The sequence below is a fragment of the Paractinoplanes atraurantiacus genome, from assembly GCF_900215205.1.
Lineage (GTDB): Bacteria > Actinomycetota > Actinomycetes > Mycobacteriales > Micromonosporaceae > Actinoplanes > Actinoplanes atraurantiacus.
The window spans coordinates 1-341,549 of record NZ_OBDY01000008.1 but is presented as its reverse complement, the minus strand read 5'-3'; the positions used below and the strand labels follow the sequence as shown (position 1 = coordinate 341,549).

The window sequence follows — 341,549 nt, the reverse complement described above, 5'->3', positions numbered from 1 at the left end:
CCGCCGGGCTCAACCCCCTTTACGAGCCCCCGCGGCATGCTGATGTGCCCGCACCACGCTGGAGTCGACCTGCCCGTTCCAGTCCAGGTCTCCGGCCGCGTCCGCGTCGGCCTGCAACCGCTGCAGGATCCGCGCCCACGTCCCGTCCTGTTCCCACCGGGCGAACCGGTCATAACACGTCTTCGCCGGCCCGTATCGCTCCGGAATCTGATCCCACTTCGCGCCGTTGTCGACACGCCACAAAATCCCGTTGATCACCTGCCGGTGATCACGCCACCGCCCACCACGCTGGAACGCCATGGACGGCAGCATCGGCTCCAGCCGCTCCCACTCCTGATCAGTCAGATCACCAGCCACAACACACCAACGATCGACCGTCATAGCGCGTGATGATCCGTCAGATGCGCTCTAGGACTTTCGGTTACCGGGTGACCCGTCCCCAATAGCCCGAAAGTACGAATCCTCCAATTCCGATCTTGTGTCATCGTCCATGCAATGAACGCAGTAATCGCCGGCAAAGGTGACATTGTCGGTCATCTGGCCGACATCCTCGGCTATTTCCTCGGTGTCTTCAGCGCGGCCGGACTGCTGTTCTGCTACATCGGCCTCGCCCGGTCGGAGAGGACGCTCGGCCTGCCCGAGTACGCCTACATCATGGCGCTGCTGGCCGGCTTCGCCGTCGGGCTGTTTCTGATCTTCATGCTTGGGGACAAGTGATGGATCCGCTGGTCACAAGACTCGAGGAAGCCGTACGGCGCGCCGAGTTCCTGGTCGCCCGGCTGGAAGCGCTGACACCGCCACCGCCGCGCTCCGCCGCCGACCACAAATTGCCGATCATCGTCGGTTTCGCGTCGGCCTTCCTCGCCATCATCATCGTTTTCGCACTCTTCTTCGGACGGCAATAGTGAGACCTGGACTGGCCTGGGCCATTCTTCCCGTGGGGTTCGTCCTGAGCGTCACCGACGCGTGGCTGTCCATACAGTCGATCGCCGGCTCGATCAGGGCGGACGACGCCGCCGGCTATGTGGTCGCCTCGGTCGTGGGCCTGGCCCTGACCGGCTTCGCGGTCTTTCTGCCCGTCCTGAAACAGGCGTTCCGCTCGATCCCGTGGGGCCTGCTCTGGTTCGTGCTGACCGTGGGAGACATCGGCACCAGCGTGCTGGGCGGCATCTGGTACGGCGCCATGCACCGCACCTTCAGCGACCCGATCATCCTGTCCGACATCCACTACCAGCCCTCGAACTGGCAGGCCACGCTCGTCTACACGGTCTTCGTCCTGGTGGTGCAGTCGGTCTGCGTCGCCTTCGGCTACGCGATCCTGGCCCTCAGCGGCGCCCCGCGCACTACCCGCCCGTCCTGGTGACGCACGAATCCCCGCTGATCGTGGTGGTCTGCTGCACTTCACCCGACCGCTCGTCGATGAGGACCCGCGACCCGGTCGCCCCCGCGGGCAGCCGGTTCAGGTAGTCGCAGATCGCCTCGTCGAGGAAGCCCGAACCCCGTTTGACCTCGCCGGACGGCCCGAAGAGCACGAGAAGCGCCACCGCCACCACACCCAGAACCCGCCGCCGGGCGCCCTGAGCCGGGGCGGCCCGGACCGGCGAATCAAGATCGATGACGGTCACGGGATGTCAGACCTCCAGCGCCCAGCTCACGAACCGCAGTGTAGGGGTGAAACCGGCCTTCTCGTAGACCCTCAGGGCTTGGAAGGGGTTCTGCGAGTCCGCCTCCACGAGGGCCCGGTCGTAGCCCTCGCCGGCCGCGGCCCGCAGCGCGTGCCCGATCAGCGCGCCGGCGACGCCCCGCCTCCGGTAGCCGGCCCGCGTCGCGATGAGCATGAAGCGCGCGTCGCGGATGCCGGTGGCCGCCGTGTCGGCGTCCCAGGACATCGTCACCAGCATGCCCGCCGGCACCCCGCTGGCCACGTCGCGCAGCAGGAAACTGACCGTCGGCCGGAACGTCTGGTTGGTGATCTTGCTCTTCCAGGACTCCATGGTCATCGGCGCGCGCAGCCGGTCCTCGCTGAACGCCTCGTTCCGGATCAGCCGGAACTCCTCGTCGTTGCCCTCCGACCAAGGCTCGATACGCAGCCCGTCGGGAACAGGGGTCTCGGGGATCGCGTCGCCGAGCGAGTGCTGCATGTGCTGGTAATAGCCGGCCACCGTGAAGCCCTGGCCGCGCAGCAGCTCCGCCAGTCCGGCCATGCTCTCGGGCTTGTGGATGTCGACGGCCAGCTTCAGCCCCGGATGGTGCCGCGCGTGCAACTCCTTGGCCGCCGCCACCCCGGCCTCCACCAGCCGGGTGCCGAGGCCCCGGCGCCGGTAGCCGGGGGCCACGCCACCGTCCATGACGACCCGGTGGACGTCCTCCGGTGTCGCCTGATATCGCGTCTTCATGAAGCCGGCCATCACGTCACCGTCGAAGACGGCGAGGCTCCCCCGTTCCAGGTCCGTATAGGGGTCGATCAGCTCCTGGAGAGTGTCCTGCTCGTCGTAGTACTCGCCGATCTTGTCGACGCTCTCCATGGCGTTGAGCAGATCGGCCGACGCCTTGGCGTCCTCGCGGGAAAGCGGCCGCCACGTGAGAGTGCTCAATGCTTCGCGCATCCGCCGGACGCTAGTGCCCGCGTACGCCGGCTGTCGCTCCCTTTTCAGCGTGGTGCGGGTCAGCCGCGGTTGATCAGGGTGCTGGCCACCTGGCGGGCCCGGTCGATGGGGACGGCGAAGCCGATGCCTATGTTGCCGCCGCCCTCGAGGGTGGCGATGGCGGTGTTGACGCCGATGACCTCGCCCCGGGCGTTCACCAGGGGGCCGCCCGAGTTTCCCGGGTTGATGGAGGCGTCGGTCTGTATGGCGGTTCGGCCGGATTCGTCGCCCAGGCGCACGGGGCGGTCCACGGCGCTGATGATGCCGGCGGTCACGGTGCCGGACAGGCCCAGTGGGGAGCCTACGGCCAGGACCGGCTCGCCGACCCGGACGGTGCGCGGGGCGGCCAGGGGCAGCGCGGGAAGGCCGGCCGAACGGTCCACCTGCAGGACGGCGATGTCGTTGCCGGGGTCGGTGCCGATGAGGGTGGCCGGCAGGCGACGGCCGTCGGCGTTGACGACGGTGATCGGGCCGCCGGCGGCCACCACGTGATTGTTGGTGACTATGTGGCCCTGGTCGTCGAAGGCGAAGCCGGAGCCGGAACCGTTGCCCACCTGGACCGACACCACGCCGGGCAGAGCCCTGGCCGCGGCCGCCACCAGGTCGGCGGGAACGGCGCCGGTCGTGGCGACAGCCGCCGGCGGGGTGTCCCGGCCCGTCAGATAGCCGGCCGCGCCGCCGGCGCCGGCGCCGGCGGCCAGAGCGAGCACGACCAGGCCGCCGGCCGTCACCAGAGGCCAGCGCCGGGACGGGGTGGAGACGGGCGGGGAGAAGGCGGGGTCGAGGTGGGGAATGGAAGGGGAATGGAAGTGGGGGCCGCGCGGTGTGGGGCCCAGGCCTTCGGTGGTCATGTGCGGCTCCCTCGCTGAGGACTGGAACGGGCGGGCGCCCGGGGTTGGGGGTGTCACCGAGCGCCCGCCCTTGTGACCCATTTCAGCGGAGGGGACCGAAAGGGAAGCGAAGGAACTTGAGGGGATGGGGTACGCGAGCCGGTGGCCCCCGCCGATAGCCGTCCGGCCGTACAGTGACCGTCGTGACTGGCACCCTCGATGTCGCCTGGAACCACGGCCGGACCGGCGAACCGCCCATACAGATCCACGTGTACGACGAGAACACGGTGATCCTGCGGCAGAGCAAGACGGCGACGTACGAGGCGCCGTTCATGTTCCTGCTGTTCGGCGACGAGCGGGCGCTGCTGCTGGACACCGGCGCCACCGAGGACTCGCCGCTGCGCGAGACCGTCGACCGGCTGATCGCCGAGCGTCACCCGTCGCCCGGGTACGGCCTGGTGGTGGCCCACTCCCACCCGCACGGCGATCACGTGGCGGGCGACGCCCAGTTCGAGGATCGCCCCGACACCGTCGTCGTCGGCCACTCCCCCGAGGCGGTCCACGACTTTTTCGGCACGGAGAAGTGCGACCTGGGCGGCCGCGAGCTCACGATCCTCTACTCGCCCGGTCACCACGCGGCGGCGATCACGGTCTTCGACCCACGGACCGGCTTCCTGCTGACCGGCGACACCGTGCTTCCGGGCCGGTTGTACGTCTTCGACCACGCGGCCTTCGTCTCCACCATGGACCAGCTGGTCGAGTTCGCCGAGAGCCACCCGGTCACCCACGTGCTGGGCTGCCACGTCGAGATGCGCCGCCGCCCCCGCCGCGACTACGCCATCGGCGTGACCTACCAGCCCGACGAACGAGCCCCGCAGATGACGGTCGCCCAGCTGCGCGCAGCCCGAGACGCCGCCCACGCCATCAAGGGCCGACGCGGCTTCCACCGCTTCGACGACTTCGTGATCGTCAACGAACCTCGCAAGCGCGACGTCCGCCGCCTGCTGCTCCGCGGCTACCTGGCCAAGGCACTCGGCCGCAGGAAGCCGCCCCGCATCAGAACCGGATAGCGGCCTTCAGGTGTGAGCCGCCTTGACCGAACGACATCATCGTGACCCCCAGGACTGCTTCCGTCTGCAGGGCTGAGTCCAGCAGACGCCGCAGGGCTTGGCTTCGCCGGCTTGGTGAAAATGCCCTTGGATCAGGTCGACGAGGCGTACCGAATGATGGGGAACGGGGTTTCACACCCGCTTCCAGCTGTGATTTCCGTCGAAGAGCGCGGGCCCGGTCATGTGGCAGGCTCGGGTGATGGGAAACGGTGAGTGGCCGCGACTGCGGGTGACCGACTGGGTGGAGACGCGCGACACACTGCAGATGTGGACGCAGATCGTCGGGAAGGTTCGCATGGCGCACGCGCCGGCGATCAACCACTGGTGGCATGTGACGCTCTATCCGAGTGCGCGCGGGCTGACCACCTCCGCCGTGCCGTACGGGAACGGGTCGTTCGAGATCGAGTTCGACTTTCTCGATCAGGTGCTGCGGATGAGCACCAGTGACGGCCGGTCGCGCACGCTGACGCTGGAGCCCAAGACGGTCGCCGCCTTCTACCGCGAGACCATGCTCGCCCTGGCCGAGCTGGGCGTCGAGACGGTCATCCACCCCGTGCCGAACGAGGTCGACCCGGCCATCCCGTTCGCCGAGGACGAGACCCACAAGTCGTACGACGGTGACGCCGCCCGCCTCTTCTGGCGGCAGCTCCAACAGGTCGAGCGGGTGTTCAGCCGCTTCCGGTGGGAGTTCCTCGGCAAGACGAGCCCGGTGCACTTCTTCTGGGGTTCGATGGACCTGGCGTACACCCGCTTCTCGGGCCGCGTCGCCCCGCAGCATCCCGGCGGCGCGCCGAACTGCCCTCCCTCGGTCATGCACGAGGCGTACTCGCACGAGCTCGCCAGCTTCGGCTTCTGGCCGGGCGGCGGCGAGGAGGGCGCGTTCTACGCCTACGCCTACCCCGAACCCCAGGGCTACAACGATTTCGCCGTACGGCCGCGGGCCGCTCACTACGACACCACGATCCGGGAGTTCCTGCTCCCGTACGAGGCGGTCGCCGAGGCCTCCGACCCGGACGCGGCGCTGACCGAGTTCCTGCGCTCGACCTACGAGGCCGCCGCCGAGCTGGCCGAGTGGGATCGCGGGACCCTCGAGCGCCGCTAAGCGGCGGCGTCGCGCCGGCGGGGGCGGCCGGCCAGGCGCCGCAGCCACGTCTGCAGGGAGGCGGCGACGGTGTCCTCGTACTCGGCGAGGGCGCCGCCCGCCTCCAGCACGGGCTGCCGGCGGACCCGGGAGCGCTGGGACTTGAGCGCGGTCAGGCACGACTCGATCACGGCGTCGAACGTCTCGCGGTCGGCCGCCGCGGTGGCCAGCAGGACACGGACGATGATGTCCTCGCCGCTGATGCCGGGCGGGACGTCGAGCATCCAGGCGCGCTGACGGGCGTATCCGGCGTCGGTCAGGAAGCAGACCACGGGACGCCGCGGCTGCGACGCGGCCTCGGTGCCGACGCTGCCGAGGCGTTCCTGGCGGCGCAGCGCCGCGAGCACCCGGGCGATGTCGACCGAGCGTTCCCGGCCGAAGGTCTGGGCGTGGCGTTGTTGCAGCTCGTGTGCGGTGCCCGGCCGGTCGGCCAGAAACACCAGGAGGATGTTTCCGAGCGTCGCCGTCATCGGTGCTCACCTTTCTTCTACAGGCTGTAGAAGTTAGCAGCCACAGATGATCTCGGTATGCTGCGCTCGTGCACGCCGACGACGAAGAGGCGCCCGGGCGCCGCCAGGCCGGCGCGCTGGAGTCGGAGATCCTCCGGGTCCTGGTGTCCGCGACCGAGCCGCTGACCCCACGCGACGTTCTCGGCAAGCTGACAGCCCGCCTCTCGTACAGCACCGTAGTGACGGTCTTGACTCGAATGTTCGAGAAAGGCCTGCTCGCACGCTTCAAGGACGGCCGCTCGTTCCGCTACGCGCCGCTCACCGACGAGGCCTCGGTGACCGCCCGCAAGATGGGTTCCCTGCTCGACGCGGGCACCGACCGCGCGACCGTTCTGCGCCGTTTCGTGGGCGAGTTGAAGCCCGGCGACGAGGACCTGCTGCGGCAGCTGCTCGCCGGCGCCGACGAGGACTGATCACCCGGACCGGCCCTGGACACTAAGGCCAGCCTTCCCTAATCTACAGTCTGTAGTAGTCAGGTTAGGCACGCCTTAGTGAGAGGACCCTCCATGCTCGCCACCTACCTCATCGGCCTGCGCGAGGGGCTCGAGGCCACATTGGTGGTCAGCATTCTCATCGCGTTCCTGGTCAAGGCCGACCGCAAGGACCGCCTGCCCCAGGTCTGGGCCGGCGCCGGCCTGGCCGTGGTGCTCTCCGTCGGCTTCGGGTGGCTGCTCAGCTACACCTCGACCACGCTGCTGCAGAAGTACGAGCACCGCGAGCTGTTCGAGGCGATCACCTCGATCCTGGCCGTCGTCTTCGTCACCTGGATGATCTTCTGGATGCGCCGGGCCGCCCGGTCGATGGCCGGCGAGCTGCGCGGCAAGCTCAGCGACGCCCTGGCCGTCGGCTCGATCGCGGTGGCCGTCATGGCGTTCCTGGCCGTGGTCCGCGAGGGCCTGGAGACCTCGCTCATCTTCTACTCGGCGGTGCAGGGCGCCAGCGTCAACGGCGGCCCGCTCTACGCGCTGCTCGGTGGCATCGCCACGGCGGTCCTGCTGGGCTATCTGATGTACGCCACGGCGGTGCGCATCAACCTGACGGTGTTCTTCACCATCACCGGGACGCTGCTCATCCTGGTCGCCGCCGGCATCCTGAAATACGGCATCCACGATCTGCAGGAGTCCGGCGTCGTTCCGGGCCTCAACGATCTGGCGTACGACATCAGCGGCGCCCTCGACCCCAACGCGTGGTACACCGCGCTGCTCACCGGCATGTTCAACGTGACGCCGACGGCCACCGTGCTCGAGGTCGCGGCCTGGGTCGTCTACGCCGTACCCGTTCTCTTCCTGTTCCTGCGGCCGAAAACGGCCGCCGTTCCCGCCCCGGCGCAGTCCTAGGAGATATCGTGCGCAAACCCCCCCTTCTGCTCGCCGTCGCGGCGGTCTGCACCGTGGCCGCCTGCGGCTCCGGTGACTCCGGCGCGGACGAGGCGGCCGGCGGCCCGATCGCGGTCAAGGCGACCGACACCGGGTGCGAGGTCGGCAAGACCACTGTCGACGCCGGCACCAGCGTCTTCGCCATCACCAACGGCGGCAACAAGGTCACCGAGTTCTACGTGTACGCCCCGGGCGACCGGGTCATGGCCGAGGTCGAGAACATCGCGCCCGGACTGTCGCGCAATCTGCACGTCGAGCTCCCCGCCGGGACGTACGAGACGGCCTGTAAGCCCGGAATGATCGGCAAGGGCATCCGCGGGGCGCTGACCGTCTCGGGCTCGGCCCCCGCCCTCACCGAGGACGCCAAGCTGGCCGAGGCCACCGCCAGCTACTCGCGCTACGTCAAGAGCCAGACCAGCGCCCTGGAGACCAAGACCACCGAGTTCGTGACAGCGGTCAAGGCGGGCAAGGTCGACGAGGCCAAGGCGCTGTTCCCGATCGCCCGCACCTACTGGGAGCGGATCGAGCCGGTGGCCGAGATCTTCGGCGACCTCGACCCCCGCATCGACGGGCGCGAGGAGGTCACCGAGGAGGGCATGAAGTTCGGCGGCTTCCACCGCATCGAGAAGGACCTGTGGGCCGCGAAGCCGGACATCAGCAAGGACGGCCCGATCGCCGACCAGCTGCTGACCGACGTCAAGGAGATCGTGCAGAAGGCCAACGCCGAGAAGCTGTCGCCGCTGCAGCTCGCCAACGGCGCCAAGGGACTGCTCGACGAGGTCGCCTCCGGCAAGATCACGGGCGAGGAGGACCGCTACTCGCACACCGACCTGTGGGACTTCAACGCCAACGTCGAGGGCTCCAAGGCCGCGATCGCCTCGCTGCGCCCGGTCCTCGAGGAGCGCGACCCGGCCCTGGTCAAGACGCTCGACACCGAGTTCGCCAACGTCGACACCGCGCTCGCGAAGTACCGCGACGGTGACGGCTGGAAGCTGCACAACCAGCTCACCCAGGCCGACCTGAAGACCCTGTCGGACGCGATCAACGCGCTCGCGGAGCCGATCAGCAAGGTGGCCGCGGTCGTCGCGAAGAAGGCCTGACCATGCCCTGGAAGATGTCGCGCCGGCGAGCCATCACGCTCGCCGGCGCCGGCGTGGGTCTGGGCGCGGCCGGCCTGGCCGGCGGCGCCGCCCTGACCCGCGACCCCGCCCCCGAGCCGGTCTCCGACGTCGTGCCCTTCGCCGGGCCGAATCAGGCCGGCATCGTGACACCCGCGCAGGATCGCCTGCACTTCGTCGCGTTCGACGTCATCACCAAGGACCGCGACAAGCTCGTCCAGATGCTGCGCGACTGGACCGCGGCCGCGGCCCGGATGACCGCGGGCCGCGATGCCGGCGAGATCGGCGCGGTCAACGGCGAGCCCGAGGCTCCGCCGGACGACACGGGCGAGGCGCTGGGCCTGCCGCCGTCGTCGCTGACCATCACGATCGGCTTCGGGCCGTCGCTGTTCCAGCGGTTCGGCCTGGCCTCGCAGCGGCCCGCGGTGTTGGAGCCGCTCCCCCGGTTCACCGGCGACACCCTCGACGCGGCGATCTCCGGCGGCGACATCGCGATCCAGGCCTGCGCCAACGATCCGCAGGTCGCCGTCCACGCCGTGCGCAACCTGGCCCGCATCGGCATGGGAACGGTCAGCGTGCGCTGGTCGCAGCTGGGCTTCGGCCGTACATCATCAACCGCGGTCGGACAGGCGACACCACGCAACCTGTTCGGCTTCAAGGACGGCACCCGCAACCTGAAGGCCGAACAGACCGACCTGCTACGCGAGCACCTGTGGGTCCAGCCCGGCGACGGCCCGGACTGGATGACCGGCGGCTCCTACCTGGTCACCCGCAAGATCCGCATGCTGATCGAGACGTGGGACCGCTCCTCGCTGACCGAGCAGGAGGGCATCGTCGGCCGCTACAAGGGCAGCGGAGCCCCGCTGGGCGCCGACGCCGAGTTCGACGAGCCCGACTTCACCTCGGTCGGCGCCGACGGCCAGCCCCTGCTGGCCACCACTTCCCACGTGCGCCTGGCCCACCCCGACACCAACCAGGGCGCCCGGATGCTGCGGCGGGGCTACAACTTCGTCGACGGCTCGGACGGCCTGGGCCGCCTCAACGCGGGCCTGTTCTTCATCGCGTACCAGAGGGACCCGGCCAAGGCTTTCATCCCGGTCCAGCGCAGCCTGGCCGCCAACGACGAGATGAACGAGTACGTACGCCACGTCTCGAGCGGCATCTTCGCCTGCCCGCCGGGCCTGACCGCCCCGGACGACTATTGGGGCCGCGCCTTGTTCGCCTGAGCCGCGTGTCAAACGAATGTCAAACCGGTCGATCCATGATGGCGTCCTCACCGGACGCCGCCGACCGATGCGTGCGGCCCTGGCCGAAGGAGTGCACGCATGTTCGGTCCCGTACGGCGCGCCGCGGGTGCGGCCCTCGTAGCGCTGACAGTGGCCGCCGGACTGTCCGCGCCGGGCGGCCCGGCCGGCGCGGCGCCGGCCGCGGCGTGTCCCACCGCCGCGGCGAACGCGGCCACGGCGACGGCGCGGGCCCGGGCCTGCAAGTCGCGGGTCGAACTGCTCGACCGGCGGTCGGAGCGGGACCAGGTCTTCGCCAACCCGAACGGCTCGTACACGCTGGAGACCTCGACCGTGCCGCGGCGCGTGCGCGGCACCGATGGATCGTGGGCCGCAGTCGACACCACGCTGCGGTCCATCGGGGGTAGGGTTCGGCCGCTGGCGACGGCGGCCGACCTTGACTTCTCGGCCGCGGGCGCCGGCGCCATGGCGCGCATCGCCACCGCCGGGGGCGCGCTGTCGCTGACGGCCCCGTGGACCCTGCCGGCGCCCGTGCTGTCCGGCTCGCGGGCGACGTACGCCGACGTCCTGCCGGGCGTCGACCTGGTGCTGTCGGCCCGGCCCGACGGGTTCGCCGAGACGCTGGTGGTGCGCACCCGCGAGTCGCTTCCCCGGCTGCGCACGGTGACCTTCGGCGTCGACACCGCGCTGACGCTGACCCCGCAGGGCGGCGGCTTCGTGGCCGCCGACGCGCGCGGCCGGACCGTCTTCACGAGCCCGGCCCCGAAGATGTGGGACTCGTCGGGCGGGAGCGGCGGTGTCGGCGCGCCGCGGTCGCCGGACGGGCCGGCCGAGGGCGACCGGGTGGCCGGCATCGGGCTGAAGGTCGGCGAACCGGGCCTGACGCTGACCCCGGACCGCGCCCTGCTCGACGATCCCGCGGCCGTCCTGCCGCTCTACATCGACCCGCAGGTGGACGCGGGCCGCCAGGACTGGGCGATGATCTCCAGTGGCTTTCCGGACGAGGAGTACTACAACTTCGACGGCAAGAGCGACGAGGGCTCCGGCTACTGCGACGTCCGGCTCGAGAGCCAGTGCAACCGCAACCAGGTCAAGCGACTGATCTGGGAGTTCGCCATGCCGACCGCGGTGCACGGCACCACCATCCTCGGCGCCACGTTCCGGGCCTGGGAGACGAACGCCTGGGACTGCACCGCCGACTGGGTCGAAGCGTGGCAGGTCGGCGCCGTCTCGACCGCCACCAACTGGAACAACCATGCCGGCACCTGGAGCCGTGGACTGTCCGCGGTCAACATCGCCCGGCGCAGCGGATGCGCGAACGGGCCGGGCTGGCTGGACTTCAACGTCAACCCGGCGGTCGTCGACGCCGCCGCCGGCCGGTGGGCCACTGTCGCCATCGGGCTCAAGGCAGGCGCCGAGAACACCATGCCGGGCAGCTGGAAGCGGTTCCGCAACGACGCGCAGCTGCTCATCACCTACAACACCCCACCGTCGGTGCCGGACTCGCCGGCCACGATCGGCACGTCGCAGCGGGTCGGCTGCGACACCGTCGGCCGGGTCAACGCGACCGACGGCGTCAGTTTCGCCGCGACCGCCCGTGACGTCGACGCCGGCGCGACCGTGCTGGCCCGGTTCGAATGGCAGAACGTGACCGCCGGTACCGCGGTGACGGCCCTGGAGGACACCCCGTCGGTCTCGCCCCCGCACGAGTTCCAGGCGAGCCTGCCCGCCTCGTCGCTGCCGGATGGGCAGACGATCCAGTGGCGCGTTCGCGCCTTCGACGGCATCGACAACAGCGACTACACGCCATGGTGCAGGTTCGTCGTCGACAACCGGACACCGGGCCAGCCGAGCATCACCGCCCCGCAACTGCCCCCGTTCCCGGCCGGCCCACCGGCCGGGGCGCAGATCGGCTCGACGGTGACGGCGACCTTCGGCCCGGCCGCCGGCGACACGGACATCACCGGGTACTACTACGGGATCGGGTCGATCGAGACGGCGCCCACCATCTGGGTCCCGGCCGGGTTCGACGGGCGGGCGACCGCGCCGCTGGTGCCGGTGGCCTCCGGTCTGTCCAAGAACTTCCTCACGGTCGTCGCCGTCGACTCCGCCGGCAACCGCTCGCCGGTGGCGCCGACCGCGCCCGACGCGCCCGGCGCCCGGCAGTTCCGGGCCAACGCGGCCGGGGCGGTCACGCCGAGGCCGGGTGACGCCACCGGGGACGGGCGGGCCGACGTGACACTGCCGGTCGACGCCGGCGGTGGCCAGGCGACCCTGTGGCGCTGGAACGCCACCTCGGGCGGCGACGGGCTCGCCGGCCCGGCCGCCGTGCAGGACGTCGAGGTCAGATATCCCGTGGCGACCACGCGGACGGTTCAGGGCGACTTCGACGGCGACCGGCTCAGCGATGTCGCGGTCCTCACGCCGGACGGCGCGAACGTCCGCCTGTCCGTCCAGCGCTCGACCGCCAATGCCCTGCTGGGCGCGCCGGCGCAGATCCTGACCGGCTGGAACATCGCCAACGTCAAGCTGGTGGCGGGCAACTTCGACGGCGACGCGGCGGGCCGGACCGACATCGCGGTGATCCACAACGACGGCAACGCGACCTTCTCGATACGGGTGCTGCTGGCCAACGGCTCACCGGGCGCACCGACTTTCGCCGCGCCGGCCACCTGGTACACCCACCCGGCCGGCTGGGCCGACTGGGTCAACATGAAGACGTTCGCCGGCGACTTCGACGGCGACGGCCGGGTGGACATCGGCTATCTCTACCAATACCCGAACTGCCAGACCAAGATGTGGGTGCACTACGGCACCCCCGGCGGCTTCGAGACGGCCGGGCTGAAATGGGACTCCGGCGCCGGCGCCTTCTGCTGGGCGGCGGCCGACCTGGTGACCGGCGACTTCGACGCCGACGGCCGGGGCGACGTCAGCCTCCTGTACGACCTCGGGGGCTGCACCGCGACCCTGATGCCGTTCTACGGCAACGCCGACCGCACCGTGACGTCGCCCGGACGGGCCTGGACGAGCGCCGCCGGCTCGTGGTGCGGCGGGCGGACCGCCCTGTCGACGGCCGGCACGACCGGGATCGCCGCGCTCTATCGCGTCGGCACCGGCTTCCAGCTGCGCGGCTACACCTTCGGCGCGGCCGGCCGGTCGTTCGGCCCGCCGGTGCTCGCCTACCGGGGCGCCGTCGGCCCGCGCGGCACCGTCGCCGACGCCAACCTCGTCCTCGGTGCGACCGGCTCGGCGTCCAGCAGCGCACCGAGCGACTGGGGCTGGTCGTTGCCGGCCGCCATCGACGGCGTCTCCGGCGGTCTCGGGTGGAGCTCGTGGTCCGACGTGGACAATCCGCACACCGAGTGGATCGAGCTGGTTCTGCCCGAGCCGGGCCGGGTCGGCCGGGTGGTGCTGTTCCCGCGCGGCGACCCGACCGCCGTGGGCAACAACTTCCCCAGCGACTTCACCATCGAGGTCTTCGACGGCACCGCCGGGACGACCGTCGTCAGCCGGACCGGCTATCCCTTCCCGGCCAGTGCCGCCGGGCACCATTTCACGTTCCCGCCTCGCGACGCGACCCGGATCCGGGTCACCGGCACGAATCTGCAGCTCATGCAGTTCGCCGAGATCGAGGCGTACTCCGGTTGATCACATCCACCACGGGGGAGGACAACATGAGGTTGAGACGCTCGCCGACCATCATCTTCTCGGCGGCTCTGCTGGTGTCGGCATTCGGTGTGGCGCCGCCCACGGTGGCGGCCGCGGCCGCGCCCCGCCCGGCCCGCCCGGCCGATCTGAAATCGGTGCCCGGCAGCGACTTCAAGGCGCGCCCGGCTCCACCGGACCGGACAGCGGCCGTGACGTCGGTGCCGTCGGTGCGATGGCCGTCGCCGGTCTCGGCGAAGTTGGCGGTCAGCGGCCGGGCTCCGGTGTGGAGCGGCGCGATGCCGGTCACGGTGTCGGCGGCCGGCGCGGCGGCGGCACCCGCTTCGGTCAACGCGCAACTCATCGACCGCACGGTCTCCCGCCGGTCGGGGTACGACCTGGCGGTCCGGCTGGCCCGCGCGGACGGGGTGGCCCAGACCGGCCGGTCCCGGGTGGCGGTGCGCTACGGCGAGTTCGCCGAGGCGTACGGGGGCGACTGGGCCCGCCGGTTGCGACTGGTGCGCCTGCCCGAGTGTGGCCTCACCACACCCGAGGCCGCCACCTGCCGGCCGGCGCCGCTCGCGACCACCAATGACGTGGCCGGTGGTGTGCTGACGGCCGACGTCGATCTCGCGGCGACCGGGACGCTGGTCGCGCTGGCGGCCGGGCCGTCGTCGGACGGCGGCGACTACAAGGCGACCGACCTCAAGGCGTCCGGTTCGTGGTCGGCCGGCGGCAGCGCCGGGGACTTCACGTGGTCCTATCCCCTGCGGACCCCGCCGGCACCGGGTGGGCCGGAGCCGAGCATCGGCCTGGGCTACTCGGCCCAGGCGGTCGACGGGTTCAGCGCGGCCACCAACGCCCAGCCCTCGGAGATCGGTGAGGGCTTCGGGTGGCAGCCCGGGTTCATCGACCGGGGCTATCGGGCCTGCGCCGACGACGGGCAGCCCAACGTCGGCGATCTGTGCTGGGCCGGTGAGAACGCGATGCTCAGCCTGGGCGGGCGGTCGAGCCGTCTGGTCTACGACGCGACGGCCAAGGTGTGGCGGCCGGGCAACGACGACGGATCCACTGTCGAGCGGCTGAACGGGCCGGACAACGGTGACGAGGACGGTGAGTACTGGAAGGTCACCACCACCGACGGGACGCAGTACTTCTTCGGCCTCAACCGCCTGCCGGGCTGGCGTTCGGGCACGGCCGACCCGGTGACGAACTCCGTCTCCTACATGCCGGTGTTCGGCAACCAGGCTCTCGAGCCGTGCAACAAGTCGACGTTCGCCGCGTCGAGCTGCCGGCAGGGGTACCGGTGGAACCTGGACTACGTCATCGACCCGCAGGGCAACACGATGTCGTACTTCTACGATCGCGAGCTCAACCATTACGCCCGCAACGTGACCCCGACCGACACCCCGGAGTACGTACGGGCGAGCCGGGTCCGTGAGATCGCCTACGGCACGAGGCAGGAGTCCGGGGCCGACACCGTCTTCGCCGGCACCGCGCCGGCCCGCGTGGTGTTCGGCTACGCCTACCGGTGCGTCACGGCCGGAGCGACGTGCGTGGAGTCCAATCCGGCCAACTTCCCCGACGTCCCGCTCGATCAGAGCTGCGGCGGCGGGAACTGCCAGGGCAAGTACTCACCGACGTTCTGGACCACGCAGAAGATGACCGAGGTCAGGACGCAGGTGGCGAACGGCGTCAAGACCTGGCGGGACGTGGACCGGTGGCGGCTGACCCACGAGTTCAAGAACCCGGGCGACGGCAACGCGAAGATCCTGTGGCTCAAGCAGCTCCAGCACTGCGGGCTCGTCGGCGGCGAGCTGTGCCTCCCACCCGTTCAGTTCAACCCGGTCCAGGGGTCCAACCGGGTGGACCCGGCCGGCGCGGCGAGCTCCATCATCCGGTACCGGATGTCGTCCATCACCTCGGAGAGCGGCGCCCTCGTCACGGTGACGTACTACCCGACGGAGTGCGTGGCGGGCACCAACATGCCGGCCTCGCCGGACTCCAACACCAAGCGATGCTTCCCGGTGCAGTGGATGCCACCCGGCGCGAGCACACCGAAGCTCGAGTACTTCCACAAGCATGTCGTCAAGGAGGTGTCGACGGTGGATCTCACCGGCGCCGCCCCGGAACAGGTGACCTACTACAGCTACGACACACCGGCCTGGCACTCCGACGACAATCCGATGATCCTTCCCAACCGGCGCACGTGGGGTCAGTGGCGCGGCTACCAGACGGTCACCGAGACCCACGGCCGCAACGGCTCCACTCAATCCCGTACCGAGTACCGCTACTTCCGCGGCATGAACGGCGACCGGCTCGCCTCCGGCACCCGGTCGGCCGCCGTCACCGACTCCGACGGCGGCTCGTGGACCGACCACGAGTGGCTGGCCGGCCAGCTGCGCGAGCAGATCACCTACCTGGGCACCACGGGCGAGGTGATCGGCAAGACGCTCAAGGAGCCGTACCAGTTCGGCCCGACCGCGACGCAGTCGCTGCACCAGATCACCACCGAGGCGCGGGTCGTCAACACCGCGGTCACCACCGTCAAGACCGCGCTGGACGCGGGACGCGGATGGCGCACCACCCGGACCTCCAACACGTTCCTGGCCGATCGCAGCGGGCGCATCGACCGGGTCGACAACGCGGGTGACACCGCGACCACCAGCGACGATCAGTGCACCCGATACACGTACGCCACCAATGCCGGCAAGACGATGCTCACCAGTCTGGCCCGGGTGGAGACGGTGGCCGTCAACTGCGCGGCGACACCGGACCGGGCCGAGGACGTCATCTCCGACGTGCGCACCTGGTACGACGGCGCCACCAGCTGGGGCACCACGGTGACGCGGGGACTCGCCACCCGGGTCGAGCGGCTGGCCGGCTGGAACGGGGGCAGCCCGGCCTATGTCACCCAGAACACGACCGCCTACGACGCCCTCGGCCGGCCCACCGAGACGACCGACGCCCTCGACCGGACGACCGGGACCACGTACACGCCGGCCTCCGGCGGCCCCCTGGCCCGCACCGAGGTCGTCAACCCGCTGCAGTGGTCCACGGTGAGCGAGACGGAACCGGCGTGGGGCCTGGCCACCCGGACGACCGACGCCAACAACCGCACCACGCAACTGGCCTATGACCCCCTCGGCCGGTTGACCGGCGTCTGGCTTCCCGGGCGGCAGAGTCCCGCCCTGCCCGACATCGGCTACGAGTACGTCGTGCGCAACGACGCCCCCACCGTGGTCACGACCCTGAAACTGAACACGGCCGGCACGGGCCACATCCGCTCGTACACGCTCTACGACGGGCTGTTGCGCACGCGGCAGGCGCAGATGCCGGCCAGCGGCGGCGGCCGCGTCATCACCGAGACCCTGTACGACAGCCGCGGCCTGGAGGCCAAGCGGCGGCCACCGTACTTCAACGCCGCGTCGCCGGGTCCCGCGTTGTTCGTGCCGACCGGTGACACCGCCGTGCCGGCGCAGACCGTGCTCACCTACGACGGGGCCGAGCGGACCGACACCGAGACGTTCCAGGTCGACGCGGTCGCGAAATGGCGCACCAGGGTCAGCTACGGCGGTGACCACACCCGGACCGAGGCCCCGGCCGGAGCCACCGCGTCGGCCGAGTGGACCGACGCCCGCGGCCAGGTCGTCAAGTCCTGGCAGTACCGCGGCAACATGCCGGCCGGCGCCTACGACGAGACCGTACGGACCTACACCAAGGCGGGCGACCTGGCCTCGGTCCGCGACGGGTCGGGAACGACCTGGCGTTACGCCTACGACCAGCGCCGCCGGCAGATCCGGGCCGAGGATCCCGACAAGGGTGTGGTCACCTACACGTACGACGACGCCGACCAGGTGCGGACCGAGTCCGACGCCCGCGGCGTGACCGTGGCCTTCGGCTACGACCCGCTGGGCCGCCGGACGGCCACCCGGCTCGGTTCGGCCGACGGCCGGCTGCTCACGTCGTGGAAGTTCGACACCCTGGCCAAGGGGCAGCTCACCTCGTCCACGCGCCTGGACGAGTCCGGCAACCAGTACGTCAGTGAGGTCACCCAGTACACCCCGCGGTACCAGCCGCTGGGCACGAAGACCACGATTCCGGCCGTCGAGGGAGCGCTGGCCGGCGAGTACACGACGTCGCAGACGTACAACCCCGACGGATCGATGGCGACGCGGACGCTGCCCGCGAAGACCGGCGCCGCCAACTTCGGCGGCCTGGCCGCGGAGACGCTCACCTACGGCTACACCCCGCTCGGCCTGCCCGACACGGTGACCGGTCTGAGCACCTACGTGACGCAGACCGAGTACCGCCACGACGGAAAGGTTGCCGCGGTGCACTCCAGCGGCGGCACGGGCAAGGAGGTCGTGCAGTACATGGCCTACGAGCACGGCACCGGAAGGCTCGCCGAGCATCAGGTCCTCGCCGATTTCGCGCCGGTCGTGGCGGCCGACACCTTCTACAAGTACGACCCCGCCGGCAACGTCACGTCCATCGCCGACAAGCTCTCCCCGTACGGCGCCGGCCAGGACGACACCCAGTGTTTCCGGTACGACGGCGTGCGCCGGCTGACCACGGCCTGGACGCCGGCCGACGGCGACTGCGCCGGCGACCCGGCGGCGGCCACGACCGGCGGTCCCGCGCCCTACCTTCGCAGCTACACCTACGCGGCCAACGGGAACCGCCTCAGCGAGACGGAGCACCGGGCCGGCGGCACCACGACGAAGACCCTCACCTATCCGGCGACGGACGCGGACCGGCCGCACGCGGTCACGGCGCTGTCGACGGCCGGGCCAGGCGGGACCACGACCGACAGCTACTCCTACGACGCGGCCGGGAACACCGTGAAGCGGCCGGGCGCCACCGACACGCAGACGCTGTCGTGGAACGCCGAGGGCAAGTTGGCCGGCGTCACCGAGAAGGGCGCGACCACGACGTACCTCTACGACCCCGAGGGCGGGCGCCTGATCCAGCGGGATCCGGGTGGCCGGACCCTCTACGTCGGCGGTGTGCGGTTCCGCGCCACGACCGGCGGCGCGGTCACGGCGACCCGGCTCTACCAGCACGACCTGGCCGGGGCGGTCGCCGGCCGGGACACCACCGGCGGGCTGTCCTGGCAGGCCACCGATCATCAGGGCAGCAGCGAGCTCGCCTTCCGGGCGACCGACATGGCCCTGACCCAGCGGCGGTTCGCACCGTTCGGCCTCGAGCGCGGCGAGTCGGCGGCATGGTCCGACCCGTACGGTTATGTCGGCGGCGAGCACGACGCCGGAGGCACGATCCACCTCGGCGCCCGCGAATACGACCCGAACCTGGGACGGTTCCTCGCCGTGGACCCGCTCATGGACGTGGGCGATCCCCAGAGCTGGCAGGGGTACGCGTACGCCAACAACACACCGGTCACCGGCAGTGACGCGTCCGGGATGAGGGTCTGCCTGGACGAGTGTGGCGGCGCGGCCGACAAGTTCGTCCAGCAGGTGCAACGGGAGAAGAAGAAGTGGCGGCAGCAGCAGATGAAGCTGTGCCCGCGCAACGTCCCCCGGGAGGACTGCCTGGGCGACTACAAGCCGGCCCCGCGCGGCATCAAGGACGGCCGGAGCTACAAGAACGGCACCCAGCTGGTCATCTACCACGACGGCACGGTGACGATCAACGGCTACATGCTCCCGATGGACCACCCCGACCCGTACGCCCTGGCCGAGGCGACCGACGCGATGGCGCCGCAGGTCAAGGCGGACGGTCACTACGGGTCGATGAACAACGCCGTGCGCGGGGTCGCGGCCGGCTGCGAGTCCATGGGCCGCGGTTGCTCGGCGAACTTCCACCGGGCTCTGACCCAGGATGCGATGACCATCCAGGGTGATCCCGAGCCGATGGGCACGATCGGCATCTGCGGCTCCATCGGCGGGGCCACCGTCTTCAACCTCAGCGGCTCGGCCTGCCTGCAGATCGATCACAAGGGCGCGTTCATCACCGCGACCGGCGCGACACCGCCCGACAACGAGGGACCGATCGACTGGAAGAAGGGAAGCTATGGCATGGGAGGTGGAGGCAGTCTCGGCATTCAGGTGACCGACGCCAAGACGAAGGACAGCCTGACGGGCGAGTTCAAGTACGGCAGCGTCAGCGGCGGGCCGGTGGACGTCGAGTACTCCTGGGGCAAGGGCGCGGACGGCGAAGACGTCCACTCGACATATGCCGGTTGGTCCGTCGGCGCCCCGGGTGCGACCGGAGGCAAATCGAGCACCTGGGTGAGCGGCTACGGTCCGCCCTGGGCCAAGGCGGCCCTGTGCCCGGTGTGCCAGCTCTTCTGACAGCAACCGGACTCTCTCGGCGGACCACCGCCGAGAGGGTCCGGGCGCTACGATATCCAGCACCATGGATTTCCAGGTGCTGGGGCCGATGGCCGTGCTGCGGGCGGGACACCGGGTCGACCTGGGCAGTCGCCGCCGTGAGCGATGCCTGCTCGGGCTGCTGCTGCTCGAGGCGGGCCGGGCGATCAGCATCGACCGCCTGGTCGATCTGCTCTGGGAGGGTGAGCCGCCGGCCAACGCCCGGGGCACGCTGAGCAGCCATGTGTCCCGGCTGCGCGGACTGCTCGACCCGAACCGCGACGGCGGTGACGGCTTCCAGCTGCGCACCCGGGGCGACGGCTACATCGCCGACGTGCCGCCCGGCGACGTCGATGCCCACCGCTTTCGGGCCCTGACAGAGTCGGCGGCCGGCCTGGCCGATCCGGCGGACCGCTCCCGCGTCCTGGGCGAGGCCCTCGGCCTGTGGCGCGGTCCGCTGCTGGCCGACGTGGCCAGCGACTGGTTGCGGGACCGCGTCGGCGCCGACCTCGTGGAGCTGCGGCTGGCCACGGTCGAGGCCAAACTCGACGCCGATCTCGCCTGCGGGCGCCACTCCGAGGCGGTGGTCGAGATGGCCGGCGTCGTGGCCGGCAACCCGTTCCGCGAGCGGCTGGCGTCGCTGTTCATGCTGGCCCTGTACCGCAGCGGCCGGCAGACCGACGCGCTGGCCGTCTACCACACCGTCCGGGACCGGCTGGCCGAGGAACTGGGCATCGACCCGGGATCGGATCTCCGATCGATGCACGAGGCGATCCTGCGCCGCGACCCCGGCCTCGAGTTGACGAGCGCCGGGCCGGTCGCCGCCTCGGCCGGGCGCGCGCAGCTGCCCGCCCCGCCCCGGCACTTCACCGGGCGGGCGGCCGAACTGGCCGGGTTGAAGGCGATCCTCGACGCCGAGCGCGACGAGCACTGCCCGGTCATCGCGACGATCGTCGGGCCGGCCGGGGTCGGCAAGACCGCGCTGGCGCTGCGCTGGGCCACCGCCGTGCGCGACCGCTTCCCGGACGGCCAGCTCTACGTGAACTTGCGCGGCTTCTCCGTCGACCCGCCGACCCCGCCGATCGAGGCGCTGGGTCAGCTCCTGCGCGCCCTCGGAGTGGCGGCGGAGCGCATCCCGGCCGACGTCGACGAGGCGGCCGCCGCGTACCGGGGCCAGCTGTCCGACCGCCGGATGCTCGTCCTGCTCGACAACGCGTTCGGCGTCGACCAGGTGCGGCCGTTGCTGCCCGGCGGGTCGGCCTCGGCCGTCGTCGTGACCAGCCGCAACCGGCTGGGCGGGTTGACGGCGGTGGAGGGTGCGCACCGGGTCACGCTGGCGCCGCTGCCGATCGTCGAGGCGGGCGACCTGCTGCGGGCGGTGCTCGGGCCGGCCCGGGTGGACGCCGAGCCCGTCGCGGCGGCCGAGCTGGCCGAGGCGTGCGGGCGGCTGCCGCTGGCCCTGCGCGTGGCCGCGGCCAACGTGGGCGACGAGTCGGCGGTGGCCATCCGTGACCATGTGAGCGAGCTCCGCCGCGGACGGTTGAACGCGCTGGCCGTCGACGACGACTCGCAGGCGACCGTGCGGGTGGCGCTCGACCTGTCGTACCTGCGCCTGGCGCCCGAGGCCCAGCGCCTGTTCCGGCGGATGAGCCTGGCCCCCGGGGCCGACGTCGGTGTGCACGGCGCCGGCGCGCTGCTCGGGGTGGCACCGGCGCAAGCGCACCGCATCGTGGGCTCGCTGGCCGACGCGCACCTGGTCGACGAGTCACCACTGGCCCGCTACACGATGCACGACCTGGTCGGGTTCTACGCGGCCGAGAGGATGGAGTCCGACGAGCCGGCCGCCGGCCGGGCCGAGGCGGCGGACCGGATGATGGACTGGTACCTGGCGGTCGCCGAGGTCGTCTGCCGGCTCGGCATGCCCCGCCGTCACCGGCCGCCGCTGACCCCACGCACTCCCCCGCACGACGATCTCGTGCCGGCGGAGATGGAGTCCGCGCTGGCCCTGCTCGACGGCGAGCGGTCCCGCCTGGCCGCCGTGACGAAAGCCGCCCTCGACCGGGGCGAGTACAGGTCGGCCTGGACCTTCGCCTATCTGCTGGGCGTGTACTACCAGGTGCGCGGCGACGGCCTCGACGGTCTCGCCGTGTACCAGCACGGGCTCGAGGCGGCCGAGCGGATCGGGGACGAGTTCGGCGCCGCGGCGATGCACAACAGCCTCGGCATCACCCACGGCACGCTGCGCCGGTGGGCCGAGGCGACGGACCACCTGCGGCAGGCCGAGCGCTACTACCAGCAGACGGGCGACGCCGATGGCGAATCCCGTGTCCTGATCAACCTCGGCCGTGTCCTGTCCGAGCGGCGGCAGTTCGGCGACGCCGAGCGCGCCTATGAACGTTCGCTGCGGTTGAGCACCACCATCGGCGACCGCCGGCGCGTCGCGCACGCGTGGAACAACCTCGCCATGACCTATCTGGCCGCCGGCAGAACCGAGCAGGCGGTGGAGGCGGCCGAATGGTCCCTCCAGAAGTTCCGCGACCAGGACGACCGTTACGGCGAAGGGCTCGCGTCGGACACCCTGGGCCGCATCCACACGTCGTCGGGCGAGTTCGACGCCGCGTTGAAGCACTTCCAGCAGGCTCTGCTCTCGTTCCGGGACAGGGGCCACCGGGAGGCCGAGGGCGAGACGCTGGCCAACATCGGCGCCACCTACCTTCGGCTGGGCGACATCCCGGCCGCGATCGAGCATCTGGAGTCGGCCGCGCGGCGCCACCACAGCGTCGCCGATCCCCACGAGGAGGCGGTCGCCCGGCGCCTGCTCGCCGAGGCGCACCTGGCCGAGGGCGACCGGAAAGCGGCGCTGTCCGAGCTGGACGCGGCCGGAGAGCTCCGCAAGCTGGCCCCCGACGCCACCGAGGAGGCGGCCCTGCGCCGGGTCATGGCGACGGTCACCGGCCGTTGAGGGGGCGCCGCCAGGCGTCGAGCAGCTGGTCGATGGTGGCGCGGATCCGGGTGCGGGCCTCGTCCCGGGGGACGCCGGACATCAACAGGTCGTCGTACGGCGTGTCCTCGTGGCGGATCGAGGCGATCACCGCCCTGGTCACCGCGTCGGGGTCGAGGGAGCGCCCGGCGGCGCTCCGGCCCACGCGGCCCGAGCCTCGAAGGCTGGTGTGGTCGCTGATCTCGGCGGCCCGGGGTGGTGGGCACGAAGGGAACAGGCGCAGGATCTCGGCGGTCAGATCCCGCTGGAAGACCTCGTCGGCCGCTTCCCGGCGCTCGCGGTCCCGTTCCCGGCGGCGGGCCCGGGCGTCCTCGTCGGAGAGGCACTGCAGCTCGGCCTGCTCGATGGCCGAACGCTCGACCAGCAGGCCCTGGCGCTCGTTGCGCTTGCGAGAGCGGTTGAAGCGGACCACCACGGCCGACAGGCGGCTCGCCGCCTTGGCCCGGCGGGTCATGGCGGCGTCGCCGGCCGGCAGGAACAGCAGGTGGTCGAGGTCGGCGCAGGTCAGGCAGATCGGGCCGCCGTCCTCCATCATCAGCATGTCGGTGCTGGTCAGACCGCAAGCCGTGCAGGTGAACTCGCGGGCCGGCAGCACCACGACCAGGTCCGGGGCCTTGCTCTGCCGGGTGGTCATCCGCTCCCGCTGTTTGTCCGTGAGTTCGGGAGCCATCCAATGCGTGCGGTACGCCGTCTCGTCGCCCGCCTCCGTGAAGCGCAGCCGGCGGCGGTCGCGGGTGGCCGCCACGTACTCCACCTCGCTCGGCTGTAGACCTCGAGCGTGGACCCAGCGATGGAACACCTCGAGCGCGTCGGCGATTCGGTCCGGTGACACCGCGGCCACCGCCTCCAGCACCGGGGCCCGGCCCTGGCGCCAGTCGGTGACCTGGCCCGGCGGCAGCCAGCCCAGGCCGGTCAGCACGTCGAGCGGGCTCACGTACCGCTGCCGCTGAAGGGCCTGCTCGGCGGCGGTCACCACGCGGCGTTCCAGCTTCGACGTGGGCTGCATGCACGGCACGTTACCGGGCCGGGTTCCAGACCCCCGTGGCCGCGTGCCGGTCCGCGTACGCGCTGAAGTCCCGGGCCGGGCGGCCGAGCGCCTCCATCACCCCGTCGGCCGTGCGCACGTTACGGCCGTCGAGGATGTGGCGGAACATGTCGCCCAGTTCGGCCGGCAGGCCGGCGTCGCGCAGCACAACCCCGTACTCCTGATGGGAAACGGGTGTGTATTTGATCGTGCGACCGGTGGCCCGGCTCAGCTCGGCCGCGACGTCGGCGAAGGTCAGCGCCCGCGGCCCGGTCAGCTCGTAGCGACGCCCCCGGTGCCGCGGGTCGACGAGCGCCGAGGCCACCACGTCGGCGATGTCCTCGGCGTCCACGAACGGCTCGGGCACGTCACCGGCCGGCAGCATGATGTCGCCGCCGCGTACGGCGTCGACCAGGAAGTCCTCGCTGAAGTTCTGCATGAACCAGGCACACGCCACGATCGTCCAGCCGGTCCCGGCCGCCTGCACGTTCCGCTCGGCCTGCTGAGCGAGCGGCTCGCCGCGCCCGGAGAGCAACACGAGCTGCTCGACGCCCACACCGGCCGCCGTCCGGGCGAAGGCGTCGACGATCTCCGCCGCTCCGGGCAGACCGAGATCGGGATAGAAGGTGATGTACGCCGACCGCACGCCCACAAGCGCGGGCGCCCACGTCGACTCGTCGTGCCAGTCGAACCGCGTGGCGCTGCGGCGCGACCCCACCCGTACGTCAATCCCTTGCCCGGCAAGCCTTTCCGCCACCCTGCGCCCGGTCTTGCCCGCCCCGCCGATAAGAAGAATCATGCGTTCCAGTAGACGGGCGAACCTCGTAGACGCGGAATGCCTCAGACACTCACCCCCATAAGCGAAACCTCCCGCCCCTTCGTATCGGCCGCCGTGGCTTTCGGCGAGCACGCTCAACCATGCGACCCGTCGCTGATAGGCCGGGTCGGGAGCGAGCTCAGGGAAAGTCGCGGTGACGGTCCCCGATCCTTCGTCGATGTCCTCGGCCCCGGCGTCACGAAGCGCGGCAACACAACGCGGCGACGGCTACGGCCGGAACCCGAATCTCGTAGCGCGTGGGGCGAGGCCCGGCCCTCGGATATTCCGCACCGGCTCCGGCGGCCCAGTGCAGCCGATCGGCGAGGTCGCTGAGCACGCCGTTCACCGCGCCACCGGTCGGCTGACCGCTGCCGACGAGCCGCCGGTGGAGATGCTGGATCAGCTCCTCCGGCAGCTCACCGTTCACGAGATGGCCGTTCAGAACGGCCACCACACCGACCAGAGCGGCGAGATCTTCGTACGGCAGAGCCCGAATCCGATCCCCCTCCATCGCCGCAGATTACCGCTGCTGAGGTTTCAGTCCCACCAGAGAGCGACAGCGAGTGCCCGGTCAGCGGCCTCGGTGTAGAAGTCGCGGAGAGCGCCGAGGTGATGGCGCAGGTAGGAATCGAGGTGACCTTCGAGCTCGGGCGTCTGTGCGGCGGCAAGCGCAGTGGCGACCTCGGCGACTCTGACCGGTTCGAGCGCTGTGACCGGGTGTTCGAATATCGAGTCCGGGACGTCGCGGTACGCCGGGTTGATCTCGCTGTCTCCACCGATCGCGTGACGTAGCAGGGCGGCGGCCGGCTCCGGAAAGCGCGCCAGCTCGAACGCGCGGAGAAGTGGTGCCGACGCCCAGTCCAGGTCGAGGTGGTCGGAGGCGGGCAGCAGCCGGAAAGAGCAGAGGTCGTCCAGCTTCTCTACGACCTCGCGGCAGGCGTCGAGCTGGTCGGAGGACAAGCGGGCCAGCTGTTGAATGACTGCCACGCCGTGCAGTGTCGCAGACATCCGGAATACGGTCTGGTGATGGAGGACAGGAAACCCGGTCGGGTGTTCGGTGAGGTTGCCGGTGACTACGACCGCGTACGCCCGTCGTATCCGGCGGCCGTGTTCGATGACGTGGTGAGCTACGGCCGGGCCGGCATGCATGACCTCCGGGCGCTGGAAGTTGGTGCGGGCACGGGCCGGGCGACCGAAGGGTTCGCCGCTCGAGGGCTGCCGGTGGTCGCGGTGGAACCGGACGGGGCCATGGCCGAGGTGCTCGCCCGGCGGACTGCGCGGTTTCCGGGTGTACGGATTGTGCTTGGGAGCTTCGAAGAATTCCGTACCACCGAGCAATTCAGTTTGTTGTTCAGCGCCGAGGCATGGCACTGGACCGCTGCCGAGACGCGCTGGTCGCGGGCGGCGGAACTGCTTTCCGGGGGTGGGGCGCTGGCGCTGTTCTGGAACAACGAACGGGTCGCTGATTCCGCCTTGCGGGCCTCCATGCTGCGGGTATTCGCCCGGCACGCCCCTTCGGTGGTCATCAACGACAAGCCCGTGACTTCACAGCAGGTGTGGCGGCAGTGGCCGGGCGACGAGCTTTCCGGCCTCGCCGAGTTCGAGGATCTGACGAGCCGTCACTACCAAACGCGGCGAACCATGCCGGCGGCGGATTATCTGGGCCTGACTCAGACCAGATCGCAGTTTCGCATGTTGCCGCCATCGGTTCGCGAGGAACTGCTGGCCGCCCTGACGCGATTGTTCGGCGATGCGGTTCCCCTCGCGGTTCACACAACGCTGCTCCTTGCCCGGCGCCGAGCCTGAGCTGATGTGTGAAGATCATTGATGTGAGGGAGTTTGCCGTTGCCACTCACCTTGTCGTGCGCGGAACCCAGGCGGAGATCGGTTTCGCTCTGGCTGGGGCGGCGATTGAGGTGTACGGCTCCACGCCGCGCCCGGTGAAGCCTGTGCTGGGGCGTGCTCGGCGGCGGTGGTTCGAAGTGAACTGGCCTGAGCACCACGAGCGGTCGCGGGGCATGGCAGCGGCCTTCGGCGTGGCCTACGACGACCCGTCGTTGTGCGTCGACGAGCTCAACGGCTTGCCCCTGCCGGGCGGGTGTTCGGCGGTTTGGTGCCCGCCCAGGGTCGTACGGAACTTCGACATTCACGCGTCGGTCATCGAGACAGCGCCGGTCCGCCCTCATGTCGTGGAGATGCATCCGGAACAAGGGCTCTCCTCCGTGGCGATCACCGGCAACAACCTGAGCGGCTGCCTGGAAGGCATCAACGAAGCGGGGACTGTGCGTCGTCGAGCTCGCCGACGGACAGAGTGACACCATCCGGCCGACGGGTTCGCCGCAGGCCGGCCTCGACGAGTCCCAATTACCGCGGTTCCTTCTGGACAGGTGCCGTACGGCCGCGGACGCGCGCGAGGCGCTGCACGCCGCCAAGCACTACACCCGGTACAGCACGTGCCACTTCCTGATTGCCGACGCCCACGGCGACGCGTTCGTCTGGGAGCAGGAGGGCGACAACATCGAACACATCGTCGAAGCCGGAACGGAACCGCTGGTCATCACCAACCATCTGCTGTCGGTGCCCTCACACGGCGGTGACGGCGACAGTCACGTACGGCTTCGCCAGCTCACCCACCAGCTCGGGAGTGGCGATCTGCACAGGGCACTCGACTCGGTTCGAGCCGAGGAGACGGCCGAGGACCGATCCGCCGTCACGCTGTGGCGCAGCGAGTATCAAACGTCGACCTCGTCGATGACGGTCCGCTTCCTGCTCGGCCTCGAAGCGGGCCGGCGCTACAGCCCGCCGGTGTCTGTCGCGTTGCGATGATCGACGAGCCGTATGTGCTGGCCGGCTTCGTGGTGGGAAGCCGCTGGGTGCCGCCGGCGCAGCCCTGGACCGAGGGACTGCCGACCGAAGTCGTCACCGCCAGCGACTGCTTGGCGGAGTTGCTGCCGTTCGGCGACGACCCATTGGCCGCCCCATGGCATCTCTCGCTGGACGATGCGATCGACACCGCCCGGAAAGCGCCCGGCACCCATGTGCTGGCGGTGAGCGTGCCGGCAGCGGACGCCGATGTGGTGGCCGAGACGATCCAGGAGTGGATCGGCGACCATCCGCATCCCGTTCTGGTGAACCTTGCCCGGCGAGCGGTCCCACCCGAGGTCCCGGTCCTCGGCTTCGAAGTGCTCGGCTTCGACGCCGGCCGCTTTCACAGCTGGCTCTGCTACGGCTTGCGTAACGAGGGGACCGCCGCGCTCACCGAGATGGCCGACGCGAAGCGGGTCGCCGATCTGGCCGATCACGAGCGCGGCACCCCCTACGGGACACCCGAGGATGTCACCTGGTTCCCCGTGCGGATCGGCCGATGCCGTTGACGGCGCACTACGGTGGAATCCATGACATTGACACTCAGTGATGCGGTGGAACGCGTGAAAGGGCCACGTGCCCGGGAATTCCTGGTGGCGCTGCGCGATGCCGCCGAATGGGAGTCACGCTTCGCGATCGAGGTGTGCGCCCGCGAGCAGGACGACGGTCTCCTCGTCTCCCTGCGGGTGTCCTCCTTCTCGCCCGATTTTCTGGTCGCCACCCTTGGCGTCCTGTTCACCGAGGATGTCCTGCGGGGGGACCTTCTCGGTGACAAGACGCTGCGGTTCCCGCGGCGGCCCAGCGCGCTTGCCCTGTCGGCCGAGGGGGATGCCCGGAGCTCGGGGTGCGGGCGGCGCAGTGGTTTAGGGAGACGCTCGAGCGGCTTGACCGGGCCGAGGAGAAGACTCTGATCGACACGCCCCGGGCACACGTCATCACCCGGCTTCGGCCGCCGGTGGACGGTGCGCACGAGCAATGGAAGAGGACCGTCCTGCGGTGGGAGGGCGGGACCCATGCCTGGCTGCGCAAGCGCGGGCAGATCAAGCACCTGCGCGGGTGGCGGGTGCGGGGACACCACTGGCCGGGCGGCTTCGGGCTCGGGGACATGGCGGCCGTCGCGCTGGGGGCGGTGGTCGTGCTCGCCGGGCTGGTGCCGCCGGTTCTGATCGGGGTGCTGATCTATCAGGATCTGGACGGCGCTGCCGGTCCCCCGGCGGCGAGCCTCGGGTTGCCCAAGATGCTGTGGCTCCTGGGCGCCGGCGTGTTCCTGGGTAAGGCGTGCGAGGCCGCGGCATGGGCCATCGCCATGAAAGAAAATACGTTCTTCTACATGCTGGCTTACCTGTACGGAGGTGACCTGATCCTGGGCCTGGGCTGGCTGATCTTCTACTGAAACCTCCTCCACTCCCCTTCGGAGATCACCTCGACTACGCCGTCGACGACCTGGATGGCCGTCTCCTCGTCGATGGCGTAGGCCGGGGCGCCGAGGCCGTCGGCCCAGCGTTCGGCGTCGGCCATCGAGTTGTCCGGGAAGGCGTTCAAGTGCGGGAAGATCGAGAAGTCGACCACGCCCAGAGTGCGGTCGTCGGGGGCGGACGGCCACTCGACGAACAGCTTGCCGATGCGCGGTGTCATCACCATGCTGCCGGCGCTCACGCCGACCCAGACCTTGTCGGGCAGCGACGGCAGCAGGTCGGCCAGACCGGACTCGCGCACCCAATGGCTCAGGTATGTGGCGTCGCCGCCGTCGACCAGGAGCACGTCGGCCTCGCGCACCCACGGAATCCAGCGCTCGGCGCCGATCGTGGGCAGCGCGGTCAGCTCGAGGACACCCAGCGACGCCCAGCCCAGCCCGGTCAGATGTTCATATCCGTTGATGAGGCCCCGCACCGACTGGGGACCGCACATCGGATGGCCCCATTGGGCGGTCGGCACGCACAAGGCCTGGCTCTCCTCGATGGGCTTGCCGAGAAGGCGTACGAGCGCCGCCCGAATGCTCGGATTCGTGACCCCGCCGGACGTGAGCAAAAGCTTCACTGTGCCTCCAAAGATGAAGAGCCCACGCGCAGGACATTACCGGTCTCGGCAGCGGTAGGAGTGCCGTCCACCAGGCCGCCGGGCGGCTCCGAGCGCGGAAGTCGGCATCGAGGCCGTGCGTGACACGGGAGGTAGGGTCACCCCGTGGACCTGGATCACATCGCCGCTCAGCTCGGCGTGCCCGTCGAAGAGATCGAGCGTGTTCACCGCCTGGCCGGCGACCGGCCGTCGGCTTCCCTGCCGGATCCCTCGCCCGCCCCGATCGGCGCGCTTCTCGACCGCCTCGCGGTTCGGCCCGAGGACGCCGCTGAGATCATCGCCGGCTGGCCGCACCCCGGGTCGCCACAGTGGAGCCCCGAGCTGCGGTGGCTGCTTGACCGGTCGACCGCCCTGGTGCGGGCCGACCTCGGCGGCTACGGCTGGCTGGCGCCCGGGCCGGAGCTGCCGCGCTACTTCGTCTACGTCTACCTTGCTCTTGTCGACGTCGTGACGGCGTACCACCAAGAACGCGGCATCTCCGGCGCGGTGACCCGGGCGACCCTGGCCGACCTGGGCCGCAACCTGGCCGTCGACCGCCGGATGAAGGGTGAGGGCTGGCCGGTCATGCAGAGCTGGCTGACCCTGCACGTGCGCGGCGGCCTCTACGAGCTGGGCCGCCTGCAGTTCCAGCGCGGCGACACGACCCTCGACCTGCACATCCCCGAGTCGGGACCGCTGACCCCGGCCGCGGTCGACGCCTCCCTCGACGAGGCCCGCGAGTTCTTTCCGCGCCACTTCCCCGGCGAGCACTACGAGGCCTTCACCTGCGGCTCCTGGCTCCTCGACCCGCAGCTGCTCGACTACCTGCCGGCCGACTCCAACATTGTCCGCTTCCAGCGGAGATTCGAGATTCTGCCGTACGAGGAACCGGTGGGCCTGGACGCCGACGTGGAGGCCCGCCGCTTCGTCTTCCGCACGCTGAGCACGCCTCTCGACCAGCTCCCCCGCGACACCGTCCTGCAGCGCGCCATCATCGACCACCTGACAGCCGGCCGCCACTGGCAGTGGCGGCGGGGCCGCCTTCGCTAGCGTCCCGTTCGTACGCTGCCGTCATGAACATCGACGCGGCCAGCCTTCCCAGCGATGTCGTCGACCTGATCGACGCCCTTCAGCCCGGCGACGAGCTGGTCGTCACGCGAGCCGGCGTGCCGATCGCGACGATCACCGGGAACGTGGTCCTGCCGCGCCGATCCGACATCGCGCACCCTTCGCCCGGCCGCGACGACGTGACCGTCGTGGCCACGGCGATGAAACTGCCGGAGCCGGCGCGGGCGTCGCTCTCCGAGCGGCTCGGCACCGGCTACATCGTGGTCGACATGCAGGCCGCGCCGGAGACGACCGACGTGCTGCTGGTGCCGCCGGTCAGTCCCCAACTGGTCGGCTGCCTGCGGTCGATGTTCCCGCGGGCCCGCGTCGTGGTCACCGAGATCGAGGACGACGACCTGGGTGTCCACTACCTCGGCCCGATCCGGCGCATGCTCGACGCGGGCGCCGAGACCTACCTGACCTCCACCACCATCCCGAGCCTGGCCGCACAGCTGGACCAGGCCGTCATGCCACCCAGCCGGCCGACGCTGCCGAGCTGACGGGGATTCAGGGTTTGCGGCCGACCGCCCCGAACTCGTCGACCTCGCGCAGGTCCTCGGGTGAGGCGCCCGGGGACGGGCGCCAGCGGGAGCACGGGACCAGGCCGGGCTCGACGACCTCCAGGCCTTCGAGGAAGCGGGCCAGCTCCTCGGGCCGGCGCAGGTGGTAGGAGAGCGGGGCGTTCGCGTTCCAGACCCCGATCGCCTCCTCGAAGGCCGGGCCGTCGAGCACGTTCGTGCCGTCGGCCGTGACCAGGTGGCTGCCCGACGGCAGCGCGCCCATGAACTGGCGGACGATCGCCACGGCCTCGTCGAGGTCGGGCACGTGACCCAGGATGTTCATCAGGATCAGGCCGGTCGGCTTCGACAGGTCGAGCGTGGTGCGGCCGGCCGCCTCGAGCACCGCGGCCGGGTCGCGCAGGTCGGCGTCGATGTACTCGGTGGCGCCCTCGGCCGTGCCCGTCAGCAGGGTGCGGGCGTGCGTGAGCACGAGCGGGTCGTTGTCGACGTACGCGATGCGGGCGTCCGGCGCGACCGCCTGCGCCACCTGGTGGGTGTGCTCGGCGGTCGGCATGCCGGTGCCCACGTCGAGGAACTGCCGGATGCCGGCCTCCTCGGCCAGGAAGGTGACCGAGCGCTTGAGGAACGCCCGCGACGACCGCGCCACCACGGCGATGTCGGGGTAGAGCCCCGCGAACTGGTCACCCACCTGCCGGTCGACCGGGAAGTTGTCCTGCCCGCCCAGCCAGTAGTTCCAGACCCTCGCCGAGTGCGGGATGCCAGTGTCGAAGCTCATCCCCACACTCTAATGTGGACTACCGAGGACGGCCCGCATTCTTGCACGATCATCTCCACCAGCGGCACATCGTCGCGGTTGGCGAGGATGACGCCGGTCCAGCCGCTGTCCGGGTAGATGCTCCAGTTGGCGCAGACACCGGGGTTCCCGCCGGCGCGCTGAAGCGCCCACTGCCCGCCGGCGATCTCGGCCGACGGCCCGTACGTGCCGAACGACCCCGGCCCGAGCGGAACCTTGGCCGCCAGCAGCACGTCGGCCCAGGGCCGCTCCAGCAGCGTGCCGTCACCCAGCCCGCGCACGAACCGCACCAGATCGGGCGCGGTCGCGAAACCGCCGTCCCCGATGCCGTCGATGAAGGCGCGCCCCGGATTGCGGCCCTCGAGATGGTCGTACGGGCTCCCCTGGTCGAGGTGGCGCAGAGCGTCGACCCGGCTCCCGTCCGCCAGCGTCATGTACGGGTGGGCGATGTCCGCCCCGGTGAGCCACTGCGGCCGGGTGTGGAACGCCGACCCGGTCATGCCGCAGCGCCGGAAGATGTGCTCCTCGACGTAGTCCCAGTACGACTGCCCGCTGACGGCCTCGACGATCAGCGCCGGAATGACCGTCTCGGCCCCGGCGTGCAGTTCGTTCGGAACACCCGGAGTGCCGATCAGCCGGGCCTGCCGCGCCCACCGCTCCTGATACGCGTGCACCTCCTCCCGGCTGGCGAAGACCCGGCGGATGTCCTCCTCGGGCGTGTTCATCCCGGAAGTGCCGGAGAGCATGTGGTGAATGGTCACCTTCTCGGCGATATCGGCCGTGAACCCGTCCAGGAAACGGCCGACCGGATCCGTCAGATTCAGCTTGCCCTGCTGGGCCAGTTGAAGGATGGCGACAGCGTTGAAGGGCTTGCCGCGGGCCGGCGCCGGCCTTCCCAGCGCTTCCCAGTGCCACCGCACCGGCGGTTCCCCATTGGAGCACCCGTCTCCGTCCCACTCCGGACACCGATTTCATCGTCATGCCGTCCACTGAAGACGAGCGGCCGTCATGGCGAGATAAGCGACCCTTTGACGTCCCTGCTACAACGGACGGCGATGAAGCTTCTTCTGACCGACTCCGGTGTCCGGAACGCGAGCATCCACGCGGCGCTGGTCGAGCTCCTGGGTAAGCCGATCGCCGAATGCAGCGCTCTCTGCGTTCCCACCGCGGGCTACGGCGGCAACGCTGATCCGTTTCTGCCGTGGGAGTTCATCAGTGGCCGGTCCCCCGACCCGATGACCGGGCTGGGGTGGAAGTCGGTGGGCATCCTGGAGCTCACCGCCCTGCCCAGCATCGACCAGGAGCTCTGGGTCTCGTGGGTCCGGGCGGCGACGTCCTCCTGGTCAACGGCGGTGTCACGCAGTATCTGGGCCGGTGGATGCGGGAGTCCGGGCTCGCCGACCTCCTGGCGTCGCTGCCAGAACTGGTCTATGTGGGGCTCAGCGCCGGGAGCGTGGTGATGACCCGGCCCGCCGCCGGGGCCGGCGATGACACACGGCTGGGCCTGGTTGATTTCTCCCTCTCCGTGCACCTGGACGATGAGGCCGGGGCGGAGGCATGGGCGGCGGGGATCGCGGGTCCGGCGTACGCCATCGACGCGGAGACCGCGATCAAGGTGGTCGACGGCGCCGTCGAGGTGGTCTCCGAGGGCCGGTGGAGATTGTTCAACGACGAGGATCTGGTCCGGGACCTGCTGCGCGACCAGCACCCGGACCTGGCCGATCTGCCGATCCGGGAGGTCGCGGGCGGGTGGGGCAACCAGATGTGGCGCCTCGGTGACGACCTGGCCGTTCGGATACAGCGCATGGACACGAGCGCTGACCTCCAGCTCAGGGAGCGCCGCTGGCTGCCGTTGCTGGCCCCGCGCCTGCCCCTTCCGATTCCGGTTCCGGTGCGCAGCGGTGTGCCCTCCGAGCGCTTCCCCAAGATGTGGACGGTCGTGAGCTGGGTCGAGGGCACACCCCTGGACCGGGGTTCGATCGACCGCGGCGACCACGGGGCCGACACGCTGGCGGCCTTTCTGCGAGCGCTTCATGTCGAGGCGCCCGCCGACGCGCCGGACGGCGGGGACTTCGGCGCTCACCCCAGGGACTGTACGGGCGGGTTCGAGCGCTTCCTCGGTGCGATCGAGGATCTGGGCGAGCACGAGGACCACATCCGGACAGTGTGGGACGACGCGGTGGCCGCCCCCGGGTGGCCGGGGCCGCGGGTCTGGGTGCACGGCGACCTGCATCCCGCGAACGTCGTCGTCGCGGACGGGACGCTCGCGGGCGTCGTCGACTTCGGCGCGCTGTTCGCCGGCGATCCGGCCTGGGATCTCGGTGCGGCCTGGCTGCTGCTGCCCGAGGGGTACGCCTCGCGCTTCTTCGACCGCTACGCCGGAGCGGACGAGGCGACGGTCCGGCGCGCCCGTGGACTGGCCGCCATGAAGTGCCTCTTCCTGATGCTGATGGGCCAGAACGGTGACCGCGGCCTGCCCGGCGGCAAGCCGAACTGGGGACCCGCGGGCCGCGCAGCCCTCCGTCGTGTCCTGAAGGGCCTGTGAACGGACGCCGATACATCGCTTGACGTTACATATCGTCTGACGTACTGTCGGCCCCCATGCGAACTCAGACGTTCCTGATCCTCGCCGGTCTCGCGGAGCAGCCCCGTCACGGTTACGGCATCGTTCAGACGGTGGCCGGCCTCTCCGAGGGCGAGGTGAAGCTGCGCCCGGGCACGCTGTACGGCGCGCTCGAGCGGCTCACCGAGCAGGGGCTCATCGAGGTGGACCACGAGGAGGCGGTGGAGGGCCGGTTGCGCCGCTACTACCGGCTCACCAGGGAGGGCGCCACCGCGCTCGGCGCCGAGATCGAGCGGTTGCAGCGGCACACGGACGCGGCCCGCGACCAGTTGAGCCGTTGGCCCGGCGTCGCCATCCCGGCGGGAGGCGCGGCATGAGCGCCGAGACGTGGCCGACCACCGACGAGCGGTTGGCGCGCCGCTACCGTCGTCTGCTGCTGGCCTATTCGGGACGCTACCGGCGCTTGCACGGCGCCGAGATGCTCACCACGATCCTGGAGATGGCCGAGCCGGCGCGTTCCCGGCCCTCCGCCGGTGAGGCGTGGCATCTGATCGGCAGTGGGGTACGTCAGCGCTTCCGGCTCCCGTCGGGCCGCCCGTTCACGGTGGTCACGGCGGTCCTGGTGACCGTGGTGCTGGGCGTTTTCGGTGCGGCGGCCGGAAGCGTGCTCGGCACGAGCGCCGGCCTGCCGTCGCGGTCTGATGCGCAGAAGCTGGTGAACGCGGCGGTCACCGACCCCAGGGCGAGCTTCGTCTACCCGATGAGCGGGTCGGGCCGGGCCGACTCGCTGAACTTCAGCGTGTCACCCGGGGTGCGGCAACCGAACTGGACCGTCGAGGATGCTCGCGCCGGTCTCGCCGCGGACGGCTGGACGCTCACCGAGTTCACGGTCCACCCGCGCCCGGCCTCGATCACCTGCACCGCGGATGCCGTCCCCGGCGGGGCCTGCGTGTTCGAGTCCACCACCGCGACGGTGATCGCCGAGCGCGATGGCTTGATTCTGCGCGGCACCGCGACCGACTTCCTCGCCGGCGAATCCGGTGACGCCTGGGTCGGCGGCCTCAGCGGCACATTGTTCACCGAGCGCAACGCCGCCTACCTCCCGCTGACCGCCGCTGGTGCGCTGCTCGGCGCGCTGGCCGGATGGTTGCTGACTGCCGCCCTCGCCTACCGCCTCAGGTCGCTGCCGCCGGGCTCCGGGCGGATGGTCGCGGCCTTCATCGGTGCGGCGGTGACCACCGCCGCGGCTCCGGTGTGGGCGGTCGTGGTCAACGCGGTCATGTTCGGTGCGCACCGGAACGACACCGGCCCGGTCTATGCCCTGCATGCGGCGTTGCGGCCGAGCTCGCACCTCGACGGCGTGCCGCCCTGGCTCATTCCCGCCTGCACCGTCGCGGCCGCGGCGGCCGCGGCCATCGCCCTGGGCCTGCTGATGCTGGGCGGGGGCCGGGAAGGATCCCCGAGCGCCGCCCAGCGGACATGAGCAGTCACGGAAGACGGGAGGTCGCCGACTGCTGGTGGGCCAGCAGGCGGGAGACCTCGGCCGCGGGCATCGGATGGGCCAGGTGGAAACCCTGGCCCAGCGTGTAGCCGAGCTCCCGGAGGGTGGCCACCTGTTCGGGGCTCTCGATGCCCTCGGCCACCGTGTCCAGGCCCAGGGCGTGTGCCAGCTGGATGACCGCGCGGGCCACGGCCTGGCGCGCTCCGGCCGCCGCCGGATGGCCGTCGTCGATCTCGATGCCGTCCACGAAGGACTTGTCCAGCTTGACGATGGCGGCCGGGAAGGCCCGCAGCAGGCTCAGCGACGACTCGCCGGTGCCGAAGTCGTCCAGGGCCAGGCGGATGCCCATGCGGTCCAGGTCGTACAGGGCCCGGGAGACCTGCTGGCCGCGCAGCACGGCCGACTCCGTCACCTCCAGGACCAGGCGCTCGCAGGGCAGGCCGCTCTCGGCCAGGGCGGCCGCCACGTCGGCCACGAAGTCCGGGTCGTGCAGCTGGCGGGCCGAGACGTTCAGGCCGGCCTCGTGCAGGGCGTCGGGGCCGAACTCGGCCAGCCAGGAAGCGGCCTGGCGGCAGGTCTCGCGGAGGACGAAACGGCCCAGCGGGACGATCAGGCCGGTGCGCTCGGCGGCCGGGATGAACTCGGCCGGCCCCACCACACCCCGGCTGGGATGGTGCCAGCGGACCAGGGCCTCCACGCCGAACAAGCGGGAGCCGTCCAGGCGCATGATGGGCTGGTAGACCACCCGGAACTCGTTGTTGTCCAAGGCCCGGCGCAGCTCGCCGCCGAGTTGCATGTGGGCCAGCACGGGCTCGCCCAGGCCGTCGACGTAGCGTACGAAACCGGCCTTGCCCTGCTGTTTCGCCGTGTACATGGCCACGTCGGCGTCGCGCAGGACCGAGTCGACGGTGGCGCCCTCGGTGGCGGTGGCGATGCCGATGCTGGCCTGGACCAGCAGCCGGTGTTCGCTGATCGGTTGAGAGAAGGCGGCCAGCAGGCGCCCGGCGAGGGTCTCCGGGTCGGAGGTCAGCAGCACCGCGAACTCGTCGCCGCCGACCCGCGCCGGCAGGCCGTTGCCGCCGACGAGAGACCGCAACAAGTCAGCCACCGAGAGGAGCAGGTGGTCGCCGACGCCGTGGCCGAGCAGGTCGTTGACCGTCTTGAAGTCGTCGAGGTCGATGAGCAGCACCGAGGCCTGACCGCTGGTGGCCAGCGCCTCGGCCAGCCGATCGCGGAACAGCGCCCGGTTGGCCAGGGCGGTCAGGCCGTCGTGGCTCACCTCGTACTGCAAGCGCTCCTCCTGCGCCCGCGCGTTGCGCAGCAGCCGCGCGTTCTCACGGGCGGTCAGGTAGAGCCGGACCATCACGAGACCGGTGACCACGACGGCCGCGATCAGCGCCACCCGGACCGGCCAGCGCAGCGGTTCGCCCAGCGCCACCGCGATCAAAGGCACATCAACCAAGATCATTGCTATGTACGGAAGGAGCACGCCGACCCGCGCCGGAGAACGGAGTCCCTGGTCGGCGCGTGTCTGCGCGGCCACCCCGAGGGTGATGAGCAGCGGGGCCAGGGGCAGGACGACCGCCTGGGCGGGAACGCTGGCGATCAGGCCGAACTGCACGGCCAGCACGGCCGTCGCGGCGGCGGGCACGCCACCGGCGGCCGCGATGAAGCGGATCGCCACCCGGTCGACCGGGCCGCCGGCGATGTACGAGGCCTTGGTGGCGGCGCCGACCGCGATCAGCAGGCCGAGCCCGACCAGCAACGTCGCCTGGTGGCTCAGCGACTCGCGGGCGGTCAGCATGGGGGCCAGGCCGATGTACCAGAGCACGGCCGCGCAGCCGAGGAAGGCGATCAGCCGGTCGAGCACCATGGGCCAGCGCTCGGTGGCGCCGGCCGCGGCGACCGGCACCCGGGCCAGGGCCCCCATCGCGATGAGGAAGCCCAGGGCGGCGATGGCCGCGGCCGGGGTCGGCATGGCGCGGGTGCGGACCTCGTCGGCGTGGATCAGCGAGTCCACGGCCAGCCAGGCGTACCCGAAGGTGATCAGGCCAAGGGAGACGAAGACGGCCCGCCAGAACGGGTCGCGGCGGGTCAGGCGGTGGAGCGAGGCGGTCGCCAGGGCACCGCCGATCGGCACGAAGACATACGCGGTCGCCTCGGCGCCGATGCCGGCGCCGAGATAGGCCACACACCAGGCGGTGCCGATCACGGCGACCGCGGCTGTGGCCCGCACATAGAGCGCTTCCCGCGTCACGGAAGCGACACTAGTGCGTCCGAAGTGGAGAAGATCTCCCCCGAACGTTGGAGGGCCGGGCCGCGACGGGGGGTGTCGCGGCCCGGCCGGCCGGTCACTTCAGGCCGAAGGCCCTGGTGATCGTTTGTTCCACGCTGTTGCCGTACGCGTCCTTGGCGCCGGCCTTCAACGTGACGTGCTGGGCGTTCCTCGGGGCCCGCAGGTCGGTGGTCCACCCGTCCTTCGTCTGGTGGAGCCGCTGGTGCACCCAGGTGGCGCCGTCGTCGTACGACACATCAAGCGTGACCGTCCTGATGGCCTTGGTGCTCGGGCCGCCGGTCAGGTGCGACGGGGTGACCGTGATCGCGGTCGAGCGGGAGGCCCGGTGCGTGATGTCCGTGCCGACCTTGTAGTCGAGCTGGATGAGCGGCAGGCGGGCCGTCTTGGCGTCGGAGAAGAAGTCCCAGGTCGTCCGGGTCTTGGACGAGTACGCGTAGGACGTCGTGTCCCGCTGGGTCGTGGTGACCAGGCGGTACGGGAGACGCTTGGGGCTCAGCCCGGAGTTCTGATCGATCCAGTTGTACGTGTTCTGCTCGATCACCTTCGTGCCCTGCGACAGCGTCGCCGTCATCTCGCCGCCTTCCGGGAAGGCCACGCCGGCGTGGTTGGCGCCCGAGTCGCCCCAGCCGGGGATCTCGGCCACGATCCGGTCGCCGTCCCGGCGGGGCAGCGTGACCGCGTCGTTGATCCGCGGGCGCTGGATCGCGCCCAGCCACGTCTCGCCGGTGCGGCTGCCCGCCTTGTAGGTGGTGTCGCCGCCGAGCTGGAACGAGTACCAGTCGTCCATGTCGGTCGACCACGTGACGCCGTCCTGGGCGGTGACCCAGTCGGTGCGGAAGCGGTCGGAGCGCATCAGCGTGGTCGAGCCGACCTTGACCGGCAGGTCCGGGTTCTTGTCGAACCGCTTCTCGGAGATCTCCCGGGTGGAGGTGCTCTGGAAGTCGACGTCGACCCGGGCCAGCTCACGCTCCGACGGGCGGTAGGTGAGCGACTTCGGCGTCCCGTTCGGCCAGTAGCGGACCAGGTCGTACAGGTAATCGGTGGTCGGGTCGGAGGTGAGGCGCAGGCTCACCCTGCCCTGGCCGAGCTGAGTGATCAGGCGCTCGCCGCCGTCCTGGGTCAGCGAGACCACGGCCAGCTTGGTCTTGGAGCTGGCGTCGAAGTAGCGCCCGGGCTCGTTGTTGACGATCGCGAGCACCGCCGCGCCCGCCTTCTCGGCCGCCTTCACCTGGTCGTCGAGGTCGTCACGGCGTACCACCGCAATCTTGTCCTTGACGTTGACCTTGGCGAAGTCGGCGGTGGTGCCGTCACCGGCGAAGACAGCCTCGAGCTGACGGGTGCCCTCGGCCGGAATGGTCGACCCGGAGATCAGCAGGAGGTCGTCGTAGGAGTCGCCGATCGAGATCAGCGGCTCGGTCTTGCGCCAGCGGGCCGTCACCGACATCTTGCCGTCGCGGGCCTTCTGGCCGGGCGTGACCCAGATGCTGTCGTAGTAGCGGGGAATGATGAACGCGTCGGTGGCCTTGGCCGTGTCGCCCAGCTCGCGGTGGTAGTCGAGGCGCAGCTCGGCGGTGGCCGACGCCTTGGGCGTGATCGCCTGGACCTCACGGGTGGTGGAGGCCTTCAGCTCGACGGCGGTGTCCTTCTCGACGACGACCGTGGGCGCGCTGACCAGCGCCATGCCCCGGGAGTTGGGGCCGTGGGTGCCCTCGACGTCGCCCCACATCCACACCGCGTAGCGGCCGTCCGGCACGAGCACGTCGATCGGGCGGCCGTCGAGGGTGAGGAAGTTGTAGTAGGCGCCCGCCGGGTCGCCCTCGCGCAGCATCATGATCTCACCGGGCATGGGCTCGCCGCCGCGGCCGGTGGGCGTGATGGTCAGGTGCCGCGGCTGATCCTCGGTGCTGATGCCGACGATGGTGTCGACCCGGACGCCGGCGCCGGTGGCGACGACGCTGCCGGTGAACCGGCCCTTCTCCGCCGTGCGGCTGAGGTCGACCGAGACCTTGACCGAGGCGGTGCCGTTGGCCGGCACGGTCACCCGCGGCTTGTCGATGGTCGCGACGTCGAGACCGGTGATCTCCAAATCAAGATCAACGGCGGAGGGGCCGGTGTTGGTGTACGTGATCTGGCGCTCGACGATGCCCGACGGCTCGTCCTGCAGCGGGTGGATGCCGAGGTAGGCCGAGGCCGTGGCGAAAACGGTCGCCTTCGCGGTGGCGGCGATGTCGAGGCGGCCGCTGCCGGCCTCGTAAACGCTGTAGTCGGGGGTCTCCTTGGCCGTGCTGACCAGGGCGTCCTTGAGCTGCGAGCCGGTCCAGCCGGGGTGCTGGGCGGCGAGCAGGACGGCGGCGCCGGCGACGTGCGGCGTGGCCATCGAGGTGCCGGAGGCGGCGGTGTAGAGCTCGTTCACCGGCTGGCCCATGGTCGTGCCGGCGGCGCGGGCCGCCACGATGTCGACGCCGGGCGCGGTGATCTCCGGCTTGAGCGCGCCGTCGACGAAGCGCGGGCCGCGGCTGGAGAAGTCGGCCAGGTGGTCGTCGGCGTCGACCGCGCCCACGGTCAGGGCGGCGTCGGCGGCGCCGGGCGACCCGACGGTCGTCTCGGTGGGCCCGCTGTTGCCGGCCGCGATGACGAACAGGGCACCGGTCTCGGCGCTGAGCTCGTTGACGGCCACGCTCATCGGATCGGTGCCGTCGGTCGGGTCACCGCCGAGGCTCATGCTGATGACCTTGGCCTTGCGCTCCCGCGCGGCCCACTCCATCCCGCTGATGATCCAGGAGTCCTGCCCGGAGCCGCCGTTGTCGAGCACCTTGCCGATCTCGAGGTCGGCGCCCGGCGCGACACCCCGCTCCTTGCCGCCGGCACCGGCCCCGGAGCCGGCGATGGTGGAGGCCACATGCGTGCCGTGCCCGTGCCCGTCGGTGACGTCCTCACCCGGCACGAAGCTCTGGCTCGACTCGATACGCCCGGCCAGATCCGGGTGCCCGGCGTCGACACCGGTGTCGAGCACGGCGACGTCGACGCCCTCGCCGGTGTTCCCGCCCGCCCACACTTCCGGCGCGCCGATCTGGGCCACGCTGTCGGCCAGGTCGGCGTGCACCTTGCCGTCCAGCCACACCTTGGTGATGCCGTGGGCGAAGCCGGTCGTCGTCTTGGCTCGTGCGGCGGCCGGCGCGGCGGCGGTCAGCGACGTCCAGAAGTCCGCGTCGCGCTCGGTGTTCACGGCGCTGCCGTGGATGCTCGGCAGCGCACGCACTTCGGTGCTGCCCTCGGGCAAAGCGCCGGCGATCCGCTTGGCGGCCGAGTCGGCGTAGCCGAGGATGACCGGCAGCCGATCGGTGGCGGCGTCGCCGTAGCCCTCGCGCAGCAGATAGGTCACGTTGAACAGTCGCTTGTCGAGCAGCCCGGCGCCGACATAGGGAAGGGCGCTCTCCGGGTAGACGTAGGTGTCCGGCCCGACAGTGGTGATGTGCGCACCGACCTGCTCGCCGCCGGGCCCCTGCACGGTGGTGACACCGGGCCGGACGGTCACCTTGTCACCAGTGATCAGCGTGATCGTCGTACCGGCCGACGTCGCGGCCGGCCCGGCGGGCGCGGGCGCTGCTGCTGCTTGTGCGTGGGCGGGCACCGGCGGGGTCACTGCCAGCGCGGTCACGGCCGCCACGATGAGCGGCACGGACCTGCCGAAGGGGGATTGCGTCAACGGAACACCTCGACTCGATCAGAGGCCTGAAGTGCCGTTGACGCTACGACAGCCTTGATCGATATCGAGTTCGTCGATCAACCCTGTTAACAACCTCGAAACCAAATGCGTAGCCTGAAGAAACAAACGCGCCGCGCGCTTTCAGACTCGCCGACGGAGACGGCGCTAACTGGCCAGCCCAAACTCAGCGACTTCGCCGGCGTCGGGGCCACCCGGGCGCCCTCTTCAACCTCCGCCCGGTCAGCGGCGCCGGGAAAGAACTCATCGAGGAAGTCTTCACGGTGTTCCACTGCCCAGACTTGTCGCCGGCCACCAATAGGACCGCGTTGCGAGCCCGATCGAAGATGAACAGAATCCGTACCTCCGTCGCCCCGGCCGAGCCCGGACGAAGCTCCTTCAAGTTGTGCAGAGGTGAGCCCTTGATCCGGTCGACCAGTGGCCTACCGAGCCGCCGATTCCCGCCGGAACCACTCGTCCTCGGCTCGCGCCTCCAGCAGCAAGTTCAGCGGCGAGGTGCCGTCGGGGATGACGCATGACGGGACGGTGACCGACCGTTCGCCGCATCAACGGAAGCATTCGCCATGCTCCATGACTATAGGCGTGGGACTACCAGGAAGAACGGCTCAGCCGGGCTCGGACTCGTGGCCGGCCGGGTGGGTGCGCAGGAGGCCCTCGTAGGCTCGCTCGGCTGTCATGTCGCCGGTGATCACTTGGTGGATCGTGCGGGTGATGGGCATGGGGAGGTTGTGGCGGTCGGCCAGCTGGACTGCCGCGTGGACGGTTTTGACGCCCTCGGCCACCTGGCCCATCTCGGCCAGGATCTCGTCCAGGCTGCGGCCGCGGCCCAGCTGCTCGCCCACGTAGCGGTTGCGGCTGTGCGGGCTGATGCACGTCGCCACCAGGTCGCCCATGCCGGCCAGGCCGGCCAGCGTGCTCGGCTCGCCGCCCAGGGCCGCCGCCAGTGTGGTCAGCTCGGCCAGGCCCCGGGAGATCACGCCGGCCCGGGTGTTGTCGCCGACGCCCAGGCCCTGGGCGATGCCCGTGGCGATCGCCACGACGTTCTTCAGGGCGCCGCCCACCTCGCAGCCGATCACGTCGTGGTTGGTGTAGACGCGCAGCAGGCCGCGGCGGAAGACCCGCTGGATCTCGGCGGCGACCGTCAGGTCCTCCGTGGCGATCACGGTGGCCGCCGCCATGCCGGCCATGATCTCTTTGGCCAGGTTGGGGCCGGTCAGCGCGGCGGCCGGATGGCCGGGCAGCACCTCCTTGATGACCTCGGTCATCCGGCGCAGCGAGTCGCGTTCGAGGCCCTTGCTCAGGCTCACCACCGGGATCCACGGGTGCAGGTCGGGCTTCACCTGTTCCAGCGTGGCGCGGAACGCTCCCGTGGGCACACCCACCACGAGCAGCTCGGCGTGGGCGGCCGCCTCGGCCAGGTCGGCGGTGGCGCGGAGCCGGCCCGGCAGCGGGAAGCCCTCGAGGTAGCGCTCGTTGGTGTGCTTGACGTTGATCTCCTCGGCCGCGGCCGGGTTGCGCGCCCAGATCAGCGACTCGTGATCACGGCGGGTGAGCACGGACGCGACCGTGGTGCCCCAAGAGCCCGCGCCCAGCACGGTGATCCGCATAGTTCCTCTTTCGCCGTCACCCCAGTCGGTACAGTATGGCGCCGTCGATCTGCTCGCGGGTGATGCCGAGCATGTCGACCGGGCGGTCGGGCACGCCCGCCCACGGGGTTCCGCCCAGCCATTCGGGCAGGACGACGACCGATTTGATGCCGTACGCCCGCAGCACGTCGATGCTCGTGCGGTCCGGGAAGGTCTGGCTGATCGAGCGGATCCGCTCCTGGGCGGCCGGAACGAAGGTGACGACGCCGTTGGGAATGCGCGGGAACCCGTTCGTGGTCCACAGCATGATGGACATCTCGAGACTGCCGCCGCTGGGCAGCACCAGGATCGGCTCCTGGGCGGCCGCCATCGCGGCCGGGTAGCGCAGCACCTCGGGGTGCGCGGTCCGGTTGACGCCCTCGACGGTGACCAGCACGAGCGGGATCAGCAGGGCGAGCCGCAGCACGACGAACTTCCCGCGGGCCAGGACCCCGGACCGCCAGGGCGCGATCGACTTCGCCTGGGCGACGAAGGCGCTGACCGCGCCGGCGGCCAGGACGGCCAGCAGCAGCGAGCTCCACAGGGTCATCCGCCCGGGTGTGCGCAGGGCCGCCCAGCCCGGCAGATGTTTGGACAGCGTCAGGTAACCCGGGTCGCCGTTTCCGGGCAGGGTCGCGCCGAGCGTCAGCACCACCGCCACCACGACGCCGAGGGCCAGCAGCACCCGGTGCCGGACCCGGAAGACCGAGACGAACAACCCGACCGTGGCCAGCGCGATCAGGGTCACGCCGGCCAGCAGCGCCATCTCCGGCGGCCACATCAGGTCGGCCCGGGCCCCGGCGTGCCGGGCACCCCACAGCCAGGACGACTCGGGCGCGATGAACAGGCCCCGCCAGGGCGGCGAGTACATCTCGGTCCAGTTCAGCCCGCGGTCGGCCTGCGGGTGGAGCTCGACGATGCGGGAGTAGGCGATACCCATGTAGAGGGTGGCGGCCCCGAAGACCAGCCCGCCGGCCAGATCGGCCACCAGCAGCCGGCGCCCGAAGGGCGCACGGCCGCGCCGCCACCGGGCCCAGCCGTAGAACCCGGCCACGACCAGGCAGAGGCCGATCATCACATACGCGAAGGGCAGCCCGATCGCGAGCCCCAGGGTGATCTGCCAGGCGGCCACCAGCCAGCCGGCCAGCGCCCACCACGGGCTGTGCCGCTCGGGGCGATGGCCTCTCCGCAGCGACCAGCCGTGCCCGCGAGCGATCATGGCGAGGCTCAGCGCGATGCCGCCGGTCGAGATGACGTTCATGTGCCCGGCGTGGGCGAGCCGCCACGGCGCGAACGCCCACGCGATGCCGGCCACCGCCGCGCCGAGCGGATGCGCACCGAGCTGGCGGGTCAGGGCGTACGCGCCGATGAAGGCGAGCGCGTGCAGCAGCACGTACAGGATGTTGTAGCGCAGGACGGCGTCGTCCATGCCCGAACCGATCATGCCGAACGGCATGTAGCCGAGGACGGTGTCGGTGAAGGCCAGCGAGTACGTGTCCGGGTAGAACGTGTTCGAGTCCCACAGATGCCAGGGATCGGTCAGCAGCGCGTGCCCGCCCCAGGCGATCTGCCAGGCGAACAGGGCCGGGTCGCCGATGTCGCCGGGCACGGTGTGCCGCGGGTCGCGCATCGTCGGCCAGGTCAGCGCCACGGCGAGCGCCAGCCCGCCGAGGATCACCAGGATCCACTCACGACGCGCCCACAGCCGTCTCAGCACGCCCGGCGCCGCCGTGGGCTCCTCCGCGTTGCCGCTGTCGGCCTGCTCGCCGCCGACCTCCGCGGTGGCTGTCTCACTCACCCGGGCCCCCGAAATTCCACTGGACACTACCGATAGCGAAAGCATTGTCACACATCGATGTGGGAATACTGACGTGTGGATGTGTTGACGGGACTGCTGGACGGGGCGCGTGCCCGCGGGGCGTTTCTGTTGCGGTCGGTGCTCGATCCGCCGTGGGGTCTCCGGATCCAGGACGGGTCGCCATTGTCGCTCATCACCCTGGTGCGCGGGGAGGCCTGGATCCGGCGGGAAGGCGAACCCGACGCGCGGATCGGGGTCGGTGATGTCGCGGTGGTGAGCGGGATCCAGCCGTACGACATGGGGGACCGGCCCGGACGCCCAGCGCAAGTGATCATCCATCCGGGGCAACGCTGCGAAGCAGCGGATGGCACGGAAATGCGCATGACCGGACAAGGGGTGCGAACCTGGGGTGCGGCGCCCGACGGCGCGACCATCATGATCAGCGGAACCTACCAGATGCACAGCGAGGTCGGCCGGCGCCTGCTCGCAGCGCTGCCGGGGGTGCTCGTGCGGACGGCCGGGCAGGGCGATCGGGCTTTGATCGATTTGCTCGTACGCGAGATGAACGGCACCGAGCCGGCCCAGGATCTCGTGCTCGACCGGCTGCTCGACCTCACGCTCGTGTCGGTGCTGCGGTCCTGGCTGTCCTCGCCGAACGAGGAAAAACCGGGGTGGCTGCGGGCGCAGGGCGACCCGGTGGTGGGTCCCGCCCTGCGCTTGATGCACGACGACCCGGCGTACGGCTGGACGGTCTCCTCCCTGGCCTCGAAGGCCGGCGCCTCCCGCGCGGCGTTCGCGCGACGCTTCACCGAGGTCGTCGGCGAGCCGCCGATGGCCTACCTGGCGGGCTGGCGCCTCACGGTCGCGGCCGACCTGCTGCGGCAGAGCGACGCGACCCTGGAGGCGGTGGCCCGCCAGGTCGGCTACGGCAGCGCGTTCTCGCTGAGCAACGCCTTCAAACGCTTCTACCGGACAAGCCCTCAGGATTACCGGCGGCGCGAGGTCACACCAGCAGTCGCGACTTGATCGCGGCGAGGTCGGCGCCGGTGAGCATCAGCCCCTGGCGCAGGTAATTGTCGAAGCTGCCATAGATGTAGTTCACCTGGGCGAACGCGGCCCGCAGCCAGGACACCTCGACGGCGTCACTCCGGCCCAGATAGGTGTTGCTGGCCAGGAAGTCCTGCTCCACGGTGGCCCGCGGGACGCCGAGCAGGGTGAGCAGCACGGCCGTGGCCCAGCCGGTGCGGTCCTTGCCGGCGCTGCAATGGAAGACGAGGCCGCCGTTCGTGTGCCCGACGGCGTAGAGCACGTCGTGGAAGGCGTAGTCGGCGCCGACGAAGTTCACCATGAACGGATAGCCGATCGACTGGCCCAGATCCGACGAGCCGGAGAACAGCCCGGCGGCGAGCGCGGCGGCCAGCGTGGCGGCCGCGTCCTTGTGGAAACGCAGGCCGTGCGCGAGCGAGACGACGTCGGCGACCTGATAGGTGACGCCGGCCGGCACCTTGTCCGGCTCCTGCGAGCGCTCCGAGATGTTGCGCAGGTCGATGTCGAGGGTGATGCCGAGCCCGGTGATCACCTGCTGCTCGGCCGCGGTGAGATTGCTCAGCTTGTTCGAGCGGAAGACGACGCCGGTACGAACGGTGTGGCCGTCCGCCGTCGTGTAGCCGCCGACGTCGCGGAAATTCGCGGCCGAGGCGAGCCTGACATCGGCGTGGGCGGGAGTGGTGAGGCCGCCCACGGCGACGGTGACGGCGAGGGCGGTGGCGAGGAAAGCACGACGCTTCATGCCGTTATCCAAAGCGGCGCAAGTGACGCCTTTCTATCTCTCAGGCGTCGCGGGCATGTCTATCGGCCGCCCCAGGGAGCGGCTGCGGCCGCGGAACTCGGCCAGGACGACGCCGTCGGCGCGGGTGACTGTCACGTCGTACAAGCCGGAGCGGCCCCGGCGGGCGCGCTCGACGGCGTGGGCGCGCAAGCGGTCGCCGGCGTGGCTCGCCTCGAGGAAGGTGATGTCGAAGCCGGCGGCGACCGTGATCTCGCCGTACGTGTTGCAGGCGACCGAGAACGCGGTGTCGCAGAGGGTGGCCAGCAGGCCGCCGTGCAGCAGGTCGTAGCCGTTGACCATGTCGTCGCGGACCGTCATGGCGACGACCGCGCGGCCGGGGCCGGCCTCCTCGAGCTCCATGCCCAGCGCCTTGCTGGCCCTGTCCTGGCCGAACATGACCTCCGCGCCCCGGCGGGCGAGGTCGGTCATCAGGCGCTGGCCGCGGCGGCCTGGGCCTGCCACATGGCGATCTGGACGCCGACCACGAAGATCTGGATCGGCAACGGCATGCCGGGCAGGTCGGCCTCGACGCTGCCGGACCAGGTGCTCGTCCGGCGCAGCGAGCCCACCTTCACTCCGGCCGAGAGCAGATCCTGCTGGGTGCCCCACACCGAGGTGCGGCGGAACTCGTAGACGAGGCCGCCGGCGTGCACCGACCAGTTCTTGCGGCCGGCCCGTTGCACGTGGGCGACCTGGTTGCCGGCCTGGTCTAGCATCGTGAACCGGCTGCCCCAGGCGTTCGACCGCACGGTGAACCGATGGCCGTCGACCTCGAAATCGCCGCCGGAGCGCCACCACGACGGGTCCCACTGGGCGACCTCACGGCCGTCGGCGACCATCCTGTACTGGCCGCGCCACATGCTCTTCTTCTCGGCGGTCAACATGCCCCGAGGTTAGACGGGCCGCGCCAGGGCCGCATGACCGTTCGGCCTGCGTGCGGTAGCCGATCGGCTCACGGCTATGTTGATCGCCGCGAATTCAAGAACGGGGATATAGAGCATGAAAATCCGACTTATCACTGGCGTCTCGGTCGTCCTGGCGTCGACGCTGGCCCTGACCGCGTGCGGCAGCAAGAGCGACGACGCCGCGAGCGACACCAAGGCGGCGGCGCCGGCCTCGTCCGCCCCGGCCGCCGGCGCGCTCGACGCGCTCACCGGCCAGCAGATCCTCGACAAGGCCAAGACCGCCCTCAAGTCGGCGAAGTCCTACCACGTCGCCGGCAGCATGACCGAGGACGGCGACAAGACCACCGTCGACCTCAAGATCGCCGGCAACGACGTGATCGGCTTCATCCAGACCAAGGAGGGCAAGATCGAGCTGCTCTCCGTCGGTTCGCAGCGCTTCTTCCGGCCCAGCTCGGAGTTCTGGACCGCGCAGGGCGCCGACGGCAAGACCATCGCGCAGGTCATCGGCAAGCGGTGGGTCAAGATCGACGCGAAGGACACGGACACCGCCTCCATGTTCGCCATCACGAACATGGAGGAGATCCTCGAGCCCGAGGGCACTGTCGAGAAGGCCGGCACCAAGCAGATCGACGGCAAGCAGGCCCTCGGGCTGACCGACACCGTGGAAGGCAAGGGCGGCGTCCTCTACGTGGCCGCCGAGGGCGAGACCTACCCGCTGCGCCTGGACGGCCCGACCGCCGCCGACGGCAGCCTGGCCTTCACCGAGTACGGCGAGACCTTCGCCGACATCAAGGCCCCGGTCGCCGCCGACGTCTTCGACATGAAAAACCTCGGCAAGTAGCTCAGCCGACCCGCGTGATCACCGCGCGGCGGATCAGGAACTTGCCGGGCTCGCGGACCTGCTCGAAGGCGGCGTTGTTGAGCAGGACGCAGCTGCCGGAGGTGGTCTCCACCTTCACGGTGATGCTCTTGTTGTTGTCCAGGTTCGTCACCTTGAGGACCGTGCCGAGCGGGAAGGTGCCGCTCGACGCGAACGGCGCGCCGGCCTCGCCCGACAGGGTGACGGTCGAGCCCTTGCAGACGACCTCGCCGGCCCCAGCTGCCGGCGGGGTCGCGGGCTTGGCCGGGGCCTTTGTCGTGGGGGCGACGGTCGGCGCGGCCACGGGCACCTCCGCGGCCACGTCGGCGTCGCAGCCCGCGACCTGGCGGCGCTGGTTGATCAGGTCGACGACGGCCTGGCGGTTGGCGATCCGCGCTGAAGACTGCGCGTCGGGCGCGGCCCGCTGACCGGCGATGAACTGAAGGTTCTGCCGCAGCGCCTGGTCGAGACCCACGCAGTTCTCCCCCGCGCTGCTCAGCCCGGTGCCGACGGCGAACGCGCCGCCCGCGAGCACCACCGCCGACGCTCCGAGCACGACCTTGCGGGACACCTTGTTTCGCCGGCGGATCGGGTACATCGCTTCGCTCCTCAGTTGTTCGACCGTCTCGATCAACAACTACGGGCGTGGGTTTGCACAGGATGAAAATCGAACCTTAAACATCCTTAAAAGGCGCATCATCGATGCATGGGCAGGCGAGCCGTCGCTGTCGTGGCACTGGTCTTCCTGGTGCCCGCCGCCCCCGTCCACGATCCGTTCGGCGGCGGCGAGGTGGCCAACCACTCCCCCTGGTACGTCCGGATCTCCCACTTCCCGGCCGAGACGTGGCTGCGCCCGTACGAGCTCTCGGCCCAGTTCCCGCCCTTCCGCGACACCGACGCCTTCGAGGCCCCGGCCAACTGCGTGACCACGGCCGTCACCTGGATCGGCCCGATCACGAGGGGCCCGTTCCGCTACGACCGCCTGGGCCAGGACAGCCTCTGGGTCCCGATCGCCAACACCCAGGCCGTCGACGTCATAGCGATGAGCTGCTGACCTGCTCCCACGCCGCACCGATCATCCGCGCCGCGAAGCCGGCCAGCTCCTCGCTCTCGAAGTCGCGGCGGCCGGCCACCCACCCGGCGGTGTCGCTGAGCCCGGGCCGCAGCGACTGCTCCGACAGGAAGCGGCGCAACGCCCGGCCCACCTCGTCCCGCCGCTCCGTCGACAGCCTTCCGGCCAGCTCGGCCACGGCCCGGAACGCCCGCGGCACCACGATCAGCGCGTCACCCTCGGGAAAGCGGACGCCGTCGAACTCCGTACCGTCAAATTCCGCGTATTTGAAGTCATCGGACAAAAACGTCACATTTCGTAGTACGGAGGGATGGACGCGACCCAGGAAGCGCACATCGCGCAGCCGTCCCGTGAACCGGCACCCCTCGAACGTGCACCCGGTGAACTCGACCCGGCTCAGCGCGGGAAAAGTCACGTCCCGGAACAGCGTCCGCTCGGCCGCGAAATGCGGCAGCTTGGCCCCGGTCAGGTCGACCCGCTCCCAGCGGGCCCCGGCGACCAGGACGTCACGCAGGACCGTGCGCACCATGGTCGAGTCGGTGACCGCCCCACCGAGGACGACGGTGCGCGACAGATCGGCCCCGTCGAAAGAGCACCGCTCGAAACAAATGTCCTCGTATGTCACGTCGGACAGTGCTCCCTCACGAGGCTTCCCCGGCCTCGGGGCAGCGGATCAGGGCAGGTGGATGTCTCAACCGCATATCGATGAAGCCCAGGTGTGATGGTCACTGCACTTGTATCGCGGCAGGTTAGAAAGGATCGGCCCGGGGGAAGTCATGCCTGATGATCATCTGGGGGGAACGATGAGCGCGAGCTTGGACCGACGGAGGACTGCCGTCCGGCAGCGGCAACTACTGCTGGCACTGGAGCAGTGGGGGCCGGAGTACGTGGGCCGGGTGACCCAGGCGACCGACGACGAGATGGCGTGGCTGAAAAAGCACGGCGTGCCGGCCACGACCGTGCGGGACGCCGCCCAGTGGGACGAGCTTCGGCGCGTACGGGGTCAGCAGGCCAACGCCGCCGCCAGCGCGGCCTTCAGCTCCGGTGACTACGCGCGGGCACGCGATCTCATCGACGAGGCCCGGGCGTTCGGCGCCGTCCGCGAGACCGAGTGGCAGCATCTGCACGAGTTCATCGACAGCAAGGCGGGGCCGGAGACGGTGGCCGACATTCCGGCCGCGGCCTGACATTTCTTAGCTTTAGGCTTTCGCTGCCGATTTCTCCCTTCATGAAGGGAGCCTGGGCCCTCGCGGCCGCCGTCGCGGAAGTCGTGCTGATCGTGCTCGGCACGCACGCCGGGTTCCCGTGGCCGCTGGTGTGGGCGCCGGCCGTCGTCGCGCTCGCGCTGGCGGTCGCCGGTTTCCGCGCGGTCGCGGTCACGAGCGCCGGGGCTCTGCGGACGTTCTGGCGGCGGCTCACCGTCGCCATGGGCTTCGTGCTGGCGGCGGCGCTGAGTCAGGTCGCCGACCTGGCCACGGCGACCTGGTCCGGCATGCCGCCGATCGGGGCCAGGACCCTCCTGCTGTACGTCGTGGGCACCGTCCTCGCCATCTCGGCGCTGCTCCGTCTGCCGAGCGGCGGCCGCAGCTGGCGCCAGATCACCACGGCCGTCCTCGACGTCGCCGTGGTGGCGGTGACCGCGGGCATCGCCGGCTCGGAATACCTGGACTGGTTCATCGACAAGTTCGGCGTCGGCGTCTCGGCCTGGTGGCTGAACATCGCGATGATGGCGATCGCGGTGGCCGGCGTCATGGTCGTCGTCAAAATCATGTCGGCCCGGCAGAGCCCGGTCCCCCGCGCCGCCCTGTGGTGGCTGGCCCCGATCGGCCTGGCGGGCCCGCTCTCCACGGTCCTGATGACCCTGCTCCTGCCCTGGCCCCACCTCAACGGCAGCGCCGCCGTCCTGCCCTTCGTCGGCCTTTTCGGTGTCATGGCCGCCCACCGCGCCGCGAACGGCTCGGCCTGGGCGCTGCGCCGCACCGCGAACAGCTCGACCTGGGGGCTGCGCCGCACCGCGAACGGCTCGGCCCCGGTGGTGCGCGGGACCGCGAACGGCTCGGCCCCCGTGGTGCGCGGGACCGCGAACGGCTCGGCCCCCGTGGTGCGCGGGACCGCGAACGGCTCGGCGCAGCCCAAGCGCGGCACCGCGATTCCGCTGGTGGCCACCGGCCTGACCAGCGTTCTGCTGGCCACCGTCTATCTGCGCGAGGGCCACCTGAGCACGGCCCAGGTCGCCGGCACCACCCTGCTACTGCTCCTGGTCGTGGCCCGCCAGGCGGTGGCCCTGGCCGAGAACGCCACCCTGCTCGACACGGTCGCCCACCGGGCGGCACACGACGACCTGACCGGCCTCTACAACCGCCGCCACTTCACCGAATCCGTGGCCCCGGGTCACACCGTCGTGCTGATCGACCTGCGGGAGTTCCGCGCGATCAACGACGGCCTCGGCCCCGACGCCGGCGACGCGCTGCTGATCGCCTTCGCCGACCGCCTCACCGCCCTGGCCGGCCCCGACGCGACGGTCGCCCGCCTCGGCGGCGACGAGTTCGGCGTGCTCCTGCCCCGTTCGCCGCACTCATCCGCCACTTTTTCAACGGACATTTCCGATTTATCCGGAGGAAGGGCGCGGAGCTCGGTGGCGCGGGGGTTGGAGGCGCGGGGGTTGGAGGCGCGTGGGTCGGAGGCGCGGCGCTCGGAGGCGCAGGGCTCGGAGGCGCGGGGGTCGAAGGCGCGGGGGTCGAAGGCGCGGGGGTCGAAGGCGCGGGGGTCGGAGGCGCAGGGCTCGGAGGCGCGGCGCTCGGAGGCGCAGGGCTCAGTGACGCCGGGCTCGGCGACGCCGGGCAAGGTAGCGCCGGGCTCGGCGCCGGCCGACTTCGCTGGGCTGCTTGTCGCGGCCACGGCGGAGCCGCTTCGGGCGGCCGGGCACGACATGATCGTTGAGGTTTCGGTCGGTATCGGGGACGACTACCGGGAGGCCGAGGTCGCCCTGCGCGAGGCGGCCGGTGGCCTGGTCGTGCGCTATGACGCCTCGCTCGAGCGTGAACTGCGCCAGCGGGCCACCCTCGCCGCCGACCTGCGCCGGGCACTCAACCAGGGCGAGTTCCACCTGCTCTACCAGCCTGTGGTCACGCTGCCGCACGGCGAGATCTACGGCGTCGAGTCCCTCGTACGCTGGACCCTGCCCTCCGGCGAGATCGTCTCCCCGGCCGACTTCATCCCGGTCGCCGAGGACACCGGCCTCATCGTCGAGCTGGGCGCCTGGATCATCGACACCGCCTGCGCCCAGGCCGCGGCCTGGCCCGGCCTGCACTCGGTCGCGGTCAACGTCTCGGCGCGGCAACTGCTCGACCCGGCCCTTCCTGATCTTGTGGCTTCGGCGCTCGCCCGTCACGGCGTACCCCCCAAGCAATTGACCGTCGAGATCACCGAGACGGCGGTCTTCGGCGGCGGCCGCGCGCTCGCCACCGTCAAGGCCCTGTCGGCGCTGGGTGTCAGCATCGCGCTCGACGACTTCGGCACCGGCCACTCGTCGCTGGGCCTGCTGCGCACCTGCCCGGTCGACGTCATCAAGGTCGACAAGTCGTTCGTCGACGGTCTCGGCGGCGCCCCCGAGCAGGAGGCCGTCGTGACCGCCCTGACCGGCATCGCCACCACGATGGGCCTGCGCACGGTGGCCGAAGGTGTGGAGACCGCGGCTCAGGCCGAGCGCCTGCACCAGCTCGGATATCGCCACGTGCAGGGCTTCCATTTCGCCCGCCCGCTGCCCGCCGCGGCCGTCAGCGACCTGCTGGCACAAGATCAGCGGGCTGCGGCTTAGGCGCCAGCACGATCAGCGCCACCCCGGCCGCGATCACCACGGTGGCGAGGATCGTCCGCACGGTCAGCGGCTCGTCGAGGATCCACCAGCCGAGAAGGACGGCCACGACCGGGTTCACGAACGCATAGGTGCCGGCTATCTGCGGGGCGGTGTTCTTCAACAGCCAGGTGTACGCCGTGTAGGCCACCAGACTGCCGAAGACGATCAGATAGGCCACCGCCAGCGCCGAGCGGCCGGTGACCTCGATCCGCTCCCACTCGCCGGTGGCGCCGGACAGCACGGTCAGGATCGCGCCGGCGCACAGCATCTGGGTCGCGCTGGCCATCAGGGCGGACTGCGGCTTGGGCGCGTGGCCGGCGTAGACCGTGCCCAGACCCCAGCACAGGGCGGCGGCGAGCGCGACCGCGATCGCCACGGCGTCGCCGCCACCCTGCGGCCGGGCCAGCAGGGTCACCCCGGCGAACCCGGCGGCCAGGCCCAGCGCCACCGGCCAGGTGACCTTCTCCCGGTCGACCACCCGGCGGCCGAGCACGATCCAGAGCGGGATGCTGGCCAGGAACAACGCGGTGATGCCGGAGGACAGCCACTGTTCGGCCCACGCGGCGCCGCCGGTGCCGGCGGGGAGCAGCAGACCGAGGACGGCGCCGGCCCGCCACTGCGTACGGTCGGGATGCGGCACCTTGCGGTAGCGGCAGTACGCGTAGAGCAGCGCCCCGGCGACGAAGAAGCGGAAGGCGTTCATCGTCAGCGGCGGCACGCCCTCCAGGCCCACCTTCTGCGCCAGATAGGTGGAGCCCCAGACGACGTACACGATGAGCAGTGGTCCGGCGAAGGTCATACCTGTCCGGTACCCGCCCCGGAGTGGCAGCTTTGCCATGAGAGCCGCAGTTCGTGCCATCCTGGGAGGCATGACGGATGTCGCCGTGGTCGTCGCCGAGCCGGTGCCCGCGTTCGAGCTCGGCATCGCCAGCGAGATCTTCGGGCTGGCCCGGGTCGACCCGGAGCTGCCGCGCTACCGCTACGAGGTGTGCGCCGAGACGCCCGGCCCGCTGCGCACCTCGACCGGCTTCCTGATGACACCGACCGCCGGGCTCGGCCACCTCGACCGGGCCGACCTGATCATCGTGACCGGGGCCGGCCCGCCGGTGCCGCCGCCCTCACCCGAGCTGGTGACGGCGCTGCGCCGGGCCGCCGACCGGGGCGCGACGGTCGCCGCCCTGTGCACGGGCGCGTTCACGCTGGCCGCGGCCGGCCTGCTCGACGGGCGCACGGCGACGACCCACTGGGCGTACACGGATGATCTGGCCGCCCGGTTTCCGCGCGTCACCGTCGACGCCGACCGGATCTACGCGGTGGACGGCCCGATCGCCACCAGCGCCGGGGCGTCGGCCGCGATCGACCTGTGCCTGCACCTGATCCGCCGCGACCACGGCGCCGACATCGCGAACCGGGTCGCCCGGGAGATGGTCGTGCCGGCCCACCGCAGCGGCGGCCAGGCCCAGTTCTCCCGGCGGCCGGTGACGCCGAACGACCCCGGGCCGACCCTGGCCGAGCTGCTCGACTGGGCGGCCGACCACCTGGACGCCGACCTGTCGGTGAACGCCCTGGCCGTCCGGGCCGCCATGTCGCCGCGCACGTTCATCCGGCACTTCACGGCCGCGACCGGCGCGACGCCGGCCGCGTGGGTGCGGGAGCAACGGGTCCGCCGCGCCGAGCAGCTGCTGGAGCGGGCCGGCACGACGATCGCCGCAGTGGCCCGCCGGTGCGGTTTCGGCAGCCTGGACACTTTGCAGCGCCACTTCCGCCGAACCCGGGGCGTCAGCCCCGAGGCCTACCGCGCAGCGTTTCGGGATCGGTGAAAGCGGCTCAGCTCGCGGGCGCCGGCTCCGGTGCGGCGGTCGCAGCCGGGAACGCCTGTCCCAGCGCGATCGCGGCGGCATGGAGGTAGGCGCGGTCGCCGCTGGCTACATACTGGGCGCGCAGGCGGGCGGCGATCTCGTTCGCGGTGGCCGAGCGGGAGTCGGCGTCAATAGTCCTGAACATGGTCACACTTTCTCGATCAGATCGGACCATGATGCTCGGTGGAACTCTTCCCGGCATCAGCCGAAACGGTGATGGTCAACAAGACCAACGGCCGATGTCCGGACGGTGCCCACGGCGCGGTTCTGATCACGGCCATAGAACGAATCGGCGCCTTCGACGGTGACGGCCGCCGCGTCAGGCGGCCGACGCTCGATAGATGTCCCCGATCGCCTTGTCGAGCACCCGGTTGAACTCGGCGTCGCTCTGGTCCCGGCGCAGATCCTGGGTCAGCGCCCGCGAGAAACTGGCGATCAGCCCGCGGTTGCGCGCGAGCCGCTCGTCGGCCTCGGCCTGCGTGTAGCCGCCGGAGAGCGCGACCACGCGCAGCACCTTGGGGTGCGCGATCAGCCCCGCGTAGAAGTCGTCCTGGCTCGGAATCGACAGCTTGAGCATCACCTGCCGCCCGTCCGGCACACCCGCCAGCCGGTCGACGATGCCGGCCAGCAGCAGCTCCTCGGCCGCCGCCTTGCCGCCGCTGTGAATGTCGACCTCGGGCTCGATGATCGGCACGAGCCCCGCGTCCAGAATCCGCCCGGCATAGTCGAACTGCTGATCGAGCACCGCCGCGACGCCCCCGCGGTCGGGCCCGGCGATGAACGACCGCATCTTCGTCCCGAACACCCCGCGGCGCGTCGCCCGCTCGAGCAGCCCGTCGAGCCTGGTGAACGGCTTCATCAGCCGCACGCCGTCCTTCTCCGCGGCCAGCCCCTCATCGACTTTCACAAACGGCACAACCTGCTTGCGACCCCAGAGGTACGCCGGCACGGCCACCCCGTCGACCTCACGCTCCATCGTCTGTTCGAACAGGATCGCCGCCAGCACCCGATCCCCACCGAACGCCGGCGCCGAGATGATCCGCGCCCGGAACTCGTGCATGAGATCGAACATCTGATCATCATCCGAGTACGCCGACTCCGCCACCCCGTACTGCTCGAGCGCCTTGGGCGTGCTCCCACCGCTCTGATCCAGCGCCGCGAGAAATCCCGTCCCCGACCCGACCTTCGCCAGCTGCTCCTGATTCATTCTTCGATCCTGGCACCGCCCCGGAAAGGACGCCCGGGCTCCACCTGTAACCATGCGCACGTCATCGACGATTCACGATGTGTCGTTAGCGTCGCGGCATGACTCGTCGAGTCGTACACCAATGGCCGGGTCCTGGAAAATGCCGTGACCGTCGTGATCAGCGGTGACCGGCCGCGCGACCTGATGGCCGCGCAGCGGGTGCGGTACGCCTTCTACGACGGCCGTGCCGCCGACCTCGGCTCGGGTGCGCCGGCCGGCCTCATCCCGCTGATCAGCGACAACTGGACCAACCTGTTCACGTGGCAGGGCGTGGGCCCGATGCCGGCCGCGGAGCGCACGAAGCTGCGGCAGTTCGTCCGTGATGCCCACGCCAACCGGCAGCGCGTGCGCTTCTGGGCCACCCCCGACGCCTCCGGCCCGGAACGTGAGGCCCTGTGGCGCGAACTGGTCGCCGCGGACGTCGACCACATCAACACCGACGATCTGGCCGGCCTGGAGGCGTTCCTGCGCCGGACCGCACACGCCCACGCGGCCTGGGCGCCGGGGCGCGACACGGCAAAGGCCGCCGGAGGGATGCCCCGGCGGCCTTTGTGGACGTGTGCACGTCAGGACTGGATGAACTCCAGCAGGTCGGCGTTGATGACGGCGGCCTGCGTGGTGGGCATGCCGTGCGGGAAGCCCGCGTACGTCTTGAGCGTGCCGTTCTGCACGAGCTTGGCCGAGAGCGGGCCCGAGTCGGCGTACGGGACGACCTGGTCGTCGTCGCCGTGCATGACCAGGACCGGGACCGTGATCTTCTTGAGGTCCTCGGTGAAGTCGGTCTGCGAGAACGCGACCACGCCGTCGTAGTGGGCCTTGGCGCCGCCCATCATGCCCTGGCGCCACCAGTTCTGGATGATGGCCTCGATCGGCTCGACGCCGTCACGGTTGAAGCCGTAGAACGCGGTGGCCGGCAGGTCGCGGTAGAAGACCGAGCGGTTCGTCGCCACCTGCTCCTGGATGCCGTCGAAGACGCTCTTGGGCAGGCCGCCCGGGTTGGCCTCGGTCTGCACCATGATCGGCGGTACGGCGCTGATCAGCACCGCCTTGGCGACGCGCGACTCGCCGTGGCGGGCGATGTAGTGCGCGACCTCGCCACCACCGGTCGAGTGCCCGACGTGAACGGCGTCGCGCAGGTCGAGGTGGGCGGTCAGCGCGGCCAGGTCGTCCGCGTAGTGGTCCATGTCGTGGCCGTCGGCGACCTGCGCCGAGCGGCCGTGCCCCCGGCGGTCGTGCGCGATGACCCGGTAGCCGCGCTGCAGGAAGAACATCAGCTGCGCGTCCCAGTCATCGGACGACAGCGGCCATCCGTGGCTGAACACGATCGGCTGACCCGATCCCCAGTCCTTGTAGAAGATCTCGACACCGTCATTGGTGGTGATGAAACCCATGGTCCCCCCTCGGTTTTGCTTTCAGGCTCAACCTATTGCGCCGACCTGTGGGTAACCACGAAACCGCGATGAACAATTGGGTGCCGTCCATCACGCAAGTAACAGCCGTAACAGGGTGCGGGCTCCGAAGCCGGTGGCGCCGTCCAGGGAGGCGTCGCCCTTCCAGGCCGGGCCGGTCATGTCGCAGTGCACCCACGGGACTGAGGGCGGCACGAACTCGCCGAGGAACAGGGCGGCGGTGATGGCGCGTCCGGAGTCGTGCAAGGGGTGGTTTCGTACGCCGTACGGAGTGCGGACCTGGTCTATGTAGCGCTCGTCGTACGGCAGCCGCCACATCGGCTCGCCTGCCTTGGACGCGGCGGCCAGGAAGCGCTCGACAGCGCGATCGTCGCGGCCGAAGACGGCGGCGATCTCGGGGCCCAGGGCGATCTCGGCCTGATAGGTCAGCGTGGCCAGGTCGATCAGCAGGGACGGTGACAGTGAGGCGGCCAGGGCCAGCGCGTCGGCCAGGATCACCCGGCCCTCGAAGTCGGTGTCCAGGATCTGGATCTCGGTGCCGTTCCAGGCGGTGACCACGTCGCCGGGGCGGGCCGCGCCCGGGCCGGGCAGGTTCTCGGCGAACGGCAGCACCGCCGTGACCGGGATCGTGCAGCCGGCCGCGGGCAGGGCGGCCATGACGGCCAGGACGGTGGCGGCGCCGGCCACGTCCATCCGCATCGACTGCATGGCGGCCGGGGATTTCAGCGAGAGGCCTCCGCTGTCGAAGGTGATGCCCTTGCCCACCAGCGCCACGGACGGCGACGCCGACAGATAGTCGAGCCGCACCATCTGCGGAGCGTTGGACGAGCCTCCTCCGATGGCCGACAGCGCGCCGAAGTCGGCCGCGTCGAGCACCGTGGCGGTCAATCCGGGAAGGGATGACGCCCAGGAAGCGGCCGCGGCCGGGGTCAGCAGGTTGGGCGGGGCGCTGGTCAGCAGTTGGGCCAGCCGGACCGCGTCGCCGGCGCTTCCCGAGGAGGTCACCGCATCGATGGCCGTGTCGATTTCCGCCCGGCGGTCGCGCTTCGCGAAGACTGTCATGGCCGCAGTCTGGCCAGCCGCCCGGAGCGGCGATCGTGCGCGAAGCACGCGGCGGCGCGGCCGGGCTGGGCCCCGCGCACACTTGCCCGGCGGTGCCCGCTCCTAGCTTGCTTGCACCGATCGAGGGAGAGCAGATGGGGCGGTATCGAGTAGCGATGGACATCGGTGGCACGTTCACCGACGTCGTGACGTACGACCAGGACAGCGGGACGTTCGCGGCCACCAAGGCGTCGACCACGCCGGGCAACCTGAGCGAGGGCGTGCTGGCCGGGCTGGGCGCGGTGGTCGAGGAGCCGTCCGGCATCGACTTCCTGGTGCACGGCACGACCCAGGGCCTCAACGCGTTCCTGGAGCGCCGCGGCGTGCCCGTGCTGTTGCTGGGCACCGCGGGCGTGGAGGACAGCTACCACATCGCGCGCGGCCCGCGGACCCGGCTCTACGACCTGCACTACCGCAAGCCGGCGCCGCTGGTGCCGCGCCGGGACGTGGTCGGCATCGGCGGGCGCATCGCGGCCGACGGCACCGAGCTCGTGCCGCTGGACGAGGACGCGGTGCGGGCGGCGGCCAAGCGGGTCACCGGCGCCGTCGCCATCGCGTTCCTGTTCAGCTACAAGAACCCGGCCCACGAGCTGCGGGCCCGGGAGATCCTGCACGAGGAGCTGGGCGAGGACGTCACGGTCTCGGTGTCGCACGAGGCGGCGAAGGAATGGCGGGAGTACGAACGTACGTCGTCGGCGGTCGTCGAGGCGTACACCGGCCCGATCGTCCGCCGTTATCTCCTCGACCTGGAAGGGCGGCTCGAAGACCGAGGGCTGCGGGTGCCGCTGCACGTCATGCAGTCGTCGGGCGGCATCCTGACCGCCGAGTCGGCCCGCCGCCGCCCGCTGCAGACGCTGCTGTCCGGCCCGGTCGGTGGCGCGATCGCCTGCGCCGAGCTGTCCCGGCAGACCGGTCGGCCGCACCTGATCGGCGTCGACATGGGCGGCACCAGCTTCGACGTGTCGCTGATCGTCGACGGCGAACCCGACGTGTCGGCCGAGGCGCAGCTCGAGGGCCTGCCGATGCTGATGAGCGTGGTCAACATCCACACGGTCGGCGCCGGTGGCGGCTCGGTGGCCTGGGCCGAGGCCGGCGGCCTGCGGGTCGGGCCGCGCAGCGCGGGCGCCCGGCCCGGACCGGCCTGCTACGACCGCGGCGGCACCGAGCCGACCGTGACCGACGCCAACCTGGTGCTGGGCCGCATCGACCCGGAGGGTTTCGCCGGCGGGCAGATGACGCTCGACACCGACGCGGCGTCGAAGGCCGTGGACGGGCTGGCCGAGGTGTTCGGGATGACCACCACGGCGATGGCCGAGGGCATCTGCGACGTCGCGAACTCCAAGATGGCCCAGGCGATCCGCACCATCACGGTCTCGCGGGGCATCGAGCCGCGCGAGTCGGCGCTGGTCGCCTTCGGCGGGGCCGGTCCGATGCACGCCGTCTTCCTGGCCCGCGAGCTCGGCATCGCCGAGACGGTCGTGCCGCGTTTCCCGGGCGCGTTCTCGGCCTGGGGCATGTTGCAGACGCGCATCCGGCAGGACTGGACCGAGCCGTACTTCTTCCTGGATCAGGACCTAAGTAAATCCGATATGTCCGAAAAATTGACTCAGATGGAGAACGACGGTCTCGCCACACTCGGCAGCGAGGGAGTGGAAAGCGAGCGACGCAGCGCGACGCACGCCGTCGACATCCGGTACGCAGCGCAGGAATACACCCTCACAGTGCCACTGACCAGCGCCGACGAGCCCAACGACGACGACTTCCTGCCGAACGTGGCCCAGCGCTTCGCCGACCTGCACAAGTCCCGCTACGGCCACGCCAACCTGGGCGCGCCGATCGAATTCGTCGCGCTGCGCACCGCCGCCTTCGGGGATCTCGGCCGTACTGAGCCGCAGAAATGGCCCGCGGCAACCACAGCAGAGTTCCCGCACGACATCCGCCCGGTGATCTTCGATGGCGATAAAACGGACACCGTTGTCGTACGCCGCGACGACCTCTTCGTCGGCCACACCTTCGCCGGCCCCGCCGTGATCGTCGAGGACACCGCCACCACGGTCGTGCCGCCCGGCTACGGCGTGAGCGTCGACGACATCGGCTCGCTCGTGATCAGGAAGGACGAGAACGCATGATCGACCCGGTCACCGTCGAAATCATCCGGAACGCGCTCAACGCGGCCGCCGACGACATGAACGCCACGCTGATCCGCTCGGCGTACACCCCGATCATCTATGAGTGCGGCGACTGCGTGGTCGCCCTGCTCGACGCCGACCACCAGGTCCTCGGCCAGTCGGCCGGCCTGCCGATCTTCCTGGGCAACCTGGAGACCTGCACCCTGGCCACCGAGGAGCGCTTCGGCCGCGAGGTGTGGCAGGCGGGCGACGTGTGGATCCTCAACGACAGCTACCTCGGCGGCACGCACCTCAACGACGTCACCATCTTCGGCCCCGTCTTCGTCGACGAGACCCTGGTCGGCTTCACCGCGAGCCGCGCTCACTGGATCGACGTCGGCTCCAAGGACCCCGGCGGTTCGATGGACTCGATCTCGATCTTCCAGGAGGGCCTGCGGCTCGGGCCTCAGAAACTGGTTTCCGGTGGTACGGAGGAACGCGCGGTCATCGACACGATCGGCACCAACGTGCGCTTTCCCTATCCCACCACCGGCGACATGCACGCCATGATGGCCTGCATCCAGATGGGCGAGAGGCGACTTCAGGAGATCGTAAGGCGGTTCGGGCTGGACACTCTCGAAGCCGCGCGCGACGAGATCTTCCACCAGACCGAGCTCCTGGAGCGCGCGGTCATCGCCAAGATCCCGGACGGCGTCTACACCGCCGAGGGCGTGCTCGACAACGACGGCATCGACCTGGACACCCCGATCCCGATCCGCCTGAAGATCACCGTGACCGGCGAGGGTATCGACTTCGACGTCACGGAGTCGGCCGACCAGACCGTGGGCCCGGTCAACTGCGGCGTCTCGCAGGCCGTGTCGGCCCTGCGCGTCGGCTACAAGCTGCTGGTCAGCCCGGACCTGCCCGGCAACGGCGGCTCGTTCCGGTCGATGACCACCCAGGTGCGGGAGGGCTCGGTCCTCGGCGCGCGGTCGCCGGCCGCCTGCCAGTGGTACTTCTCCCACCTCGGCCTGCTCATCGACATGGTGGCCCGGGCGCTCGCCCCGGCGCTGCCCGACCAGGTGGCCGGCGCTTCGCACGGCGATTCGATGATCATTCTGAGCTCGGGTACGGATCCACGGGTCAGCCGCGACTTCGTCAGCCTGGAGGCCACGGTCGGCGGCTGGGGCGCCTGGAACGGCTCGGACGGCGAGAGCGCCCTGATCAACAACGTGAACGGCTCGCTCAAGGACATTCCGATCGAGGTGCACGAGACCCGGTACCCGTGGCGGATCACCGAATACCGGATCCGTCCCGACTCGGGCGGCTCGGGACGGTGGCGCGGCGGCAACGGCGTGATCCGCGAGTACGAGGCGCAGACCGACATGTCGGTGTCGCTGTGGTTCGAGCGGTCGCGGCAGCCCGCCTGGGGCCTGTTCGGCGGCGAGGACGCGGTCGGCCCCGAGGTCGTGATCAATCCGGGCCGCGAGGACGAGCGGCGGATCTTGAAGATCAACGGCATGAAGATCAAGAAGGGTGACGTCGTACGGTGTGCCACGGGCGGCGGGGGCGGCTACGGCGACCCCATCGAACGGTCGGCCGAGGACGTCCGGGCCGACGTGCTCGACCGCAACATCACGGCCGAGACGGCTCGCTCCCGCTACGGGATCGGTCCGGCTGAGCCGATCGGTTCCACAGCGTCGTGAGCGCGTAACACAGCACGTGCAGGGCCAGCCGCTGGCCCGGCTCGTCGTAGGTCAGGCCGAGTTGCCGGGCCCGCGCGAGCCGGGCCAGCACCGTGTTGCGGTGCACGCCCAGCTGTTGCGAGGCCTGGCTCAGCGAGCCGCCCGCGTCGAGGACCGCCAGCACCGTCTGCACGAGCGGCGCCCGGTCCTTCGCCGCCATCAGCTCGGCCAGGGTCAGGTCGGCCACCTGGGCGATCTCGGTGGTGGGCAGCCAGGCCAGCGCGGCCGCCGCACCGACCTGGTCGAACCACTGCACCGACCCGGCGCCGGCCTCGCGGGCCACGTGGGCGGCCAGGCGGGCCTCGGCCGCCGAGCGCATCAGCCCGCCGACCCCCTCGTGGGCCCGGCCCACGCCGAGCACCAGCCGGTGGGCCACGGCCGAGTCGCGAAAGCCGGTCAGCACCCGGCGCAGCGCCGTCACGTCGTCCGGGTCGGCGGCGCTGTGCCAGGAGATCCAGCCGTCGCCCTCGGCGATCAGCGGCCAGATGCTGTGCCCGCGCTGCCAGGAGGCGCGGATCAGATAGGTGACCTCGTCCGACGGCTCGCCCTCGGGCCGCTCGGGCGCGAGCCAGATCGCGCGGTTGTGCAGGCCGACCTGCCAGCCCAGCTCGGCCGCCCAGCTCGGCGCCTCGTCCGTCTCGAGCCGCCGCAGCAGCTCGAAGGCGGCCTGCTCGTGCGCGGCCCGGGCGGCCGCGTCGAGCCGGCTGCGGGCCCAGGCCGCCTGCAGCGACGGCCGGGCCAGGCGCAGAAGCGACGCCACCTGGTCGATCGCGGCCGGCCCGGGCACCGGCACCGCGGCCACCATCCGGGCCGCCGACCGCTCCCCCGCCGCGTGCACCTCGACCTCGATCTGGCGCACCTGCGGCCGTTCGGCCAGGGCGGCGGCCTGCCCGGCCACCACCACCTCGCCGACGACCAGGGCCACCGGCACGCCCTGAAGCTCACGGTTGAGCACGCCCAGGACACCACGGATGCCGGTCTGCTCGGCCAGCTGCTCGGCGATCCGGGCCTGGCGCTGGGCGCGGGCGGCAGCGGGCGCGCTGACCTGCCCGGCGAGCTGGAGCGCGACCTCGATCGGGTCGTCGTCGATGACGATCAGCGACATGGCCAGCCGCTCGGCCAGGGCCGCGCTGGAGGCCCCGGCGACCGTACGCGACACGACCACCGCCGAAAGATTCCGCTCCCAGGCCAGATGCAGCGCCGCCGCGAGCGACCAACCGCCGGTGGCGGCCTCGTCGTGCAGCACGACAAGCTCGTGCGGCAGGCAGTGCCGCAGCCGATCGAACGTCTCCGCGAGCACCACCTGCTCGACCGTCCGCGCCGGGTCGGCGAGATGCAGCTCGGCCCCCGCCAAAGGCCGCACGCGCGCGAGCTCGCCGAGCGTGATGGGCAGCGTCGACGGCCGGCTCCTCATCCGTGCGCCTTTCCGCTCGGGCCGCCATTCATCGGCACGCCGGTCCTCATCGGCGCGCCTTTGCGCTCGGGCCGCCAATCATCGGCACGCCGGTCCTCATCGGCGCGCCCTTGCGCTCGGGCTGCCGTTCATCGGCGCGCCAGTCATATACGGGCCGCCGATTCATCGGCGCCTCGGGTGTTCCAGCGGGATCCCGTGCGAGGACAAGCCGACCATCTCCATTCCCTCCGGTGAGTACCAGACCGCGTCGGCCGGGGTGACCAGCACGTCGACCAGGTCGCCCGGCTCCAGGCTGTCCAGCGTGGCGAGGGCGCCGCGGGAGACGTCGAGCAGGCACATCAGGTCGGGCGCGCCCGCGATCAGCGCGCCGTCGGCGAAGACGGCCACGATCTCGCTGCGCAGCTCGATGCGCAGCTGCCGGCCGAGCCCGCCGGTCTCCTCGACGACCAGGCTGGACGGGTGGGCCGGGATGGTGACGTCGTTCTGCCGGCTCAGGTGCTCGAGCTCGGCGATACGCCCCCGGGCGATCCGCCGGCAGCCGGTGATCGCGCCGAGCCGGGTCACCAGCGCCTCCGGGTCGGTGGTCTCCAGGAGCACCCGGCCCACGTTGGTGATCCGGGACATCGTCCCCGGCAGTGCGGCTCGGCGCAGGGTTCCGGCATTGATGGGGTACGCGGCGAGCGCCGCCCACCCGCCGACCGTGTCGACGTTGGCCCGCAGCATCCGGTCGGCCCGCGGCCCGGAGAGCACCTCGACCAGCACGCTCTCCCCGGTGGGCCCGACCGCGGCGAGCGGCGTCGGCGACACCCCGGCCAGGTGCATGGCGGTGTGGTGGATGAGCGCGAAGGTGCGGCCCATCCCGTCCGCGTCGATCAGCGGAACGCCGAGCTGGGCGGCCGTCACGACCGGGACCAGCGCGCTGATCGTGGCCGCCGCGAGCGGATAGACCGCGCCGAACGTCACCTTCTGCAGCCGCTCGATCTGGCGGACCGCGAGCACGAACTCGTCCCCGGCGGGCGGCAGGTCGGCCATGGCCGACCCCGAGCCGAGCACGCACACCGCGATGCACTGCGTGTCCGGCGCGACCGACTCCACGCGCATGAGCGGCACCGGCCCGTTGCGTTCGAGCAGCCCGGCCAGCCACGACGTCACCGACGAGCGCCCGGCGTCACCGACCGCGGGCGAATAAAACTTGGCCCCTTCATACAGTGCGGGCACGTCCTCGGCGCTGATCGAGGCCATCGCGCCCAAATACCCGGCGCCGCCGCTCATGCGCCGCCCCCTCCGCCGGACGCGGCCCGGCGCCGCCCGGCGTGGGCGGTCACGCGGCGGCCGGACGCCGCCCAACGCCGCCGCGCGCGGGCGGCCGTCCCGCGGCGGGAGGCGGCCCGGCGGCGCTCGGTGCAGGCGGTCATCCGGCGGCCAGGGCGTCGTCGGGGGCGCCGGCCACGCGGACGCGGATTCGTACGGTTCCGGACGGGCTGTACGGCACGGCGACCGTGGAGGTCTCGGCGATGTGGGTGGTGCCGGGGGCGGCGCCGTTGGCCATGACCATGGCGGTGGCGCGCTCCTCGACGTCGCGGCGGACGCGTTCCAGCTCGTCGGCCGACTCGATGAAGGCGACCTCGTCGAGCCACGAGGCCGGGCGGGCGATGGCCGCGCCCACGCAGGCCAGCAGGTCGGGGTTCTCGGCCAGGACGAGCGGCACGTCGGCGCCGCGCGAGCTCTGCCGGGGCTGCGGGGTGAGGGCGGCCGTCGGCACCACCAGCTCGGTGCCGAGGCGCGGCTGGTCGGCCAGCCGGACCACGGCCAGGCGGTGCCGCACCTCGCCGGCCACGTCCTGGCCGTCGCGGCGCAGCAGCACCCGGCAGTCGTCCAGGCCGGCCAGGTGGGCCGCCCCGCACAGCTCGAGCGCGTCGGTCGCGCCGAACGCCATGACCGGGGTGACCCTGATGCGCGACGGCGTGCTGTAGCCGCCGTCGCCGCGGGCGACCCGCAGGCGTACGTCACCCGGAAGTCTGGCCAGGGTCCGCTCGCAGCGGTCGAGCAGGCGCTCGGCCAGCGCGGTCAGCGCGCAGTCGAGCACCACCGTCGCCTCCCGCGCGGTCAGGCCCTGGCCGCCGTAGTCGCTGGCCACCGAGATGCGGGCGCCGGGCACCGCGGCCTGGACGGCGTCGGCCACCTCGCGCTCGTGGGCGGGCTTGGCCTGCGAGCCGGCCGCGACCACGGCCACGTGCCGGATGCCCGTCGCGGCCAGGGAGGCGGTGACCTCGGCCAGCGCCGCCCGGTCGAGCGGGATCAGCTCGTTGCCGAGCAGGTCGTGCCCGCCGGCGACGGTCCACCGGCCGGCGACCCGGCGCTCCACCACCTCGGCCGGCGAGCGGGCCAGGACCGGGTCGGTGGCGGCGCGCGGCACGATCCGCACCACCGCCACCGGCGGGATGTCGCTCTCGGGGCGCAGCAGCGTGTCGAGCAGCACCGGCGCGATGTCCACGGTCACGGCGTCGGCCCCGCCGGGCGCCAACCGCCGCGCGGCCGCGACCGCGGCCGCGATGACCCCGTCGGCGTCGGTGCGGGCCGGCGCGACCGGCTCCACGGGAACCGCGGTGGCGCCGTGGACCACCGCCGCGTACGCCCGTTCCGGCCGTAGCGAGACGCCGATGGTTGGTGCCGACATTGCGACATCCTAGTCCGTCATCTTGTGCGTTTCCGCAGCCAGCGGTCCATGGTCACGGCGAACAGGATCAGGCAGCCCTGCAACACCTGCTGATAGATCGTGTCCCAGCCGAGCAGGTTGAAGCCGTTGCCGATCAGGGTGAGCAGCAGCGCGCCGACGATGCCGCGCCACACCGCGCCCTCGCCGCCGAGGATGCTGGTACCGCCCACGACCGCGGCCGCGATGGCGGTCAGCTCCATGCCGGTCGCCATCGTCGACTGGGCCGAGCCGGCCCGCGAGGCCAGGATCAGACCGGCCAGCGCCGAGCAGATGCCGCTGATCACGAAAGCCGACACGTGGATCGAGCCGACCCGGATGCCGGAGAGCCGGGCCGCTTCGGCGTTGCCGCCCACCGCGTACAGCCGCCGCCCGAAGGTCGTCCGGGCCACGATGACGCCGATGGCGGCGACCACCACCACGAAGACGATGGTGGCCGAGGTCAGGCCGAACAGCGACGGCCAGGTCAGCATGCCGAAGTCCTCGGCCTGGGTAGCCAGCGGATAGACGATGGCGCCGCCGGTCACCATGACGGCCAGGCCCCGGTAGACGAGGCTGGTCGCCAGCGTGCCGACGAACGAGTTGACGCCGCTGCGGGTCACCACCATGCCGGTGATGAAGCCGAGCAGGGCGCCCGCCGCGACGGCGCCGGCGAAACCCACGTACACATTGGTGACCTTGACGATCTGCACGCCGATGATGGCCGACAGGGCGAGCGTGGCGCTCGCCGTCAGGTCGAAGACGCCGCTGATGATGCAGACCGTGGCGCCGACCGCGAGCAGGCCCAACACGGCGGTCTGATCCAGCAGGTTGACGAGGTTGGCGCTGGTCAGGAACGTGTCGGTGCTGACCGACAGGGCGATGACGATGACCACGAACGCGGCCACGATGCCGTAGTCACGCAGCCGGAAGGCCAGGCTCGACACGCCGGCGGCGGCCGGGGGCCGGGTCACCGCCGGTGGGGAGACGTCGACGCTCACGGGGAAACCTCCTGATCGCCGAACGCGGCGGAGATGACTGTCTCGGGAGTGGTGCCGCGCGGGTACTCCCCCACCGGCCGGCCGTGCCGCAGCACGAGCACCCGGTGGGAGAGGGCGAGCAGCTCCTCGATCTCCGAGGACACGCAGACGACCGCCATGCCGTCGCGGGCCAGTTCGGTGATGAGGTGGTGGATCTGGGTCTTGGCGGCCACGTCGACGCCGCGGGTCGGCTCGTCGATGAGCAGCACCCTCGGCGAGCGCAGCAGCCACTTGGCGAAGAGTGCCTTCTGCTGGTTGCCGCCGGAGAGCGTCTCGATGGCAGCGGCCGGGTTGGCCGCCCGGATGTCCACGGTCTTCGAGATCTCGCCGACCGCGTCCCGTTCGGTCTTCTTCCGCACGAACGGGCCGACCCGGCGGCCGGGCAGCGACGACAGGGCGACGTTCTCGGCCACCGAGCGGACCATCACCAGGCCCTGCTCCTTGCGGGACTCGGGCACCATCGCCACCCCGGCCGCCATCGCGTGCCGCGGCGTGCCCCTCTTGAGGGCGGCGCCGTCGACCTCGACCACACCCTCGGTCGCCTTGTCGGCGCCGAAGAGCAGCCGCAGGGTCTCCGTGCGGCCGCTGCCGACCAGCCCGGCGATGCCGAGGATCTCGCCCGCCCGCACCTCGAGGTCGACGCCCTGGACCAGCCCGCGGCGCAGGCCGCGGGCGCTGAGCACGACCGCGGCATCGGCCGGGACGGGGTCCGGGTCCGGATAGAGGACGTCGATCTCGCGGCCCACCATCTGGGCGACCAGGTCGCGCGGGGAGGTCTCTTCGGCTTTGCCCGTACGGATGAGGTTGCCGTCCCGGAGCACGGTGACGCGGTCGGCCACGGACAGCACCTCGTCGAGGAAGTGCGAGATCAGGATGATCGTGGTGCCGTTGGCCGCGAGCCGGCGGATGAGGCCGAGCAGGTTCTCCTTCTCGTGCTCGCTGAGCACCGCCGTCGGCTCGTCCAAAGCCAGCACCCGGGCTCCGCGGGCCAGCGAGCGCAGGATCTCGACCTGCTGCTGCACGCCGATCGGGAGCCGGTCGACCCGCTCGGCCGGGTCGACCGTGAAGCCGGTCAGTTCGATCAGCTCGGCCAGCCGGCGCTTGTCGTGCCGGGCCCTGATCCAGCTGCCGCGCTGCGACCACTGGGCCAGGAACACGTTGTCCAGCACGGAGAGCGCCGGAACGAGCGCGCCCTCCTGCGAGATCAGGCTGACCCCGTGGGCGATCGCGTCGCGGGGGCTGGCGATGGTGACCTGCTCGCCGTCGAAGCTGATCGTGCCGTCGTCGGCCCGGATCGCCCCGCCCAAAATCTTCAGCAGCGTGCTCTTGCCGGCGCCGTTCTCGCCGACCAGGCCGTGCACCTCGCCCGGCGCGATGTCGAGGTCGACGCCGCGCAGCACGGAGACGCCGCTGTAGCTCTTTCCGATGCCCCGCACCGAGATGGACGGGGCCCGGTTGACGTCGGTCGTCATGTCAGTCCGAGTAGTCGGCCGTCTGGCCCTCGAGGGTGGTCTTGGTGCCGAGGCAGTTGAAGTCGGTCAGGGTCGTGCAGACCACGGTCGACTCGGCCACGCTCTGACCACGGGCCTTGGCCAGGCCGAGCTCGGCCGCTTTCGCGCCCGACTTCTTCTCCGGTACGGAGTAGACGCCGTACCAGGTGCCCTTGTTGACGTAGTCGTAGGCCTGGGTCGAGCCGCCGTTGCCGACGAAGGTGATCTTCTTGCCGGCCGCGAGCGGGGTCGCGCCCTCCAGCGCCTGCGACGACCCGATCACCACGTTGACGTCGGGGTGGGCCTGGAGCAGGTTCTGCATCGCCGTACGACCGCTGTCGGGGGTGTATCCGCCGACGAAGTTGGAGATGACCTCGGCGGCGCCGCCGGCCTTGAGGGCCTTGACCGCGGCGTCGGTGCGGGCGGTGTCGAGCGGGTAGTTCGCGAAGCCTTGGAAGTACGCCACCTTGCAGGCCCCGTCGGTGACGGTCTTGCAGGCCTCGTTGCCGAGCTTGGCCAGGCCGTCGCCGTTGACCGTGGGCGGGTCGATGATGGTGACGGTGCCGGGGATCTGCGGGTCGGCCGTGTCGTACTTGCCGCCGACCGGGGTGAACTCGATGACCGTGGGGATGCCGGCCGCGACCGCCTGCTTGACCGGATTGACCATCGCGGTGCCGTCGTTGGCCTGCACGATGATGACGTCGTAGCGCTTGGAGGTGACGGCGTCCTGGAGCTGGTTGACCTGGGTCGGTCCGTCGAAGTTCGAGTCGAGGAAGGTGGCCTCGGCGTTGTTCGCGGCCGCGTACTCCTGGATGCCGGCCCAGGTGGCCTGCGCGAAGGAGTTCGCCTTGGCGAAGCCGAAGAATCCGATGCTGAGCTTCTTGTCGGCCGGCGCGGCGGTCGTCGTGCCGCCGGCGGCGCCGCTGTCGGGCTTGCTGCAGCCGGCGATCAGGACCGCGGCGGCCAGGCCGGCGCTCGCGAATTTGGCAACTCGTATCACTGGTGCTCCTCTGTCTGCGAAGAGGGCTCGACGAGCTCGAAAACTCCGCCAACGAGCGGCTCGTCTTCCCGGATGTCCAGTAGTGCGGTGAGCCCCTCGGACAAAGAGGCCCGCCACGGGTCGGCGACCCAGTTGCCGTAGTCGGCCGCGGTGTCCCAATCGGCGGTGACGATGTGGGTCGCGGCGCCGGCGTCAACGGATCGCAACAGTTCGGCGGCTCGGCACCCGGGGAACGTCCGGGCCCTCTCCAGGACCCGGTTGTCCGCGTAGAAGGTCTCGAGGTCGGCCGACCTGCCGGCGGCCGCTCGAAGGGTGAGGACGCTGCGGAACACGGGGCCTCCCGGTGCTGTCGGGTTCAGGAGTTGGCAAATGCTGACGGTGGCCGGTCCGCCACGGATGTGCGCTGAGCACAGCGGCGCGGCGGTTCGCTGTGCAGGTATGGGTTCGGCGCTTTTCACGGGCCCGGCGGCTCGATCGTCAACGATTGACATGGCAAATAAGCCCGTGAAACGTTCGGTTCCTCGCCGCGCCAACCGGCGACTTCTCTCTCGGCTTTCTCGACAGCCGTCACCCTTCGCATGCCGCTGGGCTCAGCCGCCGCATGCGCTTCGGCGAAAGGCGAACACCATGACCAGCACCAGCCGCGTGGCCATCGACGTCGGGGGCACGTTCACCGACGTCGTGGAGCTGACGCCGGCCACCGGGGAGATCCGGTTCGGCAAGGTACCCACGACGCCGTCGCAGCCCACCGCGGGCGTGCTCGACGCGTTCGGCACCACCCAGGCGCCGCTCGCCGAGGTCGGCATGTTCACCCACGGCACGACGCTCGGGCTCAACGCGCTGCTGACCCGCACGGGTGCCCGCACCGCGGTGATCGGCACGGCCGGGTTCCGCGACGTGTACCTGCTCGGGCGGACCGACCGGCGCACCAACTACGACATCACCTACCGGCCGCCGCCGGCGTTGCTCGAGCGGTACGACACGTTCGAGGTGCCCGAGCGCAGCCTGTTCGACGGCTCGGTGCACCTGCCGCTGGACGAAGAGGCGGCGCGGGCGGTGGCGGCCACGATCGCTTCCCGGGGCTACGACTCTGTGGCTGTGGCCTTCCTGCACTCGTACGCCAACCCGGCCCATGAAAGCCGGATGCGGGAGATCCTGGCCGAGGTGGCGCCCGACGTGGTCGTGACCGTCTCGCACGAGCTCTCCCGCGAATATCGCGAGTACGAGCGGACGAGCACGGCGGTGCTCGACGCCTACGTGAAGCCCATCGTCCGCCGCTATCTCACCCGGCTTGAGGGCGAGCTCGCGGCGGGCGGCTTCGAGGGGCGCTTCCTGATGACCCGCTCGGGCGGCGGCGCGATGACCGCCAGCGCGGCCCGCGAGCAACCGGTCAGCCTGATCCTGTCCGGCCCGGCCGGCGGCGTCATCGGGGCGACCGAGTTCGGCAAGCTGATCGGGCAGCCCAACCTGATCACCATCGACATGGGCGGCACCAGCCTGGACGCGTCGCTCGTGGTCGACGGCGCGCCGGTGCTGCACCAGGGTGCCGAATTCGAGAACCTGCCGATCAACACGCCGTCGCTCTACATCCACACCATCGGCGCCGGGGGTGGCTCGATCGCCTGGCTCGACGAGGCGGGCGCGTTGCAGGTCGGACCGCAGAGCGCGGGCGCGGATCCGGGGCCGGCGTCGTACGGCAAGGGCGGCACACAGCCGACCTTCACCGACGCGGCTCTGGCGGTGGGGTACATGGGTGGTTCGGCCGCGCTGGGCGGGCGGCTGACTCTCGACGACCGGGCCGCGCTTTCCGCGTTGTCGGTTTTGTCGGACAAGCTGGACATGGAACCGCTGGCCCTCGCCCGCGGCATCATCCGGATCTCCACGACCAAGATCATGGGAGCCGTACGGGCGATCACCGTCGAAGTGGGGCGCGATCCCAAGGACTTCGCGCTGTTGTCGTTCGGTGGCGGCGGCGGGCTCGTCGCGGTGGACGTGGCGCACGAGCTGGGCATCCCGACCGTCATCGTGCCGCCCGGCCAGGGCGCCTTCTCGGCGTTCGGCATGCTCTTCGCGGACGTTCAGCACGACTTCGCCCGTACGGCGGTGACGCCGCTCGCCTCGCTGGACTCCCCCGCGGTCGCGGCCTCCTACGAGGAGATGGCGGCCGAGGCCGCTGCCGCTCTGGCCGCCGAAGGATTCGCCGCCGACGCCCAGGTGCTTTCCTACAGCGTCGATGTGCGCTACGCCGGGCAGGAGCACACGGTCACCGTGCCGGTTCCCTCGCTTTCTTCCGATTTGTCGGCCATCGTCGGGCAGGAGTTCACGGAACTCCACGAGCGGCAGTACGGGCATGTCATGGACGACCCGATCGAGGTGACCACGCTGCGGCTGCGGGCCAGCGGGCAGGTCTCCAAGCCCGTTCTTCGCACACTGGCGACGGGGGAATCGCGCGCTCTTACCCCCGAGGGCACCCGCGACGTGTACGTCTCCGCCTCGGAACCGGCCGTGCCGTACGCGCTCTACACCCGCGAGAACCTGCTGGCCGGTGACGAGATCACCGGGCCGGCCGTCATCCACGAACACACCGCGACCACCGTCATCCACGCCGGCGACCACCTGCGGGTCGGCTCGCACGGCGAAATGGTCATCACCGTGAAGGCGGATTCATGATCGACTCCATCACCATCGAGGTCATCCGGCACGGCCTGCTGGCCGGGGCCGAGGAGATGGCCCGCAACCTGTGCCGCACGGCCTACAACACCGTCGTCTACGAGATTCACGACTACGGCATCGGGATCCACGACGCGAACGGCGACGTGGTGGCCGACGCGCCCGGCATCGCCGTCTTCACCCGCGGCAACGACCACGGCATCAAGCGGGCGGTCGAGTTCCTCGGCGCCGACAAGATGCTGCCCGGAGACGTGTTCCTGCTGAACTATCCGTACTGGTCGTCGGCGCACACGCTGGATCCGCTGGTGTTCGCGCCGATACACAGCGACGGCGAGCTGATCGGCTTCGCGTCGTGCCGCATCCACGTGCTCGACCTGAAGCAGAAGGACGCGGGATACGTCCTCGACTCCACCGACATGTACCAGGAGGGCATCTTCTTCGCGGCGGCCAAGCTCTACCGCGAAGGGGTGGCCAACGACGACGTGTTCAACGTGGTGCGCTTCAACAGCCGCATGCCGGAACGGACCATCGGCGACCTTCAGGCCCAGGTGTCGGCGTGCTTCACGGGCGTCAGGCGTACACAGGAAATCGCTTCCAAATATGGCGCCTCGGTGCTGACCGAGGCGATGGCCGCCATCAACGACCACGGTGAGAGGCTGGCCCGGCTGGCGCTGGCCAAGCTGCCGAAGGGCACGTGGACGGCGCACGACTTCGTCGACCAGGACGGCGTCGACCTCGACCGCATGATCAAGATGAACGTGACCGTCACCGTGACCGACGACGAGATGATCGTCGACTGGACGGGCAGCGAGAAGGACGTCCGGGGACCGATCAACCTGCCGGTCGGGCAGACCGAGGCGTTTTGCAGCCTGATCTTCAAGTCGTTGACGACGCCGGACACGCCGGTGGTGGCGGGCAACTTCCGGCCGCTGCGGGTCGTCACGGAGCCCGGATCGGTGATGCACGCGGTGCCGCCGATGCCGACGTTCACGCTCTGGACGGGGCTGCTCGGCGGCGAGGTGGTGCTGAAGGCGCTGGCCCAGGGCATGCCCGATCTGGTGCCGGCGTGCTCGGGCGGCGACGTGTGCTCGATGATGGGGCTGGGCGTGAACCCGCGCAACGGCGAGGCGTGGCTGGAGGCGACGAACGAGGCGGTCGGCTTCGGCGGGCACGCGGGCGGCGACGGCGCGGACGGCATCATGCACCTGTCGGAGCCGGGATGCCGCAACAACCCGGTCGAGGTGCTGGAGACGAAGTCGCCGATGTTCATCGAGTCGTACGGCTACCGGCCGGACACGGGAGGCGCGGGCAAGCACCGGGGTGGCGTGGGGGTGGGGCGCTCGTACCGTTTCACGGCCCCGTCGACGGGCATCTGCATCGTCTACAAGACGAAGACGAAGCCGTGGCCCATCGAGGGCGGCCGCGAGGGCGACAACAACCACATCGTCCTGAACCCGGGAACGGACCGGGAAAAGGTGACGGGCGGCAGCTACAACCTGCTGGACACGGGCGACGTGCTGGTCAACAACACGGGCGGAGGTGGCGGCTACGGCAACCCGTACGACCGGCAGCCGGCCCGGGTCGCGGCGGACGTCCGCAACGGCTTCGTCTCGGTGGCCGCGGCCCAGGAATTCTACGGTGTGGTGGTCGACCCGGTGACGTTCACGGTGGACGAGGAGGCGACCGCGCGCCTGCGGTCGTCGGTGCCGGCGTGACCCCCTCCCTGACCATCATCAACGCGACGATCTTCGACGGCGTCAACGGCGACCTCGTCGAAGGCTCGGTGCACGTCGCCGACGGCCGGATAACGGCCATCGGCGGCGGCGCCGCCCCCTCACCTACCTCCGCGCGGGTGATCGACGCGCGCGGGCGGACGGTGCTGCCCGGGCTCATCGATGCGCACTGCCACGCGTACGGCATCGATCTGAACATGCTGCAGCTGGAGTCGCGGCCCTTGAGTTACATCGCGCTGGCCGCGGCGAAGCGGCTGGCCGGCGCCCTGTCCCGCGGTTTCACCACCGTGCGGGACCCGTCGGGCGGCGACGCGGGCCTGGACCGCGCCATCCGGGAGGGCTTGATCCCGTCGCCGCGCTACTTGTGGACCGGCGCGGCCTTGAGCCAGACCGGCGGCCACGGCGACGTGCGCGCGGCCGACTCGGACGTGTGCGGCTGCGGCGCCCACACGGTCGAGGTGGTCGACGGCGTGGATCCGCTGCGGGTGGCCGTCCGCGACCGGCTGCGCCGCGGCGCCCACGCCATCAAAATCATGGCGTCGGGCGGCGTGGTGTCGCTGACCGACCCGATACGCATCCCGCAGTACTCGCCGGAGGAGATCCGCGCGGTGACTTCGGAGGCGGCGAGGCGGGGCAGCTACGTGGCGGCCCACGCCTACTCCCCCGAGGCGATCCGCCACGCGGTGTCGAACGGCGTCCGCACCATCGAACACGGCAACCTGCTGGACGCCCCGGCGGCGTCGCTGATGGCCGCCGAGGGCGCGTTCCTGGTGCCCACGCTGGCCGCCTACGACGCGATGGACCGCCGCGGCGACGCCCTGGGCATGCCTTTGGTGTCGCAGCGGAAGAACCGCGAGGTCTTGGAGGCCGGCCGCAAGGCGGTCGAGCTGGCCCGGGCCGCCGGCGTCCAGGTCGGCTTCGGCACCGACCTGATGGGCGTCCTGGAGGAGGAACAGCTCCAGGGCCTGCGCCTCCAGGCGGAGGTGGACGGCGTACACCTGGCCCTCCAGTCGGCGACCTCGGTGAACGCCACCCTGATAGGCCGGGGCGACGACCTGGGCCGCGTAGCTCCCGGCTACATAGCCGACCTCCTCATCATCGACGGCAACCCTTTCGAGGACCCGTCAGTGCTGTGGTCCGGCCCCGCCAACCGCACAGTCATCCAGTCCGGCACCGTAGTCGCCTGACGCACCGGGCGCCGGTCCCCACGACCGGCGCCCACCCCCACCGCGCCCACTCAGACCGCGCCCACCCCGACCGCGCCCATCCCGACCGCGCCCGCCCGGGTCGCGCCCACCCCGACAGCGCCCACCCCGACCGCGCCCACCCGGGTCGCGCCCGCCCGGGTCGCGCTCTTGCCGGCCGGCTTGCGCCTCAACCCGGCCCACTTACGCCTCGGGCCGGCCCGCTTCGACGAGCTGGCGCTCCGGCTCTCGGACGGCCTTCTTCCTCCTCGCCTGTCTCCTCTGCACGAACGCGCCCACTGCGGCCACGCTCATGCCGATGGCCAGGCCGAAGCCCGTGCCGAGCATCGGCGAGTCGGCGAAGGCGACACCACCCAGAAGACCCAAACCGATGATGTACGCCGCCCAGGCCGCACTCGCCAGGAACGAGAACAGCCGGAACCGGCCCGCCGGGAACGACATCGACCCGGACGTCAGCCCGCTGGCCGTCCGTCCGTACGGCAGAAAGCGACCGACCAGAATCGCCGTCCCGCCGTAGCGCCCGAGCGCCCGCTCCGCTCTCTGTTTCGCCGCGATCAGCTTGCGGCTCCTGACCCGGCGGCCTGCTCCGCGCCCCAGCGCATAAGCGATCCAGTCCCCTGCCATTCCTCCGGCCACCACCGCCACGGCCAGCGCGGCGAGGTTGGCCGAGCCGCTCGTCGACAGCGCGCTCAGGCTGATCACCACGGCTTCGGACGGCATGGCCGGGAAGAACCCGTCGATCGCCACGAGCACGAAGACGATGAGGTAGATCCAGGGCGACGAGATCAACGGCATCAGATGGTCCAGCAACGACATCCTCCCTCGATCTCTGCCTTCGACCGTACGGATGTCAGGAGCGCCGCTCGATGGTGCGAGCCCGCCGATCTTGGGTAGGGGCAGCACCACCACCTCTCGTAGTGTCACGGCCCTTCCGGGCCAATTGCTTACGGCAGGCTTGCCAGCGGCCGAAATCTGACCGCATCCCCTGCCAGCCTCACGGCATGACCACACCGATTCTGCTTGCGCCCAGCGCCGTCCCCGGCGGCGGCGCCGCGCTCAATCCCTTCGTGATCGTCGACGACGCCGCAGGCTTCATCGACTTCGTCTCCGAGGTCTTCGACGTTCCGGAGACCGCCGAGGCGAGAACCCCGATGCCCGACGGCAAGCTCATCCACGCCCAGCTCCGCCTGGGCACGGTCGACCTGATGGTCGCCGACCGCCTCGAAGGCTGGCCGCCCCGCCCGGCCCTGCTACAGGTCTGGGTCCACGACGCGGCCACAGTCCTGAAACGCGCCGCCGCCCAGGGCGCCACCACGGTCACCGAGCCGACCCCGTTCCACGGCGAGATCACCCTGGCCCGCATGCTCGACCGCTGGCAGAACCTGTGGTGGCTGTGGGCCCCGGCGCCCGGCCAGCCCGACCCGCTCCCCGCGTGGGAGAGCGACGCCCCCGACCCCCTCTTCACCACGATCGACGAGACCCTGCAGTCGTTGGCAGCCAACTCCCCACAGCCGCCCACCGACAGCCCGCACTACCCGTGACCCGCGGCTTCACAGGCCGTGGGCTTCGGCTATGAAGTCGAGGGCGTCGCGGGGCACGCCGAGGCCGTCGGGCCGGGGCCAGTGGATGCTGATCTCGTCGAAGCCGAGGGCGCGGAGGCGCCCGACCGTGTCCTCGTAGCGGTCCTTGCTCTCAAAAGGCCACCCCACAGTGACGGCGAACTGGGCGATGCGCGTCAGGGACTGCCCCTCGGCCAGCGCGCCGTCCAGCTGCCGGGCCTGTTTCTCGAGGGCGGCGAACCACTCCTCGGGACCCACGGCCGGGCCGTACGGGCCATACGTGATCCAGGACTGGCCGTAGCGGGCCGCGATCTTGAGGGAGCGCGGGCCGGTGCCGGCCACGGTGAACGGCATGCGCGGAGTCTGGACGCAGCCGGGGAGCTGGTGGGCGTCGACCGCCGAGTAGCGCTCGCCGTGAACCGTGGTGACCGGCTCGCGCAGCAGCGTGTCGAGCAGGTCTATCCACTCGGCGAAGCGGTCCATGCGCTCGCCGGGCGTGCGCGGCGGCTCGCCGAGGACCAGTGCGTCGGGCCCCTCGGCGCCGGCGCCCAGGCCGACGTCGATGCGGCCGCCGCTGAGCCGGTCGAGCGTCATGAGCTCCTTGGCGAACGGCACGGGATGTCGATAGTTCGGCGTGGCGACCTGACAGCCGAGGCGCACACGCGTGGTGGTCACCGCCGCGGCGGCCAGCAGCGGAACACAGCCGTACCACGGATTGTCGGCGAGCAAAGGCCAGGTCAGATGGTCGTACGTCCAGACGGTGTGCACGCCGAAGCGCTCGGCCTCGGACACCTCGGCGAGGAACGTGCTGGCCGGATGACGGTCGGGCAGCACCAGAGCGGACAGTCTCATGCGGCGGCCTCCACGACGGCGGTGGCGATCACAAGGTCCTCCCAGCCCATCCCCACAGTTTTGATGAACCGGGGCCGGGCGGGGACGGAATCCCGGACCAGGTCGGCATAGATGACCAGCGCCCCGGCGTCGATCGCACCGGCGTCGATGGCCTGGATGACGTCGCCGGCCTCGCGCAGGGCGGCCGCGCGCGACTCCACGAGCACGCCACCGCGGCTCACGGTCTCGTCGTCGGCCTCGCGGGCCTCAGGCTCGTGCGAGCCGACGGCGACCACCACGGCCTCCGGCGCGAGCAGCGCGCCGGGGAAGAGAGGCCGCCGGGCCGTGGTGCAGCAGACCACGATGTCAGCGTCAGCGACCGCTTCAGCACCGGCGGCGCTCGCGTCCAGGCTCTCGGCGAAAGCGGCCGCCTTCGCCGGGTCGCGGCCCACCACCCGTACCTCATCAATCGGTCTGATCGCTCGCAGCGCCTCGACGTGACCGCGGGCCTGAGGGCCCGTGCCGAAGACGACCAGCCGGTGAGCGCCGGGCGGGGTGACCAGGTCGACGCCGAGCGCCGAGACCGCGGGAGTGCGCAGAGCGGTGAGCGCCGCACCGTCGAGGACCGCGCGCGGGACGAGGGTCTCGGCGTCGAAAAGCACGTAGACGCCATGAATGCGGGGCAGGCCACGAGACGGGTTGCCGGGGGCGATGGTGACCAGCTTGACGCCGGCGGTCTTGCCATCGGCGGAGGGCATCACGAGGATCTCGCCGGTGCCGGTATTTATAGGTATGCGCGGGGGCTCCCGTTCGGGGTCGAGGCCGCCGGCCAGGGCACCGCGCAGGGCTGCGACAGCTCGGGGAAAGCCGAGCGAGTGCACCTGGTCCGCGTTGAACATGCGCTGTACTATGTCACATACCACTGAAGGAGGCAACAGCATGACGATCGGGCCGCTGCACACCGCGGGTAGCTATCGCCAGTCCGTTGAGGAGGCGGTTTCGGCCGCCATCGTCTCCGGAGAGTTCCCACCGGGCACGATGCTGACCGCTCCCACGCTGGCCGCGCGTTTCGACGTCTCCGCCACTCCCGTGCGGGAAGCGCTGTTGAACCTGGAGAAACGCGGCTTCGTGGAGATCGCGCGCAACAAGGGATTCCGGGTCACCGAGGTCAGTGAGCAGGAGCTCGAGCAGATCGTGCAGATTCGGCAGTGGCTCGAGGCGCCGGCGATGCGGCTGCTCGCGGGCAAGATCGAGGGTCAGGTGCTGACCGAGCTCCGCGCCCAGGCCGAAGACATCGTGACCAGCGCCGACGCCTCCGCTCTGCAGACCTATCTGGCCGCCGACACCGCCTTCCACCTCCATCTGCTCAGCCTGACCGGTAACGATCGGCTGGTCACACTGGTCGGCGATCTGCGGCAGCAGACCCGCCTGGTGGGTCTGGCCAACATGCTCGGCACGTCCGAGCTGGCTCGTTCCTCGGCCGAGCATCACACTCTGCTCGACCTGCTCGTGGCCGGTGAGGGTGCTGCCGCCGAGGGACTCATGCGAGTGCACATCGGCCATGTCACCGGCTGGTGGAGCGGCCGCCCCGAGGGTTCGCGATGAGGGTGATCGTCGTCGGCGCCGGCATCGTGGGCGCGGCGGTGGCACGCGAGCTGGCCGGTGCCGGCGTTGCCGTGACCGTTTTGGATCGCGCTGCCTCGGCGGGCGGCACGTCGGCCGCGGGCGAGGGCAATCTGCTGGTCTCCGACAAGGGCCCGGGCGACGAGCTCGTGCTGGCTCAGCGTTCGCTGACGCTCTGGGAAGCGATGAAAGACGAGGTCAAAGGTTTTCCCAGCATTGAGTACGAGGCCAAGGGCGGCCTGGTCGTCGCCACCACCGAGGCCGGCGCCGCGGGATTGCGGTCGTTCGCGTCCCGTCAGCGTGGCGCCGGGGTGATCGCCGAGGAGGTCGATCCGCACGAGCTCGAGCCCGAGCTGACCCGCGACTACACGGCGGCCGTCCACTACCCGCAGGACGCCCAGGTGCAGCCCGCGATCGCCACCGAGGCGCTGCTCGCCGAGGCCCGGCGGCGGGGCGCGGTCGTACGGCAAGGGGTCGAAGTCCTCTCCTCTCTTCTTTCCGGCGATCGGCTCGCCGGCGTGCGCACCACCGCCGGTGACCTGCATGCCGACCACGTCGTGGTCGCGGCCGGGCCGTGGTCGGGCGAGGTCGCCGCCCGCCTGGGTGTCGCGTTGCCGGTGCGGCCGCGGCGGGGCACGATCCTGGTCACCACCCGCATGCCGCAGCGCATCCGGCACAAGGTCTACGACGCCGACTACGTGGGCGCCGTCGGGTCGAGCGATGCCGCCCTGCAGACGTCCAGCGTGGTCGAGTCCACGGCGTCGGGCACGGTCCTGATCGGCTCGTCGCGCGAGCGGCGCGGCTTCGACGGCCGGATCGAGGCGCGGGTCCTGTCCGCGCTGGCCGCGAAGGCGATGGTGCTCTTTCCTTTCCTGGCCGACGTCGCGGTGATGAGGGCGTACGGGGGTTTCCGCCCCTACGTTCCCGACCATCTTCCCGTGATCGGGGCCGATCCCCGGCTCCCCGGCCTGTGGCACGCGACCGGGCACGAGGGCGCGGGCATCGTGCTGTCGGCGGCCACCGCCGAGCTGCTGGCCGATCTGCTGCTGGGGCGGGAGACGAAGGTGGCGGCTTCGCCGTTCTCCGTGGAAAGGCCGACTTTGGCCTCGCATCTGCTGAGTAGTGTGTGACATACTACTGAGCATGACGACCACCGGACCGGCCCGCATAGGCCCTGCCGACGACCCCGTTCAGCCGGGCGACGCGGCGGAGATCGTGGTTCTCGTCGACGATGTCCCGGTCGCCGGCCTGGCCGGCCAGACCATCGCCGGAGTGCTGATGGGAGCGGGCCGGCAGAGCTGGCGCACCACCGCCCGGCAGGGCCGTCCGCGGGGCGTCTTCTGCGGCATCGGGGTCTGCTTCGACTGCCTGGTCACCGTGAACGGCCTGCGCGACGTGCGGGCCTGCCAACGCCGCGCCGCTGATGGAGACGAGGTGAGCACCCATGACTGAGGTCCTGATCATCGGGGCCGGTCCGGCCGGCTTAGCCGCCGCCACGGCCGCCCGGCGGTCCGGCGCCCGGGTCGTCGTGCTCGACGCGGCCGAGGATGTCGGCGGCCAATACTGGCGTCATCTCCCGGCGCAGCGCCCGGCCGCCCGCGAGCAGGTGCTGCATCACGGCTGGAGCCGGTTCACCGCCCTGCGGAGGGAGCTGACCGGCGTCGAGATCGTGACGGGGGCACAGGTCTGGCTGGCCGAGCGCCACGACGACCGGCCACCCACGGTGCACGTCCTGGTCGGTCCCGCCGACGGCCGCGATCGCGAGCAGCGGACGTTCGAGCCCGATGCGCTGGTGCTGGCGACCGGAGCCTATGAGCGAACTCTGCCCTTCCCCGGCTGGGACCTTCCCGGTGTCTTCACCGCCGGCGCCGCCCAGGCTCTGGCCAAGGCCGAGCGGGTCGCGGTCGGCCGGCGCGTGCTCGTCGCCGGTGCCGGCCCGTTCCTGCTGCCGGTGGCGTCCAGCCTGATTCGCACGGGCGCTCGGGTGGTGCGCGTGCTCGAGGCCGGCGGATGGGGCCGGCTCGGCCGCGCCTGGACGGCGCGGCCCACCGAGCTTCTCGGCGCCTCGCACAAGGCCGGTGAGCTCGCCGGGTATGTGCGCGATCTGGCACGTCACCGCATCCCCTATCGCGTAGCGACCGGCGTGATCGCCGTGCACGGTCGCGACCGGGTCGAGGAGGTGACCGTCGCCCGCCTGGATGCGCAGTGGGCGCCGGTTCCCGGCACGTCCCAAAGGGTCGCGGTGGACGCGGTCTGCGTCAGTCACGGCTTCCTTCCGCGTGCGGAGCTGGCCGTTGCCGCCGGATGCGTGACCGGGCCCGAGGGCGCCGTGGCCGTGGACGGCGACTGCCGCACGAGTGTGCCCGGCGTCTTCGCGGCCGGCGAGATCACCGGCATCGGCGGCGCCGACCTGGCCCTGGCCGAGGGCACGCTCGCGGGCACGGCGGCCGCCGGCGCGGCTCCCACGCAGGCCCAGCGCCGCGCGGTGCTCACCCACCAGCGCTTCGCCGCCCGCCTCAGCGACGGGCACGGCATCCGCCCGGGCTGGACCGGGTGGGTGGCCGACGACACCCTGATCTGCCGCTGCGAGGAGGTGACCGCCGGCGAGCTGCGCGACATCGCCACGGCCACCGGGTCACGCGGGCTGCGGTCCCTGAAGCTGAGCACCCGTGCGGGGCTCGGCGTCTGCCAGGGCCGGGTCTGCGGGCGCAGCGTCGAAGAGCTTCTCGACCGTACGACCGGCGGCCTGCTCGACCCGGGCCGGACCGCCGCCCGCCCCCTGGCCGGCCTGGTTCGCCTCGGCGAGCTGGCACGCATGCAAGGAGACACCGAATGACCGAGACCCTGCGTGGCGTCATCGTCGCCACCGCCCTGCCCTACCGCGAGGACCCCTCCGCCCCGGCCGGCCTCGCCGTCGACTACGACAAGTTCGCCGAGCACTGCGACTGGCTGATCAGCAACGGCTGCCACGGCGTCGGCCCCAACGGCTCGCTCGGTGAGTACTCGTCGCTGACCGACGCCGAGCGGCGCAAGGTCGTCCAGGTGGCGGTCGAGGCCGTCGGCGGGCGGGGCGTGGTGGTCGCCGGCGTGCACGGCCCGGGCTGGCACCAGGCGAAGCACTGGGCCGAGCTGGCCGCCGAGGACGGCGCCGACGGCGTGCTCGCGCTGCCACCGACCATGTACCGGGCCAGCGCGTCGCAGGTGGTCGAGCACTACACGCACATCGCCGAGGCCGGGCTCCCGATGATGATCTACAACAACCCGTATGACACCAAGGTCGACCTGGTGCCCTCGCTGGTGGCCGAGATCGCGGAGATCCCGCAGGTGAAGGCGGTCAAGGAGTTCAGCGGCGACGTGCGGCGGCTCTTCGAGATCCGCGAGAAATGCGACATCGACGTGGTGGCCGGCGCCGACGACGTCCTGTTCGAGCTCATGGTGGACGGCGCGGTGGGCTGGTTCGCCGGCTTCCCCAACGTCTTCCCGGCCGAGTCGGTGCGCATCTACAACCTCATGCTCGACGGTCAGGTCGCCGAGGCCCGCGCGCTGTACGAGAAGCTCGTCGCGCTCTTCCGCTGGGACTCGCGCACCGAGTTCGTCCAGGCCATCAAGCTGAGCATGGACATCGTCGGACGCTACGGCGGCCCGTGCCGGCCGCCGCGCGGCGCGCTCATGCCGGAACACCGCGCCCAGATCGAGGCCGAGACCAAGCGGGCGGTCGAGGCCGTCGCGAGCCTGGCGGTCTGACATGCGCGCGTCCCGCATGTTCACCGCGGTCGACTCGCACACCGAGGGCATGCCGACGCGGGTCGTCACCGGCGGCGTCGGCACGATCCCCGGCGCCACGATGAACGAGCGCCGCCTGTACTTCATCGAGCACCTGGACGGCATCCGGGAGCTGCTGATGAACGAGCCGCGCGGGCACGCGGCGATGAGCGGCGCGATCCTGCAACCGCCGACCCGGCCGGACACGGACTTCGGCGTGGTCTACATCGAAGTGTCGGGCTGCCTGCCGATGTGCGGGCACGGCACCATCGGGGTGGCGACCGTGCTGGTCGAGACCGGCATGGTGCCGGTCACCGAGCCGATCACCACGATCCGGCTCGACACACCGGCCGGGCTGGTCGTGGCCAAGGTGCGGGTGAGCGACGGGCACGCGGACGCGGTCACACTCGAGAACGTTCCGGCCTACTGCGACCGGCTCGACGCGAGCATCGACGCTCCGGGCCTCGGCACGGTCCCGTACAGCCTCGCCTTCGGCGGCAACTTCTACGCGATGGTCGACCTGGAGGCGGTTGGGCTGCCGTTCGACCGGGCCCGGCAGCGCGACATCCTCGACGCCGGGCTGGCCATCATGGAGGCGATCAACCAGCAGGACCCGCCCAAGCACCCGACGATCGCCGGTGTCGACCACTGCCACCACGTCGAGTTCATCGCGCCGGGCTCCAGCGCCCAGCTGTCCCGGCACGCGATGGCCATCCACCCGGGCTGGTTCGACCGTTCGCCCTGCGGCACGGGCACGTCGGCCCGGATGGCCGAGTTGTGGGCGCGCGGCGAGCTGGCGCTCGACCAGGACTTCGTCAACGAGTCGTTCATCGGCAGCCGCTTCACCGGCCGGCTGATCGGCGAGACGACCGTCGGCGGGCGGCCCGCTGTCCTGCCGACCATCACCGGACGTGCTTGGGTGACGGGTATAGGCCAGTACATGCTCGATCCGTCCGATCCCTATCCCACCGGCTTCGCGTTCTGAGGTTCCCATGACTGACGTAATCGGCGCCGCCGCCGCGGCCGACTTCGGCGCCTTCCCACCGCACGAACGGGCGCGGGCCCTGGTCGCCGTCGCGGACGCGCTCGACGCCGCGGCCGACGAGCTGATCCCCGTGGCCCAGGCCGAGACGGGCCTGGCCGAGGGCCGGCTGCGCGGCGAGCTCAAGCGGACCACCGTGCAGCTCCGGCTCTTCGCCTCGGTCGCGGCCGCGGGCGAGTTCCTCGATGTGCGCATCGACGACGCCGACCCCGACTTCGTGCTGGGGCCGCGGCCCGACCTGCGGCGCTACCGGGTGCCACTCGGGCCGGTGCTGAACTTCGCGGCGAGTAACTTCCCGTTCGCGTTCTCGGTGCTGGGCGGCGACACGGCCTCGGCCCTGGCGGCGGGATGCCCGGTGGTGGTCAAGGCCCACCCCGGTCATCCGAAGCTCTCCGACCGCACGGCCGAGATCGCCCGCGCCGCGATCGCCTCGACCGGGCTGCCGGCCGACGCCCTGACCGTGATCCACGGCCAGGAGGAGGGCGTCGCCGCGCTGCGCGACCCGCGGATCACGGCGGCGGCCTTCACCGGCTCGGTGGCCGGGGGACGCGCGCTCGCCCGCATCGCCGCCGAGCGCGAACATCCCATCCCGTTCTACGGCGAGCTGGGCAGCATCAACCCGGTCGTGGTGACGCCCGCCGCCCTCGCCGAGCGGGCCGACCAGATCGCCGCCGGCTTCGCCACCAGCGTCACCAGCTCCGCCGGCCAGCTCTGCACCAAGCCGGGCCTGCTCTTCGTGCCTACCGCCGAGCCCGCGTCCGCTCACGCGGCCGGATCTTCGGTCGGCGCCGGCGGATTCGCGGGTCTCGCGGCCGGCGCCTTCGAGGCGGCGGGGCCGCATCGGCTGCTGCATCCCGGCATTGCCGAGGGCTACGCGCGGCGGCGCGACGAGGTGCTGGGCACCTCCGGTGTCACTGTGGTCGTGGCCGGCGAGGTCGCCGACCTCGATGCCTCGCCGACGCTGGTGGAGACCGACCTGGCGACGCTGATCGAGCATCGGGACACTCTGCTGGACGAGGCGTTCGGGCCGTTGTCGGTGGTGGTCCGCTACGAACCCGGTGAGGCGCTCGCCGCCGAGCTGGCCGGGCTGGTCGAGGGATCCCTGGCGGCCGGGGTGCACACCGGTGAGGGCGAGGACTCGCCGTGGCTGCGCGATCTCGTCGCCCTCCTGAGTGACCGGTCCGGGCGGCTCCTGTTCAACGGGTGGCCCACCGGCGTGGCGGTCACTCCCGCCCAGCAGCACGGTGGCCCGTGGCCGGCCACCACCAACCCGACGACCACGTCGGTCGGCACGGCCGCGATCGACCGCTTCCTGCGCCCGGTCACCTATCAGGACTGCCCGCCGGAGCTGCTTCCCGAGCCGCTGCGCGACGACAACCCCTGGGGCGTTCCGCAGCATCGGTCCCGCGCCGGAGAGTCGGCCCACTGGGGCGAGATCTGACATCGGCCCGGTCCGATCGCATGCCGCGATCGGGCCGGGCGCCGGGGCCGAGCCGGTAATCTCATTCACGGCCATCGATGGCATGGAGGAGAGCCCATGACACAGGACGCTCAGCTCGATCTCACCGACCCGGCGTTCCACGCCGACCCTCATCCGTTCTACGCCCGGTTGCGCAGCGAGGACCCGGTTCATCGGGTCCAGCTGCCCGGCGGCGCCGAGGCCTGGCTGGTCACCCGGTACGAGGACGCCAAACATGCGCTGAGCGACCCCCGGCTCTCCAAGCAGTACCCGGTGATCGGCCTTCCCGCGGTCAGCCGCCACATGCTCGCCGCCGACCCGCCCGACCACACGCGCCTGCGCCGGCTGGTCTCCGCGGCCTTCACCGCCCGCCGCGTCGAGGAGCTGCGCCCGCGAATCGAAGAGATCACCGCCGGCCTCCTGGACGACATGGCCGCCGGGGGCGGCGAGGTCGACCTGATCGACGCGTTCGCGTTTCCGTTGCCCATCCAAGTCATCTGTGAGCTGCTCGGGGTGCCGGCCGGGGATCGTGATGCCTTTCGGGAGTGGACGACCGTCATCGTCAGCGGGCCGCAACCCGGGGTCGACCATTCCGGTGCCGTGATGGCGTTGATCGCTTACATCCAGGAGTTGCTGGCCCGGCGGCGGCATCAGGGTGGCGACGACCTCTTGGCGGCGTTGCTGGAGGTCCGCGAGGAAGGCGACCGGCTCAGCGAGGACGAGCTGACCTCGATGGTGTTTCTGCTGCTCATCGCCGGGCACGAGACCACCGTCAACCTGATCGGGAACGGGGCCTGGCTGCTGCTCAGCGAGCGGCAGCGGTGGGAGCGGGTCGTGGCCGAGCCGGGGCTGTTGCCGGCGGCGGTCGAGGAGATGTTGCGGTTCGAGGCGCCGGTCGAGACGGCCACCTTTCGGGTTGCCGCCACCGATCTGACCATCGGGGACCAGCGCATCTCGGCCGGGGAAGAAGTGGTGATCGGGCTGTTGGCGGCCAACCGCGACGAGCGCTTCCCGGCACCGGACGAGATGGTGCTCGATCGCGACAACAATCCGCATCTGGCCTTCGGGCACGGGATCCACTACTGCCTGGGGGCGCCGCTGGCCCGGCTGGAAGGGCAGATCGCCTTCGCGCGACTGATCGAGCGGTTCCCGGGCCTTCGCCTGGCGCCGCCGGCCCGTCCGGAGTGGCGGCCGGGACTGCTTCTGCGCGGGTTGAGGAGGCTGCCTGTGCTGTTGTCTTGAAACGCGGTTCCACAATCGGGGCATGCGGTGGTGGGGTCGGGCGGAATGCCCGGTACGCGAAGTGGAGCGGGACTGGATCGAGACGTCGCTGGACTGGATGATCGGCGAGTTCGGACGGGAGCGGCTGCTCGGCACGGTCGTGCTGCCCACTGACGAGTTCTTCCCGGGCGTCTACCGGGGAAGCCGGGACGACGTTCGGTCGGTGTTCCGGAGGGTCTGCCGGCACATGGGTGTCGACCCGGCGCGCATCGACCTCGAACACGACGCCGACGACGAGGACGACGGGTTGGCCTCGTACGTGCCACTGACCCGGCGGTGGAACGTGGCGGCCGGGCATCATCGCGTCCGGAACGGGCGATCGGTCATCGGCATCCGCGACGACAAGGCGGCCGAGCCCATGGCCCTGGTCGCCACCATCGCCCACGAGCTGGGCCACGCCATCCTGCTCAACGACGAGCGCGGCGCGGGCGGAAACGGTGGCGCGGGCGGAAGTGGGGGACTTCGGATCGATCCGGAGCGGGAGGACCATGAACCGCTCACCGATCTGCTCACGGTGTTCTTCGGGATGGGGATCTTTGCTGCCAATGCCGCCTTTGAATTCAACCGGCATGAGGCGGGGTACCGGACTTCGCGGCTGGGGTATCTGACGGAGCCGATGTACGGATATGCGCTGGCTCGCTATGCCTGGCTGCGCGGAGAACCGGATCCGATGTGGGCTCGGTGCCTCGACACCAATCCGCGGGTCTATCTCAAGCGGGGGCTTCGGTATCTGGGGCGGAACCCGGTCTGACACCGCGGGCCAAGGCGGCCAGTGTGTCGTGGTCGATGCGGTGAGTCAGGGCGTCGGCGTGGCGGTGCAGGAGGAGCCAGCGGTCGTCCGCCCGGCGGAAGACCAAGGTCACCCGCAGGGACCAGTCCTGGTCCAGGCCGCCTATGCGGCCGTGCTGGCGTTCGATCAGGACCAGGACGGCCAGGTCGGCTGAATGGTGGGCGGCCACGACCTCCAGTTCCACCTCGCCGCCCTGGAACCACGCCGCGATGCCCGCCACGGCCTCGTCGGTCACGGTGGCGCCGTGGTCGACGTCGCCTCCGTACGGGGACATCAAGGTGTAATCGCCGGCGTGCGGCAGCAGGTCGAAATAGCCGCGTGCGTCGCCCTCGATCAGGCAGCGCGCCGCCGCGTCCACCCGGTCGAGCAACGGAGAAAGGTCAGTCATCGGGCCATGGTGACGGCCGGGACGGCGAGTCGCCGCCGGGTAGACGACAACGGACGGCGGCAGGCGGGCGGGGGGCGGCAGTGCGACCCGCGGAGGGTCACGTGAACAAGGTGGCCAGCAGGCCTATGTTGAGGAGGATCACCAAAGTGCTGGCTAAGCACGCCGCGGCTGTGGTGAGCGGGCGGTTGACCAGGGAGCCCATCAAGTCGCGGCGGCGGGTCACCAGTACCAGAGCGATCAACGCGAACGGCACGCCGAACGACAGGACCGCCTGGCTCGCCACCAGAGCGGTGGTCAGGGGCAGGCCCAGGGTCAGCACGGCCAGCGACGGGACCATGGTGATCAACCTGCGGGCGTACACGGGAATCTCTCTGCCTATGAACCCGGCCATGACCACCTGTCCGGCGTACGTGCCGACGCTGGCCGAGGCCACGCCCGACGTCAGCAGGGAGCCCGCGAAGATGACGGCCGCGCCCGCGCCCAGCGTTATGCCGATCAGGTCGTGTGCGGTCTGGATCGAACTGTCGGCTCCCTGGTGTGTGCTGTAGAGCTCGGCCGCCAGCACCAGCATCGCGATGTTCACCAGGGCGGCCAGGCCCAGGCCGGCCAGGCAGTCGATGCGCAGGAACTTCAGCAGGTAGCGGCGGCCGGCGCCGCTCGTCGCCGTCACCCGGTGCTCCGTGAGCGCGGAATGCAGGTACACCGCGTGCGGCATCACCGTCGCGCCGACCAGGCCCGCCGCCAGCAGCAACGCCGTGTCGCCGGACAGGCTCGGTGTCAGGCCCGAACCCAACTCGGGCCAGGCGATTCGGTTCAGCTTTATTGTGGTGTACGCGAAACCGGCCGCCGTCAAAAGCAGGAGGATCGCCACCCCGGCCTCGAAACGGCGGACGCCCCGCTCGCGCAAATTCAGCAGCAGCAGCGACGCGACGCCGATCACCAATCCGGCCAGCGGAAGCGGCACCCCGAACAGCAGATGCAGGCCGAGGGCCGCCCCCACGAACTCGGCGATGTCCGTGAAGACCGCCACGATCTCCGACTGCACCCACATCACGATGTTCATCCGGCGGGACAGGACCTCGCCGCACACCTCCGGCAGGCTTCGGCCCGTGGCCAGGCCCAGCTTGGCCGACAGATATTGCACCAACATCGCGATCACGCTGGCCAGCACCACCACCCAGATCAGCGCGTATCCGGTCTCGGCGCCGGCCTGGGTGTTGGCCGCGACGTTGCCCGGATCCACGTACGCGATGGCCGCCACCAGGGCCGGCCCCATCAGCGCCAGCCGGCCCCGGACCCGCCCACGGGCCCGGACTTCGACGAGGGAACCCACACTCATGCCCGGCCAAGATCCCCGGCACGGGGGTGGCTTAGTCGGTGCCGCTCGTCACCTGAGACGCACGACTCGATTCCGCTTCGTCACTTCGGCGGCCCGGGTACCGGTGCGGCCAATCCCGTACGGCCGAAATTGGAGAATTGCCATGTCGAGCCACGTCATGTCGTTGCGTGAGCAGAAGCCGACCACCGAGTTCAAGGGCGGCTCGGTGCAGAGCCTCAGTGCGGACGAGTTCCCCCTGCTGTCCCGGCTCTCCATCCGGCGCCTGGTGTTGCAACCGGGCCAGATCCGCGAGCCGCACTGGCACACCAACGCCAACGAGCTGAACTACTGCCTGCGCGGCGCCGCCCTCATCACGGTCTTCGACAACGGCAGCCAGTACCACCGGTTCACGATCCGCGAAGGGCAGATGTTCTACGTCCCGTCGGGCGCGCTGCACACCATCGAGGTGATCGGCGACGAGACGGCAGAGTTCATCGCCACCCTCACCCACGAGCGCCCCGAGGAGTTCGGCCTGTCCGGCTCGCTGGCCGTGATGTCCGACGCCGTCATCGGCAACACGTTCGACCTGCCCGCCACCGCCGTCGGCAAGCGCAACCACGAGGTGCGCGACGGCGCCATCCAGGAGGCGGCCCGCCGGCCCGAGCCGACCCGGGACGACCAGCGGCTCGACCCGTTCAAGTTCGACGTCGAAGCCATGTCGGCCCCGGTCGCCTCGGCCGAGGGCTGGGCCAAGACCGCCCGCAAGCAGTTCTGGCCGGTGCTCGACAACGTCGCCATGTACTCGCTGAAGATCGCCGACAGCGGCATGCGGGAACCGCACTGGCACCCGGAGACGGCCGAGATGGGCTACATCGCCAAGGGCACGGGCCGGATGACCATCCTCAGCCCGGACGGCACGTGGGACACCTTCGAGCTGCACGAGGGCGACGTCTACTTCATCCCGCGCTCGTACCCGCACCACATCGAGGACATCGGCGAGGGCGACATCCACTTCCTGATCTTCTTCGACCAGCCGATGCCCCGCGACATCGGATATCGCGCGGCTCTGAGCGCCCTGCGGCCGGAGACGGTCGCGGCCGCCTTCGACGTCGCGCCCGAGGACCTGCCGGCGCTGCCCTTCACCCCGGCCGACCCGCTGATCGTCGGCCGCGTCAACCAGGTCGACCGGGTGTGACAGGGCGGTCCTTTCGGCCCTACTGAGGGCCCGCCCGCCGGACGAGTCTGTGGACATGACCACACTGTCCGTCTTCGATCTGCTCGCCCTGCACGACTTCGTGACCGACATGCCGGTGCACTGGATGCACCGGCTGTCGTGGGCGGGCCGCCCGGTCTACCGGGCCGCGGGCCACCGGCTCTGCCGCGAGGACGGCCCGGCCGACCGCTTCTGGCTGGTCCACTCCGGAACCGTCGCGATCGACCTGTTCGTCCCCGGCCGCGGCGACGTCACCATCGAGCGCCTCGGCCCGGGCTCCGTGGTCGGCTGGTCGTGGCTGCTGCCACCGTGCCGCTGGCGCTTCGGCGCCGTGGTCGCCGAGGACATGAGGGCGGTCGAGCTGGACGCCGTACGAGTCCACAAGCTCATGTCCGAAGACCCCGGCCTGGCCCGCGACCTCAGCCGGCGCTTCCTGGCCGTGACCGGCGACCGCCTCGCCGCCGCCCGTCACCGCCTGGTCGAGCTCTACGCCGTGGCCCCGTAACCGCGCCTACGCCGCAATGCCGTAGTCACCCAGCCCTCGCTCCAGCAGCGCAAACGCCTTCTCCCCCTTGGCCGCCACGTCGGAAGCGAGGTCACCGGCCGCCGCACCAGATGAGGAGCCGCCGGAAAGGGCGGCACCGCCCAGAAGGCGCGCGCGGACGTGCTGCACCAAAGAACGCTGCACGGCGACCAGCGAATGCGCGACGACGCGGGCCTGGAGCGGGTCGCCCGGCAGCCGGGCGGCCAAGGCGTCGGCCGTACCTATATAGGAAAGCTCCTCACGCGCCCGCAGCGCTGGACTGTCCGCGATGACCCGGTTGACCGTCCGCAGCCGGTCGCGAGCGCGAGGATCGTCGGCGGCCTGACCCAGCAGGCCGCCCGAACCCAGGAGCAGCCGGCGGAACGCGGCCAAGGCGCTCTCGCCGGCGGGCCGCGCCGCCACCGCATCGACCAGGTCGAGGCCGTAGCGGTCGAGGCGCTCGAAGAACAGGTCCTCCTTCGACGCGAAGTAGTTGAACACCGTCGCCTCGGACACCCCGGCTGCCAAGGCCACCTGCGCCACCGTGACCGTGGCGCTGAAAGACCTGGGCCGCGCCGCCGACGACTGCGGCCTGCACACGCTCTGGGTGGCCGATCACCTCATCCAGGCCGACCTTGCCGCGAAGGCCACGGATCCGATGCTCGAGGCGTACTCGATCCTCTGTTTTCTCTCCGCCGTGACCTCGCGCGTCCGGCTCGGGGCGATGGTCAGCCCGGTGACCTTCCGGGCGCCGGCCCTGCTGATCAAGACCGTCACCACGCTCGACGTGCTCTCGGGTGGGCGCGCCTGGCTCGGTCTCGGCGCCGGCTACCAGGCGGACGAGGCGGCGGCGATCGGGCTGCCGCTGCCGCCGGCCGGCGAGCGCTTCCGACTGCTCGAGGAGACGCTGCGGCTGGCCTGCGCCGTCTGGAACGGTGACAGCCCGCTCTCCCACCCGGCGCCCGTCTCCCGGCCGCCAATTCTGATCGGCGGCGCCGGCGAGCAGCGGACGCTGCGGCTGATGGCGGCTTTCGCCGCGCGGTGCGCCACCTTGCGGTCGTACGGGATGGACCACGTCGTCGTCATCACGCGCGGGCGCCCGGTGACGCCCCGCGATGTCGAGCTTGTGGCTCAGGCGCCGGGCCTGATCTCGTAGACCGTGGCCGCGCCGTCCTGGAAGCGGATGTCGGCGAGCCGGGCCAGCGCCGGCGAGACCGGCCCGGCCCGGTTGTCGGCGAAGAGCCACCTGACGCCGTGCTCGTCGCGCAGCCGGCGGATGTCGGCCGCGTCGCCGCGGGCGAAGGCGCGCTGGTTCAGCTCGTAGACCTCCGGGTCGGGCGCGGGCTGGAAGTAGTACGCGAGCCCGTTCTTCCCGTGCGCGGCCACCGCCGAGTCCGAGTAGCCCCAGCTTTCGATCAGCATGCGGCGCCCGCTGAGGCCGGCCACCCAGAAGGCGCGGGCGTTGCATTTCTCGGCGTTGAGCGGGACGCAGTGCACGTTCGTGGCGACCAGGTCGTCCTGGCCGGAGTGCTCGCCGAGCCAGAGCGCGGCCCGCATCTCGCCCGCGGTCACCGCCACCGCCGGCCGCGCCTTCGGCCCCGGATCATTCAAGCTGGCCAGCTGATAGCTCACCCCGCCGGCCACACCGGCCCCGACGACCGCGGCGATCAGCGCCGCCGGCATCGCCACCAAAGCCCTTTTACGCCAGATCGCCACCGCGATCGCGGCCGCCACCACCCCGGCCACCGCCGTAATCAGGAACGGCTCGGCCAGCGCCTTGCCCCACCCCGCGAAGTTGTTCCGGGCCGGCCCCTGGATCTGCGGCACCACCACGGCCCAGGCCGCGGCGGCCAGCGCCGCCCCCACCACTGCCGCCCGGAAGCGGTCGGCCCGTTCGGCCAGGGCGCAGACGGTCAGCATCGCCCCGAACGGCGCGGTGCCGGCGAAGAAGTAGATCTGGCTGGACGACGGGTGCCAGAAGACCCAGACCGCGCCGACACCGGCCAGCACGATCCCGCCGAGCAGCCACCAGGCGGCGTCGAACTCGCGCGGCCGCAGGACCAGGCCGAGCAGGCGCGGCGCCTGCGACACCACCCACCACAGCACGACGAAGGCGACGAAGAGCCGCCCGGCCGTCCCGGCGTGGGCGACACCGTCCGGCACCAGGCCACCGAGCTCGATGCCGTCGCCGGAGCCGATCGTCCGCTCGTACGGGGGCATCCGCCGCAGCGTGCTCAGCAACTGCAGTTGCAGGGTGCCCGCTCCCCCGCCGGCGAACAGCTTCAGACCGGCGACCATGCCGAACCCGGCCGCGGCCAGCAGCCCGGCGGCCGTCCACGGCACGCGCCGCTGCTTGACCAACAGCGCGATCCCGGCCAGCCCGGCACCGGCCACCAGCGGCGGCAGCGCGCTCGACTTCGACCCGGCGCAGGCCACGGCGAGCAGCGGCAGCGCCGCCCACATCCAGCGCAGCGGCCGCCCGCGCAGCGCCTCGACCGCGATCAGCGTGAAAAGGGCGATGAGCGGCACCACGTACGTCTGCGACGGGCTGATGATCATGACCGGCAGGCCGCTGCCGAACGGCATGACCGCGCCGTTCGCGAGCATGGCCCGGCCGGCGACGACCGCGGCCGCCGCGACCGGAGCGGCCCACCAGCGGCCGCTCACCGTGCGGGCCAGCGCCGCGAAGACGAAGGCGGCCGTGCCCACGATCGGCATGAACCAGAGTCGCAGATAGACGGTGACCGGCGAGATGCCGGTGAGCGCCGAGGCCGACGCCATGTCGGCGTCGGACAGGTAGTGGTACCGCAGCGTCTCGCCGTCCACCTGGGGCGCGTGGAACGGGATCGTGCGGGCCATCTCGTGCACCAGCGCGAGGTGGTAGTAGATGTCCTGGTAGATCTCGAACGTCGTCGGCGGCAGCGGGATCGTGCGGAGGTTCGTCACCCCGGCGAGCACGACCAGGAGCAGCACCACCGACATGCCCCACGACCAGGCCAGGGGTAGCGGGCGCGGCTCGTCGATCCGCCAGTGCCGGCGCAGCCCGGGCACGGCCACGAAGAGCAGCACGACCAGCCCCAGCCAGATCGGCAGCAGCAGTCCGGCGCCGGTCGCCGCGGTCAGCGCCCAGCCGATCAGCTGCACGACGAGCCCGGCCGCCGCGCCCAGTCCGAGATCCTCGGGCCAGTTGCCGCGGCTGCCGTACAGCGCGCGCAGCACCAGCGTGCCCGGCAGCACGACCGCGACCGCGAAACAGGCGGCGTAGACCGCGATCTGCGGGGCCGGCGTGTCGAGCCAGAGGAGCGCGCCGAAGGCCGCGGCCGCCGGGAGGATCCAGGGCAGCACCCGCCGCAGCACGGTCATGCGGGGCTTGTCCGCCGGGGCCGGGGACGCCCGGGGCGGGTCCTGCAACAGCGTGGTCATGGGGCTACACCTGAGGGCTCGAGTCTGTGCGCCGGCTGTGCGCCGACGGCGCATCGTAACCGCCACGCACAAGAGCGAATCCCGCCAGGCTGACCAGCGTCAATGCCACGATCGGGAGCGGGCCGAGCCGCTGGCCCAGAATCAGCAGACCGGCCACCGCGGCGCCCGCCGGTTGCAGGCTCATCAACACCCCGAAGATCCGCGTCGGCAGCCTTCTCAAGGCGATCATTTCGAGTGTGTACGGGATGACGCCCGCCAACAGAGCGACAATGACAGCCCCGCCGAGCAGCCGAGATTCACCGAACGCCCGAACCGCGCCGCCGAAGCCGAACGGCAGCACCAGCAGAGCCGCCACCGCGAACGACACCGCCAGCCCGCCCACTCCGGATCCCGCCCCGCCGAGCCGCGCGCTGAAGACGATGTAGCCGGCCCCGCACACGCCCGCCGCGAGCGCGAGCAGCAACCCCGCCGCCGGCACGTCGGCGCCGGCCCGCAACCCGAGCAGCGCGACTCCCCCGGCAGCGGTCAGCGCCCACAGCAGGTCGCTCACCCGGCGAGTCTGCACCAGCGCCAGCACGAGCGGCCCGGCGAACGACGCCGTCACCACGATCCCCTGCGGTGCGATCCGCAACGCCAGGTAGGACAGCATTGTCAGCCCGGCCGCGAACACGCCGAGCAGCACCGCGGCCCGCCACGCCGCGCTCGTCCACGTCCACACCGGCGGCCGCACGACGACGGCGAAGACGAGCGCCGCGAAGCCCATCCGCCAGGTGAGCACCCCGGCCGGCCCCAGGTCGCCGAAGAGGGTGCGGGCGACGGCCGACCCGGACTGCGCCGACGCGACCGACATGACCACGAGCAGCCCGGGCGCCGATCTCATGTCGCCGACGGTAGGTCCATCCGCTTGCGGGGTGGCACGACGGCGTACCACCCCGGGGGTGGAGCCGTCAGGCGACGACCGCGAATCCGCCCGTCCAGGAGACCTTCTCGGCGGCGGCCAGGCCGATCTGCAGGAAGCCGAGGGACTCGAGCTCGCGGGCCCGCTTGAGGGCGCCGGCGTCGACGGCGCGCAGGCCGGCCGCGGTGACCACGCCGGCCAGCAGGGCCTTGGCGTCGGCGTCGTCGCCGGCGATGAGGACGGTGGTCGGCTCGGTGCCGTTGGTGCCGGCGACGAGCGTACCGGCGAAATTGGTGTTGAAGGCCTTGACCACGCGCGCCGTGGGCAGGGCGGAGGCGATGCCGGCGGCGGCCGAGCTGTCGGCCGGGACGACCAGGTCGTCGAAGGTGGCGAAGTCGACCGGGTTGGTGATGTCGACGACGACCTTGCCCGCGAGCTGGCCGGCGCGCTCGGCGATGATGCCGGCGACGGCCGCGTGGGGCACGGCCAGCACGACGATCTCGCCGGTGACCGGTTTGGCCACGTCGGAGCTGGTGAAGGTCTCGACGGTGTTGCCGCCCTTGGTGACCAGGTTCGCGATCGCCGCACCCATGTTGCCGGTGCCGATGATGCTGACGTGTGCCATCTGGACCATCTCCCTCATTGGTTGTTGCTACAACTATCGCATCGGGCCGAGGTTGTAGCAACAACTAATGGCGTGGAATGATGTGGTCATGGACACACGATGGCTGACCCCCGACGAGCTGAACGCCTGGGTCCGCCTGGCCGCCGTGCTCGAGCTGCTGCCCGGGGTGCTGGAGAGTCAGCTACGCCGCGACGCCGACCTCGGCCACTTCGAGTACTACGTGCTCGCGATGCTCTCCGAGGCAGATCAGAAGACGCTGCGGATGACGGCGCTGGCCCAGATGACCAACGCCACCCTCCCCCGGCTCTCCCACGTCGTGCAGCGTTTGGAGACGCGCGGATTCGTCGAACGTTTTCCCTGCCCCGAGGATCGGCGGGCCACCAACGCCCGGCTCACCGACGCCGGCTGGGAGAAGGTGAAGGACAGCGCGCCGGGTCACGTCGCCACCGCTCGGGAGTACGTCATCGACGCCCTCACCCCGGAGCAGATCACCCAGCTCAGCGAAATCACCGGCGCGATCCTCACCCGCCTCGACCCGGGCGGCCACTTCGCCGCCCGGCGCACCTAGACAAGGGCCTCGTACTCCTCGTCGGTCAGCTCGATGTCGGCCGCGGCGCAGTTCTCCACGAGGTGCGCCACCGACGAGGTGCCCGGGATCGGCACCATCACCGGCGAGCGGCGCAGCAGCCAGGCCAGCGCCAGCTGACCGGTCGTCTTGCCGGGGTGGGCCGCCGCGACCTTGTCCAGCGGACCGCCCGGCCGGGCCAGCGCGCCCGCGTCGACCGGCGCCCACGGGATGAACGCGATGCCCTGCTCGGTGCAGTAGTCGAGCAGCTCCTCGGCCCGGCGGTCGCCCAGGTTGTAGCGGTTCTGCACCGAGGCGACCGGCACGCCGAACTCCTGCGCCTGCTTCACGTCGTCGACCGTCACCTCGGACAGGCCGACCTGCTTGGCCAGGCCCTCGTCGAGGAACCAGCGGAGCACCTCGAACTGCTCCTCGCGTGGGGTGTTCGGGTCGATGCGGTGCAGCTGCCACAGGTCGATCTGCTCGACGCCGAGACGCCGCAGGGACAGCTGCATGCACTGCCGCAGATATTCGGCGCGGCCCAGGGCGACCCACACGCCGGGACCGGTCCGCGCGAAGCCGCCTTTCGTCGCGACGGCCACATCCCCATAGCCCTTGCCGTCGTGCAGGGCCTCGCGGATCAGGTTCTCCGAGACCTCCGGGCCGTACGAGTCGGCGGTGTCGATGAAGGTGACACCGAGCTCCGCCGAGCGGCGCAACACCCGTACCGCCTCGTCGTGGTCGGCCGGCGGGCCCCAGATGCCCGGGCCGGTGATCCGCATGGCCCCGTACCCGAGCCGGTGGACCCGCTTGCCGCCCAGCTCGATCGTGCCGCTAGCCGCGACGCTCATGTTGCACTCCTCCACGTCGATCAACGCCTCCCACACTATGCCGACCGAAACAACCATTCCGCATACGGGAGCCCCGCGGCTGGCCTACGTTGAGCCCGCGATCACTGCTCATCTGGAGGACGGAACCATGTCCCAGCCTGTCCATCGCAAGCGGGTGACGGCCGGTCTGCTGGCCGCCGCCGCGTCCGTGGCCGCCGTCGCCGCGGCCGCACCCGCACAGGCCGCCACGGGCGGATTCCCGTTCAGCGACTACAGCCTCAACGGCTCGGCCGCCTTCGTGTCGGCCAGTGACTCGCCCAGCTCCGTGCTGCGCCTGACCGGCGGCGGATATCGCCAGGCCGGTTCGGCCTGGGGCGGCGAGCAGATCGACCTGACCCGCTCGTTCGAGACCAGCTTCGGTGTGCACCTGCGCGGCAACGCACCCGGCGCGGACGGCGTCGCCTTCCTCGTGCAGGCGGTCGGCCCGCGGGCCCTGGGCGGCTGGGGCGGCGGTCTCGGCTACCGCGGCATCCGGCAGAGCGTCGCGGTCGAGCTGGACGACTTCCGCAACCCGGGCGACGCCGACGCCAGCCACGCCGGGGTGGTGCTGCGCGGCAACCCGGACTACCACCTGGCCGCCGCCCCGACCGGCACACCACTGTTCGGCGCCCCGGTCACGGTCCGCGTCGCCTACGACGCCGGCGCCCACAACCTGACCGTGCACCTCGGCGGCCGCCAGCTGATCAGCACCACCGTCGACCTGGCGGCCCAGGTCGGCGCCGACCGCGCCTGGGCGGGTTTCACCGGCGCGACCGGCAGCACGACCTCGACCCAGGAGATCCTCGACTGGAGCCTGTCAGTCGGCTGACTTATGGCCGGGCCGGCCGTCGCCCCTAGCGTCGGAGCCATGACGTGGAACGCCTCCGAGCACGGACCGGTCGCCCGGCTCACCTTCGCCAATCCGCCAGACGCTTTCATGAGCTTCGCCGGACTCCTCGAGCTCGGCGATCTGCTCGAGACGTACGCCGAGAAGCCCGGCGACATCAAGCTGATCGTTCTCGCCGGCGGCACGCCGGGCCTGTTCATCAACCACGCCGACCTGGCCGAGCTGGCCAAGCTCGGCGACGGCACCGCCACCGAGCGGGAGCGCGGGGCGTGGTCCCGAGCGCTGCGGCTGCTGGAGGAGATCCCCCAGCCGACGATCGCCGCGATCGACGGGCTGGCCTCCGGCGGCGGCCACGAGCTCGCCCTGGCCTGCACCCTGCGGGTGGGCTCGCCCGAGGCCCGGCTCCAGCAGCCCGAGGTGCCGGCCGGCATCATCCCCGGCGGCGGCGGGAGCGTGCGGCTCCCCCGCCTGATCGGCCCCGGCCTCGCCGCCGACGTCATCCTGACCGGCCGCGAGGTCGGCGCGGCGGAGGCGCTGCGGGTGGGCTGGCTGAGCCGCGTCTTCTCCGGCGACTTCCCGGCCGAGGTGCTGTCCTATGCGAGCGACATCGCGAAAGCGCCGGCTCCGGCCCTGGCCGCGGCCAAGAAGTCGATCGTCATGGGCAGCCGCCTGCCGTTCGCCGAGGCCCAGGCTCAAGAGCGTGCGCTGTTCAGCGGGGTTCCAGCTCACTAGCCAGCCGGGCGAGGGCGCCGGCGGCCGGGCTTCCCGGCTCGGCGTGGTACATCACCAGTTGCAGGCCGTCGCTGCCGATGACGGCCAGCTTCTCGCGGCGCAGGCGCATCTCGCCGGCGCGCGGGTGGTGGATGACGCCGGTGTCGCTGCCGCCGCGGTGGATGTCGTGCCGGGCCCACAGCTTGCGGAACTGCTCGCTCTTGAGCGACAGCTCGCCGATCAGCGACTGCAGCCGCGGGTCGTCGGTGTCGGCGCCCATCTCGGCCCGCAACTGCGCCACCACGCTGCCGACGTTCTCGTCCAGGTCGGGGTGGGCCAGCCGGGCCGCCGGGTCGGTGAAGAGCACGATCAGCCGGTTGGTGCCGGGCCGCATCAGCGGCGACAGCTCGGCCGCCAGCGGGTTGGCGGCCAGCACGTCGCGGTAGCGGTTGACCACGAACGCGGGCACGTTCAGCGTGCCCAGCAGCATCGCGATCCCGTCCGGCACTTTGTCGGCCACCTTCGCCGGGCGGCGCCGGCTCTTCGGCCGGGCCAGATCGAGGAGGTACGAGGTTCCCTCGGCGTCCAATTGCAGGACGCGGGCCAGCGCGTCGACGACCTGGGCCGACGGCGTACGGTCGCGGCCCTGTTCCAGGCGCAGGTAGTACTCGGCACTGATCCCGGCCAGCATGGCCACCTCTTCGCGGCGCAGCCCCGGCACCCGGCGCAGCCCGCCGCCGGGCAGGCCCACCTCGCGCGGCGTCACCAGCTCGCGGCGTGCCCTCAGGAAGTCGCCCAGCGCGTTGTCCGTACCCATGATCTCCACGGTACGAGAAGCCCGCGGCCGGTGCCTGTTCCCGCTGCTACCAGGAACAACTCTGTCTGCCACCGGGCCCGCGAGCCGGGGAGAGTCATGGGCATGACATCGAAAACATGGTTCATCACCGGCGTCAACAGCGGCTTCGGCCGCCAGATGACCGAGCAGCTGTTGTCGCGGGGCGACCGGGTGGCCGGCACCATCCGCCGGGCCGGCTCGGTGGACGACCTGAAACAGAAGTACGGCGAGCGGTTCTGGGTCGCCGACCTCGACGTCACCGACCTGACCGGTGTGCGTACGACCGTCGACCGGGCGTTCGCCGAGCTCGGCCGCATCGACGTGGTCGTCAACAACGCCGGCTACGGGCTGTTCGGCGCGGCCGAGGAGCTGACCGACGAGCAGGTCATCGGCCAGATCAACACGAACCTGCTGGGCTCGATCGCCGTGGTCCGGGCCGCCCTGCCGCACCTGCGGGCTCAGGGCGGCGGCCGGGTCATCCAGATCTCCACCTACGGCGGTCAGGCCACCAACCCGGGCGCCTCGCTCTACCACGCCGGCAAGTGGGGCATCGAAGGCTTCATCGAGGGCACCGCCCGCGACGTGGCCCCGTTCGGCATCGAGATGACCATCGTCGAGCCCGGCGGCGCCCGCACCGAGTTCCGGTTCGACAGCCTGCAACTGGCCACCCCGCTCGCCGCGTACGACAACACCCCGGCCGCCATGGTCCGCGGGGCCAAGGACCGCAGCCGTCCCCCGCTGGGCGACCCGGCCAAGATGGCCGCCCGCATCATCGACAGCGCCGCCCAGAGCCCGGCCCCGCTGCGCCTGGTCCTCGGCTCCGACGCGTACAAGTTCGTGACCACCGCCCTGCGCGAGCGCCTCGCCCAGATCGAGCCCCAGGAGGCCCTGGCCGCTTCCACCGACGCCGGCTGAGCCCGCGTCATCCACCGGCCGGTGGAGCCACGGATCCACCGACTGATCATCCAAGAGTTGATTCGCGCCCGTCGATCAGCGGTGAGGCTGTTCGCATGGGAGCGAAGACCTTGGCCGTGGCCGCGCTGGCCGCGAGCCTTCTCACCGGCGGACCGGCCGCCCCGCCGAGCGCCGTGGCTGACGGGAAGGCCGTCGTCCGCACTCACGCCGGGCTGATCCGGGGCGTGGTCCACGACGGGTATCGGACGTTCGGGGGGGTGCCCTACGCGGCGGCGCCGACGGGTGAGCGGCGCTGGCGGGCGCCGCAACCGGTCGTGCCGTGGCGCGGTGTTCGGGCGGCGGATGCGCCGGGCGAAGCTTGTGCGCAGAACGCGCCCGGCCTCGGGCAGCCGTCCAGCGGCGCCGAGGACTGCCTGTACGCCGACGTGACCACGCCCCTCGACGGGCGCCGCGGGCATCCCGTCATGGTGTGGTTGCACGGTGGCGGGTTCCAGAACGGGTCGGGCAGCCTGTACGACCCCCATCGGCTGGCCGAGCGGGGCGTCGTCGTGGTGACCATCAACTATCGGCTCGGGGTGTTCGGCTATCTCGGGCTGCCGGGGCTCGCCGGGTCGGGGACCTTCGGGTTGCAGGATCAGCAGGCGGCGCTGCGCTGGGTGCGGCGCAACGTGGCGGCGTTCGGCGGCGACCCCGGCAACGTGACGCTGGCCGGCCAGTCGGCCGGTGGGATGAGCGTGTGCGCGCAGCTGACCTCCCCGGGCTCGGCCGGGCTGTTCCAGCGGGCGATCATCCAGTCGGGGTCGTGCCTGACCGACTGGCCGGCCGAGCTCTTCCTGCCCAACATCGGCTCCGGCTCGCAATGGGCCCCGGTGGACGATGTGGAGCGGGCCGGAACCCAGCTCGCGGCAACGCTCGGCTGTCAGGACGACGTCCTGGCCTGTCTGCGGTCGCAGACCTCGGAGGCTCTGCTCCGCGAGACGCAGGGCACCGGTCTGCGTGCTTTCGTCGACCCGGCGTACGGCACGAGCGTGCTGCCCCGAGAACCAGCCGACGCCTTAAAGGAAGGCATTTTTCATCGCATGCCGGTTTTGTCGGGCAGCAACCTCGACGAGCATCGAGCCTTCATCGCCGGCCTCGACGCCGCCGCCCCGGTCACCGCCGAGCGGTACGCCGAGGTGCTGAGGGCGGCCTTCGGCGATCAGGAGCCCCAGGTCCTCGCCCTCTACCCCGCCGCGGCGTATCCCTCACCCGGCCTGGCCTGGGCCGCCGTGGCCACCGACCGCATCTGGGCCTGCCCCACGCTGGCCGGCAACCGCCTCCTCGCACGGAAGAACCCGGTCTATGCGTACGAGTTCGCCGAGCGCGACGGCCCCAATCCCGGCTACGGCCTGCCGTGGGGCGCCTTCCACGGCGCCGAACTGCCCTACCTCTTCGACGTGACCTACTTGGACGGCGCTGCGCAACCGGAACTGGCCGCCCGGATGGTCGGCACGTGGGCCCGGTTCGCCGCCACCGGGCGTACGCAATGGCCGGTCTTCCCGTTTGTCGAGACCTTGGCCACCGACAAGGGAAGCGCCGTCGAGCATCACTGCGGATTCTGGGCCGGGGAAGGAGACTCCCCCGGCCCAGCGCCCAGACCTGCTGGACCTTGACGGTCTTGGACGTGGTGATCGGGGCCAGGGACGCCGCGCCGGTGGAGGCGCGCACCGAGTCGCTGGTCACGGTCACCGTCACCGGTGGCCAGCAGCGGGCCGCGTCGACACCGGTGGACCCACGATGGCGGCTGTAGGTTCCCAGGCTTGGGTGTACGCGACCAGGCCGTCGGCAGGCGCACGGCGCCGTTGGCGGCATTGATGGTCAGGTCAGTGCCGGCACGCCAGGGACCTTGCATAACGCGAGAATTGATCGCGTCCGGCGATCCCATGAACCTGTGCCCCACCCGCTCCGCCGGTGTCAGGCGCCCGGGTCGAGGCCGAGCTGCGCCACGTCCCAGGTGGACAGGCAGAAGGGGTGGCCCGCCGGGTCGGCGTAGACGAAACAGTGGTCGGAGTTGGGCTGGAAGTCGAGGCGGGTGGCGCCGGCCGCGAGGACCCGCGCCTCGGTGGCGGCGAGGTCGTCGACGAAGAAGTCTAATCAAGGCCTTTCTGCTCGTACGCCGGTGTCAGCTCGGCCCACCGCGCGCGCCAGCTCGGCTCGGGCTTCTGGTCGGTCCACTGTCCGGGGCCGGCCGCCGCCTCGCTCTCCAGTGACCGCGCCAGATCCTCGAGGTGGGCCTGCCATCCGGCGCCGTGGAAGTGGAGGCGGTCGCGGGGCAGGCCGCGCTCCTCGACGACCAGGCGCGTCCCCGGGCCCTCCTCGGTCAGCCAGGCCTCGATCTGGGCCTCGTCCTCGGTGCCGGGCCCGGTGGTGACCAGCAGATGGTGTGGCCTCTCGCAGACGTCGACGCGCCCGGGGCCCGACCAGGTGCTGGTGAAGACGGCGTGGAACGAGCCGCCGGCCCGCAGATCGCCGGAGACCTTGGCGATCCAGCGGGCGAGCCGTTCCGGATCGGTGCAGGCCTCCCACAGGTCGTCGATGGAGGTGTCGTAGACGTCCTCGACGCGCACCGCACCGCGGGTCTCGTCAAGCGATCGCATCGTTCCGACGATCTTCACTTCCGCTCCCTCTTTCCTCGGGCGACCTCGGTGTGCAGGGCGTCCATCCGGTTCTGCCAGAGCGCACGGTACGGCTCCAGCCACTGGTCCACGCCGGCCAGCGCCTCGGGCCGCAGGGCGTAGATGCGGCGTTGCGCGTCCTGCCGGACGTCGACCAGCCCGGCCTCCCGCAGCACCCTCAGATGCCGGGACACCCCCGGACGGGCGATCGGAAGGGCCGCCGCCAGCTCGCCGGCGGTCGCCGGGTGACGGCGGAGGATCTCGAGCACCGTGCGCCGGCTCGGGTCGGCCAGCGCCTGCAACACCGCATCCATGATGGGCTTGAGCGTAACCAGCTGGGTACGTAACCACAAGGGTACATTGACCTCCGGTAAGGGCTGCCGGACAGTGGGGGCGTGAAAGCAGCCATGGCCGCGCTGACCGTCGCGGCGTTCGTGACGCTGCTGGTCGATGTGGCCGGTGGGAGCCGGGAACCGGTGGTGCTCGTCCCCGGGGCGATCTTCCTGGTGCTGGCCACGCTGGGGTACGAGTGGGTCACGCGCCAGGCCCGGCGGCGCCTCTCATACGCGTACATCATCGGCCTGTTCCTCTGTGGTTTCGCGGTCTTCGTGGTCTCCGAGGCGTCGGTCGGCTCGACGCTGATGCTGGTCGTGCTGGTCATCCAGGCGACGCTGACGGTGCCGCTGGCCGCCGTGGTCGTGCTGGTCGTGCTGCTGCCGCTGTTCCACGCCGGGATGGACCTGTCCGAGGGCGTGCGCGAAGGGCTCGGGCTGTTCGCGGCGGCGGTGTTCGCGGCCGTCCTGACCAAGCTGCTGATGCGCGAGCAGCAGGCGCGGCAGGCGCTCGCGCGGGCCCAGCGCGAGGTGGAACGGCTGGCCGCCTCCGAGGAGCGCAACCGGATCGCGCGCGACATCCACGACGGGCTCGGCCACTCGCTGACCGTCGTCCAGATGCAGATCAAGGCGGCCCGCGCGGTCCTGTCGCAGCCGGCGAAGGCCGACGAGATGCTGGGCAAGGCGCAGGACCAGGCCGAGGAGGCGCTGCGGGAGGTGCGAAGGTCGGTCGGGGCGCTGCGTTCGCCCGTGCCCCTGCCCGAGGCACTGAAGCGGCTGACGGACGAGACCACCATCGTCGGCCGGGCGCGCCCTCTCGCCGCGGAGGCCGAGGAGTCCCTGTTCCGCGCGGCGCAGGAGGGCCTCACCAACGTCCACAAGCACGCCCACGCGACCAGGGCCGAGCTGTTCCTCGATTTCTCAGACCCTGATTGTGTACGCCTGGAGGTGCGCGACAACGGCACCGGCGTCGCCGGCGGGGACACGGGCGGCTTCGGCCTGCTCGGCCTGCGCGAACGGGCGGCCCGGCTGGGCGGCCGCCTGACCCTGGAGTCGGCCCCCGGCGCCGGCGCCACCCTGCGGATGGAGGTGCCCGGATGACCCGCGTGCTGATCGTCGACGACCAGGCCCTGTTCCGCGAGGCCCTGTCCGTCCTCCTCGGCGTCGTCGACGACCTGGAGGTGGCCGGCGAGGCCGGCAACGGCGACGAGGCCGTGGCCCAGGTCGCCGCCGTACGCCCCGACGTGGTGCTGATGGACCTGCGCATGCCCGTGCTCGACGGCATCGAGGCCACCCGCCGCATCCGCACCGCCCACCCGGGCACCCAGGTCATCGCCCTGACCACATTCGACGACGACGCCGACGTCTTCGCCGCGTTGCGCGCCGGCGCGGTCGGCTACCTGCTGAAGGACGTGTCGTCGGAGCGCCTGATCGAGGCCGTACGGGCCGCCCACCGCGGCGAATCGGTCCTGCAGCCGTCGGTGGCGGCCAAGGTGGTGGCCCGCTTCGCCCAGCTGCCCTCACCACAGCCCCTCATCGACCCCTTGTCCGACCGCGAGACCGAGGTGCTGCGCCTGCTCGCCAAGGGCCGCAGCAACCGCGAGATAGCCGCCGCGCTGTTCCTGGCCGAGGGCACGGTGAAGAACCACGTCACCAACGTGCTGGGCAAGCTGGGCGTCCGCGACCGCACCCAGGCCGCGTTGCGCGCCCGCGACCTGGGCCTGATCGCATGACCTCGTTCTTCGTGACCCCGGCCATGACCTTCGGCACCTGAGATCATGACCCGGCCGCCCTGACGATCGGTGCATGACGAAAACACGCTTCGCTCTCCACTACGCCGAGATGGTCGTCGCCATGTTCGTGGGCATGGTCGCCTTGGCTCCGCTGTGGCCCTCCCTCGAGGCGTACCCCGCCGCCGAGGCGATGGCGATGACCGTGAACATGTCAGTCGGCATGGGCGCCTGGATGCTCGTCCGAAAACACTCGTGGCCCCACATCGCCGAGATGTGCGCGGCGATGGCCGCGCCGTTCCTGGTGCTGCTCATCCCGTACGGCCTGAATCTGATCTCCGGCGACACCCTCATGCTGGCCGGTCACCTCCTGATGTTCCCGGCCATGCTCGTCCCGATGTTGCGTCACAGGTTTTAAGGCCCCGTTATGAAAGCGGCGGCTACGGTCCAGCTCGAAGGTCCCGTCGAGCCCCCGATCGAGGTACGCATGTCGCCGCTATCCCCCCTGGTAGGACAGCACCTGGAGTATGTCCGCCTGGGCGACGCCCTGGTCCTCAGCTTCTCCCGAGGAAGCCAGATCCTCATCGAGACAGCAGCCCACCTGACCACCCCCGACGCCTACACCCGGCTCCTGCCGGGCGACGACAGTTCCGACGCCTTGGCCTCCTTGCTGGGCGACGTGGTGAGCACAGCCCAGACAGCCGACGACGGCGAACTGACGATAACTTTCGGCGCCGGCTACGAGCTGCGAGTAACCCCCGACCCGGAGCTGGAGTCCTGGGCGTTCACCAACCCCGACGGCCCCCTGATCGTCTGCCTCCCCGGCGGCGAACTGGCTTTCTGGGCCAACACCCGAGCCTCGACAACCCCGAACGCCGGCTAGATCTAGCGATCGCTGCGGGAGTTATGACCGACACGGTCCGCACGCTCGGGTATTCGAGATCGGGTGCGGCACCGGGCAAGCGACCCTGCCCCTGGCACGACTGCGATGCCATGTCGTCGCGATGGACCTCAGCCCCGGCATGGCCGCCATCGCCCGGCGGATCCCTCGGCATCGTCTCGACCCACCACATCGCCGGCGGCACAAACGCCTTCTTCGCCGACGCCCAACGATGCTGCGAACGTTTCGACCCCACACCACCACCCGGCGTGCGCCTGACCACCGATGACGAGACCCCCGAGGAGGCGGCGGAGTTCGACCGATCGGCACGATTCGGGCCAGTCGAATTCCGGCGCTACGGGTGGCAGCAGACCTACACGGCCCCCGAGTATCTGAACCTGCTCACGACGTACTCCGGCAATCGCGCCATGGCGCCGCGGGCACGCAACGGCCTGTTCGCGTGCATCGCTCACCTGATCGACGAGGTTTACGGCGGAGCAATCACCAAGCAGTTCCGGACCCGGCTCGCGATCGCGCACAAGACATCGTGAACCTGCTCGGCGTTACAGTCTCGCCGTGTACTTCGTGTGCAGGTGGCGAGAGGAATCGCCGTTCGGCAAGCGGGTGGTTGCCCTCCCCGACGCGACGGTGCTGGACTGGTTCCGTCGCGGCTGGGGGAAGGACGACCCGGACGAGTGGATCGAAACCGAGTTGGGCGGCGACGTCTACGGCTTGGACTCGATTTTCGACAAGGCCAGGAAACGAGGGCTGCCGCCACCGGAGACCACGGACCAGCTGCGCACGCTCCTGCACGAGCACTTGTACGTGGAGGCCGACGACAAAAGCGACTACATCCGGCTGGGCCGACACGCTTTGCGGGTGCGCACGGATGACGACGAAGTCGACCTGGCCTACTACTTCGTCGACGACGAGACCGCCGCCGCGTCGCCTGACAGGCTCGCGTTTCTGCTGAACGACAAGTGGCCACTTCCGAAAGACAGCAGCCCGTCGGCCGCCCACTTCGGCCTCAGCGTTCCCGTCCGCACTGCCCGGCTGGTCCGGCCCGGACCTGAGGCGGTCTTCTCGGTCCGCCTGTGCTGGGAGTCGCCGGACATCGACCGGAATCTCGACCTTCGCGGAGCCGTCACCATCCCCGGCCTGACCCTCCCTGATCTGGCCGCCGTCCTGCACAAAGCCGACGACCAGGAAGCACTCCGCTGGCCCCATGACCTCCGCCTCCTGCGGCAACTCATCACCTCCAGCGCAGAGAGCCTTGGCGGCGCCCTTCACACGTACGCGAGGCATCCGCGCTCGCTGGTCGAAGTCGGTCCGCACATCGCGCAGGTCGCCCGCTACATCGATGATTTCGTGGGATTCGACCAGTGGTTCCTCTTCGACACGCGCTGGGCGACCGCCCACGCGGACCTGGCACATTCTCTGCTGCGGTATGCCGCTCACTGGGATCCCTACGCCGGGTAGCGCCTGCTGTACGTCGACCGGACAGCCGGCGTCTTGGTGGCTTCCGCGGCGGGCCGGGCGGCCGTATCGGCACGGGAAACGTCGTTTGCCCGCGCGGGCAGGATGCGTTTCGGTGAGGCGCCGCCGGGCCCGCCGCCGCCTAGCGTCGCCCCACATGAAATCGCTTCAGCTGTACGAGTTCGGTAAGCCCGAGACCCTGAGACTCCTCGACGTGGACCCCGCGCCGGTCGGGGCGGGGCAGGTTCGGGTTGCGATCGAGGCCGCCCCGGTCAACCCGTCCGACTTTCTGACCCTCAGTGGCCGCTACGCCGTACGGCCGATGCTGCCCTCGCCCCTCGGTGCCGAGGGTGTCGGACTGGTCACCGAGGTCGGCGCCGGTGTCACCGCCGTCACCGCCGGCGACCTGGTTCTCGTTCTGCCGAACCCGCAGCCTGGCACCTGGCAGGAGGAGGCCGTGGTGCCGGAGCGTTTCGTCGTGCGCGCCGACCCGAACGCCGACCCGGTCCAGCTCGCCACCGCCGGCATCAACGCCGCGACCGCCTATCTGCTGCTCGGCTACGGCGACGCGCTGAAGCCGGGCGACTGGGTGATGCAGACCGCGGCAAACTCGGCGCTCGGCGCCTTCGTGGTCGCCCTGGCCCGGCACCGGGGGCTGCGCACCCTCAACGTGGTGCGGCGGGCCGGTGTCGAGGTGCCGGGCGGCGACGCCGTCGTGGTCAGCGACGAGACCCTGACCGCTCAGGTCCGTGACGTGCTGCGCGGGGACCGGCCGTCGCTGCTGCTCGACGGTGTCAGCGGCCCGGTCGCCGGCACCCTCGCCGCGGTGCTGGCGCCGAACGCGCACATCGTCAACTTCGCCGCGCTCAGCGGGCAGCAGCTCGTCATCGACCGGGTGCACCTGCTCTTCAAGAGCTTGAACGTGCACGGCTTCTGGCTCAACAACTGGATCGCCACCGCGCCGCGGGCGGAGATCGAGCGCGTCTACGCGGAGGTGACCGGGCTCATCGCGGACGGGGTCCTGCGGACAGAGATCGCCGCGCAGTATGGACTCGGCGACTTCGAGCGCGCTCTCGCGCACGCGAACGCTCCGGACCGTACGGGAAAGGTGGTCTTCCGCAGATGACGGGAGTGGACGAGCAGGCCGAGCTGACCGAGGCCGAGCTGATGCACGACTACGAGACCCGGATGCCCGCCCCGGCGCGGGAACGGCTCGGCGTGGCCGCGGCGCGGATCGGCGGCGGTGTCGCCCTCGCGATGCCGAACGACCCGGTGTCGTACTGGAGCAAGGCGCTCGGTTTCGGCGTGACCGAGCCGTTCACTCTGGCCGTCCTCGACGAGGTTCTCGACTTCTACCGCACCCACGGCGTGCGGCAGGCGGTCATCCAGCTGGTCCCGTCCGTGCTGCCGGACGGCTTCGCCGGGCGGGGTCTGGAGCGGACCAGCACCTGGGTCAAGCTGGGCGGTGACCCGGCCCAGGTCGCCGCCGCGCCGTCCGATCTGCGGATCGCCGCTGTGACACCGGAAACCGCCGGGGCGTGGGCCGATGCCGTGCTGGACACGTTCGGCATGCCCACCGGCGACCTCACCGCGATGCTCGCCTCCACGGCCGGCCGGGCGCACTGGCGGCCGTTCGCCGCCTGGGACGGCGACGAGGTGGTTGCCGGCGCGAACGTCTACCTCAACGGCGATGCCGCCGACCTGAACGCGGCCGCCACCAAGCCGTCCCACCGCGGCCGGGGCGCGCAGTCGGCGCTGATCGCGGCGCGGGCCCGGGCGGCGGCCGGGGCCGGGTGCCGGCGGCTGTTCGCCGAGACGTGGAAGGGCGAGGGCAACCAGTCACTGTCCAACATGGTCAGAAGCGGCCTGGCGCCTCTGTACGAGCGGGAGAACTGGACAGTGCGCTTCTGAGCTGGTTGCGGTTGCTGATGCCCAGCTTCGGGAAGACCTTGTACAGGTGGGTGCCGATCGTGCGGTGCGACAGATAGAGCTGGTCGGCGATCTCCTTGTTGGTCAGCCCGTCCGCGGCCAGCTCGACGATGCGCCGCTCCTGCGCCGTCAGCTGGCCGAGCAGGTTGCGGGCCGAGCGTGACGCGACGGGCGCGACCCCGGCCGCGCGCAGCTCGGTCGCGGCGCGTTCCGTCCATGGGAGGGCGCCGGCCGCCTCGAACGCCCGAAGGGCCGCGCTCAGCTGTTCCCGGGCGTCGACGATGCGCCGGCGGCGGCGCAACCATTCGCCGTACGCCAGACGGGTCCTCGCGATCTCCAGCACGGCCGGGTTGTCCTCGGCGTCCAGCGCCGCCTCGTAATGCTCCTCCGCCTCGGGTCCCGGTGAGATCTGGGCGAGGCCGCGACGGACCAGATTCTTGATGTACGGGCCGGGGAACGCCCCCGCGCGCTCGAGCAGCGGCTCCACCAGGGACTCGCGCCCGGTGCGGACGGCGGCCTCGGTCAGGTCGCCGAGCGACCACAGCCCGGTGGTGCCGATGGCCTGCGCGCCCTCCAGGGCGGCCCAGGCGTCCTCATACCGGTGCTCGTTGAGGGCGATCAGCCCGGCCGACCAGCCCGCCCGGGCCCGCAGGAACGTGAGGTCCAGCCCTTGCCCCAGCGCGATCGCGGCCAGCGCCCGCGCGTTGTCGCCCTGCCACGCGTGTACCCGGGCGGCGACGATCGCCGCATCGGCCGCGGTGACCCGCAATCCGAGGTCGGAGCCGAGCCGCAGGGCCATCTCGGCGTCGGCCAGGCCCTCGCGCAGCTGGCCGAGCCCGACCCGGATCAGCGCCCGCTCCCGCATCGTCCACGCCTCGTCGCCGGGTGCACCGGCCCGGTGGAAGTGGTCGACGCCCAGGCTCCACCACTCCAGCGCGGCCGGCAGGTCGTGCACGGCCTGGGCCATCAGCCCGACGCCGATGATGATCTGCGAGCGGCTCGGCGGGGCGTCCTCGGCCAGATAGGCACGGACGGCCCGCCGCAGCGCGGGCATCTGCTCGCGGGCCTCGGCCGCGTGCGTCACCGGGTCGAGCAGCACCCGGCCGACCAGCACGTGCGGGCTCCGCAGGTCGCCGGCCGCGGCGACGATCGCGGCGTCGAGGCGGGCGCGCAGGTCGTCCGGCAGCCCCTGGATGGCGTTGGCCGTGGCCGCCGTGGTCAGCACGCGCAGGCGCTGCATCCGGTTGGCCTCCCCGGCCGGCCCGGCCAGGCGGGCGACCAGGTCGAGCAGCTCGCCGGTGCTGTGGCCGGGCACGGCCGCGCTGGCGCCGAGGGCGACCTCGGTGAGCGTGAGATGGGCGAGCACGTCGGGGTCGGTGGCCAGCGGCCAGGCCTCGCGCACCAGCAGGGTGCTGTCGGCCACCTCGCCCGCCTGCCGGGCCACCTCGGCCGCGGCCGCCAGCCGGCGCGCCCGGTCGGCGACCGAGGACGAGAGCGCGGCCGCCCGGCGCAGCGCGGCCACCGCCTCGATCTGCGCGCTGCGGTCGCGGGCCCGGTCGGCGGTCTCCTCCAGCGCGGCCGCCACCTCGTCGTCGAAGTCGGGTGTCGCCGCCGCGGCGTGCCAGGCGGCCCGGTCGGGGTCGGTGGCGGCGCCGGCCAGCAGGCGGTGGGCGGCGGTCCGCTCGGCGAACGGCGCGGCGTTGTAGACGGCCGAGCGCACGAGCGGATGGCGCGGCACGATCCGGTCGCCGGCGACGGCGGCCAGGCCGGCCCGCTCGATCGGGGCGAAGTCGTCAAGGCTCAGCCCGGCGCCGGCCGCGGCCGCCATCAGCTGCCGCAGCGACGACTCGGGCGCCGCCGCGATGAGCAGCAGCATCTGCCGGCTGCGCTCGGGCAGGCCGGCGGCGCCGTCGAGGAAGGCCTGCTCGAGCCGGCGGGTCATCGGCAGCCACTGGTCGCCGGCCCGGCCCGGGGTCAGCGCCCGGGGCAGCTCGGTGAGGGCCAGCGGGTTGCCGACGGCCTCGGTCAGGATCCGTTTGCGGGTGGCGGCGTCGAGGCCGGCCAGCAGCTGCTCGGAGGCTTCCTCGCTGAGCGGGCCGAGCGGGAGCTGCGGCAGCGACCCGAACAGCTCGGAGGTGCTGCGCATCGTCACGACCATCAGGACCGGGGCCTGCGACAGCCGCCGCGCCGCGAAGGCGAGGGTCTGCGCGGTGGAGGCGTCGAGCCATTGCGCGTCCTCGACCACGACGAGTGTGCGCTGCTCCGACGCGTACTCCTCGAGCAGGCCGAGCGACGCCAGGCCGGTCATCAGGCGGCTCGGCGCCGGCCCGTCGGCCCGGCCGAGCGCGACCTCCAGGGCCTGCCGCTGCCGTCCGGGCAGGGTGGGCAGCAGGTCGAGCACCGGGTGGAACAGCTCGTGCAGGCCGGCGAAGCCGGAGGTGGTCTCGCTGGCCACGCCGGTGCAGCGGAGCTCGCGAAAGCCCCGCTCGGCGGCGATCGCGGCCACCGCGTCGATCAGGGTGCTCTTGCCGATGCCGGCCTCGCCCTCGACCACGACGGCCTGACCGCCGGGGCCGACCGCGTCGAGCAGCTCACCGAAGTGGGTCAGCTCAGCGTCGCGCCCGACGAGGACGGGTGTTTGCGCGGGCACAAGATCGAGCTTAGCGGCGGTGCGGGCAAGTGACGTTGCCCGTGTGACGCCGGAAACCCCACAGGGGTGACGGAGGCCACCGGCTGCTGTAACGGTTGCCGGGTGAACAGGACGTCTTTCCCCGAGATCGAGGATCTGCCCGCCGCCGCCACCGCCCGGCTCGACGCCGACCAGCGGGCGCGCGCCGCCGCGTACGGCACCGAGGTGACCGTGACCGCCGGGACGCGCCTCTACGAGGAGGGCGAGGCGAACTGCGACCTCATCGTCTGCGAGAGCGCCACCCTGTGGGACGGCCTCTACACGTACGGGCCGGGCGGTTTCGCCGGTGAGCTGAGCCTGCTCACCAGCCAGACCCGCAACCAGGCGGTCACCGTGGTCGAGACGGGCACGGTGCGGATGATCGACCAGGCCTCTTTCCGGCGGCTGATGGCGCAGCAGACCGACCTCGGCGACCTGTTCCTGCGCGCCTTCCTGGCCCGGCGCCGGCTGCTGCGGCTCGGTGCCGAGCAGTCCACCACGATCGTCGGCGATCCGCGCTCGGGCGACGGGCTGGCCCTGCGGGTGTTCCTGTCCCGGCAGGGGCTGCCCCACCTGTGGCTCGACGCCGCGTCCGGCGAGGCCCACGCCGTACTGGAGGAAGCGGGTTTGTCGCCCGAGGATCTGCCGGTGGCGCTGACGCCCGGTGGTGTGATGCGCCGGGTGACGCCGGGCGAGATCAGCGAGCGGCTGGGGCTGACCTACAGCAGCATCGGCCGGGGCACGGTCGACCTGGCGATCGTCGGCGCGGGACCGGCCGGGCTGGCCGCGGCCGTCTACGGGGCTTCGGAAGGGCTGGGCACGCTGCTGCTCGACATGGTGGCCACCGGCGGGCAGGCGGCCACCAGCGCCCGGATCGAGAACTATCTGGGCTTTCCGTTCGGGCTGAGCGGGCTCGACCTGACCACGCGGGCGGCGGTGCAGGCGCTGAAGTTCGGGGCCGAGATCGCGACGCCGTGCGGGGTGTCGGCGCTGCGCACCGGCGACAAGGAGCACGTGCTGGTGCTGAACGACGGCACCGAGATCCCGGCCCGGGCGGTCATCATCGCGACCGGGGCCGCCTATCGGTCGCTGCCCATCGACCGCTGGGACCACTTCGTCGGCAACGGCATCTATCACGCGGCGACCGACCTGGAGGCCCAGGGTGTGGCCGGCGAGCCGGTCGCGGTGGTCGGCGGCGCCAATTCGGCCGGGCAGGCGTCCTTGCACCTGGCGCGTTACGCGAGCCACGTGACGCTGATCGTCCGCGGTCCTGATCTCTACGCGAAGATGTCCTCCTATCTGGTCGAGCGGATCCTCGCCGATCCGCGGATCACCGTCCTCACAAGTACCGAAATTTCTGGCCTAGGCGGCGACTCGAGGGTCGAGAGCTTGATGCTCACCGGGCGGGATGAGCCCCTGGAGTGCCGCGGCGTGTTCAGCTTCATCGGCGCTACCGCGGCGACCGAGTGGTTGAGCGAGATCAAAACCGACAAAGACGGATTTATTTGTACGGACGCGGTGTTCGCCACCTCCATCCCCCGCGTCTTCGCTGTCGGAGACGTACGCCAGGGGTCGCTCAAGAGGGTGGCGGCGGCCGTGGGCGAGGGATCGGCCGCGGTCCGGTCCGTACACGGAGCTCTCGCCGACCTTCAGTGATTCGACTTATGCCTCCGCCGGGCGCGCGCGGCACTGTTGCCGGAGCAAGCCGCGAAGGAGGCCCTCATGACCCAGGCTCTGGTCACCACGCTCGACGTGTCGGTGCAGGCAACCGACTCGCTCACCCTGGCCGGACTGACCGTGCTGCTGGCCGACCGGCCGGAGGTGCGGGTGCTCGGCCCCGACGAGGCCGGCGGCGACGTCCTGGTCTTCGCCGCCGACCGGCTCGACGCCCGGGTCGTGGCGGCGCTGCGGCGCTCGGCCGCCGCCACCCGCCGGCCGGTCGTGCTGGTGCTCGACGAGATCAACGACTCCGAGCTGCTCCTCGCCGTCGAGTGCCGGGTGCACTCGGTGCTGCCGCGGGCCGCGGTGACCGCCGAGCGGCTGACCCGCGCCGTGGCCGCGGTCGCCGCCGGCGACGGGGTGATGCCGCCCCCGCTCGTCGGCGACCTGCTCAAGCACCTGCGCGACCTCCAGCAGCGCGTGCTCGACGAGGCCGGCCTGAACGCGGCCGGCCTCACACCACGGGAGATCGAGGTGATCCGGCTCATGGCCGAGGGCCTGGAGACCACCGAGATCGCCGCCAAGCTCTGCTACTCGGAGCGCACGGTCAAGGGCGTCATCCACACCATCACCCGGCGCCTCGGGCTGCGAAACCGGTCGCACATCATCGCCCACGCCATGCGCTACGGGGTCATCTGAGAGAGCTGGGCGCGGTTCCTCACGCCCAGCTTCGGGAACGCCTTGTAGAGGTGGGTCGCCACGGTCCGCGGCGACAGGCTCAGCTGATCGCCGATCTCCTTGTTGCTCAGCCCTTCCGCGGCCAGCTCGACGATCCGCAGCTCCTGCGGGGTCAACCGCAAACGGCTCTCCTCGGCCGTACGGGCCGGCGCGGCCCCGGTGGCCAGCAGCTCGCGCTCGGCCCGCTCGGCCAGTCGCGCGGCGCCCACCCGGCGGAACTCGGCCAGCGCCGCCTCCAGCGGCTCGCGGGCGTCGACGATGCGGCGCTTGCGGCGCAGCCATTCCGCGTACGCCAACTGCGTCCGCGCTCGCTCCAAAGCGTTCCCCGCCTCCTCGGCGTTCGCCAACGACCGCAGGTAGAACTCCTCGCGCGAGCTCAGAACGGCCCTGGCGCGATGAACTATCGCCCACAGATGGGCCGAACCGAACGCCGCCGCCTGCTCCTCGGCCGCCACGACCACGGCCTCGACCTGCGCCGTGTGCCCGCTGCGCACGCCCGCCTCGACCAGGTCGGCCAGCGCCCACAACCCCGTCGCCGGATGAGCGGCCACCTCGGCCAGCTCCCGCCAGGCCTGCGCGTGCCGGCCCTCGGCCGCGGCCAGGAGCCCGGCCGCCCAGTGGGCCCGCGCGGTGATCAGCGCGTACGACTTGTTCTCGTTGAACCTCAGGCTGTCGGCGAGCCGCCGCCTCGCGTCGGCCGTCTCCCCGCGCACCGTGTGCCCGAGCGCGGCGATCGCGGCCGCCTGCCCGGCGATGCGCACGAGCCCGTTGCCGTCGGCCAGCGCCAGCGCCCGCTCGGCGTCGGCCAGACCGCCGCCCACGTCGCCCCGGAGTAAACGGTTGAGTGCCTGTCCCTGCAGCCCGAACGCCTCGTCGGCCAGCGTTCCGGCCGCGTGGTGCCATCGCGTGAAGTGTTCCCAGCATTCGCCGGCGGTGTCGAGGTCCTGCAGCGCCTCGGCCGCGCAGACGAAGATGGACAGGCTCCGGCTGGTGCCCATGGACCGTTCGCGGCAATCGACGAAGGCGAAGTCGATGGCCTGCCGCAGCAGCGCGGGCAGCCGCGGCCGCACGGACGGCGCCTGGCCGACGGGATCGCTCAGGGCCAGCCCGATCTCGCGCTGCCAGGGCCCCTCGTCGACGAGGTCGGTCACGGCCCGCTGCAGCCGGGCCATGGTCTCCGGGTCGTGGGCGAAACCCCACGCGCGCCCGATGGCCGTGTTCAGCACCCGGATCCGCGAGAGGTGGTCGCCGCGCATCCGGGTGGCTAGCCCGATGACTTGTTCGGCGCCGCGCACCGGCGTGCCGTATTCGATGCCGAGCAGCAGCTCGGTGGAGGCCAGGTTGGCGGCGTCGGACGGCGCCTCGGCCAGCGGAACGGCCTGGTGCAGCAGCGACTGGCACAACACCGGCATGCCCGCCTGGCGAGCCAGTTCGGCGGCGAGGGCGAGCCGGTGGGCGCGACCCGCGACGGCCGGGGAGAGCGCGGCGGCGCGGCGCAGAGCCTCCACCGCCTCGCGCAGCGCGCCCCGGCTCCGCGCCACCTCGGCCGCCGCGGTCAGCTCCCCGGCGACCTGCTCGTCGAGTCCGGGCGTGGCCGAGGCCCGGTGCCAGGCGGCCCGGACCGGGTCGGTGACGACCTCGGCCAGGGCGCGGTGGGCCGACACACGCGCGGAGAGCGAAGCCGCCCCGTACACCGCCGAACGCACCAGTGGATGGGTGAACTCCAGGCGTCCCCGGTCCACCACGATGAGCCGGTTGTGCTCCAGCGGTTCGAGGTCGGCCGGTCCGGCGCCGTCGAGCGCCCCGGCCGCGAGGGTCTCCGCGATCGACCCGCCCGCCGCCGCCAGCAGCAGCAGCCGGCGGCTCCGCTCGGGCAGGGCGGACAGGTCGCCGAGGAAGGCCTGCTCGATCCGGCGGGTGACGGGCAGCGGCCCGGAGACGCCGGGGTGCCGCGCCTCGGCGGCGAACTCGCGCAGTGCCAGAGGATTCCCCCCGGCCTCGGCGAGCACCAGGTCACGCGACTCCGGCGGCAGGCCGGGCGCGGCGTCGGCCAGCAGCTCCACGGCCTCGTCCCGGGTCAGCGCGTCGAGCCGGACGCGGCGCAGGTCCGGGCCGGCGAAGGCGGAGCCGCCGGTGCGCACCGCCGCCAGCAGGGCGATCGGCGCGCCGTGGGGCCGGGACACGACGAATTCGAGGGCCGCCAGGCTGGACGGGTCGAGCCACTGCGCGTCGTCGGCCACGACAAGCACGGGCTGCTCCGCGGCCGCCGCCTCCAGCACGTCGAGAGTCGCCAGGCTGACCAGCAACGGATCAGGGGCGGGCCCGTCGGCCAGCCCGAGCGCGACCAGCAGCGCGTCGCGCCGGCGCGGGGGAAGGCCGGCCGGCGCCGGTGGCAGAAGCTCCTGGAGGCCGGAGTAGCCGAACACGGCCACGCTCTCGACGCCGGTGCACCGCAGGATCCGCATGCCGCGCGCCCGTGCCTCCCGCACCGCCGCGTCCACCACAGTGGTCTTGCCGATGCCGGCGCCGCCCTCGACGACGACGCCTTGTGCCTGTTCGAGCGCGGCCAGCACGGCGCGCAGCTCGGCCGAACGTCCGATCATGGGCCGAGCCTAGGCACGGATCCGTTCGCGCCCTTCAGTCACGTGACTTATACCCGCCTGCCCAGGTGCTCAGCAGGCTTGATCCATGATGATCGGCGCAACCTCGGGGACGGTGACGGTCAGCGGGGACGCGGGCTCGGGCAAGACGACCGTGCTCGATCGCGTCGCCGCCGGCGCGGGCGAACGCGGCGATCTGGTGCTGCGCTGCTCGGGCCTGCCCTGCTCGCCGGCGGAGCCGGGGGCCGGCCTGCACGAACTGCTGCACGGGGTGCTCGACCGGGTCGCCGGCCTACCGGCGCCGCTGCGGTCGGCGCTGTGCGCGCTGTTCGGCATCGGCCCGGACGAACCGGCGGGCGCGCCGCCGCCCTCGCTCGGCCTGGCCACGCTGCGGCTGCTGGAACGGCTCGCGGCCGACCGGCCGGTGACCGTCGTGGTCGACGACGTGCAATGGCTCGACGAGCTGACCGCCGGGACGCTCGACTTCGTCGCCCGCCGTCTCCGGGACGCGCCGATCCTGCTGGTCGCCGCTTCGCGGCTCCCGCTGCCGTGGCCGGGCGAGGCGCTCCGCTTGCGCCCTTTGCCCGTACGGGCATCGGAAGAGCTCCTGGCATCGGTGGCGCCGTCCCTGCCCGCGTCCACCCGCCACCGGATCGCCGAGGCGGCCGCGGGCAACCCGCTGGCCCTGCGCGAGTTCGCCGGCGTGCTCCTGGAGAAGGGCGACGACGGCGGCCCGCTGCCCCTGACCCGCCGGCTCCGGGCCAGCCTGCTCGCCGAGACCGTGGGACTCCCGCCGGCCACCTGGCGCTTCCTGGTCCTGCTGGCCTGCGCCGAGCAGCAGCCGCTGCGCGAGCTGATGTCGTCCGCGGCCCGGGCCGGCCTACGCCCCGAGGACCTCGACCCGGCCGAGCGGGCCGGCCTGGTCGTGGTCGACGGCGACCGGCTCCGGTTCCGCCAGGCGCTGCTCCGCACGGCCGTCCAGGGCGCGGCCACCTGGTCGGAGCGCGGCGTGGCCCACGAGGCGCTGGCCGCCGGCACGCTCGATCCCGGATGGGCCGCCTGGCACCGTTCGGCCCTGACCGTGGACGCCGACGAGGCCGCCGCCGAGAAGCTGGAGGCGGCCGCCGTCCGCGCCTCGGGCGAGGACGCTCTGCGCCACGCGATGCGGTTTCTGCGCCGCGCCGCCGCCCTCTCGGGACATCCCGAACAGCGTGCCCGCCGCCTGGCCGGCACGGCCGAGCTGGCCCGCCAGGGCGGCCGCAACGTCGAGGCGTGGCGGCTGATCCGCGAGGTGACCACGCTGTCGCCCTCCCGAGGTGTGCTGGCCCAGGCCGAGCTGACCCGCTCCATCCTGGTGCTGACCGACGGCCTGGGTGAGCGCTCGGCCGCCGAGACGATCGGTGCGACGCTGCGGGCGGCCACCGACCCTTCGTCTCCCTACGAGCGTGAGGCCGCCGCCCGCATGCTCATCGCGGCCGGCTCGATGGCCTGGACCCACGACGTCTCCGCCGACGTCCGGGCCGAGCTGCTGCGCAGCGTGGACTGTGCCCTGCACGGCGCCGAGGCGACGACGCTGGTGACCGGCGTGCTGGCGATGAGCCGCAGCTGGATGGACCCGCTCGGCGGAGCGGCCGACGCCCATCGGCGACTTCCGGTCATTCTCGGGGCGCTGCGCGACCGGGTCCTGGCCGACGTTCCGGAGCTGCGCCGGCCGACCCGCCACTTTTTGATCGCGGCCGCCCGCACGGCCGAGACGTTGCACGACCCGGCAACCGCGGCGAAGGCGTGGGACCTGCTGGCCGACGCCATGTCCAACGCCGGCGCCGTCACCACCGACGAGGTCCGCCGGCTGGCCGAGCACCCGCTGAGCCGGATCCTCAACGGACAACTGAACGACGCCGCCGCCCAGGCCTCCCGCGCCCGGGACCTGGCCGACCGGATGGGGTTGCCGGTGCTGGGCGCCCTGGCCTCCGCGACCCTTTCCCTGGCCCGGGCCTGGAGCACGCCTCACCCGGCCCAGGCCACGGATCGCGGCCGTCAATCGGCGCTCGTCACGGCCGTCGGCGCTTGGGCGGACGGTCTGCTCGCCCTGCGCGAACGGCGCTTCGCCGACGCGTACGCCGCCCTGCGCGCCACCGAGGTCCATCGCGTCATCGCCTGGAACGCCGCCGCCGACCTGGCCGAGGCCGCCGTCGGCTGGGAGCAGACCGGTGGGACGGAGGTCGTGGGGGTCGCGCGGGCGAGGCTGGCCGAGATCGAGATGGCGGCCGGCGTTCTGAACTCGGACCAGCTGCGGGCGCTGGCGGCCCGGGGGCGGGCCCTGCTCGACGAGGAGGGGGCCGAACCGCACTTCCAGCGCTCGGACGCAGCCGCCCGGCGAGCCGGGATCCCGTTGGAACTGGGCCGCACGCTGCTCGCGTACGGAACCTGGCTGCGCCGCCGCGGCCTGGTCCTCAAGGCCCGCGAACAACTGGGTGAGGCCCGGTTCCTCTTCGACCGCGCCGCCGCCTACCCGTGGGCCGCCATGGCCGCGGCCGAGCTCCGGGCGGCCGGGGTCGCCACCGCCGCCGAGGCGGTCGACGCGGCCGAGGTGCTCACTGCGCAGGAGCTGCGGATCGCGCGGCTGGCCGCTCAGGGCATGACGAACAAGCAGATCGGGGCGGTCATGCGCCGGTCGAGCCGCACCATCGCCTCGTACCTCTATCAGATCTATCCGAAGTTGGAGATCAGCAGCCGCGCTCAGCTGCGCGCGGTGGTCGGGGACCCGGCGCCGTGACCGGGTCCCCGCCGCGGTCACTTGACCGTGACGTCCTTCAGGTCGATCGAGACGATGACCGGGTCCGCGACCTTGTGGTTGTTCTCGTCCGTGCTGTAGATCTTCCGGCTGGTCGCCACGACCAGGCCGTCGACTGTGGCGAAGTCCAGCGCGTACTGCGCGCTCGGCGCCCGGCCGGCGATGTCGACCGTGTAGTCGCGCCGACGGATCAGCCCGTCCGAGTCGACGTACAGCACCTGCCGCGGGGTGTGGGTGGCGATGCTGTCCGGATAGGTGACGGCCAGGCGCCGGAACGTCTTGCCGTCCTCAGTCCAGCCGTCGATCTCCTCGGTCTGGACTCCGGGCAGCAGCAGAGAGGCCGGCTCGGTGGTGTACGTCCACATCGCGTACCCGGAGAAGTAGGCGAGCTGCAGCTGCGTCCAAGGCGTCGTGAGCACATGCCCGGCGAATGACTCGCGCGGGTTCGGCAGCTCCTCGACCACCTCGCCGTCCTCGGTCTCCACCGCCACCCGCTGCGGGGTGAAGTTGGTGTGGTGGCCCTCGGCGAAGAACGGCTCCTGCCGGGTGTGCTCGCGGTGCAGGTCCACGGTCACCTGCACGTCGTCGAGCGCGCCGGGCCACCCCTTCATGGCCCAGAGCACGCCGCCGAAGAACTGGCGGGCGCTGATCTGCTGCGCCTCCTCCCAGGCCGCGCGACCGCCGTACGTCTGAAGAATCGCCTCTAGCAGGTCGCTCATGTCACTTGTCCCCTTCGGTGAGGAAGTCGTTGATGTCCTTGGCCGCGTCGGCCGGGTACTGGAACAGGGAGGCGTGCGCGGCGTCCGGGTAGATGCGGAGCCGCGCGTCCGGGATGAGCCCGGCCATGGTGAAGCTGCCCTTGGTGGGGATCATCAGGTCGTCGTCGCCCTGCAGGATCAGCGTGGGCGCGGTGATGCCGGTGAGCCGCTGCAGCGCGGAGTGGTCAGGGATGCCCCACTCGATGATGGCGTCGAACTGGGCGTCGCGGACCGCCTCGGTGGTCGGCTCGTCGCGGTTCTCGGTGCGGGTGAAGATGCGGCCGAGGAACTGCTTGCCGAGCGCCTGACTGGTCTCGGTGTGGGCGAAGAAGATGTACAGCAGGTCCTCGGCGTCATTCACCTTGGCCCGCGCATGCGAGGCGATGTCCTCGCGCCACACGTGCATGCCGGGCGCGCCCTTGGGGCCGGTGCCGGCGAGCACCAGCTTGCGGATGAGGCCGGGCCGGACGAGGGCGATCTCCTGGGCGACGAATCCGCCGAGGGAGAAGCCGAGCAGGTCGATCCGGTCGAGCCCGAGCGCCTCGGTGAAGGCGATGATGTGGCGGGCGCTCTGCGCGACCGAGGTGGCCAACTCGCCGGTGGAGGATCCGACGCCGGCGTAGTCGACGAGGATGACCTCGCGGGAGGCGGCGAGACCGTCGGTCAGCGACGGGTCCCAGTTGTCGAGGTTGCCGCGGAAGTGCTGCAGCAGCACCAGCGGCACGTCGCCGCCGGATCCGAACCGGCGGTAGGCGTACGAGACGCCACCGGCCTCGGCGAACCGGGTCGGCGCGGTCTGATGAGTGATGTCAGGCATGACTCCAGTTCAGCCACGGTTCTCGCCGCCTGCCGAGCAGCGGCGGTGAGCCATGGCCCAAAGGGTCACGCCGGTCGCCCCCGCGAACTGCTCTCCAGTGCGCGGTACAGGTCGCGGGGCTCAGTGGCGGGCGGCAGCGGCACCTCCGGGCCGGCCGCGCACGCCCGCAGGAGATAGGCGACGAGGCGGTCGGTCGCGGCATCGTCGCCCAGCCGCGCGACGTTCGAGGTGGCGAGCAGGAACAGCGGCAGGTCGTGGGGCGAGAAGTCGGCCCGCAGGCGCCCGGCCGCTTTGGCCTTCTGGACGAGGCGTACGAAGTCACGCAGCGCCGCCTGGCGTTCGGCCTCGAGCCGCTCGGCGCCCGGGAACATCGTGGTGAGCACCTCGTTGAAGCCGCGGCTGCCGCTCTGGACGCGGACGAGGTACTCCAGGAAGCTCCGGAATCCGTGCCAGGCATCGGGATCCGCGGCCGCGGCGGCCGCCGTCAAGGCGTACTCGTGCATGGCCCCGGCGAAGGTCTCCTCGATGAGCCGCTCGCGCTCCGGGAAGTTGCGCATGACCGTCGCGATGCCCACCCCGGCCCGCCGCGCCACCTCGCTCATCGGCACGTCGATGCCGGCCTGGCCGAACACCTCGGCCGCCGCCTCGAGGATCCGGGCGCGGTTGCGCTCGGCGTCGGCCCGACGTGCCACCGCTCACACCTCCGAATATTTGGAAGACCCCTTCCGTTTAGGTTAGCGTACGGAAACGGAAGACCCCTTCCATATAATTCGAATGGAGAGCACCATGGCACTCAGCGATCTCGACTTCTTCATCGGCGCCTGGAAGGCCGAGGGCCGGTTCCACGACACCCCGTTCGGGGCCGGCAAGCCGATCGAGATGGTCATCACCGGCACCCGCGAGGAGCGCGAACACTGGACGATGGTCCGCACCGAGGAGCTGGCCACCGAGCAGAACCCCGACCCGCTGACCGCCCGCTACATCTGGGGCTACGACGAGCAGGCCGGCGAGTTCACGGCCGAGTGGTTCGACGGCAACGGCGGCCGGGCCACCCAGCGGTCGAAGGGCTGGGAGGGCGACAAGCTCGTCTTCGAGGGCACGATCACGATGGGCGGGCACAGCCTGCCGCTGCGCGACTCGTTCACCCGCCTCGCCGACGACCGGTACTACCACATCGGCGAGACCGACCTGGGCAACGGCTGGATCACCGTCGACGACGAGACCGCGACCCGGTCATGACGATCCAGATCGGGGTCTCCACCCTGACCGACCTGCCGCGCGGGATGAATCCCGCGCGGCGGATGGAGCAGATCGTCGACCTCGGGGCGCAGGCGGACGAGGCGGGGCTGGACGTGTTCGGCGTGGGTGAGCACCACAGCGCCGACTTCCTCGTCTCGTCGCCGGCGCCCGTGCTCTCGGCGGTGGCGGCCCGCACCAGGAATATCCGGCTGACCAGCGCCGTCACCGTGCTCAGCGTCCACGACCCGGTGCGGGTCTGGCAGGACTTCGCGACCGTCGACCTGATCAGCGGCGGCCGGGCCGAGATCACCGTGGGCCGCAGTGCCTACCCGGACCCGTTCGCGCTCTTCGGCGTCGACCTCAGCCGCTACGACAAGGCCTTCACCGAACGGCTCGACCTGTTGCTGCGCCTGTGCGACGGCGACGACACGCCATGGCCGGGCGGGCACCGGCCTCCGCTCGTGCCCGCCGACGTGGTCCCCCGGCCGGTGCAGGACCCCCTGCCGGTGTGGATCGGCGCGGGCGGCAGCCCCGGCAGCGCGCTGCGGGCCGGCGCGGCCGGACTGCCGCTGATCCTCGGCTACATCGGCGGTTCCCCCGACGACCTGCGCCGGCTCGCCGACCTCTACCGGGCCGCCGGCGGCACTCAGGTCGGGCTGGCCGTGCACTTCTTCGCGGCCGCGACGGAACGGGAGGCGCGGGACACGTACACGAACTACCGCGACTTCCTGCCCTTCCCGGTCTCCGCCGCCGCCTTCGACGGCGGCCTGCGCCCCGGCGGTCATCTGTTCATCGGCACCAGCGAGCAGATCACCGAGAAGCTGGCCCGGCTGCACGACGCGGTCCCGTTCGACCGGGTCCAGGCCCTCGTCGACTGGGGCGGCCTCGACGCCGGCGCGGTGCGGGATTCCGTGTACCGCCTCGGCGCCGAGGTGGCGCCCGCCCTACGCGAGACAGGTCGCCGGGGAACAAGGTTGGGGTGATCAGCGCTCAGCGGCGGCGCGGAAGGTACGGCGGTAGGCGGACGGGGAGACCGCTACCCGCGTCTGGAAGTGCTGCCGCAGCGACGCGCCCGTTCCGAAGCCGGCTCTGCGCGCGATCTGTTCGATGCCGAAGTCAGTGGTCTCCAGCAGCTGCTTGGCGAGGGAAACGCGTTCCTAACCAAGCCACACTCCGGGGCTGAGCCCGACCTCGGCCCGGAAGTGGCGCACGAAGCCGCGCAGGCTGACACCGGCGTGCTCGGCGAGGTCCGGCAGGCGCAGGGGTTCATCGAGTCGCGCGTGGGCCCACTCGCGGGTCGGGCCGGTGACGGAACGGGCCGCGACCGGCCGGTCGGCGTAGGGCCGGCCGCCGTCGCACCGAGGCGGGACGACGCAGCGGCGAGCGACATCATTCGCGACAGCCGCGCCCAGATCGCTGCGGACGACGTGCAGGCAGAGGTCGACGCCGGCCGCGGCCCCGGCCGAGGTCACCACGTCCCCCTCGTCCACGAACAGCACCTCGGGGATGAGGCTCACCGAGGGAAACCACCGGCGGAACACCGGGGCGCATTCCCAGTGGGTGGTGGCGGACGGCCCGTCGAGCAGCGAGGCCGCCGCGAGAACGAACGCGCCCGTGCAGAGCGAGACTTTGCGCGCCGTGGCCGGAATCGACGCGATCGCCTCGCGTACGGGGCCGGGCAGCGCCCGGGTCAGGCGGAGCGGATCGATCGGCGGGATGATGACGGTCTGAGCGTTCCGCAGCACCCGCGCATCGTGATTCACCGCTATGTCGAAATCGGCGTTGGTCCGCACCGGCCGGCCGCCGACGGAACAGGTGACGACGTCGTAGTCGCCGGCCGCGCCGAGAATGCGTGCTGGAATACCGAGTTCGAACGGGTACACCCCGTCCAGGGCCAGAACTGCTACACGATGCATGGCACGATCCCATCGAATTCTGGCGTCAACCTCGGTTTTCCCTTGCGCCGGCGATGGTTATGTTAGCCATGAGCAGGCCTTTTCCGGGCGGTCGAGGAGACCGTTTCCCTTAGGGGCGGTCGCCGTCGCCCACTCGTGCAAAAGAATGGTAATCGCATGACAGACGCCGCGAATCTCGAAGTCACCGGCCGCAACGGAGTCTCTTACGCCTACCGGCGTTTCGGCAACACGGAGACCTCGGCGCCGCCGATGCTGGGCTTCATCCACTGTCGGGCCAATCTCGACAATTGGGATCCGGCGCTGGTGGACGAAATCGCCCGGCACCGCGAGGTCATCCTGGTCGACAACGCCGGTGTGGGCGGTTCCGGCGGGCTGACGCCGAACTCGGTCGCGGAGATGGCCGGCGACCTGACGTACTTCATCGACGCGCTCGGGCTCAAGCGGTACGACGTCCTGGGCTTCTCGCTCGGCGGCTTCGTCGCCCAGGAGCTCGCGCTGATCCGGCCGCACCAGGTTCGCCGTCTCGTGCTGGCCGGCACCGGCCCGCAGGGTGGCCGCGACATGCACGTCTATCAGCCGGACATCCTCGCGATCGCCGCCGCGGACACGATCGGGGCGGAAGAGTTCCTCACACTGTTCTTCGAGTCCAGCGACTCCAGCCGAAGCCTCGGATGGCAGTTCCTGAAGCGGTTGGCGTCGCGCACCGAGGACCGCGACGTGCCGGTGAGCCTGGACGTTCGGGACGCGCAGCTGACGGCGATCTCGGCCTGGGGCGTGCCGGACGAGACGAAGCTCGCCCGCCTCGCGGCGATCAGCGCACCCGTCCTGGTGGCGAATGGCGACAACGACCGTATGGTCCCCACGAAGAACAGTTTTCTGCTTGCGGAGCACATTCCGAACGCGCGGCTGAAGATCTATCCGGACGCTGGGCACGGATTCCTCTTCCAATATTCGGCCGAATTCGCGGCCGAGGTCAATTCGTTCCTCGGGACGTTCGAAACGGAACGACGAACAGGGGCGTGACCGACCGCGGTCAACTGTCTTAGCCGCCGTCCCCTGGGCAGGCGTTCGCGGTTTCCGCGAGCTCGGAACGATCCGACAGGCCCAGCTTCACGATGATCAGGTTCATGTCGTGGGCCACCGTGCGATGGGACAGGAGGAGCTGATCGGCGATCTCGCGGTCGGTCAGCCCCTCCGCCGCCAGGTGGGCGATCTGATCCTCCTGCACGGTCAAGGACGGCCGCGATTCCTCGATGACCTGAGCCGGCACACGGACACCACTCGCGATCAGCTCGGCTTCGGCCCGTGCCGCCCACGCCCGGGCGCCGGCTCCCCGGAGCAGCGTCAGAGCCTCGGTCAACTGGAGACGCGCCTCGGCGACCTGCCGCCGGCGGCGCAGCCACCCGCCGAACAGCAGACGGGTGCGGCCCAGGTCCAGCCCTTCGCCTCGGCGCTCGCCGAGATGGATCGCGGCCTGGAAGTGTTCCCGGGCGTCGTCTCCGTCCGCCAGCTGGGCCTGGGCCCGTTCCCAAGCCTGCCCGAGCAGGCCGGTGGAGCGGTACAACGCCACCTTCTCCAGCCACGACCGTGCTTCCTGCGGCTGCCGCGCGCCGATCGCCGCCTCCAGGAGGTCCGCCCCGGCCCACAGTCCGATCAGTTCGTTCGCCGAGGCCTCCTCCAGCGCTTGCAGCGCTTCCGGGTGGCGGCCCTCGTTCAACGCGATCAAGCCGGTCGCCCATGCGGCCACCGCGCGTACCCGCGCGACCTCGGAGCCGCCCGGAAACTCACGCATCTGCTCCAGCGCCGAGCGTGCCTCAGCGTTCGCTCCCAGAACAGCATGGGCGTGGGCCACCGCGGCGGCGGCCATGGCGCCGACGATGGGCAGATCGAACTCGCGGGCGAGCCGCAGCGCCTGCTGCGCGTCCTGCAGGCCGTCACGTACCGAGCCGGCCACCATTCTCGGTGTGGCCCGTCCGCACAAGGTCACTGCCTCGTCGGCGATGCGCCCCGACATGTGGTGGTGCTCCACCGCCGTCGTCCAGCACCATTCGGCCGTCTCGAGGTTCTGCACGCCCTCCGCCGCGAAAGCCAGCACATTCATGATCTCGGCATGCCGGTCGAGGATCCACGGAGTCAGCCGGCGCAGGTCGGCCCGGAACGTCGCGAGATTGCGGATCGGGTCGAGCAGCGTCAAGCCCACCCCGTGGAGCGGACCGCGGTCCGCGGCCGGGACCCGCTCGAAGGCGGCGCTGATGGCCACACGCACCTCGTTCGGCTCCTGAAAGACCCAGGCCTTGGTCGCCGCCCAGAGCAGGACCTCCACCTGGCCGGGGCCGTTCTCGCGGCGAGCCAGCTCGACCAGCTCCAGAGCGCTGCGGCCCGGCACGCCCGAGGTCATGCTCAGCAACCACTCGGTGCGGGCGAGCGCCAACACGTCGGCGGGCTCGGTGGCCTGCGGCAACGCCTCTCGCAGAATCTCGACGGCCTCGGCGGTGAGACCCCCGCGCCGGGCCGCTTCGGCGGCGTGCCGGAGCCGCCGCATCCGATCGCCGGGTGCGGGTGAGAGCTCGGCCGCCCGCCGGAACGCGTTCATCGCCTCGGGGTTCGCGCCGTGGCGCTGATCGGCGAGCCCGGTGTCCTCCAGGCGGGCGGCGACCTTCTCGTCCCAGCCGGGCGTCGCGGACGCCTGATGCCAGGCCGCCCGGCGCGAATCGGTGGCGACCGCCGCCAGCGCCCGATGTGCCCGAGACCGGCTCAACGACGACGCGGCGCCGTAGACCGCGGAAGCCACCAGCGGGTGCCGGAAGACCGCTCGGCCCTGCTCGACGGTGAGCAGGCCGGCCCGCTCGGCCAGGGTCAGATCGGTCCCGGTCGAGCCGAGGCGGCCGATGGCGCCGACCAGTTCATCGGCCGGGGCGTCCTGGTCGGCCGCAGCGACCAGCAGCGCCTCCCGCACGGCCTGCGGCAGCTCCGCCGCCTCGGCGAGGAACGCCTGCTCCAAGCGGTCGGTCATGGGCACACCGTCGACGGGATTGGTCTCGCCGAGGACGGCGGGAAGCTCGTACAACGCCAACGGGTTGCCGGCGGACAGCTCCAGGATCCGCTGCCGCACCCGAGGCTGCAGCTGCGGCGCTCGCCGCCGCAGAAGCTGCATCGCCTGCGGCGGCGGCAGAGCCGACAGGGACATCTGGTGCGGGAACGAGCGGGCCCGGTCGGGGTAGGGCTCACCACGGGTGGTGGCCAGCAGCAGCACGGGGGCGTCGTCCAGGCGCCGGCCGAGGAAGGAGACGACGTCGGCGCTGGACCGGTCGAGCCAGTGCAGATCGTCGACCACGGCCAGGAGCGGACCGATCGAGGCGACCTCTTCGAGCAGACCCAGCGTCGCCAGGCTGATCAGCAGCCGATCGGGCGCCGGCCCGTCCTCGCGCCCGAAGGCGATCATGAGGGCCGACCGCTGCCGGTCGGGCAGGGCGACGGCGCGGCCCAGCACCGGATGCAGCAACTGATGAAGCCCGCTGTACCCCACCTTCTCCGCGCCCCGAGCCCCTCGCGCCGCCAGCTCCTGGAAGCCGAGCGCCCGCGCCGATTCGGCCGCCGTCCGCACCAGCGCCGTCTTGCCGATGCCGGCCGCACCTTCCACCAGCACTGCTGTGCCCGCGGCGCGGACATCGTTCAGCAGACCGGTGAGCCGGTCCTGCTCAGCGACCCGGCCGATCAGGGCCTGCGGGGAAGAGGAGAAACGCTCGGTCATGGAAGCTCCACCCGTGAGGGTGGCAGGACGGCCTGCATGGGCGGCAGTCAACCACCGCATCATCACCGCTTCCCACCATCCGCTGAGGCTGTTCCCCCACGGGCAATCCGGTTTGCTCCTGGGCGCTGTGCGCGGGCCGGCCGGCGCCGCTCCTTGCCCCGGAGCACATCGTGGATCGCACCTTCTCGCGGAATCCTTGGATCGGGCGACAGCCGTGCGCTGAAGTCGCATGCATGACCTATGTAACCGGCTCCTTCGCGAAGCCTGTCATCACCGACCCGAGCACCCAGCCGCTCGTCGAGTTCCTGGGTGGACTCGTGCGTACGCGGCTGGGTGCGACGGACACCGACGGCGGATTCGCGATCCTCGAGCACACCGGCGGCCGTGGCTACGGCTCGCCTGTGCACCTGCACGACAACGACGAGGAGACCTTCCTCGTCCTGGACGGGACGTTGCGGGTGGAGGTCGGCGGCGACGTCCGCAGCGTCGGTTCCGGCGGCCTCGCCCTGCTGCCGCGCGGACTCGCCCACGGCTTCGTCGTCACCTCTTCCGAGGCCCGCTTCCTGACCGTCCACACACCCTCCGGCTTCGACCGGTTCGTGACCGAGGTCGGCGTGGCGCCGGAGTACGCCGCGGACACCGCGCCTCTGTCACCGGAGGAGTTGACCCGTGTCGCCGCCGGCCACGGCATCCAGATCGTCGGGCCCCCGCTGATGCCCTGAGGCCTGACGGCCGCGGCCGGCGTCGTGGGGGGTGACGCCGGCCGCGGGGCTTTCTCAGGAGTTGTACGCCTCAGCGGTCACCTTCAGGCCGCGCGGGCGGCCCAGCCGGGACGGCCACGTGATGCCGACCTTGCGGGTTTCACCGGGGAGCAGCCAGAAGTAGTTGTCGGTGTACTCGGCCGGCAGGACCCGCTCGCCCTTGCAGTCGCGCAGGGCGACCCGGATCAGCGCCGCCACCGCCTGGCCGCGGTTGGTGACCGTCGCCGTGACGCCGCCGCCCGCCGATGTCGTGCGCACGTCGAGCCTGGTGCGCGACATCGATGACAACGCTCGCATGTCGGACGGCTTCGTGTACCTCCAATAGGTGTTCTCCGAAAGGAGCTCCCCCTTGGCGGTGCGCATCTCCAGCCGTACGAGATGAAGTGGTTGACCCTGGGGTGCGGACACTGTGAAAGCGGGGGTCGTCGCCGAGGCGGCAACCGACAGGGTCTGCTTCTGGGCGGCGCCGAGCGGCCGACCGGACAGGTCGTAGGCACGGGCCGTGACCGTGACGTTCGTCAACGGCTGCGGAGTGTGGTTGACCGCCCGGACACGCCACGTGCCCGGGTCGGCCTGCACGTGACGCGGCGCGCAACTCTTACGAGCCCCGTAGTACGCGCCGTTGACGTCCAGGTCGTAGTCGTACGTCTGCCACACCGTGCTGTACCAAGCGGGGTGCGACATCCACAGCAACAGCCCGGACGCGTTGTCGAACAGCGACGAGTTCCACGCCTCGAACATGGCACGGTGGTTCTCGTAGTTGACGAACTGGGCGCGGGCGGTGAACTCCTCCAGCGAGGACGCGACGCCGAGCCGGTCCTCGATGGCCTGCTGGTAGCCGCCCACGCGCTGGTTGCCGATCAGCGCCCAGTCGTGGTAGCCCCAGACCTCGGAGATCGGCCACGCGGGCTGGTCGCCGGCGAGATTGCGCATGGTCTCCGGGTGCGGCACCACCGGCATGCCGATCTCGGTGTGGAAGCCGAGCGTCCCGTTCTTGTAGATGTTCGGGTCCGGATAGGTGACCGGGTCGATCCAGTGCCACGGGCCGGAGCCGCTCACGATGCCCGCGTTCGACGACGGCACGTAGACGATCTCCGGGTCGAGCTCGGCCACCGCCTTGCGCAGGCCGGCGTCGATCGCGGCCGGCGGGAACTGCTCGTTCGCCCCGCACCACACGGCGATGCTCGGGTGGTGCCGGTACCGCCGGATGGTGTCGGCGACGATCGCGTCGTAGGTGGCCGACTCCTCGATGAACGGGCCGGCCTCCCAGAAGTCGTTCCACACCAGGATGCCGTACTCGTCGCAGGCGGCGAAGAGCTCCTCGCGGGTGCTGCTGCCGATCCAGTTGCGGATCATCGTGAAGTTCATGTCGCGGTGCATCGCCACCGCCTCGCGCAGCAGGTGCGGCTGGGTGCGCCGCAGCAGCTCGTCCCAGCCCCAGTTGCCGCCGCGGCAGAACACCGGCACGCCGTTCACGCTGATCTTCAGCTCGGTCGCGCGGTTGTCGACCGCCTTGACGTCCCTGAAGGCCGAGCCGTCGTCAGACGCTTGGATGACGAAGTCTCGGGCGTACGCCTGCTCCCAGTCGATCTGCACCTGGTCGAAGGTGGTGACCGCGCCCAGGTCGACCTGGATCCACTGGTTGTCGGCCGAGTCGGAAGCCCACCGCGTCCGCGGATTGCCGTCGGTCGCGTTGCCCGGCGGGTTGGACGAGTCGCTCGTCGAGGCCGTCGCCGTCTTGCCGCGAGCCAGGTCGGTGCCGCCGGCGAGTACCGAAAGGGTCCACATCGACACACCCCAGTCCGTGGCCCGCTTGCCCGCCTGGACGCGGACGTAGCGGCCGCTGGCGCCCGGCACCGCGACGACCTGGCGGCCGGTGTTGCCGGGCGGTGTCTCGTTGTCGACCGCCTTCACGTCGGTCCACGGGCCGTTCTCGCCGTCGGCGACCTGCACGCGGTAGTTCAGGGCGAACGCCTGCTCCCACAGGATCGTCACCCGGTCGAAGTCGGCCGCCGCGCCGAGGTCGACCTGGATCCACTCGTTGTCGCGGTACTCGGAGCTCCACCGGGTGCCCGTGTCACCGTCGACCACCGCGGCCGGGCTCGTGCCGTCCCTGGCCGACGACGCCGTGGCGGTCTTGTTCAGAGCCAGGTCGGCGCCGTCACCGTCGGCGACCGAAAGGGACCACATCGACACGCCCCAGCCGGTGGCGCGGGCGCCGGCCTGGATCCGGACGTAGCGCTTGTGCTGCCGGTCGAAGGTGACGGTCTGCGACGCTTTGCCGTCCTGGAAGTTCAGCGGCGGCTTGGTGGCCGGGCTGATCACCACGGGCAGGTGCGACTCGTACGAGAACTCGCGGATGCCGTATCGGATCTTGCGAGTGTCACTCACCGCGCGGCCGACGGTGGCGGTCACCGTGAGGTCGTGCAGGTGCGGCTCGCCGTAGCCGTTGGGCCACCACAACTTCGGGTCACGGACGCGCACGGTGCCGAGCGTGACGTCGGTGCTCGCGCCGGCCGGGACGGTCACGGTCTTGGTCACGCCGAGCGACGCCTTCAGCGTCACCGTGGTCGCCGTGGCGGCCACGTTGCGCACCGGGACGGTCACGGTGATTTCGGCGGTACGGGTATCCGGCACCTTGGTGACGACGCGCAGGTCGCCGATGACGATGTCGCCGGTGCTACGTAGCCGTACGTGGTTCCAGATTCCCGACGCGCGGTCGCGGACGGCCGGCATCCAGTCCCAGCCGGACACGGCGAGATAGGTCGGCGAGTCCTTGAAGATCGAGCCGCCGCCGAGGAACGTCCAGCTGTTCAGCGATTTGTCGCCGGGGGTGCCCGGGTGCGGCATCGGGGAGATCTTCACCTTGACGGTGTGCTGGGTGTGGCCCTTCAGCGCCGCGGTGATGTCGAAGGTGGCCCGCGCGAACGGGTGCGTCACGGTGCCCACCTCGACGCCGTTGACCCATGTGGTGGCGGCGTGATTGACGCCGTCGAACTCCAGCCAGACGCGGCGCGAGGCGTCGAAGCCGCGCGGCAGCTTCAGGTCGCGGCGGTACCACCACTCGTGCCGCGAGAGCGCCTCCGGAACGTGCAGGTTCTCGAAGCCGCCGACCGGGTCGGGCAGGTGACCCTGCTCGACCAGGCTGGCCAGGACCGTGCCGGGGACGGTGGCCGGAACCCAGTCGCGCAGGTCCGAGTCGGCGAAGTCGTCGATCGTCAGGGCCCAGCCCGACTCCAGCGGCACCGTCCCGTCCTTGGCGACGCTCAGCGCGGGCGCGGGCCTGGTGTTGCCACCGGCCCAATCGGTCCAGCCCAGCGCCCGCGGCCGGGGGCCGAGCGGGCGCCCGTACACCTGGAAGCCGTTGAGGCCGGCCGGGTTGGTGTTGTGCTGCTTCAGCACGGTCAGTCGCACGTGCCGCGCCCGCACCGGCGCGGCGAGAGCGATCTGCTGGACGCCACCAGCGCCTTCGGCGGTCTCGTGCGCCACCGCCCAGGACTTCCCGTCCAGACTGGTCTCGACCTTGTACGCCGTGGCGGCGCTGGAAAGGATCTCGTCGCCGTCGGCCTCGCCGTAGTTGCCGTCGAACGGCCCGTCGGCGAGGGTCGCCTCGAACGTCAGCGTGACCGACGAGATCTCGCAGACGGCCTGCAGATCCACGGCGATCCACTGCGGGTCGCTGCCGCCGGCCCGCCATCCGGAGCCCCGCACGCCGGCCTGCGGCAGACGGTCGACGACGAAGGACGGCTGCGCCGGGGCGTACGCGGTGGAGGACGCCGTGACGGGCCGGTGCAGAGCCAACTCGGTGGTGGCAGCGCCCGGACCGGACGAGGCGGCGCGGGCCGCACCCATCGGCAGTGCGACGGAGGCTAGCAGCCCGCCGCCAGCGCCGAGAAGAGCCCGTCGGGACACGGACGGTGAATCGACCATGATGACTCCAGGAGGATGGTGACAACGTTGTCATAAGACGTCCAGAATTCCAATGTGTCAAGACCACATTTCACTGCGCACGGGTCAGCCGGGCATCGACACGGTGACCCCGCTGCACGACCTGGACCGGCGCCAGCAGATCACCTTCAGCGAGTACTTCCACGGCGGCAACGGCGTCCGGGCTCCACCACCAAACCGGCTGGACGGCTCTGGTGGCCGATCTGATCCGTCGCCGGAGTTCGTCGGTGTAGACGACTTCGCACCTTTGGGAAGCGACATCACGGACGCCTTGAAGCATCCATCGGCGGTCACATAATCGAGCGCAACGGGCACACTTACATGAAGGAGGAACAAGTAACCGATTGAACGGCGGCGCCGGGCCGAGCCCGGCGCCGCCGTTCGATCGTCTTCGGGAAAGCTCCTGCTATCCGGGCCTCAGAGCTCGGTCACCTCGATCACGACCTTGCCGACCGTGTTCTGCTCGACTGCCTTGTGCGCGTCGGCCACTCGGCCGAATGGGAATCGCACGATCGGAAGGCCGGCCTCCTCGCCCACACGGAAGGCGCCCGCGTTGACCGCGTCGGCGACCGCTGCGACAGCGTTGGCCTTCTCCACGGCCGAGGTGGTGTAGGTCAGAACGAAGTCGAAACTGACGTTGTTGAACATCGCCTTGAACGCTGGGATCGTCACCTCGCCGCCGACATAAACCGCAATGTTGCCGCCGCGGGCGACCACGTCGAGATCGGCGGCCAGGTTGGCGCCGCTGACCTCGACGATCACCTGCGCGCCGCCGGGGGCGATCTCCCGGACCCTGGCGGTCACGTCCTCCTCGCGGTAGTTGATCACCGCGTCGGCACCGGCCGCGGCCGCCAGCGCCGCCTTGTCCTTCGAGCTGACCGTCGTCAGCACCGTAGCGCCAGCCCACTTGGCCAGCTGGATCGCGGCGTTGCCGACCGCTCCGGCGCCGCCCTGAACCAGCACCGTACGGCCCTCGAGCGCGCCGGGCACGAGACGGGCGGGACCGTCGGCGGCCACCGTAAGGCACCGGTGCGCGGTCAGCGCCGGGATGCCGAGGGCGGCGCCGACCTCGAACGGCACGTCGTCGTTCATCCGGACGACCTGACGGCCGGGCAGCACGACGTACTCCTGGGCGGTGCCGTCGGCGCGCGCGAAGGCGGCGTCCCACACCCACACCCGATCGCCGAGCGCCACCTCCGTGACGCCGTCGCCGACCGCGTCGACCACACCGGCGCCGTCCTGGTTGGGCACCCGAGGCGAGGCCACACCGTCCGGGACTCCTCGTCCGGCGCGAGTGCCGGTGTCCGTCGGGTTCACCGCGGACAGGACGATCCGCACGCGGACCTCTCCCGGGCCGGGCGACGGCATGTCCCGCTCAACGAGTTCGATCACCTCGGCCGGGCCGGGCTCGGTGAAGACGGCAGCGCGCATGGAATCCCCCAAAGACTTGACGAACGAGCCGGGCGGCGAGTCCCGACAGGAGGCACGGTATCGAGTCTCGCCGGCAAAACCAGGCGGTCTCGAAAAACTGCACTCAGGGGAAAGCCGGCCTTCCCCTGACGACGATCCGGCGCGGATCCGCGAGCCGGCCGGCCTGACGACCTACTCCCCGTTGCCGGCCGCAACCGGACTTCTACTGCAACTGGCCGGCTGCCTCAAGCGCTGCCAGCGTGGCGGGGTGGGCCAGCATGAAGGTGACGTCGTTGAACCGGGTGCCGACCCACTCGTCCACCACCGCGGCCCGGGCGATCTCCGGGGGCACCGGGAATTCCCACGTCGCGTCGACGATCACCTTTTGCAGATCGAAGAACGTGCCGGTCGACGTCGCCGGGCCACAGAGATACTCCGACAGGCACGAGGCGTGCAGTGCCGCCGAGGTCATGCCCTGTCCGTAGATCGGGTCGAACGAGGCCACCGCGTCGCCGACGCTGACCAGACCGGCCGGGTGGCGGCGGAGCCGGTCGTACCGCAGGCGGCGAGCGTCCGGCATCCCGTACGGCTTGATGTCGCCGATCGGCTCTTCGGCGGCGATCCGGCCGAAGACCGGCGGAAGGTCGGCGCACCGGGCGAGGAAGCCGTCCAGGTCCCGCGGCGGCCGCTCGGCACCATAGGTGGCCAGCATCAGCATCCACTGGCCGTCCTCGATGGCGCTGGCCGCCGCCTGCGTGCGCTTCGGATAGCCGGGAGAATAGCGGGCGACGGCCACGCCTGTGGTAGTCGATCCGGCCCGGGCGAAGCGCGCCGTCGCGTAGTTGACGTCGATCCGCTTCCGTTCGAGCTTCGGGCTCTCCCAGCCGTCGCGTTCCAACCAGCCGGCCAGTCCGCTGCCGCGGCCCATGGCGTCCACCACGAAGTCGGCGGGCAGGGTTCGCCCGGCGAGGACGCCGGTCACGCGACCGTTCTCGTACGTGAGTCCAGTCGCGGAGGCGGCGACCGACCGCACGTTGCCCGTCGCGAAGGTACGCCGGCGGAGCACCGCCTCGAGCAGGTCGCGGCTCTGGGTGAGCAACACGCTGTTCGGGGTGTCGACGGCTCGGACGTCGTTCGCCCACCGCTCCACCTCGTGCGGTTGCGACAGTACCGCGCCGGCGGCTACAGCCTGTTCGGTGAAGCCGGGGAACCAGCGCTCGATCTGCGCTTGGCCGCCGGGCAGCAGCGTGTGGATCTGGGTGGCCTGGGGCACACCACCAGTGCGGCCCTCCACGACCACTACCTCCTCCGCGTGGTCGGCGAGCACGCGCGCCGCGAGCAGCCCGGCGATGCTCCCACCGAGCACTACCGCGTGCCGCAGCCTCCGGCTCGTGACCATCGGCCGTTGGACGCTGCTCAGCCGATCGAAAACTTCGACTTCGTTCATTTCGTCCACATTGGTAGGCCTCGACAGCATCGGAAAGCGTGGGCGCGAAGAAGGTGCCGAAGTGACAGTCGCGGACTGCCCCTTCGAACCCGTTCCATGACGGACACCGACAGGCGCTCATCCACGACCGTCAGCGAGCCGGGGTCCGTCGGTGCGGGCCACCCTGGGCCTACCGCGGGTTGGCGCCGCCGACCTCGCCGATCACCTGCGCGCCGCCAGGCTCGATCTCCCGCGCTGGGGCGGTCACCGGGCACTCTGCGAGGTCGTCACGGGAACGGACGCGTCCCCGCTTGACGGTCATCTCGACGCTCCGCAGGTTGCGGACGTCGGCATACGGATCACGGGCCAGCACGACGAGGTCGGCGAGCTTCTCCGATTCGACCGAGCCGCGGCGGTCGCCTTCGCCCGCGGCTCGCGCGCCGATCAGGGTCGCCGCGCGGATCGCCTCGGCCGCCGTCATGCCGGCCCGCTCCACGAGGTACTCGATCTCCTCGTGCAGGGCCGGGTACGGATCGTCCACGGCGGTCTCGTAGTCCGTGCCCGCGCAGATGGGCACACCGGCGCGATGGGCCTGGCGCACCAGAGCCGCCGTCGTCCGGGCATCGTCCTCGTCGAAGCCCTCCGCGTGGGCGAGCAGCGAGCCGGTCGCGTCCAGAATGGTCCCGCGCCGGCGCATCGCGTCGAGTACGCCGCGCACCGCGGGATCGTCGCCCCCACGGAACCGCGCGTGCTCGATCGGCACGGTCGCCCGTTCCGCGAAGGACCGTACGGCGACTCCCTCGTAGGCGAGCAGCGTGGCGTGCGACATCACATCGGCCGGCGCCTCGACGAGGTCGCGGGGGCCGGCCGGGAACACCGCGGCATGCGCCCACACACCGAGCCCTTGGCGGTGCGCCTCCTCGGCTACCGCGGTGACCAGTTTCTTGGGCAGGTCAGCGTAGATCTTGATGGCGGCGGCGCCGGTTCCGCGAGCCATGGCCACGGCCGTCCCGAGGTCGGTGTCCTCGGTGATCGCCTGCATCCACGGCACCTCACCGGGCACGGCGCCCGCGCAGGCGGCCACTGTGCGCGGGTCGGTGAAGAACGACGGGCCGGCGAACAGGGCGGCGGTCCGCAGGTCGGGCGCGTCGATCTGACCCACCAGCGACGCTCTCGCCAGGTCGGCCACCTGCCGCAAATCATCGCCCATGATGCGCACGAGGGTGATCCCGCTGCGCAGCGCGCGGCGCAGCATTCTCTCCGCCGCCGGCCGGTCCGGTGGAGTGGCGATGTGCTGGTGCGCGTCGACCAGCCCGGGCAGGAGATACCGGCCCGGCAGATCGACGATCTGAGCGGCATCCAGCATCTCGCGCGGCACCGCGTCGTCCGCGGCGACGGCCAGGATGCTCTCACCGCGCGTCACGACGGTGACCCCCGGTCGCGCCGGGCCGCCAAGCCCGTCGATGACGGTGACCGAACGAAACGCGATTGACCGATCGCAGCATTCCATACGCGCCAAGCCCCATGCTCCTCATGCCCCGGTGCTCAGTCAATCCTTCCGTCGCCGCGGCCCCCGCCCGCTCGTCCCGGCTGTTCCCCTATGGGCAAGCCGGGCTGCTCTCGACGACGGGTTCGAGGTCCGCCGCGTCGTCCAGCCACGGGCTCGCCGTGTCGGGCGCAAGCTCGGGGCCGTGGGTCTCGGAGGTGTAGAGCCGGATCCGGGTGCCGTCCGGGTCGGGCACCACCATGACCCAGGCCCGCACGGCGGTCAGCACGGGCGAGTGCGCCAGGCCCGCCCGGTCCAGGTGGCCGGCCCACTGCGCCAGCGCCGTCCGGTCGTCGACCAGCAGCGTGATCGGGTCGAATCCGCTGTGCGAGCGGGCCCGGTCCGGATGCCGCCGCAGCTCCAGCAGGGTGCCGAGCCCGTCGATCCGGACGATGTAGGCGAACAGCGTCCCACCCGGCCGGACGTGGTCGGCCTCCGGGATCCGCCGGGCTCCGAAGGCGCGCTCGTAGAACGCCAGCGACCGGTCCAGGTCCTCGACCGGGATCTTGAGATGATGGATGCCCTTGAGGGCCGGCACGTCTGAGTCTCCCGTACGGATCCCCTCGTAGAGCCAGACCTTGCCCGCGCCCTGCGCGCCGAACGCAGGCGGGACCGCCCGTCCGGCGCCGCGGCCCAACCCCGCCAGATCGGTCACTTCCCCGGGGGTCCAGCCGTGCCGGGTCAGCACCGCGGCCGGTTCCTGGCCGACCAGCCCGTACGCCCAACTGGACGTCAACTGCCGCCAGGTGATCCGATCGGTGTCGTCGAGCAGATCCCAGGAGGCGTCCGCGTCGGTGAACCGGCGGCTGTAATGCTCGCCGAGCAGGACGCTGCCCGGCGCGGCGAGCGCGGACACCTGGCTGAGCAGCGCGTCGGCCGCACTGTCGGTCAGGTACATGAGCAGACCCTCGGCGACGAACACCGCGGGCCGGGTCGGATCGAAGCCGGCCGCGGTCAGCGCCGCGCCGAGGCCCTCTGCCGCCAGGTCGGCCGCCACCTCGACCCGACTGCAGGTGCTCGTCGCGCCCAGCCGATTCAGCACCCGGTCCTTGAACGCGAACACGGTCGGCCGGTCGACCTCGAAGACGGTGGTCTCGGGGCCGAGCTCGAGCCGAAATGCCCGGGTGTCGAGCCCCGCGCCCAGCAGCACGATCTGCCGACAGATGCCCTGCGCCCGCAGAATGGCCTGGTCGAAGAACGGTGTGCGCTGCGGAATGTAGAACTCGAAGATCTTCCACAGCAACGAGGAGCCGCGGTCCCCCGCCGGCCCCAGATCGGGCAACGCCCCGGCCGGGTCGAGCACCTCACCGGTGTAGGCGGCGATGAACTCCGCCGCGTACGGATCCTCAACCAGGCGGCTACCGGCCCGGCGGGTCTCCTGCGCCCGGCTGTAGGCGGTCAACAGGGCCGTCCACCCCACATCACTCGACATGGGCAGCAGTCAACCAGCGCCCGATGCCCGCTCTCCGCTGTTCGTCACGGTTGTTCCCGCAGGGGCAATACGACTTGCTCTTCGGCCCGCTCCCCTCACCGTCAGCCGCAGCGCAGCCAGGAGCGCCAGGAATCCCATGCCGTAGAGGGCGGCCAGGGCGGACGCCTCGTACACGTCGGCGGACCGCCACACCCGGCCCGTGGCATCGGTCACCTGCGCCGGGACGCCGTCGTGGCCGCCGCTCACCCAGTTGACCACGTGATCTCCGGCGACGACCGCGTACGCGATGATCGACGACCACCAGCACCCCGGAGCCAGCCGGGCCTGCCGGCCGGCGGGCGGTCCCCAGCGCTTCAGGTAGAGGGCGAACAGCTGGTAGAAGAGGTAGACCGTGACGCTCCATCCGAGGAAGTTGCTCAGCGGCACACCGAAGTAGCCGCCGCCGTCCTCCCACACCCACCGGCCGCGCAGGGTCGCCGACGACGGATCCATCGCCAGATCCCACGCCACCATCACAAAGGACGCGACCACCGGTGTCGCAACACTCCGGCGTCCGGGGCCGGTCAGGATCGTCCCTATCGTCCAGGCCAGATAGCCGACGGCGAAGTACGCGAGACCGATAAGGACCGGCACCTCGAACAGTTTCGGGCCGAGCTCGCCTGTGTAGTGGTAGTGCCCGAACGGCACACCCGTCAGCACCCCCAGGTTCTCCATGGCGTTGCTGACGACCACAGCCAGACCGAGGAAACACCAGGACCCCACGCCATCGGTACGCGAGCGTGCCGTGCACGAGCGCGAAGGTGAGCTCGGCGAGCAGGCTGACCATGGTGACGGCGAAGCCGGGCACCCCGGGCAGCGGCACGAGATTGGCGACGGCGTCGAGCCCGACGAGGAACCACAACAACACCATGACCGAGCCGGTCCGGTTCAAACTTTTGACATTATTTTTCGCACTTTAGTTGGAATTTAAACTTTCGTGGGCATGAATCTACTGTCGACCGTCAGACCCCAACGAGAGGATCGTCATGTCACGTCCGAAGTGGTACGCCATGCTGGCCGCGGCACCGGCCGCCGCCGCGCTGCTGTTCAGCGCTTCCCCGGCATCGGCCTCCCCGGCTTCGACCACCCCGGCCAAGCAATACGTCGTCATCGAGGACCCGGGCTGCTACTGCGCCACGCCGGGCGTCCTGAACCTGCGGGAAGGCCCCTTCCGGCGATCGCGTTGAGTTCGCCCGCCCGGTCGTGGGCTGCGTCGACTTGCCGTTCGCCGTACACGCCGACCTGAACAACACGACCACGCCGTACGCGTTCTTCAGCGGCCCCGGCTGCACCGGCATCAAGATGACCCTGCCGGCCGGCGACTTCCACAGCTTCGCCTCCTTCAACGCCGTGTCCGTGCGAGCCAACTGAAAACCGGGCGGCGGTCGCCCACGCGGCAACCGCCGCCCGCTCGCCGGGCACCTCCACAGCGCCTCCTCAAACCTGCCGGGACCGACACCACGCGGCATCGATCAGACCCGGATCCACAGCTGCATCACCACAATGGATGTCGCAGGGGCAGAGAAGTTCGCCCGTACGGACAGCAGCCCAGCGCCTCCGGGCCGACCGGCTCAACCGCTGGCAGCGCCTGCTCTGCTTCTGCTCCGGGCACGCCGAGGGCTGGGCCATGTACGCCGAACGCCTGATGGCCGAACTCGGCTACCTCGGCGCCCTCGGCACGCTTCTCGTCCTGGACGGGACGCCTCGCGAGCCACCCGCGGGGGTACGGCGTCGCTGCCTGCGTGCCTTTCGTGGACGCGGTCGTCTCACACGTCGGCCCCGAATATCTGCTCGGCCACTCGCATAGCGGATTTGTGGCGCAACAATACGCGCTGACTCATCCCGGTAGGCTGACCGGGCTGATTCTGTACGCCACCGCGCCGTGCACCCGGAGACCGACGCCGGGGCGAGCGCGCGGATCAAGGCGACTCTGCCGCTGTACTTCTTCGCGCGCGTTCTGGACAGCCTTGTCGGCTCAACCCGCCGCCGCGTGCGGCGAGGTCATGAGTAACTTGCGAGTACCCGAAGAAGGCAACCGCCAAAGCGGCTAAGCGAGCAGGATCGTCCGCAGGACGCCGGCGAGGTAGCCGGCTAGCCGTTCGGGTGGCATCGCCGCGAGTGGACCGTCGCCGAGCACGTACCGGCTCACCGTCACGCCCATCAGGAACGCACCGAGCAGGTCGACCCGCTCATCGACCTGCGGCCCGGGCAGTACCGCACGGTAGGCGGCCACACTCTCCGATCGCATCGCTGCCAGTAGCGCCTTGGCCGCCTCCTGATCGGCGGCCGCAGCCCGCACCAACGCGACGAACGGATCGGCGCTGTCGGCCGACTCCATCCGCCGTACGAACGAGTCGGCGATCCGGCCCGGCAGGCCGTCGAGGTCACCAGCCACACTCGCGGCCAGATCACGGGTGCCGGGCACAGCGGCAAGGAACAACCGCTCCTTGGACTCGAAATGCCGCATCACCAAACCGTGCGTGACATCGGCCCGACGCGCGATCTCCCGGATGGTGGCCTTGTCGAAGCCCTGCTCAGCGAAGACCTGCCGGGCCGCGGCCACGATCGCGGCGCGTTTCGACTCAGGGTCTCGGGTGCGTCGCCGTGGCTGCGGCGACTGTGATGCGGGAGACGTCATCTCCTTATTGTACGCATGGTCATTAGCGCGCTACCTTGATGACCAAGCGGTCATTAACAAGGAGATCCGATGAACCTCACTCCCCTGTCCCCGGACAACGCCACCGTCGTCCTCGTGGACTACGCGGTCGGCTTCGCCACCCTGCTGCGCTCGCACGACCTGCGCGAGCACATCAACAACACCGTCGGGCTGGCCAAGACGGCCAAGCTCTACGGCGCCGGCCTGGTGGTCACCAACGGCGAGGCGTCCAAGCCGTCCGGCCCGCTCTACCCCGAGTTGCTCGCGGCGATCGGCGACCAGCCGGTCATCGAACGCAGCACCGCCTTCAACTCATTCCTCGACCCGGCCTTCACCGCCGCCGTCGAGGCCACCGGCCGACGCCGGCTGCTGATCGGCGGAATCGCCACCGATGGCTGCGTGCTGCAGACCGCACTCGGCGCGGTCCGCGCCGGCTACGAGACATATGTGGTGGTCGACGCGACCGCCAGCACCAGCAAGGAAGCACACGACATGGCGATCCAGCGCATGTTGATGGCCGGCATCGTCCCAGTTACCTGGTGGTCGGTCGCCGCCGAGTTCCAGCTCGAGCCACGCTTCGCCGACTCCCCGATCCGCACGCAGCTGATGAGCGAGTTCCAGCCGGCCATGACCATGGGCGGCCGCACGTTCTTCGCCGGTGTCACTCAGGGCCGCCTCGCGCCCGCGTCCGCCTGATTTCACTTCGTCGTGAAGGCGCCGCGCGCACTCGCGCGCGGCGCGAAAGGACCTTCCGATGTCACACGCCATCGCACCGCAGCCCACCCGGGGCCGCGTACTGTCGCTGATCTGGTTCCCGTTCTTCTTCGCCGCCGTGATGTCGGTGCTCTACCTCTTGGCGTTCGCCCACCCCCAGCCGCACGACATGCGCCTGGGCGTCATCGGCAGCGCGCCGCCGCTGCCCGCGGGTCTCGCGGTCCAGCCGGTAACCGACGCCACCGCGGTCGCCCACAACGACCTCGCCGGGGCCTACGACTCGGCGACCGGCACCCTCTACATCTCGTCCGCGGCGAGCGGCACCCGCGCCGACTACCTCACCGCCGTCCTGCACCCCCGGCAGACCGTCGACGTCGTCCGGCTCGCCTCCGGTGACGTCTCCGGCGTGGGCGTCTTCTTCTACGCACTGCCACTGCTGCTGATCGGGTTGATCACCTCGATCGTGCTGCTGCAGTTCGGCATGTGGCCGCTGCACCGCAAACTGGCCACCATCGCAGCGGCCGGCGCCTTCGCCTCGGCGCTGGCCTGGTCGGTGGCGGTCTCCCTGGACGTAATCCCAGCCGACGGATGGCTGCTGCTCTACGGGTTCGCGCTCACCCAGGCCATAGGCTGGCTCACCACCGGCATCACCCGGCTGGTCAAACAGTTCTTCATGCCCGTTGCGATGACGTTCGTGCTGCTGCTCGGCATCCCGACGGCCGGCGCCACGGTCAACGCCGACATGCTTCCCACCCCGCTGCGCGCGCTGCACGACGTCCTGCCGTTCGGCCAGTTCATCGAAGTGGTCCGCGCCAGCGCGTACTTCGACAATCATGGCCTGGCCCGGCCGCTGTCCATCCTCCTCGCTTGGGTCGCAGCCGGCGCCGCACTGCTCGCCTGGACCCACCGGCCCGCCCCGAAAGCACAGGCCACCCCAGCCCCGGTGATCGAGACCGGACATCAGCGCCTGCACGGCACCGTCCGCACCACCGCCGGCATCCCCGTCGCCGGAGCGACCGTGGTGAGCCTGGACGACGACGGGCGGGAGCTGATCCGAACCCGGACGGATTCCTCCGGCGCCTACGCCGTCGACGACGTGCGAACGGGGCTGCACCACCTAGTCGTGACCGCAGCCCACCACGAACCCGAGATCGTCACGGTCGCGGTCCGCGGCGGCCGTATCGAACCGGCCCGAGACATCACCGTGATCGACTGGAACGACCCGGCGGGAAATCTGACCGCCGAGCAGATCAGCGACCGGCGCGCCCTGGTGTGACCGCCCGGACCCGCGAGCTGCGCCCAGCAGGCGGTACCCCTTTCCCGATCAGGCCCGTGTGCGGCCCCTGGGCGCGCGTCTGATCGAGCGGCTTCACCGCCCTCGACATGCCGACCGTGGTGGTTGCCGGCGCGACCGTCGGCAGGGGCACGGTTGAGACGTCCGGGCGGCCGGGCACGACGAAGCCGCGCCGTTGAGAAGCGGCACAGCGTCCGCAAGGCCGCCATCCTGCCACCGAGCGTCCCCGGCAGCTCCACGGCGCACGCGGACAGCGGTGAACGGCGACTGGGGCGGCCTCGACGCCGGCGCGGTGCAGCATTCGGTGCACCGCGCCGGCGCCGAGGTGGCGCACGCCCTACGGAAGGTCGCCCAGGAGGGGACCCAGGTCCACTTCCAGTCCGGCGCCGTGCTTGCCGTACAGCTCCCGCAGCCCGCCGAGCCGCTTCGGAAAACCGGGGAAGGACAACGAGGCCAGGAACTCCTGGTACGCGGCGTGCAGGTCCTCGGCCGGGGGCAGGGTAGCCCGGTTGATCTGCTGCTTGGCCGCGGCCAAGGCCTGCTTGTCGAAGCCGGCCAGCCGGCTGGCGAGGGCGTCGACGACCCCGTCGAGCTCGGCGTCGGGCAGGGCCCGGGTCACCCAGCCGTACCGTTCGGCCAGCTCGGCCGGGTAGTCGTCGGCCGACAGGATGGCCTCCAGCGCCCGGTCGCGGCCGATCAGCCGGGGCAGCCGCTCGGTCGCGCCACCGCCGGGCAGGATGCCGGTGCCGACCTCGATCTGCCCGACGATCGCCTTCTCCCGGCTCGCGTACCGGATGTCGCAGGCCAGCAGCAGCTCGTCACCGCCGCCCCGGGCCCGCCCACGAATCTTCGCGATGGAGACGACCGGCGCCGTGCTCAGCTTGATGACCGCGTCGGTCCACAGAGGCGGGAAGTCCTTGATCTGCCCGAGGTCGAAGTGGTTGACCCAGAACAGCTCGTTCGCGCTCTCGAACACCACGACCTTGAGCTCCGGCGCCGCCACGATCCGCTCGACGGTCGCGTGCAAGTCCCGGACGAAGTCGGGCGTGACTAGGTTGGTCGGCGGGTTGTCGATGACGACCCGCCAGTGGCGCTCGTCCACCACCTGGACGCTCAGTGTGCTCATGACCAGAGCCAACATCAGGTCAAAGGCCCATTGCGCCGTACGGAACGAAGATCCGCCCCCAGGGGCAGCGAGAATCGACCACATGAACCACGAGGAGGCACTCGCTTACTACCCGGCAGTCGTGGAGCGCGGGGAATTTTGGCCGGCCCAGGTGACCGGAGCGCCCGCGACGGCGTGAGACTGATGAAGCGCTACGACCGCGACATCGCGGGGAGTTTCTGAAGGGGTGGCGCCCGGCGGGCCGGGCGCCACCCCTGTCGGTGTTATGAGTTGTAGAGGTCGGTCACGAGGTCGGCGGTGATCGCGCCCTGGTAGGCGCGGACCGCGTCGATGTCGCCGGGGAACCAGTTGGCGGGCTGGCCCGCGGCACGGCCACGGCCGGCGGTGAAGCTGCCGGTCGCGTGCCATCCGGTGGCGGTGACCGGAGCGGTCTTCGCCAGTTCGCCGTTGAGGTAGAGCCGCAGCTCACCGGCCGCCGCGTCGTAGACGCCGGCCACGTGCGTCCAGGTCTCCAGCGCGGCGCCGGCCGGGCCGTCGGCCTTGGTCACGGCCGGGGCGGCCGTGTCCGTGTCGGCGGTGGCGAAACGCCAGCAGGTGCAGTCGTGGGCGTACTGGAGCTTGAACCGGCTCGTCTGCGTTCCGTCCTGGCCGACCAGGGTGTAGTCGGCGTCCGACTTGGTCAGGCGGGCCCAGCCGGCGACCGAGAACGACTGATCGGTCCGGAGCAGGGCGGGTGACGTGACGGCCTCGCTGGTTCCGTTGAGAGTCAGCGACGACCAGTCGAGGTCGTTGTGGCCGGCGGCCCAGTTCTGATTCGCCGGCAACGTTCCGTCGTGTCCCAGGCCGGTGTCGTCGATCACCGTGGTGGGTGTCGTGTTCTCGAACTCCCAGTCGCTGATCGGCACGGCCGCGGCCAGGCCTTCCATCTCGGCCGGCTCCGTCGTGCGGGCCCAGACCCGCACGTCGGAGATGTCGCCGGCGAAGAAGGTGCTGCCGCCCCGGCCGATCCAGGTGGCGCCGTCCGCGTCGTTGAACGGCGTCACCTCCTCGACCGAGGTCTCGGCGACCCCGTTGACGTACAGGGTCAGCGAGGACTGGTCCGCGTCGAAGACCGCGGCCAGGTGCGTCCAGACGTTCTGCTGGGCCGGCAGGATCGACAGGGCGTCGTTCCACACCACGTCGCCGGCCGGGGCGGACGGCATCTGCGCCAGCCAGCGATCGGTCGACTGCTGATAGAACAGCGCGATCGGCGCGTACCCGGCGGCGTTGCGGGCGAAGACCGTACGGTCCTGGGATTTGTCGGTGAGACGCACCCAGGCCGAGACCGTGAAGCTCTTGGTCACGTTGGGCTTCAGGTCGGTCTGGCCGTAGCTGCTGGTGCCGTTGAACGTCGCCGCGACCTTGCCCAGCGTCCGGCTCGGGCCCCAGCTCAGCTCGTTGAGCCAGGCGTCGTGCGTCTCCCGGTCGGGGCCGGTGCCCCAGCCGACGTCGCGGCCCCACTCGCCGCCGCCCTCGTCGAGGCGCCACACGCCGATGGGCTCGGCGCCCGGCTCGGTGCCGCCGCTCTGGGACTCGTCGATCCGGTCGCCCGGATCCGAGTCGTCCACGTACTGCTGGGCCAGGGCGTCGTAGTACAGGGAGTTCGGCACCCCGCTGGTGAGGTAGTCGTCCAGCACGGTGTCCGACGTCGCGGAGCTCTCGGTGGAGACGGCCGACGCGAAATCGATCACCCCGTCGGCGTAGTTGTCCAGCGGCGCCCGCCCGTCCGGGCCGAGGATGAACTGGTTGACCAGGTCACGGGCCGTCTCCTGAGCCGCGGTGTGGCTCACCGCGAAAGGTGGCAGCGTGGCCACGTACACCTTGAGGCTGCCGGCCTTGGCCGGAAGCACCTGGGTGTCGTCGGACTGGTACTCGCGCAGCTGCGTGGCCAGCGCGACGAGCTTGTCCTTCACCTGCGTGGCGCAGGCGTCGGCGGTGCCCGTGCACGCGAGCAGGTTGCTCGATCCGGAGGAGATCAGCACCGTGCGAACGTCCGTCTGGTTGAGGATCCGGCGATCCACGAGCCCGTTGGCGTTCTTCGCCACCCGCACCGTGGACTCGGGCAGCACGGCCCGGTTGCCCGAGCTGCCGGTGCCCTGGTTGAGAACGCCGAACGGCACGAGCCGGTCGCCGTCGGGCGCCTCGGCCAGCTTGCGGGCCAGCCGGCTGTCGAGCTGGCTCACCGTGTCGGCGGCCGCGTTGTCGGCGTTGACCGTCTGGTCGCCGAAGAGCACCAGCGAGCCGGCGGGCTTGGTGGCCGAGGTGGTGACGTCGACGCCGGACAGGAACGGCAGACCGAAGATGGCCGACTTCGTATATCCGGTGGCCGCCTGCTCCCTCGTGTGGTCGGCGCTGTCCGAGGCACTGGTGTAGATCGGCGTCTTGCCGTCACGGTGCCCGGCCAGGGCGGTGAGAGAACCGTTGACCTTGAGGCTGACCAGCGCCGTGGTCAGCTCGGGCACGGTCATCGCCACCGGATCGCTGACCACGTCGGCCCCGGCCGGCACGGTCACACCGGCCGCCCCGCCGAACGTCAGCGCCACCGGGGTGGCCGCGGCGGCCGCGCCCCCGGCGCTGTCCTGCACGGCGAACGATGCCGCGCCGAAGGTGACGGGCGTCTTTCCGGTGCCGTTCGACAGACGTACGCGAACCTTGTGGGTGTCACCGCCGGTGCCCGCGGTCAGCCGCACCGGGATGCGGACGGTCTGCCCGTTGAGCGTGGCGTTGGCGCCGGTGGTGAGCGGTACGGCCGCGACGTCCTGCGCGGTGGACCAGCTCCCGGTCCAGCGGGCCGACTCGGTGCCCGACAGCGGGCGAATGCCCAGCCCCAGGAAGTGCAGCGTGGGCGTATTGGCCTGCGGGACGGTGGACACCAGGGGCAGCGTGATGCTCTCCACGACGGCGCCGGGACACTGCAGCGCAACACTCGCGCTGAACATGCTGATCGACAGGGGAACCTGTTGGCCGCTGCTGTAGTTCTTCTTGGTGTAACCGAGAACGGCGTCGCCGGCGGGGACCTTGGTCCAGTCAGGCAGCGAGTCCAGGGTGTAGTCCTGGCTCTTCACGCAGCTTCCGTCGGCGTACGTGATGGTACCGGTCGCGCCCGTGGCCGGTCCGAAGGTCGTGAAGCCGGCGAAAACGACGGCGCTGCCCTTGTTGACCACCCCGCTGGCCGGGACGGTGACGATCTGCGCCGACGCGAGCATGTTGTCGCTGGCGCCGTTGCCGAACGCGGCCGGCAGCTTGATCGCCGCGCCGTTCACGGTGACGGTGCCACCCGGGTTCCAGCCGGAAGCCTTCAGGTCGGTGGCCTCGATGCTCGAGCCGGTGCCGTCAGCGTCGGCGATCGTGACCTTCGGTGGCGTCCCCGCCGTGAACGTGCTGATGGCGGTGTTGTTGTAGCAGGCCGTCGGGTTGTTGATCGGGCACGTCAGCACGGGCGCCAGCCGCACGACGTCGATGCCCGACTGGTAACCGGCCGAAGCCGCGTTCTTGTTGATCATGGTGAACGTCAGGGTGTGCACACCCTGCGCCAGGTCCAGCGGCTTGCCCTGCTTCTTCCCGATGACGTCGAAATTGATGTACCGGGTCTCCGGCACGGCCGAGTAGGAGTCGTACCCCTCGTGGAGGACGGTCTCCGTTGGCAGCCCCTTGTCGAAGACCAGCCGGTAGATGCCGTTGGCCGTGCCGGCCGTGATGTTGACGCCGATCTCCCAGAGCCCCGGAGAGGGCACGTTGAACGAGTAGGTGACGCTGTCATTCTTGGACACGTTGGCCGTGCCGTTGGCCAGCACCGCCTGGTAGCCGTCGGCGTAGTAGAGGGAACCACCGCCGGCCTGGGTGATCACCTTGCCGGTGGTGGTCGCCGAGTATTTCGGGACGACCGTGGTCGTGCCGTCGGTGTTCGTCGCCGTCCACCCGTTGACCAGCTTGGTGCCGGTGGCGAAGGTCGGTGTGCTGCGGCCGGCGTAGAAGATGTAGGTGGCCTGCGGTGAGGTCGAACCGGCCTGGTCGACCGCCTTGGCGGTCAGCTTGTGCGCGCCCGCGGTGCCGGGTGTGAACTGCGGACCGGCGCTGCCGTTGAGGACAGCGGTTCCGGTGCCGTTCCCGTTGTCCGACTTGGCGTAGTAGATACGGCCGGGCACGGGTGTCGTGACACCGGCGCTCCAGTTGGTCAGCGTGTTCTTGACCCCGCTGTACGTGACGTTGGCCAGGTCACCGTCGAGGGTGAACAGGAAGCCCGTGATGTTCTCCGGTTTCCCGGCGACCCGGGTCGGGCTGATGACGAAGGTGCCCTTGTCGCTGAGCGCGCCACCCAGCTGCTTGGCCGGGAACTGCGTCGAGTGCACCTTCGGTGCGAGAGGAGCCGTCGTGTCGATGGTGAACTTCTGCCACGGCGTCCAGCTGGACGCGGTCAGGCCGCTCTCGTTGATGACGGTGGCCCGCCACAGGTATTCGCCATCCTGCAACGTGGGGATGGTCCACGCCGTGCCGTACTTGCTTTTCGCCGTCGTCGCCCGGGCGATCCGGGTGCTGCCGCGGTAGATCTCGTACATGATCGCGACGTTCTCGAGCTGCCCGTTGTGCAGGCCGTTGGTGCCCTTGGCGGCCAGCGTCGGCGTGTGGGTCGTGGTCATCCACTTCGACATGTCCCAGATGGCGGGCGAGATCGTGGGGTCGCCGTCGCCGTTGAGCAGCGTAGGCCGGTAGCTGTACGTGATCGAAAGACTGGCGCCACCGCCGTAACCGAGCTGCTTCCAGGCGTACTTGTCGTCCATGTTGGCCGCCTGCACCAGGAAGTTCGCCCGCGACGCCCGGCTCTTGGCCACCGTCTTGATGTAGCTGGTGACATTGAAGTTCAGCTTCGCCGGCGACACGCGAACGTCCTTGGTGCCACAGTCGTCCTCGAAGCCGGCAACCGTCGACAGGACACCGGTGGTCTTCGCGGGCTCCTTGCCCCAGCGCAAGGCCGACGCACTGTACGCACTGGGCGCGGCCGTGCCGTACACCACCGCATTGGTCTTGTAGCAGGAAGCGGCCCACCGGTGCGTGACATAGAGGGTCGCGCTCGAGACCTCCGCACCGGCGACACCCGCCGTGTTCATCTGGTAGTACGTGCGGGCCCGCTCCCCCGCCCCACCGGCCCAGTCGTCGTAGCCGATGCGGGCGCTGGTGGCCCCGGTCTTGGAGGTCGAGTTGTAGACGTCCCAGCCGTTGCTGGAGATGCGAGCCCACTGGTGCTGGGTGGGGTTGCCCTGCCAGACCGGGTCGATGAAGACCGGGAACTTGGTGGTCTTGGCGGTGAGCAGAGCCCGGTCGGGCGTGAGGCTCTGCTTGCCGCCACTGACACCGACCTTGACCTTCGCGCGCCGCCCGCCGAGCTGGTTCGGCCCGGGCCGTTCGGCGCTGTCACTCTTGGTCTTCGCCGAGGCCGGCGCCGGCGTCGGCGTCGCGGTGCTGCTGTCCCACATCAGAGCGGTGTCAGCGTGAAAGACGGTCTCACCGGTCTTGGTGTCGACGGCCTCCGCACCGCCGTTCCGCGTCGACGAGATCTTGACACCCTTGCCGGTAAGCCCGAAGTCAATTTTCTGAAGCGCGGGGTTGGCGGCGGCCTTGGCATTCTTGACGACAAGCATCGACGAGTAGCCGGTGGCGTCCGCCGTCACTTGAAGGTCGACGTCGGGATACACGTTGGGGTAGGTGGCGGTGTCGCCGGCGACGGTCGGCTTGGGCAGCTTGCTGGGCCAGGAGAAGGCCAGCGACGCCTTGCCGTCCTTGAGCGACACCAGCGAGGTGCTGCCGCCGGCCCCGAAGACCACGTCGGACTGGGCGGCCTTGGGCACATAGGAGCCATCGGCCCGCGCGACGAGCGTGGTGTCGATGGGAACCCACTGCCCGTTCTGCTTCACACGCTGAGGGCTGGAGGTGTAGGTGGTGGTGAGCTTCCCATCGGGCTGAGCCAAGGTCGTCGACGACCCATCAGTCAACGAGGGAACGGGAACAGGCTCACCGGTCTTGCGAGCTTCATCGACAGCGGCCCCAACGGGATCGGCTGCCTTCTCCTCAGCGGCTGCTGAGGTAGGGGTAGGTGTCACGGGGGGAGGGGTGCGCGCCTGAGCGGGCGCGGGCACCCCCATCGCCCCTAGGGTGAGCAGCGCGGCCACCGCGGATGACGCGGACAACCTTCGCCCACGCAACAAACGTGAGGACATGTCGGAGGGCCTTTCTATGGAAGCACGGTATGAACCTTCATGCCTCGACCCGAGGCACGGAGCGCATTCATCAACGTTTTATGAGAATTGCCGTCAGCGAAGTCGTTCCTCGGGATCGCGAGAGGAGAGGGTTCTCTTCCATTCATTCAAGAAGAGATCCAGTGCTTCCCGGCCCAAGTCTATGTACAGGTGCGCGGGTTTGAACTCCCGAGGAAAGAGGACTGACCGAAGTTCGTCCGGGTAGCCCAAATCAGCCCAGGCAACGTCCAACAGCTCGAACATGACGCTCAGATCTTTCACAGAATCGTCGAGATGGCGCGCCACGTAAAAGCACCAGATTTTCGCCGATGCCTCGCCTTCAAGAGGCACGAGACGTTCCGCGAGGTCGTCGATGCGGTCGTGATCATCCCTCAGGAGAACCGACATACCGTCCTCAGGCTCGGACAGCGGGACACCGGCCGCGTTCAATCCGTCAACGACGCTTATCAGAGCCGCCCGATCGATCCATTGATTCCGATAGCCCCAGGACAGCTCTCCCGGCAACGGATAGCCGAAATCGAGTAGCTCGCCGGAATCTATGCGCAGCGACAGTTCACGCATTTTCTCACCTACCTGGACGGCTCGAACTGCTCGTGAATCAACGTTCCGCGCGGATCGACGATCCAGTGGAAGTTGCCGGACCTTCCGTTGACCTCGCCGGGAACGGTGACATGCATTACCGTATCGGGGTTCTTACGATCTCTTCCGTTCTGCCGCCAAACCGTTCCGTGCTCCGCAATCTGATCTTGCATCCATATCGGCGCCGAGTGGTAGGGGTCGCTCTTGCGCGCCGCCGAACTGCCGCGTTCGGCATTCTGAATTATCTCTTGAGCCTCGGCCGGAGTAGGAATGTGATGCGCCCACACCGGCTTTGCGCAAGCGTTGTGCACAAGAACGGGCGCGCTCCCCGCAAGCACATAGTACGTGTGAATGCTGGCGACCGTGAGGTTGTACATAGCCCGCTGACCGGTGAAAAGCCGAACCGCATTCACCTCAGGGGCCGTCAACGGCGCCATGGTCGCAAGGTCATCACCAGGAGCCATGACTAGGGGGTTCACCCATTCGCCACGCTCGGGATTCCAGAACGGATGGTCCCGGGTGGTGTTAATGACAGCCTTCTGATCTCCTGCCGCGACGGTCAAATCGGCGAGGTCAGTATCGATGTTAACGTGCAGAGCCGTTACGGCCTGCGGTCCGGTCCGGCCAGTCTCGGTGTCCGTGGCCAGGACTTTGTCACCGACTTTGACCTCTGCGATCGCTTTGGTTGAGCCGTCGGCCATGAGGACGCGAGTGTCAGGGGAGAAACTGTTAGGGTCGCCGATTTTGCAGACACCGACGCCGAAGCCGGGTGCTTCACCACCGTCGGCGTGGGCGCCGCCGGAGCGTCTGCCCTTGCCGAGACGCATGCTGGGGCCGGCGGCGTCCATGATCATGCCCTGGATCCAGGAGACCGTGAACTTGTACTTCTCGAAGCACTTGCCCTGGCAGCCGTTGTACCAAGTGACCGTCTCGGCGTGCATGCCGCTCAGTTCGTTCGTGTACCACTGCTCGCAGAAGGTGCCCTGCTTGCAGACCTGGACCATGAGCAGCAGCAGCTTCATCTCGTCCGTGCCGCCAGGCTGGACGCCGGTGTCGTTGACCCACTTGTGGTACTGCTCGTTGACCATCAGGCCGAACTTCCACGGGTCTTCGACCTCGTTGGCGGTCACGGTGACGCCGCCGACCGAGACCTCGCCGTAGTTTCCGGTGCCGGAGACAGGCACCGCGTCCTTCTCGTACGGGTCGTCCTTCTGGACCGGGCGCTTGTCGAGCGGGGTGCCGCAGGTGCCGCCGTTGTTCCTCTCGCAGCCGGGCACATTGCCGTCGACCCGTAGGCCGGACGGATCGGCATGGGTGATCGGATTGTCGCCGGCGTACGTGTAGCCGCCGAGCTGGGCGGGATCCGTGGTGACCAGCAGCGGGTCCGGGCTGATGAATCGGCCCAGCACCGGGTCGTACTTGCGGGCGCCGGTGTCGGTGTATCCGGTGTCCAGGTTCTTCGGTGCTCCGAGATAGCCGCGGGTCATGTCCGGCCAGCCCGTGGTGTTGGCGCTGGCTCGGTCCTCGCCGTACGGCTTGAACTGCTGGCGCGAAATCGCCTGGGTCGTGGTGTCCATCGACAGTGTGGCGCTGTCGTGGGTGTCGCTGATCATGTAGTGGGTGCCGCCGCCCGGGAGAGTCGAGCGGATCGCCACCGCGCCACCGCCGCCACCGTGGCTGTAGGTGCGGACCGCTCCCAGCGAGACCACCGGATCGGCGGCGGTGTTGATGACCACCTCGGTGTCGCCGGCGAACAGGCTGGTGCGGCCCGGGTCCCGGCGGATCAGCTGGTTGCCGTCCGCGTCGTAGAGGTACTTCGTCGTGCCCGAGTTCGTCGTGACCTCGGCCAGGCGCCCCTCGTCGTCCCACTTCAGCGTCTGGTTCTTGCCGCTCGTCGCCGTGCGGCTGAGCAGGTTGCCGGCCACGTCGTAGACGAGGGTCGTCGGGTCGGCGTTGAGGCTCGTGGCGGTCAGCGTGTGCGGCTGGGTGCCTGTGCGGTTGCAGTTGGCCGAGCAGCCGAGCGTGTACTTCGTCGTGACGTCGCTGGTGCCGCTCCCGGTGGCGTGATCCAGCAGCTGAGTACGGCTGCCGATCGCGTCGTAGGTGAACGACTGCCAGTACGAGCCGGCGCCGGTCGCCACCCCGCCCGCGGCCGGCTTGGCCACGGTCTCGGCCGGGCAGGCGCCGGACGCGGTCCACGCGTCGGCGAGCCGGGCCAGGCTGTCGTACCGGTAGCACTGGGTGTCGGTGACGACGTTGCCGCTCTCGGATTGCTTGTTCGTCACCGACAACGGGTTGCCGGCGTCGTCGTAGCTGTAGTTGGTCTCGTCCACCAGCGGGCCGATCCCCTGCACCCGGGAGACCTGCCGGCCGGTACGGCGCAGGGTGAATTCGTCGTAGCTGTAGAGGACCTCGGCCTGGTTGCTGGACGGGCCCAGGGTTACCTTGCTGGGCTGGCCGAAGTCGGTGTAAATGGTGCCCGCGATGTAGGACCCGATGCCGGTGGTCTTGGTCGGCGCGCCGAGCAGGTTGTGGCTGTAGTCGATCGTCTCCTCGGGCAGCCCGCCGACTGCCGGATCGGTCTGCTGGGCGAGCAGCTCGGTATTCGGGGTGTAGGCGAATTTCGTCGTGTACGACACCGGCAGCGGCTTCTCGGCGGACGGCAGAGTCACCGTCTGGCCTAGCGGATTGCCCAGCGTGGAATATCCGGTGACCTCGACCGTGTAACCGCCGACGACGTCGGGAACGTTGCGGGTGGAAGAGGTCGGTTTGCCGAGCCGCAGGGTGTCGTACGTCCAGGAGGCCAGCTCGAAGTCAGTGCTGTCCTTGGTCGCAGTCAGTTTGCGGCCGAGCAGGTCGTAGGTGTAGTTGATCTGGACGCCGCGCGCGTCCTTGGTCCAGGTCGTGTTGTTCGCGTCGTCATAACCCGCGGCGCTGATGCCGGTGTCCGGATCCGTCTTGCGCGTCTGCCGGCCCAACAGGTCGTACGTGTAGGTCCAGACGGACTTGTCCGGCCCCGTGATCGTGGATTGCTTGCCCGCGGCGGTGTAGGCGTACGTGATGCTGTTGGCCGTTCCACCGGAGGCGGTGAAGCCGCCGGTGAGGCTACCGGACAGCGTCGGGGCCGTCGTGTGCTGCTGGAGCTCGGTGAGCTGGCCGCGGGCGTTGGTGATGCTGGTCGTTGCGATGCCGCCGGTCGGCGGAATCGTGGTGACCTTGTCGCCGGTGTATGCGTTGCGGGTGTGCCAGGTCTCGACGCCGTTGTGCTCGGTGGTCGTCTGGGTCACCCGGCCCATGCCATCGTGGTCGGTGACCGTCGTCGACGGGATCGTGACCTGCGACAACCGGTCGGAGACAAGCGTGTCACCCGGGTTGCCGGAGACGGCGTACGCGTTGTTGGTGATGACAGTCCGGCCGTGCGAGTCGTACTGGACGTCGGAGACGACCGTGCTGCCGTTCTCGCCGGTGGTCTGGGTCTCCAGCGGGCGGAGCATCGCGTCGTGCAGCACCTTGTTGACGACGTAGGTCGTCGGTGCGTTCACAGCGTCGCTGTCGGCCAGCGTTTTCGTGGTGACCACGTTCGGGCCGTCGGAGCGCAGCCTGTACTCGAACATCTGGTTGGCGGGAGCCCCGGCCGCTTTGCTCTTGTTCGGCAGCCAGGCCTTCGTCATCCGGCCCAGCGCGTCGTATTCGGACGAGGTGAGGGCGCCGTCGATGCCGATCGAGGTGATCGGCAGCTGGCGCAGCGGGTTGTTCGTCAGGGTGCCGACATGGCAGTTCGTGCTCGACTCGGTCGCGGTCGAGCAGTCGAAGTCCGCCGCGGCCTGGGTGATCGTGGTGACCTTGGTCGGCAGCGCACCGCTGTCCGGGCTGTACTTCGTGTAGACGGTCTGCGCCAACCCGTCCGACTTCGGCGTCTGGGTCGTCGTCCGCGTCCGGCCGTAGCTGTCGTACGTGGTAGCGGTCGAGTCGAGCCAGGCGCTGACCTTCACTCCGCTGGTGGCCGAGGCGGTCTGCAGGAGCGTGGGGTTGCCCGCCGTCGGGCGTGCGGGGCTGGTCTGTCCGTCACCGTTGTAGGCGAAGGCCTTCCCGTCGTACGACGTCCGCACGTCGGACAGCAACGTCCCGGACGGGGTCGCACCGGCCGCTGCACAGTCCTGCGTCGTGGTGATGGCCTCGGCCGGCACCACGAACGGCGCGGTGCCACCGCCGGGCAGCGCGACCGACCCGTCGAGGTAGCGGATGAACCCGCACTTGCTGACGTTGCCGGCGGCGCCGACCTCACCACGGTCGGCCGTCTGCACCGGCATGCCGGTGGTGCTCTGGCCCAGCGTCGTGTTGAAGAAGGTGAGGCTCTCGGTCTTCCGCCAGCCGTAGGAGACCTTCTGGCGGGCCACCTTCCGCGACGTGCCGACCATGTACGCCTCGAGGGCGGGCAACCCGTCGCGAGCGCGCGTCGCGGTCGGGCCGATCGCCTTCGGCACAGTGACCGTCGACGAGTCCGGCGTGCCGTTGAGGCCGGTGTAGGTGACGGCTTCGAAGACCTGGCCGGCGAACTCGGGCGAGTCCGGCGCCGAGATCGTCCCGTCGGTGCTGGTGAGGTCCGGGACCAGGCGGGTGCCGCCGCTCGGCGTCCGGTCACCCTTCATGCCGAGGAAGTAGTAGTTCTTCGATTTCGTCTTCTGGTCGTAGACCTGGTTCTTGTTGGTGTAGTGGAACACCGACGTGTTGCCGGTGGTGACCTCCACCTCGGAGTAGCCGCGGAACTGGCCCCAGGTGCGGTTCTCCTTCTTCACCACCTCGTTGTCGTCGTAGCGCCATCCGATGTCGCCCCCGTACGAGTACTGGGTGAGCGTCTTCGGCTGGGTGCCGTCCTGGTAGTGGTTGTAGTTGTCGATGGTCTCCACCGCCGTGACCGGGTGGGTGTAGAACCAGTCGATCAGCGGGCGCGGCTGAGCCTCGGGCGTCCAGTAGACCGGGAAGCAGCCGGTCTTGTTGGACGCCGCGTACGCCTGCGCCGCGGTGTCCTTGTCGTCGTTCAGGTCGCTGGCCGGCACCCCGGCACAGTTCGGCGTGCTGTAGGTGACGATCGTTTCGGCGCCGGTCTCCGACACGATGGTGCCGACCCGGTTGAAGTACAGCGCCTCCAGGCCCGGCAGCGTGCCCACCCGGTTGCGCAGCTGCTTCGGGTAGAACGTCACCGTGCCGCCGTCGGCGTCGGCGGCCGCCCCACCCTGCCGGTCGACGCCGGTGTGCTTGATCGATTCCAACCACAGCGTCGGCGCGTGGTCGCCACCGGTCGGGAAGGTCTGGTTCAGGTCGTAACGGTCCATCTGCTTCATGGCGCCGCCGACCAGAGCCTGCGACACGATCGCCGTCAGCCGTTTACGCGACCAGAAGCTCGGCGCGTGGTTGGTGCAGGTTCCCGTGCTGCCGCAGCTGAGGTCGATCGGCACGTCCGGCCAGTACTCGGGGTGCGAGACGGTGAACTGATCGCAGTTGTTGCCGGCCGGCTCGCCCACGATGCACCGCTCGGCGGTGGTGAACACGACCTGCGCCGGCGGGTTCGCCGCGAAGATCGTCGTCGGGCGCAGGCCGTAGTCGATGCGCTGAAGGGTGCTGCCGCGCACGTACTCGACCGGGGTGTCCTTCATGTTCGCGCCGTAGTGGCCGAGTTCCTGGTCGTAGTAGTACGCCCGCGCGTTGCCGTTGCGGTCGACGACGTAGTCCAGGTTGAACCGGTAGCCCAACGTGCACGACGTCGCCGCGAACGAGCCGTCCGGGCAGTCCGCCACCCCGCCATGCGCCTTGTAGATCGGCTGCCGCTGCACCGACTTGGTCTCGTCCTGCCCGGCGGTCCAGCCCGGCAGGCGGTTGAGACCGAAGTAGTACTGCACCCCGTTCTCGACGACCCGGAAGTACTCGTTGTTCTTCGTGTAGTTCGTGGTGTTGGTCAGCCGGTCGATCTTGGTGGTCGCCGCGTCGTGCGCCGAGCGGAAGGTCTTCGTCTTGTCGTCGTAGACGATCGGCGTGGAGCTTCCGTTGAGCGACAGCGTCAGAATCTCGCCGGCCCAGCACGCGTCGCCCGAACCCTCCGGCGCACCCGATCCGTCGATGTCGTCACACGACTTGTAGGTGCGCTCGATGTAGCTTTCCGGCGTCGACCAGCCGTCACCCACCCACGAGGACTGGTTGTTCGTGCCCGACGTCCGGGAATCCTGCGACCCTGAGCTGTACGAAAGACTGACGGCGGGCGCCTCGCCACCGATCGCCGGCGGCGTCGCGATCGCGTAGTTATACACGAACGAGCCGGTGTTGCCGCTGGTCGACCAGGAGCCGCCCGGCGACAAGGACGTCGCCTTGTAGTCGCCGGTCGCGCCGGAAGCACCCGCCGCGGCGGCCAGCACCATCGATCCGGAAGCGACCGTGGCCGACAGCTCGCCGGCCTTCGCCGCCGCGAGCGGCGTCTGCGTGCGGCACTGCTCGAGCTGGGGGGTGGTCAACGCGCACGCCGGCAGCTGGACCAGGCGCAGGCGGGACGCGTAGTTGCCGCCGTAGGCGTTGCGGAACGTCGACGGGTCGACGGTCACGTCGACCGGCCCCGCCGCGTCGCGCAAGGTGAACATCAAGCCGTTGACGCCGGCCGCCCGGGCCGCCTTCTGGTCGGCCGTCGTCACCCGCACCTGGGTGGCCGCGGCGCTGCTCACCGACACCGGCGACGAGCCCGCCCGGACCTTCGCCCGGCCCGTCAGCTTGACCGTCGTGTCCTGCGCGGCCGGCAGCGCGGCGTTCGTGGAGGCGTCGAACTTCGCGTATGTCTTCTTCGGAACGTCGCGCCGCTGGACCTTGCTCTTGCCCAGCTCGACCCGCTCGATCTTCTGCGGCTCGGGAAAGTCCGGCTTCTTCGGATCCGCGGCCGCCGCGACCGGTGTCAAACCGATCAGGGCCGGGCCCGCCACCGCGACCATGCCCACCACGGCCAGGCGGCGCCATCGCGCCACCAGCCTCGGGGCCCATTTGTTTTTGGGCAGCATCCAGCGTCCTTCCCCGTGCCCACGCCGGAGCGCAGGCGTACGCCCGGTGCGGCCAGCGCCACACCGGGTGATCAAGCCCCAGGCGGATCAGAGTACGAAACGAGGAGACGCCGGTCTATATCGATGAACTTTGTCACAATGATCGACGGACGCCACTATTGCTATTGACTTCCGGCCAGACGACGCTGCGCGGTCCACACCGTGGACGGGTTGAGGCCAACGCCCGAGATGCACGTATTGATGAACATCTCAGTGTCGGCCTGGTACTCCATCTGGTTGCTCAGGCAGACGTAGAGGTCCACGGCCTTCTGGCGGCCACCGGCCTGTTCCGCGGCCAGGAACATGCTCGAGCTGAGGTTGTAGTTGTAGCTCTGCCGCTTGGCGTCGGCCGCGTAGAAGCCCTCGCTCGGAGGGAACGGGCCCGCCGGGCGGTAGGCGCGGCCGGCCCGGACGGTGCGCATCGCGGACTGGGCGTAGCCGGGCGTGCCGAGGAACTCGACCCACCGGGCGAAGCCCTCGATCGGCCAGGTGGCCTGCACGTTGGTGGCCTTGGGACCGTAGCCGCCGGCCTTGGACTGGATCAGGTGCGGGGCGATGGCGTGGGCCATCTCGTGCACCATGACGCTCTCGGCCTGCCGGGCGCTGGTGAACTGCGACACGTCGAGCACGATCCGCGAGCCGGCGCCGCGCCGGATCCACGACGGCTCGTTCGGCTTGTGCATCACCGTCGGGTTAGGACGGTCGAACTGCTCGGTGCCCTCCTCGTCGGCCGGCCGAGGAAAGACGGTGACGCCGACGGCGCCCTGACGGCCCGCGTTGTTGTCGTACCACTTCAGGAACTGCTTGTGGTCACCCAGGAAAATCACAAAACCGGGGGTGGCGTACGGGCGTGAGCCCCACAACGACCGCACGAGTTTCGCCGCCCTCTGCGCCGCCGGGAGGAACGCCTGCGGGTTCGACTTGCTGCCCACCGCGGCGGCGATCGTGATGCCGCCGGCCGACGCGCTCTTCAGCGGCACGTCGTCGAACGGCGGAAACAGCAACGGATTCTCGTACGCCTGGTGGTAACTCGGCGCGACGTCGGTGATCCGGACCGTGTCACCGGTGAACTCGAGCTTCCAGTTGTACGGGATGACCGACCGGTCGACGTCGGCGGTGAGCCGCGAGATCTGGTCGATGATGACGTCCGGCTTCTCGTCGAAGACGGCCGTGGCCGTGACGTTGCTCGCCGACAGGTCGAACGAGGTGAAGCGGAACTGCCGCAGGTTGGCGAACCGCTTGGTCTCGAAGGCGATCGCCTTGGCCGCGGCCGGGTCGATGTCGGCCAGCCACGCCTTCAGATCCCCGGCCTTGAACGCCGCCACCCGTCGCGCGAGCAGCTCGTCGATCAGCCGGGACCGGCGGTCGCTGTCATTCACGAACGACGGGGAGACGGCTGCCGTGACCGCCTCCGGCGCCGCATCCCCGGGCCGCGACACCACGACCACCCCGGCCACGACGACCGCCACCACCGCGACGGCCGCCGGCACGAGCCACCGCCGCTTCGGCCGTTCGGCCGGAACGAACTCCGGCACCGTCTCGAACGTGGCTGGCCGAATCTCCGGCATCAGAACAGTCCCCCAAGATCACGATCAATGCCGGGCCAGCGTACAGAGCCCCGCCGTGCCGCCGATCATGAAGGAGGGCGCCGGTCAGTCGTCCACGGTCTCCCGGACGAGGATCTCCTCGAGGTTCGAGATCTGCAGGACCATGCGGACCATGGCCGTCGGCTCCCGCAACATCAGCGAGATGCCGCGGCCGGCGGCCGCCCGCTGGGCGGCCACCAGCACGCCGATGCCGCTGGAGTCGAGGAAGGTCACCCCGCTCATGTCCACGTCGATGCGGTCGGTGTTGGGCGCGTCGACGGTGCTGCGGAGCACCTCGCGCAGCACGTCGACCGTCTCCAGGCTGACGTCCCCCTCGGGCGCCACCGTGACGGTGCTCGCGTCGCGTTCGATCCGGTACTGCAACGACATCTCGGCCCCTGTCGGTCTGTGCGGTCGGTCGCCGCGCGATACCCCCGGTACGCGCGGCGCAAACCGCTACTCCCCCGGTTTCTTGAACTCGACCTGCTCCTGGCCGTCCATGTAGTCGGCCAGGGTGCGGTAGACGACCGGGTTGACGATGCTGTGCGGCATCCGGTCGGTGTGGTTGGCCCAGTCCGGGTTGACCATGTAGCCGGCCACCACCAGGTTGCGCGAGCCGACGACCAGCGACGCCGTCTTGTCGTTGTCGGTGGTGCCGGTCTTACCGAAGATCGGATGACCGATCGTGCGGTACGCGTTCGCCTCGGTCGCGCCGGCGCAGTTGCCGAGCTGCGCGTGGTCGCCGACCGGGCAGCGGGCCGCGTCGAGCGCCTTGCGGGCCACGTCGGCGCTGGTGGCCCGCTTGCAGGCGGGCTGGCCGGCGTTGACCTTCGAGCCGTTGGCCGCGTAGATCTGCTTGATCGGCGTCGGCGCGCAGTACATGCCGTCGCCGGCCAGCGTGGCGTACGCGTTGGCGATCTCCAGCGGCGTCGACGCGGTCACGCCGAGGGTGAACGCGCCGAACTGGTGCGCCGCCTCGGGGGTCGCGATCAGGTCGCGGTCGCCGCCGCGGTACTGCAGGCCGAACCGCTTCGAGACGTCGACGACCTTCTCGGCGCCGACCTGCTCCTGCAACGGCACGAAGTACGTGTTTACCGACTTGCCGAAGCCGGTCCACATGTTGAACGTGCCCTTCTCGTTCTTCGAGGCGTTCTGCGGGCAGTAGAACGAGGTGCCCGGGCAGGCGGCCGGCGAGTTGCGGGCGACCGGGTAGCCCGACTTGTAGAAGTAGTCCGACGTGATCGAGTGGCTGAGCTCCAGCCCGTTCTCGAGCGCGGCCACCATGGTGAACATCTTGAACACCGAGCCGGCCTGGTAGCCGCTGATGTCGCCGCCACCGGTGATGATCGGGTTGGTGGTGTTCGGATAGGTGGCGCGGGCGCCGGCCTTGCGGGCCTGCGGGTTCGAGCTGGGCGGGTTGGTGCCGTCGTCGAGCTTGTACGAGCGGTTGGCGGCCAGCGCCTTGACCCGGCCCGAGCCGGGCTCGACCGCCGCGATCAGGACGGCGTTCTTGTTCTTGTCCTTGATCTTCTTGCTGATCTCGGAACGGGCGGCGGTCTGCGCCTTGATGTCGAGCGACGTGACGATCCGGTAGCCACCGGTCTTGAGCTGACGTTCCCGCTCGTACGAGTTGTCACCGAACGCGGACTGACCCATCCACCAGCGGTAGAAATAGTCGCAGAAGAAGCCCCAGTTGTTCTTGGCGACCGAGGTGCAGCCGTTGCCGGGGCGGTTCGTCGTACGGCCGAGCTTGACCTTCTTGGCCTGGTCGCCCTGCGCCTTGGTGATCTGGCCCAGCGACACCATGTTGTCGATGATGTAGTTGCGCCGGGCCAGCGCCTGCGGGTAGCCGGTCGGGGTGGTCGGGTCGAACGCGGTCGGCGCCTTCACCATGCCGGCCAGCAGCGCGGCCTCGGCGATCGTCAGGTCCTTGGGCGACTTCTTGAAGTAGACCCGGCTGCCCGCGTAGACGCCGTAGGCGCCGTTGCCGAACGGGGCGAGGTTCAGGTAGCGCTCGAGGATCTGCTTCTTGTCCAGGTCCTTCTCGACCTGCAACGCGTACTTGATCTCGGTGACCTTGCGCTCCGGGCTGTCCCGGGTCGCGTCGATCGCCTCCTGCGGGGTCTTGGCGCCGTACGCCTGCGCCATGCGCACGTACTGCATGGTCAGTGTCGAGGCGCCCTGCTTGGACCCACCGTTGTTGTTGTTGACGGCGGCCCGGGCGATGCCCTTGAGGTCGACGCCGTTGTGCTCGTAGAACTTGTGGTCCTCGGCGGCGACGATGGCGTTCTGCATGTTCACCGAGATCTGGCTGATCGGCACATCGCTGCGGAACTCGTCGTAGAGGACGGCGATCTGCGTCTTGCCGTCATTGGCGAAGACCCGCGTCACCTGCGGCGTCGACTGCTGCACGAGCGTGCTCGGCAGCGACGAGAACTCCTGCGCCCCCGCCTTGGCCACCAGCCCACCGAGCGCGAACGCCGGGAACGAGGCGGCCGACACCACCACGCCGGTCAGCAGCCCACACAGGATCAACAGCACAGCCTTGCTGGGCCACTTACGGTCTTTCGTCCGGTTACCGACAGACACGGAGCTCCAGACCACCTTTCTCCACGATTACCCCGAACACGCCGGCACAGGGAACCACCCCCGCGCAACACGGCGGGGGCAAGACTACGTGATCTTGTTTGGCATTGCCTGGGAACGGGACCGCCTCAATGCGGGATCCCGTCGATCAGCCCACGAGCCCCTTGCCTGAGCAGCGCCAGCGCCACAGCAACACCCAGAGTAACCGGATCGTCGTCGGTCTCGAAGGCTTCCAGCACCCGCTTGCCGTCCGGCGAGAAGACCCGCCCGCGCAGCGACAGCCGCCCGCCCGCCTCACTGACCGCGTACCCGGCGATAGGACTGTTGCAGTGCCCTTGCAGCACATGAAGCAGCATCCGCTCGGCCGCGGTCTCCCGCCAGACGTCCGGATCCCCCAGCGTTCCGGCCGCTTCAAGCGTCGCCACATCATCGGCCCGGCACTGAAGCCCGAGCACCCCCGCCCCGATCGGCGGGCACATCACGTCGACGGACAGCACCTCGGTGATCCGCTCCGGCTGCCCGATCCGCTCCAGCCCCGACACCGCCAAGAGCAGAGCATCGACTTCCCCCGCATCGAGCTTGGCCAGCCGGCTGTTGGCGTTCCCCCGCAGAGGCACGGCTTCCACCTGCGGAAACTCACGCCCCAGCTGAGCCACCCGCCGAACCGCCGAAGTCCCGACCCGCGCCCCCGCGGGCAGCTCGGCCAGGCGTACCCCCACGGGGTTGACCAAAGCGTCCCGAATGTCATCCCGAGCGAGATAGGCAGCAAACACGGTCCCCGCCGGCACAGGCCGATCCCCCGGCACGTCCTTCATGCAGTGCACCGCCAGATCAATCCGCCCGTCCACCAGAGCCCGATCGATCTCTTTGGTGAACGCCCCCTTGCCGCCAAGCTCGGACAGAGCCCCCGCCCACCGATCCCCACTTGTGGTGAACGCCACAACCTCAGTCACCACATCGGGCCGCTTGACCGCCAGCTCCCCCCGAACCCGCTCAACTTGAGCCAACGCCATAGGCGACGACCGACTACCAATCCGAACAAGCTGCTTCGCAGGCATCAATCCACCCTAATCGCCCACCCAACCCAGCCCCGACCGGCCCGCCGCCACGAGCGCAACGGTCGACGTCGCCGTCACGGCGGCGCCTTGAGGCGAGTCGACGCCCTCACCCGTCGTGCTCTGCCGTCCGCGGCATCGAGACTTGCCGGTGCGCCATAGATATCGGCCACCAGATGTCAGACCTGCCCGGCCCAACCGCTCAGAATCGACTTGGCCTGACGAAGGACGCGACATCATCGCCCGTGGGAACAGACCACCCGTACTGAGTGCCCTCGCCGTCTCACTCACCCCGGCCGCAACCATCGCCGCTCTGCTGTCGGCGTAGGAGTTCCGGCCCAGAGCCACCTACACCCCCGGGTACAACAACGACATCGACGCGCGCCAGCTCAGCGGCGTGCCAACAACGAAGGCGCCGCCAGCACGCAGAGATCGCCTACCACGGAGAGCACATGTGCCAAGCAACGGTATCCGGATCTGCCGAGAGGAGTGCACTCGATCTCGTCGGCGAATTCAACCCTTGCGGGCAGCTACTGCGGCAAGAATCCTTCTTGACTCGAGCTTAGTTTGACATGCGCGTTGCCTAAGTATTCCTCCAATGCTATAAATGCGAAATGTTGTCACGTAGCGCTGTATCCGCAGTAGCCCAGTCTGTCGCACGAGCCGAGCAAAGGCTTCTTCGGCGCATTACAGACGACCGTGACTCGGAAGAGCCAGCGATGTCTTCGACTCTCTCAAATCAGCTAGAGTCCCTTGTTGAGGAAGCCACGGATGAGGGGGTAAATCTTAAGATTCGCGTACTCGACTCGGCAGGCGCCAATTCTTCGGAGTCGCTGCTGGGTGCAGATTTATGCGCTGTCTTAGATATCGAGGTGGCCCCTCAGGTTCGTGTTCGCAAAGGGTTTCTCGTTCAAGCGAAGAGATCGGGATACTCTGGGCTCACATACGCGCCGCCGAACCAAGCATCAAAAGATTATAGCCACTGGCTGTGGCGTCCGGATGCGTTGATGGACGAAAGCGGCGTCGTAGCACTCACCACTCCTCCTAAGCTACTGGCAACCCAGTGCAGGGATATGTTGAATGTGACGCCAGCATCATTCGTCTGGATCTATGGAAATCACCCAGTCGCGGTAGTAGGGGCCAAGCCTATACTCGAGCTATATGCTCGACCTAGGAGGTCCCCGCCGATTGAACTAGGAACGAAGCGCCTCGATGACTTCATGGTAAACGCCTTGGATTGCTTCATTGGAGATCCGGCGATCATAGCGTGGAATACTGAGTCGCTCCTGCAGCAATGTGTCTTAAGGCGCGCGCGTTTCGGTGCACTATTCACCGTAGATCTTCCACGCCGGTTCGGTGAAGATTGACCGAACGGCCACCTCGATAAATCGTGGCAGGGTGCTCAAAACTGGTAGGTGTTAGTACACAGTTCCAAAAGACGCAATGCTTCGTTGCATTCTAGACCTCGTTCTGTGTGCTACTTAACGAGCGTGCTCTCATGCCGCCGACCGCGTGGCGGCGGTGGCGAGCAGTCGCGCCGGGTGGAACAGGCCGAGACAGGACGACGCACGCCGTGCCGGTGGACGGATGCCTCGATGGCTTTCGGGGCGAGCTTGTCCTGGCCACGCTGAGGACATCGTCGTCGGTGTTGGCTTCCGGTGGGCGGTCTCGGTCTCGGAGTCGTGGCATTCTGTGCAGGTGAGGCCTAAGTGCTCCCTCTATGTGGATGTCGGTTACCTGCTCAGTGCTGCGGCCGTCCGGGTGACGGGGACGTCGCTGCGTAACGGGATTCGGGTCGACTACGAGTCGCTGATTGACGAGCTCGTTCATCAGGCCGAGAAGCTGTCGGAACTGCCGGTGCTGCGCGTGCATTGGTACGACTCTGCGCGAGACGGCGTACCTGACACACAACAGCAGGCGATCGGGGAGCTGTCCAACGTCAAGTTGCGGCTCGGCCGGTTCGGCGTGGAAGGTCAGCAGAAAGGCGTCGATCTGCGCATTGGACTCGATCTTGTCGCACATGCGCGTAACGGAGTCGCCGAAGTCTTCATCCTCGTCTCCGGCGACGATGACCTGACCGAGGCTGTCGAGGAAGCCCAGCTACACGGTGTGCAGGTCTTCCTGCTTGCCGTTCCTAATGCCGACGACAAGCCCCATGGCGTCAGCCGGCATCTGGTCCGGGCGGCTGACGGCCTCAAAATCGTCTTTCCCGACACCATCGACCGTACGGTGGCGAAGGTCGAGGTGTCTCCGGCGGCTGCATCGCAAGGCAGGCAGCCCGAAATCAGCGGTACGCTCAAGGACCTCGCCGCCGCTGAGGTCACCGACCAGATCGAGTCGGTGGCCAGCAGGGTTCTGACGACTTTCCTCAGCTCCGCCAGTGCGGAGGAGTTAGCGGCAGTCACGATCGGCAAGCCATCAATTCCCCGAGACGTCGACAAAGCATTGCTGACCGATCTATCGGATCGCCTCGGTGTCATCGACTTGGACGAGGCCGTCCGGCACAAGCTCAGGGCGCAGTTCTGGGCGCAATTCGACGAGGCGTACGGATCGGAAGACTAGGGTTTGATCGCTGGGGAGGGGAGCCTCGCGACTGTGGCCATATGGCGCATGACTGGGATCGGGATGCCGGGATTGCGGGCGGCATGTTTCGCACTGCGCGTGTTGAGCAGCAGTGTCATCAAGGTGCCCGCCGATATCGAGGGGTTGAGCCAGGCTCGCATGCGGACGCGTTGATCGGTGTCGGCGGCGAGCCGTCGCAGCGATTCCGGCGAGAGGCGGTGGTCCTCGGCGGCGGCTCTGCGCACGATCGGGTCGGGATCGTGGCTGAACTGCTCGGCGACTGCGCTCGTGGAGGTCGGGTCGGCGAGGGCGAGGATTCGCATACGAGGGTTGGCATCGTCCGCATAGCGGAGCAACCCGTCCCGGGGGAAGTTGGGATGGGTGAGCGGCCGGCCGGGGAACGACAGGCTCCCTTCCCACCACGCAGCCACCTCCAGGAGCATCTCCGGCGGAGCGTCGTCGCATGACTCGGCCAGGAAGAGCCGCACGATGCGGTCCTCGTCATGGGCGAGAGTCGCCACTACGTCGGCGGGCAGGCGCGGTGCCCGTGCGACGCTTCGCCGGACCAGCAGCTTCGGCGAGGCGGCGAGCCGGCGCATGGCGTCGACGTTCTCGTGGAGGGCGCCGATCCACCAGAGCGCAGTCGTGACTTCGGCCGGTTCAATGTCCGGAACCTCGGCCGCCATCGCCTCGATTTCCTCCGGCGTCCGAGGCGGCATGGCGTCAGGATGCGGAGCACTGCCAACCCCACGGCCACCGCGGGAGCGTCGTCGAGCGGCCATCTGCTCCGCCGCCAGCTCCGCGAACATGTCGCGTTGCCCCGGATCCGACGTGGCGCCGATCAGCCTGTCCCACTGCTCAGCGGAAAGCCGGCCGGACTCAGCAGCGGCGGCGCGCACCGGCGCGGCGTCGTGGACGACCGCAGCATCCATGACCCCCACAGGAAGGTCTTCCCGGTAAAGAAAGCCTGTCTCGCCGAAATCCAACAGCCCGAGAAGCACGTCCTCAGGCGCCGAGCGGTTGAATCCAAGCCCAAAAAGCCAGCTGACGGCCACTGGCCGCTCAAGGTCGGCGGTAGCCAACAACCTGCCCCAAGCCCCGTCACGAACCTCGCCAGCATGTATCTCAGTCATCAACTGAAGACTAGAAGACCGGAACGTTGGACCATCGGCTGACCCGACCCCCCGAGAGCCGGGCCGCTGGACCAGTCAAGTTCGGTGGGTGGCCAGGGCCGGCGTCTCGGAGGAAGGGAACAGCCGGCTGTCGGCTACCGCGGCGACGATCTGCGGGTCGAGCAGCCAGGCGATGCCCTCGTTGACGCCCGCGTAGAGGGTGAAGAGACGCGGCACTACACCGGCCTCCTCGAGCAGGTCGTTGATGACAGCGAGGGGCCGGATGGTCGCCGTCTCCCAGTCGAGATCCCTTCTCACCTCTTCCGGCGCCCAGACGACACAGATGCGGTCATTGATCGCGACGACATACTCGCCTTCGATGTCGCCGACCATCGGGCGATTAACATTCTCGAGCCGCAGATCGACGCCGTAAGAGCGGAGGGCCGGAGCCATCACCGCCAGCTCACGTACTACTCCGCCCTCGGCGAGACTCTCCCCGTCCACCCAGAACCAGTTGAAGTCCTGCAACTCCTCATGGAGCCGAAACGGGTACTCACCTGACGCGACTCTCTTCCGCGCCCCAACAGCGCGGTCCTCAGGCAGCCGCTGCCACATCCCCAGCGCTTGGAGCGTCTCAGCAAGCTCAACCCATCGATCATCCACACCCTCATCATGCCGCCCGTCGCCCCACAACCTCACTCGCGCCGAACAAGCCTTGAGCACGCAAGCCGCCCTTGCCCCAACCCTAGCAACCGGCCTGGAATTGCCGCCCAGCCCCTCCCCCAGCGTGCCTGCCTGACCGACTACCCTCCCCGCACCACAGCGCGGCAGCGAACAGCACCCCACCCGAACCGCGCGGTGACCGCGAGCCGAACCACCCACCCAGCAGCCAGTGACCCTAGACCTGGCAGTTACAAGCTCCCCCGCAAGGTCGGGGGCGGAGGGTGCCCACTCACGGCGTAAAGCGCTCCCCAGCCAGCCGTGAGTGGGCACCCTCCGCCCCCGACCGTCCACCGCAAGCAAGTCCAACCCACTCAGCCCTCACCGGAAGGGGCCGAGAAGCACACAGCTCCGACGAGTAATCGCGCCACCACCGAGATGGACTTTCGACGGATGACGTAAAAGTTTAAGACGGTCGATCCAAAAGTCTGGACACAGACGACACGAACTTCCTAACGTGAGCAGCACTACGGGAATGTTTCCGGCAGATGTCCCCCTCGCTCATCCCCAAGTAAGGAAGGGACTCCGTGAACCATCGAACCCGAATCCATCGATTAACAGCGATGGCTTCCGCCACCCTCCTCCTCTCCCTGGCGGCCGCCGCCCCAGCGTCCGCTGTCATCAACCCCGCCGACTTCCAGCAGGTCACCCTGGCCAAGGGTGTCGCCGAGACCGGCGAGCCCATCGGCCTGGCCGTGCTGCCCGACCGCTCGGTTCTGCACACCTCCCGGGACGGCACCGTCCGGCGCACCGACGCCGCCGGCGCCACCTCTGTCGTGGGGACCATCCCCGTCTACACCCACGACGAGGAGGGCCTGCAGGGCGTCGCCGTTGACCCCGGCTTCGTCACCAACCGGCAGATCTTCCTGTTCTACGCCCCTCCTCTCAGCACCCCCGCCGGCGACGCCCCCGCCACCGGCACCGCCGCCACCTGGCAGACCTGGGCCGGCGTCAACCGCCTGTCGCGGTTCACCCTCAACGCCGACTTCAGCATCAACATGGCGTCGGCCGTGACCGTCCTCGAGGTCAAGACCGACCGGGGCATGTGCTGTCACGTCGGCGGTGACATGGACTTCGACGCCGCCGGCAACCTCTACCTGTCGACCGGCGACGACTCCAACCCGTTCGACTCGGCCGGCTATTCGCCGATCGACGAGCGGACCAACCGCAACCCGGCGTACGACGCTCAGCGCAGCGCCGGCAACACCAACGACCTGCGCGGCAAGATCCTGCGGATCAAGGTGAACGCCAACGGGACGTACTCGATCCCCGCCGGTAATCTCTTCGCCCCTGGCACCGCCAACACCCGGCCCGAGATCTACGCCATGGGCTTCCGCAACCCGTACCGGATCAGCGTCGACAAGGCCACCGGCCACGTCTACGTCGGCGACTACGGTCCGGACGCCGGCACCACCTCGGCCACCCGCGGCCCGTCCGGTCAGGTGGAGTTCGACCGGGTCACCGCCCCGGGCAACTTCGGCTGGCCTTATTGCACCGGCACAAACACGGCCAACGAGACGTACAACGAGTGGGATTTCGCGGCCAACACCGGTGGCGCCAAGTACAACTGCACCGGCGGCCCCACCAACAATTCGTTCCGCAACACCGGTCTGACCACGCTGCCGCCGGCTCAGCCGGCCTGGATCCGGTACGCCGGTGACGCCGGTTCCCCGCCCGAGTTCGGCGGCGGCTCCGAGTCACCCATGGGCGGCCCGGTCTACCGCTACAGCGCCGGCAACTCCTCCACGACCAAGTTCCCGCAGTCGTTCGACGGCCAGTTCTTCGCCGCCGAGTTCGGCCGGGGCTGGATCAAGCCGATCGTGGTCAACGCCAACGGCACCCCGGGCGCGATCGACACGTTCCCGTGGAACGGCAAGCAGGTCATGGACTCGGCGTTCGGGCCGGACGGCTCGCTCTACGTCCTCGACTACGGCACCGGGTATTTCAACGGTGACGCCAACTCGGCGCTGTACCGCTACGACTACGTCGCCGGGGCCAACCGCGCTCCGACCGCCGTCGCCAACGCCACGCCCACGTCCGGGGCCGCTCCGCTCACTGTCGCCTTCTCCTCGGCGGGCAGCAGCGATCCCGAGGGTGGCGCCCTGACGTATTCGTGGGCCTTCGGGGACGGCACAACGTCAACATCGGCCAACCCGACCAAGACGTACGCCACCAATGGCTCCTATTCGGCGACGCTGACCGTGCGTGACCCGCAGGGCGCGACCGGCACCGCCAGCGTCCCGGTGACCGTCGGCAACACCGCGCCGACAGTCACCATCACCACCCCCGCCTCCGGTCAGCTCGTGTCGTTCGGCGACAGCGTTCCGTGGAGCGTCACCGTCACCGACCCCGAGGACGGCACGATCGACTGCTCGAAGGTCACCATGGCCTATGTGCTCGGCCACGACCAGCACGGGCATCAGATCACGTCGCAGACCGGCTGCTCCGGCACCATCGCGATCCCCACCGACGGTGAGCACGACGACGCCGCGAACATTTTCCCGATCTTCGACGCGTCGTACACCGACAAGGGCGGGCTGACCACCCACGCGCAGCACATTCTCCAGCCGCGCAAGCGCCAGGCCGAGCACTTCAAGACGTCCTCCGGCGTCAACAAGTTCACCAAGGCCACAGCCGAGGGCGGCCAGACGGTCGGCGACATCAACAACGGCGACTGGATCCAGTTCGACCCGTACAAGCTGAACAACGCCACCTCCTTCACGGCCCGGGTCTCCTCGGCCGGCAGCGGCGGCACGTTCCAGGTCCGTACGGGTTCGCCGACGGGCACGGTCATCGGGTCGGCCACTGTCGCACCGACCGGTTCGTGGGACACCTTCGTCAACGTCACGGGCACGATCTCCGGCGCCCCGGCCGGAACGACCTCGCTCTACCTGACCTTCGCCGGTACGGGGACGGGCGCGCTCTACGACGTCGACAGCTTCACCTTCAGCACGGCGAACCTGCTGTCGCTGAACAAGCCGGCCACGGCGTCCAGCGCCGAGAGCGCCACCTATCCGGCCTCGGCGGCGGTCGACGCCTCCACCACGACGCGGTGGTCGAGCGCGTTCTCCGATCCCCAGTGGATCCGGGTCGACCTGGGCAGTTCTCAGGCGATTTCCCGGGTACGGCTTCAGTGGGAGGCCGCTTACGCGTCGGCCTACCAGATCCAGACGTCGGCCGACGGCAGCACCTGGACCACGGTCCGCTCGGTGACCGCCGGCGACGGCGGGGTCGACGACCTGACCGGTCTCAGCGCGCAGGGACGCTACGTCCGCGTCAACGGCACGACCCGGGCCACCGCCTGGGGTTACTCCCTCTTCAACTTCGAGGTGTACGGCAGCTGACCTTCCCCGCAAGAAGGTGGGCGCTCGTCCCCCCACGCGGGCGCCCACCCTCCCCCTAGCAAAGGAGGTTCCATGCGCAAGCTCCTGGCAGGCGCGATGGCCCTGACCGCCATCGCCGCCTGCACATTCACCGCGTCGAGTGCGAACGCCGCCGACGCGCCGTACGACGTTCTGGTCTTCTCCAAGACCGCTGGTTTCCGGCACGACGCGATTCCGGTCGGCATCCAGACGATCCGGAATCTGGGCGCCGCCAACAACTTCACGGTCACCGCGACCGAGGACGCGGCCGCCTTCACCACGGCCAACCTGGCCCAGTACGAGGCGGTGGTCTTCCTCAACACCACGGGCGACGTCCTCAACGCCACACAGCAAACGGCTTTCGAGTCGTACGTGCGTGGCGGCGGCGGATATACGGGTGTGCACGCGGCGGCCGACACCGAGTACGACTGGCCGTTCTACGGCCAGTTGGTCGGCGCGTACTTCCACTCGCACCCGGCCATCCAGCAGGTCACCTCGCGGGTCGAGGACCGGGCCCACGCGAGCACGGCCCACCTGCCGCAGTCGTGGACGCGCACCGACGAGCTCTACAACTACCGGACCAACCCGCGCAGCACCTCACACGTGCTGGCCACGCTGGACGAGTCGACGTACTCGGGCGGCAACATGGGCGCCGACCACCCGATCGCCTGGTGCAAGACGGTCGACTCCGGACGGTCCTGGTACACCGGCTTCGGGCACACCCAGGAGTCGTACGCGGACGGGAATTTCCGCAGTCATCTGCTCGGCGGCATCCGCTACGCGGCGGGCCGGGCCAAGGCCGACTGCCGCCCCGAGACCGGCTACACGCCGATCTACAACGGCAGCACGACCGGGTGGACGCAGGCCGGGCCGGGCAGCTTCACCAACACGGACGCGACCCTCACCTCGACCGGCGGGATGGGCCTGCTCTGGTATTCGGCGCGGCAGTTCACCTCGTACTCGCTGAAGGCCGATTGGCGTCTGACCGGCGACAGCAACTCGGGCATCTTCGTCGGCTTCCCCAACCCGAACAACGACCCGTGGGTGGCGGTCAACCAGGGTTATGAGGTGCAGATCGACGCCACCGACGCGGCCGACCGCACCACCGGCGCCATCTACACCTTCAAGTCGGCCGACCTGGCCGCCCGCGACGCCGCGCTGAACCCGCCCGGCGAGTGGAACACCTACGAGCTGCTCGTCGAGGGCCAGCGGATCCGGGTCTACCTGAACGGCCGGCTCATCAACGACTTCACCAACACCGACCCGGCCCGCAACCTGGACGGCTACATCGGCCTGCAGAACCACGGCACCGGCGACACGGCCGCCTTCCGCAACGTGCGGGTCAAGGACCTGAGCGTGGCGCCGCCGGCGTCGAACGTGGCCCTGAACAAGCCGGCCACCGCGTCCAGCGTCGAGAACGCGAGCTACCCGGCCTCGAACGCGGTCGACAGCTCGGCGACGACCCGCTGGTCGAGTGCGTTCAGCGACCCGCAGTGGATCCGGGTGGACCTCGGCGCCACGTACACGGTGTCGCGTGTGCGCCTGCAATGGGAAGCCGCATACGGGTCGGCGTACCAGATCCAGACCTCGGCCGACGGCACCACCTGGACCACCGTCAAGTCGGTGACAGCGGCCAACGGCGGCGAGGACGACCATCCGGGTTTGAGCGCGCAGGCCCGGTATGTGCGGATCAACGGAACGGCGCGCGGGACCCAGTGGGGCTATTCGCTCTACAACTTCGAGGTCTACGGCAACTAGGAGGCATGTGATGACGACCGGCGTGTGGTTGATCGGAGCTAGAGGATCTGTGGCGGTGACCAGCATGGTCGGGGCCACCGCACTACGCGCCGGGCTCGCCGAGCCGCTCGGCTGCGTCACCGAGCTGCCGGCACTGGCCAGCAGAGCCGTCCCCGGCCTGGGCGAGCTGGTGTTCGGTGGCCACGACATCAGCGACATCACCCTGGAGAAGAAGGTCGAGGACCTGGTCGCCGCCGGCGTGCTCCCCGCGGGCCCGGCGGCGGCCGTCGCCGACCAGTTGCCGGCCTTGCAGCGCGAGCTGCGGCCGGTACCGACGGCGGCGACCCAGCTCGAGGTGGCCCGCCTCATCGCCGAGGACATCGACGATTTCCGGCGGCGGCGCGGCCTGGAGCGGGTGGTGGTCGTCAACGTCTCCTCGACCGAGCCGGCCGCGGCTCCCCATCCGGCTCACAGCGATCTTGCTTCTTTGGAGGAGGCGCTCGCATCGTCGGGCGTCGTCCTTCCGCCGAGCTCGCTTTATGCGTACGCCGCCTTCACCGCCGGCTGCGCGTACGTGGACTTCACCCCGTCCACCGGCACACGCCTTCCCGCGTTGCGCGAGTTGGCCTCGCAAACGGGGCTGCCGTACGCCGGCCACGACGGCAAGACCGGCGAGACCCTCGTGAAGTCGGTGCTGGCGCCCATGTTCGCCATGCGCAACCTGCGCGTGCGGACGTGGGCCGGCACCAACCTGCTCGGCGGCGGCGACGGCGCCAACCTGGCCGACCCGGCGGCCAACGCGGCCAAGGCCGGAAGCAAGCAGCGGGTGCTGGCCGAGACCCTCGGCTACCAGCCGCAGGGCAGCAGCCACATCGAATACGTCGACGACATCGGCGACTTCAAGACGGCCTGGGACCTGATCACCTTCAGCGGCTTCCTGGGCACCCGCATGCGCATGGAGTTCTCCTGGCACGGCTGCGACTCGGCCCTGGCCGCACCCCTGATCCTCGACCTGGCCCGCCTCACCGCCGCCGCCCACGCCGCGGGCCGCAGCGGCCCGCTCACCGACCTGGCGTTCTTCTTCAAGGACCCGATCGGCGAGGTCCCCCACGCCCTGCCGGACCAGTGGGCCCGCCTGGTGAACTTCGTGCGAGGCCTCGATGGGGCTGCGTGATCTGGCCGAACTGGTCCGGGCACCGGCCGCGCTGTCGGTACCGGGTGACACCGTGGCGGGCGCGGCGGCGGCCGGTGGACTTCGGCGGTCCACGCCGGGGCTGATGGCGGCCTCGGTATGCCTCTACTGGGGTGGGATGGCCGCCAACGACTGGGCCGACCGTGAGCTCGATGCCCGCGAACGCCCGGAACGGCCGATCCCCTCCGGCCGGGTCACACCGCGGCAGGCGCTGCTGACAGCGGCGGGACTCACCGCGGCCGGGGTCGGGCTGGCCGCACTGGCGGGTGGACGGCGAGCCCTCGCGGTCGCCGCCCCGCTGGCCGCCGCGGTCTGGGCCTACGACGTCTGGGCGAAGAACACGCCCGCCGGCCCGGCCGTGATGGCCGCCTGCCGGGGCCTCGACGTGCTGCTCGGCGCCAGCGGCGGCCACGTGAAGCGGGCCGTGCCCTCCGCGCTGACCGTGGCGGCCCACACCTACACGGTCACGGCCCTGTCGCGGCACGAGGTCTCCGGCGCGACCCCCGCTCTGCCGCTGGCGACGCTGGCCGGGACGCTGAGTCTGGCCGCCACGACCGTGGGCTCGTCAGTCGCCGCCGGATCACTGGCCGCCTGGTACGCGGTCGGCTACGGCGGCGCGCAGGCCCGCGCCGCCGCCGACCCTTCAGCGGGGCGGATCCGGGCCGCTGTCGGGGCCGGCATCACCGATCTGCCGCAGCTTCAGGGCGCTCTCACCGCCCGGGCCGGCTCCCCCGCGTACGGCCTCGGGCTCGCTCTTGTCGCGCCTCTGGCCCGGCGCCTGGCCCGAAAGGTCTCGCCCACATGAGATTCGGCTATGGAACCAACGGCTTCGGCAACCATCGGCTGCCGGAGGCGCTCGCCGTCATCGCCGACCTCGGCTACGACGGGGTCGCGCTGACCCTCGACACCAACCATCTCGATCCCTTCGACGCCGATCTGGCCCGGCGCACCGCCGCCGTCGCCGCCGAGCTCCAGCAGCGCAACCTGGCCGTGGTCATCGAGACCGGCGCCCGCTATCTGCTCGACCCCTGGCGCAAGCACTCACCCACCCTGATGGACGACGATCCGGCGCTGCGGCTGGAATACCTCAGACGGGCCGTGCGGGTCGGCGCCGACCTGGGCGCCGAGGCCGTCTCCTTCTGGGCCGGCATCGGACAGGCCGAGCATTGGGGCCGTCTCGTCGACGGCTGCCTCGAAATCGTCGATGTCGCCGCCGGCCAAGGGGTCACCCTCGGCTTCGAGCCCGAGCCGGGCATGCTCGTCAACGACATCGCCGACTGGCGCCGGTTGTACGCCGATCTGGGTGAGCCGCCGAACTTCGGCATCACGCTCGACATCGGCCACTGCCGCTGCCTGGAGCCGATCCCGGTCGCGGACTGTGTCACGGCCGTGATGGATCACCTGGTCAACGTGCAGATCGACGACATGCGGCGCGGCGTGCACGAGCATCTGGAGTTCGGCACCGGCGAGATCGACTTCCCGCCCGTGCTCAAAGCACTGGCCCCCTATCAGGGCCTCATCTCGGTGGAGCTGCCCCGGCACTCGCACGCCGCGCCGGCGATCGCCGCGCAGTCGCTCGACTTCCTGCGGAACGCGGCCAAGGAGGCTTCGAATGACCACATTGGATGACCTGCACGCGAAGCTCGACGGCAACGAGCGGCTCGCCGCCGACCTGAAGCGCGTCAACGGCGATCCGGGCGCGGTCGCCGCGCTCTTCCCGGCCGCCGGCCGCAAATACGGGCGCGAGCCGCTGACCGACGGCTGGTCGACCGACGAGGCGGCCCGGGCCCTGCTGCTGGCCGCCGTGCCTCCCGAGCAGGTCGGCGACATCTACCGCTACGGGGACACAGCCGAGAAGCTCGCCGTTCTGAAAGCGTTGCCGCTGCTGCCCATCGGCCCCAGCGCCGTCCCGCTGCTGGAGGACGCGCTGCGCACCAACGACACGCGGCTCGTCGAGGCCGCGCTCGGCCCGTACAGCGACCACCTCGACCAGGAGGCGTGGCGGCAGGCCGTGCTCAAGTGCGTCTTCATGGGCGTAGCTCTCAACAAAATCAATCGCCTGTCCGAGCGGGCGGACCCGGAGCTCGGCGCGATGCTCCGCGCCTTCGCCGACGAACGCCACGCCGCCGGCCGCGACATGCCACCCGACGCCCTCGCCCTGCTCGATCAGCTGAAGGAGGCCTGATGCGCATCTTCGATCCGCACATCCACATGACCTCGCGCACCACCGACGACTACCAGCGGATGGCCGACGCCGGGGTGCGGGCGGTGGTGGAGCCCGCGTTCTGGCTCGGCCAGCCGCGCACGAATCCCGGCTCGTTCACCGACTACTTCGACTCGATCATCGGGTGGGAGCCGTTCCGGGCTTCGCAGTTCGGCATCCGCCATCACGCGACGATCGCGCTGAACCCCAAGGAGGCCAACGATCCGCGCTGCCGGCCGGTGCTCGACCTGCTGCCGCGCTACCTGGCCAAGGACGGGGTGGTCGCGGTCGGCGAGATCGGGTACGACTCGATGACGCCGGCCGAGGACGAGGCGTTCTCGGCGCAGCTGGCCCTCGCCCTCGACCACGACCTGCCGGCCCTGGTCCACACGCCGCACCGGGACAAGGCCCGTGGCACCCAGCGCAGCATCGACGTCATCAAGGAGTCGGGCATCGACCCGGGCCGGGTCGCCCTCGACCACCTCAACGAGGTGACCGTCGACGCCGCCCGCGACGCCGGGGTCTGGATCGGCTTCTCCATCTACCCGGACACGAAGATGTCGCCCGATCGCATGGTCGAGATCCTTCGTAAGCACGGGACGGAGCGCGTGCTCGTCAACTCGGCCGCCGACTGGGGAAAGTCCGATCCGCTGCTCACCGTGCGCACGGCCGAGGCGATGCTGGCCGGTGGCTTCTCGGCCGAGGACGTCGACCAGCTGTTGTGGCAGAACCCGGTCGCCTTCTACTCGCAGTCGGGCCGGCTCGACCTGTCGGACGTCGACGGGGCCGAGGCCACGTTCGCCGGCAACTCGATCCTGCGGGGAGGCAGCTGATGCATCTGAGCTACTGCACCAACGTGCATCCGGCCGAGGACCTCGACGGCATCATCGGCCAGCTCGACACCTACGCCCTGCCGATCCGGCGGCGCCTCGGCTCGGACGTGCTCGGCCTCGGCCTGTGGCTGGCCGCGCCGGCCGCCTCGGCGCTCGCCGGCGATCCCACTTCGAGACGAAAACTTCGGCGAGAGCTTGATGTACGGGGTCTGGAGGTGGTCACCCTCAACGGTTTCCCGTACGAGGCGTTCCAGGCCCCCGTGGTCAAGCATGCCGTCTACCACCCCGACTGGACCGAGCGGGAACGCCTGGATTACACGCTCGACTGCGCGCGGGTCCTGGCCGACCTGATGCCGGACACGGCCACCTACGGTTCCGTGTCGTCGCTGCCGCTGGCCTGGCGCACCCCGTGGGACTCCGAGCGAGCGGCCGCGGCCACCCGGCATCTGGACGACCTGGCCCGCGGCCTCGACCGGATCGCGGGCGAGACCGGCCGGACCATCAAGGTCGGCTTCGAGCCGGAACCGGGCTGCCTCGTCGAGAACACCACGCAGGCCGCCGAGCTGCTGGCCAAGGTGGACACTCGGTGGCTGGGTGTCTGTCTCGACCTCGCGCACCTGGCCTGCGCCTGGGAGAAGCCGGCCGAGGCGCTCGACCGGCTGCGCCGGGCCGGCATCCCGGTGGTGAAGACCCAGGTGTCGGCCGCGCTGCAGGCCGACGATCCGCTTGCGGCCGAGGAGGTGCTGAGGTCGTACGCCGAGAAACGCTTTCTGCATCAGACCCGCTCGGCCGAGGGCGGGTCGGCCGATGACCTGGACGAGGCGCTCGACCTCCGGCTGCCGGGGCCGTGGCGGATCCACTACCACGTGCCGCTGCACGCGGAGCCCGAGGCACCGCTGACGTCGACCGTGCCGGTGATCCGGGAGGCGCTGTACGAGCTGCTGACCGCGCCCGGCGAGCGCTGCGAGCACTTCGACGTGGAGACGTACACCTGGGGTGTCCTGCCGGAGTCACAACGGCCGAAAGATGAAGCGGGGTTGGCCGACGGCATCGCGGCCGAGCTCGCCTTCGCCCGCGACCTGATGGCGGTGAATCGATGAGCAAGCTGCTGGTGCTCGACGTGGTCGGGCTGACCCCGCGCCTGCTGGCGCACATGCCGCGGCTGAAAGCCGTTGCCGGGCAGGGCTTCCAGGCCGAGCTCGGCACCGTGCTGCCGGCGGTGACCTGTTCGGCCCAGTCCACGTTCCTGACCGGGGCGCTGCCGAGCGAGCACGGCATCGTCGGCAACGGCTGGTACTTCCGGGAGCTGGGCGAGGTCTTCCTCTGGCGGCAGCACAACGCGCTGGTCGGCGGCGACAAGATCTGGGACGACGCCCGGCGGCTGCGGCCGGACTACACGGTGGCCAACGTCTGCTGGTGGTACGCGATGGGCGCCCGGGTCGACTGGACCATCACGCCGCGCCCGATCTACCGCGCGGACGGCCGCAAGGAGCCGGACTGCTACACCTATCCCCCGTCGCTGCACGACGAGCTGCCCGAGTTCCCGCTCTTCACCTATTGGGGGCCCGGCGCGGGCATGCCGTCCTCGCAGTGGATCGCCGACGCCGCCCGGCACATGCTGAAGACCAAGCAGCCCGACCTGACGCTGGTCTACGTGCCGCATCTGGACTACGACCTCCAGCGCTTCGGCCCTTCGGCGCCCCAGGCGCCGGCGGCCGCGGCCGAGCTCGACAAGGTGCTGACGCCTCTGCTGGACGACGCGGCGGCCAAGGGCACGACCGTGGTGGTGCTGTCCGAGTACGGCATCACGGACGTGAGCCGGCCGGTCGACATCAACCGCCTGCTGCGCAAGGAAGGGCTCCTGGAGGTCTACACCCAGGACGGCATGGAATATCTGGATCCGTGGGTCTCGCGCGCCTTCGCCGTGGCCGACCACCAGGTGGCCCACGTCTACGTCCGCGACCAGGCCGACGTCGCGGCGGTGGCCAAGCTCTGCGCGACCCTGCCCGGCGTCGACCAGGTCCTCGAAGGCCCGGACAAGGCACGGTACGGGCTCGACCACGACCGGGCCGGTGACCTGGTGCTGGTGGCCGAGCCGGACTCCTGGTTCACCTACTACTACTGGCTGGACGACGCGCACGCTCCCGACTTCGCCCGGGTCGTCGAGATCCATCGCAAGCCCGGCTACGACCCGGCCGAGCTGTTCTTCGACCCGGCCAACCCGGCCGCGGCCAAGCGGCGCGCGGTCACGGCGGTGGCCCGTAAGAAACTGGGTCTGCGCTACGTGATGGACGTGGTCGGCCTCGACGCCGGAGCCCAGGCGGTGCGCGGCTCGCACGGCCGGCTGCCCGACGATCCCGACGACGGTCCTGTGTTCCTGTGCTCCGACCCCTCGCTCGCCCGCAAGGAGATCGCCGCCACGGAGGTGAAGGCCCTGTTGCTGGAACTCGCGGGGCTGGCGTCATGACGCTCCAGGCGACACGCCGGCCCCTCAGCCAACGGTTCGACACCGCCCTGGCCGAGTTCATCGACCGCCAGGACCCGGCGTGGCCCGACGGCGCCCCGCGCGGCGCGCTCGACTCGCTGCGCCGCTTCGTGCTGGCCGGCGGCAAGCGGCTGCGCCCCACCTTCGCCTACTGGGGCTGGCGCGGTGGCGGGGGCGAGGACTGCCCCGAGGTGATCCGGGCCGCGGCGGCGCTGGAGCTGTTCCACGCCTTCGCGCTCATCCACGACGACATCATCGACGGCAGCGACCGCCGCCGGGGCCAGCCGTCGATGCACCGCCTGTTCGCCACCGTCCACGACCGGCACGCCTGGCGCGGCGACTCGCTCGCCTTCGGCCGCAACACCGCACTGCTCTGCGGCGATCTGTGCGCGGCCTGGGCCGAGCAGATGTTCCACGAGTGCGGGCTACCACCGAGGCAGATTCACCAGGGGTACGCGGCCTTCGCGCTCATGCGGACCGAGGTCATCGCCGGGCAGTATCTCGACCTGGTCTCGGGGGTCGGCGACGGCTCGGTGGCGAGCGCCCTCACGGTGATCCGCATGAAGTCGGCCCGCTACACGGTGACCCGCCCGCTGCAGATCGGCGCGTGCCTGGCCGGCGCGCCGCGCTCGCTGTCGGCGTCGTTCACCGAGTTCGGCGACCCGCTGGGCGACGCCTTCCAACTGCGCGACGACGTCCTGGGCGTCTTCGGCGACCCCGCGGTCACCGGCAAGTCCACACTGGACGACCTGCGCGAGGGCAAGATGACGGTGATGATGGCCCTGGCCCGCGACGCCGCCGACCGCGACCAGGCGGCCCGCATGTCCGAGCTGTTCGGCGACCCGGCCCTGGACGCCGAGGGAGCCGAGGAGCTGCGCTCCATCATCCGGGAGACGGGCGCGCTCGACCGCATAGAGCAGATGATCCGCGTGCGGGCGCAGGCGGGCCTCACCGCGCTGGAAGCGGCGCCACTGCCCGATTTCGTCCGCTCGGCCCTGGCCGACCTGGCCGCCGCCGCAGTCGACCGCACCACCTGACGGAGCACGCCCACCGCGCCGGACCAGCCGTCGCGGTGGGCATCTCACGGCCTGCCACGCGACCTGTCTCCGCGGATCTCGACCGCGCGGTGGCGCCGCCGGTCCCCAGAGCCCGCTCACGCGGATCTGAATGATTGCGGCCGTGAGCTGACCTGATTGATTCGTAGCGTCGACTCCGAGCCGGGCACTCCGCTCGGGGACTACGAAGAGATTCGGATCGCTGATGACGATTCTGGTAACGGGCGCCACCGGAGCGGTCGGGCGCAACCTGACCAGTGCCCTGGCGAGCGCCGGGGAGCAGGTACGCGCGGTGAGTCGTCAACCGCGGGAGGCCGGGCTCCCGAAAGGCGTCGAGGTGGTCGGCGCCGACCTGACCGCGTCCTCGGCGTTGACCGCGGATCTGTTCGACGGGGTCGACCGGATGTTCGTCTTCCCGATCGATCACGGCGTCGACGATCTCGTCGCCGCCGCGGTGACCGGCGGAGTACGCAGGTTCGTGGTGCTGTCGTCGCTCGCCGCCGCCGGCGAGTTCGCGCGCGACATCGGCTCGGCCAGCCACACCCACCATCTGGCGGTGGAACGGGCGGTGACGTCGCGAACCGGCGCCTGGACCATCCTGCGGCCGGGGACGTTCGCCAACAACTTGCTCTCATGGGCGTGGGCCATCAAGGCCGGGATGCCGATCCGGGCGCCGTTCATCCACTCCGCGCAGGCGCCGATTCACGAGGCCGACATCGCCGACGCTGCCGCCGCCGCACTGCTGAATGACGGGCACCAGGGCCGGATCTATCCGCTGACCGGCCCGCAGTCGCTCACCCGCATCGACCAGGTCGCCGCGCTCGGGGCCGGCATCGGCCGCGACATCCCGCTCGTGGAGATCAGCCCGGACGAATTCCGTGCGGACGTCGCGCAGTTCATTCCCGAGGGCATCATCGCCATGCTGCTCAACTACTGGTCGGACACGGTGACCGAGCCCGACCGGGTCCGGCCCGGCGTCCACGACCTCACCGGGCGGCCGGGCCGCACCCTCGAACAGTGGGCCCGCGACCATCGCGCCGCCTTGACCACCACCTGACCGCATCGGGTCGCGGTCGAGAAGACCCGGGGCGGGCGGACAGTTTCGCTGGCGGTCCAGGACGGTCTCGCCGTCGGCGACCCGACGCTGAGCGACGTGCCCGCCGATGCCACCGCAGCCCTCGTGCGCCGCTCATCCTGCGAGTGTGGAACCGGTTCTCGTCTGTTTGGAGTAGGGAGACAGGCGCTCAGTCGAGGTCGAGGGTGAACTCGGCGCGCTGGATCTTGCCGTCGACCTGGAATTCGAGGAAGGCGCGGTAGCGGGCGGCGGCCGGGATCGAGACGGCCACCTTGACGGCGCCGTCGGCGAGGTCGGCGTCGGGGTGGACATGGACGTAGCCCAGGTCGCCCTCGCGGAGGATGACGAGGTGGCCGTACGAGCCCAGGTAGCGCTCCAAGCTCACCGGTGCGCCACCCCGGGTGACGCGGAACAGGACCGGAACGGTCGCGCCGGGCTTCGGCGAGCCCTCCATGGTGACGCTGAACGGCCCGGCCTGCGCGGTGGTGGCGGCGGGCGGCAGGTCGGTCTGCGGGCCGTCGCCGGGCACGTGGTGGTCGGCGCCGAGGACGAGCGGGACCTTGGCGCCGGCCGGGTTCTCGACGGTGAAGTCGGCGAAGATGCGGTAGGCGCCGGGCTTGGCCAGGGCCAGCGGCACGGACCACAGGCCGTCGGGCGCCATCGTGGGATGCAGATGCTGGAAGTTGGCCAGGTCACGCCCGATCACGACCAGATGCAAGGGCTTGTCGTGCACCACGGCGTAGCGGGTGGCCGGCTTCTTGTCGGCGCCCAGGATCCGGAACGTGTAGGTGGTGGTGGCCTTCGCCGCCTGCGAGCGATGAACCGGCTGGAGGGTGTAGCCGCCCGAGCTGATCGCCGTCCCGGACGCCTCGAGAGTGGCCGCCCCACCGCTGTGCTGATGCCCCGTGGCCACCGCCGCAGCCGCCGCGGGCGCCGGCGGCGAGGCCGGGGCTTCCGGCACCGCGGTCGACCGCCCCAGCGCGTAGCCTCCGATCAGCGCCACCACGACCGCACCGACCGCGAGCGGGCCCACCGGAATCGACCGCCGCCCGTCGCCGCCACCCGGCTCACGCTCGCCGTCGTCCGCCCTGCCCTCCGGTCCCCTGCCGTCCGGCCGGCCGCGGCCCGAAGCGTCACCCTCCGGCCGGCTCCCCTCTGAGGCTCCACCCTTCACCTGGCCCCCGCTGGAAGCTCCACCCTTCACCTGGCCCCCGCTGGAAGCTCCACCCTTCACCTGGCCCCCGCTGGAAACCACCTTCGACTGACCCCCGCCGGTAGCCGCGCCTTTCGACCGGCCTCGAGCTGAGGTCGCACCCTTCGACCGGCTCGCGCCGGAAGCGCGGCTCTTCGGCCAGTCGCGGGCCGGGGCTCGGCCCTTCGGCTGGTTTCGGCTCGCGGAACGGCCGCGGCTCAGGGCGGGCACCCGGCGCCAGAGCAGGAAGCCGGCCGCGGCGGCCACCGCCACCGCGGCGGCCAGCCAGATGAAAAGCCCGTTGCCGCGCTCGTCGGCGGGCGGGGCCGCGATCGGAGCGGCCGCGGAGGCGGGAGCCGAGACCGGCACCTCGCCCTGATCCCCGGACAAGCCGAGCGTGGCATCAGGCTGACCGGTCGGCGGCGTCCACCCGACGGGCGCGGCGGTCGCCGGTCCGGTGTACTTGAACGTCACTGAACCCCGTACGGGATCCCCGTCCGAAGCCTTTGACTGATAGTCCACCCGGTATTCGCCGGTGGCCGGCAGGTGGGCCACGCGGACCCGCGCCGGGTAGCCGGTCGTGTACTGGCGGGGCTCGAACTTGCCGTCGACCATGAAGTACTCGGTGACCGGCTTGTCGAGGGCTCGCGGCGCCGCGTGCTCCCAGCCGTTGTCGACCCGGCCGCCGCCCGGTGCGCTGATCGCGAAATAGGCGTTGTCCGGCACCTTCTCGGTGAAGAACAGCTCCACGCTGCCCAGCGGAGCACTGACCGTCGCCCCTTGGGCGGGCACGGACATGCCGAGCGTCCCGTGGGCCGCGGCCGGTGAGGGCGGCAGTCCGAACACGACGACGGCGACGGCGGCGAGCGCGAGCAGACCCCGGCGGAGCGGCTTCATCCTCCCATCCTCGGAGCCAGGAAGCTTTAGTCAAGACATCGAGAACTTTTTACTTCTCTGAAAAAAGCTAGGTCCCATTGCTACATAGAAATATCTAAGATTCTATGGCTCCACGGACATAGCTTTCTTGAAGGAGTGACCCTCTTGAGGAAGACATTCAGCGTCGCGCTGGCCGGCGCGGTGGTGGCGACCCTCATCGCCACGCCGGCCGGAGCGGCGCCCGCCGCCGGGCCCGACCGGGCCGACCGGGAACCCACCGCGTCGCTCGGCGAGGACAACCTCCCGCACCCGCTGGCCGACCAGCGGGAGGCGGAGCGCACCGAGGCCGTACGCAAGCTCATCGCCGGCCAGGTGACCACCGAGAAGAAGAACGGCTCCGAGGTCGTCAAGCTCGGCAAGGGCAAGTACGTCGAATACCGCAAGAAGGAGACGAAGACCGACCCGGTCCTCACCTTCCTGACCGAGTTCGGCGACGCCACCCTGCCGGCCACCGGCGGCACGGCCGGCCCCGTGCACAACCAGATCCCGCAGCCCAACCGGGCCGTCGACAACACGACGATCTGGCAGGCCGACTTCAACGCGGCGCACTACAAGCAGCTGCTGTTCGCCAAGAACAAGGAGTCGATGGCGAACTTCTACTACAAGCAGTCGGGCGGCCGGTACACGGTCGGCGGCGACGTCTCCGACTGGGTGAAGCTGCCCTACAACGAGGCCCGCTACGGCAGCAACGAGATCGCCGAGGACGACGGCTACTGGAACTACATCAAGGACAGCGCGACCGCCTGGTACGAGAGCCAGATCGCGGCCGGCAAGACCCCGGCCGAGGTCGCCGCGTACCTGAAGACCTTCGACGTCTGGGACCGTGACGACTACGACGACGACGGCGACTTCAACGAGCCGGACGGCTACGTCGACCACTTCCAGGCCATCCACGCCGGTGAGGGCGAGGAGGCCGGCGGCGGCGCCCAGGGCGAGGACGCGATCTGGTCGCACCGCTGGTACGCCTTCTCCGACCTGGCCGGCACCGCGGGACCGGCCGGCAACCTGGCCGGCGGCGTGCAGATCGGCGACACCGGCATCTGGATCGGTGACTACACGACCGAGCCGGAGAACGGCGGCCTCGGCGTCTTCGCCCACGAGTACGGCCACGACCTGGGCCTGCCCGACCTCTACGACACCGCCGGCGGCGACAATGGCACCGGCTTCTGGACGCTGATGTCGGCCGGCTCGTGGCTCGGCCGCGGCGCCCCGACGATCGGCTCGACGCCCGGCTACATGGGCGCCTGGGAGAAGATCTTCCTCGGCTGGTCCAACTTCGTGACGGTCAAGCCCGGCAAGAGCCAATACATCACCTTGGGTACGGCGGCGAACGGCGAGAGCAAGCTGCCGCAGGCCGTGGTGGTCCCGTTGGCCGACGGCTCCTACTACGCCGCCGAGTACCGCACGTACACCGGCTATGACGAGACCCTGAAGCTGGGCCCGTACAACTGGGGCTGGGCCGACACCAAGCCCGACTGGGCCGAGCGCTTCCCGTACCAGGACGGGCTTCTGGTCTGGTATGTCAACCCGGCCGCCGGCAACAACAACACGAGCCGTCACCCGGGCGTGGGCCTGAGCCTCCCGGTCGACGCCCGGCCGAAGCCGGTCGTCTTCCCGGACGGCGTGCTGCTGGGCAACCGCCGCCAGCCGTTCGACGCGACCTTCGGCCTCCAGTCGACCGACCCGGTCACGTTCCACCGCAACGGCGCCGCGGCTTCGGTGCCGCGTCAAAAGGCCATCCCGGTCTTCGACGACTCCGACCCGCTGCGCTACTACGACAGCACCAACCCGCAGGGCTCGGTGAAGGTCGCCGGCGCGGGCGTGAAGCTCGAGGTGAAGACCCAGATCACGGGCCCGCTCCCGCTGATGGTCCTCAAGGTGACACCGCCCAAGAAGTAACCGTCGGACCAGGCCGCGCCACCGCCCGAAAGGGGGTGGCGCGGCACTGACGATCGCCGATAGGTTGCCCGCCATGGGGGAACCGCAGCCGCCTTTGCTGAGCATGCCGTCCTATGTGCCGGGCACCACGCTGAACGACGCGACCCGGCAACTGTGCGGGGCGCCCTATCTGGATCCCGACTTCGCCAACGACGTGATCCGCGAGGTCGTCGAGGCGGAACGCAAGGCGGTGCCGCCGTCGTACGGCTTCGATCTCGATCCGGTCGTACGGCATTGTCTCCGCGCCCGTCGCCTGCTGCTGATCCGCTACGCGATCGTCACCGGGCTGCTGGTGATCGGCCTGTGCGCCGCCAGCGTCGCGACCGTCGGCTGGCTCGGGCTGTGCGCGGTCATCGTGTTCCTGCGCTCCTCGGCCTACAAGGAGCTGCCGCGCGGGGTCCGGATCGCCGGCCTGGCCGTGCTCGCCGGGCTCATCTTCTGCTTCCTCGGCTACCTGCTGCTCCAGGTCGTCGCGGCCAGCTTCCTGGCCGACCTCGGCCCCTCCTACTCCTCGTACTCGTACTCGTACTCCTCGCCCTTCTCCGGCAGCGTGGGTGCGTTCTTCGTGGGGGTGCCGATCGTGCTCGCGATCGGCATGTTCGTGACCTTGTTCCTGTCGCGGCGGCAGGCGTACGACATCCTCACCACCGAGCTGGCGCCGGGCATCCCGCCGGTCGTGCCGCGCGGGTTCAACGCGCGCGTCGAGTGGCGGCTCGGTGTGGTCGCGGCGATGCAGCGCGGCAACATCTGCGTGCAGGACACCGATCCGTACGCGGGCGCCGGTTTCATCGAGCACAGCTGGTCGTTCGCCATCACGCTGCGCCCCGCGTCCGGCGAGGAACGCATCGCCGTCGACACGGTCGCGCTCAACCAGCGGGTGCACGACGCGGTCATCGGTCTGCGCGACCAGAAACTGCGTGAGGGCGAGCGCATCCCGAACATCTACGTGGTGCCCTATGTGGCCGCCGACGGCAACCGCCGAGGCGACGACCCGCTGATCGACCCGCAGACCCGCACCCCGCGCACGATGGCCTCGGCCGAGACCATCCAGGCCATCATGGGCAGTCCGCAGGGCGGCCTGCGGCACTACCTGCGGGCGGTGATCCCGGCCAGCGGCAAGGAGATCCGCACCCCCGACGGCCGGCTCGTGCTCCCCGCGCAGGATTCGGGGATCGGCGTCACCGCGTTCATCCACCTGGCCGCCGAGGGCGGCATGCTCTACACCGAGTTCGTGTGCACGGTCATGCCGCAGGTGAAACCCCTCTATCAATTCGTCGACAACGTACGCCCGGAGCGCGTGCCCACCCACGCGCTGTCCGACACGCTGCGCAACTTCCTGCGCGACAACATCCTCGGCCCGGTCCACCTGGCCCGGCTCGGCTGGGACACGGTCCGGCTGCCGAGCCGGATGGCCCGTTCCGGCCGCAGCGCCGACGACTTCCGCTTCTACGACTACGGCGCCCACTTCAGCGTTCGCGAGCTGGCCTCACAGCGCCCGACCGTGAAGTTCATGCAGGTGCTCGACGCCGAGAAATACGTGAAGCTGCTCGACCGGGTGGTCAACGAGACGGTCCTCGACTACCTGGCCGAGCAGGGCGTCGACACGGCCGAGTTCCGCGCCGCGGTGGCGTCGGTCTCCATCGACAACGCCACCTTCTACGGCGGCCAGCAGAGTTTCGGCGGCCGCAACACCTTCACCCAGCACAACATGCCCGGAGGATCCCGTGCCTGAGCCGGAAATCAAGATCGGCACCATGAACGTCCACGGCGGACAGCAGAACATCGGCGGCCAGAACACGAACGTCCAGAACAACTACTACGCCGCGCCCGCCGAGGAGGTCCGCTCCCAGCTCGACGTCATCCGGGAGCAACACCCCCTCGACGTCCAGGCCATCGAAAGCGACCTTCAGGAGGGTACGCCGGAGGCCCGCACCCGCATCCAGACCAGGCTCCGAGCGCTCGCCGAGAGCGCCACCAGCACACGCACGGTGGTGGAGGCCGCCGCCGCGATCGGCGCGATCGTCGCTTCCCAGTGGCCGTTTTAGCGTCAACCCGTAGTTGACGATCCGAGGCCGTCAACCTATGGTTGACGCATGACGGATTCCGTGCGGCTCGACGACTTGATCGAGACCATCAAGAGCAACAACACCACCGCCCTCGAGCAGCTCTCCGACGCGGTCCTGGCCGCCGACCGCCTGGGCGACATCGCCGACCACCTGATCGGCCACTTCGTCGACCAGGCCCGCCGCTCCGGCGCGTCGTGGACCGAGATCGGCCAGAGCATGGGCGTCACCAAGCAGGCCGCCCAGAAACGCTTCGTCCCCAAGTCCGACGCCCCCGCCCTCGACGCCAGCCAGGGCTTCAGCCGTTTCACCGACCGCGCCCGCAAGGTGGTCGTGACGGCACAGGAGGAGGCCCGCAACCGCTCCAACAACCAGATCAGCGTCGCCCACCTGCTGCTCGGCCTGGTCGCCGACCCGTCGGCCCTGGGCGCCCGGGCGATCGTCTCCCAGGGCGTCTCCCTGGACACGGTGCGCGAGGTCGCCACCAAGACCCTGCCCGCCGCGGCCGAGCCGGTGCCCGCCATGATCCCGTTCGACGCTCACGCCAAGAAGGCCCTGGAGCTGACGTTCCGGGAGGCCCTGCGCATGAACCACAGTCACGTAGGAACCGAACACATCCTGCTGGCCGTGCTGGAACTGGAAGACGGCACAGGTGTCCTGGCCGGCCTGGGCGTGGACAAGCCCACCGCCGAGACAGCCATCAGCGCCGCCCTGGCCACACCGGAAGCCTGAGTTCACGTCCTCGCCGGACCGGTGGTTCCCCGGACGACGAGGTGGGGCGGCACCACGATGCCGCGATGGCTGACCTCGGCGCCGTCGATGCGCTCGACCGCCCGGGCGACGGCCAGCCTGGTCATGGCGGGGACGTCCTGAGCGATAGTGGTCAGGTTGACGTGGGCGAGCCGGGCGAGATGGCTGTCGTCGAAGCCGACGACGCTGATCTCCTCCGGCACCCGCACCCCGGCACGAAGCAGCACATCGAGTACGCCGGTCGCGCACCGATCGTTGAAGACCGTGATCGCGGTCGGCGCCCCGCCGTCGTGGTCCTCCCGACCGCCGCCCGAACGCCCTTCGGCGACGCCCTCTCCGGCGTCGCTCTTCTCGCCCAGCGGCCGGCCGGGCGTGGCGTCGCTCTTCTCGCCCAGCGGCCGGCCGGGCGTGGCGTCGCTCTTCTCGCCCAGCGGCCGGCCGGGCGTGGCGTCGCTCTTCTCGGTCAACAGCCGGCGGGCTGCGGTGGCGCCCTCCTCTTCGGTCAGGCCCCCAGGGACTATGCGGATGTGGGCGGCCAAGCCGTGGGCCTCCATCGCCGCCCGGTAGCCGCGGCGGCGGTCGGCGGAGCCGGGGGCGCGGCCGCCGTCGATGTGGGCGATCCGGCGGTGACCGAGGCCGGCCAAGTGCTCGACGGCCTGGCGCAGGCCCTCGGCGTCGGCGGTGCGGACCACGTCGGCATTGCGGGCGTCGCGGGCCAGGACAACGACCGGCAGGCGGGTCGCCAGCCGGGTGAGACGGGCGGCCGACGTCTGCGGCCCGCACATGATCAGAGCCTCGCACCGGTCCTGGAGCAGGCTCGCGGTGGCCTCGGCCTCGTCACGCTCGGGGGTGACGGCGCTGAGGGCCAGCTCGTAACCGGCGGCGCGGGCCGCGGTGTACAGCCCGGTGACCAGGTCGACGTGGAAGGCATGCTGAATGCCGAACACGACGCCCAGCAGGCGACTGCGGCCGCTGCGCAGCAACCGCGCCCGGCTGTCCGGGTGATATCCGAGCTCACCGGCCGCGTCCAGAACCCGCCGGCGCGTCTCGGCGCCCGCACCCGGCTCGCCGCGCATCACGAGCGACACCAGCGACTTCGACACCCCGGCGCGAGCGGCCACGTCGGACAGGGTGGGCCGGGCTTCCGCGTTCGCCATGTGCACATCGTAGGACTGGAACGTTCCAGTCACCAGTCGTACCGTGCGTGTATGGAACGTTCCAGATTCGCACTGATCGGAGCGGGCCGGATGGGCCTGTTCCATGGCGAGACTCTGAGCCACCGCCTGCCCGGCGCCCGGCTGGCCGCCGTAGCCGATCCGGTGGGCGGCGGGAAGGAGCTCGACGCGGACCGGTTCTACACCGACGCCGCCCAGGTGTGGGACGACCCGGAGATCGACGCCGTGGTGATCGCCGCCCCCGCGCGGCTCCACTCCGACCTGATCGTGGCAGCGGCTCGGGCCGGCAAACACGTGTTCTGCGAGAAGCCGACGGCGCTGACCCTGGCCGACGCCGACCGTGCCATCGCCGCCACGCGCGACGCCGGTGTGGTGTTCCAGGTCGGTTTCCAGCGAAGGTTCGCGCCCGACTGGGCCGCGGCCCGGGCGCTGCTCGACGGTGGACAGATCGGGACGCCGCGGCTGCTACGCTCGCTGACCCGCGATCCCGGCGGCTTCGACCCCGCCCGCGTGCCGCCGGACACCATCTTCTTCGAGACCCTGATCCACGATTTCGACGTGCTGCGCTTCCTCAACCCCGGCGCGCACGCCGTCGAGGTCTACGCGACCGCCGACGCCCTCGTCGAGCCGGCCTGGCGCGAGCGCGGCCTGCGCGACACGGCCGCCGTCCTGGTCCGCTTCGACAACGGCACCACCGGATTCGCCGAGGCCTGCTTCGCCACGTCGTACGGCCACGACGTCCGCGCCGAGGTCTTCGGCTCAGCCGGCGCCGCCACCATGGGCGACGCCCGGCGTACCGCCATGACCTTCTCCGGCCCGTCCGGCCGCACGGTGGCCACCATGCACAGCGACCAGGAACTGTTCGGCAACGCCTATATCGCGGAGTTGGCCGCCTTCACCGACGCCATCCGCACCGGCACCCCGCCCCCGGTAACCGGTGACGACGCCCGCGCCGCCCTGGCCATAGCCGTGGCCGCCGCCGAGTCCGCGCGCACCGGCCACCCCGTACGGATAACGCCATGACCATCCCTGTCCCGACCGGCTCCCACCCCTTCGCGACCAAGCCGGCGGAGGACGTTATGGGTGGATTTCGGCTGGCTGTCTGCGCTGAGATGGTGTTCATCGACCGGCCGTTCGCCGAGCGGGTCGAGCGCATCGCCGCGCTCGGCTTCGAAGCCGAGATGTGGGGCTGGCCCGGCAAGGACATCGACGCGCTGGTGAAGACGGGTGCCACGATCTCCTCCATGACCGGGTATCTCGGCGGCACGCTGGACGACGCCGGCGGGGCCGAGGAGCTGGTGCGGACGGCGCGGCAAGCTCTCGCCGTGGCCGAGCGGCTCGGCTGCGCGCGGCTCAACCTTCATGGGACCGGGCTGGACGATCGAGGGCTTCCCGTGGTGCCCACCGCCGTCGTCACGCCGCGGATGTGGCTCACCGCCGCTCGGACCCTCGGCCGGCTGGCCGAGATGGGGGAACGGGCCGGGCGGGTCTTCACTCTGGAGAATCTGAACACCGCGGTCGACCATCCGGGTACGCCGTTCGCACGGGCGGCCGACACTCTGGCACTGGTCGAGGCCGTCGGCAGTCCGCATCTGCGGCTCAATCTCGACCTCTACCACGCGCAGATCGGTGAGGGAAACCTCGTCGAACTGGTCGAACGGGCGCTGCCGGTCGTGGGCGAGATCCAGGTCGCGGACGTGCCCGGGCGGTGCGAGCCGGGCACCGGGGAGATCCACTACCCGGCGGTCGCGGCCGCGCTCCGGCGGCTCGGCTACGACGGCGTGGTCGCGTTCGAAGGATGGGCCTCCGGCGACCCGGAGACCGCGCTCGACCGCTTCCGGCGGGCCTTCGGCTAGATGCCCTGGCGGGTGCGGGTGGGCAGGCCCAGCTGGCCGGCGACCGGGTTCCAGACGGCCAGGAAGGCGACCTTCGAGGTGCCGGCCTGTTCGGACTCGGCCAGGCCCCGGTCGTAGGCGGCCTTGCGACTGGCGGTGTCGGCGCAGCCACCGTTGACGGCGGCTTCGGCCCACTCCACGAAGGCGGCGTCGGCGTCCAAAGAGTGCTGCAAGGCCGTGACCAAGGTGGAGCGGATCGACTCGCCGTTGGTCACCGCGGACAGGTCGGCGCCCTGGACCTCTTCGATCTGGGCGCGGCGCTCGTCGCCGACCCGGCGCATGTCGGACAGGGCGCCGCTCACGCCGGTGCAGCGGCCCACGCGGTCGATGGCGCTGTTCAGCTTGTCGCGGCTGGCCTTGCTGCGCACCAGCACGTCGTCGACCACCCGCGCCTGCGGCAGAGGGTCGCCGCCAGTGGTGGTGGGCGGTGTCGTGGCCGAGTCTGTCGTTCCGGTGGTGGTGGCCGGGGCGGTCGTCGGCTGGGTGGCCGGGGCCGGGCCGGCCACGGGATCGTCCTGGCCGTTGCGGTAGACGACCAGCCCGGCGACCAGCGCGAGCAACACGATGACCGAAATGCCGGCCACCAAGGGGAGCCAGTTGCGCGGCGGCCTGCCGTAGGCGGGCGGTGCCGACGGGGGCGCGGGATAGCCGGGCGCGGGATAACCAGGCGCGGGGTATCCCGGCGCGGGATAGCCGGGCACGGGCTCACCGGCCACGGGCTGACCTGGCACGGGCTGACCGGATACAGGCTGACCCGGCACGGGCTGACCGGGCGAGCCGAAGCCGGGCGCGAGATATCCAGGGCCGGGCTCGCCGTATCCGGGCTGCGCCGGATAGCCGGGCGGGGACGACCCCGCATAGCCGGGCGCGGGGTATCCCGGCGGGGCCGTCGGGGTGTGACCCGGGGGCGGGGTGGTCGGGGTGTAACCCGGGGTCGGGGCCGTCGGGGTGTAGCCAGGGGCGGGGGATGACGGCGGGGCCGCGGGGGTGTGGCCGGATGGCGGCCACGCGGGGGCCGCGACCAGCGCGGTGTTGCACCGGGCGCAGGCCGCGGCGCTGGGGTCGTTGTTCAGCCCGCAGGTCGGACACACCATGCGGGCCACCTTATCGATGGAAGGTCACCTCGTGTGTGCCCGTAGGAGCGACACGTGATGACCAACGGGGGCGGACGAGCTGTCGACAGCTGGCGGTAATGTTCGGTCCGTGAACCGGCCGCTGCGTCCCGACGACCCGCCCCGGCTGGGCCGATACGAGCTGGACGGCCGTCTCGGCGAGGGCGGCATGGGCACCGTCTTCCACGGGCGCACCCCGGCCGGGCGGCCCGTCGCGGTCAAGGTCGTCCGCCGTGAGTTCGGGGCCGACCCCGAGTTCCTGCGCCGGTTCCGCAGCGAGGTCAACCGGGCGCGGCAGGTGCCGCCGTTCTCGACGGCCGAGGTGCTCGACGCCGACCCCGACCACGACCCGCCCTATCTGGTGGTCGAGTTCGTCGACGGGCCGAGCCTCGACGCCGTGGTCAAGGAGAAGGGGCCGCTGGGCGGGGCCGCGCTGCACAGCGTCGCCGTCGGCATCGCCACCGCGCTGTCCGGCATTCACGGCGCCGGTGTCATCCACCGCGACCTCAAGCCGGCGAACGTGCTGCTCGCCATGGGCGGCGTCAAGGTGATCGACTTCGGCATCGCCCGGCCGACCGAGGTGACCAGCCGCCACACCGGCACCGGGAACATGGTCGGCACGATCGCCTACATGGCGCCGGAACGGTTCGACTCCGACTCGGCCGGCTTCCCGGCCGACATCTTCGCCTGGGGCGCGGTGGTCGCCTTCGCCGCCACGGGCCGCACCCCGTTCGGTGGCGACTCCCCCACCGCGACCGCCATGCGCATCATGACCCAGCCGCCCAACCTGACCGGCCTCGACGGCCCGCTGCGCGCCATCGTCGAAAGCACCCTGGCCAAGAACCCGGCCGCCCGCCCGACGGCCCGCGAGCTGCTCGACGCGCTGCTGGGCAACCCGGCCGCGGCCCGCGCCTCCGCGGCCCCCACCGTCCCGCCGCCCGTCCCGACCTCCGAGCCGCCGGCCGCAAGCTCCGGCCCGCGAGCCACGAACTCCGGCCCGCTAGCCGCAAGCTCCGGACCGCCGGCCGGGAGCTCCGGGCGACTAGCCGCAAGCTCCGGGTCGCCCGCCGCAACCTCCGACCCGCGAGCCACGAGCGCCGGCGCACCCGCCCCGAACTCCGGGCCGCTATCCGCAGGCTCCGGACCGCCGGCCGGGCCCCTAGCCGCAAGCTCCGGACCGCCGGCCGGGCCACTAGCCGCGAGCTCTGGGCCGTCTGCCGCGGCCCCCGCGCCACCCGCCTGGGGCTCCGCCGCGCCCGCCTGGGGCTCGGGTGCAGCCTTGGATGGGCCCTCCGCTCCACCCCAACCCGCTCCGGTTCCTCCGGACTACTCGCCCCACCCCCGGCGTGGGCGGGCGTGGGCCATCGCCGCCACCGTCGTGGCCGTGGCGGTCGCGGCCGGCGGGGCCGGGTTCGTGCTGCGCAACCGCCACAGCGACGCCGCCACCTCACCGCCGCCGCCGTCGGCCTCGGTCTCCCCCGCCCCGGCGCCGGCCGCGACCGGTCTGCCCGGCATCCTGGCCGGCAAGCGGCGCACCCTGCTGCATCTGGCCAATGTCGACAAAGACCTCTACCTGCCGCAGAACGCCCCGGCCAGGGCCGGCGGCGGCACCACACCGGAGTCGGTCTTCATCCTCATCCCGCACGGCGAGCAGTATCAGATCGCCTCCGCCGTGCCCACCCTCTCCGATGAGCGCCGTTGCCTCGGCATCAAGCCCTCCGAGACCAGAGCGTCGTCGGAGCTGGTGCCCACCGACTGCGCCGTCTCCGACAAGACCTTGTTCGGCCTCTCCGCCACCAGCGAGCTCGACGACAAGAACCGCCCCACCTATTCGCTGGTCAGTGAGCCGTACGGCATCGTGCAGTGGAGTGAGGACGACGCCCGCCTCTACGTCGAGCTGGCCGGCGACTTCCCGGCCAGCGTCCCGTTCAGCTTCGTCGATCGGGGACCGACGTAGGCAGCCGCACCGTGAAGGTCGTGCCGAGGTGTGGCTGGCTCGTCACCTCGATGCTTCCCTGATGGTCGGTGACGATGCGCTGGGCGATGGTCAGGCCCAGCCCGGTGCCGCCGGTGGCGCGCTGCCGGGCCTTGTCGGCCCGCCAGAAGCGTTCGAAGACGTGCGGCAGGTCGCCGGCCGCGATGCCCACCCCGGTGTCCCGCACGGTCAGGATCGCCTCGCCGCGCTCCTCGTGGACCCGTACGACAACCTGCCCGTCTTTATCGGTGTAGCGGATCGCATTGCTCAGCAGGTTGCCCAGCACCTGCCGCAGCCGGTCCTGGTCGGCCTCCACCCACACCGGCGGGGACGGCTCCAGCGTCAGCGTCACGCCCGCCTCGGCCGCCCGGGCCTGCTGGGCCGTCACACCGGTCGCGGCCAGCTCGGTCAGGTCGGCCGGCGTCTTCGTATATCCGAGGTCGCCCGCCTCGGCCAGCGCCAGCACCTGGAGGTCGTCGAGGATGCGCCCCTGCAGGAGGGTCTCCTCGTGCAGTGAGGCGAACAGCTCCGGGCTCGGGTCGACCACCCCGTCGGAGAGCGCCTCCAGATAGCCGCGCAGGTTCGACAGCGGCGTCCGCATCTCGTGGGCGACGTCGGCGATGAGCCGCCGCTGGCGTTCCTCGCTCTGTTCGAGCGCGCCGGCCATGGTGTTGAACGAGGCGGCCAGCCGGGCCAGTTCGCTCTCGCCCTTGACGCGCACCCGCACGTCGAGCATGCCCGCCGCGAGCATCTGGGACGCGCCGGTGAGCCGGCGTACGGGCCGGCTGACCTGCCGGGCGATGAGGAACGTGCCGAGGATGGCCACGATGACGAGGCCGGCCACGCCGACGATGGCCGGGCGGCCGAAGTCGGCGATGTCGACCGTGCCGCGCGATCCCAGGTAAAGCTGGAGCGGGACGGCGGCGCTGGTGACGACCGTGTCGGCGTACGCGCCCTCGATGCATTTGCTTCCGAGCGGGTCACCGACGAGCCGCCGGGGCGAGCCGGTGCAGTTTTCGAGGTAGTCCCAGTAGCTCTGGAACCAGGCCTTGTCTCCCAGCACCTTGGCCGTGGCCTGTTGAAGGCACGCGGGCGAGGCGGCCCGCTGCTGGGCGGTCACGTACGGCGCGCGGTCGCTGCCCAGCGCGGCCGGCGCGCCGAGGGTCTTGTTCAGGCAGCGGACCAGCACCAGGCCCGTCCGGTACTGGGCGGCCTGCCGCACGGCGAGCGCGGCCGGGCTTCCGTACAGAGCGTCGACGGGAGTGGGCCCGTAGAGGTCGCGCGGGGTCGGTGCGCCGGCGAGGTAGGCCGCGGGCGCGGGGAACGCCGACGGCTCCTCGTCGTACAGGCTGGGCATCGGGTCGATGGCGTAGCCGACGGCCTGCACCGCGCCGACCGGTCGCTGGGCCTCGGTGTCCGAGTCGACCAGCACCTGGCCCTCTTTGGTCTGGAGCTGAATGTGCAGGTGCGTGCGGTCGGACAGCTCGGTGACCAGCTTGTTCACGCCGGGCCAGTTGCCGTGCCGCAGCCCGTAGCGCTGGACCGCCTGGACGATCTCGGCCCGGTGCCGGCTCTGCGCCTCCAGGGCGCCGGACACCTCCCGCTGGGTGAGGTTGAGGGTCAGCCACGCGGTCGCGCCGATGGCGCTGAGCGCCACCAGGATGACCAGCAGGAAGATGCGGACCCGGAAGCTCAATGCTCGGCCATCCGGTATCCGCGCCCGTACACCGTCTGCACGTATTCCGGCTCGGCCGGGTTCTTCTCGACCTTGCGGCGCAGGTTGACCACGTGGGCGTCGACGGTGCGCTCGGAGACGTCGTGCTCGAAGCCGAACGCCTTGTCGATGATCTGGCCGCGGGTGAAGACCCGGCCCGGTTCCTTGGCCAGCAGCTCCAGGATCGCGAACTCCTTGGCGGTGAGGGTGACCTCCTCGCCGCGCACGCGCACCTCGTATCGCCCGGCGTCGATTTCCAGGTCGCCCACGCGCAGCGGCCCCCCTTCGGAACTGCCGGCCCGCCGCAGCAACGCACGCACCCGGGCCGTCAGCTCGCGCGGGCTGACCGGTTTGGCCATGTAGTCGTCGGCGCCGATGTCGAGCCCGAGGAGCATGTCGTTCTCCGAGGAGCGGGCGGTGACCAGCAGGATCGCCACGTCCGACTCGGCCCGCAGGATGCGGCAGACGTCCAGACCGTCGACCAGCGGCATCATCACGTCGAGCACGAGCAGGTCGGGCTTGCGGGCGCGGGCCACGTCGAGGGCCGAACGGCCGTCACCGACAGTGATGACCTGATGCCCCTCGCGCTCGAGGTAGAGGCGGATGAGCTGGGCATGCTTCGGGTCGTCGTCGGCTATCAGGATACGTGCGGTCACGCGGCGATTCTGACCGAGCTTCGCAACTTCGACCACCGAATGTTGGGTTCCTGTGAAGGTCCGGGCCGATTGCGATGAGGCCACAAGTTCTTCACAGGATGCGACCTACGTTTCCCCGGAACCAAAACCTGGGGAGGTACGTATGTGTGGGCTCAGCGTCTTCGTGAGCAGCCGCCCGGCCGCCGGAACGCCGGATGAGGCGTCCGCCGCCGCGTTCGCCGGCGCTCTCGAGTCGATGCACCACCGCGGCCCGGACGACACCCAGGTGGAGTTCGCCGACGGGGCCGCGTTCGGTTTCAAGCGGCTCGCGATCATCGACCGGGCCGAGGCTCAGCAGCCCGTGCACTACCGCGACCGGTGGACCGTCGTGTTCAACGGCGAGATCTACAACTACCGGGAGCTGCGCGAGGAGCTGATCCGCGACCACGCCGCCACCTTCGCTACCGAGGGTGACAGCGAGGTGCTGGCGGCCGCCTTCCACTTCTGGGGCCCGGCGGCTCTCCCGCGGCTGCGCGGGATGTTCGCTTTCGTGGCGTACGACCGGTGGACCGGCACCCTGCACGCGGCCCGCGACCCGTTCGGCATCAAGCCGCTCTACATCCTCGAGACCGTCGACGGGCTGTTCCTGGCCAGCGAGCGCAAGGCGCTGCTGTCGTTCAGCGGCAGCTCCCGCTCGGGCCTCGACACCGACGCCCTCGCGCATTATCTGACGTTCCAGTACGTTCCGGACCCGCTGACCCTGCACCGTCAGGTGAAGCGGCTGCCCCCGGGCCACCGGATGACCTGGACGGCCGGCGGCGGCATCCGCATGGAGCGCTATTTCCGCCCGTCGCTGCGCCCGCTGGCCATGAAGGCCGACGAGGCCCAGCAGGGCATCCGCGACGCCCTGCGCGACAGCGTGCACAAGCACCTGCACGCCGAGGTGCCGGTCGGCGCGTTCCTGTCCAGCGGCGTCGACTCGTCGGCCATCGTGGCGCTGGCCCGCGAGGTCAAACCCGACCTGCACGTCTTCACGGCCGGTTTCGGCACCGACGGTTACTCCGAGATCGACATCGCACAGGACACCGCGAACCAGCTCGGCGTGAAGCTGACACCGACCCTGGTCACCGAGGACGACGTGATCCGCGAGCTGCCGCGCATCGTCTATCTGCTGGACGACCCGGTGGCCGACCCGTCGCTGATCCCGCTCTACTTCCTGGCCCAGACCGCCTCGCGCTACGTCACCGTGGTGCTCTCCGGCGAGGGCTCGGACGAGCTGTTCGGCGGCTACACCATCTATCGCGAGCCGTCGTCGCTGTCGAACGTCGAGCGGCTGCCGGCCGGCCTCAAGCGGGGCCTGCGCGGCCTGTCCCACGCGATGCCCGAGGGCATGCGCGGCCGCAGCTTCCTCGAGCGCGGCACCACGCCGATCGAGGAGCGCTACTACGGCAACGCCCGCATCTTCTCGGCCGCGGAGAAGGCCGAGCTCATGCGCTTCACCGCCGAACCACACACGGCAATCACTTCGCGCCTGTACGCCGAGACGGCCGACGTCGACGACGTAGCCTCCATGCAGTACGTCGACCTGCACACCTGGCTGCCGGGCGACATCCTCACCAAGGCCGACCGCATGTCGATGGCCCATTCGCTGGAGCTGCGCGTCCCCTTCCTCGACCAGGCGGTGTACGCGGCCGCGGCCGGCCTGCCGACCGACCTGAAGCTGCCCCCGCACAGCCAGGCCACCAAGTACGCGTTCCGCGAGGCGATGCGCGGCATCGTCCCCGAGTCGGTGCGCGACCGCCGCAAGCTGGGCTTCCCCACCCCGACCCGGCTGTGGCTCAAGGGCGCGATCGGCGACTGGGTGGACGGCCTGCTGGCCGGCTCGGGCGCCCGTCACCTGCTCGACCTCGACTACGCGCGCCGCCTGCTGGCCGAGCACCGGGCCGGGCACGCCGACAACTCCCGCAAGGTCTGGACCGTGGCCATGTTCTGCCTCTGGTACGCGATCTTCGTCGACGGCACGATCCGCCCGTCGACCACGGCTCTGGCTCCGGCCCTCGTGGCGCAGGTATGACCGGTATGGTCGAAAAGTGTGACGATCGTCGTCGGCTACGACCACTCCCCTGACGCCCGGGCCGCGGTCGCGTGGGCGCTCGGCGCCGGGTCCTGGGTCACCCTCTTGTACGCCCACGAGGTGCCCAGCTGGATCCCGTCGAACGCCGGCGAGATCCTGCCCGGCGGCGAATGGGAGCAGACCGTCCTGACGGCGCTCGACGAGGTGGTCGAGGACGCCCGCCGGACGCATCCCCACGTGCGGGTCGAGGCCCGGGCGGTGCACTCGCCGCCCGTGCAGGCCCTCCTCGACGCGTCCACGGAGGCCGCGATGATCGTCTTCGGCAGCCGGGGCCACAGCGCCGTGGCCAACCTGCTCGGCACGGTCAGCACGACGGTCAGCGCCCACGCCTACTGCCCCGTCGTGGTCGTCCGCGGGCAGCCCACCCCCGGGGCGCCCGTGGTGGCCGGCGTCGACGGCTCGGCCGCCCAGGAGCCGGTGCTGCGCTTCGCCGCCGAGCAGGCCACCGCCCGCGGCGCCCCGCTGCGCGTGCTGACCGGCCCCCGCTCGGACGTGACCCCCACCCTCGGCGTGACGGTCGAGCCCGTCACCGGCCACGCCACCGACGCTCTGACCGCCGCCAGCCACACGGCCCAGCTGATCGTGGTCGGCAGCCGGGGCCGCGGTCCGGTCCGCGGCCTGCTCCTGGGCTCGGTCAGCCAGCACCTGCTGCGCCACAGCGCCTGCACGGTGGCCGTCGTGCACCACTCACCAGTCGTGGACTGAGCCGTCCAGGTTGCGCGCGACGGGCAGATATCGCGGCTGGTACGGGAATCTCGCCGCCACCTCGTCGTCGTATTCGATGCCCAGGCCGGGCTCCTCCGACGGGTGGAGCAGGCCGTCGGTGACCTGCGGCGTGCCGCGGAAGACCTCGTACGTCTCAATGGTGTGGCCCATGTGCTCCTGAATGCCGAAGTTGGGCTGGCTGATGTCCACGGCCACGGCCGCCGCGACCGTCACCGGTGAGAGATCGCTGGCGCCGTGCGACCCCGTGCGGACCTGGTAGAGCGCGGCCAGGTCGAAGATGCGCCGCAGGTGGGTGATGCCGCCGGCGTGCACCGTCGTGGTGCGGACGTAGTCGATGAGCTGCTCGGTGATGAGCTGCTTGACGTCCCAGATCGAGTTGAGCACCTCGCCGGTCGCGATCGGCGTCGTCGTGTGCTGCCGGATCAGGCGGAACGCCTCCTGGTTCTCGGCCGGCGTCGGGTCCTCCATCCAGAACAGCCGCAGCTCCTCGACGCTCTTGCCGAACCGCGCGGCCTCGATGGGGGTGAGCCGGTGGTGCACGTCGTGCAGCAGATGCAGGCCGAAGCCGAACTTCTCCCGGACCTTGGCCAGATAGGCCGGCGCGAAGTCGAGATAGGCCTCGGTGCTCCACAGCTGTTCCTCGGGCAACGCCGTCGCGGCGGGCTCATAGTAGGCACCCTTACGAATTCCGTAAGTGCCACTAACGCCAGGCACGGCCGCTTGCGCTCGGATCGCTTTAAACCCTTTTTCCCGGTACGCGGCCACGTCGTCGACAAGCGCAGCCACATCCACCCCACTCGCGTGGCAGTAGACCAGCACACCGTCGCGGGACCGCCCGCCGAGCAGCTGGTAGACCGGCAGCCCGGCCACCTTGCCCTTGATGTCCCAGAGAGCGACGTCGACCGCCGCGATCGCCGTCATCGTCACCGGCCCGCGCCGCCAGTAGGCGCCCTTGTAGAGGTACTGCCAGGTGTCCTCGACGCGGGCCGGATCGCGCCCGGCCAGCAGCGGGGCGACATGGTCGCGCAGATAGGAGGCGACGGCCAGCTCGCGCCCGTTCAGGGTCGCGTCGCCGAGGCCGGTCACACCGTCGGAGGTGGTGATCCGCAGCGTCACGAAGTTGCGGCCCGGCGAGGTCACGAGCACCTCGACCCGATCGATAGTTGCCATTTTCTCTCCCCGGCCGTAACCGTCGTGGCGAACGCTCGTTGGTTCTGCATCATGGCAGGCGGACCCCCTCTCCGGCTGATCGTGCCCGCGCTGCTGGCGACGGTCGCGCTGATCCACGCGTTCGTGCTGTTCCCGGGCCTCTCGGCGGCCGGCGTGGCCGGTCTGCTGACCGCCACCTCGGCCGTGACCGCGGTGGTGATGGCGCGGGCCGCCCTGTCCGGCCGGGCCGCCGGGCCGCGCGCCCGGGCTCTGGCCCTGGCCGGCGGTCTCGGGCTCACCGCGATGGCCGGCGCGGCCAGCGGCATCGCCGCCGAGGTGGCGCCCGGGGTGCTGGTCGACGGTGTTCCCCTGCCGGCCGAGATCCCGCTGGTCAGCCTCTTCTTCGTGGCCGCGCTCCACCTGCCCGCGATCCTGCGGCCGCCGCAGCACCGCTCGGGGCTGGCCCAGCTGCGTACGGCCCTGGATGTCCTGGGGGTCTGGGCCTGCCTTTTGTTCTCGGCCTGGCTGCTGCTGTTCAGCAACGGCGGCGAGCAGCGCGGCGCGACCATCACCGCGCTCGTCTTCGGCGGCGGTGCGGCCACCACGGCCGGGGTGGCGGGCGTCCACGCCATCCGGCACCGGACCGCGCTGCAATGGTGCGGCCCGGCCGCGGCGCTGTCGCTGCTCGGGCTGACCGCGCTGGTCATCGGCCTCGACTACCCGCACGTGCCGAACGCGGCCATCGCGGCCGTCGTCGCCGCGGTGGCGATCAACGTGGCGGGCGGCCTGCTCTGGTACGGGTCGGTGCGCCTCTGTCCTGACCTCGCGCCCCTGCCATCGCCCGGCAGCGAGCCGTCGGCCAGCTTTCCGCTGCTCACCGTCCCGATCCTCGGATCGGCCCTGATCACCGTCTATCACCTGCTCAATGGCGGTGACGTCGACGCGCCGGCGATCATGCTGGGCGCCCTCGGGGTGGCGGCCGTGGCGGCCCGCGAGTTCGTGTCGGCGGTCGCCCTGCGCCGGCAGGCCGGCCATCTCACCGACCAGGGCAACCGGCTGCGCAGCCTGATGTTCGGCGCCGCCGACGTGGCGATGGTCCTCGACGCCAACCTGGCCGTGCGCTGGCAGTCGCCGGCCGCGTTCCGCCAGTTCGAGCTGCCGCTCGGGCGCTCCGTGGCCCTGCTGGTCGACCCGGGCCAGGTCGACGACGTCCACGCAACCCTGACCGCCCGCCTCGCCGACCCCGGCGCCGCCACCGACCTCGGCCCCGCCTCCGGGTCCAGCCCCGCCCCCGGCTCCAGCCCCACCTCCGGCCCCGGCTCCAGCCCCACCTCCACCTCCGGCCCCGGCTCCAGCCCCACCTCCACCTCCGGCCCCGGCCCCAGCCCCACCTCCGGCCCCGGCTCCACCTCCGGCTCCGGCTCCGGCTCCGGCGGCGCTTTTGGCTCCGTGGGAGTTCTCGCGGTGCGGCTGCGCGACGGCTTCGGCCGGTGGCGGGAGACCGAGTGGACGATCAGCGGCGCCGACCCGGCCGAGCCGGGGCGCACCCTGGTCGTGCACATCCGCGACGTCAGCCAGGCCCGCGACCTGGAGCAGGCGCTGCGCCAGCAGACGCATCTCGACCGGCACACCGGCCTGGCCAACGGCGAAGGCCTGCTGCGCGCGGCCGAGCTGATCCCGGACGCGGCCGCGATGATCGTCATCGAGCTGGGCGGGCTGACCGCGGTCGGCGACGTGCACGGCCGCGAGCTCGCCGAGTCGGTGCTGGTCGAGGCGGCGCGGCGGCTGCGGGGTGGTGTCACGGCGGCGGACGTGCCGGCCCGGGTGGGCGAGTCACGCTTGGCGGTGCTGACGCATTGCGGGGCCGTACGGGCCCAGCTGCTCGCCGGTCAGCTGGTCAACGCCCTGTCGGCGCCGTACACGGCGGCCGGCGCGGTCGCCCACCTCTCGGCGTGGGCCGGGCTGGCCGACATGGCCGCCGGCGAGCCCGCGGCCGAGGTGCTGCGACGGTCCCAGCTGGCGCTGCGGTCGGTGCGCTCCGGGCCGCCCGGCGCCGTCGAGTGGTACGAGCCTGAGATGGAGACCCGGCTGCTGCGCCGGTCCACGCTGGAGCAGGACCTGCCCGGCGCCGTCATCGACCTCGACTTCCAGGTGGTCGTCGACCTGCCCGGCCGTCGCCCGGCCGGGGTCGAGGTGCTCCCGGTGTGGCGGCACCCGGTGCTCGGCCCGGTGCCGGCCGGCGAGCTGCTGGCCCTGGCCGAGGAGCTGGGCGCCCTGTCCCGGATCAGCGACCACGTGCTGCGGACGTCGTGCCGGCTGCTGGCCGGCTGGCGCCGCCTGCACCCCGGCCTGTGGCTGGCCGTCGACGTGCGCCCGCGCCAGCTGGCCGACCCGGCCTTCCAGGCGAGCCTGCACACGGCCCTGGAGACGCACGGCCTCCCGCCCGCGGCCCTGGTCGTCGAGGTCTCCGAGGACGACGTCCGCCAGCCCGGCGTCGACGAGGTGGCGGCGTCGCTGGGCCGCTTGCGGGCCGAGGGCGTACGGACCGCGGTCGGCGATTTCGGCACCGGCCCGACCTCGCTGAGCCGCCTGCGCATCCTCCCGGTCGACCTACTGAAGATCGACCAGGAGGTCTTCGACGAGCCGGCCGTCCTGGAGGTCGCCGTCACCGTGGGCCACCGCCTGGGCATGGAGGTCATCGCCCACGGCGTCGCCGACCTGGCCGAGCTGAACATCGCCGAGACGGCCGGCTGCCGCCTGGCCCAGGGCGGCCTGCTGGGCCGCCCCATGCCGGCCGAGCGCCTGGAGGCCTTCCTGGAACAGCACCACGACGCCCGTCAGCCCTGAGCTTCGATGGCCAGAGCCTGCCCCTCGCGCCACTCGGCCAGGCGCGACTCGTAGTCGGCGGTGGCGATGGCCAGCGGCGCCTTGCCGAAGAACACGCGCAGCGGCGGCTCCTCAGCGTCGACGATCTTCAAGATGACCGCTCCGGTCGCGGCCGGGTCGCCCGGCTCGGCCACGCGCTTGCTGCGGGCTTCGGCTGCTTGGGCACGCACTTTCTCGTACGTGTCCAGCTGTGTCGCATGCTGCGCGGAGGAGCCTCCCCAGTCCGTACTGAATCCACCCGGCTCCACCAGCGTCACCTTGATCCCGAAGAGCGCGACCTCCTGCGCCAGCGCCTGGCTGAAGCCCTCGAGCGCCCACTTGGACGCGTTGTAGATGCCGATGTTGGCGAACGCCGAGATGCCACCGATCGAGGACACCTGGATGATGTTGCCCCCGCCGGCCTTGCGCAGGTAGGGCAGCGACCCCTGGGTCACCCACAGCGCCCCGAACACGTTCGTCTCGAACTGGGCCCGGGCCTCCTGCTCGCTGATCTCCTCGATCATGCCGAACTGCCCGTACCCCGCGTTGTTGACGATCACGTCGAGCCGCCCGAAGTGCTCGTCGGCCCTGGCGAGGGCCGCCAGCACGGCCGAACGGTCGGTCACGTCCAACGTCAGCGGGAGCACTCGGTCCCCGTACACCTGAACAAGGTCTTTCAAAGAGTCGGCGTTGCGGGCCGTGGCGGCGACCCGGTCGCCCCGCTCCAGCGCCGCCGTCGCCCACTCCCGCCCGAAGCCTCGCGAGCTACCAGTAATGAACCAGGTCCTGGCCATCGGTATGTCCCTTCCACCGGTTGTCGACCCCACCCTACGACCGTGACACTCGGTTCATGCTCGTGCCGGCGGTGACCATCGGCGCCTTCGCGGCGGGCGAGCTGGTCCAGGCCCTGCGCCGCCGCCCCGGCGCGACCCGCGCCGACGTGCGCTCGGAGACCGCGTTCCGGCTGGTGTTCTTCGCCGGCATCCTCATGCTGCCCCTGTCCCGGGCTGTCGTGCCCGGCGCCGTCGTGCATGCCGTCGCCATCGGGTTCGTGCTCGCCTGGCTCGGCCTGCTGCTGCGCTGGTGGTCGTTCCTGACCCTGGGCAGATATTTCACCGTCGTGGTCATGACCAGCGAGGACCAGCCGGTGGTGGACCGCGGCCCCTACCGGTTCGTGCGGCACCCGAGCTACACCGCCCTGCTGCTGATCTTCACCGGCATCGGACTGATGCTCCAGAACTGGCTGGGCACCGTCGCCGCGGTCACGCTGGTGCTGATCGCCCTGCTCCATCGGATCCGGATCGAGGAGCGCGCCCTGACCGCGGCGCTGGGCGAGCACTACCGGACGTTCGCGGCGACGCGTGCCCGCCTCATCCCGTATGTCTGGTGACTGTGATCCTGGGTAAACCACGAAGATGAGATCCGGAGTCCTGTTCGACGTCGACGGCACCTTGGTCGACTCCACCTACCTGCACACGGTCGCCTGGTGGGAGGCCCTGCGCCAGCAGGGCGCCGACGTGCCCATGGCCACCATCCACCGGGCCATCGGCATGGGATCCGACAAGCTCCTCGACCATCTGCTGGGCCCGGACCGCGACCACGACAAGGACGCCGAGTCCTCCACCGCCCACGACGTCCTCTACGGCGCGTGGTGGGAGCGCCTGCGCCCCCTGCCCGGCGCCGCCGACCTGCTCCGCGCCGTGGCCGGCCGGGGCCTGGCGGTGGCCCTGGCATCCTCGGCCAAGGCGCCGGAACTGGAGCACCTCCGGCGTGTCATCGACGCCGACGACGTCATCGACGCGGCCACCTCCTCGTCCGACGCCGCCGAGAGCAAGCCCGCACCCGACATCCTCCAGGCCGCCCTCGACCAGTCCGGCATCGACCCCGAGGCGGCGGTCTTCGTGGGCGACTCGATCTGGGACGTCAAGGCCGCCGCCACCCTGAACATCCCATGCATCGGCCTGACCTGCGGCGGAACCTCAGCCGATGAGCTGACCGAGGCGGGCGCGGCCGCCGTCCACGACGACCCGGCCGCCCTACTGGCCGCCCTCGACAAATCCGCGATCGCGGACCTATCCGTCGGCGAGCGGGCGCAGCATCGCCAGTAAAGCCCCGGGATCGGGCAGGGAGCGGAAGAAGGCGGCGTCGGTGGCCTCCACGACGGCGATGGCCTCCTGGGCGAGCTCGGCGCCGCGCTCGGTCACGCGCAGGCGCTTGACCCGGGTGTCGGCGGCGTCGACCTCGCGCTGGATCAGCGCTTTGGCTTCCAGCTTGCGCAGCACCTGGGAGGTCATCTTCACGTCGGTGCCGGCCTGCGTCGCCACGCCGAGCTGGTTGGGTGGTTCACCGTGCGCGTTCAACCACCACGTGGTGGCCAGCAGGACGAACTGCACGTGGGTCAGGTCGAGCGGGGCCAGCGCCGCCGTGATCTCGCGCTGCCAGCGCAACGTGACGTGCCACAGCAGGAAGCCGGGACTGTCGTTGGGGTCGAGGGCCACGGCTCAGCTCTCGGCCAGCCGGACCAGGGCGCCGACGACATCGGGGAAGTCGGCCGTGATGGCCGGCCCGATCTGCGGCCCGACCTGGTCGGCGGCGGCCCCGCTGATCTCCGTCCGGTAGATCACCCGGGTCTTGCCGGGCGCCGCGGGCTCCAGCGCATGCACGGTCCGGACGACGAAGTCCCCCGCGTCCATCTCGTCGGTGAACAGCCTCCCCGGCACGACCTCGGTCAGCCGCATCCGCAGCGGCTCCTCCCCCGGCGGCGTCATGGTGAACACGGTGCCGACCGCGAACGGCCCGTCAACCTCGATCTTCTCGATCCCCGCGTTCCACCGCGGCCACTGCTCGATGGCCACCCAGTGCCGCCAGAGCGTCTCGGCGGACGCGGTCGTCTCCACGCTGTGCTCGTACTCCCACATGAGAATTCCCCTTCGATTGGATGCGCAGAGATTATCTGTGCGCAGACTATCGGTCAACTCTGTCGCTGGCCCGGCCCGGCTACGCTGCCGCGGTGACTCCCCACGCCGCCCCCGCACGCGCCCGCGCCATCACCACGAGGCGTGCCCTCATCGCCGTGGGTGCGGTCGTGGTCGTACTCGCCATGATCTGGGGTTTGTGGTTCACGGCGTTGCTGCTGCTGGGCGGTGAGGGATCGCTGCCGCCGAAATCGCGGATCCCCGCGGTGCCGGCCGGCGCCGCCGTCGTCGACCAGAGCGAGGCGTGCGGTTCCGGCGGCTGCTGGTGGCGGCTCACGGTGACACCGCCGCCCGGGCAGTCGCCGGAGGATCTGGCCCGCACGATGGGCCTGGAGAGCGAGAAGACTCTAGGGCCGAAGCTCTTCGACCCCGGCTTCGTCCAGGTCGGAGCCGAGCCTCGCGAGGATCAGCTCGTCATCTACGTGGGTTATCGGTGAGACGAAGGCGCCGGCCGGCCAGGGTGAGCACGTGGTCGGCGGCAGGCGCCTCCACCAGCACACCGTCCCCGTACTCCCAGTCCAGGTCGGTGGCCCTCAGCCGCTGACCTGTCGTGTCGACGCCGAACTGCTTCCCACGGGCCAGCCCGTCGAGCACGAGGCGGGTCGCCTCGTCGCTCGCCGCGCGCGGCAGACCTAGGGCGGCCGTGATGTCGAGGCCGTGGATGACCACGTGGCTGAGGGCGCCCAGGGCTCCGCCGCCGGGCGGCGCCCATCGGGCCATGGTGTCGCTGCGCAGGTCGGCCAGCAGCGACTCGAACGGGAGGTCACCGTCGCGGCGGGCCACTTTCTCCGACAGGGCGTCGAAGTCGTAGCCCACCGAGGCCAGCTCGGCCATGAACGCGGGCCCGTCGTAGCGGGCCGCCATCGTCATGTGCGCGACCACATGCCGCACCTCCCAGCCCTCGCAAAGGGAGGGTGCGGACGCCGGCTGCCCGGCCAGCGCCTCGGCGAGCGCCCGGAACTGTGCACCGACGAGCGCCTGGACGGCGACGTGGGCCGCGGCGCGGTCGAGAGCGCTGCGCCATCCGCTCCGCGCCTCCGGAGTCAGCATGTGCGGGGGCAGGCCCTGCTGGATGGTCACGACCTCGGTGGTGCCATCGCCCCGGTCGGTGAAGGTGATCTCGGTGAGCACACCGGAGTCGACCTCGCGCCACGACAGGAACCGCGGCGGGTCGACAGCGACATAGACGGCGCGCATCGTGTACGTGTCGCCGCTGAGGTCGTTCACCATCGTGGTCTCGAAGGCGCCGCCCGGGCGCAGGTCGACCACGATGTTCGGCAGCGGGGTGTGGGTGCCGTCCGGGCCCCAGAAGTGGGTGAGGTGCTCGGGCGTGGTCAGGCAGGCGAAGACCAGGTCCGCGGGCGCGTCGTGCACGTACCTCATTTGAGCCCCCGCAAATGCTTCGCCAGGCGGTCGTGCCGCCCGGCCCACTCGGCCCGGCGGGCGTCGATCCAGGTCAAAGCCTCGATCAGCCGTTCCACTTCGAGGCTGGCGGGCCGGGCCTGCGCCTGCTGCCGCCGCGTGACGAGCCCGGCGTCGGCCAGCACCCGAAGGTGCCGCGAGACGGCCTGCTGGGTCAGGTCGAACGGCTCGGTCAGCTCTTTGACGGTGGCATCGCCGGCGGCCAGCCGAGCCACGATCGCCACCCGGGTCGGATCGGCCAGGGCCGCGAAGGTCCGGGCCAGGGTTGTCGCTTCCACAACAGGACCCTTGCACAACAGATGAGTTGTGTAAAGCCGCGCCGAAGCCCCGATGGCACCGCGTCGGAGCGGCGGCTTGGGCCACCACGCCAGCGGCCCCACCCGAGTCACGTAGGTCAACGACCCGACTTCGACCCACGGCTTCGAGGGTGAGCGCGCGGATCTAGCCGAGTTGAGTGCGTCCGATCACGCCGAGATGATTGCTGTTATCAGTCCGGAACGGCGCCACACGGTCAGGTGGACCCGTGGATTCGGCATTCGCGTCAGTCCGTTTCTTTTGGCTGTCTTCCGCGGGTGGGTTGACTCCGTCGCGGAATACTTTCCGTTGCGTCGTGGGAATGGTCGCGACAGGAGAGCGGAAACCTGTTTGCGTTTCGCCCGGTGGTTGCGGTTGGGGTGACTGGATCGGGTTGTCATGTCCCGGCGGGGATGAGTGTGTGGCATGGCGTGGGGTGCCGGCGGGTGTGTGGTTGAGGTCCGCCCGCATGATTCGGATGCCGGCTCGTTGAGTGTGCTGGCGGTGGGGCCGGTGGCCGGTGGCGCCGGCGTTTCGGTGGGGGGTGGCCTTGGCTGTTGCGCCGGGGTTTTGGCGGTCATCGGCGGGCACGTCCGGACCCGCTGGGCCGCCCGAGCCTGCGCCGCCCGAGCCCGTGCCGGCCGGGCCCGTGCTGGCCGGATCAGGGCCGACCGGGCTTGTGCTGGCCGGGCCTGCGCCGCCCGGGCGTGTGCCGGCCGGATCAGGGCCGACCGGGATTGGGGTGGCGGAGTCGATCGGACTGACGGCGACCGGGCTGACGGCGGCCGGGCAGTGCGGGGCCGGCGAGCGGCGCTGACGTGGCCTGTAGGGGCGAGGCGGGGCCAGGGGTGGCATCGGGGTGTCGCCGTGCAGGCTGCGCCATTTTCGGGTGTGCCGTTGTATCAATCCGTATTGTCGGCGCTCGTGGTGATCGCGGCGGAATTCTTCTTCGCCGGCGGAGTAGTTACGGCGCCGGGTGGGATCGCGCCATTGAGATATTTGCGTCTGGCTGAGCAACTGAATCTGACCCCGTATCTGGCGCATGAGTTATTCTCCCGCGAGCCCAGCCGGAGCGGTAAGAGAGAAAACGTGCCACATTCGCGCGGACCATCAAACAGGCCTGAATTCTCATGCCGCTGTCCGCGCTCGGGCTACCGGACTCGAACCGGCTCATGCCTCGCGGCAACACGACTGAACGTGACGCGCCCTTCCCATGTGCCTTTGCCCGGCGCGCGGGCGGAAGATATCCCATGCAGCGACCGGAGGGCGAGGCCTTTGAGTGGCATCCTCATCTAGCCGCAGACCGTTCGCCACTTTCGGCGATCCGCCGTGCCGCGGCCTCCAGCCCGCGTAAATCGGAGGCGACTCTGACCTTGGATGGCCATGCTGATCCCATGAAACTTGCCGAAGCTCTCGCGCTGCGCGCGGATGCGTCGCGCCGTGCCGAACAGCTCCGCTCTCGCATCACGGGCAGCGCGCGTTTCCAGGAGGGCGAGAACCCGGCGGAGGACGCGGCGTCCCTGCTCACGGAAGCGGGCGTGGTGCTCGATGAGCTTGAGTCCCTGATCAGGCGAATCAATCGCACGAATGCCGCCGCGCTGGTCGAGGGCGGCACATTGACGGACGCGCTCGCCCGGCGAGACGTTCTGAGGCTGCGGCACAGCATCATCACTGCGGCAGCTGACGCCGCGGCCGGTGAGGGCCAGCGCGGATACCGGCAGCTGCGGTCGGAGCTGAAGATGATGCCGGCGCTGCCGGTCGCTGAGCTACGACGCCAGGCCGACGATCTTGCGCGGCAGGTTCGTGAGGTCGACACCCTGATTCAGCGGATCAACTGGGAGGTCGATCTGCTCGACTAACCGGCGCGAAGCAGGTAGCCGGCGTGGAGGCGTGCGCAAACCCGAGAGCCGGCGGGCAATCCGGTTCACTCCTGGCGCGCCGGGGGCAGGCGCGGGGGTTCGATTCCCTGATTCACATCGCATGCCCAGCACGCAGCACAGGTGACGGCGCACAGGGCACAGCACACCACCACGCGCAGATCCACGACGGCGAGGGCGGGTTTGGGGAACTTCGCGTCCCTTGAACGAATGATTCGGAGCAATCGCTGTCGGAGTGCTCCGGCGCGGCGACTCGGGCTCCGCTGTGGTCGGGTTGGCGGATTCCTCGTGATGGCCGGGTACCGGTGCCGCCGCCGTCTCTAGGGGCGCAGCATGTTCAGGAAAGCGGTGAAGTTCGGTGCCAGCGGCACGACTCCCCAGTCCACGCTCCAGAAGACGACCGAGGGGTGGCCGGGGTCTGTGCGGTAGTCGAAGCAGAAGAAGTCGCCGCCCGCGTCGGCGGCGAACGGGATGATGCCCTCGTCCAGCACGTCGAGCAGGGGGAAGATGGCCGCGACGATGTTGCTGACGAACGGGGTGTCCTCGAAATGCAGCAGATGGTCGACCGCGGTGCCGAAGCCGTTGGGCAGGTCGATTCCGGCGGGGACCGGAGTGGCGCCCTGATGGGTCTGCGCGACGGCCAGGAACTCCGCGGGCAGGCCGACCTCCAGCTCGTCCTCCGCCTGGCGCACCGCCGCGTCCGGCGCCGGCCGGGGGTTGTCGATCGCCCCGTCCACCCAGTTCACCATGTCAGCAGTTGGCCACGGCGTGCGGACCGGAAGCGGTGTCGTCGCCGAGGGCCGTGCCGCCGAACTCGGTGGTGACGATGCGGCAGGTCACGACGGCGTCGTCCTGAGCGCTGGTGGTTCGGGCCGTCAGCGTGACGGCGTTGGCCGGGATGTACGGCGGCGCCTGCACGGTCACCTTCCACGGCGCCTTCACCCGGGCGTGGGTGGTCCGGCCGGTCGCGTCCGGGGAGTAGGTGACGTCGATCGGCCCGGTGCCGGTGACCTCGAAGGTGAGCGGCAGAGGGTTGACGTCGATCCGGATCGCCTCCGCGCTGATGCGGAAGGTGGCCGCCGGAATGCTGATGGTCTGGGGCTGTGGGGTTTCGGCAGCGCGCGGCCACGTGTCGACGGCGTGGTAGGCCGCCGCGCCTACCAGGGCGGCGACCACTGCCACGAGGGCCACTTCGATCTGACGGCGCATCGACGCTCCTGACGCACGGAACCGGTCATGAGCATGATGGTGCAAGTGACGGAGAGCAACAACAACGCCAAAGCCGGGATCATGGAGTACGCCGTCGCGCCGGTGCCGTGGTGATGACCGGCGACCGACATGAGGGAGCCGTGCAGGGCCAGCATGGCGGCGGTCATCGCCGCCGTCAGGCACCACGTCGCCCGGCTCGGGCCGCGCCACAAGTGCAGGGCGCACGGCACGCAGCCAGCCGTCATGGCGAGGACGACGCCCAGCAGGGTCAGGTTGTCGGTGCGTACACCGGCGTACGCCATCGGAATGTGGGTCAAGAGGCCGAGCATGCTGAGCCCGGCGCCGAGACGGCCCGCCGGTCTCACCCGCGGATGAGGTCGGCGGCCCGCTCGGCGACGACCATGACCGTGCCGACCGGGTTGACCGCCGGGATCGTGGGGAAGACCGAGGCGTCGACCACGCGCAGGCCGTCGATGCCGAGGACGCGCAGGTCGCCGTCGAGGACCGCGCCCATGCGGCACGTGCCGGAGACGTGGTAGACGGTCTGATGGGTGGCCCGCAGGGCCTCGGACAGGTCCTCGTCGCTGACCAGCGACGGGCCGGGGAAGACCTCGCGGACCAGCCACGAGCGGAACGGCTCCTGCTCGGCGATGCGGCGGGCCGCGCGGATGCCGGCGATCAGGATGCGCTCGTCGTGGCCGTCGGGGTCGGTGAAGTAGCCGTAGTCGATCTCCGGCGGGTCCGAGGGGTCGGCCGAGGTGATGCGGACGGTGCCGCGGCTGAGTGGGCGGGCCACGTTCGGGGCGATCTGCACCATGTTGTCGGGCAGGTCCACCCCGTAGGTAGCCGCGTGCACGGCCCACGGCTCGACCGGGAAGTGCATCAGCACGTCGGGCCGGGCCGGGTCACCGTCGACGCTGAACATGCCGCCGGCGTCCCAGCCGCTCGCACACTCGGCCGGCGGCGACGAAACCGACTTCCACAGGATCAGGCCTTCGGCGTGGTCCATCAGGTTCTCGCCCACCGGCAGGTCGGCCACGACCGGCACGCCGGCCGCCTCCAGCACCGCCCGCGGCCCGATGCCCGACAGCTGGAGCAGCCGCGCCGAGTCGATCGCCCCAGCACAGAGGATCACCTCGCGCGATGCCCGAAATGTCCCGGCAGAGGTGTGCACCCCGGTCGCGCGGCCATCGTCCAAAAGCACGCGAAGCGCCCGCACCCCCGTGTGTACCGTCAGATTCGGGCGGGAAAGCGCGTCGTGCAAATAGTGAATCGACGTGGAACCCCGCACGTTGGTGGCAGGGTCATAGCCGACCTCGAAGAACCCGACCCCCTCGGCCCGCGCGTCGAGCCGCCCGTCGTTCCACTGCTCCTGCACCGGCACATCCAGCGCCTTGGCGGCGGCGGCAACAACGTCGGCCACATACGCGTTCTGATCAGCCGGCGCCACCGGCGAGATCGGGATCTGCAACTTGTCGTAGTACGGCAGCACCACCGCCGGATCCCACCCGGCCGCGCCCAGCGAGACCCACTCCCGCAGGTCCGAGGCGAGCGGCCGCCACGTGATCATCGTGTTGGCCGTCGAGCAGCCGCCGAGGATCCGCATCCGGGCCTGCCGGATGTCGCTGTTGCCGCGCGCCTGCGGAACGCTGCGGTAGTCCATGTCGTACACGCCCTCGAGCATCTCGGCCCAGCGCCGGATCGAGCGGGCCCGCGGCTCGTCCTGGTCCGACGGCCCCCACTCGAGCAGCGTGACGCTGACCGACGGGTCCTCGGACAGCCGCGCGGCCAGCAGCGACCCGGCCGTGCCGCCGCCGACGATCAGGTAGTCGCTCATCGGTAGTTCACCCACGTGGTCTTGAGCGCCGTGAACTTGTCCAGCGCGTGGAGCGACAGGTCACGCCCGAAGCCGCTCTGCCCGAAGCCGCCGAACGGCGTCGTGACGTCGAGCGCGTCGACCGTGTTCACCGAGACCGTGCCCGCCCGCAGCCGCCCGGCGACGCGGTGGGCCCGCGAGAGGCTGTCCGACCACACCGAGGCGGCCAGCCCGTAGATCGAGTCGTTGGCCATCGCCACCGCCTCGTCCTCGCTGTCGAAGGCCTGGACCGCGAGCACCGGCCCGAAGACCTCTTCCCTCCAGAGCCGGCTCTCCGGGCCGACTTCGAAGATCGAGGGATTGACGTACGCCTTCGTGGGCGCCTCTTCGCGGGGGCCACCCGGCAGGGTCGCCCGTCCTTCCGCGTGCCCGATCTCGACGTACGACAGAACCCGCGCCGCCTGGGCGTCGCTGACCAGCGGCCCCATCGTGGTCGTTTCGGAGAGCGGATCGCCCTGTCTGATTTGTCGGGCCTTTTCGGACACCAGAGACAGGAGTTGATCGAGCACTGGACGCTGAACCAGCAACCGCGAGTTCGCCGAGCACACCTGCCCGGCGTTGGTGAAGATGCCGAAGCAGACCCCGGCCGCCACCGCGTCCAAATCCACAGCGTCGGCGAAGACCACGTTCGCGCTCTTGCCGCCGCACTCGAGCCAGACCTGCTTCATGTTCGACTGACCGGCGTACTGAAGAAACATCTTCCCCACCGGCGTCGACCCGGTGAAGGTCACCGCGTCCACGTCCGGGTGCAGCCCGAGCGCCCGGCCGGCCTCCGGCCCGAGCCCCGGCACGACGTTGAGCACACCCTCCGGCAGCCCCGCCTCGATCGCGAGCTCGGCGAGACGCAGCACCGACAGCGGCGACTCCTCGGCCGGCTTCAGCACCACCGAGTTGCCCGCGGCCAGGGCCGGCGCCACCTTCCAGATCGCCATCTCGAGCGGGTAGTTCCAGGGCACCACCGCCGCCACCACACCCAGTGGCTCCCGCGACACCAGGGCCAGGTCGCCCCGCCCGGTCGGCGCGATCTCCCCGTACGCCTTGTCGATCGTCTCGGCGTACCACTGGAGAATCGCCGCCGACCCGGGCACGTCGATCGTCGAGGTGTCGCTGATCAGCTTGCCCGCGTCGAGGCTGTCCAGCAGGGCCAACTCGTCCGCGTTCTCCCGGATCAGCTCGGCCAGCCGCAACAGGACCGTCTTCCGCTCGCCGGGAGAAGTGGCCGCCCACCCAGGGAACGCACGCCGCGCCGCCGCCACGGCCCGATCCACGTCCTCTTCGCCGCACGCGGCCACCGAGGCCAGCACCGCACCGGTGGCCGGGTTGATCGAGGGGATCCGGCGCCCGTCGGCCGCCGGCACCGCCTTGCCGTCGATGAAGGCATCGGAGCGAGGTTCGACGGTACGGGCGAGAGCGTGCCAGTCAGTCATGGAAATCAGGCCTCCTGTACGGCCACCGCGGAAGCGGCGCTGGTGCTGGTGCGCTTCATCAGCACGTAGTAGAGCGGGCAGATCACGGCCAGGCCGACGATCCACGAGATGTCGACGCCGCCGAGGCGGGAGGCGATCGGCCCGGTGTAGATCGTCGTGCTCAGGAACGGGATCTGGACGAGGATGCCGAGCACGTAGCAGGCGATGGCGACCGTGTTGAACCGGCCGTAGACGCCGCCGTCGCGCTCGAACAGCGACTTGATGTCGTACTTGCCGTGCTTGAGGTAGTAGTAGTCGACCAGGTTGACCGCGGTCCACGGCACCAGCACGCACATCAGCAGCAGCATGAAGTTGGTGAAGTTGACCAGGAAGTTGTCCTTGCCGGCCAGCGCCATCACCATCGCCACCGCGAACAGCGCGATCGAGATGATCGTGCGGGCCGAGGCGCCCGGCTTCCAGCGCGGGAAGACCGTCTGCCCGACCGTGATCGAGGAGAGCGCGCCGCAGTAGAGGTTCATGCCGTTGCTGACCGCGATGCAGAGTCCGAAGACGGCCACCACCAGCGCGCCGACGCCCGAGGTGAGGTGTCCGAGGCCGGTCACGGAGTCCTCTTCCGGGAACGCCGCGCCGACGAAGACGCCCAGGATCATGGTGAGCAGCGAGCCGAAGACCGCGCCGGACCAGGTGGCCCAGAAGGCGGGCCGGACGCCGGTGTCGCGGGGCATGTAGCGGCTGTAGTCCGAGACGTACGGGGCGTACGCGATCTGCCAGAGCGCGGCCAGCGACAGCACGCCGAAGAAGCCCATCCAGCTGAACGAGCCGCTGGACGCGACACCGCTGGGCAGGCCGTTGACGCCGAGCGCCCAGATGAACGCGATGACCAGCGCACCGCCCGCGACCACGCTCATCAGGCCGCCCAGCATGTGCAGGAAGCGGTAGCCGAGCAGCGGGCCGAGGACGCTGATGGCGCCCATGAGCACGATCGACGGCGTCTCGGGCAGGCCGGTGACGCTGGCCAGGGCCTGGCCGCCGAGCACCATGTTCGAGGCGAAGAAGCCGACGTACATAGCGATCACGATGATGACCACGAGCAGGCTGCCGAACGAGCCGAACTGGGCCCGGGTCTGCAACATCTGCGGCACGCCCATCTGCGGGCCCTGCGCCGCGTGCAGCGCCATGACCACGCCGCCGACCAGGTTGCCGATCGCCAGGGCGACGACGGCGGCCCAGATCGGCAGGCCGTAGACGGCGGTCGCGACCGCGCCGGTGGCCACCGTGAGGAGCATGATGTTGGCGCCGAACCAGATGGTGAACAGGCTGCGCGCGGTGCCGTGGCGCTCGGTGACCGGAATGTGCTCGATGGTGTGCGACTCGACCTGGAGCGTCGAGGCGTTCTGTCCGTCCATGGCGTCTCCTGGCAGGCCGTGGGGTGTGACCTGCACTATCAAACGTGCGTGGTCCATCGGACAAACATTTGTAATCGCTGCTTTGCATCTGATTTCCCGATGCAACGCCCCGATGGCATCCGCCGGTAACGGTCCGGTAATCGCCGAGGTGTCCCGGTGACGCTGCGATGTCCGGCCCATCGGATCAGCCGATGCTATGCATCGGATTTTCGGCGGTAGGCCTCTTTCGCCATGCTGACGAAGGCCCGGGCCCGATGGGTCAGCCGTACGCCCCTCATCCAGACCACCACGATCTCCAAGGGCTCCACCTCGTCGCGCAGGCGCAGCGCGACCACAGGACGCCCGTCGTACGTGTTGTCGCCGGCCGGGCGCTGGTTGAGCAGGGCGTAGCCGCGGCCGTGGGCGACCAGGGCCCGTACCGTCTCGAAACCGGTCGTCCGATGCCGGATCACCGGGGCGGCGCCCGTCCGGGCGATGAGCGCCTCGAAGTAGGCGCCGCTGTGCGGCAGGTCGAGCAGGATCATCGGCTCCAGCGCGAGCTCGGCCAGCGACACCTCCCCGCGCGCGGCCAGACGGTGGCCGGCGGCGACGATCGCGTACGGCGGGGACGCGTCGATCACCTCGCGGTCGATGTCCTCGCCCAGGTCGTAGCCGTAGGAGACCGCGACCTCGCATTCGCCCGCCCGCAGCGCCCGTTGCAGGGTGGCGTGCTCGGCCTCGAGGACGTCGATGCGTACCTGCGGATAGGCCTCCTCGTAGCGGGTGAGCAGGCCGGGCAGCCGGAACGGGGCCAGCGTGGAGAAGCAGCCCACGGTGAGGTCGCCGACCAGGCCCTGACCGGCGTTGCGGGCCGACTCGGCCAGCTCGACCGAGTGGGCCAGGAAGCTGCGCAGCTCGCGGTGGAACGCCTTGCCGGCCGCGGTCAGGGTGAGGCCGCGGGCGTGGTGGCGCAGCAGCAGCTGCACCTTGAGCTCCTTCTCCAGCTGAGCGACCGCGGTCGAGACGGCGGACTGCGAGACCCGCAACTCCTTGGCGGCGGCGGTCATGCTGCCCAGCTCGGCCGCGGCCGCGAAGTAGCGCAGCTGCAGGAACGTGTAGGCGGGGTCGGCCATGTGCTCAGCCCTTCAGGTCGCGGCCGGTGGCCAGGGTCAGGTAGGCCAGGATGTTCGCGCTCGCCCCGGCCGCGGTGACGTGCGCGTTGCGGCCGACGATGTGCAGGCCGTACGCGTCCTCGAGTGCCACCGCGTTGGCGGCCACCATGGCCGCGACCCCGGCGCCGAGCCCGAGCGCGCGCAGCACCTGCTGGTAGAGCGAGACCTCGCGGTCGTACAGGGCGGTCATCAGCACGGCGTGGGTGCGATTGCGGGCGGCGTGCACGTGCAGTTCGTACAGCACCCGGCAGGTCGGGTCGTCGACACTCGCGGGCATGCCGGCCCGCACCAGCGCGGCCAGCTGCGCGGCCGGCTCGTCGACGGCCTCGATGGCGGCCAGCCGCTGCCAGTAGAACCGGTCGACCGCGTCCTGGTGCACGTCGGCCAGCAGATCGTCGAAGTCGCCGTAGTAGTAACTGACCGAACCCGGCGACAGCCCGGCCTCCCGTGCGACATCCTTGATCCGGAGACCCGCGAGGCCGCGCTCGACGATGGCCCGCTGGGCCGCGGCGACGATCTCACCCCGCCGCGCGGTCTGCTCCTTGGGCCTGGCCACACACTCCCCCACCTGCGCTCATACGCGTTCTTGATGCTCAGCATCGAAAAATCATTCTGGCTGATTCACCAGTTTGAAACGGATGTAAGGCAGGGTCAACCGCCATAGTTTGAGACGCAGCGCAAAGAATGGAGGACGGCCGGTGACCTCAGCCGACTGGATCTTTCACGGCGGCGCCATCCACACCATGGCCGGCACGACGACCGACGCTGTCGCCGTACGCGACGGCGTCATCGTCGCGCTCGGCGACGTCCGCGCCCTCCAGGGGCCGCGCACCGAGGTCGTGAACCTCGACGGCGGCGCGCTGCTGCCCGGCTTCCACGACGCCCACGTGCACCCCCTGCCGGCCGGACTCCAGCTCACCGGCTGCGATCTGGCCGAGGTGCACAGCCTGGCCGAGTACCGCGCGCTGATCGCCGCCCACCGAGCCGACGGCGCCTGGGTGCTGGGCTCGGGCTGGTACGGAGACGTCTTCCCGGGCGGGTTTCCCGACCGGCACGAGCTCGACCGGCTGATCCCGGACCGGCCGGCCGTGTTCATGAGCCACGACGCGCACGGCGTGTGGGTCAACTCGACGGCACTTGCTCTCGCCGGCATCGACCGCGACACACCGGACCCGCACGCCGGGGTCATCCATCGCGACGCCGGCGGCGAGCCGACCGGCATGCTCAGCGACGCCGCGGCCGACCTGGTCCTGCGCCTGGTTCCCGAACCGGACCTCGCCGCGCGGGAGCAGGCGCTGCGCACGGCACAGAGCCACCTGCACCGGCTGGGCGTCACCGGCTGGCAGGACGCGGCGATCGGGGCGATTCTGGGCGGGCCCGACCCCTACGACGTCTACCGGGCGGCCGAGGCCGCCGGCTGGCTCACCGCGAAGGTGACCGGGGCGCTGTGGTGGGACCGGGACGCCGGCCTCGATCAGATCGAGCGGCACCTGGCCCGGCGCGCCGAAACTGCCGGGAAGAAATTTCGTACGACGGCCATCAAGATCATGCAGGACGGGGTCTGCGAGAACCTCACGGCCGCGGTCCTCACCCCGTACGCCAATGTGCCGCACACCCACGGCCTCAGCTTCATCGAACCCGAGGCCTTGGCCGAGGCCGTCCGGCGCCTCGGCGCCGAGCGTTTCGACGTGCATCTGCACGCGGTCGGCGACCGGGCGGTGCGCGAATGCCTCGACGCGATCGAGGCGTCCGACCGGGCGTGGGACCACCGGCACCAGATCGCGCACATCGACCTCATCGACCCTTTGGACGTGCCGCGCTTCGCCGTCTCGCGGGTGATCGCCAACCTTCAGCCGCTGTGGGCCCGGCAGGATCCGGTGCTGGTCGAGACGAAACTGCCCTACCTGACGGCGGCCCAGCAGGAAATGCACTTCGCTTTCAACACGCTGGCCGCGGCCGGCGCGCCGCTCGCGATGGGCTCGGACTGGCCGGTCTCCAGCCCCGACCCGCTGTGGGGCATCCACACGGCGGTCAACCGGACGGCGCCGGCCGCCGATCCCCACGCCCAGGATGTACGGGCACAGACCGAGCCGCTCCTGGCGGGCGAGCGCCTTGCGCTGGCGGCGGCGCTGACCGCGTACACGATCGGCGCGGCCCGGGCGAGCCGCCGCGACGACACCACCGGCTCCCTCGAGGTCGGCAAGGCCGCCGACCTCGTCGTGCTCGACGCCGACCCGTACGCGGTCCCGGCGTCGTCGCTCTCCGCGATCCGCGTTCGCAGCACCTTCGCCGACGGCGTTGCCGTCCACCACATATAGGGGCCCTTCATGGACACGTCCACCAGCCTGGCGCGGGAGCAGACCAGTCTTCTGCACCGCAGCCTCGGCACCTTCGACATCATCTTCCTGATGATCGCCGCGGTCGTCGGCCTGGAAACCCTCGGGCAGGTCTCGACGTACGGGGCGGAGGCGTTCACCTGGGCGCTCGTGCTCGCGGTGACGTTCCTGATCCCGTACGGCCTGATCTTCGCCGAAGTGGGTTCGACCTTCCGCGAGGAGGGCGGGGCCTACATCTGGGTCCGTACGGCGTTCGGGCGCGGCGCCGCGGCGATCGCGGCCCTGCTGACCTGGGTCACCCAGCCGGTCTGGGTGGGCGGGTCGATGGCGTTCCTGGCCGCCGAGACGTTCAGCGGCCACATTTCCGAACTGTCGTCGGGATCTTTCGCCGACTACGCCTTCAAGCTGATCTTCATCTGGATCACCGTGGCGGCCGCGATCATCAGCCTGCGACGGGGCAAGTGGCTCCCGACGATCGGGGCCATCGCCAAGATGGCACTGTTGGTCTTCTTCGTCTTCACGACGGTCATCTACGCCGTCAAGCACGGCGTGGCCGGCCTGTCCGGCGGCGACTTCAGCCCGACGCTGGCCGGCCTGTTCGGGTCGGTGCCGGTGCTGCTGTTCGCGTTCCTCGGCTTCGAGTCGTCCAGCAGCGCCGCCGGCGAGATGAAGAACCCGGCCCGCGACGTCCCCATCTCGATCTTCCGTTCGTGCGCGATCGCCGCCGCCTGCTACCTGATCCCGATCCTGGCCATCCTGCTGGTCATCCCGGCCGACCAGATCACCGGCATCGGCGGCCTGCTCGACGCGGTGGCCACGGTCTACTCGGTGTACGGCGGCGCCGCCGACACGATGCTCACCATCACCTCGATCGTCCTGATCTTCATCTTGGCCAGCCAGGGCGCCGCCTGGATGATCGTCTCCGACCGCATGCAGGCGATGGCGGCGGCCGACGGCTCGTTCTTCGGCGGCTTCTTCGGCAAATTCTCGGCCCGCTTGGGTACGCCGGTACGCGTCAACATGCTCTCCGGCGTCGTGGCCACGGTCTTCCTGCTGGCCTCGATGCAGATCACCGGCGACAACGCGGCCGTCTTCGGCGTGGTCCTGACCATCTCCATCTCGACGTTCCTGCTCAGCTACCTGCTGGTCATCCCGGCCGCCATCAAGCTCCGCAAAGTCGACGAGCCCCGCCCGTACCGGGTGCCGGTCTCCGACCGCGGCTTCGCCGTGCTGGGCGCCATCTGCTTCGCCTGGATCCTCCTCGGCTCCTGGGTGGCCGTCTTCCCCGGCACCCTGGAGTCCCTCTTCAACATCGACTACTCGTTCACCGACATCTGGGGCGTGACACAGACCCGCTTCGAGGTCTTCACCGTAGGCACCCTGGCCGTCCTCCTGCTCCTCGGCGCAGTCGGCTACCTCCGAGGCGCCCGGGTCCGCTCCGCTCCCGCGTCCACCCCCGCCCCCGCGGCCGACAAAGAAGGAACCCCCGCATGACCTCCCTCCCCTCGGCCTCCCCGTCCCCCGACCGCCCGGCCTCACCGTCCCCCGGGCTGCCGCATTCACCCTCGCCTTCCGCGGACGTTCGGACCTCAGCCGCCTCTCCCGCAACGGCGCCGTGCTCGTGCAAAACGGCCGCCGCCACGCATTCTGCTGCGGCCTCACCCGACGCGGCGTCACCCACCGCTCCGACACCACCCGTTGCAGAATCACCCGCCGCCTCGCCCATCGCGGCGTCACCCAACGCGGCCCCATCCGCCGCAGTACCACCCAACGCCGCGCCGCCCGCTCCGGCAGCACCTACCGCCGCGCCGCCCAACGCGGCAACTCCCACCGCCGCGCCGCCCAACGGAACAACGCCCCACGCGGCCTCACCCGACGCGACATCGTCCGACGCAGCGTCCCTCGCGCCTGGACCGCGGCCTGAGATCGACGCTCCGGCTGCTCATGCCGCGTCGGTGCCGGCTCCGCGCTCGAGCATGAATCTCGCCCCATCGCCCCAGCCTCTGGCCGCGCCGACTCTTTCCCCTCACCTCCGCGCGGAAGCGGGAACGGGAATGGATGCGGAAGCGGAAGCGGGTTCAGGAGCGGCAACAGGAACCGCGACGGGGACCGAGATCGGAACAGGAATCGGGGCGGGAGCGGCCAGGACGGCGGCGCCGGTCGCTTCTTCGCATCCGCTTGATCGGCTTACGGCGGAGGAGATCTCGCTCAACCGGGCGATCCTCGACAAGAGCGGATTCATCACGGCGACGACCCGCTTTCCGCTGGTCATGCTGGCGGAGCCGGGTAAGAGTGCCGTGCTTGCCGGGAGCGTGGATGACCGGCGGGTCAGCACTGTTCTGCTCGATCGGGAGACCGGTGAAGTGCGGGACGTCCTCGTTTCTCTCGTCAGTGAGCGCGTTCTCAGCGACCGCCTTGTCGACGTCGTTGCCGAGGGGCAGCCGCCGATCATGGGTGAGGAGTTCGAGCTCGTCGAGGAGATTCTCTGGGGGAACGAGCTCTGGAACGCGGCCATGGCCCGGCGCGGGCTCACCGAGCCGCGGCGGGTGCGGATCTCCGCTCTGAGCGCCGGTGTCTTCGACATTCCCGGCGAGCAGGGGCGGCGGCTCGTTCGCTGCCTTGCCTTTCAGCAGCTCAACGACGACGACAACGTGTGGGCGCATCCGATCGACGGTGTCGTCGCCTACGTCGACCTGATCACCGCTGAGGTGGTCGAGCTGATCGACGACGGCGTCTTCCCGATTCCGTCCGAGGCCGTTGACTTCCACCTGCCGCAGACTGAGCGCACCACCCAGAAGCCCTTGCACATCACCCAGCCCGACGGTCCCAGCTTCACCGTCGACGGCAACGTCGTGACCTGGGAGAAGTGGCAGTTCCGGATCGGCTTCGACCAGGTCGAGGGGCTGACCCTGCACCAGATCGGCTTCGAAGATGGCGGCCGGGTCCGCCCGATCATCTACCGGGCCTCGGTGGCCGAGATGGTCGTCCCGTACGGCGATCCGTCGCCCGTGCGGTTCTGGCAGAACTACTTCGACGCCGGTGAGTACTCCCTCGGCAAGGAGGCCAACGCGCTCACTCTGGGCTGCGACTGCCTCGGCGAGATCTTCTACTTCGACGCCACGATCGCCGACGACCACGGCCATCCGCGGCGGCTGCCCCATGCGATCTGCATGCACGAGGAGGACTACGGCCTGCTCTGGAAGCACACCGACATGTACAACCGGTCGTCGTCGGTGCGCCGCCAGCGGCGCCTGGTCATCTCGTTCTTCATCACCGTCGGCAACTACGACTACGGCTTCTACTGGTACCTGTACCTCGACGGCACGATCGAGCTGGAGTGCAAGGCGACCGGGGTGGTCTTCGCCTCCGCCTACCCGGGTGAGGGCTATCCGTGGGCCAGCGAGGTCGCGCCCGGCGTCGGTGCCCCGTACCACCAGCATCTGTTCTCGGCCCGGCTGGACATGATGGTCGACGGGGCCGGCAACGCGGTCGACGAGGTGGATGCCGTGCGTGTGCCGGTGTCGGACGTGAACCCGTACGGAAACGGCTTCACCCGGAAAGAGACCCGCCTGGCGCGAGAAAGCGACGGCGCCCGCCTGGCCGACGGCTCGGTGGGCCGCACCTGGCACATCTCGAATCCTCAGGTGCGCAACGCGGTGGGCCGCCCGGTCGCTTACGCACTGCATCCGGAGGGGCAGCCGACGTTGCTGGCCGATCCGTCGTCGTCGATCGCGCGGCGTGCCGCCTTCACCACCAGGCACCTCTGGGTGACCGCGCAGGACGACACCGAGCGCTACCCGTCGGGCCGTTTCGTCAACCAGAACGCCGGCACGACCGGGATCGACACGTGGACGAAGCAGGACCGCGACATCGACGGTCAGGACATCGTCGTGTGGCACACGTTCGGGCTGACGCACTTCCCGCGGCCGGAGGACTGGCCGATCATGCCGGTCGACTACACGGGCTTCGTGCTCAAGCCGGTCGGCTTCTTCGACCGCAACCCCGCCCTGGACACGCCGTCGCCCCGCGCCGAGGACTCATGTTGCCATCAGTAATTCAGATGCAATGGAGCAACAACATCTGTTGGACAGAACTAAGCGGCGCGGGCGACGATTTCCGCAGCACAACCGGGGAGGTCGGATGCAAGAGGTAGAGGTTCTCGTCGTCGGGGCGGGCCAGGCCGGCGTGGCGATCAGTGAGCACCTGGGCGAGCGCGGCGTGCCGCACCTCGTCCTCGAGCGGCATCGCATCGCCGAGCGCTGGCGCTCCGAGCGGTGGGACTCGCTGGTGGCCAACGGTCCGGCCTGGCACGACCGCTTCCCCGGCCTCGAGTTCGCCGACGTCGCCCCCGACGGGTTCGCCTCGAAGGATCAGGTCGCCGACTACTTCACCGCCTACGCGGAGAAGATCAACGCCCCGATCAAAACCGGAGTCGAGGTTCTTTCCGTACGCCGTCACGACGACCGCCCGGGTTTTCACGTCGACACGTCAGACGGCCCCGTCGACGCCCGCTACGTCGTCGCCGCCACCGGCCCGTTCCAGCGCCCGGTGATCCCGCCGATCGTCCCCGAGAGCGCGGGGCCGGTGCAGATCCACTCGAACACCTACCGCAACCCCGGGCAGCTGCCCGAGGGCGCCGTGCTCGTGGTCGGCGCCGGCTCGTCGGGCGTGCAGATCGCCGACGAGCTGCGCCGCGCGGGCCGCACCGTCCACCTGTCGGTCGGCCCGCACGACCGGCCGCCGCGCAGCTACCGCGGCCGCGACTTCTGCTGGTGGCTCGGCGTGCTCCAGAAGTGGGACGCCGAGACCCCGTCGCAGGGCGCCGAGCACGTCACCATCGCGGTGAGCGGAGCCCGCGGCGGGCACACCGTCGACTTCCGCGAGCTCGCCGCGAGCGGCATCACCCTCGTGGGCATGACGACGTCGTACGCCGAAGGGAAATTGTCTTTCGCGGACGACCTGGAGCGGAACATCGCGAACGGCGACGCCACCTATCTGGCGCTGCTGGACGAGGCCGACGCGTACGTCGTACGCAATGGTCTCGATCTGCCGGAAGAGCCGGAGGCTCGGGTCTCGGGCCCGGCGCCCAAGGCCACAGTGGACGAGCTGGATCTGAGCGGCATCGCGGTCATCGTCTGGGCCACCGGCTACGCCGCCGACTACGGCTGGCTCGAGGTCGACGCCTTCGACGAGAACGGCCGGCCGCGGCACCGGCGCGGCGTGTCGTCCGAGCCGGGCGTCTACTTCCTCGGCCTGCCGTGGCTGTCGCGGCGCGGCTCCAGCTTCATCTGGGGCGTCTGGCACGACGCCCGGCACGTGGCCGACCACATCGTGACCCAGCGCGGTTATCTCGCCTATGCGGAGGCAGCACAGTGAATCCACCCATCGTCGCCGGCGGGCACACCAGGATCCGGCCGTTCAACACGCGCGACACCTATCCGGAGCAGAAGCTCGACAATGATCTGTGCCAGGCGGTCGTCGCCGGGAACACCGTCTACGTACGCGGCCAGATCGGGCAGAACCTCGACACGAGCGAGTCGGTCGGCGTCGGCGACGTGGAAGCCCAGACGGAGCAGGCGATGGCGAACATCGCCATGCTCCTCGAGGAGTCCGGCGCGACGATGGAGCACCTGGTCAAGCTGACCATCTACATCGTGGATCCGCGTTACCGGGAGACGGTCTACCGCACGATCGGACGCTGGACCAAGGGCGTACACCCCATCTCCACCGGCCTGGTCGTCTCCGGCCTGGCCCGCCCCGAGTGGCTGGTCGAGGTCGACGCGATCGCGGTCATCCCGTCATGACGTTCTCGATGCTGGCCACCGACGGCACCGGCGCGATCGGCATGGCCGTCACGTCGTCCAGCCCCGCCGTGGCCGCCCGCTGCATCCACTTGCGCCCCGGCGTCGGCGGCGCCGCCTCCCAGAACGTGACGGATCCACGCCTGGGCACGGCGCTGCTGTCCGCGCTGCACGCCGGCCTCACCGCCGGCGACGCCCTGAACAGCGTCGTGCGCCCGGGCTCACCCTCGGCCGCTCCCGCGCCGCTCCCGGGCACCTCTGCGCCACGCCCGGGCATCTCCGCGCTGCTCCCGGGCACCTCCTCGCCGCTCTCGGGCGACCTCATCGAGTACCGGCAGCTCACCGTCCTCACGCCCGACGGCGAGGGGGCGGCGTTCTCCGGCACGAAGACGCTCGGCGTGCACCACCACCGCGTCGCCCCCGGCGTCGTCGCGGCGGGCAACATGCTCGCCGGCACCGACGTCATCGACGCGGTCGTCGACGGTTTCACCAGCTCGTCGGGCGACCTGGAACTACGACTTCTGGCCGCGCTGAAGGCCGGCCTTGCGGCCGGAGGCGAGGCCGGGTCGCTGCACTCGGCCGGGCTTTCCGTCGTCCGCGAGGTGGCATGGCGCGAGACCGACCTGCGGGTCGACTGGTCGCCGTCTCCCGTCGACGACCTGGCCGCCCTGGTGAAGCTGTGGCTCCCCCAACGCGATGACTATGTTACCCGCGGCCTCGACCCCACCGCTGCCCCGTCGTACGGCGTACCCGGCGATGAGTAAGCAGGCGGCGGCCGCCACCATCGCGGATCTGGCGCCCACCCTCATCGACCTGTCCGAGCGCCTGCACGCCAACCCCGAGACCGCCTGGGAGGAACATCAGGCGGCCCGCTGGGTGCCCGCGCCGTTGGCGGAACGCGGTTTCACCGTCACTCCCTCCTACCTCGGCCTGGAAACAGCTTTCCTTGCGACGTACGGCAGTGGCCCGCTCCGCGTGGGCCTGTGCGCCGAATACGACGCCCTGCCCGGCCTGGGCCACGCCTGCGGCCACAACCTCATCTCGGCCATCGCGGTCGGCGCCGCCCTGGCCCTGGCGCCCTTGGCCGACGAGCACGGCCTGACCATCGAGGTCTACGGCACCCCCGCCGAGGAGGGCGGCGGCGGCAAGATCGAGCTCTTGGAACGGGGCGCTTTCGCCGGCCTGGACCTGGCCATGATGGCCCACCCCGCCCCGGTCGACGTGGCCGAGGCGGCACCGTTCGCGGTCTCCCACTCGCACGTTTCCTACAGCGGCAAGGCCGCCCACGCCGCCGCCTACCCCACGCAGGGCGTGAACGCCGCCGACGCGTTCACCATCGCCCAGGTCGCGATCGGCCTCCTCCGCCAGCAACTCCCCCACTCGGTCCGCGTCCACGGCATCATGACGAACGGCGGCGAGGCCCCCAACGCCATCCCCGCGAAAACCGAGGGCCGGTGGTACGTCCGCGCCCGCACCCTGGCCGAGCTGGCCGAAACCGAGGAGAAGGTCTGGCGCTGCTTCGAGGCCGGCGCCGTGGCCACCGGAGCCACCTTGGACATCACCCCGGAAAGCAAGCCGTACGCCGAGTTCCGCACTTTCGAGCCCGCGCTGGCCGCCTATCGCCGGAACGCCACCGCCCTGGGCCGCGTCTTCGACACCGATTCCCCCGCCCGCCACATGAACCAGGCCTCCACCGACATGGGCAACGTCTCCCAGCTGGTCCCGGCCATCCACCCGTACGTGGGACTCAACTCCCTGCCGGCCCTGAACCACCAGCCGGAGTTCGCGGCCGCCTGCATCGGCCCTGACGCCGAGAAGGCCCTGCTCGACGCCGCCACCGCGTTGGCCTGGACCGCCCTCGACACTGCGAAATGACAGCGCATGGATCGTCGGAGGCGGACCCGGATCACCCCTGGATCAGCTGATCGCCGGCCGGATTGGTCTCCCACCATGTGGCGCGCCGGTGTTTCGTCAGGGTGCCGTTGTGGCGGGCGAACAGGAGGATGTCGCCGTTGAAGCTGAAGGTCGCGTCCTCTGATCCGGTTTCCAGGAGCCGGCGCACCACGGTCAGCATGTTGGTCACCGTGCGCTGTGCGTCCGCGAACTTGTCCAGCCGGAAATTGATCAGAACGTAGGCATCCGGCTCCCACTCCCACGTCCCCTCGTCGGTCTGCACGTCGAAGTAGCCGTGCCGGCCGGCCAGAATCGACACGCCGAAGCCGTACCTCTCCAAATGGTCGGCGGACAGCTGCGGAGCGACACCCAGGGGGCGTTCGTCAGCCTCCGGGAAGGCGCGGGCCGCGACCTGATTGACGGGCGTCTCCCCGGCAAGGATCAGTCGGTATTCGAGAGCCATGGCAGCACTTCCATCGGTCGGTAGGGCGGAAGGTCGACCTGAACGATCTCACCGCCGCTGGTGATCACTTTGACCTCCTTGAGCCCCGGGATGGGCCAGTCGGCGAACTGCCCGCGTAGTGCCGACAGATCCCCACGCCAATCTTCCAGATTCACCAGCACCCGTTGGGTCTGGCCCACCTCGGCCTTGATTTTGACCTCGGTCCAGATGCCGCGGACGGCCTTGTCGGGATTGACGGGCGAGTAGCAGTCGAACACGCGGTCCTCGACGAGATAGTCCGGGGCTTTGCCGGGATCACCCACGTCGCCGGTCTCGCGCCGAGACCGGGCGACTTCGGCCTTCGACGGGTTCTGCCGAACTCGGTAGCCCTGGGCGGCGAGGACGTCGGCAGCCGAGTTCTCCATCTCCAGCGAGCGGCGAACCGTGGCGTCCTGGTCCGGGTCGACGGGGGTTCGGGGACCCTCCGGAACGCCCCCACGCGGGCCGGTCTGCGCGGTGAGCAGATCTTCGGCCGGTGACCTCTGCGCAGCTGGGTGACGGCCTCCGGTGCCGCCGTGCCTGGTCGAGCGACCCGCCCGCGAGACGTCCGCGACAACATCTTGCCCACCGAGAACGCTGTCGGCCCGCGAACTGCCGTGGGGCCTTGCCCGCGCGCCGTCGGGCCGGTCGCCGTCGCCGCCGTGCCCTCTGCTCCGTTGAGGCATTGCGCCCGACCGCCCATCGCTGGTCCGCCGTCAGCTGCCGACGGCCGCCATCGTACGAACCGGTCACCACCGTGGGTCGCGGTCGCCCGTCCATTCCGGCGGGTCGGCACGCACCCATGCGAGGGCGGCCGCGACGTCCACGTCAGCGTCATTGAATTTCGAGGGCAGTGGAATCGGGCCGATGCTTGTAGGAGGCACAGCCCTTCCCGTCGAGACGAGGGCGGCCAGCAGCGACCAGTCATCGCCTACGGGAAGGGGCACCCCTACCACGTCCACTTCTGGAGGGCGGCTCCGGTGCAGGTGACTATCTGGATCTGGGCTCGCTCGGCTGATGATGCGGCAGCCAGGCAGAGGGTGGTTTTCGCGGTGGGGCGGATTGTCTTGTCGGTGCCGAACTGCCACGTCTGGGCCGGGGTGCTATTGCAGGTGTAGATGAAGATGCGCTGGCCCGTCACGAAGTTCTGGCCGGGGATGTCCAGGCAGTTGCCCAGGACGCGCAGGGACTTGTCGTTCGGCAGGCGGGTCATGGCCTGTGCTCTGGTGCCGTTGCAGGTGTAGGTCTGCACATACGTCTTGAGGGTCAGGGAGGAGCCCGGGAGGTCGATGCAGCGGCCGGTGTCGTTCTTCGTCTGGCTCATCAGCGGGTTGGGGCCCTTGCCCACCTGGACCATCTTCGCTACGGACGGGACGCCGTTGGCGTCGACCACGAAGAGCATGTAGTAGCCGGGTGGGGCCACGCCGCCGTTCGGTGGGCCGGTGACCGTCAGCGCCGTACCGGAAACCGTGTATTTCAACGGGATGTAGCGCTGACCCTGGTCGATGCCGTGGGTGACGTCGCCCAGGCCGACCAGGCCCACCTTGCGGATGGCGGCCGCCTGCGGGGTGGTGACCGTGAAGTTCGTGCCGATGCCGACCGTGGCCGGGGCGGCGGAGATGACCGGGCGGTCGGCCAGGGCGCCGCTGCCGTCCTTCTTGTACAGGTACGGCGGCGTGAAGTATTCGATGTTCTTCTCCAGGTATCCGGCGGCCATGCAGGCGCCGCAGATGCCGCCGCCGCCGGTCATGACCCGGCCGTCGGGGAGCAGGGCCGCCGTCGAGTGGTACTGGCGGATGCGGCCGGCGCCGGCCAGCACCGACCATTGGCCGGTCACCGGGTCCCAGCGGTCGGCGGTCGTGATGGCGTGGGCGAGGTCGACGTTCGCGTTGACCGCCGAGTTCGTCATGCCGCCGGTGGCCAGGACCGAGCCGTCGGCGAGCAGGGTGGCGTTCAGCTGGCGGCGGCCGGTCGACAGGGAACCGGTCGGGGTGGTCGACGGGAACATGGTGGCGCCGGTGCTCATCACCACCGCCGTCTTGGTGGGGACGTTGGCCGTGCCGCCCTCGGTCATGTTGCCGCCGCCGACGACGACGGTCTTGCCGACGTCGTACGTGGCGAAGCTTCCGTAGTCGCGGAACATGCCGTCGCGGTTGCCGGTGGCCGTGATGATGCCGATGCCGGACGTGTTGACCGTCCAGCCCGTCGTGTACGGGCCGATGACCCCGAGCTGCGTGTCGGGGCGTGAGCCCATGAAGGCGTAGAGCCGGGAACTGTACTTGGTGAATCCGGAAAGGGCGCGAATGGCCCCGTTCGCCTGATAGACCTCACTGGTCGCGGGGCCGCCGCCGACAATGACATGTTCGCCGTTGGCCGTCTCCGCCAGTGCCGGGTACCACCGGGCCGCGGCCATGTCATTGCCGCGGGTCCACGTTTCGTTCTGCCAGTCGAAGACGTGGGTTTGAACGGTGCCGTCCAACTGGGCGTTCGCATTTCCGCCGGCGACGAGGATATTACCGTTGGCGAGGTGGGCGAAACCGGCGCAGAAGATGTTCGAGCCCTGCAGATCGACCCGCTTGTACGTGTCGTCGGCCGGGTTCCAGACCATCGCGCGGGTGAAGCTGTGGTCGGGGTACGACTCGCTCGAGTTGTCGCCGACCGAGTCCCAGACCAGCAGTTTCCCGTTCGGCAGCACGGCCGTGAAGACCGGCACGACCGCCGTGTCCAGCACCGCGCCCCACGAGCCGGACAGCCCGGGGTCGGCCGCGATGTTGGCCTTTTTCGTCGCCGTTCCGGGCCGCACCCCGGTCGACCGCTGAATGCGGGCCGCATTGTCGGCGGTCTGCCGCTCGATGACGCTCATCGGGGTTCCGGCCAGATCCTCGGCCATATGTTCCTGCGAATCGTCATGCGCGTGCACATGATCGGGAACATGTCCAGTAGCGGGTGTCACGTGAAATATGAATGTACCCAACAGCACCGATACGGAGAAAACAGCAAGGCGCCCACGCATGACAAAGCCCCTTCCCCCGAACAATCGAAAGAGTGGCTCACCTTAACCCCCCGTTAATACACTCTTCAATGTCTCAACCCCCGAGATTTGGTTGCATCGCACAGCCTGTCCGGCTAACGCGCGATGGCCGATCATCCTAGGGTGCACTTTTGACTCGAACGAGGAAAGTTCGGGCAGGATCTTCGAAAGCCATGGACCTCCGAGCGAAAGTGGCCCACGATATTCACCATCCTGAATCACGGCTGTAACCGGGGAGCGCCGATGAAACGACTGCTCGTGGGTGCCCTGCTAGTGGGAACTTTTGCCGCGGCGCCGGCCTATGCCGCCGCCGACCCGCCGCAAGAACCCGGAGTCACGCTCCGGACGTACGACATCGGCACGGCGATGAGCCGGGTCTGTGAGCTCAACCCCGGCCAGACCCCCAATGTGGACAAGCTGATGCCCACGGTGGACTGGTCGACCACCGATCAGTTCGGGCTGGGCGACAACTTCGTCACCCACGCGCTGGCCAACCTCACGGTGCCGGCCACCGGGCAGTACGCCTTCCGGCTCGTCAGCGACGACGGCTCGAAGCTGTTCGTCGGCGACACACTGCTCATCGACCACGACGGGCTGCACGACGTCGAGCCACCCGGCGAGGGCACGATCGAGCTGACCGCCGGCGTCTACCCGATCCGCGTCGAGCACTTCGACCGCGACGGCGGCCAGCGCCTCACCCTGTCGTGGAAGACGCCGGGCGCCAACGATTTCGCCGTGGTGCCGGCCAGCGCGCTCAGCACCGACGCCGGCGTGGTGCGGGTGACCGCGCCCGGCCGCAAGGAGTGCACCTCCGGCACCGACACGCCGGGCGACGGCCTTCCCCTGACCGCCGTCAACCCGGGCTACGACCTGAAGAACCTGCGCCCGCCGGGCTTCGAGCCGCAGGTGACCGGCATCGCGTGGCGGCCGGACGGCAAGATGGTCCTCTCCACCTGGGGCGGCTCGGACAAGGTGGCCGGCGAGGTCTATCTGGTCACCGGCGCGACCGGGCCGGGCCCGGTGACGTACAAGAAAATCGCCGAAGGCCTGAAAGAGCCCATGGGTATCGCCGTCGTCGACGGCCTGGTCTACGTGTCGCAGAAACACGAGCTGACCGAGCTGCGGGACACCAACGGCGACCAGGTGCTCGACGCGCGGCGCACGGTGGCGGTGTGGCCGTTCGGCGGCAACTTCCACGAGTTCGCGTTCGGGCTGCTGTACAAGGACGGCTACTTCCATCTGAACCTGTCGGTGTCGATCAACCTGGGCGGCGCGACGACCGACCCGCAGCCGGTCGGCGGGCGCGGCACGAGCATCGTGGTCAACCGCAAGACCGGTCAGGTCACCACTGTCGCCGGCGGCCTGCGCACGCCGAACGGCATCGGCTGGGGTGACAACGGCAGCATCTACGTCACCGACAACCAGGGCGGCTGGCTGCCCTCGTCCAAGCTGATCAAGATCGAGAAGAACGCGTTCTACAACCACTACACCAACCCCGACGGGCCGTACGACGCTCAGCCCGTGACCCGCCCCGTGCTGTGGCTGCCGCAGAACCAGATCGCCAACTCCCCCAGCACGCCCGTCCTGCTCAAATCCGGGCCGTACAAGGGCCAGTTCGTCATCGGCGACGTCACCTACGGCGGGTTGCAGCGCGCGTACCTGGAGAAGGTGAACGGCCAGGAGCAGGGCGCGGTCTTCCGGCACACGCAGGGCCTCGAGGCCGGCGTCAACCGGGTCTCGCTCGGCCCGGACGGCTCGCTCTACCTCGGCGGCCTCGGCGCCGACGGCAACTGGGGCCAGGAGGGCAAACTCCGCTTCGGCCTGCAGAAGCTCACGCCGAACGGCAAGAACGTCTTCGACATGAAGACCCTCAAGGCGACGCCGACCGGGTTCGCCATCGAGTACACCAAGCCGCTGTCGGACGAGACAATCGCGAAACTGCCGACGGCGTACGGCATCGAGCAGTGGCGTTACGTCCCGACCGCGCAGTACGGCGGGCCGGAGGTCGACAAGGAGACGCTGAAGGTGACCGGGGCCAAGGTCTCGGGCGACCGCAAGACGGTCACGCTCACCGTGGAGGGCCTGCGCCGCGACCGCGTCGTGCACCTGCGCTCGCCGCGCCCGTTCGCGGCCCGCGACGGTGAGACGCTGTGGAGCACCGAGGCCTGGTACACGATGAACGAGGTGCCCGGCTCGCAGAAGCAGGAGGTCTTCTACGAGGCCGAGGAGGGCTACCGCGAGGGCAGCGCGTCGCTCGCGACCGACCACCGCGGCTTCTCCGGCATCGGCTTCGTGGCCGGCTTCGGCAACCTGAACGCCTCGACCACCACGCACGTCACGGTCGGCAAGACCGGCGACTACGCGGTCGGTCTGCGCTACTCCAACGGCCCCAACCCGTTCAGCGGCACCAAGACGGTCAGCGTGCACGTCAACGACCGCAAGGTGAAGCAGGTGTCGCTGCCGTCCACGGTCACGTGGGACGAGTGGGCGACCGCGACCGAGACGCTGCGCCTGAACAAGGGCGTCAACAAGATCCAGTACCGGGTGGACGCCCTCGACACCGGGCACGTCAACCTCGACCTGATCAGCGTGCGCGAGCCCGGCCAGCGCATCGTGCTCTTCGACGGCAAGGGCCTCGACAACTGGCAGCACACCGACGGGCGGCGGCCGCAGTGGCCGGCGGTCGCGGGCAACGCGGTCGAGGTCTGCTGCGGCGACCTGCGCACCAAGGAAGCGTTCGGCGACTACAAGCTGCACGTCGAGTTCAAGGTGCCGCTGCTGCCGCCGGACGTGACCGGGCAGAACCGCGGCAACAGTGGCGTCTACCAGCAGGAGCGTTACGAGATTCAGATTCTTGACTCGTACGGCGACACGACGCTCGACAACAACGAGGCCGGCGCGATCTACACCGTCAAGGCGCCGGACGTGAACATGGCGACGCCGCCCGAGACGTGGCAGAAGTACGACATCACGTTCCGGGCCGCCCGCTACGACGCCGACGGCAAGAAGACCGAGAACGCCCGGGTCACCCTCGTCTGGAACGGCAAAACCGTGCACCAGAACGTGGAGATCCCGAACGGCACCGGCGGCAACATCCCGGAGGGGCCGGCTACGGGCTCGATCCGTCTGCAGGACCACGGCAACAAGGTTCAGTACCGCAACGTGTGGATCGAGCCGCTCTCAGGAGGTGTACAGGTTGGGTGACTAGGGTTCCGGGCTGAGGGGAGTACCTCGCTCAGAGCGCTGCGGTCATCACGGACGTCCCGGTACGTCCCCGTACGCTCGCCCGTGCTCTAGCGGGTGAGGGAGACCTCGGACGATGACGTATGTCCGAGGAGGCCTTCCCCGATGCTCGAATCCATCGCTTCTCCGCAGCTGTGGGCGATCAGCGTCTTGGTGCTGGTCGCCCTGCTGGCGGCCGACTTCTGGGTCACCCGCAAGCCGCACGACGTGGCGATGCGCGAGGCGGTCGGCTGGTCGGTCTTCTACCTGACCTTGCCGGCCGTCTTCGGCCTGGTGCTGTGGTGGGCGTACGGCAGCCGCCCGGCGATCGAGTTCTACACCGGCTTCGTGGTCGAGAAGTCCCTCTCGGTCGACAACCTGTTCGTCTTCATGCTTCTGCTCGGCGCCTTCGCCGTACCGACCGCTCTGGCCCAAAGGGTCCTGCTGTACGGCATCGCGGGCGCCCTGGTCCTGCGGGGTGTCTTCATCGCCCTCGGCGCCGCCGTCCTCCAGGCCGGCACGTGGGCGTTCCTGCTGTTCGGCGCGGTGCTGCTGCTGACCGCGGTGAAGGTGATGCGGGACGCCGCCCGCGACGAGGCCCACGAGATCGACATCGATCAGATGCGCAGCGTACGGCTGATGCGCCGCTTCTTCCCGGTGACCAGGGACTACCGGGGCTCCAAGCTGGTCGTCCGCGAGGCCGGCCGCCGCGCCCTGACCCCGCTGGCCGTGGTCGTGGTCGCCGTCTTCATGACCGACATCGTCTTCGCGGTCGACTCGGTCCCGGCCGTCTACGGCGTGACCGAGGACCCGTACCTGGTCTTCGCCACGAACGCGTTCGCGCTGATGGGCTTGCGGGCCCTCTACTTCGTGCTGCGCAACGTCCTGGACAAGCTGCGCCACCTCGACTACGGCCTGGCCATCATCCTGGCCTTCATCGGCGTCAAGCTCGTCCTGCACTGGGCCCACGGCATCTGGCCCTCCCTGCCCGAGGTCCCGACCCTGGCCTCCCTCGGCTTCATCGCCCTGACCCTGCTCACCGTCACCCTGACCAGCCTGGCCGCCAACCGCCGCGACGCGGCCAAGGAACTGGTCAGCCGCTGAAGGTGAAGGCCAGGCGGGCCTGGGCGGCCCGGTATTCCGCCGAAGGGCGGACGGCCGGACCGCAGCTGGCCGAGCCCAGGCCGGTGACGCCGGCCGCCAGGTGGACCCAGAGGAGGTTGCCCTCGGTCAGGTCGTCGGCGTGCCGGGCCTTTTCGAGCTGGGTGGTCGACCACGGGCGTACGGCCAAATCGAACGGTTTGTCGCCCTCGATATGCAAGTCGCCGTCGGGGCTGGACAGGGTCAGCCGGCTCACCGCCGAGCGGTTGCCGTTCTCCTGCGGCACCACGTACGGCGTCTGGGCCTCCCGGACCGTCATGCCGTACCGCCCGTGCCGGACGGCGGCCCGCGAGTCGGGGTAGCTCTCCCCCGGGCCCAGGCCCAGCCAGTCCAGCCACACCGAGCCGGGCGCGGGCGTTCGCAGGGCCAGCGCCACCCCCAGCCGCGGCAAGGGCAGCCGCCATTCGCCGCGACGGTCGATGTCCACCTCGAGCCGGTACGCCTCGCCGGCCGCCGCCCAGCGGTATTCCACGTCGAAACCGCTGTCCAGGCCGGGCGGCCCGTAGTGGACCCGCCGGCGCCACCACGTCTCGTCCGACCGCTCCTCGACGGTTCGCGCGACGAGCTGGTGCAGCCCGGCCGTACGCCATCGCTCCTCCAGGGAGGCACGGTCGTTCTCGGTCGGCGCCCGCCAGGCGTCCAGGGTGAGGGACGCGATCGGGAACGGCCCGAGCTTCGCCGGTCTCGCCGGCTTCAGCGACCCGATGGCGGCCGGTGCGGCGGGAGCCGGTCGCTGCACGAAGGCGATGTCGCCCGCCGTCACGGTCAGGCCGGGGCCCGGCGGAAGCGGGACGCGCCGGGAGGACAGCGGGCCGACCGCCGGCACGTCGAGAACGCCCTCGTCGATCACCATGTCGTCGGCCGACAAGGACCAGCCGAAGACCACCTTTTCGGTGCTGGTGAAGCTCCACCGGTTCTCGACGACGAGCTCATCACCGTCCATCCGCAGGCGCACTGGCGCGATCACCGCCGCGAACTCGGCCAGGCCGGGCGACGGCGCCCGGTCCGGCAGCACGAGCCCGTCGATGACGAAGGAGCCGTCGTGCACGGTCTCGCCGAAGTCGCCGCCGTACAGGCCCTTCTCGCCCAGGCCGTGGTCGATCCACTCCCAGATGAAGCCGCCGGCCAACCGCGGATGGGCGTCGATGACGGCCTCGTATTCGGCCAGCCCGCCCGGTCCGTTGCCCATCGCGTGCCCGTACTCGCACATGATCATCGGAAGGCCGCGGCGGCGCCGGTCACGGGCCGGGTCGGCCAGCGCCGGCTCCTCGCCCCGGCCGATCGCCGCCAGCTCGTCGTAGCCCGGGTACATCCGGCTGTAGACGTCGACGCTCTCGCAGTCGGCGTCCCCTTCGTAGTGGACCGGCCGGCTCGGATCCCGCTCCGCGGTCCAGCGGGCGTTGGCGGCCAGGTTGCGGCCCCAGCCCGACTCGTTGCCGAGCGACCACATGACGACGCCGGCCGCGTTCTTGTCACGCTCCACCATGCGCCGCATCCGGTCGAGGTAGACATCGGCCCAGGCCGGGTCGTCCGACGGGTTGCCGCGCCAGTCGACCAGCGAGAAGCCGTGCGTCTCGATGTCGCACTCCTCGACGACGTAGAGGCCGTGCCGGTCGCACAACTGGAGGAAGTACGGGTCGGGCGGGTAGTGGCTGGTCCGTACGGCGTTGATGTGGTGTTGCTTCATCAGCGCGACATCGCGCTCCATCGCCTCCCGCGACACGGCCCGGCCGCACTGCGGGTCGAAATCGTGCCGGTTGACGCCGCGGAACACCAGCGGCGCCCCGTTGAGCAGCAGGCGGCCACCCTCGACGCTCACGGTCCGGAAGCCGATGTCGAGCGAGACGGTCTCGGCGTCGGTGCTGACTTCCAACCGGTACAGCTGTGGGTTCTCGGCCGACCACGGTTGAACCTCGGTCAGCGGCGAGGACAGCTCCCATCGCACCGGCCGGGTACTGGTCGCCTCCACGCTCAGCGTGCCGCCGCCCTTGATATGGTCGTAGCCGGCCACGACCCGTACATCATCAATGCCCCCGTCCGGCCGATGCAGCAGCGCGACCGACCGGAAGATGCCGGACAGCCACCACTGGTCCTGATCCTCGAGGTAGCTGCCGAAACTCCACTGGTGCACCCGCACCGCGAGAACGTCGTCGCCGCCGGTCAGCAGGCCGGTCACGTCGAACTCGACGGTCAGCCGACTGCCCGAGGAGGTCCCGGCCGAGACACCATTGACCCACACCTCGAACCACGAGTCGACACCATCGAACCGCAGCAGCACCCGCCCGCCGTCCCACTCCTCCGGCCGGCGCACGACCCGCCGATATTCGCCGGTCGGATTAGCCTCCGGCACCCGCGGCGGGTCGATGGGAAAGGGAAAACGCACATTGGTGTACGCCGGTGAGCCGTACCCGTAAAGCTGCCAGTGCCCGGGAACCGGGATCTCGTCCCAGCCCTCACCCGGATCGGCCGGCGCCCGGCCGGTTTCCGCCGTCGGTGACCACGCGAAACGCCACAGCCCGTCGAGGGACAGGACACCGGCGTCCGTCGCCAGCCGAGCCCGTGCGGGCGCCGCGCCGGTGGGCGGCGCGATGATCTCGTATGCGGCGGTCATAGCATCGTTTCTACGCTGCCGGAGGTCATCCGGGCTATGTTGCGGTGATGGGAAGATTCACCCGGGTGGCCGGTCTCGCCGCGGACGTCGCGCTGGGACTGCCGGGCCGGCGCCTTCGGCCAGCTGTTCCCGGCGCCGTTGGCCCGCCGCGGCTTCCAGGTCCTCGTGCAGGCCACCCGCGGCACGTTCGGCTCCGGCGAGCAGTTCCGCCCATTCACCACCGAACGCGACGACGGCCTGGCCACTGTGGATTGGCTGCGGAAGCAGCCGTGGTGCGACGGGCGGATCGCGATGGTCGGCGGCAGCTACTTCGGTCACACCCAGTGGGCGGTGGCGCCGTACGCCGACCCGCCCCTGACGTGCGTCTCGCCCCACATCACCTCGGCCAACGTGACAACCGGCTGTTCTATGTGGACGGCGCACCGCAGATCCACACGGCGCTGAGCTGGTCGGCGCAGATCGGCCGCCAGGAGCGCTCGTTCCCGTTCCCCGACCCCCGCGTGAAGGGCCGCGTCCACCGGGCGCTGCGCCGATCGCCGTTGCAGGCCGCCGATGTGGCGGTCGCCGGTGCGCCCGTGCCGTTCTGGCGCGACTTCGTGGCGGCGTCTGGTCCCAGGCCGACCACGACACGGCCGATCTGACCCGGATGCCGCCGGTCAGCACGGTCACCGGCTGGTGGGACCTGTTCCTGGCCGGCAACCTGGCCGACTACGCGGCTCTGCGCGCGGCCGGCGTGCCCGCCCGCCTCGTCGTCGGCCCGTGGCTGCACGGCGAGCCCGGCGAGTTGCGCACCATCGTCCGTACGGACGTCGCCTGGCTCGAACACCACCTCCACGGCGGCCCGGCCCCGTCCGGCCCACCGGTCCGGGTCTACTTGCTCGCGTTCGAGGAGTGGCCGCCGCCCGCTGCCCCATCCGACTTCTACCTGCAAGGCGGCGGCGGCCTCGGCCCGTCACCGGATTCGTCGGGCCCGAGTCGCTTCACGTACGACCCGGCCGACCCCACCCCGACCGTCGGCGGCCCCTTGTTGCAGCCACCCGGCAAGCAGGCCGACAACGCTGCCGTCGAGTCCCGCCCCGACGTCCTGGTCTTCACCGGCCCCGCCCTCTCGTCACCGCTCGACGTCGTGGGCCCGGTTCGCGCCACCATTCACGTCCGAACCTCACTGCCGTACGCCGATGTCTTCGTCCGCCTGTGCGACGTCGACGAGAAGGGCGTCTCCCGCAACGTCGTCGACGGCATCCGCCGCCTGACCCCGCCGTCCGTCAGCCCGGTCGAGGTCGAGCTGTTCCCCACCGCCTACCGTTTCCGCCCCGGCCACCGCCTGCGCGTGCAGGTGAGCGCTTCGCCAGCAACATGGGCACGGACGAGCCGTTCGGAACCGCCGTCCGGGGCCTCAAGAACCACTTCGAGGTCTTCCACGACGAGCAGCACCCGTCCCACATCACCCTGCCCACGCTGTGATCCCGGCCCGGGTGCGCGCGGTCAGCGCCCTTGCAACGGGGCCGGCCCCGCCGCTCCGTCGTCGGCGCCGGCATCAGCTCGGCCGGCCGAGCCGGGTGAACGACAGGGCGAAGACGGTCGAGGCGAGCCAGCCGAGAATCGTGCACAGATTGAGCACCCACTCCAGCAGCCGGCCATCGTGCTCGGAAACCGGATACCAGGTGGAGCGCTGGTGCAAGTCGATCAGCGGCACCACGGTGTCGACGGCGTAGAAGAAGGGATTGAGGCAGCGGACCTTTCCATCACCGCAACGACCCGGCACGGCCTGCGACCCCGGCCCGGGCCGCGCACCCGATGGTGCGAAGACCAGCGCGTTCTGGTCGCTGGCGCGCATCTGCGCCTGAACGGCAGGCAGGCTGACCAGGACGGTAACCGCGGCGATCAGCATCAGTAGCAGGTAGACCGCCCGCTGTGGCCGAAACCCGTACCGGACGGTCACATCCTGGAGGAAGTCGAAGAATCGGTGCGGCGTGTTTCGGAAAGACCGCGCGTGTCTGCGCTGGGCGATCAGCACAGCTTCCGCACCGTCGCGGTCGCCGGCCGAACGGAGCACTGCGGCCAGGTGCTCCCAGGCACGCGGGTCATAAGGCCGCATGCGCGACAGCCAGGCGATGCGGGTGCCGGCGTGCCAGATCGCTTCGCCCCCGGCCTGACCAGCCGCGAACCGCTCGTAGGCGAAACCGCCGATGAAGGAGTCGCAGGGCCAGTCATTGACCGGATCATCGGCGAGATAGGACGTGGTCGTGCCCGTGAAGTCGGCCGTTCCCTGGACGAGCCGCCAGCCAAGGTCGACGCCCCCTCTGACGTCGGCGAATCGGGCTTCGAACGCGGCGCCCCGCGGAGTCGGTGTGTGCTGGGGCCCGGAGCGCTACACCATGGTGGCGCCATCGGTGCGCAGCCTGCCGTCGACAACGGCACGCTTGACGTCGACCAGTCCGACGGAGTGGAAGCGGCCAGGCCCCGACACTGCACGTCACCGGCCACCTTCAGACCGACGGCGCTCACGCCGCGCCGGTCCAGCGGCTTCGCCACAGTGGCGTACTCCATGGTCAGTGGACCCTCGATCCGGGCGTTGTCCAGGCGCACCGTGCCCTCGACCGAAAGCCCGGGCGCATGGAGGTCGCCCTCCACGATGGTCTGCTTCAGGTCGAGCGCGAGGTCGCCTTCGTTCCACACGGCACCGGCCAAACGGACTCCACCGTGAAGCCGGGCACCCGGCATCAGAAGCCCGCCGCGCACCACGGTGTCGCCTTCCATCACCAGCGATCCCTGAACGCTGAGTCGCGGCCCGAGCAGGAAGGTGCGGCCGCCGGTTGACTCGACGGTGTAGAACTGCCCTCCCCGGCCCGTCGGTGGGGCGGACAGGTCAGCACCGCGGATGAGCATCTGTCCATGAATCGTGGTGTGTGACATCTCGATTCGGCCGCGGAGCCGGCACCGCGCCAGTGTGTGGGGCGCATTCATGAGGAAGAGGCTGTTGCCGATGACCGCCTCGTTGAGGTCCAGCGCTCGACCGTCCTGCGGCAGGAGCTCGACACCGATCAGACCCAGCGACCCGGCCAGATGCATGGCCGGCAGACGAATCTCACCGGTGGCCCGGACATCCTCGATCCTGATGTTCCCGGCGATCCGCATCCGATCCGCGTGAATGGCACGGCCGGTCGCCGGCAGGATCTGGGTACCGACGGCAAGGAGGTTGCCGCCGATCTCGGCACCGGTGAGCCAGACGCCGGCGGAACGATTACCGCTTCCGCCGGCGCGGGTCTCGCCTCGGATCACCATGCCGGACAGGACCAGGTTGTGCGCGATCTCCGCGCCCAGGGCGATCAGTCCGGGCAACTCGTTCCGGCTGCCCTTCCGGAGATCTGTGGTGATCGCCAGATCGTGCAGGCGGGCCCCTTCCACGTTCACCGGATCGGTGAAGTCACAGTCTTGGAAACGCAGAGCGACGCTGATGGTGAACGCCCGCAAATCGAGTGGGCCGGTGATCCGCGCGCCGGCCAGTCGCACACCGAACGGGTCCGCCTTGTCGGCGGCCAGGCAGGCGGCCCGGATGTCGCTCGCCGCCACCTCCGCGCCCGCACAGTTCACACCACGCTGAGCCCGGGACGCTGCGAGCACCTGGGCGGCGAAGTCTTCATTCGGCTCAAGCGGCACCCATTCACGCTCGTTCACCCAACCCACAGTAGAGGCCGCGTATGACCCCGTTAAAGTCTCGGCGTGACGACGCGATTGCCCGAGGCCGAGATAGGCCCGGAGCTGCACCTCTCTCTGCAAGGCCTGCTCAGAGACTGTTTCCCCGGCTATCCGGAGCGAAGCTATTTCAAAATCCCACCCCATTTCCGGTACGTCGTCACGGACGGCACCACGGTGCGGGCGCAACTCGGGGTCGAGCTGCGCGTCATCCGGGTGGGCGACCAGATACTCCGTACGTTCGGGGTGGTGGATCTTTGTGTCCGCGAGGACAGCCGCGGACAAGGCCTGGCGAGCCGCCTGCTGGACGAGGTGACCGGCTACGCCGCCGCCTGCGGCATGGACTTCGTCATCCTGTTCGCCGACGACGACAGCCTCTACGGTCGTCACGGCTTCACGCGGGTCGACAACCCACTCAGCTGGGTGAAGATCAACGACCATCGCGTGATCGGCCTGGCCCAGGCGGTGACCCCACACGAGCTGATGGTCCGCCCGGTGAGCGGCGCCGCCTGGCCGGCCGGCGAGATCGACCTGCTCGGTCACGTCTTCTGAGGAGCCCCGGACCGGTGGTCCGGGGCTCTCCCCCCACGAGTGAAGCTCAGGGCGCGTAGCAGATGCTGGAGCCGGGGAGCCGGTGCTCGAAGACCTTCGTGACCGGGCTACCGGTGCTCGGCATGTCGAACGTGGTCCTGATCCGGGCTACGTACGTGAGGTTCGTGTGGCAGTAGGCGCCGGTCGAGTAGCCGTATTGCCGGCTGGCGGGGCACTGGGCGCCGCTGGCGATGCGGCGGCCACACGCCTGGGTCGTCGAGGTGGAGTGGGCGTCCGGGTTGGACGGGACGGTGTTCGTGGCGTAGATCGTGACGGTCTGCTTGATGCCCGCGCACCGCACCGGGTCACCGCCCGTGGCCTGGCAGAGCGACGCGCCGAGCGTCTGCACGGCGAGGTCCCCCGAGCTGTTCCAGAACACATTGAAGTCCACGCACTGTACGGCCTGACGGACACCCTCGGTGAAGGCGACTTGGCACTTGTGCCCGCGCGCCGTCGCGCTCGCCTGCGTCTGAATCTCGAACACGGACGCGAGCACCACGAGCAGTACGGCCACGGCCCGCGGAAGCGACCGGGAGATCGAACTGGTTGACATGAACTGCCTTTCTGGCGGTTCCAGCAATGACCGCCACAGCCCACCACTCCCATCACCCGTCCGGGGACGTCCTGAACGCCCCCGCACTGTCCGGAACTGTTCCGAACAGCCGAACGGACACCAACGCTCGGCGCACGTGACCACGCGATCGAGCGACACCGCCGGCACAACCGGCGCTGCACGATGGTGGGATGACGGCAGAGCCACCACCGGACCGGCACGACAGGCCGCCGCGCTCGTGCTGACCTTGCTCACGGGACTGGCGGGCGGCATGGCGGTCAACTTGCTCACCGACGACACTGGTCATCGCGGCTTCGCTGTAGTGGCCGGGCTGGTGGCCGCGGTCACCGTCAGCGCCTGGCTCAGGAAGGTGTACCGCATCGCCGCGGCCGCCCTGTTCGTCGTGCCGTTCATCTACCTCCTGACGGTTTGGCTGTTGTCGGACGTCCTCATGTTTCTCACGGGGAGCCGCGCCGCGGCGTTGGAGACACTGCTTCTCGTGGTCCTTGTGGGCTCCGGTGGGGCGCGGGCCGAGCTGACTGTCCTCGGATGGACCCGCCCGGCGAGTCTGGCGCTCGCCGTGGCCGGCGGCCCTCCTCGCGAGCCGACGGTCGGCGCCGCGGAAAAGTGTCGTAGCCCGTCCGTATGATCGCGACCGCTCGATGTGAGCGATGGTCATACGGGGAGGCTCCACATGAGAATGGCCCGGCTTGTCATGGCCGTGCTGGCGGCGCTGACGGTCCTCGCGGTTCCTGCGGCGGCGCGGGCCGCTTCCGGCCCGCAGATCGACTATGCGACCAGCGAATTCGAGGGGAACACCGGCGTCCTGCTCGTCGGCATCCGGTCGGCCGACGGGGTTTCCCGGGTGCACGCCGACGTCAAGGACACCACCGGCAAGGTTGTCGCCTCCAGCGACTCCTTCTGGCGCTACCGCGGCGAACCCGAGGACGCGACCCAGGTCTGGGCCACGCAGGAGCCGTTCATCCTGCCCCAGATGGGCAACTACCCGGTCGACGTCGAGGTGACCGACACCAACGGTGTCACCACCCGGGTGGCGAATGCCGGAAATCTGTCCTACGTGGTCGTGACGTACATCGACTCGGTCACGCTCAAGCCGGCCGCGGCGACGTACGACAAGCGGTCGGTGACCGTGACCGGCGTGCTCAAAGGCCGCCAGCCCGGCACGATGGAGATCCGCCGGGTCGCCGGCGCGCCGATCTCCCTGTTGAACACCAACTGGCAGGAGACGACCACCGGCGCCGACGGCAAGTTCACCGCCGAGGTGCCGATCGCCGACGGCGACCGCAACATCTTCATCAATTATGGGTACGACCCGGCCCACCCCCACCACCTGTCGTCGTCCTACGACACGCCGGTGATCACGATCAAGCCGCGCGCGACCAGGGTGACCGCGACGCTCTCGGCCAAGAAGGTGAAGGCCGGCGAGCCGGTCACCGTCACCGGCACGGCCACCTGGAACACGCCGGACGGCTGGGCGCCGGTCTCCGCCGGCCGGGTCGGCCTGGCCTCGTGCGACACCCAGGACTACTGCACCGACCTCGGCAGCATGCCGGTCGCCGCCGGCGGCACGTACTCGCTGACCGCGACCCCGTACGCGAGCACGACCCTGCGCGTCTCCTACTCGGCGCCGGACCGGCCGGACGGCTACCCGGACCCGTACGTGGCCCACAGCCGGCGAGACACTGCGATCGTCGTCCTTCAGCCGTCGTCGATCGCCGACTTCACGGCCGCGCGCGAGGCGGACGGTGCGGTGTACCTGCACGGCCACGTCGCCTTTCCCGGAAACCTGACCCCGGGCACCATTCCGGTCGAGTTCCAGTTCTCCGAGACCGGCACCGGCGACTGGCTCACCATCGGCGACGACGACCAGTCGTACTGGGACGGCACCGGCTACGAGTTCGACGGCCGGCTGACCGAGACCCGGTCCGGCTGGTGGCGAGCGCGGTACCCGGGCGACCCGGCCAACTTCCAGGCCGCGGCGAGCAAGAAGGTTTTCGTGCAGTGACGGTGCGGGGTCCCCGGGATGCCCGGGGACCCCACAGCCGCACCTCGCCATTCGACAGTGGACTGTCGGTCCCGTATCTTGAACCGCCGATGAGACAGCAACACCACAAGCGAATCGTGGTTCTGGACGGGCTCCGGCTGATGGCCGCCGTCATGGTGGCGTTCTACCACTTCGCCGGGCGCAACGACGTCGTCGAGGCGTGGGGCGCCCCACCCCGGACCGCCGTGACCAGTGTTCACAGCGCCTCGGCGTACGGGTGGCTCGGGGTCGAGCTCTTCTTCATGATCAGCGGGTTCGTGATCTGCATGAGCGCGTGGGGACGCGACACCGGCTCGTTCATCCGGTCCCGGTTCATCCGGCTGTTCCCCGCCTATTGGCCCGCCGTGCTGATCACCGCCGCCGTCGTCGGCCTCTGGCCGATCGTCGCGCAGCCGCTTCGGCTCAGCGACGTGCTGCTCAACCTGACGATGTTGCAGTGGCCGCTCGGCGTGAACGGGGTCGAGGGCGTCTATTGGACGCTGTGGGTCGAGGCCCGGTTCTATCTGCTGTTCGCCCTGCTCCTGTGGCGTGGGCTCACCCTGAGAGGCGTCATGTGGTTCGGCTACGGCTGGCTGCTGGCGTCGGTCATCGCCCACAACAGCCGCGAACCGTTGCTGAACATCGTGTTCCAGCCCGACTACGCGCCGCTGTTCGTGGCCGGTATCGCCTTCTACCTGATCCACCGGTTCGGCCCCGACCTGAAGCTGTGGGGCCTGGTGGCCGCGTCGTACCTGATGGCGCAGCACAACGTGATCGCCCGCATCGCGCACACCGAGAAGACCAACATCAAGGGCCCTCTTTCCGACACGGTCGGCATTCTGCTCATCACCGTGTTCTTCGCCCTGCTGGCGGCGGTCGCGCTGGGCTGGACGTCGCGCATCCGGTGGCGTGTGCTGACCACGGCGGGCCTGCTCACCTACCCGTTCTATCTTCTGCACCAGAACATCGGCTACCTCGTCATCTACGCGACCCGGGACTGGGCGCCCCACTGGCTCGTGCTGGCCGGCACGGTCGCCTTCATGCTGCTGATCGCCTGGCTGGTTCACAGGTACATCGAGCGGCCGCTGGCCGCCTATCTCCGCCGGCGCCTCAACCCGCGACCGGCGCCGGAGACCGCCGTCACGCAGGAGATCCCCCACGTCATGCCGCACCACTATCCGGGCCGGCACCCAGACCTGAACGAGCCCTCGCTGGTCACCGTCCCCGACGGGAGCCGCTCGGCGGGCGGGTAGTGACGAGGTTGGAGGGGCCGCCGGGACTGTCATGCCTATGACGAGCGTCGCCTTACTGATCGTCCGATCGCTGGCGGGCCATGACGGGTGCGGGTCCGGTTTGGCCGCTTGGTCCGGGCTGGGCGAGGGCGACTTGCGGTTGCTGCCGGCTTCGGCCGATGTCCCCGGGCGCTGTCGCGCCCGCGGCGGACGATCCGGCGGTGGGCGCAGGAGGCCCAGCAGGTGACCTAGCTCGTTGCCGGCATGGAATGGCCGCGCCGGTGCCGAAGGGCGCCGCGACGGTGCGCCGCAGGCGACACAGAGGCCGTCGAGAAGACCGTCGTCGCGTGCGGCCGCCGCCTCGGCTGATCCCTGAACACCATCAAACGCTGTGCCCGCGCACGTGGCGGCCGGCTCGATGAGATCCTCGGCGCCTGCCCGCACCTGACCGTTCTGGCGCAGCGGTGGCGGGGCCGCCGAGGCGGCCCCGCGGGGGTCAGCTGTAGCTGAGGGAGAAGCTGTTTGTGGTGAAGGCGGACTGGCCGGCGGTGCCGGTCAGCTCGAAGCCGAACTGGAGTTCGCCTACGGTGACGTCGCCCCACCAGTTGTTGGTGCGGAGCCAGTTCATGATGGCCAGGACGTCGATCGTGCCGGCGTTCGTGTTGGTGCGGACGAACGAGAAGACGGCGTTGGCGCCGTTCGAGCCCCGGTAGACGTTCCAGGTGTGGCCGCCGACCGACAGGTTGCGGACCGTGGGGACGGCGCCGTTGGCGTCGTACGACTCGGCGATCGGGCCCACCGCGCCGTGCTGGTTCGTCCAGAGCATGACCTCGTAGGCGTGGTTGTTGGCCCAGATGTCGTACGCCGTGGTGTAGTCGCCGTCGGACGGGACTGAGACGTTGAACGAGCTGGTCACCGACGACAGTGAGCTCAGCGTCCGGTTCAGGGTCTTGCCGGTGTTCGGGTACGACTTGACGCCGCTGGTGCGCGGATGGTTGGCCAGGACGCCCCAGTTGGTGCCGCTGCGGGCCCAGATCGTCTGCGTGCCGGCGCCGGAACCCCAGATGTTGTTGTAGAGCGTGTAGCCGTTGTTGGTCCACGACGCCCACTGGCCGGAGTCCACCCAGGCCGCGTCCGAGGGGACGCCGGTCGTGGGTGGCGGGGTGGTCGTGGGCGGGGTGGTGGTCGGTGTGGTCGGGGTGACCGAGCCCGTGCAGGCCGTGCCGTTGAGGGTGAACGCCGTGGGCACCGAGTTGGTGCCGGTCGCCGCGCCGTTGAAGCCGAACGAGACGGTGCCGTTGGTGGCGACGCTGCCGTTGTAGCCGGCGTTGCGCGCGGTGACCTGCGCGCCCGACTGGGTCAGGGCGGTGTTCCAGGCCTGGGTGACGGTCTGGCCATTGGCGTACGTCCACACGAGCGCCCACGAGGTGAGCGGGTCACCCAGATTCGTGATCGTCACGTTGGCCCCGAAGCCGCCGGGCCATTGGCTGCTGACGGCGTAGGCGACCCGGCATCCGGCCGCCGCCGAGGCGGGCAGCGCGACCGCGGCGGTGATCGCCGTGGCCGCCGCCAGTGAGAGCGCGAGAGTGCGTTTGCGCATGTCAATCCAATCCGTACATCGTCGAAGCGCTTCGACCGGTGGCGGCCGGAACTTCGACAGCTATCGATGGAATAACAGCAGGCTAGGCCCTTGGGAGCGCTCCCGTCGAGTTGCAACGTTGGAAACGTCGTTGCAGGCAGGAAGCATGACGACTTCTATCGATGCGACGGCCGGTGAGCGGGCCCGAGCCGCGATCTACGACGAGGGCATCACGGCGCTGCGCGGAGCGTTCAGCGTGGCCTGGGCCGACGCGATGCGCGAGGACATCGAGACGGCGTTCGCCGAGGCCCGGTCGCGGGAGGGTGGCGCGGTCGGCCGCGGGCCCAAACGCTGGTACGTCGAGATCCATCCCGAGCAGCTGCGCGGGTTCGCCGAGCTGGCCGGCCACCCGTGGGTCGACGCGGTCTGCACCGCCGTGCTCGGTCCGGACTACCGGATCGTCGAGCTCGGCTTCGACATCCCGTTCCCGGGCGCGGTCAACCAGCCGTGGCACCGGGACTTCCCGATGCCCGAGGTGACCCGCCGCGAGGGGCGGCTCGACTCGCTGGCCTTCAACCTCACCGCCGTGGACACCACCGACGAGATGGGGCCGTTCGAGATCGCGCCCGGCACCCAGTTCGACGACGAGCCCGACTTCGGGCACGCCATGTTCCCGCCGAAGTCGCACTACGAGCGCTACAACGGGCTCGCCGTCCGCAAGTATCCGCAGCGTGGCGACATCTCGGCCCGGTCGGCGCTGACCATCCACCGCGGCACGAAGAACCACTCGCAACTGCCGCGGCCGGTGCTGGTGCTGGGCGTCGACGCGCCGGACGGCACCAACGGCGACAAGCACGACATGGCGGTCACGAAGGCGTACTGGGAGGGGCTGCCGGAGGGCGTACGCCGGCATCTGAACTGCCCGATCGTCGACCGGCTGACGCCCATCACGCAGAAGCACACGATCGAAGGGCTGGTCATGGGCGAGGCCTGAGCACGGCTGTCACGTTAGACACATCCGCGTCACTTCCCGTTTCCCACCTGTAACGTTGAATGTCGCCCCGGGCGGCTCACCGTCGTGCGCCTGGCCGACAGAAGCCCGTTGTGGTGGAGATGGAGCACACGCCCGGTGACAGTGACTACCGACCTGCGTCTGATCGACCTTGACATCGAGTTCGCGCCGGAGGCTCCGGCGCTGTTCCACTCCCGCTCCACCCCGGTGCGGCGCACGCTCCTCGACATCTTCGACGCGACCGTGCAGGCACACGGCGGGGCCGCCGCGATCGACGCCGACGGTTCGGTGCTCACCTACCGTGACCTGGCCGACCTGGTGGAGGCGGTGCGGGCCGACCTCGAGGGACACGGTATCGGGGCCGGCGACCGGGTCGGCATCAGGGTCTCCTCGGGCACGGCGGAGCTCTATCTCGCCATCCTGGGCGTGCTGGCCGCGGGCGCGGCCTACGTGCCGGTCGACGCCGACGACCCCGACGAGCGGGCCGAGCTGGTCTGGGCCGAGGCGGAAGTGGCCGCGGTGCTCGGCGACGGGTTGAGCGTCTCGATGCGGCGTACACCCAAGAAAGCCGTCGCCCGACGGCCCGGGCCGAACGACGACGCCTGGATCATCTTCACCTCCGGCTCCACCGGCACGCCCAAGGGCGTCGCCGTCTCGCACGCCTCGGCCGCCGCGTTCGTCGACGCCGAGGCGCAGCTGTTTCTCGCGGGCGACGACGCTGAGGCGATCGGCCCGCACGACCGCGTGCTGGCCGGGCTGTCGGTGGCCTTCGACGCGTCCTGCGAAGAGATGTGGCTCGCCTGGCGGCACGGCGCCTGCCTGGTGCCGGCCGCCCGCTCGCTCGTGCGCAGCGGCGTCGACCTCGGACCGTGGCTGGCCGAGCAGCGCATCACCGTCGTCTCGACCGTGCCCACGCTGGCCGCGCTCTGGCCGGCCGAGGCGCTCGACGAGGTCCGCCTGCTGATCTTCGGCGGCGAGGCGTGCCCGCCCGAGCTGGCCGAGCGGCTGGCCGTCGAGGGGCGCGAGGTCTGGAACACGTACGGGCCGACCGAGGCGACCGTCGTCGCCTGCGCGGCCCCGCTGACCGGCGAGGGTCCCGTGCGCATCGGGCTGCCGCTGGACGGCTGGGAGCTGGCCGTGGTCGACGCCTCCGGGCAGCCGGTCGAGATGGGCGAGACCGGTGAGCTGGTCATCGGCGGTGTCGGCCTGGCCCGGTATCTCGACGAGGCCAAGGACGCCGAGAAGTTCGCGCCGCTGCTGTCGCTGGGCTGGTCCCGGGCCTATCGCAGCGGCGACATCGTGCGGGCCGAGCCCGAGGGCCTGATCTTCCTGGGCCGCGGCGACGAGCAGATCAAGCTCGGCGGCCGGCGGATCGAGCTGGGCGAGGTCGACGCGGCGCTGCAGGCGCTGCCCGGCGTGGCCGGCGCGGCCGCCGCCATCAAGAAGACCGCCGCGGGCAACCAGCTGCTGGTCGGCTACGTGGTGCCGCGCGAGGGTTTCGACCTGGCGGCCGCCACGACGCGGATTCGCGAGCAGCTGCCGGCCGCGCTCGTGCCGCTGCTCGCCGTCATCGACGACCTGCCCACCCGTACCTCCGGAAAGGTCGACCGCGCGGCCCTGCCGTGGCCGCTGGCCGGCGCCTCGGCCGGTGATGCCGAGCTTTCCGCGACCGAGGCGTGGCTGGCCGAGGGCTGGGAGCAGATCCTCGGCCTGCGGCCCACCGCAGCCGACGCCGACTTCTTCAGCAGCGGCGGCAGCAGCCTCGGCGCCGCCCAGCTGGTGGCTTGGATCCGGCTCAGGCACCCGCAGATCGCGGTGGCCGACGTCTACCAGAACCCGCGGCTGTCCGAGATGGCGGCGGTGCTCGACGCGCTCGTCGCGACCCAGATCGTGCGCCGCGACGTCAAGCCGACGCCGCTGCGCACCGGCTTCCTCCAGGCGCTGCTGATGGTGCCGATGCTGGCCCTGGTCGGCCTGCGCTGGCTCACCGTGGCGGCCACGCTGCTCGCGCTGACCCCGTGGGGTCCGGCGATTCACTGGTGGTGGATCGCGGCCGGCTGGCTGGCGCTGTTCAGCCCGGGCGGGCGCATCGCCATCGCGGCCGGCGGGGCGCGGCTGCTGCTGCGCGGCGTCGGCAAGGGCACCTATCCGCGCGGCGGCGGCGTTCACCTGCGGTTGTGGGCGGCCGAGCGGCTGGCGGAGCTCACCGGTGCGACGGGTGTGGCCGGCGCCGGCTGGATGATCACGTACGCCAAGGCGCTGGGCAACCAGATCGGCCGCGACGTCGACCTGCACTCGGCGCCGCCGGTGACCGGCCTGCTCAAGCTGGGCCGGGGCGCGGCCGTGGAGCCCGAGGTCGACCTGTCGGGTTATTGGGTCGACGGCGATGTCGTACGGGTCGGCAAGGTCCGCATCGGCGCCGGGGCCCGGGTCGGCGGCCGCAGCACCCTGATGCCCGGTGCCCGGATCGGCAAGGGCGCGCACATCGAGGCCGGCTCGACCGTGACCGGCGCGGTGCCCGCCAACAAGCGGTGGGCCGGATCGCCGGCGGCGCCCGCCCCGGCCAAGGACGGCGCGTCCTGGCCGTCGCAGCGGCCGCCGCGCCGCTCGCGGCTGTGGGTGGGCGTGTACAGCGTGACCGCCCAGCTGCTGGGCCTGCTCCCGGTGATCGCGGTGCTGCCGGCGCTCGCCCTGCTCGGCTGGACCGTGCGGGACGGGTTCGACCTCGGCGCGGCGCTGCTGATGGCCCCGGTTGCGGCTGTCGCGTACTTCCTGACGTACGCCATCCTCGTGCTCCTGACCGTCCGGGTTTTGAGCGTGGGGATCCGGGAGGGATATCACCCCGTGCGGGGCCGCGTGGCCTGGCAGGTGTGGACGACCGAGCGGCTCATGGGGATGGCCCGGATCGCGCTCTTCCCGATCTACGCGAGCCTGTTCACGCCGGTGTGGCTGCGGCTGCTCGGCGCCAAGATCGGCCGCAACGCGGAGCTGTCGACCGTGCTGGCGCTGCCGAAGATGACGACCGTCGAGGACGGGGCGTTCCTGGCCGACGACACGATGGTGGCGACGTACGAGCTGAGCCACGGCTGGCTGCGCGTGGCGCCGGCCCGCATCGGCAAGCAGGCGTTCCTCGGCAACTCGGGCATGGCGGCGCCGGGACGATCCGTACCCAAGCGCGGCCTTGTCGGTGTGTTGTCGTCGGCGCCGCGCAAGGCGAAGAAGGGCTCGTCGTGGCTCGGCGCCCCGCCGATGCCGCTGCGCCGGACGGTGGAGTCGGGCGACTCCAGCCGCACGTACGCGCCGCCGCTGCGTCTCAAGGTGGCCCGCGCGACGATCGAGCTGTGCCGCATCATCCCGGTGATGCTGGCGGGTGTGCTGGCCGTGCTGGTGCTGGCCGCGCTCGACCAGATCTGGCAGGCCACGAACGGCTGGGTGACGGCGGCCCTCGCCGGCCCGGTGTTGTTCGCCGCGGTGATCGCCGGCGCGCTGATCGCGACCCTGGTCAAATGGCTGCTGGTCGGCCGGTTCAAGGTCACCGAGCACGCGCTGTGGACGTCGTTCGTCTGGCGCAACGAGCTGGCCGACACGTTCGTCGAGGTGCTGGTCGCGCCGTGGCTGTTCCGCTTCGCGGCCGGCACGCCGCTGCTGAACATCTGGCTGCGCACCGTCGGCGCCAAGATCGGCCGGGGTTCGTGGCTCGAGACCTATTGGCTTCCGGAGTACGATCTGGTCCGCCTGGGCGAGGGTGCGACGGTCAACCGGGGGTGCGTCGTGCAGACCCACCTGTTCCATGATCGGATCATGGCCATGGACGAGGTCACTCTGGACGCGGGCGCCACACTCGGCCCGCACGGCATCGTGCTCCCCGGCGCGAGCATCGGCGCGCGCACCACGGTCGGGCCGGGCTCGCTGGTCACCCGCGGCGACGCGGTGCCCGACGACAGCCGCTGGCTGGGCAACCCGATCGCGACCTGGGCATGACGCCTCCGGGCGCCGACCGTTCGACCGACTCGTACCTTCCCGGGCACGGCAACGGCGGCTACCGGGTGCTGCACTACGACCTGGAGCTCGACTACCGGGTCGTCTCGAACCGGCTCGCCGGGAAGGCGACTATCACGGCGCAGGCTGTGCAGTCGCTTTCCCGGTTCAGCCTGGATCTCGGTGTCTTCCGCGTTCAGGACGTCCGCGTCGATGGGCATCGGACGCCCTTTACTCACCGGGCCGGCAAGCTGCGTGTCAAACCGGACAAATCTCTCGGGTATGGCGCCGTTTTCAAGATCGAAGTGCGTTACTCCGGCTCGCCGGTCCCCATCTCGGGGCGCTGGGGTGACATCGGCTGGGACGAGCTGACCGACGGCGCCCTGGTGGCCAGCCAGCCCAACGGGGCGCCGTCGTGGTTCCCGTGCAACGACCGCCTCGAGAAGGCCACCTTCCTGGTCACACTGACGGCCCCGACCCCGTACACCGTGGTGGCGACCGGCGACCTGGTCTCCCGCCGCCGGGGCGCCGGAAACACCACGTGGGTGTACGAGCGGACCGAGCCCACCGTGCCGTACCTGATGAGCGTGCAGGTGGGCCGCTACGAGCTGCTGGAGCTGGCCGCCGGCGACGTGGTGCAGAGGGCCGCGATCCCGCCCCGCCTGCGCAACGTGTTCCGCCACGACTTCGGCCGCCACGGCGAGATCATGAACGTGCTGACCGACATGTTCGGCCCCTACCCCTTCCGCGAGTACGTGGTGGTGGTCGCCGACGACGAGCTGGACGACCCGATCGAGGCCCAGGGCATGGCGGTCTTCGGCCGGAATCACGTGGACGGCTGGCGCACATATGAGCGCCTGGTGGCCCACGAGCTGGCCCACCAGTGGTTCGGCAACAGCCTGACGGTGGCGGACTGGCGCCACATCTGGCTCAACGAGGGCTTCGCCACGTACGCGGAGTGGCTCTGGTCGGACGTCTCGGGCGGCCCATCGGTCGAGGCGCTGGCCGCCCAGTGGCACACCACGCTGGCCACCCGGCCCTTCGACGTCGTGGTCTCGGACCCGGGCGTCTCCCGCATGTTCGACCCGATCGTCTACAAGCGCGGCGCCCTGACATTGCACGCCCTGCGCGCGAGGGCCGGCGACGCCGCGTTCTTCGCGCTGCTACGTTCCTGGGTCGCCGAACACCGCCACGCCACGGTGACGACGGCCCAGTTCCGCAGCCACGCCCAGCGCTTCACGACCGAGCCGCTGGGGCAGCTGTTCACGGCTTGGCTGGATCAGCGCGCGCTGCCCCCGCTACCCACCCGCTGAGCGCGATCGACGCCCTGAACCTTCCACCCCTGACGGATCCTCTCTGTCCGTCAGTTATCTTGCGTGATGAAGTTCCGGGCGCGGGCCGTCGTCGGCGGCGTTCTGCTGGCGCTGTGCCTCGCCCTGGTGATCTGGATGTTCCTCGATGGCGAGGTGGGCAACAACCTCGTTGGCAAGGCCAACATCGTGGGCGGCCTGGCCGGGGTGGCCAGCCTTGGGGTCACTGTCTGGATCACCTGGCCGCTGGTCACCGGCGGACGGGCGGCCGCGCCGACGGACCAGCAGGTCGCCGCCGCGCTGCGCTACCTGGCCGGCAACAGCCTCGCGTATTGGCAGGACCAGGCCAAGACCCGCCGAATCACCACGCCGGCCCCGGCCTCCGTCCGGTGGGCATGGGCCGGGGCGGAGATTGCCGCGCACCCCGGCGATGTGCCGTCCGCGCTGCTCACCGACGGCACGGTGACCCAGATCCGGGAGAAACTGTACGAGGCCGCGGACAGCCCGGCTCGGCTGGTGATTCTCGCCGGCGCCGGCGCCGGCAAGACCACAGCGATGCTGCTGCTCCTCATCGATGTGCTGACGAACTGGTCGCCGGACAGGGCTGACCCAGTCCCGGTCTGGATCACGCTCGGCGGGTGGGACCCGTCGGTGAGCGACCTGCCGGCGTGGGTCACCGCCAAGCTGACACGCGACCAACCGCTGCTCACTCCTGGTCTTGCTGGCGAGCTCGTGCGCGACCGCCGGGTCGCCCTGTTCCTCGACGGCCTGGACGAGATGCCGACGCACCTGCGAGGGGAGGCGCTCGACGCGATCGACCGCGGGACCGTGGGCATGCGGGTAGTTCTGACCAGTCGTGACGACGAATACGTGGACGCGGCTGTCCGACACAACCACCGGCTTTGGAACGCCGCCGTCATCGAGATGTTGCCGGTCGGTCTCGAGCAGGCGCGAGGTTTTCTGCTCGCCCAGCATGTGGGGGAACAGCGCCGCCGCTGGCAGCGGCTGGCCGACAGCCTGACCGCGCAGACCGTGGCCGGACGCACGCTGGTCTCTCCGTTGGCCCTCAGCCTGGCGCGGGACACCTACCGGGACACCGATCCGGCCGAGATGCTGGACGCCCGCGCATATCCGACCCCGGAATCGCTCTTGCAGCACCTGTTGGAGCGTTCGCTGCATCAGGCGTATCCGGAGGCGTGCGAGCGGGAGCACGCGATGCGGTGGCTTTCCTGGATCGCCGCCAACATGGGCCGCGACCGGGACCTGCTCTGGTGGCGGATCCCGGGCTGGGAAGCGCCCATGCTCAGATGGGCGGCCCTCAGGGTCGCCGCCGCCGGATTTGCGGGGCTCGTGGTCGTTTCCATTGCTGGGCCGGAGGACATCGTTCTTGCCGTTCCGACCCTCGCATGGCTCGCCGGTTTCCGGTTCAGGCCCCGCTCGCTCACCGTGATCGCGGGGATAGCGGTATCGGCGGGGCTTGGCTCCTGGTCGGTCGAACAGGGGCTTCTCATGGCCGCAGGTTTCCTGTCGACGATTCCACTGATGTGGCTGACCGGAGTGCTCGCGACCCTCCTGGACCGGATCTCCTGGCGCCTGATCAACCGGCGGCGGACGGCACACAGCTTCGACGACGAGGGGTTGCGAGCGGCGAGCGCCACGGCCGCCAACCCCATCGACATCTATCGCCTGTCGTGGCGCCGGGCCCAGATCACCCGCCTCGCGCACGCTGTCGCCGTCGGTCTCACCGTCGGCGTCTTCGTCGTTCTGGCGGTGAATCCGATCATCGGTCTCCTCTGGGCCTTGGGTGCTGGATTCTTGAGTTGGCTCCTCAGCGCGCTGCTCCGGCCGCAGAGCATGGTTGCCAGGCTGAGGCGGGTCGAACTCTGCTGGTGCTTGGCCGGTCTACCGGTCCGAATCATGCCCTTGCTGGAGACAGCGTTGCAGCGACAGGTGCTCCGGCAAGCCGGTGGTATCTACCAATTCCGGCATGCAGCGCTTCAGGACCAATTGGCCGGTACGCCTCCGGACGGTGAGGCCTCCACCGGGGCACCGCTCAGCGCCTGGTCCTGGATGCGCCGCCACCCATAAGACCAGTTGGGAAAGCGTCGCCGAAGGGGGCCGCGTGAGCGGCCCCCTTCGGTGGGCTGGGCGTCAGCGCTCGGGTTCGAGCTCGGCCGGCTTGCCGTTCGCGGCCGCGGTGGTGCTGTGGGTGGCGCCCAGCTTGCTGAGCAGGCCGGCCAGGTCGATGCCGGTCAGGTCGGTGCCCAGCTGCAGGCCCTGGGCGACGTTGTTGGCGACCGACTTGGTCAGTGAGGAAGCGCCGTCGGTGGAGATGACGGTCATCTTGTCGATCGAGCCCATCGGGGCCGCGGCCGCCTCGACGACCTGCGGCAGGACACGGACGAGCAGATCAAGGACGGCTGCTTCGCCGTACGCCGCGAACGCCTCCGCCTTCTTCGCCATGGCCTCCGCCTCGGCGCCGCCCTTGGCCAGGATGGCCGCCGCCTCGGCGGCACCCTCACGCTCGATGGCCTCGGCGATCGCGGAACGCCGGCGCTGCTCCGCCTCGCCCTCCTTGGCGCCCTCGATCGCGTTCGCCTCGGCCAGCGCGGCCCGGCGGGCCCGCTCGCCCTCACCGGTCAGGCGGGCCTGCTCGGCCGACGCCTGCGCGGCCGCGATGACCGACTGCCGCTGCGCGTCGGCGTGCAGCACGGCCGCGGCCCGGTTGGCCTCGGCCTCCTGCTCGACCTTGTAGCGCTGGGCGTCGGCCGGCTTGCGCACCTCGGTGTCGAGCTGGCGCTGCTTGAGCTCGGCGTTGCGCTCGGCCACCTTCTGCTGCTCGGCCAGGACCGCCTGGTCGCGCTCGGCCTGGGCCAGCGGGCCGGCCGCGGCCGACTTGGCCTTGGCCGCGTCGATCTCGGCCTGGATGCCGGCCTGCTTGAGCGACAGGTTGCGCTGCGCCTCGGCGATGGCCTCCTCGGCCAGCAGGCGCTCCTGCTCGGCCTGCTGACGGGCGCGGGCCTCGGCGATGGCGGCGTCCTTGAGCACGCGGGCCGCCTCGGGACGGCCCAGGTCCTGCAGGTACGAGCCCTCGGCCAGGATGTCCTGGAGCTGGAACGTGTCGAGCACCAGACCCTGGTTGGTCATCGAGTGCTCGGCCTCCTCGGCCACCGCGCTGGCGAACGCGGCCCGGTCGCGGATGATCTCCTCGACCGTGAGCCGGCCGACGATCGAGCGCAGCGCGCCCGCGAGCACCTCGCGGGTGAACTCCTCGATCTCGGCCTGCTGGTGCAGGAAGCGCTGCGCGGCGGCCCGGATCGCGCCCTCGTTGCCGCCCACCTTGACGATCGCCACGCCGTGCAGGTCGGCCCGGATGCCCTGCTTGGAGACGGCGCCCTTGATGCCGACGTCGATGCGGCGGCTGGACAGGTCGAGCGACTGGAGTTTCTGCACGACCGGCAGGACGAACACCGAGGCGCCCATGACGACCTTCTGCCCGGACAGGTCGGTGGTGTTGGTGCCGTCCGCGGACTGGGTCACGCGGCCCTTGCGGCCGGTGATGATGAACGCCTCGTTCGGGCCGGCCACCTTGATCCGTGACAGCACGAACAGGATCACGAGGATGATGAGCAGCACGGCACCGCCGATGGCGATGAGCAAAGGTGACATCTAGGCCTTTCCAGGGGTGTGAGGGTCGATCTGCAGGGTCTGTTCCACGACGACGCTGGTGTCCGACGGCGCCTCGACCACGAAGACCTGGGCGCCGGCGGCGATGGGGTGCTCGGCCCGGGCGTACAACTTGACCGGTTGTCCGCCCAGCAGGATCCGCACCTCGCCGTAGCCGGTGCCGCTCGGCACGGCCGTGACGATCACACCGAGCGTGCCCACCAGATCTTGCCGGCGTGGAGTGGCGTCGGTCGGCATGGTGCGGGCGGCGCGGCCGAGGCGAAGGGCCAGCCAGGCGGTGGGCAGGGCGGCGACAAGACCGACGACCGGTGCCAGTACGGCGGTGCCGGAGAGCTCCGCCGTGATCGCGCTCGCGAAGCCGAACGCGCCGACGAAACCGGCGACGACCTCGAGCGACACCGGGCCGTCGCCGACGTGCAGGAAGCTGAGCAGCTCGCCGCCGAGCAGGGAGAGCGCCAGCACGCCGACGCCGACCGCACCGATCACCAGATAGATCGCCGTGGCCGTGTCCATCAAGCCGCCTCCCCCACCGAACGCCAGGTCAGGGTAGTGCAACCCCGCCACTCAGGCCCGGGCGCCTCCGTCGATCCAGCGGCGCAGCAGCAGCGTGTCCTCCTCGGCCCAGGCGCCGTCGCACGGCATGCTGCCGCGGGCCACCGCCTTGAAGATGCTCTCGGCGTGCTCGCGCACGTCGTCGGCCGACCACAGGTCGAACATGAAAAGCATGGAGTTGCGGTCCTTCTCGCGGAACAGGGGACGGATGTCGGTCTCGAATGTGGGTTCCATGCCTGCTGGGACCACATGGCCGAGTCGATCGTGACGGCACTCAGATGTCAGTGATGCTGCTGACATAGTCGGTCATGTAGGCCCTGACCTTCTTGCGGATTTCCGGGCCGAGGTCTTCGACGGCGCCGCGGTTGATCGACGCCTTGGTGCTGTTGCCGAGGAAGCGGGCGCGCTCGGCCCGGTATTTGAAGAACAGCACCTGGGTCACCGATTTCTCGCCCTCGATCACGCAGGCCAGCATCGTCACGAGGACCTCGTCGGCCGGGCCCGGCTCGACCAGGCCGATCTGGAAGCGGGCGATGCTCGCGTGCTGGGTCTCGCGGCTGAAGATGGTCAGCCACGACGTGTCGGGCTCCATGGCCTTGAGCACGTCGATGGCCGACTGGATCAGCTTGAGCGCGGTCACCGTGGGCCCGAGCGCCACCGAGAGCACCTCGATGATCTTCTCGTGCACCTCGGCCGCCTTGCCCTCGGCCGTGTAGTCGGCCCAGCCGTGGTCCTGCACGACCCAGCCGATGTTCTGCAGGACCTGCGAGTACTCGGCGTACCAGGCGGTGGGGTCCTGGTCGGCGGACGCGCGCTTGTTGGCCACGAGCTGGGCCAGCAGGGCCGAGTTGGAGATCGCCTCGCGAACCTCGGGGGTGACGCCCTGCGCGAACGACAGCAGGCCGGAGCCGACGACCTGGGCCTGGTCCTTGGCGGCGTCGAAGACCTCCTGCGCCTGCTCGGCGGCGCCCTGCGCGACGATGCCGCGAGGGGTGCCCGACAAGTCGATCGATCTGACGTATTCCCGTTCCTTTTCGCGGTCCGCCAACATCAATTTCTCCGATTTCCGAGGCGCCGGGAATTCGAGTCTCCGCGCATTCATCCAGCACCTCATCGGCCGAACGGTGGAATGCCTCCGGCGTCGCTCACGCGAGATCCTGAATCCATGTCTGCACGACGGGCGGCCCTCGCCATCGGGGTCAGCGACGCGCCCCCGCTGCCGTACCTGGGCGGCGCCGTGAACGGCGCACGCGAGTTCCACGCGTGGGCCCGGGGCTTCGGCTACGAGTCACGGCTGGTCACCGACGAGGACGAGCCGGTGACGGCGGCCCGGCTGCGCGGCGAGTTCGAGGCGCTGCTGTCCGGTGACGCCTTCCACCGCCTGATCATCTACTTCGCCGGGCACGGCGTCATCCGCGAGCTGGATCAGGGCCTGTGGCTGCTGTCCGACTGGAACGCCGAGCTGCGGGCGGTGGCGGTCGAGGTGCTGCGGCGCCGGCTGGCCCTCTACCGGATCAACCAGGTGGCGATCTTCGCCGACGCCTGCCGCTCCCTGCCGGCCGATGTGGACACCGCCGACCTGACCCCGGACGGCCTCCTCGGCCGCGGGCCCGGCCCCCGCTCGGCCACGATGTCGGTCGACAAATTCATCGCGGCCCAGGACGGCACCGAGGCTTTCATGATTCCGGGCGGGGATCCCGACGAGGATCGCTGCCTGTTCTCCGGGGTGGCCATTTCCGCGCTGTGGGGCACGCAGAAGGAGGCATTCTCGAAAATCGTGCCGGGAATGGTGACCAGCCGCAGCCTCGGCGCCTATCTGCAGGCCGAGGTGCCACGCCTGGCCGAGACCTATCGCCTGAAACTCGTGCCCAGCGTCAGCCCGACCTTCCCCGACCTCGACGACGTGTATTACGGCGACGGCCCGGTCGTTCAGGCCCCGGTCTTCCCTCCGTGGCCTCCGGCCGGGGCGCTGCGGATCGGCCGGGCGGCACCGCAGGACGAAGGGCGGGAAACCGTGGCCGACGACGCTCTCGAGCATCGGATGCGGGCGCAGGACCGGCCGGACCACTTCGAGACCGGGTCGGGGTTCGCGGTGGACGGCGACCATGTCACCGGCGTCTGGACGGCGGCGGGCGTTCACGCCGAGGCGGCCGGGCGCCCCGACTGGTGGCGGCTCGGCCAGCCGGCGCCGGCCCCGCTCGCGCACCCCGTGCCGGCGCTCCTCCACCTCGCCGGCGGGCTGTTCGTGGCGGTCACCGCGCTTCCCGGCTTCATCGGCTCGGTGGTGGCGACCGGTACCGGCGCGGCGGCGCTGATCTACCGCGACGTCTACGCCCCGCCCGACGAGGCCCGGCCCACCGAGGCCGCGATCAGCGCGCTCGAGCGCGGTGGCCTGCGCGCCGACAACGCCCTCGACCTCGCCGCCGAACTGCGCATCGGCAAGCATCTGGACCCGGTGCGGGGCGTGCTCGGCGCCTATCTCTACGACTCGGTGGCCGACGTGGAGAGCATCCGGCGGATGGCCTACGGCTACATCCGGCACGACCAGCCGATTCCGTACGACATCGCCCTGCTCGCCGATCTGGAGGCGGCGCCCGACGACCACGGCCTCCTGCTGGTCACCGTTCCCGCGGTGGCGGCGCGCTCACCCCGTACGGACAAAGAAAGCAATTTGCCCTGGACCTTCTCGGCGACGCCGGAAGCGGTCGGTGTCGTCGGAGGGCACTGGCCGATGGTGCGGCAGGGCTGGGCCTACCTCGACGACGACCCCGGATCGGCGCTGGTCCGGCCCGGCCTGGCCGAGCTGGCGCCGGAGCTGACGGCGGCGCGGTTCTCCACGTTCCCCCACGCCGCCGGGCTCCGGCTGGCCAAGCTTTTCGCGCTGACGCCCTAGCGCGTCACTCCTCGATCGGCGTCTCGGCCGGCAGCGTGTCCATGAAGGAGCTGACCGAGAAGACCGCGTTGCCGGCGCCGGGCGGGCCGTAACCGGGCGGGCTGGACAGGCCGTTGGACTCCATGGTCGCGCGGTAGGCCTCGAGCAGCCGGATGTGGTATTCGAGCGGGGCGCCCTGCGGATTCGTACGGCCCAAGGGGGTTGTCGGTTCCGGGCACCAGGTCGTGAAGCGCGGGGTGATGCCGCGCGACATGAAGTACTCAAGGCCCTCGGTGGTCGACTCGATCGCCTCGTCGACGCTGCGGAAGCCGTACGGCTCGGCCATCTCGACGCCGGCCACGAAGTTCGGGATGACGTTGCGCGGCCCGAAGACCTCGGCCGACTCGAGGATGCGGCGGTGCCACTCGGCGCGGCCCACGTAGCGCTCCTTGCCCGGGCAGTAGAGCTCGAACAGCCGCTTGTCCCACACCTCGAAGTTCGGGTGGTAGATCTGGATGCCGTAGTCCTTGAACCGCTGCACGTCCTCGCGCGGCAGGGCCTGGGCCACCACCTTGCCGATCCACCGGCCCGGGAAGCGGTCCTCGATCGCCTCGGCGTAGCGGCCGTAGAAGTCGGCTTCCTCGAGCCCGTCGACCTTCGAGGTGACGCTGCCACCGGTCAGGGTGTACGCGTGCGAGGTCTTCGCCGTGTCGTACTTGTCGATGATGGCGAGGGCCTCGAGGACCTCCTCGACCGGCTTGACACCGGTGTACGGGCGCCCGGCCGCCTTGTGCTGGCGCCAGTTGTGGTTGATGTCGCAGTACTGGCACTCCTCCTTGGCGCCGAAGTACTGGCACACGCGGAAGACGGTCAGATAGACCAGGTAGCCCCACTGGATGGTGGGGGCGACCTCCATGACCTGCTTGCCGTTGGCCAGCGTGTGCCGGTAGTAGTCCGGCATCGGCGGCACGCCGACGTCGGCGATCGGCTTGCCGTCGAGGAAGAGCTGAAGCTTCCCGTCCTCGCCGGCCTGCACCTTGTACGGGGAGTCGGGATTGGTGCGGACCGAAACAACAGTGCGGCGAAGCCCGTACGGCCCGCCGGTCAGCACGATCTCCTCGGGCGGCCGCCGCAGGGCCGCGGTGCCGAGCTCCGGCAGCGTCCGGTGGTCGAACGAGAAGATGAAGTACGACTTCGGCTTGACGTCGCCGCCCTCGTTGTCGGTCAGCGCGGAGTCGTCGAAGGCCAGCCCGCCACGCAGCAGGTCTTCCTTGATGACCGCTTCGCGCGGGATGTGCGGGAAACGGCCCATCAGATCTTCGACGAGATCCGTCCGTGACGACATGCGCCCTCCTGCCATTGCTGAGTTGACCTCATTCCATGTCATCACGTCTGCGCGCCGCCGCCGGGTCCCGGGACAGAGACGTTTGCGACACCTATCAGCTCGGCGAGAACCGCGGCCTCGCTGATCGCGACGTCCTTGCTGGCGGTGAGCAGCAGCAGCGGCCCGCTCTGGGCGAGCTCACGCAGATGGGCCAGCGCCTGGGCCTGTTCGCCGCTGGCGAGCTCGGCCTCGTAGCGCCGCCGGAACTCGGGGAACCTCTCGGGCGCGTGCCCGTACCATTTGCGCAGCTCAGGAGTGGGCGCGACCTGCTTGAGCCACTCGTCGAGGGCGGCCCGCTCCTTGCTGACCCCGCGCGGCCAGAGCCGGTCGACGAGCACCCGCGCGGTCCTGCCGCCGGGGGTCACGTCGTCGTAGATGCGCCCAACGTCAATCTTCATCGTTTCCATTCATACCTCGCCCTGTAACCTAGGGGTCCTAGGATCTAGACGAGATACCCAAGGATGCTGATGCCACGGCAGGGTCTCACCACCGAGCGCGTCGCCACGGCCGCGGCCGAGATGGCCGACACGCTCGGGCTCGACCGGTTGACGGTCGCGGCGGTCGCGCGGCACTTCGGGGTGGCCGACGCCAGCCTGTACGGGCATGTCCGCAACCGGGAGGCGCTGCTGCACCAGGTCGCGGTCCGGGCCGCGGCACTGTTCGCCGATCGGCTGTCGATCGCGGTGGCGGGGCGCTCGGGCCGGGACGCCCTCGGTGGCTTCGCCGACGCGTACCGGGCCTTCGCGGTGAGCCACCCCGGCCAGTACGCGGCGACGAACCTGCAACTACCGCCCGACATCGGCCTGAACTCGGCCGGCCACGTCCGCCTGATCGACGTCAGCTACGCCACGCTGCGCGGTTACGGCCTCGTCGAGCCCGCCCTGACCGACGGCCTCCGCCTGGTCCGCAGCACCCTGCACGGCTTCGCCACGCTCGAGGCCTCCGGCGGTTTCGGCCACCCCCGAGACCTGAACATGTCGTTCCACAGCATCGTCGACGACCTGCACGTCGCCTTGGAGAGGAAACCCCATGACCCTTCTTGACGTACGGTCGCCCGACGGCACCCGCTTGACCGTCCGCCGGGAGGGCACCGGCGACCCGATAGTGCTCCTGCACGGCTCAGGCGGCGGCCTGCACAGCTGGGACCCCCTGGTGGCCCAGCTGGCGGGCTCGTACGAGCTGTGGATTCCCGCTCGCCGCGGCTACGCCCCCAGCGACGCCCCACCCACCCGCAAGTCGTTCAAGGACGAGGTGGCCGACGTGACCGCGGTCCTCACCGCGGTGGGCCGCCCCACCCACCTGGTCGGCGCCTCCTACGGCGCCATCCTCGCCCTGCACACCGCGGCCGCCCTAGCCCAGCACGCGCCCACCCCAGCCGCGCCCCACCCGGCGGCCGTATCGGACGCGGCCCGGGCCGCGGTATCCGCGGCGCCGCCTGCGCTGCGTTCGCTGACCGTCTTCGAGCCTCCGATGTTCGCCTCCGGGCCGGGGATCGCGCCGCTGCTCGACCGCTACCGGGACTGCTTCGAGCGCGACGACCACGCCGGCATGTTCGCCGTCCTGAACGAGGTCACCCAGGTGCCGCGCCGGATCGCGGCCGCGTTCGGCCCTCCCTCCCGCAACCCGGCCGCCGAGATCGGCTGGCTGCACGACCTGGAGGCCCTGGCCGACAACGACCCCCACTTCACGGCGGACCTGACTGTGCCCACTCTGATCCTCCAGGGCGCCGACACCTGGGACCCGATGCCGGCCGGCATCGACGCTCTGGCCGCGGCCCTCCCCCACGCCCGCCGGATCAGCTGGCCCGGCCAGTCCCATTTCGCCCCGAGCCTCGCCCCGGAGCTGATGGCCACCGCCCTGAGCGACTTCTTCGCCGATCAACGGAAGTAACCCCAGCCGGCCGGCGCCCGCCAGACACGGCCCGGTCAGTGTCGCCGGAGCGGACTTCGACGCGTACAAATGGTTCGGTGACCCGGGTCGACCCCTCCCCCGCCACGCTGCGCTGGGCCGCCGAGACGGCCGGCTCGGACGTGCCGGCCCGGCTCGTTCGGCAGCTCGCCGGCGGCACGCACGCCGTCACCCATCTCGTGGAGACGGCGCGGCCGGCACGGCAGATGGTGCTCCGCCGGTATCCGCCCGGCGACACGGCGGCCGCGCGGGAGGCCGCCATTTTGACGGCGCTCGACGGCATGGACGGCTGGGCGCCCGAGCTGATCGGCGCCGACGCCACCGGCCGGCGCACCGGTGCACCTTCCGTCCTGATCACTCGCCTTCCCGGCCGTGCCGACCTGTCGGTGCCGCCGGCTCAGGCCGCCGAGCAACTGGGCCGGGCCCTGACACGTGTCCACGCCGTCCCCCTCGACCGCTTCAGGCGACTGCGAGACGGCCTGGCCGCGGTATCGCCGCCCGCCACAGCACCGCCCACCACAGCGCCGCCCACCACAGCGCCGCCCACCACAGCGCCGCCCACCACAGCGCCGCCCACCACAGCGCCGCCCAGCGCAGCGCCGCCCACCACGGCCCAGCCCGGCGCAGCGCCGCCCGCCACAGCCCGGCCCAGCACAGCCCCGGCGGCCGGGGTCCTGACCGCCGACGGGGATCGGCTGTCCGCCGGCGAGAGCGTACTGACGCACTTCGACTACTGGTCGGGCAACGTGCTGTGGGACGGCCGGACGATCACGGGCATCGTCGACTGGTCCGGAGCGTCCCGAGCGCCGCGCGGCTTCGACGTCAGCTGGTGCCGCCTCGATCTGGTCCTCCTGCACGGAGAGCCGGCCGCCGACATCTTCCTGGCCGCCTACGAGCAGGCGGCCCGGACGACGGTGCCCGACGTCGCGCTGTGGGACCTCTTCGCCCTGACGAATGCCCACCACACCGTCGAAACCTGGCACCCGAACTACGCCGGTCTCGGCCGCGACGATCTGACGCCCGCCGAGCTGCGCAGCCGTCACACGGCCTGGACGCGGACCCGTCTCAGCCGTTATCAGCAGGGGCAGGCCCGGTAGGCGGCCGCGGCGGCCGGTCTCGGCCGACTCACCTCCGTCTCGACGGCGGCGAGCATCTGGCGGCGGCGGGATGGGTCGAGGAGCTCGCCGCGGACGACGACGCTGTCGATGCGGGTGGTGTTGCGGATGTCGTGCAGCGGGTCGGCGCCGAGCAGCACCAGGTCGGCGACCGCGCCCGCGGCGATCACGCCGAGGTCGCGACGGCCCAGGTAGCGGGCCGGGTTCAGGGTGGCGGCGGCCAGTGCCTGTATCGGTTTCAGGCCCGCACGGACCAGCAGTTCCAGCTCGTCGTGGAGGCTGAAGCCCGGCATCAGATACGTGGTGCCCAGATCGGTGCCCGCCATCAGGGGCACCCCGGCCGCGGCCATGTCGGCCGTGAGGCGCAGACGGCGCCGGAACAGGTCTTTCGACTCGGCCACCCGCTGCGGCGTGCGGCCGGGCAGGTACAGGCCCTCCAGCGACCAGTCCCAGTAGCCGACCATGTCGGCGCTGACGTAGCGGAAGCGCGGGTCGTGCCGGTCGATCGCCTCCGGCATGTCGTTGGTCTCGTGCAGCACCAGCGTGGGGGTCACAAACGTGCCGTTGGCGGCCAGGCCGTGGAACACCCGCCCGGCCTTGCGGCGGTCGTAGCTGCGCGCCGCCGCGTATTCCAGCGGGTGCATCCGGTTGAACCAGCCGTTGTAGTCGCCCGGCCCGATCGGCACGGCGGCCACCGCCCGGCGCAGGCGCTCCTCGTCGGACGACGTGTCGTAGAAGACGGTGAACAGATGCTCGACGGTGCGCAGGCCGCGGTCGCTGGCCTCGCTGAGCGACACGACGTCCGGCACGTGGCCCAGGAACGGCAGGCCGAGCGTGCGGCACTCGTCGGCGACGGCCAGGAACGACTCCCGGGACAGCCGCGAATACGTCTTGATGAAGGCGGCCCCGGCCGCATGCTCCTGCCGCACGGCGGCCCGCGCCTGCTCCGGGCCGGCGACGGCGAGGTGCACGCCGCCGTCGGGGTCGAGCCCGTCCCACAGCGACGGCGACCCGTCGACGATCCGGCTCCCGATCACCCAGCGCGGGCCGCGGCGCTCACCGTCGGCGATCTGCTGCCGCCAGACCCTCGCCTGCTCCCCGCCCGACATCTGCCGTGTGGTCGTGACGCCGTTGACGACATACAGCTCGGGATCGGTGTCGTCGATCCCCGTGGCATGGGTGTGCATGTCGGCCAGGCCCGGGATGAGGAACTTGCCCCGCCCGTCGACGACCGTGGCGCCGGTGGGGACGGGCACCCGCTCAGCGGGCGCCACGTCGAGGATGCGGTCGCCCCGGATGAGCACGGTATGGCCTCGCCGCGCACCGCCACGAGCGTCGATCACGGTCACGTTCCGGATGGCCAGCACAGCCCGGCGCTGCGCCTCGGCCGCCCGGGGAATCGCCATCGCGGCCACGCCGAGCGCCGTGCCGGTGAGAATCGTCCGCCGCTGCATGATCGTCTCCTTCGCGAAGAGGCTGTCGCGGACAAGCCTCTCGGGTCGGGCGGCGAGGGGCACTGGTGCTAGGCCCCGTTCGCGGGTAGGCCTAGCCATACCTCAGGAGACGGGGAAGAAGGGCTGGGCCCAGGCGGGGCGGGACGACGGCTGGATCGAGGTCACCCACTTGACCCACCAGAAGCCCCGGCGGCCGGGGGCCACGATGCGGGCCGGGAAGCCGTGCCCGTACGTCAAAGGCTGTCCTCCGACGGCCGTGACCAGCCAGATGCCGTCGAGGGTGTCGGCGCCGAACCAGCGCGAGAAGCCCGTGGTGGAGCGGACCTCGACGCTGCGAAAGCCACCATCCGGGGCGACGCCGGCCCGGTACAGGACGGCACTGAGCCGGACACCTTCCCACTCCTGCGTGCTGTACCAGCCGCTCGTGCAGTCGAGGGTCGCGGTGAAACGCTCGTGCGGCAGGGCCAGGACGTCGGCCAGGTCGAGGGCCGCGGAGCCGATGAGAAGGCGCCACTTCGCCGGGTCGACGCGCTGGATGCCGTCGTTGATCCACGAGGTGACCTCGAGCCGGGCCTTGGGGACCGACCCGGTGAAGCGGCGCGACGTGGCCGCCCAGGTGTCCCAGGCCGCCGTCGCCACGGCGGCGCCGGCGCCCAGCGCGGCCAGGCGCAGAAGAGCCCGGCGGTCGGCGTCGGCGCGCCGCGGGCGTACCCGATGACCGAAGAAATGCGCCACGACGGTCAGCACCGCGCCGATGGCCGCGCCGACGTGGATCTGCATCAGGGTGAGCGGGCCGACGTGCTCGGCCCGGCCCGTCGAGTGGAGCAGGCCGCTGCCGATCGTGACCAGCACGAAGAACAGCAAGGTCAGGGACAGGGCCTTGGTGGGCCGCCGCTGCCGCGGGTTGCGCAGGCCGCGGCGGATCACCACGTACTTCCAGGGCGCCAGGATCAGGATGGCCAGGGCCCCGGCGGCGTGCAGCTGGATCAGGTTGAGCGGCCATCGCACGCCGATGGTGTTGGCCGCGATCCCGGTCAGCACGCCGGCGATCAGGAGCAGGCCGAGGACGAGATCGACCCGTCGGCCGCCCTGTCTCGAAGAGAAGGTCACTTACGCAGCATCGCCCACACCGCCGGGAGCAGACCAGCCGCCAGCGCCGCCTTGATGGCGTCGCCGAGCAGGAACGGGGTCAGGCCCTGGCTGATCGTCTGGCTCAGGGTCAGGTCGGCCGCCACGGCCAGCCACGCCATGCCGATGCCGTAGATCAGCACCTCGCCGGCGAGCATGGCCGGGATCGCGCGCCACACCGAACGGTCGGCGCCGCGCTCGGCCAGCCAGCCGCAGAGGGTGGCGGCGGCGAGGAAGCCGACGACGTACCCGAACGACGCCGTGGCGTAGCCGCTGCTGTGGTCGGCGAACCACGGCACGCCGAGGACGCCGGCCACCGCGTACAGCGCGATCGTGGCCGCCGCCCGGCGCATGCCGAACGCGGTGCCGACGAGCAGGACGCCCAGGGTCTGTCCGGTGATCGGAACCGGGGTGCCCGGAATGTGCACGGCGATCTGGGCCAGCACGCCGATCAGGCCGGCGCCGCCGGCGACGAGCGCGGCATCCCGGGCCAGCGAGCCGGGGATCAGGTCGGCCAGGACGAGCGGCCGGGGCCGGGTGAGCGCGACGGACTGCGTCATGAGAACCTCCGAGGGGTGACGGATCCTGACGATCATAGGGACGGCTCGGCGGCGGCTTTCCTCCGCGGCCGCTGGCGGGTGCACCGGCGCATCCTGGATCACCGGGCGGGCGTCGAGGGCTCGTTCGTCGGCACGGCCGAGTTCGGTGACGATCTGTCATATGAAGAGCAGGGCGATTTGACGTACGGCGATCATCGCGGCCCGGCGACGAGGTCGCTTCGCTATCACGACCGGGGCGACCGCCGCCTGGAGGTCACCTTCGCCGACGGCCGCCCGTTCTACCTGCTCGACCTCGGCGAAGGCGAAAGCGGCGACGCCTGGTCGGCCGAGCATCCGTGCGCCGCCGACACGTACGTCGTGGCCGGCCGCATCACCGGCCCGGACAGTTACACCGAGCATTGGCACGCGACCGGCCCCGCCAAGGACTACGAGCTCATCACGTCCTACGACAGATCCGGGTGAATCATCCAGACGTTCGGTTCCCAGTACGATCCGTGATCCTTCTCCCGATCGATACGCACGGTGGCCAGCCCGTCCGGGAACACATAGTCACCGCTGTCCGGGAAGACCAGCCCGGTCCAGCTCTCCCACTCCCCGACCGTCCCGGTGATCAGCATCGACTCGGGCAGCGGCGCCCCGACCCGCGCCCCGAGCCGCTCGTGCACCCGCATCCACGGGTCGAGCAGCTGCCCGTCGGCCCGCCGCCACTGCACGTACCGCTCGATCGGGGCCAGCGGATAGCGTTCTTTCCACGAGGGCCGCACCGGCGCCACGAGATGCGTGAGCCCTTGCCGCCCCGCGATCACGCGCATGGCTCCGAGGAGCTCCGCCGCCAGCCCGCGCCGCCGCCCGTCACGCGGAGTCTCGGCGGCCAGCGCACAGAGCGTGTTCACCGGCTGCCCGGCCCGGGTCCGTACGAAACTCTGCTCGATCGCCGCGTCGATCCCACCCGGCAGCGTCGCGTCGTCCCCGTCCCACCACAGCGGCCCGGTGTGCCCTTCCGCCACGACGTCGTCGTTCTCGTCGACGAGGAAGAACTGGTAGTCGGCGAGCTCCTCGTCGAGGTGCCCCCACCACTGGTTGAGCCGGTCCCCGTGCAGGTTGTACTCCGGCCACACGTCCGCCGACGGAATGCCCTTGCCGGCCAGTTCGGGCCGCTCGGCGACGGTGTACATCCGGTACGTCACGACGCGAAGACCCGGAACTCGCCGCGGTCGCTGTGCATCCGCCACAGCTTCTCCGCGAGACCCTCGGTCTGGCCCGGCTCGATCGCCCCCGGGATGATCAGCTGCCCGACGTGCACGCCTTCGGCGCTCAGGGTCTCATGGAGCATTTGGCCGTACGCACCCTCGCCCGCGAAAGCGATCGACGTGCCACCGACCTTCGGGTTGGGCCGGGCCCCGCTGCCGCCGTTGACGAACAGGATCGAGCCGCGGCCGAGCTGCCGCATCCCCGGCAGCACCTGGTTGACCGCGGTCATCGGGCCGGCGATGGAGAACTCGACCGCCTCCCGCATCTCCTCGACGCTCGTCTCGAGCACCGGCTTGAGGAACTGCCGCTGCGGCAGCGGGCTGTACTGGAGCACCTCGATCGGCCCGAGGTCGTTCGCCGCCCGCTCCAGAGCCCAGCTCAGCGCTTCCGCGTTGAGCACGTCGGCGGCGTACCCCCGGGAATTGACGCCTTTGAGTTCGGAACCCAGCTTGTCGAGACGGTCCTGACGGCGGGCGAGGAGCGCGACGTGGAAGCCCTCGGCGCCGAAGCGGCGAGCGACGGCCGCGCCGAGCCCCTCTCCGGCGCCGACTATGGCGAGTGTGGTCATGCCCTAAGAGTGTCGATGTCGATGACGAACCGGTAGCGGACATCGGACTTCAGGACCCGCTCGTACGCCTCGTTGACCTCATCGGCGCCGATCAGCTCGATCTCCGGCGCGATACCCTGCTCGGCGCAGAAGTCGAGCATCTCCTGGGTCTCGGCGATGCTGCCGATGCTGGAGCCGGCGAACGAGCGACGGTTGTTGAACAGGCTGAACACCTGCACCGGCAGCGGCTCGGGCGGGGCGCCGACGCTGACCAGCGTGCCGCCGAGGCGCAGCAGACCCAGGTGGGCGGCCATGTCGATCGGGGCGCTGACCGTGTTGACGATCAGGTCGAAGCGGTTGGCCAGGGCCTCGAACGTGGCCGGGTCGCTGGTCGCGTAGTAGTCCTGGGCGCCGAACGCGAGCCCGTCGTCCTTCTTGCTGAGCGTCTGCGACAGCACGGTGACCTCGGCGCCCATCGCGGCCGCGATCTTCACGGCCATGTGGCCAAGGCCGCCGAGGCCGACCACGGCGACCTTCTTGCCGGGCCCGGCGTTCCAGTGCGCCAGCGGCGAGTACGTGGTGATGCCCGCGCACAGCAGCGGCGCCGCCTTCTCGTACGGGATCGACTCGGGCACGCGCAGCACGAAGTCCTCGTCCACGACGACGTGCGTGGAGTAGCCGCCCTGGGTGATGGTGCCGTCCCGGTCGACGGCGGCGTAGGTGCCGGTGTTGCCGGCCAGACAGTACTGCTCCTGCCCGGCCTGGCAGTTCTCGCACTCGCGGCACGAGTTGACCATGCAGCCGACCCCGACCCGGGCACCCTTGTCGAACCGCGTGACCTCGGCGCCGGTCTCCGCCACCACGCCGACGATCTCGTGGCCGACGGTCAGCGGGTACGGCACCTCGCCCCACTCGCCGCGCACGGTGTGGATGTCGGAGTGGCAGATCCCGGCGTACCGGATCTCGATCAGAATGTCCTTCGGCCCCAGGTCCCGCCGCTCGACCGTGGTGCGGACCAGCGGCTCGGTGGCGGAGGGGGCGGCGATGGCGTTGACGGTGAGAATGACGTGCTCCTTCAGTTGCTTCGGCAGGCAATATTGTCAGGGACGCAGCAGGGCCTTCACAGCGCGCCGCTCGTCCATCGCCTGGTACCCCTCGGCGGCCCGCTCCAACGGAAGATCAAGGTCGAAAACCTTGCCCGGCTCGATCACGCGGTTACCGATCAGGTCCATCAGGTGGGGCAGGAATCGGCGTACGGGCGCCGGCCCGCCCTGAAGTTTCACCAGCGACCAGAACAGGTCCATGCCGTCGAGGCTCACGTCGTGGCTCACCCCGACGAAACCGACGTTGCCGCCGGGCCGGGTGGAGCGGATCGCCTGCATCATCGACTCCTGCGTGCCGACCGCCTCGATCACCGAGTGCGCGCCGATCCCGCCGGTCATCTCCTTGATCCGGGCGATGCCCTCGTCGCCGCGCTCGGTGACGATGTCGGTCGCCCCGAACTCCAGAGCCAGCTTCTGCCGGTCGGCGTGCCGGCTCATCGCGATGATCCGCTCCGCCCCGAGCTGCCTGGCCGCGAGCACGCCCAGCAGCCCGACCGCGCCGTCACCGACCACGGCAACGGTCTTGCCCGGTCCCGCTTCGGCCGCCACCGCGGCGAACCAGCCGGTGCCCAGCACGTCCGAGGCGGCCAGGTAGCTGGGAATCAGGTCGGCCGGCGGCATCTCCGGCGTGGCCACCAGCGTCCCGTCGGCCAGCGGCACCCGCAGATATTCGGCCTGCGACCCCAGCGACCCCATCCCGACGCGGTGCAGGCAGGCACTCTGATAGCCGGCCCGGCAGTTCTCACAGGTGTTGTCCGAGGCCCAGAACGACCCGACGACGAACTGCCCCTTCGTGAGGTTCTTGACGTCGCCACCGACCTCTTCGACGACGCCCACATATTCGTGTCCCATCGGCGACGGCTGGTGGACGGGCTGGATTCCCCGGTACGGCCACAGGTCCGACCCACAGACGCAGGCGGCACTGACCCGGATGATCGCGTCGGTCGGCTGCTCGATCCGCGGATCCGGCCGCTCCTGCACCCGGACGTCGCCCGGGCTGTACAAAATCGCTCCTCGCATGCTTCCAGGCAACCAGCCCGGCTCCTTCTGCGGGAGTTTCTGTCGAAGGGTGTACCGCCAGTACATCCCACTCCGGCGCGGCGCGTCCTACCGTCGAAAGTGTGAACAACCGAGTCGAAGTGCACGAGTTCCTCACCTCGCGCCGGGCGAAGATCACGCCCGAGCAGGCCGGGATCCCGTCCGCCGGGCAGCGGCGCGTGCCCGGGCTGCGGCGCAGCGAGGTCGCGGCGCTGGCCGGGATGAGCGTCGAGTACTACGCCAAGCTCGAACGTGGTTCATTGGCCGGGGTCTCGGCCGGCGTGCTCGAGGCGATCGCCCGCGCCCTGCAACTCGACGACGCCGAGCGCGCCCACCTCATGCACCTGGCCCAGGAGGCCAACGGCAGCGGCGCCCTGCTGCGCCCGAGCCGCCGCCGTTCCCCGGCGGCCGCGGTCCGCCCCAGCCTGCAGTGGTCGCTCGACACCATCACCGCCCCCGCGATCGTCGTCAACCACCGCGCCGACCTGATCGCCGCCAACCATCTGGGCAAGGCCATGCACAGCGACTTGTACGCCGACCCGGCCACCCAGCCCAATTTCGCCCGCTTCACGTTCCTGGACAGCGCGGCCCGCCGCTTCTACCCCGACTGGTCCCTGTTCGCCGACATGACCGTCGCCAACTTGCGCACCGCCGCCGGCGTCGACCCTCACGACAAGGCCATGCACGACCTGGTGGGCGAACTCTCCACCCGAAGCGACGAGTTCCGCCGCCGCTGGGGCTCCCACAACGTCCGCCTGCACGGCACCGGCGTCAAACACTTCCACCACCACGTGGTCGGCGACCTCGACCTGGCCTACGAGACGATGGCCCTGGTAGCCGACCCCACGCTGCGCATGACCATCTACGCCGCCGAGCCGGACTCCCCCACAGCCCACGCCCTGACTCTGCTGGCTTCCTGGGCCGCCACCACGTCCCTGCAGCCCCGCTGATCAGTCTTCAGCCACGTCTTTCAGGATCGCGCTGTCGTCCTCCCGGAGCGTCCCGTCGGCGTCGACCTCGGGATGCACCTCTCGCAGGTGCGCCGCCATCTCGTCATCCGGCACTTCCCGCTTCTCAGGCGGACACAGATTGCACGTAGCCATGCCCCTCACTCTTGCCACCCGAGGCGCCGCGCAAACCGCCGCCCTAGGGTGATGCCGTGGTCAACGTCCTGTCGCTGGAGCCGTGGTTGTTCTATACCGGGTTCGGCATCCACCGCATGCGGATCTTCGTGGACGGCGTCGACGTGGTGACGACGGCGTACGGCCCCGGCGGCTTCTTCGGACAGGCGGTAACCGGGTTCACTCCGTCGCGCCTGCTCGGCCCGGATGGACTCGCCGCGTCGGCGCACGCGCGCGACGTCCCGGTGGGCGGCTCCAGCACGACCGAGGATCAGCTCACTGTCCAGATCTGTCAGGTCGGCGCGACGGTGATCTGGGACCACTGGCAAATGACGGACATGGGAAAGTTGGTCAAAAACGGACAGGACGTAGGGCTGCCCACGTTCCGATTCGACGCGGGCGCCTACGCCTCCGAACTGACCCGGGCCCAGGCACGAACCGATCGCAAGTGGCCGGCACGCTCAGTGGCGGAACGGCTCACCCTCATGCTGCGCGACAACGAGACCGGCACCATGTGGATACGTCGGGTGACCGGCGTCCACGCCCCGGAAAATCGCCCCGCCGTGATCGAGGTCAGCTACTACGCCCGCGACATGAGCGGTCTCCGCTACGCCATGCCAGGCCACTACATCGTGACCTTCCCCGTGGACGCCTCCGCCGACCCCCACCAGCAGGCCGAAGCCATAGCCCACCGAGTCAGCCACGAAGACCTGAAACCGATCTCGCTCCATAGGCCCCGACGGCGCCGCACCTGACCCGCCCCACAAACCCGCGCAACCGGCCTGGAATTGCCGACCAGCCCACCACTCAGCAGGCCCGCGTGACCGGCTCCCCCACCGGCACCCCAGGCGCGGACGCGAACCTCTCCCCGCGCCAAGCGCGAGGTGACCGCCCACCTCTCGTACACCCAAAGCAGCGAATGACCCCCGCCTGGCCGTCACCGAAAACCCGGCAAGGTTGAGGGCCGGGTGTGGCCGACCCAGACATCAAGCGCTCCTCAGCCAGTCAGGGTCGGCCACACCCGGCCCTCAACCGTCCACCGTGAGAAGACAACGGCCCGCATCCCCCGATTTCGGGACGCGGGCCGCGGAAGGACGGATCAGAGAACGTCAGCCGACAGCTGCTTGCGGAGCTTGGCCAGCGCCTTGGTCAGCAGCCGCGACACGTGCATCTGGGAGATGCCGACCTGCTCGGCGATCTGCGACTGGGTCAGGTTGCCGTAGAAGCGCAGCGTAAGGATCTTCTGCTCCCGCTCGTCCAGCGTCGCCAGCGCCGGCCCCAGGGCCGCCCGCGTCTCCGCCAGCTCGAACTCGCTGTCCTCACCCCCGAGGGTGTCACCCAGTTCGGTGGTGCCGTCCGCCGAGACCGGTGTCGACAGCGACGTCGCGTTGTACGCGCGCGCTCCCTCCAGGCCTTCCAGGACGTCTTCCTCGGTCACGTTCAGGTGGGCGGCGATGTCGGCCACCGTCGGCGCCCGGCCCAGCGTATGGGTCAGCGTGTTGTTGGCCTCGGTGATCGCCAGCCGCAGCTCCTGCAGGCGGCGCGGCACCCGCACCGACCACGTGCGGTCGCGGAAGTGGCGCTTGATCTCGCCGATGATGGTCGGGATGGCGTAGCCCGCGAAGTCGACGCCGCGGTCGGCGTCGAAGCGGTCCACCGCCTTGATCAGGCCGACCGTCGCGGTCTGTACCAGGTCGTCGGTGGGCTCGCCGCGGCCGCTGTAGCGCTGGGCGAGGTGACGGGCCAGCGGCAGCCAGGCCTCGATCGCCCGGTCGCGCAGGGCCGCGCGGGACGGGTGACCGACCGGCATCGCGGCCATCGCCGTGATCAGCTCGCTGGCGCCGTCGGCGTTGGTCTCGGGGGCCGGGACCGTGCCGGCGTCGGCGGTACGGGCCGAAGCGGTGATGACTGCCATGAACCGAGCTCCTCTCCTGCGTGGCCGGCCTTCCGTGTACCGGCGCAGGCCACCAATTCCCTCGATCACCATTCGGCCAAACTCATCTTTTCAGGTGACAACTCGCGACGAACGGGTAGGACGGGTCGGCCGGATGGCGGATAAGCCGGCGTGGGTATGTTTGCTGAGCTGCAAGTACGGACCGGGGAGACTTCGAGGCGATGAGCAACGCGTCGGCGGCTGAGGTGTTCGCCGGTGGTGGTGAGGTCGGTCACGACCTGGCCGCCGTGGAGTGGGAGTCGACCCCGCTGGGTGCACCGGGGCAGTGGCCGCAGAGTCTGCGCACCGCGGTCAGCATCCTGCTGTCCTCACGCTTTCCGATGTGGATGGCGTGGGGTCCCGAGCTGACCTTCTTCTGCAACGCCGCCTATCGGCGCGACACCCTGGGCCGCAAATATCCGTGGGCGCTGGGCCGCCCGGCCAGTGAGGTGTGGGCCGAGATCTGGGACGACATCGGCCCGCGCATCGAGACCGTGCTCTCCACCGGCCAGGCGACCTGGGACGAGGCGCTGCTGCTGTTCGTGGAGCGCTCCGGATATCCGGAGGAGAGCTACCACACCTTCTCCTACAGCCCGCTGCGCGACGACGACGGCGACCTGGTCGGCATGCTCTGCGTGGTCAGTGAGGTGACCGAGCGGGTCATCGGCGAGCGCCGGATGGCCACGCTGCGCGACCTGGGCTCGGACCCGAGCGCCATCCGCACCGAGCAGCAGATGCTCACCTTCGCCGCCGCCCAGCTCGACCGCAACCGGCAGGATCTGCCGTTCACGCTGATCTATCTGTTCACCGAGGGCGGCGTCGAACTGGCCGCGGCCACCGGCGCCGAGCAGGAAGAACGGGAGTGGCCGACGGCGGCGGTGACCCGCGGGGAAACGCAACAGATAGGCCAGGCCCTGCTCGTTCCGCTGCTGCAACAGGGCGGTTCCCCGTACGGATTCATGGTCGCCGGCCTCAACGAGTTCCGTGCCCTCGACGACGGCTACCGCGGCTTCATCGAGCTGGCGGCCGGTCACGTCGCCGCCGGCATCGCCAGCGCCCGCAGTTATGAGGCGCAGCAGCGCCGGGCCGAGGAGCTGGCCGAGCTCGACCGGGCCAAGACCGCGTTCTTCTCCAACATCAGCCACGAGTTCCGCACCCCGCTGACCCTGATCATGGGCCCGGTCGAGGATCTGCTCGACCGTGGACCGGACGGGCAGACGCGGGCCGAGCTCGACGTCATCCAGCGCAACGCGCTGCGCCTGGGCAAGCTGGTCAACACGCTGCTCGACTTCTCGCGCATCGAGGCCGGCCGCATGCAGGCCCGCTACGAGCCGGCCGACCTGGCCACGGCCACGGCCGAGCTGGCCAGCGTCTTCCAGTCGGCCGTGGAGCGGGCCGGCCTAACCTACAAGGTGGACTGCCCGCCGCTGGCCCAGCCGGTCTTCCTCGACCGGGGCATGTGGGAGAAGATCGTCCTCAACCTGCTCAGCAACGCCCTGAAGTTCACCTTCACCGGCGGCATCAGCGTCACGGTGCGGGCCGAGGGCGACGCGGCCGTCGTCACCGTCGCCGACACCGGGGCCGGGGTGCCCGAGGCGGAGATCCCGCGGCTGTTCGAGCGTTTCCACCGCATCGACAACACGCAGTCGCGCTCCAACGAGGGCAGCGGCATCGGCCTGGCCCTGGTCAAGGAGCTGGTCGAGCTGCACGGCGGCACGATCACCGCGGACAGCACCCTCGGCGAGGGCACCACGTTCACCATCCGGCTGCGCTTCGGGGCCGAGCATCTGCCGCCTGACGCCATCGTGCCGGTCGGCAAGGCCGCCGACTGGAAGGCCGGCGCCGGCCCGTACGTCCAAGAGGCTCTGCGCTGGTTGCCCGGCGACGAGAACGGTGACGAGAACGGTGGTGAGAACGCGGTCAGGACGGCGCCGACGAAGGCCCGGCTGCTGGTCGCCGACGACAACGCGGACATGCGTGACTACCTGACCCGGCTGCTGCGCTCGGCCGGGCATGCGGTGGAGGCCGTCGGCGACGGCCAGGCCGCGCTCGAGGCGGCCCGGGTGCACAACCCCGACCTGATCGTCAGCGACGTCATGATGCCCCGGCTGGACGGCCTCCAGCTCGTGGCGGCGTTGCGCGCCGATCCGCGGACCGCCGGCACCCCCGTACTGCTGCTGTCGGCCCGGGCCGGTCAGGAGGCCTCCATCGAGGGCCTGGAGGCCGGCGCCGACGACTATCTGGTGAAGCCTTTCTCCTCGGCGGAGCTGCTCGCCCGCGTACGGGCGAATGTCGAATTGGCCCGTCTGCGAAATCACCACGCCCGCTGGCGGACCGCCCTGATCGACTCGTTGCAGGAGGCGTTCTTCGTCTGTGACGAGGACGGCGCCGTCATCGAGATCAACTCCACTTTCACCGACATTCTGGGGTACGGGCCGGAAGGGCTCCCCTATCCGCCGGTGCACCCCTGGTGGCCCGACCAGGAGTCCGATCCCGACGGCTACCAGCAGGTGGCCGCGGCGTTCGCCCTGCTCGTGGACAAGACGCACGGCTCGTACACGATCCCGGTCTCGCATCGCGACGGGCACGTGCTGTGGGTGGCGGCCTCGTTCAACCAGGTGCGCGACCCCGACTCGGGCCGGCGCGTCATCGTCGGCACGTTCCGCGACGTCACCGCCGAGCATTACGCGGTGCAGCGGGAGAGCGCCCTGGCCGCGCTGAGCGTGCGCCTCACCGAGGCCGACAGCCTGCCCGGGGCGCTGAGCAGCGTGCTTCGGGACCTTCGCGACCTCTGGCAGGCGACGCAGGTCTACGCGGCCGTCTTCACCGGCGACAGCACTCCGGCGGTGACCACGACCGACGGCGGGCCCCGCTGGGACGAGCTTCCCGGCCACCAACGTCAAATTCTTGCTTCGGTACGGGATGAAGCACTGCTCACGCCCGTCGCCGAGCGCACCGGGGGCGCCGGCATCTCGCTGGAGCACCCCAACGGCACCATGGCCCTGTGGGTGCAGCTGGCCGAGAACCGGCCGTTCACCGAGCAGGACCAGACCCTGCTGGCGCTGCTGGCCGGCCGCCTCGGCCAGGGCCTGCACCGCATCCACCAGATCGACCAGCAGCGCGAGACCGCCCTCGCCCTGCAACGGGCCATCCTCGGCCCGGCCCAGCTGCCCGCCGGTTTCGCCGTGCGCTACTCCCCGGCGACGCGGCCGCTGAAGGTCGGCGGCGACTGGTACGACACGGTCGCCCTGCCCGACGAGCGGATCGGCATCGTGGTCGGCGACTGCGTCGGTCACGGACTGCAGGCGGCCACCGTCATGGGCCAGCTCCGCAGCGCCTGCCGCGCCCTGCTGCTGCAGAACACCGATCCCGCCCAGACGCTGACGGCCCTCGACCGTTTCGCCGTGCAACTGCCGGGCGCCATGTGCGCCACGGTCTTCTGCGGGGTCCTCGATCCGGTCACCGGCGATTTGGCGTACGCCAGCGCGGGGCACCCACCCGCCGTCGTCACCCACCCGGACGGCACGCTCGACCTGCTCGACCAGGGCCGCTCCCGGCCGCTCGGCGTGCACAACCCGTCCGGGCGCCCCGAGGCGCACTACACCGTGCCCAGCCGGGCTACCCTGCTGCTCTACACCGACGGCCTGGTCGAGCGCCGCCGGCTGCCGCTGACCGACGGCATCGGGCGGGTCGCCGTCACCGTCCAGCAGGGACGCGGCGCCTCGATCGAGGACCTGGCCACGGAGGTGATGGAGAGCATGACCCCCGACGGCGGATACGACGACGACGTGGCCCTGCTGCTCTACCGGCAGCCCGGCCCGCTGGAGCTGGACTTCCCGGCCGAGTCGACACGCCTGGCCCCGGTCCGCTCGGCGCTGCGGGGCTGGCTGGCCCGCGCCGGCATCGACCCCACCACCGCGCAGAACGTGCTGGTGGCGGCCGGTGAGGCCTGCGCCAACGCGATCGAGCACGGCCACCGGCACGGCCCGGCCGGCCGGATCCGGCTGATCGCCACGGCGACCGCCGACTATCTGCGGCTGACCGTCACCGACAGCGGCCGCTGGAAGACACCACGGCCCGCCGAGAACCCGCACCGGGGACGTGGCCTGACCCTGATGCGGGCGCTGATGACCGAAGTGACCGTCACGACCGGCGCCGCCGGCACCGTCGTCGGCCTGCAAGCGAGGATCCCGCAATGAGCACCGAACTGACATTCGCCACCGTCCAGGACCCGGACGGCGCGACCGTCCTGTCGGCCGCCGGCGAGATCGACATGAGCAACGCGGCCGAGTTCTCGGCCGCGCTCGACGGCGCCCTGGCCGAGGCCGGCGACGCCCCGGTGGTGGTCGACCTGACGAAGGTGGACTACATCGACAGCGCGGGCCTGGCCGTGGTCTTCCCGCACATCGACCGGGTCCGCCTGGTCGCCTCGGAGGTGCTGGCCCCGGTGCTGACGGTGGTCGGCCTGGACGATGTCATGACGGTCCGGGCTTGACCGGCAGCCGCGCCCACACCACCTTGCCGTCCGCGGTGAGCCGGCTCCCCCAGTCGTCGCTGACCGCGTCGACGAGCAGCATGCCCCGCCCACCGAGCCGCCGCGGGTCGGGCCCGAGCAGCCGCGGCAGGTCGCGGCTGCTGTCGAACACCTCGACGAGCACGTCGCCGTCGGCGCTCAGCGCCACCTCACCACCGTCACCGGTGTGCTGCACGACGTTCTGCACCAGCTCGGTCATCACCAGCAGCGTGTCCTCGACCACCTCTCCGTCCTGCCGGGAGACCAGCCACCGGTGAGCCGCATGCCGCAGTGACGCGCTGTCGGTCCCATGATCAAAGGGAAGCCGCAACGCCTGCATGACCCGGCTCTGTACCCACCGCGCCCCCGGACACACCACGGAAAGCCGAAGATGACCGAGATCAATACCCAGGTGCTGCCCGGCCCGACAGTCCGCGTCTTCGTCACCGGCGAGATCGACCTGTCCTCCACGGCCCGCCTGACCACAGCCCTGACCGCCGCCGTGGACCGCCCGGGCGCGGTGGGGGTGGAGGTCGACTTCGCGGGCGTCACCTTCTGCGACTCCACCGCCATAGCCGTCTTGGAGAGCGCCTGGGCCACCGCTTCCGCCCGCGCCCTGCCGTTCCGCCTGATCCGCATCCGCCCACAAGTGGCCCACATCCTCGCCATCGTCGGCGTCCTGGACGCCTTCACCGGCACCGGCCAGCCGCAGGCCTGAGTCGCGCCGGAGGCGCCCCGAGCCTCGCGGTGGGCCGTCAGACCGACACGTGGAACATGTCGGTGACGCCGCAGATCTCGAGCACCTGCTGGATCTGCGGGCGGATGTGCTGGATCTCCAGGCGGCTGCCGAGCCGGTCGGCGTTGGTGTGGCAGTGCAGCAGCGCGTGGATGCCGGCCGAGCCGAGGAAGGTCACCTCGCCCATGTCGATCACCAGGTTGCGCGGCTGCTCCCGCTGGAGCACGCCGTCGAGGAACTGCCGCACCTGAGCCGCGTTGTCCATGTCGATCTCACCGGCCAAGGCGACCACGGCGTCGACGTCTCGCACAGCCATGACGAGCGGCGCCAGGTCGTCCTGAGGATATCGACCTTCATATTCATGAAGGAAAGACATGGCACAACCCCTCAGCTGGCTCTTCCCGATCTCACTGACCGCTTCGTGCTGACCGCCACCGAACGACGGTGCCGAGAGGAGAGCCTGGCTAGGAGGCCGCAGAACCCGACGCAATACGGATAGCCCACTCTACCCCGCTGCCCTCACTTCGAGGCCAGTGACATGACACGCAGCTTTTTGGGGAACAATGAGCGCGCACTCACTCAGCCCTCGTTGTGGAAGGACTGTTTTCCTTGGCCGGAGGACTCGTAGCCCTGCTGGACGACGTGGCGGTGCTGGCTCGCGCCGCCGCCGCCTCCATCGACGACGTCGGCGCCGCCGCGGCGAAAGCCGGCGCCAAGGCCGCGGGTGTCGTCATCGACGACGCCGCCGTCACCCCGCAATACGTGCGGGGCCTGGCCGCCGAGCGTGAGCTGCCGATCATCAAGCGCATCGCGCTCGGATCGCTGCGCAACAAGTTCCTCATCATCCTGCCCGCGATCCTGCTGCTCAGCCAGTTCGTGCCGTGGCTGCTCACCCCGATCCTGATGCTCGGCGGCGCCTACCTCTGCTTCGAGGGCGCGGAAAAGGTCTGGGCGAAGGTCGCCCACCACGACGCGCACGGCGACGACGACACCGCCAAGGACGAGAAGTCGCTGATCTCCGGCGCCGTGCGCACCGACCTGATCCTGTCGGCCGAGATCATGGTCATCACCCTGAACGAGGTCATCGACGAGCCGTTCTGGAGCCGCCTGGCCATCCTGGCCGTGGTCGCCCTCATCATGACCGTGCTGGTCTACGGCGCGGTCGGCCTCATCGTGAAGATGGACGACGCCGGACTGCGCCTCTCGCAGCTGCCCGGCGCGATCGCCGGTTTCGGCCGCGGCCTGGTCAACGCCATGCCCAAGGTCCTCACCGCGCTGACCGTGATCGGCACCGCCGCCATGCTCTGGGTCGGCGGCCACATCATCCTGGTCGGCACCGACGAGCTCGGCCTGCATTTCCTCTACGAGTTCGTGCACCACATGGAGGAGGCGGCACACGACGCCACCGGCGCCCTCGGCGGCGTCGTCGGCTGGCTCGTCAACACGGTGGCCAGCGCGATCCTCGGCCTGATCGTCGGCGCCCTCATCGTCGTGGTCGTCACCTTCACCCTGCACCGCCGTAAGAAGACCGAACCGGCTCCAGCCGAGCACTGATCGCACCGACCACCTCGGGAAACGTATCCACCGAGGTGGTCACGAAGCGCGGGTCGAACTCGTCGAGGCGCCGCACGCCGCTCTGCAGGCAGGCGACGAACCGGATGCCCGCTCCCCCGGCGGCCACCGCGTCGCCCGGCGAGTCACCCACGTACACGCACTGGCCGGGCCGCAGGCCGGTCTCGGCCAGCAGTTCGTCGAACACCCGCGGATCCGGCTTGCGGAAACGGGTGTTCCCCTGGTGGTACGCCCCGGTCACCCGGCCCGCGAGCACATGATCGGGCTCCAGCAGGTGGCGCACCTCGGCCTCGGTGCGCGAGGTCAGCAGCATGACCGTCCGCCCCTGCTCGACCAGCCGGTCCAGCGCCGCGAGGTTCTCCGGCGGGATGACGTCGAGGCGCCCGTCGGCCAGATACCGCTGGTGCAGGATCGGGAACAGCTCCGCGAACCGCTCCAGGTCCACTCCCGGCGACCGCCGCGGCATGGCGTCCAGCAGCGTCTCGCCCCAGGTCGCCAGGTGCACCTCACGTGACATGGCCGGACGTCCCAGGCGGGCCAGGACCTCGTTCTCCAACTCGTACGAGGCGGCCTCGGTCAGGCACAACGTGTCGTCCACGTCCACGATCACTGCTTTGATCAAATCGCTCATACCTCGATGTGAGAGCCCATGATGACCGTGCGGTCGCGGGGCAGGCTGAAGTACTCGGCCGCGTCGGCGGTGATGTAGGACGTGGCCACGAACAGGCGCTTGCGCCAGGTGGCCATGGTCGGCGTACGGCCGATGCGCAGCTCGATCTTCGACAGGAAGTACGAGGCCTGATCCAGCTGAAGCTCGCCCTCGGTGGTGCCCGGCTCCAGCAGGCGCAGCGCGGCCGGCACGTCCGGGGTCTCCATGTAGCCGAAGCGGGCGATCACGTGCACGATGCCGTCGTCGGCGTAGCCCAGGTCGTCGATGGTGATCCGGTTCTCCTCGGCCACCCGCGGAATCGGCTGCGTCTCCAGCGACATGATGATGACGTGCTCGTGGCGGACGTGGTTGTGCTCCACGTTGGCCCGCATGGCCAGCGGGGCGGTCAGCTTGCCCCGGTTGAGGAAGACCGCCGTGCCGGGCACGGTCTGCGTCTTCGACCGGTTCTCGTGCAGGTCGGCGATGAACTCCTTGAGCGAGCCCTCACGCCGGTTGCGCTCGGCCGTGACGATGCGCCGGCCGGCCTGCCACGTGGTCATCAGCGTGAACGCGGTCAGCGCGATCAGCAGCGGCAGCCACGCGCCGTGCGCCAGCTTGGTCAGGTTGGCCCCGACGAAGAGCAGGTCGACGGCCAGCAGTACGGCGGCGCCGGCACCGATGAGCCATCGGGGCGCCAGGCCGCGCGTGCCGGCCACGTAGAAGAACAGCAGCGTGGTGATGGTGATCGTGCCGGTGGCGGCCATGCCGTACGCATAAGCAAGCGCCGCCGAGCTGCGAAACGCGAAGACCAGCGTGAGCACTGTGACCATCAGCAGCCAGTTGATCCACGGCACGTAGATCTGCCCGACCGACGACTCCGACGTGTGCGCGATCCGCAGCCGCGGCAGATAGCCCAGCTGCGCCGCCTGTGACGCCACCGAGTACGCCCCGGTGATCACCGCCTGCGAGGCGATGACGGTCGCCGCGGTGGCCAGCAGCACCAGGGGAAGCCGGCCCCACTCGGGTACGAGCAGGAAGAACGGGCTGCTGATGTTGTCCGGGTCCTCGAGCACGAGGGCGCCCTGGCCCAGATAGCTGAGGGTGAGGGCGGGCAGCACGAGGAACAGCCAGCCGCGCGTGATCGCCTTGCGCCCGAAGTGGCCCATGTCCGCGTACAGGGCTTCGGCGCCGGTCACGGCGAGCACGATCGCGGCCAGCGCGAAGAAGGCGATGTGGAAATGCCCGGCGAGGAAGCCCATGGCGTACGTGGGTGACAGCGCCTTGAGGATCTCCGGGTTTTCGACGACGCCGCTCACCCCGAACCCGCCGATCACCGTGAACCACACGATCATGATCGGCCCGAAGACACGGCCGACGGCCGCGGTCCCCCGCCGCTGCACGAGGAAGAGCACGACGATGATGACGGCGGTGATCGGCACGACCGCCTCACCCAGCGACGGCTGAACCGTCTTGACCCCCTCGACCGCGGACAGCACCGAGATGGCCGGCGTGATCATGCTGTCGCCGAAGAACAGCGAGGCACCGAAGATGCCCAGCCCGGCCAGGATCACGGCCGCCTTGCGCCCTCGCTGGGCGGCGCTGCGGCGCAGCAGGGCGATGAGGGCCATGATGCCGCCCTCGCCGTCGTTGTCGATGCGCAGAGCCAGCAGCACGTAGGTGACGGTCACGATGATCATCACAGACCAGAAGATCAGCGACACCACGCCGTACACGTTGTGGTCGCTGACCGGCACCGGATGCGGATCCTCAGGATTGAAAACGGTCTGCAACGTGTAGATCGGGCTCGTCCCGATGTCGCCGAACACCACCCCGAGCGCGCCGACCACGATGGCAAGCCGCGCGCTGTCATGGGAATTAGCGGACACGGGGCGCTCCTCAGGACCGGCGATACCGAGCGCGACGATACCGGTCGCCCCCGCCCGCCCGACCAGAATCGTGACACCCCTCGCACCGCTTAGCCATCCTAGGAACCTGGGTTACTCCCGCTCGCGCTGCGCGCGAGCAACACTTCCGGTCGTGACCGACGATCACCCCCGCCCACCCGGCTACCGCCGCACGCAGGACGGCCCCGCAAACAGAGCCCGCTCAGCCACCACAGAAAGCGTGGCAAATCAGGCACCCACTGCCGGCCCGACCGCTGCAAACGGCTCGGCCAACGCCAGCAGCTCAGCCGACGCGGGCGGCTCGGCCGGCGCGGGCGGCTCAGCGGGCGCGGGCAGCTCAGCCGAAGCGGGCGGCTCAGCGCGCGATCCAGCGGGCGCGGGCGGCTCAGCGCGCGGCCCAGCGGGCGCGGGCGGTTCAGCGCGCGGCTCGGCGGGCGCGGGCGGCTCAGCGGGCGCGGGCAGCTCGGCACGGGCTGTCGGCTACACGGACGACGACGGGCGGCCCGTCACCGACGCCGCCACTCTCGCGCGGATCCGGGCGCTGAAGCTGCCGCCCGGCTGGCACGACGTCTGGGTCGCGGCCGACCCCGAGGCGAAGGTCCAAGCCGTAGGGACCGACGCCGCCGGCCGCACCCAGTACCGCTACAGCGCGGCCTGGACCGAAGCCCGCGCCTTCGACAAGTTCGCCCACCTGCCGGATTTCGCCGGCGCCCTGCCCCTGCTGCGCGACCACGTCGGCGCCGAGCTGGGCGTGAGCCCTCGCGGGCGCCGCGCACTCGACCGCGACCGGGTCCTCAGCATCGCCGCCCGCCTGCTCGATCTCGGCTTCTTCCGGGTCGGTTCCGAGCGTTACGCCCGCGACAACGACACGTACGGCCTGACGACCCTGCACCGCGACCACGTCCGGGTCACCAAGGACGCCGTGCACTTCGACTACATCGCCAAGGAGCACAAGCACCGCGTGGTCGAGGTGACCGATCCCGCCGTCGCCGCCTGGGTGCGCCGCCTGATCGCCCGCGACGACTCCGGCCCCGAGTTCCTGGCCTGGCAGCGGGCGGACGGCGCCTGGCAGCCGGTGCACAGCGCCCACGTCAACGCCTACATCCACACGCACACCGGCATAGACGCCACCGCCAAGCAATTCCGCACCTGGGCCGGCACCGTCCTGGCCGCCGCGGCCCTGGGCGGCGCCCGCCACGACCAAAAGGCAAAATCGACGACCTTGGCTGCCGTACGCGCTACCAGCGCCCTCCTGGGCAACACCCCCGCCGTGGCCCGCACCTCCTACATCCACCCCGCCGTACTGACCGCCTACGAACAGGGCCGCACCATCGCCCCCGCCATCACCGAGGCCGCAACCCGCCTGAACGACGACCGCCTCCCCGTGGTGTGGCGCGACCCAGCCGTACAGTCGGCGGCCGCCGCCCTGATCACCGCCGACCCCACGTTCCCCTGAGAGACATCGCCGATCCGGGTGGGCGGCCGAGCGGTGGAAGTGGGCTCCGCGATGGCGACCGCGCCACCGGGCGGCTGAAGGCTGGTCCGCGATCGCGCCCCCACCGGCGCTCCCGACCCAACCCCGTCCGGCGAAGAGCGCCGGGCCGGCAGTTCACCCGACTCGGCGGTGCCTACGGGTGGGGACGGAATCCCCGGCCGATGTGGGCCGGGCTTCGACCGGCGGGGCGGGAGCCGGCCCGGAGGGGCCGCCGGCTTGCGCGGCCTCGCTCCAGGTGCCGACGTCCTCGGCTGTCGTGGTGGAGGGTTCGGACGGCGTGGGCTGCTCCTCAGTCGGCGTTTCCGGGTTTTCGGGGCGGGGGTTCCAGGCGAAGGCCAGGGCGCTGCCGATCAGGCCGAGGAGCATGCCCAGGATGAAGCCGCCCAGGTTGGAGGTCAGCCACGAGCTCAGGCTCAGGGCCGCGGCGACCAGCGAGTAGAACAGGCGCTGGGCCGGGCTGAAGATCAGCAGGATGCCGCACAGCAGCAGGACCATCGGCACCAGGAGGCCGGCCAGGCCCTGCATCCCTACGTGGATGATGACCGGCAGCGGCGCCTTGACCGAGATGAGGATCTCGGCGCCGGCCAGGGTGACGAGCAGGCCGCCCCAGAAGGGGCGGGCGTGCCGCCATCGGGAGAAGGAGGAGCGCCCGCCCATCGTCAGCAACCGTCGCCGGTGAAGGCCATGCGCAGGTGCGGCAGCGTGAACCGGGCCGCCGTGGTGGCGTAGTTGTTCTGCCGCAGGTTCGCGATGGCCACGGTGTCGGCCTGTTGGCCGAAAACGCCCTCGCCGCCGGTGATCTTTCCGCCGTTGCGCCGGTCGTTCACCTTGTCGAAGGTGCTCGCGTCCTGACCGATGTCGATGTTCTTGAAGTCGGCCTCACCGGAGATCTGATCCGAGTCGACGACCAGGCTGTCGGCCTTGACCGGGGTTCCGTTGTCGCCGGCGGTGATTTTCAAGTACATGCCGCCGAGCGAGACGCTCTGGCACAGTTTCGTCAGCTCGGCCTTGTCGATGGCCGAGACGATGACGACGACCTGGCCGCCGGTGTCGCCCGCGTTGGGGCTGTCCTCGATCATGGTGTCCAGGGCCGCGAACTGCTCGAACCCGGTTCCCTGGAGCTGGGTGGCGGTGACCGTGAACGGCATTCCGGAGATCGAGAAGTTCGCCGCCAGCACGCCCTCCGCGGTCAGCGCCACCAGCCCGGCGGCCATCGCCGCGGTGATGCCGAACATCGCGCCGAAGCGCTTCCAGCTCGTTTCTCTCCTCGTTTTCGACCTTGTTCTCATCGGCAACTCCTAGATCGACAAATCGCGATTCAATATCGTCGAGCGTCAATGTCGATTGGCCGAAGTTACTCCCGGGTAGCGGACCGGTCAAGTCGAGCGGCCGGGGATCGCAGGTCGTGCTTTGTTACGCCACGGTTGCCTTGACGTTACGTACAACCGAGGTCTATAAACCGACAAGTCGAGCGTCAACGTCGGTACCTGCGCTAATCCGAACCTTTGAGGAGAGAAGCCATGCGCGCGTACCGAACCATCATCGTGATCACCGCGGTCGCGGCCTCCGTGGGCCTGGGCGCCACCCCGGCCCTGGCCGACGCCCCGGCCGTGCTCACCGTCGGAGAGGCCGGGGGCACCGCCGTCGCCGTCGGCGACCTGCTGACCGCCTCGGTCGCCACCGGCACCACGGCCGACTTCACCACGACCGCCGGCGGCACCACCGGCATCAAGTGCGCCGAGTCCGCCTTCACGGCCACCGTCGTCGACAACCCGGAGGCGCCCGGCGTCGCCACCGAGTCGGTCACCTCGCACACCTTCGCCACCTGCACCGCGAACATCTTCGGCGTCACCCGCGTGAACAGCGTGACGGTGAACAACACGCCGTTCGCCACCACCGTCGACAGCGCCACCGGCGCCGTCACCGTGAGCGGCACCGACACCGCCCCCATCCAGACCACGCTGAGCCTGGGCACCATCCTCGGCTCGGTCACCTGCGTCTACCGCGCCGACGGCAACGCCATCACCGGCGTGTCGGCCAACGAGGACAACTCGATCACGTTCACCCAGCAGGCCTTCACCAAGGCGTCGGGCCCGATCACCTGCCCCGGAGCCGGCTTCTTCACCGCCCGATACGCCCCGGTCCTGGACAGCACCGTCGAGGGCACCCCCGCCGTCTTCACCAACTGACGGGGAACATCCCCCGCTCGCCGGGCACCCGAAATGCGCCCGGCGAGCGGCCCCTCAACTCCACTTCACGGTCGCCCTTGCACGCCACACGTCCAGCGCGCCCAAATCGCCTTCGGCGGTGAGCTTCTCCGGCCCGATCCGGTTCCACAGCAGCAGATAGAGATCGGCCGCCGTTCCCGACAGGGCCAGCGTGGCCGGCCCGGCGCCGTCGCTCACGTGCAGCCCACCGCCATCCATGCGAACGGTCCAGGCCGCCTCGACGTCAGTGGCCGACAGAGCGATCGCCACCGGCGGCTCGCAGGTGAGCCGCTCGGGCCGCCGCGCGAAGAACCCCCGCAACAACTCCTCGACCCCGTCCACCGCGAACGCAGCCCGCCCGACCGCAGCCCCCGCCCTCCCTTGGGGGCCCCCGTCCTGCCCCATTGTGACGAAAAAGCCCGAGATCATGTCGGTGCCCTGTGGACGGCCCGCGGCCTGTGGATAACCTGCCCGGCCACTCGGACCGGTGCGCCTCCCAGCCGCAGACTCGACGTCAGCGCGACGGACCGCCGCAGACTCGACGTCAGCGCGACGAACCACCGCGGACTCGACGTCAGCGCGACGGACCACCGCGGACTCGACGTCAGCGCGACGGACCACCGCCGACTCGACGTCGGCGCGATGGACCGCCGTCTCGTGTGCCTGGCGGCGTGTCCAGAAAGCCAGCGGCGACGGCGCCGGCAGGAAGCTCCAGCACGCGAGCGCGGGATCGGCCCCGGTGAGCGTGCCGACCAGTGCGCTGTGCCCTGAGCGGAACCAGTCGATCAGGGCATCGTCGCTCACGCTTTCGAAGAACCGGCTCTCCTCCTCGGGGCCGATCGGGCGCTCGCGACGCTCCGAGACGTGGGCCGCCGCCCACCGGTGGACGCCGCCGAGATGCAGCAGTACGTCGCGGACCCGCCAGCCGGGGCACGGTGGCACCACGGCATCGAGCCCGGCGCGCTCGGCGATGCCGGCCATGGCCTCCCCGTCGCCGCGGAGGAACTGGAGATGCTCATCGATGCGCATCCCGCGATGATGCCAGTGCGCGGTACACCTTTTCGATGCGGTCGCGGACCGGGCCGGGCTCCGTCACCTGCTCGCCGGCGCGGTCGCGCAGGGTTTCGAAGGCGGTCATGTCGGAGCGGGCCGCTTCCAGGTCGCCCAGTTCCACGTGGATGGCGGCCCGGCGGGTCAGGGCCCGGACCATGGCGCCCACGTTCTCGCCCTGGCGTTCGCGGAGCTCGATCTCGCGGGTGGCCGCGTCCAGGGCCTCGGGCCAGCGCTTGGCCGCCGCCTCGATGTCGGACAGCACCTGGTGGGCGGCGGCCTGCGCGAAGTCGGCGATGTGCTGGGGTGGGGCCGTGGCCGGGTCGGTCACGGTGGTGATGATCTCGCGGTAGAGGGTGGCTGCCTCGCCGGGCTCGCCCATGTCGGCCAGGATGTTCGCCCACATGAGCAGGCCGTTGGGGGCGCCTTCGCGGTCGCCGGCCTCGCGGAACTCGGCGACGGCGCGGCTGATCTGCGCCACGGCCTCGGGGCGGCGCTTCCGCAGTTGCAGCGACCACGCCACGTAGTAGCGCGCCCAGGCGACCTGGCGCAGGTCGCCGGCGCGCTCAGCGGCGTCCAGGGCGCGTCGGGCGTGCTCGAGCGCTTCCTCCACCCGGTGCTGCACGACGACGTACACCCAGACCAGATAGCCCTCGTGGACGGCGCGCAAGCGGTCGTCGCCGAGCCGGTCGGCGGCCGCGCACGACAGGGTGAAGACGTCCTCCCAGCCGGGCCAGGCGAACCAGCTGTCGGAGTACCAGTGCAGGGACTCGGCCACCTCGATGACACGCTCGTCGCCGGCCGTGCGGAGGGCGGCCAGCCAGTTCTCGGATTCGGCCTGCAGCCAGGCGCTCGCGCCGGCCGGTGTGGTGAACTCGACGATGTCGGTCGTGCCGGCTCGGCCGGGGCCGAAGTCGGGTTCGAAGTGCCGCCCGGCCACGATCGCGGTGTCGAGGAGCCAGTCGTCGCGGCGGGCGACGATGGCCGCGCGGTCGTTGGGGCCTTCTTCGCGGTCGAGCGCTTCCGACGCGTACAACCGGAGAAGGTCGTGGAACTCCAGACGCCCGTCGGGACGCTGTTGCAGCAGGCTGAGGTCGACCAGGTCGTCGAGGGCGTCCTCGGTGGTCAGCAGCGGCTCCTCGGCCAGCACGGCGGCCAGCTCTGGGCCGGTCGACGTGCCCGGCACGAGGGCGAGCCGCCGGAAGAGGCGCCGGGACGGGCCCGACAGCTGCTGGTACGACAGGTCGATGGCCGCCGTGACCTGGGGATCACCGGTGGCGAGGCGGGCGATGAGTTCGTCGGCCGCCCCTCTCAGAAGACGGTTGCCGGCGATGCGCAGCGCCAGCGGGACGTGCACGCAGAGATCCGCGATGCGCCGGAGTTGATCATGCGACGGGGAAGACGAAGGGGAAGGGGAGGCCGAGATGATGCTGTTCAGGAGGGCCACCGACTCGGCCTCGGGCAGGGGGCCCAGGCGGATCCGGTGGACGTCCTCGAGGCCGCTCAGGGAGCGGCGGCTGGTAACCAGGACTACGGCCGGGCCCTGCGACGGGAGCACCGGGCGGACGTGGCTCTCGCCGATCGCGTTGTCGAGGACGACGACCAGGCGCCGGCCGCGGATCAGGGTCTGCCACAGGGCCGAGGCCTCGTCGGCGTCCGGCGGCACCGAGCGGCGGCCCGGATCGACCGCTCGGATCAGCCGGTCCAGCACGGCCACCGCGGTCAGCGGTTCCTCGTCGAGCCCGCGCAGGTCGACGAAGAGCCGCTCGGGCCACGCCTGAGCGGCCCGGCCGGCGAACGTGGTCTTGCCGACGCCGGCGTCGCCGCTGATCACGACGACCGCGCCCGAGGACCAGGCCCGGACCTGGGCCAGCTCGGCCGCCCGGCCGGTGAAGTCGGCGACCTCACTGGGCAGTGGCAGCTGCGTGGCGGTGGCGCCGGTGCGGCCGGCCCGGGCGGCGGCGAGCAGGGCCTCCCGCTCGCCGCCGGTGAGGCCCAGGCCGTCGGCCAGGGCCGCCACCGTGCGGACACGCGGGCCCCGGCTGACCCCGCGCTCCATGTCGCTGATCGCCCGGTCGGTCACCCCGGACGCCTCGGCCAGCTGTTCCAGGGTCAGCCCGGCGCCGGTGCGCAGCCGGCGTATCAACTCCCCGAACGACTCCATGACCCTTTTCTAGCGGGTCGGCACCGGCTTCGTGCCGGGCTTGGTGGGCTTGGTGCCGGGCTGAGGCTTCGGTGGCGCGGGCGGGCGCTGCACGCCGATGACCTTGCGGCTCACCGCGGTCTTGAACTGGACCTTCGGCTTGCCCTTCATGTAGTCGTGCATGGTGTCGATGACCGCGGCGTTGACGAGGGCATGCGACATCCGGTCGGGGTGGTTCTGCCAGTCGGGGTCGACCATGTAACCGGCCACCACCATCGACGTGGTGCCCACGATCAGCGACGCCGTCTTGTCGTGGTCGGTGGTGCCGGTCTTGCCGAAGATCGGGTGCCCGATCTCGGAGCGGGCGCCGGGCGCGGTGCCGGAGGCGTTGCACTTGCCCATCTGGGCCGAGTCGCCGACCGGGCAGCGGGCCGCGTCCAGGGCCGCCCGGGCCACGTCCGGGCTGGTGGCCCGGTTGCAGGAGGGCTTGCCGACGTCGAGCTTCTCGTTGTGCCGGGTGGTGATCTGCTCGACCGGGGTCGGCGCGCAGTACATGCCGTCGCCGGCCAGGGTGGCGTACGCGTTCGCCATGTCCAGCGGCGTCGACGCGGAGACGCCGAGCGTGAAGGCGCCCCAGGTCCGGGCCGCCGCCGGCTGGGCGTACGCGGCGTCCTGCGAGTTGCGGAACTGCACGCCGAAGCGCTTGGCCACGGCCACGACCTTGTCCGCGCCGACCCGCTCCTCCAGCGGCACGAAGTACGTGTTGACCGACTTGCCGAAGCCGGACCACATGTCGAACACGCCCTTCTCGCTGGCCGACGCGTTGCGCGGGCACCAGTCGCTGGTGCCGGCGCAGGCGGACGGCGAGCCCTTGGCGACCGGGTAGTGAGAGTGGTACTGGGCCGGCGAGTCGATCGGGTAGCTCAGCGTGTAGCCCCGCTCCAGGGCGGCCACCATGGTGAACATCTTGAAGACCGAGCCCGCCTGGTAGCCGCCGATGTCACCGCCGCCGGTGATCAGCGGGTTGGTGGTGTTCGGGTACGAGGCCCGCACGCCCTTGGCCCGCAGCGCCGGGTCCGGCGAGAGCGGGTTGGCCGGCGCGTCCAGCTTGTAGCGCCGGTTGGCGGCCAGCACGCGCACCTTGCCGCTGCCCGGCTCGACGCCGGCCAGCAGGATCGCGTTGCGGCTGGTGTCGGCGATGTTCTGGCTGACCCGCTTGCGGGCCGCGTCCTGCGCTTTCGGGTCGAGGGTGGTGACCACGCGGTAGCCGCCGCTCTTCAGGCGCCGCTCACGTTCGTACGTCGTGGCTCCGAACGCCTCCTGGCCCATCCACCAGCGATAGAAATAGTCGCAGAAGAAGCCCCAGTTGTTCTTCGCGACCGAGACGCAGCCGTTGCCGACCGGCTTGGTCTTGCGCGGGATGGGCTCCTTCACCGCCTTGGCCGCCTCGGCCGCGGTGATCGAGCCGAGCTCCACCATGCCGGGGATGATGTAGTCGTTGCGCCGGTCCCGGATCTGGTCGTATCCGCTCGGGATGGTCGGGTTGAAGCTGGTCGGCGCCTTGACCATGCCGGCCAGCATCGCCGCCTCGCCGATCGTCAGGTCCTTGGGCCGCTTGTTGAAGTAGATCTGGCTGGCCGCGTAGACCCCGTACGCCTGGTTGCCGAACGGCGCGATGTTCAGGTAGCGCTCCAGGATCTGGTCCTTGGACAGCTCCTTCTCCACCTGCAGCGCGTACTTCATCTCGGTGATCTTGCGCTTCGGGGTGTCCTTGGTCGCGTTGACGACCTCCTGCGGGCTGGTCGCCGAGTAGGCCAGCGACAACCGCACGTACTGCATGGTCAGGGTCGAGGCGCCCTGCTGGGAGTTGCCGCCGGAGTTGCTGACGGCGGCCCGGGCGACGCCTTTGAGGTCGACGCCGTGGTGGTGGTAGAAGTTGCGGTCCTCGGCGGCGACGATCGCGTCGCGCATGTGCTTCGAGATGTCCTTGATCGGCACATCGCTGCGGAACTCGTCGTAGAACTGCGCGAGCGCGGTCTTGCCGTCGTTCGCGTAGATCCGGGTGATCTGCGGGGAGCTGAAGTCGCGAAGCTCACTGGGCAGGCTCGCGAAGCCCTGTTCGCCGGCCTTGGCGGCCAGGCCCGACACGGCCGCGGCGGGAAAGGCCGCCGCGGCCAGCACCAGGCCGCCGAGCAGGCCGCAGATGAGCAGGGTCGCGGCATTCGCGACGGGGTGGTGGTCGCGTTTACGCACGCGGGTGTCTCCTTGCTGCGACCTGGGGGTCTCGCCCGGCCTAGAAGGCCGGCAGTGTCTCTCCGGCCAGCAGTTTCTTGCCGGCTGCGATCTTGGCATCGTACGGGGTCTTAAGATGCCACAGCTCGGCAAGCTTGGCCGCGTCGTCCCCGTCGTAGCCCTTCGCGAAGAAGGCGTCGACCTGAGCGATCTCGGCCTTCTGCTTCTTGGCCGCCGCCACGTTGGCCGGCTTCGGCTTGACCGGCAGGTCCTGACCGGCCAGCAGGCGCTTGCCGGCCTCGAGCTTGGCCGCCGGCGGGTCGCTCAGGTTCCACAGGCCGGCCAGCTTCTCGGCGTCGGCCCATACGTAGCCGGCGTCGAAGAAGGCCGCGAACTGCTTGTCCTGCTCGGGCGAGGTGGCCGGGTCGGCCGGGATGACGTCCGGGTGCGGCCGGACCGGCAGGGTCTCGCCGAGCAGCAGCCGACGGCCTGCCTCGACCTTGACGGCGGCCACGTCCGACACCTTCCAGATCTTGGCCAGCTTCTCGGCGTCGCCGAGGCCGTAGCCGGCACCGGAGTACGCGTCCCAGCGCTTCTGCAGCTCCTCGTCGCTCGGCGCGGTCGACGCCGGGGCGGCCGGCGCGGCGGCGACCGGAATGCCGGCCGCGGTGCCGCTCGAGCTGCCCGGAAGGAAGGCGGGCAGGTTAATGGAGCCGGCGATCAGGCCGGCTCCGAGGACGCCGCCCGCCGCGATCTGGGCGCCCCGCCGGCGGCGCTTGTAGCGGCCGGAGAGCTCGACCACACGGGCGTAGACGGCGGAGGGGTCGGGGGTGTCGTACTCATGCTCCGCGAATACCTCGCGCAGCTGGTCGGGGTGCTGCACAGTCACGACTTCTCCTCGGCGGGAATGCGTTCCACGAGCTCCGGCTCGAGCCGGAGCGTCTTCAGCGACTTCGACGCGAGGCCTCGCACGGCCGGCCGCGAGCTGCCCAGCCAGTCGGCGATCTGGCCGTCGTCCAGCTGCTCGTAGTAGCGCAGCACCAGCACGGCCCGCTGTTTGCGGCCGAGCCCAGCCAGGCGCTCCCACAGGCCGTCGGGCACGCTGCCCTGGACGTCCCGCAGGCGGCGGACCGCCCAGAAGCGCCGCCAGGACAGGTACTCGTTGAGCACCATGCGCCGGACGTGCGCCTCCAGGTCTTCGGTCTCACTGATCCGCCGCCAGCGGGCCTGCACCCGGGCCAGCACCTCCTGGACTATGTCCTGGGCGAGGTCACGGTCGCCGGTGAGGACGACCGCGAAACGCAGGAGGCTGGGCAGCCGGGCCATCGCGAATTGCTCGAAGGTCACGCCACTAGGACGGCCCTCGTGACGCCGCTGTGCAGTCCGGCCGAGAAGTTTTTCACGCCGGCAGCCGGGGCAGCCGCACCTCGAAACGGCACCCGCCGGTGACGTTGTGCGCCCGCACCTGGCCGCCGTGGGCCTCCACCAGGCCGCGGACGATGGCCAGACCCAGCCCGCCACCGCCGGCGGTCTCCGGTGTGCGGGCCCGGGTGCCGCGGAACGCGACGTCGAAGACCCGCGGCAGGTCGTCCTCCGCGATGCCGCCGCAACTGTCCGACACCGCGAACCAGACCGCCCGGCCGTCCTGGCCGGCGTCGATGTGGATGGTGCCGTTGGCCGGCGTGTACCGCACCGAGTTGGTGAGCAGGTTGTCGAGGATCCGGTTGAGCTCGGCCGCACCGGCGGTGACGACGGGCCACTCGTGCCCGGACGCCACCACCCGGATCCCGCGGCTGCCGGCCAGCGGGGCCACCGCGGCCACCGCGTCCGAGACGACGTCGGCCAGCGGCAGATCGGACGGTGTGAGCCGCAGGGCGCCGGCGTGGATGCGGGAGAGCTCGAACAGGTCGTCGACCAGGCCGCTCATCCGGTCGGTCTCGGCGCCGATGCGCCGGTGGTACTCGGCCACGGTGGCCGGATCGGCGACGACGCCGTCCTGCAGCGCCTCGGTCATCGCCCGCAGCCCGGCCAGCGGGGTGCGCAGGTCGTGCGACACCCAGGCGACCAGGTCGCGGCGGCCCGCCTCCATCCGCCGTTCCTTCTCGCGGGCCTGCGCCGCCCACACCGCGGCCGCCGCCAGCCGCCGCCCGAACACCAGGCCCAGCCCGAGGCTGACCACGGCCGACGCGATCACGGTGACCAGGACGACCTGCATGTCGTGGGCGGACAGGAACATGGCCCGCGCGACCGTGACGACCCCGGCCACCACCGCCGCCACCGTGATGGCCAGCAGCACGCACACGTGCACCGTGATCGACCGCCCGCGCAGCGCCCGCAGCGCCGCCGCACCGAGCAGGCCGACGACCGCGCCCGCGGCCAGCGAGTAGAGGCCGATCAGCAGGATGTCACGCATGGCCCGGCTCGTACCGGTAGCCCACGCCCCACACCGTCAGCAGCCGCTCCGGCGCCGCCGGATCCTTCTCGATCTTCTCGCGCAGCCGGCGCACGTGCACGGTCACCGTCGACTGGTCGCCGAACTGCCAGCCCCACACCCGGTCGAGCAGCTGGGCGCGGGAGAAGGCCTGCGCCGGATGCCGCAGCAGGAACTCCAGCAGGTCGAACTCGCGGACGGTCAGCGCGAGCGGCCGACCGGCCAGCTCGGCGGTGCGCCGCCCGGTGTCGGCCACCAGATCACCGTCGCGCAGCAGCGCCGGCCGGGGCGGGGCCTCGGGCGCGGTGCGGCGCAGGACCGAACGCACCCGCAACACCAGCTCACGCGGGCTGAACGGCTTGGTCACATAGTCGTCGGCGCCGACCTCGAGGCCGAGCACCCGGTCGCTCTCCTCACCGAGCGCGGTCAGCATGACCACCGGCAGGCCGGGCTGCTCGGCCCGCAGCCGCCGGCACACGTCGAGCCCGTCCAGCCCGCCCAGCATGAGATCGAGCACGACCAGGTCGGGGCGCTCGGCGTCGACGGCGGCCAGCGCGGCCAGCCCGTCGGCGGCCAGCCGCACCCGGCAGCCGTCCTGCTCGAGATAGCGGCGCACGACGTCGCTGACGGTCGGGTCGTCGTCGACGACGAGTACCTGGTGGGTCACGTTCGGAGGCTACCCACGCGAACGCCCCCGGCGCCCGCTCCGCCACCTTTCGATTCCCTTACGGCCGGCGGCGATCACCGCGAGGATCACCAGCAGACCCCAGAGGTACGGGCCGTCGAGCGGCCCGATCGCGAGGGGCACGGCGACGACGGCGACGGCGAGACCCACCACGGCCGCCGCGCGGGCGGTGGGCTGCCCGGCGGCGGGGACGACCCGGCCGATCAGCGTGCCGGCGGCCAGCACGAGAGGCAGGAACACGGTGTCGTGCAGCACCAGCACGGCGGCCAGGAACACCAGAATGCCGAGCCGGTCCGGGTCGCGGGCGGCGCCGGTCAGACCGTACGCCATGACCAGCGCCCCAAAGACGACCAGCGCGCGCCTCACGAGGACCTCCGAACCGTGATCCGGGCGACCCATTTGGTCTGCAGAACGCCGGGCCGGTTCGGCGCGATCAGCCGGGCCGGGAAGCCGTGGTCGAGGTCGAGCGGCTCGCGGCCGAGCCGCAGGGCGATCAGCGTACGGTCGTCGGCCAGATGCGGCCCGGCCACCACCGACGCCCGATAGCGGCCGGACGCCTGCAACGACTCGACGACGGCCTCGGCTCCGGCCAGATCGGCGCCGAGCAGGTCGGCCAGGTCACGCAGCCGCACCCCGGTCCAGGTGGCGGCCGAACTCCAGCCCTCGACGCAGGCGATCGGCAGGACGGCGGTGTGCTGCGGCATCGCGGCCAGGTCGGTCACGCTGAGGGAGAACGAACGGCCGAACCCGGCGACGGTGAGGCGGTAGGCCGGATCGAGGGCGACGTCACGCACCCCGGCCGCGGCGGCGGTCCGGTTGACCGGCAGCCCTTGAGGCCCGTCACCGGGCCGGCGCGGCGCGAGCACACCGACGACGGCGAGAGGCCGCACGGTCTGCCCGACCGTGGCAACGGTGATGACGCCGGCCGCGGCGGCCACCGCCACCAGGACTTCCCGCCGCCCGACCGCCCCACTCTCCGGAGCCACCTCATCGCCCGGAGCCGCCTCTCCCTGCCGAGCCCTCTCTTCCTGCCGAGCCCTCTCTTCCTGCCGAGCCCTATCTCCTTCCGGGGCCTTCGAATGGCTCAGGGCCGCGCGGATGGCGGGAAGCTGGACGCCGATGTGGGTCAGGAGGCCGCCGATCGCCAGCCACGCCACCCAGTAGTGCGCGGTGGTGAAGAAGAACGGCATCGGCGCGTACCAGTGGGCAACGTTCAGTACGCCGCTGACCACCTGGAACAACGCGGCGGCGACCAGCGCCGCGACGCTCGCGCGCTCGGCCGCGTGGGCGAGCCCGCGCACGGGCGGCCAGGTGAACAGCCGCGGATAGACCGACCACAGTTTCGCGCCGAGCAGGGGCACGGTGACCAGCCCGGTCGCCACATGCAGACCTTGGGTGAACCGGTAGAGCCCGACCGGCCGCGACGGCCACCAGAACCATCCGGGCGGATGCTGAACGAGGTGGCTCAGCACCCCGGTGACGAAGCAGACCCCGAAGGCGACCCCCAGCGCGACCCCCAACAGGCTGGTCAGCCGGGCCGACCGCAGCGGCCCCGCCTGCGGCCTCCACCGGGGCGGCGTGGCGGGCCAGGTGAGGATCCGCCTCAAACGAGCGTCCGCGGCCCTTCTCAAGCCGCCGTCAGCGTCGCGAACCATCGGCCCGCCTCCGTCCAACTCGTCCGGATCTGGAGACCCGCCGCTCGGGCCGGTGGGGCGAGGTCGCCGGCGGCGACCTGCGCCCAGCGCAGCGGCGCACCCGGGCCGCCGTCCCGGTCGTGCAGGGTGGCCGCGCCCGACCAGCTGCCGGCGCCGGGCGCGGCCAGCTCGGCGTGCAGCTGACCGTGCGGCGCGAGCAGGTCGCGGCAGCGGCGCAGCAATGCCACCGGATCGCCGCCGATGCCGACGTTGCCGTCGGCGAGCAGCAGATGCTCCCAGCGGCCGTGCCCGGGCACAGCCGCGAAAACGTCCCGGCGCAGTGCGAGCGCACCCCGGGCCCGGGCCAGCCGAACGGCCGCCGCGCTCACGTCGATACCCAGCGCCGCGCACCCCCGCGACAGCAGGGCACTGGTCAGCCGCCCCGGCCCGCACCCGACGTCAAGGGTGGCGCCGTGGCACCGGTCGAGCAGCCCACGGTCACCGGCCCGATCCGGCCGGCACCACCCGGCCGCGTCGACCCGATGCTCCCGCCCGTGGACGTCACGCATCGCCAGCGTCGCGTCCTCCCCGGCCGCGGCCCGAGCCAGAGCCCGCTCGTACAGGCCCAGAGCAGCCCGCTCCGCCGGCACGCAATCAGCCGCTGCCGCCGTCACGCCGGCCTCCCTACACCGGACGCGCCACCCCGACCCCCGGCGACCGGCGTTCTCCCACCGGCGCCACCATCCGCACCCCGCACTCCCCCGCCCGCGCCACCAGCGGCAACCGGCGCCGCTGTCCTTTCGCCATGCGTGGTCGGCGCTGGGCGGGGGATGAAGCGGCTGACCGCGGACGGGAAGCGGGCGGTTGCGGGGCAGGCGGTGGCCACCTCGAGGGCGTCGGCGGCGGTGTCCACGTCGCGCAAGGGTGGCAGCAGGAAGGGCTCTGCGCCGCGCGTGCGCAGGGCGGCGAGCGTAAGCGCGCCAGTGTCCGATGTGGACATGGGGACGTCTGGCAATACTCCGGCGTCGTCCGGATTCTCCAGGCCCAGCGCCCACCAACCGCCGTCGAGGGCCGGGCCTAGCACGGCCCGGGACCGGCTCAGCGCCTCGGCCGCCCCGGCCAGCAGGGCGGCCGTGACCTGCGGGGTGTCCATGCCGATGAGCAGCGACGGCACGCCGGGCAGGGCGGTGTCGGCGAACGCGTACGCAAGCCTCTCCCCCAGGCCCGCGCCGCGCTGCGCCACCCGGCGCCAACCCGGGGGTGCGGGATAGTCGCCCTCGAGCACCGCCACCCGGCGTACAACCGGAACCTGAACCGCGGTTTCCAGAGTGTCGGCGAGCGAAGCCTCGGCGATCGCCGCCGCCTCCGCCGGAGTGCAAGGCGGGCAGAGGCGGGTCTTCACGCGGCCCGGCACCGGCGCCTTGGCCATCACGAGCAGCTGGATCATCGGGCCAGCACCGCCCGCATGTCGGTGATCGCCTGCACAGTGCCGCGCACGGTTCCCGTCACCTTCGAGCGGGTCCCGGCCGCGCGCGGGTGATACGCCACGTCCAGCTCACGCACTCGCCAGCCGGCCCGGGCCGCCGCCAGGAGCAGCTCCAGCGGATAGCCGCAGCGGCGGTCCCGCAAGTCGAGCGCGACCAGCGCGTCCCGGCGGGCGGCGCGGATCGGGGCGATGTCGTGCACCGGCAGACCGGTGGCCCGGCGCACCCGGCGCGCGACGATCGCGTTGCCGAGACGCGCGTGCACAGGCCAGGCCCGCACGCCGGCCGGGCGGCGCCGGCCGCACACCAGATCCGCGGCGCCCAGGCGCACCGGGCCGGCGAGCCGCGGCAGCTCCGCCGGATCGAACGAGCCGTCGGCGTCGAGCACACACACCACCCCGTCATCCGGGTCGGCGGCGAGAACCCCGGCGTGCACCGCGGCCCCGTACCCACGCTGCGGAACCTCGATCACCCGCGCGCCGTGGCGCCGGGCCACCGCCCGTGATCCGTCCGTCGAGCCGTTGTCGGCGAGGATCGGCCGGAAGCCGGCCGGCATCCGGGCCAGCAGCCACGGCAGGGCCGCGGCCTCGTTGAGGCAGGGCAACACCACATCGGTCATGAGCAGGAAGCTAGGCCCGCTCCGGGCCACCGGATCTTACGGAACGCGAACGTCGCGGCCAGGTCTTACGAACCGCTGACGGATCGGCTCGCGGCGCCCCGCGGCACCGGCGGGCGGCCTACGGTCGCCGGCATGACCCACATCCTCGTGACCGGCGGCGCCGGATTCATCGGCTCCGCGGTGACCGCCGCCCTGACCGCCGCCGACTACGACGTGTCGATCCTGGACAGCCTGCACCCGGCGGCGCACAACGGCCGGCCGGACCTGCCGGAAGGCGTCACCCTGCATCACGCCGACCTGCGCGACCGGGCGGCGGTGACCGAGGCTCTGGCCGGCGTCGACGCGGTCGTGCACCAGGCGGCGCTCGTCGGGCTCGGCGCCGGGCCGGGTGACCTTCCCGAATACGTGGGCTGCAACGACCTCGGCACGGCGGTGCTGCTGGCGGCCATGAGCGAAGCCGGGATCGGGCGGCTGGTGCTGGCCGGGTCGATGGTGGTGTACGGGGAAGGGGCCTACCGCTGCGACCAGCACGGCCCGGTCCGGCCCGCGCCGCGAGCGGCGGCCGACCTGCTCGCGGGACGGTTCGAGCCGCCGTGCCCTGAATGCGGCGCGGCCCTGACCGCGGGGCGGGTCGATGAGGACACGCCGATGGATCCGCGCAGCGTGTACGCGGCCACGAAGGTGGCGCAGGAACATTTGTGCGCGGTCTGGGCGCGAGAGTGCGGAGGTACGGTGGCGGCGCTGCGCTACCACAATGTGTACGGGCCGGGGATGCCGCGGGATACGCCGTACAGCGGGGTGGCGGCGATCTTCCGGTCGTCGCTGGAAAGGGGCGAGGCGCCGCAGGTGTACGAGGACGGCGGTCAGCTGCGGGATTTTGTGCACGTGACGGACGTGGCCGAGGCGAACGTGGCCGCGTTGCGGGCGGTGACGGCTTCCCGCTCGTTGTCCACAGGCGCCGGTTGTCCACAGCCCACCGACACGATCATCGAAAACAGGACGAGAATGGCTTCGGGGGCTTCCCCCTTGGGAGGGCGGGCTCCGTGGGGTGGATTTCGGGCGTTCAACATCGCTTCGGGGGCGCCGGCCACAGTCGGTGAGATGGCCGGGGCGCTCGCGGACGCCTTCGGCGGCCCCCGCCCGGAAGTGACCGGCCGGTTCCGGCTCGGCGACGTGCGCCATGTCGTGGCCTCTCCTGACCGCGCCGCGGCCGAGCTCGGCTTCCGCGCCGCGGTGACGCCCGCCGCCGGCCTGCGGGAGTTCGCGTGCGCGCCCCTGCGTGGCTGAGCCCGGCGACCCCGACCCTCAGCGACCCCCGCCGGGGCTGGCCGTCCTCGCGCGGTGACCGGTGGGCGCTCGCCCTGGTCGCCGCACTGGTCGTGGCGGCAATCGTGGCCGGGGCGCTGCTCGGCTGGGCCGGCCGCCCCGTTCACGCTTCGGCCGCACCTTTGTTCGGTCATGTGCTTCCGCACGCGGGACCGGGTACCCCAGTCGCGATCGCCGTCGCCCTGGCGGTGATCCGGTGGGGTCCGGGTCTGGCCGAGCGTCTCCCTTGGCGGCCCCTCCTCGCCGCGACGTGGGTCGCCGCCGTCGCCTGGGTTTTCGCGCTCGCGCTGGTCGACGGCTGGCAGCGCGGCGTCGCGGGCCGGCTGACGACGCCGTACGAATATCTCGCCGAAGTGCCCGGGGTGACCGATGTCCCGGCCATGCTGCGGGGTTTCGCCGGCCGGATCGTCGACGGCGGCCCGGAGCCGTGGACCACGCATGTGGCCGGCCATCCGCCGGGTGCGCTGCTCGTCTTCGTCGGGCTGGACCGGCTCGGGCTGGGCGGCGGCGGCTGGGCGGCGGTCGTCTGCATCGTGGCCGGGGCCCTGGCGACCGCCGCGATCATGGTCACTCTGCGGGCGCTGGGCGATGAGCGGGCGGCCCGGGTCGCCGCGCCCTTCCTGGTGTTGTTCCCGGGCGCGGTGTGGATCGGCGCCTCCGCCGACGGCCTCTTCGCCGGCGTGGCGGCCTGCGCGGTGGCCCTGCTGGCCGTCGGGTTGTCCCGGCCCGCCCGGTGGGCCGTCGCCGCCGGAGGGGCCGGGCTGGCCGTTTGCGCGTACCTCTCGTACGGCCTGGTCTTGTTGGCCCTGCCCGCCCTCGCGGTGGTCGTGCTGCGGCGCACCCGGTGGCCGTTGCTGATCTGGGCCGTTCTGGGCGCGGCCGCCGTCGTGGCGGCGATGACGCTGCTCGGTTTCGCCTGGTGGGACGGCTTCTTTCTGGTACGCCGGCGCTACTACCAGGGACTGGCCTCCGACCGCCCGTACGCCTACTGGGTGTGGGCGAACCTGGCCGCCTTCGCCCTGTGCGCCGGCCCGGCCGCGGCCGCGATCCTGCGCCGCGGCCGCCGTTCCCCGCTGGTCCTGGGGTGGGCCGCCGCCGTGCTGGCGGCGGACCTGTCCGGCATGAGCAAGGCCGAGACGGAACGGATCTGGCTGCCGTTCGCGATCTGGCTGCCGGCCGCGGCCGCCCTGCTTCCCCGGCCCGATCGGCGCTGGTGGCTGGCCGCGCAGGCCGGCACGGCCCTGCTCGTCAACCACCTGGTGCTCACCGCCTGGTGAGACGGAGCGGCCGTCAGTCCAGCCCGAGCCCGCGACGGCCGATCTCGTTGAGGTCGGCGGGCTGGAAGCGGTCGGGCCACTCGCGCTCGTAGTGCTCGGCCGGGAAGTCGGACGGGCTCTCGCCTGTCAGGAAGGCGTCGCGGACGTTGGCCGCGTACCGCTCGTTGCGCGGGCACCAGGGCGCGGCCGGGATGTACATGACGTTGCCCCAGCCCTTCTGGGCCTCGACCGGGGCCACGCTGTGGATCATGTCGCAGTGCCACCAGACGGAGTCGCCCGCTTTGACGTCGGGGATGCCGGACAGGGCCTCCATGAGCGGGGCGTGCCACTTGTGGCCGGCCGGGAAGACCTGGTTGACGGTGACGCCGCACATGTCGTCGTCCGGGACGTCGGACAGCAGCGGGCGCAGCATCAGATAGGCCATCGCCTCGGGGATCGGGACGGTGTGCAGCACGCCCTGGTCGTGGTCCATGTCGGACAGCGCGGTCCAGCCCTGGAACGTGCGGAACGCCGAGCACATCGTGGAACCGGGATATTGCGGCCCGTCGGTGCGGTGGGCGGCGTCCCACGGGTCGTACTGCTCGACGCTGCCGTCGAAGAGATGCCGGAACGCCTTCTGGTACGCCTGGGTCATCCACAGGTCGAGCGTGCCCGGGTCGAGGTGGGTGCCGAGGCCGGCCGAGTCGGCGCCCTCGGGCCGGCGGCGGATGCGGTCGGGGTAGAGCGAGTCGCGGTTCGGGTCGAACCATTGCGTGCCGTCGGGCGACGTGTGCTTCCACTGGCTGTTGAGGAACGCCTGCACCGTGGCCATGCGCTCGCTCTGCCGGGCCTGCATCTGCGCGTGTGACCAGTAGATCGGGTAGATCTCGGGCTTGGAGCCGACGCTGCCGAAGAAGTCGTCGCCGGGCCCGCGGTAGTTCTCGAAGAAGTGGTTGCCCTCGACGTAGTCGACGATGTCCTGGTCCCAGCGCAGCGCCTGCTCGCGCTCGAAGTGCCCGCGCACGACGAGGCACCCCCGCTTCTTGATCAGGTCGGTCGGCGCGGTGCCGGCCTCGATGTCGGCATAGTCGACGACCGGCCAGATCTGCTCGCCGCGGCGCCGGGCGGCGACGATGTCGTCGATCGCGGCCTGCACGCGCTGTTCGACAACGGCGAAGACCTCGTCGGCCGTACGCCCGGACGCCTCGATGCGAGCACGCAGAGCGGCCTTGATCTCGCGCGTCGCCGCGCCGAGGTCGGCCGGCGTCTCTTCCCAGTGCGGCAGGGCGGTGGTGGTCGTCGGCACGGCGCGCCTCCTTCTAGTCAGGGCTCCTTACTTGAATGACGGTACGTGTCGGAACGCTCCTAGGCAAGAGGCTTTACTAGAATCGGTCCGTGGAGACCAGCGACGAACACGTGTTGCGCACGCTGATGCGCCACCGCCGCCTGACCCGGGCCGAGCTGGCCACCGAGATCGGCATCTCGAAGCCCACCGCCGGCGAAAGCGTGCGCCGCCTGACCGAGCGCGGCCTGGTGGCCGACACCGGCGAGCGCACTCCCGGCGGCCGCGGGAAGGGCCGGGTCGGCTCGTACTACGCCCTCTCCCCCACCGTCGGCGTCGCCCTGGCCGTCACCATCGCCCCCGAGGGCGTGGTCGCCGAGTGCGTGGACGTCTACGGCGACACCGTCGGCCGAGCCGTCCGCCCGGCCGACCCCACCGAGCTGGCCGCCGCGATCACCGCAGCCGTGGACCGGGCGCTGAGCGCAGCCGCCGGGCCGGCGCGCACGGACGCGGCGGGTCAGGCGCGCGACGTGGCCGACCCGCCGGTCCGGCTGGCTGTTGTCGGTGCGGCCGACCCGGTCGACCGGGCCACCGGCCGCCTCGTCCATCTGCCCGACGCGCCTTTCCTGGTCGGCGAGTTGGACCCGGTAGCGGTCCTCGGCCACTACGTGGACGGCCCGGTCATCGTCGACAACGACGTGAACTGGGCGGCCCGGGCCGAGCGGGAGCAGGGCGGCCCCGGCGACTTCGCCTACCTCTACCTGGGCGAGGGCCTGGGCTGCGCGATCGTGAGCGACGGCGAGGTCCGCCGCGGCCACACCGGCCTGGCCGGCGAGATCGCCCACCTGCTGACCATCGGCCCCGGCGGCCGCGCCGTCCCCTTCATCGAACTCTTCGGCGACCTGGACCTCCGCCACGAAGGCCACCGAGACCGCGACGGCCGAGAAGGCAACGACGCCGGCGGAGACCGGGATGGCCAAGAAGACAGCGACGCCCGCGGAGACAGCAACGGCCGCGGTGACAGCAACGGCCGCAGAGACAGAGACGGCCGCGGGGACAGCGACGGCCGCGAAGCAGGCGGATCGCGCGGGAGCATGACTGCGATCGACGTCGACCGGCTGCTCAGGAGCGACGCCGAGACGCGCGCCATCCTCGGCGCCGCGGTGGGTGGCGTCATCGCCGCGGTCATCGCCCTGGCCGACCCGCGCGAGGTGGTGCTCGGCGGGCCGTGGGGCCCGGCCCTGGTGGCCGAGATCCGCGCCGCCACCGAGCGGATGCCCCGGCACGTGCCCATCCGCGCCGCCGCGGTGAGCGACGAACCGGTGCTGGCCGGCGTCCGCGCCGAGGCCCTCGACCGTCTGAGGGCGCTGGTCACCACCGGCGAGTGAATGCGGCAACGGGAGGCGGCGCTACGGGCGCCGGTCACCACTGGCGAGTGAGCCCGGCCGATGGCGGGCGGCGTTTACGGGCGCTGGTCACCACCGGCGGGCGGGACGGAACGGCTCCATGCGATGAGCGGCTGCAGGGCGGCGATCAGCGCGGCGCCGGTCGGTGACGGTGTGTAGAGGATCTGGACCGGGGTCGAGGGAATCACCTCGCGCCGCAGGAGTTGGTAGGACTCCAGCTCCTTGAGACGCTGGGCCAGGAGGCGGTCGGAGATGCCGGGGGCCAGCGCCCGGTACTCCGTGAAGCGCCGGGCCCCCTGGGCGCCGGCCATCAGCACCGCGCCGACCCAGCGGCGCCCGATGAACTCCAATACCGACTGGAAGTCGCGGCAGTCGTCGTCCGCGACCACGAAATGCACGGGCTTCGAGCGAGTCACTTACCCAAAGTAAGTAGCTAATGGGCAGCTTGGCAACCGCGAGGCCGCGCGCCGACACTCATCGCCATGACGACCACCGACAACCCGCTGCTGCGGGAACTCCAGCAAGTTCACGACATGCTCCGCCGCGACCTGGCCCGATGCACCGACTCCGCGCTGAGCAGCGCCCAACTGCGCGATGAGGTGAAAAGGTTGGATTGCCTGCGCTACTGCCGGCTGGTCCACTCCCACCACGGCGGCGAGGATGTCGCCCTCTTCCCCGCCGTCCGGCGCAGCGCGCCGCACCTGAGCGACGTCGTCGACCAGCTCGAAGCCGATCACCAGCTGATCGCCGGGCTTCTCGACGAGGTCGAGGCGGCCGCACGCCGAACCGGCGAGGTCGAGGCGAGCGCCTGGGCCGATGACGCCGACGCTCGCGGGCGGCTGGCCGAGGCACTCCGCGAGCTGTCCGGTCATCTGCACGGGCACCTCGACCGGGAGGAGGAAGCTCTCGCTCCCGTTCTTCTCAGCTGGCAGGAGTGGCCCCGATGATGGCCGCCGCGGCCGCCTCGCCCATGCGGATCGCGCCGTCGACGTGCTGGAAGCCCAGGCCGGCCACGTCGCTGCTCACGATCGCGAGCGGGCCGACCGGCGTGCGCAGGTGGCGTCCGTACCGTGTCAATGACCCGATGTCGAAGCTCGTTCCGAAAGCACCCGCCGTCCACTCGTCGGCCTGCCACGGGCTCTCGTAGTAGGCGACCGGCGTGAGCGCCTCCGGGCCGTAATACGCCGCGAGCGACGACAGCACCTTCTCCCGGCGCTCGCCGGGGTCCAGCGCGAGCAGGGCGTCCGCGCGCAGGTCGGAGACGAAGCCGACCAGGATGCCGCGGTCGTCGCCGTCCACGTCCTCGTTGCTGTTGTCGTAGGCCTCGTGCACCAGGGCGTACGGGCTGAAGGCCGTCCCTGATAGCCCGGCCGAACGCCAGAACGGGGTCTCGTACGTGATGTGCAGCTTGATGACCAGCCCGAACGACTGGTGCTGCCGCATCTGCGCCTGCACCGGCGGCAGCGCCGGCACGAACTGGATCCGGTTGACCAGCGTCGGCGGCACCGCCAGCACGACGTGCCGGGCCCGGTAGTCGCCGACCACCGCCGAGGAGTCATCCCACACGATCTTGTCGACCGGCGCGGAAAGGACGACGTCGTCGAGCCGGGCGGCCAGCCGCAGCGGCACCTCCTGCAACCCGCCCACGATGCGCCGGTCGAGGATGAAGTCGGCGTCGAGCAGATGCGCGAAGCCGCCCGCGCTGGCCGCCATCAGCACCGCCGACAGCGCCGAGAATGAGTGCGCCGGCTTGGTCAGCATGGCCGGCCCGATGTAGAGGCCGATGTTGTCGCTGGCCTCCTGATCGTCGGTCTGCTCCGCCAGCCAGGCGCCGAACGACATCTGGTCGAGCTCGCCGGCGTCCGGGTGCTCCCACGGCACCAGCGGGTCCATCTGCGCGGCCAGCCGGTCGAGCTCCTCGGCGACCCGCTTGATCTCCATCGCCGTGTCCGACGGCACCGGGAAGGCGTCGCCGCGGAACGTCTTGCGGACGCCGTCGCGCCCGATGTAGATCGAGTCGCCCGACCGGTACCGCGGATACGTCGTCAGTCCCAGCTCGTCGATCATCGCGAGCAGCGCCGTCTGGTCGGGCGAAACCCATTGACCCCCGATTTCCAGCCGTACGCCGTCGACGGTCTCCGTGAGCAGGCGCCCACCGACCCGGTCGCGCGCCTCGAGGACCGCCACCTTCAGCCCGGCCTCGCGCAGGCGTACGGCCGCCGTCAGGCCCGTAACGCCGGCGCCGACGACGACCACATCCACGTCTTTCACGGTTCCACCTTCGGTTGCTGCTGCGTGATGCAGTGAATACCCCCGCCGCGCGCGAAGATCACACGCGCGTCGACCCCGACCACCTTTCGGCCCGGATAGGCCGACGCGAGCACCTCGAGCGCGGCCGCGTCCCGCGGGTCCCCGAACGTGCAGGCCACGACCCCGCCGTTGCAGACGAGGTGGTTGACGTAGCTGTGGTCGACCGGCCCGTCCTCGTCCTCCAGCCGCTCCGGCGCCAGCAGCTCCACGACCCGCCACTGCGCGGGCAGGGCCAGCCGGATCGCCCTCGTGACCTCGAAGTCCGGGTGCGCCGGGGCGGGCTGGACGTGCAGCAGAACGGTACCCGGCGACGGCATGGTGGCCACGATGTCGACGTGCCCGCGCGTCCCGAACTCCCCGTAATCCCTGGTCAGACCCCGGGGCAACCACACCACATCCCGTACGCCCAAGGTCCGCCGAAGTTCGTCCTCGATGTCGTGGCTGTGCCAGCCCGGATTGCGGCCGGGGTCGAGCTGCACGGTCTCGGTGACGAGCACGGTCCCGGCGCCGTCGACGTGAATGCCGCCGCCCTCGTTGACCATCGCCGAGTCGATGAGCGTGGCACCGGCCCATTCCGCGACCTGCCGGGCGATCCGCGCGTCCTTCTCCCACCGGGCCCAGCTCTGCTGCCCCCAGCCGTTGAACACCCAGTCGACCGCGCCCAGGCCCTGCGGCCCGACGACGAAGGTCGGTCCCATGTCGCGCATCCAGGCGTCGTCGAGCGGCGCCTCCAGCAGCTCCACGTCCGACCCGAGCCACTTGCGGGCGTGCGGCACCGCGGCGGGGTCGACCACCATCCGTACCGGCTCGAACTCGGCCACCGCGAGCGCGACCGAGGCCCAGGCCCGCCGGGCGTCGTCGGCGGCCTCCCCCAGTGCGTAACCGGACGACGGCCAGGCCATCCAGGTGCAGTCGTGCGGATCGGTCTCGGCGGGCATCCTCCACTGCGGCCGGGTCACGCCAGGCCTCCGTACGTCTCGGGTCGCCGGGTCTGGAAGAACGGGAAAAGGGTGAGCCAGTCGCGGCGCTGATCGAGGTCGAGGTCGGCGATCAGCACCGCCTCCTCGTCGCGAGGGGCTTGACAGAGGATTCGGCCGTACGGGTCGGCGACGAACGAGGAGCCGTAGAAGCTGATCCGGCCCTCGTCGCCGGTGCGGTTGGGCACCGCGATGAACAGCCCGTTGGCGATGGCGTGACCGACGATCACCTGCTGCCACAGCGGCTGCGTGTCGAAGTCGGGGTGGTCGGGCTCGGAGCCGATCGCGGTCGGGTAGGCCAGCAGGTCGGCCCCGCCGAGCGCGTAGAGGCGCGCCACCTCGGGGAACCATTCGTCCCAGCAGGTCGGCAGGCCGACACCAACGTCGTCGAGGCGATGTACGGGGTACGCGTCCTCGGGCGGCCCAGGGCGGAAATACTTGTCCTCCACATACCCCTCGGTGACGGGGATGTGCGTTTTGCGGGTACGCCCGATGAGCCGGCCGTCCGCGCCGACGAGCACGGCGGTGTTGTAGCCGAGATCGTCGCCCTCGTTCTTCTCGTAGAGCGAGGCGTGGACGGGGATGCCGTATTTACGGGCGGCCTCGGCGGCGAAGGTCACCGTCGGACCGGTCAGCAGATCTTCCGCGGCGTCGGACGGCACGCCCGTGGGCTCCTCGAAGGCCGGGTAGCGCGACAACGTCAGCTCGGGCAGGAAGACGACCTGCGCCCCCTCGGCGGCGGCCTGCCCGATCGCGCCGAGCAGCACGTCCTTCAGCTCGCCGGCGTCCGCGCGCCACCGGTGCTGCACGACGCCGATCCGCAGGGGCGGCCGGGACGGCGCGTCCACGCGGGCGGGCGAGCTTCGCGGGCCGGAGCTGATCAGGCGCATGTTTCATCCTCGGGGGCAAACGAATGTCGTTCGTTTTAGTATGGTGGGCGTTCGAGCAGTTGTCGAGGGGAGCTCCGTGGGACGGCCGGCAACGCCGAAGCTGTCGGTCGGCAAAATCGCCACGGCGGCGCTGAAACTGGTCGACGCCCAGGGCGAGTTCACGATGGGCGAGATCGCGGCCGCCCTGTCCGTACGGCCGTCGTCGCTCTACAACCACGTCACCGGCAAGACCGAGATCATCGAGGCCATGCGGGCCCGGGTCTTCGCCGAGCAGCCCTTCCAGCAGCGGGAGACGGCCTGGGAGGACGCGCTGCGCGCCCTGCTGCGGCACTACCGGGACGCCTTCGCCCGGCATCCGAAGCTGATCCCGATGCTCACCGCCCACACGGTCTCCTCCCCCGACGTCGTGCGCATGTACGACGACATCGCCACGGTCCTCAGCGACGCCGGCATCCCCACCGGCCGCCTGCTCGACGTCATCACGGTGCTGGACAGCTTCGTGATCGGCTCAGCCCTGGACGTGGCGGCCCCCGACCAGGTCTGGGACAAGACCCAGGCCCGCACGCCCGTGCTGGTCGCCGCCATCGAGGCCGCCGGACAGGGCCGCCCCCGAGCCGACCGCGCCTTCGAGCTCGGCCTCGACCTGCTCCTCACCGCCCTGCGGCGCTGAGCTGCCGGCCGGATAACCGCTTGTGGTCCGGCCCCTTCGCGGTGAGGCTTGGCGTTCGTGGAGCCTGCTGAGCAACTCGGCGCCTGGGGAGCCGGCGCCCATCCGGCGGACGCGGTGCTGCGCGACGGCGTGGTGCACAAAACGGCCGGCCCATGGACACCAGCGGTGTTCGCCCTGCTCGACCACCTGGAGCGGGCCGGCTTCGCCGGGGCGCCGCGCGTGGTCGGCGACGGCTACAGCTTCGTGCCGGGCGAGTCCCCGCACCCGCACGCGTGGCCGGACGAGGCCGTCGCGGGCGTCGGCACCCTGCTGCGCGCCCTGCACGACGCGACCAGCACTTTCACGCCACCCGCCAACGCCATCTGGCAGCCGAACTGGCTGCGCGACCTAGGCGGCGACGACATGGTGATCGGCCACTGCGACACCGGAGCATGGAACATCGTCGGCGAACAAGGCCGCCCCGACGCCTTCATCGACTGGGAGTTCGCCGGCCCGGTCGACCGCCTGTGGGAGCTCGCCGAAACCGTCTGGCTCAACGCCCAACTGTTCGACGACGACGTAGCCGAAATGCAGAACCTCCCCGACGCCAGATCCCGCGCCCGCCAGGCCCGAGCCATAGTCGACGGTTACGGCCTCCCCCGTTCCGCCCGCGACGACCTGGTCGACCGCCTGTCCGACGTGGCGATCCACAGCGCCCGCCACGAGGCCATCGCCGAGCACGTGACCGTCGACAGCACCGAAGCGATCTCCCCCAACGGCTACCCGATCCTGTGGGGCATCACATGGCGAGCCCGAAGCGCCTCGTGGATAGCCGGAAACCGCCCCCTGCTCCGCCGAGCCATGCTCGAATAACCCGTTCGGGCCGACCGAAGGATTGCACCTCGCCACGGCTGACGATCGGGTCCCCACCGCGCGGCGACGTAGGTCAAGGGGCACCGTCGCCCGGTGACTCGTATCCGGCGCCTGGAAGCCGGTAGCGGAAGCGAGTCGGTCGCAGATCCTGTTCATCTGCTTGCCAATCACGCCATAGCCGAGATCTGCCGCCTGAGGCCCGGAAGTCGTCCACTCGCGTGCCGCTGTACTCGATCTCCGCGACGACGACCAGGTCGCACGGGACCCCGGCCCGGGAATGCTCGACTTCTCCGCTCGTGAGCTCGACCTCCTCGGCGGCGCCGCTGCTGTCTTTCGTAGTGCCGCGTCGGCGAGGTACCCGGCGCGTCGCGAGGCGCGCGTCCCGACGATCTCGCGGCTCGTCACCAGGTCGCCGAGGGCGTGATCCAACTCGGTTATGCCCGCGTCCGGCAGGAACCGCGCAATCAGGGCGGCCTCGGCGGCTTGGCGAAATGGCCGGTCGGAAAGGAGCGTCGCGGCTTCCGGCGTGAACCCGGCGGACAGGTTGTGAGTGTTCAGCCAGCTGAGACGAGGCGCGAAGGGTGCCCGCGGCTGCGCCCTGTCGGCGATGAACTCCCATATCGGCGTGACCGTCAGATCCCAAAAGGGGTATTGCGGGTCGGGGCTGGGGAGCGGCCGGCCGAACGCGGCGAGGAGCGGCGGGACCTGGGCCCGAAACAGGGGCCACGGGCGCTCACTGGGGCGCCCTCGACGGCCAGTGCCATGCTGGTGTGGCTCGTCCCGCTCGTTCTCGCGGCCGGCGTCGTCTGGGCGCTGATCATCAAGGTCAAGGGCCCTTCGGCGTACGGACGGATCGGCGGCGACGAGGCAGGCGCCTGACCAGCCCGGCGCGTCCCGTGATCGTTGCGGAGGGGATCGCATGAGCACCGCGGATCTGATCGTCATGGCCGACCGTGTCCACACGATGGACGGCTCAGAGCCGGTGACCGCCATCGCCGTCACCGACGGCGTCATCACGGCCGTCGGCGACCGGGCCGGCGCCCGGCAGTGGCGCGGCGCCGGCACCGAGGTGATCGACCTGGGCCCGGCCACCGTCACGCCGGGGCTGGTCGACGGGCACGCCCATCCGGTGCTGGGCATCGGCATGACCCGCGGCATCGACCTGTCTTCCGTCCGCACGCTTGATGAGCTCCGGGTGGCTCTCGACGCCGTACCGGAAAGGGGTTGGCTCGAAGGTTGGGGTCTTGATCCGAACGTCTTCGGCACGCGGCCGATCACGTCGGCGCCGCTGCCCGAGGACGTGCCGGTGTTCCTGAGGCTCTTCGACGCGCATTCGGCGCTGGTCAACCAGCGGGCCCTCGACCTGGCCGGAATCACCGGGCCGCGCGAGTTCCCCTCGGGCTCCGGCATCGTGTGCGACGCCGGCGGCCGCCCGACCGGGCACCTGCTGGAGATGGACGCCCTCAACCTCGTCCACCAGCTTCTGCCCGCCGACGATCCGGCCTCGCGCCGCCGGCGGCTGCTCGACCTGATGCGGCGGATGGCGGCGACCGGGCTCACCGCGGCCAACGCGATGGACTTCGAGGACGACTCGCTCGCGCTCTTCCAGGCCTTGGAGGCCGACGGCGACCTGCCGATGCGGTGGCGCTGCGCGCCGTTCGTCATGCCCGACACCGACGTCCGGGCGGTGCTGGAGAAGCAGCGCCTGAGCGGGCGCCGCTGGCGGGTCGAGGGCGCCAAGTTCATGATCGACGGCACGGTGGACGGCGGCACCGCCTGGCTCGACGAGCCGGACACGCACGGCGAGTCGACGGCCTGCTTCTGGCCCGACCCGGCCGACTACGCGGAGGCCGTACGGGTGCTCGCGGCGGCCGGCGTCCCGATCGTCACGCACGCGATCGGCGACGCCGGGATCCGCTACGTGCTGGACACGCTGGAAGGGCTGCCGCGCGTCTCCTCCGTACCCCACCGCATCGAGCATCTCGAGACCATGCCGTCCGGCCTGGTCGGACGGTTCCGCGCGCTCGACGTCACGGCGAGCATGCAGCCGACGCACTGCACGCACTACACGCGGGCCGACCACAGCGACAACTGGTCGCGCCGCCTCGGCAAGGTCCGCGCCGACCGCGGGTTCCGGGCCCGCGACCTGCGCGACAGCGGTGCCCGCCTGGCTTTGGGATCGGATTGGCCGATTGCGCCGTACGATCCGCGCGGCATCATCGCGGCGGCCCGCCTGCGCCGCCCGGCCGGCGCTCCCGGCGTCGACCCGGTGCTGCCCGGGCAGGCGCTGACGGCCCGGATGGCCCTGGAGGGCTACACGACCCAGGCCGCCGCGGCCGCGGGCCTGGCATCGTCCGCCGGCCGTATCCGTCCCGGATTCCGGGCCGACCTGGCCGCGTTCACGCTCGATCCGCTGACCGCCGGCCCCGACGAGTTCGCGGAGTCGCCGGTGGCGATTACGGTGGTCGGCGGATCGGTGGTCCATCGCACGTAGTCGTCCCCCGCACGGAGGAGTTCCGCTTGCCCCGCCCCTCGGCCCCGCTGCTCTCGCGCGAGCAGATCGCCGCGTCCGCGCTGGCCCTGATCGACGAGTCCGGCACGTTCACCCTGCCCGGCCTGGCCAGGGACCTCGGGGTGAGCGCCTCCTCCATCTACCACCATTTCCCCGGCGGCCGCGAGGCGATCGTCGAGGCCATCCGGGGCCTGCTGGCCGGCGAGAACCTGCCCCTGGAACCGGGTGGGAACGACTGGCGCGCGTTCGCCGACCGGTGGGCCCGCGCCTACCGGGCCTCGTTCGCCCGGCACCCCAAGGTGGTGCCGTTACTGACCGCCCAGACCGTCAGCGACCCGCTGACCCTGACCGCCTACGAGACGTTGGCCCAGGTGCTGCGCACGGCGGGTTTCCGTGACGAAAACCTGCTGCACGCCGTGACCATCCTCGACTGCCTGGTCCTGGGCTCGGCCTTGGACGCAGGAGCACCCCTCGACGTGTGGGCCGCTTCCCCCGACCCTTCATCGGCCCTGGGCACGGCCATCCGAGCCACCCAGGCCGATCCGGGCGACCGCTCCCAGCGCTCTTTCGAGATAGGCCTGCGCATCGTCCTGACCGGCCTCGGCGAACTCATCAACCGACCCTTTGACCCCACGTCGCCGCCGGGAAGTGTTTGATGAAGGACGCGGACAGCGCTGACAGCATTCACCCTTCACTCGTGCAGATTCCTTGAATAACTGCGCTACGTCCAAGCCGGCCGCTTCGCAGGATGAGAAACGCTCATCATGTGAGCTTCCCGCACACTACGAACTTGTTTCGCCTCGGGCGCGCTTCAACGGATCACCCGGCGACGGCGTCCCCACCATGCGTTCCTCTTGGATCTGGATCTCCTGGTTGATCTTGTGGGTATGCGGCCGATAGATCAGGTCCACCGGCCCCATGATCTCCCGGCCCACGCCGCGGCGCCGGCTACGTGCCGCCAGCCAGGCGAGGCAAACCAGGAGCGCCGCCAGCACGGCGACGAATACCAACCACGGCACGATCTCTCCCACCGGAGCAGCCTACGGCGGACATCGGCTTGGTCCCTGCCAGCAATCAGAGTTATGGCCTGACCGGAAGGTTACGGGCCGTCGTGATGACGTGTTCGAGCCACTGCTCCCGCGGCGTCATCTCGCCGTCGACGGTCCTGTACGGCTGGACATGGCCGCCGGCATGTTCGAGGGTCCAGCGTTCCGGCTGCTCGAGCAGGGCATGCGCGTCGTGGGCGGCCAAGTCCCCGTCGCCGGTCAGGCGACTCCGCCACGGCGCCGGGATGACGTTCCAGCCGGACGGCGGATCCCGGAAGTAGAGGCCGATCCATCCGGCCCGGTACCAGAGCCGCAGGATGACCGCGCACGTCGATGCGGGCCAAGGGCCGTGACGCCGGGCCGACCCGGCCGGGTCATCGATCGAGCCCTGCGGGATCTCGTACAGCGGCGCCTCTTCCAGTACGAGGATCTCCATCTGCGAGAGGAAGTCCGTGAGATCGGCTGACATCGGGCGCCGGATCCGGCTCAGCCGGCTGAGCCGAGCGAGTGGGATCCGCTTCGGACCGCTGCTTCTATTCTCAGCAGCAGGCTGCCTGGTGCTGCTGCAGGACAACCACTTACGACGGGTGGCAACCAGATGAGGCCTGTTGCGGCCGCGGCGGTGCCCACGAACCGGACCATGCGGCTGTCGCTCTGTTCCACGGCGGCAGTGTAGGCGTGGTCACTCGCCCGCGTGGGGCGCTGCGCTCACCGGTTCAGCGGCCGTAGGGCGGGTTCAGCGGCGCGTCGCCCGGCATGCCGGCGAAGTGCTCGTTGAGGGAGGCGTACGGGTTGCGCCGTGGATCGCGGGCCGATCGGGCCAGGCGGCGCTCCTGCTGGCGCAACACCAAGGTGAGCCGCAGCCGGCGTGAGGAGTCGAGAGCGGTGGTGATGGTCATCGGCGTTCTCCTGTCCGTCAGACAGAGACCCTCTCCTCCTGAATATCCATGGCTATGCAGAATGCCGCAAGGACGATCCGGTGACATGAATAGATTCCTTCACGTTCTGGACTACAGTGTGCTCATACGAGGTCTATGCACCCGGCCGTATGGAAGGTGGCGGCTAACGTATAGTCCTGAAGTGACAAATCAACCTTTAACGGCCGTTCAGGGATCTGACCGCGACGACGCGGCACCCCAGTTGAAGCTCATCAAGCAGCTCTGCACCGGGGGCAGTTGTCCCACGGTCTACCTGACCGACCGCGACACCTATGTCGTTCAGGGATACACGGTTCCCGCCGAGGCCGCCGGCCTCGACGTGCCCGCCGGGGAACAGCTGGTGGAGATTCCCGCCGCGCTGCTCGCCGAAGCGCTCAAGGCGGTGAGCTGACCACTACGACGCAGATCAAGGGAGGCGAGTCTCGTGAGCCACGGCGACTCGCCTGACCTGCCGGTCGGCGCCGAGTTGGCGCGCTGGCGCCGGCGGAAGAAGATCTCCGGCCAGCTCCTCGGTGACCGGGTCGGCATGAGCCAGGCGAAGATCAGCCGGCTCGAGAACGGCGTCTCCCAGCCCGACCCGCAGGACGTCCGCAGCATCGCCGCCGCCCTCGGCCTGCCCGCCGACGAGGTCGAGCGCCTGGTCGCCCTGGCCGGCCGGCCGAGCGACCGATTCGTCGACTGGCATTCCACCGAGCCGGGCCTGCCGGAACGCCAGCAGTTCCTGCGACAGCTCGAGATCTCCACCCGCGAGATCCGCACGTTCAACCCGGCCGTCGTGATCGGCTTGTTGCAGACGAGTGAATATGCACGCGCCTTGCTGACCGGCTATCGCACCGAGTTGGACGACGACCACACCGCCGCCTCCCCGCTCGCCGTCTCCGAGGCCGTGGCGGCCCGCATCCAGCGCAGTCAGGTGCTCTACGAGCCGGGCCGGAAGTTCTCGTTCCTGATGAGCGAGGCGGCGCTGGGCAACCGGGTGTGCGGCCCGGCCGACATGATCGCCCAGATCGGGCGGCTGCGCGAGGTCTCCGACTTGCCCAACGTCGACGTGCGGATCATCCCGCAGGAGGCCGATCTCCCGCTTCCCCCGGCACACGGCTTCGAGATCATGGGCGACAAGGTGGTCTTCGTCGACCTCTTCAACACCAGCCTGCTGTCCCGGGACCGCCGGACGGTCCGGCACTATCAGCGGGTCTTCGACACGCTCGACTCGGTGGCGATCTCGGAGATCGGCGGGCTTCTGGACAAGTACCAGGCTCGTTACGTGCGCATGCTTCCGGTTAATCGGCAAGTCGCTGAACGATAAAGAACCGGAAACAAGACTTTTCGATAAACGCGCCAAAGTTATGGACTGAGGCACGAAAGTAGGCCTACCGTTCGGCCATCGATATTCATCGAGGTCTGGACGGTGCGATGAAGAAGAAGCCGTTAGCCCTGCTCGCCGTCGTCACTCTGGCGGGACTGTTGCCCGCTCTGCCCGCTGCCGCCGCGGCCGTGCCGCCGCAAGAAGCGGGTGTCACCCTGCGCACCTTCGATCTGCAGACCTCGCGTGACTCGATCTGCACGCTCAAGGCCGGGCAGACGCCCAACGTCGACAAGAAGATGCCGGCGATCAACTGGACCACCTCGGGCGACTTCGGGCTCGAGGACCGCTTCCAGTCCGAAGTGATCGGAAACGTCAACATCACCGCCGCCGGGTCGTACGGGTTCCGGCTGACCAGCGACGACGGATCCCGGCTGCTGATCGACGGGGCGACCGTCGTCAACAACGACGGTGCGCACGGGCCCACCGCCGTCGAAGGATCGGTCACCCTGACCACCGGCTACCACGGGCTGCACATCGACTTCTTCGAGCGCGACGGCGGCCAGCAACTGACTCTCGAGTGGCGTCCGCCGGGCGCCACCGCGTACACCGTGGTCCCCACCAGCGCGCTCAGCACCGACGCCGGCGTCGTCCGGGTGACCGCGCCCGGCAAGAAGGAGTGCGAAGGGGCCGGGGACAGCCCGGGCGACGGCCTTCCCCTGACCGGTGTGCACCCGGGCTACACGCTGACCAACCTGCGCCCCACCGGCTTCCAGCCCCAGGTCAGCGCCATGGACTGGTTCCCCGACGGCCGGCTCGCGATCGCCACCTGGGGCGGCAGCGACACGGTGGCGGGCGAGGTCTACGTCCTCAGCGGGGTCACCGGCACGACGTCGCCCAGCCAGGTGACGTACAAGAAAATCGCCTCCGGTCTTCGCGAGCCGATGGGGCTGAAGATCGTCGACGGCAAGATCTACGTGTCGCAGAAGCACGAGCTGACGGAGCTCAACGACACCAACGGCGACGGCGTCATCGACCAGTACCGGCGGGTGGCCACCTGGCCGTTCGACGGGAACTTCCACGAGTTCGCGTTCGGGCTGCTCTATCAGGACGGGTTCTTCTATCTGAACCTGTCCGTCTCGATCAACCTGGGCGGCGCGACGACCGACCCGCAGGGCTCACCCAACCGCGGGACCACGCTGAAGATCAACCGGTCGACCGGGGCCGTGCAGTACATCGCCGGTGGGCTGCGCACCCCGAACGGCATCAACTTCGGGCCCGAGGGTGACATCTTCGTCCTGGACAACCAGGGTGGCTGGCTGCCCGCCTCGAAGCTGGTGCAGATCAAGCAGGACCGCTTCTTCAACCACTACACCAACCCGGACGGCCCGTTCGACCTCCAGCCGGTCACCCAGCCGGTGCTGTGGCTGCCGCAGAACGAGATCGCCAACTCGCCGAGCACCCCGGTCATGCTCAACTCGGGGCCGTACTCCGGTCAGATGCTCTTCGGCGACGTCACGTACGGCGGGTTGCAGCGGGCGTACCTGGAGAAGGTCAACGGCCAGTACCAGGGCGCGGTCTTCCGGCTCACCCAGGGCCTGGAGATGGGCGTGCTGCGGCTGAGCCAGGGACCGGACGGCGCGCTCTACGTGGGCGGGCTCGGCGCCGGCGGGAACTGGGGCCAGGAAGGCAAATTGACGTACGGGCTGCAGAAGCTCACCCCGAACGGCGCCAGTGTCTTCGACATCAAAGCCATGCGGGCCGTCGCCGACGGCTTCGAGCTCGAATACACGCAGCCGGTGTCGGAGGCGACCGCCGCGCAACTGGCCACCCGATACCAGGCGAAGCAGTGGCGGTACGTGCCCACGCCGGACTACGGCGGCCCGAAGGTCGACGAGGAGACCCTGCCGGTCACCTCGGCCACCCTGTCGGCCGACCGGCTCAAGGTGACGCTCAAGCTGTCCGGCCTGAAGCCGGGCCGGGTCGTGCACGTCCGCTCGCCGCGGCCGTTCACCTCGACGTCGAACGCCTCCCTGTGGAGCACCGAGGCCTGGTACACGCTGAACAGCCTGGCCGACGGCAGCACGCTGAAGTCGGACCGGGTCGAGGCCGAGTGGTCGGGCCTGACCGGCAGCACGTCGGTGGCCAAGGACCACACCGGCTACACCGGTTCGGGTTTCTCGGCCGGGCACGGCGCCGTCGGCTCGGCGACCACCTTCACGGTCAACGTGCCGTCGGCCGGCGCCTATCCGATCGCGCTGCGCTACAGCAACGGCCCCAACCCGGCCGCCGGCACCAAGACGATGAGCCTCTACCTCAACGGCACCCGGGTGAAGCAGGTCAGCCTGGCCGACACCGGGAACTGGGACACGTGGGCTGTTCTGAACGACTCGGTGACGCTGCGAGCGGGCGGCAACACCGTCTCGTACCGGGTCGACACCGGGGACTCCGGGCACATCAACCTGGACAGCCTGACCGTCGGCTCGACGGCCGCCGGCACCTCGAAGACGGGAACGATCACCGGGATCGCCGGCAAGTGCCTGGACGTCGACAACGCGACCATCACCGACGGCGCCAAGGTGCAGCTCTGGACCTGCAACAACTCGACCGCGCAGAGCTGGACCCGTGAGGGCGACACCCTGCGGGCGCTCAGCAAGTGCCTGGACGTCGACAACGGCGGCACCGCCAACGGCACCAAAGTGCGGTTGTGGACGTGCAACAACAGCGCCGCCCAGGTCTGGCAGCCTCAGGCCAACGGCTCGCTGCTGAACCCGCAGTCGGGCAAGGTGCTCGACGCGGCCGGCGGCGCCAGCACGGACGGCACCGCGGTGCAGCTGTGGGAGTGGGCCGACGTCGCCCAGCAGCGCTGGACCCACAACGGCCCGAGCCGGGTCAACCTGTTCACCGGCACCAGCCTCAACGCGTTCCGCAACGCCGACGGCAGCGCACCGACCTGGCCGGTCTCCGGCGGTTCGGCCGAGGTGCTGGGCGGAGACCTGAGGACCAAGCAGGCGTACGGGGACTTCAAGCTCCACGTCGAGTTCTGGCTGCCCAACCTGCCGGCCGACGTGACCGGCCAGCAGCGGGCCAACAGCGGCATCTACCTGCAGGACCGCTACGAGGTGCAGGTCCTCGACACGTACGGGAAAGCGGTCCTGGCCAACGACGACAGCGCCGCCGTCTATCTGAAGCGCGCACCCACCTCGAACGCCGGCACCGCCCCGGAGACCTGGCAGACCTACGACATCACGTTCCGCGCGGCCCGGTGGAACGGCACCACGAAGACCGAGGACGCCCGCGTCACGGTCGTCTGGAACGGCGTCACCGTCCACAACAACGTCACCATCGACGGCCCCACCGGCAACGGCGCCGCCGAAAGCCCGTCCGCCCTGCCGATCCGCCTGCAGGACCACGGCGACCCGGGCGCCAACGTCCGCTACCGCAACATCTGGATCGAACCCGCTTGACCGGCCGGCAGGACCACCGCGGCCAGCACCATGCGGTGGTCGCTGCCCGGCAGGTCGTAGGCGGCGAAGCGGCCGATCCCGATCGTCCGGTCGACCAGCACGTGGTCGATCGTGATGGGCGGGATCGGCCGGTCGGCGTACGGGCCCCAGCTCGGAACCCAGCCCTTGCCGACCGTCGCCGCGGCGTCCCGGTAACCGCGACCCAGGACATCCCGCAGTTCCTTGTGGTCGAGGGTGGCGTTGAAGTCGCCGGCCAGGATGCGGCCGGGGCCGGGCTGGTCCTTCAGGTCGCGCCGCCAGTCGCCGAGCACGTCGAGCTTGTGCGGCGCCGCCGGGTGCACCGACTCGACGGTGACCGGTTTCGCGCCCGGCACGCTCACCGTCCCGTACGCCTGCTGGAAGCCCCCGTAGTTGAGGCGAAAGCCGGCGCCGGTGAGCGGGAAACGCGAGTAGAGGGCCGACCCGGTCGTGCCGTACGGATCCTGCGGGCGTTGCGGCGCGATCGACGAGTACGGCAGCAGTCGCCCGAGCCCCGCCTTCGCCAGCGCCGCCTGCCCGGCCGCGGTGAACTCCTGCAACGCCAGGACGCCGACGTCCTCGTCCCGCACCCGCCGCACGATGGCCTCCGGGTCGGCCCGGCCGATCAGCATGTTCGCGCTCAGCACGGTCAGCGCCACGCCTTCCCGCGGCCCACGATCCCGGTCCGGCACGACCCGCCCGATCACGCAGCCGGCGAGCACGGCGGTCGCCACCCCGGCCACCACAGCGGCTCGCCAACGCCTCAGAACAACAACGACGACAAGCACGATCAAAGACCCGATTGCCGCGTACGGCGTGAAGGGCACCAACACGGCCACCGGCCCCGGACTCCACCCGCTGACCCGCAGAGCCGCCCAGACCAGCCCCGGCACCACCAGCACCCACGCCAAGATCTTCACGCGGCACACCGTAGAGGAGTGAAGCTAGGCTGAGCCTTCGCTCTAGGAGGAACCGTTGGCGGACGATCTCAAGGCTCTGTCCATCAAGGTCATCGAGAACGCGCTCAAGGTGATCGTCCCGTCCTCCGGTGAGGGCATCCCGGGGCTCGTTGAGAATTTCCGGGCGTTCGGCGGCACCCGCACCCGGTCGGCGGTCACCGCGCGCCTGACCGAGGCGGCCGACGCCATCGCCGAGCGCATGCGCCGGCTCACCGCCGTCGAGTTCCGCGAGCTCGACGAGAGTCAGCGCCGGCTCGCCATCGAGGGCGTGCTGCGGGCGATGGACGGCCTGGGCCAGGTGTCCCACGCCGACCTCGAAACCGATCGCCTGGTGGCGCGCGGCCTGCCCGCCGCCGAGCGGGCGTGGGCCGACGCCCTGCTCTCCGAGGACGCCCGCGACTACGGGCGCCTCTACCTCTCGCACGCCTGCGACTACGTCGTGGCGCTGGTCGAAGGGTTCCCCGCCTTCGACGATCGGGTGCGCTGGGACACGTACGTCCTGGTCCGCCGGCTGGAGCAGGCCCTCGGCGCGAGCATCGCCAGTGTCGTGCCGCCGCTGACCGCGGTCCTGCCCACCGGCCGCGACATCGACAGCGTCGAGGCCACGCACCGGTCGGCCACGGCCCTGCGCTACCGCACCATCGACCTGTTCGGGCTCGGCCTGCCGACCGACATGCGACGGCAGGACATCGACATCGCCTACGTCCATCTGCGGGTGTCCTATCCGACCGACATGTTCGGCGAGCCGCTGCGCGCCCACCACGGCTCCCCGGTCCGGGCCGACCAGGCCCTGGCCGACGTCCTGAACCGGACCACCGGCGGGCACAGCGTCGACACCGTCGAGGAGACCCTCGAGGACGGCAGTCGCCGGGTGACGTACGCGCGGTACGGCGCGCGGATCGCCCTGGTCGGCGGCGCCGGATCGGGCAAGACGACGATCAGCCACTGGCTGACCCGCGGCGTGGCGACCGGGAAGCTGCCCCGGGTGCTGCTCCCGGCGCTCGGACAGTGTGTCCCGTTCTACGTCCCGCTGCGCACCCTGATGAAAGACACCACGGCCCCCTCCGTGGACGACCTGCTCGGCCCGCGCACGTCCGCCGTGCCGGCAGCCGCCCAGCGGTGGCTGCGGCGATGCCTGCGGGAGGGGCACGCGCTGGTGGTCCTGGACGGCTTCGACGAGCTGCCGGAGCCGGCCAGGGGCAAGGTGGAGACCTGGCTGAGCACGATGATGCGGGACTTCCCGGCGGCGCATTTCGTGGCCACCTCCCGCCCGGACGGTCTGCGCCGGCAATGGTTCGACCGGCACGACTTCGAGCTGATCGAAGTGCAGCCGATGGATCCGGCCCAGGCCCGCGAGTGCATCGTCAACTGGTACAACGCGGTCATCGACCGCGGCTCCGCGGAGCGGAGGCAGGAGTACGAGGAGGCCCGCGCCCGGCTGCTGGAGGATTACGAACGGCGGCCGGCCATCGCCGACCTGGCCCAGACGCCTCTGCTGTGCGCCATGCTCAGCGCGCTCTACGCCACCGAGAGGCAGGACTCGGTGCCGCAGACCCGGACCGAGTTGTACGCCCGGGTGATCGAGGCCCTGGTCGACCGGCGCGACCGGGACCGGCTGCTCCTGTTCACCGACATGCCGCCGTTCGAGCCGAAGGAGAAGTTCCGGCTGCTCGAGGCCGTCGCCCGCCGGATGACCGACAGCGGCCTGACCAGCATCGCGCTCTGGGGGCAGGGGACGACGGCGTACCAGGCGGTCCGCTACCGGCTGAGCACCATGCCGACCGCGACGATCGACGCCGATCAGGCCCTCGAGCATCTCGTCGCCCGCAGCGTCGTGTTCGGCGACGTCGGCGAGGGCGACGGCCAGTTCGCGCACCGCACCTTCCAGGAGTTCCTGGCCGGCCGCGACTACGCGTACACCGGCGACATCAGCTCCCTGCTGGCGCACGCCCCCGACGGCACGTGGCGCAACACCATCGTCTTCGCGGCCGGCGCGGCCTCGCAGCGCGTCGCCGTCGACATCGTGGAGGGTCTGGCCGACTGGGTCGACGAGGCCCCGGGCGACCGTTATCTGCCGCTGCTGCTGGCCGAGTGCGTCGGCGCGGCCGGGCCGCTGAGCCTCCCGGCCGCCGAGCGGGCCCGGGCGGCGGTCTCGCGGGTGCTGCCGCCGCGCACCCTGGACGAGGCCGACGCGGTGGCCGGCTTCGGCGACCACATCGTCTCCTGGCTACGGCACTACGAGACGGCCGGCCCCGAGGCGGCCCGGGCCTGCGTCCACGCCGCCGTGCGGGTGGCGTCGCCGCAGGCCATGACGGTCCTGTCCGGCTACGCCGCCGGGCCGGTCACGCCTCAGCTCGCCGCCACCCTGGTCGGCGCCTGGCCCCGCTTCGACCTGATCGGCTACGCCCGCCGGGTGCTGGCCAAGCTCGACATGGCCACCCTCACCCTCCCGATCACGTCACCGGAGACGCTGCGCGGCGCCGCCGAGATCCCCGGCCTGCGCCGCGTGCGCCTGGAGCTGTCCGCCGCCGACCTGACCGCGCTCGCCCCGCTGCGCGGCCTGGACCTGCTGCACGCGGCCGGCCGGGTGCGCGAGTCGTTCGACGGCGTGGAGAAGCTGGCGGGCCTGCGCGAGCTCGACCTGGCCGACAATCCGGGTGTCCGGAGTGCCGCTCCGCTCGCTGCCCTGACCGGGTTGCAGGGACTGACCCTCGACAACTGCACCGCGATCGACGACCTCACCGCCCTGTCCGGCCTGCACCGGTTGCGATACCTCTCGCTGGCCGCGCTGACCGGGGTGCGCGACTGGACGTGGCTGAGCGGGCTGACCGACCTGCGCACGCTCCGCCTCGACGACTGCGCCGTGACCAGCCTGGCTCCGCTCGCCGCCCTGTCACAGCTGCGGTCGCTGTTCGCGGACGCCCGCGGCGGCATCGCCGACGTGAGCGCCCTGGCCGGGTTCCCCCACCTGTGGCGGCTCCGGCTCCGCCTCGACGCCGGCGCCGACTACAGCGGCCTGCGCCTGCCGCCGTCCCTGCGCTCGCTGGAGATCCGCGGCCCGATGCGCCCGGCCCTGTTCGAGGCGATCGCGCGCCTCCCCCGCCTGACCAGCCTGCGGATCACGGAGCCTTTCGGCACCCCCGACATCCAGGCCGTCGCCGGCCTGACCACGCTGCGGGAGCTCGAGATCCGCGACGCCGGCAGCGTCACCGACTGGTCCCCGCTGGCCGCGCTCGGCGCCCTGACCCACCTCGACCTGTCCGGCAGCTCGGTGACCGACTTGGCCTTCACCAGCACCATGAAGCACCTGCGCGCCGCGACCTTCGACGGTTGCGGCCGCCTCCAGGACCTGGACGGCCTCCGGAAGTGCCCCGCCCTGGAGACCCTGAGCCTCAACGAGGGCGTCGGTGATCGCATAGCCACCGAGGTGCAGCGCCTCAGCGCCGCCCGCCCCCGCGTGTCCATCGACTACGACCCCTTCGCGCTGCCGGACCTGGGTGGCTGAGGCCCAGATTCGCCAGGGCGGCGATGCCGAGAAGCGCCGCGAAGCACAGGAACGCCGCCACCTCGGCCTTCAGATCGGCGCGATATTCGGCCTCGGTGATCGGGGCGAGCGACCCGTGCACGTCGAGGAAGAAGCCACCGTCCACGATGGTCGGCTGGCCCGCCGGCCAGGGGTGCGGCCCGGTGGCCGACACGATGATCACCAGCGCGACCAGCGCCACGGCCAGCACGCCCGCCACGACCAGCAGCGAGCGCCGCCCGGCGCTGCCCCGGCGCCGGCGGGTCAGGCCGCTCGCGATCAGCAGCACGATGCCCGCGAAGCCGCCGGCGAACGCCACACCGACCGGGAGTGGCGGCAGCCCGGGAATCGCCAGCCAGGTCACGGCCAGCAACGACAGGCACGGCACCACCGCGGCCGTGACCGGTAGCAGCTCTCCCATGATGAACGCTCCGCTCCCGCTCGCCCGGCCGCCGGCGCATCGTCGAAGGCATGATCTATCGCACCCTAGGCCGGACCGGCATCAAGGTCAGCCCCTACGCGCTCGGCGCCATGATGTTCGGCCAGGCCGCCGGCGTCGGCAATCCCGACCACGACGAGGCCGTCCGCATCGTGCACAAGGCCCTGGACGCCGGCATCAACTTCATCGACACGGCGGACGTCTACTCGTACGGCGAATCCGAGGAGATCGTCGGCCAGGCCCTGCAGGGCCGCCGCGACAGCGTCGTGGTCGCCACCAAGTTCGGCCGGCCGATGGGCGACGACCCGAACCGGCAGGGCGCCTCCCGCCGCTGGATCATGACGGCGGTCGAGGACTCCCTGCGCCGCCTGCGCACCGACCACATCGACCTCTACCAGATCCACCGCCTCGATCCGGGCACCGACCTGGAGGAGACCCTGTCGGCCCTGACCGATCTCGTACGCAGCGGCAAGGTCCGTGCGATCGGCTCCTCCAACACGCCGGCGACCACGATCGTCGAGGCGCAGTGGCTGGCCGAGCGCCGCGGCCTCGAGCGCTTGCACACCGAGCAACCGCCGTATTCCCTGCTCAATCGTGGCGTCGAGACCGAGATCCTGCCCGCCGCCCAGCGTTACGGCCTGGGCACCCTGATCTGGGGCCCGCTCGCCCAGGGCACGCTGACCGGCCGCATCCGCCGGGGCCGGGAGACCGACCTGCGCCGCACCGCCCGAGGACCTCCTCGACCGCATCGACGAGATCGTTCCGCCGGGAACCGACGTGGGCGCGCTCGACCAGGGTTACGTGTCACCGGCCGTACAGAATCCCGCTCTGCGACGTCTCACGACAGGTCGGTAGCCATCCAGCCGGGGGTGTCGAACCGGATGGGGGCCGCGCCGACCAGGGCGGCCAGGTGTTTCTCGAGGGCGGCGAGCTCGGTGGCGCCGATCTGGCTCGCCCAGCGTGCCCTCAGGTCGTCGAAGATGGCCTCACCGGCCCGCATCACCTCGAAGCCGAGGGCGGTGACCTGGAGCTGTTTGCGGCGGGCGTCGCGCGGGTCGGGTGCGATGGTCACGTAGCCGCGCTCGCGCAGCACCCCGATCGTGCGTGCCGCCGACTGCTTGGTGATGGAGAGCCGCCGCCCCAGCTCGGAGGCGCTGTCGGCCCCGTCGGCGATGGCGCGCATCGCGAAGTCGTGGATCGGGCGCACATCCTCGTACCCCTGGGCGGCGAGGTCGGCGATGGCGGCGTCGACCAGGGTGCGGAAGCCGCCGATGAGCAGCAGGGCCAGATCGGCGCCGGAACGGGACATGAGCAGAAGGCTACGACAACCCCTGGACTAAAGACAGTCTGGGTGTCTATTGTTTCGACACCTAGACTGTCGAATTGGAGTCGCCATGACCGTCACCCATCACCACGCCGAGGTCAACGGCACGACACTGCACTACGTCGCCGCCGGGACCGGAGGCTCGCCGATCCTGCTGGTCCACGGCTTTCCCGAGACCTGGTGGGCGTTCCACAAGCTGATCCCGCTGCTGGCCGAGCGGCACCGGGTCTTCGCCGTCGACCTGCGCGGCTTCGGCGACTCGGACAACGAACCGGGTGAGTACGACAGCGCCATCGCCGCCGAGGACCTGCATCAGCTCATCGCCCACCTCGGGGCCGGCCCGGTGCACCTGACCGGCCAGGACATCAGCGGGGCGACCGTGTTCCGCCTGGTGACGAACCACCCCGAGGACGTGCTCAGCCTGACCGCGATCGAGATGGGCCTGGCCGGCTTCGGCCTCGAGGCGCTGGCCGACGTGACCCGCGGCGGCGCCTGGCACATCGGCGTCCTGGCCGCCCCTGGCATCCCCGAGATGCTGCTGACCGGCCGCGAGCGCGAGTTTCTGCGCTATGTGTTCGCCTCGACGACCGATGAGATCGACGAGTTCGTACGGACGTATTCGCGCCCCCATGGCTGGCGCGGCGCGGCAGGCCTCTACCGCTCGATGCTCCGCGAGGGCGACGAGCTCAGGGCACTGGCCCAGTCCCCCGGCCTGACCGTCCCCGTGCTGGCGATCGGCGCCGGCGGCGGCCCCTTCACCGAGGCCACGATGTCGCAGGCCGCCCACGGGAAGATCGCCTCGGTTCAGCTGGACGGCGTCGGCCACTACGCCGCCCTGGAGGCGCCCGGCCCGGTGGCGAAGGCGATCCTCGACTTCGTGGACGGGTAGCTTGTCTCCCTATGGTCCGCTCAGACGCTCGCGAGAACCGTGCCCGGATCCTGGCGGCCGCCCGGGAGGCGTTCGCCGAGGACGGTGACACGTCGATGAATCAGATCGCGCAGCGGGCGGGGGTCGGGCCCGGCACGCTCTACCGCAACTATCCGTCGCGGGAGGCGCTCATCCTGGAGATCTACCAGGAGGAGATCGACCGGCTCGTCAGCGCGGTGACCGGCCTGCTCGGCACGCTGACGCCGGTCGAGGCCCTGCGCCGCTGGACGACCGATCTGGTCGAGGCGATGCGCGCCAAGCACGCCTTCGGCGCCGCCCTCAGCCCCGACACCCACAAGACGATCAGCGAGCAGTCGTACGGGCCGGTGATCGCCGCCATCACCGAACTGCTCGACGCCGGCAAACGTGACGGCAGCATCCGCGCCGACGCCGAGCCGGGCGACTTCTTGCAGCTCACCGGCGCCCTGTGGCGGTCGGCGCCGGAGCGGACGCAGCCCATGCTGGGGCTGATCCTCGACGGCCTGGGCGTTCGTTAGCGGAGAATTCTCCGTTTAGCCGTTGGCAAGTGGAGAGGTCTCCATTAACGTTGCCGGCATGACAAACGTTTTGGTGACCGGCGGCTCGGGCTACATCGGCGGCTGGTGTGTGCTGGCCCTGCGCGACGCCGGATACGCGGTGCGCACGACGGTCCGCGACCTGGCCCGCGAGCCGCGGATCCACGCCACCCTGGGCGCGGACGTCCAGGTGGTGCGGGCCGACCTGCACAGCGACGAGGGGTGGCCCGAGGCGGTGGCCGGCTGCGACTTCGTGCTGCACGTCGCCTCGCCCACGCTGACCCAGGTCCCCCGCGACGACGACGAGATGGTCCGCCCGGCCGTCGACGGCACCTTGCGCGTGCTTCGCGCTTCTCACGAGGCGGGTGTACGGCGGGTGGTGCTGACCTCGGCGATCGGCGCCATCGCCTACGGCCACCCGCCGCGCGACACCCCGTTCACGGAACAGGATTGGACGAACATCGGCGCCGGCGTGGCCCCGTACCAGAAATCGAAGACCTTGGCCGAACGCGCCGCCTGGGATTTCGTGGCCACCGAGGGCCACGGTCTGGAACTGGCCACCGTCAACCCGACGGCGGTCCTCGGCCCGGTCCTGGGCCCCGGCTACTCCCCGTCGCTCAACTCCATCGCCGCCATGCTCGACGGTTCGGCCCCGGCGCTGCTGAAGTTCGCCACCGGTTACGTGGACGTCCGCGACGTGGCCGGGCTGCACCTGCTGGCGATGACCGCTCCGGCCGCCGCCGGTGAGCGCTTCATCGCCACCGCCGGCCACAGCCTGTGGCAGCGCGACATAGCCGCCATTCTCCGCGCCCGCCTCGGCGACCGGGCAGCCAAGGTGCCCACCCGCGAGATGCCCCTGGCGGTGGCCCGGGGCCTGGCCAAGGTCAACCCTCAGATGCGGGCCCTGCGCCTCATTCTGGGCCGCAACCTGGACGCCACCTCGGCCAAGGCGGAACGCCTCCTCGGCTGGAAACCCCGCCCCATCGAGGAAACGATCGCCGAAACCGCCGAAAGCCTCCTGACCCTCCCGAAATGATCGACCAGCCGGGAAGCAGAACGGCCCCCGGAAAGGTCAGCGCGCCGGACTGACCCCGGCGATGGTCAGGCTGAGCAGGCGGGTGGCCTCGGCGGCCGGATCGGTGTGGTGTTCGGTGGCCAGGGCGATACCGGTGACCAGGGCCAGCAGGTCGGTGATGGTCACGCCGGGGGTCAGGGTGGGTGCCGCCCGCGACACCAGCGGGGCGCCGGCCTCGGTCAGGCGAGCCGTGGCGCAATGGTCGTGGGGCTCGCCCGGGCCGGCGGTGTGGTCGCGGTTGAGGGCCTCGGCCAGACCGCGCACGGTGGAGGCGAACGACGTGACGGCGGCCAGCCACTCCAGCAGCGCGGCGCGCGGGTCGGGGTGGTCGGCCAGGTCGGCGGCCCGCGCGGTCAGGGTGTCGATGCGCCGGCGGAAGACGGCCTCCAGCAAGGAGTGCCGGGTGGGGAAATGGCGGCGGACGGTGCCGGAGCCGACGCCGGCGGTGCGGGCGATCTGCTCCAGGGAGGCGCCAGCACCCTCGGCGGCGATCGCCTCGGCGGCCACGGCCAGCAGCAGCTCGTAGTTGCGGCGAGCGTCGGCGCGCATGGTGTCGCCTCCAGGTTGATAAATGGCGGGGCCCGCCGTATCTTACTCCCGACGAAACGGCGGGGTCCGCCGTTTCAACGACAGGGAGGCGACATGACCGTCTTGGTGGTTGGCGCGACCGGGCAACAGGGAGGCGCGGTCACTCGCGCTCTGCGGGCGGCCGACATTGCCGTACGGGCGCTGGTCCGTGACCCGGCGAAAGCCGTGGAGGGTGCGGAGATCGCCATCGGTGATCTCGAGGATCGCGACTCGCTGGTCAAGGCGGCGCAGGGCGCCACGGCCGTCTTCTCGATGCAGATGCCGCCGCTGAAGGACGGCGCGTTCGACTTCGACGGCGAGCTGAGGCAGGCCGTCAACCTGATCGAGGCCGCACGCGAAGCCGGCGTGCCGCATTTCGTGCACTCGTCAGTCTCCGGCGCCCGGCGGCTGCCCGGCGACGAGCGGTGGGCGCCGATGCGGCCGTACTACGCGGCCAAGGCCGGGATCGAGGACCGGGTGAAGGAGGCCGGTTTCCCGTTCTGGACGCTGATCCGGCCGGGCTTCTTCATGGAGAACTTCCTGCCGTCGGCGGCCTACCTGCTGCCGCGCGGCCTCGAGGGCGGGATCGTCACGACCCTGCGGCCGTCGACGCGGCTCTCGCTCGTCGCGGTGGACGACATCGGCGCGGCCGTGGCGGCGGCCGTCGCCGATCCCGCGCGCTTCCATCAGACGGAACTGGAACTGGCGAGTGACTACCTCTCGCTCACCGAGATCGCCGGCGCCATGGGCATGCCGGCGCCCGACATGACCGAGCAGGAGGCGCTGGCCGGCGGCATGCCGCCCTACGCCGTCCGGTCCAACCAGCTCATGAACGAGGTGCCGCAACCGGCCCGCCCGGAGTTCGCGCGCGCTCTCGGCATCCCTCTCACCCCGTTCACGAAGTGGGCGTCAGAAAAGGCCGTTGTCGTGCGGTAGCTCGGCCGGAATGGGCCGGGCCACCTGCCAGTGCGCGGTGACCTGGCCGCCGGCGACGTCGTAGAGGTCGTAGAACGCGGTGTCCTCGGACGACGAGACGGTCAGGACGAAGTTGCCCTCGGCGACAACCTTGTGCAGCTCGTTGCCGACCGACGACACGACGAGCTTCCGGTTGGCCTCGGTGGCGTCCAGGTCGGTGACCTCGGTGACGCCGTCGACCTCGACCCCGGAGGTCTGCGGCATCAGGGCGTCCCAGTGCTCGGCCAGCTTGCCGTCCTCGACACGGAAGATGTCGAAGGCGACCATCGGGACCGGGCCGAAACCGTGGTAGGTGCCGTGCAGGGCGACCTCGTCGCCGTCGGTGATGACGCGGTGGATCTCGTAATGGAACGTGGGCGGCAGCGTCGCGACGAGGCCGCGCAGGCCGGCCGGGCCGTCGGGGCCGAGGCTGCTGTGCTGGATGTAGGTGGGTGACGCCCAGCGGTCGGCGGCCGCCGGGTCCTTGTCGCCGAAGAGCTGGCCGACGGCGGTCAGAACGATGTCTCTGGCACTCATGGGTGACGATCATTCGCGGCGCCGGGCCCGCGGGGTGACTTCTCGCGGGCGTCGTTCCCGCAGGGGCATTTCGCGATGGCCGCACGGGAATACGGCCATGACGACGCGGGTTGGCCCGATCGTGCACACGGTGGTGGTGATCGGGGGCGGTCAGGCCGGATTGTCGGCGGCCTACCACCTGAAGCGGCGGGGCGTGGACTTCGTGGTCCTCGACGCGGCGCCCGCGCCCGGTGGGGCGTGGCTGAACCGGTGGGAGTCGCTGCGCATCGCCACCGTCAACGGCATCTTCGATCTGCCCGGGTTCCCCAAGCCGCCGCTCGACCCGGCCGAGGCCAGCCGCGTGGCCGTGCCGCGGTACTTCGCGGACTTCGAGAAGGCCAGTGATCTGCCGATTCTGCGCCCGGTGCGGGTCACCGCCGTACGGCCCGGGCCCGAAGAGACTTTGATCGTCGAATCGGATCGCGGGCAGTGGAGCACGCGGGCGATCATCAACGCGACCGGGACGTGGACGAATCCGGTGCGGCCGCACTATCCGGGGCAGGAGACCTTCGCCGGCATTCAACTGCACACTCAGGAGTACGTCTCGGCCGGCGCGCTCGCGGGGTTGCGGGTGGCCGTCGTCGGCGGTGGGATCTCCGCCGTACAACAGCTCGAAGAGATCTCCCAGGTCGCGAAAACGTTCTGGTACACGCGCCGGGAGCCCGTCTTCAAAGATCTTGGCGAGTTCGACGGCTCCGGCATCATCGCGAAGGTGGTGGCCGACGTCGAGGCGGGCAATCCCACCGGCAGCGTCGTCTCCTACACGGATCTGGCCTGGACCCCGTACGCCCTCGCGGCCAAGGAACGCGGCGCGCTGGAACGCCGCCCGATGTTCACCGCGATCGAGCCGCACGGCGTGCGCGAGGCCGACGGCACGTTCACCGCGGTCGACGCCATCCTGTGGGCGACCGGCTTCAAGGCCGACCTCAGGCACCTCGACCCGCTGCACCTGCGCAACGAGCGCGGCGGCATCCAGATGATCGGCACCCAGGTCGCGGCCGACCCGCGGATCCACCTGATCGGGTTCGGCCCGTCCCAGTCCACGGTCGGCGCCAACCGGGCCGGCCGCGAAGCGGTAAACACCCTTCTCCGAAAGGTGCTCACCCATGTCTGACTACGACCCCCGCGCGCTGCTGGCCGAGAGCCGGCTCGGCGTGCTCGCCACGATCAAGGCGAACGGCCTGCCGCAGCTCTCCCCCGTCACCCCGTACTACGACCGGGAGGCCGAACGCATCTATGTGTCACTCACCGACAGCCGGGCCAAAACGGCCAACCTGCGCCGCGACCCGCGGGCGGCGCTGGAGGTCACCCGCGGTGACGGCTGGGCCTGGGCGACCGCCGAGGGTGAGGTGGAGCTGATCGGGCCGGGCGCCGACCCGGACGGGCCGGAGGTGGACGCGCTGGTCGACTACTACCGCAAGGCGGCGGGCGAGCACCCGAACTGGGAGGAGTACCGGTCGGTGATGGTGTCCGACCGCCGCGTGCTGATGGTGCTCAAGGTTTCCCACGTCTACGGCCAGCGGTTGAGCTGAGGGCCTTCTCGCGGTACATGGCGGCGTCGGCTTCGCGCAGGAGGCGGCCTCCTTCGCCGGGCCCGCCGGTGGCGATGCCGACGCTGGCGCCGACCTGGACCCGTTGCGTAGCGGTGATCCAGATCGGCTCGGCGATCGCCGCCTCGATGCTCGATTTGTCGGAAAAATCGCCATAGATGAGCAAAGCGAATTCATCGCCGCCGAGGCGTGCGGCCAGCCCTCCGAATACGCTCAGGCGATCGGCGACGGCCACCAGGACTTGATCGCCGGCATGGTGACCGTAGTTGTCGTTGATCGGCTTGAAGCCGTCCAGGTCGATCAAGACGATGGAGATCGTCTCGTCCGCGGGCAGCTCCTCGAGGCGCAACTCCAGCAGGCTCCGGTTGGCCAGCCCGGTCAGCGCGTCATGCGTGGCCCGGTGGCTCAGCTCGTCGTGCAGCCGCCGCGCCTCGGTGACGTCGCGGGCGTTGAACACGATCGCGGCCACGCTGGGATTGCCCGTCAGGTCAACCCCGACGACCTGGAGCCAGCGGTACGACCCGTCGGTGTGCCGCAGGCGCAACTCCGCGTCGGCGTCGGCGCCACGCTCGGCCGCCAGCCGGGTCAACAGCTCTGTGAGCACCGGCCGGTCCTCGGGCAGCACCCGGTCGGCGAGGGCGGCTCCGACGAGCTCGTCCGGGGCGGTGCCGAGGATCCGCCGGGCGGCCGGGGTGGCGAAGCGGACCTGCCCGTCGGCCCCGACCACCAATGTCAGGTCGGACGAGTGCTGCACGACCGACTGGAACCACTCCCGCATCCGCTCGTTGTCGGTGAACGCCGCCATCTGCCGGCTCAGCACCAGCACCGTGATCAGGACGGCGCCGACCGAGACACCCCACACCTGCGGGTCGGCGCTGCGCGTGGTCAGCGCGGCCACCAGCAGCAGCTGAACGGCGACGACGGCCAGGTAGGGCAGCCGGCTTCCGTGCCGCCGCCGCCGCGGCCCGGCGGAGGCGCCACGGCGGCGCATCCGCAGCTCCTGCCAGCGCATCGCCATCGGCATGAGAAGGCACGGCAGCAGCTGCGACACGTAGATCACGCCGGGGTCGTCGGTGCCGGTCAGCAGCGTGACGGTCGAGGCCGCGATCGCCGTGCCGGCCACCCCGGCCGTGGCCATCAGTCCCGGCCCTTTGGCGAACGGCGCGGTCCCGCTGAGCAGCAGCTTGAGCAGCCCGACACTGAGCAGCAGCATGATCGCCGAGGCGACCGCCGCCCCCGCCACCTCGGCCCGGTTGCCCTCGGCGACCACGTCGGCCAGAACGAAATACCAGAGGAAAACGGCGACAGCGGCCAGTACGGTCACCGCGTCGAGCCACAACCGCAGGCGTTGCCGCCCCGCCCCGCCGAGCGGGTGGCAGACCATGGCCACCATCGCGACCACCATGCCGAACACGACGAACCCGGTCTGCACCGGACTCGGCTGGTGCCCGGACAGATGCATGACCGCGAGCACGGTCTGATAGCCGTCACCGGCCGCGCAGGCCAGCCCGGTCACCGCAACCGCCCGCCAGAACCGCCGGGCATGCCGCTGCCCCACCGTGGCCCGGACAAGCCGCCACGCGACCACAGCGATCGACACGTCCAGCGCCGTCTGCACAGCCCAGGAGACGGTCGCCCCACCGGGCCCGGCCAGAAACCACAGCACAAGGACGACACCGGCCACGGCCAGCGCGAGCAGGCCCGGATCCACGCGGAACCGCCGGCCCACACCAGTGACGTCCATGGCCTTACCCATCGGCAAACCCGGCCGCAACGTAAGCGAAACTCAGCGCCGGACCGCTCAGGAGCGCAACTCCCCCAAGGGCACACCATCGACGATGCGGGCGACGTGCCCCTCGGGGTCGCCCTCGGCCAGCCGCTGGGCAAGGTCGTCCAGGTCGCCGAATTCTCCATATCTCGCCCGCAGAAGCGCACGCATCGCGTCGGCGCGGCCCTGTTCCCGGCCGTGCTCCCAGAACCGGCGAGCGATGTCGCGGCGAAACTCCATCCGCTCCGCGGACTCGGACGACCAAGGAGCCTCCACCTCCACCACCGTCGTCTGGTCGTCGAGTTGAACGCCGCACAGCAGTTGCAGCGCCTCGCGTGGATAGGCATCGAACAACGCCATGTACAGGTCTTCGATATCGCGGGCCGGCGCCGGGCTGTCGGTCATTGTTACTCCTTCCAGGGCAGCCATCAGCTTTCCGCACGGCATGACTACTAGTCAAGAAGCATGTTGTCTCTCGCCTAGAAATACCGGGGCCCGGTGTCATTCAGCGGCGGACATCAAGTGTCACGCCGGCCGCCAGGCGGTACGGGTTGGTGGCGACCAGGGCACCGATCGCGCGGCGGAGGCGGCTGATCTCGGCGCGGACGGTGACGACGTGGGCGGCGTCGCCGTACAGGAAATGGCTGATCTGGCTTGCGGTCAGGCCGGCCGGACCGCAATCATGCAGCAGCACGAGGATGTCGGCGTGGCGGCGGGTCAGCGGCGTGCGCCACGGTTCGGCGTCACCGCGTACCTCCAGAAGCGGCAGGCTCACATCGAGCGTCGCGGTGATCGCCGTGTGCGGCCCGGCGGGGCGGATCAGCCAGCCTTCGGGCAGGCGTTCGGCAAGACAAAGGCCCATTCCCGGTACGGCCAGAGGTGCGCACGCCGATGGAGCGCCGATCCGTTCTCGCGCGGACACCCCACTGGCGTGGGCCACCCAGCCGTGGTCATCGACGATCAACATCGGCCCGCGAGCGGTCCCGGCCACGTGGGCGGCCGAGCGCCGAAGCCGTTCGAGCCGATCGGCGTGATACCGCCACAGCCGCGCCTCGGCCAGCCGCACTCCCGTCTCGACCAGCACCCGGATCGCCGGATGAAGGGTGAGCGCCGGCCCGCTGACGTCGACGATCCCGAGCAGGTCTCCGGTACGGGGATCGTGCACCGGATGGGCCGAGCAGTACCAGGCATGCTGGGCCTGCTCGAAATGCTCGGCCGAGAAGAGCTGCACAGGAGCGGCCTCGACCAGCGCGGTCCCGATCGCATTGGTGCCCACGGCGGCTTCGGTCCAGAGCGCCCCCTCCCCGAACCCGAGCCGGTCGGCCCGCCGGCGCAAGGCAGTGGGCCCGGCCCGCCACAGAATGGTGCCGTCGGCGCCGGTCACCACCAGGAGGAAGGCGGCGTCCTCGGCCATCCGGAGCAGGTCTCCGATGACGGGCGCAAGCCCCGACACCCGGCGCCGCCGCTCCACCTCACCGGCCGGCAGCGGATCGCGGGCATTGGCCCGGCTCGGATCGAGCCCGAGCCCGAGCACCCGAGACCAGGACCGCTCGACAAGCGCCCGGGGCCGATGCGGCGGCCGGCCCCCGGCCAGCACAGCGTCGTGCACCCGCAGCAGATCACGCGCATACCGCGGCAGATCGGTACCCGGCCGCACCGCGCTGTAGTCGCCCACGCTGCCTCCTCGCGGTCGCCTCTCCCCGAGGCTCCCACGCCACCCGGACGAGGTCCAGATGCGAGCTGTCAGCCGAACACAGGCCTACGGGGGCATGCGCGCACCGCGGATCGCGTCCCCCTCAAGGCTCACCCCCGAGGGGGACGGCACAGCTCAGGAGCGCAGCTCCGCGAGGCTCGCACCAGCGACGATGCGGGCGATGTTCCCATTGTGGTCGAGGTCGGCCAGTCGCCGGGAAAGCTCATCCAAATCGGCGAAATCGCCAAACCTGGCCCGCAGCAGCGCGCGCATCCCATCGGTGTGGCCCAGCTCCCGACCCTGCTCCCGGCCCTGCTCCAGGCCCTGCTCCCGGTTTCGGCGAGCGATCTCCCGGCCCGACTCCGTCTGCTCCAGAACGTCGTTCATGCCTCTCCATAAGGTTGTTGATCGTCTGGGGTTGATGCTCCGGATGCCCGGGAACGGCGGGGTGTGGCTGATGTCTCTCTGCCGTTGGGTGGTTCCGAAGGAGTGGCCGCCCTGCCGTTGCCGATGGCCTGGCTGCTGATTGAGATCTGCGTACGTCGCTGTTTATGGAGCTGCTGGCAGTGCCATCGACGGGGTTGAGCTGTGGTTAGCAGGGGAGGTTCAAGCTGGTGAAGGTCCGGGAGTGGATCTGGGTCGGGATCGATGTCGGCAAGGCGCATCACCACGCGTGCGCGGTCGACGAGACCGGCAAGGTGGTGTTCAGCAAGCGGCTGGTCAACGGGCAGGCCGAGATCGAGGCGTTGATCGCCCGCGCGGGCAAGGCCGCTGGACGTGTGCGCTGGGCCGTGGACATGACGTCGGGTAGCGCCGGGCTGCTGCTGGCGGTACTGCGCCATGCCGGCGCGGAACTCGTGTACGTGCCCGGCCGGCTGGTTAACCGAATGGCCGGCGCTTTCGCCGGTGAAGCCAAGAGCGACGCCAAAGACGCGTTCACCATCGCCGAAACAGCCAGGCTGCGCCACGATCTGACGCCGATCACCGAGCCGGATGTGCTGATCACCGAGTTGCGGGTACTGACTGCCCGCCGCGAGGACCTGATGGGTGACTGGGTGCGTGGGGTCAATCGGTTGCGGGAGCTGCTCGCCTCGATCTTCCCGGCCTTGGAGGCGGCATTCGACTACTCCACCCGCTCGGCGCTGGTGCTGCTGACCGGCTTCCAGACTCCCGATGGTTTGCGCGTGGCCAGCGCCGGCCGGGTTGCTGAGCATCTGCGCACCGGCGGCGCGTGGCCCAAAGGCATCCCGGCGATGGTCGACAAAGCCCTCGCCGCGGCGGCTGCGCAGACCGTCGCGCTGCCTGCCGAGGCCGCAGTGGCGCCGCTGATCGCGCGGCTCGCCGCCCAGCTGCTCGATTTGGACCGCGAGATCAAGGACCTGGACAAGCAGATCACCGGCACCTTCGGCGAGCATCCCCACGCGGCGCGGATCACCAGCGTCCACGGGTTCGGGCCGATCCTGGGTGCCCAGTTGCTGGCCGACACCGGCGGGGACTTGCTGGCCGCGTTCGGTAGTTCGGCCCGGCTGGCCGCCTACGCCGGCCTGGCTCCGGTCCCGCGTGATTCCGGACGCGTGCGCGGCAACCTGCACCGACCCAAGCGGTACCACCGTGGCCTGCGCCGGGTGTTCTACCTCGCCGCGTTGTCCGCGATCAAACCCGACGGCCCATCGCGCGTCTTCTACCAGCGCAAACGCGCCGAGGGGAAACTCCACACCCAGGCCCTGATCGCCCTGGCCCGCCGCCTGATCGACGTCATCTGGGCACTGCTGCGCGACGGCCGCGAGTTCCATTCCTCACCGCCGATCACGGCGAAGGCGGCTTGACACGGTCATTGAAACTCCT

At 70.7% G+C, this 341,549-nt stretch carries 298 protein-coding genes and 8 pseudogenes; 155 read left to right on the top strand and 151 right to left on the bottom strand.

Translation table 11 applies throughout. The features are described from left to right. Window positions 1-18: 18 nt before the first annotated feature. Window positions 19-381: pseudogene (locus CRP55_RS21110) on the bottom strand (IS5 family transposase); the annotation flags it as partial. A gap of 114 nt (window positions 382-495) precedes the next feature. Here CRP55_RS21110 and CRP55_RS21105 point away from each other — a divergent pair. From CRP55_RS21105 to CRP55_RS21095, 3 genes are read left to right on the top strand one after another with little or no spacing between them, the layout of a single operon-like run. Next, on the top strand, window positions 496-717 hold the full coding sequence (locus CRP55_RS21105) for a hypothetical protein (protein WP_097321817.1): 222 nt from the start codon (window positions 496-498) through the stop codon (window positions 715-717). Next, the gene (locus tag CRP55_RS21100) at window positions 717-905 is read left to right on the top strand and encodes a hypothetical protein (protein WP_097321816.1); all 189 of its coding nucleotides are present in this window, start codon (window positions 717-719) and stop codon (window positions 903-905) included. Before CRP55_RS21105 ends, CRP55_RS21100 begins: the two co-directional genes overlap by 1 nt. Before the next feature lie 32 nt (window positions 906-937). Beyond that, the gene (locus tag CRP55_RS21095; RefSeq protein WP_097321815.1) at window positions 938-1,363 is read left to right on the top strand and encodes a hypothetical protein; all 426 of its coding nucleotides are present in this window, start codon (window positions 938-940) and stop codon (window positions 1,361-1,363) included. Here the strand turns inward: CRP55_RS21095 and CRP55_RS21090 are convergent. The 3 genes from CRP55_RS21090 to CRP55_RS21080 are packed head-to-tail and all read right to left on the bottom strand — an operon-like array spanning window position 1,344 to window position 3,496. After that, the gene (locus CRP55_RS21090; protein WP_097321814.1) at window positions 1,344-1,625 is read right to left on the bottom strand and encodes a hypothetical protein; all 282 of its coding nucleotides are present in this window, start codon (window positions 1,623-1,625) and stop codon (window positions 1,344-1,346) included. The two genes, CRP55_RS21095 and CRP55_RS21090, sit on opposite strands and share 20 nt — an antisense overlap. A gap of 6 nt (window positions 1,626-1,631) precedes the next feature. Further along, on the bottom strand, window positions 1,632-2,606 hold the full coding sequence (locus tag CRP55_RS21085) for a GNAT family N-acetyltransferase (RefSeq protein ID WP_218854650.1): 975 nt from the start codon (window positions 2,604-2,606) through the stop codon (window positions 1,632-1,634). A gap of 59 nt (window positions 2,607-2,665) precedes the next feature. Continuing rightward, window positions 2,666-3,496 (bottom strand): S1C family serine protease, encoded by an 831-nt coding sequence (locus tag CRP55_RS21080; protein WP_097321812.1) that lies wholly within the window; start codon window positions 3,494-3,496, stop codon window positions 2,666-2,668. 182 nt (window positions 3,497-3,678) lie between these two features. Here CRP55_RS21080 and CRP55_RS21075 point away from each other — a divergent pair, with 182 nt between their 5' ends. After that, on the top strand, window positions 3,679-4,545 hold the full coding sequence (locus CRP55_RS21075) for an MBL fold metallo-hydrolase (protein ID WP_245923223.1): 867 nt from the start codon (window positions 3,679-3,681) through the stop codon (window positions 4,543-4,545). 238 nt (window positions 4,546-4,783) lie between these two features. Then, window positions 4,784-5,686 carry a DUF5996 family protein gene (locus CRP55_RS21070; RefSeq protein ID WP_097321849.1) on the top strand — a complete coding sequence of 301 codons (903 nt, stop codon included), beginning with the start codon at window positions 4,784-4,786 and terminating at the stop codon, window positions 5,684-5,686. On the opposite strand, the gene CRP55_RS21065 is transcribed toward CRP55_RS21070, so the two are convergent. Beyond that, on the bottom strand, window positions 5,683-6,195 hold the full coding sequence (locus CRP55_RS21065) for a hypothetical protein (RefSeq protein WP_097321811.1): 513 nt from the start codon (window positions 6,193-6,195) through the stop codon (window positions 5,683-5,685). The two genes, CRP55_RS21070 and CRP55_RS21065, sit on opposite strands and share 4 nt — an antisense overlap. Before the next feature lie 68 nt (window positions 6,196-6,263). Between CRP55_RS21065 and CRP55_RS21060 the strand changes: the two genes are divergently transcribed. From CRP55_RS21060 to CRP55_RS21025, 7 genes are all read left to right on the top strand, one after another. Next, a complete protein-coding gene (locus tag CRP55_RS21060) occupies window positions 6,264-6,647 on the top strand; it encodes a BlaI/MecI/CopY family transcriptional regulator (RefSeq protein WP_097321810.1) in 384 nt (127 codons plus the stop codon). A gap of 93 nt (window positions 6,648-6,740) precedes the next feature. Then, window positions 6,741-7,571, top strand: a complete 831-nt coding sequence (gene efeU, locus CRP55_RS21055) for an iron uptake transporter permease EfeU (RefSeq protein ID WP_097321809.1) — start codon at window positions 6,741-6,743, stop codon at window positions 7,569-7,571. Between the two features lie 8 nt (window positions 7,572-7,579). Further along, on the top strand, window positions 7,580-8,710 hold the full coding sequence (gene efeO, locus CRP55_RS21050) for an iron uptake system protein EfeO (protein ID WP_438865803.1): 1,131 nt from the start codon (window positions 7,580-7,582) through the stop codon (window positions 8,708-8,710). Between the two features lie 2 nt (window positions 8,711-8,712). Then, window positions 8,713-9,954: an iron uptake transporter deferrochelatase/peroxidase subunit gene (efeB, locus tag CRP55_RS21045; protein ID WP_245923222.1), complete on the top strand. Its 1,242-nt coding sequence runs from the start codon at window positions 8,713-8,715 to the stop codon at window positions 9,952-9,954. A 99-nt stretch (window positions 9,955-10,053) separates the two neighbouring features. After that, window positions 10,054-13,620, top strand: a complete 3,567-nt coding sequence (locus tag CRP55_RS21040) for a discoidin domain-containing protein (protein WP_097321808.1) — start codon at window positions 10,054-10,056, stop codon at window positions 13,618-13,620. A 26-nt stretch (window positions 13,621-13,646) separates the two neighbouring features. Next, window positions 13,647-19,931 carry an RHS repeat domain-containing protein gene (locus CRP55_RS21030; RefSeq protein WP_143234781.1) on the top strand — a complete coding sequence of 2,095 codons (6,285 nt, stop codon included), beginning with the start codon at window positions 13,647-13,649 and terminating at the stop codon, window positions 19,929-19,931. Between the two features lie 64 nt (window positions 19,932-19,995). Further along, window positions 19,996-22,911, top strand: coding sequence for an AfsR/SARP family transcriptional regulator (locus tag CRP55_RS21025; RefSeq protein ID WP_097321805.1), 2,916 nt, complete (start codon window positions 19,996-19,998; stop codon window positions 22,909-22,911). Here CRP55_RS21025 and CRP55_RS21020 read toward each other — a convergent pair. The 4 genes from CRP55_RS21020 to CRP55_RS21005 all read right to left on the bottom strand — a co-directional run bounded on the left by CRP55_RS21020 (window position 22,898) and on the right by CRP55_RS21005 (window position 25,778). Further along, window positions 22,898-23,956, bottom strand: coding sequence for a DUF2293 domain-containing protein (locus CRP55_RS21020; protein WP_097321804.1), 1,059 nt, complete (start codon window positions 23,954-23,956; stop codon window positions 22,898-22,900). The two genes, CRP55_RS21025 and CRP55_RS21020, sit on opposite strands and share 14 nt — an antisense overlap. 10 nt (window positions 23,957-23,966) lie before the next feature. Continuing rightward, complete coding sequence (locus CRP55_RS21015; protein WP_097321803.1) at window positions 23,967-24,773, bottom strand: NmrA family NAD(P)-binding protein; 807 nt, start codon at window positions 24,771-24,773, stop codon at window positions 23,967-23,969. A 214-nt stretch (window positions 24,774-24,987) separates the two neighbouring features. Then, window positions 24,988-25,302, bottom strand: a complete 315-nt coding sequence (locus tag CRP55_RS21010) for a hypothetical protein (RefSeq protein ID WP_097321802.1) — start codon at window positions 25,300-25,302, stop codon at window positions 24,988-24,990. Window positions 25,303-25,328: 26 nt separating this feature from the next. Further along, complete coding sequence (locus CRP55_RS21005; protein ID WP_143234779.1) at window positions 25,329-25,778, bottom strand: hypothetical protein; 450 nt, start codon at window positions 25,776-25,778, stop codon at window positions 25,329-25,331. A gap of 39 nt (window positions 25,779-25,817) precedes the next feature. On the opposite strand from CRP55_RS21005, the gene CRP55_RS21000 reads away from it, so the two are divergent. The 7 genes and pseudogenes from CRP55_RS21000 (at window position 25,818) to CRP55_RS53150 (ending at window position 29,049) form a co-directional block, all read left to right on the top strand. Beyond that, window positions 25,818-26,597, top strand: a complete 780-nt coding sequence (locus tag CRP55_RS21000) for a class I SAM-dependent methyltransferase (RefSeq protein ID WP_097321800.1) — start codon at window positions 25,818-25,820, stop codon at window positions 26,595-26,597. Window positions 26,598-26,605: 8 nt separating this feature from the next. Continuing rightward, complete coding sequence (locus tag CRP55_RS54775) at window positions 26,606-27,106, top strand: C45 family peptidase (protein ID WP_245923221.1); 501 nt, start codon at window positions 26,606-26,608, stop codon at window positions 27,104-27,106. After that, window positions 27,072-27,311 (top strand): annotated as a pseudogene (locus CRP55_RS56010) (hypothetical protein); the annotation flags it as partial. The gene CRP55_RS54775 and the pseudogene CRP55_RS56010, both read left to right, overlap by 35 nt. A gap of 57 nt (window positions 27,312-27,368) precedes the next feature. Then, window positions 27,369-27,617 (top strand): hypothetical protein, encoded by a 249-nt coding sequence (locus CRP55_RS54765; protein ID WP_245923220.1) that lies wholly within the window; start codon window positions 27,369-27,371, stop codon window positions 27,615-27,617. Then, entirely contained in the window at window positions 27,614-28,165 is a 552-nt protein-coding gene (locus CRP55_RS20990) for a hypothetical protein (protein WP_097321799.1), read from the top strand. The genes CRP55_RS54765 and CRP55_RS20990 overlap by 4 nt, the downstream gene beginning before the upstream one ends. 21 nt (window positions 28,166-28,186) lie before the next feature. Beyond that, a complete protein-coding gene (locus CRP55_RS20985) occupies window positions 28,187-28,567 on the top strand; it encodes a hypothetical protein (protein WP_143234777.1) in 381 nt (126 codons plus the stop codon). Then, on the top strand, window positions 28,501-29,049 hold the full coding sequence (locus CRP55_RS53150; RefSeq protein ID WP_179855275.1) for a hypothetical protein: 549 nt from the start codon (window positions 28,501-28,503) through the stop codon (window positions 29,047-29,049). Before CRP55_RS20985 ends, CRP55_RS53150 begins: the two co-directional genes overlap by 67 nt. On the opposite strand, the gene CRP55_RS20975 is transcribed toward CRP55_RS53150, so the two are convergent. Beyond that, on the bottom strand, window positions 29,043-29,693 hold the full coding sequence (locus CRP55_RS20975; protein ID WP_097321796.1) for a Type 1 glutamine amidotransferase-like domain-containing protein: 651 nt from the start codon (window positions 29,691-29,693) through the stop codon (window positions 29,043-29,045). The two genes, CRP55_RS53150 and CRP55_RS20975, sit on opposite strands and share 7 nt — an antisense overlap. Before the next feature lie 144 nt (window positions 29,694-29,837). Between CRP55_RS20975 and CRP55_RS20970 the strand changes: the two genes are divergently transcribed. Continuing rightward, window positions 29,838-30,761 carry an acyltransferase domain-containing protein gene (locus tag CRP55_RS20970; RefSeq protein WP_097321795.1) on the top strand — a complete coding sequence of 308 codons (924 nt, stop codon included), beginning with the start codon at window positions 29,838-29,840 and terminating at the stop codon, window positions 30,759-30,761. Window positions 30,762-30,784: 23 nt separating this feature from the next. Then, entirely contained in the window at window positions 30,785-31,318 is a 534-nt protein-coding gene (locus tag CRP55_RS20965) for a hypothetical protein (RefSeq protein ID WP_097321846.1), read from the top strand. 7 nt (window positions 31,319-31,325) lie between these two features. Here the strand turns inward: CRP55_RS20965 and CRP55_RS20960 are convergent, their stop codons facing one another. Then, window positions 31,326-32,114 carry an SAM-dependent methyltransferase gene (locus tag CRP55_RS20960; RefSeq protein WP_097321845.1) on the bottom strand — a complete coding sequence of 263 codons (789 nt, stop codon included), beginning with the start codon at window positions 32,112-32,114 and terminating at the stop codon, window positions 31,326-31,328. Beyond that, window positions 32,111-33,052, bottom strand: a complete 942-nt coding sequence (locus CRP55_RS20955) for a serine hydrolase domain-containing protein (protein ID WP_097321794.1) — start codon at window positions 33,050-33,052, stop codon at window positions 32,111-32,113. Before CRP55_RS20955 ends, CRP55_RS20960 begins: the two co-directional genes overlap by 4 nt. A gap of 135 nt (window positions 33,053-33,187) precedes the next feature. Between CRP55_RS20955 and CRP55_RS54760 the strand changes: the two genes are divergently transcribed. The 4 genes from CRP55_RS54760 to CRP55_RS20940 are packed head-to-tail and all read left to right on the top strand — an operon-like array spanning window position 33,188 to window position 36,178. Further along, window positions 33,188-33,592, top strand: coding sequence for a hypothetical protein (locus CRP55_RS54760; protein WP_245923234.1), 405 nt, complete (start codon window positions 33,188-33,190; stop codon window positions 33,590-33,592). After that, window positions 33,511-34,677, top strand: a complete 1,167-nt coding sequence (locus CRP55_RS53955; protein WP_245923230.1) for a phosphotransferase — start codon at window positions 33,511-33,513, stop codon at window positions 34,675-34,677. Before CRP55_RS54760 ends, CRP55_RS53955 begins: the two co-directional genes overlap by 82 nt. Window positions 34,678-34,733: 56 nt before the next feature. Next, complete coding sequence (locus tag CRP55_RS20945; protein ID WP_438865802.1) at window positions 34,734-35,072, top strand: PadR family transcriptional regulator; 339 nt, start codon at window positions 34,734-34,736, stop codon at window positions 35,070-35,072. Beyond that, window positions 35,069-36,178, top strand: a complete 1,110-nt coding sequence (locus tag CRP55_RS20940; protein ID WP_097321792.1) for a hypothetical protein — start codon at window positions 35,069-35,071, stop codon at window positions 36,176-36,178. The genes CRP55_RS20945 and CRP55_RS20940 overlap by 4 nt, the downstream gene beginning before the upstream one ends. Before the next feature lie 4 nt (window positions 36,179-36,182). Here CRP55_RS20940 and CRP55_RS20935 read toward each other — a convergent pair whose 3' ends face one another. From CRP55_RS20935 to CRP55_RS20915, 5 genes and pseudogenes are all read right to left on the bottom strand, one after another. Beyond that, window positions 36,183-38,453 carry a putative bifunctional diguanylate cyclase/phosphodiesterase gene (locus CRP55_RS20935; RefSeq protein ID WP_245923219.1) on the bottom strand — a complete coding sequence of 757 codons (2,271 nt, stop codon included), beginning with the start codon at window positions 38,451-38,453 and terminating at the stop codon, window positions 36,183-36,185. Window positions 38,454-38,547: 94 nt separating this feature from the next. Next, window positions 38,548-42,150, bottom strand: a complete 3,603-nt coding sequence (locus CRP55_RS20930; RefSeq protein ID WP_218854647.1) for a S8 family serine peptidase — start codon at window positions 42,148-42,150, stop codon at window positions 38,548-38,550. 232 nt (window positions 42,151-42,382) lie between these two features. Further along, window positions 42,383-42,649 (bottom strand): annotated as a pseudogene (locus tag CRP55_RS56495) (type II toxin-antitoxin system RelE/ParE family toxin); the annotation flags it as partial. A 172-nt stretch (window positions 42,650-42,821) separates the two neighbouring features. Beyond that, window positions 42,822-43,823 carry an NAD(P)H-dependent glycerol-3-phosphate dehydrogenase gene (locus tag CRP55_RS20920; RefSeq protein ID WP_097321789.1) on the bottom strand — a complete coding sequence of 334 codons (1,002 nt, stop codon included), beginning with the start codon at window positions 43,821-43,823 and terminating at the stop codon, window positions 42,822-42,824. 16 nt (window positions 43,824-43,839) lie between these two features. Beyond that, the gene (locus CRP55_RS20915; protein WP_097321788.1) at window positions 43,840-45,639 is read right to left on the bottom strand and encodes a putative glycosyltransferase family protein; all 1,800 of its coding nucleotides are present in this window, start codon (window positions 45,637-45,639) and stop codon (window positions 43,840-43,842) included. 75 nt (window positions 45,640-45,714) lie between these two features. Between CRP55_RS20915 and CRP55_RS20910 the strand changes: the two genes are divergently transcribed. Next, complete coding sequence (locus CRP55_RS20910; protein WP_097321787.1) at window positions 45,715-46,665, top strand: AraC family transcriptional regulator; 951 nt, start codon at window positions 45,715-45,717, stop codon at window positions 46,663-46,665. Here CRP55_RS20910 and CRP55_RS20905 read toward each other — a convergent pair. From CRP55_RS20905 to CRP55_RS20895, 3 genes are read right to left on the bottom strand one after another with little or no spacing between them, the layout of a single operon-like run. Next, on the bottom strand, window positions 46,643-47,428 hold the full coding sequence (locus CRP55_RS20905) for a tyrosine-protein phosphatase (RefSeq protein ID WP_097321786.1): 786 nt from the start codon (window positions 47,426-47,428) through the stop codon (window positions 46,643-46,645). The two genes, CRP55_RS20910 and CRP55_RS20905, sit on opposite strands and share 23 nt — an antisense overlap. Window positions 47,429-47,461: 33 nt before the next feature. Then, complete coding sequence (paaI, locus tag CRP55_RS20900; protein WP_097321842.1) at window positions 47,462-47,896, bottom strand: hydroxyphenylacetyl-CoA thioesterase PaaI; 435 nt, start codon at window positions 47,894-47,896, stop codon at window positions 47,462-47,464. After that, window positions 47,896-48,351, bottom strand: a complete 456-nt coding sequence (locus tag CRP55_RS20895; protein ID WP_097321785.1) for a hypothetical protein — start codon at window positions 48,349-48,351, stop codon at window positions 47,896-47,898. The genes paaI and CRP55_RS20895 overlap by 1 nt, the downstream gene beginning before the upstream one ends. A gap of 115 nt (window positions 48,352-48,466) precedes the next feature. Here CRP55_RS20895 and CRP55_RS20890 point away from each other — a divergent pair, with 115 nt between their 5' ends. Beyond that, window positions 48,467-49,213, top strand: a complete 747-nt coding sequence (locus tag CRP55_RS20890; RefSeq protein WP_097321784.1) for a hypothetical protein — start codon at window positions 48,467-48,469, stop codon at window positions 49,211-49,213. A gap of 1 nt (window position 49,214) precedes the next feature. Here CRP55_RS20890 and CRP55_RS20885 read toward each other — a convergent pair whose 3' ends face one another. Continuing rightward, window positions 49,215-49,829, bottom strand: a complete 615-nt coding sequence (locus CRP55_RS20885; RefSeq protein ID WP_097321783.1) for an SCO2207 family protein — start codon at window positions 49,827-49,829, stop codon at window positions 49,215-49,217. Window positions 49,830-49,937: 108 nt separating this feature from the next. Here CRP55_RS20885 and CRP55_RS20880 point away from each other — a divergent pair, with 108 nt between their 5' ends. Further along, window positions 49,938-50,285 carry a hypothetical protein gene (locus tag CRP55_RS20880; RefSeq protein WP_143234775.1) on the top strand — a complete coding sequence of 116 codons (348 nt, stop codon included), beginning with the start codon at window positions 49,938-49,940 and terminating at the stop codon, window positions 50,283-50,285. Here CRP55_RS20880 and CRP55_RS20875 read toward each other — a convergent pair. Then, the gene (locus tag CRP55_RS20875; protein ID WP_097321781.1) at window positions 50,266-50,928 is read right to left on the bottom strand and encodes a pentapeptide repeat-containing protein; all 663 of its coding nucleotides are present in this window, start codon (window positions 50,926-50,928) and stop codon (window positions 50,266-50,268) included. The genes CRP55_RS20880 and CRP55_RS20875 overlap by 20 nt on opposite strands. A 190-nt stretch (window positions 50,929-51,118) precedes the next feature. Here CRP55_RS20875 and CRP55_RS20870 point away from each other — a divergent pair, with 190 nt between their 5' ends. Both CRP55_RS20870 and CRP55_RS54750 read left to right on the top strand, forming a co-directional pair. Then, window positions 51,119-51,490 carry a hypothetical protein gene (locus CRP55_RS20870; RefSeq protein WP_143234773.1) on the top strand — a complete coding sequence of 124 codons (372 nt, stop codon included), beginning with the start codon at window positions 51,119-51,121 and terminating at the stop codon, window positions 51,488-51,490. Window positions 51,491-51,531: 41 nt separating this feature from the next. Then, a complete protein-coding gene (locus tag CRP55_RS54750; RefSeq protein ID WP_245923217.1) occupies window positions 51,532-54,120 on the top strand; it encodes a putative bifunctional diguanylate cyclase/phosphodiesterase in 2,589 nt (862 codons plus the stop codon). Here the strand turns inward: CRP55_RS54750 and CRP55_RS20850 are convergent. Further along, window positions 54,080-54,958: an EamA family transporter gene (locus tag CRP55_RS20850; RefSeq protein WP_179855274.1), complete on the bottom strand. Its 879-nt coding sequence runs from the start codon at window positions 54,956-54,958 to the stop codon at window positions 54,080-54,082. The two genes, CRP55_RS54750 and CRP55_RS20850, sit on opposite strands and share 41 nt — an antisense overlap. A 70-nt stretch (window positions 54,959-55,028) precedes the next feature. Between CRP55_RS20850 and CRP55_RS20845 the strand changes: the two genes are divergently transcribed. Then, the gene (locus tag CRP55_RS20845) at window positions 55,029-55,979 is read left to right on the top strand and encodes a GlxA family transcriptional regulator (RefSeq protein ID WP_097321841.1); all 951 of its coding nucleotides are present in this window, start codon (window positions 55,029-55,031) and stop codon (window positions 55,977-55,979) included. Between the two features lie 7 nt (window positions 55,980-55,986). Here the strand turns inward: CRP55_RS20845 and CRP55_RS53140 are convergent, their stop codons facing one another. Further along, window positions 55,987-56,163, bottom strand: a complete 177-nt coding sequence (locus CRP55_RS53140; RefSeq protein ID WP_179855273.1) for a hypothetical protein — start codon at window positions 56,161-56,163, stop codon at window positions 55,987-55,989. A gap of 174 nt (window positions 56,164-56,337) precedes the next feature. Beyond that, entirely contained in the window at window positions 56,338-57,225 is an 888-nt protein-coding gene (locus tag CRP55_RS20835; protein WP_097321777.1) for a fructose bisphosphate aldolase, read from the bottom strand. A 102-nt stretch (window positions 57,226-57,327) separates the two neighbouring features. Between CRP55_RS20835 and CRP55_RS20830 the strand changes: the two are divergent. Continuing rightward, window positions 57,328-57,753, top strand: a pseudogene (locus CRP55_RS20830) (PI-PLC domain-containing protein); the annotation flags it as partial. 77 nt (window positions 57,754-57,830) lie between these two features. Here the strand turns inward: CRP55_RS20830 and CRP55_RS20825 are convergent. Both CRP55_RS20825 and CRP55_RS20820 read right to left on the bottom strand, forming a co-directional pair. Further along, window positions 57,831-58,655: an alpha/beta fold hydrolase gene (locus CRP55_RS20825; protein ID WP_097321776.1), complete on the bottom strand. Its 825-nt coding sequence runs from the start codon at window positions 58,653-58,655 to the stop codon at window positions 57,831-57,833. Window positions 58,656-58,745: 90 nt separating this feature from the next. Further along, window positions 58,746-59,735 (bottom strand): M17 family metallopeptidase, encoded by a 990-nt coding sequence (locus CRP55_RS20820; RefSeq protein ID WP_097321775.1) that lies wholly within the window; start codon window positions 59,733-59,735, stop codon window positions 58,746-58,748. 134 nt (window positions 59,736-59,869) lie between these two features. On the opposite strand from CRP55_RS20820, the gene CRP55_RS20815 reads away from it, so the two are divergent. Together CRP55_RS20815 and CRP55_RS20810 are read left to right on the top strand one after the other, a co-directional pair. Beyond that, the gene (locus CRP55_RS20815) at window positions 59,870-61,903 is read left to right on the top strand and encodes a hydantoinase/oxoprolinase family protein (RefSeq protein WP_245923215.1); all 2,034 of its coding nucleotides are present in this window, start codon (window positions 59,870-59,872) and stop codon (window positions 61,901-61,903) included. Next, a complete protein-coding gene (locus tag CRP55_RS20810; protein WP_097321773.1) occupies window positions 61,900-63,588 on the top strand; it encodes a hydantoinase B/oxoprolinase family protein in 1,689 nt (562 codons plus the stop codon). The genes CRP55_RS20815 and CRP55_RS20810 overlap by 4 nt, the downstream gene beginning before the upstream one ends. Here the strand turns inward: CRP55_RS20810 and CRP55_RS20805 are convergent. The 7 genes from CRP55_RS20805 to CRP55_RS20775 all read right to left on the bottom strand — a co-directional run bounded on the left by CRP55_RS20805 (window position 63,518) and on the right by CRP55_RS20775 (window position 71,595). Beyond that, window positions 63,518-65,041 (bottom strand): PucR family transcriptional regulator, encoded by a 1,524-nt coding sequence (locus CRP55_RS20805; RefSeq protein WP_097321772.1) that lies wholly within the window; start codon window positions 65,039-65,041, stop codon window positions 63,518-63,520. The genes CRP55_RS20810 and CRP55_RS20805 overlap by 71 nt on opposite strands. 162 nt (window positions 65,042-65,203) lie before the next feature. Then, window positions 65,204-66,313, bottom strand: coding sequence for a DUF917 domain-containing protein (locus CRP55_RS20800; protein WP_097321771.1), 1,110 nt, complete (start codon window positions 66,311-66,313; stop codon window positions 65,204-65,206). 139 nt (window positions 66,314-66,452) lie between these two features. Then, the gene (locus CRP55_RS20795; protein ID WP_097321770.1) at window positions 66,453-67,718 is read right to left on the bottom strand and encodes a hydantoinase/oxoprolinase N-terminal domain-containing protein; all 1,266 of its coding nucleotides are present in this window, start codon (window positions 67,716-67,718) and stop codon (window positions 66,453-66,455) included. Between the two features lie 17 nt (window positions 67,719-67,735). Further along, window positions 67,736-68,734, bottom strand: coding sequence for an ABC transporter permease (locus tag CRP55_RS20790; RefSeq protein WP_097321769.1), 999 nt, complete (start codon window positions 68,732-68,734; stop codon window positions 67,736-67,738). After that, complete coding sequence (locus CRP55_RS20785) at window positions 68,731-70,245, bottom strand: sugar ABC transporter ATP-binding protein (protein ID WP_097321768.1); 1,515 nt, start codon at window positions 70,243-70,245, stop codon at window positions 68,731-68,733. The genes CRP55_RS20790 and CRP55_RS20785 overlap by 4 nt, the downstream gene beginning before the upstream one ends. Before the next feature lies 1 nt (window position 70,246). Continuing rightward, window positions 70,247-71,263 (bottom strand): sugar ABC transporter substrate-binding protein, encoded by a 1,017-nt coding sequence (locus tag CRP55_RS20780; RefSeq protein WP_245923214.1) that lies wholly within the window; start codon window positions 71,261-71,263, stop codon window positions 70,247-70,249. Beyond that, a complete protein-coding gene (locus CRP55_RS20775) occupies window positions 71,260-71,595 on the bottom strand; it encodes an antibiotic biosynthesis monooxygenase family protein (protein WP_097321767.1) in 336 nt (111 codons plus the stop codon). Before CRP55_RS20775 ends, CRP55_RS20780 begins: the two co-directional genes overlap by 4 nt. A gap of 295 nt (window positions 71,596-71,890) precedes the next feature. Here CRP55_RS20775 and CRP55_RS20770 point away from each other — a divergent pair, with 295 nt between their 5' ends. Genes CRP55_RS20770 through CRP55_RS20760 form a run of 3 tightly spaced genes read left to right on the top strand, consistent with a single transcriptional unit; the run spans window position 71,891 to window position 76,853 of the window. Continuing rightward, window positions 71,891-73,933, top strand: coding sequence for a hydantoinase/oxoprolinase family protein (locus CRP55_RS20770; RefSeq protein ID WP_097321766.1), 2,043 nt, complete (start codon window positions 71,891-71,893; stop codon window positions 73,931-73,933). Continuing rightward, complete coding sequence (locus CRP55_RS20765; RefSeq protein WP_097321765.1) at window positions 73,930-75,648, top strand: hydantoinase B/oxoprolinase family protein; 1,719 nt, start codon at window positions 73,930-73,932, stop codon at window positions 75,646-75,648. Before CRP55_RS20770 ends, CRP55_RS20765 begins: the two co-directional genes overlap by 4 nt. After that, a complete protein-coding gene (locus CRP55_RS20760; RefSeq protein ID WP_097321764.1) occupies window positions 75,645-76,853 on the top strand; it encodes a metal-dependent hydrolase family protein in 1,209 nt (402 codons plus the stop codon). The genes CRP55_RS20765 and CRP55_RS20760 overlap by 4 nt, the downstream gene beginning before the upstream one ends. Before the next feature lie 50 nt (window positions 76,854-76,903). Here CRP55_RS20760 and CRP55_RS53135 read toward each other — a convergent pair whose 3' ends face one another. Both CRP55_RS53135 and CRP55_RS20750 read right to left on the bottom strand, forming a co-directional pair. Further along, window positions 76,904-77,044 (bottom strand): hypothetical protein, encoded by a 141-nt coding sequence (locus tag CRP55_RS53135; protein WP_179855272.1) that lies wholly within the window; start codon window positions 77,042-77,044, stop codon window positions 76,904-76,906. Between the two features lie 10 nt (window positions 77,045-77,054). Then, a complete protein-coding gene (locus CRP55_RS20750; RefSeq protein WP_097321763.1) occupies window positions 77,055-77,687 on the bottom strand; it encodes a DedA family protein in 633 nt (210 codons plus the stop codon). Between the two features lie 185 nt (window positions 77,688-77,872). On the opposite strand from CRP55_RS20750, the gene CRP55_RS20745 reads away from it, so the two are divergent. Beyond that, on the top strand, window positions 77,873-78,412 hold the full coding sequence (locus tag CRP55_RS20745) for a VOC family protein (protein ID WP_097321762.1): 540 nt from the start codon (window positions 77,873-77,875) through the stop codon (window positions 78,410-78,412). Between the two features lie 9 nt (window positions 78,413-78,421). Here the strand turns inward: CRP55_RS20745 and CRP55_RS20740 are convergent, their stop codons facing one another. After that, window positions 78,422-79,282, bottom strand: coding sequence for an LLM class flavin-dependent oxidoreductase (locus CRP55_RS20740; RefSeq protein ID WP_097321761.1), 861 nt, complete (start codon window positions 79,280-79,282; stop codon window positions 78,422-78,424). After that, window positions 79,279-80,160 carry an ornithine cyclodeaminase family protein gene (locus CRP55_RS20735; RefSeq protein ID WP_097321760.1) on the bottom strand — a complete coding sequence of 294 codons (882 nt, stop codon included), beginning with the start codon at window positions 80,158-80,160 and terminating at the stop codon, window positions 79,279-79,281. The genes CRP55_RS20740 and CRP55_RS20735 overlap by 4 nt, the downstream gene beginning before the upstream one ends. A 40-nt stretch (window positions 80,161-80,200) precedes the next feature. Here CRP55_RS20735 and CRP55_RS20730 point away from each other — a divergent pair, with 40 nt between their 5' ends. From CRP55_RS20730 to CRP55_RS20690, 9 genes are all read left to right on the top strand, one after another. Beyond that, window positions 80,201-80,866, top strand: a complete 666-nt coding sequence (locus tag CRP55_RS20730) for a GntR family transcriptional regulator (RefSeq protein ID WP_097321759.1) — start codon at window positions 80,201-80,203, stop codon at window positions 80,864-80,866. Further along, window positions 80,863-82,014, top strand: coding sequence for an NAD(P)/FAD-dependent oxidoreductase (locus tag CRP55_RS20725; RefSeq protein WP_097321758.1), 1,152 nt, complete (start codon window positions 80,863-80,865; stop codon window positions 82,012-82,014). The genes CRP55_RS20730 and CRP55_RS20725 overlap by 4 nt, the downstream gene beginning before the upstream one ends. A 13-nt stretch (window positions 82,015-82,027) precedes the next feature. Further along, entirely contained in the window at window positions 82,028-82,336 is a 309-nt protein-coding gene (locus CRP55_RS20720; protein WP_097321757.1) for a (2Fe-2S)-binding protein, read from the top strand. Then, window positions 82,329-83,720, top strand: coding sequence for an FAD/NAD(P)-dependent oxidoreductase (locus CRP55_RS20715; protein WP_097321756.1), 1,392 nt, complete (start codon window positions 82,329-82,331; stop codon window positions 83,718-83,720). Before CRP55_RS20720 ends, CRP55_RS20715 begins: the two co-directional genes overlap by 8 nt. After that, on the top strand, window positions 83,717-84,628 hold the full coding sequence (locus CRP55_RS20710) for a dihydrodipicolinate synthase family protein (RefSeq protein ID WP_097321755.1): 912 nt from the start codon (window positions 83,717-83,719) through the stop codon (window positions 84,626-84,628). The genes CRP55_RS20715 and CRP55_RS20710 overlap by 4 nt, the downstream gene beginning before the upstream one ends. Window position 84,629: 1 nt before the next feature. Beyond that, window positions 84,630-85,631 (top strand): proline racemase family protein, encoded by a 1,002-nt coding sequence (locus tag CRP55_RS20705; RefSeq protein WP_097321754.1) that lies wholly within the window; start codon window positions 84,630-84,632, stop codon window positions 85,629-85,631. 7 nt (window positions 85,632-85,638) lie between these two features. Beyond that, window positions 85,639-87,129, top strand: coding sequence for an aldehyde dehydrogenase (NADP(+)) (locus CRP55_RS20700; protein ID WP_097321753.1), 1,491 nt, complete (start codon window positions 85,639-85,641; stop codon window positions 87,127-87,129). A 96-nt stretch (window positions 87,130-87,225) separates the two neighbouring features. Beyond that, on the top strand, window positions 87,226-88,389 hold the full coding sequence (locus tag CRP55_RS20695) for a cytochrome P450 family protein (protein WP_097321752.1): 1,164 nt from the start codon (window positions 87,226-87,228) through the stop codon (window positions 88,387-88,389). A 22-nt stretch (window positions 88,390-88,411) separates the two neighbouring features. After that, window positions 88,412-89,179, top strand: a complete 768-nt coding sequence (locus tag CRP55_RS20690; protein ID WP_143234771.1) for a hypothetical protein — start codon at window positions 88,412-88,414, stop codon at window positions 89,177-89,179. Here the strand turns inward: CRP55_RS20690 and CRP55_RS20685 are convergent. After that, window positions 89,139-89,606, bottom strand: a complete 468-nt coding sequence (locus tag CRP55_RS20685; RefSeq protein WP_097321750.1) for a nuclear transport factor 2 family protein — start codon at window positions 89,604-89,606, stop codon at window positions 89,139-89,141. The two genes, CRP55_RS20690 and CRP55_RS20685, sit on opposite strands and share 41 nt — an antisense overlap. A gap of 97 nt (window positions 89,607-89,703) precedes the next feature. After that, on the bottom strand, window positions 89,704-90,945 hold the full coding sequence (locus CRP55_RS20680; protein ID WP_097321749.1) for an Nramp family divalent metal transporter: 1,242 nt from the start codon (window positions 90,943-90,945) through the stop codon (window positions 89,704-89,706). A gap of 142 nt (window positions 90,946-91,087) precedes the next feature. Here CRP55_RS20680 and CRP55_RS20675 point away from each other — a divergent pair, with 142 nt between their 5' ends. Together CRP55_RS20675 and CRP55_RS20670 are read left to right on the top strand one after the other, a co-directional pair. Beyond that, on the top strand, window positions 91,088-92,119 hold the full coding sequence (locus tag CRP55_RS20675; RefSeq protein ID WP_097321748.1) for a cupin domain-containing protein: 1,032 nt from the start codon (window positions 91,088-91,090) through the stop codon (window positions 92,117-92,119). A 55-nt stretch (window positions 92,120-92,174) separates the two neighbouring features. Further along, on the top strand, window positions 92,175-92,642 hold the full coding sequence (locus CRP55_RS20670; RefSeq protein ID WP_179855271.1) for a cyclic nucleotide-binding domain-containing protein: 468 nt from the start codon (window positions 92,175-92,177) through the stop codon (window positions 92,640-92,642). 6 nt (window positions 92,643-92,648) lie between these two features. On the opposite strand, the gene CRP55_RS20665 is transcribed toward CRP55_RS20670, so the two are convergent. Beyond that, window positions 92,649-93,194, bottom strand: a complete 546-nt coding sequence (locus CRP55_RS20665; protein ID WP_179855270.1) for a TetR/AcrR family transcriptional regulator — start codon at window positions 93,192-93,194, stop codon at window positions 92,649-92,651. A 10-nt stretch (window positions 93,195-93,204) separates the two neighbouring features. On the opposite strand from CRP55_RS20665, the gene CRP55_RS20660 reads away from it, so the two are divergent. Continuing rightward, complete coding sequence (locus CRP55_RS20660) at window positions 93,205-93,816, top strand: LLM class flavin-dependent oxidoreductase (RefSeq protein ID WP_097321746.1); 612 nt, start codon at window positions 93,205-93,207, stop codon at window positions 93,814-93,816. On the opposite strand, the gene CRP55_RS20655 is transcribed toward CRP55_RS20660, so the two are convergent. From CRP55_RS20655 to CRP55_RS20645, 3 genes are all read right to left on the bottom strand, one after another. After that, window positions 93,792-96,083: a hypothetical protein gene (locus tag CRP55_RS20655; RefSeq protein ID WP_097321745.1), complete on the bottom strand. Its 2,292-nt coding sequence runs from the start codon at window positions 96,081-96,083 to the stop codon at window positions 93,792-93,794. The two genes, CRP55_RS20660 and CRP55_RS20655, sit on opposite strands and share 25 nt — an antisense overlap. A 4-nt stretch (window positions 96,084-96,087) precedes the next feature. Further along, on the bottom strand, window positions 96,088-96,963 hold the full coding sequence (locus CRP55_RS20650) for an EamA family transporter (RefSeq protein WP_097321744.1): 876 nt from the start codon (window positions 96,961-96,963) through the stop codon (window positions 96,088-96,090). Between the two features lie 67 nt (window positions 96,964-97,030). Then, the gene (locus CRP55_RS20645; RefSeq protein ID WP_097321838.1) at window positions 97,031-97,606 is read right to left on the bottom strand and encodes an NADPH-dependent F420 reductase; all 576 of its coding nucleotides are present in this window, start codon (window positions 97,604-97,606) and stop codon (window positions 97,031-97,033) included. An 88-nt stretch (window positions 97,607-97,694) separates the two neighbouring features. Here CRP55_RS20645 and CRP55_RS20640 point away from each other — a divergent pair, with 88 nt between their 5' ends. After that, a complete protein-coding gene (locus tag CRP55_RS20640) occupies window positions 97,695-98,174 on the top strand; it encodes a MarR family winged helix-turn-helix transcriptional regulator (RefSeq protein ID WP_097321743.1) in 480 nt (159 codons plus the stop codon). On the opposite strand, the gene CRP55_RS20635 is transcribed toward CRP55_RS20640, so the two are convergent. Beyond that, on the bottom strand, window positions 98,171-99,022 hold the full coding sequence (locus tag CRP55_RS20635) for an aldo/keto reductase (RefSeq protein ID WP_097321837.1): 852 nt from the start codon (window positions 99,020-99,022) through the stop codon (window positions 98,171-98,173). The two genes, CRP55_RS20640 and CRP55_RS20635, sit on opposite strands and share 4 nt — an antisense overlap. 127 nt (window positions 99,023-99,149) lie before the next feature. Between CRP55_RS20635 and CRP55_RS20630 the strand changes: the two genes are divergently transcribed. Then, on the top strand, window positions 99,150-99,869 hold the full coding sequence (locus CRP55_RS20630; RefSeq protein WP_179855269.1) for an L-type lectin-domain containing protein: 720 nt from the start codon (window positions 99,150-99,152) through the stop codon (window positions 99,867-99,869). 39 nt (window positions 99,870-99,908) lie between these two features. Continuing rightward, the gene (locus CRP55_RS20625) at window positions 99,909-100,619 is read left to right on the top strand and encodes an enoyl-CoA hydratase/isomerase family protein (RefSeq protein WP_097321742.1); all 711 of its coding nucleotides are present in this window, start codon (window positions 99,909-99,911) and stop codon (window positions 100,617-100,619) included. Here CRP55_RS20625 and CRP55_RS20620 read toward each other — a convergent pair. Beyond that, the gene (locus CRP55_RS20620) at window positions 100,597-101,415 is read right to left on the bottom strand and encodes a helix-turn-helix domain-containing protein (protein WP_097321741.1); all 819 of its coding nucleotides are present in this window, start codon (window positions 101,413-101,415) and stop codon (window positions 100,597-100,599) included. The genes CRP55_RS20625 and CRP55_RS20620 overlap by 23 nt on opposite strands. A 102-nt stretch (window positions 101,416-101,517) precedes the next feature. On the opposite strand from CRP55_RS20620, the gene CRP55_RS20615 reads away from it, so the two are divergent. The 3 genes from CRP55_RS20615 (at window position 101,518) to CRP55_RS53130 (ending at window position 104,137) form a co-directional block, all read left to right on the top strand. Next, on the top strand, window positions 101,518-102,348 hold the full coding sequence (locus CRP55_RS20615) for an SDR family oxidoreductase (protein WP_097321740.1): 831 nt from the start codon (window positions 101,518-101,520) through the stop codon (window positions 102,346-102,348). Between the two features lie 95 nt (window positions 102,349-102,443). Then, entirely contained in the window at window positions 102,444-104,000 is a 1,557-nt protein-coding gene (locus CRP55_RS20610; RefSeq protein ID WP_097321739.1) for a carboxylesterase/lipase family protein, read from the top strand. Continuing rightward, entirely contained in the window at window positions 103,997-104,137 is a 141-nt protein-coding gene (locus tag CRP55_RS53130) for a hypothetical protein (protein ID WP_179855268.1), read from the top strand. Before CRP55_RS20610 ends, CRP55_RS53130 begins: the two co-directional genes overlap by 4 nt. A gap of 164 nt (window positions 104,138-104,301) precedes the next feature. On the opposite strand, the pseudogene CRP55_RS20605 reads toward CRP55_RS53130, so the two are convergent. The 3 genes and pseudogenes from CRP55_RS20605 to CRP55_RS20595 form a co-directional block, all read right to left on the bottom strand. Next, window positions 104,302-104,421 (bottom strand): annotated as a pseudogene (locus CRP55_RS20605) (hypothetical protein); the annotation flags it as partial. A 56-nt stretch (window positions 104,422-104,477) separates the two neighbouring features. Further along, window positions 104,478-104,984 carry an SRPBCC family protein gene (locus CRP55_RS20600; protein WP_218854645.1) on the bottom strand — a complete coding sequence of 169 codons (507 nt, stop codon included), beginning with the start codon at window positions 104,982-104,984 and terminating at the stop codon, window positions 104,478-104,480. Between the two features lie 14 nt (window positions 104,985-104,998). Beyond that, the gene (locus tag CRP55_RS20595; protein WP_097321737.1) at window positions 104,999-105,316 is read right to left on the bottom strand and encodes an ArsR/SmtB family transcription factor; all 318 of its coding nucleotides are present in this window, start codon (window positions 105,314-105,316) and stop codon (window positions 104,999-105,001) included. Between the two features lie 81 nt (window positions 105,317-105,397). On the opposite strand from CRP55_RS20595, the gene CRP55_RS20590 reads away from it, so the two are divergent. The 8 genes from CRP55_RS20590 to CRP55_RS20550 all read left to right on the top strand — a co-directional run bounded on the left by CRP55_RS20590 (window position 105,398) and on the right by CRP55_RS20550 (window position 111,331). Next, a complete protein-coding gene (locus tag CRP55_RS20590; protein WP_179855267.1) occupies window positions 105,398-106,435 on the top strand; it encodes a sensor histidine kinase in 1,038 nt (345 codons plus the stop codon). Beyond that, a complete protein-coding gene (locus CRP55_RS20585) occupies window positions 106,432-107,067 on the top strand; it encodes a response regulator (RefSeq protein WP_097321735.1) in 636 nt (211 codons plus the stop codon). The genes CRP55_RS20590 and CRP55_RS20585 overlap by 4 nt, the downstream gene beginning before the upstream one ends. Window positions 107,068-107,140: 73 nt before the next feature. Further along, window positions 107,141-107,482, top strand: a complete 342-nt coding sequence (locus CRP55_RS20580) for a hypothetical protein (RefSeq protein WP_097321734.1) — start codon at window positions 107,141-107,143, stop codon at window positions 107,480-107,482. 69 nt (window positions 107,483-107,551) lie between these two features. Then, entirely contained in the window at window positions 107,552-107,947 is a 396-nt protein-coding gene (locus tag CRP55_RS20575) for a DUF6188 family protein (RefSeq protein ID WP_143234769.1), read from the top strand. Window positions 107,948-108,005: 58 nt separating this feature from the next. Further along, window positions 108,006-108,233: a class I SAM-dependent methyltransferase gene (locus CRP55_RS56250; RefSeq protein WP_097321732.1), complete on the top strand. Its 228-nt coding sequence runs from the start codon at window positions 108,006-108,008 to the stop codon at window positions 108,231-108,233. Window positions 108,234-108,520: 287 nt separating this feature from the next. Beyond that, window positions 108,521-109,423 carry a hypothetical protein gene (locus CRP55_RS20560; RefSeq protein ID WP_097321730.1) on the top strand — a complete coding sequence of 301 codons (903 nt, stop codon included), beginning with the start codon at window positions 108,521-108,523 and terminating at the stop codon, window positions 109,421-109,423. Window positions 109,424-109,577: 154 nt separating this feature from the next. Continuing rightward, complete coding sequence (locus CRP55_RS20555) at window positions 109,578-110,546, top strand: zinc-dependent alcohol dehydrogenase family protein (RefSeq protein ID WP_179855266.1); 969 nt, start codon at window positions 109,578-109,580, stop codon at window positions 110,544-110,546. Further along, window positions 110,543-111,331, top strand: a complete 789-nt coding sequence (locus tag CRP55_RS20550; RefSeq protein WP_143234767.1) for a GNAT family N-acetyltransferase — start codon at window positions 110,543-110,545, stop codon at window positions 111,329-111,331. The genes CRP55_RS20555 and CRP55_RS20550 overlap by 4 nt, the downstream gene beginning before the upstream one ends. Here the strand turns inward: CRP55_RS20550 and CRP55_RS20545 are convergent. Further along, a complete protein-coding gene (locus CRP55_RS20545) occupies window positions 111,276-113,999 on the bottom strand; it encodes a helix-turn-helix transcriptional regulator (protein ID WP_179855265.1) in 2,724 nt (907 codons plus the stop codon). The two genes, CRP55_RS20550 and CRP55_RS20545, sit on opposite strands and share 56 nt — an antisense overlap. A 102-nt stretch (window positions 114,000-114,101) precedes the next feature. On the opposite strand from CRP55_RS20545, the gene CRP55_RS20540 reads away from it, so the two are divergent. After that, on the top strand, window positions 114,102-115,673 hold the full coding sequence (locus CRP55_RS20540; RefSeq protein WP_097321835.1) for an FAD-dependent oxidoreductase: 1,572 nt from the start codon (window positions 114,102-114,104) through the stop codon (window positions 115,671-115,673). A gap of 66 nt (window positions 115,674-115,739) precedes the next feature. Continuing rightward, window positions 115,740-116,375, top strand: coding sequence for a helix-turn-helix transcriptional regulator (locus CRP55_RS20535; RefSeq protein ID WP_097321726.1), 636 nt, complete (start codon window positions 115,740-115,742; stop codon window positions 116,373-116,375). On the opposite strand, the gene CRP55_RS20530 is transcribed toward CRP55_RS20535, so the two are convergent. Further along, complete coding sequence (locus CRP55_RS20530) at window positions 116,360-119,017, bottom strand: helix-turn-helix transcriptional regulator (protein WP_097321725.1); 2,658 nt, start codon at window positions 119,015-119,017, stop codon at window positions 116,360-116,362. The two genes, CRP55_RS20535 and CRP55_RS20530, sit on opposite strands and share 16 nt — an antisense overlap. 85 nt (window positions 119,018-119,102) lie before the next feature. Between CRP55_RS20530 and CRP55_RS20525 the strand changes: the two genes are divergently transcribed. Continuing rightward, window positions 119,103-121,790, top strand: a complete 2,688-nt coding sequence (locus CRP55_RS20525) for a helix-turn-helix transcriptional regulator (protein WP_097321724.1) — start codon at window positions 119,103-119,105, stop codon at window positions 121,788-121,790. Between the two features lie 17 nt (window positions 121,791-121,807). Here CRP55_RS20525 and CRP55_RS20520 read toward each other — a convergent pair whose 3' ends face one another. The 3 genes from CRP55_RS20520 to CRP55_RS20510 form a co-directional block, all read right to left on the bottom strand. Next, window positions 121,808-122,527 (bottom strand): hypothetical protein, encoded by a 720-nt coding sequence (locus CRP55_RS20520; protein WP_097321723.1) that lies wholly within the window; start codon window positions 122,525-122,527, stop codon window positions 121,808-121,810. Window position 122,528: 1 nt separating this feature from the next. Then, window positions 122,529-123,383: an alpha/beta fold hydrolase gene (locus CRP55_RS20515; protein WP_097321722.1), complete on the bottom strand. Its 855-nt coding sequence runs from the start codon at window positions 123,381-123,383 to the stop codon at window positions 122,529-122,531. A gap of 65 nt (window positions 123,384-123,448) precedes the next feature. After that, complete coding sequence (locus CRP55_RS20510) at window positions 123,449-124,075, bottom strand: TetR/AcrR family transcriptional regulator (RefSeq protein WP_097321721.1); 627 nt, start codon at window positions 124,073-124,075, stop codon at window positions 123,449-123,451. A gap of 94 nt (window positions 124,076-124,169) precedes the next feature. On the opposite strand from CRP55_RS20510, the gene CRP55_RS20505 reads away from it, so the two are divergent. Continuing rightward, entirely contained in the window at window positions 124,170-124,622 is a 453-nt protein-coding gene (locus CRP55_RS20505) for a hypothetical protein (protein ID WP_097321834.1), read from the top strand. Then, window positions 124,619-125,605: an LLM class flavin-dependent oxidoreductase gene (locus CRP55_RS20500; protein WP_097321720.1), complete on the top strand. Its 987-nt coding sequence runs from the start codon at window positions 124,619-124,621 to the stop codon at window positions 125,603-125,605. The genes CRP55_RS20505 and CRP55_RS20500 overlap by 4 nt, the downstream gene beginning before the upstream one ends. On the opposite strand, the gene CRP55_RS56005 is transcribed toward CRP55_RS20500, so the two are convergent. Together CRP55_RS56005 and CRP55_RS20495 are read right to left on the bottom strand one after the other, a co-directional pair. After that, window positions 125,606-125,722, bottom strand: coding sequence for a hypothetical protein (locus tag CRP55_RS56005; RefSeq protein ID WP_438865804.1), 117 nt, complete (start codon window positions 125,720-125,722; stop codon window positions 125,606-125,608). A 57-nt stretch (window positions 125,723-125,779) separates the two neighbouring features. Beyond that, window positions 125,780-126,538 (bottom strand): GlxA family transcriptional regulator, encoded by a 759-nt coding sequence (locus CRP55_RS20495; protein ID WP_342751555.1) that lies wholly within the window; start codon window positions 126,536-126,538, stop codon window positions 125,780-125,782. A gap of 156 nt (window positions 126,539-126,694) precedes the next feature. Here CRP55_RS20495 and CRP55_RS20490 point away from each other — a divergent pair, with 156 nt between their 5' ends. Continuing rightward, window positions 126,695-127,561, top strand: a complete 867-nt coding sequence (locus CRP55_RS20490; protein WP_097321719.1) for an alpha/beta fold hydrolase — start codon at window positions 126,695-126,697, stop codon at window positions 127,559-127,561. Window positions 127,562-127,580: 19 nt separating this feature from the next. On the opposite strand, the gene CRP55_RS20485 is transcribed toward CRP55_RS20490, so the two are convergent. Next, complete coding sequence (locus CRP55_RS20485; RefSeq protein ID WP_179855264.1) at window positions 127,581-130,289, bottom strand: ATP-binding protein; 2,709 nt, start codon at window positions 130,287-130,289, stop codon at window positions 127,581-127,583. A 233-nt stretch (window positions 130,290-130,522) separates the two neighbouring features. On the opposite strand from CRP55_RS20485, the gene CRP55_RS20480 reads away from it, so the two are divergent. Then, window positions 130,523-131,011 carry a cupin domain-containing protein gene (locus CRP55_RS20480; protein ID WP_097321717.1) on the top strand — a complete coding sequence of 163 codons (489 nt, stop codon included), beginning with the start codon at window positions 130,523-130,525 and terminating at the stop codon, window positions 131,009-131,011. 54 nt (window positions 131,012-131,065) lie between these two features. On the opposite strand, the gene CRP55_RS20475 is transcribed toward CRP55_RS20480, so the two are convergent. The 6 genes from CRP55_RS20475 to CRP55_RS20445 all read right to left on the bottom strand — a co-directional run bounded on the left by CRP55_RS20475 (window position 131,066) and on the right by CRP55_RS20445 (window position 141,574). Then, on the bottom strand, window positions 131,066-134,902 hold the full coding sequence (locus tag CRP55_RS20475) for a discoidin domain-containing protein (RefSeq protein WP_218854644.1): 3,837 nt from the start codon (window positions 134,900-134,902) through the stop codon (window positions 131,066-131,068). Between the two features lie 513 nt (window positions 134,903-135,415). Continuing rightward, on the bottom strand, window positions 135,416-136,429 hold the full coding sequence (locus CRP55_RS20465) for an NADPH:quinone reductase (protein ID WP_097321714.1): 1,014 nt from the start codon (window positions 136,427-136,429) through the stop codon (window positions 135,416-135,418). A 202-nt stretch (window positions 136,430-136,631) separates the two neighbouring features. Further along, a complete protein-coding gene (locus tag CRP55_RS20460) occupies window positions 136,632-137,855 on the bottom strand; it encodes an FAD-dependent monooxygenase family protein (protein WP_097321713.1) in 1,224 nt (407 codons plus the stop codon). 169 nt (window positions 137,856-138,024) lie between these two features. After that, window positions 138,025-139,257, bottom strand: coding sequence for an amidohydrolase family protein (locus CRP55_RS20455; RefSeq protein WP_179855263.1), 1,233 nt, complete (start codon window positions 139,255-139,257; stop codon window positions 138,025-138,027). A gap of 175 nt (window positions 139,258-139,432) precedes the next feature. Continuing rightward, window positions 139,433-140,812, bottom strand: a complete 1,380-nt coding sequence (locus tag CRP55_RS20450) for an SAM-dependent methyltransferase (RefSeq protein ID WP_097321711.1) — start codon at window positions 140,810-140,812, stop codon at window positions 139,433-139,435. 9 nt (window positions 140,813-140,821) lie between these two features. Then, window positions 140,822-141,574, bottom strand: coding sequence for a carotenoid biosynthesis protein (locus CRP55_RS20445; protein ID WP_281260801.1), 753 nt, complete (start codon window positions 141,572-141,574; stop codon window positions 140,822-140,824). A gap of 263 nt (window positions 141,575-141,837) precedes the next feature. On the opposite strand from CRP55_RS20445, the gene CRP55_RS20440 reads away from it, so the two are divergent. The 3 genes from CRP55_RS20440 (at window position 141,838) to CRP55_RS56490 (ending at window position 142,658) form a co-directional block, all read left to right on the top strand. Then, window positions 141,838-142,038: a hypothetical protein gene (locus tag CRP55_RS20440; protein ID WP_097321709.1), complete on the top strand. Its 201-nt coding sequence runs from the start codon at window positions 141,838-141,840 to the stop codon at window positions 142,036-142,038. A 31-nt stretch (window positions 142,039-142,069) separates the two neighbouring features. Further along, window positions 142,070-142,222 (top strand): hypothetical protein, encoded by a 153-nt coding sequence (locus CRP55_RS53125; protein WP_179855262.1) that lies wholly within the window; start codon window positions 142,070-142,072, stop codon window positions 142,220-142,222. 136 nt (window positions 142,223-142,358) lie between these two features. Then, the gene (locus tag CRP55_RS56490) at window positions 142,359-142,658 is read left to right on the top strand and encodes a DUF885 family protein (protein WP_097321708.1); all 300 of its coding nucleotides are present in this window, start codon (window positions 142,359-142,361) and stop codon (window positions 142,656-142,658) included. A 240-nt stretch (window positions 142,659-142,898) separates the two neighbouring features. Here the strand turns inward: CRP55_RS56490 and CRP55_RS20430 are convergent, their stop codons facing one another. After that, window positions 142,899-143,489 carry a TetR/AcrR family transcriptional regulator gene (locus tag CRP55_RS20430; protein WP_097321707.1) on the bottom strand — a complete coding sequence of 197 codons (591 nt, stop codon included), beginning with the start codon at window positions 143,487-143,489 and terminating at the stop codon, window positions 142,899-142,901. A gap of 69 nt (window positions 143,490-143,558) precedes the next feature. On the opposite strand from CRP55_RS20430, the gene CRP55_RS20425 reads away from it, so the two are divergent. Continuing rightward, window positions 143,559-144,203: an isochorismatase family protein gene (locus CRP55_RS20425; RefSeq protein ID WP_097321706.1), complete on the top strand. Its 645-nt coding sequence runs from the start codon at window positions 143,559-143,561 to the stop codon at window positions 144,201-144,203. Window positions 144,204-144,261: 58 nt separating this feature from the next. Further along, window positions 144,262-145,497: a carboxypeptidase regulatory-like domain-containing protein gene (locus CRP55_RS20420; protein WP_097321705.1), complete on the top strand. Its 1,236-nt coding sequence runs from the start codon at window positions 144,262-144,264 to the stop codon at window positions 145,495-145,497. Between the two features lie 355 nt (window positions 145,498-145,852). On the opposite strand, the gene CRP55_RS20415 is transcribed toward CRP55_RS20420, so the two are convergent. From CRP55_RS20415 to hemC, 8 genes are all read right to left on the bottom strand, one after another. Continuing rightward, complete coding sequence (locus CRP55_RS20415) at window positions 145,853-146,641, bottom strand: enoyl-CoA hydratase/isomerase family protein (protein ID WP_097321833.1); 789 nt, start codon at window positions 146,639-146,641, stop codon at window positions 145,853-145,855. A gap of 263 nt (window positions 146,642-146,904) precedes the next feature. After that, window positions 146,905-152,667 (bottom strand): LamG-like jellyroll fold domain-containing protein, encoded by a 5,763-nt coding sequence (locus CRP55_RS20410; protein ID WP_143234762.1) that lies wholly within the window; start codon window positions 152,665-152,667, stop codon window positions 146,905-146,907. Between the two features lie 318 nt (window positions 152,668-152,985). Continuing rightward, window positions 152,986-153,492: a DUF2247 family protein gene (locus CRP55_RS20405; RefSeq protein WP_097321703.1), complete on the bottom strand. Its 507-nt coding sequence runs from the start codon at window positions 153,490-153,492 to the stop codon at window positions 152,986-152,988. Between the two features lie 8 nt (window positions 153,493-153,500). Then, entirely contained in the window at window positions 153,501-160,544 is a 7,044-nt protein-coding gene (locus CRP55_RS20400) for a polymorphic toxin-type HINT domain-containing protein (RefSeq protein ID WP_097321702.1), read from the bottom strand. A 161-nt stretch (window positions 160,545-160,705) separates the two neighbouring features. Continuing rightward, a complete protein-coding gene (locus CRP55_RS53120; protein ID WP_097321701.1) occupies window positions 160,706-162,151 on the bottom strand; it encodes a hypothetical protein in 1,446 nt (481 codons plus the stop codon). An 84-nt stretch (window positions 162,152-162,235) separates the two neighbouring features. Then, entirely contained in the window at window positions 162,236-162,559 is a 324-nt protein-coding gene (locus tag CRP55_RS20390) for an STAS domain-containing protein (protein ID WP_097321700.1), read from the bottom strand. A gap of 66 nt (window positions 162,560-162,625) precedes the next feature. Beyond that, the gene (locus CRP55_RS20385) at window positions 162,626-164,710 is read right to left on the bottom strand and encodes a transglycosylase domain-containing protein (RefSeq protein ID WP_245923228.1); all 2,085 of its coding nucleotides are present in this window, start codon (window positions 164,708-164,710) and stop codon (window positions 162,626-162,628) included. A 173-nt stretch (window positions 164,711-164,883) separates the two neighbouring features. Next, entirely contained in the window at window positions 164,884-165,813 is a 930-nt protein-coding gene (hemC, locus tag CRP55_RS20380) for a hydroxymethylbilane synthase (RefSeq protein WP_097321699.1), read from the bottom strand. Window positions 165,814-167,532: 1,719 nt separating this feature from the next. Between hemC and CRP55_RS20375 the strand changes: the two genes are divergently transcribed. After that, entirely contained in the window at window positions 167,533-168,372 is an 840-nt protein-coding gene (locus CRP55_RS20375; RefSeq protein ID WP_218854643.1) for an NYN domain-containing protein, read from the top strand. Here the strand turns inward: CRP55_RS20375 and CRP55_RS20370 are convergent. Next, window positions 168,369-169,505 (bottom strand): hypothetical protein, encoded by a 1,137-nt coding sequence (locus CRP55_RS20370; RefSeq protein ID WP_097321698.1) that lies wholly within the window; start codon window positions 169,503-169,505, stop codon window positions 168,369-168,371. The two genes, CRP55_RS20375 and CRP55_RS20370, sit on opposite strands and share 4 nt — an antisense overlap. Window positions 169,506-169,580: 75 nt before the next feature. Continuing rightward, window positions 169,581-170,012: a hypothetical protein gene (locus tag CRP55_RS20365; RefSeq protein WP_245923210.1), complete on the bottom strand. Its 432-nt coding sequence runs from the start codon at window positions 170,010-170,012 to the stop codon at window positions 169,581-169,583. A gap of 755 nt (window positions 170,013-170,767) precedes the next feature. Between CRP55_RS20365 and CRP55_RS20360 the strand changes: the two genes are divergently transcribed. The 11 genes from CRP55_RS20360 (at window position 170,768) to CRP55_RS20310 (ending at window position 184,128) form a co-directional block, all read left to right on the top strand. Continuing rightward, complete coding sequence (locus CRP55_RS20360; protein WP_097321696.1) at window positions 170,768-173,548, top strand: carbohydrate-binding protein; 2,781 nt, start codon at window positions 170,768-170,770, stop codon at window positions 173,546-173,548. 72 nt (window positions 173,549-173,620) lie between these two features. After that, window positions 173,621-175,324: a ThuA domain-containing protein gene (locus CRP55_RS20355; RefSeq protein WP_097321695.1), complete on the top strand. Its 1,704-nt coding sequence runs from the start codon at window positions 173,621-173,623 to the stop codon at window positions 175,322-175,324. 10 nt (window positions 175,325-175,334) lie between these two features. Beyond that, the gene (locus CRP55_RS20350; protein WP_097321694.1) at window positions 175,335-176,477 is read left to right on the top strand and encodes an inositol-3-phosphate synthase; all 1,143 of its coding nucleotides are present in this window, start codon (window positions 175,335-175,337) and stop codon (window positions 176,475-176,477) included. Further along, on the top strand, window positions 176,464-177,300 hold the full coding sequence (locus CRP55_RS20345) for an SCO3242 family prenyltransferase (RefSeq protein ID WP_097321693.1): 837 nt from the start codon (window positions 176,464-176,466) through the stop codon (window positions 177,298-177,300). The genes CRP55_RS20350 and CRP55_RS20345 overlap by 14 nt, the downstream gene beginning before the upstream one ends. Continuing rightward, window positions 177,297-178,124 (top strand): sugar phosphate isomerase/epimerase family protein, encoded by an 828-nt coding sequence (locus CRP55_RS20340; protein WP_097321692.1) that lies wholly within the window; start codon window positions 177,297-177,299, stop codon window positions 178,122-178,124. The genes CRP55_RS20345 and CRP55_RS20340 overlap by 4 nt, the downstream gene beginning before the upstream one ends. Beyond that, window positions 178,108-178,680: an EboA domain-containing protein gene (locus CRP55_RS20335; protein ID WP_097321691.1), complete on the top strand. Its 573-nt coding sequence runs from the start codon at window positions 178,108-178,110 to the stop codon at window positions 178,678-178,680. The genes CRP55_RS20340 and CRP55_RS20335 overlap by 17 nt, the downstream gene beginning before the upstream one ends. Further along, window positions 178,680-179,531, top strand: coding sequence for a TatD family hydrolase (locus CRP55_RS20330; protein WP_097321690.1), 852 nt, complete (start codon window positions 178,680-178,682; stop codon window positions 179,529-179,531). The genes CRP55_RS20335 and CRP55_RS20330 overlap by 1 nt, the downstream gene beginning before the upstream one ends. Continuing rightward, window positions 179,531-180,631, top strand: coding sequence for a metabolite traffic protein EboE (gene eboE, locus CRP55_RS20325; protein WP_097321689.1), 1,101 nt, complete (start codon window positions 179,531-179,533; stop codon window positions 180,629-180,631). The genes CRP55_RS20330 and eboE overlap by 1 nt, the downstream gene beginning before the upstream one ends. Further along, window positions 180,628-181,998 carry an alkaline phosphatase family protein gene (locus CRP55_RS20320; RefSeq protein WP_097321688.1) on the top strand — a complete coding sequence of 457 codons (1,371 nt, stop codon included), beginning with the start codon at window positions 180,628-180,630 and terminating at the stop codon, window positions 181,996-181,998. The genes eboE and CRP55_RS20320 overlap by 4 nt, the downstream gene beginning before the upstream one ends. Continuing rightward, entirely contained in the window at window positions 181,995-183,053 is a 1,059-nt protein-coding gene (locus CRP55_RS20315; RefSeq protein ID WP_097321687.1) for a polyprenyl synthetase family protein, read from the top strand. The genes CRP55_RS20320 and CRP55_RS20315 overlap by 4 nt, the downstream gene beginning before the upstream one ends. Before the next feature lie 223 nt (window positions 183,054-183,276). Next, window positions 183,277-184,128: an NAD(P)H-binding protein gene (locus CRP55_RS20310; RefSeq protein WP_097321686.1), complete on the top strand. Its 852-nt coding sequence runs from the start codon at window positions 183,277-183,279 to the stop codon at window positions 184,126-184,128. A 187-nt stretch (window positions 184,129-184,315) separates the two neighbouring features. On the opposite strand, the gene CRP55_RS20305 is transcribed toward CRP55_RS20310, so the two are convergent. Beyond that, on the bottom strand, window positions 184,316-186,235 hold the full coding sequence (locus tag CRP55_RS20305) for a copper resistance CopC family protein (protein ID WP_097321685.1): 1,920 nt from the start codon (window positions 186,233-186,235) through the stop codon (window positions 184,316-184,318). Window positions 186,236-186,379: 144 nt separating this feature from the next. On the opposite strand from CRP55_RS20305, the gene CRP55_RS20300 reads away from it, so the two are divergent. The 4 genes from CRP55_RS20300 (at window position 186,380) to CRP55_RS20285 (ending at window position 191,007) form a co-directional block, all read left to right on the top strand. Beyond that, a complete protein-coding gene (locus tag CRP55_RS20300; RefSeq protein ID WP_179855261.1) occupies window positions 186,380-188,173 on the top strand; it encodes an immune inhibitor A domain-containing protein in 1,794 nt (597 codons plus the stop codon). 73 nt (window positions 188,174-188,246) lie between these two features. Then, window positions 188,247-189,944: an AbeC-like domain-containing protein gene (locus CRP55_RS20295; RefSeq protein WP_097321684.1), complete on the top strand. Its 1,698-nt coding sequence runs from the start codon at window positions 188,247-188,249 to the stop codon at window positions 189,942-189,944. Beyond that, window positions 189,937-190,257 carry a hypothetical protein gene (locus tag CRP55_RS20290; protein ID WP_097321683.1) on the top strand — a complete coding sequence of 107 codons (321 nt, stop codon included), beginning with the start codon at window positions 189,937-189,939 and terminating at the stop codon, window positions 190,255-190,257. The genes CRP55_RS20295 and CRP55_RS20290 overlap by 8 nt, the downstream gene beginning before the upstream one ends. 48 nt (window positions 190,258-190,305) lie before the next feature. Beyond that, window positions 190,306-191,007 (top strand): Clp protease N-terminal domain-containing protein, encoded by a 702-nt coding sequence (locus CRP55_RS20285; protein ID WP_097321682.1) that lies wholly within the window; start codon window positions 190,306-190,308, stop codon window positions 191,005-191,007. Between the two features lie 2 nt (window positions 191,008-191,009). On the opposite strand, the gene CRP55_RS53115 is transcribed toward CRP55_RS20285, so the two are convergent. Next, window positions 191,010-192,182, bottom strand: coding sequence for a LacI family DNA-binding transcriptional regulator (locus CRP55_RS53115; protein WP_179855260.1), 1,173 nt, complete (start codon window positions 192,180-192,182; stop codon window positions 191,010-191,012). 51 nt (window positions 192,183-192,233) lie between these two features. Between CRP55_RS53115 and CRP55_RS20275 the strand changes: the two genes are divergently transcribed. Together CRP55_RS20275 and CRP55_RS20270 are read left to right on the top strand one after the other, a co-directional pair. Then, the gene (locus CRP55_RS20275; protein WP_097321681.1) at window positions 192,234-193,223 is read left to right on the top strand and encodes a Gfo/Idh/MocA family oxidoreductase; all 990 of its coding nucleotides are present in this window, start codon (window positions 192,234-192,236) and stop codon (window positions 193,221-193,223) included. Continuing rightward, entirely contained in the window at window positions 193,220-194,056 is an 837-nt protein-coding gene (locus CRP55_RS20270) for a TIM barrel protein (protein WP_218854642.1), read from the top strand. The genes CRP55_RS20275 and CRP55_RS20270 overlap by 4 nt, the downstream gene beginning before the upstream one ends. On the opposite strand, the gene CRP55_RS52200 is transcribed toward CRP55_RS20270, so the two are convergent. After that, window positions 194,053-195,189, bottom strand: coding sequence for a hypothetical protein (locus CRP55_RS52200; RefSeq protein ID WP_143234760.1), 1,137 nt, complete (start codon window positions 195,187-195,189; stop codon window positions 194,053-194,055). The genes CRP55_RS20270 and CRP55_RS52200 overlap by 4 nt on opposite strands. Window positions 195,190-195,298: 109 nt before the next feature. Here CRP55_RS52200 and CRP55_RS20260 point away from each other — a divergent pair, with 109 nt between their 5' ends. Continuing rightward, on the top strand, window positions 195,299-197,164 hold the full coding sequence (locus CRP55_RS20260) for a serine/threonine protein kinase (RefSeq protein WP_097321679.1): 1,866 nt from the start codon (window positions 195,299-195,301) through the stop codon (window positions 197,162-197,164). On the opposite strand, the gene CRP55_RS20255 is transcribed toward CRP55_RS20260, so the two are convergent. After that, window positions 197,136-198,878, bottom strand: coding sequence for a sensor histidine kinase (locus CRP55_RS20255; RefSeq protein WP_097321678.1), 1,743 nt, complete (start codon window positions 198,876-198,878; stop codon window positions 197,136-197,138). The two genes, CRP55_RS20260 and CRP55_RS20255, sit on opposite strands and share 29 nt — an antisense overlap. After that, a complete protein-coding gene (locus tag CRP55_RS20250; protein WP_097321677.1) occupies window positions 198,875-199,552 on the bottom strand; it encodes a response regulator transcription factor in 678 nt (225 codons plus the stop codon). Before CRP55_RS20250 ends, CRP55_RS20255 begins: the two co-directional genes overlap by 4 nt. A gap of 142 nt (window positions 199,553-199,694) precedes the next feature. Between CRP55_RS20250 and asnB the strand changes: the two genes are divergently transcribed. Further along, window positions 199,695-201,605 carry an asparagine synthase (glutamine-hydrolyzing) gene (asnB, locus tag CRP55_RS20245; protein WP_097321676.1) on the top strand — a complete coding sequence of 637 codons (1,911 nt, stop codon included), beginning with the start codon at window positions 199,695-199,697 and terminating at the stop codon, window positions 201,603-201,605. An 18-nt stretch (window positions 201,606-201,623) separates the two neighbouring features. Beyond that, window positions 201,624-202,370, top strand: coding sequence for a universal stress protein (locus CRP55_RS20240; protein ID WP_097321675.1), 747 nt, complete (start codon window positions 201,624-201,626; stop codon window positions 202,368-202,370). Here the strand turns inward: CRP55_RS20240 and manD are convergent. Beyond that, entirely contained in the window at window positions 202,353-203,561 is a 1,209-nt protein-coding gene (gene manD, locus CRP55_RS20235) for a D-mannonate dehydratase ManD (protein ID WP_097321674.1), read from the bottom strand. The two genes, CRP55_RS20240 and manD, sit on opposite strands and share 18 nt — an antisense overlap. 51 nt (window positions 203,562-203,612) lie before the next feature. Here manD and CRP55_RS20230 point away from each other — a divergent pair, with 51 nt between their 5' ends. Next, window positions 203,613-206,387 (top strand): bifunctional diguanylate cyclase/phosphodiesterase, encoded by a 2,775-nt coding sequence (locus tag CRP55_RS20230; protein ID WP_143234758.1) that lies wholly within the window; start codon window positions 203,613-203,615, stop codon window positions 206,385-206,387. Here the strand turns inward: CRP55_RS20230 and CRP55_RS20225 are convergent. Continuing rightward, entirely contained in the window at window positions 206,378-207,199 is an 822-nt protein-coding gene (locus tag CRP55_RS20225) for an SDR family oxidoreductase (RefSeq protein ID WP_097321672.1), read from the bottom strand. The two genes, CRP55_RS20230 and CRP55_RS20225, sit on opposite strands and share 10 nt — an antisense overlap. A 56-nt stretch (window positions 207,200-207,255) precedes the next feature. On the opposite strand from CRP55_RS20225, the gene CRP55_RS20220 reads away from it, so the two are divergent. Further along, on the top strand, window positions 207,256-207,795 hold the full coding sequence (locus CRP55_RS20220) for a methyltransferase family protein (RefSeq protein ID WP_097321671.1): 540 nt from the start codon (window positions 207,256-207,258) through the stop codon (window positions 207,793-207,795). 25 nt (window positions 207,796-207,820) lie between these two features. Further along, window positions 207,821-208,513 carry an HAD family hydrolase gene (locus CRP55_RS20215; RefSeq protein ID WP_097321670.1) on the top strand — a complete coding sequence of 231 codons (693 nt, stop codon included), beginning with the start codon at window positions 207,821-207,823 and terminating at the stop codon, window positions 208,511-208,513. Here CRP55_RS20215 and CRP55_RS20210 read toward each other — a convergent pair. Together CRP55_RS20210 and CRP55_RS20205 are read right to left on the bottom strand one after the other, a co-directional pair. Beyond that, window positions 208,478-208,903 (bottom strand): MarR family winged helix-turn-helix transcriptional regulator, encoded by a 426-nt coding sequence (locus CRP55_RS20210; protein WP_097321669.1) that lies wholly within the window; start codon window positions 208,901-208,903, stop codon window positions 208,478-208,480. The two genes, CRP55_RS20215 and CRP55_RS20210, sit on opposite strands and share 36 nt — an antisense overlap. Window positions 208,904-208,906: 3 nt before the next feature. Continuing rightward, a complete protein-coding gene (locus CRP55_RS20205; protein WP_097321668.1) occupies window positions 208,907-209,323 on the bottom strand; it encodes an SRPBCC family protein in 417 nt (138 codons plus the stop codon). Window positions 209,324-209,415: 92 nt separating this feature from the next. Here CRP55_RS20205 and CRP55_RS20200 point away from each other — a divergent pair, with 92 nt between their 5' ends. Continuing rightward, window positions 209,416-209,817, top strand: a complete 402-nt coding sequence (locus CRP55_RS20200) for a hypothetical protein (RefSeq protein WP_097321667.1) — start codon at window positions 209,416-209,418, stop codon at window positions 209,815-209,817. On the opposite strand, the gene CRP55_RS20195 is transcribed toward CRP55_RS20200, so the two are convergent. Then, window positions 209,795-210,763 carry a maleylpyruvate isomerase family mycothiol-dependent enzyme gene (locus CRP55_RS20195; protein ID WP_097321666.1) on the bottom strand — a complete coding sequence of 323 codons (969 nt, stop codon included), beginning with the start codon at window positions 210,761-210,763 and terminating at the stop codon, window positions 209,795-209,797. The genes CRP55_RS20200 and CRP55_RS20195 overlap by 23 nt on opposite strands. After that, the gene (locus CRP55_RS20190; RefSeq protein WP_097321665.1) at window positions 210,760-211,080 is read right to left on the bottom strand and encodes an ArsR/SmtB family transcription factor; all 321 of its coding nucleotides are present in this window, start codon (window positions 211,078-211,080) and stop codon (window positions 210,760-210,762) included. Before CRP55_RS20190 ends, CRP55_RS20195 begins: the two co-directional genes overlap by 4 nt. 1,410 nt (window positions 211,081-212,490) lie before the next feature. Here CRP55_RS20190 and CRP55_RS20185 point away from each other — a divergent pair. Then, the gene (locus tag CRP55_RS20185; protein ID WP_097321664.1) at window positions 212,491-212,955 is read left to right on the top strand and encodes a DIP1984 family protein; all 465 of its coding nucleotides are present in this window, start codon (window positions 212,491-212,493) and stop codon (window positions 212,953-212,955) included. 338 nt (window positions 212,956-213,293) lie between these two features. Here CRP55_RS20185 and CRP55_RS20180 read toward each other — a convergent pair whose 3' ends face one another. From CRP55_RS20180 to CRP55_RS20145, 8 genes are all read right to left on the bottom strand, one after another. Next, complete coding sequence (locus CRP55_RS20180; RefSeq protein WP_097321663.1) at window positions 213,294-213,722, bottom strand: SMI1/KNR4 family protein; 429 nt, start codon at window positions 213,720-213,722, stop codon at window positions 213,294-213,296. A gap of 1 nt (window position 213,723) precedes the next feature. Then, window positions 213,724-214,182, bottom strand: coding sequence for a hypothetical protein (locus CRP55_RS20175; RefSeq protein ID WP_143234756.1), 459 nt, complete (start codon window positions 214,180-214,182; stop codon window positions 213,724-213,726). Further along, window positions 214,131-214,499 (bottom strand): hypothetical protein, encoded by a 369-nt coding sequence (locus CRP55_RS20170; protein ID WP_143234754.1) that lies wholly within the window; start codon window positions 214,497-214,499, stop codon window positions 214,131-214,133. The genes CRP55_RS20175 and CRP55_RS20170 overlap by 52 nt, the downstream gene beginning before the upstream one ends. A 44-nt stretch (window positions 214,500-214,543) precedes the next feature. Next, window positions 214,544-216,019, bottom strand: coding sequence for a GMC family oxidoreductase (locus tag CRP55_RS20165; RefSeq protein ID WP_097321660.1), 1,476 nt, complete (start codon window positions 216,017-216,019; stop codon window positions 214,544-214,546). After that, window positions 216,016-217,485: an aldehyde dehydrogenase gene (locus tag CRP55_RS20160; protein ID WP_097321659.1), complete on the bottom strand. Its 1,470-nt coding sequence runs from the start codon at window positions 217,483-217,485 to the stop codon at window positions 216,016-216,018. Before CRP55_RS20160 ends, CRP55_RS20165 begins: the two co-directional genes overlap by 4 nt. A gap of 5 nt (window positions 217,486-217,490) precedes the next feature. Continuing rightward, complete coding sequence (locus CRP55_RS20155; RefSeq protein WP_097321658.1) at window positions 217,491-218,891, bottom strand: purine-cytosine permease family protein; 1,401 nt, start codon at window positions 218,889-218,891, stop codon at window positions 217,491-217,493. A 194-nt stretch (window positions 218,892-219,085) separates the two neighbouring features. Then, entirely contained in the window at window positions 219,086-220,003 is a 918-nt protein-coding gene (locus CRP55_RS20150; protein WP_097321657.1) for a LysR family transcriptional regulator, read from the bottom strand. A 4-nt stretch (window positions 220,004-220,007) separates the two neighbouring features. After that, complete coding sequence (locus CRP55_RS20145) at window positions 220,008-220,598, bottom strand: TetR/AcrR family transcriptional regulator (RefSeq protein WP_097321656.1); 591 nt, start codon at window positions 220,596-220,598, stop codon at window positions 220,008-220,010. A 142-nt stretch (window positions 220,599-220,740) separates the two neighbouring features. On the opposite strand from CRP55_RS20145, the gene CRP55_RS20140 reads away from it, so the two are divergent. The 7 genes from CRP55_RS20140 to CRP55_RS20110 all read left to right on the top strand — a co-directional run bounded on the left by CRP55_RS20140 (window position 220,741) and on the right by CRP55_RS20110 (window position 230,054). Further along, window positions 220,741-222,360, top strand: a complete 1,620-nt coding sequence (locus tag CRP55_RS20140; protein ID WP_097321655.1) for an amidohydrolase — start codon at window positions 220,741-220,743, stop codon at window positions 222,358-222,360. Window positions 222,361-222,369: 9 nt separating this feature from the next. Continuing rightward, window positions 222,370-223,872, top strand: a complete 1,503-nt coding sequence (locus tag CRP55_RS20135; protein ID WP_097321654.1) for an APC family permease — start codon at window positions 222,370-222,372, stop codon at window positions 223,870-223,872. After that, entirely contained in the window at window positions 223,869-226,433 is a 2,565-nt protein-coding gene (locus CRP55_RS20130; RefSeq protein ID WP_342751554.1) for a primary-amine oxidase, read from the top strand. Before CRP55_RS20135 ends, CRP55_RS20130 begins: the two co-directional genes overlap by 4 nt. Window positions 226,434-226,518: 85 nt before the next feature. Next, window positions 226,519-227,754, top strand: coding sequence for a flavin-containing monooxygenase (locus tag CRP55_RS20125; RefSeq protein WP_097321652.1), 1,236 nt, complete (start codon window positions 226,519-226,521; stop codon window positions 227,752-227,754). Then, window positions 227,751-228,182, top strand: coding sequence for a RidA family protein (locus CRP55_RS20120; RefSeq protein ID WP_218854641.1), 432 nt, complete (start codon window positions 227,751-227,753; stop codon window positions 228,180-228,182). Before CRP55_RS20125 ends, CRP55_RS20120 begins: the two co-directional genes overlap by 4 nt. Further along, window positions 228,179-228,943 (top strand): DUF1028 domain-containing protein, encoded by a 765-nt coding sequence (locus tag CRP55_RS20115; protein ID WP_097321651.1) that lies wholly within the window; start codon window positions 228,179-228,181, stop codon window positions 228,941-228,943. The genes CRP55_RS20120 and CRP55_RS20115 overlap by 4 nt, the downstream gene beginning before the upstream one ends. Next, window positions 228,936-230,054 carry a M20 family metallopeptidase gene (locus tag CRP55_RS20110; RefSeq protein WP_097321650.1) on the top strand — a complete coding sequence of 373 codons (1,119 nt, stop codon included), beginning with the start codon at window positions 228,936-228,938 and terminating at the stop codon, window positions 230,052-230,054. The genes CRP55_RS20115 and CRP55_RS20110 overlap by 8 nt, the downstream gene beginning before the upstream one ends. Window positions 230,055-230,085: 31 nt before the next feature. Here CRP55_RS20110 and CRP55_RS20105 read toward each other — a convergent pair whose 3' ends face one another. The 3 genes from CRP55_RS20105 to CRP55_RS20095 all read right to left on the bottom strand — a co-directional run bounded on the left by CRP55_RS20105 (window position 230,086) and on the right by CRP55_RS20095 (window position 233,443). Then, entirely contained in the window at window positions 230,086-230,535 is a 450-nt protein-coding gene (locus CRP55_RS20105; protein ID WP_097321649.1) for a SitI3 family protein, read from the bottom strand. After that, a complete protein-coding gene (locus tag CRP55_RS20100; protein ID WP_097321648.1) occupies window positions 230,514-230,939 on the bottom strand; it encodes a CdiA C-terminal domain-containing protein in 426 nt (141 codons plus the stop codon). Before CRP55_RS20100 ends, CRP55_RS20105 begins: the two co-directional genes overlap by 22 nt. Before the next feature lie 563 nt (window positions 230,940-231,502). Continuing rightward, a complete protein-coding gene (locus CRP55_RS20095; RefSeq protein WP_097321647.1) occupies window positions 231,503-233,443 on the bottom strand; it encodes a galactose oxidase-like domain-containing protein in 1,941 nt (646 codons plus the stop codon). A gap of 384 nt (window positions 233,444-233,827) precedes the next feature. Between CRP55_RS20095 and CRP55_RS20090 the strand changes: the two genes are divergently transcribed. Together CRP55_RS20090 and CRP55_RS20085 are read left to right on the top strand one after the other, a co-directional pair. Next, window positions 233,828-236,788, top strand: a complete 2,961-nt coding sequence (locus tag CRP55_RS20090; RefSeq protein ID WP_097321646.1) for a 3-keto-alpha-glucoside-1,2-lyase-like domain-containing protein — start codon at window positions 233,828-233,830, stop codon at window positions 236,786-236,788. A gap of 144 nt (window positions 236,789-236,932) precedes the next feature. Continuing rightward, on the top strand, window positions 236,933-237,910 hold the full coding sequence (locus CRP55_RS20085) for a TerC/Alx family metal homeostasis membrane protein (RefSeq protein WP_097321645.1): 978 nt from the start codon (window positions 236,933-236,935) through the stop codon (window positions 237,908-237,910). Here the strand turns inward: CRP55_RS20085 and CRP55_RS20080 are convergent. After that, window positions 237,900-240,578 (bottom strand): glycoside hydrolase family 2 TIM barrel-domain containing protein, encoded by a 2,679-nt coding sequence (locus CRP55_RS20080; RefSeq protein ID WP_097321644.1) that lies wholly within the window; start codon window positions 240,576-240,578, stop codon window positions 237,900-237,902. The genes CRP55_RS20085 and CRP55_RS20080 overlap by 11 nt on opposite strands. A gap of 123 nt (window positions 240,579-240,701) precedes the next feature. On the opposite strand from CRP55_RS20080, the gene CRP55_RS20075 reads away from it, so the two are divergent. From CRP55_RS20075 to CRP55_RS56245, 3 genes and pseudogenes are all read left to right on the top strand, one after another. Then, on the top strand, window positions 240,702-241,022 hold the full coding sequence (locus CRP55_RS20075; RefSeq protein ID WP_097321643.1) for a CocE/NonD family hydrolase: 321 nt from the start codon (window positions 240,702-240,704) through the stop codon (window positions 241,020-241,022). After that, window positions 240,989-241,219, top strand: a complete 231-nt coding sequence (locus CRP55_RS20070; RefSeq protein WP_097321642.1) for a hypothetical protein — start codon at window positions 240,989-240,991, stop codon at window positions 241,217-241,219. The genes CRP55_RS20075 and CRP55_RS20070 overlap by 34 nt, the downstream gene beginning before the upstream one ends. Before the next feature lie 5 nt (window positions 241,220-241,224). Next, window positions 241,225-241,923 (top strand): annotated as a pseudogene (locus CRP55_RS56245) (CocE/NonD family hydrolase); the annotation flags it as partial. Between the two features lie 192 nt (window positions 241,924-242,115). On the opposite strand, the gene CRP55_RS54740 reads toward CRP55_RS56245, so the two are convergent. Both CRP55_RS54740 and CRP55_RS20060 read right to left on the bottom strand, forming a co-directional pair. Further along, entirely contained in the window at window positions 242,116-242,595 is a 480-nt protein-coding gene (locus tag CRP55_RS54740; RefSeq protein WP_245923207.1) for a hypothetical protein, read from the bottom strand. Next, window positions 242,589-244,256: a bactofilin family protein gene (locus tag CRP55_RS20060; RefSeq protein ID WP_143234752.1), complete on the bottom strand. Its 1,668-nt coding sequence runs from the start codon at window positions 244,254-244,256 to the stop codon at window positions 242,589-242,591. Before CRP55_RS20060 ends, CRP55_RS54740 begins: the two co-directional genes overlap by 7 nt. Before the next feature lie 45 nt (window positions 244,257-244,301). On the opposite strand from CRP55_RS20060, the gene CRP55_RS20055 reads away from it, so the two are divergent. Continuing rightward, the gene (locus CRP55_RS20055) at window positions 244,302-244,826 is read left to right on the top strand and encodes a GNAT family N-acetyltransferase (RefSeq protein WP_097321639.1); all 525 of its coding nucleotides are present in this window, start codon (window positions 244,302-244,304) and stop codon (window positions 244,824-244,826) included. A 46-nt stretch (window positions 244,827-244,872) separates the two neighbouring features. On the opposite strand, the gene CRP55_RS20050 is transcribed toward CRP55_RS20055, so the two are convergent. Continuing rightward, a complete protein-coding gene (locus tag CRP55_RS20050; RefSeq protein ID WP_143234750.1) occupies window positions 244,873-245,418 on the bottom strand; it encodes a hypothetical protein in 546 nt (181 codons plus the stop codon). 136 nt (window positions 245,419-245,554) lie between these two features. Between CRP55_RS20050 and CRP55_RS20045 the strand changes: the two genes are divergently transcribed. The 3 genes from CRP55_RS20045 (at window position 245,555) to CRP55_RS20035 (ending at window position 248,715) form a co-directional block, all read left to right on the top strand. Further along, window positions 245,555-246,067: a hypothetical protein gene (locus tag CRP55_RS20045; RefSeq protein ID WP_143234749.1), complete on the top strand. Its 513-nt coding sequence runs from the start codon at window positions 245,555-245,557 to the stop codon at window positions 246,065-246,067. A 45-nt stretch (window positions 246,068-246,112) separates the two neighbouring features. Then, a complete protein-coding gene (locus CRP55_RS20040) occupies window positions 246,113-247,444 on the top strand; it encodes a hypothetical protein (protein ID WP_143234747.1) in 1,332 nt (443 codons plus the stop codon). Window positions 247,445-247,533: 89 nt separating this feature from the next. Continuing rightward, the gene (locus tag CRP55_RS20035) at window positions 247,534-248,715 is read left to right on the top strand and encodes an acyltransferase family protein (protein WP_097321635.1); all 1,182 of its coding nucleotides are present in this window, start codon (window positions 247,534-247,536) and stop codon (window positions 248,713-248,715) included. A gap of 475 nt (window positions 248,716-249,190) precedes the next feature. Here the strand turns inward: CRP55_RS20035 and CRP55_RS55710 are convergent, their stop codons facing one another. Next, a complete protein-coding gene (locus CRP55_RS55710) occupies window positions 249,191-250,294 on the bottom strand; it encodes a glycoside hydrolase family 12 protein (RefSeq protein ID WP_097321634.1) in 1,104 nt (367 codons plus the stop codon). A gap of 145 nt (window positions 250,295-250,439) precedes the next feature. Here CRP55_RS55710 and CRP55_RS20025 point away from each other — a divergent pair, with 145 nt between their 5' ends. The 4 genes from CRP55_RS20025 to CRP55_RS20010 all read left to right on the top strand — a co-directional run bounded on the left by CRP55_RS20025 (window position 250,440) and on the right by CRP55_RS20010 (window position 258,661). Beyond that, window positions 250,440-251,267 (top strand): phytanoyl-CoA dioxygenase family protein, encoded by an 828-nt coding sequence (locus CRP55_RS20025; RefSeq protein ID WP_097321633.1) that lies wholly within the window; start codon window positions 250,440-250,442, stop codon window positions 251,265-251,267. Window positions 251,268-251,402: 135 nt separating this feature from the next. Next, a complete protein-coding gene (locus CRP55_RS20020) occupies window positions 251,403-255,266 on the top strand; it encodes a Pls/PosA family non-ribosomal peptide synthetase (protein WP_097321632.1) in 3,864 nt (1,287 codons plus the stop codon). Further along, window positions 255,263-256,576: a M1 family metallopeptidase gene (locus CRP55_RS20015; protein ID WP_097321631.1), complete on the top strand. Its 1,314-nt coding sequence runs from the start codon at window positions 255,263-255,265 to the stop codon at window positions 256,574-256,576. The genes CRP55_RS20020 and CRP55_RS20015 overlap by 4 nt, the downstream gene beginning before the upstream one ends. 63 nt (window positions 256,577-256,639) lie before the next feature. Then, a complete protein-coding gene (locus CRP55_RS20010; RefSeq protein WP_143234745.1) occupies window positions 256,640-258,661 on the top strand; it encodes an NACHT domain-containing protein in 2,022 nt (673 codons plus the stop codon). 63 nt (window positions 258,662-258,724) lie between these two features. On the opposite strand, the gene CRP55_RS20005 is transcribed toward CRP55_RS20010, so the two are convergent. From CRP55_RS20005 to CRP55_RS19990, 4 genes are read right to left on the bottom strand one after another with little or no spacing between them, the layout of a single operon-like run. After that, a complete protein-coding gene (locus CRP55_RS20005; protein WP_097321629.1) occupies window positions 258,725-260,242 on the bottom strand; it encodes a flotillin family protein in 1,518 nt (505 codons plus the stop codon). Continuing rightward, window positions 260,243-260,773, bottom strand: a complete 531-nt coding sequence (locus CRP55_RS20000; protein ID WP_097321827.1) for an NfeD family protein — start codon at window positions 260,771-260,773, stop codon at window positions 260,243-260,245. A 51-nt stretch (window positions 260,774-260,824) separates the two neighbouring features. Next, window positions 260,825-261,046 carry a hypothetical protein gene (locus tag CRP55_RS19995; RefSeq protein WP_097321628.1) on the bottom strand — a complete coding sequence of 74 codons (222 nt, stop codon included), beginning with the start codon at window positions 261,044-261,046 and terminating at the stop codon, window positions 260,825-260,827. Window positions 261,047-261,086: 40 nt separating this feature from the next. Beyond that, the gene (locus CRP55_RS19990; RefSeq protein ID WP_097321627.1) at window positions 261,087-261,863 is read right to left on the bottom strand and encodes a hypothetical protein; all 777 of its coding nucleotides are present in this window, start codon (window positions 261,861-261,863) and stop codon (window positions 261,087-261,089) included. A gap of 114 nt (window positions 261,864-261,977) precedes the next feature. On the opposite strand from CRP55_RS19990, the gene CRP55_RS19985 reads away from it, so the two are divergent. After that, on the top strand, window positions 261,978-263,705 hold the full coding sequence (locus CRP55_RS19985) for a caspase family protein (RefSeq protein WP_097321626.1): 1,728 nt from the start codon (window positions 261,978-261,980) through the stop codon (window positions 263,703-263,705). A gap of 4 nt (window positions 263,706-263,709) precedes the next feature. Here CRP55_RS19985 and CRP55_RS19980 read toward each other — a convergent pair whose 3' ends face one another. Beyond that, window positions 263,710-265,029, bottom strand: coding sequence for a radical SAM protein (locus CRP55_RS19980; RefSeq protein ID WP_097321625.1), 1,320 nt, complete (start codon window positions 265,027-265,029; stop codon window positions 263,710-263,712). A gap of 41 nt (window positions 265,030-265,070) precedes the next feature. Then, the gene (locus CRP55_RS19975) at window positions 265,071-265,466 is read right to left on the bottom strand and encodes a DUF488 domain-containing protein (protein WP_218854640.1); all 396 of its coding nucleotides are present in this window, start codon (window positions 265,464-265,466) and stop codon (window positions 265,071-265,073) included. 69 nt (window positions 265,467-265,535) lie between these two features. Between CRP55_RS19975 and CRP55_RS19970 the strand changes: the two genes are divergently transcribed. The 3 genes from CRP55_RS19970 to CRP55_RS19960 all read left to right on the top strand — a co-directional run bounded on the left by CRP55_RS19970 (window position 265,536) and on the right by CRP55_RS19960 (window position 268,073). Then, the gene (locus tag CRP55_RS19970; RefSeq protein WP_097321826.1) at window positions 265,536-266,111 is read left to right on the top strand and encodes a TetR/AcrR family transcriptional regulator; all 576 of its coding nucleotides are present in this window, start codon (window positions 265,536-265,538) and stop codon (window positions 266,109-266,111) included. Continuing rightward, window positions 266,098-266,958 (top strand): alpha/beta fold hydrolase, encoded by an 861-nt coding sequence (locus tag CRP55_RS19965; RefSeq protein WP_097321623.1) that lies wholly within the window; start codon window positions 266,098-266,100, stop codon window positions 266,956-266,958. The genes CRP55_RS19970 and CRP55_RS19965 overlap by 14 nt, the downstream gene beginning before the upstream one ends. 77 nt (window positions 266,959-267,035) lie before the next feature. Next, window positions 267,036-268,073 carry a phosphotransferase family protein gene (locus tag CRP55_RS19960; protein ID WP_179855258.1) on the top strand — a complete coding sequence of 346 codons (1,038 nt, stop codon included), beginning with the start codon at window positions 267,036-267,038 and terminating at the stop codon, window positions 268,071-268,073. Here the strand turns inward: CRP55_RS19960 and CRP55_RS19955 are convergent. From CRP55_RS19955 to CRP55_RS19945, 3 genes are all read right to left on the bottom strand, one after another. After that, a complete protein-coding gene (locus CRP55_RS19955) occupies window positions 268,052-269,545 on the bottom strand; it encodes an amidohydrolase family protein (protein ID WP_179855257.1) in 1,494 nt (497 codons plus the stop codon). The genes CRP55_RS19960 and CRP55_RS19955 overlap by 22 nt on opposite strands. 102 nt (window positions 269,546-269,647) lie before the next feature. Further along, on the bottom strand, window positions 269,648-270,655 hold the full coding sequence (locus CRP55_RS19950; protein ID WP_097321621.1) for a molybdopterin-dependent oxidoreductase: 1,008 nt from the start codon (window positions 270,653-270,655) through the stop codon (window positions 269,648-269,650). Next, complete coding sequence (locus CRP55_RS19945; protein WP_097321620.1) at window positions 270,652-271,233, bottom strand: biotin transporter BioY; 582 nt, start codon at window positions 271,231-271,233, stop codon at window positions 270,652-270,654. The genes CRP55_RS19950 and CRP55_RS19945 overlap by 4 nt, the downstream gene beginning before the upstream one ends. A gap of 78 nt (window positions 271,234-271,311) precedes the next feature. Here CRP55_RS19945 and CRP55_RS19940 point away from each other — a divergent pair, with 78 nt between their 5' ends. Then, a complete protein-coding gene (locus CRP55_RS19940; RefSeq protein WP_218854639.1) occupies window positions 271,312-271,695 on the top strand; it encodes a DUF6314 family protein in 384 nt (127 codons plus the stop codon). Here CRP55_RS19940 and CRP55_RS19935 read toward each other — a convergent pair. The 4 genes from CRP55_RS19935 to CRP55_RS19920 are packed head-to-tail and all read right to left on the bottom strand — an operon-like array spanning window position 271,677 to window position 275,154. Then, on the bottom strand, window positions 271,677-272,420 hold the full coding sequence (locus CRP55_RS19935) for a hypothetical protein (protein ID WP_218854638.1): 744 nt from the start codon (window positions 272,418-272,420) through the stop codon (window positions 271,677-271,679). The two genes, CRP55_RS19940 and CRP55_RS19935, sit on opposite strands and share 19 nt — an antisense overlap. Next, entirely contained in the window at window positions 272,417-273,052 is a 636-nt protein-coding gene (locus CRP55_RS19930) for an SDR family NAD(P)-dependent oxidoreductase (RefSeq protein ID WP_097321617.1), read from the bottom strand. Before CRP55_RS19930 ends, CRP55_RS19935 begins: the two co-directional genes overlap by 4 nt. Then, entirely contained in the window at window positions 273,049-274,095 is a 1,047-nt protein-coding gene (locus CRP55_RS19925) for an NAD(P)-dependent alcohol dehydrogenase (RefSeq protein WP_097321616.1), read from the bottom strand. Before CRP55_RS19925 ends, CRP55_RS19930 begins: the two co-directional genes overlap by 4 nt. A gap of 36 nt (window positions 274,096-274,131) precedes the next feature. Further along, a complete protein-coding gene (locus tag CRP55_RS19920) occupies window positions 274,132-275,154 on the bottom strand; it encodes a zinc-dependent alcohol dehydrogenase family protein (protein WP_097321615.1) in 1,023 nt (340 codons plus the stop codon). Between the two features lie 101 nt (window positions 275,155-275,255). Here CRP55_RS19920 and CRP55_RS19915 point away from each other — a divergent pair, with 101 nt between their 5' ends. Both CRP55_RS19915 and CRP55_RS19910 read left to right on the top strand, forming a co-directional pair. Continuing rightward, entirely contained in the window at window positions 275,256-276,122 is an 867-nt protein-coding gene (locus tag CRP55_RS19915; protein WP_097321614.1) for a helix-turn-helix transcriptional regulator, read from the top strand. A 209-nt stretch (window positions 276,123-276,331) separates the two neighbouring features. Then, entirely contained in the window at window positions 276,332-277,048 is a 717-nt protein-coding gene (locus CRP55_RS19910; protein ID WP_097321613.1) for a hypothetical protein, read from the top strand. Between the two features lie 344 nt (window positions 277,049-277,392). Here CRP55_RS19910 and CRP55_RS19905 read toward each other — a convergent pair whose 3' ends face one another. Continuing rightward, window positions 277,393-278,208 carry an RNA polymerase sigma factor SigF gene (locus CRP55_RS19905; protein WP_097321612.1) on the bottom strand — a complete coding sequence of 272 codons (816 nt, stop codon included), beginning with the start codon at window positions 278,206-278,208 and terminating at the stop codon, window positions 277,393-277,395. A 200-nt stretch (window positions 278,209-278,408) separates the two neighbouring features. Between CRP55_RS19905 and CRP55_RS19900 the strand changes: the two genes are divergently transcribed. Together CRP55_RS19900 and CRP55_RS55705 are read left to right on the top strand one after the other, a co-directional pair. Continuing rightward, on the top strand, window positions 278,409-282,425 hold the full coding sequence (locus CRP55_RS19900; RefSeq protein WP_097321611.1) for a SpoIIE family protein phosphatase: 4,017 nt from the start codon (window positions 278,409-278,411) through the stop codon (window positions 282,423-282,425). Next, entirely contained in the window at window positions 282,422-282,721 is a 300-nt protein-coding gene (locus CRP55_RS55705) for an STAS domain-containing protein (RefSeq protein ID WP_097321610.1), read from the top strand. Before CRP55_RS19900 ends, CRP55_RS55705 begins: the two co-directional genes overlap by 4 nt. Here CRP55_RS55705 and CRP55_RS19890 read toward each other — a convergent pair. Further along, entirely contained in the window at window positions 282,702-283,079 is a 378-nt protein-coding gene (locus tag CRP55_RS19890; RefSeq protein ID WP_179855256.1) for an ATP-binding protein, read from the bottom strand. The two genes, CRP55_RS55705 and CRP55_RS19890, sit on opposite strands and share 20 nt — an antisense overlap. Window positions 283,080-283,130: 51 nt before the next feature. On the opposite strand from CRP55_RS19890, the gene CRP55_RS19885 reads away from it, so the two are divergent. After that, window positions 283,131-283,457 (top strand): STAS domain-containing protein, encoded by a 327-nt coding sequence (locus CRP55_RS19885; RefSeq protein ID WP_179855255.1) that lies wholly within the window; start codon window positions 283,131-283,133, stop codon window positions 283,455-283,457. Window positions 283,458-283,494: 37 nt separating this feature from the next. On the opposite strand, the gene CRP55_RS19880 is transcribed toward CRP55_RS19885, so the two are convergent. Then, complete coding sequence (locus CRP55_RS19880) at window positions 283,495-283,851, bottom strand: STAS domain-containing protein (RefSeq protein ID WP_097321607.1); 357 nt, start codon at window positions 283,849-283,851, stop codon at window positions 283,495-283,497. A gap of 233 nt (window positions 283,852-284,084) precedes the next feature. Here CRP55_RS19880 and CRP55_RS19875 point away from each other — a divergent pair, with 233 nt between their 5' ends. After that, a complete protein-coding gene (locus CRP55_RS19875; protein ID WP_097321606.1) occupies window positions 284,085-285,029 on the top strand; it encodes a DUF808 domain-containing protein in 945 nt (314 codons plus the stop codon). Here the strand turns inward: CRP55_RS19875 and CRP55_RS19870 are convergent. Then, the gene (locus CRP55_RS19870) at window positions 284,980-285,678 is read right to left on the bottom strand and encodes an HAD family hydrolase (RefSeq protein ID WP_097321605.1); all 699 of its coding nucleotides are present in this window, start codon (window positions 285,676-285,678) and stop codon (window positions 284,980-284,982) included. The genes CRP55_RS19875 and CRP55_RS19870 overlap by 50 nt on opposite strands. Beyond that, on the bottom strand, window positions 285,675-287,582 hold the full coding sequence (locus CRP55_RS19865) for a potassium transporter Kup (protein ID WP_218854637.1): 1,908 nt from the start codon (window positions 287,580-287,582) through the stop codon (window positions 285,675-285,677). The genes CRP55_RS19870 and CRP55_RS19865 overlap by 4 nt, the downstream gene beginning before the upstream one ends. Window positions 287,583-287,733: 151 nt before the next feature. Here CRP55_RS19865 and CRP55_RS19860 point away from each other — a divergent pair, with 151 nt between their 5' ends. After that, window positions 287,734-289,056, top strand: a complete 1,323-nt coding sequence (locus CRP55_RS19860; RefSeq protein WP_179855254.1) for a DNA topoisomerase IB — start codon at window positions 287,734-287,736, stop codon at window positions 289,054-289,056. 153 nt (window positions 289,057-289,209) lie between these two features. Here the strand turns inward: CRP55_RS19860 and CRP55_RS53110 are convergent, their stop codons facing one another. Beyond that, entirely contained in the window at window positions 289,210-289,752 is a 543-nt protein-coding gene (locus CRP55_RS53110) for a DUF6114 domain-containing protein (RefSeq protein ID WP_179855253.1), read from the bottom strand. A gap of 2 nt (window positions 289,753-289,754) precedes the next feature. Then, window positions 289,755-290,384: a DUF6230 family protein gene (locus CRP55_RS19850; protein WP_097321602.1), complete on the bottom strand. Its 630-nt coding sequence runs from the start codon at window positions 290,382-290,384 to the stop codon at window positions 289,755-289,757. Between the two features lie 231 nt (window positions 290,385-290,615). On the opposite strand from CRP55_RS19850, the gene CRP55_RS19845 reads away from it, so the two are divergent. Further along, entirely contained in the window at window positions 290,616-291,284 is a 669-nt protein-coding gene (locus CRP55_RS19845; protein WP_097321601.1) for a Tat pathway signal sequence domain protein, read from the top strand. A 54-nt stretch (window positions 291,285-291,338) separates the two neighbouring features. Here the strand turns inward: CRP55_RS19845 and CRP55_RS19840 are convergent, their stop codons facing one another. The 12 genes from CRP55_RS19840 to CRP55_RS19785 are packed head-to-tail and all read right to left on the bottom strand — an operon-like array spanning window position 291,339 to window position 303,580. After that, a complete protein-coding gene (locus CRP55_RS19840; protein WP_097321600.1) occupies window positions 291,339-292,331 on the bottom strand; it encodes a maleylpyruvate isomerase family mycothiol-dependent enzyme in 993 nt (330 codons plus the stop codon). Continuing rightward, window positions 292,318-294,516, bottom strand: a complete 2,199-nt coding sequence (locus CRP55_RS19835; protein ID WP_097321599.1) for a helix-turn-helix domain-containing protein — start codon at window positions 294,514-294,516, stop codon at window positions 292,318-292,320. Before CRP55_RS19835 ends, CRP55_RS19840 begins: the two co-directional genes overlap by 14 nt. 9 nt (window positions 294,517-294,525) lie before the next feature. Then, a complete protein-coding gene (locus CRP55_RS19830; protein ID WP_245923205.1) occupies window positions 294,526-296,748 on the bottom strand; it encodes a transglycosylase domain-containing protein in 2,223 nt (740 codons plus the stop codon). Between the two features lie 40 nt (window positions 296,749-296,788). Further along, entirely contained in the window at window positions 296,789-297,616 is an 828-nt protein-coding gene (locus CRP55_RS19825; protein ID WP_143234743.1) for a hypothetical protein, read from the bottom strand. Beyond that, complete coding sequence (locus CRP55_RS19820) at window positions 297,613-298,074, bottom strand: sigma factor-like helix-turn-helix DNA-binding protein (RefSeq protein WP_245923203.1); 462 nt, start codon at window positions 298,072-298,074, stop codon at window positions 297,613-297,615. The genes CRP55_RS19825 and CRP55_RS19820 overlap by 4 nt, the downstream gene beginning before the upstream one ends. Before the next feature lie 52 nt (window positions 298,075-298,126). Beyond that, complete coding sequence (locus CRP55_RS19815) at window positions 298,127-299,140, bottom strand: sensor histidine kinase (protein WP_097321596.1); 1,014 nt, start codon at window positions 299,138-299,140, stop codon at window positions 298,127-298,129. After that, the gene (locus CRP55_RS19810) at window positions 299,133-299,825 is read right to left on the bottom strand and encodes a response regulator transcription factor (protein WP_097321595.1); all 693 of its coding nucleotides are present in this window, start codon (window positions 299,823-299,825) and stop codon (window positions 299,133-299,135) included. Before CRP55_RS19810 ends, CRP55_RS19815 begins: the two co-directional genes overlap by 8 nt. Before the next feature lie 9 nt (window positions 299,826-299,834). Continuing rightward, the gene (locus CRP55_RS19805; protein WP_097321594.1) at window positions 299,835-300,209 is read right to left on the bottom strand and encodes a hypothetical protein; all 375 of its coding nucleotides are present in this window, start codon (window positions 300,207-300,209) and stop codon (window positions 299,835-299,837) included. Beyond that, window positions 300,206-301,498 carry a molybdopterin-dependent oxidoreductase gene (locus tag CRP55_RS19800; protein WP_097321593.1) on the bottom strand — a complete coding sequence of 431 codons (1,293 nt, stop codon included), beginning with the start codon at window positions 301,496-301,498 and terminating at the stop codon, window positions 300,206-300,208. Before CRP55_RS19800 ends, CRP55_RS19805 begins: the two co-directional genes overlap by 4 nt. Further along, complete coding sequence (locus CRP55_RS19795; RefSeq protein ID WP_245923201.1) at window positions 301,471-302,151, bottom strand: methyltransferase domain-containing protein; 681 nt, start codon at window positions 302,149-302,151, stop codon at window positions 301,471-301,473. The genes CRP55_RS19800 and CRP55_RS19795 overlap by 28 nt, the downstream gene beginning before the upstream one ends. Then, the gene (locus tag CRP55_RS19790; protein ID WP_097321592.1) at window positions 302,148-302,924 is read right to left on the bottom strand and encodes a TIGR04282 family arsenosugar biosynthesis glycosyltransferase; all 777 of its coding nucleotides are present in this window, start codon (window positions 302,922-302,924) and stop codon (window positions 302,148-302,150) included. The genes CRP55_RS19795 and CRP55_RS19790 overlap by 4 nt, the downstream gene beginning before the upstream one ends. Next, window positions 302,921-303,580: a glycosyltransferase family 2 protein gene (locus CRP55_RS19785; protein WP_097321591.1), complete on the bottom strand. Its 660-nt coding sequence runs from the start codon at window positions 303,578-303,580 to the stop codon at window positions 302,921-302,923. The genes CRP55_RS19790 and CRP55_RS19785 overlap by 4 nt, the downstream gene beginning before the upstream one ends. 132 nt (window positions 303,581-303,712) lie before the next feature. On the opposite strand from CRP55_RS19785, the gene CRP55_RS19780 reads away from it, so the two are divergent. Together CRP55_RS19780 and CRP55_RS19775 are read left to right on the top strand one after the other, a co-directional pair. Then, window positions 303,713-304,867, top strand: a complete 1,155-nt coding sequence (locus CRP55_RS19780) for an NAD-dependent epimerase/dehydratase family protein (protein ID WP_097321590.1) — start codon at window positions 303,713-303,715, stop codon at window positions 304,865-304,867. Continuing rightward, on the top strand, window positions 304,846-306,183 hold the full coding sequence (locus CRP55_RS19775) for a hypothetical protein (protein WP_245923200.1): 1,338 nt from the start codon (window positions 304,846-304,848) through the stop codon (window positions 306,181-306,183). Before CRP55_RS19780 ends, CRP55_RS19775 begins: the two co-directional genes overlap by 22 nt. Window positions 306,184-306,196: 13 nt before the next feature. Here CRP55_RS19775 and CRP55_RS19770 read toward each other — a convergent pair whose 3' ends face one another. Further along, the gene (locus tag CRP55_RS19770; RefSeq protein ID WP_097321589.1) at window positions 306,197-307,468 is read right to left on the bottom strand and encodes a YbiU family protein; all 1,272 of its coding nucleotides are present in this window, start codon (window positions 307,466-307,468) and stop codon (window positions 306,197-306,199) included. An 89-nt stretch (window positions 307,469-307,557) separates the two neighbouring features. Between CRP55_RS19770 and CRP55_RS54720 the strand changes: the two genes are divergently transcribed. Then, window positions 307,558-308,832 carry an ROK family transcriptional regulator gene (locus CRP55_RS54720; protein ID WP_245923198.1) on the top strand — a complete coding sequence of 425 codons (1,275 nt, stop codon included), beginning with the start codon at window positions 307,558-307,560 and terminating at the stop codon, window positions 308,830-308,832. 74 nt (window positions 308,833-308,906) lie between these two features. Here CRP55_RS54720 and CRP55_RS19755 read toward each other — a convergent pair whose 3' ends face one another. Continuing rightward, complete coding sequence (locus CRP55_RS19755) at window positions 308,907-309,266, bottom strand: winged helix-turn-helix transcriptional regulator (RefSeq protein ID WP_097321587.1); 360 nt, start codon at window positions 309,264-309,266, stop codon at window positions 308,907-308,909. A 66-nt stretch (window positions 309,267-309,332) separates the two neighbouring features. On the opposite strand from CRP55_RS19755, the gene CRP55_RS19750 reads away from it, so the two are divergent. Continuing rightward, entirely contained in the window at window positions 309,333-309,797 is a 465-nt protein-coding gene (locus tag CRP55_RS19750) for a hemerythrin domain-containing protein (protein ID WP_097321586.1), read from the top strand. On the opposite strand, the gene CRP55_RS19745 is transcribed toward CRP55_RS19750, so the two are convergent. Genes CRP55_RS19745 through CRP55_RS19735 form a run of 3 tightly spaced genes read right to left on the bottom strand, consistent with a single transcriptional unit; the run spans window position 309,772 to window position 313,027 of the window. Next, window positions 309,772-311,121, bottom strand: coding sequence for a flavin monoamine oxidase family protein (locus CRP55_RS19745; RefSeq protein WP_245923196.1), 1,350 nt, complete (start codon window positions 311,119-311,121; stop codon window positions 309,772-309,774). The genes CRP55_RS19750 and CRP55_RS19745 overlap by 26 nt on opposite strands. Further along, window positions 311,118-312,119, bottom strand: a complete 1,002-nt coding sequence (locus CRP55_RS53945) for an agmatine deiminase family protein (RefSeq protein ID WP_218854636.1) — start codon at window positions 312,117-312,119, stop codon at window positions 311,118-311,120. Before CRP55_RS53945 ends, CRP55_RS19745 begins: the two co-directional genes overlap by 4 nt. Continuing rightward, the gene (locus CRP55_RS19735) at window positions 312,116-313,027 is read right to left on the bottom strand and encodes a nitrilase-related carbon-nitrogen hydrolase (protein WP_097321583.1); all 912 of its coding nucleotides are present in this window, start codon (window positions 313,025-313,027) and stop codon (window positions 312,116-312,118) included. The genes CRP55_RS53945 and CRP55_RS19735 overlap by 4 nt, the downstream gene beginning before the upstream one ends. 76 nt (window positions 313,028-313,103) lie before the next feature. Here CRP55_RS19735 and CRP55_RS19730 point away from each other — a divergent pair, with 76 nt between their 5' ends. Further along, on the top strand, window positions 313,104-313,697 hold the full coding sequence (locus CRP55_RS19730) for a TetR/AcrR family transcriptional regulator (RefSeq protein ID WP_097321582.1): 594 nt from the start codon (window positions 313,104-313,106) through the stop codon (window positions 313,695-313,697). A 57-nt stretch (window positions 313,698-313,754) separates the two neighbouring features. Further along, complete coding sequence (locus tag CRP55_RS19725; RefSeq protein WP_218854635.1) at window positions 313,755-314,549, top strand: protein kinase family protein; 795 nt, start codon at window positions 313,755-313,757, stop codon at window positions 314,547-314,549. A gap of 438 nt (window positions 314,550-314,987) precedes the next feature. Here CRP55_RS19725 and CRP55_RS56630 read toward each other — a convergent pair. Then, window positions 314,988-315,287 (bottom strand): annotated as a pseudogene (locus CRP55_RS56630) (phosphorothioated DNA-binding restriction endonuclease family protein); the annotation flags it as partial. A 181-nt stretch (window positions 315,288-315,468) separates the two neighbouring features. Between CRP55_RS56630 and CRP55_RS19720 the strand changes: the two are divergent. Further along, complete coding sequence (locus CRP55_RS19720) at window positions 315,469-317,043, top strand: amidohydrolase (protein WP_097321581.1); 1,575 nt, start codon at window positions 315,469-315,471, stop codon at window positions 317,041-317,043. A 26-nt stretch (window positions 317,044-317,069) separates the two neighbouring features. Then, the gene (locus CRP55_RS19715) at window positions 317,070-317,717 is read left to right on the top strand and encodes a TetR/AcrR family transcriptional regulator C-terminal domain-containing protein (protein ID WP_179855252.1); all 648 of its coding nucleotides are present in this window, start codon (window positions 317,070-317,072) and stop codon (window positions 317,715-317,717) included. A 126-nt stretch (window positions 317,718-317,843) separates the two neighbouring features. Here the strand turns inward: CRP55_RS19715 and CRP55_RS19710 are convergent, their stop codons facing one another. The 3 genes from CRP55_RS19710 to CRP55_RS19700 form a co-directional block, all read right to left on the bottom strand. Next, window positions 317,844-318,092, bottom strand: a complete 249-nt coding sequence (locus CRP55_RS19710) for a hypothetical protein (protein ID WP_218854634.1) — start codon at window positions 318,090-318,092, stop codon at window positions 317,844-317,846. A 49-nt stretch (window positions 318,093-318,141) separates the two neighbouring features. Beyond that, on the bottom strand, window positions 318,142-318,576 hold the full coding sequence (locus CRP55_RS19705) for a hypothetical protein (protein WP_097321579.1): 435 nt from the start codon (window positions 318,574-318,576) through the stop codon (window positions 318,142-318,144). A gap of 247 nt (window positions 318,577-318,823) precedes the next feature. Then, window positions 318,824-319,006: a hypothetical protein gene (locus CRP55_RS19700; RefSeq protein ID WP_097321578.1), complete on the bottom strand. Its 183-nt coding sequence runs from the start codon at window positions 319,004-319,006 to the stop codon at window positions 318,824-318,826. A gap of 181 nt (window positions 319,007-319,187) precedes the next feature. Here CRP55_RS19700 and CRP55_RS19695 point away from each other — a divergent pair, with 181 nt between their 5' ends. The 3 genes from CRP55_RS19695 to CRP55_RS19685 all read left to right on the top strand — a co-directional run bounded on the left by CRP55_RS19695 (window position 319,188) and on the right by CRP55_RS19685 (window position 323,815). Then, complete coding sequence (locus CRP55_RS19695; protein WP_245923195.1) at window positions 319,188-319,436, top strand: hypothetical protein; 249 nt, start codon at window positions 319,188-319,190, stop codon at window positions 319,434-319,436. A gap of 33 nt (window positions 319,437-319,469) precedes the next feature. Further along, the gene (locus CRP55_RS19690) at window positions 319,470-320,351 is read left to right on the top strand and encodes a helix-turn-helix domain-containing protein (protein WP_097321576.1); all 882 of its coding nucleotides are present in this window, start codon (window positions 319,470-319,472) and stop codon (window positions 320,349-320,351) included. A 107-nt stretch (window positions 320,352-320,458) separates the two neighbouring features. Then, window positions 320,459-323,815, top strand: a complete 3,357-nt coding sequence (locus CRP55_RS19685; protein WP_097321575.1) for a 3-keto-alpha-glucoside-1,2-lyase-like domain-containing protein — start codon at window positions 320,459-320,461, stop codon at window positions 323,813-323,815. Here CRP55_RS19685 and CRP55_RS19680 read toward each other — a convergent pair. Next, window positions 323,785-324,747 (bottom strand): endonuclease/exonuclease/phosphatase family protein, encoded by a 963-nt coding sequence (locus CRP55_RS19680; RefSeq protein ID WP_097321819.1) that lies wholly within the window; start codon window positions 324,745-324,747, stop codon window positions 323,785-323,787. The two genes, CRP55_RS19685 and CRP55_RS19680, sit on opposite strands and share 31 nt — an antisense overlap. 61 nt (window positions 324,748-324,808) lie before the next feature. On the opposite strand from CRP55_RS19680, the gene CRP55_RS19675 reads away from it, so the two are divergent. Continuing rightward, a complete protein-coding gene (locus CRP55_RS19675; RefSeq protein WP_097321574.1) occupies window positions 324,809-328,297 on the top strand; it encodes an NACHT domain-containing protein in 3,489 nt (1,162 codons plus the stop codon). Here the strand turns inward: CRP55_RS19675 and CRP55_RS19670 are convergent. Continuing rightward, entirely contained in the window at window positions 328,230-328,736 is a 507-nt protein-coding gene (locus CRP55_RS19670) for a hypothetical protein (RefSeq protein WP_097321573.1), read from the bottom strand. The genes CRP55_RS19675 and CRP55_RS19670 overlap by 68 nt on opposite strands. A gap of 50 nt (window positions 328,737-328,786) precedes the next feature. On the opposite strand from CRP55_RS19670, the pseudogene CRP55_RS19665 reads away from it, so the two are divergent. After that, window positions 328,787-329,404, top strand: a pseudogene (locus CRP55_RS19665) (aldo/keto reductase); the annotation flags it as partial. Window positions 329,405-329,592: 188 nt separating this feature from the next. Here CRP55_RS19665 and CRP55_RS19660 read toward each other — a convergent pair. Continuing rightward, window positions 329,593-330,063 (bottom strand): MarR family winged helix-turn-helix transcriptional regulator, encoded by a 471-nt coding sequence (locus tag CRP55_RS19660; protein WP_097321572.1) that lies wholly within the window; start codon window positions 330,061-330,063, stop codon window positions 329,593-329,595. Window positions 330,064-330,148: 85 nt separating this feature from the next. Between CRP55_RS19660 and CRP55_RS19655 the strand changes: the two genes are divergently transcribed. From CRP55_RS19655 to CRP55_RS19645, 3 genes are read left to right on the top strand one after another with little or no spacing between them, the layout of a single operon-like run. After that, window positions 330,149-330,967 (top strand): alpha/beta fold hydrolase, encoded by an 819-nt coding sequence (locus CRP55_RS19655; RefSeq protein WP_097321571.1) that lies wholly within the window; start codon window positions 330,149-330,151, stop codon window positions 330,965-330,967. Between the two features lie 11 nt (window positions 330,968-330,978). Then, on the top strand, window positions 330,979-331,503 hold the full coding sequence (locus CRP55_RS19650) for a TetR/AcrR family transcriptional regulator (protein ID WP_097321570.1): 525 nt from the start codon (window positions 330,979-330,981) through the stop codon (window positions 331,501-331,503). 58 nt (window positions 331,504-331,561) lie between these two features. Further along, entirely contained in the window at window positions 331,562-332,557 is a 996-nt protein-coding gene (locus CRP55_RS19645) for an SDR family oxidoreductase (RefSeq protein WP_097321569.1), read from the top strand. Window positions 332,558-332,593: 36 nt separating this feature from the next. Here the strand turns inward: CRP55_RS19645 and CRP55_RS19640 are convergent, their stop codons facing one another. Then, window positions 332,594-333,145, bottom strand: a complete 552-nt coding sequence (locus CRP55_RS19640; RefSeq protein ID WP_097321568.1) for a TetR/AcrR family transcriptional regulator — start codon at window positions 333,143-333,145, stop codon at window positions 332,594-332,596. A gap of 93 nt (window positions 333,146-333,238) precedes the next feature. On the opposite strand from CRP55_RS19640, the gene CRP55_RS19635 reads away from it, so the two are divergent. Then, window positions 333,239-334,099 (top strand): NmrA/HSCARG family protein, encoded by an 861-nt coding sequence (locus CRP55_RS19635; RefSeq protein WP_097321567.1) that lies wholly within the window; start codon window positions 333,239-333,241, stop codon window positions 334,097-334,099. Here the strand turns inward: CRP55_RS19635 and CRP55_RS19630 are convergent. After that, window positions 334,073-334,654: a nuclear transport factor 2 family protein gene (locus CRP55_RS19630; RefSeq protein WP_097321566.1), complete on the bottom strand. Its 582-nt coding sequence runs from the start codon at window positions 334,652-334,654 to the stop codon at window positions 334,073-334,075. The genes CRP55_RS19635 and CRP55_RS19630 overlap by 27 nt on opposite strands. A gap of 97 nt (window positions 334,655-334,751) precedes the next feature. On the opposite strand from CRP55_RS19630, the gene CRP55_RS19625 reads away from it, so the two are divergent. Together CRP55_RS19625 and CRP55_RS19620 are read left to right on the top strand one after the other, a co-directional pair. Then, window positions 334,752-335,807 (top strand): FAD-dependent oxidoreductase, encoded by a 1,056-nt coding sequence (locus CRP55_RS19625; protein ID WP_097321565.1) that lies wholly within the window; start codon window positions 334,752-334,754, stop codon window positions 335,805-335,807. Beyond that, entirely contained in the window at window positions 335,800-336,225 is a 426-nt protein-coding gene (locus CRP55_RS19620) for a PPOX class F420-dependent oxidoreductase (protein ID WP_097321564.1), read from the top strand. The genes CRP55_RS19625 and CRP55_RS19620 overlap by 8 nt, the downstream gene beginning before the upstream one ends. On the opposite strand, the gene CRP55_RS19615 is transcribed toward CRP55_RS19620, so the two are convergent. From CRP55_RS19615 to CRP55_RS19600, 4 genes are all read right to left on the bottom strand, one after another. Then, window positions 336,188-337,987, bottom strand: a complete 1,800-nt coding sequence (locus CRP55_RS19615) for a sensor domain-containing diguanylate cyclase (protein WP_179855251.1) — start codon at window positions 337,985-337,987, stop codon at window positions 336,188-336,190. The genes CRP55_RS19620 and CRP55_RS19615 overlap by 38 nt on opposite strands. Window positions 337,988-338,044: 57 nt before the next feature. Next, complete coding sequence (locus CRP55_RS19610) at window positions 338,045-338,416, bottom strand: hypothetical protein (protein ID WP_097321562.1); 372 nt, start codon at window positions 338,414-338,416, stop codon at window positions 338,045-338,047. Between the two features lie 100 nt (window positions 338,417-338,516). Beyond that, entirely contained in the window at window positions 338,517-339,686 is a 1,170-nt protein-coding gene (locus tag CRP55_RS19605) for a sigma-54-dependent transcriptional regulator family protein (protein WP_097321561.1), read from the bottom strand. A 153-nt stretch (window positions 339,687-339,839) separates the two neighbouring features. Then, window positions 339,840-340,091, bottom strand: a complete 252-nt coding sequence (locus CRP55_RS19600; RefSeq protein WP_097321560.1) for a hypothetical protein — start codon at window positions 340,089-340,091, stop codon at window positions 339,840-339,842. Between the two features lie 227 nt (window positions 340,092-340,318). Here CRP55_RS19600 and CRP55_RS19595 point away from each other — a divergent pair, with 227 nt between their 5' ends. Then, the gene (locus CRP55_RS19595) at window positions 340,319-341,530 is read left to right on the top strand and encodes an IS110 family RNA-guided transposase (RefSeq protein WP_097321559.1); all 1,212 of its coding nucleotides are present in this window, start codon (window positions 340,319-340,321) and stop codon (window positions 341,528-341,530) included. Window positions 341,531-341,549 lie beyond the last annotated feature (19 nt).

Coding starts and splice junctions, on each gene's coding strand:
- CRP55_RS21105 (WP_097321817.1), top strand. CDS start 496: ATGAACGCAGTAATCGCCGGCAAAGGTGACATTGTCGGTCATCTGGCC.
- CRP55_RS21100 (WP_097321816.1), top strand. CDS start 717: ATGGATCCGCTGGTCACAAGACTCGAGGAAGCCGTACGGCGCGCCGAG.
- CRP55_RS21085 (WP_218854650.1), bottom strand. CDS start 2,606: ATGCGCGAAGCATTGAGCACTCTCACGTGGCGGCCGCTTTCCCGCGAG.
- CRP55_RS21080 (WP_097321812.1), bottom strand. CDS start 3,496: ATGACCACCGAAGGCCTGGGCCCCACACCGCGCGGCCCCCACTTCCAT.
- CRP55_RS21070 (WP_097321849.1), top strand. CDS start 4,784: ATGGGAAACGGTGAGTGGCCGCGACTGCGGGTGACCGACTGGGTGGAG.
- CRP55_RS21065 (WP_097321811.1), bottom strand. CDS start 6,195: ATGACGGCGACGCTCGGAAACATCCTCCTGGTGTTTCTGGCCGACCGG.
- efeU (WP_097321809.1), top strand. CDS start 6,741: ATGCTCGCCACCTACCTCATCGGCCTGCGCGAGGGGCTCGAGGCCACA.
- efeB (WP_245923222.1), top strand. CDS start 8,713: ATGCCCTGGAAGATGTCGCGCCGGCGAGCCATCACGCTCGCCGGCGCC.
- CRP55_RS21040 (WP_097321808.1), top strand. CDS start 10,054: ATGTTCGGTCCCGTACGGCGCGCCGCGGGTGCGGCCCTCGTAGCGCTG.
- CRP55_RS21030 (WP_143234781.1), top strand. CDS start 13,647: ATGAGGTTGAGACGCTCGCCGACCATCATCTTCTCGGCGGCTCTGCTG.
- CRP55_RS21025 (WP_097321805.1), top strand. CDS start 19,996: ATGGATTTCCAGGTGCTGGGGCCGATGGCCGTGCTGCGGGCGGGACAC.
- CRP55_RS21020 (WP_097321804.1), bottom strand. CDS start 23,956: ATGCAGCCCACGTCGAAGCTGGAACGCCGCGTGGTGACCGCCGCCGAG.
- CRP55_RS21015 (WP_097321803.1), bottom strand. CDS start 24,773: ATGATTCTTCTTATCGGCGGGGCGGGCAAGACCGGGCGCAGGGTGGCG.
- CRP55_RS21010 (WP_097321802.1), bottom strand. CDS start 25,302: ATGGAGGGGGATCGGATTCGGGCTCTGCCGTACGAAGATCTCGCCGCT.
- CRP55_RS21000 (WP_097321800.1), top strand. CDS start 25,818: ATGGAGGACAGGAAACCCGGTCGGGTGTTCGGTGAGGTTGCCGGTGAC.
- CRP55_RS20990 (WP_097321799.1), top strand. CDS start 27,614: ATGATCGACGAGCCGTATGTGCTGGCCGGCTTCGTGGTGGGAAGCCGC.
- CRP55_RS20985 (WP_143234777.1), top strand. CDS start 28,187: ATGACATTGACACTCAGTGATGCGGTGGAACGCGTGAAAGGGCCACGT.
- CRP55_RS20965 (WP_097321846.1), top strand. CDS start 30,785: ATGAACATCGACGCGGCCAGCCTTCCCAGCGATGTCGTCGACCTGATC.
- CRP55_RS20960 (WP_097321845.1), bottom strand. CDS start 32,114: ATGAGCTTCGACACTGGCATCCCGCACTCGGCGAGGGTCTGGAACTAC.
- CRP55_RS54760 (WP_245923234.1), top strand. CDS start 33,188: ATGAAGCTTCTTCTGACCGACTCCGGTGTCCGGAACGCGAGCATCCAC.
- CRP55_RS53955 (WP_245923230.1), top strand. CDS start 33,511: ATGCGGGAGTCCGGGCTCGCCGACCTCCTGGCGTCGCTGCCAGAACTG.
- CRP55_RS20945 (WP_438865802.1), top strand. CDS start 34,734: ATGCGAACTCAGACGTTCCTGATCCTCGCCGGTCTCGCGGAGCAGCCC.
- CRP55_RS20940 (WP_097321792.1), top strand. CDS start 35,069: ATGAGCGCCGAGACGTGGCCGACCACCGACGAGCGGTTGGCGCGCCGC.
- CRP55_RS20920 (WP_097321789.1), bottom strand. CDS start 43,823: ATGCGGATCACCGTGCTGGGCGCGGGCTCTTGGGGCACCACGGTCGCG.
- CRP55_RS20905 (WP_097321786.1), bottom strand. CDS start 47,428: ATGAAGCGTCGTGCTTTCCTCGCCACCGCCCTCGCCGTCACCGTCGCC.
- paaI (WP_097321842.1), bottom strand. CDS start 47,896: ATGACCGACCTCGCCCGCCGGGGCGCGGAGGTCATGTTCGGCCAGGAC.
- CRP55_RS20895 (WP_097321785.1), bottom strand. CDS start 48,351: ATGTTGACCGCCGAGAAGAAGAGCATGTGGCGCGGCCAGTACAGGATG.
- CRP55_RS20890 (WP_097321784.1), top strand. CDS start 48,467: ATGAAAATCCGACTTATCACTGGCGTCTCGGTCGTCCTGGCGTCGACG.
- CRP55_RS20885 (WP_097321783.1), bottom strand. CDS start 49,829: ATGTACCCGATCCGCCGGCGAAACAAGGTGTCCCGCAAGGTCGTGCTC.
- CRP55_RS20880 (WP_143234775.1), top strand. CDS start 49,938: ATGGGCAGGCGAGCCGTCGCTGTCGTGGCACTGGTCTTCCTGGTGCCC.
- CRP55_RS54750 (WP_245923217.1), top strand. CDS start 51,532: ATGAAGGGAGCCTGGGCCCTCGCGGCCGCCGTCGCGGAAGTCGTGCTG.
- CRP55_RS20850 (WP_179855274.1), bottom strand. CDS start 54,958: ATGACCTTCGCCGGACCACTGCTCATCGTGTACGTCGTCTGGGGCTCC.
- CRP55_RS20845 (WP_097321841.1), top strand. CDS start 55,029: ATGACGGATGTCGCCGTGGTCGTCGCCGAGCCGGTGCCCGCGTTCGAG.
- CRP55_RS53140 (WP_179855273.1), bottom strand. CDS start 56,163: ATGTTCAGGACTATTGACGCCGACTCCCGCTCGGCCACCGCGAACGAG.
- CRP55_RS20835 (WP_097321777.1), bottom strand. CDS start 57,225: ATGAATCAGGAGCAGCTGGCGAAGGTCGGGTCGGGGACGGGATTTCTC.
- CRP55_RS20825 (WP_097321776.1), bottom strand. CDS start 58,655: ATGGGTTTCATCACCACCAATGACGGTGTCGAGATCTTCTACAAGGAC.
- CRP55_RS20820 (WP_097321775.1), bottom strand. CDS start 59,735: ATGACAGTCTTCGCGAAGCGCGACCGCCGGGCGGAAATCGACACGGCC.
- CRP55_RS20815 (WP_245923215.1), top strand. CDS start 59,870: ATGGGGCGGTATCGAGTAGCGATGGACATCGGTGGCACGTTCACCGAC.
- CRP55_RS20810 (WP_097321773.1), top strand. CDS start 61,900: ATGATCGACCCGGTCACCGTCGAAATCATCCGGAACGCGCTCAACGCG.
- CRP55_RS20805 (WP_097321772.1), bottom strand. CDS start 65,041: ATGAGGAGCCGGCCGTCGACGCTGCCCATCACGCTCGGCGAGCTCGCG.
- CRP55_RS20800 (WP_097321771.1), bottom strand. CDS start 66,313: ATGAGCGGCGGCGCCGGGTATTTGGGCGCGATGGCCTCGATCAGCGCC.
- CRP55_RS20795 (WP_097321770.1), bottom strand. CDS start 67,718: ATGTCGGCACCAACCATCGGCGTCTCGCTACGGCCGGAACGGGCGTAC.
- CRP55_RS20785 (WP_097321768.1), bottom strand. CDS start 70,245: ATGACGACCGACGTCAACCGGGCCCCGTCCATCTCGGTGCGGGGCATC.
- CRP55_RS20770 (WP_097321766.1), top strand. CDS start 71,891: ATGACCAGCACCAGCCGCGTGGCCATCGACGTCGGGGGCACGTTCACC.
- CRP55_RS20765 (WP_097321765.1), top strand. CDS start 73,930: ATGATCGACTCCATCACCATCGAGGTCATCCGGCACGGCCTGCTGGCC.
- CRP55_RS20750 (WP_097321763.1), bottom strand. CDS start 77,687: ATGTCGTTGCTGGACCATCTGATGCCGTTGATCTCGTCGCCCTGGATC.
- CRP55_RS20745 (WP_097321762.1), top strand. CDS start 77,873: ATGACCACACCGATTCTGCTTGCGCCCAGCGCCGTCCCCGGCGGCGGC.
- CRP55_RS20740 (WP_097321761.1), bottom strand. CDS start 79,282: ATGAGACTGTCCGCTCTGGTGCTGCCCGACCGTCATCCGGCCAGCACG.
- CRP55_RS20735 (WP_097321760.1), bottom strand. CDS start 80,160: ATGTTCAACGCGGACCAGGTGCACTCGCTCGGCTTTCCCCGAGCTGTC.
- CRP55_RS20730 (WP_097321759.1), top strand. CDS start 80,201: ATGACGATCGGGCCGCTGCACACCGCGGGTAGCTATCGCCAGTCCGTT.
- CRP55_RS20725 (WP_097321758.1), top strand. CDS start 80,863: ATGAGGGTGATCGTCGTCGGCGCCGGCATCGTGGGCGCGGCGGTGGCA.
- CRP55_RS20720 (WP_097321757.1), top strand. CDS start 82,028: ATGACGACCACCGGACCGGCCCGCATAGGCCCTGCCGACGACCCCGTT.
- CRP55_RS20715 (WP_097321756.1), top strand. CDS start 82,329: ATGACTGAGGTCCTGATCATCGGGGCCGGTCCGGCCGGCTTAGCCGCC.
- CRP55_RS20710 (WP_097321755.1), top strand. CDS start 83,717: ATGACCGAGACCCTGCGTGGCGTCATCGTCGCCACCGCCCTGCCCTAC.
- CRP55_RS20705 (WP_097321754.1), top strand. CDS start 84,630: ATGCGCGCGTCCCGCATGTTCACCGCGGTCGACTCGCACACCGAGGGC.
- CRP55_RS20700 (WP_097321753.1), top strand. CDS start 85,639: ATGACTGACGTAATCGGCGCCGCCGCCGCGGCCGACTTCGGCGCCTTC.
- CRP55_RS20695 (WP_097321752.1), top strand. CDS start 87,226: ATGACACAGGACGCTCAGCTCGATCTCACCGACCCGGCGTTCCACGCC.
- CRP55_RS20690 (WP_143234771.1), top strand. CDS start 88,412: ATGCGGTGGTGGGGTCGGGCGGAATGCCCGGTACGCGAAGTGGAGCGG.
- CRP55_RS20685 (WP_097321750.1), bottom strand. CDS start 89,606: ATGACTGACCTTTCTCCGTTGCTCGACCGGGTGGACGCGGCGGCGCGC.
- CRP55_RS20680 (WP_097321749.1), bottom strand. CDS start 90,945: ATGAGTGTGGGTTCCCTCGTCGAAGTCCGGGCCCGTGGGCGGGTCCGG.
- CRP55_RS20675 (WP_097321748.1), top strand. CDS start 91,088: ATGTCGAGCCACGTCATGTCGTTGCGTGAGCAGAAGCCGACCACCGAG.
- CRP55_RS20670 (WP_179855271.1), top strand. CDS start 92,175: ATGACCACACTGTCCGTCTTCGATCTGCTCGCCCTGCACGACTTCGTG.
- CRP55_RS20655 (WP_097321745.1), bottom strand. CDS start 96,083: ATGACCACGCTGTTGCAGGACCCGCCCCGGGCGTCCCCGGCCCCGGCG.
- CRP55_RS20650 (WP_097321744.1), bottom strand. CDS start 96,963: ATGAGATCGGCGCCCGGGCTGCTCGTGGTCATGTCGGTCGCGTCGGCG.
- CRP55_RS20645 (WP_097321838.1), bottom strand. CDS start 97,606: ATGGCACACGTCAGCATCATCGGCACCGGCAACATGGGTGCGGCGATC.
- CRP55_RS20640 (WP_097321743.1), top strand. CDS start 97,695: ATGGACACACGATGGCTGACCCCCGACGAGCTGAACGCCTGGGTCCGC.
- CRP55_RS20635 (WP_097321837.1), bottom strand. CDS start 99,022: ATGAGCGTCGCGGCTAGCGGCACGATCGAGCTGGGCGGCAAGCGGGTC.
- CRP55_RS20630 (WP_179855269.1), top strand. CDS start 99,150: ATGTCCCAGCCTGTCCATCGCAAGCGGGTGACGGCCGGTCTGCTGGCC.
- CRP55_RS20625 (WP_097321742.1), top strand. CDS start 99,909: ATGACGTGGAACGCCTCCGAGCACGGACCGGTCGCCCGGCTCACCTTC.
- CRP55_RS20620 (WP_097321741.1), bottom strand. CDS start 101,415: ATGGGTACGGACAACGCGCTGGGCGACTTCCTGAGGGCACGCCGCGAG.
- CRP55_RS20615 (WP_097321740.1), top strand. CDS start 101,518: ATGACATCGAAAACATGGTTCATCACCGGCGTCAACAGCGGCTTCGGC.
- CRP55_RS20610 (WP_097321739.1), top strand. CDS start 102,444: ATGGGAGCGAAGACCTTGGCCGTGGCCGCGCTGGCCGCGAGCCTTCTC.
- CRP55_RS20600 (WP_218854645.1), bottom strand. CDS start 104,984: ATGCGATCGCTTGACGAGACCCGCGGTGCGGTGCGCGTCGAGGACGTC.
- CRP55_RS20595 (WP_097321737.1), bottom strand. CDS start 105,316: ATGGATGCGGTGTTGCAGGCGCTGGCCGACCCGAGCCGGCGCACGGTG.
- CRP55_RS20585 (WP_097321735.1), top strand. CDS start 106,432: ATGACCCGCGTGCTGATCGTCGACGACCAGGCCCTGTTCCGCGAGGCC.
- CRP55_RS20580 (WP_097321734.1), top strand. CDS start 107,141: ATGACGAAAACACGCTTCGCTCTCCACTACGCCGAGATGGTCGTCGCC.
- CRP55_RS20575 (WP_143234769.1), top strand. CDS start 107,552: ATGTCGCCGCTATCCCCCCTGGTAGGACAGCACCTGGAGTATGTCCGC.
- CRP55_RS20555 (WP_179855266.1), top strand. CDS start 109,578: ATGAAATCGCTTCAGCTGTACGAGTTCGGTAAGCCCGAGACCCTGAGA.
- CRP55_RS20550 (WP_143234767.1), top strand. CDS start 110,543: ATGACGGGAGTGGACGAGCAGGCCGAGCTGACCGAGGCCGAGCTGATG.
- CRP55_RS20535 (WP_097321726.1), top strand. CDS start 115,740: ATGACCCAGGCTCTGGTCACCACGCTCGACGTGTCGGTGCAGGCAACC.
- CRP55_RS20530 (WP_097321725.1), bottom strand. CDS start 119,017: ATGATCGGACGTTCGGCCGAGCTGCGCGCCGTGCTGGCCGCGCTCGAA.
- CRP55_RS20525 (WP_097321724.1), top strand. CDS start 119,103: ATGATGATCGGCGCAACCTCGGGGACGGTGACGGTCAGCGGGGACGCG.
- CRP55_RS20520 (WP_097321723.1), bottom strand. CDS start 122,527: ATGAGCGACCTGCTAGAGGCGATTCTTCAGACGTACGGCGGTCGCGCG.
- CRP55_RS20515 (WP_097321722.1), bottom strand. CDS start 123,383: ATGCCTGACATCACTCATCAGACCGCGCCGACCCGGTTCGCCGAGGCC.
- CRP55_RS20505 (WP_097321834.1), top strand. CDS start 124,170: ATGGCACTCAGCGATCTCGACTTCTTCATCGGCGCCTGGAAGGCCGAG.
- CRP55_RS20500 (WP_097321720.1), top strand. CDS start 124,619: ATGACGATCCAGATCGGGGTCTCCACCCTGACCGACCTGCCGCGCGGG.
- CRP55_RS20495 (WP_342751555.1), bottom strand. CDS start 126,538: ATGCATCGTGTAGCAGTTCTGGCCCTGGACGGGGTGTACCCGTTCGAA.
- CRP55_RS20490 (WP_097321719.1), top strand. CDS start 126,695: ATGACAGACGCCGCGAATCTCGAAGTCACCGGCCGCAACGGAGTCTCT.
- CRP55_RS20485 (WP_179855264.1), bottom strand. CDS start 130,289: ATGACCGAGCGTTTCTCCTCTTCCCCGCAGGCCCTGATCGGCCGGGTC.
- CRP55_RS20480 (WP_097321717.1), top strand. CDS start 130,523: ATGACCTATGTAACCGGCTCCTTCGCGAAGCCTGTCATCACCGACCCG.
- CRP55_RS20475 (WP_218854644.1), bottom strand. CDS start 134,902: ATGGGTGCGGCCCGCGCCGCCTCGTCCGGTCCGGGCGCTGCCACCACC.
- CRP55_RS20465 (WP_097321714.1), bottom strand. CDS start 136,429: ATGCGCGCTGCCGTCTTCACCGAGCCCGGCCCGGCCGAGGTGATCGAA.
- CRP55_RS20460 (WP_097321713.1), bottom strand. CDS start 137,855: ATGAACGAAGTCGAAGTTTTCGATCGGCTGAGCAGCGTCCAACGGCCG.
- CRP55_RS20450 (WP_097321711.1), bottom strand. CDS start 140,812: ATGTCGAGTGATGTGGGGTGGACGGCCCTGTTGACCGCCTACAGCCGG.
- CRP55_RS20440 (WP_097321709.1), top strand. CDS start 141,838: ATGTCACGTCCGAAGTGGTACGCCATGCTGGCCGCGGCACCGGCCGCC.
- CRP55_RS56490 (WP_097321708.1), top strand. CDS start 142,359: ATGTCGCAGGGGCAGAGAAGTTCGCCCGTACGGACAGCAGCCCAGCGC.
- CRP55_RS20430 (WP_097321707.1), bottom strand. CDS start 143,489: ATGACGTCTCCCGCATCACAGTCGCCGCAGCCACGGCGACGCACCCGA.
- CRP55_RS20425 (WP_097321706.1), top strand. CDS start 143,559: ATGAACCTCACTCCCCTGTCCCCGGACAACGCCACCGTCGTCCTCGTG.
- CRP55_RS20420 (WP_097321705.1), top strand. CDS start 144,262: ATGTCACACGCCATCGCACCGCAGCCCACCCGGGGCCGCGTACTGTCG.
- CRP55_RS20415 (WP_097321833.1), bottom strand. CDS start 146,641: ATGAGCACACTGAGCGTCCAGGTGGTGGACGAGCGCCACTGGCGGGTC.
- CRP55_RS20405 (WP_097321703.1), bottom strand. CDS start 153,492: ATGCGTGAACTGTCGCTGCGCATAGATTCCGGCGAGCTACTCGATTTC.
- CRP55_RS20400 (WP_097321702.1), bottom strand. CDS start 160,544: ATGCTGCCCAAAAACAAATGGGCCCCGAGGCTGGTGGCGCGATGGCGC.
- CRP55_RS53120 (WP_097321701.1), bottom strand. CDS start 162,151: ATGCCGGAGATTCGGCCAGCCACGTTCGAGACGGTGCCGGAGTTCGTT.
- CRP55_RS20390 (WP_097321700.1), bottom strand. CDS start 162,559: ATGTCGTTGCAGTACCGGATCGAACGCGACGCGAGCACCGTCACGGTG.
- hemC (WP_097321699.1), bottom strand. CDS start 165,813: ATGCCTGCGAAGCAGCTTGTTCGGATTGGTAGTCGGTCGTCGCCTATG.
- CRP55_RS20370 (WP_097321698.1), bottom strand. CDS start 169,505: ATGACTGAGATACATGCTGGCGAGGTTCGTGACGGGGCTTGGGGCAGG.
- CRP55_RS20360 (WP_097321696.1), top strand. CDS start 170,768: ATGGCTTCCGCCACCCTCCTCCTCTCCCTGGCGGCCGCCGCCCCAGCG.
- CRP55_RS20355 (WP_097321695.1), top strand. CDS start 173,621: ATGCGCAAGCTCCTGGCAGGCGCGATGGCCCTGACCGCCATCGCCGCC.
- CRP55_RS20350 (WP_097321694.1), top strand. CDS start 175,335: ATGACGACCGGCGTGTGGTTGATCGGAGCTAGAGGATCTGTGGCGGTG.
- CRP55_RS20345 (WP_097321693.1), top strand. CDS start 176,464: ATGGGGCTGCGTGATCTGGCCGAACTGGTCCGGGCACCGGCCGCGCTG.
- CRP55_RS20340 (WP_097321692.1), top strand. CDS start 177,297: ATGAGATTCGGCTATGGAACCAACGGCTTCGGCAACCATCGGCTGCCG.
- CRP55_RS20335 (WP_097321691.1), top strand. CDS start 178,108: ATGACCACATTGGATGACCTGCACGCGAAGCTCGACGGCAACGAGCGG.
- CRP55_RS20330 (WP_097321690.1), top strand. CDS start 178,680: ATGCGCATCTTCGATCCGCACATCCACATGACCTCGCGCACCACCGAC.
- eboE (WP_097321689.1), top strand. CDS start 179,531: ATGCATCTGAGCTACTGCACCAACGTGCATCCGGCCGAGGACCTCGAC.
- CRP55_RS20320 (WP_097321688.1), top strand. CDS start 180,628: ATGAGCAAGCTGCTGGTGCTCGACGTGGTCGGGCTGACCCCGCGCCTG.
- CRP55_RS20315 (WP_097321687.1), top strand. CDS start 181,995: ATGACGCTCCAGGCGACACGCCGGCCCCTCAGCCAACGGTTCGACACC.
- CRP55_RS20310 (WP_097321686.1), top strand. CDS start 183,277: ATGACGATTCTGGTAACGGGCGCCACCGGAGCGGTCGGGCGCAACCTG.
- CRP55_RS20305 (WP_097321685.1), bottom strand. CDS start 186,235: ATGAAGCCGCTCCGCCGGGGTCTGCTCGCGCTCGCCGCCGTCGCCGTC.
- CRP55_RS20295 (WP_097321684.1), top strand. CDS start 188,247: ATGGGGGAACCGCAGCCGCCTTTGCTGAGCATGCCGTCCTATGTGCCG.
- CRP55_RS20285 (WP_097321682.1), top strand. CDS start 190,306: ATGACGGATTCCGTGCGGCTCGACGACTTGATCGAGACCATCAAGAGC.
- CRP55_RS53115 (WP_179855260.1), bottom strand. CDS start 192,182: ATGGCGAACGCGGAAGCCCGGCCCACCCTGTCCGACGTGGCCGCTCGC.
- CRP55_RS20275 (WP_097321681.1), top strand. CDS start 192,234: ATGGAACGTTCCAGATTCGCACTGATCGGAGCGGGCCGGATGGGCCTG.
- CRP55_RS20270 (WP_218854642.1), top strand. CDS start 193,220: ATGACCATCCCTGTCCCGACCGGCTCCCACCCCTTCGCGACCAAGCCG.
- CRP55_RS52200 (WP_143234760.1), bottom strand. CDS start 195,189: ATGGTGTGTCCGACCTGCGGGCTGAACAACGACCCCAGCGCCGCGGCC.
- asnB (WP_097321676.1), top strand. CDS start 199,695: ATGTGTGGGCTCAGCGTCTTCGTGAGCAGCCGCCCGGCCGCCGGAACG.
- manD (WP_097321674.1), bottom strand. CDS start 203,561: ATGGCAACTATCGATCGGGTCGAGGTGCTCGTGACCTCGCCGGGCCGC.
- CRP55_RS20230 (WP_143234758.1), top strand. CDS start 203,613: ATGGCAGGCGGACCCCCTCTCCGGCTGATCGTGCCCGCGCTGCTGGCG.
- CRP55_RS20225 (WP_097321672.1), bottom strand. CDS start 207,199: ATGGCCAGGACCTGGTTCATTACTGGTAGCTCGCGAGGCTTCGGGCGG.
- CRP55_RS20220 (WP_097321671.1), top strand. CDS start 207,256: ATGCTCGTGCCGGCGGTGACCATCGGCGCCTTCGCGGCGGGCGAGCTG.
- CRP55_RS20215 (WP_097321670.1), top strand. CDS start 207,821: ATGAGATCCGGAGTCCTGTTCGACGTCGACGGCACCTTGGTCGACTCC.
- CRP55_RS20205 (WP_097321668.1), bottom strand. CDS start 209,323: ATGTGGGAGTACGAGCACAGCGTGGAGACGACCGCGTCCGCCGAGACG.
- CRP55_RS20195 (WP_097321666.1), bottom strand. CDS start 210,763: ATGAGGTACGTGCACGACGCGCCCGCGGACCTGGTCTTCGCCTGCCTG.
- CRP55_RS20185 (WP_097321664.1), top strand. CDS start 212,491: ATGAAACTTGCCGAAGCTCTCGCGCTGCGCGCGGATGCGTCGCGCCGT.
- CRP55_RS20180 (WP_097321663.1), bottom strand. CDS start 213,722: ATGGTGAACTGGGTGGACGGGGCGATCGACAACCCCCGGCCGGCGCCG.
- CRP55_RS20175 (WP_143234756.1), bottom strand. CDS start 214,182: ATGCGCCGTCAGATCGAAGTGGCCCTCGTGGCAGTGGTCGCCGCCCTG.
- CRP55_RS20165 (WP_097321660.1), bottom strand. CDS start 216,019: ATGAGCGACTACCTGATCGTCGGCGGCGGCACGGCCGGGTCGCTGCTG.
- CRP55_RS20160 (WP_097321659.1), bottom strand. CDS start 217,485: ATGACTGACTGGCACGCTCTCGCCCGTACCGTCGAACCTCGCTCCGAT.
- CRP55_RS20155 (WP_097321658.1), bottom strand. CDS start 218,891: ATGGACGGACAGAACGCCTCGACGCTCCAGGTCGAGTCGCACACCATC.
- CRP55_RS20150 (WP_097321657.1), bottom strand. CDS start 220,003: ATGGCCGACCCCGCCTACACGTTCCTGCAGCTGCGCTACTTCGCGGCC.
- CRP55_RS20135 (WP_097321654.1), top strand. CDS start 222,370: ATGGACACGTCCACCAGCCTGGCGCGGGAGCAGACCAGTCTTCTGCAC.
- CRP55_RS20130 (WP_342751554.1), top strand. CDS start 223,869: ATGACCTCCCTCCCCTCGGCCTCCCCGTCCCCCGACCGCCCGGCCTCA.
- CRP55_RS20125 (WP_097321652.1), top strand. CDS start 226,519: ATGCAAGAGGTAGAGGTTCTCGTCGTCGGGGCGGGCCAGGCCGGCGTG.
- CRP55_RS20115 (WP_097321651.1), top strand. CDS start 228,179: ATGACGTTCTCGATGCTGGCCACCGACGGCACCGGCGCGATCGGCATG.
- CRP55_RS20110 (WP_097321650.1), top strand. CDS start 228,936: ATGAGTAAGCAGGCGGCGGCCGCCACCATCGCGGATCTGGCGCCCACC.
- CRP55_RS20105 (WP_097321649.1), bottom strand. CDS start 230,535: ATGGCTCTCGAATACCGACTGATCCTTGCCGGGGAGACGCCCGTCAAT.
- CRP55_RS20100 (WP_097321648.1), bottom strand. CDS start 230,939: ATGGAGAACTCGGCTGCCGACGTCCTCGCCGCCCAGGGCTACCGAGTT.
- CRP55_RS20095 (WP_097321647.1), bottom strand. CDS start 233,443: ATGGCCGAGGATCTGGCCGGAACCCCGATGAGCGTCATCGAGCGGCAG.
- CRP55_RS20090 (WP_097321646.1), top strand. CDS start 233,828: ATGAAACGACTGCTCGTGGGTGCCCTGCTAGTGGGAACTTTTGCCGCG.
- CRP55_RS20085 (WP_097321645.1), top strand. CDS start 236,933: ATGCTCGAATCCATCGCTTCTCCGCAGCTGTGGGCGATCAGCGTCTTG.
- CRP55_RS20080 (WP_097321644.1), bottom strand. CDS start 240,578: ATGACCGCCGCATACGAGATCATCGCGCCGCCCACCGGCGCGGCGCCC.
- CRP55_RS20050 (WP_143234750.1), bottom strand. CDS start 245,418: ATGTCAACCAGTTCGATCTCCCGGTCGCTTCCGCGGGCCGTGGCCGTA.
- CRP55_RS20040 (WP_143234747.1), top strand. CDS start 246,113: ATGAGAATGGCCCGGCTTGTCATGGCCGTGCTGGCGGCGCTGACGGTC.
- CRP55_RS20035 (WP_097321635.1), top strand. CDS start 247,534: ATGAGACAGCAACACCACAAGCGAATCGTGGTTCTGGACGGGCTCCGG.
- CRP55_RS55710 (WP_097321634.1), bottom strand. CDS start 250,294: ATGCGCAAACGCACTCTCGCGCTCTCACTGGCGGCGGCCACGGCGATC.
- CRP55_RS20025 (WP_097321633.1), top strand. CDS start 250,440: ATGACGACTTCTATCGATGCGACGGCCGGTGAGCGGGCCCGAGCCGCG.
- CRP55_RS20015 (WP_097321631.1), top strand. CDS start 255,263: ATGACGCCTCCGGGCGCCGACCGTTCGACCGACTCGTACCTTCCCGGG.
- CRP55_RS20005 (WP_097321629.1), bottom strand. CDS start 260,242: ATGTCACCTTTGCTCATCGCCATCGGCGGTGCCGTGCTGCTCATCATC.
- CRP55_RS20000 (WP_097321827.1), bottom strand. CDS start 260,773: ATGGACACGGCCACGGCGATCTATCTGGTGATCGGTGCGGTCGGCGTC.
- CRP55_RS19995 (WP_097321628.1), bottom strand. CDS start 261,046: ATGGAACCCACATTCGAGACCGACATCCGTCCCCTGTTCCGCGAGAAG.
- CRP55_RS19990 (WP_097321627.1), bottom strand. CDS start 261,863: ATGTTGGCGGACCGCGAAAAGGAACGGGAATACGTCAGATCGATCGAC.
- CRP55_RS19985 (WP_097321626.1), top strand. CDS start 261,978: ATGTCTGCACGACGGGCGGCCCTCGCCATCGGGGTCAGCGACGCGCCC.
- CRP55_RS19980 (WP_097321625.1), bottom strand. CDS start 265,029: ATGTCGTCACGGACGGATCTCGTCGAAGATCTGATGGGCCGTTTCCCG.
- CRP55_RS19975 (WP_218854640.1), bottom strand. CDS start 265,466: ATGAAGATTGACGTTGGGCGCATCTACGACGACGTGACCCCCGGCGGC.
- CRP55_RS19970 (WP_097321826.1), top strand. CDS start 265,536: ATGCCACGGCAGGGTCTCACCACCGAGCGCGTCGCCACGGCCGCGGCC.
- CRP55_RS19965 (WP_097321623.1), top strand. CDS start 266,098: ATGACCCTTCTTGACGTACGGTCGCCCGACGGCACCCGCTTGACCGTC.
- CRP55_RS19955 (WP_179855257.1), bottom strand. CDS start 269,545: ATGCAGCGGCGGACGATTCTCACCGGCACGGCGCTCGGCGTGGCCGCG.
- CRP55_RS19945 (WP_097321620.1), bottom strand. CDS start 271,233: ATGACGCAGTCCGTCGCGCTCACCCGGCCCCGGCCGCTCGTCCTGGCC.
- CRP55_RS19930 (WP_097321617.1), bottom strand. CDS start 273,052: ATGACCACACTCGCCATAGTCGGCGCCGGAGAGGGGCTCGGCGCGGCC.
- CRP55_RS19920 (WP_097321615.1), bottom strand. CDS start 275,154: ATGCGAGGAGCGATTTTGTACAGCCCGGGCGACGTCCGGGTGCAGGAG.
- CRP55_RS19905 (WP_097321612.1), bottom strand. CDS start 278,208: ATGGCAGTCATCACCGCTTCGGCCCGTACCGCCGACGCCGGCACGGTC.
- CRP55_RS19900 (WP_097321611.1), top strand. CDS start 278,409: ATGAGCAACGCGTCGGCGGCTGAGGTGTTCGCCGGTGGTGGTGAGGTC.
- CRP55_RS55705 (WP_097321610.1), top strand. CDS start 282,422: ATGAGCACCGAACTGACATTCGCCACCGTCCAGGACCCGGACGGCGCG.
- CRP55_RS19890 (WP_179855256.1), bottom strand. CDS start 283,079: ATGCAGGCGTTGCGGCTTCCCTTTGATCATGGGACCGACAGCGCGTCA.
- CRP55_RS19885 (WP_179855255.1), top strand. CDS start 283,131: ATGACCGAGATCAATACCCAGGTGCTGCCCGGCCCGACAGTCCGCGTC.
- CRP55_RS19880 (WP_097321607.1), bottom strand. CDS start 283,851: ATGTCTTTCCTTCATGAATATGAAGGTCGATATCCTCAGGACGACCTG.
- CRP55_RS19870 (WP_097321605.1), bottom strand. CDS start 285,678: ATGAGCGATTTGATCAAAGCAGTGATCGTGGACGTGGACGACACGTTG.
- CRP55_RS53110 (WP_179855253.1), bottom strand. CDS start 289,752: ATGGGCGGGCGCTCCTCCTTCTCCCGATGGCGGCACGCCCGCCCCTTC.
- CRP55_RS19850 (WP_097321602.1), bottom strand. CDS start 290,384: ATGAGAACAAGGTCGAAAACGAGGAGAGAAACGAGCTGGAAGCGCTTC.
- CRP55_RS19845 (WP_097321601.1), top strand. CDS start 290,616: ATGCGCGCGTACCGAACCATCATCGTGATCACCGCGGTCGCGGCCTCC.
- CRP55_RS19840 (WP_097321600.1), bottom strand. CDS start 292,331: ATGCGCATCGATGAGCATCTCCAGTTCCTCCGCGGCGACGGGGAGGCC.
- CRP55_RS19835 (WP_097321599.1), bottom strand. CDS start 294,516: ATGGAGTCGTTCGGGGAGTTGATACGCCGGCTGCGCACCGGCGCCGGG.
- CRP55_RS19815 (WP_097321596.1), bottom strand. CDS start 299,140: ATGCGTGACATCCTGCTGATCGGCCTCTACTCGCTGGCCGCGGGCGCG.
- CRP55_RS19800 (WP_097321593.1), bottom strand. CDS start 301,498: ATGGTTCGCGACGCTGACGGCGGCTTGAGAAGGGCCGCGGACGCTCGT.
- CRP55_RS19790 (WP_097321592.1), bottom strand. CDS start 302,924: ATGATCCAGCTGCTCGTGATGGCCAAGGCGCCGGTGCCGGGCCGCGTG.
- CRP55_RS19785 (WP_097321591.1), bottom strand. CDS start 303,580: ATGACCGATGTGGTGTTGCCCTGCCTCAACGAGGCCGCGGCCCTGCCG.
- CRP55_RS19780 (WP_097321590.1), top strand. CDS start 303,713: ATGACCCACATCCTCGTGACCGGCGGCGCCGGATTCATCGGCTCCGCG.
- CRP55_RS19750 (WP_097321586.1), top strand. CDS start 309,333: ATGACGACCACCGACAACCCGCTGCTGCGGGAACTCCAGCAAGTTCAC.
- CRP55_RS19735 (WP_097321583.1), bottom strand. CDS start 313,027: ATGCGCCTGATCAGCTCCGGCCCGCGAAGCTCGCCCGCCCGCGTGGAC.
- CRP55_RS19720 (WP_097321581.1), top strand. CDS start 315,469: ATGAGCACCGCGGATCTGATCGTCATGGCCGACCGTGTCCACACGATG.
- CRP55_RS19705 (WP_097321579.1), bottom strand. CDS start 318,576: ATGTCAGCCGATCTCACGGACTTCCTCTCGCAGATGGAGATCCTCGTA.
- CRP55_RS19700 (WP_097321578.1), bottom strand. CDS start 319,006: ATGACCATCACCACCGCTCTCGACTCCTCACGCCGGCTGCGGCTCACC.
- CRP55_RS19685 (WP_097321575.1), top strand. CDS start 320,459: ATGAAGAAGAAGCCGTTAGCCCTGCTCGCCGTCGTCACTCTGGCGGGA.
- CRP55_RS19670 (WP_097321573.1), bottom strand. CDS start 328,736: ATGGGAGAGCTGCTACCGGTCACGGCCGCGGTGGTGCCGTGCCTGTCG.
- CRP55_RS19660 (WP_097321572.1), bottom strand. CDS start 330,063: ATGTCCCGTTCCGGCGCCGATCTGGCCCTGCTGCTCATCGGCGGCTTC.
- CRP55_RS19655 (WP_097321571.1), top strand. CDS start 330,149: ATGACCGTCACCCATCACCACGCCGAGGTCAACGGCACGACACTGCAC.
- CRP55_RS19650 (WP_097321570.1), top strand. CDS start 330,979: ATGGTCCGCTCAGACGCTCGCGAGAACCGTGCCCGGATCCTGGCGGCC.
- CRP55_RS19645 (WP_097321569.1), top strand. CDS start 331,562: ATGACAAACGTTTTGGTGACCGGCGGCTCGGGCTACATCGGCGGCTGG.
- CRP55_RS19640 (WP_097321568.1), bottom strand. CDS start 333,145: ATGCGCGCCGACGCTCGCCGCAACTACGAGCTGCTGCTGGCCGTGGCC.
- CRP55_RS19635 (WP_097321567.1), top strand. CDS start 333,239: ATGACCGTCTTGGTGGTTGGCGCGACCGGGCAACAGGGAGGCGCGGTC.
- CRP55_RS19630 (WP_097321566.1), bottom strand. CDS start 334,654: ATGAGTGCCAGAGACATCGTTCTGACCGCCGTCGGCCAGCTCTTCGGC.
- CRP55_RS19625 (WP_097321565.1), top strand. CDS start 334,752: ATGACGACGCGGGTTGGCCCGATCGTGCACACGGTGGTGGTGATCGGG.
- CRP55_RS19620 (WP_097321564.1), top strand. CDS start 335,800: ATGTCTGACTACGACCCCCGCGCGCTGCTGGCCGAGAGCCGGCTCGGC.
- CRP55_RS19615 (WP_179855251.1), bottom strand. CDS start 337,987: ATGGACGTCACTGGTGTGGGCCGGCGGTTCCGCGTGGATCCGGGCCTG.
- CRP55_RS19610 (WP_097321562.1), bottom strand. CDS start 338,416: ATGACCGACAGCCCGGCGCCGGCCCGCGATATCGAAGACCTGTACATG.
- CRP55_RS19600 (WP_097321560.1), bottom strand. CDS start 340,091: ATGAACGACGTTCTGGAGCAGACGGAGTCGGGCCGGGAGATCGCTCGC.